Here is a 392,276-nt window from a genome sequence, read left to right as displayed (position 1 = left end):
AGGTGTCCCTCCTTTACAAAGATGGTAAAAGAATAAGGTTGTGCAACAATTGTACAACCTGTAAATATTTCTAATGCATATTTACACGAAACGTATTTTAAAATATAAAAACGTCGTTAGTATCCGAGATAGAGTTTTCGACAAAATAACACATGTGGACAACTATTTACTCACATGTGATTTAAACTATCCACATGTTATACACAAATTGTGGATAAAATAAAGGTGTGGAAAACTTATTCAAAGTGAAAACACAACTATAATATCAAAAAAAAGCAGCTATAGCAATGAATTTAAGAAAGTTATCCACAAAATCAATACCTTGTGGAATAAACTTGTCCACAACACGATATACTGTGTAAAAGTAAAAAAAGAGTTTGTGGATACAAAAAAGAGGAAATATATTTATCCACAAGGAAATATAGGTACTGTGAAAAAGTTTGTGAATAGGTTAAAAATGAATATTTGATGAAAATTTCGAGAACCATTGACATTTTCCTATTTGATTTACTATAATTTATTAGACTGTCTTTAACAGATATTCCTCAGGGAGGTGTCATATAATGAAAAGAACTTACCAACCAAATAAACGTAAGCGCAGCAAAGTACATGGTTTCCGCAGCCGTATGAGCACAGCAAACGGACGTAAAGTGCTAGCAGCTCGTCGTCGTAAAGGAAGAAAAGTATTATCTGCGTAGACCACTGATCGTTCAGTGGTCTTTTTTTCTAATAATAATGAGTTTCCGCTGATGAAATACAGGAGTGTCAAATGATATGAAGAAAAAAAATCGTATAAAAAAGAATGATGAATTCCAGGCTGTTTTCCAAAAAGGACAATCGAATGCCAATCGCCAGTTTGTTGTATACAAATTAGATAAAGAAAAACAGCCGCATTTTCGCATTGGTCTTTCTGTTAGTAAGAAAATAGGCAATGCAGTAGTGCGTAATCGAATTAAGCGTATGATTCGCCAATCGATTATAGAATTAAAAGATGAGATAGATTCTGGAAAAGATTTTGTTATAATAGCAAGGAAGCCTTGTGCAGAGATGACATATGAAGAGTTAAAGAAAAGCTTAATTCATGTCTTTAAACGCTCTGGTATGAAAAGAATAAAAAAGTAGCGTAAGGAAATGAATTACACTATATACATACCGAAACAAGGAGGAGCAGGCTTTGAAAAAGAAAATAGGTTTATTAGCCATGGTTATTATGCTAATGGCAATTGCTACCGGCTGTAGTGAAACAAATCAACCGATTACACCGAAAAGCACTGGGATTTGGAATGAATATTTCGTATACCCGCTTTCTCAGTTAATCACGTATTTTGCAGAATTATTTGGTAGTAATTACGGTTTAGCAATCGTTGTTACAACTCTTATCATTCGTTTTGCATTATTACCATTAATGATTAAACAAACGAAGAGTACGAAAGCAATGCAGGCGTTACAACCAGAAATGGTGAAATTAAAAGAGAAATATAGTTCTAAAGATCAAGCAACACAGCAAAAACTACAACAAGAAATGATGCAGTTATATCAAAAGAATGGTGTAAACCCATTAGCAGGATGTTTACCAATATTTGTTCAGATGCCTATTTTATTCGCGTTTTATCATGCGATTATGAGAACAACAGCAATTAGTGAACATACATTTTTATGGTTCGATTTAGGACAGGCGGATCCGTTCTATATCCTTCCAATTGTTGCAGCTATTACGACGTTTATTCAGCAAAAGCTTGCAATGGCAGGAACGGCTGGACAAAATCCGCAAATGGCAATGATGATTTGGCTTATGCCAATTATGATTTTAGTCTTTGCAATTAACTTCCCAGCAGCACTATCATTGTACTGGGTAGTTGGTAATATCTTTGGTATCGCTCAAATGTATATGATCAAGGGGCCTGACATTAAGGCTAGTAAGGCAGGAGGATCAAGCAAGTGAGTATGATTACTGCTAAAGGACAAACAGTCGAGCTGGCAGTACAAGATGCTTTAAGACAATTAAATGCTTCGAAAGATCGAGTAGATATAAATATTATCGATGAGGGTAAGAGGGGGTTCCTAGGTTTATTTGGGAATCGCCCCGCTGTTGTAGAAGTTGTATTGAAAAAAGATCCAATCCAAGAATGTGAAGAATATTTAAAAAATGTTATTCAAAATATGGGTGTGGAAGTTGAGATTAGAAAAATTGTAAAAGGACGCGAAGTTGAATTTACAATTTCTGGTGAAAACATTGGTATTTTAATTGGTAAAAGAGGGAATACGTTGAATTCTTTACAGTATTTAACAAAACTTGTTGCGAACCGTAATACAAAGCAATATATTGGTATTACACTGGGTGCTGAAAACTATCGTAGTAAAAGAAAAAATACGTTAGAATCTCTTTCCTATCGATTAGCAAAACAAGTAGTGAGTACGAAAAAAAGAGTTGTTCTAGAACCAATGCCTTCTTTCGAACGAAAAATTATTCACCAAGCATTATCTAATCATCAAAATATCATTACAACTTCTGAAGGAAAAGAACCACATCGGTATGTTGTAATATCTTCCAAGTGACCGGTTACTCAATTGAGTGCCGGTTTTTTTGAGGAGAAAATAAATGTGGATAACTAAAAAACACTAAACTTATCCACTGTGAATAAGTTTAGTGTTTTTTACATAAGGACATAATAAAATGAGTTATTATTCTTTTGTAGATAGGTTCGTTATGGTATCCTAATAATTTAGTGACGGAAAAAATTCATGTTGAAATAGAGATAAATAAGCAAGTGAGGTGAAAGGACATGGAATTTGATACAATTGCCGCAATTTCCACAGCACTTGGGGAAGGTGCAATTGCCATTGTTCGAGTAAGTGGGGATGATGCGATTGAGAAAGTCGATCGTATTTTTAAAGGGAAGGATTTAACACAGGTTTCTTCTCATACAATTCATTATGGTCATATTGTCGATTTAGATACAAATCAAGTTATTGAAGAAGTTATGGTGTCCATTATGCGTGCACCAAGGACTTTTACGCGTGAAAATATAGTAGAAATTAACTGTCATGGTGGACTTGTTTCGGTAAATAAAGTATTACAGCTTATTTTAGCGCAAGGAGTACGACTGGCAGAGCCTGGTGAATTTACAAAACGTGCTTTTTTAAATGGACGTATTGATTTGTCACAAGCAGAAGCTGTTATGGACTTAATCCGTGCAAAAACAGATCGTGCTATGAATGTAGCGATTAACCAAATGGAAGGACGATTATCTAAATTAATCGGCCATCTGCGTCAAGAAATATTAGAAACATTAGCTCATATTGAAGTGAATATAGATTACCCAGAATATGATGATGTAGAAGAGATGACGCATAATATTTTAATTGAGAAAGCTACACATGTCCGTGCTGAAATTGCAAAGATATTAGAAACATCGAAGCAAGGAAAGATTTTACGTGAAGGCATTTCTACCGCGATTATCGGTAGACCTAACGTTGGGAAATCATCGCTATTAAATAGTCTTGTTCAGGAGAAAAAGGCAATTGTAACTGATATTGCAGGAACAACTCGTGATGTTATTGAAGAGTACGTTAATGTGCGTGGTGTACCACTTAAACTTATAGATACAGCCGGAATTCGTGAAACGGAAGATATTGTTGAACGAATTGGTGTAGAGCGTTCGAAGGAAATGATGAGCCAAGCAGACTTAGTGTTAATTGTAGTGAATTATAGCGAGGCTTTAACAAATGAAGATGAGGATCTATTCCGTGCCGTACAAGGAAAAGATTTCATTGTTATTGTAAATAAGACAGATTTACCGCAAGAAATTGATATGGAACGTGTTACAGATTTAGCGGTAGGAAATCGTGTTATTACAACATCTTTAATTGAGGAGCAAGGAATAGATGAGCTTGAAAAGGCGATAGCTGATTTATTCTTTGAAGGAACAATTGATTCTGCGGATATGACATACGTGTCTAATGCGAGACATATCGGATTATTAACACAAGCAGGAAGAACAATTAACGATGCAATTGAAGCGATAGAAAATGGTGTTCCGATTGATATGGTTCAAATTGATTTAACAAGAGCGTGGGAAATACTTGGTGAAATTACTGGTGATACTGTCCATGAAAGTTTAATTGACCAATTGTTCTCTCAATTTTGTTTAGGAAAATAAAGTAAAACTTTAATCAGAGATGATTTAGTAAGATAGAGGTTATTAGGAGGAATAAACAATGGGATACAATGCCGGTTCATATGATGTCATAGTAATCGGTGCAGGTCATGCAGGATGTGAAGCTGGTCTTGCGGCAGCACGAATGGGCTCAAAAACATTAATGTTAACAATTAACTTACATATGGTAGCGTTCATGCCATGTAACCCTTCTGTTGGTGGACCAGCAAAAGGGATTGTTGTTCGTGAAATTGATGCATTAGGCGGAGAAATGGGACGCAATATTGATAAAACACATATTCAAATGCGTATGTTAAATACGGGTAAAGGACCAGCTGTACGCGCGCTTCGTGCACAAGCTGATAAATTCTCTTACCAGCATGAATTAAAGAAAACAATTGAAGAAACACCAAACTTAACGTTGTTTCAAGGTCTGGTAGAGCGTTTAATTATTGAAGATGGTGTATGTAAAGGGGTAATTACGCAAGCTGGTGCTGAATACACAGCGAAAACAGTTGTAATTACAACGGGAACATTTTTACGTGGTGAGATTATTATGGGCGATTTAAAATATTCAAGTGGTCCAAATAATCAGCAACCATCTATTACATTATCTGAACACTTAGAGGAACTTGGTTTTGATCTTGTTAGATTTAAAACAGGTACACCTCCGCGTGTAAACAGTAATACGATTGATTATAGTAAAACAGAAATTCAACCAGGTGATGATAAGCCACGTGCTTTCTCTTTTGAAACGACAAAATTTATTATGGATCAAATTCCATGTTGGTTAACGTATACAAGTACAGAAACACATCGTTTAATAGATGAAAACTTACATCGCTCAGCTATGTATTCTGGTATGATTAAAGGAACAGGGCCTAGATATTGCCCTTCAATTGAAGACAAGGTAGTAAGATTTAATGATAAACCACGTCATCAAATTTTCTTAGAGCCAGAAGGACGTAATACACAAGAAGTATATGTACAAGGCTTATCGACGAGCTTACCAGAAGATGTACAGCGTGCAATGCTTAGAACAATTCCTGGCCTGGAAAATGTTGAAATGATGCGTACGGGTTATGCAATTGAATATGATGCGATCGTACCAACTCAACTATGGCCAACACTTGAAACGAAAAAAATTAAAAATTTATATACAGCAGGACAAATTAACGGAACTTCTGGTTACGAAGAAGCAGCAGGACAAGGGCTTATGGCTGGGATTAATGCAGCGTGTCGTTCTTTAGGTAAAAAAGAAGTTATTTTAGGTCGTGCTGATGCTTATATTGGTGTCTTAATTGATGACCTTGTAACGAAAGGTACAAATGAACCATATCGTTTATTAACGTCTCGTGCAGAATATCGCCTATTATTACGCCATGATAATGCTGACCTTCGTTTAACTGAAGTTGGTCGTGAAATTGGCTTAATTAAAGAAGATCGCTATGAGCGATTTACAAATAAAAAGTTACAAATTGAACAGGAGAAGGAACGGTTAGAGAGTATTTTTATTAAACCGCGTCCTGAAGTTCAAGAATTAATTCGTAGTATTGGCGGAAGTGAATTGAAAGATGGAATACGTGCAAGTGACTTATTACGTCGTCCAGAGGTGACATATGAGCATATTCATCTTTTAGTACCAAGTGAAGTAGCATTAAGTGATGAAATTACGGAACAAGTTGAAATTCAGACCAAGTACGAAGGATATATCGAGAAATCTTTACAGCAAGTAGAACGTATGAAGAAAATGGAAAACAAAAAAATTCCTGTGGATATTGATTATGATGCGATTTCTAGCCTTGCCTCAGAAGCAAGACAGAAATTGAAAGATGTTCGTCCGCTTTCAATGGGGCAAGCTTCACGTATTTCTGGTGTAAATCCAGCTGATGTTTCAATTTTGCTTATTTACATTGAACAAGGAAAAATTGCACGAGTATCGAACCAATAACATAGTAAGGAGATATTGCTAGATGAATATAGAACAATTTCAATCTATGCTAGAAGAGAAGGGTATTTCCCTCTCTTCTAGACAGTTAGAGCAGTTCAGAATCTATTTTGAAACATTAGTAGAGTGGAATGAAAAAATGAACTTAACGGCTATTACGGAGAAAGAAGAAGTATACTTAAAACACTTTTTTGATTCTGTTACAGCGGCTTTTTATTATGATTTTTCGAAACCATTTTCTATTTGTGATGTTGGAGCAGGAGCTGGATTCCCAAGTATCCCTTTAAAAATCTGTTTCCCGCACTTAAAAGTAACAATTGTAGATTCATTACAAAAACGTATTAATTTCTTAAATCACTTAGCGCAAAAGTTAGAATTAAGTGATGTTGCATTTTGTCATGATCGTGCTGAAACATTTGGAAAAAAAGAAGGTGTACGTGAAGCATACGATATTGTAATGGCACGTGCAGTTGCACGTCTTTCTGTATTAAGTGAGCTATGTTTACCACTTGTAAAAGTAGGGGGAACATTCATTGCAATGAAAGGTGCAGCGGCGAACGAAGAAATCGAAAATGGCAAATATGCTTTAGAGGTACTTGGCGGAGAATTGAAAGAAATGTCTACGTTCCAATTACCGTTTGAAGAAAGCGAGCGTAATATTTTATTAATCGAGAAAAAGCGCAAGACACCAAAGAAATATCCACGCAAACCGGGAACGCCCAATAAATTACCTATTGAAAAATAAATCTTATTAGACGTAAGATTAAATTATATAAATGAAAACGTAAATGTTTCATAGGAAACATTTTATGTAGAACAGTCAATAGGCCTAAAAGGTGGTGGAATATGTATGAAAAATACGTTTTCTCGTTTATTTGGCTTTGGAGATAAAGAGAGCGAATTCGAATTACAAGACGAAAGCCATGAAGAAATAGCTAAAAAGGTATATGAAGAAATACAGGAAATTCCGATAGTAAACATTACCCCTAACCGTTATCAACCACGAACAGTTTTTGACGATGCACGTATTGAGGAGCTAGCATTAACGATTCGTACACATGGGCTTATCCAGCCGATTGTTGTGAGACAGTATGAGGATGATAAGTACGAGATTATTGCCGGGGAAAGACGTTTCCGCGCAGCAACAAAGTTAGGGTGGGAAAAAGTTCCTGCAATAATAAAGAATTTAAATGATACTGAGACAGCTTCTGTAGCGTTAATTGAAAATTTGCAACGTGAGGAATTAACAGCAATTGAGGAAGCTGTGGCATATCAAAAGCTGATTGAGTTACATAATTTAACACAAGAAGCATTGGCACAACGACTTGGAAAAGGACAATCGACAGTCGCAAATAAATTGCGATTATTAAAATTGCCTGAAGAAATCAAAAGTGCATTATTAGAAAAAAGTATTACAGAACGGCATGCTCGCGCCCTTATTCCTTTAAAGAATGAGGAATTACAACTGAAGGTTTTACAAGAGATTGTGGAGAAGCAATTGAATGTAAAGCAAACAGAAGAACGAATTGCAAAGTTATTAGAAGAAGTAAAACCAAAGCGCAAAGCGAAGCAAAAAGCAGTAAGTCGAGATGCGAGAATTGCTATGAACACGATTAGACAATCATTACAAATGGTTGCTAATAGTGGTTTGAATGTTAATTCTGCGGAAGAAGAGTTTGATGAATACTATCAAATTACGATTAAAATTCCGAAGAAAAAATAATTACGTGCTAGAGACCTTATCCTATTGGAGAGGTCTCTTTTACTATATTTTCTTGTTAAAGCAAGAAGGAGTTTAGAAATAAATTTTGAAGTTTAATAAGGACGTAAAAGAAAAACTTTTATTTCATGTTACAATAAACGTAATTGTTTCTAGAATAAGAAAGAAAGGTTGAAAGTAGGTGACATCATGGGAAAAATCATTGCTATTGCTAATCAAAAAGGCGGTGTTGGAAAAACAACAACATCCGTTAATTTAGGGGCCGGATTGGCACAAGTAGGAAAAAAAGTCCTTCTCGTAGATATTGATGCTCAAGGAAATGCAACGACTGGTGTAGGGATTGAAAAGTCTGAATTAGATCAATGTATTTATAATGTTCTTGTAGAAGATGCAGATGTTCAAGGTGCCATACGGAAAACCGCAACTGAAAACTTAGATGTTCTACCCGCTACAATTCAATTGGCTGGTGCTGAAATTGAATTGGTACCAACCATTTCCCGGGAAGTACGCTTGCAAAGAGCGTTACAGCCAATTCGTGATGAATATGAGTATATTATTATTGATTGTCCCCCATCCTTAGGGTTATTAACGATTAATGCATTAACCGCAGCAGATTCTGTTATTATTCCTGTACAGTGTGAATATTACGCGCTGGAAGGGTTAAGTCAGCTATTAAATACAGTTCGACTTGTGCAAAAGCATTTAAATAAAAATTTAGCAATTCAAGGTGTATTGTTAACGATGTTGGATGCTCGTACAAATTTAGGAATTCAAGTTATAGATGAAGTGAAAAAATACTTTAGAGATAAAGTATATCGTTCGATTATTCCTCGTAATGTTCGCTTAAGTGAGGCACCAAGTCATGGAAAACCAATTATGCAGTATGACGCTAAATCAAGAGGAGCAGAAGTATATTTAGATTTAGCAGAGGAAGTGATTGCAGGTGGCTAAGGGATTAGGAAGAGGAATCAACGTGTTTTTTCCAGATTTAGATGTGAAAGAAGAAGAAACGATTCAGGAGATTATAGTAACTGAATTAAGGCCGAATCCATATCAACCACGTAAACATTTCAATAAAGAAGCGATTCAGGAATTAGCGGCTTCTATTAAAGAGCACGGTATATTGCAACCGTTAATTGCTCGCAAGAGTATTAAAGGATATGAAATAGTTGCAGGTGAAAGAAGATATCGTGCTGCTAAAGAGGCCGGACTTGAGAAAGTGCCTGCTGTCGTAAGGCAATTAAATGAGCAGCAAATGATGGAATTTGCTTTGCTTGAAAACTTACAACGAGAAGATTTAAATCCTATGGAAGAGGCAATGGCATATCAGATGTTAATGAACGAGCTAAATGTAACACAAGAACAATTAGCAAAACGTCTTGGTAAAAGCAGGCCTTATATCGCAAATTATACTCGTTTGTTAAGCCTCCCTTCATTCGTTCAAGATATGATTGCAAACGGTCAACTTTCAATGGCTCATGGGAGAACTTTACTTACAATAAAAGATGAAGAACAGTTGAAATCTTTATTGAAGCGAATTGAAAAAGAAGGACTGAACGTTCGCCAATTGGAACAAATTGTCCAGGAAATTAATCAACGTGTTTCACGTGAAACACAACAAGTGAAAAAAGAAAGAAATATATTTTTTGTAGAGCGCGAAACGTTTTTAAGAGAAAAGTTTGGTACTGATGTAAAAATTAAAGAAACGAAAAAAGAAAAAGGTAAAATCGAAATCGAATTTTTTAATAAAGAAGATTTAAATCGAATTTTAGAATTATTATCAAAGGGAAATTAAAAAGCAAACCATCTTATTGTTTATAGATGGTTTGCTTTTTTTAATGCAGATAATTTTTGATCGGTTTCTTTTATACTTTGTGCAATTACATCGGCCATCTTCATGACTAAACTTAGTCTTGTATTTTGAAGTACGAAAAACTCCATGAAACCATTTAAATTTACGATGCCATGAATATGCAAATCACCAATTTCAGGTAATTTCTTATTCATCGCAGCTCCAGGTTTACTGGGGCCCTTTCCGGTAGTTATAGAACCGATACTTTGAGATTTTCCTAAACATGCATCAACAGCAATAATAAATGAAGTAGGGTTTTCTTTCTGTATATTCTGAATTTTTTCCTCTAGATTTAGTGCATGTATTGGTTCGTCTAGTGTGCCGAATACTTGAAGGTTTTTGATTTCAATTTGTTCTAGTTTAGTACCAACTAATGGACCAAGTGCATCACCGGTGGAACGGTCTGTTCCGATACAAACGAGAATGAGTGGCATATTAGTCTTAATGGGAATATGGGAAAGTAAGAAATTACTGATTGTCTCAGAGGCTTCTAAGTCATGATGCATAACATTTTGAGTTTCTTTTTCAAAAAAAGGTAAGCGAAAACTTCTAATATTCATGAAGCACCCATCCTTTTAATAAATTTTCACAATATGTTATATGGTGTGTGAAATGGAAAATTATAAGTGCATACTTTCTACAAACTGTGAATGAAAATGGAAATAATAGTACTAGTATATATATATTCGTTTCATTTTATACCTGAATGGAAGTTAACAAATGGAATTAAAGTCATAAATTTTTTTCAGAAATCAGAGAGAGTTCTGATACAATAATAAGGATAACTAAAAAGAAATTTTAGCTAGAGAGGTAGAGGGACATGGATTTAGCGTTGAAATGGTTTGAGTCCATTGATTGGACGAATATAGGTGTGAAGTCACTAAAAATAATCGTTATTTTAATACTTGGTGCAATCGTTGTGCGAGTTGCAAGGGCAATTGTACGAAATGCGTTTCGTATGGGAAGCCGTTCGCCGATTCAAATTTCAGAACGTCGTACAGTTACGGTAGCGAAGTTGCTTGAAAATATTGTGGCATACGTTGTTATGTTCATTATGTTAATTGCGATTTTAGGTGTGTTTGATATTAATGCATCAGGTCTATTAGCCGGTGCTGGGGTAATTGGTTTAGCAGTCGGTTTTGGTGCACAAAGTTTAGTTAAAGATGTTATTACAGGATTATTTATTTTGTTAGAGGATCAATTTTCAGTAGGTGATTATGTAAGAATAGGGCAATTTGAAGGAACTGTTTTGGAAATTGGACTACGTACAACGAAGATGAAAAGCTGGACAGGTGAAATTCATATAATACCAAATGGTAGTATTGTACAAGTAACGAACTTTTCCGTTAGTAATAGTGTAGCATTTGTTGATGTATCTATTTCTTATGAAAGTGATATAGTACGAGCGGAGCAAGTTATTGAAGATTTATTAGTAGAATTACCAGGAAAATATGAGAAAATGGTAACAACACCTCAATTGCTAGGTGTTCAAACATTGGCAGCGTCTGAAGTTGTATTACGTGTTATTGCTGAAGTTGAGCCGATGCAGCATGCAGTTATTGCGAGGGCTCTTCGCAAAGAGATTAAAAATCGTCTTGATTTACATGGGATTGAAATTCCATACCCACGTATGGTTTTATATAGTCGCGAAGAATTGGTTAGTGAAAAAGCAATTTAATAGTGGGAGGGATTTAGAGAATGGAGCAAAAGCAATATAACTTGTACGATGTTGTGGAAATGAAGAAAGCCCATCCATGTGGTGAAAATCGCTGGAAGATTATTCGTATGGGAATGGATATCCGCGTTAAGTGCGAGGGGTGTGACCATTCGGTAATGATTCCTCGAAGAGAGTTTGATCGCAAGGTGAAAAAAATACTTGTGAAGCACGAAGAATAGTGAAAAAGCAACGGCTGCAGTAGACAGCCGTTGCTTTTTTTCATTTGGTGGAAACTTGTCATTTTTTTCGTTACTATCTATAATGATGAAAGATTGAGACATAGGAGTGAAAAATATGGGATTAACGGCTGGGATTGTTGGATTACCTAACGTAGGTAAGTCCACTTTATTTAATGCAATTACACAAGCAGGAGCAGAATCTGCGAACTATCCATTCTGTACAATCGATCCAAACGTAGGGATTGTAGAAGTACCAGATGAGCGTTTAAATAAATTAACGGAATTAGTAGAACCGAAAAAAACTGTTCCGACTGTATTTGAATTTACTGATATTGCAGGTATCGTAAAAGGTGCGAGTAAAGGTGAAGGGTTAGGAAATAAATTCTTATCTCACATTCGTCAAGTAGATGCAATTTGCCAAGTTGTTCGTTGTTTTGAAGATGAAAATATTACGCACGTTTCAGGAAAAGTAGATCCAATTGATGACATTGAAACAATTAACTTAGAACTAATCTTAGCGGATTTGGAATCTGTTGATAAGCGTATCGAACGAGTTGCGAAGTTAGCAAGACAAAAAGATAAAGAAGCTGTATATGAGCATGAAATTTTAGTTCGTTTAAAAGAAGCTTTTGAAGAGGGAAAACCAGCTCGTACTGTTGAATTTACAGAAGAGCAAATGAAGATTGTTAAAGGCCTTCATTTACTTACAACGAAAGAAATGCTATATGTAGCAAACGTAAGTGAAGATGATATTATGGATCCTTCTGACAATAAATATGTACAAACGGTAAAAGAATTTGCAGCAAATGAAAATTCTCAAGTAATCGTTGTATGTGCAAAAATCGAAGAAGAAATCGCTGAGCTAGACGAGGAAGAGAAAAAAGTATTCCTTGAAGAACTAGGCATTGAAGAATCTGGTTTAGATCAATTAATTCGTGCTGCATATGATTTATTAGGACTTGCTACTTACTTCACAGCTGGTGTGCAAGAAGTACGTGCATGGACGTTTAAACAAGGTATGAAGGCACCACAATGTGCTGGCGTAATTCATACAGACTTTGAGCGTGGATTTATTCGCGCAGAAACAGTTTCTTATGATGATTTAATGACAAACGGTTCTATGACAGCTGCAAAAGAAGCTGGAAAAGTACGTTTAGAAGGAAAAGAGTATATCGTAAAAGACGGAGATGTTATGCACTTCCGCTTCAACGTTTAATTTAATATTTCCTAGGAAAAATAAAGATATGAGCTTGGCAAATATATTATGTGTTTGCCAAGTTTTTTACGTATTGGTGAGTTGATTCATATAACTTACTATGATATAATCTAAACTCGTGAGTAATTACTATAAATTAATTGCTCCTTGCCCATTATGGGCCGTTTAGACCAAAAGGAGGTGAAAGTGTAATGAGAAAGTACGAAATTATGTACATCATTCGTCCTGGCGTTGAAGAAGAAGCTCAAAAAGCTTTAGTTGAACGTTTTGCAGGTGTTTTAACAAACAATGGTGCAGAAATCATTAACACGAAAGAGTGGGGTAAGCGTCGTTTAGCTTACGAAATCAACGACTTACGTGAAGGTTTCTACATGATCTTAAACGTGAACTCTAACTCAGAGGCGATTAACGAATTCGACCGTTTAGCTAAGATCAACGAAGATATCCTTCGTCATATCGTTGTTAAAGAAGAAGAAAAATAATTGATATATAAGGGAGAGTGGTTCGATTGATGAATCGTGTTATCCTCGTTGGTCGTTTAACTAAGGACCCTGACTTACGTTACACGCCCAATGGTGTTGCAGTAGCTACTTTTACGTTAGCTGTGAATCGCGCATTTGCGAATCAACAAGGTGAGCGTGAAGCTGACTTTATTAATTGTGTAATATGGCGTAAACAAGCAGAAAACGTGGCAAATTATTTGAAAAAAGGTAGCTTAGCAGGCGTAGACGGACGTCTTCAAACTCGTAATTACGATGGACAAGATGGTAAACGTGTATATGTAACAGAAGTTCTTGCGGAGAGCGTACAATTTTTAGAGCCGCGTAATGGCGGTGGGGAGCAACGTGGTTCATTCAATCAGCAACCATCAGGAGCTGGTTTCGGTAACCAAAGCTCTAACCCATTTGGTCAATCTAGTAATTCAGGTAACCAAGGTAATCAAGGTAACTCTGGATTTACGAAGAATGACGATCCATTTTCGAATGTTGGTCAACCGATTGACATTTCGGACGACGATTTACCATTTTAATGGTGTGAATCGGCTATTTTTAACAAAGAATGGAGGGAATAGACATGGCAGGACGCAAAGGTGGACGTGCGAAGCGTCGTAAGGTGTGTTTCTTCACATCTAACGGCATCACTCGCATTGACTATAAAGATGTTGATTTATTAAAACGTTTCGTTTCTGAGCGCGGTAAAATTTTACCTCGTCGTGTAACAGGAACAAGCGCGAAATACCAACGCAAACTTACAGTTGCAATTAAACGTGCTCGTCAAATGGCACTTTTACCATATGTTGGTGAATAATAGCGTATGAAATGCACAGTAGAGTCGGACTCTACTGTGCATTTTGCTATGCTTTTCTTTTTTTTGAAAGAGAGGTTAGATGATGAAGAATACGAAATTTATTACTGAGGGTGCAGCACTGTTAGCGATATATGCAATGTTATTGCTTATATCTATGTATGTTCCAATTTTAGGTACAGTTGTAACGTTTGCGTTGCCATTGCCATTTATATTGCTAACGATAAGATATAGATTATCTAACGCCTTTATAGTTTTTACTGCGGCGCTTTTTATTACTGTTATTGTCAGTCAGCCGATGAACCTAGTAAAGACAACTATGTTTGGATTGATAGGTATCGTTTTAGGATATATGTATAAAAAACGAAAAAAACCGGTAGAAACTTTAATGGCGGGGACGCTTGCGTACTTAATTGGTATTATGCTCATTTATGTTGCGAGTATAAAGTTTTTTAACATAGATTTAATGAAGCAAATGCAAAATATGTTTAATGAAAGTATGGCGCAAAGTGAAAAGATAGTTACTGCTGCGGGTATGCCTATTAGTAAAGAGCAAAAAGAATTATTTGCACAATTTAATGATGTGTTACAAACGTTATTCCCAAGTTTGCTTGTAATGGTTTCTGTATGTTTTTCTTGGATTACAGTTATGATATCAGGTAGTGTTTTGAGAAAACTAAAGCATGACGTTATACCTTGGCCTAAATTTAAAGATATACAATTACCAAAGAGTATTGTTTGGTATTACGTTATATTTATTTTGCTATCAACTTTTATAAAAGTAGAACCGACATCATATTTACATATGGTATTTTTTAATTTATATGTCATATTTGCTTTACTACTAGTACTGCAAGGTCTGACATTTATCGCTTTTATAGCGCATAGCAAAGGTTTTACGAAAGGTGTTCCTATTATTAGTTTTATTGTCTGCATGTTTATTCCGATGATGTTTCCTCTTGTAACAATCTTAGGTATAATTGATTTAGGGATTTCATTGCGTTCTAAAATAGGGGAATAAAATAATATTCCTTACACTATTTTAATTTGTTTAACTAACTGGAAAGTGAGTTAGTTTTACTTTATAGGAGTTGTATACATGCCTGAATTTTATAAGAAACAGTGGTTTTTATATCCTGTTTACGTATTGGCATTTTTTGTATTCGTGCTAATTTCACTCCTCTGTTACTTTCATTTAATTATGGGGATATCAGCCTTTTTTATCTTTTGTATTGTACTTTTTTTCGTTATACGATTCGAACTTACTTTTCAAAGGAATTTTGAAAAACATACGACAGATATGATTACAAGGGTAAAGAAAGTGAGTAATGAAGCATTTAACCAAATGCCAATTGGTATTTTGTTATACAATAAGGATTATGGGATTGATTGGGCGAATCCTTATTTATCATCATGTTTGGGGCAGCATGCATTAGCTGGTTGGCACCTTTACGATGTATCAGAAACATTACTCCTTTTTATTAAGGGGGAAACTTCTGACGATATAGTTTCTTTAAATAATCGAAAGTTTCGTGTTTTTGTAAGGAAAGAAGAAAAATTAATTTATTTCTTTGATGTAACGGAACAAACAGAAATTGAAAAGATGTATGAAGATCAACGCACTGTTTTAGCTGTTATTTATTTAGATAACTATGATGAAGTTACACAAGGATTAGATGACCAATTACGTACGAATATAACAAGTCTTGTGACGTCACGTCTAAATGAATGGGCTGTTAAGTATGGTGCATATTTGAAACGTGCATCTTCAGAAAGATTCTTCGTTGTACTAAATGAAAGTATTTTAGCGCAAATGGAGAAAGGGAAATTTAGTATTTTGGATCAAGTGCGTGAAGAAACATCAAAAAGGAATATACCACTTACATTAAGTGTTGGTGTTGGCTCAGGTGATTTACCTTTATCAGAGCTTGGAGCGATGGCCCAATCTGGTTTAGACCTTGCATTAGGACGAGGAGGAGACCAAGTAGCTATTAAACAAGCAACGGGTAAAGTTAAGTTTTACGGTGGTAAGACGAATCCGGTTGAAAAGCGTACTCGTGTACGTGCTAGGGTTATTTCGCATGCATTAAAGGATTTAGTATTAGAAAGCAGTAATGTCATTATAATGGGGCATAGAGCTCCTGATATGGATGCGATTGGTGCAGCGATTGGTATTTTAAAGGTAGCTCAATTAAATGAGCGCAAAGGATATATTGTATTAGATGAAAATGATTCTGATAAAGGAATCAAACGTTTGATGGATAAAGTGAAACAAAATGAAGAGTTATGGTCACATTTTATTACACCAGGGCAAGCGATGGAATTTGCAAATGATGATTCATTACTTGTTGTTGTTGACACACATAAACCTTCAATGGTGATGGAGGAAAAACTGTTACACAAGATTGAAAATGTAGTAGTTATTGACCATCATCGCCGCGGGGAAGATTTCATTGAAGATCCATTACTTGTTTATATGGAGCCATACGCTTCTTCAACGGCAGAGCTTGTTACAGAATTACTTGAGTATCAACCGAAAAATTTAAAGATGACAATGTTAGAAGCAACGGCATTGTTAGCTGGTATTATTGTTGATACAAAAAGTTTTACATTCCGTACAGGCGCTCGTACATTTGATGCCGCTTCTTATTTACGCTCGCATGGCGCAGACACTGTACTTGTACAAGAGCTTTTAAAAGAAGATATGGGTCAGTATTTACGAGTTGCAAAAGCCATTAAAAATGCGTACATTTATAAAAATGGAATTGCGATTGCTAAAGTTGATGGTGATGAATATTATGACCAAGTACTTATTGCACAATCAGCAGACACATTATTGACAATGACAGGTATCATTGCATCGTTTGTTATTGCAAAACGTGGAGAAAATTTCATTGGAATTAGTGGTAGATCTTTAGGTGAATTGAATGTACAGCTAATTATGGAGAATTTAGGAGGTGGCGGGCACTTAACAAATGCAGCCACACAAATGAAAAATGTTACAGTAGATGAAGCGGAGGAGAAGCTTCGATTTGTTATTGATGACTATTTACAGGGAGGCACACAATCATGAAAGTAATTTTTCTAAAAGACGTAAAAGGTAAAGGTAAAAAAGGAGAAATAAAAAATGTACCAGACGGTTATGCAAATAATTTCTTACTAAAACAGGGGTTAGCTGCCGAAGCGACAAACAGCAGTATGAAAACTTTAGATGCTCAAAAGCGCAAAGAGGAAAAAGATGCAGCAGCAGAAGTTGAGAATGCAAAAGAGCTGAAAGAAACATTAGAGAAATTAACTGTAGAAGTAAAGGCGAAATCTGGAGAAGGTGGCCGCTTATTTGGTTCTATCACGAGTAAACAAATTGTAGATGTAATGCAAAAGTCACACAAGATTAAACTTGATAAACGTAAATTTGAAATGGATGATGCAATCCGTGCATTAGGTTATACAAACGTCAATGTGAAATTGCATCCGCAAGTAACAGCAACAGTAAAAGTTCATGTTAGTGAACAATAAAAATAAATTAAGCAAGGAGGATTGCGTATGAGTGATGTAATGGCTGATCGTACCCCTCCGCATAATATAGAAGCTGAGCAGGCAGTCTTAGGTGCCATATTAATTGATCAGGATGCGTTAACGTCAGCATCGGAACTATTGGTACCTGACTCATTTTATCGAACGAAACATCAAAAGATTTTTGAAGTCATGCTTGGGTTGTCTGATAAGGGAGAACCAATCGACTTAGTAATAATGACATCAGCGATGGCTGATCAAGGATTACTAGAAGAAGTTGGTGGGGTTTCTTATCTAGCAGAGTTAGCAGAAGTTGTTCCAACAGCTGCTAATGTAGAATATTATGCACGCATCATCGCTGAAAAGGCACTTTTACGTCGTTTAATTCGAACGGCGACTCATATTGTATCGGATGGATACGAGCGAGAAGATGATGTGGATGGCCTTTTAAATGAGGCTGAGAAAAAAATATTAGAAGTATCTCACCAAACAAATGCAAAAGCATTCCAAAACATTAAAGATGTTCTTGTAGATGCTTATGATAAAATTGAACTTTTGCATAATCAAAAGGGTGAAGTTACCGGGATACCAACTGGATTTACTGAATTAGATAAGATGACCGCAGGTTTTCAGCGAAATGATTTAATCATCGTGGCGGCGCGTCCATCGGTAGGGAAAACTGCATTTTCACTAAATATCGCACAAAACGTAGCGACGAAAACTGATGAAAATGTAGCGATTTTTAGTTTAGAGATGGGCTCTGATCAGCTTGTTATGCGTATGCTTTGTGCAGAAGGAAATATTGATGCACAAAGACTTCGTACCGGTTCATTAACTTCTGATGATTGGGCGAAATTAACGATGGCGATGGGTAGCCTTTCTAATGCTGGTATATATATTGATGATACACCAGGGATTAAAGTAAATGAGATTCGAGCAAAATGTCGTAGATTAAAGCAAGAGCAAGGTCTTGGGATGGTTTTGATTGACTATTTACAGCTTATTCAAGGAAGTGGGAAATCAGGAGAAAACCGTCAGCAGGAAGTATCTGAGATTTCTCGTACATTAAAAGGGATTGCACGTGAATTACAAGTACCTGTTATCGCCTTGTCGCAGTTATCTCGTGGTGTAGAATCCCGTCAAGATAAACGTCCGATGATGTCTGACATTCGTGAATCAGGAAGTATCGAGCAGGATGCTGACATTGTAGCCTTCCTATATCGTGAAGATTACTATGACCGTGAAACAGAAAATAAAAATACAATTGAAATTATCATTGCAAAACAACGTAATGGTCCGGTAGGTTCAGTAGAGCTTGCGTTTGTTAAGGAATTTAATAAATTCGTCAACTTAGAACGCCGCTTTGAGGATGGGCATGCACCGCACGCATAAAGGCAGTATAAAAAAGAAACACATTTCTTATAATAAGATGTGTTTCTTTTTTTTTATATGAAAGATAGGGCTTTCATAAGGTGAATATGTAATTCTTACGAACGAAAACGTTTTTCGATAAAAAAATGTTCGCTTTTTGGTTGACTTCTCTTTCTGTTTTGGTACAATTATATTGTTTGAATAGATCGTTTGAAAATTGCGGAGGTGCTTTAATAATGTCTTCAGTAGTAGTTGTAGGAACACAATGGGGCGACGAAGGAAAAGGTAAAATCACTGATTTTCTTTCTGAGCATGCGGAAGTAGTTGCAAGATATCAAGGTGGAAATAACGCGGGACATACAATTGTTTTCGGCGGAGTTAAATATAAATTACACTTAATTCCATCTGGTATTTTCTATAAAGAGAAAATTTGTGTAATCGGAAATGGCTTAGTAGTAGATCCGAAAGCATTACTTGAAGAGTTAAAATACTTACACGATCGTGGTGTAAGTACTGATAATTTACGTGTAAGTAACCGTGCACACGTTATTTTACCTTATCACTTAAAACAAGATGAATTAGAAGAAGCGAGTAAAGGTGATAACAAGATCGGTACAACGAAAAAAGGTATCGGTCCTGCATATATGGATAAAGCTGCTCGTATTGGTATCCGTATGGCTGATCTTTTAGACCGTGAAGCATTTAAAGAGAAGCTTGAGCGTAATTTAGTGGAGAAAAATCGTTTGTTTGAAAAAATGTACGATACAGAAGGTTTCAGCGTAGAAGAAATCTTTGAAGAGTACTTCGAATACGGACAACAAATCGCACATTACGTATGCGATACATCTGTCGTATTAAATGATGCACTAGATAACAATAATCGTGTATTATTTGAAGGTGCACAAGGTGTTATGCTTGATATCGACCACGGTACGTACCCGTTCGTTACATCTTCTAACCCAATTGCTGGTGGTGTAACAGTTGGAACTGGAGTTGGTCCTGCGAAAGTTACTCGCGTTGTAGGTGTATGTAAAGCATATACAAGCCGTGTTGGTGATGGTCCATTCCCTACTGAACTTAATGATGAAATCGGTCACCAAATTCGTGAAGTTGGTCGTGAATACGGAACAACAACGGGTCGTCCACGCCGTGTAGGTTGGTTCGATAGCGTTGTTGTAAGACATGCACGTCGTGTTAGTGGTTTAACAGATTTATCATTAAACTCTATCGATGTATTAACAGGTATTCCAACTGTTAAAATTTGTGTTGCTTACAAATGCAATGGCGAAGTTATCGATGAAGTTCCAGCTAACTTAAACATTTTAGCGAAATGTGAGCCTGTATATGAAGAGCTTCCAGGTTGGACAGAAGATGTTACTGCTGTGAAATCATTGGATGAGCTTCCTGAAAATGCAAGAAAATACGTAGAGCGTGTTTCTGAATTAACAGGAATCCAATTATCTATGTTCTCGGTTGGACCAGATCGTAATCAAACAAATATCGTTCGTAACGTATACGAAGCTTAATTGATATAAAAAATTGATTTTTTTAAGAAAAAACTCATATTTTTATGAGTTTTTTCTTAATTTTTTATAAAAAATAAAAAAAGGTATTGCAAAAATGAAAGATATCATGTTATGATATGTCTTGTCGTCACGAAAATATGACGTTGGTGAGTATGAGCCATTAGCTCAGTTGGTAGAGCATCTGACTTTTAATCAGAGGGTCGAAGGTTCGAATCCTTCATGGCTCACCATTTTATTTTTCGTGGCCCGTTGGTCAAGTGGTTAAGACACCGCCCTTTCACGGCGGTAACACGGGTTCGAATCCCGTACGGGTCATGTTTTTTTTATGTTCATTTTTGGTCCCGTGGTGTAGTGGTTAACATGCCTGCCTGTCACGCAGGAGATCGCCGGTTCGACCCCGGTCGGGACCGCCACTTTTGTTTATACCACCATTAGTGGTTTTATATATAGTTTTGGCTCGGTAGCTCAGTCGGTAGAGCAGAGGACTGAAAATCCTCGTGTCGGCGGTTCGATTCCGTCCCGAGCCACTCTCAGGATATTAAGTGGGCCCACTTAATATCCTTTTTATTTTGTCCAGTTTTACAAATGTGGGTAGTTATTTTACAATAGAATGAGGAGCCTCTAGCAGTTGAAGCTAGAGGTTTTTCTATAGATCGTATAGGATTCCGTGTAAAAGTGGATGATACATGAGTCTATGAGAATAGAGGAGAAATACTTAGACTAAGATTGTTGTCATATAGGAACATACTATAGAAACACCAATATGTTTGAGGATTATTGATCATATTTTTATAAGGAGGAAATAGACGATGATGGGAAAGAAAATTTTAGTAGTTGATGATGAAAAGCCAATTGCGGATATTTTGAAATTCAACCTAGAAAAAGAAGGTTTTGAAATTGTAATGGCGCATGATGGTGATGAGGCGATTGAAAAAGCAAATGAAGAACAGCCAGATATGGTTTTATTAGATATTATGTTACCGGGAAAAGACGGTTTAGAGGTATGTCGTGAAATACGTAAAAGCTCAGAAATGCCAATTATTATGCTTACAGCAAAAGACTCTGAAATTGATAAAGTATTAGGGCTTGAGCTTGGAGCAGATGATTATGTAACGAAGCCATTTAGTACGAGGGAGTTACTTGCTCGTGTGAAAGCGAATTTACGTCGCCATCAGCAGGGTGGTGCTGCAGAGAAAGAAGAAAATACCGAAATGGTTATTGGACCAATCGTTATCAATTCGAACGCTTATAGTGTAACAAAGCGTGAAGAAAGCATTGAGCTTACACATCGTGAATTTGAATTACTACATTATTTAGCGAAGCATTTAGGTCAAGTTATGACTCGTGAACATTTATTACAAACAGTTTGGGGTTATGATTATTTTGGAGATGTACGTACAGTAGACGTAACAGTACGTCGTTTACGCGAAAAAATTGAAGATAATCCAAGTCATCCTACTTTAATTGTAACTAGACGTGGGGTAGGGTATTACTTGCGTGACCCAGAACAGGAATAGTATATGAAGAAAGTTGGTTTTTTTCAATCTATTCATTTAAAATTTGTGCTCATATATATGCTGTTAATATTAATAGCAATGCAAGTAATTGGTGTATATTTCGTCAGGGAATTAGAAAAAAGCCTTGTAAAAGGCTTTCAAGATTCCTTAACGCAGCAAACAAATCTACTTTCTTATAACCTGAAGCAAGAGTTTGTAAAAGAACGTCCTAAAACAGAATCAGTAGATAAAGCTATTAATGATTCGATTCAAAAATTTGCATCAGATCGTAAGAAAGATATTCAAGAAGTAAGTGTAATTGATTCTACTAAAAAATTAATGGCAATTTCAGACGGGTCTAAGCAAAATAAGGTAGGAAGAACGTCAGCAGATACAGCTGTACAACGGGTAATGGTACAAAAGAAACCAGAGTCAAAGATTGAGAAAGATGGAAATACAGGTCATCGAGTTCAAGTTATGATTACCCCTATTCTAAAAGATCCAGGCGGAGAGGTACTTGGTGTCATTCATATCGTTGCATCTATGGAAGATGTGTATAAACAAATGAAGGACATCAACCAAATTTTCGCAACGGGTACAGTAATTGCTTTATTAGTAACAGCTGTACTTGGAATTTTATTGGCTCAAACAATTACGAGACCAATTTCAGATATGCGAAGACAAGCAATTGAAATGGCGAAAGGAAATTATTCGCGAAAAGTAAAGGTGCATAGTCACGATGAGATTGGACAATTAGCATTATCTTTTAACAATTTATCTAAAAAATTACAACAAGCTCGTTCCTCCACAGAAAGTGAAAGACGAAAATTATCATCCGTTTTATCACATATGACAGATGGAGTAATTGCTACTGATCGAAAAGGGGATATCATTTTATTAAATGATCCTGCGGAAAAGATGTTAAATGTTTCGCGTGAAACGGCGCTAGATCAATCAGTGTTAGAAGTGCTAGGAATACAAGAAGAATTTACACTGGATCATTTATATGAAGAGCCTGATTCAGTTTTATTAGATTTTAGTACGAGAAATGAACCATATATTTTACGTGCTAGTTTCTCTGTTATTCAAAAAGAAACAGGGAAGGCAAATGGTTTAATTGCTGTATTATATGATGTAACAGAGCAGGAGCGGATAGAACAAGAGCGCCGTGAGTTTGTTGCGAACGTATCTCATGAGTTAAGAACGCCGTTAACAACGATGCGCAGTTACTTAGAAGCACTTACTGATGGAGCATGGCAAGATCCCAATATTGCACCGCAATTTTTAACGGTTACACAAGAAGAAACGGAAAGAATGATCAGGCTTGTAAATGCATTGTTACAACTATCTAAACTAGATAGTACAGAACATCGCTTAATGAAGGAATGGGTCGACTTTACTGATTTCTTTAATAACGTTATCGATCGTTTTGAAATGTCTAAAGAGCAAAATGTAAGCTTCAAACGATCTTTCTCTAAAAAATCTCGATTTATTGATATGGATACAGACAAAATTACACAAGTTTTATATAACATTATTTCCAATGCACTAAAATATTCGCCAGAAGGTGGTACAGTAACATATCGCCTACGTGACCGCGGGGAGTTATTAGAGATTAGTGTGAGTGATCAAGGAATGGGAATTCCGAAAGAAAATGTAGATAAAATATTTGAACGTTTTTATCGTGTAGATAAAGCGCGTTCGAGACAAATGGGTGGTACAGGTCTTGGGTTAGCTATTGCGAAAGAAATGATTGAGGCACATGGCGGCTCGGTTTGGGCGAAAAGTGAGGAAGGAAAAGGGACAACTATTTATTTCACATTGCCAATGGCGACAGATGAAGAGGACGATTGGGAATGAGTATGGAAAACTTTAAAACGATAGTTCTAATTAATTTGGTTGTCATTAGTCTATTTCTTACTTTTAACTTGTGGACATATGTTCCTGATTCTACTTCTATGCAAAATACAAAGTTCGTTCAAGGTAACGAAGAGATAAATACGATAAAGATTTCGGAGGTTGTTCGCCCATCCTCTGTCGTTATTCATAAAGAGAAAAATCATTATGTAAGCGAAAAAAAGGAAAATGTGGATTTGATCTATAAAATTCTTGAAAACGGAGAATTACATAATTTCGAGGAAATAACGGGGACAGTCCCTAAAGGTGATTTTCTGTCTTATGTACACGGAGAAGAAAAAATTGAATTTGTTTTTCCTACAAATATCCCGTTAGATACGATTAAAAATATGTTTAATATTAAAGATAAAAACATAGAAAGTAACAGAAGTTTTAATCGTATTATAATTGATCCTTCTAGAAGTAAGGACCAAGAAATTAAAGTTAGCTTTGTTTCCTATGATACTCCTCATAAAATATATCAAGCAACATTGAGTGGTGCTTATATAAAGGATATTATAAATGCTCAAAATCAACTTATAACAGTAGCAAGACCATATTTTGAGTATCAAATAAATGATACAAAAAAACTTTTTTTACCAGAGGGGATTACGGAATTAAGTAAGGCAGAGTATATTACAGCTAAACTAGAAGTGGATCCATTTAAAAATGCTTTATTTAGTGATCCACGTTATTTAAGTCCTATTTCTGAGAAAACAAAGGAAACATTTACAGATGGCATTCGTTCTATGGAAATTGATAAATCGGATGCAATGTTGAAATATAAAAATTCCGCTGTACATGGTGATAAATCTACGGATAATGCGGTAGTTTTACAAAAAAGTTTTGACTTTGTAAGTGGGCATAGTGGATCCTTGAAGTCCTATCGTTTTGATTATATTAATGGGAGGAAAACTTCATTCCGTTTATATGAGGATGGTTTGCCTGTATTTAATGCAAATGGAATAGCAGAATTAAAACAAGTATGGGGTTCAGGTGAAATTATGCAGTATGAAAGACCCTTTTTTGAGTTCAGTATTACTTTGCCTAGTAAACAACAAACAACTTCTCTCGCATCAGGTCGTACAGTGATGACATCATTAGAGAATAATCCAGAAATTGATAAAAAATCAATTCAGGATGTTGGTATTGGTTATAAAATGTCATTGGAACCGTCCATCAGTGATGTAAGAATCGCTGTCTTACAGCCGATATGGTATGTAAAATGTGAAGAAGATGGTAAGCAACAAATATATGAGTGGAGTGAGGGGGGACTAAATGGATTGGGATCGAATTAAAACCATATTTATTGTGACCTTTTTTGTTTTAGACCTCTTTCTTATCTTTCAGTTCATTCAAAAGCAAGATAGTAATCAATTAGAACTTGTGACGGAAACGAAAATCGATCAACAATTAAAAGCCGAAAAAATTACTATGGGAAATTTCCCTAAAGAACCGAAAAAAGAGTCATTTATAATGGCAAAAAATAAGGGTTTCAAAGAAGAAGATGTGCAATCTTTAAAAAATCAGACAGCGCATGTGCAAGAGGAATATCAAATAGAGGGTAAATTAAAAGAGCCTTTTTTAAATACAAAATCATTGTCAAAAGATAAGTATAATGAGTTTTTGAAAAATTATGTGCTGGATGGACAAAAATATGAGTTTGGAGCAATAAAGGACTCAAAAATTTACTTCTTTCAAAAGTATAAAGATAAACCAATCTTCTACAATAATCGTGCGATGATTGTTGTAGATTTAAATGAAAAAAATGAGCTTATTTCATATACACAAACAATGTTAACGGATTTGAAGGAAATGGGCGAAAGCGAAAAGACGAAAGAACAAGAAATTATTACTGCTCAAATAGCTTTAGAAAATATATATTTGAAAAATAAAATTGCAGAAAATACGCACGTGAAAGAGGCGCAGATTGGATATGCGACTCTTGCGGAGTCTTCTTCTAATATACAAGTGCTTGCTCCAACATGGAACTTAAAGACAGAACAAAAAAAGGATTTTTTTGTGAATGCAATTGAAGGACAAGTTATGGAATTAGGGGAAACTCAAGTGCCGGAAGAACATAATGGAGTGAGAAAGAATGAGCATGCATTTTAGTGTACTTGCAAGTGGAAGTACAGGGAATATGCTATATGTAGGAACAGATGAAAAAAAACTGCTTGTCGATGCAGGTTTAAGTGGTAAAGCGACAGAGGCTTTATTTAAACAAGCTGAACTGAATATAAATGACATATCAGGTATTCTTGTAACACATGAGCATAGTGATCACATTAAAGGATTAGGTGTATTGGCGCGTAAATATGATTTACCTGTTTATGCGAACGAGAAAACATGGAATGCAATGGAACATTTAATAGGTAATATCCCAACTGATCAAAAATTCATTTTCTCAGTAGGAGACGTGAAAACATTTGGGGATATTGAAGTTGAATCATTTGGTGTTTCTCATGATGCGGCGGAACCGATGTTTTACGCTTTTCATAACAATAATAGAAAATTAGCTCTTATTACAGATACGGGCTACGTAAGTGACCGTATGAAAGGTGTTATTAAGGGAGCAAATGCTTTCGTGTTTGAAAGCAATCATGATGTGGAAATGCTTCGTATGGGACGCTATCCATGGAGCATTAAGCGACGTATTTTAAGCGACGTTGGCCACGTTTGTAATGAGGACGCTGCATTAGCGATGGCTGATGTTATTACAGATGAGACAAAACACATTTATTTAGCACATTTAAGCTTAGATAATAATATGAAAGAATTAGCGCGTATGTCTGTATCACAAGTATTAGAAGAAAAAGGTTTTGGGGTTGGAGAATCCTTTGAAATACATGATACGGATCAAAAAGTGCCTACGAAAATTCAATACGTATAATTCTTCATTTTAGTAAACAATAAAGGTGAATATAGTTGTTTTCAGGAAGATAGGTGAACAAATATGTCCTTTATTGATGAAGAAAAATATCGTATTAAACGTGCAGGCAAAAAGAAACATAAAGGTATTGTCATTTCTAGCATAGCGGGGACAATTGTAGGGGCTTCATTATTTGCGTTTGGAGCTCCTTTATTTTCAAATCATGCAGGTAAGCTTCCGCAAGCTGAAGCAAGTGAAAAAAATATGGCTGAAGCTCAAAGTGGAAATGTTCCTGTTAAACAGATTAGCTTTGTAGACGCTGTTGATCGTGCTTCAGAGGCTGTTGTTGGTGTTATTAATATTCAACGAGACAATTTTTCAGAGGCTGATTCGGAAGCTGGTACAGGCTCTGGTGTGATTTATAAGAGAACAGATGGACATGCGTATATTGTAACGAATAACCACGTTGTTGCTGGGGCGAATCGTATTGAAGTGAGCTTAAGTGACGGTAAGAAAATTCCAGGTAAAGTATTAGGAACCGATGTAGTCACGGACTTAGCTGTACTAGAAATAGATGCGAAGCATGTGAAGAAAGTGATTGAAATTGGCGACTCTAATACCGTTCGTAGAGGAGAACCAGTTATTGCGATTGGAAATCCACTGGGGTTACAATTTTCCGGAACTGTCACACAAGGTATTATTTCGGCTAATGAGCGTATTGTTCCTGTAGATTTAGATCAAGATGGACATTACGATTGGCAAGTAGAAGTATTGCAAACAGATGCGGCGATTAATCCAGGTAATAGTGGTGGAGCGCTTGTAAATGTAGCGGGACAATTAATAGGTATTAACTCAATGAAAATTGCAGCAAAAGAAGTAGAAGGAATTGGACTAGCTATTCCAGTTACGAGAGCTGTTCCTATTATGAATGAACTAGAAAAGTACGGTAAAGTAAGAAGACCTTACGTTGGGATTGAACTAAGATCATTAAATGAGATTCCGAGTTACTATTGGTCAAAAACATTACACTTACCAGGTAACGTAACAGAAGGGGTCTGCATTTTAGATGTGAAAAGTCCTTCGCCAGGTACGGATGCGGGTCTTAGAGAACATGATGTTATTGTGGCGGTAGATGGAAAAGCGGTGCACGATATTATTGGGTTCCGCACGGCCTTATATAATAAAAAAATTAATGATAAAATGACTCTTACGTTTTATCGTGGTACAAAACGAGCGACAACAACGGTGAAATTAGGCATTCAAAAGTATTAAAAACAGGAGGGCCTACCTCCTGTTTTCTATTGTAGAAAAGTGAGGTGAAGAATATGAATTTACCTTGTTGTTTAGAACATGTTGAATTAGCATTAGATATCATTGTGGATGAGTGTGAAGTCGCACCGGTTATTAACAATGTGGATAACTCTGAAGAAGAGAAAAAAACATGTGAATTTTGTCAAAATGAGGCGACATATGTTGTATCGAACACAGATTCTCACACAATATGTGGGTAACATTTGTGGATATGTGGATAAGTCCTGTGGATAACGTGTTTGTAAGGTGGGGAATAAATGTGAATATCTCGATTATTTCAATCGGAAAATTAAAAGAAAAATACTTAAAACAAGGTATAGCAGAATACTTAAAACGATTATCTTCTTACGCAAAAGTAGAAGTAATTGAATTGCCAGATGAAAAGGCACCAGAAAATTTAAGTGCAGCAGAAATGTTAATTGTAAAAGAAAAAGAAGGTATTCGTATACTGGATAAAATTTCTGATGATACGCATGTCATTGCGTTAGCTATAGAAGGAAAACAAAAATCATCAGAAGAATTTGCGGTAAGTATAGATCGCCTTGCTACATATGGAAAGAGCAAGATCACATTTGTAATTGGTGGATCACTGGGGCTTAGTTCTGAAGTAATGAAGCGTTCAAACGAATCTCTTTCTTTTTCGAAGATGACATTACCACATCAATTAATGCGATTAGTATTGCTTGAGCAGGTGTATAGAGCGTTTCGGATTAATCGTGGTGAACCGTATCACAAGTGATAGTAAAGCGGAAAGTTGAACTTGTGTTTTTGGAGAATACTCTTGAAATGAATCAGGAACATTTATAAATATAATTTTTAAAAAAGGAACAATTTTATTATAGATTGTTCTTTTTTTTAGGTGTATATTTTTATTATATTATTCAATTTTTATAAGAGGTTTTATGGGGGGAGTGGGGAGAAAAATGAGTAATAATACTATTCAACTTTTCGAAAAATTGGCGGAGGATACATGGGAAAGAATTGAATATGGAGAAAATTTAAATTGTAGGCAGTCTGAAGAAACTATAACAGACATTAATTTATTGGATATAATGCGTGCCGAATTAAAAAATGTAGTTGTATCAAAAGCCAATAAAGGTAATGAAAAATTTACAGGTTTAGATTGGGAATGGTGGATAGGTTCGAATTCAACAGGGTGGTGGAGATATGCTATTCAGGCAAAAAAGATATCACCAGAGGGGAAGTATGCCAAGCTAAGGCATAAAGTAAAAGATGAATATCAAATTAATATATTAGAGAGATATTCAAAAGCTAATAATTGTATTCCTTTGTATTGTTTTTATAACCATATTGAAGAAGAGCCTTTAGATAAGTATTGGCATTGTGTAGATGAATATGAGAAAAAACAACTGGGGTGTACGGTTGTACCTTTAGATATTGTAAGAGAAGCTTTTCAAAAAGGAGCAAATAAGAGTTTTTTTGCTTTACATAAGGATAGAAGATGCCTCCCGTGGAGATGTTTAGTTAAATGTCCTAGATTTAACGAATTGTATCGTAAAGGTGCACCAAACTTTTTAGCGAGTGCTGGATATAAAAGTGTAAAACCATATGAGATAAACTTAAGTGACATAAAAAGCAATTATGTAATTAATCCTGAATTTTATAGTAAGGAAATAGATATACTTCCTAAACGGATACTTATTATTGAAATAAAAGATTGATAAAAATTATTTAAAGGAAAAGATTAGTAAAAAATATTTGGAGGAAAAGCAATATTGAGATTAAAATAATAGAAATAATCTTAACATAGGATTAGTATAGATAATATTAGGAACAATAGTTTAAGACGATATTGATAATCAGCATATTGCTATAAAAATGAATGATTGTAAAGATATTCCGTATTGGAAGATGACATTTAGGTACATAATGTGTAGAATAGGATTAGAATTATTATTGATTTTGATAGGGAGGGATGGCTATGCTACAATATAAGATTTTTCATATTTTTGATAAGCAACAAACAGTAAATTGTTTGATACAGAAGTTTGGTAAAGAAATTCTTATTTTCAATGACAACTTGGTGGCCATTCCTTATGATTATGGAAAAAGAGGTTATAAATATGTTTTGGAAGGTGTAAGGGAGTTACCAGTTAAGCAATTAATAATAACCCCCATAAACTTCCTTAAAATGTTAGAATTTGCTATAATCAATAGTTGTCATATCAATAATATAACATTTATAGATTCAATTCCTGGAGAAGAGCAAGAATTTATAAAAGATTATACTCAAAGGTTGAATAGACCTATAGATAGTAAAGAAAAATATCACATTTTAGATAAATTATTTAAGGAACTTGAATGGCTTGCTTTTGATGAAAGTATAGACATAAAGTCTGTTAGTATAAGCTGTCAAGGAAGCGATTCGCCATTAAAATATGATTTAGAACTTTATAATAATGGGGTATTATTGGCTGATGATATTTCTATACTCGATCAAGTGCAAAAGCTGATAACTTATATTAATTAGTGATGGTGTATAATATATGGATGTTATATTTAAAATTAGAAAAGGTTTTGTAAAGTGGGTTACTCTTGGTAGTCCACTTTTAGCTATAGTAATGATTTATATTTTTGGATTTCAGCCTTTAAACTACTTTAAAGGAGTATTAAACCCTGATTTTTTCGATAATATAAAACAAAGCAAGACTGAGTTTGTGGTTAATCAAGCATTTATCACATTTTTGATAAATGCGGTTATGGAATTTTTTAGACATCTGGGTAACTTTGGTGTGAAAATTGTAAATAATGATAGAAAAGATACTACTTATTTACCTTTAGGAACGGCACAAAAACAGAAAAAACTCTTTATGGAAGTTAAAGTGAATTATAGGAATGAAGTGTTCAAATTCTTTTTTGAAAAATTAGGTGGATTAAATCTTTATATCTGGATACCTCACTGGGTGTCTATGGCAATAAGCAATCAAGAGAATTTTGAAAGAGAAACTATTGATACTACTAATATCAAATATATATCCGTATCTTTAGAAAAGGCAATTGGACATAAGGAAATTGAAGGAGATATACATTTAAACGCTCTAATTTTATCAAATGCAACTTCTTTAATAGAAGGGAATATAACTTCACAAATTAGACCTGCTACTAGTAAGTTAATACCTAAAGTATGTTGTTATTTCTTGATATTATTCTTTTTCGAATTAGGATCAAATAAACATAAATTAATTTCTTCAAGGGGATAAGAGAGAGGGGAATACACCTAATGAAAACTTTTTCTATGTTTGAATTTCCAGGGGTGCAAAATATAGAAGCTGCTCAAGGACTTATTGGAAATAATCGCTATATGGAGAATAATATTAATTGGAATGATAGGCCACTTAGTTCGTCTATCACTGAAATACCCAATTTTAATTTAGCTAATCCTGAAGTAATTGAATTTAGTGGTAGGGAAGTAAAATATCTCTTTTTTAACTGTTCGACAGAACGGGCTAGAAAAGAAGAGTATTGGTATGGATTTGAAGGATTACTCAAACCTAGGGAAGAAAGGGTTAATCAATATCAAGCTGAAGTCTTATTATTTGAATATAATAATGAGGTGAAGTGCATTGTGTTTAAGGGCGTTACTCTAGCAAAAACCATTCTAACAGATTGTTTGCCAATAGATAGATGGGGAGAAAGAGACGTAGCCCAATTACCGGTAACAGAAGATTTATTATATTGGATTTTTAAAAGGTATATTGATTTAAGACAAAGTCCGCTTTCACCCCAACATAATATGTATGTTACAGCTTTAAAAAGTTATGCAGGAAAAACAAGAGATAATGTTAATGCTATGAGGGGAATGGGAAATCGTATTTCTACTATTCTAGGGACTCTTGCATTTTTATTTAATAATGAGAATTTAAAGGCTGTTCGACCACAACTTCAATATGAAGGAGAAGTAATGTTAATTGAGGTTAGTTTGACAGGTACATGCAGAATTTGGGAGGAAGAATACCAGGGTAGATGGTTAATGCATGGGGGTAATAGGCTAACTAACATTTTAGCAATGTATTGCTTTGTGGTAATAATACCTAACTTGATTGATAGCTATCGGGAAAATATTGCTCGAGGGGTATGGTCACCGCAATTAAAGGTGGAATTTTTACAGAGTTTGGGGAACGAAATAAAGGACCAAGTAGATGCAGAGTTAAATAGATTGCAAATTGAAATTATAGAGGATAATGATGAATTACAGGAAGAAGAATATTTAGATATATTTGATGTTAGCGAAGAAGATGACATGGAAGGATAAATTTAAATATTAAAATTAGGAAAGCACCCATTTAACTGTGGGTGCTTTTTATTAATTATTTTTATCAAAGTCAATAATCTCTCTAATATCCTCAATATTAAAAGTCTCAGCAATCTTCTCTATATGTTTAAAGTTAATATTTTGTCTCTTCTGATTAGCTAATTCACTTAAAGCTGCGTGACGAATATCAGTTAATCTCGATAACTCTCTTAAGGATACTCCTTTTTCTTTAGTTAGTTCATGTATTTTTACTATAACTTTTTTAGTCATCTTAATCCCCACCCAACTTTTATCAGTTGACTTTATGGAGAAAGATACCATATAATTTTTAGAAAAGTGGTACGCTTTAGCGTACCACTTTATTGTGAATAATCCCTTTTGTAAATTAAAGGATAAAGTGCAATTAATAAAATATGAAATCTGTCGAATTTATGCTTATTAAGGAAGGAGAAATAATAAATATGAAGAATAAATTGTAAAAATATGGTTTTTAGAAGGTGGCAGGAGGGAAAAAGATGCGAAAATGGTCATCTACAGAGGTGAAAAAGAATAATCCCATATGGAAACGTAGGAGTGTATGGGCACTTACTATAATAGTTATTATAATTATTGCCTCAAAATTAGGTGCTTTTAGTGATACGTCTAAAGGTAGGAGTGAAGAATTTTATAATAGTGCTCTCGAGGCTTTCAATGAGATTAATTATGTTGTTGAAGAAAATAAACCTGTTAAAAATAATGATGGAATCAAGTGGATGGATAAGCAATTAAACGATATGGATAAAGTTTCTTCAAATTTTAGTGAAGAGGAAAAAGAGCTACTTAGAGGATTACAACTCTTATTTAATGCTGCAAATGGATTAATGTTACACAATGAACGTATAGAGGTTTTAGACGATAAGTCATTGAAGGCATTAGAACAAAATTATTGGTCTATACGTTCGGTAATAGCGGAACGTCTTAACATAGAGGATAAATTAAAAAGTAATTCGTTAAATTTATTTAATTCCTCCGATGCTAAAAAAGAAGAGAATAAATCGCAGAATGAAGTGAAAGAAGAGACTAAGAAGGAAGATAAGTCATTAAGCACTTCAAGTTCCTCTGCTAATATTAATGATGTAGATGATTACGGAGTTACTAAATTAGCACGTGCGTCAGGTGAGGGAAATATTGAGTTAGTTAAAGAATTATTAAAGAAAGGTGCTGATCCTAATTTGTACGAAGATCATGGAGAATCACCTTTAATTTGGGCAGTCCGATCCAGCCAAGATAATGTAGTAAAAGTATTATTGGAAGCTGGGGCTAATCCAAATGTAAAATTAGCGGGAGGTATTACTCCTTTAATGATTGCAAAAGAAGAAGGAGCAAATGTTACTATTAAATATTTATTAGAGCATGGAGCAGAAGAGTAATCATTTAAATTAAATAATACATTAAATTTAACCACTTGTTGATTCGAGTGGTTTTAATTTTTTATAAATTCTATCCTTATTTTAATAAGTATATATAGTTCTCTCGATAACTTGTTGTAAGTGGTAGTAGTAAAAATGAATTAACTATTAATTATATTAGGACGAAGTCCCTCTGCGTAGCAGAGAAGAGCTAACTTTGAAAGTAATTAAAGGGGATTTTGAGATAATGAAATTCAGTAAAGTAAGGTGTATATAGAAGTTTATTTATTAATAGTAAATATTAGAAAGTTATTCTTAATAAGGTTGTATTAGCTAAAAGTTGTAGGCCACATAGATAATAGATGTTTTGTTCACATTTTGTTCACAATTATAATATTTTTTTAAAAAATTTATTAACCTCTCGGATATTTTTTTATTTTCCTCCTTTGTTTAAGTGAAAGTTAAAAAGGAGGAATAGAATGGAGAGTTATAATTGTAAATTGATTGATTTGGGTAATTACGTAAAAGTAATTAAATATGAAAAATCAATACCTACTGCTCAAGTTAAGGCTACAAGTAAAAGTATTAGTGAGAAGCTATATTTAGATGTACAAGAGAAAGGTTTATCTAAAGTAAGAAAACTGAAAAATAGTGAAATAGATAAATTTATCCATATTATTATCTTGAACTTCAAGGTGAATGACATGTTTATTACTTTAACCTATAAGAAAGAAGAGGTTACCATTAATGAAGCGAGTAAGGATTTTGATAATTGGATTAAACGAATGCGTTGGCGATATGGTGATTTTAAATATATAGCTATACGCTCTTTTCAAAAACGTGGAACTATTCATTATCATATTTTGGTCGATATACCAAGATTACCTAAAGAGGATTTGAAAAATAAAACTTTCGAGAAGATATGGGGACATGGGGAGGTTTATATTAAACGAATTTATAAACTGGGAGTTGTATATTCTCATTCACCTTTATTAAAGTATTTGGTTGGCAATTTAAAGGAGTTTAAAGCTGATGAAAGAGCGTTTGGAAAAAGGTTATATATAAAGAGTAAAAATCTTATTGAGCCTATTGTAATTAAGGGTGACTACAATAAAATTGTAGAGCATCTAAAGAAAGATAAATCTGATTTGGAGCAGATTGATAAACGTAAATGTAGTGTTGAATTTATTGGGAGTATAGAAACCCGAATATATAAAAAAGGATAAAAATTAAAAGTAAAATTAGTTTTAAAATATATATTTTTTAAAATGTCGATAATCCCTCTAATAACGATACATTTAAGAAAATATTTTGGAATTTGGAAAGGTTTAAAAAGATATTTTATAAAGTTAATAAAAAAATTGTCAATTTTTGTTGGAATTGCAATCAAGAAGTAATATGATTTTTATTGTAAAAAATTAACAATTTATATTTTTTTAGATGAACGTTACGTTAATTTTAAATATCGTTACACTAGGGGGATTTTATATGAATGTTATTGGTTATGTCAGGGTATCAACCCAAGGGCAGGCGAAGGAAGGTTATAGTGCTTTATACCAACAAGATGAGATAAGAAAGTTTTGTAAGGAAAATAATTGGACTCTAATTGATATATACAGTGACCTTGGAATTAGTGGTGCGAAAGTAGATGAAGAAGCCATGGAAGTAGAAAGAGAAGGATTCCAAAATATGCTTTCGATGCTCCAAACCAAGAAAGTAGACCATGTAGTTGTGTTGAATACCAACCGCTTATGGCGTTCCGATATCGTAAAAGTATTGATACATCGTGAATTTAATAAACATCAGGTCGATGTGAAAAGTATCGAACAACCTAATTATAGTATCTATAAGAAAGATCCAAATGATTTTTTAATTAATGGATTAATGGAATTGTTGGATCAATATCAAAGATTAGAAATTGCACTTAAGCTAGGTCGTGGTCGCAATAGAAAAGCCCAAGAAGGTGGATATGCAGGAGGAAGGGCTGCCTTTGGTTATAAAGCTAGGAAAGGCCAAAAGTACATTGAGATTGACGATAAGAAGGCGGAAATTGTACAACGTGTATTTAACCTAAGAGAGAGATATCCTAAGTGGTCATTAACTGATTTAGCCAATGAATTAAATAATGAGGGATTTACCACTGCAAAAGGAAAAAAATTTACGAAAGTACAAGTTAAGCGAATTCTTGATAGAAAATCTTTTTATCAGGGAACGTACAGCTATAGGAATATAAAGGTAAAGGGGAAACATGAGCCTATTATTTAGAAATTAATAAAATTTAAAAGGGTGAGAAGATTGGAAAAGGAAGAAATAGAATTTAACTATAGTCAGGAAGAATTAAGAAGTATGATAATTCCAAGTGTAGAAGAAACGAAGTGGAATCAATTAATAGAGATATTAGGCTCTGTAATAACTGAAAATTACAATAATAAGACCGTTAATTAATTGGGGGAAGAAATAGTGAATTATAATAATGATAAAGTTGCAATTTATATTAGAGTATCGACAGATGAGCAAGCGAAGGAAGGTTTCTCACTTCAAGCTCAAGAAGATCATTTAAGACAATATGCCAAAGCTAAAGGTTACGAAGTATATGATGTTTATAGTGACGAGGGTTATTCAGGGAAAGATTATAATCGTCCTGAAATACAACGTTTATTTAAAGACCTTTCTCAGGAGAAATTTAAAGGTATCTTGGTTAAGTCTGTTGATAGGGTATCTAGAAGAGTAAGCGATGTTACTAAATTAATAGACGATGTTCTTGTACCAAGAAATAGCTATATAGTAATAAGTGATGCGAATCTAGATAGTTCTACAACCGGGGGAATTGCTATTATTCATTTTTTAGCTACTTTTGCTCAACTTGAGCGTTCAATGATTGTACAGAGGGTAAAAGCTGGCATGTCTAAGCGAGCAGAGTTAGGGTATTGGAATGGCGGACATGTACTTGGATACGATATTAAAAATAAAGAGTTGAAAGTAAATGCTGAAGAAGCTGAAATTATACGTAAGGTATTTAATTTAAGGGCTGAAGGAAAGGGATACAAGAAAATAGCTGTTATTCTAAATCAACAAGGGTTTAAAACGAAGAGAGGACAGCTATTTAGTATATGTACGATTAAAACGATTGTAGAGAATCCATTATATATTGGATACTGTCGGTGGGGACGAAAGAAGAATAGGATTGAGGAAACAAGTAAAGAGAAAATAGATGAATATAACTTGGTAAAAGGGAAACATGAACCTATTATTTCTGAGGGCTTATGGAAAAAGGTTCAAGGAGTGAATTATGCTCATAAGGAGAGTATTTCTAAAAATCGTAACTTCAACGGGGAGTTTTTGTTATCTGGTATTTTAAGGTGTCCATCATGTGGGGCAGGAATGGTAATGCATAAAACTAAAAAGCGAGATGGTTCAGGATATCATTTATACTATATGTGTCAGACTTTCCATAGTAAGGGAAAGTTAGCTTGTAAAAGTAATCTTATTCGTAAGGAAGAGATTGAAGATAAGGTAATACAATGTGTTAATAAAATAATTTCAATGCCCTCAATTGTCGATAAGACGCTTGAACGTATTCAAGAAAAAAGAGAATGGGGAATGGAAAGAATAAAAAGTGATTTATTGTACATAAATGAAGAATTAAAAAGAAGGAGAAACCGTATAGTTAAACTTAATAAAGATTACTTTGATGAGAAAATTCGGGTAGAAACATATACGGAGTTATCCGACCCGTTACGGAAAGAGATAGATGAACTTGAAGCTGAAAAACATAAACTAGAAAAAAAAATAGAAAGCGCTGAAGTACCAATTACTAAAGAAATGGTTATAAGGGCGCTTGGAAATTTTACTGATTTATATAAACATGCTAATTATGAGCTGAAAAAATCTTTATTAAGAGCTATAATTAAGAAAATAGAGGTTCAATCCAATCGTACAGATATAAAGCAAATAACTTATTGGTTTGATTACGGTAATAATCCAGAGGACGCTTTACTAGTTAGTAAAGAGGGGAGAACCGTATCATAAATAAATTTTTCATTTGTATATAAAGAGTAAAAAAGACCATTGGACAAAAATCACCGATGGTCTTTTAAACATTAATAGATGGTATGTAGATTTCCTAAAATAAGTATGTTTCTATTTCTAAAAAAATATGCTGTAATATGAAGAGGGAAAAAGTATAAGTAGTCATAGAAGTGAGGAATTAAAGGTGAAGAAGTTTAAGAAGTTTTACTTGGAGATTACGAGTGTATGTAATCTTGCGTGCAGCTTTTGTCCGCCGACGGAAAGGCAGAAGCAATTCATTTCTGTAGAGGATTTTGCTAAAAGATTAGACCAAATTAAACCTCACACAGACTACATTTATTTGCACGTGAAGGGTGAGCCGTTGCTCCATCCGAAAATAGATCAACTATTAGATTTAAGCCATGAAAAAGGGTTTAAAGTTAATATTACAACGAACGGAACGTTAATTAATAAGAGAAGGCATAGACTGTTAAATAAGCCTGCGTTAAGACAAATGAATTTTTCACTGCACAGTTTTGATGGACACCCAGGTTCGCAAGATAAAGAGGGCTATGTAAGGAGTATACTTTCTTTCATTAGAGAGGCAACAAGTCAATCGGACTTAATCGTTTCACTAAGATTATGGAATTTAACTCAGGATAATAAAACAAATGCTGAAATCCAAAAAAATAGGGATTTATTATCTATAATTGAAAATGAGTTTGATCTATCTTATCAAATTGAAGAGAAGCTTACACCGGGAAAAGGTATAAAAATTGCGGAACGTGTCTTTATTAATCAAGACTATGAATTCCAGTGGCCGGCATTGCATGAAGAAGAGGATGATGGAAAAGGATTCTGTCATGGTCTTCGAAATCAGGCTGGAATCTTAGCGAACGGAACGGTTATTCCTTGTTGTCTAGATGGTGAGGGAATTATTAATCTTGGAAATATTAATAATGATTCATTCTCTAATATTATTGAAGGCGAAAGAGCGAACAATATTGTAGATGGATTTTCAAAAAGGGTTGCAGTAGAAGAACTATGTAGAAAGTGCGGATACCGCAAAAGATTTGGAAAGTAAATATAGAATAAGCCCTCATAAAGCGAGGGCTTATTTTTATTCTTGATAAGAACGTTCTAATTCATCAATTAAGGAACCTACGTAAGAAACAGCTTTACGGATTGCATCTGGTTTTGACATGTCTACTCCAGCGTGTTTCATTAATTCAAGTGGTTTCATTGTACCGCCTGCACGAAGTACATCAAGCCAGCGATCAACAGCAGGTTGTCCCTCTTCTTTAATCATTTGAGCTACAGCGGTAGAAGCAGTTAGTCCCGCAGAATATGTGTAAGAATATAAGCCCATATAATAGTGAGGTTGACGCATCCATGTTAAACCGGCGCCTTCATCAATTTCTACGGAATCTCCCCAGAATGTCGAAAGGACCTTCGTTTTTATTTCAGTTAAAGTTGTAGCTGTGAGTGCTTGCCCTTCTTCTGCTAGAGCGTATACTCTTCTTTGATATTCTCCCTCAAGTAGATGGGTAACGAAGTTGTGGTAATATGTGCCGAGTAGTTGCAGAATAACCCATCTGCGCATTCTCTTATCTTCAGTAGTCGCAAGTAAATGCTGGGCTAATAGTAATTCATTCATCGTTGATGGAGCTTCAACGAAGTACATAGATGGACGCACATTCATAATACGCTGATTTTTATTTGCTAAATAAAAATGACCAGCATGTCCAAATTCATGAGCTAATGTGAAACACCCGCGCATCGTACCCTGCCATGTAATTAAAATATAAGGGTGAGAACCGTATGGGCTAGAGCAGAAGGCACCTGTTGATTTTCCTACGTTATCTGCAAGGTCTACCCATCTTTCTTTGAAGCCCTTTTTGATAATGGAACTATATTCATTTCCTAATACTTTTAAAGAATCTTGAATGAGTTTGCCAGCTTCTTCGTAAGTGATTGTTGGATTAAATTCAGGATCTAACGGTGCATGTAAGTCACAGAAAAGCATTTGATCAAGCCCTAATACATTCTTTTTTAAATCTGCAAAACGGCGCATATGAGGCGCTAATTCGTTATAAATAATATCTAGTTGGTTGTTATACATTTCAAGTGGAACCTTTTGAGGTTCTAAAAGCATATGGGTAACGGACTCGTACTTGCGCAAACGAGAAAGCGCCACTTGTTTTTTTACTTCAGTAGCATATGTTGTTGCAACTGTATTTTTATATCGTTTCAATGTGGAAACAAATGATGAATATGCTTTTTTACGTATATATGCGCTTGGAGAAAATTCATATTTGCTTTCGAATAATGCAAACGATACAGGCAAATCATTTCCCTGTTCATCTTGTATAGAAGGGAAATCCATATCGGCTAATTTAGTCATGCCGTAAATTTTGTAGGGTGAACTATGAACTTCGCCGAGTGCAGCAAGAGCTTCTTCTGTTTCAGGAGAGAGTGTGTGCTGCCTCTTTTTGAGTATCTCTAGTAATGATTTACGGAAAGGTTCAAGTTTTATTTCCTCAGTTAAATATTTTTCAATTGTTCCCTCCTCAAATGAGAGAATTTCGTTATGAATAAAGGATAGTGCGGTATGTACATTCGTTCCTAGAGCGGAAATTTTGGAAGAGTTCGCTTGAATAACTGAATCTGTACGATCAGCGGATTCTTTTAAATTTGCATATGCGCCGAGTTTTGTTAGCTTCATTAAAAGTTCTTCTTCTAAAAGTAGGCAATTTAATAAGGTAGCGGGGCTAGTGTGTAATTGTCCTTTAAATGCATTAAGTTTTTTTATATCGTCTGTTAATACACGTAATGCAGTTTCCCACTCTTTATCAGATTCGTATAAATCAGAAAGGTCCCATGTCAATTCAGTAGAGACTTCCGCGCGAATAAGGCGTTTCTCAATTACATTTTTCATTTGTTATATCCCCCTTATTATAAGTATCTAAAAACATGATACTAGAAAATTCAGTGAAATGAAAATATTTTACATTTTTATACATGAAAAAGAAGGACAAGCATAAAAAATGCTCGTCCTTCTAGTTAAATTTATAAATTAATATACTTTGTCACCGTTGAAAATAGAGTTTTTCACGACTACATAATCTACAGTACGAATTGCGTCTAATTTTGTTCCACCAGCGTAAGAGATAGAAGATTGAAGATCTTGTTCCATTTCGATTAAAGTGTCTTCTAAAGAACCTTTATGCTCAACGAACATTTTCTTACCTTCAACGTTTTTCTTCTCACCTTTTTGGAATTCAGAAGCTGAACCGAAGTACTCTTTATAAAGTTTGCCATCTTTTTCGATTGTTTCCCCTGGAGACTCTTCATGACCTGCGAATAGAGAACCGACCATAACCATAGTTGCTCCAAATCGAATTGATTTAGCCACGTCGCCATGTGTACGAATACCACCGTCAGCGATAATTGGCTTACTTGCAGCTTTTGCACACCAGCGAAGTGCAGCTAGCTGCCAACCGCCAGTTCCAAAGCCTGTTTTAATTTTAGTAATACAAACTTTACCAGGTCCAATGCCAACTTTTGTTGCATCAGCGCCAGCGTTTTCTAATTCTCTTACCGCTTCTGGAGTTCCAACGTTTCCAGCGATAACGAAGCTTTCTGGTAAATGTTTTTTAATATGTTGAATCATGTTGATCACAGCGTTAGAGTGACCATGTGCGATATCGATTGTAATGTATTCAGGTGAAAGTTGCTCAGCAGCTAATTGTTGTACGAATTCGTACTCGTCTTCTTTAACACCAACGCTGATTGAAGCAATTAATCCACGTGATTGCATATCTCTAATGAATGAAATTCGTTTCTCTGGTTGGAAACGATGCATGATATAGAAGTAATTATTTTCAGCTAAATAAGTTGCGATTCTTTCATCAATAATCGTTTGCATATTTGCAGGTACGACAGGTAATTTAAATTTATGTTTTCCTAAAGTGACAGTTGTATCACATTCAGATCGGCTATTTACAATGCATTTTGCAGGAATTAATTGAATATCTTCATAGTCAAATACGTTTTCCATCATTTACACCCCTAAAATACGAATATTTTATTTTTATTGATTGAAAATGTTCGTCCATAGGATAATTTACATCATTTTCAGTAAGAAGTCAAAGATTTTCTTAACGTTTTTTTGAAAAGAAGCCAATACATTTTAAAAATAACGTTAAAAACGAATTTAAATAGATTTATTATGCATAATGTTCGTTTATAAAAAAGTAAGGAAAGTTGCGATAATTGCATAAGATTGTATGTATGCTTCTTATTTTGAGCGAGGGAGCTGGGGAAATACTATGAAAAAGTTAATACTAATAATAGGAATAACTTTGTTGGTTACTGCCGGATGTAGCAATAATGATGCATTTGATAAGGCAGAGAAACAAGGAGATTTAGCATTGGAAAATAAAGAATACGATAGAGCAGTCGTATCTTTTGAATTAGCGTTAAAAGAAAAGAAGGATGATCGGGAAATAAGGCTGAAGGTGAATCAAACAAATAAATAAAATGATTGAAGCATTACAGGAAAGTAATATAGACCGAGCAATTTCGTTATTGAGGGAAATTGAAAATGATTCTGCTAGTTCAGTTATATTAGCCAAACAAGCAAAAGAAAAACGAGAAGTTTTAGCTAATCAAAAAGATGAGGAAGAAAAATATAAGCAAATGCTAGTTAAAGTAGAGGAGTTGAAAAACGAGCAGAAGTTTGCGGATGTAAAAGAGCAACTTAACGTAATTATTAGGGAAACGAAAGGGAAAGAACAGTTTAAAATATATTATCAAAATGCGAATGAACAAATTATACAGAGTGTGCCGAGGGCAGTAGATGTAGATAAAACAAAAGATGAGAACCGTAAGGAAGAAAAAGTAATAGAAGAGAAGCCGAAGAAAGAAAGTGTTATTACCGGTCAGAAGGCAGAATAATATGGAATAATATTTTTAAAAAGTTTTTAAAATAGAAGCTCCTTTTGTTTAGTCAGGCGAATCACGAATGATTCGCCTTTTTATGTGAGCTTTCAAGTATAATGAATAAGGTGATAATAAGGTATATGATGATTCATTGATAGAAAAAGCGAAAAAAGAAAATAATACAGAATAAAAAGAGGTTAATATATGAGTAAAAAAAGTTTTACCGATTATGCATTAAGTAAAGAAATTGTAAGAGCACTTACTGGTTTAGGATATGAACATCCAACGGAAGTGCAAGGAGAGGTTATTCCAGTTGCCTTGCAAAAGAAAGACCTTGTCGTGAAATCACAGACTGGAAGTGGAAAAACCGCTTCATTTGGCATACCACTTTGTGAAATGGTGGAGTGGGAAGAGAATAAGCCACAAGCTTTAGTTTTAACACCGACGAGAGAGCTTGCGGTGCAAGTAAAAGAAGATATTACGAATATAGGTCGTTTCAAAAGAATTAAGGCCGCTGCAGTTTATGGTAAATCTCCATTTGCACGTCAAAAATTAGAGTTAAAGCAAAAAACACATATTGTAGTTGGGACTCCTGGCCGTGTGTTAGATCATATTGAAAAAGGTACCCTTTCTTTAGAGTGTTTGAAGTATTTAGTTATTGATGAAGCGGATGAAATGCTGAATATGGGTTTTATCGATCAAGTAGAGGCAATTATTGACGAATTACCTAAAAAACGAATGACAATGCTATTTTCAGCAACACTTCCAAAAGATGTTGAAAAGTTATCTCGTACGTATATGGATTCGCCAACGCATATTGAAATTAAGGCTACCGGGATTACAACAGATAAAATTGAACATACACTTTTTGAGATGAGAGAAGAGGAGAAGCTTTCACTTCTTAAAGATGTAACAACGATTGAGAATCCAGATAGTTGTATTATTTTTTGCCGTACGCAAGAAAATGTAGATCACGTATTTCAGCAGTTAAAGCGGGTTAACTATCCTTGTGACAAAATACATGGTGGTATGGTACAAGAAGATCGTTTTGAAGTTATGGACGATTTTAGAAAAGGAAAGTTCCGTTATTTAGTAGCGACAGACGTAGCTGCTAGAGGAATTGATATTGATAATATTACACATGTTATTAACTATGATATTCCATTAGAAAAAGAAAGTTATGTACATCGTACGGGAAGAACGGGACGAGCTGGTAATAACGGGAAAGCTATTACATTCATGACGCCGTATGAAAATAGATTTTTAGAAGAGATTGAGGAGTACATTGGCTTTGAAATTCCAAAGGCACTTGCACCTTCAAAAGAAGAAGTTATGAAAGGGAAAGCAGTATTTGAGGAAAAGATACATGCTAAACCAATTATAAAGAAAGATAAAAATGCAGACCTAAACAAAGGAATTATGAAATTGTACTTTAATGGCGGGAAGAAAAAGAAAATTAGGGCGGTAGATTTCGTCGGTACAATTGCTAAAATTAAAGGTGTTACAGCAGAAGATATAGGAATTATTACAATACAAGACAATGTTTCTTACGTTGAAATATTAAATGGAAAAGGACCACTTGTTTTAAAAAATATGAAAAACACAACGATTAAAGGAAAACAATTAAAGGTTCATGAAGCAATTAAGTAAACAAAAAAACTATCCACCTCTAACAGGTGGATAGTTTTTTTTGTTTAAGTTTCTTTAAGGTCATCAACTAGTTTCTCTGCTAAACGTCTATACATATTACTCATAGTCACGAAGGATGTTAGTAATAAAAACTTTTCTAGCTTTGGATCTTCTAAGGAAGAAACCTCGTTTACTTCCTTAACACGGTTATTCACGTCTTGCTTAAAGCTTTCCACATTGGTGTCAGTAAGAGAAAGGTAATCTTTATATAGAGTATTTAATTCGAATGTATCATCGTTTATTAACGGTGCATTTATATTTTCTAAGGAGCTTTTTATATCATTAATGGAAAGAGCTCCTTTTAATTGATAAATTAAGCTGATTAAAATCATATGTTCTTTTGAATACTTTTTATTTTTGATAGGGATGAATAATTTCCCTTTTGCGTAATTGTTAATCATTGTTTTTGTTAATACTTTTTCATCATCAGTTCTCGTTGTATCCGCATAAGTATTCTCAAATAGTTGGACAACTTGGTCTACATATAAGTCGACATTTGGGATATCCTCAAGTTTAATACTTTTTTCTAAATGTAATGATTCAAGTAATTTATTTATATTTTCCACGTAGAACCCCTCACTTTTATAACTTAGTGGAACTTAATGTTTAGTATATCTTTAAATATGGTATTACGAAACAAATGAATTGTAAATGTTGACCCGTACGGATAATACGTATATAATTACATGTAGTTATGAAAACTACATGTAATTATATGAGGGGTGTTTATATGAATGTTTATGTAAGAGAACCGGTTAATGCATTTACTCACTTAGGAGGAGCTGTATTATCATTTATTGCATTATTAGCTATGCTTGTGAAAGTTTCTGTTAAGATGCCATCTGTTGCTGCAATTACAGCTGTTATTTTATTCGGTATCGGGATGATGGTCCTTTATATGGCATCAGCTGTGTATCATAGTGTCGTAGCCAGTGAACGTGTTATTTATTTCTTTAGGAAGCTAGATCATTCTATGATTTTCATATTAATTGCAGGTACATATGCACCCTTTTGCTTAATTACATTAAATTCGGCAAATGGTTTACTATTATTTTGTTTAGTTTATGCAACGGCAATTTGTGGTATTGCTTTTAAAATGTTTTGGTTTAATTGTCCAAGATGGTTATCGACAGCAATTTATCTTCTGATGGGTTGGTTAATTGTTCTATTCTTTGCACCGCTAGCTGAGAATCTAAGTACAGGAGGTATTATTTTCTTAGTACTTGGAGGCATTTTTTATACAATTGGTGGGTTTATTTACGGTGCGAAGCCAAAATGGTTGGAGTTTAAATATATGGGACACCATGAAATTTTTCATGTTTTTGTATTGTTAGGTAGTCTTGCACATTTTCTAAGTGTATATTGTTACGTAATTTGATCAAAAAACGCCACGCGATGTCTGTTATGTGGCGTTTTTTTATTACCTGATTTGAATCGTGTATTGTACTAAAAATCATGGGATAAAATGTAAGTTTCTGTGCTCGCATAATAAACATATGATAAGAAATATGTGATATACTTTGAGAAGTTTATAATGAATGAAATATGGAGGACTATAATTATGGCAATACTTGTAACAGGTGGAGCAGGATATATTGGTAGTCATACATGCGTAGAATTACTAAAAAATGGTTACGAAATTATAGTAGTAGATAATCTTTCGAATAGCTCAGCAGAGTCTATAAATCGAGTGACAGAGATAACAGGAAAACAGTTTAAATTTTATAAAGAAGATATTTTAAATCGAGAAGCACTTGATACGATTTTTGAAGAAAATACAATTGAAGCTGTTATTCACTTTGCAGGCTTTAAGGCTGTAGGGGAATCAGTAGAAATTCCGTTAACGTATTATCATAACAACATTACAAGCACATTAGTGCTATGTGAAGTGATGCAGAAGTATGATGTGAAGAAGATGATCTTCAGTTCGTCTGCAACAGTGTATGGTATTCCAGAAACATCACCAATTACGGAGGAGTTTCCATTAAGTGCAACGAATCCATATGGTCAAACGAAATTAATGATTGAACAAATTATGCGTGATGTAGCATTTGCGGATGCAGGATGGAGTATTGCATTACTTCGTTATTTCAACCCATTTGGTGCACATGAAAGTGGACGTATTGGAGAAGATCCAAACGGAATTCCAAATAACTTAATGCCATATGTAACGCAAGTAGCAGTAGGGAAGTTAGAGGAATTAAGTGTATTTGGAAATGACTATCCAACAAAAGATGGCACGGGTGTCCGTGATTATATTCATGTTGTAGACTTAGCAAATGGCCATGTAAAGGCGCTTGAAAAGGTACTTGGCACTACTGGGATAGATGCATACAATCTCGGTACAGGTACTGGTTATAGTGTATTAGAAATGGTTGAAGCATTTGAAAAAGTTTCAGGCAAGGAAGTTCCTTATAAAATTACGGAGCGTCGACCTGGTGATGTGGCAGTATGTTTTGCAGATGCATCGAAAGCGAAGCGTGAATTAGGATGGGAAGCAAAACGCGGATTAGAAGAGATGTGTGCAGACTCTTGGAGATGGCAATCAAATAACAAAAATGGCTATCTAGAAGTTTAATAAACAGATAAAAAAATGACCTTTTGCGGGAGCAAAAGGTCATTTTTATTTATTTATTTCCATTAAGTTTATTAGCAAATTTAGTAAAGAAAGTTCGCCGTTTTATAGGAGTATTTGACTGACAAAACGTATAGTAATCAATATCTTTAATGTAAGTAAAGAGTCTAGAAATAGCATATAAGAATGTAATAGAAGATCCAAGTGCAAAACTAATACCGTAACCATTGAACCCAAATGGAAGTAGAAGAAGACTTAATAACAAATTTGCAGAAAAGAACAGGGCTGATGTTCGAAATGCCCCTTTACGATCTTCAAAATATAAGAGTAGTAACGTGATAACAAGGACCATCCCGTTTGCATAAGCACCAATTATAGTCAGCTGCAAAATAGAGTATTCAAGTGTTACGTTTCCAGATTGTGAACTAAACATCCATATTATAAAAATAATAAGTAAAGAAAAAATACCTTGATTACGAAGTATTCGTTCCATTTCTTGCTTTAGGACAAAGTTCATTGATTCTTTTAATTGTAAAATTGTATTTAATGTCGCCCCATTGTTAACTGAACCGAAGAACTTCTTATACCGTTCATAAAACCTTGTTTCAACGGATACTACGAAGAAAATATAGGTTGGGATAATGCTTAAATAAGCCCAGAAAACAGATGTATCATAAATTTGATGATAAATAAACGTGTTTTCAATATTTCCTCGCCCTTCTCCGAACCAAATAACAAAGTTACATACCCAAATGCCAATATTGTAAAGTAAGCTTGACCAAAATAGTTCTGGATATTTATCTAAATAAGAAAGAAAGGTAAATTGTTCAGTAGCATCACTATTTGGAAACATTCGTACAATAACTATACTTAACCACACTAATGTAATGAAAGTCCCGATTGTAAAAGAAATTAAAAGTAATAGGGCTAATCCGTGTTCTATTCCAAGTATTGGATGCCAGTAAGCGATAAGTGCAATTCCAGATAAGGAGAAAATGGAACCAATTAAAAATGCAAGAGCGATGGACTGATAGTCTTTAGCTGCTGTTAAATAAATGGATTGAATCCAAATGATGTTTAAAGCTAAAAATAAAAATAGCATCACGATTTTATAATACAAGGCTAATGGCGTAAAAATTGCAAACAAAAGCCATAAGATAATAGCTAAAAAAAGTGTGATTTTCGTCATTCCTAAAAAGGAAGAAAATACTTTATCAGCTTTTTGCTCGTATAAAAGGTCGGCCACATATCTAGTTACGATGAGCTGCAAGGCACCATATATGATTTGAGAAAAAATGAAGCAGTATGAAATTGAAATTGTAAAAAGGCGCTGTTCCTCAATTGAAATAGAATGGAACAAACTTAAAATGTATCGAATAGCTGTTACTGCTAAAATAACGACTAACCAAGGACCAGCTGTAACAAATAATGAAAATCCGTACGCTTTTATTCTGGAAGAATAGTAGTCTTCTTGGAATAATTTTTGTAAACGAAATCCTATCCCTGCCATGTTTTTTTACCTCTTTCTAAGTAAAGCTTACGATAACTATCAACGACACCTGATAATTGATAGTGCGCTTCAATACGATTGCGCCCGTTATCCCCAAATTGTTGAATGGATTCAGGGTGACGATAATACCACTCTAAATGAATGGCAACTTGTTCAGGAGATACAGGTGGTACAACAAATCCACATTGTCCGTAAGGATCTTCATCTTGTCCGTAAATTAATTCCTTACAAGAGCCGACATCTGTAACAACCCATGGTAATCCTGCTGCCATTCCTTCTAACATAGCTAATGGTTGTCCTTCAGATATACTTGTTAATACGAGAATATCTGTTTGTTTTAAGTAATCTTTAATATTCACTTTGCCAGTCATTATTACATGCTCTTCTAATCCTAATTGTTGAATTAAATCACGACATTCCTGAGCATATTCTGCTTCTTCTGTATCAGGACCTAGTAAGTAAAATATAAATGGAATATCTTTTTCTAATAATAATTTAGCTGCATAAATCATTGTTTTTACATCTTTAATTGGCACAACTCGTATAATAGCAGAAATGATGAGTTTATCCGAATTGTATTTTGGTTTACGTAACCCTTTATAGTCAGATAAAGTAACGCCATTTGGAACGATTTTTAGTTTATGGGCCGGAGCACCTAATTCTTTTTGATATGCACTATTTCGGCCGAACAACGTAATTACATCAGCGGCTTGTTCATATGCTTGATGAGACAAGTGATGAAAGAAAGAAACCCATCTTTTTTTATATTCAATTGGTATCCAAGTAGATTGTAGTATTTCTTCTTCACGCTCCCGAGAATAAATACCGTGTTCAGTTAGAATAAATGGTATATCGGACTTGGCACTAATTGCAGCACCAAGCAATCCACCATACCCTGTCGATACAGAATGAATAAGATCTAATTCAGGAAAATCAATTTGTAAAATTTGAATGATTGGTGTGAACATAGATCTCCACATCCAAAAGTAATTTAAGAAGGATCCACTACTTTCTTCATATAAATAGCTTTCTTTAACAATTGCATAAAACTCACGGCTTTCGAAGAAGGAATGGAGTGTTCCTAGCTTTTGTTTATTCCCTAATATTTGTAATGCTGTTGTATCGTTCGCTTGAAATGTAAACCATTTTTGAAGTGTCTGTACTTCTTGTTCAGTTAAATTAGTTTTTATATGTTTTGCTCCATTTTCTGATTGCAAAGGAATCAGAATGATGTCTTTTACATTGCTTGGAATTTCATATTGATATTCATCTTCTGTTTTTACTTGAGGGACTATCGCGAAAATCGTAAATTCATGTTCTTTAAACTGCTGGATAATCATTTGAACCCAGCTTGCTACCCCTCCACTTACAAAGGGATAGCTGCCTTCAACGACCAAACCTATTCTCATCTGTTATGCTCCTTTAATTGGAATCGTAGCGCTGGCTTTCGTTAACGTAACGCTATAAATTTGGGAATCAAGCTTTTTAACTGTACCGTAAGGGAATGAGCCAGGTTGTATTTTCTTACCTTCTTCTACACGTATAATTGTTGAAGTATGGTTTGGTAACCCTTTATATGCAATGTGAACAGCATCATCTTCATAAGAAACATCTAGGTCACCAGTTTGATAAATTTTCATAGAAGCAGTTGCTTCACTTTGGGTCATACTTTTTATATAAGGATATCTTTCTCGTATTTCTTTAATTGTCTTTTTATAAGCTTTAAATAATTTTTCCCATGTTAAATTACCTGAGCGTTTTTCATCAAGAATATCATCTGGATGGACGAAATGTGAGATAACCCCTAAATTTGCGGTAACATCAGTTAAGATAAATTGCTCTTCATCTGTGATAGCATAGCCGCTCGTAATGCGCGGGAAGTGATAAATATTTTTATTATGTTCATCTGGTCCAAATTCTTGAATTAAACTACCGTTACTTTTACTTCCCACATATAGAGAAGCAACTGTTTCCATAGTTGGAACCGCGTCGTTTAATGCACTTAATCCAGCTGTATTTATAATATTGGATGGTGGTACATAGGTTTTTAATTTTTCGTTTGGAAAGAAGTTATACACGAGTTTTTGCAGAGCATCTAAGGAGCTCTCCATATCCTCTTTTGAATTCCAGGGAACATATTCAAGTGCTTTATCTACTGGATCTGGTGGTAATAATAAAGGTTGATGGTTATAGCCATGAATGCCTATTTCCCCGCCGTGACTTAGTAATTCTCTCCCAAATAATAAATAGGTATTTCTATTTTTACCTGTGAAATCTTCAAAGGGTGGCGTTACTTTATTTTGGTACGTCCCAATGGCAACACCCGTATATTTAATATCAAGATCTTCAGAGATATCCTTCATATTTTTCCACCAATGTTTTTTATAAAATTCTTCAACAGAAATTTTTTCTTTCGTTAAGTTTTTTAGTTCTCCACTTGGAATCGGAGATGGGAAGTCATCGATATACATAATTTCCGCTCCAAGTTGTGCTGAAGCGAAAGTCGGGAAAATAGTACCCAGTGATTGAACGAACATACCTCTACCTAATTTATCGTTCAATGCTGTTGTATTCCAATATAAGACTTTTCCTTCACCGTAGTCATTGGTCCAAAGGATGGGAGTATCTTCCGCTGTAATCCAAGTATTAGTTGTATTCTCATCTAGCGTAATATTCATTGAGCTATGAGTAAACAATGGAGAAGAACTTGAGAGATCTGGATAACCAGGGAATAAAACTTCTTCAAAGGTTAATCCTTTCGCATCTTTGAAACCTTCTTTTTGGGTAATACCAAATAATGTGTTCCAGGAAGGATCTGAATCAAGTCGGTTTGCGATAATAATTCTTCCGCCCATTTGTACAAAATTTTGAATATCAGCTTGTGGAAGTTGCTCCATTATTTCACCTGTAATAATAATCCCTGTATAGGGAGAGGGTGTAAGTCCCTTAATTTCATTAGCTGTAATATCTTTATAGTGTAGGTGTGCGTAATCCATTGCCTTCTTCGTATTAAATTCGACTTGTTGCCCTAATGTATTATCCGTTTTTAAAACGTATAATTGCATTTTTTGTCCATTTTGAGCTACATCTTTTGCTTTGAGTGTTTTAACAGTATCTGTTTCTTTAGTTTTAGGAACAGAAAACTTTTGATAAAAATTTTCTGTTCGATATATAAGGATGGATAAAATTAAGAGAAATAAAATGATACTAATAATCCCGATATATATATTAATCCCCTTTTTCAATGTGTGCGCCTCCAAACTGCCTTACAAATAATTGATATTTACGCGGTAGTATATGAACTCTTTTTGCATCCGTTAGATTATTGATTAAGTTATAGAGCTCGTCCCATAACTGTTGCTCATAATATATTTCAAGTAAACCAACGTAACCGTAATATGATTCAGGATAGAAATGAATAAGCTTTAAAAATTGTTCTTCAGACTTTGCATATTGTTTTGTGTGTAGAAACAGATTTCCAAGATGGAAAGGGTAAAGAGGTTCGTTAGGGAATAGTTCTACACCTTGTGTAATAAAATCCATAAATTTAGCGATTATTTTTTCTTTTTGCTGATTAGAAAGAAGACCACTGTTTATATATCTTAAATAGTTAGAAACCAATTCTTTTGCAATTTCATTTTGTGGATTTTGTAGAAATTGCTTATTTAAGTATTCGATTTGTTTTTCGTACCGTTCATTTAGTAAATTAATAGTAGTTGCTGCGTAATGCACAGTTTCAGGATCTTTATGGTGAATGGCTTCTTTCAATAAGCCTCCTTCATTAGCAATAGAGGAGGAGCTTAACTGTACAATGAGTTGTTTATGTAATTCAGGCTTATCTAGTTCTAATCCAGAAGAAAATGAAATTAAGTCCATATCTTGTTTTGCTGATTCTAAAATATCTTCGTAATTATCAACGTGAAAGGCAACATAATCAGAGTATTGCTGTAACCACTCGGTTTTGGAGCGTCTTATATTAAGTAATAACATGATTGCTGATACAATAAGTCCGATAAGTGGGAAAAGAAGAGATAGAATCAAGCAAAATTCAATAATTCCTTTTTTATCTTTAGTAATCAAACTTTTCGTAAATCGAAATAAAAGAAAAACCAAAATAACATAAATAAAATAAAGAAGGAGTAAAATCATTAGACTATCACTCCTTTAGAAGAAAGAGCGTTTTGTATACGAGTTTGAACTTGTATATAAAACTGTTCTTCAGTGCCAGGTAATAAAATCATGATTTTCTGCTCGGTTGTACTATAACCGAATATATCGATATCTCGCAAGTGGTCTTTTAAAATAGAATTTATCATTCCTAAAGAATCTTGTGGAGCATTGAACTCAAAATAGGAATATGGATAAGATAATGTTTCATAACGTTTCTTTTCTATTTTTAGTAAATGTTCAAATTCATCTTCATAATAAATGCTTGTTTTAGGGAATGTGCGATCCTCTTGACTGGATAGCCAAAGATTAGAAGCGTTTTGTAAACGATCACCCATCCAGCGTAAATACCATGTGAAAAGTTCGAATTGCTCAGAAGTTACTTTTGAAAACTCGATTTCGTCTAATATAATGACGTATTGTACATCATCTTGGAATAGGACGGGACCAACTAAAAGTGGAGCGTCTTGAAAATCCTCATCTGTACGGAAAAAAGGTCGATTATGCGCTAGCGCATTTTTGATGACTAAGGAAGCGTTTTTAACGAAAATAGATTGGGATAATGTATTTTTACCAGTTTCAGCTCTTAATTTAATACGAAGCGATTGTTTATTGTTATCAACGTGATAGATACCAATTTTTTTTGCTCCAAAATACATTTTTAATACATTCATTCCTTCATCGAGTACAATTTCAGGATGTGTATGATTTAAAGCTTTAAACATATGATACATTTTAGATAAGTGGTTATTTGATTCAAGTACACGAGAACGTAGTGTAATACGTGTTTCATCCAATTGTTTCACGACATATTTTAATTCTTTATTTTCAGCTTTCAACTCATTATTTATCATATGTACATCTTCATAACGTTCTTTTTGTGCAGTGCTCATCAGTCCACAGCATAAACTAATAACAAGTAAGAAAATCCAACTTATCCAGTAATCTAATGAATAAAAGTACAGTAATACATCATTTTCTTTATATATACCGCTTATAAAGATATAAATCATTGCTTCCAGAAAGGCGAAAAGGGCAATAGATATGCCATACCGGCTAGAAATAATTAATGTAATAAATAAGAGTAGGAAGTATTCATACGTTGGTGTAAGAAAATCAGTTAGTATTGATAGAAAAAATAGTGCAATAAAGAGAATCGTAGGTTCAATCATCTTTTGGAATATATTAGATTGTCTATAGTGCATAAAAAAAACCCTTCTTTCGTTTGCAAATTTAATTTTGAGGAATAGTACACTGAAATAAAATACATAATTTAAAAGAATTATTTTAAGATATATAATATATAAAGCCCAAATCATTTTATCAACAGAGATGTAGTAAATTCAAGTGAAATAAATTCTAATTTCTGTTAATGTATTGCATTTATTGGGATTTTTTATAAAAAATCGAGTTTGAAAAAATGTAGAATGTTATGGTATTACTATATTTGTATTAACATTTAAAACAATAGAAAATTACAGTTGTATAGGGGGTAATATTATTATGGAGTGGAAACGTTCCGTATGCTTTTTAGCTATATTTTCTTTTATTTTTTCCTCAAGTACATCCGCACAAGCAAATGTTGTGGAACCAGTTTTAAAAAATGTACGAAGTTATAAAATTTATTATGGTGAAGCAAATGAGCAAGTAATTGAGAGACTTTCAAAGTATGACATGGTTATTATAGAGCCATATGCATTTACGAAAGAACAGGTTCAGCAATTAAAAAACTCAGGAACGGTAGTTCTTGGCTATGTTAGTGTTTTAGAATTAGAATCGTGGCATAAATCGCAAGTAGTTGAATCAGACCATTATTATAGAGATGGTAAGAAAATGAAGGTTGAGCAGTGGGATACATATATTATGAATTTAGCTGATGAACACTACCGTGGGATTGTTGTGAATAAGGTGAAACAGCAAGTTATTGGAAAAGGAATAGATGGGGTGTTTTTAGATACAGCTGGTGATATTGATGACTATTTTTATGATCAGCCGTCTACACAAGGGAAATTTCGAGAAGCATATGTAAATTTATTAAAAGAAATTAAAAGTGTTGATTCCAACCTGCTTCTTATACAGAATTGGGGATTTGACACAATCAAAAATACATCCTTGAATTTTATAAATGGTGTATTGTGGGAAGACTTCAATAAACAAGTTATTGCGAAAGATGAATGGAGTCAAAATTGGATGCGTTATTTTAAACAACAAAGCAATAAAATTGTAACGTTTACCGTGACCCCAGATAATGTATCTAAAAAATATAGTTCTACAAATGGATTTGTTCCTACGATAAATCCGAATGATATTTATGATAAATAGCAAGTGTCCAAAATGAGAAACTATCAAGATTGACTATCACGCTTTAGGTCAGTAATACGATTATCTTATAAAGATAAATGTATTACTGACCAGCCCCTTTCACATAATAGGGGAGATTTAATGAATTCGAACGAGTTGTTTATGGTATACTGTATTACCTTCTTGGCTTGTATATGGCGGGATACTTCGCCCAAAACAATTTGCAACAATATTGGAGTGGCCAGGATAAGAAATACGAATTTCATACAAATCAATAGAGTCATCTAAATCAGCATAAAAAACTGCTAAGTGGTTGCCTTGTAAAATATATGGGAATGCTACTTCCGTATTTTCACCAAGTAGTACAGGTAATTTTATAGGATTAGAATAGTTAGACCAATCCCAAACCTCTATAGTTACATGGTGTGTGTAATATGCATCTAAATTTACAATGTTTACTACTGCTGAAACAGTTGCGGGCTCTCTTGTTAATACACCTGTGGAGTGAAAAACAAAATGATTTGGATAATGAAGAGGCATAAATATCAAACCTTTCTAAATTAATATGAGTGTACGATATTCTATGCAAAAAATTAATAGAATGAGATAGGGAAAATGTATCATTCTACTAATTTTTTATAGAAATTCAAAACGTAGTATTGAAAAGTATTCCAACACTTGTATCATTGTTAGAGTACGTTTATAATCAAGGAATCCTATTTCATGTTTTGATAGGGTTATTTATTATTGAAAGCGTTTTAAATTTATTGTTTTTTAAGGTAGGAAGTCTAACTTATTCAGATTAAAAATTATGTATGTAGTTTTAAATAGGAAGAAAAATAATAAAGTGAAACTTTAATCAGTGGGTGGGGGTTGTTCATCCCCACTGATTATTAGCTTTCACCAATCGGGCTTTACGGGCAGTTGATCTCCCACTTAACTTCTTTGCTCTAGCTGAATTTTGAGGTGGGGGTTTTACTGCTCGTTAATGCAGGATAAAGTATCACTTTATATTGTGGGGAGGTTAAAAGTGTGAAAGGGAAAGATTTTCACACGAATATATATGGGTTACGTAGGATTATTACTTTCAGGTGCAGCTTTATTTTTAAATAGTCTTGTCATATTAGGCAAAGTAGAGATGAAAAGTGCAGGTGTTTTTAATTTATTTGTAGGAGCGTTACAAATTATTATACCGTTTTATTTAATTATGATTTCTGATCAAAGTAATTGGACGGTATATTCATATGCAGCTACTTTTTTATTTGGTTTAACTTATTTATATGTAGGCGTTACTTTTATTAAAGGAATGGATAGTAGTGGACTAGGCTGGTTCTGTATTTGGGTAGCAATTATTGCTTTATTCTATATGGTTGTTTCATTTGTTCAATTCCACGATGTTGTTAATGCGTTAACATGGTTTATGTGGGCATTACTTTGGTATTTATTCTTTGTATTAAATGCACAAAAAAAGAATATCAATCAATATCTTGGCAGAATTGCTTTTGTACAATCGTGGGTAACATTGACGTTGCCATCACTCTTTTATTTTATGGGAGTATGGGGCGAGGGATTCATATATGAACTATGGGTTTATGTATCAGTAATTTCTATTCTATATTGCTGCTATTGTATTTTTAAATATCGAGTACGTTAATGTATCGTGTGTAGAAAAAACATGGAATCGTTAAACTGATTCCATGTTTTTTTATTTTAGCGTTTATAATAATAGAGGGAGTATTTTACAATTTGTAAAAACGGGGATGATGAAGGTGAAAAAAGTATTGGTGCTAGGGGGAACAAGATTTTTTGGTAAACATTTAGTAGAAGTACTGTTGCAAGCTGGACATGATGTAACGATTGCGACGAGGGGAGTTACTGAAGATCCCTTTGGAAGTGCAGTAAAAAGACTGATTGTAGATAGAGAAGATGAGAGGCTACTAGAAGAGCGTTTTGAAGGTAAAAGTTATGATATCGTATACGATAATTTATGCTATAGCTCGAATGCAGCGAAGATAATATGTGAAGTGCTAAAAGGAAAAACGAAGAAATACATTATGACATCTTCAATGGCTGTCTATGAGCCTGCGCTAGGCCTGTTAGAAGAAAACTTCAATCCGTACGAGTATACAATTACGTATGGAGGTAGGAATGATTTCAATTATAGTGAAGGTAAGCGATTAGCTGAAGCAGTTTTATTTCAACATGCAACATTCCCAGTCGTTGCGGTAAGATTTCCCGTCGTTATTGGAGAAAACGATTATACGAAAAGATTACAATTTTACGTTGAACATGTTGTGAAACAAGAGTCTATCGTTGTGGATCATGTAGATGGAGAGTTGTCATTTATACATGAAAAAGAAGCAGGGGAATTTTTAGCTTGGTGCGGGATGAAGGACATAGAAGGGCCAATTAATGCTTGTAGTAACGGGGTGGTTTCTACCAGAGAAGTTATTCGTTTCATAGAAGAGAATACCGGGATAAAAGCGCTCATTCAAGAAGTAGGAGATAATATAGCTCCTTATAATGGAGTGATTAATTGTACGTTACATAATGGAAAGGCTCGTGAAGTAGGATTCCCGTTCCGAGAGTTGAAATTAGAGACGGAAAAAGTTTTACTTTATTACATAAATACAATGAAATAATCATAAATCCCCCGGTGGCAATCCGGGGGATTCTGGAGGATTTCGACAATACTAATTTTACATTACCAAATTTACCTTATACGCACGACTAATGTGTTTGTGATTGAATTGCTTGTAAATACTTTTCATTTACCCGGTCCCAGTTCACCGTATGCCACCAGTTGGTAACAAATTCTGGACGCCGATTTTGATACTTTAAATAATAGGCGTGTTCCCATACATCGATGACGAGTAATGGAATTTTACCTTCTTGCAAAGGTGTATCTTGATTGGGTGTACTCATAACGGAAAGTTCCTCACCGTCCAGAACAAGCCATCCATAGCCACTTCCAAAACGACTAATAGCTGCTTTAGACAGTTGATCTTTTAAGTTGTCAAAGGTATTGAAATAATAATCAATTACTTTTGCAACGTCTCCATTAGGCTCACCGCCACCTCGCGGGCTCATTAATTCCCAAAAAAGACTATGACAATAATGTCCACCACCGTTATTTCTGACAGCTGTAACAATTTCTTTTGGTAAAGTTTTTAAATTACATAGTAACTCTTCTAAAGATTTATTATGTAATTCCGTATAGTTTTCTAAAGCGGCATTCAAGTTATTTACGTATGTCGCATGGTGCTTTCCATGATGAATAGAAAGCGTGTTGCTATCGATATATGGCTCTAGTTCATCATAGTCATATGAAAGCTTTGGCAATTGAAATGAAGACATAACATTCCCTCCTTTCTTATTAAAAAAGTTGGTCTAGGTAAAAATAATTTACCTGAGTCAAAAATACACCTATTTTTTATACAAGTCAATAGTAATCTCTTTAATTTTCTGAAAAATATTACAATAAAAGTAACACTTCGACTTTCATTTGTGACTCTTATTCTTTTTGCTTATACTGTAAAGTAGTAACGTTTTGTTGAAATAGAAGGAGATCGTTTATGAGTAAAACGAAACAATTAATAGAGGAAGCGAGTCATTTTATTACGGTTTGCTATAAAGAGCTTAATAAAGAACAATTCATAGAAGAGAGAATAAAAGAAATTCAAATTGAAATAGAGAAGACGGGGACGTATGAGCATACATTTGAAGAACTTGTTCATGGATCACGAATGGCATGGCGCAATAGTAATCGATGTATCGGAAGACTATTTTGGAGTAAGATGCACATATTAGATGCACGTGAAGTAAATGATGAGGAAGGTGTATACAATGCATTAATTCATCATATTAAATATGCAACGAACGATGGGAAAGTTAAACCGACAATTACAATTTTTAAGCAATATCAAGGTGAAGAAAATAATATACGAATTTATAATCACCAATTGATTCGGTATGCAGGATATAAAACAGAAATGGGAGTGATTGGTGACTCTCATTCCACTGCGTTTACAGATTTTTGTCAGGAACTTGGCTGGCAAGGAGAAGGTACGAATTTCGATGTATTGCCACTTGTGTTTTCTATAAACGGGAAGGCACCTATATATAAAGAAATTCCGAGAGAAGAAGTAAAAGAAGTGCCAATTGAACACCCAGAATACCCGATTTCGTCACTTGGAGCAAAATGGTATGGGGTTCCAATGATTTCAGATATGCGCTTAGAAATTGGCGGTATTTCTTATACGGCAGCCCCGTTCAATGGATGGTATATGGGAACGGAGATTGGGGCTCGTAACTTAGCGGATCATGATCGCTATAATTTACTTCCGGCTGTTGCGGAGATGATGAAGCTCGATACATCGAGAAACGGTACGTTATGGAAAGACAAGGCGCTAATTGAATTAAACGTGGCTGTTTTACATTCTTTTAAAAAACAAGGAGTTAGTATTGTGGATCACCATACAGCTGCACAACAATTTCAACAATTTGAGAAGCAGGAAGCGGCTTGTGGACGGGTTGTAACAGGTAATTGGGTGTGGCTCATTCCACTGTTGTCGCCAGCTACCACTCATATTTATCATAAACCGTATCCAAATGAAATTTTGAAGCCGAATTTCTTTCATAAATAATAGCTAGTATAGTTTTTTTTCTGCAAAATATAATTTTTTTTAATTACTGTTACGTAGCAAATGGAAGCCTTTACTATCGGTTATTTTTGGAAAGGACTTTTTGAACCAAGGAGTTCCTTATGTTATAATCAAATTTCTGTTTCGAAGACCTTATAGAAATATAAGGTCTTTTGTTTTGCTTTTTTATGTAATAGGAATAGAAATTTTCTTTTAAATAAGGGATTTAGCATATTTTTAGGGACAACATAAGTGTGTAGGAAATTGATGAATTATTATTCTTATATAATCATTGTGTTTTGGGTGTAAACAAGAAGACATAATAAAGTTGTTTTTTTAGATTGCTGAGGAAGGAGGAAGTGTAAATGAGGATGAAGAGTCGAAAAACGGATTGGCCTGTATTTCTTATTAGTGGTGGCTCACTTTTATTATTTGTAATTGCAGTTATTTTAAATAAAAGTTACGTAGAGGGAGCCATTAATAGCAGTTTTGCAGCTTCAATTAAATATTTTGGTGCCTTTTGGCAGGTTTTATTAATTGGTACATTTGTTGTTGCAATGTGTATGGCGTTTTCAAAATATGGGAGAGTTAAACTTGGGGGGCTAGAAAAACCTGAGATTAGTACGACAAAATGGCTCGCTATTATTATGTCTACATTACTTGCTGGAGGTGGCGTTTTTTGGGCAGCCGCAGAGCCGATGTACCATTTGATGACGGTGCCACCAATACATGAAGGTATAACTGCTGGAACGCAAGAAGCAGTCATGCCTGCTTTAGCACAAAGTTATATGCACTGGGGTTTCCTGGCTTGGACGATTTTAGGTACAATTAGTGCGGTAGTTATGATGTACGGGCATTATCATAAAGATATGCCTTTAAAACCTCGAACGCTTTTATATCCTATTTTTGGAGAGAAATTGCGAAAGAGTTGGCTTGGAACAATAATCGATGTATTTGCCATTATTGCGGTAGCTGCAGGGACGATTGGTCCAATCGGATTTTTAGGACTACAAGCAAGTTATGGGTTACAAGCATTGTTTAACATTCCTGATGTGTTTACTACTCAATTAGCCATTATTGTTTGTGTAGTAGCTGTTTCTACTATATCTGCGGTAACAGGAATTGATAAAGGGATTCAAATTATAAGTAATTTAAATGTTAGGTTAGCAGTTCTATTAATGGTATTTGTATTACTATTTGGACCAGGTGGATTTATTATCGATTCATTTGTTTCTTCGTTTGGATTTTATATAAATGAATTTATTCCAATGAGCACATATCGTGGTGATACAGCTTGGTTAGGATCGTGGACAATCTTTTTCTGGGGATGGTTTATTGGATATGGACCGATGATGGCAATTTTAGTGAGCCGAATTTCAAGAGGAAGAACAATCCGAGAAATCATCGTTGCAATTGGAATTATTGCACCTATTATTACAACGTTTTGGTTTACTATACTAGGGGGATCAGGTGTGTTTTATGAGTTAATGAATCCTGGTTCTATCTCGACCGCATTAAGTGAATCAGGTATGCCAGCGGCTATGATTGCAATTACGCAGCAGTTGCCATTATCTAATATTATTGGACCTGCATTTCTTTTATTAACAATTTTATTTGTAGTGACAACAGGAGATTCAATGGCTTATTCGATTTCAATGGCAGTGACTGGAGATGGAGATCCTAGAATTAGTTTGCGAGTTTTTTGGTCGCTTATTATGGGCGCAGTTGCGGCAATTCTTTTATATATGGGTGAGGGAAGCATTAACGCCTTACAATCCTTCATTGTAGTGACGGCTGTTCCGGTATCTATTCTGTTATTCCCAATGCTATGGCTAGCGCCTAAAGTCGCAGGGGAATTAGCGTTAAAACAAGGTATTGTAAAAGAAGAAGATAAAACTAGCTTCTTGTTCCAAAAAGCTAGTAAATCAAAATAAATAATTGTATGTATATAAGAAGAGGAAGCATTTCATTTGAGATGCTTCCTCTTTGCTATTTATCCAAATACTTTTCCTGAGGGGACAGTATTTGGATAAACATTTCGTACAGTTTCAATCTATTCTAATACTTTATCTTTCGTCTCTGGGACACATAATAGCATTGTAACTAAACCTATTGGATAGATAATGAAGATGAGAGATAATGCTCCCATTAAATTACCACCTGCAGCAAGTAAGCCGATAATAACAGGTCCAAATCCAGCTAACCCACGTCCTGTACCGAAAATAAAGTTCTCTGCTGTCGAGCGAGCTTCAGCAGGATAGTTTTCAGCTAAAACTGCTCCGAATCCCCCCATCATGCCATTGGCAAAGAATCCAAGCAGTGCACTTCCCCATAACAATGATGTTGAGTCTGTGAATAAGAAGAAGTAAATGAGACAGTATATAGTACCACCGACATAATAGATTGTAAAAGTTTTACGGCGGCCAATTTTATCGGCTAGAATACCAAAAGTTGCAATTCCAATTAGCATGCCGATTGTAGAGATGAACATCCAACCGCTCGCTTTTGCTAATGTATAGTTATATTTATTCGCTAAAATAGTTGGCATCCATGTGAAAATTCCATAATATCCGAAGTTTTGGATGAATGACATAATAATAAGACCAATGGTTGTTATCGTTACTTTTTTATTGGCAAATAACTTTCGAAGTGGGAACTTTTTCATTTGCTTTAGTTGTTCTGCCTCAGTAGTTGTTAAATTACCTTTAGCTTCTTTTTGTAACAATTCTTTTTTGTATCGTTGTTTTTGTTCCCATATTTTCGGTTCACTTAAACTTTTGCGGACGTAAACAGCTAGTAGAGCGGGAATGAGTCCAAATAAGAAAACAGCTCTCCATCCGAAATGTGGGACGATAAATGCCGGAAGGAGTGAAGCGACTAGTACGCCAAATTGCCATCCAAGTGCAACAACGGATGTCGCCTTAGCGCGCATTTCTTTAGACCATGTTTCAGTTACGATGGCCATCCCAATCCCGAATTCACCACCAACTCCCATTCCAACTAAAAAGCGAAGAATTAATAATTGCCAATAATCTGTTGCGAAATAAATAAGTGCTGTTGCTAGTGAGAATAGTAAGATTGTGAAGGCCATCGTACGGATACGCCCAAATAAATCAGCAATAAATCCAAATAAATAAGACCCGATTAGCATTCCTATTGTGGTAGCTAATGTTAAGTTTCCACCTTCAACAGGGCTTAAATGAAATTCTTTTAAAATGTAGACGAGTACGAAAGATAAGAGCAACATGTCTAAACCTTCTGCTGCATATCCTAGCGCAGAACCAAACAATGTTTTATATCTTTTCTCTTTCGTCTCCTCTGTTGTTGATTGTATATCAGTAGTGACGTTCATCATTAATCCTCCTTATTTTCTTCTACAGTCGCTATGGAAGAATAACAAAAGGCCTTCTCACCTGATATGATGAGAAGGCCAAAAAAGCATACGTATCCCTAAAAAAGACCATACGTATAGTATATTCCGACTTCCTTCTCAACCTCACGGGGTTGGGTTAAAGGACTGTATTATATTACTTTATTTTTAGCACTCTTCTGTTAGATTGTCAAATAAAGAGGGGATAGTTATGTGTAAAATATTTCAAAAAACATTTCATTCTCCTTGACGCACGCTTCATTATTTTCCCATAATAAAACTAACTAATATAAAAAGGAATGAATCACAGATGCTAAATTTAGTACTTATGATGATTGAACGCGTCGGGCTTATTGTTATTTTAGGATTTTTACTCTCTCATATTAAAACGTTCCGGCGTCTTCTTCATAAGCAAGACGGATATGTAGATAAGTTTAAGCTTATTTGTATTTTTTCAGTGTTTACAATTGTAAGCAATTACACAGGGATTGAAATAGCAGGAAATACTATTATGAATGAAAATTGGTTACAAGGTGTTTCATCATCCAGCACAATTGCGAATACACGAATCATGGGTGTTGGAATTAGTGGATTGCTTGGCGGTCCTATCGTCGGAATTGGAGTAGGTTCTATTTGCGGGTATTCATCGTTATATGCTTGGTGGGACGACGGCAGTAAGTTGTGCAATTTCATCAATTTTGGCTGGGATTATAACAGGTTATATTGGATACATTTTCAAAAAATATAACCGTACTATTACTCCTAAATTTTCTGCGATTTTAAGTGTTTTTATCGTTACTTTAGAAATGCTTATGATTCTATTAATTATAGAAGATGGACTTAGTGTTGTGAAAACAATTGCGCTACCGATGATTCTTGTAAATAGTTTTGGCAGTTTCATTTTACTTTCGATGATACTAGCTATTTTACGACAAGAAGAAAACGCAAAAGCTTTGCAAACGCATAAAGTATTACGAATTGCTGATAAGACGTTACCATATTTCCGCCAAGGGCTAACAGAAGAGTCTTGTAAACATGTGGCACAAATTATTCACCGCTTTACGGGAACAGATGCGGTATCCTTAACAGATACAGAGGAAATCTTAGCTCACGTTGGATTAGCATCAGATCATCATATTCCTTCACACAGTTTAATAACAGGTTTATCAAAAGAAGTATTAAAAACAGGGAAAATAATGAAGGCAAAATCACGTGAGATTATTAATTGTCAACATGAAGGGTGTCCATTACAAGCGGCAGTTGTTATTCCATTAACTTCACATGGAAATACGATAGGAACATTAAAACTTTATTTTAAAAACCCTAATCAATTAAGTCGTGTTGAAGAAGAGTTAGCGGAAGGGCTAGCGAAAATATTCTCCACACAGCTTGAGTTAGGTGAAGCTGAGTTACAAAGTAAGTTATTGCAAGATGCCGAAATAAAAGCGTTGCAAGCACAAATCAATCCGCATTTTTTATTTAATGCAATTAATACAGTATCAGCTTTATGTCGAACAGATGTAGAGAAAGCGAGAAAATTATTATTGCAGCTTAGCGTTTATTTTCGTTGTAATTTGCAAGGGGCACGACAATTACTTATTCCATTAGAACAAGAGTTGAATCATGTACATGCATATTTATCGTTAGAGCAAGCGAGGTTTCCGAATAAGTATGAAGTGAATATGTACATTGAAGAGGCACTAAAGGTGACTTTAGTTCCACCATTTGTGCTTCAGCTATTAGTTGAAAATGCATTGCGCCATGCTTTTCCGAAAAAGCAGCCAGTGTGCCAAGTCGAGGTACATGTGTTTGAAAAAGAAGGGATGGTTCACTTTGAAGTAAAGGATAATGGACAAGGGATTGAGAGTGAACGTCTAGAGGAATTAGGAAAAATGGTAGTTCCATCAAAGAAAGGGACGGGAACAGCCTTATATAATATTAATGAACGACTTATCGGGTTATTTGGGAAAGAGACAATGCTTCAAATTGAAAGTGAATTAGAGCAAGGGACAAAGATCCTCTTTGTGATTCCGAAAAAAGTAGAGGAGGAAAAACGGAGTGTTAAAAGTATTAGTAGTTGATGATGAAATGTTAGCACGGGATGAATTGAAATATTTATTAGAGAAAACAAAAGAAGTAGAGATAATTGGTGAGGCGGATTGTGTAGAGGATGCATTAGAAGAATTAATGAAAAACAAACCAGATATTGTTTTTCTAGATATTCAGTTATCTGATGATAATGGATTTGAAATCGCAAATATATTAAAGAAAATGAAAAATCCACCTTCAATTGTGTTTGCTACTGCCTATGATCAATATGCATTGCAAGCATTTGAAGTAGATGCGTTAGACTACATTTTAAAGCCATTTGATGAAGAACGTATCGTACAGACGTTAAAGAAATATAAAAAACAAAAGCAAATAAAGTTAGAAACAAAGCAAGATGTAAAGAGTGTAGATGTAACGGCCGAGATGCATAAATTAGCATTACCAATTGAGGAATCAATTGTACTTGTTAACATTGAAGATATTATTTATGTAGGGCTTGTAGATGGGAAAGTAACTGTAAAAACAATGAAAGAAACATATGTAACACATGATACGCTTGTCATTTTGGAAAAGAAATTACCACAAACAATTTTTATGCGTGTTCATCGTAGTTTCGTTGCTAATATTAATCATATTTCTGAGATACAGCCGTGGTTTAATTCGACTTATAACTTAATTATGAAAGAGGGATCCAAAGTCCCGGTTAGCCGTACATATGCAAAAGAACTTAAAAAGCTGCTTCGTATTTAAGAAGCAGCTTTTTGTATTTCGTCTGCCTATTTTTGTAACTAATTTTGTATATTTGACGTTCTGTTATGTAAACGCTTACAGTTTTATTTTTATCTTATACAATAAAGGTACCAAATCGAAAGAGGTGGCCAAAATGAGTACGAAAAAAGTATATAGTTTCTTATCACAAGCATTCATATTTTCAGCTATTATGTTAGTTTCTAATATTATTGCAACGCATTTACCAATTCCGATGCCTTCATCGGTGATCGGATTAGTTATTTTATTTAGCCTATTATGTTTAAAAGTTATTAAATTGGAACAAGTTGAATCACTCGGAACGGCTTTAACAGGTATTATCGGATTCCTTTTCGTTCCATCAGGTATTTCGGTTATTAATTCTCTCGGTGTAATGGGACAATATTTTGTACAAATTTTAACTGTAATTGTTGTCGCAACAATTATTTTACTCGCTGTAACAGGATTATTTGCACAATTTATTTTAGGAAAAGACGATAAAGAAATAGAAGATACGAAAGAATTGAAAGTAGTAAATAAAGGACGCAAGCACGGAAAAGTTGCGTAACCAATTTAGTATATATTGTTAGGAGGGAATGAACATGGCAAGCACAATGACTCCATATTTCGGAATCGTCGTTTCATTAATCGCATACGGAATCGGAACATTATTATTTAAGCATTCAAAAGGATTCTTCTTATTCACACCATTATTCGTAGCGATGGTATTAGGGATTGTCTTTCTAAAAGTAGGTAACTTTACTTTTGAAGAATATAATACTGGCGGAAAAATGATTAGCTTCTTCTTAGAACCAGCAACAATCGCGTTTGCAATTCCATTATATAAACAAGTTGATAAGTTAAAAAAATATTGGTGGCAAATTTTATCGGCTATTGTGGTTGGATCTATTTGTTCAGTGGTTGTTGTGTACATTGTCGCAAAAGCAATTGGTCTAGACACAGCTGTAATGAACTCAATGTTACCGCAGGCAGCAACAACAGCAATTGCATTACCAATCTCTGAAAGTATCGGTGGTATTCCAGCAATTACATCATTTGCAGTTATCTTTAATGCTGTTATCGTATACGCATTAGGAGCTTTATTCTTAAAAACATTTAGAGTTAAACATCCGATTGCTAAAGGTTTAGCGCTTGGAACAGCAGGACATGCGTTAGGGGTTGCAGTAGGTATCGAAATGGGTGAAGTAGAAGCAGCTATGGCCAGTATCGCTGTGACAGTGGTTGGTGTCGTAACAGTGGTGGTTATTCCAATGTTCATGCCGTTTATTGGATGATAAAACTTACTAAAAAAAATATAAAAGCAAGTTATTTGTAGGACGGATTTCTACTGATAGCTTGCTTTTTATGTTACAGTAGTGGTAAGACCTATTGAAGGATAAAAGTTTCCTTAAATCTTCATTAATACTACGTATAATGCGTTCTGAAATAGGTCATTGTATTGTAAAATAAGAAGTAACATAATATATAGCACAATTAACGGGTGGTTAGGGTTGAATATAAATTGCTCGCAATGGCTTTAATATTAAAGGATAATTATAAGTAGAGGATAGAGAGAGATCTACTTGTTAACGTTTTACTTTATAGGACAGGAGAGAGTACTCGTCGATTATGCAAATAAAAAACCTGTTTCAAAGCAAAGGATTTCAGAGGTTAATCGTATTAGTATTACTTGCTCTCATATTGTATGGGATGCAAAGTATGTTAAATTTAATTTTAATTACGTTTATGTTGACGTATTTAATGGATCGATTCCAAAAGTTTATTTCTCGTAAATTAGATCATTTCATGCCAATTAATCGAAAAATTATTATAGCGCTTTTATATGTAATGTTGGTGGCAGGAATTGCCATTACGCTATTTAAATATTTACCGGTATTAACAATACAAATTTCACAATTGATTTATCAATTTAATGTATTTTTAAGAAATCCACCTGATAGTGAATTAATTAAGTATGCAGTTAATGCTGTTAATCATATGGAGCTTTCTAAATATGTGGGGCAAGGCGTAGACATTTTGTATAAATCTATTACGAATGTTGGGAAATTTGGCCTTCAAGTTTTACTTTCTGTAATTTTAAGCTTATTTTTCTTACTTGAAAAAGCACGTATCGTTGCTTTTACTTCGAAATTTAAAGAAAGCCGACTTGCAATTTTCTATAACGAAATAGAGTATTTCGGAAAGAAATTTGCACGTTCATTCGGAAAAGTAATCGAAGCACAATTTTTAATTGCAATTGTTAACTGTGTTTTATCAGTTATTGCATTATGGATATTAGGATTCCCGCAATTACTAGGTTTAGCGTTAATGATTTTCTTGCTTGGTTTAATTCCAGTGGCGGGTGTTATTATCTCGTTATTCCCACTTTGTATGATTGCTTACAATATTGGCGGTATTATGTATGTCGTTTATATTGTAGTTATCGTAACAGTAATTCATGCACTTGAGAGCTATGTATTAAATCCGAAGTTTATGTCTCAAAAAACAAACTTACCAATCTTCTACACATTTATGATATTAATTTTCTCTGAGCATTTCTTAGGTGTGTGGGGACTTATTATCGGTATTCCAATCTTCATTTTCTTATTAGATGTCTTAGATGTGACAAGTGATGAAATGGAGAAGGACGTTGGAAAAAAATAAAGTGAAGTAAAGAAAAAGCATCGATGTTCGATGCTTTTTCTTTTATAACATGACGTTCCTTATGCCATACTGTAAGGAGAAGATAGAATAGGGGTGAAATAATGGCTGTAAATGAAAAGATAGAGTTAGCTACGTTTGCCGGAGGGTGTTTCTGGTGTATGGTTTCGCCATTTGAAGAGATGGAAGGGATTATACAGGTTGTTTCAGGCTATACAGGTGGCCATAAAGAGGATCCAACGTATAAAGAAGTGTGCTCGGAAACAACTGGGCATTATGAAGCAGTACAAATTACATTTGATGCAAATAAAATGCCGTATGAAGAGTTGTTAAATATATATTGGAGACAAATTGACCCGACTGATATAGGGGGACAATTCCACGACCGTGGACAGTCTTATGAAACGGTGATTTTTTATCATAATGAAGAACAACATAAAAAGGCAGAGGCTTCAAAAGAAGAGCTCGAGAAAAGTGGGCATTTTTCGAAGCCAATTGCGACAAAAATATTGCCAGCTGCTACGTTTTATCCAGCTGAAGAATATCACCAAGGATATTATAAGAAGAATACATTTCGCTATGAGTTATATCGTAAAGGCTCAGGTCGAGATGCTTTTATTAAACAACATTGGCCAAAGAATAATGCTCATTTAAAAGAAAGATTAAATGAGATGCAGTTTTATGTAACACAGGAAAATGGGACAGAACCGCCTTTTCAAAATGAGTATTGGAATCATAAAGAAGAAGGGATTTATGTAGATATTGTTTCGGGGGAACCATTATTTACTTCTTTCGATAAGTTCGATAGCGGCTGTGGATGGCCGAGTTTTACGAAACCAGTTATGTCAGCTAGTGTGAAAGAAAAAATGGATGTTAGCCATAATATGACGCGTACGGAAGTGAGAAGTAAAGAAGGAGATTCACATCTTGGGCATGTATTTCCAGACGGCCCAGGACAAAACGGCCTTCGTTATTGTATTAATTCGGCAGCGCTACGCTTTATTCAAAAAGAAGATTTAGGAAAAGAAGGATATGGTGATTTCCTAATCTTGTTTGGGAATAAAAAATAACCTCGCAGTCAGCGAGGTTATTTTTTTATTTTACTTTTTTCTTTTTAAATTTGCTTAATGCTTCATAAACGATTGGAACAATAAGAAGTGTTAATAACGTTGAACTTGTTAATCCACCAATTACTGTTACGCCAAGTCCTTTAGAAATTAAGCCGCTACCTTCAAATCCTAATGCAAGCGGGATAAGAGCCCCGATTGTTGCAATTGCAGTCATTAAGATAGGACGCAGGCGTGTTGTACCAGCTTCTAATAATGCTTCACGTGTTGATAGGCCGTCATTTTCTTTATGAATAACACGGTCAATGAGCACGATTGCGTTCGTTACAACGATACCAATTAGCATAAGAGCCCCAATCATCGCAGATACGCTTAACGTTTCGCCAGAGATTAATAAGGCAACGAGTGCACCAATGATTGTGAATGGTAGCGAGAATAAAATTGCGAATGGTGCAAGGGCACCGCCAAATGTAACAACAAGAACGAAGTATACAATGGCAATCGCAGCTAACATCGCTAAGCCAAGTTGTTTGAATGATTCTTGAATATCTTGTGTAACACCACCCATAGAAACATCTATACCAGAAGGAAGATCCATTTTATCTACTTCTTTTTGAACAGCGGCAGATGCTTTTGAAACGTCATCAGATGTTAGTTTTGCACTAACTTCCGCATAAACACGGCCATCACGATGTGTTACAGTGTTAGAAGTTTCACCTTCTTTTACAGTCATAACATCTTTAACAGCAACTTCATTACCAAGTGGTGTTGTAATTTTACGATTTGTTAAGTCATCGATCGTTTCATAGTTTTGTTTTTCAGTTTCTACATATACATTTATATCTTTAGCATCTTTTTTAATTGTTGTAAGAACAGGGCGGTCATGTTGATTAGAAAGTCCCATTCCAATTTGAGCAGCAGTTAGCCCCATTTTACTTAACTTTTCTTGATCAGCGACTAAAGTATATTCTGCATATGTTTTTGCAACACTAGAGTCTATGTCTTTTAAATCTTTATTTTTCTTCATGATATTTTGAATGTCTTTCACGACAGGCTTAATTTCTTCAGAGCTATCTCCATAAACGTATAGCTTAATTTCGTTACTACCGCCACCTGCTCCGAAATCTTGGTTTTTCCATTCACCTTTTCCAGACATCTTTTGTAAATCTTTAACGACTTGTTCTTTCTCTTTTTCAAAGTTTTTCGTATCGTTATCATATTGAACGAAGAACATCGCTTGATTTGTTTGACCAGGGCTCATTGGGTTTTCGCCGCCTAATGAGAATTGAATCGTTTTGACGTCTTTTTTATCTTGGAAATGCTTTTCAGCTTTCGTTGCAATTTTTTCAACGTCGTCTAACGTTTGACCTGGCTCAGGTTTGTACGTTGCGATAATCATTTTTTCTTCTTCAGATGGTAAGAAGCTGACACCGATGATTGGCACAAGTGCAAGGCTGCCTACTAATAGGAGGACTGTGATACTTGATGTAATAATTTTATGGTTTAACGCCCATTCAAGTATACGTTTATAGCCGTTTGCTAATTTGCTTGGTTTTTCCTCATGATGTACTTCTTTTTCTCTCATGCTTTCCTTCTTAAATAAGGAATGTGCTAGCATCGGCACAATTGTAACTGCCACAAGTAAGGAAGCAAGTAGGGCAAAAACAATTGTTAAAGCAAATGGTAAGAACATTTCACCAATCATACCTTTTACAAGTCCAAGAGGTAAGAATACAGCGATTGTTACAATTGTAGAAGACATAATCGGGATAAACATTTCTTTCGTAGCTTCACGAATTAAATCTTTCCCACGTAATTTCTCTTCTGATAAAGACATACGTCGGTAAATATTTTCAATAACAACAATTGAGTCATCAACAACGCGTCCAATAGCAACTGTCATTGCTCCAAGTGTCATAATGTTAAGGGTAATATCCATTTGTTTTATTACTAAAACTGCAATTAATAAAGAAAGTGGTATAGAAACGACAGAGATTAGTGTTGTTCGAATGTTTCGCAGGAACAACATAATAATAACAATCGCAAAGATAGCACCGAAAATAGCTTTGCTAAGCATTGTTTCGACTGATTTTTCAATAGGCGCACCTTGATCGAATGTTGAAATAATCTCTAAGTCTTTATATTTTTTCTCAAGGTCTTTTACTTTATCTTTAACTGCATTTACAACATCAACTGTATTCGCATCAGCAGCCTTCACAATTTGAATACCGATTGCTTCTTTTCCATTCGTTCGAGAAATGGATTCTGCTTTTCCAACTTCTTTAATATCAGCAATCTCTTCTAATGTAACCGTTGGTATGCCATTCATAGCGGCCGGATTCATCTGTGGTGCTTGTGTTCCAGCACCAGCGTTTTGGCTACCTTGACCATTCGGTGATGAAGGGATAGCTGGAATTTTTAATTCTTTTAATGCTTTAATTGTTGTAATGTTACCATCGACAACAACTGATTTTTCCGTATCTTTAAATGTATATAAGCCAAGTGGTAACGATACGTCCGAACCTTTAATCATATTTTTTACAGTATCTTCACTTAAACCTAATTCTTTCATCTTATCTTTTTTGAAGACAAGCTGTACTTCGTCTACCTGTTGACCTGCGATTTGAACAGATGCGACACCATCAAGTCCTTTTAATCCAGGAACAATATTTTTTTCTACATTTTCTGTTAAGGAAGCTAAAGATTCATTTTTACTCGCTACGCTTAATGAAATAACAGGAAAGGCATTAAAGTTTACTCGTGAGACTTTCGGGTCTTTCACACCTTCTGGCAGTTTCACGTTTGCGAGCGATTCTTTAATTTCCGTTTCGGCTTTTTCCATATTTTTATCAAAATCATATTCTACCTGAATAGAAGATGCGTTTTGATAAGATGATGAACTAACAACGTTTACACCGCTTAAATTTTGGAGTTGCTCTTCCATTGGTTTTGAAATTTTATCAGCTACTTCTTCTGGTGTAGCACCAGGATAAACCGTGGTTACTGTTACAATCGGTGTTGTAATATCAGGAATTGTCTCCAGCTTCATATTGAGTCCAGAATAAATACCCGCAATAGTAACAATAATGGTTAGTAGCCAAACTGCGAACTTATTTTTTAACGTGAAATTGATGATTTTGTTCATGTTTGCGCTCCCTTTTTATTATATTGACCAATCGGTCAGTCTAATACATAATATAACTGACCGATTGGTCAGTCGTCAATGAAAAGGGATGGTATAATAAAGTGAAACTGTAAGGGGAGAGATTTTTTACTGGTCCTTACTGAATCATTAGCTTTTATTAATTGAGCTTCTATATAGATAGTAGGCCTCGAAAAGAATTTTGTCTCGCTAAATTTTTGGGTAGGGATCTTGCTACTTGCTAATATAAAATTAAATTGAATTTAAATTTACATAAGATGCGAAATTAAGTTTAGGAGAGAAGATATGAAAGAAAAAGAGCGCTTAATTATAGAGATGGCTATGAGGTTATTTGCAACTAAGGGTGTAAATGCAACGTCAGTACAAGAAATCGTAACCGCATGTGGTATATCAAAAGGAGCTTTTTATTTATATTTCAAATCAAAAGATGAGTTATTATTGGCCACACTTCGATATTATTATGACAAGATTCAGAAGAAAATGCTGGATATTGAAAAAGAATCTTTATTACCACGTGAAAAATTTGACAAACAATTATATTGTCAGTTTACTGATGTGCAAAAACATAAAGAATTTATTATTATGCATGCAAGAGAAAATGCAATTCCGTTTAATAAAGAAGTAGAAGAGTTTATGATGAGGATGAAATTAGAGTCTCATACATTTTATCGGAATAGCTTACTGTCCATTTATGGTGACAAAGTCAGTCCATATTTATTAGATTTGGTAATTATGGTAGAAGGAATATGCCACGGTTATTTACAATTAATTATTTTAAATGCACCGGAAATTGATTTATCCTATGTTTCGACCTTTATTTTACAGAGGATAGATAATTTAGTAGAGGGGCTTCTAGAATCTTCGGAGGAACCTGTCCTACATGAAGAGAGACTAGGAGAATTTCTTTGTAGTTCCGAGTTTATTAAGGAACAGGTGAAGGAACATTTTCTAAGTGAAATTATTGTATTTAAACGAACATTAGCTGATCAATTAGAAAATGATGAGTTACTTGTAACTTTAGATGTTTTAGAAGCAGAAATGAGATTGCAAAATCCAAGAATTCCAGTCATTAGAGGTATGCTTGCTAATTTAGCGGTATATCCTAGTTTAAATGAGTTTCGATTGAGGCTTAAGGCATACTATAATATAAAAAATCCTTGCATATAGAACGCAAGGATTTTCTATTATAATTAAGAATTATTTTGTGACCACTCTTCAACATTCCAAGTTTTTGTTATCCAGCCTTCATAAAATTCTGGTTCGTGACATACAAGAAGGATTGTCCCTTTATATGCTTTCAGAGCTTTTTGAAGTTCTTCCTTTGCTGTAACATCAAGATGGTTTGTTGGCTCATCGAATAGGATCCAGTTACTTTCTTCACCCATTAACTTACATAAACGAACTTTTGCTTGTTCGCCACCACTTAATTGATTTAGCGGGCGAGAGATATGCTCATTTTTTAATCCGCATTTCGCTAACATTGCACGAATTTGATGTTGGTCCATGCTAGGGAATGTGTTCCAAACATCATCAATTGGTGTTATATTATCCGCTTTTACTTCTTGCTCAAAGTATGCAGGCTCTAAGAAGTCACCAAGACTCGTTTTACCGCTTAAAGGTTTAATTTTTCCTAAAATTGTTTTTAGTAATGTTGATTTACCGACACCATTACATCCAACGATAGCAATTTTTTCACCGCGTTCAATTGTCATTGTTAGTTTTGGTAATAATGGATGTGTATATCCGATTTCTACATCTTCACCTTCAAAGACGAAACGGCTACTTGCACGACACTCTTTAAATGAGAACTCTGGCTTAATTGCTGTTTCAGGACGATCAATACGCTCCATACGATCAAGTTGTTTTTGACGACTTTTTGCACGACCTGTCGTTGAATAACGAGCTTTGTTCTTTGCAATAAAGTCTTCCTGCTTTTTAATAAACTCTTTCTGTTTTTCATAAGCATTTATATGTTGATTTTTATTAATTTCGGCTAACTCTAGGAATTTTTCGTATGTCGCTGTATAGCGCGTCATTTTTGTAAATTCTAGATGGAAAATAACATCAACGCATTTGTTCATAAATTCCGTATCATGAGAAATTAATAAGAATGCATGTGGATATTCTTTTAAATAATTAGTTAACCAATGAATATGTTCAACGTCTAAATAGTTAGTAGGCTCATCGAGTAATAACACTTCTGGTTGCTCAAGTAATAGCTTTGCAAGTAATACTTTTGTACGTTGTCCACCACTTAGTGCTGAAACATCACGATCTAAACCGATTGCATCAATTCCAAGACCTCTTGCTGCCTCTTCGATTTTCATATCTAGTAAATAGAAACCACCTGCTTCGAGAGCATCTTGGATTTCTGCCATCTGCTCAAGAAGGTCCTCTAATTCTTCCGGTGTTGCCGTTCCCATTTTTTCTGCAACTTCATTTAAAGCTTTTTCTTTTTCAAATAAAGGTAAAAACGCGTCAGCTAATACATCACGAATTGTGCGACCAGGTGTTAAAATTGTATGCTGGTCTAAGTAACTGTAATTTGTACCAGGTGTCCATTCTACACGGCCTTCATCATGGATAAGTTGACCAGTAATAATATTCATAAATGTTGATTTGCCAACACCGTTTGCACCGACTAATCCGACATGTTCTCCTGCTAGTAAACGCATGGATACATCTTTAAATAATGTGCGATCGCCAAATGTATGGCCTAGTTTTTCTACTGTTAATAAGCTCATAGTATCCTCCGTCCAACTTGAAATAGTACCTTGAATCATGATACTAAATTCTTGAGTATAATGCTATCCTTTCAAAATGTATATTTTTGCAAGATTAACATTGCATTGTTTCTGGGAAAATATAGAGTGTAATTGAAAGATGTTTAATTACATTGTGGGATATGAAAAATGTCGTCGAGAAGAGCTGGTGTTATGAAGGAACAAAAGAAACGATTTTATATGTAGGGGGTAATAAATAAAAAGCCAAGTTCTTTTTCATAAAGATGAAAAAGAACTTGGCTGTTATGCTATTTTCTTACCTAGCTTTTTATTTACAAATCCTAAAATCAACCCGCGTATTTGTGGATCAATTGCAAGGCCAATAATACCGTACAATATACCAGTAAGTGTTAGAGCTACCAGTGGTGGTAAGTTAATTAATACTGTGCGGTATAGGGCGTAACTGATTATAAATGCTAATGTATTAAATACAATCCCTTTGAATAGTAATGTAAATCCTTTACGAACGAATAAAGTAAATCCGATTAATAAAGTAACCTCAGTAATGATAGCAGCTACCGCAGCTCCCATCATTCCAAATTGGCTACCTAATACGATGTAACTTACGATAGCGACAGCTAGTCCAATCCCCATCGTTGTCGCACGCTTCCACTGTTGACCAATTGTTGTTAAATTATCAGCAAGTGGATAGTTGATAGATTGTAAAATGACCATAAAGGCTAAGATTGCAAGAGCATCACCGGCTGGTGCATATTTTTCACCTAATAAAGTAACAATCCAAAAACTTGGGTCGGCGATAAATGGAATCGAGATTCCCATTCCTAAGAAAGACATAAGTTTTAATTCGAACTGAGATAGTTTTCTATGTTCATCAATATTCTTTTCATTTCCAAAAGCAAATAACTTTGGATAAAAGGCCGCTGCAATTACACCAGGAATTTGATAAAGTACAGCAGGTATTTTCGATGCAGCGCCGAAGAATCCAACTTGCTCATATGTTGAGACTTTTTCTAATATAATAGGCCCTAACTGTGGTAAGAGCATAATGATAATGCCATTGATTGTGAAAATGAGCAATTGATCTAAAATACCTTTATCCCAGCCCTTATGAACTGTTGTATGGCGAATTACCATTATAAAGGCGATGAGTCCTGTTACGAGACTGGATATCCCGTACATGGCAGCAACCATCATAAGTGACCATTTAAAGGACATTCCTAGTAGAAGAGCAGCTGCGGCTGTTACACCTTGTATTACAGAAATAATCGCTGTAAATTGCATGCGTTCTGTTACTTGGAAGTAAGCCATCCCAACACCTTGTAAAGTGGCTCCAAACATTGTCGGCAGTACAACCCAATATACCATCGCACGTAAGTAAGCATCAGGATAGAAGAACTGAGCGAAAATAGCGAAGAGCACAGAAATTACGATAGCTAATACTAAACGAATACGTAAATAACTACTAATTAGTACGCTAATGTTAGCGTTGCTTCTCGTTCCTTCACGCATAAATGTATGTGTCAAACCTGCATCTGTAAAATAACAAATAACAGCGGAAACTGCTAAAGCAGTTGTAAACATCCCATACTCCTTTGGTGAAACATATCTTGCAAAGAGAATGGTAGCAATAGCTAGTACAAATCGAACGGTGATATTTCCTACAAAGAGGTAGGAGGCGTTTTTAAGGATTTTATTTGTTTTCATGGAACAAGACCTTTCTATTTTTCAGGACGTACTTCGTCCTATTTGTAAATTTGATTTGTTTACGGAAAGTATGTTTAAAAGCGTATTCTTTATTTAAGAAAACATAAACTTTATTCGTACAAACCAAAGCATTGCGTATAGCTTTTTGCTTCGTTTTCCATTTTTTGAATAAATTTTGTGACAATATTTATTTATATCGCCCTTGATTAATTGAACTTGTGATTTATCTAACTTAGAGCTTCCTTTAATGTATATACAAGCATTGTTAATGACTGTATATGGGAATAGATAAGTTTCAAGGATTTCAATAAGTTCTGTAGAATCATTCACGATCAAGTCTTTTGATTTATTATGAACCCAATCCTTCATGCGATTAAATACTTCTAATTCTTTTGCCGTTTTTAATTCATAATCTTTATACTTTGAAGAAAGATTTCCTTCTGATAAGATTCGATAATATGTTAAATATTCATCTACATAGCATACATTTGTTACACTCATTAATTTAAATAGAAATTCTAAGTCTTCTCCCCAGCTACATCCTGGTGTGAAACGAATATTATGATCCATCACGATAGATCTTTTGAAAATCCAAGTGCTCGTCTGAGCAACAACTTGATGCGTTAAGAAAGCTTTTGTCATATCACCTTTAATAAAGTTTGTCGTGTGCTCAACTTTTTCACCAGTCTCTTCGTAAAAGTTCATATAGCCACAATAACAAGCGTTCATGTTGTTTGTATGCATGCTTTCAACTTGTTTTTCGATTTTTGTTGGATGCCATAAATCATCACTATCAAGAAAAGCAACATATTCTCCGCTAGCGTTTTCAATTCCTGTATTACGAGCAACTGAAACGCCTTGATTTTCTTGTGGGACGTATTTTATTTGTCCGGGGTACTTTTGTACAAGTTTTTTTACGATGGAAGGTGATTGATCTTTGCTTCCATCATCTACAATTACAATTTCAATGTTTTTATATGTTTGATCTAGTATTGATTGCATCGTTTCTTCAATATATTTTTCCGTATTATACAGAGGTATGACAACGGAAACGAGTTGTTTTTGTTCCATCATAGAGTTTTTATCTCCTCAAATTTTTTATGTTTTGTACCATATATACAAGTCTTTTGAAAGGAAGAAGACTACAAGAACATCTGTATAAGTTTAACGCATATAAACTTTGTAAATCAACTTTCTATTGTGGTACCCCGTATAATTAGAAAGAAATAATTTGAAATGATAAAAGCTCCTGAATTTTTCAAGCAAAATTCAGGAGCTTTAGTATATTAGTATTTAGTTAGGAAGTTATTCCTTATCTGTTATCTTTAATTTTTGTTTTAATAAAGCATAATCTTGCGTTAATGTTACAAGTTGATGGTGTAATTTAGAGATTTTTTTCGTTAGGTCAAAAATTAAAATAAAACAGAATAATAGTCCGAATAAGAATAAAATGGACGGAGGATATTCTACTTTTAATAGTTTTCCAATCCAATTTATAATTTTATCCGTAGAACTTAAAATAGCCATTGCAACACAAACAAAAATCCATAAAATAGCATATTTTGTTTCTAAAGTCCCACGACGAATGGAATTAATAATTAAGAAGAATAGTAATAAAATAAAGATAAATGAAAAGGTAATTATATGCATTTATTATCAACCTTTCACGATTTTTTGCATCAATATAGCAAGGCTTACCTTAACCATGTAATATGCAGATTTAAGGGGAGTGATGGAAGATTGTCCACCTTGTCGCTCTTGCATATTTACAGATATTTCATTAATGCGAAGTTTTTTCTTTTTTAAATGAATAAGGACTTCTGGCTCCGGATAATCTTTTGGATAATTGTGTGCAAAAATCTTAATTACTTCTCGATTGATAGCACGATACCCAGAAGTTGGATCCATAAATGTTTGTTTTGTTAGTACTTTCAATAGAGCGGTAAAATAAAAAATACCGATTCTTCGGGAAATACTACCTTTATATGCTGTTTTTTCTGTAAAACGTGAACCAAGCACCATATCGCATTGATCCTCGGCAATAGGCTGTATGATTTTGTATAAATCATCAGGATTATGTTGTCCATCAGCATCGAACTGAATCGCAATATCATATCCGTTCTCATAAGCGTATTTATATCCAGTTTGTACAGCTGAACCGATACCTAGATTGTATGGTAAATTAACAAGATGAACAGGGAAATCTTTTACGATTTGAGCTGTTTTATCTTTTGATCCATCATTAATAACGCAAATGCTTAATGCTGTAAAATGCTGTTTTAGTTCTAATAATCTTGTTAATGTATCTGTAATTGCTTCTTCCTCGTTATACGCTGGAATAATAATTAACGTTTTTGGTATTGAAATTGGTACCTCAATAGACATTATCGCACCATCCCTTATATACTTAATCATACTATGGTTATTTTTAAACGAACATTATTTAATATACCATTAATAGTATAACAAAATAAAGGAAAAGCTGATGGGTGATTTTAGGAAACAGGCATCGAATAAAAATGCTAAGGCGTAACACTTTATTATAATAAAAAATACATGCAAGGAAGAAAAAACCTGTGCATGTATAAGATAAAATCCTAATGTTACATATTCCAAGGCTTACTTAAAGTTAACACTTCAGCCATTTCTTTACTTTTTAAACGTCCTTTTTTTCTATTTTCTGCACGCTCTGAACCAGTTGTATGTAGCCAATGTTCTTCCTCTGTTTCAGGGATTACTTGTGGTACAGATGAAGGTTTTCCGTCTTTTAATGCGACAAATGTAATGAAACACGTTGCGGCCATTCTACGCTCGCCTGCTAGTAGATCCTCTGCAATTACTTTTACGAAAACTTCCATTGAAGATTTTCCTGTATAACATACGAATGCTTCATAACAAACAGAATCTGCTTGGTGAATTGGAGTTAAAAAATCAACGGAATCGATAGATGCTGTTACGCAATGTTTGCGGCTGTGTCTCGCAGCTGCAATTGAAGCTATACTATCAATTTCTGCTAATAATTTCCCACCGAAAAGTGTTTGGTGATTATTTAAATCGTTAGGAAAAACACGTGTTGTTTTAATTGCTTTTGATTCTCGCATGAATTTCTTTTCCATATATTCATCCCCTATTTTCTGTTTTCAATCAGAGTGACATGTGTAAGTGGAGTACCCATATTAGATATTTAATGAAGTAAAGTGTTCCAAAAGAGGATTATCCCACTATTTGCGGGCTAATAGTCAGTGGGGGATGAACAAAACCCCCGTGGATTAAAGTTTCACTTTATTAAAATTTCTGTATTTGTATTCATGTAACTGAAAGAAAATTTATCATATATAAAATGTAGTGTAAAAGAGGATTCGCTTACATTGCAAGTGAAAAAGTAATGACTATGTATTTGTCATAGAAATTCCCTATTAACCTTGTGCTTATTCATGATAGAATCGTTTTGTTATGAATGGAAATAGAGGTGCAATGGACATATGAATCATATAAGAACAAATTTTTCGTCTTTCTTCAGTAAAATAATGATTGGTGCGATGCTCGCATTTTTTGCCTATAGTTGTTGGTCGGCTTTTGAAACAAGTAAGCAATTTTTTGGAGGAAGTACAACAAGTATAACAATTGTATTAGTGATTTTTGTTATTCTTATTTTGTTAGTAGCATCAATTTTGCAATATCGTTTTACAGATAAACAATTTCTTGTTTTTCTTATAAGCATATCTACAGTTGTAAGACTTATCACAGTTCTATTTGTAGATGTTCCAATGATAGGTGATATGAAAGCTATGTATGAGTCTGCAAAGCAGATTGCAATTGGCAATAATATAGAAAATATAGCACAGTTACCTTTTATTATTTATGAATCGATCATCATTCGTATATTTGGTGATACGGTATTCGCTTTACAATTATTTAATATTTTATTTTGTACAGGAACTGCATTTTTCATTTATCGCATTGCGTCAATGGTCTTTGGAGAAGAGTGTGGTCGTATTGCATCAATGTTTTACGCTTTATATATTCCAAATATATTTATGAGTTCTGTATTAACGGCGGAATCACTCGCAATATTTTTATTTTATTGTGCTTGTTACATATTTTTATATAAGGGATTAGACCATCCTTATATGTGGGTAATTTCAGCCATTTTATTTGCGCTTAGCAATATGATTTTCCCAATGGGGTTATTTTTACCTATTTTTATAGTTGTATATGTGCTGTTAATTGAATTATTTCAATCAGCAACGAAACAAAAATTACTATTAAAAGTGATGGGAATACTTATTCTGTTTTATAGTACTCATTTTGGTGTGAGCTATGGTATCAAGATGATGGGAATGTCACAGTATACGATTTCTAATCAGACTTATGTTCAATCTGTTTTAATTGGAAAAAGTCAAAATGAAGAAAAAATATCCAAAAATAAAAGTGTAAAAGAGCACATTGATCAAGAGTTAACAGAAATGGAAGTAGAAAGATTTAAACTGTTAAAACCAGTTATTAACCAGCTTTCAGACGAGGGAATAAATTCTATTATTTTTAAATGTGAAAAGCTTATATATATAGTGGTGACATTATTTATGGCCATAGCTTTATTACATTTTCTAATTAAGAAACAGCAAAATGAAGGATATGTGTTGTTTGTATTATTAATTACCGGATACGTGTCGTTAAGGCTCTTCCGAGTAGATATGGCATATTATAATATTATTATGCCAGCTTTGTTTATTTTACAAAGCTTTGGTGTTTATATGAGTTATTTTTACTGCCAAAAAATATTTTTCAGAAAATAAAAGAATCCATTTTGGATTCTTTTTTTGTAGATGGATGATAAGGATGAATGTAAAGCGGAGATGACGAATCTCCACTTTATATCGATTCGTCTTATCGGTTTAGTTCTAGTTGTAAATTATCCGCTGTTAAGGCCATTGTTGAGGAATCGTCTTGAATACTCTTCATTACTTGTGAGATAGTCTCTAATTCATTTTCAATTTTTTTATTTTGTTCTTTAGAGTTAGACATATCTTTTACGATTTCTTGGAAATATTGATCTGTCGCATGCATACTATCTGTCCCTTCAGATACGAGAGAGCTTATTTGTTCCACGGAAGAAGAGACGTGTATAATTTGTTCATTAGTTTTTTCAACGAGTTTTGTAACGTTGGAAATTGATTCTTTCGTTTGCTCTGATAACTTTCGGATTTCTCCCGCTACGACTGAAAAACCTTTACCAAATTCGCCAGCACGTGCAGATTCAATAGCAGCATTTAATGCTAGTAAATTTGTTTGCTCGGCGATTGATTTTACAATATCAATGATTTCGTTAATTTTGTTAGAAATATCAAGAAGTTCATGAGTATCAGTAATGATAGTTTCCATATTCGTTTGGATGCTTTCCATTCGTTTGTTTTGCAGATTTAATTGTTCTTTTCCTTTATTGGCCTTTTCTTCTGATGTCGTAGCTAATGATGTACCTGTTTTTGCAATTCCTACGATACTTTCTGATTTAGATGTTAACTGTTGAATAGAAGAGCTTGTTTTTTCAGATACTGCCGCTAGTTCTGTTGCAATATGTGTAATCGTCATAGTTGTCAGTTCTTTTTCTTTTTCATGTTCTTTTTGGATTCTTTCATATTCGGATTCATAAGCTGCAATAACAAGTTCTTGTTCTAATGTGAATAATTTATTTATTACGTTTATAGAATAAGAAAAATCTTCTATCGTTGAAATTTTCGTTTGCAAAATCTTTATGACGGAGCGGAATAATTCTTGATAAGCAGCGGTATACCATTTTCTATGTAAACCAATTTGTACGTGCCTTTTTGCAATTTTAACACGTTGTTCAATAAAATCTTCATTCATATTCCCGCTGAACAATTCTTTAATATGTGTCTTTAAAGTTTGTTTTAATTTGGGAATAGAGCTGTAGCGTTCAATAACAGCAATTAAATTAGGTTGTTTTGTGATGTTGGTGTAGAATTTTTCTGTTATCCAATCTATTTCCTCAAAAATAAATGGCTGTAATACTTTAACAATTTGTAAATCTTCCTTTGAAATATGTAGCATATCCATTTGAGTTTTTAGTTCAGAATTAGCAGGCACGTTAAATATGATTTGTTGGCCTTTGCTTAATTCAATTATACTGGTGTTTGTTTTATTTTTTTTAAAAACCCCAAGCATCATTCTTCCCCCTGTTTATAAAACGTTTTCATTTTTTTGTTCTAATGTAATTATATATTTTTATATACAATTACTCTATAGTATATGGAATTGTATATAAATTAAGAGAATTCTATGTAGAATTCTCTTAATGGCCTTTATTAATTTTTGCATGTGTTTTAAAGAAAACTGGGAAATGTACATTATATATTACGGTGACTACACGAATAACGAATGTTATTAATAAACAGACATAGAAAGCTAATATGTGTGCCCCCATTGCATGTGTAATTAAGAAACTAACTGCTCCTAGAATAGAAGCAATTGCATATATCTCTTTTCGGAATACATACGGGATATCTTGAGCGCAAATGTCACGTAAAATACCGCCCCCAATACCTGTAATAACTCCCATTGAAACGACTAAAAACGAGGCGTCAACGTGATGTGACATTGCTGCATTTGCACCAATAGCTGTAAATACCCCTAAACCAACAGCATCAGAAAGCATAATAACGACTTGAAGTTTATTAATGCGCTCAAAAAACATACATGTGAATAATGCTGATAGTACACTTACGAAAAAGTAAATGGGTTTTACAAATGCGACAGGAGGCAGGTTACCAATCATAATATCACGAATAATACCGCCGCCGAGCGCAGTAGCTACAGCTAAACAAAGGACACCAAATAAATCTAGATCTTTTTTTAAACCAACTAATGTACCAGAAATGGCAGCGGCGATAATGCCAAGAAACGTAAATATATCGATTAATAACATGGCTTTAATTCCTTCCTCTTAAAGATGTTCCAGAGAAAAAATATACACTAAAGTTTTGGAAATAACAATTACTTTTCGCTACATGTAGAAAAATGGATGAAATAGCTAAAGAAAGCGTTTGAAAATGCTTGATAAGTAGCAATAAAGTAAAGCGAAAAAGTGTGGAAAGATTAATAGTATAGTTTTTTGATGTAGCTTAGTTGGAGGGATGGTACAATAAGATAAGTTCGATTTGTACATTTGTATAAAGTGATAAAGGGATATTTATGTACGGTCGAAAATAAGTGCATATGTGTTAGATAGTTTTTATAGGGAGAGGGAAGGATAGCTAAAGGACAATGTTTTCGGTTACTAATAATGCTGGACTTGACTAGTTTCGGCATGAAAAATAGTTCTCAATTTAAATATGAGTTATGTTATAATTGCTAGGTGTGTTTAAACAGTAGAAAACTATGATTAAAAGATAATGTGAAGATTTTGTATGGAGGTCTTGGAATGTTAGCAAATCAAGCTAGGGTTAGATTTGAGCATTTTTTGCTCTTTTTTATTATTTTACAGCCTGTTTTAGATTTATTAACGTCTCTTAGCATTGAGTTATTAAAAGTAAATGCGACAGTTGGAATTATGGTGAGATTCCTCATTATGGCAATGGGCGGTATCTATATTTTAATTCAGGCAAAAGAAAGAGAAAATAGGAAGTTTTTGATTTATCTTGTATTACTAGGAGCTGCATTAGGAATAGGGTTTATTAATAACAAGTTAATCAAGAGTCCTATTGTACTCGCAGAAGAAGTTAAATTCATTGGAAAAGCATTGTATATATATATTATGCTTGGTTCATACATTTTAGCTTTAAAATCACTAAAGAAAACAGTAAATATTAGCGATAAAGTTAGAAATAACATTATGTATTCAACATTAATTATTAGTGCTGTTATGGTTATTTCTATTACGACAGGTACAGATTTCGGTAGTTATGAATGGATGAAAGTTGGTTCCCGAGGATGGTTCTATGCAGGTAATGAACTAGGGTCAATCTTAGCTATTATTTTCCCTATCGTGGTACTATATTCTATTCAAAAAACAAAGAGCGTGAAAAACGTTTTATATTGGATTCCATCGCTTTTAATGATTTACTCGTTAATTCAAGTTGGTACGAAAGTAGGGATGGGCTCAATTGGTGCTACGTTAGCAGCAGCAATCGGGATTATCGTACTACAATTATTATTTGATAGAAGAAATCCAAACAAAAGGTCTCTTGTACTTAATGGATTAATCGCTATTGTCCTATTAGCTGGTGTTGTCGGAACGTTTAAAATGACGCCATTAGCACAAAATATGGGTATTCATAACAACTATTTATCAGAACAAAATGTAGCGCAGCAAGGTCAAAAAGAAAAAGAAATTAAAGAGAAAATTAAAAAAGAAGAAAAACAACATAAAGTTGAGAAACCAGAAGAAAAGGCGAAGGTAGAAGCGGAAGTTAAGAAAGAGCTTGAGAAAGAGCAAAAGAAAGAAAATCAAGAAAATCTTATTTTCAGCGGACGTCAAGTATATGAAGAGAGACATAAGCAATTCTTTAAAGAAGCGCCAACGTCACAAAAATTATTAGGAATGGGTTATGCAGGTAACTTTAAGTATAATGAACAAAAGCAACCAGATCCGAAGTTAATTGAAATGGACTTCCATGATTGGTTTTATGATTTCGGAATTATTGGTTTTGCGTTAATGATGATTCCATTTATTTATTACGGCGTAAGAATCCTACTAGCATTTGTTACAAGATTTAAAGAGATATTTAATATAAAATATGGAATGATTACAGCAAGCTTAGTATTAGCATTAGGTATTGCATATATTGCAGGACATATTTTGACAGCACCAGGAGTCGGGATTTACTTTGTAGTGTTGTTAGCTTATCTAATCGTAGATCTAGAAATTGAATGATAAAAATAAAAGCTAACTTTTGTTAGCTTTTATTTTTTAGTACAGTAAAATAAAGATAGATGGAAATGTAGCGAGGATTTAAAGGAGGAAAAAAATATGAGGATATTGCATATGAATGCAGGAGCAGAAGATGGTGGAGGAAAAACACATATTATTTCACTGCTCGATCAGTTTCCGGATGGTGAAGTAGAATTAGCAGTATTTGAAGATGGAATTGTTGCGAAAGAAGCAAGAGAGCTAGGAATAAAAGTTCATGTGTTTTCACAAAAATCTCGCTATGATTTATCCATTTTAAAGAACATAAGTGAATTCATTAATAAAGAAAAATTTGATGTAGTTCATACACACGGTCCTAGGGCGAATTTCTTTGTTTCTCTAATGAAGAAGAAATTCGCAGCAAAATGGGTTACGACAATTCATAGTGATCCATTTCAAGACTTTACTAAACAAGGCTTAAAAGGCTGGATTTTTACTAAATTAAATTTGAAAGCTTTAAAAAATATAGATTTATTTTTTGTTGTAACGAATAGGTTGAAAAAAAGCTTAGCCGCATTAGGTATTTCAAATGAAAAGATGCATGTTATCTATAACGGGATTGAATATGATCAGGAAAAAGCAGATGGCTATAATAAAAAGGAAATGTTTAATATTGATGAAGATGTGTTTACGGCAATCCAAGTAGCGCGTTTGCATCCTGTTAAAGGACATGAAGTTTTATTCGATGCGTTACAACAAACAAAATTGGAGAAAATTAAAGTGTTATTAGTTGGTGACGGGCCGTTAGAAAGAGAACTAAAGGCGTTAGCTACTGAAAAAGGGATTAATGATAAAGTTGAATTTTTAGGGCATCGTCAAGATGTGAAACAATTATTTGCTTCATCACATGTCAATTTGTTAACTTCCCATAGCGAAGGATTTCCATTAGTTTTATTAGAAGCGGCAAATCAACGTGTACCATCAATTGTGACTAGAGCTGGAGAAATCGAACCGTTAATTGCAGATGAAACTTATGGGTGGATTGTACCAACTGGTGATGGAAAAGCATTGGCATCGGCATTAGAAGAGGCGTATGATAAGTGGAAAACTGGAGAGTTATCAGTAATGGGCAAGCATATTTATGAGCATGCTACTATGAACTTCTCACTTCAAAAATTATATGAAGATACGAAAGAAACATATAAGCAATTAATAGCAAAAAACCTTTAATGATAGAGAGGATAGTTAATTATGGCAGTACAAACGGTTGATATTCTAGGTGTTCCTTTCTCTACAATGACAATGGATGAAACGGTCCAATATTTAAAGGAACAACTAGAATTGGAGCAAACTCATACTTTTCAGGTAGTAACAGCAAATCCTGAAATTGTTATGTGTGCAAAAAAGGATGAAGAGTTCCATAAAACATTACTAAATACCGATTTAATTACACCTGATGGTATTGGGGTTGTAAAAGCAAGTGGTATGCTTGGTACACCTGTAAAAGAACGTGTAGCAGGTTTTGATTTAATGTGTAATTTATTTGCGAAGTTATCAGAAGAGAATAAACCAGTATCTGTTTTCTTATTAGGTGCAAAACCACATGTTGTACAAGCCGCGGCTGATCATTTAACGAAGACATATTCGGCTGCATCTATCGTGGGGATACAAGATGGATATTTTAAACAAGAAGAAGAAGAGAATATTGTTTCACGTATTCAAGAGGCAAAACCAGATCTATTACTTGTTGCACTTGGCTTTCCAAGACAAGAAAACTTTATCCAAAACAATAAGCATCGTTTAGAAACGAAAATGGCTGTTGGAGTAGGCGGTAGTTTAGATGTGTGGGCTGGAGAGGTAAAGCGTGCGCCAAAATGGATTCAATCTATTCATTTAGAGTGGTTTTACAGATTATGTAGTAATCCAACACGTTGGCGTCGTCAGTTAGTATTAGCTGAATTTTTAAAAGAAGTAATGCGTTCAAAAAAGTAGCGGAACATCGCTACTTTTTTTTATTTGTTTATTTTTGATAAACATTTTACTTTTTGGGAATGATGAAGGGGAATTTTTTATAAGAAAGTATTTTACTTATGCAATACACACATGTAAAATGATGTGTAAAGACAGCTGTGTAAGGAGGACTTCTTGTGAGCAAGGTAAAAGAAATTTCGAAGCGAAAGCTACTTGGTATAGCAGGGCTTGGCTGGCTATTTGATGCAATGGATGTTGGAATGCTTTCATTTGTAATCGTAGCACTCCAAAAAGATTGGGGATTAAGTACTCAAGAAATGGGTTGGATAGGTAGCGTTAATTCAATTGGTATGGCAGTAGGAGCGCTCCTTTTTGGGATACTATCAGATAAAATAGGACGGAAATCAGTCTTTATTATTACATTATTACTATTTTCTATCGGTAGTGGTTTAACTGCTTTAACGACGACATTCGCGATGTTCCTCGTTTTACGCTTTTTAATTGGTATGGGACTTGGCGGGGAACTTCCAGTTGCATCTACTCTTGTATCAGAAAGTGTTGAAGCGCACGAACGTGGAAAAATAGTTGTACTATTAGAAAGCTTTTGGGCTGGTGGTTGGTTAATTGCAGCTCTTATCTCATATTTTGTTATTCCTAAATACGGTTGGGAAGTTGCTATGGTAATAAGTGCAGTTCCAGCGTTATACGCTTTATATTTAAGATGGAATTTACCCGATTCTCCAAGGTTCCAAAAGGTTGCAAAAAGGCCATCTGTTATTGAAAATATAAAATCGGTTTGGTCTGGAGAATATCGTAAAGCAACAATTATGTTATGGATTCTATGGTTTTGTGTGGTCTTTTCCTATTATGGAATGTTCCTTTGGTTACCTAGTGTAATGGTACTGAAAGGCTTTAGTTTAATAAAAAGTTTTCAGTACGTACTCATTATGACTTTAGCTCAACTTCCAGGATATTTCACAGCTGCATGGTTTATTGAACGTCTTGGTCGTAAATTTGTATTGGTTACGTATTTAATTGGTACAGCATGTAGTGCTTATGTGTTCGGAATTGCGGATTCATTAACAGCATTAATAGTGGCGGGTATGTTACTATCCTTCTTTAATTTAGGTGCTTGGGGTGCATTATACGCTTATACACCGGAACAGTATCCAACAACTATTCGCGGTACAGGTGCAGGAATGGCAGCTGCATTTGGGCGTATTGGTGGTATTCTTGGACCACTATTAGTAGGGTATTTAGTTGCTTCACAAGCTTCACTATCGCTAATATTTACGATTTTCTGTGGATCAATTTTAATTGGGGCACTTGCTGTAGTTATACTTGGTCAAGAAACGAAACAGAGGGAATTAGTATAAAGAGAAACCTTAATCAGTGGTGTTTTGTCCATCAACCATTGATTATTAGCCCGCACCAATCGGGATAAAAGAAAAGGGGAACCAAAGTGGTTTCCTTTTTTCTGTTTTTTTAGATAAATAATGGTATAGTAAGAAAAAGGGAATGTTTCTTACTAAAGCGAATGTATACAACAAGACATATGGACAAAGGAATTAGGTGGCTGGATAAATGAAAATCTTACTTATCATGGAAGAAACAGAAGAGCGAAGAAAATTAGTTGAGAACTTTACTGAAAACATTCGAAATGTAGAATGTTTTGAAGCGAAAACTGGAACAGAATCTTTGCTAATAATGAAAAAACATACACCTGATTTTGTTTTTTTAAATTCGCAATTAATGGATGGTACTGGTTTTGAATATTCGAGTTTGTTACGAGAAGTGAATTGTTATACGAAATTTATTTTTATTGGTGAGGATATAGAAGAGGCAATTACAGCTTTTCGTTTCCAAGCGTTTTATTATTTATTACGACCATTTCGTGAAGAAGATTTACAATTTATTTTATATAAAATGGGAAAAGAACAAGGTGAGAAAGCAAAGAGTCATCTGCGTAAACTGCCGATAGAAGGCCATGAGGGGATTAGATATATTCTCCCGGAGGATATTGTATATATTAGTAAAAATAAGGAAAACAAAACCGTTTCAATTTATACAACGAATAATCAGTATATTTCAACATACACACTTCAGGAATTAGAAAATAAACTAAATGCATATGATTTTTTACGTGTACATAAAAGCTATTTAATTAATATGTCATATGTACAAGAACTTAAACCTTATTATAATGGCACGTATAATTTGCATTTAGACAGGTACGATGAGCAACCGATTCCAGTAAGCCGTAATTATGTAAAACGACTTCGAAATAAAATTGAGCTATGACAAGTAATGAGAGAATTTTAACATAATAGCCTAGAAATCCTTCATGATAAGGAGGATTCAAATTAAATATTCAGAAAATTTAGTACAATCTCCTCTAAGAAGTAGTAATGGGGGGATTGTACGTGAAAACATTGAAATCAATTTTACTTTGGGGAGTTATTGCAGCGGTAGGAGCATCTGCTTTTGGTGTAATAGCTTTATCACAGGGTGAGACAATTAATGCTGTATGGCTATTAGTTGCTGCTGTATCAGTGTATGCGATTGCTTATCGCTTTTATAGTAGATTTATAGCAAGGAAAGTTTTTGGCCTAGATAATAATAGGCAAACGCCTGCTCATACGTTAAATGATGGGAAGGATTATGTTCCAACAAATAAATGGGTTTTATTCGGACATCACTTCGCTGCGATTGCAGGGGCAGGTCCTTTAGTAGGACCAATTTTGGCGGCGCAGATGGGGTATTTACCTGGGACTATTTGGATTATTGTTGGGGTAGTTATTGCCGGAGCTGTACAAGATTTTGTAATTTTATTTGCTTCAATGAGACGTAATGGTAAATCATTAGGAGAAATGATTAAAGATGAAATTGGTCCTGTTACAGGATTAATTGCGATGATTGGTATTTTAGGTATTATGATCATTTTATTAGCAGTATTAGCTTTAGTAGTTGTGAAGGCACTTGTTGGAAGCCCATGGGGAATGTTTACAATCGCAGCAACGATTCCAATTGCTATTTTAATGGGAGTTTACATGCGTTACATTAGACCAGGGCGAGTAGGGGAAGGATCAGTAATCGGTATTGTTCTACTAGTCCTATCGCTTATTGGTGGACAGTATGTAGCAGAAAATCCAACACTTGCAAGTATGTTTACTTTTAGTGGTGAAACAATTGCTATTATGCTTATCGTATATGGATTCATTGCATCGGCATTACCAGTTTGGATGCTCCTTGCACCACGTGATTATTTAAGTACATTTTTAAAAATAGGAACGATACTTGGATTAGCAATTGGTATTTTAATTGTAGCTCCAGATTTGAAGATGCCGGCAGTATCTAAGTTTATTGATGGAACAGGCCCTGTTTTCTCCGGGAATTTATTTCCGTTCTTATTTATTACAATAGCTTGCGGTGCTGTCTCTGGATTCCACGCTCTCGTTTCATCAGGTACGACGCCGAAAATGATTGAGCAAGAAGGTCATGCACAGCCAATTGGTTATGGGGCAATGTTAATGGAATCATTTGTAGCAGCGATGGCTATGATTGCAGCTTGTGTATTAACACCAGGAACTTATTTTGCAATTAATAGTCCAGCAGCACTGATCGGAACAGATGTATCACAAGCGGCTCAAGTTATTTCTTCGTGGGGATTTGCTATTACACCGAATGAATTAAAAGAACTTGCTGTTAACGTCGGAGAACAGACCATTTTATCACGTACAGGTGGCGCACCAACATTAGCAATTGGTATGGCACATATATTTTCACAAGTAATAGGTGGAACGGCGATGATGGCATTTTGGTACCATTTTGCCATTCTTTTTGAAGCACTATTTATTTTAACAACGATTGATGCTGGAACACGTGTAGGACGATTTATGATTCAAGATATTTTAGGGCATGTGTACAAGCCGTTTGCGAAAACAGATTCCACAATAGCGAATGTGGTTGCTACAACGTTATGCGTATTAGGCTGGGGGTACTTCTTATATCAAGGGGTGGTTGACCCTCTCGGTGGAATTAATACGCTATGGCCACTTTTCGGTATTGCAAATCAAATGTTAGCGGGGATTGCATTATTACTTGGAACGACAATTTTATTCAAAATGGGGAAAAAGGCATACGTTTGGGTAACGCTTATTCCGACTATAGGATTACTTATTGTAACGATGACAGCTGGTTATCAAAAGTTATTTCATGAAAATCCTAAAATAGGATTTCTATCACATGCGAAAGTATTTCAGGGAGCATTAGATGATGGGAAAGTATTAGCTCCAGCTAAAAATGTTGCGCAAATGAAGCAAATTATTTTTAATGACTATATTGATGCGGCACTTTGTGGAATTTTTATGATAGTTGTAATTGCTGTATTAATTTCTGCACTTCGGATTTGGATTCAAGTATTAAGAAATAAGCCAATGCCATTAAAAGAGGCGCCATATATTCCTAGAGATGAAAGTGAGTCGAGGAACTATGCTTAAAAGTTTACGGGACGTATGGGGAAAGAGAAAGCAATTTATTAGTTTACTTGTCGGAGTTCCAAGTTATGAAACATATGTAAATCATATGAAAGTACATCACCCAGAAGAGGAAATCCTATGTCAAAAACAATTTTTTGCTGAGGCACAAGAAGCTAGATTTAATGCAAAAGGCGGAAAAATATCACGATGTTGTTAATGGAAGGGGCGAAATTTCGTCCCTTTTTTATTTTGTTGTTCCACGTGGAACAACAAAATAAAAAAGTTTGGGAATTATAGGGATTTCGTAATACAATAACATATGGAAAGGGATAGATGGAAAAGAAAAAGTAGGGAGATTATTTTATGTTCAGAGATCTATTTGTAAATATGACAATTATTCTTTCCTTTATCTTTGTAGGTGGTCAGCTTTTAAGAGATAAGCCGTTAAAAGAGGGATTCGCTGTTTGGCAAAAATGTGTAGTAGGTATTTTTACTGGGATATTAGGTGTATTATTAATGCATTTTGGTGTACATATTGAAGATAGTCTGTTGGATTTACGTTACTTGGCAGTTATTTTGGCAGTTATAATTGGGGGGCCGATAGCCAGTAGTATAACAGTTGCTATCATTTTAATAACTCGGTTACTTTTTACTGATTACTCTTTAGCCTCTGAATTGGCTTGCTATACTATCATAGTAACCGGAATGGGTATTGTCTTCATTTGGCGGATGAAAATTTCTATATTTACAAAGTGGATATGGCTTAATGTGTATAGCTTGTCTATTTTAATATTACCACTGTCTATTTTATTTAAGGATGTATCTGTAGTGGTATTATATTTTGTTTGTAGTATTGTTGCAGGATACATCACATTTGTAAGTGCAAGTTATGTATTACAATCGAATGAATTATTTCAAACGATGAGGCATTATGCAACGATAGATGCATTAACGAATCTAGGAAATGTAAGACAGTTTGATTTAGAGATGAATCGTCATATTGGTAACAAACATATGAAGAATGATTCACTTTGTTTATTGCTTATAGATATTGATCACTTTAAGTATGTAAATGATACATACGGTCATCCTGCTGGGGATGAAGTGTTAAAACAAGTAGGACGTATTTTGTTAGAGAATGCGCCATTCCCAAATTTAGTCTTTCGAAAAGGTGGCGAAGAGTTTGCTCTGTTGTTACCAAAAAAGAGAGTAGCATTTGGAACTCGTATAGGGGAACAAATTCGACTAGCAGTTGAAAAGCATTCATTTCAACTGCAAAATGGGGAAAAAATTAAAATTACAGTTTCTGTTGGGCTTTCAGAATATAAAAAATCACCTGAGCAATTTATTCAATCAGCGGATGATGCGTTATATTATTCAAAAAGAAATGGTAGAAACAAGGTTAGTTCAGCATCATAGGAATTCGGGGAGTACTTTAAAACATTTTTGCAAAACATACTAAAACCGACAGAACAATGAATGCTCTGTCGGTTTTAGTATGTTTTTTAATTTATTATTAGACAAGTTCTTTCGGTGCAACGAATTTGCGGTATGCACCGTGATGTGTTGGTCCTACATATTCGTTAATCTTAAATGAATGACGAATTGCAGCTGTGATGAATTCTTTCGCAGTTTTTACCGCTTCTTTCACAGTTTTTCCTTTTGCAAGTTCTGCTGTAATTGCAGCGGAATATGTACAACCTGCACCGTGTGTATTTGTCGTATCAATCTTTTCTGATTCTAGAAGATCGAATGTTTCTCCGTCATATAATACATCAATAGCAGTTTCTGTGCCTAGTTTGCTACCACCTTTAATCAGTACGTATTTAGCACCTAAAGCATGGATTTTTTTTGCAGCTTCTTTCATGTCCTCAAGAGAATTAATTTTCACACCACTTAATTGATATGCTTCAAATAAGTTTGGCGTTACGACTAATGCCTTTGGAACAAGAACGTCACGTAAGCAGTCATTTGTTTCAGGATGTAACGCTTCATCCGCTCCTTTACATACCATAACAGGATCAACTACTACATTTTCGAAATTGTGCTTTTCAATTGTTTCCGCAACCATTTCGATAATTTCTACTGATCCAAGCATACCCGTTTTTAAAGCATCTACGCCAACGCCTTCAATTGTCGTTTCTAATTGTGGTTTTAATGTAGAAGCTGGGATTGGGAATACGTTATGTGCCCAACCATTATGTGGATCCATCGTTACGATTGTCGTAAGAGATGTCATTCCGTATACACCAAGTTCTTGGAATGTTTTTAAATCTGCTTGTATACCAGCGCCGCCACTTGTGTCAGAACCAGCGATAGTAAGTGCCTTATTCAATGTCATTATGAAAGCCCCCTCAAGTGATATAATGAAAACTATGTTTTCACCATTATATCAATGTTACGAATAAGTACAAAGTGAAAAGTAGATGATTTATGTTAAGTACTATTTAAAATCTTGTATGTAGGAGACGAATTATGTTTCAAGAGAATCGTACAAATGAATTAGTTATATTAAAAGAGATTGCAGAAACGTTGAATACCTCAAATGATACATATCACGTACTTCAAGCTGTGCTGGAAAAGCTGTTGAATGTAACTGGTTTAACGACAGGATGGATTTTCCTTGCGGATGAAAATGGTAGATATACAAAATTAATTGATTACCAATTACCAGAGGGATTGAAATTCGAAAATAAACGACCGATGTGTGAGGGGAATTGCTGGTGCTTACATCGCTTTGTGGAAGGAAAGCTAGAGCGAGCAGTTAATATTATTGAATGTAAGAGAATTAATAATGCGATTGAATACAACTGGGGAGATACAGAAGGGATTGTACATCATGCGACAGTACCGCTAAAAGCGGGAGAAGATGAATTTGGCGTGTTAAATGTAGCTAGCCCAGGTAAAACGCATTTTTCGGAAGAAGAATTAGTACTATTACAATCAGTTGCCTTTCAAATTGGAACGGCATTAAAGCGTACAAAACTGTATGAAAATGAAAAGAGAAGAGCTCATTATTATGTAAAGTTAGAACGCTTTATTCAAGCTTTAAGGACAATTCATAAATTTAATGCATTACCAGAAGAGATTGTAATGCAAATAGGGAGCTTATTTCTATGGGAGCAAGTTGTATTCTTTATTAGAGAAGAAAATGAACTAGCTGTGAGAGCTTCTTATAAGAAAGGTGAACTACAAGATGATTTGAGGGCAGTAGCACAGGAAGCGTTGGAAAAAGAAGAGTCTGTCTTGTTGAAGCGTCAGGTTGGTAATATAGAGCATCCCAATAGGACAGTTATCGCTATTCCGATACATATTCAAGATCATATATTTGGAGTATTAAGTGTAAGTTCTAATAATGGAGAATTTGATATAAATACGATAGATGTAGTACAAGCGTTAGCAAATCATATTTCATTAATGATAGAGAACTTAAGATTAAATGAAAAACGCCGCGAACTTGTACGAATGGAAGAGCGTAATCGTTTAGCTAGAGATTTACATGATTCTGTTTCACAAAAGTTGTTTTCATTAACGTTTATGACGAAAGGCGCTGAAGCTGTCTTAAAGGGTCAAAATGAAAAGGTAGATCAGTCTTTGTATGAGATGCGTGAATTAGCACAAGGTGCCTTAAAAGAAATGAGGACATTAATTTGGCAGCTCCGTCCGGCTGGATTAGAGAAAGGGTTATTACCAGCTTTAAAGCAATATGGTGAAAGTTTAGGATTGAAAATTCGGGAACAAGTTACAGGTGTACGTGATTTGCCGCGTGTAGTAGAAGAAGCGCTATGGCGAATTGGACAAGAAGCTTTAAATAACGTAAGTAAGCATGCGAATGTAAGAGAAGCGACGATTTATTTCAAAGTGACGGAGAAAAATGTATCATTAGAAATAGTCGATCAAGGAAATGGGTTTGTAGAAAAGGATATAAAAGAGAAGAAATCACTCGGTATGACTACGATGCGTGAAAGAGTAGAATTAGTTGGTGGAACAATTAAAATTGTAAGTAGTAAGAAACGAACGAGTATAAAAGTAAATGTACCATTATGATGTGAAAATGAGGGAAGTTTGTGAAAATAAAAGTATTGTTAGTTGATGATCATACAGTTGTTTTAAAAGGATTAGCATTTTTTCTAAGCACACAGGAAGATTTTGAATTAGTTGGTGAAGCAAACAATGGGAAAGAGGCGCTAGTGAAAGTAGGCGAAACGAGTCCAGATGTCGTATTAATGGATTTATATATGCCTGAGATGGATGGAATTGAGGCAACAGCTTGTATTAAAAAAGAATATCCAAACGTGAAAGTAATTGTATTGACTAGTTTTTCTGATCAAGCTCATGTATTGCCGGCACTAAAAGCTGGGGCGAGCGGTTATATTTTAAAAGATATCGAACCAGATCAGCTTGTTGAAGCTATTCGAAGCGCGTATAAAGGTAATATTCAATTACATCCAGATATAGCAAATGCCCTTCTTTCTCAAACATTACCACAGGAAGAGAAAGAAGAAGAACCTTCCGTTCAAGTGGATGTATTAACAGCGAGAGAAAATGAAGTATTGCAGTTATTGGCGAAAGGGATGAGTAATAAAGAAATTGCTTCTGTTTTAGTTATTACAGAAAAAACGGTAAAAGCTCATATGAGTAGTATTTTGAGTAAGTTACATTTATCCGATCGCACGCAAGCAGCATTATATGCAGTGAAAAATGGAATCGTATAAGACAAAAGTCGTAAGACCTAGTTCGCCTTTAGAAGGTGGACTTTTTTTATGGAAAAATACGTCTATGTGAGGACGTAATTGTCTTGATATAAAGATAAAATGTATTTGTAAGCAACAATAATTATAAGGGAGTACCCTTTTTCGTAAGTGATATATAACAACATAAGAGTGAGTAGTAGGAGGAAAAACAATGGCAACAGTTTTATTTGTAAAAGCAAACAACCGCCCAGCGGAACAAGCAGTTAGTGTGAAATTATACGAGGCATTTTTAGCAAACTATAAAGAAGCGCATCCAAATGATACAGTGGTAGAACTTGATTTATATAAAGAAGAATTACCATATGTAGGCGTAGATATGATTAATGGTACATTCAAAGCAGGTAGAGGATTTGATTTAACAGAAGAAGAAGCAAAAGTGGTAGCAGTTGCTGATAAGTATTTAAATCAATTTCTAGAAGCTGATAAAGTAGTTTTCGGTTTCCCATTATGGAACTTAACGATTCCAGCCGTATTACACACGTATATTGATTATTTAAACCGTGCTGGTAAAACGTTTAAATATACACCAGAAGGTCCAGTTGGGCTTATTGGAGATAAGAAGATTGCGTTATTAAATGCACGCGGCGGCGTATATTCTGAAGGACCAGCAGCTGAAATGGAAATGGCTGTTAAATACGTAGCAAGCATGATGGGCTTCTTCGGCGCAACAAACATGGAAACGGTAATTATCGAGGGACATAACCAATTCCCAGATAAAGCAGAAGAAATCATTACTGCAGGTCTTGAAGAAGCAGCTAAAGTAGCAAGCAAATTTTAATTAAAATTATAATCGCCACTCGAAAAAACAGCATTAACATTTAAATGTTAATGCTGTTTTTTTTATATTAATTTGTAGTTTCGTTATGTTTAGGAAGCGGAAATGCATTCCCAATCGCTGCTGCCCCGAGCATGGGTAATAATAAATTGAGCGGGAAAAACATGAGTAATAGTAATGTTATAGCTATTGGTTTTCTTAATGCATAGCTTGAAATAGCTGTCGTGACGATGGCTACAGAAGCTATTGGATCTATAGGGATAATAGAAGCTATAGCATATCCGATACTTGATCCAGCAAATATAATTGGGAAAATATGTCCGCCGCGCCAACCCGTATTTAAACAAACGGCAGTAATACATAATTTTAAAATTCCTGAAAGAAGTAGTACCCAGAAGGATAAATGGCTCCATTCAACGACTAAATCTTTTAATTGATGTTCTCCTGAAAATAACGTGTACGGGAGAAAAGTTCCTGTAACCCCTAATAAAATACCGCCTATAATTCCAAGTGATACCTTGTATTCCCTGAAGGGGTGGATTAATTTCTCTAATGTGAATTCTAATTTGAAATAAAAGAAACCAACTATAGCACCAATGCTAGCAAGTGGTAGAAAGGCGATCCATTCATTAAGAGCAAGAGACCCTTCCCCAAAATCAACAATAAAGGATCCACGATTATCGAGTTTACTAAGCAATAAATAAACGGAAAAACCAGCAAAAGTGGTAGCTAAATATACGATTGCTTTTTTTCCTTTCGAAAATTCATTAATTTGCTTATCCTCATTTTCATTCGGAGCTAAATAACCGAATAATGGTGCATTAAAAATAACACTTAAAGTGGCACCAATTCCAACCTCTGTTAGTTCATTCATTCCCTTTAAAGCAAATTTAAAGCGATCTCCTACCCATGTACAAAGTCCACCGATAATTCCAACAAGTGCAGCTTCTGGTCCTAAACTAGCTCCAAATATTAAAACGATAATCGCAGTTAAAGTAGCTTTATGTACAAAACGGTATTCAATTCTACCTGTTTTTTTATATTCAGCCATCACTTCCGGCATAAGACGTGGATATGTACCGAAGTATTTTTGTGTTAAACCAACGAGGATACCACCGATGATTGTTACACAAATGGTGTAATAAGGGGGAGAAGAGAAAAGAGTAGGTAAGTATCCCCAAATAAAGTGAATTCCGATATTTATTGTGACTAAAAATGACCAGACCGTGACTCCTACTATAGAGCCTAAAAGAATGCCATATAGGACGAGTATATGGTGCATGTCTTTTTTATTTGTCATGTTCTACCTCCGTTATGTAAGTTTTCATGTAGAAAGGATTAAATATGCTAGTGTGAAATGAATTGAATATATATAGTATCTTTTTGAGGGGGTGGCTTATTCAATATATTGGGATCTCATGAAAATTTGAAACCAACGCGGTTAAACCACCTATTTAATTCTATATATGGATTGGAGTTTTTAAAAGGTCTTTTTCAAATGAATATGGAATATATTTCTTTTATTGTTTGTATTAAATTCCTTGCATTTAATTTAGAACATTCAGAAAAACTATTTGACATCAGGAAATTATTGCTATAAAATCAACGGTAATTGCATAGTCTTATCAAGAAAAGGTGGAGGGACAGGCCCGATGAAACCTTGGCAACAGCCGTATAACGGAATTGTGCCAAATCCTGCAGGTAATAATCCTGAGAGATAAGAAAGAGCCTTAGAGCGTGTTTTCAAACTGCTCCTTTCTTGTTTTCAGGGAAGGGGCAGTTTTTTATTTTGGATAAAGTGAAACTTTAATCAGTGGGGGTTTTGCCCCTCCCCCGCTAATTATTAGCCTTCATCAATCGGGCAGTTATCTCCCACCTAACTTCCTCGCATTTGCCGAATTTGGAGGTGGGAGTCTTACTACCCGCAAATAGCGGGATAAAAGAAAGGAGAATGAGAGATGGGAGAATCATGGGGGAAAGGAACGATTTGTGTGCAAGGTGGCTATACGCCAAAAAATGGTGAGCCGCGTGTTTTGCCACTTTATCAAAGTACAACGTATAAATACGATACGTCAGATGATTTAGCAGCACTATTTAATTTAGAGGCAGAAGGATATATATATACGCGTATTGGAAATCCTACTCTAGCTGCATTTGAGCAGAAGTTATCAGATTTAGAAGGCGGTGTAGGGGCTGTTGCAACAGCTTCTGGGCAGGCAGCCATTATGCTTGCGGTTTTAAATATTTGCAGTAGTGGAGACCATTTACTTTGTTCTTCAACTGTTTACGGAGGAACGTTTAATTTATTTGGAGTGAGTTTGCGTAAGCTTGGCATTGATGTTACGTTCTTTAATCCTAATTTAACGGCAGATGAGATTGTGGCACTTGCTAATGATAAGACAAAACTCGTTTATGCAGAGTCGTTAGGAAATCCAGCAATGAACGTTTTGAATTTCAAGGAACTTTCAGCAGCAGCAAAAGAATTAGAAGTACCTTTTATCGTTGATAATACATTAGCGACGCCTTATTTATGCCAGGCGTTTGAACATGGGGCAAATATCATTGTCCATTCTACAACGAAATATATTGATGGCCATGCAAGTTCTTTAGGCGGCATTGTAATAGATGGAGGGAACTTCAATTGGACAAATGGAAAATATCCTGAGCTTGTCGAACCTGATCCGAGTTATCACGGCGTAAGCTATGTTCAAAATTTTGGAGCAGCAGCGTATATTGTGAAAGCACGCGTTCAGTTATTAAGAGACTACGGAAATTGTATGAGCCCATTCAATGCATATATTAGCAACATTGGCCTGGAAACATTGCATTTACGAATGGAGCGTCATAGTGAAAATGCTCTCGAAGTTGCTAAGTGGCTTGCTAATCATGATCGCATTGAATGGGTGAATTATCCAGGATTAGATAGTAATGAAAATTACTCGTTAGCACAAAAGTATTTGAAAAAAGGTGCTAGTGGAGTTTTAACATTTGGTATTAAGGGTGGATTAGAAGCAGCAAAAGAATTTATCGCGAATGTAAAGCTTGCAACTCTTGTAACGCATGTAGCTGATGCAAGAACTTGTGTAATACATCCTGCTAGTACGACGCACAGACAATTAAGCGCAGAAAATCAGCGTTTAGCTGGCGTTACATCTGATTTAATCCGTTTATCGGTCGGTATAGAAGATGTTTCTGATATTATTGCAGATTTAGAAGCGGCGCTAGTCGGAGGCAAACAACATGCCGATCATAATTGATAAAGATTTACCAGCTCGCAAAGTATTGCAGAAGGAAAATATTTTTGTAATGACGAAGGAGCGAGCAGTAACACAAGATATACGTGCTTTGAAAATTGCTATATTAAATTTAATGCCCACAAAGCAAGAAACAGAGGCGCAATTACTTCGTTTAATTGGAAATACACCGTTGCAATTAGATGTTCATTTACTTCATATGGAATCGCATCTATCTCGCAATGTAGCGCAGGACCATTTAACGAGCTTCTATAAAACATTCCGTGATATTGAGAATGAAAAATTTGATGGACTCATTATTACAGGAGCACCAGTTGAAACTCTTTCTTTTGAAGAAGTAGATTATTGGGAAGAGCTTGGACGTATTATGGAGTATTCAAAAACGAATGTAACATCTACGCTTCATATTTGCTGGGGGGCACAAGCAGGTTTGTATTACCACTATGGTGTGCCGAAGTATCCTCTTGCGGAAAAAATGTTTGGTGTATTTGAACATGAGGTTCGCGAGCAACATGTGAAATTGTTACAAGGGTTTGATGAAGTGTTTTTTGCTCCGCATTCTCGTCATACAGAAGTACGAGAGAGCGATATTGAAAAAGTGAAAGAATTAACGTTATTAGCCAATTCTGAAGAAGCAGGCGTTCATCTTGCTATTGGGCAAGAGGGAAGGCAAGTTTTCGCACTCGGGCATAGTGAATACAGTTGTGATACGTTAAAGCAAGAATACGAACGGGACTGCCAAAAAGGGTTAAATATTGATGTGCCAAAAAATTATTTTAAACATAATAATCCAAATGAGAAGCCAATTGTTAGGTGGAGGAGTCATGGGAATTTATTATTCTCTAATTGGCTGAATTATTACGTGTATCAAGAAACCCCTTATATATTGTAAATGATTGTATAACACGTGGTAGCGTTTTATTTGTAAAGATTAACCTTTATTTTTCTTAATATTCAAAATACATTGTTTTTCAGATTTTTTGTCTATATAATGGCATCTAAACACAATTTTTGAGGGGTGGACAGTATTATGAAAGAAATTCAAGTGGGGTTATTAGGTCTTGGGACAGTTGGTAGTGGTGTAGTTCGTATTATTACAGATCATCAAGAACGACTGATACACCAAGTAGGTTGTCCAGTGAAAGTAACGAAAGTATTGGTGCAAAACATTGAGAAAGAGAGAGAAGTAGACGTGCCTTCTACTCTATTAACACAAGATGTGAATGAAATTTTAGATAATCCTAATATTGATGTTGTCATTGAAGTAATGGGCGGCATTGATGATGCAAAAGCATATATTTTACAAGCTTTAAAAAGCGGAAAGCACGTTGTGACTGCAAATAAAGATTTAATGGCGTTACACGGAGCGGAACTCTTAGCGGTAGCAAAAGATAATAAGGCTGATTTATTTTACGAAGCAAGTGTAGCGGGAGGGATTCCAATTTTACGAAGCATCGTAGAAGGTCTTTCCTCAGATCTTATTACGAAAGTAATGGGAATTGTAAATGGAACGACAAATTTTATTTTGACGAAAATGTCAGACGAAGGGAGAGCATATAACGACGTGTTAAAAGAAGCTCAGCAGCTTGGATTTGCAGAAGCAGATCCAACATCAGACGTAGAAGGTTTGGATGCAGCAAGAAAAATGACGATTTTGGCTACTCTCGGTTTCTCTACAAATGTAGAGCTTGGAGATGTGAAGGTAAAAGGGATTACTTCTATTACAGCAGAAGATATTGAATATAGTAAGAGCTTAGGCTATACGATTAAATTAATTGGTCTTGCAAAGCGAGATGGCGAGAAATTAGAGGTTACAGTTGAGCCAACTCTACTTCCAAATGCACACCCTCTTGCGGCAGTGCAAAATGAATATAATGCTGTGTATGTGTATGGTGAAGCGGTAGGAGAAACGATGTTTTATGGTCCGGGAGCAGGAAGCTTACCGACAGCGACAGCTGTTGTTTCTGATCTAGTTGCTGTAATGCAAAATATTAGGTTAGGTGTAAACGGAAATAGTGCTGTAGTTCCGCAATATCAAAAGGTACTAAAAGAGCCAGATGAAATTATTGTGAAAAAGTTTTTAAGACTTCATGTGAAAGACGAAATTGGTGTGTTTGCAAAAATTACATCATTGTTCTCTGAACGCGGTGTTAGTTTTGAAAAGATTATTCAAATGCCACTTGAAGAGAAAGGGAAAGCAGAAATAGTAATTGTAACGCATCGTGCTTCTCTTGCAGATTATGAGTACATTCTACATACATTGCAATCGTATGAAGAAATAGATTGTGTGAAAGCAAATTATCGAATTGAAGGAGATGCTAAGTAGTATCTCTTCTAATAAAACGAAAAAACCTATTAAGCGGCTTGCTTAATAGGTTTTTTTCTATTTAAAATTTGCGTACCAACTTGAATAAAAGCTTGAATAATCCAACCTGTTGTAAAGGATAAGATAATTGTTCCAAAATAGATTGGCCCATCTAATAAGAAGCTTAATGTTAAAAATAAAAAAGCTAATGAAATTTCTGTTCTTCTAAATGTCCATTTCTTTTTCTCAGCAACAGTTAAAACGAAAGCCTCTTGAGGTGCTGCGCAAAGTTTAGTAGAGACGTAAAGACCAATTCCGGCTCCGACGAATAGGTTTCCGCAAATAAGTGTTATATATTTTGGAAGAGAGCGGATAATGTCCATAATGGTCGTAATAGAACCAACCCAATCAACAAAAAGGGAAATAAGAATCATCGTTACAATTGTGCCGATTGTAATTTGTTTTTTGTCCCAAAAGAGTACGATCAGGGTAAAAACAAAGTTAATCATGAAAATCCAAAAACCAATACTTATCCCAAAATTTTGATATAGTGCAATAAAGAAGGAATCATAAGGGCTAAGTCCAAAGGAAGTAATTGTCGTCATCATATTAATACCGATGGCGAGAATGAGTAAACCGCCAATGAAAAATATATATTCTAGTTTGAATCGAAGCATAGTTGTATATCCTTTCAAAATGTATTTGCTAAGAAAGGATATACTGTGGAAAGCTTACCAGGTCAAGCGAGAATTTTTGAGGGGAAGGGGAGAATGAGATGACTAATATAAGAAAGATTGCTGAACTTGCTGGTGTATCTGTTTCAACTGTTTCACGTGTACTCAATAATCATCCGTATGTGAATGAACAGAAACGAAAAGAGATTTTAGCGATTATTGAAGAATTAAATTACACGCAAAATGTGAATGCGATTCATTTAGTGAAAGGAAAAACGAATGTAATTGGCGTTTTATTGCCGCACGTAAATGATCAATATTACAGTGCCATTATTGGGGGGATATCAAGGGAAACCGCAAAGAACAATTATAATATGATGCTTTGCCAGACAAATTATAGCGAGGAAAAAGAGCTTGAAATTTTACATATGTTAAAAATGAAAAAGCTTGATGGAGTAATTATATGTTCACGGACAAATAGTAAGGAAAAACTTGAAGAGTATACGAAGTTTGGTCCAATTGTGATGTGTGAAGAAATAGATTCGAAATTCATTTCGAGTGTACATATTGATTACTACAAAGTATTTTTGCGCGGGATGAAAAGCTTAATAGATGCTGGTCATACACGTATCGGATATTGCATTGGAAGAAGTAATAGTATTAATAGCCAGAGGCGAAAAAAGGCGTATGAGGATTCACTTCAACAGATTGTTGTAACACCGTTAGATGCCTGGAAGTTTAAGGGCTGTTTTACGGTGGAAGATGGGCGCAATGTAGTCAGGGAATGGGCTCATATGTCTGTAAAACCGACGGCTTTTCTTGTATCTTGCAATCATATTGCTGCAGGAATGGTAACGGAGGCGAAAAAACAAGGAATTCGTATCCCAGAGGATATTACGATTATCGGATGTGATGATCAAGAGGTGGCAAATATATTAGGTATTACGACGATTTCGCATTCTAGTAAAAATGTTGGTGTAAAGGCATTTGAATTATTATATGAAAAGATTAATGATGAGGAAATAGATGTGAAACATGTAGAGTTATTACCAGATTTGGTAGATAGGGAAACGACATAATAGAGAAGGTGTGAAAATCGCTTTTCGAAAATTCGTTTGGTATAATTATGGACAATCTATAGGGGCTAAAAGGGGTTTTGATATGAGATCAAAATTAGTAAAAGTAATTCTACTCATTACAATTGCGTCTTTCTGTTTATTTGCATACGGTTTTGTTTCGGGTGTAAATGATGTATTAAATCCGAAAGCTTCAAAATTAATTACGAAGACTGACGTAGTGGCAAAAGAGAAAAAGAAAACGGGAACGTTACAAGTAGTTAGTTTAGGTGATTCGTTAACGCGCGGCGTTGGTGATAAAGAAGGAATTGGCTATATTGGACGAATGAAAGAGAATTTACAAAAAGATTATAAACAAAAAGTTGCACTAAGCAATTTGGCAGTTAGTGGTGCGAAAATGCCTGATTTATTAAAACAAATCGAAAGCAGCGGAGCTCAATATTCAATTAAGCAAGCAGATGTAATTGTTTTAACAATTGGAGGAAATGATTTGTTCCCAGGATGGGAATCGCTCGGAAAGATAGATTTAGAGACGTATCGTCCTGATACGGAAACGTTTCAAAATGAAGCGAAGAAAATTATAGAAGAAATTCGTAAATTAAACACAGATAGTCCTATTTTTTGGCTAGGTTTATACAATCCTTTTGAGGATGTAGAAGATTTAAGAGGTTCATCAAATATTGTTGTTGATTGGAATGCTTCTTTAGAGAAATTAGCATTAAATGATAAAAATGTATATATTACACCGACATTTGATTTATTCCAAAATCGTGGAAAAGATTTATTATACTCCGATCATTTTCATCCGAATGAAGTAGGCTACACATATATGGCAGAGCGATTAGTCCAAAACGTCGTAAGTAAATTAAAACTAGAGCAAGGAGGGATAAAATGACGACGATACTTTCTGTACGAGACTTGAAGAAGGTAATTGGAAAGAAGACGCTTGTAGAGGACATTTCATTTGATGTAAAACAAGGAGAAGTGTTTGGCTTTTTAGGACCGAACGGAGCCGGGAAAACGACAACAATTCGAATGTTAGTTGGACTGATTAAAGCGACAGAAGGTACTATTTCTATCGGTGGTTATTCTATTAAGGAAAATTTCAGAGAAGCGATGCGTCAAATTGGAAGTATAGTTGAAAACCCAGAGCTTTATACATATTTAACGGGATGGGAAAACTTAAAGCAATTTGCGCGCATGCTTGGTGATATATCAGATGAACGTATTATTGAAATTGCAAAAATGGTTCATTTAGATGAGCGTATTCACGATAAGGTAAAAACATATTCCCTTGGTATGAAGCAGCGCCTTGGAATTGCACAGGCGCTACTTGGAAACCCGAAATTGCTCATATTAGATGAACCGACGAATGGTTTAGATCCAGCTGGGATTAGAGAACTTAGGGAATTTATACATAAGCTTGTAAAAGAAGAAAATATGAGTGTATTTATTTCGAGTCACTTGCTAAGTGAAGTGCAACTGATATGCGACCGTGTTGCTATTATTCATAAAGGAAAAATGATAACAGTTGCACCTATTGAAGAGTTGATCAAAACAGCGAGTGATCGTGTGGAATGGGTCGTTACACCGATTTTCAAAGCGAAAGACATGTTAGACGCTGCTGAAGAGATAGAGGAAGTTAGTGTAGAAGATGAGCGTTTATTATGTCGTATGGATGTTGCGTCTATTAATGTTTGGAATAAGCATTTTGTAGAAAACGGGATAGATGTACATAGCGTCAAAGAGCTTGTATTTACGCTAGAAGATTTATTTATTGAACTCACAAGGGGTGAGCAACATGCGTGAATTTGCGAATCTAGTTTTAAATGAATCAGAAAAGATTTATCGTAAGAAACGAATTGTTGTTGTCATGCTTATTTTAGCAATCTTGATTCCACTTTTTGTGTATGCTCAGTATCGTGAAATAGAAACGACGCAAAAAAGGCTTGGTACGACCGATTGGAAAGTATCATTACAGCAACAAATTGTTGATTCACAAAACCGCTTGAACAATTCTAGATTGCCAGAAGAATGGCGGGATTGGTTAAAAGTAAGAGTGGAACAACAACAATATTATTTAGATCATAATATTAATCCGACTGCGCCAGGAGCACCGACATTTGTGAGGGCGTTTATTGAACAAGGAATAACATTATTTATTCCATTGCTCGTTATGATTGTCGCCATTGATATTGTTTCAGGAGAACGAAGCGATGGTACGATGAAAATGCTTCTGACGAGGCCAATTCGGCGCTGGAAAATACTCCTTAGTAAATATGTGACGATGTTATTTTTCATTTCGCTCATATTGCTTCTTGTCGGTTTGTTTGCTTACGCATTATCAGGGCTTGTATTTGGATACTCTGGATGGAATTTACCTGTGTTAACAGGATTCGTCATTGATAAGGAAACGTTAAATACGAACTTTGTCCACCTTATTCCGCAGTGGCAATACATTTTAATGGCGTACGGACTAGCTTGGTTTGTTGCTATCGTTGTTGGAACTATATCATTTATGGTCTCTGTTTTAATTCGTAATACACCAGCTGGTATGGGCGTTATGTTAGCTGCGTTAATTGCAGGCGGCATTTTAAGTTCATTCGCAACGTCTTGGGAAGGTGCGAAATACATTTTTAGTGTCAACTTATCGCTAACGGATTATTTATCAGGAAAACTTCCTGCATTACAAGGGTTATCAATGGGATTTTCTTTAATAAATTTAACGGTTTGGGCAGTAGTATCTCTTATCATTTCGTTTGTAGTATTTACAAGGCAGGATATGGTGAATTAATTGGATAGGAAGTGAAGGCATGGAAAATATTTTGCAGAATGATTGGGGACCATTACTGGGGCCAGAATTTGAGAAAGAATACTATCAAAATTTAGCTAACTTTTTAAAAGAAGAGTATGAGGAGCATGTGATTTATCCAAAGGTAGAAGATATTTTTAACGCTCTAGAGTATACAAGTTATGAAAATACAAAGGTCGTTATTTTAGGACAAGACCCATATCATGGACCGAATCAAGCGCATGGTTTAAGCTTTTCGGTACAACCTGGTATTAAAACGCCGCCATCATTGCTAAATATGTACAAAGAACTTCGAGATGAATACGGTTATGAAATTCCGAATAATGGTTATTTAGTAAAATGGGCGGAGCAAGGGGTTTTACTATTAAATACTGTGTTAACGGTTCGTCAAGGTGAGGCGAATTCTCATAAAGGAAAAGGATGGGAGCATTTCACAGATCGCGTAATTGAGCTATTAAATGAACGTGAAAAGCCAGTTATTTTCATATTATGGGGACGCCATGCTCAGGCGAAGAAAAAGTTAATTACGAATACGAGTCATCGTATTATCGAGTCCGTACATCCAAGTCCATTATCAGCAAGACGAGGTTTCTTTGGAAGTAAGCCGTACTCTAAAGTAAATACGATTTTAGTTAATATGGGCGAAAGAGAAATTGATTGGGAAATTCCAAATTTATAAATAGAAAAGGTAGTTAACAGTTGTTAACTACCTTTTTATTATTGTTGTTCGTTCTTTAGTTTTGCATCTAGTACAAAAGTACCGAATGGGATAACTGATGAAACGAATGCCCCAAGTGCCCATAAAATTGATTTACGGTGTACGATTGTTACTTGAATTACCGCAAAGATGAATAGAATAAATAAAACGCCATGAGCCATGCCTGTAATTTTAACAGCTGTTGCAAACCCTGCAAAATATTTTAATGGCATTGCTACAAATAATAGTAATAGGAAAGAAATCCCCTCAATTAAGCCGATTGCTCTTAATCTTCCGATTGGTGTAGATAACATGAAGTAGCCTCCTTTAATGTATGCTTGTATATAGTAAATTTGTATTCTTTTTCAAAATGAAATAGTCTATTTTGTTTCATTATATACAAAAAGAAAGTTTACACTACGAGAATAGTGCAAAGTTCAAAATATAGTCACAAAAGCATTGCAATTTAAATAAAAACCTATTTGAAGTATTTGACTTCAAATAGGTTTTATGAATGAAAATATTAAACAAGTACTTCCGTTTTTAAAACGAATTTCTCTACAACTTTAGCAACACCATCGTTCATATTTGTATCTGTTACATAGTTTGCAATTTCTTTAATATCATCTGGTGCATTGCCCATTGCAACGCCAAGACCAGCGAATTCAATCATTGCTTGATCGTTATAGCTATCGCCCATTGCGATAACTTCTTCGCGTTTAATACCAAGTTTTTGGATTAGTTGGTTTAAGCTCGTTCCTTTCGTAACACCATGTTCAGTAAATTCTAAGAAGAATGGTTTAGAACGCATAACGCTTAATTGGCCTTCTAGTTGTTTTTGTAGTTTCTTTTCTACTTCAACAAGACGTTCAGCTTCTTTGTTCATTAATACTTTTACTACAGGCTCTGTTACAGCGGCTTTAAAATCATCTACTACAACGATTGGCATACCAGTAATGTCGCCCTCAATTTCAGTATACGGATTATTTTCTTCCGTTACGATATCATCGCCAATATAAGTATGAATCCATACGTCTTCAGTTTTACTAATTTCAAATAGGTTGTGAACGATTTCAGGAGATAGCGTACTACTGAAGATTTCTTCATTTGTTTTACAGTTAATAATTTTTGCGCCGTTAAAAGATAGGATGAAGCTACCGTATTCCTCTAAACGAAGTTCTTTTGCAACATTGCGCATACCAAACGTTGGGCGCCCAGAAGCAAGTACAACTTTAACTCCTTGCTCTTGTGCTGTCATTAAAGCCTCTTTCGTACGAGGTGAAATTGTATGGTCGTCGCGTAATAAAGTATCATCTAAATCTAAAACAATCATTTTATAAGTCATATAGAAAATTCCTTTCTTTGTTGAAATAGAAATAAATTTTTATGAAGATAGTGGGGAATATATAGTAAGACATCGAACTTCTTTGCATGAAACTAGGAGAAGTTCTACATTGTTAGTATAAATTATCATGAGCGTGTTGCCCATGATAATTTATCTCGCTATTTGCAGGGCAGTAAGACTCCCACCTCAAAATTTAGCTGGAGCAAAGAAGTTAGGTGGGAGATTAACTGCCCGTAAACGCCCGATTGGTGCGGGCTAATCATCAGTGGGGATGAACAAAAACCCCACTGATTAAAGTTTCACTTTATCATTATCGTAACAACTCTAAAGATAGAGTGCAATAATGGAAGTTTTCCAATTTACGATGGTTGTTTTTCGTGCGAACGAGAAAATAATATTTCCAGCAAGATAGCCATTACAGATCCAAGAACAAGACCGTTACTTAAAAATGATGCTAAAAATGGTGGTAGCGTAGAAAACGCTCCTGCTGGAACGAACATAACGCCGACTCCTGTAAAGATTGAAAGGCCTGCTACTTTAAATAATTGTTCTTTATTTTGTACAGTGTCATATTCGCGGAAAGCGAGACCAATCATGCTTGCAAATACAGGATAAATTGCAGCATAACCAACTGCAACGGGGATGGCTGCAAAGAATGAAGTAATCTTTGGGAATATACTAACAAGAATGATAAAGCTTGACCCTAACATAAATGGAAGGCGCTTATAAATATTTGTCGTTGCAATAAATCCTGCGGATCCAGAAATGGCAACAGGACCAATGGCTGAAAATAGACCGCCTAGCAATTGATTTATTCCTGTTATAATGCCAGCTTGTTTGAAGCGATCTGGAGCAGCATCTTCTTCATATTTAGAAACAACCTTTTGTACAACGCGAATACTTGCTAACATATTTGTTAGAAGTAGTAGTGTGACGAAAACTACCGTAATTGCCATGTTCCATTCAATGCGAGGCATTCCGAAAACAAACAGAGATGGAAGACGAATTATATCTGTCACAGGTGTTACTGGATTAGATAATCCGAAGCACGCAAATAATATCCAGCCGCAGACGATACTGAAAAGAACGGAATATTGTCCAATAATAGGTAGCTTCATAATGAAAAAAGATAGTAAAATAACAATGAGTGAAAGAATAAATACCTTTGGCTGTACTTCTGTATGTTGTCCATCAAGGCCAAACATGCCTTTTAAGAAGGAGCCACTAAGTTGTGCGACCAAAAGGAATAAATACGTTCCAATTACTGTCGGTGTAAAGTAACGAACTAGTTTATCAATAAGTCCAAAAACACTAAGAATAATACAAATGATGCCACTTAATAGGAAAGCGTACTGAAGGACCTTAAGTGTTTCATTGCTTGATCCAAATAATACGACGCCTAAACTTGCATACAAGGAGAAAATTCCCCACCAAAGGCCTGCAGGACCTTCTTGGATAGGAAGTTTATGACCAAATATAGCTTGCAAGAGACCGGCAAAACCGAGAACAAATAATGTTCTTTGTACAAACGCGATAGCTTCAGCGCCATCAAGGCCGTAACTAGTTGCGACACTAATTGGTACAATAAGACTTCCAGCTAAAATAAATAGTGCCCATTGTAAGGCAGAAAGAAATAGCTTCATTATATCAACCTCTTTCATAGATTCCGTTTTCTAGTATATACGTATTTCATTTCCTCTGGCAAAGATTGTAGATAGAGAAAAGAGTTGAAACATAATATGAATGTACGGAAGCAATTATGGATAGCGGTTATATGTATGACTTTTGTTGTAATTCTAGGAATGCTATGATTTATGACAATTGAAGAGATTAGCTTGTTTCAAGCATTTTGGATGACGATGATTACTGTATTAACGGTTGGATATTGCGAATCCGTTAACAGTGCATTATATTGATACAGTATTGTATGGAATAGAGCAATCATTTGTAATTGAAGAAATTCAAGTTGGTAAAGATTCTAACTTAGCTAGTAAATCGTTATTAGAGAGTAATATGAGAAATCAATTTGGTGTAACAATTTTAGCGATTTTAAGAGATGGGGATATTATCCATAATCCAACGGGGCAGGAAAAACTGCAAGAACATGATATGATAATAGTATTTGGTTCAGTGGAGAAACTGAGGCAATTTGAGAAAGAACTACAAAGTAAGAGGTGACAAGGAATGCAAGTATCTAGCGATAAGGTTTTAAATAAAATGGCGAGTGAAATTGCAAAGGCAAAAAGTAGTGAAGGACAAAAATCAAAAGAGCATTTATTAGTTGTGCGTGCATTATGTGATTTATTATTAGATGAACAAGTTGAGCCTTCTACGTATAGAGAACCACAAGTTCAATCACAAATAATCGGATCTCAGCCTATAACAACAGTTCAACCGGTTATGCCAGTTTCTGGAGAACCTGTGTATATAAAAGAAGAAGGTGCAAATGGTAATTCTTTATTTGATTTTTAGGGATTAAATCGTTTGGATTATATGTGAAAATTGCTTATGATAAAAATAAAAAGGGGAATTAAGATGAAAATTTTCTTTTTACTAGGTTGCATTGCAGCGGGGCTATCTGTTGCATTAGGGGCTTTTGGAGCACATGGTTTAGAAAATAAAATTTCTGCAAAAATGTTAGAAGTGTGGAAGACGGGCGTTACATATCAAATGTTTCATGCAGGTGGCTTATTCGTAGTTGCTCTATTAATGGACAAAATGCAATCATCACTTTTAAACACTGCAGGTTGGCTTATGGTAGCTGGGATTATTATGTTCTCAGGCAGTCTTTATGCATTAAGTACAACAGGTATTAAATTCTTTGGCCCAATTACACCCCTTGGTGGTGTAGCGTTTATTGTGGCTTGGATTTTAGTCGGAACTGCAGTTGTAAAAGGGTTATAAAAAACAAAAGCTGGCATTCGCCAGCTTTTTTTTATGGTCTTGGAGCATAAGTTGCTTGTTGACCAGGTAAATACGTAATTTCTCCTGGGAATTCTACATAATCTAAATAAATCATTAGTAGTAAAAAGCGTTTTCCAGATTTCGGCTCACTAATTACGATATGATCACGGCCAGCTGCCTCGATGATCCCTGTATAAGATTGTGTACCAAGCGAACTACCGCGTTCATAAGTCATTACAACTGTAGCTGGCTTACCCTTATTTAAACGAAGGATGTTTTCAATATACGATTGCTCTAGTGGTAACATCCCTTGAGAAACTGCAAGTTGAGCTTGAGCAGCTTGTTGTTGCATCGCTTGCTGTTGTTGTTGCTGTTGCTGCTGCTGTGGGGTCATTTGTTGCGGTTGCACATAAGTTCCAGATGGTTGATAAAAACCTGTTCCATAGTACGGGTTTTGTTGCTGTGCCATTCAAAAATCCCTCCTCATTTTCATTCCTTAATATACGCCTGGACAATCTCCACCAGATGGTTGGAAGAAGCAGTGTTTTTTAAAGCGACCAGAATTTTGTTGGTCATACCAAGTTGGCGGGCAAGGGCCTTCAGGTCTAAAGAACCATAAGGCGAAGTTGGCGGGCCAAAAACGTTGTCCCTGAATTGTCCGGCGGGCTAAGGCAATATCTTGTTCTCTCGCTCGTTGATAAAAATACCCTTTTTGAGTTGCTTCAAAACCACCAGGATTTTGATAAACCATTTGACGTAAATTACGTATTTTTTTGAAATCTAAACAATTTCCGCGGACACGATTTACCCCAACGTTTCCGACCATTAACATCCCTTGTTGGCCTTCTCCTTCGGCTTCAGCACGCATCAGTCTAGCTAATAACTTAACATCTTCTTCGTTATACGCGATAACACCCATTATGTGTCACCTCTCTTTTTGGAATGCCTTGTAGAAAGAGGTTCATTTCTAGATGAAGTGTGGAACAATTACTAGTTCATACGTATGAGAAAAAGGACGCAGATATGACAACCAAACGAAGTTTTACATCTAGAGGGGAAAATAAAAAAAGCTAGCGTGAGCTAGCTTTTCATCATTAAAATACTTTAGACCATAAGTTTGAGAAGAAATCGCCAATTGAACGCATTGTTAATACGAACCAATTTGCTTTTTCTACTTCTTCAGTCGCTTTTGCAGTAACTTTTATACTTTTATTTCCGTCTAAGAAACCATATTTATCAGTTGGTTCTAAGACGATTGAACCTACCTTTGCATCTTTCTTAATAGGAGCAACTAAATGCCCATCTTCAGCAAGTGATTTATCTGCTTCAGTAGAAATTTTGTAAGGTGATTTGCTACCTTTTGTAGTAACTACTGTCACTTCTTTTTCTGGTGCAACTGTTACGTAGTCTTCTTTTCCTTTTACTACAGAAATTTTGTTGTTTTTATCTATTTTTAATTTCTGTTTTTCGAAGTTATTAAATCCATATTCAATTAATGCGCGAGATTCTGTGAAACGTTCGTCCATTGATTTCGTTTTAATAATAACAGATATAAGACGTAAATCACCGCGTTTTGCTGTAATGGTAAAACCATACCCAGCTGTATCGGAACTTCCTGTTTTTAAACCATCTGCTCCTTCATAAGAGAAAGCAGCACCTGGTAACATCCAGTTCCAATTTTCCATACGAATTGGTTTTGGATGATTATCTGGGAAGTTTCTAAATCTTTGTTTTGTATCCTCTAGCATTTCTGGATACTTTGTAATAATTGTTTTTGAAAGAATACCCATATCGCGAGCTGACATGGAGTTTTCTCCATTCGGATCAGTTCCTTCAGGATGTTTTCCTTTTAAATCAGTGTTATTTAACCCAGTAGCGTTTACAAATTTATATTTCTTTAACCCTAGTTTTTTCGCATGTTCATTTGCGAGATTTAAGAAGTTCTTTTCACTTCCTGCAAGTAATTCTGCTAAAGCAATACTAGATCCATTTGCAGAGAAGATAACGATAGAATGGTATAATTCTCTTACAGTATATTGACGTCCTTTTTCGAACGGCACGTTAGAGAATTCATTATTACGTGAAACTTCATAAGCGTAATCAGAAATAGTTACTTTCGTATCCCAAGTGATTTTTCCTTCTTTAATTGCTTCTAATACGGCATAAATAACAATTAATTTTGACATACTAGCGATAGCTAGTAATTCATCTGGATTTTGTTCATGCAGTATTTTTCCTGTATCCGCATCAAATAGCAGTGCAGCAGCTGCCTCTATATGTATTTTTTCTTCTGCATGGGATGTTGTTACTCTTAAGGAAGAAATTAACAATAGAGACACTAGTAAAATAGACAAGATTTTCTTCATATACATTATCACCTTCGCATCGTTATTAGCATATAGCTCGTACCATTTTAGCATAAATTTGGATATAGAAAGGTTACAATTTTGTAAGGAAATTGAAAAGAATTTGTCGATTTTTGTTCAAATTTGCAGAGAAAAGAAGTTTTTTGTGGGTAAATATAGAGGATAATAAAAAAAGGAACGAAATTCGTTCCTTTTTCATTATTATATGTGTAAAAATTTCTCTACTTTTTCGTCTGGTAAAATGTTCCCAACGAAGAATGTACCGAATTCACCGTAACGGGCACTTACTTCATCGAAGCGCATTTCATATATAAGCTTCTTAAATTGAAGAACATCGTCGGCGAATAATGTTACGCCCCACTCGAAATCGTCGAATCCGACTGATCCTGAAATTACTTGGCGTACTTTCCCTGCGTATTGGCGACCGATTTTACTGTGACTGTACATCATTTTTTTACGTTCTTCCATAGGAAGCATGTACCAGTTGTCATCACCTTGGCGACGCTTGTCCATTGGATAGAAGCAAATATGATTTGCTTTTGGTAACTCAGGATATAAGCGAGCTAAGATTTGTGGGTTTTGGTATGGATCTTCATCAGCTGGAAGGTAGTTGCTTAGTTCAACAACAGATACGTAAGAATATGCAGGAACTAAATATTCAGCTAATGTTGTTTTATTTAATTCTGTTTCGATTTCATTTAACTCTTCCATTGTTGGACGTAAGATCATAAGCATAATATCTGCTTTTTGACCAACAACTGTATACATTGCATGACTGCCTTTTTTTGCAGTAGCTACTTCGTTCCATTTTTCAACGACATTTAAAAATTCAGACACTGCTTGTCCGCGTTCGTCACTAGATAATGTTTTCCATGCTGCCCAATCAATAGAACGTAAATCATGTAAACAATACCAGCCATCTAACGTTGTTGTTGCTTCACTCATTCTATTCACCTCAGTTAATGATATTTTACACGTTAACTATAGCATATATAGGATTAAAAACATCTACATAAAGTTTCAGCGCATAAAATTGTCACATTTAAATTTACTTGAAAATAGGAGGAGATAAGGCTTAAAGGGGCTTTATTTCTATGCTGAATTTTATGAAAATATAATCATTTTCATTTTATCTATTTTTTGGGAGCTATAAGTTTAAAATATAGAGGAAAAGCAGTATTCTTAAAGATAGAGTTTTTTAACATATGTAGGAGGGTTTATTCGTGAGCAACTTATTTACAACAGTAAAAGAAAAAGTTCAAGGAAAAGGCATTTCTATCGTACTTCCTGAAGGAACTGATGAAAGAATTTTAGGCGCTGCAGAGCGTTTAGCAAAAGAAGAGTTAGTAAAACCAATCTTAGTTGGTAATAAAGAAGAAATTAGCGCAAAAGCAGCTAGCATGAACTTAACATTAGCAGGCGTTGATATTTATGACCCAGCTACATACGAAGAAATGGATGCAATGGTAGCATCTTTCGTTGAACGCCGTAAAGGTAAAGCAACAGAAGAAGATGCTCGCAAAATCCTTAAAGACGAAAACTACTTCGGTACGATGCTTGTATACATGGGCAAAGCACAAGGTTTAGTAAGTGGTGCAGCTCACTCTACAGCTGATACAGTTCGTCCAGCACTTCAAATTATTAAAACAAAACCAGGCGTTACAAAAACTTCAGGCGTATTCATCATGGTACGTGAAGAAGAGAAGTATGTATTCGCTGATTGCGCAATTAACATTGCACCAAACAGCCAAGATTTAGCTGAAATTGGTATCGAAAGTGCGAAAACTGCTGAACTATTCGGTATTGACCCACGCGTTGCTATGTTAAGCTTCTCTACAAAAGGTTCTGCGAAATCTCCAGAAACAGAAAAAGTTGTAGAAGCAACTCGCATTGCAAAAGAAATGGCTCCTGAATTAACTTTAGATGGAGAATTCCAATTCGATGCTGCATTCGTACCATCTGTAGCTGAGAAGAAAGCTCCAGGTTCTACAATTAAAGGTGATGCTAACGTATTCGTATTCCCAAGCTTAGAAGCTGGTAATATCGGCTACAAAATCGCTCAACGCTTAGGTAACTTCGAAGCAGTAGGACCAATCTTACAAGGTTTAAATATGCCTGTAAATGATCTGTCTCGTGGATGTAACGAAGAAGAAGTGTACAAGTTAGCTTTAATTACAGCAGCTCAAGCACTTTAATTCTATAACGAATTAATATGAAAAAAGACCATCCTATTTCTTTTGAAATGAGGGTGGTCTTTTTGGTTTCTATTTTTCTAAACCAAGTGCCTTATTATTACGGTCAATAATACGTTGTAAATTCGTCTCATATAAAGGAACTTCATCTACTGTTAGCTGAGATGATGTTAACTTTGGAGTGAATTGTTGTAACGTTTTTAAAAGGCGCATCATTAAATCTTGCACTGTAATTGTTTCGCCAAGTAATTCAGATAGTGAAGCCATCGTACTCGGTACAATTTCAGGATACGTAAATCTTGTTTCTTCGCCTTGAATTGCTACGTTGTAAAAATCACGAACGAGTGCGGCACGCTCAGATCCGCTTCCTGTCGCACATAAGTAAATTTGTACAGCAACGCCTCCGCGAATACGACGCTGAGAAATACCAGCAAATTTTTGATCGCGAATGCTCAAATCGTAGCTACCAGGACAATAAGAACCAACAATTTCTTTTGCTTCGATAGTAACATCGTAATCTTTTAACATTTCCTTAATTAAATGCCACATCGTATCGTATCCAAGGTCGATATCGATACCCTTTTCTGTTTCTTGGAATAAAAGTGATACGTTTAAAACACCTTCATCAAGTACGACAGCAAGTCCACCAGAATTACGAACGATAACATTGAAGTCGTTTTCTTTTAAAAAGGAAATACCTTCTTCTAAATGTGGTAGGCGTGAATCTTGAATGCCAAGAACAATTGTATTGTGATGAACCCAAGAGCGCATTGTTGCAGCGGATAGACCATTTCCAATACTTGTGCATAACGTGTCATCCATTGCGAATGACTGAAGTGCATGGAAAGTTGGTCCTAAACTAGACTGATCTACAATACGCCACTCTGGCTGAGATAAAATCGAACGGGAATTGCTCATATAACTAACCCCTTATTTTTAAAATGACAATCTCTATTATAGCAAAAAATGTAGAAAGGGGTTTTCTCATATATAAATGGGAGTTTAGAGGTGAAAGAATAAAAAGGATGCATTGCATGCATCCTTTTTATTCTGCAATTTTTTCTAAGTTACCGTTTCGATCCATGCGGAAAGATGTTTGTGAGCGTTCCTCATCATCCATTACTGCTAATTTACGAGCACGGTTCATAATATTCATAAGTGTTTCGTAATCCTCTTGTACGGTATGAGATTGTTGTTCTAATTTTTCTAGTTTCTTTTCTAGTTCTTCATTTCGCAGGATTTGCGTTTTAATTTCTTGTTTCAATCTCGTATTCTCGTTTTCAAGAGCTGTTACTTTTATATTTGAAGATCCAACTGTTTGTAAAAAGTAAATAACATCTTGCATTGTTATTGAGCTTTTTGGAGCAGGGACAGTCGGCTTTTGATATGGAGTAGCTTCTGTATATTGAACAGCTGTTTCATACGGTACGTGTTCTTCATAATCAGTTATCGCCGCCGCTGAAGCTGGTGGTGTGTAAAGCAAACGTTTTTTTGTCTGTTCACCGCCCGCAGCACGCATTTTATCTTTACGATGTTTTTTTGCTAGTTGAAGAGCTTGTTCATAGCTATAGCGAACAACAGCATTCCAGCGGAAACCACAAGCAGCAGATGTGCGATTTAACTGATCTCCTACTTCTTCAAAAGCATTTAATTGAGTACTTCCTTCTCGAACATGGCGAAGCACCGTTTCAGCAAGTAATAAATCGTCCTCGTCTGTCCAAGCATCTTGTCTTACTTTCATAGATTCAACTCCCTTTCTTTTTATGAACTTCCTATTTTTATAATGGGCAAAAAAATGAGCTTTTATACAAAGCTTTTAAAAATATGGTAGATTTCAATGAAGAGAAGAAATGTGGCTATGAATGATGAAAGCTTTTGAAGGAGAAAATATAAAAAATAGGTGGCTTTATATAGGAATAGAGCTACGCCCGGAGACTTGCAACAAGCTTCAAAGAGCGGTAAAATACCATTTAGTGTTTATTTTTAAATGTACTTGTGAAAAGTTTAAAATAGAGGAAGTGTTATATATAATGGGAAACGAATTTCGTGTGTGTGATGATTGTCAGGCAACGAACGTTAAAACGTTGATTCCGAAGTTGAAAAAAGTAGATTCATGTGCAACGATTGAGGTTGCATGTCAGTCTTACTGTGGCCCTGGTCGTAAAAAATCATTCGCGTTTGTAAATAATCGTCCAGTTGCGGCTCCAACAGAAGACGAATTAATTGTAAAAATTGAAGCAAAATTAAATAAGTAAGAAAAAGAAGAGTGAACAGATTACTCTTCTTTTTTTATGTCCATAAGATAGCGTTTTGTATGAATTCGTATTTCAAAATAATGGTTGACAGTCTTTTGACGTGGTAGGTAGAATAGAAAGTGTCTGATTCTGATAATCATTATCACGAAAAAGGTCAATTCACCTAATTTTTTTATTATTATTTGAGAATAAATTTCATTTTATTAAATATATGTTGTTGGTTAGGATGGTTGAGGGATGGAAGCGAGCGCAAGGAGTATAGAACAGCAAGATGTGAATGTTAAAGAGATTAAGAGCAGACCGCTCGTTGCTTCTATTATTTTAATAGCAGGCACAATTTTGTTAGCTTTAAGTATGGCAGTTTCTATTTCGTTTGGTGCAGCAGATATTAGTTTAAAGACCGTTTGGCAAGCTGTATTTCAGTTTGATGGTTCCATAACGCACCATAACGTAATTCAAGAACTTCGCATGCCTAGAGCAATAGGGGGCGTAGTTGCAGGTGCTTTTTTAGCGGTATCAGGTGCAATTATGCAAGGTATGACACGAAATCCACTTGCATCTCCATCGTTAATGGGGATTACAGATGGTGCTGTATTCGGAATTGCAATTATGTATGCATTCTTCCCTAATTCACCTTATTTAATGTTTGTTATCGCATCTTTTATTGGAGCTGCGTTTGGAGCGAGCATTGTATATGGTATTGGGTCTTCTTCACCAGGTGGATTAACGCCTGTAAAATTAGCTTTAGCAGGTGCAGCAATTAGTGCTTTATTAGGGGCAATTTCATCTGGAATTGCATTGTATTTCAACCTTGCCCAAGAGGTAAGTATGTGGAATGCAGGCGGTGTTGCCGGAGTGAAATGGCAAAGTATTAATATGTTAGTACCGATTGGTCTTGTTTGTCTCATTATAGCAATTATGATGTCGAGATATATCACAATTTTAAGCTTTGGTGAAGAAATTGCGATTGGACTTGGTCAAAATACGACATTAATTAAATTTATCGGAACAGTACTTGTTCTTGTATTAACAGGTTCTGCGGTTTCTATGGCAGGATCAGTTGGATTTGTTGGACTTGTAATTCCGCATATGACTCGTTTCCTTGTAGGCTCAGATTATAGATGGGTTATTCCATGTTCTGCGGTCTTAGGTGGATTGCTAATTGAATGTGCAGATATGTTATCTCGCGTTATTAATCCACCATTTGAAACGCCAATTGGAGCAATTACAGCGCTAATTGGGGTGCCATTCTTCCTCTACTTAGCACGTAATGAAGGGAGAGGAAAGATGTGAGGACGAGCGTCTTAACAAAAAAGAACGTTACTATTTTAACGATTTTAGTAGGATTAATTGTTGCTGTATTTTTAATAAGTTTAAATACAGGAACATTTAAAATTCCTCCAATAGATGTATTAAAGTCACTAGTTGGATTGGGTGCAGAAGATCAATCTGTTATTTTATTTGAATTTCGTATGCCGCGTATGGTTATTGCTATATTAGTTGGTTCTGCATTAGCTATGTCAGGTGCAATTTTGCAAGGGCTATCACGAAACCCACTTGCTGATCCAGGTATTATAGGTATTAACGCCGGAGCGGGATTAACAGTTGTTGTATTCGTCTACTTTTTCTTTGGAAAAGTTGGAACTGGTACATTTTTATCTGTATTTATCCTTCCATTCTTCGCGTTAGTTGGTGCGATATTAGCAGCGGTTATTATTTATTTACTAGCATGGAAAGACGGTGTTTCATCAACTCGATTAATTCTTGTTGGTATCGCTGTTGCAGCCGGATTTGGTGCGGTTAGTTTAATTTTCTCTATGAAGATGACATCTAACGACTTCCGTTTTGCAACGATTTGGTTGGCAGGAAGTTTATGGGGAACAGATTGGAAGTTCGTACTAAGTGTACTCCCATGGATGATTATTTTCTTACCACTTGCCATTAGTAAAGCGCACATATTAAATGTAATGAATTTAGGCGACTCTACAGCAGTTGGCCTTGGTGTAAACGTAGAAAAGGAAAGACGTAAATTATTATTTATTGCAGTTTGTTTAGCTGGTGCATCTGTTGCGGTGGCGGGAGGCATTGGTTTTATCGGTTTAATGGCTCCGCATTTAGCGAGACGCCTCGTTGGTGGTAAACATCAAATTATGTTACCAACGGCTGCATTAATAGGAACGTTCTTGCTTTTATTTGCAGATGTAATTTCAAGAAGTGTGTTACCAACTTCAGAAATACCGGTCGGTCTTGTTATTTCTGTAATTGGTGCACCATATTTCATATATTTACTTATGAGGACAAAATAAAGGGAGGCTTTTTGTATGGCAACTTTAGCAGTTGATGCGGTATCTGTTGGGTATAATGAAGGGTTAATTATAGATGGATTAACAGTTGAAATTCCGGAAGGACAAATTACAACGATTATTGGACCAAATGGTTGTGGGAAATCCACATTATTAAAAACGGCTTCTCGTATTTTGAAAGCAAAACGAGGTACTGTTTATCTTGATGGAAAAGCAATTGAGAAACAGCCAACGAAAGAAATCGCAAAGAAAATGGCGATTTTACCACAAACTGCAGAAGTGCCAACAGGCCTTACTGTGTTTGAACTTGTTTCATATGGACGTTTTCCTCATCAAAAAGGATTTGGAACATTGAAAGAAGAGGATTATCGCTACATTCATTGGGCACTTGAAGTGACGGGGATGACAGAATTCGCAAATCGTCCAGCAGAAGCTTTATCAGGTGGTCAACGTCAACGTGTATGGATTGCGATGGCTCTTGCACAAGGAACAGATTTACTTGTGTTAGATGAACCAACAACATACTTAGATATGGCTCATCAACTTGAAGTATTAAACTTACTGAAGAAATTAAACAAAGAAGAAGGCAGAACGATTGTTATGGTTATTCACGATTTAAATCATGCTTCTCGTTTCTCTGATCATATGATTGCATTAAAAGCAGGTAAGTTAATGAAACAAGGAACGCCAGATGAAGTTATGACGAGTGAAACACTTCGTAACGTATTTGAGATTGAAGCGCAAATCGTTCCATGTCCAGTAAACTGTAAACCAATTTGTTTAACATACGATTTAGCGATGATTAATAATCAATTGCGTAAAAAAGCATAATTAATAGAATTTCCCCCTCTTAAAGAGGTGAGAGGGGGAGTTCTAATGGACGTTGAGCTTCTTACCCACGGATGGGAAGTTGAACGCCCGTTAGAACGGGTTATAAACAACAATTAATAAATATATATTAATTAAATGTTGTTTTGTTTCTTATAGTTACATGCAAATTATAAGAGAAATACAGCTAGAAGGAGTCGGAATATGAAGAATTTTAAAATGGCACTATTAGCAATGGTACTAGTTGTTACTTCTGTACTATTTGCAGCTTGTTCTAACAAAGAAGAAGAAAAGAAAGCAGATGCGAAAACTGAAGAGCGCACTGTACAACACGCAAAAGGGGAAATTAAAATCCCTGCAAATCCAAAGAAAATTGCTGACCTTAGTGGTTCAACAGAAGAATTATTAATTTTCGGTATGAAACCGATTATTACTGCAAATACAACACAAGAAAAAATTGATTCACATATTGAGAAGAAATTGAAAGATGTAAAACCGGTTGGTTCTGCGTGGGGCGATAAAATTAACATCGAAGCAGTGGCTGCTGCAAAACCAGATTTAATTATTGTAAACAATCGTCAAGAAAAGATTTATGATCAATTATCTAAAATTGCACCAACAGTTATGTTAAAAACTCCATTAGACCAATGGCGTCCAAAATTCGAAGAAGTAGGTCAAATCTTCGGTAAAGAGAAAGAAACAAAAGAATGGTTCAAAAAGTATGATGAAAAAGCAAGCAAATTACATGACAAAATCGTTGCTAAAACTGGCGATGCAACATTCATGAAAATGGCTGCATATCCAAATGCATTCCGTGTATACGGTGACTACGGTTACGGTAGCGTAATCTTTGGTGATTTAAAATTACCAGCAGTTAAAGGTACACCAACTGATAAACCGTTAGTACAAATACAAAAAGAAGCTTTAATTGATTACAACCCAGATTACTTATTCGTATTTACAACTGGTGACGGTTCTCAGCGTCTAAAAGAATTCCAAGAAGAATCAATTTGGAAAAATATGAACGCTGTTAAAAACAACCATGTATTTACAATCAGTAATGAAGATGTAAACAAAGGATACTTCCCACTAGGTAAAGAAATGATCCTAGACGAAGTTACTGAGTTCATTTTAGGAAAATAATATATAAAGAAAAATCACCTTTGTTTTGGTAAAGGTGATTTTTCTTTATATAACAGGAATTAATATAGTCTTTCATTTCTTTCTGTTTCCTATATCGTTTATAATATATAGTAAGAATGCAGTAAAGAAAGGGGGATGTCGAAAAGTGGTATATTTAAACGACAAACTCAGCGAAACAAAAGTGTTTAAAGACCCAGTACATAAATATGTACACGTGCGTGATCGCGTTATTTGGGATTTAATCGGAACGAAAGAATTTCAACGCTTGCGCCGTATTAAGCAGCTTGGTACGACATTTTTTACATTTCACGGTGCAGAGCATAGTCGCTTTACTCATTCGTTAGGTGTATATGAAATTATTCGTCGTATGATTGATGATGTGTTTGATGGCAGACCAAATTGGAATGCTGAAGATAGATTGTTATGTTTATGTGCGTCATTACTTCATGATGTCGGTCACGGCCCATTTTCTCACTCGTTTGAAAAAGTATTTTCGTTAGATCATGAGAAATTTACGCAAAAGATTATCGTTGGTGATACGGAAATTAATCGTGTGTTAAGCCGTGTTGATAAGGATTTCCCGCAAAAGGTAGCAGATGTAATTGCGAAAACATCTACTAATAAATTAGCGATTAGTATGATTTCGAGCCAAATTGATGCCGATCGTATGGATTATTTATTAAGAGATGCATATTTTACTGGTGTAAAGTATGGGAACTTTGATATGGAACGTATACTGCGTGTCATGCGCCCGTACGGTAATCAAGTTGTCATTAAAAATAGTGGTATGCATGCTGTAGAGCATTATATTATGAGCCGTTATCAAATGTATTGGCAAGTATATTTTCATCCGGTAACACGTAGTGCAGAAGTAATTTTAACGAAGATTTTACACCGAGCTAAATCACTGCATGAGAAGTATTATGCGTTTAAAAATCATCCTGTTCATTTCTATTCTTTATTTGAAGAAGAAGTGACAGTAGAGGATTATTTAAAATTAGACGAGAACGTAATGTATTATTACTTCCAAGTATGGCAAGAGGAAGAAGATCCGATTTTAAGTGACTTATGCCGTCGTTTTATGAATCGAAATCTATTTAAATATGTGGAGTTTACAGATAAGCACGGTTTAGATAATTGGATGGAGCTAAGTAGCTTATTTAAAAAGATTGGACTCGATCCAGAGTATTACTTAGTTGTGGATTCAACATCGGATTTACCGTATGACTTTTACCGCGCAGGAGAAGAAGAAGAGCGTCTGCCAATCTTACTTCTTATGCCGAACGGGGAACTTAGAGAGCTTTCGCGTGAATCGGATATTGTTGAGGCGATTACAGGTAAGAAGCGAACGGATCAAAAGCTATTCTATCCGCATGATTTAATCTATGAAGATGGAAGAAAAGGAAAATATAAAGAGAGAATTATCGAGTTGTTAGAAGGAAAGAAATAAGAAGCAGCAAAGAGCTGCTTCTTATGAAAAAACTTGAAATTATTTGTCGCTTAAGCGTTTTCCGCCAACTGCATAATGGTTTTTAGACATTTCTTCGATGAAAACAACGATGTTTTCTTCAGGAGCACCAGTTGTTTCGCTTACTGCTGCTGTTACTTTCTCAGCAAGAGCTTTCTTTTGTTCTTCTGTGCGTCCTTCTAGCATTTTCACTGTTACGTATGGCATGTATAATCGCTCCTTTTATGTAAGTTACACTCTTATTATAGCGGATTATGAGGAAGAACAATCGGAAAAACAAATAATTTCTTTTTTTGACATATGGAAGAGGAGATGAGTTATGGATCAGTTATTTAGATACCCATTGCAACAAATTCCATTGGTAGCAATGGCGATTATTATTGCGCTATCTGTGCATGAATTTGCACATGCGTATGTTGCATATAAATTTGGAGACGATACAGCGAAAAAGCAAGGACGTTTAACATTATCACCGATGGCTCATTTAGATCCTATCGGTATGATTGCTGTACTAATTCTTGGATTCGGTTGGGCAAGACCAGTACCTGTTAATCCGTATAACTTTAAAAGACCGCGTCTTGCGGGAATATTAGTTTCTATTGCGGGACCGATAAGTAATCTTATCTTAAGTGCAATAGGTTTAATTATTTGGTATAGCTTAATAACGTTTGGTGTGTTAGATGCGATGCCACTTGCAGTAGCAGATACGCTGGATCAATTTTTCCAAATTTTTATTATGCTTAATATTGTTTTACTTGTATTTAATTTATTACCAATCCCGCCACTTGATGGGTATCGCGTTGTGGAAGATTTAGCACCAGCAAATATTCGTGCGAAAATGACACAGTATGAAAAGTATGGATCAATTGCGTTATTAATTCTTGTTATTACACCGCTTAGCAATTACACAATTCAACCTATTTTCAATGTTGTTATTCCATATGTATTAGTATTTTTACAAAATATCATTGCGCCTATTTTCAGGCTTTTTTAATCATTAAGCGAGGAGGAGTTTACATATGACAGAGAAAAAGAAAAAAATCGGTTTTAATATCGTGAAAAATGATTCAACAGATGGACATGGTGGTTTTGGCGTTGGGGCATTAAGTTTAGAAAATATTTCTCCTGTATTTGTTGATGTATTAGAGAAAACTGCGTTCGTTGATATCGGTGCGATGCATGCGCGTAGTACAGTAGAAAAAGGAATTAAGTTTTTAACAAATAAAGATGAAGTTCCAAACGGAAAACCGTTTTGGCTTGTTTGGGTAACAATTGAAAGAACACCAAACGGTGCTTATTACGCAGGTGCAACAGCCTGTGAAATGACAGTTGATCGTGAAATTCGCCGCGGATATAAATCACTTCCAGAGCATGTAAATAAAATGGATAAATCCCTAAAGCGTCACATCATGATTGATCATATGGATGAATCATCTAAAAAAGTACTTGGTACATTCTTAAAAGAGCATAATGAAGCAATTTGGAACGAATCTAGTGAAGAATTGCGCCACGCATTATTAGGCGAATAAAAATAGCTGACGGATTTCCGTCAGCTATTTTTTTACCACGGGAGATATTTTTTCCACCAACCCGCCTTTTTCTTCTCTTCACTAACCTTTTCGAACTCTTCCTTATCATCAACGTGATCCATACAATACTCTGTTGGCTCTGTACCTTTTGCGAAATACATTTTCACAGAAATGGGACAATTTTTTGTAGCAATCTTACCGTTTTCAGGATTAACATCGACTGCAACAACATCTGCTGGTTGTTTAAACTCTTGTTTAGGCTGTCCATCTAATCCTTTTTCCATTGTATCGGTCCATATTTTTTTTGCGTATCCTTGTTCTGCTACGTTTGAAATGGATTTAGGTTGATCGTATCCAATCCAAACGCCTGTTACGAGCTGCGGGGTAAATCCAATCATCCAACTATCAGTTTCTGTAGAACCAGACTTTCCAGCATATGTTCTTGATAGTTTTGATAACATCGATTGACCGGTCACAGCGGCATAACTGCTTAGTTTTTTATTAAACATACCTGCCATCATTTCTTCCATCACAAAGGCTTTGCTTTTATCTAGAACTTGTTTACTTTCTAAATGAGCGTCGTATAGCATATTTCCTTCATGATCAACGATGCGCCTTATAAAGATTGGTTTTACTTCTTTCCCGCCGTTTGCAAACATGCTATAAGCATTGACCATTTCAATTGGTTTTACAGGAGATGTGCCGAGAGCAAGAGACGGAACATCTTTTAATGCGCTAGTAATACCGAATTGCTTCGCTGTTTTTGTAAGAATGTCTTCGCCTAAAAATAGATTTGTCTTCACAGCATATACGTTATCAGAAACAGCGAGTGCTTGTGCCATTGTCACAAAGTCGTCTGCATAATAGTTTTTATAATTTTTCGGTTTATATTTGGAAACACCGTCACCTAAAGTGAATACAGTGTATTCGCTTTTTAAGCGCGTAGCAGGGGTGAATCCTCGTTCTAAGGCTGCGTAATATAGGAATGGCTTAAATGTAGAGCCGGGCTGACGAGCGGCTTGTGTAGCTCTGTTAAATTGACTCGTATTATAATCAGTTCCACCAACAAGGGCAGCCACTTCACCCGTTTTTGGATTCATAGAGACGAGGGCAGTTTGGATGTTTGTTGTTTCAGGTATATGATTTTTTACAGCTTGCTCTGCTACAGATTGTAATTTAGGGTCTAGCGTTGTATAAATACGTAAGCCACCTCGCTGTAAGGCTTGCTCATCTAATCCGATATCCCGAAGAAGAGAAGCTTGTACAGCATCTTGGAAATAAGGTGCGACCTCTGCAACTTTTTTCGTATCCAATGAAGCAAAAGTAAGTGTTTCCTTTTTTGCTGAGGTAGCTTGCTGTTTTGTAATATAACCTTGTTCTACCATTTCATCTAGTATGAGAGATTGACGCCCTTTAGCACGCTCCTCTTTTAAAAAGGGAGAGTAGAAGCTAGGTCCTTTCGGAATGCCTGCGAGCATACTAGCTTCTGCTAATGTTAATTCTTTTGCAGTTTTATCGAAATACAGGCGAGAAGCAGCTTCGATTCCGTAAGCACCATGCCCGTAATAAATTGTATTTAAATATCCTTCTAAAATATGATTTTTATTATAGTTCACTTCAAGGCGAACGGTATACATTGCCTCTAATAGTTTACGCTTCCACGTTTTATCATGATCTAAGTATAGGTTACGAGCATACTGTTGTGTAATAGTACTAGCACCTTGTACTTTTGCCATTGCTTTTAAATCGGCAACAATGGCACCAACAATGCGCTTTATATCAAATCCATGATGTTTGTAGAATCGTTGATCTTCAATAGATAGTGTTGCCTCTTTTACATAAGGAGAAATTTCATCAAGAGATACATTATAGCGCTTTTGTGTTTCATTACTTTGTCCTATAACAGTGTCATCATTAGCGTAAAAGACACTCGTTTGCGGCACTGCAACAGGGGGAGGCCCCATAATTTTTGCAGCTATAATGATAATAAAAAAGGAAAAAACGAAAAAAAGAACACAAGAAAACATTACGGTGAAGAAAAGACGTTTATATTTTTTAAGTTTTGGATTCATAGTTTGATCCATCTTTTTCAGCCCCTCATTAATACAAGCATTATTGTATTAGTATTGAGGGTTTTCGTTTATTTTAAACAATGAAATTTTGAAAACAAAAAAGCCCCTTCAATTAAGAAAGGAGCTCAAAGGCACGTGCTGGCCAATCGGTAATGATGACATCTACACCATAGTCAATCATAGTTTGTAAATCTTTATATTCATTAATAGTGTAAGGACGAAAAACGTATCCTTGCCCCTGTGCTAATTGGACAAACTCTTTCGTTAATAATTGAAAGTTTGGATGTAATCCAGTTGCCCCATGTTTTTTTGCTTCAGCAATAGGATCTGCAAGTGGTGTATCGTACAAAATTGCTCTTGGAATTTCTGGAGCAATTTCTGCTAATAATGAAACGGAATCGTGGTTAAATGATGAAAATACAATTTGATTGGATAGATGATATTCACGAACAAGAGCAACAACTTTTTCTTCAATATTTGGATAATGAAGAACATCTGTTTTTAATTCAATGTTAAGTTGTAAATTTGTTGTAGAGAGCCAAATAAATACTTCTCGTAATGTTGGGATTTTCGCCTCATGGAAAGAAGGATCTTTATGGCTACCAGCATCTAAAGCTTGTAATTCCTCTACAGTTTTCTCAGAAACAAGTCCCACGCCATTTGTTGTGCGGTCCACCGTTTCATCATGAATAACAACTAGTTCACCATCTTTTGATAGATGAACATCAAGTTCAATTCCGTGAGCCCCAATGCGTTCAGCCTCTTGGAAGGCAATCATCGTATTTTCTGGGTGTGTTCCTTTTACCCCGCGATGAGCGAAAATAAGTGGTTTATTCATGTGGAAATCTCCTTATCATCTCTTTTCTTTTATTATGAAACTGCTTTGAGAAAAATACAATTCATATGACAAACATTTACAAAAGTATAACAGTTGCACAAAAGTTAACGTTAACGTAAAATGTAATAATCGGTGAAGGGAGGAATACACATGTATAAAATCGATGAAGTAACAAAGCAAGTTGGTTTAACAAAGCGTACACTTCGTTATTATGAGGAAATTGGTTTAATTCATCCCCCAGAACGCAGTGAAGGGAATATTCGCCTGTATACAGACGAGGACATTGCGAGAATTAAAAGGATTGTGGAAGCGAAAGAAGTACTAGGAATTACGCTTCAAGAAATGCAACATTTCTTATCGTTAAAAGAAAGAATGGAACAAAGAAGAAATAGTGAGAATCCGCGTGACCGTGAAGTGATTCAAGAAATTAAAGAGATGCTTGAAAAACAAGTGCAAACGTTAGACGAAAAAATGGAGCAAATGCAGCGTGTTAAGGCAGAGCTAGAGGATAGTTTAAGCCGTGCAGTTACATTTTTAGAGAATACAAAAGGAGAGTAATCAAAATGGAGAGCAAACAAAAATTAGGGAGATTGATTACAGTGGTGGCTACCTTCCTTGCCTTTTCAGGTATAGGAGTAGTCGACCCAATTTTACCAAGTATTGCTGAACAAATTGGTGCTTCGCATTGGCAAGTCGAGATGTTATTTACAGCATATATTTTAACGATGGCAATTATGATGTTACCAGCTGGAATATTTGCATCAAGATTTGGTGATAAACGAATGATGACGATCGGTCTTGCGATTGTAACTGTATTTGCATTTATATGTGGTATATCGCAAACGATTGCTCAATTATCTCTTTTCCGCGCGGGGTGGGGATTAGGAAATGCGATGTTCTTTGCAACGGCGATGACATTATTAATTGCATTAAGTAAAGAAGTTCATGAAGCAGTAGGATTATATGAAGCAGCTATCGGTTTAGGGATGGCAGGTGGCCCATTGTTAGGTGGTATATTAGGTGGACATTCTTGGCGTTACCCATTTTTTGCGACGAGTATTTTAATTTCTTTAGCATTTATTTTAGTTTTCTTTTTTGTAAAAGAACCGGAGCGAAAAGTGAAGCGTAAAGCAGCAGGCGTAGGAGAATTACTTAACCTGGTGAAGTATAAACCGTTTATGCAAGGTGCCATTTCCGGGATGTTATATTACTACGGATTTTTCGTCGTGTTAGCATATTCACCACTTATTATGCATTTATCTGCTATTCAATTAGGATTTTTATTTTGCGGATGGGGATTAGCATTAGCTTACGGATCAGCAATTTTAGCGCATAAGCTAGAAGGTAAATATGAACCAAAAACATTGTTAAAAGGTAGTTTACTTGTATTTGCGATTTTCTTAATTGCACTATTCTTCGTTAAAATCATGTGGTTACAAATCGTGTTAATCGTTCTATCAGGATTAGCATCAGGCTTAAATAACGCGTTATTTACTAGTTATGTAATGGATATTTCACCTTATGAAAGATCTGTTACATCAGGTGTTTATAACTTCGTTCGTTGGTTAGGAGGCGCGATTGCTCCAATTTTATCAGGGGTCATCGGTCATACAGTTTCACCACAAAGTCCGTTTTTAGTCGGTGGAATTGTTGTGTTAGTTGGTTGCGTAATGATCTTAATTCCGATTCGTAAACCGGTAGAAATAGAGACAAAAACCCTTTCTTAAGAAAGGGTTTTCTTTCCTATTACAGAGCAATCCCTTTTCACATATATGTTAGAACCCTCTGACTAAAATATATTTTCGGTATTTTTGTACTTTTAACTATACTTTTTGGATGTTTTGTTTTATTTTTGTTAGGGGACATTAATGATGTCCCTATTATAAATTTGCATTGAAAGGCGTGATTGTACGATGGAACTATGGTTCACTGAAAAACAAACAAAGCATTTTGGAATTACGGCGCGTATTAACCGCACATTACATACGGAGCAAACAGAATTCCAAAAACTTGATATGGTTGAAACGGAAGAGTTCGGAAACATGCTTATTTTAGATGGCATGGTTATGACAACAGAAAAGGACGAGTTCGTTTATCATGAAATGGTAGCGCACGTACCTTTATTTACACATCCAAACCCTGAAAACGTATTAGTAGTAGGCGGTGGCGATGGTGGTGTTATTCGTGAAGTATTAAAACACCCAAGCGTAAAGAAAGCAACTCTTGTTGAAATTGATGGAAAAGTAATTGAGTACTCTAAACAATACTTACCATCAATTGCAGGCGCATTAGATGATGAGCGTGTAGAAGTAAAAGTAGGAGACGGTTTCCTACACATCGCAGAAAGCGAAAATGAATATGACGTAATTATGGTAGATTCTACTGAGCCAGTAGGTCCAGCAGTAAACCTATTTACAAAAGGCTTCTACGCTGGAATTTCAAAAGCGTTAAAAGAAGATGGTATTTTCGTTGCCCAAACGGACAACCCTTGGTTTACACCAGAACTAATTACAACTGTGTTTAAAGACGTAAAAGAGATTTTCCCAATTACTCGTCTATACACAGCAAACATTCCGACGTATCCAAGTGGACTTTGGACGTTCACAATCGGATCTAAAAAACATGATCCATTAGAAGTAAGTGAAGAGCGTTTCCATGAAATCGAAACGAAATATTACACAAAAGAATTACACAATGCAGCATTCGCATTACCGAAATTTGTTGGCGATTTAATTAAGTAAGAGCGTTAAATTGAAATAAATAAAGTGTAAGTAACTCATTTAAGGTGTTTGTCTAGAAGGCTTGAACATGCTAGTTACTTACACTGCTACAAATGAAGTAGTCTTCTTGTGATAACAAGAAGGCCCAGGTAAATCGAGAAAGAGGAGCAATGCGCTCCAAATTTGAGAAATAGTGAAAGGTTGGGATACCTTAAGTTCCACATAAGGAGGAAAAGAATATGCGTTTTGATGAAGCTTATTCAGGTAAAGTATTTATTAAAAGTCATCCAAGTTTTGAAGAGTCAGAGGCAGTTATTTACGGGATGCCTATGGATTGGACAGTAAGTTTCCGTCCAGGATCTCGCTTTGGCCCTGCACGTATTCGTGAAGTATCAATCGGTCTTGAAGAATATAGTCCGTATTTAGATCGTGAACTAGAAGAGGTAAAATATTTTGATGCGGGTGATATCCCATTACCATTTGGGAATCCACAGCGCAGCATAGACATGATTGAAGAATATGTAACAAAACTATTAGATGCCGGTAAGTTTCCACTAGGTCTCGGCGGAGAGCACTTAGTGTCTTGGCCAATTTTTAAGGCAATGGCAAAAAAATATCCGGATTTAGCAATCATCCATATGGATGCTCATACTGACTTACGTGAGTCATATGAGGGAGAGCCTTTATCCCACTCTACACCAATTCGTAAAGTGTGCGATTTAATTGGTCCGGAAAACGTATATTCTTTCGGTATTCGTTCTGGAATGAAGGAAGAATTCGAATGGGCAAAAGAAGTAGGTATGAACTTATATAAATTTGACGTATTAGAACCGTTAAAGGAAGTATTACCGAAACTTGCAGGACGCCCAGTCTATGTCACAATTGACATAGACGTATTAGACCCAGCTCACGCTCCTGGAACAGGAACATTAGAAGCTGGAGGTATCACATCTAAAGAACTATTAGAGTCCATCGTAGCAATTGCAAATTCAAATATAAAAGTAGTCGGAGCAGACTTAGTAGAAGTAGCTCCAGTCTACGATCATAGTGATCAAACACCAATCGCAGCAAGCAAATTCGTGCGGGAAATGCTGCTCGGTTGGGTTAAATAAAAGCGTAGGCAGCTCGCTCAGAATCGCAGGTCATTGGAACGCTCGACCGAGAAGCGCTTTTGGCTTCGAACGAGAGTGTGAAATGGCCGGAGATTCTAGCTGCTGTAGCTGGATAAAATAAAAGCGCAAACGGCTCGCTCAGAATGTGAGGGGGATGGAGCTTCAGACGTAGAGGCGTTTTTTGTCTCGAAGGAAGAAGCGAAGCCACCGATCATTCTAGCCGCTGTAGCTGGATAAAATAAAAGCGCAAGTGGCTCGCTCAGAATGTGAGGGGGATGGAGCTTCAGACGTAGAGGCGTTTTTTGTCTCGAAGGAAGAAGCGAAGCCACCAATCATTCTAGCCGCTGTAGCTGGATAAAGTAAAAGTGAAGCCGACTCAAAAAGTATTTTGAGCCGGCTTCTTTTATTAATAGGTAGGTTATTATTGTCTTATTTAGTAGTTAAGTCGATATCCTTTGTCGAAACGTCGATATATGCGGAGTTGTGTTCAATATAATTTCACTTACCGTCACGCGACATAAAAAAGAGCTATTCTCAAACGATGAGAATAGCTCCCTTTCTTTACGCAACTTTCTCTTCCGAAGTAATTCCGCGAATTTCATCAGCAGAACGGATTGGATATTTGCGGAACACAATAGAACCGACGTATCCAACAATAGTGGTAACGATTCCACATAATACGGCAGCAATCGTTACTTTTATTACATCATTAAATCCGAACAGTACGAGAAGTCCTGGAATTGGTGATGCTGTCCCTGGTGCATTATTAACGAGCTGGAATAGCGACGTAATAATACCGGCAAGCGCACCGCCAACAAAGTTTGTCATATAGATAGGAATTGGATTTGCTGAGACAACATCGGCCTGTGTTAACGGCTCGATTGCCACGGCGATTGTATCTTTCTTTGAACAGATTTTTAGTCGTTTAAAGAAAATGAAGTTCATTGGGGCAGAAGCTGCTACCGCAAGACTACCAATTGCCATTGGTAAACCAGTTAATCCAAGCATTGCAGTTAGTGCCATAGAACTTAATGGAGATGTAGAAATAACTGTTATTAATCCACCAAGCATAATACCCATAATGATAGGACTTTCTGTAGTCGCAACTGAAATCATAGAACCGATTTTACCGAGTGTTGCGTTAACGAGTGGATCCATAAGCATGGCCATTCCACGTGAAATTGGTGCGGCAATACATAGAATTGCTAAAAATTCTACACCAGCTGGTAATTTCTTTTCGAGAAATTTCACGACGAAAGCACAAACGTATCCAGCGAAAAATCCTGGTAAAATACCGAATCCACTAGTAGCTATACCGATTAAAACAGCATATACGGGTGAGACACCGATTGCTAATGCGACTAAAATTGCCGCTGCGACACCGCTCATGCTACCAGAAGCTACTCCTACTGATTGTAAAAAGTCATTATGAAACATTTCTCCACCAATATAACGGTGAAATGCTTCAATAAGAAAACTTGCGATTGCTGCATTAGCTAAAGCGCCCATTGCTTTCATTCCGTAAGGCGCACGGTAACTGAAAAGTGTAAATAGACAAAGTACAACAAGTAATAGTGCTAAACCTTGCAAGATAGCCATTTGAAAATTGTCTCCTTTGATTTTTGTAATAAAAATTTGTATCATTCAATAATAATATAAAAGTTTGTTAAACGGAAAAATTTTTTATTGGGAAATTGCTGTAAGGTGAAAAACTCTTACAATAATGTAAGGAAAGTGTAAGGCATTTCGATAGAGTATAGTATGCCTTTTTTCGTATAATACAGGTATAGACATACGGCTAGTGAGAAAGCAGTGCAAACAGGAGGCGCATTTATGAAATTGGTAATTAAAGTTTTAGCTGTGTTCGCCATTATTTTAGGTGGAACAGCATATTATTTAAACACGAAAACAGAAGGTGTGCATGCTTTTGTAGACAACTTCTTTTCAAATAAAGAAATACAAGATTATTATGCTGTTATAGATAAAAGTGAGAAAAAAGACGATGAATATTTGTATACATTTAAAGGGTATACAGAAGATGGAAAGTTACAAGTTATTAAAAGAATGGTGAACCGTGAATTGCATACGGGTGCTTTTATAAAAATTTATGCAAAAGGTATGCAGGGAAAAGGATGGGCTGAAATCTCGAAAGAATCAATCCCGCAAAAAGCGTTGCAAAAAATAGAAAAACCATAAAAGGAGCGAATCGTTCGCTCCTTTTTTAGTGCGTTAAAATGGTGATAGCTGAACTTTCTTTATTAGAAATGATTTTTACCCTTCCGCCAATTGGGAAAGTAAAAATAGGAGTTGTATGTCCGAAACTTGTATTTGCAATGATAGGTATATGTGTAAGTTCAGGCTTTGAAGCAATCATTTCTTGAATGTCTTCTATCGTACATTCTGCTCCTTTTTGCATTCGTCCTATAACAATGCCTTTTACATGTTCAAAGTCAGGTTGATGCATAAGAGAATGTAAATATCGATCAAAAGTTTTTAGGGTAGATTTTCCTGTTAAACTATCCTCTTCAATAAATAAAATTTTGCCCTGTAAGCTTGGCATATATGGTGTACCTTGCAGTAAATTAAATGTGCTCATATTGCCACCAATAATATCTCCTATCGCTTCCCCTTCTTGAATTGAAACATATCCTTCATTTTTAATAAATTCTCGATTTTCTTGATCCATATACCAAGAGTCATCGCTCCAAGTTTCAGCTGGTAGTATTTCAATAGGTTCATGAGAAGTTAAGCACTTTAAAAAGTAATCGGTCGTATAATCGAGCCCTTTCTCCATTCCAAATGAAGAGAAGTGAGGACCTGAATATGTAACTAAGCCTGTTTTAGCATAAATCGCGTTAATTAAAGCGGTAATATCAGAATAACCGCAGAAAATTTTCGGATTTTCTCGAATTAAATCATAATCGAGATGTTTCAATAAACCATTAGAGTTGTATCCGCCAAGTGTCGTCAAAATGGCTTTTACATTAGGATCTCTAAATGCTTCGTGGAGGTCTTGAACTCGTGAAGAAATAGAAGAGGAAGCGAATCGATCTATCTCATCAGCATATTTTGAGAATATAACTTGAAAGCCTATGTCGGTTAATCTTTTTATAGCAAGGTCTCTGTTTTCATTTGAGACAATACTTAAACTACAAGATGGTGAAATAACCCTTATTTCATCACCTTTTTTTAATTTTGTTGGTAGCACCAAATTCACCCCTCAAAATGAAAGAATATTTAGATTTAAAAAATATTTTAACATATGAAATAAAGTGAAGGTGAATTATTTTTTGAAAAGGAGTTTTCCTGATTTTTCAGCAGACAGACAGAGTCTTTTTTTGATATGATAGGAAAAGTGATTTATTATAAGTAGTATTTAATATCTATAACATTTGAAGGGTGTGCAAGACGTGAAGAAACAACTTGCAGGCTTGCCGGTACACGTTCATTTCGTAACAGAAATCCGTGAAGGGGCGAGGAAGGAAACCGTTGCTTTTGAAGCAAATGGTCAATACTATGTAAAAGGTCAAGGTACATATATAACATTCCAAGAGCCGAACGAACAAGGCGAAGTGAAAACAATTATTAAAATTCAAGATGAACAAGTTCTCATTATGCGTTCAGGTGCTATTTCTATGCGTCAGACGCATGTGAAAGGTGAATGGACAACTGGTACGTATACGAGTGAACTTGGTACGTTTGCATTGCAAACGAAAACTGATAACGTTCTTTTTAAATGGTCGGATGAAAAGAAAAAAGGACAACTCTTCTTAACGTACGCATTGCTTCTAAGTGAACAAGAAGCTGGCAGATATACAATTACACTTAATTTGAAGGAGGCAAAATAATGAATTCTTTAGAACAAGTAAAAGGATTGATTAAAGAAGAAATTCAAGCTGCTGTATTAAAGGCAGAACTAGCGACAGAAGAACAAATTCCAAACGTTGTATTAGAATCTCCAAAAGATAAAACAAATGGTGACTTCTCTACAAATATGGCAATGCAACTTGCACGCGTTGCGAAAAAAGCACCTCGTATGATTGCAGAAGACTTAGTTGCAAACTTCGATAAAGCAAAAGCTTCTATTGAAAAAATTGAAATCGCTGGTCCTGGTTTCATTAACTTCTACATGGATAATAGCTACTTAACAGACTTAATCCCAACAATCGTCAACGCTGGTGAAGCATACGGTGAAACGAATACTGGTAAAGGTGAAAAAGTACAAATTGAGTTCGTATCTGCGAATCCAACAGGTGATCTTCACTTAGGACATGCACGTGGTGCGGCAGTAGGTGACACTTTATGTAACGTATTAGCAAAAGCAGGATATGATGTATCTCGTGAGTACTACATTAATGATGCTGGTAACCAAATTCATAACTTAGCTCTTTCTGTTGAAGCTCGTTACATGCAAGCTTTAGGTTTAGAGAAAGAAATGCCAGAAGACGGTTACCATGGTGCGGACATCATTGGAATCGGTAAACGCTTAGCTGAAGAGTTTGGCGATCGTTATGCAAAAGCTGATGCAGAAGAAAGCTATGAATTCTATCGTTCATACGGTTTAAAATATGAGTTAGCAAAACTTCAAAAAGATTTAGCAAGCTTCCGTGTTAACTTCGATGTGTGGTTCTCAGAAACATCATTATACAAAAACGGAAAAATTGATCAGGCTCTTGCTGTATTAAAAGAGCGTGACGAAATCTTTGAAGAAGGCGGAGCAACTTGGTTCCGTTCAATGACTTACGGTGACGACAAAAACCGTGTATTAATTAAAAATGACGGTTCTTACACATACTTAACGCCAGATATCGCTTATCACCGTGATAAATTAGAGCGTGGTTTCGATAAGCTAATCAACATTTGGGGTGCTGACCACCACGGTTACATTCCTCGTATGAAAGCTGCTATTCAAGCACTAGGTTACGATAAAGAAACACTTGAAGTAGAAATCATCCAAATGGTACAACTGTACCAAAATGGTGAAAAAATGAAAATGAGTAAGCGTACAGGTAAAGCAGTTACACTTCGTGAGCTTATGGAAGAAGTAGGCGTGGACGCAATGCGATACTTCTTTGCAATGCGTAGCGGTGATTCTCATTTAGACTTTGATATGGACTTAGCTGTATCAAAATCTAATGAAAACCCAGTATACTATGCACAATATGCACATGCTCGTGTATGCAGTATCCTTCGTCAAGGTGAAGAGTTAGGATTAGCTACAGGCGGAGACGTGAATTACAAACTTGTTACTTCTGAGAAAGAAGTAGAGTTACTGAAAAAACTTGGTGAATTCCCAGCTGTAGTTGCGGATGCAGCGCAAAAACGTCTGCCACACCGCATTACAAGCTATGCATTTGAATTAGCTGCAGCATTACACAGCTTCTACAATGCAGAAAAAGTATTAAACCAAGATAACTTAGAATTAAGTAAAGCTCGTTACGAATTAATGAAAGCAGTACGCACGACACTTCAAAATGCATTAGCAATCGTAGGAGTATCTGCACCAGAAAAAATGTAATAAAGAAAAGCGGAAGCGGCTCGTTTAGAATAAGAGGTGGATGGAGCTCCTGACAGAGAGGCGCACTTTGCCTCGGAGGAAGGCGCGAAGCCACCGAGTATTCTAGCCGCTGGAGCTGGATAATAAAGAAAAGCGGAGCCGACTGTTTAGTCCCGAAGGCAGAGCTAGACATAAAGAAAAGCGGAGCCGAGTGTTCGTTTTAAATAAAAAGCAATCACATGATGTTGTGATTGCTTTTTTATATGGAATAATAAAAAAAATTATCCAACAAAAGGAGAGCTTGCATCGTCTTATATAAGTGACAGGGGGGTACGATGGAAGAAAAGATGGAGAGATCGAGTATTGGATTTGTTTCATAAAGAAGGGCCTTGTAAGAGGCCCTTCTTCTATTGAATTGTATAAGTAACAGAAAAGCTAACAGGACTGTAGTAAACGAAAGGTGCATGAAATTGAACATACATATTCCCATCTGTTTTTGCGGTAAAAATTCTCCCATAACCATCAGAATAACGTCCGATGAGATTATTATTTGTATCGTAAATGCTGTAACTAGGGGTTTTACTATTAGGATGAATTGTTAGCTCTTGTCCTTTTTTAAGGTAAATTGGTTCTTTTTCAGAGCTACTGCCAGTTTGAATAGAATAAAATTTTGTGAAGTTTTGTTCTTGAGTAGCTGCAGCAGCCTTTGTTTCAGGAATAAAAGCGGTAGCTCCTGTAACACCTGCTAAAGTCAACGCGCCTGCTAGAATAATTTTTTTCATAGTAGAAAAGCCTCCTTATCAGTTGTAATCATTTTCGTTACAGTTAATATTGTATACGATAATGAATAGGAAAAAATATGCTTTTATGCATATATATTTTTTCTCAATAAAAAACCACCGAAGAGATCGATGGTTTTACGTATTATTAAGCCGCTTTTTGTTCTATTTGATTAACAGGTTTTTGGAGTGTGTTATAAACACCAGTTCCGATAACTTCCAATGCCATTTTCATACGTTCAGGCGAAATGTTTTCTAATACATTATCTTGAGGCGTGTGATATACCTTTTCGATATGATAGATTAATGGATTCCAACTATCGACGCCCATCCAAATAAATAGTGCAGAAGGAATACCCACTTCAGCAAATGGTACGTGATCACTAGAGCCAAATTTTCCTTGGAGAACGAGATTATTATTTAATTGTTTACCTGCTTGTAAGGCAGCATCTGTTACAAGGTTTGTTGAGCCATCAGGAGTCATTGCATATAAATTTTTTGCTTTATCATAATTTGTTGCAACCATGTCTGCGTTAAAGACACCTAAAATTCGATCACGTTCCTTTTGGGACAGACTATTAACATAATAATCAGAGCCAAGTAAGCCAGTTTCCTCAGAACCAAAAGCAATAAAACGAATTTCTTTATCAGTTTCTACATTTTGAAAAGCACGAGCTAATTCTAATACTAATCCTGTACCAGAAGCATTGTCATTTGCCCCAGGTGCTCCAACGACACTATCATAGTGTGAACTTACAACAACAGCTTTTTCATTACCTGTGCTATTTTTTGGTTTCTTTTTAGCGATGACATTTAAGGATGTTAAATTAGATTCATGTCTCGCTTTTAGGGAAAGAATTGTTGTCTCTTTTTTAGCGATTTCTTCTTTAAATGCATTTCCTTGAGCATAAGCAAGACCGAAGACAGGGATAGCCTGTTTTTTAGTTAAGCGAGGATTGAAAGTTTGTCCATAGTTTCCGCGTCCGCCAATTAAGCTGTATAAAAGAACACCTTTTGCCCCTTTACTAACAGCATTTTCAACCTGTTTATTATAATCTGCTACTGTTGCACCTCTTTCGAATAAAACAATTTTTCCGTTTACCTCATTTGGAATATCGTCTAATTTTGTACCACCTTGAACAAAGATAAGCGGAGCTGTAACAGCTTCTGTAGAAATTAGTGCATTTGGAGCAGCACCAGCTTGCCAATTACGCTTTGTCCCTAATGGCGATTCGATAAATCCAACGTATTGATCCGGCACTTGAAAGGGCTGATACTCTACTTCATATCCCATTGATTTAAGCTTCATACCAACATAGCGAGAAGCCCATTCTTCTGATTTTGTACCACCTGGACGGGGACCGATTGTTTCGGATAAGAAACGGATATGCTCGATGGCGCGGTTTGCATCAACTTGTTTTGTAATAGGTGGAGTCTGTGTAATTTCTGACGTGGAATCAGCTTTTGCTTGCCCGATTGGAGCTAAGCTAACGGCGAGTGATACAGCAAGCAAGGAGCTTACTATTTTTTGTTTCAGTGATTTTCTCATTTTTTCCTCTCCCATTCTTCTATTCTCTCTGACTGACAAAAGAAGACGGATAACGACTATATCCCGCTATTTTTGGGCAGTAAAACCCCCATCTCAAAATTCAGCTGTAAAGCAAAGAAGTTAAATGGGAGTCGGGCTGCCCGTAAAAGCCTGATTGGTTCAACTAATAATCAATGAGGGATGGACAAAACCCTCACTGATTAAAGTTTCACTTTATCTTACCTTTGTATATCTGAATTTTCAATAAATATATGTTGAGAAATAAAAAACGCTATATGCACATTTGCATATTTTCAGCGGATGTATGTATGCTATCATTTTAAATGAAGGTTCGCTTTCTGTTCTGAAGGCTCCTACATTGCATGAATCTAGTGTACCCAAACTTTAGATTATGTAGGGAAAAGGGACCCGTTATAGGGTTTCTTTTCTTTTGTTTTGTTTCAATCATGTGATGGTAACTATGTTTCCGCATTTCATAATTGTCATCAGTGATATATGTAAGGCATCCATATGAAAATACGAGGCTGTTCAAGAGTTTTCCGTACTTTTGGACAGCCTCACCCCGTTAAAAAGACGATACTTTGTGTAGCGTCTTTTTTGCACAAAAAAACAGCCAATCAACTAATAAATTGATTGGCTGTAAAACATATTATTTATAATGTTTTTTACGTTTTGTGGCTAAAATACTTAACAATCCAGCTAGTAGAAGAACGATACCTGCTGCTTGTGTATGATCTTTTTTATGACCTGTATTTGGAAGTTTTTTATCTATATTTCGATCATCTTGCTGTTTGTTTGTCTGTGTTTCAGGATTTCCTTTTTCTAGTTCCTCGGAAGTTTCTTTTCCTGGTTTCTCCTCTTTATTTGGAGGAGTAATTGGTTTATCATCTCCACCTGGTGAAGATTCGATCTTCTTATTTGAAACTGTAATTTGTAGTGGTGTAGCTTGAGCTTTTTCAATTGTAAAGCTTATCGGTGAAGCATCTAATTGATAGCCTTCAGGAGCCTTTGTTTCCACTAATTGATAATTACCAGGTTTCAAATCATTTACGATTAATTTACCGTGTTGGTCTGTTTTTAGGCCTTCTCGGATTATTTTTCCATCGTGGTCTAAGATATTGAAAATGGCACCTTCAAGTGTTCCACGGTGATCAATATCAACTTTAGTTAACGCAATTGAACCTGTTGTTAAGCTATTTAAAGCTTTAACAGAGGTAACCCCAGATTGTCCCTTCGTAATTGTGAAAGGAATTGGCTTAGCACTTAAATCATAGCCAGTAGGAGCTTTCGTTTCAACGAATTGATAGTCTCCTGGACGTAAATCAGAAACGCTAATTTTCCCATCTTTATCAGTAGTTAAATCAGTACGAACATCATTGCCGCTTTGATCAACGATTTTAAAGATAGCACCTTCAAGAGTAGAGTTGTCAACGTCATCGACTTTAGTTAATTCAACAGCGCCCTTCGTTAAGCTATTTGTAGCTGTAACGAAGACATGTTTTGTTTGACTTCTTTCAATTGTGAACTTAATCGGATCTTCATTTAAGTCATAATGAGTAGGAGCTTTCGTTTCAATAAATTGATAGTCTCCAGGTTGTAAGTCTTTAGCGATGATTTTTCCATCTTTATCGGTAACTAAATTTGTACGAATATCGTTACCGTTCATATCAGTAATTTTAAATACTGCACCTTCAAGTAGTTCTTTCGCATCTAAAGAGTCAACTTTCGTTAATTCCACGCCACCCTTAGTTAAGCTATTTTTAGCAGTAACAGAAATATGAGTTGGCTGGCTTTTCTCGATAGTGAAAGGAATCGGCTTTTTATTTAAATCATAATCTTTTGGAGCTTTCGTTTCTACGAATTGATAATCTCCTGGACGTAAATTAAAAGCAGAAACTTTCCCGTCTTTATCAGTAGTTAAATCCGTGCGAACAACTTTACCTTTCGCATCAATGATGTTAAATACCGCATTAGAAAGTTTTGTGTCTGGATTTATATCATCAACTTTAATTAACTCTACTGCACCTTCAATTAAGCTGTTAGTAGCAGTGACTTGTAGCTTTTCTTTTTGGCTTTTCTTAACTGTAAATTTAATAGGTGTACTATCTAATTTATAATGTTCAGGAGCTTTCGTTTCAATAAACTGATAGTCCCCTGGACGTAAATCAGGAACAGAGATTTTTCCATCTTTAACAGTAGTTAAGTCAGTACGAACATCATTGTTTTTGTCATCAACAATTTTAAATACTGCGCCTTCAAGAGCTGTACCGTCGATATCATCCACTTTAGAAAGCTCTACCGCGCCTTTTGTTAAACTATTTTTAGCAGTAACAGAAATCGGTTCAGCTTGTCCTTTTTCAATTGTGAAAGGAATCGGTTCTTTATTTAAATCGTAGTGTTTCGGGGCATTCGTCTCGATGAATTGATAATCACCAGGACGTAAGTCAGAAACGCTAATTTTACCTTGTGAATTTGTAGTAAGCTTCTCGCGAATTACAGTACCCTTCATATCAACAATGTTAAATACTGCGCCTTCAAGAGTAGTACCATCGACGTCGTCCACTTTAGTAAGGTCCACGCCGCCTTTTGTTAAACTATTTTTCATAGTAACAGTAGCGATATCTTTCTGGCTTTTCTCAACTGTAACTACAATTGGCTTTTTGTCTAAATCATAATGTTTCGGAGCCGTTGTTTCGACAAATTGATACGTACCAGGACGTAAGTTTTCAACAATGATTTTTCCTTCACTGTTCGTTTTTAAATCCGTTTTAAGTACTTTCCCGTTTTGATCTAGCAAATTAAACACAGCATCGGCAAGTTTTGTTTGATCGTTTAAATCATCAACTTTAATTAATTCGATACTACCTTGTTTTAAACTATTTTTAGCAGTTAAAGAAATAGTTTTCTTCTGTCCTTTTTCAATAGTGAAATTGATTGGTGTTTCATCTAAAACGTAATGCTTAGGAGCCTCTGTTTCGATGAATTGGTAATCACCAGGACGTAGGTCGTTAATTTCGATCTTCCCTTTCCCATTTGTAACAAGGTCTTTATGAATTACAGTACCCTTCATATCAACAATGTTAAATACTGCACCTTCAAGGGTAGTGTCATCGATGTTATCCACTTTAGAAAGTTCCACTGCACCTTTTGTTAGAGCATTTTTAGCTGTAACATGAAGAATTTCAGTTTGGCTTTTCTTAATTGTAAATTCGATCGGTTTTTTATTTAAATCGTAATGTTCAGGAGCTATTGTTTCCACGAATTGATACGTACCAGGACGTAGATTTTCAACAACAATTTTTCCTTCATCATTTGTTTTTAAGCCTTCTTCAACTAGTTCTCCGTCTGCATCTAATAAATTAAATACAGCATTAGCGAGCTTTGTATCAGTATCAATATCGTCAATCTTTGTTAATTCCACGCTACCTTTTTTTAACGTGTTTTTACCTGTAACAGTAATAGTTTCTGTTTGACTCTTTTTAATTGTAAATGGAATCGCTGTTTCGTCTAACACATAATGTTCAGGAGCCTGAGTTTCAATAAATTGATAGTCTCCAGGGCGTAAGTCAGAAACCGGAATTTCGCCTTTGTCGTCTGTAACAAGGTTTGTGCGAACATCTTTACCGTCCATATCAACAATTTTAAATACTGCATCTTTCAGCATCGTACGATCGATGTCATCGATTTTTGTTAAAGTGACAGCACCTTTCGTTAAGCTGTTTTTAGCAGTAACGGTAATATTTTCTTTTTGACTTTTTCCGATAGTGAACGGAATAGGGTCTTTGCTTAAGTCATAGTCTTTTGGGGCTTTTACTTCAATAAATTGATAATCTCCTGGACGTAAATCAGAAGCGGTAACTATACCGTTCTCATCAGTCGTTAAGCCTTTGCGAATTACCTTTTTAGTGTCATGAGCGTCAACGATTATAAATTCCGCACCTTCAAGTGTAGTGCCATCAACGTCATCTACTTTTGTTAAAGTGACGCCACCTGTAAGTAAACTATTTTTTACAGTGACAGGGATAGGAAGATCTTTCTTGCTACCTTTTTTAATCGTGAACTTAATAGGTGTTTGATCTAATTTATAATGTGCAGGGGCTTCTGTTTCAATAAATTGATAATCCCCTGGTGCTAAATCAGGAATAACTAGTACTCCATAATCATCTGTTTTTAAATCTTTTGCAATTTCTGTACCGTTTGCGTCTTGTAATTTGAATACCGCACCGGCAAGAGCTATTTTGCTGTCCACATCATCTTCTTTAATTAGTTTAACTTTTCCTTTCGTTAAACTATTTTTAAATGTAAGTGGAAGAAGTTTTTGTTGTCCTTTTTCGATTGTAAATTCAATTGGTTCTACATTTACATCGTAATAAGTTGGAGCCTTTGTTTCGATAAGTTTATAGTTACCAGGACGTAAGTCATCTACAACTAGCATTCCTTTACTATTCGTAACAAGATCCGCACGAACATCTTCATTAGTATCCATATTCACAATTTTAAATACTGCACCTTCAAGTGTTTCCTTTTCATCTGCAGCATTTACTTTTGTTAATTCAATACCGCCTTTTGTTAAGCTGTTTTTAGCAGTAACAGTAGCCGATGTTGCTTGGCTTTCTGTAATCGTAAATTTAATCGGATTTGTATTTTTATCGTAATACTTCGGTGCTGTTACTTCGATAAATTTATAATCGCCAGGGCGTAAGCCAGTAGCGATAGCTTTACCATCCGCACCAGTTTTTACATTTTCGCGAATGACTTTCTTTTCATCATTAGCATCAACAATTTTAAATACAGCACCTTCAAGAACTGTACCGTTGATATCATCAACTTTCGTTAATTCAACATCTCCTGGTTTTAAAGCATTTTCAGCTTTTATAAGTAGAGTTTCTTTCTGACTTCTATCGATTGTAAATTCAATAGGTTCTGCTCGTAAAACGTAATGTTCAGGAGCAGCTGTTTCAATAAATTTATACGTACCAGGACGTAAATTACTAACTTTAAATTCCCCTTTTTTATCGGTAGTTAAGTTAGTGTGAGGGGGAACTTCATTATTATTTGCATCGACAAGTTTGAATACTGCACCTTCTAGCGGCTTTTTCTCACCAAACTCATCAACTTTTAATAATTCTACTTCTCCTGTTTTTAAACTGTTTGTTGCCGTAACAGTAGCTAAAGATTGTTGGCTTTTGTCAATTGTAAACGTAATAGGATCTGTGTTTAACGTATAATCCTGTGGAGCTTTCGTTTCAATAAATTTATATGTGCCAGGCTCTAAGTCTGTAACAGTAACGGTTCCATCTGCGCCAGTTTTTACGTTTTCGCGAACGATTTTCTTTTCATCATTTGCGTCAACAATTTTAAATACAGCACCTGCAAGAGTTGTACCATCGATATCATCAGCTTTTGTTAAAGTGACGCCACCTTTAATGAGATGATTCGTTGCTGTAACAGTAAATGCTTTCTGTTGGCTCTTTTCAATTGTAAATTTAATCGGTTTTTTATCTAGGTTATAATGTTTAGGTGCTTTTTCTTCAACAAATTGATAATCTCCAGGACGTAAATCTTTTGCTTCGATTTGTCCTTGATCATTTGTCGTTAATTTTTCATAGCCGGGGATTTTTTTGTTTTTTCGGTCTCGTACACTAAATACAGCCCCCGCTAAAGTTTCACCATTTTTATCAACCTTTGTTAGTATAGCCGACCCTTTAATTAAATTATTTTTGGCTTCTTTGTCAATTACTGTTGTTTGATCTTTTTCGATTTTAACTTCAATAAGTTGATCATCTAATTCATAATGCTCAGGAGCCTTTGTTTCTTTTAAGTAGTAAGTTCCTGGTTTTAAATTATCTACAGTAATTTGTCCTTTATCATTTGTTGTTAATTTTTTATGTTCAGGAATGACTTGTTTGTTTTGATCCAGTAAAGAGAAAACAGCGTGTTCAAGTTTTTCTTTACTATAACGATCAATTTTCGTAAGAATTACTTTTCCAACAAATTTCTTGTTTGGAAGGGGATGTGTTTTCGTTTCGTTTACTTCTGTATCAAGTTTAACGATTATACCATCCCTTAGTTCCTTACTAATGACATAGCCATCAGGTGCTTCTGTTTCTCTAAGTAGATATTCATCGCGTTTTAAGTTGTTGAACTGAGCGATACCCTTGTCGTCTGTTGTAATTGTTCGAATAATATTTGTACCTGTGCGATCGAATAAAGTAAATACTGCACCAGATAATTTCTTTTCTTTGTCTGCTTCATCGTATTTTTTTATGTGAAGGCTTCCGCGTCCTTTACTAGCAGAACCACCTCCAGATCCAGAAGATACTTTAACTTCAACTACTTTAACATCTTCAGTTTTCGTTAATGTTAAACGATGACCAGTAATCGTCGCTTTATTACTTACCTTTTCATTATGGTCTGCATTAATGAGTGTACGGTATTCTAAAATATAAGCTCGATCAATGGTATGAAGGAATTCAACTTTAAACTGTTGTTTCCCCGTATCGTTGTCTGTTGTTACTTTGAGTTTATAGTCTGTTCCTTCTTTTAATTCATTTGCTGTATCTTTTGTTAAAGTTCCATCTACGGCTACCGTTGTCGGATATAGATGGAAAGACTTTTCATCGAGAATTTGATTATCAGTTGGGTCATCTGTTACGACAGCATTTTCAATAGTTGACTGACTTGCGTTAATAGAAATGCTCCAATCAATATGCTTGTCATTTTGTTTCGCTGTTTTCGTAACACCGCTACCACCATTGGTAATCTCGAATGCGCCATGGATAGTAGTAACAGTTTTCGATCCATCTTTTAAATCGGCATAATTATCGTAGCGTTTATTAATTTGTTCGCCTGCGAGTGAAGTTTTAAAACTAATATAATACGCAGAATTAATTTCGTTTTTAAAATGAACCGTTAATGTATTGTTGTTATCTTTTGTTGGAGTTTCTATCGTATATTCGCTAGATGGAACAGGATCACCTAATTCAAATCCATGTGCACCACCAGTTAATTTCATATGTCGAACTTCAATAGATTCCGGTATTAATTTTTGGTTATCTCTTAATACGTCAACAATAGAAGGATCCTTAATCGTTCTATTATTATAGTTAAATCCAATGTCCCATTTAATTTCTTTCGTTTGGGCATTGTAAGAACCGTATTTAAATCCGTTTCCTTTTGTGTAGCCGTCAGGATTGAATGTATCATCGGATGAACTATTTTTATCGTCCCCATTTATATCTATCCATGATAAATTTGCTGTATTTTTGAATGATTTATTATCCTTCTCTTTGGATAGATTCTCGTAATTAAAGTCTGTTGTGTATGTGATAGTTAAAGTTTTATCCATATTAGACTTGTAAATACCAGCTAGCTTCACTTCGAATCCCTTATCAGTTACATGAAGTGTGTAATCAAGCCCTAATTTAAGTTCATTTGATCCGTCAGTGATCTTGAAACTATTTTCCTGTAACGTTAGACCACCAAAGTCAAATGTATCCTTGATAACAGCATCGTTTAACGCATATTTGTTATCATTTACAACAATTGTCCATTTTGTTGTTTTCGCATTGTAATCTGTATCGCCTGCATTTTTATTATGTTTCTTTATGATGTTTTGTTGTTTTAACGTAACTTTGTTTGTTTTATTCCATTTACCATCTGCAATAATCTTATTTTCGATTTCGCCATCTTTTATGACATCATTCGTAGCTTTCGATGTATAAGTAATCACATAGGCACTATTAATATCTTCAGTAAACTGTAAATCAAATCCCTCATCGGTTTCTTTTACAGTAAAGTTTGTGGCATTGTCACCTGTGACAAGTTTCCCTGTATCATCATAAGAAGCATTTTTTACTACGATAGAATTTTTATCAACTTTATGAGATTTATCCAAAACATCTTTTAAAAGAGCATCAGCTTTTTTAATATCTCTCTGGTCACCGTTATAAGTGATTGTCCATTCGATTGTTTGTGTTTTTGGGTTGTACTTACTATCTTTCTCTAGATGCGTACCACGTGAAACAGTTACAGTTGCATTTGTTGATACACTATCTTGATTATCACTAGATACTTTTGCGCTGTTTATGAAACTAGTAACACTTTCATCTGTAATCTTTGTCGCATATTCAATTTCATATGCTTTATTCGTTTCCTTTTTAAAGGCGATATTTAATTTATCAGAGGATGAAGTAAGTTCATATTCTTCCTTAGGAACTTCTGCACCACGAGTTGTTTTCCCGTTAATATCTACTTCTAAATAATAAACCTTAATAGAACCTTCATTGAGGCTTGCCCCATTTGGAATGTCATCTTGAAAGACGGCATTTGTAAGCTTATCTTTCGTCTTGTTCATTTCTACTTTCCAATTAATTTGATTCGTATTAATTGGTCTATCAGGTACACCTTTTTTATCTATAGATTTTTTTACTTTAGGTTTGAAATCAAGTTCAATAACAACTTCTTTTTCTTTAATAGGGAATGGGATTTGTTTTTCTGTAGTCCCTGTAATTTTTACTTCATTAAACTCCGTACGAATGTTTAAATGCCCAGCTATATCAGGATGATCTTCAACATATTCATTAAAAGTCATCGTTACTTTTCCATCAGGCGTAACAACGAATGATCCAATCGTATGTTCTTTTCCATCTATTAAATCTTGTGTAATGGTATTGTGGACAATAAAGTATTCTGGGAGTTGGAAAGTAAAGTAATCACCTTCTTTGACGTTCAGCGATTTTAAAACTTCCCATGTAAAATTGATTTTGGTAATAGAATCTGGATTTGGACGATTATCCGTATTATTAAATGGCTTACCGTCTTTATCTGTTAATGTGACACCTGTTAAAATATTTTCTGTAATTTGCTTAGGTGATGGATCTGAATTCTCAACAGGTTGCTCTGTTGTGTTATCACCAGGATTCTCCGTAGGTTGCTCTTCCACAGGTTGCTGAGCATCGCCGTTCTTTTGCTCTTCTACAGATCGTTGAGCATCGCTGTTCTTTTGCTCTTCTACAGATCGTTGAGCGTCACCGTTCTTTTGCTCTTCCGCCGGTTGCTCTGCGTCGCCATTCTTTTGCTCTTCCGCCGGTTGCTCTGCGTCGCCATTCTTTTGCTCTTCCGCCGGTTGCTCTGCATCGCGATTCTTTTGTTCTTCCACAGGTTGATCTGCGTCGCCATTCTTTTGCTCTTCCATAGGCTGTTGGGCAGTATCCTTATTCGTAGTAGGTGAAGCTGGATTATCTACTTGAACAGGAACTGAAATAGACTTAGCTGTTGTACCTAGAGGGAACGAGAGTTGAACAGATTTTGCACCAGGTTTTAAATCAGGATTGAATACTGTATCAAAATTGATTTTTCCATTAGCACCTTTGGAATCTTTTACTTGATCGTTAAATACTAGTTTCATTTTGTTATCGTTTGCTGTAACAAAATATTGACCAATAATTTGCTGATCTGCCATTAAATTTCCTTGTTGATTACTTTTAACTTTTAATGTGTTAGGTATTTGGAGCACCGCTGAGTCTGTTTGATGATCTTTTATTGACCAAGCATATTCTAGGTGAATGGTTGATCCTAATTGTATTAAGTTTTTAGGATTTAATGCTTCGTCAATAATATGATTCGTTGCATCTTTCATTTCAACAGTGTCAAATAATGAATTCCCTGTTAATGTTTCCGCTTTTACTTGATTGTATGGAAAACTAGCAAGCTGCGAAAATAGTACGAATACAATTAAACATATATTGAAAAATTTTTTCATTGTGCCTCCTTTATGAATCCTTTTATTGCATAAAAATGCTTTGTGAAGAGATTGTTTGTCATGGATCAATGTGCTTTACGTGATGCCTCCTTTACTACGTATACTCTTTAGGAAAGTGTCCATATTCGATGCTTTGTAACGTAAAATAAAATGTATATTCTAATAATATAGGGAATGAATATACAAATTTCGACAAAAAATGTCGAGTGAAATACTGATAAGGAATGATATCAGACCTTTATAGGGTATGACTGTTTGAGTGGATCTTCATAAAATAGGTGTATGCAAAAAATATGCAGTGAGATGCGTACACTATTTTTTGATTCATGCTCTGCAATGTGCAAAGAATCGTTATAAAGGTAAGTTTTACGATATATGCTAACCAAAATAATGTATCCATTGTAAAAAATTCTTTCGTATTGAGGTAGTAATAAAATGTAGCTTGAATTTGGTCAGGATGAAGAAAATATGTACTGTCTAAAAGAGTATACAATTCGTAGATTAAAGCGAAGAAGGCGTTTTATGATAAATAGAACGCATTCCTTTAATCGGTGCTATTAAATAAAAAAAAGAAGGTACTCCCTTGATCATCTTTTATGAGAGATAATCATCAATAACCTTCGTTAAAAATTATATACGTAAATGAAAAAGAGTTCAACCGTATTACTTCTTTTCAAAAGAGCATAAAAAAGAACCGCTTCCTACTAAGAAGCGGTTCTTTTTTATATTTCTGTTAAAATAATCGGTTCACCGCGTGTTACGACAACTGTATGTTCACATTGTGCAACAAGGCTTTTGTCTGGTGTAACGAATGTCCAACCATCATCACCGCGCTCAATAATATGATCAGCTTTCATAGAAATAAATGGTTCTACAGCGATAACAAGGCCGTCTTTTAGAAGCGCATTATCCATTGGATCATAGTAGCTTAAAATGTGGTTCGGAGCTTCGTGTAAGCTAAGACCAATACCGTGACCAGTTAAGTTTTGGATTACATTATATCCATTTTTATGTGCAAAGTTAGAAACAGCACGACCAATTTGATTTTGTTTTGAGCCAGCTTTTACTTTTTTCATTGCTTCCCAAAATGAGTCTACTGCTGCTTGGCAAAGTTTTTCTTTTTCTTCATCGTCGCCAAGAACAAATGAGATACCTGTATCTGCATAATATCCGTCAAGTGCGGCCGATACGTCTACGTTTACTAAATCGCCTTCTTTTAATACGCGATCGCTTGGAATGCCGTGAGCAACTTCTTCGTTTACACTAATGCAAGTTACACCTGGGAATTTATATTCTTTTTCAGGCGCTGAAATAGCACCGTGCTCATCTAATACTTTTTTACCAATTAAATCAAGCTCTTTCGTTGTCATACCTGGCTTCGCTTGCTTTTTCATTTCTTCGCGTGCAAGTGCAACGATGCGGCCGATTTTTCGTAAACCCTCTAAATCTTGTTCATTACGAATAATCATGAAAACCACTGTCCTTCCTCGAATATATGTCTTATCCGATTGTATCATGTTTGTTTTTGTACTGCTACTCGCGTGCGGTATGCGGGTTGATTCCTCTCATAAAGAATACATGACAATTGTCATATTGATGTCATGACGCATCATACTGTTTCCTAACTTTTCCAGAACATACAATGTAAATATAAGAAACGGCGGGGGTGGAGAGATGGAAAAGATTATTGAAGTAAATGGTGTTTCTAAAACATTTAAACATAAAAAAGCAGTAAATAACGTTTCATTTCATGTAAATAAAGGGCAAATAGTAGCATTACTCGGTCCAAATGGTGCGGGGAAAACAACGACAATTTCAATGATGCTCGGATTAAAAGATCCGACAGAGGGGAATGTCTCTATATTTGGAAAGAGTCCGAAGCATAGAGATGTTCGTAATAGCCTTGGTGCGATGCTACAAGAAGTAAGTGTGATTGATAGTATCACGGTAGAAGAGGCAATTGAGTTATTCCGTAGTTATTATACGAATCCAGTAGCGAAAGAAACATTACTTCAGCTATCAAATTTAGAATCAGAGCGAAAGCAAAGATGTGAGAAATTATCGGGCGGTCAAAAAAGAAGGTTAAATTTTGCACTGGCACTTGCAGGAAATCCAGAGTTGTTATTTTTAGATGAACCAACTGTAGGGATGGACATAACATCTCGAAAAACGTTTTGGGAAACGATTAGAAAATTAGCAAGTGAAGGGAAAACGATTATTTTAACAACACATTATTTAGAAGAAGCGGATGCGCTAGCAGATCGAATTTTATTATTTGCGAACGGAAAGATTATCGCAGATGGCACACCAGATGAGATGAAAGCGACGATTTCTCGAAAAACAATCTCGTTTTATTCGAAAGAGAAAATTCCTAAGAGTTTACTAAAGGAATTACCGCATGTAACAGAAGTACAGTCAAATGAAGGGCGCTTCACTTTAACGACGGAAGATACAGATGCCACTTTACAAGCAATTTATCAGAGGAATCTACCTGTAACAGACGTTTCAGTTGAACGTGGAAGCCTCGATGAAGCATTTGAACAGTTTGTTGCAAATCAGAAGGAGGGAATCGCATGAGAGCATTATGGATGCAATGTAAAATAGAGGTTTTACGTACGTTCCGCAATAAATTATTCATCTTTTTCTCATTATTAATGCCAGTTATGTTTTATTACATCTTTACAAATGTTGTTCAAGTCCCGCAAAACGGAGATGCATGGAAAGCACATTATTTAATTTCAATGGCGACTTTCAGTATTGTAGGGACTGCCCTTTTTAGTTTCGGTGTGAGACTTTCTCAGGAAAAAGGGCAAGGATGGACACATTTGTTAAAAATTACACCGCTTCCAGAGGGAGCATATTTAGCAGCAAAGATTATTGCTCAAACAGTAGTGAATGCTTTTTCAATCTTAGTTATTTTTATGGCAGGAATATTAATTAATAATGTCGAGTTAACAGTAGGTCAATGGATTGGTGCCGGATTATGGTTATTATTAGGCGTGACACCATTTTTAGCACTCGGAACAGTAATAGGTTCAATCAAAAAGGCGGATGCAGCTGCTGGCCTGGCTAATATTTTAAATATGAGCTTAGCTGTAGTTGGCGGATTATGGATGCCAATTGAAGTATTCCCAAAAGTATTAAGAACGATTGGAGAATGGACACCAACATATCACTTCGGAAGCGGGGCATGGGATATTGTAGCTGGAAAATCAATTGGATGGGAAAATATCGCGGTACTAGGAGGTTATTTCCTTATATTTGTTGTAGTATCAATATATATAAGAAAAAGACAGGAAGCGGTATAAATGATAGAGAAGAAGAGGATTGAGATTTTTCCGAAACAGATGGGTTTCTTTCCATATATGTGGTTAGTGTATCTGTTATTTCCAATTTATAATTTAACACAAGTATCAGGGGGGAAGCTTGCAATAGGGATCGGTATGTTGATGGTTTTCATCGTCACATACCGTCAACTGTATTTTGTGCAGAAGACGTTCATTTTGTGGGCGTGTATTCAAATGTTACTAACCTTTTTATTTGCTGTATTTTATAATCCTTTCATGATTTTCTTTGGATTTTTTACGGCAAGTGCGATGGGATTTGCGCCAAGTAAAAAAGTATTTCGATTGTTGTGGGGCCTGTTAATTGTAATGCTGGGAGCTTTTATATTTGTAAACTTTAATCAACTAACAACTACAAGTTTAGTGAATATAGTTCCAATGTTTATTTTAATGCTACTTACACCATTTGGAATGCGTAATTTTAATCAAAAAAAGATGTTAAAGAATCAATTAAATGAAGCAAACGAGCAAATTAAAGATTTAGTAAAACGTGAAGAACGGCAGCGAATTGCAAGAGATCTTCATGACACATTAGGGCATACGTTATCTCTTATCACTTTAAAAAGTCAGCTCGTGGAGAAGTTAATCGTAAAAAATCCAGAGCGTGCAAGTATAGAAGCCAAGGAAATTACACAAACATCTCGTACCGCTTTAAAGCAGCTGAGGGAATTAATTTCTGATATGCGCATGATTACAGTAGAAGAAGAGCTTGAGCAAATAAAAGCAATCTTACAAGCAGCTAACATTGAATTGGAAATAAAGCAGGAAGCGAGTGCGAGTTCGTTATCACCAATTGAACAAAATATTTTAGGAATGTGTTTACGTGAGGCTGTGACGAATGTTGTAAAACATAGTAAGGCGACGCGGTGCACAGTCTGTGTAGTAGAATTGCAAGGTGAGTTGATTTTGAAAGTAGAAGATAACGGAATCGGTTTAGAGGAGCAAAATCATGATGGAAACGGTATTCGTGGTATGAAGGAACGAATTGCCTTAATTGATGGTCTAGTGGAGCTAGATACCGTTAATCCAGGGACGCTGTTAACGGTGAAAGTTCCAATTGTAATTAGAACGGGGAAAGATGAGGTGAGGGCATGATTCGAATTATTATTGCAGAAGATCAACGAATGCTTCGTGGTGCATTAGGAGCCCTGCTTGATCTAGAGGATGATATTGAAGTAGTTGGGCAGGCTGCGAATGGGGAAGAGGCCTTAAAGTTAATTGAATCGTTAGAGCCAGATATAAGTATTATGGATATTGAAATGCCGATTCAAAGTGGTTTAGATGTTGCTGAAACGTTAAAGAAAGAAAAATCATCTTGTAAAGTAATGATTTTAACAACATTTGCACGACCGGGCTATTTTGAAAGGGCAATGAAAGCTGGTGTTCACGGATATTTATTAAAAGATAGCCCAAGTGAGGATTTAGCTTCGGCGATTCGTAACGTAATGAAAGGGAAACGAGAGATTTCTCAAGAGTTAATGTTTGGCTTATGGCAAGAGCAGAATCCGTTATCGGATCGTGAAAAAGAAGTGCTGTTACTTGCGAAAGAAGGAAAGACAGCAAATGAAATTGCGAAGGCACTTTATCTTTCACCTGGTACAGTGCGTAATTATATTTCTGAAGTATTAACGAAGCTCGATGCGAAAAATAGAATTGAGGCAATTACAATTGCGGAAGAAAAGGGATGGATATGAAAAAGAAGTTTACCTATAATCGGTAAACTTCTTTTTTATTATTGTACTTCTATTACTCTATTTACTTTTTGTAATGGTTTATAACCATGTGCTTCAAATGCTTTTGCAAATTCATTTGATACGGCATTTCCGTATAAATCTTTTGCAGCCTGTACGATGTGGGACTGAAGTGATTCAAAATCTTCAGCTGAAGTTGCGTAGTTTTGCAATGCCAGCATAACAACTTTACTTACCTTTTCATTGCCTTGTTTTTGAACAGCAACATTGTTATATGTCTTACCCTCAGCTAATTGATATAATACGTGACTAATGATACCAGAATTTACGTGCGACTCTTGATCATTTCCGTCATTATAGAAATCTTGTAAGTTTGTATATAGTTTGTTGCCGCCGTCACCAATTTCTCCCGGGATGTCACGGATTGTTAGGCCACCTAGTGTATCGCCCATAATCCAGTTTCCCTTATCTTTCTTTACATAATATTCGATTTGCGTGCCCCAGAAATCTGCTAGTCCTTCGTTTAACGCAGATGTTTCAGCGCTTGGATATCTCACAATTTTATTCTTTGTCGTACCACTAAATACAGCATGTCCAAATTCATGGGCTGTTACGTCAAGAGCAGAGGTTAATTTTCCATTTAGCCCGTCACCAAAGACCATTTGATTCCAACCTGGATGCCAAAATGCATTTACATAGTTTTCTTTTACACCATCACTAACTTCAGTAGAATCGAATCCGTGGACGCTAGCAACAACTTTCGAATCTTTATTATCATAACTTTTTAGATTATGTTCTTTCTTAAAATAGTCGTAAATATCACTCATATTTTTCATAACACCAGCCGCTTCTTTATCTGCAAAGCTCGAAGTGTTGCTTGAAATAAGTGTCCCTGGATAACCGGCTTGGCTATCGCCACCAAGAGAGTCGGCATAGTCTGCGTTATAAATATAAATACCATTTCCACGGGATAAATCAGCTAAATAAAATTTTCCGTCAGTACCTTTTGCGATATTAAATAATACATTTTCTTGTAGCGCATTTTTCCCAGTTCCTTGTTCTTTCGCTGGTGATAGTTTAGGTGCTGTTACTTGATTAATAGTTTTATTCTCTTTATTTTTAATGAACTTTTCTTGGAAAAGTACTTCACCAGTTTGTAAGTCCATGATTGCATTTCCGTTTATAATTTGCTCATTGTTTTCATAAGTAAATGTAAGGACCGTTGCGTATGTATAGTGCCCATCTTTTTTCTTATAAACTACCGTTTCGCTAGAAAATTCTGTTTCTGTCGCATCACTTGGAATTTGAAGTATATTGCGTAATTTAGATTTTACTTCATTTTTCGACAAAAAATTTGTTATAGTAAGATTAAGTTGTTGGTCTAAATTTTGGGCAACTTTACCACTAACAGTTGTAATTACTCCATTTTTATCTACTTTTACAATGAGATCTTGACCATATACTTTATAGTTTTTGTATGTTTGTGCAAGGCGTAATTCGGTTTGATTTTCTTTTGTTTCTTTATTTGTAGGTTGAAAATCGACATTCTTTTCAGTAGTAACTTGCTCTTGTTGAACTTTAGCCCCATTTACCTCACCTTTTAAATATTTTTTAGCAATATTCTCTTTTGTATCGTTTTGAGGTTGTGTTAATTTTCCGATTGTTAAACCAGGCTGAGCAATTTCAACTTTTACTTCATTTTTATCTAATTCTTGAGCGTGAATAGCTTCTATTGATAAAGGACAAAGAAGACCGAATGTAACGAAAGCACTAGCAAGTTTTCTATAATTCATCTATAACACTCCTAATCTTGTATTGTGTATGTGAGATGAATTGTATGAGAAATTTGCCGAATTTTATATATATTATGCATTATTTCATATCAAAAATTGTCGAATTCACATTATTGTAGTGGTATGACAACTTAAAAAAATTAGATTGTTATAATGGGATGGTGAGTAAGTATGCATGCAGAAAAATTAGGAAGCGAAATAAAGAAAATTAGGGTAATGAGAGGATTGACACAGAAACAACTCTCCGATAATGTATGTCATCAATCGGAAGTGAGCAGAATTGAATCGGGCGCGGTATACCCAAGTATGGATATCTTGCAAGGTATCGCAGCAAAATTACAAGTTCCCATTATTCATTTTTATGAGGTACTCATTTATTCCGATATTGAGAAGAAAAAGCAGTTTAAAGATCAAATTATTGTACTTTGTAAGCAAAAGAAATATAAAGAAATTTATAATAAAGTATGGAATGAACTGAAAAAGGAAGAATATCACCCTGAGTTTCAGCAGTTTCTTCAATGGCAATATCATGTATCTGCGTATGTGTTGAAGAAGATTGATTATGAATATTGTATTCTAGAGTTAAAAAAGCTACTAAATCAACAATTAACTGGGATAGATATGTATCAAAATCTTTATATAGAAAATGCAATTGCAAATATTTATGCTGAAAATAGCTATTTTAAGAAGAGCATTGAGTTATTTGAAGATATATTAAAACAATTAGAGGCATTGCATGATAATGAAGAATTTGACGTGAAGTTAAGGTATAATCATGCAAAAGCATTATACTTAGATGATCAATATGAAGAGTCACTTTATCAAGTAAATAAAGCGATTGAAATATCGTGCCGAATTAATAGTATGGCATTAATTGGACAGCTATATTATCAAAGAGGTGAATGCCTAGGGAAGTTGGAGTACGATGGGGCAGAGATTGAAGATGCATATAAAAAGGCAAGTTTCTTTTTTGATATATTAGAAATGCATGCATATAAAGAAGCGCTCGCAAATAAAATCAGTAGATAAACAGCCTAAAAAATGGATATGCATAATTGCATACGATATGGATAAATTTTCATGATATATTAAAAGAAAAAACGTGGGTGATGGAATATGAAGAAACTACTTATTGGTAGTCTATTAACGTTAGCGATGGCATGGGGTATTTCACTAGGGGATACAGTTTTAGAGAAAAGCCAAGTAATTTCTCATAACGATCAAGAGGTACAATTAGCTGCAGATCTACCTTTTGAATATTAAAAAAAACAACCGTCTTACTTAGACGGTTGTTTTTTTGTGGAGTAACATCCAAACATCTTTACTAGAAACAGGTTTGCTAAAGAGGAATCCTTGAATGTGGTCACAGTTTTGCTCGTGTAAAAACTTCCATTGTTCTTCTGTTTCTACACCTTCCGCAATAACCTTTAAATTTAATTCTTTTGATAGCGTAATAATGGAAGCGATAATCGCTTCTTCTAAAGGGCTATTTGTAATTCCACAAATAAATTCTCGAGCAATTTTTAATGTATTGATTGGATATTTCGTTAAATAAGCTAAAGAACTATAACCAGTTCCAAAGTCATCAATTGAAATTTGAATACCGAGATTTTGAAGTTCTTCTAGTTTAGCAATTACAGAATGATTTTGATTAATCGCGATACTTTCTGTAATCTCAATATCTAGCGCTTCCGGATTTAGTTCGGTTTCTTCCAAGACTTTTGAAATAGTTGATATTAAATCTGCGTGATTGAATTGAACAACAGATAAATTTACACCAACCTTTAAGTGAGAAAATCCTTGGTTATGCCACTTTTTTGCTTCTAAGCAGGCGGTACGTAAAATCCAATTACCAAGTTCAATAATAAATCCTGTTTCCTCTGCTAGAGGAATGAATTGGGCGGGGGATACAATTCCGAGTTTTGGATGTTTCCAGCGAATTAATGCCTCAAAACCGATAATTTGTTTTGTTTTTGTATTTACTTGTGGTTGATATTCAAGGAAAAATTCATTTTGTTGTAGAGCTTTTGAAAGTTCACCTTCTAGGAAGTGTATTTCATTTTGCGCAATACTCATTTCTTTTGAGAAGAAAATAAATCTATTTTTTCCATTAGCCTTTGCTCGATACATAGCCATATCTGCATTTTTCATTAATTCGGTTACATCGGTTCCGTAGTCAGGGTACATCGCAATTCCGATACTCGGTGTAACAGAAAGTTCTTCATCTTTAATAAAGTAAGGCTTATTTAAAATAGTTAAAATTTGTTCAGCCATAAAAGAAGCACTTTTTTCAGAGTACATATCTGGTAATAGAATCGTAAATTCATCTCCGCCTTGGCGGGCAACGATATCTTTTGAACGCAAACATCCACGTAATCTTTTTGCTACTTCAATTAATAATAAATCTCCGACATCATGGCCGAGTCGATCGTTAATTTTTTTAAATCGATCTAAGTCGAGGAACATGACCGCAACGTCATTAGTGGTGTTTTGAGCTGTATTTAAAATCGTTTTTAAATCTTTTTCGAATTTCCGTCGATTCGGTAGTCCTGTAAGTGCATCATGGAAAGCCATATGCTCTACTTGCTTTTGTTTTTCATATAAAGTTGTAATATCACGTGCGATACCAAACATCCCAACAACTTCTTTATTTATAAAAATAGGGATGAATGTAATGTGAAGGTGATAATAATAGCCTTCTTTTTCTTTTGTACGAATTTCTAGAGTTTGTGGTCTACCTTCTTTTGTAATTTGTAAAGATTTCTTCAATAATTCATGATCTTGTGGATCAATGAAGTGTTGAAGAGAATAGCTTGTTACTTCACAATAATAGGCTGTAAATAAACTTTCACAAGCCTTATTAGATTGTTGAAAAATCCCGTTCATATTTAAAGAAAAAACAGCATCAGGATGATCTTCGAATAAAGATTTATAACGTTGTTCACTTTTTGATAGGGCAGATACGCCTTCTTCAACTTCATCTTCTAGTTGTGTAGTCAACTGTTCATACGTATCGATTAATACTTGATTATCTTTCCACATGTAAAGTTGTCGTAGGAATAATAATACTAGTGATAATACGAGACCGATTAGCATGAACTTATCATCCCAAGGTTGAATAACAACAAAGGAAAAAGTAATGATTATACTAAAATAAGGTAATATAAAGCGTACATAATCGAATCGATAATATTTCGTTTTCGTTTCATGTTGCATTGGTTTATCCAAAATGTACAGTATGGAAGACAAACCAATTAATAAAATTGAAGCAGTATGTATTAAGTAAGAGACTTCAGAAGAAGTTTCCATCCCTGCGTTTAATTGAAACAGATGTATATATCCGTACACAAGTATGATAGTAAAGCCGATAATTAATGAAATTCTGCTAGAAGAATATTGTTCTCTTCTATATAGGCTAATAACGGCGTAAATTACTAATGATTGTGCAATAAAGTATCCAATTAAAACCCAGGTATCTGTTGTTAACATACGAAAGCTTGAAAGATCCAAAATAAAAGTTAAGGTAAAATAAATATTCATAATAACAATAAAGATGCTATCGAATGAAAATTGAGCAAGGCCTCTAATAGAGTAATGTTTTATGAACTTTATAGCAAAGCCAGAGAAGAGTAAAATATATTGTACGATGAAAAAGGGCAACGCCTTATATGAGAATATGACTTGATCATATATAGAAAGTGAATGAAGAAATAAAGTTATTTCCATAGCTAATCCACATATACAAGTGCATAGTACTAGAACCCAAAATAGTTTGTCACCGTGCTTCATCTTCTTAATTGCTTTATATAAGCAATAGCAAGAAAAGAGTGTAGCAAAACAAAATAAGAAGAGAATTCCAATTTCTTTTATATTTAAATTCCTAGGGATAAGGAATATCCAAAGAGAAAATATAATTATATACATCATGACAAATTGTACATATTTTTTTTGATTAATCATATAATGGCTCCGTTTCAATAAAGTTGAATCACAGGGGGAAAATGCTAATTTAAATAATAGCATATAAAACAGGAGCTTTTTTACTATAAGAAATACTTTTTGAAAAAAATAGCGCAACGTTACAATTTACCATTGTAGTGTTGCGCCTTTTATTCTTTTCACTCCCCTTATAGAAGCGATTTCATCTATTAACTGAAGAAGTGCTAAATCCTTTTGTTTACTTTCAATCATAATATCAAAATTATGATTAACTTTTTTTGCGATGTGCAAAAAGGGTTTAATAAATTCTAAATCAATATAATCTGCATGGGCCCTAAATTCTTTTTCTGATCTAGGAGAAGAAATATGAACTTTAGGAAGGACATTTGTATGTGACCAAGTTTTAAATATCATAGGAAGTAATTCCTCTAGCGGTTCATTACAAAGGTTCGCTATGTGATGATGATAATCGAACACGAAAGGGATTTTTTCTTTTTGACAAATAGCCAAAGTTTCAGAAGTTGTATATGTTTTATCGTCATTTTCAAGAGTCATTTGTCTTTTTATATGGTAAGGAAGTTTTTGTATGTTTTCATGAAAACGTTCGATTGCCTTCTCCTTATTTCCATACGCACCACCTACATGGATATTAATGTAGGAAGAATCTGCAATTCCCATAGCATTTAACACATTATAATGATAGGTCATATCTGTAATAGCATTAGTTGTAATATGTGGTTTGTCGCTTGTAAATAGTGTGAATTGGTTGGGATGAAAACTTACGCGTAAATTGTGTTCTTGAATTAATGCTCCTATTTTACGCCATAGTGGAGCAAATAGTTGAATGTAATCAAATTCAACTTCAGGATGTGTTGCAAGCGGAACGATAGAAGATGATAAACGATATAATGGAATTTCGTGTGCAATATTGTAATGAAGGATGCGTATTGTGTGTTCTAGATTTTGCAGTGTAACATTATATAATTTATCTTCACGCTCTTGTTTTTTTAGCTTTTTCCAGCTTGTAAATGTCATTGTTTTGGCAGGCGAACAGTCCCATAATGCCGTAGCATGTGAGACATATCCAAATCGAATTATCATATGTGATGCACCTCCTTGGCCCTTGAAATTTCTCTATAAAAAGAACGCGAGTATCGTTCCTATCCATTCCTTTCCTCTATCGATAATGGAGAGAGGATTGACATCTTCGAAGGAAAGTAATAAGGAGCGTTCCAAATCTTCCTCGAATTTACGTTTTACTTCTTGTATGAAATGTTTATCGTATAAAAGGCAATTGATTTCATGGTTAATATATATACTTCTCATATCGAAATTAGCAGTTCCGATATCACAAGTATGATCGTCTACTATAATAATTTTTGCGTGGAAAAATCCTTGCTGGAAAGCGTAAATATTACAACCAGCTTGTATTAACTTTCGGCAATATGGGAATTTTGCTTCTCGAACGAGGGCATGATCAGCCTTTTGTGGAACGAGAATAGTTATTTGAACCCCACGTTTTCGCGCTTTTAATAATGCATTCATAATTTTTTTTCCAGGAATAAAATATGGTGTACCGATAAAGAGTTCTTTTTTCGCGCTTTCGATTAAATGTAAAAATGTATTTTGTAAATAGGCACCATCAGTAGGAATGAAACGATGTAGAATGGTCCCTGGTTGTTGCGTAGGAAAATAAAGAGATGAATCTAATAAATTTTGGTCTGTATCGTCGAGCCAATCATGTAAAAATTGTTTTTGTAAATCTTGTATCCCTTCTCCTGTAAGACGTAAATGATAATCTCGCCATAACCCTAACCTTTGATTATGCCCTAAATATTCCTCGCCAATGTTAAATCCACCAATATAACCAATTTTCCCGTCAATAACTGTAATTTTTCTATGGTTTCTTTGATTTGCAGAAAAGAAAGGAAAAGGAAATTTCACTTTATGACAAAATGAAAAAGAGACACCATGTTTTTGTAGGGAGTAAATCGCTTCTTTTGATAAATAATGACTTCCAAACCGGTCGAGTAAAAGTCTTACTTCAATTCCTTCTTGTGCTTTATCGATAAGTAACTTTAAAAACGTACGACTTATATCATCGTTTTTTACAATAAAAAATAAAACGTGCACATGGTGTTTAGCTTGTTTTATATCAGTAAAGAGAGCATCGTATAGATCATTTCCGTATGTATAAAGGCGAAAATCACTTTGACGTAAAGGGAAAGAACGAGAACGTACACGCTTTAAATGAACAATTCTCCCATATGAAAGGTCGATTGTAATCCAGAGAGCGCTGCCTAATAACAAGAGAGATAAGAAAAACATAAGTAAATTCCCTCCTTCACGGTCTTTTCACCATCAATTTTTTACAAATCAAAATTTCACTGTATCCCGCTATTTGCGGACAGTAAGACGCCCACCTAAAGCAAAGAAGTTGGTTGGGATTCGGGCCGCCCGTAAAAGCCCGATTGGTGAGGGCTTTTACTCAGTGGGGATGAATAGCTCTCCGCCGATTAAAGTTTCACTTTATAGTTTCACCGAAATAAACAGCTTTATTAAAAAATGTGTTGTTGTATAACAAAAAACTGTTGACTGAATGCTCACTCATTATATAATGGGAATAGGGGATATAATTCAGAAAATTATATATTTTCGAAGATTCTAAAAAAGAAAGAGAGCTTACAAAGAGAGGGGTAGCATAAAATGAATAGCTTACTAATCATTAATTGGCTGGCTGCCATTGCTGTTATTGCTTATGCGGGGTATTTGTTTGTATATCTTATACGAACAAGGATGGCCTACATACAATTAGGAAAAAAGATTGAATTTGACCGTCGTTTTAAAGAGCGTTGGGATCTTCTTAAGGTCAATGTTTTCGGTCAGAAAAAGCTGCTGAAAGATAAAAAGAGCGGCATCATTCACGTTATGTTCTTTTACGGATTTATTCTTGTCCAATTTGGAGCAATTGACTTCGTTTGGAAAGGACTTGCACCAGGATCGCATCTTCCACTTGGACCACTATACCCTGCATTTACATTCTTCCAGGAAATTGTCACACTCGTTATTTTAATTGCAGTCTTTTGGGCTTTTCATAGACGCTATATTGAAAAGCTTGTTCGTTTGAAACGTAATTTTAAATCAGGCCTTGTTCTTATCTTTATTGGTGGCTTAATGATTTCTGTGCTACTTGGTAATGGGATGGGAATTATATGGCACGGCGAGGAGCTTTCATGGAGTGAACCTATCGCTTCTGCAATCGCTTACGTTTTCTCGGGATTAAATGAAACCGTAGCCATTTCAGTGTTCTATTTCTCTTGGTGGGTGCATTTACTAATTTTGTTAACGTTTTTAGTTTATGTTCCACAATCAAAACATGCGCATTTAATTGCTGGACCAGTTAACGTGTTTTTTGGTCGTCTTTCAAATCCGGGAAAACTTGAAAAAATTGATTTTGAAGATGAAACACAAGAAACATTCGGTGTTGGTAAAATTGAAGACTTTAGACAAAATCAACTTATCGACTTATATTCCTGCGTCGAATGTGGTCGTTGTACAAATATGTGTCCGGCAACAGGAACAGGGAAAATGTTATCACCGATGGATTTAATTTTAAAACTTCGTGATCATTTAACTGATAAAGGAGCAGCGGTAACATCAAAAGCACCGTGGGTTCCAGTTGTTGCTTTTAATAATACACAAGGAAATCAGTTAGCGATGATGGCAGCTGGAAAAGGACAACAAGAATCAGCGGCTACAGCGCTAGCGTACGACCCAAGTTTAATCGGAGACGTTATTACAGAAGAAGAGATTTGGGCATGTACAACGTGTCGTAACTGTGAGGACCAGTGCCCAGTTATGAATGAGCATGTTGACAAAATTATTGATTTACGCCGCTATCTAGTTTTAACAGAAGGAAAAATGGACGCGGAAGCGCAGCGTGCAATGACAAACATTGAGCGTCAAGGTAATCCGTGGGGACTGAACCGTAAAGAGCGTGAAACATGGCGCCAAGGTGACGATGAAGTAACAGTTCCAACTGTAAAGGAGAAATCAAAAGCTGGCGAAGAGTTTGAATACTTATTCTGGGTTGGATCAATGGGTTCGTATGACAATCGCAGTCAGAAGATTGCGATATCATTTGCGAAGCTAATGAATGAAGCAGGCATTTCATTCGCAATTCTTGGTAATAAGGAAAAGAACTCTGGTGATACACCGCGCCGCCTTGGAAATGAATTTGTATTCCAGGAAATGGCTACTAAAAATATTGAAGAATTTGAAAAAGCAGGAGTGAAGAAAATCGTTACGATTGACCCTCATGCTTATAACACTTTTAAAAATGAGTACCCGGACTTTGGCTTACAAGCAGAAGTCTATCATCATACAGAATTACTAGCCCAGTGGGTGAAGGAAGGTCGTTTAAAACCTGTCCATTCTATTGAAGAGACAGTTACGTACCATGATTCCTGTTACTTAGGAAGATACAACGAAGTATACGAAGCGCCGCGCGATATTCTAAAAGCAATTCCAGGTGTAAACCTTGTAGAAATGGCGCGTAACCGTGAAACGGGAATGTGCTGTGGTGCGGGTGGCGGCCTAATGTGGATGGAAGAAACGACAGGTTCTCGTATTAACGTTGCACGTACAGAACAAGCGTTAGCTGTACAGCCGTCAATTATCGGTACAGGATGCCCGTATTGCTTAACGATGATTAGTGACGGCACGAAAGCGAAAGAAGTTGAAGAAACAGTTCAAACTTTGGACGTAACAGAGATTTTAGAACGCTCAGTTATCGGACAGAAGAAAGAAGCAATGTAGTTTGTAGGAATGCATTCAAATTTAGAAAGAGGTGCAAAAATTGCACCTCTTCTAGGCGCAAGGATACCGAGCGAGCGCTCGGTGCTAAAAAAAGAAATGGGGGAAAGAAACATGAGTAAAACAGTTATTTTAAGTGCTGCAAGAACACCGGTTGGAAAATTTGGAGGAACTTTAAAAGACGTGAAAGCAACAGAACTTGGAGGAATCGCAATTAAGGCAGCGCTTGAAAGAGCGAATGTTTCCGCTAGTGATGTTGAAGAAGTTATATTCGGAACGGTTATCCAAGGAGGGCAAGGACAAATTCCATCACGCCAAGCAGCAAGAGCGGCCGGCATTCCTTGGGAAGTGCAGACAGAAACAGTAAATAAAGTTTGTGCATCAGGGCTTCGCGCAGTTACGTTAGCAGATCAAATTATTCGTACTGGTGATCAATCACTGATTGTAGCTGGTGGAATGGAATCGATGAGTAACAGCCCTTACATTTTACGAGGGGCAAGATGGGGATACAGAATGGGTAACAACGAAGTTATCGATTTAAACGTTGCAGACGGTTTAACATGCGCATTTTCAGGTATACACATGGGTGTTTATGGCGGAGAAGTTGCGAAGGAAGATGGAATCTCTCGCGAAGCACAAGATGAATGGGCATATCGTAGCCATCAACGTGCGGTTTCGGCACATAAAGAAGGGCGTTTTGAAGAGGAGATTGTACCAGTAACAATTCAGCAAAGAAAAGGCGATCCTATCGTCGTGGCTAAGGATGAGGCACCACGCGCGGATACAACGATTGAAAAATTAGCGAAATTAAAGCCTGTATTTGATAAGACGTCAGCGGTGACAGCAGGTAATGCTCCGGGACTAAATGATGGCGGTGCTGCACTTGTATTAATGAGCGAGGACAGAGCGAAGCAAGAAGGAAGAAAACCATTAGCGACAATTTTGGCGCATACGGCGATTGCGGTAGAATCGAAGGATTTCCCAAGAACGCCAGGTTATGCAATTAATGAATTGCTGAAAAAGACAGGTAAGACAATTGAAGACATAGATCTATTTGAAATCAATGAGGCATTTGCGGCTGTAGCAATTGCAAGTACAGAAATCGCAGGGATCGATCCGGAAAAATTGAATGTAAATGGCGGTGCTGTAGCAATGGGGCATCCAATTGGAGCGAGCGGAGCACGTATTATCGTTACACTTATCCATGCACTGAAGCAGCGCGGCGGCGGAATTGGAATTGCTTCTATTTGTAGCGGTGGCGGTCAAGGTGATGCAGTGATGATTGAAGTTCACTAATTAAGATTAGAAGATATATAGTTTATTAACAATTAAGGGGGAAGAAAAAATGAGTGTACAAAAGATTGTTGTAATTGGTGCAGGGCAAATGGGTTCAGGTATCGCACAAGTGTGTGCAATGGCAGGCTATGATGTGAAAGTGCAAGATTTAAAGCAAGAGCAATTAGATAGAGGGCTAGCTGTTATTTCAAAAAATTTAGCCCGCCAAGTAGAAAAAGGCCGTATGAAGGAAGAAGAGAAAGATGCGACTTTAAATCGTCTTACATGGACGCTCGATTTAAATAGTGTCAAAGAAGCTGATCTTATTATTGAAGCAGCTGTTGAAAAAATGGATATTAAAAAGAAAATTTTTGCGAATTTAGATGAAATCGCTCCAGAACACGCAATTTTAGCGACGAATACGTCATCGTTACCAATTACGGAAATTGCAGCGGTAACGAAACGTCCTGAGAAAGTAATCGGCATGCACTTTATGAATCCAGTTCCAGTTATGAAACTCGTTGAAATTATTCGTGGTTTAGCTACAGATGATGCAGTGTACGAAACGATTGAGGATATTACGAAAAAAATCGGGAAAGTGCCAGTTGAAGTAAATGATTTCCCAGGGTTTGTATCGAACCGTATTTTATTACCGATGATTAACGAAGCGATTTATACGTTATACGAAGGAGTAGCGACGAAAGAAGCGATTGATGAAGTAATGAAACTCGGTATGAATCATCCGATGGGACCTCTTACGTTAGCTGACTTTATCGGTTTAGATACATGTTTATACATTATGGAAGTGTTGCATGAAGGATTAGGAGATAGTAAATATCGCCCATGTCCATTATTACGTAAGTATGTGAATGCAGGATGGTTAGGACGTAAAACGGGTCGTGGTTTCTACGTTTACGAATAAAGGCCTCCCTTTATTGAAGTAGTGGTCTTACCAGATTGTTAAAAAGATATATAGCAAACGGAGGCGAAGTACATGAATTTTCACTTTACTGAAGAGCAACAAATGATGAGGAAAATGGTTCGAGATTTTGCACAGAAGGAAATAGCTTCCTTTGTTCCTAGTATGGAACAAGGGGTGTTCCCGAAAGAGATTTTGCAAAAGATGGGTGAGCTTGGACTAATGGGTATTCCAGCGCCTGCAAAATATGGCGGGGCAGAAATGGATTTTATTTCTTACATTCTAGCAATTGAGGAAATTTCAAAGGTAAGTGCAACGGTTGGTGTAATTTTAGCTGTACATACGTCAGTTGGAATGAATCCGATTTTATACTTCGGAACAGAAGAACAGAAGCAGAAATATGTTTCTAAATTGGCGACTGGTGAATATTTAGGCGCATTTGCTCTAACAGAACCGAATGCAGGATCAGATGCAGGTAGTTTGAAATCAAGAGCTGTAAAGAAAGACGATCACTACATCATTAATGGATCGAAAGTCTTTATTACAAATGGTGGTGAAGCAAGTACATATATCGTCTTCGCGTCTACAAATCCAGATGCAGGGAAAAGCGGGATTTCAGCATTTATAGTAGAGAAAGATACACCAGGCTTAATCATTGGAAAAGATGAGCATAAGATGGGTCTTCTTGGTTCTCGTACAGTGCAACTTACGTTTGAAGATATGAAAGTGCCGGCCGAGAATTTACTTGGTGAAGAAGGACAAGGATTTAAGGTGGCAATGGCGAATTTAGATGTTGGGCGAATTGGAATCGGAGCGCAAGCATTAGGAATCGCGGAAGCGGCGCTTGCATGTGCGATTGATTATGCGAAAGAGCGCGAGCAATTCGGCAAGCCAATTGCGGCGCAGCAAGGAATCGGATTCAAACTTGCAGATATGGCGACTAGCGTAGAAGCAGCGCGATTACTTGTATACAGAGCGGCATCGCTAAGAGCACAAGGGTTACCATGCGGTAAAGAAGCTTCTATTGCGAAATTATTTGCTTCTAAGACGGCCGTTGAAGTTGCGATTGAAGCGGTGCAAGTATTTGGCGGTTACGGTTATACGAAAGATTATCCAGTAGAAAGATTTTTCCGTGATGCGAAGATCACGCAAATATATGAAGGAACGAGCGAAATACAAAAGCTTGTAATTAGTCGAGCTTTATAAAAAGGCAGAGGGGGAGACGGGAATGCATTTTAAATTATCAGAAGAACATGAAATGATAAGAAAAATGGTTCGGGATTTTGCGAGGAATGAAGTAGCGCCGACAGCAGCAGAGCGTGATGAGGAAGAGCGATTTGATCGCGCTTTATTTGATCAAATGGCAGAGCTTGGTTTAACCGGTATTCCGTGGCCTGAAGAATACGGCGGAATTGGAAGCGATTACTTGGCGTATGTAATTGCCGTTGAAGAATTATCCCGCGTTTGTGCTTCTACAGGTGTAACGTTGTCTGCACATACTTCACTTGCTGGATGGCCAATTTTTAAATTTGGAACGGAAGAGCAAAAACAAAAGTTTTTGCGCCCAATGGCTGAAGGGAAGAAAATTGGTGCATATGGCTTAACAGAACCAAGCTCTGGATCAGATGCTGGTGGAATGAGGACGACTGCAAAACGAGATGGAGACCATTACATTTTAAATGGTTCGAAAATTTTTATTACAAATGGCGGTATTGCTGATATTTATGTTGTTTTTGCATTAACAGATCCTGATTCGAAGCAGCGCGGCACGAGTGCATTTATTGTGGAGAGTGATACGCTAGGATTTTCGGTTGGGAAGAAGGAAAGTAAGCTAGGGATTCGTTCTTCGCCAACAACTGAAATTATATTTGAAGACTGCCGTATTCCTGTAGAGAATTTACTAGGGGAAGAGGGCCAAGGATTTAAAGTTGCGATGCAGACATTAGATGGCGGCCGTAATGGTATTGCGGCACAAGCAGTCGGTATTGCACAATCCGCTTTAGATGCTTCTGTAGAATATGCAAGAGAACGTCATCAGTTTGGGAAGCCAATTGCGGCGCAACAAGGAATTGGCTTTAAACTTGCGGATATGGCAACGGATGTAGAGGCAGCGCGTCTTTTAACATATCAAGCGGCTTGGCTTGAATCTGAAGGGCTTCCGTATGGGAAAGAGTCAGCGATGTCAAAAGTATTTGCAGGTGATACAGCGATGAAGGTAACGACTGAAGCGGTACAAGTATTTGGTGGTTATGGTTATACGAAAGATTATCCAGTAGAGCGTTATATGCGCGATGCAAAGATTACACAAATATATGAGGGAACACAAGAGATTCAAAGGCTTGTAATTTCTCGTATGTTAACGAAGTAGGAACAAAAGCGTAGGTATTTTCCTACGCTTTTTACTTCCAAAAATAATAGAGAGAGGTGAAGGGATGGTTAAACATAATGTACATGCGTCAGTGAAAGATGAAAAATTAGTTGCGTTAAGACGTGAACAAATGATTAAAGGTGCGGTGCAGCTGTTTAAGCAAAAAGGATTCCCGCGTACAACAACGAGAGAAATTGCGAAAGCGGCTGGATTTAGTATCGGAACACTTTATGAGTATATTCGCACAAAAGATGATGTATTATATTTAGTTTGTGATAGTATTTATGAACATGTAAAAGAGCGGTTAGAGGAAGTAGTGTGTACAGAGAAGGGAAGTATAGAAAGCTTAAAGATAGCGATAATGAATTATTTTAAAGTGATGGATGAATTGCAAGAAGAAGTATTAATTATGTATCAAGAGGTACGTTTTTTACCGAAAGAATCACTCCCATATGTATTAGAAAAAGAGTTTCAAATGGTCGGGATGTTTGAGGATATTTTAGAGCAGTGTACGGAAAATGGGACATTTACACTAAATAAAAAGGAAATACAGCTTCTTGCACATAATATTTTCATACAAGGACAAATGTGGGGATTTAGACGTTGGGCCCTGCAAAAACTGTATACTCTCGAAGAATATACAGAAATGCAAATTAGGTATGTACTGCAAGGAGCACATATGTCTCCGAAATAAAGAATGGACAAATTATAATTTTATTGCCCGTAAATAGCGCGATAAAAGTTTCCCGTTTTTTTTGTAGCATATTTGTGCGACTTTTGTTTATAATGAATAGTATGGATTTTTTTAAGCAGACCGTTATATATAAGCTTATATTTGAAGAAAGGAAGTGCCGCATAAGTGGGTTTTAAGCAATATTCACCAGAAGAGCTAAAAGAATGTTCAATGATTGAAGTTGTACATAGTGTTTTAGGGAATAAAAGACAAGCAACGACATTCAACGAGTTGGTTCAAGAAATCGCTCAAGTGCTGGGACTATCTCAAGGGCAAGTTAATACGAAACTCGCACAATTTTATACAGATTTAAACATCGATGGACGTTTCATTAATTTAGGAGAAAATCGTTGGGGGCTACGTAGCTGGTACCCATATGAGCAAATTGATGAAGAAATTCTGCCTCAGCCAAAACCGAAGAAGAAACGCAAAGTTGAAGAAGACGGTTTTGACGACTACATTGAAGAAGATGATGTAGAAGAAGAAGAAGCAGAAGAAGTAGAAGAAGATGTAGTAGATTTGGACAAAGTTCTTGAAGACGAAGACGCAGACGATGAAGATGATGATCTTGATGATTTAGAAGAAGATAATGAAGACTTCGCAGAAGAAGAACTTGAGTATGATGAAACTGAAGAAGAAGAGGAAGAGCGGTAGTTCTTGACTTTTCATTATCGTCCATGTAGAATCATTTTTGGGCTCTTTAAAAAAAGACGATAATACTTTTAAAGTGTAAATATAAAAGAAAATTGCTCCCTACTTATTACTTTATGTGATGAGGGGAGCAATTTTCTTTTTTGTTTTTTGTTTAGAAAATAAAAAGAGCCTAACAATAAGATAGATACAGTGTTATCTACATACGTTGCGCTTTGCAACGGTGATTATATAACAACGAAGTAGAAGGGAGTATTTTCATGACTAAGTATATTTTTGTAACAGGCGGTGTAGTATCGTCTTTAGGTAAAGGTATTACAGCAGCATCTCTTGGAAGACTTTTAAAGAATCGTGGTTTAAACGTAACTATTCAAAAGTTTGATCCATACATTAACGTAGACCCAGGGACTATGAGCCCCTACCAACACGGTGAGGTATTCGTAACAGATGATGGTGCAGAAACGGACTTAGACCTAGGTCACTATGAGCGTTTTATCGACATCAACTTAAACAAATACAGCAACGTAACAACAGGTAAAATTTACTCTTCAGTTCTTCAAAAAGAGCGTCGTGGTGAATATTTAGGAGGAACAGTTCAAGTTATTCCTCACATTACTAACGAAATTAAAGAACGTGTATATCGTTCTGGTCGCGAAACAAATGCCGACGTTGTTATTACAGAAATCGGTGGAACTGTTGGTGATATCGAGTCTTTACCATTCTTAGAAGCAATTCGTCAAATTAAGAGCGACATCGGTCGTGACAATGTAATGTACATTCACTGTACGTTAATCCCGTACTTAAAAGCAGCGGGTGAAATGAAAACAAAACCAACGCAACATAGCGTTAAAGAGCTTCGCAGCTTAGGTATTCAACCAAATATTATCGTTGTTCGTACAGAACTACCTGTTTCTCAGGACATGAAAGACAAGCTTGCATTATTCTGTGACATCGATACAAAAGCAGTTATCGAAGCACGCGATGCAGATACTTTATATGCGGTTCCATTATCTCTTCAAGAACAAAACATGGACCAAATCGTTTGTGATCACTTGAAGTTAGACAATCCAGCTGCAGATATGACAGATTGGACTGCGCTAGTTAATAAAGTACGTAACCTTTCTAAGAAAACAAAAATCGCTCTTGTTGGTAAATACGTAGAGCTTCAAGATGCATACATTTCTGTTGTAGAAGCGCTTCGTCATGCAGGTTATTCATTCGACACAGATGTAGAAGTGAAATGGGTAAATGCTGAGCACGTAACAGCAGAGAACGTAAAAGAATTAGTTGGCGATACAGATGGTATCCTTGTACCAGGTGGCTTCGGCGATCGTGGTGTAGAAGGTAAAATCGTTGCAATTCAATATGCTCGTGAAAACAAAGTTCCATTCTTAGGAATTTGCCTAGGTATGCAACTTGCATCAATCGAATTTGCACGTAACGTATTAGGATTAGAAGGAGCTAACTCTTCTGAAATTAATCCTGACACACCTTATGCAATTATCGATTTATTACCAGAACAAAAAGATGTAGAAGATTTAGGTGGTACACTTCGCCTTGGTCTATACCCATGTAAGCTTGCTGAAGAAACAAATGCTTACAATGCTTACAATGAGCCGGTTGTATATGAGCGTCATCGTCATCGTTATGAGTTCAACAATCAATTCCGTCCAGATATGGAAAAAGCAGGATTTGTATTCTCTGGTACAAGCCCAGACGGTCGTCTAGTGGAAATTATTGAATTACAAGATCACCCTTGGTTCGTGGCAGCACAGTTCCATCCAGAACTTGTATCTCGTCCAAACCGTCCACAACCATTGTTCCATGACTTCGTAAGTGCTTCTATTACGAATAAAGAGAGCAAGTAATAAAAAAAAGCGCCTGAAATAGGGCGCTTTTTTTAATATTCGTTTAACATTTCATCAATTGTAAATTTCAATCCGTGATAAGCAAATAAAGCTACAATTAAACTTGGGAACCCGTAGCGGTTACCTTCATCATCTGGAATAAGACCCTTTAACAGCTTTGTATCAATATGTACATCTGTATATTGTTCCAGTGATTCAACACCTTTTTGAATAGCCGAGATTCCAACGATAGATTGGCCTTCTTCATGAAGTTTTTTCGCGGTTTTTATAATTTCTTCATCTGTCGAAAAACGACTAATAAGAAGTACGCGGTCCGCAGAAGTCACTGCCGCCGGTTCACCGTTTTCTATTAAACGTTTTGCTTGTTTCATTGGTTCGGCGCCAAATAATGCTTCTGAAACAATACCTTCCATTTCGTTTGTACCATGCAAGTAAATGAAGCCGTCGCCAACTAACGCCTGGGCAAGTAGACGAGCGCTATCTTCTATATTCATTTCCTCTTTTTGAGAAATTCGGGAGAAATATCCACTTAATTGAGTCGAGAAAATTTTTAACATGTTGTTGCTCCTTTCTTTCGTGTTAGCTGGTTCTCATTATAGCTTATTTTTTTTGGAAAGGGGAAATAGTAGGGTGGCATAACAAAATAGGAAACGGTAAAATAAGAAAGAATAGGAAGGGATTTGGCAAAGAGTAGCGAAAATAAACCGATAAGATATAAGAAGCTTTAAATCTTGTACTTACACAGAAAGGTTGGGAGTTATGGAAGGGAAAATTTTAATCGTTGATGATCAATATGGCATTCGTGTTTTATTGCATGAAGTGTTCCAAAAAGAAGGTTATCAGACGTTCCAAGCAGCGAATGGATTTCAAGCTTTAGATATCGTGAAAAAAGATAATCCGGATTTAGTAGTGTTAGATATGAAAATCCCAGGTATGGATGGTATAGAGATTTTAAAACATGTAAAAGAAATTGATGAGAGTATTAAAGTGATTTTAATGACTGCTTATGGAGAATTGGATATGATTCAAGAAGCGAAAGATTTAGGAGCTTTAATGCACTTTGCTAAACCGTTTGATATTGATGAGATTCGTCAAGCAGTGAGAGATCAGCTTGCTGTAGAGGCGTAAAAAATGAATTTTTTATAAAAAATATGGAAAAAAGCGTTTACATGGACTATTGAGCAGGTGAATACAGTTGAGTTTTTGAGTACAAGTTGTTATCCTATTGAGTGTAGAAAGAAGTCCGGTATGTAAATATACATATTTTACCTTATTCTGGTCATACTACCAGCGATAAGAATTTATCGGATACAAAAAACGTTTTTTAGGAGGATTCACCATGCCTTTAGTTTCTATGAAAGAAATGCTAAACACAGCACTAGAAGGAAAATACGCAGTTGGTCAATTCAACATGAACAACTTAGAGTGGACTCAAGCTATCTTAGCTGCTGCGGAAGAAGAAAAATCTCCTGTAATCTTAGGTGTATCTGAGGGTGCAGCTCGTCATATGACTGGTTTCAAAACAGTTGTAGCTATGGTTAAAGCTTTAATCGAAGAAATGAACATTTCTGTTCCTGTAGCGATTCACCTTGACCATGGTTCAAGCTTCGAAAAATGTAAAGAAGCAATTGATGCAGGTTTCACATCTGTAATGATCGACGCTTCTCACCACCCATTCGATGAAAACGTTGAAACTACTAAAAAAGTGGTAGAATACGCACACGCTCGTAACGTATCTGTTGAAGCTGAGCTTGGAACAGTTGGCGGACAAGAAGACGACATCATCGCTGAAGGCGTAATTTACGCTGATCCAGCAGAGTGTAAGCACCTTGTTGAAGCAACAGGTATCGATTGCCTAGCTCCAGCTTTAGGTTCTGTACACGGTCCTTACAAAGGTGAGCCTAACTTAGGATTCGCTGAAATGGAACAAGTTCGCGACTTCACTGGCGTACCTTTAGTATTACACGGTGGTACTGGTATCCCAACTGCTGATATCGTAAAAGCTATTTCTTTAGGTACTTCAAAAATTAACGTAAACACTGAGAACCAAATTGAGTTTACAAAAGCTGTTCGTGAAGCATTAAACAAAGACCAAGAAGTTTACGATCCTCGTAAATATATTGGACCTGGCCGCGACGCTATCAAAGCAACTGTTGCTGGTAAAATGCGTGAGTTCGGTTCTAACGGTAAAGCGTAAGAATAAAATTCCGTTTTGGAAACCGTCTAGTCTTTTAGACGGTTTCCTTTCGTTGTATAATGAAAGCGCGAACAAGTCTAAAGATTTTATAAAGTGAATTTTTGGTTTGCGAATATAGAAAATAATGTGCATAGTCCTATTAATAAATGTGGTAAGTATCTGAATTGAGTAATTTGATTCGATGAATAGTTAATCTTCATCTATTTGTACAGCAGGGGAGCTACAGGTGATGGTTTTCTACTTATTGAGTTTCAGGATGGAAAGAGTGATTGAGATTCTTAAGGGGGAATCTTCTACTTCTTATAAAGAAGTAGAAGATAAATACATTCACAAGAAGGGAGCTCAATATGGAAAAGTTGCTAATTGAAGGCGGAAGAGCTTTAAATGGAACGATTCGTGTGAGTGGTGCAAAGAACAGTGCTGTTGCACTAATTCCAGCGACAATTTTAGCAGATACTCCAGTAACTATTGGCGGTGTTCCTAATATTTCGGACGTGAAAATGTTAGGAGACTTACTAGAGGAAATTGGAGGGAAAGTAACTTATGGGCAGGAAGAAGAGATGGTAGTCGATCCTTCTAACATGGTTGCGATGCCTTTACCAAATGGAAAAGTGAAAAAATTGCGCGCCTCTTATTATTTAATGGGTGCAATGCTTGGCCGTTTTAAAAAAGCTGTTATTGGGCTTCCAGGTGGATGTCATTTAGGGCCACGACCGATTGATCAGCATATTAAAGGGTTTGAAGCGTTAGGGGCATATGTTACAAATGAACAAGGTGCCATTTATTTAAGAGCAGACGAACTACGTGGGGCACGTATTTATTTAGATGTTGTTAGTGTAGGAGCTACGATTAATATTATGCTAGCAGCTGTACGAGCGAAAGGTAGAACTGTTATTGAAAATGCAGCGAAAGAACCTGAGATTATTGATGTAGCTACATTGTTAACGAGTATGGGAGCACGTATTAAAGGTGCTGGTACAGACGTAATCCGAATTGATGGTGTGGATTCACTGCACGGTTGTCACCACACTATTATTCCAGACCGTATTGAAGCTGGTACGTATATGATTTTAGGAGCAGCATCAGGAGGAGAAGTAACAGTTGATAATGTTATTCCTCAGCATTTAGAATCCGTTACTGCGAAGCTAAGAGAAGCTGGTGTTCAAATTGAAACGAACGATGACCAAATTACAGTGAACGGCAATAGAAGGTTAAAAGTAGTTGATGTAAAAACGCTTGTATATCCAGGGTTTCCAACGGATTTACAACAGCCGTTTACAACGCTTTTAACAAAAGCGCATGGAACAGGAGTTGTAACTGATACAATTTACAGCGCACGTTTCAAGCATATTGATGAATTGCGCCGTATGAACGCGCAAATTAAAGTAGAAGGCCGTTCAGCAATTGTGACTGGACCGGTTTTATTGCAAGGTGCGAAGGTGAAAGCGAGTGACCTACGAGCTGGTGCGTCCCTTGTTATTGCGGGTTTAATGGCAGATGGCATTACAGAAGTAACGGGACTTGATCATATTGATCGAGGTTACGAAAATATAGTAGACAAGCTTAAAGGGCTTGGTGCAAACATTTGGCGAGAACAAATGACAAAGCAAGAAATTGAAGAAATGAAGAATGCATAAAGTGAAACTTTAATCAGTATGGGGTATCCCACGCCGATTATTAACCCTCACCAATCGGGATAAGGTGGTGATACTTCCGTTAATGGGGAGCGAAGAATCACTACTAACGGAAGTACACTTTATAGAAAAACAAGGTTCACAAAATACGGCAGAAATATAAAGACTTAAAGGAGAGGGATTATTGTGGAAAGAAGTTTATCTATGGAGTTAGTACGTGTAACAGAGGCTGCAGCATTATCATCAGCGCGTTGGATGGGGCGCGGAAAAAAAGATGAGGCAGATGGTGCAGCAACATCAGCTATGCGTGATGTATTTGATACAATTCCGATGAAAGGTACAGTTGTAATTGGCGAAGGTGAAATGGATGAAGCGCCAATGCTATATATCGGAGAAAAATTGGGTACAGGATATGGACCACGCGTAGACGTTGCAGTTGATCCTTTAGAAGGGACAAATATCGTAGCGGCTGGCGGCTGGAATGCGCTTGCTGTTATTGCAATTGCAGATCACGGCAATTTGTTACATGCTCCTGACATGTACATGGATAAAATAGCGGTTGGTCCAGAAGCAGTTGGTGCAGTTGATATTGACGCACCTATTATCGACAACTTACGTGCAGTTGCGAAAGCGAAAAATAAAGATATCGAAGATGTTGTAGCGACAGTTTTAAACCGTCCACGTCATCAAGCAATTATCGAAGAAATTCGTAAAGCTGGTGCTCGTATTAAATTAATTAACGATGGAGATGTAGCTGGAGCAATCAATACAGCATTTGACCGTACTGGTGTAGATATTCTATTCGGTTCTGGTGGAGCACCTGAAGGTGTATTAGCTGCGGTCGCATTAAAATGCTTAGGTGGAGAAATTCACGGGAAGCTCTTACCTCAAAACGAAGCTGAACTAGCTCGTTGTAAAAGAATGGGTATTGAAGATATCAATCGTATCCTTCGTATGGAAGACTTAGTAAAAGGTGACGATGCAATCTTTGCAGCAACAGGTGTAACAGACGGAGAACTATTACGAGGCGTTCAATTTAAAGGTAGCGTCGGAACAACACAATCCCTTGTTATGCGTGCAAAATCAGGCACAGTACGTTTCGTAGACGGCCGCCATAGCTTAAATAAAAAACCGAATTTGGTTATTAAATAAAAGCGTAAGCAGCTCGTTCAGAATGGGGAGGGGGATGGAGCTTCTGACGAAGAGGCGCTTTTTGCCTCGCAGGAAGAAGTGAAGCCACCGACCATTCTAGCTGCTGAAGCTGGATTAAATAAAAAGTGCAAGCGGCTCGTTTAGAATCGCAGGACACTTCAAACTCCTGACGAAGAGGCGCTTTTTGCCTCGCAGGAAGAAGCGAAACCACCGACCATTCTAGCTGCTGAAGCTGGATTAAATAAAAGCAGAAATGCCTTATCTATTCTGCCTTAAAATCAGGTGAGTAGAAAAAAGAAAGAAATATGAAAAGGCGAAGACAAATTTTCTTGTCTTCGCTTCTTGTATTTGTGTTTCAACGTATTGATTAAAACTAGATAAAAGGGTTACAATAGTGAATATTATCCTACTTGAACTTATTGCCTTTCATTATTATTTATTTGCCTTCCGTATTTTTCCCTTTACCCATGTGAAAAGAGAATAAAGTTAAAGTGTGGTGTCTGAATGAATTTGTCAATTGCAGCATTAGAAAACATGAAATTAAAAGAGTTATACGAGCTTGCGAAGGAATTTAAGATTTCGTATTACAGCAAGTTAACGAAAAAAGAGCTAATCTTCTCTATCTTAAAAGCTCGAGCAGAAAAAGAAGGTTTCTTTTTCATGGAAGGCGTATTAGAAATTATTCAATCAGAAGGATTTGGATTCTTACGTCCTATCAATTATTCTCCAAGCTCAGAAGATATTTATATCTCGGCTTCGCAAATTCGTCGTTTCGATTTACGTAATGGAGATAAGGTTTCTGGTAAAGTACGACCTCCGAAAGAAAATGAGCGCTATTTTGGATTGCTACAAGTTGAAGCTGTAAATGGAGATGATCCAGACTCAGCAAAAGAGCGTGTACATTTCCCTGCATTAACACCGTTATACCCAGATCGCCAAATGAAATTGGAGACGGAAACGAAAAAGTTACCGACACGCATCATGGATTTAATCGCACCAGTTGGATTTGGACAACGTGGTTTAATTGTTGCGCCTCCAAAGGCTGGTAAAACAAGTCTGTTAAAAGAAATTGCACACAGTGTCACAACAAATCATCCGGAAGCAGAATTAATTGTACTTTTAATTGATGAGCGTCCAGAGGAAGTAACAGATATTGAACGTTCTGTTAAAGGTGATGTTGTAAGTTCTACTTTTGATGAAGTGCCAGAGAATCATATTAAAGTAGCGGAGCTTGTATTAGAGCGTGCAATGCGTCTTGTAGAACATAAAAGGGACGTTGTCATTTTAATGGATAGTATTACCCGTTTAGCGCGTGCTTACAACCTTGTTATTCCGCCAAGTGGTAGAACCTTATCGGGTGGTATTGATCCTGCTGCTTTTCATAGACCGAAGCGTTTCTTTGGGGCTGCGCGTAATATCGAAGAGGGCGGTAGCCTAACGATTTTAGCAACAGCGCTTGTTGATACAGGGTCTCGTATGGATGATGTAATTTACGAGGAGTTTAAAGGAACTGGAAATATGGAACTTCACTTAGATCGCTCATTAGCTGAGCGCCGTATCTTCCCAGCGATTGATATTCGTCGCTCTGGTACGCGTAAAGAAGACCTACTAATTCCGAAAGAACATTTAGACAAGCTGTGGGGTATTCGTAAAACAATGCGTGATACACCAGACTTTGTTGAAGGCTTCTTACGTAAACTTCGTCAAACAAAGACAAATGAAGAATTTTTACAAAACATTGTTGCAGACTCAAAAAGGTATGTAACCACTAAGTAAAGGGAAAAGATGGGGACTCGCTTATTTCGTAGTAAGCGAGTTTTTTATGTTTTTAAGGGAATATTAGAGAGAGTAATATATGGAAAAATTTGTTTTTTGAGATGGAAATCATATTTGTATTGAGAGCTTGAAGTGTCCTGCGATTCTGAACGAGCCGCTTGCGCTTTTAATTGATATCCAGTTCCGGCGGCTAGCTCTTCGTGTCTAAGAACCTCTCGCACTAAAGGTAAAAAGCACCTTTTGTGCGAGAGAACCTTAGCCAGTCAGAGCTGAGCGAGCCGCCTCCACTTTTAATTTTAAAAAGACAAAAACAGGTAGTTGCAAAATGGAGTTAGCCTTGTTATAATTTCATCATATGTGTTTCATCAATATAGTTGTGTAAGCAGCTGAAGATGAAAAACTCTGTTTCGAAAATGATTCAGGGCGGAAGGAGATGAAAAGAATGAAAGCAGGAATCCATCCAAATTACAATAAAGTTGTATTTATGGACACGAACACTGGCTTCAAATTCTTAAGCGGGTCTACAAAAGGCTCTAGCGAAACTGTTGAGTGGGAAGATGGTAACACTTATCCATTACTAAAAATTGAGATCAGTTCTGATTCTCACCCATTCTACACTGGACGTCAGAAGTTTGCTACTGCAGACGGACGTGTTGACCGCTTCAATAAGAAATACGGCATCAAGTAATAAAGAACATAAAACAGGCAAGTGTATGTATTCGCTTGTCTGTTTTTTTTGCGAAAATATTAAACCTTTACCCTACTTTGGATTAGGAAAGTAGATGAAAGGAGAGCTCAATGTACTTAATGAATCAAAATGGTTGGATTGAAGTGATTTGCGGGAGTATGTTTTCTGGGAAATCAGAAGAGCTCATCCGCCGTATACGCCGTACACAATTTGCGAAACAACATGCGATTGTATTTAAACCATGTATTGATAATCGTTATAGTGAAGAAGATGTTGTATCACATAATGGATTAAAGGTTAAAGCAGTTCCTGTTTCAGCTTCAAAAGATATATTTAACCATGTAACAGAAGAAATGGATGTTATTGCAATCGATGAGGTACAATTTTTTGATGGGGACATTGTGGAAGTGGTGCAAGTATTGGCAAATCGTGGCTATCGTGTCATTGTAGCTGGATTAGACCAAGATTTCCGTGGTCTACCATTTGGACAAGTTCCTCAGCTGATGGCGATTGCTGAACATGTAACTAAATTGCAGGCAGTTTGTTCTGAATGTGGATCTCCTGCAAGTCGTACGCAACGTTTAATCGATGGAGAACCAGCGGCATTTGATGATCCAATTATTTTAGTTGGGGCTTCAGAATCGTATGAACCACGTTGTCGTCATTGTCATGCAGTACCTACAAAACAAAGATAAGTGAAACTCGCTATGTAGAGCGGGTTTTTTTCGAAAATAGATGAAGATTGGTGGCAAGCTCTTCGTGTCTAAGAACCGCCGCTACTCAAGGTGAAAAGCACCTTTTGTGCGAGAGAACCTTAGCCAGTCAGAGCTGAGCGAGCCGCTTGCGCTTTAAATATTATCTAGCTCCAGCGGCTAGAATGGTCGGTGGTTTCGCTTCTTCCTGCGAGGCAAAGAGCGCCTCTCTGTCAGAAGCTCCAACCTCCTCCCATTCTGAGCGAGCCGCTTGCGCTTTTAATATTATCTAGCTCCAGCGGCTAGAATGGTCGGTGGTTTCGCTTCTTCCTGCGAGGCAAAGAGCGCCTCTCTGTCAGAAGCTCCAACCTCCTCCCATTCTGAGCGAGCCGCTTGCGCTTTTAAATATTATCTAGCTCCAGCGGCTAGAATGGTCGGTGGTTTCGCTTCTTCCTGCGAGGCAAAGAGCGCCTCTCTGTCAGAAGCTCCAACCTCCTCCCATTCTGAGCGAGCCGCTTGCGCTTTTAAATATTATCTAGCTCCAGCGGCTAGAATCTCCGGCCATTTCACTCTCTCGCTCGAAGCAAAAAGCGCTTCAAGGTCGAGAGTTCCAAATAGCCTGCGATCCTGAGCAAGCCGCTTACGCTTTTAAATATAATTTGCGTTTTTTTGATTAAGTACCATATACTATTTGTATTAGATACTAGGATGTAGAGGTGAATGGTGTGTTAGATCGTTTGCAAGCTGTAGAAGATCGTTATGAGAAGTTGAATGAGTTGTTAAGTGACCCAGAGGTTATTAGCGATACAAATAAGCTTCGTGAGTATTCAAAAGAGCAATCTGATATTCAGGACACGGTAGAGGTGTACCGTGAGTATAAAGATGTTCGTGAGCAATTACGAGATGCAAAAGCAATGTTAGAAGATAAGTTAGACGCTGATATGCGTGATATGGTAAAAGAAGAGGTTTCTGAATTAGAAGGACAAGAGAAAACATTATCAGAACGTCTGAAAATTTTACTTGTTCCAAAAGACCCTAATGATGATAAAAACGTTATCGTTGAGGTTCGTGGTGCTGCTGGTGGTGACGAAGCAGCTTTATTTGCTGGTGATTTATATCGTATGTATAGCCGTTATGCTGAGGTGCAAGGTTGGAAAACTGAAATTATCGAAGCGAGCTATACAGAGTTAGGTGGATATAAAGAGATTATCTTTATGATTAACGGTAAAGGTGCTTTCGCGAAGCTGAAATTCGAGAATGGTGCTCACCGTGTACAACGTGTTCCTGAAACGGAATCTGGCGGACGTATTCATACATCTACAGCAACTGTAGCTGTACTACCAGAGGCAGAAGAAGTAGAAATTAATATTCATGAAAAAGATGTTCGTGTTGATACGTTTGCTTCTAGTGGTCCTGGTGGACAAAGCGTTAATACAACGATGTCAGCGGTACGTTTAACGCATTTACCGACTGGTGTAGTTGTATCTTGTCAGGATGAGAAATCACAAATTAAGAATAAAGAAAAAGCGATGAAAGTATTACGCGCACGTGTTTATGATAAATTTAGACAAGAAGCGCAAGCTGAGTATGATCAAAACCGTAAACAAGCTGTTGGTACGGGAGATCGTTCAGAGCGTATTCGTACGTATAACTTCCCGCAAAACCGTGTTACAGACCATCGAATCGGTTTAACGATTCAAAAGCTAGATCAAATCCTACAAGGTAAGTTAGATGATTTCATCAATGCCTTAGTGATGGAAGATCAGGCACAAAAGATGGAGGCAGCTGAGTAATGCGTGTCTATGAAGCCCTGAAATGGGCTTCTTCTTTTTTACAGGAAAATGGACGAGATGAAAATGCGGGAGAAATTGTCCTTTGTCATGTATTAAAGACGAACAGAACCGGGATGCTCATGAATATGCGTGAAGAAATAACTGCGGAACAAGAGAAAAGTTTTGCACAATTTATCCACAAGCATGTAGAAGGTATTCCGATCCAATATATGCTCGGTTATGAAATGTTTTATGGCCGATCATTCTTTGTAAATGAAGAGGTATTGATACCAAGACCGGAAACAGAGGAACTTATAGTTGGAGTGCTAGAGAGAATTGAGCGCCATTTCGGTAATGAGGAGCTTCACATAGCGGATATTGGAACAGGTAGTGGAGCGATCTCTATTACGCTCGCTTTAGAAAATAAAAATCTTCATGTGTATACAGTAGATATCGCACAGGAGTCGATTGAAGTTGCAAAAGAAAATGCAAAAACTTTAGGGGCGGATGTAACTTTCTATCACGGCGATTTACTGTCTCCGTTTTATGAAACAGGTCAGAAGTTAGATGTTGTTGTTTCCAATCCTCCGTACATACCAGAGGAAGATTGGCGTGGTCTTTCTACTGTTGTGAAGGAGCATGAGCCGAAGCGTGCGCTTGTTGGTGGGGAAGATGGACTAGATTTCTATCGTCGTTTTATGGAGGAATTGCCGAATGTATTACAGAACAAGGCGATTGTGGCGTTTGAAATTGGTGTAGGGCAAGGTGAAGATGTGAAAGCATTATTACAGCAAACTTTCCCGCGCGCTCAAGTTGAAGTTGTATTTGATATTAATGGAAAAGATCGCATGGTATTTGCAGAGATGGAGTAAGGCATAAGCCTTACTCTATTTTTGTATGAAAAATTTGCAACTACTCAGCCATACATTTTATTTAGAATTTTGGTAAGGGGAATTATTTCAGCGGAAATACGCACCTTATTACCTATACATAGCCAGTTCCTCTCGCCAATTAAAAAAATGCTTTTCTATCGGTTTTTTATATAGATTTTGAATTTAATAGTTTAGAAAGATGAAAGTTTGTCCACACTGTTTCTAGAGGGGACGGTGGAGGAAATGAAAAAACAAGTTATTGCTTACTTTCTTTTATTATTAATTGGTGCACAGTTACTTGTGCAGTTTGGATATATGAAAGCTGATGCAAAAGGGCCTACTGTTATTCCGAAAGAGGCCGTTCGATTACGTATTTTAGCTAATAGTGATTCCGATAAAGATCAGGCGTTAAAGCGTAAAGTACGCGATGAAGTAAAAGCGCAAATTGATGGATGGGTAGCGGATTTAACGTCATTTGAAGAAGCTCGAAAAGTAATTCAAAATCATATTCCTGAAATTGAAAAGACAGTGGCAAATACACTGAAAAGAGAAGGGAGTAAAGAGGCGTTTCAAGTGAAATTCGGTAAGAATGTGAAATTTCCTACAAAGGTATATGGGAATTTTATTTATCCGGCAGGAGAATATGAAGCGGTACTTATTACAATTGGAAAAGGTGAAGGTGCAAACTGGTGGTGTGTATTATTTCCACCGATGTGTTTCTTAGATTTTTCAAGTGGTACAGCTGTAAGGAAAGAAGAACATGTTGTGAAAGCTGAATCTCCTGAAGAGGAGCAGGTGAGACAACTAGATGAGGAAGTAGTGGATGTACCGGAGAAGAAAGAGGATAAGGTGAAAGAAAAGAAAGTAGTAAAGCCGGAAAAAGCTGAAAAAGTAACAGCACAGGAAAAGAAAGTAGTAAAACACGAAACACAAGTAGAAGAACAGCCTGTAAAAAAAGTAGAAACAAAAACTGTGGAAAAAGTGGAGAAACCTGTGGAGCAAAAACAAGAAAAGCAAAATGAATATGTAACAGTAGAAGAGGAAGAGAAACCAAAGGTTAAATTATTTATCGTCGAAGCTTTTACATCTTTATTCTCTAAATAGTGCTATTAATAAATCCTTCCTCATATATATCAATGAGGAGGGATTTACTATGAAGAACGTGTATTTTGCTACGAAAGCAGATGTAGAAAGATTACATTCTTTTTTCGGACAAGCTAATAAAAAAGATGATAAAATAAATGAGTTGTACGCACAATTTATGATCTTGGAAGAGGCGGAAGAAATACGAGCGGTAATTGGATATGAACAAAGTGGAGAAAATGCACTTATCCGTTCTTGTTTATTCACACCTAATGTGGATAAACAGACTTTCTTATATTTTTTCGAGATGTTTTTGCAGTATATGAAAGAAAAAGATATTCGACAATTGTACTTACTCACAAATCATCCACAATCTGTGACCATCTTTCAGTTTTTTAACTTTGTCATTGTAGAGAAAGAAGAAGTGCCAGAGGAAATTCGACAGTTAGAACACTTTTGTAAAAATATAAAAGAGCTAAATGCAATAATACTAAATTGTCAGCTATTCACAAAGTTATCCACGGATTAACAAGGTTTATCCACATTTTGTGGATAAACCTTGTCTGTCTTTTGGATAAATCTCATAGTAAACTAAAAATAGACAAGTATTTCATGGTAGAAAAGGACGTGGGAAAAAATGCATACAAATATGTGGGTTGTGGATAATGTTGTGGAAAGAAAAAAATATTATCCACAATTAAAAGAAGCAGCGAGATTATTAAGAGAAAATGAAGCGGTGGCCTTCCCAACGGAAACGGTATATGGGTTAGGAGCAAACGCAATGGATGATGAAGCGATAGCGAAAATTTTTGAAGCGAAAGGGAGACCGAGCGATAATCCACTGATTGTCCACATAGGAACAAAATCTCAGTTAGATGGTATCGTAAGAGAAATTCCGCCTGTTGCAGAAAAGTTAATGGAGCATTTTTGGCCAGGACCATTAACAATCATTTTACCGAGAAAAAAAGGGATTTCAGAGAGGGTTACGGCAGGACTTAATACAGTCGGAGTGAGGATGCCAGATCATCCAGTAGCGCTCGCCCTTATTGAAGAGGCAAACGTGCCTGTTGCAGCACCGAGTGCGAATCGTTCAGGACGCCCAAGTCCAACGTTAGCTTCTCATGTGTATGAAGATTTGAATGGGAAAATTGCTGGTATTGTTGATGGCGGGGCAACAGGAGTAGGCGTTGAATCAACTGTAATTGATTGTACGAGCGAGGTTCCGACTATTTTACGTCCAGGTGGGATTACGAAGGAGCAATTAGAGGCCGTGATAGGAAATGTTTCTTTAGATCCAGCTTTAAAGGATGAGAAAGAAAAACCAAAATCACCTGGAATGAAATATACACATTATGCACCGAAAGCGCCACTTAGTATTGTTGAAGGGTCCCGTGAGTTTATTCAACGTATTGTGGATGAGAAAAAGAAAGAAGGATTTAAAGTAGGTGTATTAACGACAGAAGAGTATCAGCATGTGTATAGTGCAGATGTTGTATTGTCTTGTGGTGTGCGAAGCGATTTAGCCAGCGTTGCGACTAAGTTATATGATGTGCTTAGAACGTTTGATGCAAGTGAAGTAGATGTTATTTTTAGTGAATCATTCCCGAATGAAGGCATAGGAAATGCAATTATGAATCGTTTAACAAAAGCTGCGGGACATCAGATTATTATTGAATGATAATGTACCTTTAGCAAACAGAATATTTCTCCTCGGATAAGCATATTGTGAAGTAGCACGTCCGAGGGGGGATATGAATGACACTTGAACAATTAATACCTTTAATAATTATGGCATTTGCCCTGGGGATGGATGCATTTTCAGTGAGCCTCGGTATGGGGATGGTAACATTAAAGTTAAGACAAATCCTTTATATAGGTATGACGATTGGGATATTTCATATTATTATGCCATTTATCGGAATGGTACTAGGACGTTTTCTATCAGAGAGGTATGGGGATGTCGCAAATTTTGCAGGAGCTATTTTATTAATTGGGCTAGGGTTCTATATCGTATATTCGTCTATTTTAGAAGGGGAAGAGACTAGAACTGCTCCAATTGGAATTAGTTTATTTGTATTTGCATTTGGTGTCAGTATAGATAGTTTTTCAGTAGGTCTTAGTCTTGGAATTTACGGAGCAGAGACAATTATTACGATATTATTGTTCGGACTAATAAGTATGTTACTGGCTTGGATGGGTTTATTGCTTGGTAGCCATGCCAAAAATATACTTGGCACATACGGTGAAATAGTAGGTGGTATTATTCTTGTTGGGTTTGGATTGTATCTCCTTTTTCCTATATAATTTTATGTAGGAGGGAATTATGAACAAGCTATTGGAATGGTATATTAAGCTTTTAACCTTCTTTCCTCGATGGCTAAGAAGACTTATAATATTGGGTGTTATTTTGCAAATTTCGATGTTAGGTTGGATTAAGTTAATTCGTGAATGGTGAGATAGTTCCTTTCTGTGCATAGTTTCGTTTGTACTATATTGATCACACTAAAAAATTACAAATATAGAAAGGATGAGATGAATGACGAGATTGAAGCAAGTTTTTGGTATTATTATTAGTTTTTTTGTTTTTTGGTTCAGTATGCTCGGTGTACAAATGTTTGCTGAGTTCTTAGATATTGAGTCATTGAAGTTTGTTGCAGGAAAATCGGAGGCGGCGCGTACTTTTTATTCTCCGTACCCGTTTTTAATTGTTTTCCTTATTACGTTACTTTCCTTATATTTCTTTGTAATAAAGCTTGGTAGATCTAAAAAAGAGAAATTCCCGGCATTAGAGGAGAAGAACGAAGAATTACGATAAAAAATCCCCCGCTTTCAGCGGGGGGTTATGTTTAGGTGATGGAAGTGAACGGGCCCCTTGCGCTTTTAGGGGATATATCCAGTTCGAGTGGCCAGCTAAGAACCTTCCCCACGAGAAGATAAAAAGCATCTTCTGTGAGGAAGAACCTTAGCCACCGGGCCTGGGCAGTCGGTTCCGCTTTTAAATGTATCCAGCTCCAGCGGCTAGAATGGGCGGTGGCTTCGCGTCTTCCTGCGAGGCAAAAAGCGCCTCTACGTCAGGAGCTCCATCCCCCTCTCATTCTGAACGAGCCGCTTCCACTTTTAAATTGGCCTTACTAATTCAAATTGTTCTCCTAGTTTTGCGTAGTTGTGTCCTGCTAGGCGGCTTATTGGTTTTAGTTCTTCGGCGTGAATTCGACCGTTTTCGTATAAGTGTTCAGCGACGTGAAAGCGAACGACGCGGCCGATTAGTAGGTCACAAGCTGGCGAGTCTTCGGTTCCGCCGAGTGGGATAGCGCGTTCTAATATGCACTCCATTCGAATGTTTGCTTCTTTAACCCCTGGTACTGAAATGACATCACTGTCAATCGGTGTTAGTTTTGCTAATTCGATTTCACTTTCATTAGGAGGTAGGTTCGCTGCTGTTTCGTTGATCGCCTCTACGTAAGATTCATCAGAAATATGTACGACAAATTCCCCTTTTTCTATTGCGTTTCTGGAAGTGTCTTTCGGTTTTCCTTCTTTGCGTTGCACTGAAACTGAGATAAGTGGTGGATTGGCAGCGACGATATTGAAATAACTATATGGCGCACCGTTCAATACGCCATCTTTAGTTACAGAAGTAACGAATGCAACAGGACGTGGAATGATACTTCCTGTTAGTAATTTGTAATTATCTTTTTCGGTTTGTTCGTTTGGATTAATGGATAACATGTTGTAATCCCCTTTCTAAATATGAATACTTATTGTTTGTTTACAAGATATCAATGGGAATCTCCTGCTGAAAATAATATTTTTTTGATGATGTAAAAAAGAGATTACCTCAATTGAAGTAATCTCTTTTTTGGTGAATATCTCGAAATAGAGATAAATGATTAAAGTAAAACGTAAGCGCCAGGGCCGATTAAAGCTACACCAACTGCAACAGCGATTAACATTAAATTATATTCGAATCCGTTTTGTGTTACCCAGTAACCATTTTTTCCGTGAACTGTGAAGATTGCTACTAACATTGTTCCTACGATAAATAGTGAACCAACTACAGTGAAAATACCTGCTGCGAATAAGAAACCACCTAATAGTTCAGTTGCACCAGCCATAAATGCCATAAATATACCAGGGCGTAAACCGATTGATTCCATCCAGCCACCTGTTCCTTTTAAGCCATAACCGCCGAACCAACCGAATAATTTTTGAGCACCATGACCCATGAATGTAATACCTATAATAAGGCGAATAATAAGAAGACCAATATCCATCATTAAAAAACCTCCTAAAAGTTATTAACTTATCTTATGTAAGTAATAATAAAATAGTTACTTACTTTAGTCAAGTGGATTTCGGCAAAAATTTGAAATAAATTTTACAAATTAACAACAAAAAATAAAATGTAGTAAAGACCTCTAGACAAGTAAGTGAAAAAAAGAGAAAATATAAGTAGAAGTTAACTTCCTATTGTTATTCAGACAATCAGAATTGACTGGAATTTTGTGAAGCGCTACAATAAGAGTCTAGTAGTAATGGTATAATTTATTTCGAAAGCGTTTTTACAGTATAACATTCGAAGTATGAAGTCTTACATGTATTTCGATCTTGAATAGAGATTGCCCTATAAACTTTTAGGTAAATTATAAGGAGGACTATCCTATGTTTAAAAAATTATTCGGTTTTGGTTCAAAAACAAATGAAGAAACAATCGTAGCTCCATTAACTGGAGCAGTGAAAAATATTGAAGAAGTACCAGATCCAGTATTCGCTGGTCGTATGATGGGTGACGGTGTTGCAATCGATCCTACTGAAGGTGTAGTTGTATCTCCAGTTGATGGTGAAATCGTACAATTATTCCACACGAAACATGCTATTGGAATTAAAGCGAAAAACGGTACAGAAATTTTAATCCACGTTGGATTAGAAACTGTAAAAATGGAAGGTGAAGGTTTCGAAGCTCACGTTTCTGAAGGACAAGCTGTAAAAGCTGGAGATAAATTAATCTCATTCGACTTAGAATTAATTCGTGAAAAAGCGAAAAGCACAATTACTCCAATCGTTATTACAAACACAGATGCAGCTGAGTCTATTAAGACAACTGTAGGTGTAACAGCTACAAAAGGTTCAACAGAAGTAATGAAAGTTACAATGAAATAATTATTGTATGAAAGGAATCTGTTTCGTATGAAATGGATTCCTTATTTTGTTTTGTAGTGTGTTCATTATGTATGATAAAATACTTTGGGCACTTGGAAATAGGGTTTCACATATATGTGGATAAGGCGCATTTTTCTTAGAAAAAATATAAGAGAAATGCGCCTTTCGTATATTCACATTTCTTTTGTTCTATTCTAATGTACGCTATGATAAAGTGAAACTTTAATCAGTGGAGGGTGTTCATCCCTCGCTGATTATTAGCCTTCACCAATCGGGATAAATGTAGGAAACAGAAAAAAAGGGGTGGGTTTAGATGAAACGGGTGTTATTTGTTTGCACTGGAAATACATGCCGTAGTCCGATGGCTGAGGCTTTGCTTCATCATTATGGAGAAGGTAAATTTGAAGTGCAATCTGCTGGTGTTTTCGCCTATCCTGGAAGCGATGTGTCGATACATGCAAAGGAAGCTTTAGCTGAAAAAGGAATTGTAATCGATCATGCCGCGCAGCAGGTAAACGATACTTTGGTTGATTGGGCGGATATTGTAGTAACAATGACGGAAAACCATAAGCAAATTGTACTTGGGTATTATCCGAGCGTGGAAAAGAAATTGGATACATTATATGGATTAACTAAGGGTATAAGTAAGGATATTTCAGATCCATTTGGCGGATCGCTTTCTATTTATAAAGAAACGTTAGAAGAGATGGAAAAACTTGTACAAACTTTACTGAAAAAACATTCAGAAGGTTGATGTTTCGTGTATAATACGATATTGGAGATCACTTTGTTCCATTAAGGTAGCGAGTGTGAAATGAAGATAATTGATTGAAACTTCGGAGGGGTAAAAATGAAAGTAGTAGTAGCATCTGATCACGGCGGTATGAATATCCGTAAAGAACTTGTAAGTTTATTAGAAGAATTAAATATTGAATATATTGATTTAGGTTGTGAATGTGAAGCTGGTTCTGTTGATTACCCTGATTTTGCGTTTCCAGCAGCAGAAATGGTCGCGAATGGTGAAGTGGATCGTGGTATTTTAGTTTGCGGGACAGGCATTGGTATGTCAATCGCAGCAAACAAAGTAAATGGTATTCGTTGTGCATTAGTTCATGATACTTTCAGTGCGAAAGCGACGAGAGAGCATAATGACACTAACATGTTAGCGATGGGCGAGCGTGTAATTGGAGCTGGTCTAGCGCGTGATATCGCGAAAATTTGGCTAACAACTGACTATGAAGGTGGCCGTCACGAAAACCGAGTAGGAAAAATTAAAACGTACGAAACAAAGTAATAGATTCTAACTATAAGTAGTATGAAATATAATTTGGTGAACCAACCTGTGAAAGGAAGAGGCGTAATGACAGAAATCGTAAAGGTAAGAGAACAGCTACAAATGTCGCTTTCTGATTTCCAAGAACAAGCCACGCTGCAAAGTGGTCAAATTTTTGTAGTGGGGTGTAGCACGAGCGAAGTGCTAGGTGAAAGAATTGGAACATCAGGAACGATGGAAGTGGCTGAGGCGATTTTTTCTGAGTTAAAACAATTTCAAGAGAGAACAGGTATTGAATTGGCGTTTCAATGTTGTGAGCATTTAAATCGTGCTTTAGTAGTTGAGAGAGATGTAGCGATGAAATATCAATTTGAAATTGTAACAGTTACGCCTGTTAGATCAGCAGGTGGTGCATTAGCGACGTATGCGTATCACAATTTTAAAGATCCGGTAGTAATTGAGTTTATTAAAGCAGATGCAGGAATGGATATCGGCGATACATTTATCGGTATGCATTTAAAGCATGTAGCTGTACCGGTTCGTACAAGTGTGAAGGAAATAGGAAGTGCGCATGTAACGATGGCGAAAACACGTGGGAAACTAATAGGTGGAGCACGTGCCGTTTATGCGGCAAATGAAGAAGCTATTCCTTGCCGTTAAACATGAAAAATTATAAAGTCTTATAACAGCTGTATATCGAAAGGTAAAAGGTATGTGGTCTGACTTTATAATAGAAGAAAGAAAAGACCAATTTTGGTCTTTTTTTTTCTTTTATGATATAGAAAGTCATGTTAGAATGTAGTTGAAAACATGAAGGTTCGAAAGAATTACAACCTGAATTTTCGTTTTTTCTGAATAAATGAGAAAAAACTATTGGGAATTGATGTAATTCGTTCAGAAAAGGGGGATTTTGGTGAATCATTTAAAACGTCAAGATGAAAAGGTATTTGCTGCAATTGAGGCAGAACTAGGAAGACAGCGTTCAAAGATCGAGTTAATTGCTTCGGAAAACTTCGTAAGTGAAGCAGTAATGGAGGCGCAAGGTTCTGTTCTAACGAATAAGTATGCTGAAGGATATCCTGGAAAACGTTACTATGGTGGTTGTGAACACGTAGACGTAGTAGAAGATATCGCACGTGATCGCGCGAAAGAAATTTTTGGCGCAGAGCATGTAAATGTTCAACCACATTCTGGTGCACAAGCGAACATGGCAGTATACTTCACGATTTTAGAGCAAGGCGATACAGTACTTGGCATGAATTTATCTCATGGTGGTCACTTAACACACGGAAGCCCTGTTAACTTCAGTGGAGTACAATATAATTTCGTAGAATATGGCGTGGATGCTGAATCTCACCGTATTAATTACGATGATGTATTAGCAAAAGCGAAAGAACATAAACCAAAATTAATCGTTGCAGGTGCAAGTGCATATCCTCGTGTTATCGATTTCAAACGATTCCGTGAGATTGCAGATGAAGTGGGTGCATACTTTATGGTTGATATGGCACATATCGCTGGTTTAGTAGCTGCTGGTTTACATCCAAACCCAGTACCACATGCACATTTCGTTACAACGACAACACATAAAACATTACGTGGTCCACGTGGTGGTATGATTTTATGTGAAGAGCAATTTGCAAAACAAATTGATAAATCAATCTTCCCTGGTATTCAAGGTGGCCCACTTATGCACGTAATTGCTGCAAAAGCTGTTGCATTTGGTGAGACACTACAAGATGAGTTTAAAACATATGCACAACATATCATTAATAATGCGAACCGCTTAGCTGAAGGTCTTCAAAAAGAAGGACTTACACTTGTTTCTGGTGGAACAGACAATCATTTAATCTTGATTGATGTTCGTAACTTAGAAATTACAGGTAAAGTAGCAGAGCACGTATTAGATGAAGTTGGTATTACAGTGAACAAAAATACAATTCCATTTGAAACAGCAAGCCCATTTGTAACAAGCGGCGTACGTATCGGTACAGCAGCTGTAACATCTCGTGGTTTCGGTTTAGAAGAAATGGATGAAATTGCGGCACTTATTGCTTATACATTAAAAAATCATGAGAATGAAGTTGCATTAGAAGAAGCAAGTAAGCGTGTAGAAGCGTTAACGAGCAAATTCCCAATGTATACAGATCTATAATAGATTGAAAAAGACTGCTGAAACGTAATTGTTTTGGCAGTCTTTTTTGTGGACATATATTATTTTTAAAGTATGTATACAAATGATGAATAAATTTTGGCGATATAATGAAGGATACAGCTCCCATAATTGGTAAAGATACTAGATAGATTCATCGCAAAATCATGATTTTGCCAAATTTGCCCTTGAATATTAGTAGCGTTTTCTTTACAATCGTAAATAGTGTAAAGAAGCGTGTAAACGCATGAATATCATCTAAAGGAGAGATTCACATGGGAAAACTGTATGTATTTGATCACCCGTTAATTCAACATAAGATTACATATATTCGCGATAAGAATACAGGTACGAAAGATTTTCGTGAATTAGTGGACGAAGTAGCAAGCTTAATGGCTTTCGAGATTACTCGTGACCTTCCACTTCAAGACATTGAAATTGAAACGCCTGTAAGCAAAGCGACAACAAAAGTGATCGCTGGTAAAAAACTTGGTTTAATTCCGATTTTACGTGCAGGTTTAGGAATGGTTGATGGAATTCTGAAATTAATTCCAGCAGCAAAAGTAGGACACGTTGGTTTATACCGTGACCCTAAAACATTGCAACCGGTAGAATACTATGTGAAACTTCCAACGGATGTAGAAGAGCGTGACTTTATCGTACTAGATCCGATGCTAGCAACAGGTGGTTCTGCGGCTGAAGCAATTAATTCTCTGAAAAAGCGCGGTGCAAAGCAAATTAAATTAATGTGTATCGTAGCTGCTCCAGAAGGAGTAAAAGTAGTGCAGGAAGAGCATCCTGATGTTGATATTTATGTAGCAGCATTAGATGAGAAGTTAAATGACCATGGTTATGTAGTTCCAGGTCTTGGTGATGCTGGTGACCGTTTATTCGGAACGAAGTAAGACAACAGACGAGAGGGGGATTCCCCTCTCGTTTTTTTTCGCCCTCAGCGCACGGGGGAGGGGGAGATAAATATACAGGGTATATACAACATAAGTTATATACACATCACATATAATATAGAAGTCTTACGTCTCGGGGACACTATATTATGGAAGGAAAGCGCTATATCTTAAAAATATAATAGTGACAAACTTGTGAACATTTTCTTCTATTATAAAGAGAAAACTGTTAGAAATTGCATATCTCTAACCAGTATTTAGAAGGGGAACGTTTTCATTTTTGGGAGGAAATGCCTAATACTCAAATTTTTTGATTTTTTACGATTTCTCGTTGACACTGTTAATACCCTATTGTATGCTAACAACGGGGATAGATGGTAGGGCTTTCAGTGACAAAAATACATCTATTCCGTGACGAAAATGTAAACTTTTTATTTTGTATAGAATTTATGCAGAAAAATGAGTTATTATTAACACATCGTGAATGAGGGTTACATATTGGAGGGATGAATCCTTGCAAAAAAACGATCGCAGCCATATAAAAGCGTATGCTTTAATGTCAGGAATACTTGCTCAGTTAGTTGGTTCTATTCTTATTGGAATCTTTGGTGGGCAATGGATTGATAATAAGGTTGGAACGTTTCCGTTGTTTCTTATTATAGGGTTATTACTCGGGTTAGGAACAGGGGTATACGCAATGATTCGACTCATTCAACATTACTATTCGGGAGAGCAATGATGATAGACGTACATGGACTTGTCCAACGACAAAAGAAATATATGTACTACTTGCTTGCGCTTCTAGTGCTAGGATGGGGAATTACCTCTTACAAGGATGTATTTCTTGGGCTGATTATCGGAACGATTTTCAGTTTTCTTAGTTTGCGCATCATTGCACGTAGAACAGACAAGCTATTAGATCGCGTAACAAATGGAGAAAACGTGAAGTTTAAGGCGACAGCGGTAAGTACATATTCAAGATTCGCCACGATTGGGTTATTAATTTTATTTGCAGCCAAATATCAAGAGTTAATTGCGATGTGGGGCTTAGGTGTAGGATTGCTGACAGGATACCTTGTCATGATCATAGATTTTCTTTATTTAGAGTATACGAGCAGGGAAGAGAGGTGAATTACTAGTGGAACACGGTAAATTAGTTGAATTTCTAGGTTTAACGTTCGATTTGTCATCAGTTATGATGGTTACTGTAGCAGCAGTTATTGTTTTCTTAATCGCTGTTATCGGAACTCGCAGCTTAGCGCTTCGCCCAACCGGGATGCAAAATTTCATGGAATGGGTGTTTGACTTCGTGAAAGGGATTATCAATAGTACGATGGATTGGAAAACAGGTGGACGTTTCTTAACGCTTGGCGTTACGCTTATCATGTTTATCATCGTATCGAACTTCCTTGGTTTACCATTCATGTATTCAACAGTTGAGGCTGGCGAACATATTGCATGGTGGAGATCACCAACGTCTGATCCAGCAGTTGCATTAACATTAGCCGTGATGGTAGTTACCCTCACCCATTATTATGGAATTAAGATGAAGGGTACGAAAGAATATGTTAAAGGTTATTTCCAACCTATGAAATTCTTATTCCCATTAAAGGTTATTGAGGAGTTTGCTAACACATTAACGTTAGGTCTTCGTTTATTTGGTAACATTTACGCAGGTGAAATCTTATTAGGATTACTTGCTAAGTTAGGCGGGGCATCATTCTTAGGAGCATTAGGTGCACTTGTACCGATGTTAGCATGGATGGGATTCAGCGTATTCGTTGGTTCAATCCAGTCATTTATTTTCGTAATGTTAACGATGGTTTATATGGCTCATAAAGTAAGCCATGACCATTAATATAATTTAAGTAAGAAAAAATTTATTTTTTTATAATACAAAGGAGGACAAATTAAATGAGTTTAGGTGTAATCGCAGCTGCAATTGCAATTGGTTTATCAGCATTAGGTGCAGGTATTGGTAACGGTCTTATCGTATCACGTACAATCGAAGGTGTTGCTCGTCAACCAGAATTAAAAGGCGCACTTCAAACAATTATGTTCATCGGGGTTGCATTAGTTGAGGCACTTCCAATTATCGGTGTAGTTATTGCTTTCATCGTAATGAACAAATAAGGGAGACTCCCCTTACATAGATGGCGAAGAGTGTTTTTCCGAACTTTCTTCGCCATTGCTTTATGAACGAAACGTATGTCTTTTTTTTTCATATGATCAATTTAGATATTTTGAAGGGAGTGAATCCTTGTGCCAACTTTATTATTAGGGGCTTCCATTCCATTTGGAACGATTGCTTATACATTGTTCATTTTCTTACTTCTATTAGTAATGCTACGCAAATTCGCGTGGGGTCCTTTAATGGGAATTATGAAAGAACGTGAAGAGCATGTTACTAATGAAATCGACGCTGCAGAAAGAAGTAATGCTGAAGCGAAGAAATTAGTAGAAGAACAACGTGAAATGTTAAAACAATCGCGTGTTGAAGCACAAGAGTTAATCGAAAGAGCGAAGAAACAAGCTGTAGATCAAAAGGATGTTATTGTTGCTGCTGCGAAAGAAGAAGCAGAATCAATTAAAACATCTGCTGTACAAGAAATTCAACGCGAAAAAGAGCAAGCGATTGCTGCTTTACAAGAACAAGTTGCTTCTTTATCTGTTCATATTGCTTCTAAAGTAATTGAAAAAGAATTAAAAGAAGAAGATCAAGTGAAGTTAATTCGCGATTATATTAAAGAAGTAGGAGAAGCGCGATGAGCAATGGGATTGTAGCAAAACGTTATGCTGTCGCTCTTTTCAAAATTGCAAAAGAAAAACACGTATTAGAAATGTTTGAAGAGGAATTACGCCTTGTACAAAACGTTTTTACAAAGAACGGAGAACTACATAGCTTTTTAACGCAACCGAACATTTCAAAAGAGCAGAAGAAAACGTTTCTTGCAAACGTATTCGCATCTGTTTCTGAATCTATTTTAAATACGTTATATATTTTAATTGATAACAAGCGTATTGATATCCTACCTGAAATTGCAAATGAATATGTTGTTCTTGCTAATGAAGAACGTAACGTAGCGGATGCAACTGTATATTCTATTCGTCTTCTATCGGAAGAAGAAAAACTTAACATTGCAGAAGCATTTGCAAAAAAAACAGGAAAAGATGCAATTCGCGTGAAAAATGTTGTGGATGAAGATTTACTAGGCGGCATTAAAGTACGCATTGGAAATCGCATTTACGACGGAAGCTTACAAGGAAAATTAGCACGTATTCAGCGTGAATTAATGAAGAATAGATAGGGGTGAAGCACATGAGCATCAGAGCTGAAGAAATTAGCGCACTGATAAAGCAACAAATCGAGAACTATCAGTCTGAAATCGAAGTTAGTGATGTTGGTACAGTTATCCAAGTTGGTGACGGTATTGCGCGTGCTCATGGTCTTGATAACGTTATGGCTGGTGAACTTGTAGAGTTCTCTAATGGCGTTATGGGACTAGCACAAAACTTAGAGGAAAACAACGTAGGTATCATTATTTTAGGACCTTACACAGAAATCCGTGAAGGTGACGAAGTTCGTCGTACTGGTCGCATCATGCAAGTACCAGTAGGAAAAGAACTAATCGGTCGTGTTGTAAACCCATTAGGTCAACCAGTTGATGGTTTAGGCCCAATCAATACAACAAACACTCGTCCAATCGAAAGTCCAGCACCAGGTGTAATGGATCGTAAATCTGTTCATGAACCACTTCAAACAGGTATTAAAGCGATCGATGCTCTTGTACCAATTGGCCGTGGTCAACGTGAGTTAATCATCGGTGACCGTCAAACAGGTAAAACAGCAGTTGCACTTGATACGATCATTAACCAAAAAGATGAAGATATGATTTGTATCTATGTAGCTATCGGACAAAAAGAATCAACAGTACGTAACGTAGTAGAAACACTACGTAAGCACGGTGCATTAGATTACACAATCGTTGTAACTGCATCAGCTTCTCAACCAGCTCCATTATTATACCTAGCTCCTTACGCTGGTGTAACAATGGGTGAAGAGTTCATGTACAATGGTAAACACGTATTAGTAGTATATGATGACTTATCAAAACAAGCAGCGGCTTACCGTGAGCTTTCATTACTATTACGTCGTCCTCCAGGTCGTGAAGCATATCCAGGGGATGTATTCTACTTACATTCTCGCTTATTAGAGCGTGCAGCAAAATTAAGTGATGCAAGAGGCGGCGGTTCTTTAACTGCACTACCTTTCATCGAAACACAAGCAGGGGACGTATCAGCTTACATCCCAACAAACGTAATTTCTATTACGGATGGACAAATCTTCTTACAATCTGACCTATTCTTCTCTGGCGTACGTCCAGCAATCGATGCGGGTACTTCTGTATCTCGTGTAGGTGGATCAGCTCAGATTAAAGCGATGAGTAAAGTGTCAGGTACACTTCGTCTTGACCTTGCATCTTATCGTGAGTTAGAAGCGTTCGCTCAGTTCGGTTCTGACCTTGATAAAGCAACACAAGCGAAATTAAACCGTGGTGCTCGTACAGTTGAGGTATTAAAACAAGGATTACACAAACCGTTACGTGTAGAGAAACAAGTTATCATTCTTTACGCTTTAACACGTGGATTCCTAGATGATATCCCAGTAGTAGATATCACTCGTTTTGAAGAAAAATTCCATGCTTGGTTAGATTCAAATGCAACTGACTTATTAAGCGAAATTCGCACAACTAAGAAACTTGCGGATGACGACAAATTTGCAGCAGCAATTAACGGATTTAAAAAAGTATTCGTAGCTTCTGAATAATAAATAAAAGCGGAAGCGGCTCGTTCTGAATGTGAGGGGGATGGAGCTTCTGACGAAGAGGCGGTCTTTGCCTCGTAGGAAGAAGTGAAGTCACCGAGCATTCAAGCCGCTGGAGCTAGATAATATAAAGGCATCTCAAACTTTGAGATTGCTGACGGTTATGTAAAGGAAAAGAGTAGGTGCACCTATTCTTTTCCTTCAATCATGAGCAAGAATATCTTGCAACGTAGATTAGGAAGAGGATTCTTACTAATCGTGCCAACTTCCGGAAAAAAGGTGGTGAAAACCTGTGGCATCTTTACGCGATATAAAAGCGAAGATTAACTCGACAAAGAAAACGAGTCAAATTACGAAAGCGATGGAGATGGTATCTGCATCTAAGTTAAACCGTGCAGAACAAAATGCTAAATCTTTCGTTCCGTATATGGAAAAGATTCAAGAAGTAGTAGCGAGCATTGCGCAAGGAAGTAAAGGGATTAATCATCCAATGCTAAATGCGCGTCCTGTAAAGCGTACAGGGTACATCGTTATTACATCTGATCGCGGACTAGCAGGTGGTTATAACAGTAACGTATTACGTACAGTAAGTAACGTAATTCGTGAACGTCATAATATGGATTCAAACCAATATTCAATTATTGTGCTTGGACGACTAGGACGTGATTATTTAAAACGTCGCGGCTTTAACATCATTGATGAAGTAGTTGGATTATCTGACCACCCATCATTTACTGATATTAAAGATATTGCTTCTCGAGCAATTGCGATGTTCGCAGATGGTGCTTATGATGAGCTGTATATTTACTACAATCATTATGTAAGTAAAATTTCACAAGAAGTAACGGAAAATAAAATTTTACCGCTTACGGATGTGGCGTCTGATAAACCGACGACAGCTTATGAATTCGAACCTTCTGAAGAAGAAATTTTAAAAGTATTATTGCCACAATACGCAGAAAGCTTAGTGTACGGTGCATTACTAGACGGTAAAGCAAGTGAGCACGCGGCGCGTATGACAGCAATGAAGAGTGCTACAGACAACGCAATGGAAGTTATCGATTCACTTACACTTTCATTCAACCGTGCGCGTCAAGCAGCGATTACGCAAGAAATTACGGAAATCGTTGGTGGAGTAGCAGCGTTAGAATAGTATTAAAAAGCGTAGGTGGCTTGCTCAGAAGGGGAGGGCATTGGAACTCCTGACAAAGAGGCGTTCTTTGCCTCGTAGGAAGGGGTGAAATGACCGACCCTTCTAGCCACCGGAGCTAGATTCAATAAAAAGCGGAAGCGGCTCGTCCAGAACAGGAGGGCATTGGAGCTCCTGACGAAGAGGCGCTTTTGGCCTCGTAGGAAGGCGCGAAATGACCGACTGTTCTAGCCGCTGGAACTAGATTCAATAAAAAGCGGAAGCGGTTCGTCCAGAACTGGAGAGTCGCGTAAGCTATAAACTAATAAAAATTAAAAGCCGACTTCTCTTAGAAAGCTGGCTAATTAAAAGAAAGCTAGGAGGGAACCCGATGAATAAAGGGCGCGTTACGCAAATCATGGGTCCGGTTGTAGACGTTAAGTTTGATGGCGGAAAGCTACCAGAAATCTACAACGCCCTTACGGTAAAACAAAGCAACGAAAACGGAGCAAGCATTAACTTAACATTTGAAGTTGCACTTCATTTAGGTGATGACACAGTTCGTACAGTTGCAATGTCTTCCACAGATGGACTTGTTCGTGGCACAGAAGTAGAAGATACTGGTAAAGCAATCTCTGTACCAGTTGGTGATGTAACACTTGGTCGTGTATTTAACGTATTAGGTGATGCAATTGACTTAGATGGTGATGTTCCTGCGGATGTACGTCGTGATCCAATTCACCGTCAAGCGCCTGCATTCGAAGAGTTATCTACTAAAGTAGAAATTCTTGAAACTGGTATTAAAGTAGTAGACTTACTTGCTCCTTACATTAAGGGTGGTAAGATCGGTCTATTCGGTGGTGCCGGTGTAGGTAAAACAGTATTAATTCAGGAATTAATTAACAACATCGCACAAGAGCACGGTGGTATCTCTGTATTCGCTGGTGTAGGTGAGCGTACTCGTGAAGGTAACGACTTATACCACGAAATGAGCGATTCTGGCGTAATTAAGAAAACTGCGATGGTATTCGGACAAATGAACGAGCCACCTGGAGCACGTCAACGTGTTGCATTAACAGGTTTAACAATGGCTGAACATTTCCGTGATGAGCAAGGACAAGATGTACTATTGTTCATCGATAACATCTTCCGTTTCACGCAAGCGGGTTCTGAAGTATCTGCCCTTCTTGGTCGTATGCCATCTGCGGTAGGTTACCAGCCAACACTTGCAACAGAAATGGGTCAATTACAAGAGCGTATTACATCTACAAATAAAGGATCTATCACGTCTATCCAAGCGGTATACGTACCAGCCGATGACTATACGGATCCAGCACCAGCTACAACGTTCGCTCACTTAGATGCAACAACAAACTTAGAGCGTCGTTTAACACAAATGGGTATTTACCCAGCCGTAGATCCATTAGCATCTACATCTCGTGCGCTTTCTCCAGAAATCGTAGGAGAAGAGCATTATGGAGTAGCTCGTCAAGTACAGCAAACTTTACAGCGTTATAAAGAGCTTCAAGATATCATCGCTATCTTAGGTATGGATGAGTTATCTGAAGAAGATAAGTTAGTTGTACATCGTGCTCGTCGTATTCAATTCTTCTTATCACAAAACTTCCACGTAGCTGAACAGTTTACAGGTCAAAAAGGTTCTTACGTACCTGTAAAAAATACAGTTAGTGGTTTCAAAGAAATTCTAGAAGGAAAATATGATGACCTTCCAGAAGATGCGTTCCGTCTTGTTGGTAGCATTGAAGAAGTTATTGAAAACGCGAAGAAAATGATGGCGTAAGGCCTTAGGAGGGACGAATTATGAAGACATTTCCAGTCAGTATTGTAACTCCTGATGGACCGGTTTACGAAAAAGAAGTAGAAATGGTAAGCGTAAAAGCAGAGAGTGGGGAAATGGGGATCTTACCAGGTCACATTCCAACTGTTGCACCTTTAAAAATTAGTGCGGTTCGTCTGAAAAATGGTGGGCACACTGATTATGTAGCAGTAAGCGGTGGCTTTATCGAAGTTCGTCCAGATAAAGTAACTGTGTTATCATCATCTGCTGAAGAAGCAAACCATATCGATATCCATCGTGCAAATGAATCGAAACGTCGCGCTGAGCAACGTATGCAAGATAAACAAGCGCATGTTGACTTTAGACGTGCAGAAATGGCCTTGCAGCGTGCTGTGAACCGTTTAAACGTTTCTGATATGAAGTAAAAAAATCCGTAAGGGCTCTTGCCTTTGCGGATTTTTTGTTATGGATATAAATAAAAAGGGGAAAAAATGCCTCTCTTTAGGTAGGAGAGAGCATTTAGCCGTCAGAGCCTTTTTTTGCCCTATGCCAAGTGAAAATCAAGAAATAAAAAGAACTGCAGGTTCGTTTTTTGTTATGTATAGATGTGTTTTATTTAAATGTCGAAACTGAAACTCAATTCAATATATAGAATAAACTGACAAAATTGGTATAATTATATTGTTGTTTGTATAAGTAGAGAATATATAACAATTTATATTTCATAAAGGAGATGAACAAATGATCGGTGAAATGAAACGAGAAGCATTGTACTCTTTAAAGGGAAAATGGGGACTAGGTGTTGGATCAACGATTTTACATATTATTTTAAGTTATGTTGTTTCAATGGCTGCAATGCTTATACTTTTAATTCCAGGAATTATTATATTTTTCTTAGTTGTTGGTTTAGCGGGTTCAATTGAAGAGGAGGCGATATCAGTCGGGGCAGGTATTACATTTGGAATTTTTTATTGCATAATGATCATTTTGAGTAATGCATCTTATGGTATTACATCATACGGTTATACGAATGTGTTGCTACAAATTAGTAAACGAGAAGATGCTAGAGTAGATTATTTATTTGAAGGATTTCGTGGCTTTAAAAGAATGATGAAAACAATGTGGGCTATGCTTGCGATTTTGTTATATACAGGTACGTGGATTCCGATGTTGTTACTAGGTGTATTCGCGTTTTTTGGTGAGGAAGGGAATGTATCGTTAACAATTGCTTTCTTTGTACTATTAGCTATTTCGATTGTTGTAATGATTGTGATGTATTTTTCTTATGCGATGACGTATTATGTTATGGTTGAAAATCCAAATTATAGCGTTTCACAAGCAATGAGAGAAAGTAAGAACGTTATGAAGGGACATAAACTAGATTTATTTCTTTTATGGCTTAGCTTCATAGGATGGGCTATTTTAGCGATTCTTACTCTTGGAATAGGATTACTTTGGCTTAGTCCATATGTAGGTACAACGACAGCACATTTTTATCGCTATATTGCAAAAGGTGAATTGCAGTAGGAACATGCTATACTAATAGAATTATTACGTATTGGAGGCTAATTATGATTAGTGATTTAAAAGGAGAAGCACTAGATTCACTAGAAGGAAAATGGAGCTTAGCTGTTGGGGCAACATTACTTATTTCGATTCTTATTTCAGCTTTTAGTTTTAGTGTTGATTTCATTTTCTCTCAGGTTTGGGATTGGAAAGAAGTAGATAACTCACTTTCAGTAGATGTTATTACAATATTGATGGTAGGTCCATTAACGCTAGGTGGTTATTGTTTAGCACTATATATAATTCGTGAAAAAGAAGCGCGTATTGGGCATATATTCAGATGGTTTACGGAAGGAAGTAAGTTTATAAAGTCATTTTTATTATATATAGTAGTAAACATTTATATTTTCTTATGGTGCTTACTATTTATTATTCCGGGCATTATTAAATCATTTTCTTATGCGATGACGTATTTTATTATAAATGATCATCCTGAGTATTCAATAAATCAAGCTATTACAGAAAGTCGTCGTATGATGGCTGGACATAAGATGGAGTATTTCATTTTATGTTTAAGTTTTATTGGTTGGTTTATATTAAGTTGTATTACATTAGGGATTGGATTTTTATGGTTGATTCCATATTTTTATACAACGACAGCAGCTTTTTACGAAGAGATTGCAGAAGAATATTACGAAAAAAAATTCCGACACTTTAAAAAACACCCAGTGTGAACTATTGGTTCATACTGGGTGTTTTTTGTAGGAACTTTATAAACTGTTTACTTGTTAGAGGTTTACTGAAATAGTAACCTTGCATGTATTTACAGTTGTTTTTTTGCAGAAACTTAAGCTGTTTTTCTGTTTCAATTCCTTCAGCAACGACAGAGAGATTTAAAGTATTTGCAAGGGAAAGGATAGTGGAAACGATGGCTCTTTCTTCAGGCCGATGATCGGCTAGTTGTGTAAATTCTTTTGGTACTTTTAATGTATCGATAGGGAAAATTGATAAATAAGCAAGAGAAGAGTAGCCGGTACCGAAGTCATCAATGGACGTTTGAATACCATATTCTTTTAATTGCTTTAGTCTCGATAATGTTTCTTTTTCATCAATCATCGCAATTCGTTCTGTTAGTTCAAGTGTTACATCTTTCGGGTCAATTTTAACGTCCTTTAGTATTTGTGAAATATTTTCGATTAATTGATTTTGTTGAAATTCTTTCGCTGATAAATTGACACTCATTTTTAAGTTTGTGTATCCAAAACTTTGCCATATTTTTAGTTGACGACAAGACTCTCGTAGCACCCAATGCCCAAGTGGGATGACCTGCGGAGTCTCTTCCACAATTGGAATGAACTCACATGGTGAAATGTCACCTAATAGTGGATGTTTCCAACGGATTAAAGCTTCGGCACCGATGATTTTATTCGTTGTAATGTCAACTTGTGGTTGATAGACGAGAAAGAATTCTTTATTTACTAAAGCAAGTGGTAAATCTTTTTCAATTCGAGCTTTTCGCTCCATTTTTTTATATAACTCTTTCGTATAAAGTGAGCTACCATTCTTTCCTTTATTTTTGGTTTCGTACATGGCCATATCAGCATGTTGTAAAATAGATAACGGATCTTCGCCTGCTTCTGGGTATATTGCAATCCCGATACTTGGCGAGATTTGTAAATGTTGATTTTCAATTTCGAATGGCTCATTCATAGATATTACAATCATATCGGCTATTTTTTGTACATCTCTATCTTCTTTATAATCTTCTATAAGAATTGTGAACTCATCTCCAGCTAACCGAGCAAGTTTCATATTTGACGTCGATATTCGTTCTAGTCTTTTTGCTACAGCAATTAAAAGAAGATCTCCTACCCGGTGACCGAGAGTATCGTTAATAACTTTAAAACGGTCTAAATCGAGAAACATAACAGCAAAAGGTCTTTTTGATATTTTTGCTCGTGCAATTGCCTTTTCTAACTGTTGATGAAATGAACGGCGATTCGCAAGTTCCGTTAAAGTATCGTGATATGCTAGGAAATTAATTTGCTCTTGTTGCTGCTTGCTTTCTGTAATATCTTTAATCATTAAATAGGCCCCAGAAATATGTTCCTTTAAAAAGATGGGAACAGCTGTAACATGTAAGTAGTAAATATCTCTATTTTTATGATATGCCCGTATTTCTAAAGAAATAGATTTCCCTTTTTTCACGTGATGAAAGGCATTAATGATTTCTTCCAAATCTTGTTCATACATAAGTGAATAGTATGGTTGGTTTAATAATTCATTCGTTTGATAACCGAGTAAAGTAGTTCCAGCGTTGTTCACATTGAGAAAATTACCGTACAAATCTAATGTGAAAATTGGATCTGGATGATGCTCATATAAAGATTTAAACATTTGTTGGTTATGATATAACTCATTTTTTTGTTCTACTAAATCTTCTGTACGTAGTTCGATTTGTTTCTCGAGTTCTAAACTGAATTGCATTTGTGCTAGCAATAATATTTTATTTTGTCTTCGAACTAACGTATGGCGTATGAGAACGAAGGCGAAAGTTACCATAAGTCCAATTACTACGATAGGTGCAAAAACATTTTCGACCAATATAAAAACAATAAGCATCACGACAGAAATATACGGTAATGATAATCGGATTGATTCACCAAATTGAGGCGTTAGTAATATTTGTTCTTGTTTTTCGGGCTCTTTTGTGTGAAGTATACAAGCGATTGCTACCAATAATAAGGTTACTTGATAGAATGGAGCAACTGTGAACATAGAGTGCTCAGGCTGGAAGTATTTTATATAAGCATAAATAGAATCTGTAGTAGCATACAAAATTAAAGCACTGCCAAGAAGAGCACCAACTTGCTTTGGTAGTAAGGATAATGGTCTGAATAAAAGGTTGATTCCTATTAAAAGAAAGAGTAAATCAGCCATTGGATACGTGAGTTGAACAAACATGTCGATATATGATGTTGTAAAAATATGAATGGTTCTTTCAATAAGTAAATAGTAGCTTAAAGTAAATTGAGCAGTAACAATAATACAAATATCACATATCGTAAAAAGCTGTTCCAATAAATCTCGGCCATAAATAATTTCATATAGAAAGGCAAATGCAAAGCTAACTAAAAATAATAAGTAAAAAAAGTCTGATGGATCAACGAATGTATAGTAGTCATGCAGAATTAAGCGTTGATAAGCAACTATTATATCGCCGATGAAATAAGAGAAGGATCCGATAGTTAATGTTATCCAAAACAAACGAGATAACCCTTGTTTTATATTTGAAAAATAAAATATATAACTGCAAATTGTAATATCAATTAATATGGTACTTATTCCAGTTAATATTTGAAATGGGAGTGCGTACTCATATAAAAAGGCCATTGATACGTAATGAATAGCTATATACAACAATGAAATGCTTATAAGAATACTTACATGTGTTTGTTTTTTCATTTATATCACCCACTGTATATACATAAGAACCACCTTTTTGTAGTTTATGTTTTTTATGATTGCTTGAAAACATATAGAATTTCTATATTTATTTTACACATTTATAATGAGTTGTAAAAATAGATTTGCTCAGCAAGTATTAATTGTTGTTTCTGTTCCCAATATATCGACATAGGAATTTGAAGTTTGCTATAATGAATTAAATAGTTGCATTATTTAGAAAAATTTAAAAATAATAAATGATGCAAGTAAGACATATTGTTTACTATGTGAACTTGTTCTTAATTCAGGGGGGAGGGTTTCACAATGGCAAGTGTATATGAAAATAGTTATATGATCGTTTTGATTTTCTTGCTATTAGGTATATTGCTGCCGGTAGTGGCTCTTACATTAGGGAAAATGCTGCGTCCAAACAAACCGAGTGCAGCGAAAGCGACGACGTATGAGAGTGGAATTGAGCCTTTTCATGATGCAAATATTCGGTTTCATGCTCGTTATTACATTTTCGCTTTATTGTTCGTCATCTTTGATGTAGAAACTTTATTTTTATACCCATGGGCTGTTGCATATGACAAGCTTGGTTTATTTGCACTGATTGAAATGCTCATTTTTGTTGTGATGTTGCTAGTTGGATTAGCGTATGCTTGGAAAAAGAAGGTGTTACAATGGTTATAAATTTTGAGGAATTACACCCACAGGAGCGAGCGGAATTAGAAAGGAATATCTTTTTTTCTACATTGGAGCAGTTGAAGGGATGGGCGCGGAGCAACTCTTTATGGCCGATGACATTTGGACTGGCATGCTGTGCGATTGAAATGATGGGAGTAGGCTCATCACATTACGATTTAGATCGATTTGGGTCATTTTTTCGGACTTCACCAAGACAATCGGACGTCATGATTGTGTCGGGAACGGTAACGAAGAAAATGGCACCTATTGTTCGGCGCCTATATGATCAAATGCCTGAACCGAAGTGGGTAATTGCGATGGGATCTTGTGCAACGGCCGGTGGTCCGTATGTGAATTCATATGCTGTTGTGAAAGGTGTAGATCAAATTGTACCAGTTGATGTGTATATTCCTGGATGCCCTCCAAATCCTGCTGCTTTAATTTATGGAATTAATAAATTAAAAGAAAAAATTCGTTACGAGGCGAGGACCGGGAAGCAGGTGACGAATAAATGAGTGATCCAAATAAAGACTTAGAAAGTATGAAAAGAGAAGCAGCCCGTCATGCGAAAGAGGAGGCGCGAAAACGTCTTGCTGCGAAACATGGGGCGGAAATGTCTAAACTTGAAGGAGAACATCGAGAAAAAGAGAAAGCGCTACCAAAAGATAAAGGGGTTAATGTAGAAGAAGCGAAGGCGAAAGCTGCAGCAGCTGCAAAAGCAAAAGCAGCGGTATTAGCGAAGCAAAAGCGAGAAGGATCAGAAGAAGTAACGGACGAGGAAAAAGTTAAAGCAAAGGCGAAAGCCGCAGCAGCCGCAAAAGCAAAAGCAGCAGTATTAGCGAAACAAAAGCGAGAAGGATCAGAAGAAGTAACGGACGAAGAAAAAGCCAAAGCGAAGGCGAAAGCTGCAGCAGCTGCAAAAGCGAAAGTAGCGGCACTAGCGAAGCAAAAGCGAGAAGGATCAGAAGAAGTAACGGACGAGGAAAAAGTTAAAGCAAAAGCAAAAGCAAAAGCGAAAGCCGCAGCAGCTGCAAAAGCAAAAGCAGCGGTATTAGCGAAGCAAAAGCGAGAAGGATCAGAAGAAGTAACGGACGAGGAAAAAGTTAAAGCAAAGGCGAAAGCCGCAGCAGCCGTAAAAGCAAAAGCAGCGGCATTAGCGAAACAAAAGCGAGAAGGATCAGAAGAAGTAACGGACGAAGAAAAAGCCAAAGCGAAGGCGAAAGCTGCAGCAGCCGCAAAAGCAAAAGCAGCGGTATTAGCGAAGCAAAAGCGAGAAGGATCAGAAGAAGTAACGGACGAAGAAAAAGCCAAAGCGAAGGCAAAGGCTGTAGCAGCTGCAAAAGCAAAAGCAGCAGCGTTAGCGAAGCAGAAAGCCTCACAAGGTGAGGGGGATTCTGGAGATGAGAAAGCAAAGGCAAAAGCAGCCGCGAAAGCGAAAGCCGCTGCTGCAGCAAGGGCAAAGGGAGCTGTAAATAAGATAGAGGAAGAACCACAGCAGGAGGAACCATCAGTTAACCAACCATATTTAAATCGCTATGTGGAGGTTGTTAAGGAGAGGGTAGGAGAATATGCATTAGTAGATTCCTATATTAATAAGCTTTCAAAAGATGTTCCAACTCTTGTGGCGGAGCCTTCGAAATATTATGAAGTGATGGAATTGCTACGATTCCATGAGGGACTTGCTTTTGATTATATGTCAGAGCTACATGCGACGGATTTTGTGACACATATGGAAGTATACGTTCATTTATTTTCATATGGAAAGAAACAGTCAGTAGCAGTGAAGGTAAAGCTGGATAGGGAAGCGCCGCAAGTAAAATCGGTGACGCCGCTTTGGAAAGGGGCAGATTGGCCGGAGCGTGAAACGTATGATTTGCTCGGTATTGTATTTGAAGGTCATCCTAATTTATCTCGCATTTTAATGCCGGATGATTGGGTGGGGTATCCGCTTAGGAAGGATTATGAACCGTATGATGTGGAGGTGTAGCTTGTGATCCGTACGGAAGAGATGCTCTTAAATGTAGGGCCGCAGCATCCGAGTACACATGGTGTGTTTCGGCTTGTGATTAAGATTGACGGGGAAATTATTAAAGAGGCTACACCGGTTATCGGATATTTGCATCGCGGAACAGAAAAGATAGCTGAGAGCTTGCAATATACACAAATTATCCCGTATACAGATCGAATGGACTATTTATCAGCAATGACGAATAATTACGTCCTTTGCCACGCTGTAGAGACGATGATGGATCTTGAGATTCCAGAGCGTGCTGAATATTTACGGGTGCTTGCGATGGAGCTTGGGAGAGTTGCGAGCCATCTCGTCTGGTGGGGAACGAACCTGCTTGATATAGGAGCGGTTAGTCCATTTTTATATGCCTTCCGTGAACGAGAGATGATTATAAATTTATTAAGTGAATTGTGCGGTGCAAGGCTTACTTTCAACTATATGAGAGTCGGCGGCGTGAAGTGGGATGCGCCAGACGGCTGGATTGAAAAGGTGAAAGAGTTTGTTCCGTATATGAGAGAGCAATTGGCAGGTTACCACGACCTCGTTAGCGGAAATGAAATTTTCTTAAATCGTGTGAGGGGCGTTGGCGTATATAGCGCGGAAGAGGCGATCTCGTATTCTTTAAGCGGCGCAAATTTGCGGTGCACGGGAGTCCGCTTTGATCTTCGCAAAGATGAGCCGTATTCTATTTATGATCGTTTTGACTTTGATGTTCCTGTTGGGATCTCGGGAGATGCTTGGGATCGCTACGTTTGCCGGATGGAGGAAATTGAGGAGTCATTGAAAATTATTGAGCAAGCAGCCGAGCAGTTCCCGAAAGACGGCGCTGTGCTGGCGAAAGTGCCGAAAATTATTAAAGCACCTAAGGGAGAAGCGTTCGTCCGTATAGAGTCACCGCGGGGAGAGATTGGCTGTTATATTGCTAGTGATGGAAAGAAAGAGCCGTACCGTTTGAAATTTCGCAGACCGTCTTTTTATAATTTGCAAATCTTACCGAAATTATTGAAAGGTGAAAATATCGCCAATTTAATTACGATTTTAGGTGGGGTTGATATTGTACTTGGGGAGGTTGACGGCTAATGATTGAGACGCTCTTACAATCACCTTCAAGCTGGACGAATTTCTTCATTTTTTTCGGGTTAGCGGTGCTTCTATTATTTGCAGTCCTTGGCTTCGTTACATACGGTATTTTGGCAGAACGGAAAGTGATGGGATTTATGCAAGGACGGATTGGGCCAAACCAAGTTGGGGGCCGGTTCGGTTTACTCCAAACGGTAGCTGATGTTTTGAAACTATTATTAAAAGAAGATAGCATTCCGAAAGCTGCTGATAAACCGTTGTTTATATTAGCGCCTGTTATTGCATTCGCACCAGCATTTATGGTACTTGCGGTTATCCCATTTACCGATAAATTTCAGTTCGCGGATATTGGCGTAGGATTACTGTATTACATTGCGGTTTCTGGGATTACGACGATCGGAGTTGTAACTGGGGGATGGGCATCAAATAATAAATATTCCCTTTTAGGAGGGATGCGTGCGGCAGCGCAAATGATTTCTTATGAGATTCCACTTGTGATGAGTGTAATTGGCGTCGTTTTGTTAGCTGGTAGTCTTAACTTGAATGAAATTGTAGCGGCGCAGGAAAAGGTATGGTACATTTTCGCACAGCCAATCGGTTTCGTCATTTTCTTAATCGCTGCAGTTGCAGAGTTAAATAGGACACCGTTTGATTTACCCGAAGCGGAGTCAGAACTTGTTTCAGGATACCATACGGAATACTCAGGTTTTCGCTGGGCGTTTTTCATGCTTTCAGAGTATGTGTATTTCTTCGGGATGTCATCTTTAATTACAGTACTCTTTTTAGGAGGCTGGAATCCAGTTATGTTCCTTGGGTTTATTCCAGGAGCCGTATGGTTTGCTTTGAAATTCAGCAGTGTGGTCTTTCTATTGATTTGGTTCCGCGTTACGTTCCCGCGCATAAGAGGTGACCAGTTAATGGAGTTTGGTTGGAAAGTATTATTACCAATCGCACTTGCAAATATTTTCTTAACGGCATTGATTAAGGAGCTATTCTTCTAATCTATAAAGGGGGTGCCAGTAAGAGATGAAAGGACTATTTAAAGGGTTAAAATATACGCTTAGTAATTTGAGTAAGAAAAAGGTGACGTATGATTATCCCAATCAACCGTTGCCATTACCAGACCGATTTCGAGGTATTCAAAAGTTTTATCCAGAGAAATGTATTGTTTGTAATCAGTGTTCCAACATTTGTCCGACAGATTGCATTCAATTAACAGGAAAAAAACATCCTGATCCTACGAAAAAAGGGAAAATTATCGACACGTATGATATTAATTTTGAAATTTGTATTCTTTGCGATTTATGTACAGAAGTTTGCCCGACAGAGGCGATTGTAATGACAAATAACTTTGAACTTGCAGAGTATTCACGTGATGATTTATTTAAAAATTTGCAGTGGCTTGACGAGAACGACGAGAACATCAGGAAGGAGAATAAAGCATGAACGGCGAGTTTGTAGCTTTCTTTATATTATCCTTGTCTGCGATTATCGGCGGCGTTCTTATGCTGAATTTAACGAAAGTAATGCATATGATGCTGGCCCTTGTGCTTACGTTCCTTAGCATTGCGGGTTTGTACTTTCTCTTATCAGCCGAATTTATCGGAGTGGCACAAATTTTACTTTACTCTGGTGCAATCACTATTATTATGATTTTTGGCATTATGTTAACGAAACATAACGCGGAAAATGAATCGCGCCTTACTCTTCGAAAATGGATTATCTTCTTTGGGGTTGTAGCATTTGGAGCAGTTATGTATTTCGCTGTTAATAGTATCGATTTTTCAAATCAAAGCACACAAGGAAGTTTACCTCTCCATGAAAATAACACACTTCAAATCGGTACACTTCTCTATTCAAAATATATTATTCCATTCGAATTAACCTCAGTTATTTTACTTGTAGCACTTGTAGGAGCGATTATCTTTGCGAAGAAGGATGAGGGAGAGGAGGATTCCCATGAGTAGCGTTCCGGCTTCTGCGTATTTAACACTTGCGATTATTTTGTTTTGCATCGGCTTATTTGGAGCTTTAACAAAGCGAAATACAGTAATTGTACTAGTTTGTATCGAATTGATGTTAAACGCCGCCAATTTAAATCTAGTAGCGTTTAGTAAATTAGGCTTGTTTCCGAATTTAACAGGACAAATTTTTTCGCTGTTTACGATGTCTGTAGCGGCAGCGGAGGCAGCGGTAGGTCTTGCAATTTTGATTGCTTTGTACCGTAATCGCCCGACAGTTCATGTAGATGAGATGGATACGCTCAAAGGATAGCATTGTGACCGAAAAGGGGGAAGGAAACAATGATCGATTATGCATGGCTCATACCGCTTTTCCCGCTTGTTTCGTTTTTGATACTTATTATGTTCGGGAAGAAAATTAGAGAGGGAAGTAGTGTACTAGGTATTTTCTTTACCTTTCTCTCCGTTATATCCGCGGTAGTGGTACTAATAGAACGATTTTCATCCGAGGCAGTGAAGCATAAGTGGGTATGGCTTAGGGTAGGAGATATAGATATATCATTTGGTTTTGAAGTTACCGCATTAGGGGCTTTAATGTTGTTTATCGTTACACTTGTGAGTTTTCTTGTACATGTGTACTCAAAAGGTTATATGAAAGGTGACACTAGATTACCAACCTTTTATGCATATTTAGGGCTCTTTACCTTTGCGATGCTTGGGCTAGTTATATCGACGAATTTATTACAGCTTTATATATTTTGGGAGTTAGTCGGCCTTGGTTCGTTTTTACTTATCGGTTTTTATTTCTTTAAAGAAGAAGCGAAGGCTGCTGCGAAAAAGGCTTTTATTATGACACGCATTGGGGATGTTGGGCTATTTATTGGGATGATATTAATTTTTTGGCACGCAGGTAGTTTTGAATATGACGCGATTTTTAAAGCGATTCATACGGGCGACCTCTCTCCTTCTATGATTACAATAACGGCGATATTAATTTTTATCGGTGCGATGGGGAAATCGGGTCAGTTCCCGCTTCATACATGGTTGCCAGATGCAATGGAAGGACCGACGCCTGTTTCGGCGCTTATTCACGCGGCAACGATGGTTGCAGCCGGCGTATATTTAGTAGCGACGATGTTCCCGCTATTTTCAGCAAGTGCGGTAGCGATGCAAACTGTGGCAATCGTTGGGGCTTTCACCGCAATCTTTGCGGCCTCTATCGGTCTAGTGCAAACTGATATTAAGAGGGTTCTTGCTTACTCTACAGTTAGTCAGCTCGGGTATATGATGCTTGCGCTAGGCTCGGCTGGTTATGTAGCTGGTATCTTTCACTTAACGACACACGCCTTTTTTAAAGCATTATTGTTCCTGGCAGCAGGAAGTGTAATTCATGCAGTCCATACGCAAAACATTAATAAAATGGGCGGTTTACAGAAAAAGATGAAAGTAACCGGTGCACTATTTTTAATAGGCACACTTGCAATTAGTGGTGTTCCTCTGCTTTCCGGATTTTTTAGTAAAGATGAAATTTTAGCGGCGGCTTGGATGAATGGCAATTACTTTCTATTCGTTTTAGCAGTAATTGCGGCATTTCTAACAGCATTTTATATGTTCCGTCTATATTTTCTTGTCTTTACGGGGGAAACGAAGACGAAGAAAGAGGTGCATGAATCGCCTCGCACCATGACGTATCCGATGATTGCCCTTGGTGTTCTTGCGGTAGTGGCAGGTTATATAAATACACCGTGGTTCGGAACGTTTCTTGGGGATTGGCTTACGAAAGATATAGGATTCCAGGTGAAGGAAGTGCATGGACCTGTTTGGATTATGGTTGTTGCGACGCTCGTTTCATTTGCGGGAATTGCCCTCGCATATTTCATATATGGCAAGAAATCTATCTCTAGAGATTGGGCCGGCGGAGAAGGGACGTCTCTTTATAACCTTTTGAAAGAAAAATATTATGTGGATGAACTATACAATACGACAGTACTTCCTATTACGAAAGGAATCGCTCATGTGCTTCGCTTATTTGAAGTATACGTTGTAGAAGGAATCGCGGTTTTAATTGCTGGACTCGTTAAAGGTATGAGTGGACTAGGATCACGGCTTCAAAACGGGAATGTACAAGTGTATGGAACTGTAACAGCAGTTTCGCTCGCAGTGCTCCTAATTATTTTGTTATATACGGGAGGGGATTTACGGTGAATGGATTGCTATTAACGTTCTTCATTTTTTCCCCGCTTTTAGGAATTCTCTTGCTTTTATTAACGCCGAAACGAGAATCGCGTACAGTGCAGGCGCTTGGTTTATTCGGAACGGCGCTTCCATTTGGAATTGCTACCGTCCTTGCTTGTACATACGCTTCAGGAAAGAGCTTATCGATATTTGATGAAAAAGTGAAATGGATTAAATTTGGGGATTTCACAGCAGTGGACAAAAGGTGGTTTTCAATTTATTACGAGCTCGGCATTGATGGTTTATCGCTTGTAATGATGGTGCTCACAGCTCTTCTAGCGATGCTTGCAGCTATTGCGGCATTTTCTATTAAAAGAAATTTGAAAGCATTCTACATGCTGTTACTCATGTTAGAAATAGGTATGCTCGGTGTCTTCGCTGCTCAAAATTTAATGTTGTTCTTCATGTTCTTTGAGATTACGTTGCCACCAATGTTTTTATTAATTGGCAAGTGGGGGAAATTGTCGAGTGAAAAGGCTGCATATAGTTATTTAATATATAACGGTATTGGATCAGCTATTTTACTTATCGTTTTCTCGGTTTTATTTGCGAAAACAGGTACAACAAATATTGCGGAGCTTAAAGAAATATTAACGAGTGTAGGTGCTGGGGGAGGGATGGCCGTCTCAAGTAGCGTACAGTTCGGCTTGTTTCTTGCCATAATGATTGCTTTTGCGATTAAACTCCCTGTTTTCCCTTTGCATCGCTGGATGGTCAATGTACACATAGAAGCGCATCCCGCTGTAGTTATGCTTCACGCGGGGGTTTTGCTGAAGATTGGTGCGTACGGTATTGTTCGCTTCGGGAAAGGATTATTCCCAGAATATTTTCGTGATTTTGCAACGCTAATTGCGGTTTTAGGGGTAATTAATTTATTGTATGGGGCCTTTCTAGCACTCATCCAAACGGACTTTAGAAAGGTACTTGCTTACTCTAGTATTTCGCATATGGGCATTGTATTAATGGGGCTGGCGGCGTTAAATGCACCAGGTATACAAGGGGCATTGTTCCAAGTTGTGTCTCACGGTTTAATTGCGGCCTTACTCTTCTTCTTGCTTGGCATTATTGAAGAGCGTTTCGGGACTTCGGATATTACAGCACTTGGTGGACTTGCAAAAAGTGTTCCGGTGCTTAGCGGTTTCTTCCTAGCAGGCGGTATGGCATCGCTTGGAATGCCAGGGATGTCCGGATTTATTAGCGAATTCCTTGCCTTTCTCGGTTTATTCCAAGGGAAACCTGTTATCGCCGCCGTCGGTGTAATTGGAATTATTTTAACCGCTGTATACGTATTAAGAGCGACACTTCAAGTCATATTTGGTAAGAAAGAATGGGAAGCGAAATTTGATATACACGGATGGGAGTACGTTCCTGTTATAGTGCTTATCGTTTGTATTATTGCAATTGGGGTAATGCCAGAACTACTAGGGGATCCACTTCAAACTACATTGAAAACATTGGGGGTGAAGTAGGATGGATATGAACACGTTACTTAGCTTATCATGGCATCTCATGGTACCAGAATTCATTATTCTCGGGGCAGCCATCCTTCTTTCCATATGTGATTTGTTTTTTAAGCTGAACCATAAGTACGTTGCGATTGGTGCAATTGCCGCTGCCTTGTTAGCGATAGTGTCATTAATGACGCTATATAGCGAACCGGCAGGAGATATTTTAAATGGATCGTTTGTACTAGATGGATTTTCAAAAGGATTTAAAACGTTGTTATTAGGCGGAGCAGCTCTCGTTTTATGTATGGCAATAAGCGATGACAAGAAGGAGCCTATTCAAGATAAAGGAGAATATTATTATTTGTTTTTAATGGCGCTTCTTGGAGCGATGTTCATGGCTTCTAGCGTTGATTTCATCACATTGTTCGTTGGTTTAGAGTTGCTTTCGCTTTCTTCCTATATTTTAGTAGGAATCCGAAAAAGAAACCGCGCGTCGAATGAGGCTGCAATGAAATATGTCATTAACGGAGGAATTGGAACAGCAATTACACTCTTTGGAATGAGTTATTTATACGGTATTACAGGGTCGACCAACATAGTGGAAATGCAAAAGGTATTTACACAAGGATTGGCTGGGGGCATTCAGTTATTGTTAGCTCTCGCATTTCTACTTTTGCTCGTTGGACTCTCATTCAAAATTGCAACAGTGCCATTTCATATGTGGGCACCAGATGTGTATGAGGGAGCGGCTACACCTGTCACTGCTTTTCTCGGAACGATTTCTAAAATTGCTGGTTTTCTACTCATTACGCGTTTGTTTCTTATGGTGTTTGCAGGTGTGGCAATCCAAGGAGACGCACAATCTTTGTACGGGCGTATGAGTATATACATTGCGGTACTAGCTAGTATTACGATGATTGTTGGGAACGTAGTAGCATTAAAGCAATACAACGTAAAACGTCTATTTGCCTATTCAGGTATCGCGCATGCTGGGTATTTGCTAGTCCCTCTTGTAGCGCTATCGCAGTTTACGATGGATAGTATGTGGTTTTATATGCTTGCATATATGCTTATGAATATAGGAGCATTTGCAATCATCCACGGATTAATCTTACAAAACGATAAGGAAAATATGACGATTTTTACAGGGTTATATAAGAGATCCCCCTTTACAGCTATAGTGATGACGGTCTTTATTTTATCGTTAGCTGGAATACCGGGGACAGCAGGTTTCATCGGGAAAATTAACATCTTTTTAGGGGCACTTCATGTTGAGCCTGCTCATTACGTATTAGCTTCTATTATGATGGGGACAACAGTTATTTCATTCGTATATTACTTCCGGATATTACAGCAAATGTTTTTCCGCACAGAAGGGGCAGAAGAAAAGCTCCGATTACCGTTAAATATAAAGATTGTCATGAGTCTTTGCGCAATTTCAATTGTAATACTGGGGATTATGCCGATGATTGGTTACAATTTCTTCTATGAATATTTTCCATTAATGAAAGATTTCTTCTTCTTAGGGAACGTGGTACAATGGTAAAAATAAAAGGTGTAGAGTCCGTACTCTACGCTTTTTATTTTGGAGTAACAGCAAATGAAAACACCTATAGGTATATGTTTTTTAACAGAAAATTACGATGTAAAATGTAAGATGTTTATTTGCGTGTGAAAAAGTGTGGCTCCTACTTATTTGTGGTATCGTTTTTTACATCTTGCGTAAGTAGTAGCCAAGCAAAAAAAGGGGTCGATTTTTTGGCACATCTTTTAGGGCAACAAGCACTGATTGCCATTGTTTCGCATTTATTGTTTATTACCATTACGTGGTGGGCCTTACAAGGTATTCACATTGAGCGCTTAATGAAGTCTGGAAAAGTGATGCAGACGAGAGTATTACTTATCCTAATTACAATTGCAATTGGGACATCTGTAAGTAACTTTTTCCTTGATTATTTAGGCTATTCAAAGAGTTTAACGTATTTAGTAAAGTAAGTGTATAGAACCTCATATCTCCGTTAACAATGGGGATAGGAGGGGATGAAATTGAAGTTTAAAGCCATTCTTATCGTTATCGTAAGTGTTGCTTTATTTTTGGTTGGATATAAAGAGATGAAACCTATAAGCGATGAACAGAAAATGGAGAGCATGATTGCAGCTTTAGAGAAGAACGATGCAAAAGTAGAGCGGTGGTCATGGTTAGCGCGAGAAACGAAAACAATTTCTAATATACATACGTTTCAAAAATTGTTAAACGATGTGAAGGAAGAGGCAAACATCGAAAGTTGGGAATTAGAACAATCTCCAGATGGATATAAGGCTACATCCTATAAAAAATCTTCTTCACATGAAGAACGAATAGTAGTAACTTGGAGTAAGGAAAATACTAAAGAAAACACTTTTATTATTTTTGAAGTGAGCGGGGCGAAATGGGACCCGAAGTACGTTCAGAACATGGATAAAATTTTTAGTGAAAAACCTATAATTTACACTTGTGTTCAAGGTGTACTGAATGATAAGATTGAAGGTGTTTTGCAAAATAAAACCAATCAGGTTTTGAAAGATCTTTCAGCAAGAGCGATCGAGCAGATAGAAGAAAGAGCATTTGTATCAGTCTCCGCATATAATAAAAAGTGGAATGACGCTCTTTCAACAAATAGAGAGAAAATAAATGTGCAAATAGCAATACGTTCTACAAACAACAAAGATACAATTGTGGTTGGCACACCGATCATAACTTCTGAGTATTGAGTGAATAGATACTGAAAAAAGGACACGGAGGGGAATAATTTGGAAAAGATCATCGTCCGTGGCGGAAAGCGGTTAAGCGGCACAGTGCGTGTTGAGGGCGCAAAAAATGCTGTATTACCTATAATCGCTGCAGCCCTATTAGCGAGTGACGGAAAGAATGTACTATCTGAAGTACCAGTATTATCTGATGTATACACAATTAACGAGGTATTACGTCATTTAAATGCTGAAGTCGTATTTGAAAATAACCAAGTAACAATCGATTCTTCTAAAGAATTAAACATTGAGGCACCATTTGAGTATGTACGTAAGATGCGTGCATCTGTTCAAGTAATGGGACCATTATTAGCACGTAACGGTCGTGCTCGTATTGCACTTCCTGGTGGATGTGCAATTGGTTCACGTCCAATTGACCAACATTTAAAAGGCTTCGAAGCAATGGGAGCGAAAGTAAAAGTTGGTAACGGATTTGTTGAGGCACACGTAGAGGGCGAACTAAAAGGAGCTAAAATTTATTTAGACTTCCCAAGCGTAGGCGCGACAGAAAACATTATGTCTGCAGCTACATTAGCAAAAGGGACAACAGTCCTTGAAAACGCAGCGAAAGAGCCAGAAATCGTTGACTTAGCTAACTTCTTAAATGCAATGGGAGCGAAAGTACGCGGAGCTGGAACTGGAACGATTCGTATTGAAGGCGTTGAAAAATTATATGGTGCAAACCACCCTATTATTCCTGACCGTATTGAAGCAGGAACATTCATGGTTGCAGCGGCAATTACAGGTGGAGACATCTTAATTGAAAATGCTGTGCCTGAACATTTACGCTCAATTACAGCGAAAATGGAAGAAATGGGTGTTAAAATTATTGAGGAAAATGAAGGTGTACGTGTTATCGGCCCAGATAAGTTAAAAGCGGTTGATATTAAAACTATGCCTCATCCAGGTTTCCCAACAGACATGCAATCACAAATGATGGCATTATTACTACATGCTGATGGAACAAGTATGATTACAGAAACGGTATTCGAAAACCGCTTTATGCACGTTGAAGAATTCCGTCGTATGAATGCTGATATTAAAATCGAAGGTCGTTCTGTAATTATGAACGGTCCAAGTAGCTTGCAAGGAGCTGAAGTTGGCGCAACTGATTTACGTGCTGCAGCAGCATTAATCTTAGCTGGTTTAGTATCAGAAGGTTATACTCGTGTAACAGAGTTAAAACATCTTGACCGTGGTTATGTAGATTTCCATAAGAAATTAGCTGCATTAGGTGCAACTATTGAACGTGTAAACGAAAAAGTAGAAGAAGTGAAAGAACAAGAAGTTTCTGATCTTCACGCTTAATTGAAGTAGTCTTTATGTCTTTTGACATAGGGGCTATTTTTTTTGGGTTATTACTGTTATAGTCAATAAATTCCATACTTATGCACGTCTCAGTGAAAATATTTAGAAAATTTTTGTTTTATTCCACTATTTGCGGTCAGTAAAACCCCACTGATTAAAGTTTCACTTTATATCGATACCCCCAAGTATGTTCTAAAAGATCCCGTAGTTCCATAAGAATGAAAGGAATCCAACTTTATCCCGCATTAACGGTCAGTAAAACTCCCACCTCAAAATTCGGCTGAAGCAAAGAAGTTAAGTGGAAGCCCTGCTACCCGTAAATGCCCGATTGGTTCAACTAATAATCAGTGGGGGATGAGCAAAACCCCCCACTGATTAAAGTTTCACTTTATATTGGGGGAATAGGATGAAATTTTCAAAGCCACTTTTCATTACAGTAGCGCTCTTAATAGCGCTCGTTATCATTGTACCTGCTGCTCTTGTTATTCCGTTTGCGAAAGCAAAAGTAGGGGAAGAAGCAGCTTCTAAAACTCCTCCAGCGATAGAAAGTATACCAGCTCCAGGGAAAGTGGATACAGCGGTTCAAGTTGCTGTATATCGTGATCAGCAGAAGAAGGTAGAAACATTACCTATGGAGGAGTATGTGGCCGGTGTAGTAGCTTCTGAGATGAATGCCAGCTTTGAAATAGAGGCGCTAAAGGCGCAGGCATTAGCAGCAAGAACATTTGTAGTGCAGCGTATGCTAAGCGGTGGTAAGAAAAACAATGCGGACGTGACAGATACAGTGAAAGATCAAGTGTACAAAAGCAAAGAGGAATTGAAGAAACAATGGGGTAATAACTATGAAAATAATTTAAAGAAAATTGAGGAAGCCGTTTCGAAAACCGCAGGACAAGTTTTAACGTATGATGGAAAACCAATTTCAGCATCCTTCTTCTCAACGAGTAACGGACGAACAGAAAATGCAGCTGATTATTGGGGAAATGATTATCCGTACTTGAAAAGCGTAGATAGTCCGTGGGATCAAGCCTCTCCAAAATTTACGAGTGAGCAAAAATTCACAGTAGCTGATTTTCAAAAACGTCTCGGTGTGAAAGTACTAGCAAACGGAAAGGTTGGTAATATTAAAGACCTTACGGAAGGAAAGCGAGTAAAGGATGTAGAGTTCCAAGGGAAAACATTAACAGGAAAACAAGTTCGTGAAAAGTTAGATTTACGCTCCTCAGACTTTACGTGGAAACAAGAAGGGGATAACATCACCGTTACAACGAAAGGATTCGGTCACGGCGTCGGTATGAGCCAGTACGGTGCAAATGGTATGGCAGCGGAAGGTAAGAAATATACAGAGATAGTCGCTCATTACTATAAAGGCATTGAAATAAAGACGATGAATGATTATGAAGGGAAATTGATGGTGAAGAAGTAGGTGTCAGGGGTTTCCTGATACCTACTTCTTTTTTGTTTAAAATATCATAATTTTCCATTAATTGTTTGGTATAATAGGATAAAAACATTTGGGGGAGACGAAATGGCGCTACTGGAGTTGAAACAGTTAGGGAAGACGAACCAGTTACCGGCAATTGAGCTAGAGGTTGAGAAGGGACAATGTGTTGTTTTGCAGTGTAATAACCATACAGCTAAAGTGTTGCACCGTATCATTATCGGTGAAGAAGCAGCTTCAACTGGGAATGTACTATTTGAAGGCACAGCGATTGGAAAGAAGAATTATTCCCGCATTGGTTTTTGTTTTTTGAAAGATGAAGCATACGATCGTTTGAAGGTGAGGGAGTACTTCAAGTTTATATTAGGGCTTTATGAATCTAACATGAGTATGGAAGAAGTAGTACAATATGTCGGTCTCCTAGATAAGTTGAACGTTAAAATAGAAAAACTATCATTTTCAGAGAAACGCCGTCTTCATCTTGGGCGAGTTATGATTCATAATCCGGATTTAGTTATTTTAGAAGAGCCAGAGCAAAATGTCGATACAGAGAGTACGATCATTATTCGAAAAGCGATTATGAAAATGAAAGAGCAAGGAAAGGCAATCTTTATTACGTCCTCCTTTTTATCAGATGCCCTTTCGCTGACAGAAGATGTGTACATATTAAACAACGATGGTGTGAAAAAGATAGAAATAGAGCAAGAGGAAGTTGAAGAAGTCGATGAAGAAAAAGTAGTTCAAATGATTCCGCAAATGAAACTGGAAAGAATACCAGCGAAAGTGAACGATAAAATCATTTTACTGGATCCGATGGAGATCCATTTCATTGAAACACAAAATGGAGTGACACATATTCATGTGCGCGAAGGTGATTTCGTATGTGCATTAACATTAAGTGAACTAGAAGTGAGATTAACAGGATTTGGATTCTTTAGATGTCATCGCTCGTACCTCGTCAATTTACAAAGAGTACGAGAAGTTATTACGTGGACACGTAATAGTTTTAGTTTAATTTTGGATGACGAAAGAAAAAGTTCAATCCCGCTTTCAAAAGGACGAATGGATGAATTAAAAGGTGTAATTGGGCTATAAAAATGCTCCGATAAGCTCAAAATACGATTCATTCACCGGTAAAAATACTCCTTTTACCGGTATTTTACTGCGCCTACCCTTTGTTTTTCATATGATTGAGTCAAGAAAAGCGAAACAAACAAACGAAAAGCGCTAAAGCGACTTTCATCTATAAAAAGAAAAACAAAGGGGATGACGAAATGACATTGGCAATTGAAATGAAAGATGTAATGAAAAGTTTCGATGGAAAAACGGCCCTTCGAAATGTAAATATTGAGGTGAAGCAAGGAGAAATCTTTGGATTCCTCGGACCGAGTGGATCTGGGAAAACAACAACAGTAAAGATTTTAACTTCTCAATTGCTTCATAGCGTTGGAACAGTACGAGTGTTAGGGAAAGACATTACAGGGCCAAGTAGTATCGATTACAAACGAATCGGTATTTTAACAGACAATAGCGGCTTATACGAAAGACTTAGCATTTATGATAACTTACTATTATTTTGTGACTTATACGATTGTAAAAAAGAACGAATCGATGAAGTACTAGCACAAGTGAACTTATTAGATGATAAAAAAACACAAGTAAAAAAATTGTCAAAAGGAATGAAGCAGCGTGTCACACTAGCGAGAGCAATCCTTCATAAACCAGATATCCTCTTCTTAGACGAACCAACATCTGCACTTGATCCAGTAAACGTACAAAACATTCATAAAATCTTAAAAGACTTAAATAAAGAGGGAACGACGATTTTCTTAACGACTCACAATATGGACGAAGCAGAAACACTTTGTAACCGCATCGCCTTTCTATGCGGGGGAGAAATAGTAGCTCTTGATACACCAGAAAACCTTCGCTTGCAATATGCGAAAGACAAAATACAAGTTGTGTTAAAAGATAAGCAAAAAGAAACGGTACAAAAAGATGAATTAGGAGCAAAACGCATTTCAGAATGGATGAAAAAAGGCGAATTACTATCTATTCATTCACACGAACCAACGTTAGGCGATATCTTTATTGAAGTTACTGGGAGGGGATTATAATGACATTTTCAATGAGACGATTTTCAGCTATTTTTCGGAAAGAGTTACAGGATTTTAAAACGAATTCACAAACTTTAATTATGATGGCAATGCCAGTTTTCTTTGCAATACTATTTAGTCGTGCAGACAACTTTAGAGAAGCTGGGGCAGGTACATTAACTGCGATGGCATTAGTTATGGTCGGAGGTTTTGTACAGGCAATGCTCATCGCTGAAGAAAAAGAAAAAAATACGCTTCGTGTTCTTATGCTATCACCAGCATCATCAATTGAAGTATTAATTGGTAAAAGTTCATTAACAGGTCTGATTACAGTTGCAATTTGTTTTATTAATCTACTTATTTTAGGTAAATTAGAAGGTAATTTTGCAATATTATTACTCATCTTTGTTCTTGGAATGCTAATATTTAATCTCATTGGCACTTGTATCGGATTATTAGCTCAAAATGTGCCACAAACCTCAACAATTGGATTGCCAATATTAATGACATTTCTTTTGGGCGATTTAATTGGGATGTTTGTGAAGAATGAAGTTGTTACAAAGATGATTGGTTATTTACCAACTCGTCATATCGGTCTTGCAGTTAGCAGTGTTATAAAAGGTGAAGGTTTTAGTGCAATTGCTAGTAATTTATTGAATATAACTATTTGGTTAGTTGCAGTACTTGTTATTACGCTCTTCATTTATAGAAAGAAACAAATGGACTAAAAACTGAGCTGAAACGCTCAGTTTTTTCCTTTTTCTATCATTTCCTCGGAAATTTTGCAATTCCTATGCATATTTTTACAGATTTTGTCGAAAAGTAATTAGTTATAGGTTGTATAGGATGAGTGAATATTGTTCAAAATGATTGCTGAGGTGATGATGGAATGCGAGGAAGAAATAGTAAAAAGTCGCAAAAAGTAGTACATTTATTTCAAAAAAGATGGGTGTTTCCGGCACTATACATTGCTTGTGCAGCGGTAATCTTAATGGTTGCGCTATGGTTCCAGGGAGCTAATCCAAAGAAAGCTCCGAACCAAGATCAAGCAACACCGTATACACAAACGGAAGATCCGGCAGTACCAGTAACAAAATCTTCAGAAGTAGTGAAAATGCCAGCTGCAGTAAATGCAGAAGTAGTAGTACAGAAGAAATTCTATGAAGATGCAGCATCAGAGGCGGAACAAGAAAAAGCACTTGTCTTTTATAACAACACATATTCCCCGAATAAAGGAATTGACATTGCTGCGAAAAACGGAAAAGAATTTGATGTTACAGCTGCTTTAAGTGGTACAGTAACGAAAGCTGAAAAAGATTCACTTCTTGGTTATGTTGTAACAGTAGATAGTGGAAATGGTGTAGCAGCATCTTATCAAAGCTTAGGCAGTGTGAAAGTAGAAAAAGGTGCAAGAGTCGCGCAAGGTGAAGTGTTAGGAAAATCAGGTCTAAATGCAATGAATAAAGATGCAGGTTCTTACGTTCACTTTGAAGTACGTAAAGACAATGTGGCTGTGAACCCTGAGCGTTATTTAAATAAATCAGTAGCAGAAATTAAAGCTGATGCAGGTGCTGCAAAGGCGACGAATGCTTCTGGTAAAAAAGCTGATGACAAATCTCAAAAAGAAGAAAAGTCAACAAGCACGAAACCAGAAAGTAAAACAGAAGATAAGTCTCAAAAAGAAGAGAAATCAACAAGCGGCTCGACTAGTGATAAAGAGACGAACGGCAAACAAGATGAGAAATCTCAAAAAGAAGAGAAATCGACAAGCGGTTCGACTAGTGATAAAGAGACGAACGGCAAACAAGATGACAAATCTCAAAAAGAAGAAAAATCAACGAATGGTTCTACAGAATCATCTAACGGTTCTTCTTCACAAGAATAATAAAGTGAAAAAATCAGTTCTCATTAGGAGAGCTGATTTTTTTATCCCGCATTAACGGGCAGTAAGACTCCCACCTCAAAATTCAGCTGGAGCAAAGAAGTTAGGTGGGAGATCAACTGCCCGTAAAAGCCCGATTGGTTCAACTAATAATCAGTGGGGGATGAACAAAACCCCCACTGATTAAAGTTTCACTTTATTTTCATATAAAAATAATCAATTTCGAGAAAAAAGTTGCAATAACAAGGAAAAATGACGAGATTCTCGAATATATATTACAAAAGGGAGGGGATACTGTGTCATTTTTATCTGTTCTGTCGATTGCTATCATTTTATTGTTTGTTTTATTCGCTTTATATTATTATATTGCCGGTAAGAAAGAAGTCCCCCACCATCAGTTGTTAGAAGAAGAATATGAAAGAGAAGAGTGACACCTTTTATAAAGAGGTGTCACTTTTTTTCGCCATAATTGTCATCGTTAACGTATTTCTCACAAAAAAACGTAATTTTTCTTAACTTAGTCCGCAAAAATAGTGAACATGTAGCATATATCAGTAGTGCGGGCAATACAATGGTATAAACCAATGCAAAGAGAGTGTTTGAGGTGAGAAATCGTGAATCATTTCATTATAAATCCAAGAATGTTTAACGCTTACAAACAGCACTCACATTTACTTCATAGTCGTATGCAGCGAGTCTCATTTCACACTTCTCACATCCAATTTAGGGAGGCGAGTGGTGTGCACGATTACATCAAAGAGAGAACTATCAAGATTGGCAAGTATATCGTGGAGACAAGAAAGACAGTGCGTGTAATCGCAAAGGAGTTTGGGGTATCAAAGAGTACAGTCCATAAAGATTTAACAGAACGTTTGCCAGAAATTAATCCAGAGCTCGCAAATGAAGTGAAAGAAATTCTTGATTACCATAAGTCTATTCGTCATCTAAGAGGTGGAGAAGCAACAAAGCAAAAGTACCGAAAAGAAGATACAGAAAACCCTGTGCGCCAATAAATCTAAAATAGCAAACATTCCTTGTGAATTCGGTAATATTTTTCAGAAGAATTCTTTTTGCGAATATTACGTTTCTGTTAAATTTATGATAAAATCAGAAATTAGGTGTAAAAAAATTCGGGTGTAACCTGATTTTGAATATCGAGGAGGAAATGACGGGAATGTTTGCGCGAGATATCGGAATTGACCTAGGCACGGCTAACGTATTAATTCATGTTAAAGGTAAGGGTATTGTATTAAATGAGCCATCTGTTGTGGCAATTGATCGTAATAGTGGAAAAGTATTAGCAGTAGGTGAAGAAGCAAGAAGTATGGTGGGGCGTACACCTGGTAATATTGTAGCAATTCGTCCGCTTAAAGATGGTGTAATCGCAGATTTCGAAATTACAGAAGCAATGTTAAAGTATTTCATTAACAAATTGGACGTGAAGAGCTTCTTTTCAAAACCTCGCATTTTAATTTGCTGTCCAACAAATATCACATCTGTAGAACAAAAAGCAATTCGTGAGGCTGCTGAACGTTCAGGTGGTAAAACAGTATTTTTAGAAGAAGAACCAAAAGTAGCCGCAGTTGGTGCTGGTATGGAAATCTTCCAGCCAAGCGGAAACATGGTTGTTGATATTGGTGGAGGTACAACAGATATTGCCGTACTTTCTATGGGTGATATTGTTACCTCTTCCTCTATCAAAATGGCTGGCGATAAGTTTGATATGGAAATCTTAAACTACGTTAAACGTAAGTATAAGCTATTAATTGGAGAACGTACTTCAGAAAATATTAAAATTAAAGTTGGTACAGTATTCCCAGGTGCACGTAGTGAAGAGCTTGAAATTCGCGGACGTGACATGGTAACAGGTTTACCACGTACAATTACAGTATGCTCTGAAGAGATTACAGAAGCACTAAAAGAAGACGCAGCTATCATTGTACAAGCTGCAAAAGGCGTACTAGAGCGCACACCACCAGAACTATCTGCGGACATTATCGACCGTGGTGTTATTCTAACAGGCGGTGGAGCTTTATTACACGGTATCGACATGCTTCTAGCAGAAGAATTAAAGGTACCAGTATTAATCGCTGAAAACCCAATGCAATGTGTTGCTATTGGTACAGGTATTATGTTAGAGAATATCGATAAATTACCACGTCGTGCATTGAAATAAAGTGAGAAAGAGCTAAGGGAAAACCTTAGTTCTTTTTTTTGATTTTTTTAATTCTAATTTTTTACGAAAACGGAAGAAAAATAGAGGAAAATAAAGAAATAGGGTGATATATCCGTATATGCAGTTAAATTTAATGTTTTCTTATTTGAAAACGTATGTAATATAATGATTCGGAATACGACATTAAGGCAAAAAATGTTCAAATACATATTGCCTTTCCCTAATTTGGGCATACACTCTTTTCTACCTCCGTGTCAGTTGCTGGGAAGTGCAACTATTTTAATGGAATAGAGTGTATGCATTTTTTTATACATAGGAAGTAAAGTTTCACTTTATAATGACAAATAATAAACAAAATGGGATAATAACAATATGTCCAAGTGGTAAGACCAATATTACAAAAGGGGCGATTGTTACATGCTAAATATAGAACAAATTAAAGAAATCATTCCTCACCGTTATCCATTTTTACTTGTTGATAAAATATTAGAAGTGGATGAGGGGAAAAGAGCGGTTGGAATTAAAAATGTATCTGCAAACGAGGAGTTCTTTAATGGACACTTCCCAGATTATGCAGTTATGCCTGGTGTACTTATTGTAGAAGCATTAGCACAAGTTGGGGCAGTTGCTGTATTAAAGAAAGAAGAAAACCGCGGGAGACTTGCTTTCTTCGCAGGTATCGACAACTGCCGCTTCAAAAAACAAGTACGCCCAGGTGATCAACTTCGTTTAGAAGTAGAAATGACACGCGTACGTGGACCAATCGGAAAAGGCAAAGCAATCGCAACAGTAGATGGTGAAGTTGCGTGTGAAGCTGAAATTACATTTGCAATTGGTGATAAAAAAGAATAGATAGAATAAAAAAATCTTCTTGTAAAAATACAAGAAGATTTTTTTATTTACTATATATATCAATATAAATATAAAAATACAAACTAGTCAGAATATTAGTTGTAAACTAATTGGAATTACCATATAATTACTTTATCATTTATCTCGTTTTTGAGATAAATGATAAAGATATAAAAGAAATGAAGCTATTGTCATATTGTTACGGTCTTTGTATAGGACAAAATAGAACGGTATGGATTATGGTTAGATATGGGTGGCAATGGATGGATTTAACAGTGGAAATAAGTGGGGAATAAGCGTAATATATCGATCATGAATGAAATGGGCGTGTATATCGAGCATATAGAAATAGAAGGAAAAGGTCGCACTTAAAAAAAGGAGACTAGAACATGTTCGGGAGAAAGAAAAGAAAGCCATTAAAACAATTAATTACACATAAAGAGCCTAAATCGCGTATTACAGAACAATACCGCAACATTCGTACAAATATTGAATTTACATCTGTAGATACTCATATTCGTTCTCTTATTGTCACTTCAGCAGATCCAGGTGACGGAAAGACGACGACAATTGCAAATTTAGCAGTTGTTTTCGGTCAACAAGGAAAAAAAGTTTTAGTAATCGGAGCCGACTTACGTAAGCCAACGATACAAAACTTATTTGCAATTCACCATTCAAATGGATTAACGAACGTATTATTAGGACAAGCAAAATTAATGCAATGTATTCAAAAGACAGATATAGAGAATGTATATTTAATGGGATCAGGTCCAATACCACCAAACCCGGCGGAACTGTTAGGGAATCGAGTAATGGACGAGGTATTACTAGAAGCATATAACATGTTTGATATGATTTTAATAGACACACCGCCAGTTCTTGCGGTTACCGATGCACAAATACTTGCGAACAAATGTGATGGAATCATACTTGTCGTGCGCAGTGAAAAAACAGAAAAAGATAAAATAGTAAAAGCGAAACAAATTTTAGATAAAGCATCTGGCAAAATACTCGGTGTCGTTTTAAACGATAAAAAGGAAGAAAAAGAGCAGTATGGTTATTACTAAAATATAAAAAGCCAACAAAATTTTTGTTGGCTTTTTATTGTTTTCTGAAAATTCTTTATCAAGTTACACAGCATGAAAAACATGATAAAATAAAAATTTTGGAAAATGATTGGAATGTGTTGTCATATTTAAGATTATTTTGTAAGATTAAACTTGTTTCTTGTGAACGAATATAGAACTGAATTATTAAAAATGAAAAATGTAAGATTTATATGTTATAATTTTTCCTATGTGTAAATTTTAGAAAGTTGGAGGAACTTATGGAAGAAACAATTAGTCTAAAAGAGTTATTTCATATCTTAAAAAAACGTTTAGCAATGATCCTCGTAATCGCCTTTGGTGCAGCTATTGTAAGTGCTATCATTAGCTTCTTCTTCATGACACCAATCTATCAATCTTCAACGCAAATTCTTGTGAATCAGAAGAAGCAAGAGGGTACAATGATTCAAGCCGGTGAAATACAAACAAATATTCAATTAACGAATACATATAAGGTTATTATTAAAAGTCCAGTAATCTTAGATCAAGTGAATGAAAAATTAAATTTAAATATGACAGCGCAAGCTTTAACAGGAAAGATTAATGTTGCGAATGAAAAAGATTCACAGGTCATTTCTGTTACAGCTGAGGATAAAGATCCAAAAGTAGCTCGTGATATTGCAAATGCAACTGCGGATGTATTTAAAGGTGAAGTTGCTAAAATTATGAATGTCGATAACGTAACTGTATTATCAAAAGCAGAAGTTGCGGAAAATCAATCTCCAATTAAACCACGCCCGATGTTAAACGTAGCAATTGCTTTCGTTGTTGGATTAATGGCTTCAGTTGGTCTTGCATTCTTACTAGAATACTTAGATAACACAGTGAAAAAAGAAGAGGATGTAGAAAACTTACTTGGCTTACCAGTGTTAGGTATTGTAGCTCGTATGGATGAAGAAACAATGAACGTGAAATCGCATGCGCCATCATCAAGAAAAGTGAGGGGACAGACAATTGGTTCTTAATAGTTTATTTAAAAAGAAAAAAAATCATCGTCAACGTCGTCAACTGATTGCTCATCAACAACCGAAATCACCAATTTCAGAACAATATCGTAATATTCGAACGAATATTGAGTTTGCATCTGTTGATACAAACTTGCATTCACTTATGGTAACATCTGCGAACCCAAGTGAAGGGAAAACGACAACGACAGCGAATATGGCAGTTGTTTTTGCTCAACAAGGAAGGAAAGTATTATTAATTGATGCAGATATGCGTAAACCAGCGATGCATCAAATGTTCCAAGTAGACAATATTGTCGGATTAACGAATGTATTAACGCATAGTCAACGTTTAGAGAAGTGTATACAAACGACAAATGTAGATAATTTACACTTTTTAGCGTGCGGCCCAATCCCACCAAATCCAGCGGAATTATTAGGTTCGAAATCGATGCAAGAGCTTCTTGCTCAAGCATATAGTATGTACGATTTAGTTATTTTTGATTTACCACCAATTTTAGCTGTAACAGACGCACAAATTATGGCGAATGTATGTGATGCATCTATTCTTGTCGTTCGTAGTGAATCGACAGAAAAGGAAACAGCGGTAAAAGCAAAAGGATTATTAGAATCTGCAAAAGGTAAATTGTTAGGTGTTGTTCTAAACGATCGTGAACGTGAGCAAGGCTTATATTATTATTACGGTGCGAACTAATTAAAAAGTGAGATATGCTAAGAACATATCTCCTTTTTTCCTTTGAATATGAGATATATCTCATATTCAAAGGAAAAAAGATTTCTATACGAGGGGGCGGATGAGAAGAATGATTGATTTACATTGTCACATTTTACCTGGCATCGATGACGGAGCACAAAGCGTAACAGATAGTTTAGCGATGGCGCAAAAGGCTGTACAAGAAGGAATTCATACAATTGTCGCTACACCACACCATCAAAATGGAAAATATGTAAACGAACGTACTTCTATTATTCATCAAGTGAAACAATTAAATGATGAACTACAACAAAATGAAATTCCACTCAAAGTTTTACCAGGGCAAGAGGTCAGATTATATGGTGACTTACTTGAAGACTATGAGGCTGGTAAAATCGTTACTTTAAACGAAACGAATAAATACATATTAATTGAGTTTCCATCTAATCATGTACCTCGCTATGCAGAACAACTATTATATGAACTACGCGTTAAAGGGATGATCCCAATTATCGTTCATCCAGAACGCAATGCCGAGTTAATCGAGCGGCCAGATAAGTTATATAACCTTGTAAATAAAGGTGCATTAACACAAGTGACGGCAGGAAGTCTCTTAGGGAAATTCGGAAAAAAGATTAAGAAATTTTCACTACAACTTGTTGAGCATAACTTAACACACATGATCGCATCAGATGCACATAACACGACATCAAGAGATTTCCATTTAGGAGAAAGCTACGAATTAATCGGAAAAGAATTCGGAATGAACGTTATGAGTGATTTAAAAGAAAATCCGTATTTATTAATTAGCGGAAAAACAATTTATAAAGAAGATCCAGAACAAATTCGTCGTAAAAAATTGTTCGGTATTTTTTAATTGAAGAGTTTGGGTGATGTCTCCTAACCATTATCAATGGGGGCACTCGGTTGTGCTGTGGGTAGAAATTTTTATTTCTTGCCTACCTTAGACGCTTGTCGTCGGGAGTATGATGTGAGGTTGGGTTAGATGCCCATAGTTTATTTATACTTAGAAACTCTACCTATGGAGTTATAAATATGACTCTATGGGTAGGGTTTTTGTTATCTCTACATATAGATAAATCAATGTTGGGGGGGAATAGATTTGAAAAAAGTAAGAAAAGCGATTATCCCAGCTGCGGGACTGGGAACGAGGTTTTTACCAGCAACGAAAGCAATGCCGAAAGAAATGTTACCTATCGTTGATAAACCGACAATTCAATACATAGTAGAAGAAGCGATAGAATCAGGAATCGAAGATATTATTATTGTTACTGGTAAAGGAAAACGTGCGATTGAAGATCACTTTGATCATTCTTTTGAGTTAGAACAAAATCTACTTGAAAAAGGAAAGCATGAAGTACTTGAAAAAGTACAAGCTTCTTCGAAAATTAACATTCATTACATAAGACAAAAAGAACCAAAAGGTTTAGGGCATGCAGTATGGTGCGCACGTAAATTTATTGGAAACGAGCCATTTGCGGTATTACTTGGTGATGATATTGTTCAAGCAGAAACACCATGTTTACGCCAACTAATGGACCAGTATGAAGGAACACAATCATCCGTTATTGGTGTACAAACAGTGCCAGAAAACGAAACACATCGTTACGGTATTATTGATCCAGTTGAACGAAATGATCGCCGCTATCAAGTGTGTCAATTTGTAGAGAAGCCAGCAGAAGGCACAGCGCCATCCAATTTAGCGATTATGGGACGTTACGTATTAACACCAGAAATTTTTACATTCCTTGAAAATCAACAAACAGGTGCTGGTGGAGAAATTCAATTAACAGATGCAATTCAACGATTAAATGAAATTCAGCGAGTATTTGCTTATGATTTTGAAGGTATTCGTTATGATGTTGGAGAGAAGTTTGGGTTTATTAAGACGACAATTGAGATGGCACTTCAAAATGAAGAATTGAAAGCAGATTTAATGAAATACATGACGAAACTTATAAAAAAAGATGAGGTACATTCATAAGAGAATGTCCTTTTTTATTATCAATAAGAGACAAGTTATATAAAGAAGGGAATAGGTATATTGAGTTATCGAAAGCGGCTCTCATTATTAATTTTATTAGATTCATTTATTGTATTAACTGCCGTGTATTTAAGTTATTGGTTTGTACACCCCAATGTATTAAGTAAAATTCCTACGACAGTTATTATTAGTTCCATTACATTATTATGTAGTCATCATATTTTTGCATCTATGTATAAGTTATATAATAAAGCGTGGGAATATGCGAGCATTGGGGAATTAAAGCAAATATTTAAGGCGATTACATTATCGATTCTGGTAACAGCAATCGTGCAACAAATTATAAATCATGATATTTATGTTCGAATTTTAGCAATCGCATGGATGTTACATTTACTATTAATCGGTGGTTCTCGTTTTGTATGGCGTATGTTCCGTGATACTTATATTAGTAAGGATGCGAATAAAAAACGAACATTGATTGTTGGAGCTGGTTCAGCAGGGACTATGGTAATAAGACAGTTACTACATAATAAGGAAGCTGATTTGTATCCAATTGCGTTTGTTGATGATGATAGAAATAAACAAAAATTAGAGATTTATAATGTGCCAGTTGTTGGTACAACAAATCATATTCAAGAAATTGTAGAAGACAATGACATAGAGCATATTATTATCGCAATCCCTTCATTAAAGAGAAATCAAATAAACGAAATTTTTGAGAAGTGTAGAAAAACTAAGGCGAAAACTCAAATTGTACCGATGCTAGAAGATCTTTTAGATGGTAAAGTTTCAGTTAATGAATTCCGTGATGTGCAAGTAGAGGATTTATTAGGAAGAGAACCAATTCAATTAGATGATGCGGGAATTGGAGAAAAGATTGCAGGTAAAACAATTTTAGTAACAGGTGCTGGTGGATCGATTGGATCAGAAATTTGTCGTCAAGTGATGAAGTATAAGCCTGCCAAAATTGTTCTTTTAGGACATGGTGAAAATAGTATTTATAATATTGAAATGGAAATGAGAGTTACTTACAAAGATGCAGTGGAAATTACGACTGAGATTGCTGATGTACAAGATCGACATAAAATCTTTGAAATAATGAAAAAGCATCAACCATATATCATATATCATGCAGCTGCGCATAAGCATGTACCTTTAATGGAACGTAATCCTGAAGAGGCTGTAAAAAATAATATTTTTGGTACGAAAAATGTAGCGGAAGCGGCTGATACGTTTAAAGTAAATACCTTTGTAATGGTTTCTACGGATAAAGCAGTAAATCCTACAAATGTAATGGGAGCAACAAAACGCTTTGCTGAAATGCTTGTGCAACACATGGCAGCAGTTAGTAGTAATACAAGCTTTGTAGCGGTTAGGTTTGGTAACGTCCTTGGGAGTAGGGGAAGTGTAATCCCATTATTTAAGAAGCAAATTCAAAAAGGTGGGCCTGTAACAGTCACTCATCCTGATATGATTCGTTACTTTATGACAATACCAGAAGCTTCGAGGTTAGTTATTCAGGCGGGCACGTTAGCTAGAGGTGGGGAATTGTTCGTACTTGATATGGGAGAGCCGGTAAAGATTGTTGATTTAGCTAAAAATTTAATTACGCTTTCGGGTTATTCAATTGAAGAAATCGGAATTGAATTTACTGGATTAAGACCAGGCGAAAAAATGTATGAAGAATTATTAAATGAAGGTGAGATTCACCCGGAACAAATATTCCCTAAAATTCATATAGGAAAAGCTGTTCTAATAGATCAAGAAATTTTAAGAGGCTTTATAAATGATTTCGAAAAAATGGATGAAAAGGATATAAAAAATAGACTTTTAGATATTGCAAATAATGAAACTCAGATAGACGTCTAAACTCAAGAGTAGATAAAAACTTATGCTAATTATTAGTATAAGTTTTTATCTTTTATATGCAGATATATAAATTATATTGGAGTTAAATACAGGAAGGAAGAGTTTAAATGATTGCTACGAAAGAAAGAAATATACCATTTTCTCCACCGGATATTACAGATGCGGAGATTGAAGAAGTTGTAAGAGCAATGAAGTCGGGATGGATTACAACAGGACCTAGGACGAAAGAATTAGAAAAGAGAATAGCTGAATATATTGGTGTAGATAAAGCGGCTTGCTTAAATTCTGCAACAGCAGCTATGGAGCTAACGCTCCGTATTCTAGGTGTTGGACCTGGTGACGAGGTTATTACTTCGGCATATACGTATACAGCATCTGCTTCTATTATTGACCATGTAGGTGCAAAAGTTGTATTAGTTGATACAGCACCAGATTCATTTGAAATGGACTATGAAAAACTTGCTGAGGCGATTACAGAGAAAACAAAGGTAATTATTCCTGTTGATATTGCAGGGAAAATGTGTGATTACGATACTATATATAAAGTAGTAGAGAGCAGAAAAGAATTATTTAAACCTAACAATGATATTCAGAGTTTATTTAATAGAGTAATTGTAATGACAGACGCTGCTCATGCTTTTGGAGCTGAAAGAAATGGCATGAAATGTGGAGAAATTGCAGATTTTACTTGTTACTCTTTTCATGCTGTAAAGAATTTTACAACAGCTGAAGGTGGCGCAGTGGTTTGGCGAAATAATCTAGGACTGAATGATGAATGGCTTTACAAACAATTTATGCTATATAGCCTTCATGGTCAATCTAAAGATGCTTTAGCTAAAACTCAAAAAGGTGCATGGGAGTATGATATAGTTTATCCAGCTTATAAGTGTAACATGACAGATATTATGGCTGCCATTGGACTAGTTCAGTTAAATAGGTATGAAAAACTGATGAATAGACGTCGAGAAATTATTGAGATGTATGATAATGCCTTATTACCTTTGGGAATTAAAAGTTTGAAACATTATGGGGAGGGATTCACTTCGTCAGGTCATCTATATTTAGCGCGAATACCTAATATTGAGGAATTTGAAAGAAATGAAATAATTGTTAAGATGGCCGAAATGGGCGTATCGAGTAATGTTCATTATAAACCATTACCAATGTTAACGGCGTATAAAAATTTAGGTTTTGATATTAAAGATTACCCTAATGCTTATAGTATGTATAAAAATGAGATTACATTACCACTTCATACTTTACTAAATGATGAGGATATAGAATATGTGTGCGATACGTTAACTAAGGCATTAAATATGTAAATTAAATCATAAATTAAAATATAATTCAGGAGGTACGAAATGATAGTATTAATAGGTGCTACAAGTTTTATTGGTGTATATACAGTTCAGGAATTATTAAAGCAAAAATGTGAGATTATTGTAACTGGTAGAAATGATAGGTTTAAGGATTATTATGAAGGTCTTGGCGTTAAGTATATAAATCTGGACTTAACCAATAAAGAGGACTTTAGCAAATTACCTACAGATGGAGTCGAGGGGGTAATTCTCTTAGGTGGGTTATTACCTGCTAATGCTCCAGTCAATCTGGATGAGGCGGAGAATGCAGCGGATTATTTTGCTATAAATACTATTGGAACGATAAATGTACTAGAATATTGTAGGACAAATAATATAAAACGTGTCATTTCAACCTGCTCGTATGCGGATGTATATAATTCTTGGAATGAAAATCGCCCGTTAACCGAGGATGAACCAAGAGGTTTTATATATAAAGGCGATCATGCTGCATATGTTATGTCAAAAAATGCAGCGACAGATATTATGGAATATTATAATCAACAACATGGAATGTCAAACGCAGTGTTTAGATTACCACCGGTTTATGGTGTGGGACCCCATGGATCTTTATATATCAATGGAACCTATGTGAAATCAGGCCTACAGGTATTTATAGATCAAGCAGTTGTAGGAGATGATATTACGATTTATGGTAATAAAAATTTGAGTAGGGATGTTGTATACGTTAAAGATGTAGCGCATGCCTTTTATTTAGCGATGAACAGTAATGAAACATCGGGATTATATAATATGACATCAGGAAAAGCAGTAACACTCCAGCGACAAGTTGAGGTGATTTCGAAAGTCTTCGCCACTTCACCTGATAGAGAATCGAAGATAAAGTATAAACCGGAAATCCAGAATAATACACCATCCTATATTTTTAGTATGGAAAAAGCGAAAAGGGACTTTGGATTTGTTCCAATGTATTCTGATTTTGAATTTATGATGACAGATTATAAAAAAGATTTGGATGAAAATAAATTTAAGAATCTATTTAAATATTAAGCGGAGGAACAAATATGTATAAAGTAATTAAAAGAATATTGGGTTTCATCTTCTCACTGATATTGATGCCATTTATTCTGCTACTCATTATTATTGTTGGCATGGCAATAAAAATTGAAGATAGAGGACCGGTATTTTATTTTGCTGACCGAATCGGAAAGGGTGGCAAAATATTCAAAATGTTTAAATTCCGATCGATGAAGGTGAATGCTCCGGATATACGCATGGAAGATGGTTCTACTTATAATTCTGATAATGATGAAAGGGTTACAAAGGTGGGGAAATTTCTTAGAAAAACGAGCATTGATGAAATTCCTCAGGCTATAAATATTTTAAAAGGTGATATGGCTTTTGTTGGTCCTAGGCCAGACTCAGCAATGTGGTTAAACAACTATACAAAAGAAGAAAGAATTATACTCAAAGTTAGACCGGGAATTACGGGGTATAATCAAGCGATTAATCGAAATTCTGTAGGTACTAAGGAAAAGATAAAAAATGATATTATTTACGTACAGAATGTATCATTTTTATTTGATATAAAAATTTTAATCATGACTGTAAAAAGTGTACTTTTATCTAAAAATATTTATAGAGAAGGCAAAAATGATATTGATAAAAAAGAAGTTAGTGATGAAATGAAATAGACAGAATTAGCATCTGAGTAATTGAGGGTTTCAGTATTTAGATTGTATGTATTAGTAAACAGGAGGCTCAGTATGAAAAAAATCATGATTCTTGGAGCAAGTGTTTTACAGCTTCCCGCTATATTGAAGGCTAAAGAAATGGGTTTATATGTTATTGCAGTTGATATGGATAAAAACGCTATTGGATTTAAATATTCTGATGTGAGTGAAGTTATCAGCACAATAGATGTTTCAGGGGTGGTAGAGGTAGCGAAGAAACACAATATTGATGGAGTAATGACTTTAGCTAGCGATATGCCAATGCAAACAGTTGCTGCTGTTGCGAAAGAATTAAAGATTGTTGGGGTGAGTACAGACACTGCCCTAAAAGCAACAAACAAAGCCTTTATGAGAGAGTCATTAGCTGAGTACAATGTTCCTATCCCTTTATTTTTTAGAGTTTCTTCAAAAAAAGATTACCTGAAAGCAATAAAAATGTTCGGAAGTAGATACATTGTAAAACCTGTGGATAATTCTGGTAGCAGAGGTGTATTTTTAATCGAAGATTTTAAAGATACAGACCTTATTGAAAATGCATTTGAATACAGTAAAAGATACTCAAGAAGTGGGGAAATTATTGTCGAAGAATACATGATTGGTGAGGAGATAAGTGTTGAGACACTTAGTGTTGATAACGAGGTGCATGTTATTGCTATTACCGATAAAATAACCACGGGTGCTCCTTACTTTGTTGAGATGGGGCACTCTCAGCCGACCCGCTATAATAATGAGATGAAAAAAAGAATTGTGGAAGTTGCCTGTATGGCGGTTAAAGCAATTGGAATAAAAAACGGACCAGCACATACTGAAATGAAAATCACAGCTGATGGCCCGAAAGTTATAGAAATTGGTGCAAGGCTGGGCGGAGATAATATTACAACTCACTTGACGCCTTTATCTACAGGAGTTGATATGGTTGAGTGCTCTATCAAAATTGCCTTGGGTGAAAAACCAAGCTTAGGTGCTAAATATAGCAAAGGATCTGCTATCAGATATTTTAAAACTGAAGTGGGTATATTGAAATCTATTAACGGAATAGAAAATGCAAAAAAAGTTGAAGGTGTGAAGCAGATTAACTTTGTGAAAGAAATGGATGATGAAATCGGAGAAATCAACAGTAGCTTAAGTAGAATAGGATTTATTATAACTACGGGTGATACTGCTAAAGATGCTGTTAATATTTGTGATAAAGCAATGAAATTAATTGATATTGCAGTTGTTAAGGGAGAATAATTAGATGAATATTTTGATAACAGAATCTGGTACAAGATTCGCAAAAGGTTATCGTTTTGAATTATATAAAAGAATTCGCGAAATGGGACACACTGTATGTTTTTTAGACCAAAATATTAATGAGGTATATGTTGATAAAGATGGTGATAAGCACATACCTTTAAAGGATTTTGCTTCAAGGGGTAATAAGAATCCTTTGAAAGAATTAAAGTTTATCAAAGCACTTAAGAAAATATTTGAAAATGAAAAAATTGATTGTCTTCTTGTATATGGAATGAAAATTATTCCTGCCATGTCTATTGCAGCTAAGTTGGCAGGAGTGAGAAAGCGTGTTTGTGTTATTAATGGAGTAGGCACGCTATTTATGAGTAACAACTTTAGGGTTAAATTATTGCGCTTAATTGCATTCCCTATGTTAAGAATTGCGTTCAGTAGTTCTGATAAAATTCTTGTTCAAAATCAAGATGATTACGAGCTGTTAATTAAGTCCAAATTATTGCCTAAAAAGAAAGCCGGTAGAACTAATGGATCAGGGGTAAATGTGGAGCAGTATCCCGTAGTACCTTTGCATCCAGAAAATGATTTTTTACTTATAACAAGAGTTACTGGTACTAAAGGGATACATGAATTTATTGATGCAGCAAGTATGGTAAAAAAACAGTATCCATCTGCAAATTTTCATTTGGTGGGACCAAAGGACGATTGGGATAAAAGTATTGATTGGGTTAAGGTGAATTCGGCAATTGCTAAAGGAATAATTACTTATCATGGAGCAACAAAGGATGTGTCTTCTTTTATTAGGAAGAGTAGAGCTTTCGTGTTTCCATCTTTTTATAGAGAAGGCGTACCAAGGGCCGTTTTAGAAGCTATGTCAATGGGAAGACCTATTATCACTACAGATTCTCCAGGTTGTAGGGAAACGGTTAAAGATGGTATTAACGGATTTTTAGTGGAGCCAAGAAATCCTAAGGTATTGGCAGAAAAAATATGTTGGATGATTGAAAACCCTGATGTTGTGGTGGAAATGAGTAGTGAATCGAGGAAGATAGCTGAAGAGAAGTTTGATATTAATAAGGTGAATCAGATAGTTATATCTACTATTTTTAATTAGTGACTCCTTTTTAATATAGATTGAGAGAGAATGGTGTGTATGAATAGAATATCAATATATGTTAGGAATAAAGAGCTTACCCCTTCAAGTTATTATCGAATTGTCCAATATGCAGATGGACTCGAAGGGCAAGTCTTTATTCGAGAAATTGCTCCAAAGTCAATTTATAAGTTAAAACGTAATAACTCGTCTAAAAATATTGTTTTAAGGAGTCTAATTGACTGCTTGTATTATCTAGTAATGCTTATTCGAGTATCTTATTTTTTAATCATAGATAATCTTAGATTACCCAATTATGTAATCGTATCTAAAACTTTTTGTCCTAGATATAGTCCATTATATCTGTTGTGGTTGATTAAGTTGCTCACAAAAAGAACAAAATTATATTGGGATTTTGATGATTACATTTTTATAAGCGGTGAGATATCTAATAGACAAAAAAACATATTGGAACTATATAGTAAGAATATTATTGTAACTAATAATTTTCTAAAGGAGAAAATAAATCCTGCCTTCAAAAAAAAAGTACAACTTATGCCAACTACTGATGGAGATTTACAAGGTTTTAATCCAGTCCAACTTATGGAAAATAGAATTAATACCTATAGTGATGAAATCAGATTAGTGTGGGTGGCTACAAGTGGTAATATTAGACATCTCCTCCGAATAATTGATGCTTTGGATGATGCAGCAGAAAAATTATTTCAGGCATCAAGTAAGAAATTAATACTAACAATCGTATGTGATAAACCAATTAATTGTGAGACTAGAAGTTTAGCTATTAGAAATATTACATGGACAAGAGATATCGCTAAGAAAGAGATATATAATGCACATATCGGAATCATGCCATTAATTAATGGTGCATATACCAAAGGAAAAGGTGGATTTAAACTAGTGCAGTATATTTCTACTGGTCTACCAGTTATTGCATCAGATGTTGGATATAATGAAGAGGTTGTGGATGGGAAATGTGGCATTTTAGTTGAGGATAATGAAAATCCTAAACTATGGATGGACGCGATTTTGGAATTATCCATGGAACCAATAAAATGGCGCGAATTTAGCAAATGTGCATACGCTAAATGGTCGGATGAATTTTCTTTTTCTGATAATATGAACAGCTGGAATAAACTCATCCAAAAATAGTTGATTAAGATTAGGTATATAAGTTTAAATTTCTGAGATGAAATAAAGAATATGAATTGAGGATAAGTAATGAAAGTATCAGTGGTAATGACGACTTATAACGGTGAGAAATATGTATATGAACAACTGAATTCTATATATGGACAGACACAACCTCCGAATGAAGTAATTATCTGTGATGATTGTTCTACTGATAAAACAGCTCAAATTATTAATGAATTTATTGAAAAGCACAATTTGAAGAATTGGATATTCTCTGTGAATCAAGAGAATAAAGGTTGGCAAAGAAATTTTCTTGAAGCAATGGAAAAAGCAACAGGAGATATTTTATTTCTTTGTGATCAAGATGACGTGTGGTTAAATGATAAAATTGAATGTATGGCTAATGCAATTAAAAGTAATGATAAAATCAAGTGTTTAGCGGGTAATATAGTGACCATTGATGAAAATGGAGAGGTTTTTAATAATAAACATGGATATTCGTTAGGGGATAATACCAATGTAGTAACAAAAATACCTTTTGCTAAAAATTTTAATACAATTACTATATTAGGTTGTTCATTATGCTTGACAAGAGAGGTTGCAGAGATAATTAGAGAACTGAATGTTAAAAATTATAGTCACGATTCACAGACTTGCAGATTAGCAACTCTTCTTGATGGTATGTATTTAATTGATAAAAGAGTAATTAAGTATCGCATTCATAATAGTAATACGAGTGGGGTAGCGGCAGGGATCGGATTTGGTTCCGCAAATACAGATAAGCGAATACGCACAATAAAGGAAAATATTCAATGGCTAGAAGCTTTATTAAATTATTATAAATCTACTAGTGAATTATCCAGTGATAAGTTAAGTGTAATTTTAAAAACGAAGGAGATGCAAGAAAGGCGATGTGTTTTTCTTGCATCGAGGAATGTATTTCATTATATTAAATTGATCAAATATAAGGACTATTATTCGAGCGTTTCAATGCTAATAGGCGATTTTGCATATTGTTATGGAATTAATAAGTGGGCGGGAAAGATTCTTTGGTTTTTAAAGAAACGGCATTAAGGGCCTCGAAAAATTGAATTATGGCGTTCTAAGATATTATGATAACATCTTGAATCCGTATAGAAAAGAGTATGATACACAAGCTGTAGTGCTACTAGTTTTATTATTTGGAAATCTCTTTAGCACGTAAGTAATGTATCTCTCGTTTTAAGCGCTATAAAGGGGAGGTTCTATGATAAATATATATATGTATATTTTTATTATGCTTGTGATTACGGCTATATCTTTATATATTTTTAAAGATGTGCTATCACCAGCTTTTTTATTTTGTTTACCGTGGATGTTGAGTTTTATCGGACTTACGATGTCTGATTACTTAGAGTCACCTAATAGTTTTATGTATTTTTACATAATTCTAGGGGCAATCGTTTTTATTGCTGGATTTGGACTAGCAATGGCTAATACAAATTTAGGAAGGCGATATGTTACTTCGACAGAAATTTATGCTTTTAAACCAGTAATGTTTAAGTTATTAATATTCTTTGAAGCACTAATAACTCTCTACTTATATTATATACATTATGTATACGTTAGGGGGCATTATACAATAAGCATATACCAGAGTGTACGACAGGGACTAGCTAATGATACGCTTGTGATACCAGGATATTTAATCTATGCCCGAAGTATCATAATTATATTAGCAGTTTGCATGTTGATAATGTATTTTAATATTCAGGAAGTTCAGAAAAGGGACTATCGAAAGATATTAATTATTCAGTTTGTGTTAGCTATTCTAAACCTTTCATTGACAATGACAAGGAACGGAATACTTATGTCCACTTTACCAATGTTAATTGCATTTTTAATTTGTAAAAACTTTAATAATAGGCAGACGATAAAATATGCGATGCGTTTTTTGATTTTATTTTTAGTGTTTTTCTCAGTAATAGCCATCATGAAAGTGTCATATTTGACTCAATATGATACTTATTCAAGTTTATTAATGAACCAGTTTGCATTATACATGTCAGGTTCATTAGTTGCATTTGAAAAATTGGTTGCAAGCTCAAGTGACTATCTGTATGGGCAAAATACATTTCGATTTTTGTACGCTATTTTTAACAAGTTGTTTGGAACCGGTGAGGTACAAGAGTTAGTACAAGATACCGTTGCAATAAGCGATAAGCAAGGTACAAATGTATATACTTTTTATCAATACTACTTCAAAGATTTTGGGTTGTTATATGCATTACTTGTTCAGTTTTTTGTTGGGATTTTTCACGGTATTCTTTACAGGAAAATGTTATCTAAAAGACCTATTAACATTTTCTTCTTTTCTATAATGATTTATCCATTGGTGATGCAATTTTTCCAGGATCAGTACATTTCACTATTTTCAACATGGCTTCAACACTTGGTGGTAGGTTGGCTATTTTTTAATTCTAACCTATTTGTTGTTAGAGTGAATAATGACCAAAAGATATTGCAATATAATCAGCAATGTCAATTAACATCTATTAAGTTTAGTGGAGTGGACAATAGATAAGATGAAAAATAAAATTATTAAAAATATATTTTATGCTTTTATGGCACAGGGTATTTCTCTCTTATTAAGTATTACAATGTCTTTAATTGTTCCGAAATTTTTGGGCGTGGAAGAATATAGTTATTGGCAGCTATATGTTTTTTATGTTGGCTATGTAGGATTTTTCCATTTAGGTCTAAATGATGGAATATATTTGAGATTGGGTGGAGAGAAGTACGAGCATATAAATTATTCGCTAGTAGGAACTCAGTTCAAACTTTCAATGATATTTCAGTCCGTATTCTCGTGTAGTGTTATAGTGGCAACTAGTATTTTTATGGAAGACCCAAACAGGAGGTTTATACTGATATTCGCGGCAATCTATTTAGTTATATCAAACGCTACGCTATTTATGGGCTATATATTTCAAGCTGTAAATCAAACAAAAATCTTTTCATTATCCGTTATTATTGATCGTGTTATTGTATTGGCGTCAATAATGATACTAATAGTGTTTCGTGTTGACGATTTTAAACCGTTTATCATTGTATATTTATCTAGTAAATTGTTCGGATTTATTTATTGTGTGTATCTTGGAAGGAAAATTGTTTGGGCGAGCTGGTATGGTACAAAAAAAAGTCTTAAAGAAATGTGGATTAATATATCAGTTGGAATTAATTTGGTATTAGCTAATATTTCTAGCATGCTTATTCTTGGAAACGGTCGAATGATAATAGATAAGATATGGGGAGTAACAGCTTTTGGTAAGATATCCCTATCGTTATCTTTAACAAACTTCTTTCTAGTATTTATTGCTCAAGTAAGTATGGTCCTGTTTCCAGCATTAAGGCAAGTAGATGAAGAGCGGTTAAAAGAAATCTACTTTATTACTAGGAATATATTAGGGTTCTTTTTACCAATTATATTCTTGGGATATATCCCTATGAAATATTTATTAGGATTATGGTTACCAGAGTATAAAGAAAGTTTACAATATCTAGCATTGTTACTTCCTTTATGTACATTTGACGGGAAGATGCAATTACTTTGCAATACGTATTTTAAGGTGTTACGGAAAGAGAAAAGATTGTTAATTAATAATATTCTATCCATGGTTTTAAGTATAATATTATGTCTTATTGGCGGTTATTTGTTCAATAGTATGCATTTTATTATTATTTCATTAGTTGTTTCAATAGCAGTGAGAAGCATAATTTCAGAATTGTATTTAGCAAAACTTATGAATGTAAATATTATTAGTAGCATTATAGGAGAAGTAATGCTAGTTGTAATTTTCATGGCTTGTTCATGGTATTTGAATCCAGTAACAGCATTTTTCATATTTACTGGAGTCTATATGATTTACTTAATAATAAACTATAAAAAATTAAAACAATGTATATCTGTATCTCTAAAATTAAGAAGATAGATGTTATTTTAGAGAGAAGTATTAATGAAAAGAGAGGTAAGAAAAATGAAAGGTATAATTTTAGCGGGAGGCAGCGGTACTCGCCTATACCCATTAACAATGGTTACAAGTAAACAATTACTTCCTATTTATGATAAACCAATGATTTACTATCCACTATCAACATTGATGTTAGCTGGAATTCGTGAAATTTTAATTATTTCAACACCGGAGGATACACCAAGATTTAAGGATTTGTTAGGTGATGGTTCGCAATTTGGTATTTCTCTTCAATATAAGGTACAACCAAGCCCAGATGGTTTAGCGCAGGCATTTATTATCGGTGAAGAATTTATAGGTGATGATTCTGTTGCTATGGTATTAGGAGATAACATTTATTATGGTAGTGGGCTTCGCAAAATGTTACAGCATGCGGCACAAAAAGAAAATGGTGCTACAGTATTTGGATACCATGTAAATGATCCAGAGCGCTTTGGTGTAGTTGAGTTTGATCAGAACGGGAAAGTATTAAGTGTGGAAGAAAAGCCTGAGGAACCAAAATCAAATTATGCAATCACTGGGTTGTATTTCTATGATAATCGTGTGGTTGAAATTGCAAAGAATGTTAAGCCATCAGCGCGTGGAGAATTAGAAATTACTTCTATCAATGAGGCGTACTTAAATAGTGGGGAATTAGATGTTGAATTACTAGGTCGTGGCTATACATGGTTAGATACAGGTACACATCAAAGTCTTGTGGATGCCACTAACTTTGTAAAAACAGTTGAGGACCATCAAGGAATTAAAATCGCAGCTCTTGAAGAGATTGGATATATTAATGGGTGGATTAGTAAAGAAACTCTAATTGAATCAGGCGATCAGTGCTCTAAAAATGGCTATGGTCAATATTTATTAAAAGTAGCAAACGGTAGCATTAAATACTAATCTGGAGTGAACGTAATGAAGGTTATTGATACAATTTTATTAGGTGTAAAAGTAATTGAACCAACAGTTTTTGGAGATCATCGTGGTTGGTTTATGGAAACATATAGTGATAAAGCAATGAAAGAAGCAGGAATTGATTTGCAATTTGTACAAGATAATCAATCGTTCTCTGCAACAAAAGGAACACTTCGTGGTTTACACTATCAGTTAAATCCTAAAGCACAAACTAAGCTTGTGCGTTGTACACGTGGATCAATATTTGATGTAGCAGTCGATATTCGTAAGGGAAGTCCTACATACGGTCAATGGTTCGGTATTGAGCTAAGTGCAGAAAATAAAAAACAGTTATTAGTTCCAAAAGGATTTGCACATGGATTTATGACATTAACAGATGATGTTGAGGTTCAGTATAAAGTTGATGAATTATATGCTCCTGAATGTGATCGAGGCATTGTTTGGAACGACGCTGAAATTGGTGTTGAGTGGCCAATGGAAATTCAACCAGTATTATCTGAAAAGGATGAAAAAGCACCTTCATTAAAAGAAGCAGAAACTAACTTTGTATACGGGGAGTAAAAAAATGAAAATTTTAGTAACCGGTTATAATGGTCAGCTTGGATATGACGTAGTAAAACGTGGAGAGAAGCAAGGACTAGAAATGCAAGGTATTGGAATAGAGGATTTAGATATTACAAATGAATCTGCGGTTTACGAATTCGTAGATAACGTAAAACCAGATGCAATTATTCATTGCGCAGCATACACGGCTGTTGATAAATCTGAAGATGATAAAGACCTTTGTTGGAATGTTAACGTAGACGGCACAAACTACCTTGCTACAGCAGCGGAAAAATTAAATGCTAAATTTGTTTATATTAGTACAGATTATGTATTTGATGGAGAAGGAACTCATACATTTGTAGAAACTGATGCACCTAATCCGGTTGGGTACTATGGTTTAACAAAGTATGAGGGAGAAAAAGTTGTTAGAAGTCTAATAGATAACAATTTTATTGTTCGTATTTCATGGGTATTTGGAATTAACGGAAACAACTTTATTAAAACAATGCTTCGTTTAGGTGAAACACGTGATGAACTGAACGTTGTGGGAGATCAAATAGGTTCACCGACTTATACATATGACTTAGCTCGTTTGCTAATAGATATGGTGGTAACCAACAAGTATGGTACATACCATGCAACAAATGAAGGATTTTGTAGTTGGGCTGATTTTGCAGAAGAGATCTTTGAGATTGCTGGTAAAGACGTGAAGGTAAATAGTATTGCAACAGAAGAGTACCCTACTCGCGCGGTACGTCCAAAAAATTCGCGTATGTCCAAACAAAAACTAATCGATAATGGATTTAAACCATTACCAGCTTGGCAAGAAGCGGTAAAACATTATATTACGCAATTACAACAAGAGGTGAAATAAGGTGGAAAAAAAGAAAGTATTAGTAACAGGTGGAGCAGGTTTTATCGGAGGAAATTTTGTACAGTATATGGTAAATAAATATCCAGATTACCATATTGTAAATTTAGATGTATTGACATATGCGGGGGATTTAACAAAGCATAAGGATATTGAAGCGAAAGACAATTATTCATTTGCTAAGGTCGATATTGTAGACCGTCAAGCAGTAAATAATCTATTTGAAAAAGAAAACTTTGATTATATTGTACATTTTGCTGCAGAGAGTCATGTGGACCGTTCCATTGCGGAGCCTGAAGTATTTATTAATACAAATGTATTAGGAACGCAAGTACTATTAGATGCTGCAAAAAAGTATGATATTACTAAATTTGTTCATGTATCAACAGATGAAGTATACGGTGAATTGGATTTTGATCCAACTACATTCTTTACAGAAGAAACACCATTACAACCAAATAGTCCATATAGTGCGAGTAAGGCTTCGTCTGATATGTTAGTCAGAGCGTATCACGAAACATTTGGACTACCAATTAATATTACGCGTTGTTCAAATAATTATGGACCTTTCCATTTTCCAGAAAAATTAATCCCATTAACAATTTCACGTGTATTAAATGAAGAAAAAGTACCTGTATATGGAGATGGTAAAAATATTCGTGACTGGTTACACGTTATTGATCACTGTGCTGCAATCGATTTAGTTATGCATGAGGGTGTAAATGGTGAAGTATATAATGTTGGTGGCCATAATGAACGTACAAACCTAGAGGTAGTAAAGACAATTATTGATACGCTTGGTAAATCAGAAGATTTAATTGAATTTACTCAAGATCGTTTAGGGCATGATAAGCGTTATGCAATAGATCCTACAAAACTAGAAAAATTAGGTTGGAAACCAACTTACACATTTGAGACAGGAATTGCTCAAACAATTCAATGGTATTTAGATAACAAAGAATGGTGGGAACAAATTATTAGTGGTGAATATCAGGAGTATTTTAAGGAGCAATATAGTATATAAGGCTCCTAATAAAGGAAAGAGGGCACAATTATGTACAAAATAGCAGTAGCAGGGACAGGTTATGTTGGTCTAGTAGCAGGTGTATGTTTTGCTGAAGTTGGGCATCAAGTAACTTGTGTTGATATTGATGAAAAGAAAGTAGATTTAATGAAATCAGGCATTTCACCAATCTATGAAGCTGGTTTAGAGAAATTAATGCAAAAAAATTATGCTGATGGTCGAATTAGTTATACAACGGATTATAGGTCTGCATATAAAGATGCAGATGCAATTTTTATCGGTGTAGGGACTCCAGAACAAGCTGATGGTTCTGCAAATCTTTCATATATTGCCACTGTTGCGAAACAAATTGCTGAAAGTGTAGAAAAAGATTGCCTTGTTGTTGTAAAATCTACAGTTCCAATTGGAACAAATGATAAAGTTGAGCAGTTTATTCAGGACTTTTTAGTAAATGATGTGAAAGTAGAAGTAGCATCAAATCCAGAGTTTTTAGCGCAAGGTTCTGCTGTTCATGATACGTTATATGCAGAAAGAGTTGTCATTGGTACAGAAAGTAAATGGGCTGAAGAAGTGTTAATGAACCTTTATAAGCCATTTCATTTACCTATCGTTTCAGTGAATAGACGATCAGCTGAAATGATTAAGTATGCTTCTAATGATTTTCTTGCCCTTAAAATCTCTTACATGAATGATATTGCAAATCTATGTGAGTTGGTCGGAGCAGATATTCAAGATGTTGCAAAGGGCATGAGCTTTGATGAGCGTATCGGAAGTAAATTTTTAAATGCAGGTATTGGTTTTGGGGGGTCATGCTTCCCTAAAGATACAAAGGCATTAGAATATTTAGCGAGACAAAATGGTTATGAATTAAGAACAGTAAAGGCTACAATTGATGTAAATAAAGATCAAAAGACTTTATTATATAAAAAAGCTGGCCAAAGATTAATTACTTTTAATGGGCTTAAAGTGGCAGTATTAGGATTGACATTTAAACCTGGTACGGACGATTTAAGAGAAGCTGCATCCCTAGAAAATATTCCTCTATTGTTAGAGCAAGGTGCAGATATTTATGCATTTGATCCAGTAGGTGTAAACAACTTTGCTAAAGTGTACCCAGAGGGTAAAAATAAAAATGGCAATATTACATATGTTGCTAATGTCGAAGAAGCTTTAAAAGGTGCAAACGTCTGCTTTATTTTCACAGAATGGGGAGAAGTGAAAGAATTAACTCCAGAAAATTATAAGAAGTTAATGAGAACACCCCTAGTATATGATGGAAGAAATATTTATGATGTTCCAGCGATGCAAGAGGCTGGGATAGAGTATCATTCTATCGGAAGAAAATCTACAAGTAGAGAACGTATGAGGGAGTCGGATAATATTGAATTACAAACCTCTAGATAATGATAAAGTATATCTTGTTACTGGAGCAGCAGGTTTTGTTGGATATTTCTTATCTAAGAAATTATTAGAACAAGGTTGCCAAGTAATAGGTATCGATAATATAAATGACTATTATGATGTGAATCTTAAACATGCTCGTTTGGAGCAGCTAAAGCCATATGAAAAATTTACTTTTATTAAAGGCGATATTTCTGATAAGGATACGATTACTAAGCTTTTTGAAGAGTACAAGCCAAATATTGTTGTGAACTTAGCCGCACAAGCTGGTGTAAGATATTCAATTGAAAATCCAGATGTATATATTCAAAGTAATATTATTGGTTTTTATAATATTCTTGAAGCGTGTAGACATTATCCAGTAGATCATCTTGTATATGCATCATCTAGTTCTGTTTATGGTGCTAATAAAAAGGTGCCATTTGAGGAAACAGATTTTGTGGACAATCCAGTATCACTTTATGCATCTACTAAGAAATCAAATGAGTTAATGGCACATACGTATAGTCACTTGTACAAAATTCCTGCAACTGGACTACGTTTCTTTACAGTGTATGGTCCTATGGGGCGTCCAGATATGGCTTACTTTGGATTTACTGATAAGTATTTTGCTGGGGAGCCAATCAAGATATTTAATAATGGTGATTTTGAAAATGACTTATATCGTGATTTTACTTATATAGATGATATTGTTGAAGGAATCCAACGTCTTTTAAGTAATCCACCTGAAGGTGATGTTGAACATAAAGTATTCAATATTGGAAATAATAATCCTGAAAAACTAATGGTGTTTATAGAAACGTTAGAAAAAGCACTAGGTAAAGCTTTAGGAAGAGAAGTAGCATTTGAAAAGGTATTTGAGCCTATCAAACCAGGAGATGTACCAGCTACTTATGCATCGACTGATTTATTACAAAAGGCTGTAGATTTTAAACCTGAAACTTCTATAGAAAAAGGCTTACAGGAGTTCGCTAATTGGTATGTAAAGTACTATAAAGTAAAATAATATTAATTATGCTTTCGGGAAAAAAAGCCATCAAAGGTTTAGGTTACTTAAGCATAGAATATGCTTTGATATACTGGTTATAGAATATCATTCCTAGTATAATAGACTAAATTGATATTTGTATTATCTGGAGATTTATTCAGAATGATTGAAAGAAGAGGTCTATAATAATGAAAAAGAAAATTCTATTTTGGATATTAGGAATCATAGGAGTACTAATTATAGGTGGAGGAGTATACGCTTATAATGTATATTCTAAAGTCTCAAATACATTAAATGAAGTTCATAAACCTTTAGAGCGTGATAAAAATAATAAACAAGAAGCAAAAATCAGTAAATCTGAACCAGTTTCAATCCTATTACTAGGTGCGGATGAACGTGGTGAAGATAAAGGCCGTTCAGATTCTCTAATGGTTATTACTTTAAACCCTAAAAATAATTCAATGAAAACAGTAAGTATCCCTCGTGATACATATACAGAAATCGTTGGAAAAGGTAAAAGTGATAAAATCAATCATGCCTATGCATTTGGCGGCGTTGATATGTCTGTAGCGACAGTAGAAAAATTCTTAAATGTTCCTATCAATTACTACATTGAAGTGAACATGGAAGGATTTAAAGATATTGTAGATGCAGTCGGTGGTGTAGATGTAAATAATGATTTAGAGTTTACACAAAATGGTCATCATTTTGCTAAAGGTAATATTCATTTAACAGGTGAAGAAGCACTATCATTCACACGTATGCGCTATGAGGATCCGCGCGGTGACTTCGGACGTCAAATGCGCCAACGCCAAGTAATGCAGGCTGTTATTAAGAAAGGTGCAAGCTTCTCTTCTCTAGCAAGTTATGGTGATGTATTAACAGCGATTCAAAAGAACGTGAAAACAAACTTAACGCAAGATCAAATGTTTGATATGCAAAAGAATTATAAAAATTGCCTGCAGAACAGTGAGGATATTCAAATCCCAGGTGACGGTCACAAAGCCGCTGATGGTATTTGGTACTACTATGTTCCAGATGCAGCAAAGCAAGATTTAACGAACAAGTTAAAAGCACATCTTGAATTAACGAAGTAATGTTTATTGAACCCAACCCCTTTGGAAGGAGTTGGGTTTATTTTTGCGTAAATTTATATTAGTATTATATATTGTGAGATTAATAGATGAGGTGAATCGATGAATAAGAAAGCAGTAGTTGTCCTATTTATTTTTGTATTGTTTATTGCTTCGGTTGTGAGCGGTAAATTGTATTGGAATAAGAAAGTTGCGAATGCAACAGGGCAAACGAGTGAAGTAACGAAAACAAAGGCTGAAGTGAAAGATAGCGGAGCGAAGAAGGAAGAGAAAAAAGAAGAGAAAAAACAAGATGCAAAGTCATCTTTTAATGAAGCATACGCGAAGAACTTACCTGATGCAGTGAAAGAGAAGTTAAAGAAAGCTGCTCAGGATAAGAAGGCAGTAAATCTTGTTATTGTTGGTGATGAAGCTTCTTCATCTGAAAAAGATGCTTGGGTAGCTAAGTTCACTGCTAATTTAGAGGCTTCTTACGGTAAAGGTTTATGGAATGTGACGGTAAAGGAATATAAGGGTGAAAGTACAGAGGAATTAATCGCGAATAAACGCGATAAAGAGATTGCGAAAGACAATCCGGATGTAATTTTATTTGAACCACCATTTATTACCGACAACGGAAAAACTGGTAATGGAAATTCTGTAACGAGTACACAGAAGTTTGTGCAAGCACTTTCTACTAGTGCAAAAGGCGCTACAATTATGATTCAACCATCAAACCCAGTGTATGGTGCGAAGAATTATCCGAAAGCGATTGAAGCTTTAAAACAGTTTGCGACGCAAAATGGTTATACATATGTTGATCATTGGGGAGCTTGGCCTGATGCAACAACGAAAGCGATTTTACCGTACTTACAAACAGAGTTCGGTTTCCCAAGTGCTAAGGGACATGAAGTTTGGGCACAATATGTAACGGATTATTTTGTGGCTAAATAATAAATGAGAGAGGGTATCGTCGACAAAATATGTTCGACAATACCCTCTCTTTTTTTGTTTTATTTTTGCTATACTAAACTGTACTATAATACAGGGTGGAAGGAGGAGAATGATGAAAATACTTGTAGTAGATGATGAATCGAGTATTCGTAATTTGATTCGGATGCAGTTAGAGATGGAAGGGTATGAAGTATTGACGGCGGCTGATGGGAGAGAAGCTTTAGAGAGATGGAATGAGCAGCCGGATGTACTTATTTTAGATGTGATGCTTCCTGATACGGATGGGTATGAGTTGTTACGTTTATTCAGAGAGAAGGAGCGTGATATTCCGGTGCTTATGTTGACAGCGAAGAGTCAGATGAATGATAAGTTACTTGGTCTTCAGCTTGGAGCTGATGATTATGTGACGAAGCCTTTTAATTATGCGGAGCTTATTCTTCGGGTGAAGAATATGGCGCGGCGCGTGACGAAGAAGGAGGTTCCTTTAAATCATGAGGTGATCGAGGCTGGTGATTTACTTATTTGTCCAAAGGAACGAAAGCTTCATGTGAGTGGACAGGAGATTCAGTTAACGTACCGAGAGTTTAATTTATGTCAGTTGTTTGTTTCGAATCCGCAGCGTGTATTCATGAGAGATGAGCTATTAGAGAAGGTATGGGGGTTTGAGTATATCGGAAATACGAGAGCGGTTGATATTATGGTGCAAAGGCTTCGAAAGAAACTAGGGAATAGCGGAGAGTATATTAAAACAATTTATGGCGTAGGTTATAAGCTTGATTGCTAAAAGGTGATGATATGTCTTTAAAACGAAATATGGTGTTTGGAATAGTTGGGTTGTTGATTCCAATTCTTGTTCTTTTGTATGCGGTGGTTTATATTGCACTGGAGAAGAATGTGTATCATAATGCGGCAGATTCCTTAGAAAAGTTAAGTGTGGAAGCGCAAATTTATACGATGAATTATTTAGAGAAGGAAGCAGAAGTGGAGACGTTAGGTCCTAATTCGCTTTTAATTGCTTCGTATTTAGCGAAGCGAATGGATGTCCGGGTGCAGATGATTGGGAAGAATGGAGATGTTGTTGCAGATACACAAAAAGGAGCGTTACTTCATCGGAATATTGACATTGAGAGTTCTTTGAAGGGAAAGAAATCGTATGTTTTCGAGGAGGGAGACCCAGCTCCAATTCTTTTGTTTTCAAGTCCGGTTTATTATGGAAACGATGTCATTGGAAGTATTCGTTTTATAAATGAGTTAACGGATGAGAAGGAAGTTTTAACAAATGTAAGTTGGACGTTTTTAATGACATCGCTTTGTTTAGTAGCTGCTGGTATTTTCTTTGCGATTCGTTTGGCGAAGTCTCTTCATAAACCAATTGATCAGTTAAGGCAAATGGCATATCGGCTTGCGAATGGAGATTATGAAAGTAAGATTGAGCTGAATGAGTATGTGGAAATTGCGCAGCTTTCAGCGTCCTTTAATGCGATGGCTGATGGGATTGAGCTGCATATTAAGCAGCTGAAGGAAGAGAAAGAGAAACAGAAAGATTTCTTGGACCGCATTACGCATGAGCTGAAAACACCGCTAACAGCGATTATCGGTTATGTGGATTTAATTCCGAAGTTGCAGTCGAAGGAGGATGTGCAGGAGAGCCTCCGTTATGTGTCTGTAGAAAGTGAGCGTCTATTATCACTTGTAGAGGAATTACTTAAGTCTTCAAAGTACGGGAAGAGTACGTTTGAAGTGTCACCTACAGTCGTGAATATTAAAGAATTGGCAGAAGAAGCGGTTTCGATTGTGAAACTTAGGTTGCAGCAGTTTGAAATTGAAGTTATGAATGAGTTAACAGAAGTACACGTCGTTGCGGATTTTGATAAGACGAAGCAAATTTTCTTGAATGTGCTTGATAATGCGATTAAATATAGTGATGCTACGCAAGTTCGTATGAATGTAATTATAAATGAGCAGGAAGCAAAGGTTTTTGTTCATGATGATGGTATTGGTATGGACGAAGGTGTGCTTGCAGAATGGAATGAGTCTCCGGAAGGTAAGGTGCTTCCTTCAAGTTACGGGAATGGCTATGGCTTATACATTTGTCAGGAGATTATGAAGAAGCAAGGCGGAAGTATGCGAATTGAGAGTAGTGAAGAAATGGGAACTACAATATGCATTACATTTTTACTTCCGAGACGGATGGAAGACATAAAAAACTTGAAAGCGGTTAAATGATACATTTATGAAACAATTATGCGGTATTTTCGAAACAACGTTTTTTTATCTTGGAGGTAGGCAGAAATGAAAAGGCTATCATTTCAAATTCTTATGTTTGTCTTTTGTATGATCGTTTCTCTTATTTTGTTTTATGTTATTGAGAAGCAAATATATAATCGAATCACAATTGTGGATGACAAACAAGCCGTTTTACAAAGAGTGAATGAATCCCTTCCTACTGAAGTGAAAGTAAGGCATGAGAAGTGGGGAGAAATTGTTGTAACGGATGAAGTTCGTTTGCATACGATTGTTTCATTCTTTGACCGAATTCGAATAGAACCGAGAGAAGCGAGGAATCAAGAACAAGTATTTACTGGAGAAGTAACGTACTTGAATGGACATAAACGTACTTTTGCAGTAGGTGACTTGTTCCAGTACGAGGCTAATATATACGGAAAGAATGGTACGGATCCGATGATCTCAGCATTTCAAACGTATTTGTTAAGTCTGTATTATACACCAGAGCGCATTAGTAATTTCTTTGCGGAGGCAAAGGAAGTTGTAGTGAGGCAAGGGGATGTAATACGTACTATAGATCTTACGCAAATATTTGATTCTATTCGATACGCAAAGCAAATTACAGATTACGGAGAAATTCAGAAATTATTACAATCACAGAATGAGCCGATTGCTTATATTACTGCCTATAAAACAGGCAAACGTGTAAAGAATGAGCGGGAGGATATTCTAACTATTTCTGTGTATCCATCGTACTTTGTTGTGCAATATCTCGGTGATAATAACGGGAATGTCATGTATATGAAGGGCTCCCTAGCAGAATTCCTTGTAAAGGAGAGTGTGTCATGAGAAAGATAGCCTTTTTCTTCTTTTTGCTAGTAATCGGAGGAGCGATGTCTAGTTGCTCTCGAGATACAACCTCTATTAAATATAATAAAAGTGGTCTCCCTATTTTGGATGATCGTCATCTCGTTGCGTATGTAGCGGCCCGCGAGGAAGTTGGTGAAGCTTTGCTTTCGTCATTTTGTAAACAACGCGGGTGTACATATGAATTTATTCGTCTATCGACAGAAGAACTTCTTCGGAGAGTAGAAGAGGAAGCTGGAAATCCGAAGGCGGATATTATTATTGGCGGTACAGTAGATGCGCATCAAATGATGAAGCAAAAGAACCTTTCTATTCCTGTTACGACCCAGCATGCGAATCGTATTTCAAAGACTGTTAAAGATAAAGATGGTTATTGGTACGGTTATGAAGTGGAGAAACTGGCAATCGCGATTAATAAAGAGCGGTGGAATGAAGAAATAGCGCCGCTCGGTCTTCCATATCCATCAAGGTGGCAAGATTTATTAGATCCGGTATATACGGATAAGATTGCAATGCCTGATCCAAATGTTTCCGGCACAGCATATACTTTGTTTCAATCACTTATTGATACTTTAGGTGAAAGAGAAGCGAAAGAGTATGTTAAGAATCTTGCAAGGCAAGTTGGTGAAGTAACGGTGAATGGTTATATGCCTGCAGAACTGGTTGCGAGCGGTGAATATATGATAGGCATCAATTTTGCGGGAGATCAGAGAATGCTTCAAAAACAAGGCTTTCCTATTTTAAGTAACGAACCTGAGCAAACAGGGTTGTCCGTTAATGCGATTTCGAAACTAAAGCGTGCGCCGAGTGGTATTATTGCGGATTTATTTATTGATTATTGTTTATCGGAAGAAGCGGGGCATATTTTAGAAAAAGTTTCGTTTGGCGTACCAACGATGTTTGCGAAGAATGAGAAAGAAATAGAAGGACAGCCGGTTAGAAGGGCAAACCAAAAAATATCAAATAGCGGAATAATCGAGATATGGAATAGACAGCGTCTCTCTCAGCAGTGAGAAAAGGAGACGAAAGAATATGTTTAAATGGCTTAAGCCAGCACCTGCAATTGAGAGGTTACCAGCGGATATGATCGCTAAAGTATATACATTACTGCGTATTCGTGTGCTAATGGGAATTTCAGTTGGGTATGCTGCTTATTATTTAGTTCGTAGTAACTTTACGTTATCAAGCACGTATTTAGTGCAAGAATATGGTTTTAGTACAGCTCAAATTGGACTACTAGGTTCAGTAATGGCGATTGTTTATGGATTTAGTAAGTTCTTTATGGGGAATTTATCAGATAAAGCTTTCGCCCAGCGTTTTATCGCAGTCGGATTGTTCTTATCAGGGCTTGTAAATATTTGCTTCGGCTTTGCATCTTCATTTGGGATGATTGTTACATTACTTGTCCTAAATGGTATTGTACAAGGAATGGGAGCACCACCTTGTAGTATCGTTATGACGAAATGGTTCTCGAAGAAAGAACGTGGTACGAAAACAGGTATTTGGAATATTTCACATAACGTTGGTGGAATGCTAGTGCCACCACTTGTTGGAATTGGTGTAGGTATTTTTGGTGAAAATCATTGGCAAGGCGGCGTGTTTATTTTCCCAGCGATTATCGCAATGGTAATTTCAGTTCTTGTTTGGATTAATGCGAAGGATACACCAGAATCTGAAGGTCTTCCTCCAATTGATGAGTATCGTAATGACTATGAAAATCTTGAAAAAGCAGATAATGCTAATAAGATGTCACCAAAAGAAATTTTAATGAAATATGTAGTGACAAATAAGTTCGTTTGGTATTTATGTATTGCAAATGCATTTGTTTACTTAATTCGTTTCGGTGTTATTAACTGGGTTCCGCTTTATTTAACAACAGTTAAAGGTTTTTCAAAAAATGAAGCACATGCTGCATACGCGATTTTTGAAGGTATGGCAATTCCAAGTTCATTAATCGTTGGTCTTTTAAGTGATAAATTATTTAAAGGAAAACGTATGCCATTATGTATTATGAGTATGGCTGGTGTTGTTGTTGGTACGGTTGTATATTGGCAAGCATCTAGCGTACTTGTTGTAAGTATTGCCGTTTCTATTATCGGTTGTTTAATTTACGTACCACAGTTTTTAATCGGTTTAAGTGCGATGGAATTAGTACCGAAATTTGCAGTAGGTACAACAGTTGGTATGTGTGGTCTGTTCGGTTATGTAGGCGGAAGTCTTGTAGCAAACGCAGCAATTGGTGTTATTGTTGATCGTTCTGGCTGGGATGGCTGCTTCATCTTACTATTAGCAGGCGGTATTTTATCAACAGTATTCTTATTTATCGTTCAACGTGGACATGAGAGAAAAGGTCCTAAAGTGGCGTAATAGTTTATTCAGAAAAGCGATCCAATTATTATTTTGGATCGCTTTTTTAATAATTGAAAGGACGATCATATGTAAAATTAAAGTTTTATGTGTAAATCGCTTATATATTAAATAGTACTTTCAGTTACTGAGGGGCTAGTTACTTAATATAATTTTTTTAGATTTAATAAACCGACTATATACATGGATAGACCAAAAAATCCGCCACCACAGCAGTAAAGCACAACATTAAATAAAGAAACCGAGATTTCTTCTGAACCTAAATAGGGAAGGATATAATTCATAAAAACAAACATTTGGAAGCCCCAAAGTGCACCTGCTTTTAAGCCAGCTTTTTTTAATGTCTTTTTATGTTTTAAATACTCTTCTTCTGTTGCACACTCAGTATCATTTAGGCCCTTTTTTTTCAATTTAAAGATTAAATAATTAGCTTAAATCATATTAATAAGAAAAATAAATATAGTGCCTATAGATATTGTATGGTTCATAGTATCGACGAGTAACATAATAAGCATTACCAACATATTTAACCACCATAAACCAATTCCAGCTATAGCTAATTTTTTATTGATTTCTTGTTTTTGATACTCATCTCTTTCACTAATTGTTCCAATAAAATTATTATAAACTTTTTCTTTCCATTCAATTTTCATCATTTAATCTCCCTCCCAAAATAGGCTGTTTAAATCTGTTTTTAACGCTTTTGCTAATTCGATACATAAAGCTAAAGAAGGATTATATTTATTGTTTTCAATTAAGTTTATTGTCTGTCTAGCCACATTAACTTTTTTAGCTAATTCTAGCTGAGACAGGCCTTCAGATTTTCGATAGTTTTTAACGTTATTCAAATATAAACCTCCTATTAATAGTTGTAGGCTTCGTGTACCGAAATGTCACATATATATGACACTCTACACTTGGATAAATAAAATGTCAAATATATATGACAAAAATGAGGGTGATACAATTGGGGAATTTAGTTTAATAATTCAAATTAGTAGGAAGTTCTTTAGTAAAGGAGGGAGCATGAAATTGATGTTGTGTAAGATGAAAATGTATCATCTAAATACCAAAAAACTAATTTAAATTGGATTTTTCTTTTCCTTAAAACTATCTTAAAAGATAGAATGTCATATTTCTAATCATTGGTATTTTTGTTACAATATAAATGATTGTGTAAAACTTTGTAAAATGAGTGTAACAATGTAAGTGGGGATGCAATTTTCCGAAAGTTTTATACAATTAAATATCTATTAAACTATTAAGATATAAAAGGAGAGAGAATATGTTACCAAATACGGTTCGTACTCCAAACAAGAAGAAGAAATGGATTATCATCGGAGTTATTGCACTAATTGTTATTGTAGCAGCAGTTAATATTTTTGTTATGCAAGGTAAGAAGAAAGGTACAGCGACGACTGATGCTGTGAGCTTTGAGAAAGTGACAGAGCGTAAGCTTAATAATACGAAGTTAATTTCTGGTCAGGTGAAGCCAGGGAATATTGAAAGTTTTTATGCGGATCCGACTAAAGGAAAAGTGAAAGATATTGCGGTGAAAGAAGGACAAGAGGTAGAAAAGGGAACGAAATTATTCTCTTATGATAATGAAGAAATTAATCTTCAAATGAAGCAAGCTGATCTTGATCAGAAGATGGCTGATATGCGTTACGATCAAGGGAAAAAGAAGATTGATTCATTGAAGAAAGAAATTAAGAAGGTAAAAGATAGTGGGGCTGGGAAAGAAGTAACAGACCCGATGGAAGAGCAAGTAAGCGAGTTAGAAATGGCTCAGAAAACAACTGACCTTGAGAAAGAAAAAGGGAAGTTACAAAAAGAAGAGTTAAGTAAAAAACAGAAAGAACTTACGATTTATAGTAATTTTACTGGTGTTGTACAGAAGTTAGATAAGGATGCAGCGCAAAGTTCATCTCAGGCGTTAGGTGGTCAAGGGAAAGCATTTTTACAAGTTGCTTCTAAAGACCCGTTCCAGGTTCAAGGGACTTTAACAGAGCTTCAAAAGTCACAAATTCAAAAAGATCAAACGTTCACTGTAACTGCGAAAGCAAATAATAAGAAGAAGTGGACAGGTAAGATTACGGAAGTAAGTGAATTCCCAACGAGTGCAGAGATGGCTCAAGCTGCTGGTGAGGGAACTCAAAATATGTCTCAATATACATATAAAGCAAGTCTTGATAGCCAAGATGGTTTATCTCCAGGTTATCACGTTTCTCTGCAAGTAAATTTAGAGAATAAGACGATGATTGCTGTTCCAAGTAAGAGCATTGTAGAAAAAGGCGAAGATGCATTTGTTTATATTGAAGAGAAAGGAAAGCTTCGTAAACAAAATGTGAAAAAAGGTTCTACTGATGGAGACTGGACAGAGATTGTTGAAGGCGCAACAGTGGGGCAAAAGGTGGTTAAAAATCCTTCCGACGACGTGTATGACGGAATGGAAGTGAAAGAGAAATGATTACGTTAAACAATATTGCTAAAACATATTATCAAGGAAAATTGGCAGTGCCGATTTTACATGGTATTAGTTTAACAATTCAAAGCGGTGAGTTCGTTTCTATTATGGGACCGTCTGGTTCTGGTAAATCAACGCTTATGAATATTATCGGTTGTTTAGATCGTCCAACAGAAGGTGAATATATGTTGAATGATGTGAATATCTTAACAGCAGACGAGTCAAAACTAGCTTTAATTCGTAATGAATATATCGGCTTTGTGTTCCAGCACTTTAATTTACTGCCGCGTCTTTCCGCAGTGGAAAACGTTGAACTGCCGCTCATCTACGGTGGAGTGAAGAAAGCAGAGCGTCGTCAAAGAGCTCTTGAAGCGCTTGGAAAAGTTGGATTATCAGATAGAGTAGACCATTTACCTAGTGAATTATCAGGTGGACAGAAGCAACGTGTAGCGATTGCGAGATCGATTGCAAATAATCCAACGTTCATTATGGCCGATGAGCCGACAGGTGCGCTTGATACGAAGTCTGGTGCACAAGTTATGGATATTTTCACGAAGCTAAATGCAGAAGGTACGACGATTGTTATGGTTACGCATGAAGAAGAGGTAGCCGCGTATTCTTCCCGCCGCATTGTACTGCGAGATGGGAAAATTACAGAAGATAGAAGGTGTGCAGTATGAGTTTACTAGATAGTATGAAAATTGCCTTATCGTCTATTTTAGCTCATAAACTACGCTCAGCTTTGACGATGCTAGGGATTATTATCGGTGTAGGCTCTATTATTACCGTCGTTGCGATTGGGCAAGGCGGGGAAGCTGCACTGAAATCCCAATTTGTTGGATCAGGTAATCAAACGGTACCGATTCATTATAGTGCCGATATGAATGATCCTTTTGGTATGGCGATGGTAGAAGCACCGAAGATAACTGAAGAAGATATTTTTGAAATTAAAAAAATTCCAGATATCGCACATGTTGTAACAACAAATTCAAGTATGGAACCACTTGATATTGAAGATAAAATAGAAATGGTGAGTATTACTGGATTAGACAGTGAGTATTTTTCAGTAAATAAAGTAAAGTTGTTAAAGGGACGTTCTTTACAAGAATCAGATGTGGATCAAGGTAATAATGTTGTCATGATTAGTAAACAAATGGAAGATAAGGTGTTTAAGGATGCCAATCCAGTCGGTAAAATTATTGAAATGAAGGGGCAACCGATGCAAATTATCGGTGTCTACAAATCAGATAACGAGTTTATGGGAATGGGACCATCAGAAGCACTAGTTCCGATTTCATTATGGCCGACACTGTATGGAAAAGATGAAATTCAAAATATTTCTGTTCAAGCGAAAAATGTAGATAATTTAGAAAAAGCAGGTAAAAAAGCTGCTGATGTCTTAAATAGTCGTAAACCGAGTGATGCAACTGGTAAATACGAGGTTATGAATTTAAAAGAACTTCAAGAAGGTATTTCAAAAATGACTAATATTATGACGATGATCATCGGCGGTATCGCTGGTATTTCATTAGTCGTTGGTGGTATTGGCGTTATGAATATCATGCTCGTATCTGTAACGGAGCGTACGCGTGAAATCGGAGTACGTAAAGCACTTGGAGCAACACGTAGTAAAATTTTATTACAGTTTTTAATAGAAGCAGTTATGTTAACGCTTCTAGGTGGTTTAATCGGAATTGGTCTTGGGTATGGCGGGGCATATATCGTTTCCACATTTGCGAAGTGGCCACCGCTCGTTTCATGGGAAGTTGTCGTTGGGGGAGTATTGTTCTCTATGACACTAGGTATTATCTTCGGATTAATTCCAGCGAACAAAGCTGCGAAATTAGATCCAATTGAAGCACTTCGTTATGAGTAAATTATTAGTGTAGTAGAGAAGGGAGTCTCTACTACACATTACCGTTCTAATGGGCGGTTCGTAGCCTCTACATGAGGATGTGAACCGCCCGTTAGAACGGGTTATATAAATAGAGGGAGGCGTTATAATGGAAGCGAATTTGAATACGCAAAAAGTTAGCGGAGAGAAGCCGTCATTATTTGGAATGATTACTGCTCCAGGCTTACAGTTTGAGCGAATGAAGACGAGTGAAAAGGTTTGGGGTATGTTCTTCTTAGTTGCGTTGTTACAAGGACTTGCAAGTGGTTTGGAAACATATGTTATGCATACGTCACCTGAGATGATTAAATTGCAAAAAGAATTAGGTGAATTTGCAGGACAGAGTTCACTTACATCGGACGTTATTTACGGTACTGTATCGAGTACTTTAGGTGTTATGCTTGCAACATTTGTTATTGCAGCTATATATAAAGTATTTATGATGTTTTTTGGAAACGATACTTCTTATAAAAAATTAGTAATGATCATCGTATATACGAATGTTGTCGTTATTATTGGTAGACTTATTAATGCTATTATAGCTTTAATTTTAGGCGATGGGTTAACTTCGTATACTAGTTTAGGATCGTTATTTGAGGAAGGTTCAGTTGCTTACGGAATAGGGAATACGATTGAAGTATTCTATTTATGGAATATCGTTTTAATTTGGTTGGGGTTACAAATTACAGCTGGATTAAGTAAAGTGAAAGCGGCCGTTCCAATTATCGTTTTATTCATTATTAAAGCGGTATTCTTAGCGGCAATTGTTATGTTAGTTGCGGCGTTTTTACCTAATATGCCAGTATAATAAGGAGGCGTTATAATGGAAATGAATATTAATACGCAAGATGCAGGTGCGAAGAAGCCGTCATTATTTGGAATGATTACTTCTCCTGGAGTTCAGTTTGAGCGAATGAAAACTAGTAATGCGGTTTGGGGTGCATTTTGGATACTTGTTTTATTAGGAGCAGTTGTTGGTGGACTTGCTGTTTATGTAGACTCTTTAACCCCTGAGGCGATTAAGATGAATAAGGATTTGGGTATTAACGTTACACCTATAATGTCGTTTGGTATGGGTGCAGTATTTGGTGCTATTGGTATGGCGATAGGTTTCTTTATTAGTGCAGCAGTGTATAAAGTATTAATGATGTTAATGAGCAATGATACTTCTTATAAGAAATTATTAACGATTAGTGTGTATTCAAGCATTATTTCATTACTTGGTTTATTAATAAACACAGTATTAGCACTTGTTTTAGGCGGATCAGGGAAAGAAATGTATACTGGTTTAGGACCGATTTTCGCTTCAAGTGGTGGTGTTGCAAAAGGTATTGCAAATAGCATTGAAGTGTTCACGATATGGGGATTTGTTATTACATGGTTAGGTCTTCAAATTACGGCTGGTTTAAGTAAAAAGAAAGCAACAATTCTTATGGTTGTCTTCTTTATCTTAACTACTGGATTTGGCGCGGTAAAAGGAATGTTCCAATAATAGTGATGTTTTACGTCACTAGAAAGAAATGCTGCGATTATAAAAAATCGCAGCATTATTTTTATAAAGAGGAGATATACATATGCTTAAGAAATTTTTAGCAAATGTTTTGTTTATGTTAGTCGTAACGTTGTTAGCTGTAGAATATATGCCGAATAAGAATCCATATGTATTTGTTGGGGTTACAAGCTGTATTTTAGCTACTGGTTTATATGCGATCGATAGATTTTTCAAAAACATAGCTAAAGAGTAATATAGTTTGCCAATATATAAACAAAAGGTTCCTTCTAATGTATAGGAGGAACCTTTTTTATTTTTACCCCTATTTCAAATACCCCTATTAGAATTTCAAATACTGCCTAGTGTAATTTCAAATTCCAGCAGCAGTATTTGAAATTACCCACAATGAAATTTCCTTTCTCATTTTATATTGTAGAGGTACCGCGGAATACTGAAGAGGTATACCTTTTAGAAACGGGCACTGTGTGAAGCCAGCGACTTTTGCAAATACGGTTGTTTTGTATGAAGGTATGATTGTAAATCAAATAAAGAGGTTAAATATTTACCAAGATTATGAAGAGTATTATCAATGTGGTTTAATTGGTCTTTGGCATGCGTATGAAAGGTATGAGGAGGAGAAAGGGAGTTTTCCTGCTTATGCTGTTGTAACGGTACGTGGTTATATATTGGAAAGATTGAAGAAAGAATGCGTAGTGCAAGAGCGCTATGTATGCACGGACGAGTATGAGGAACGATTTGAGTGTGAAGATGCAGGAACGAGGGCGAAGGATTTTATGAGTGTGTTAGATGAGAGGGAGAAGCATATCATTTCAGAGCGATTTTTTACAGGGAAAAATATGGGGGAGATAGCTTCTGAAATGGGGATGACGTACTATCAAGTGAGATGGGTATATCGACAAGCGCTTGAGAAAATAAGGGATAGTGTAAGGGGATAAGAATAATAAGTAGAATGGAAGGCAAGAGAAATATTGCCTTCCATTCTGTTTATTTTAAGGCAGTAAATGTGGCAAGAGGGTTTTTGAGTGTAGTGAATCTTTTATGTTCATTCGGGATAATACATGTCCAGCTTTCAAAAATTGTTGCTGTAACTTATGAGAACCTATTTGTATTGTTATGGTAGTTCCGTTAAAAAAACGAATGTTAGCTTTGTTAGTTTTTTTGGGAAACTCTATCTCATCTATATGGTTATAGAACAACCAAATGCAGCTTGGAGAAGAAGGAGATTCTGTTGGGAAAACGCAAATATATTCTTTGTGATTAATCGGAATTGGAACATTTTGTTTGAGCTTAAAGTTTATTTGGACTGCATGACGTCTACCTTGATAAGTAGAATGAACATGTGTTAGACAAGATTTCTTTATGAGTTGGATAGCTGTTTGGCAAGAGTACAGAGGGTTTCCGCTACTGTCGATAATTTTTGTCCGGTAATAAGGGTGTTTGCAAGGTTCGAGCATCATTGTAGAACTAGAAATAAAAATATCATTCTCATTATCCATGATTCTAAAATCCTCCCTTATAAAAATTATTATTCCGAATATAATTATATACGAATTATGTAAAATTATTATTAATCTTTTGTTTCGTATTGTAAATTTTTACGGTTCGTTTACAATCAATAGATGATAGTCTTTCTAATTTGCATCGCTTGTACATATATATGAAAATAGAAAAGAGTAGGCGGTGATATAGCATGAAGAAAAAGTATATTATTATGGCTCTAGCTGTTGTTCTCTTAGTTTATTTAGCAAACAGTAATCCGGGTAAGGGAGAATATACGGATTGGGCAGCAAAACAATTTATGAAGCGTAATGATGTGAGTAAGAAGCTAGAAGAGGTTGAGAAAGAAAACAAAGAGGGTATACTTGGCGATCTAGCATCAGCGGGCAAGAAATTAGCAAATAAGTATGTTGAACCACAAGTTGGATTATTAATTGAGCATTATACAAAGCGAAATGATTATATTTTCTTCTCAACATATACGACAGAGTTTGATTTAGGCGGAGAGAATTATAAGTATGTTTGTGTTGGTTTTTCAAACATCTTTATTCCAATTGAAATGCCGAAGAAAAAAGACGAATCTGCAAAATAATGCAGATTCGTCTTTTTGATTTACGGAGTAATCTGAACTTCAGATACGTTTTTTTCTATGAGGCGAGCCCCTTTTTTACGAGTATTTTCACTAATTGATGAAAATACAGATGAAGAAAGAATGGTATCCATTACTTGATTTACGACTAGTTCATTTACTGGTGTGATGGGATTTTCGATAGAAAAGGCAACTGTTTTTCCATCTTCTTTCACGAAAATTAACTCTAGTACTTGCATGCTTTATTCCCTCCTTTTTAATTATAGATTAGAAAGATCTGACGTGCTTACAAGTTGTACAGCGTGAAGTGATGATTGTTGTAGTGAAGCAAGAGCACGTGCTACTTCATATACTTGTCCTAAATCTGCATTTGTTTTCACACGTTTGAATTGCTTGTTCTTAAAAACTGTTTTACCGTTTTTGTCTAATCCTCCGTTTAATACAAGGCGTAAAGTTAAATCCATTACGATTGTTTCAACTGCCATGTTTATCACCCCCTTTCACTTTATAAATAGGGTGTAAATGTCATGTTTTGGCGTGAAATTTTTTCTTTTTTTTGGTACTCTTAAAAGACTAAGAGAGGGGTTTTCGGAAGAATGAATCGTAAATGGTTATTTTGGATTCCTGTATTACTATGGATGGGGATTATTTTCTATTCTTCAGCACAGCCATATAAAAAACAGGATATGCGCTCGGATATTGAGCAATATATAAATGTTGATTTTGTGAAGGAGCATTTTTCATGGGTATCTATCGATTATGGGGGAGGTACACCTGTTAGTATCGCAAATAAAGGTGTAGGTGGATTTGTTGAGTTTTTCCTTCGTAAAGGTGCTCATTTTATGGTGTTCTTTATGCTCGGTTCATTGACGTATTATGCTTTTCATCGATCGGGTTATTCGAGAAAAAGGTGCTTTGCATATGCCCTCCTTTTCGTTGCGGGGTATGCAACATTTGATGAAATTCATCAATGGTTTACGGGAGACCGTACACCGATGTGGCAAGATTCATTGCTTGATACGTGCGGCGGGTTAACAGGAATTATAATAAGCAATTGGTTTTGGAATAGAAAAAGGAGCTAATCTCAGTTAGAGATTTGCTCCTTTTTCATTTATCCCGCTATTTGTGGGAATAGAAAGATCCACCTTATCCCGCATTAACTGCCCGTAAAAGCCTTCACATTATACGCCAAGTAATTCTTTTAGTTCGTCGGTTGATAGTTCGGTCATCCAACTATCGCTTGTAATGACGGCGTTGTTTAATGATTGTTTTCGTTCTAACATTTCATCAATCTTCTCTTCAAGTGTTCCCGTTGTAATAAGCTTATGAACGTGAACGAAGCGTTTTTGACCGATGCGATAAGCACGGTCTGTTGCTTGGTTTTCTACAGCTGGATTCCACCAACGGTCATAGTGAATAACATGGTTGGCAGCAGTTAAGTTTAATCCTGTTCCGCCGGCCTTTAACGATAAGATGAAGATGTCATACGTTCCGTTTTGGAACTGCTCAATCATCTTGTCACGCTCTTTCTTCGGTACGCTCCCGTTTAAGAAGAGGACGCGCTGACCGAATGTTTCTTCTAACATACTTTTTAGCATGTTCCCCATGCCAATGTACTGAGTGAAGATTAAGCAACTTTCATTTTGGTCTTTTATATTTTCGATGAGCTCCATTACCGTTTTTGTTTTCATAGAGCGCTCGACGATATTTTGTGGTTCTTCTTCTTTCAAATAAAGGGCTGGGTGATTACAAATTTGTTTTAGCTTGTTCAGCATAAGTAATATAAATCCGCGTCTTTCAATTCCGCTTAATCCTTCTACATTTTGTAATGTATCTTGAACAAGTTGTTCATATAAGGAAGCTTGTTCACCAGTTAGTGGACAATAAGCTTTCTGTTCTTGTTTATCTGGTAAGTTTAATGCGACCGTTTGATCTTTCTTCGTACGACGCAGTAAAAACGGCGAGATAAACCGCTGAACTTGCTGGATTTTTCCTTCATCGCGGTCCTTTTCAATCGGTGTGACGAAGCGGCGCTGGAATTGTCCTAAGCTTCCGAGATACCCATGATTGATAAAGTCGAAAATAGACCAAAGCTCAGCAAGTCGGTTTTCCATCGGTGTACCGGTTAAAGCAATTTTGTGATTTGCTTGTAGGTTTCTTACTGCTTTCGACTGTTTCGTATGTGGGTTTTTTATATTTTGTGCTTCGTCTAAAATAACAGCGTCCCAGCATAACGTACTAAGTTCTTCTTCATCAAGCTGAGCTAATGCATAAGAAGTTAATATAACATCTGCTGATTGAAGAAAATCTTTAAATGACTCATCCTTAGATCGGTTACTTCCATAGTGTAACTGAACACGTAAGCTTGGTGCGAAACGCTCAAATTCTTTTTGCCAATTTCCAAGGACTGATGTTGGTGCCACAATTAATGCAGGACCTGTTTGGAGATTGTTTTCTTTAGCGTATAGTAAGTAAGTTATCGTTTGAATACTTTTTCCGAGTCCCATATCATCGGCTAATAACGCTCCAAATCCAAGCTTTCGTAAGTATAGTAACCACTCAACACCGTGTTGTTGATACGGGCGGAGTGTTGCTTGTAGCGAAGATGGTACATCTACTTTTGGAATATCTCCAATGTGTAGAAGTTTTTGGAAAAGCTCTTCGTAATATCCATCTAGCTCGATTTCAATATCGGTAAACGGACTATCGTCTTCTACAATTTCTGTTTCTGCCGTATTAGATAAATGTTGCTGCAACACATCTTTCATTTCAAGTCCATATTTATCGGCACGGTGCATTAGTTTTTTTACTTCTTCAATAAAGGCAGGATCAAGTCTCATCCATTGACCATTTAAATTGAAAAGACGTTTGTTTTGTTCAACGAGTTCGAAAAATTCGCTTTCTGATAAATCAATTCCGTCCGTTGAAATGCGCCAGTCGAAATTAACGAGCGTATTCATGCCGAAGAAAGACTGTGTTTGTGCTGTACTTTGCTTCAGCTGTACACGCAACCTCGGTTTTGTTGCTTTTAAATTTTGCCACCATGATGGTAGTAAAATTGTAATACCTGCTGCCAGTAATTCATTACTTGCTTCGGTTAAGAAGTTCCAAGCTTCCGTTTCAAAGAGTTCTTCTCGGAACTTGTCGTCCTCTTTTAGCCACGGTACGAGCTTACTGAATCCTTCTTGTGTTTCAAGGATACGTTCTTCGTAATCGTGCCATCGTTTTGGTAAGGAATCGATACTTTCATATACATATATGCGATGTGCACCACGTTTTGGTGTAACGATTGTTTCAAGCTTCCACATTTCAAGTTCTTCTTGCGGTTCTTGTAGTCTTAAGCCGACTGTAAATGGAAGGTCATCTTCAATGTAACCAATTTTTCGAAGCCAATCCTCTTCATGTAGTGCTGCTTCCAATTGCCTTTTCGTAAAGTCGTAATGTTCGTATAGTCTCTTTGCATCTTCCCATCCGTCATTTGAGCGAGCATCTTGCAAAATACTTTCGTTCACAGCGGCAGAGAAAAGAGATGCTAACATGTCATCTTCAATTGAAGTATTCTGAACTTTCCAAGATGGCTGCTGAGACCAATGCTTCATGTCAGGTGCGAAGCTGCCGCTGACGAAAGCGTCCCATAATTCACTTGCGTCCTTTGTAAGTGCCGTAATAGGACCGTTCATTTGCATATTTGCAAATGAATTCATCGGTTTATTTGCGATGTATTCAAATGCCTGTGCATTCGTTAACATAACGCCTTGTTTTCCCTCATACGTTGCTTCTTTTAAAAACGTTCCGTAGAAAGAAGTAGAGTGCCATGCGAATGCATTTTTTTTCCAAGTTGCTACGGATAAGAGCGTACCGCTATCATCTTCTCCCCAAAGGAACCAACCTTGACTAACGTGCTGGAGCCTAATTGTTACTTCAGTTTGTATGATCATCGATTAATTTTCCTCTCCGTAATTCCTCTTGTAGTGCACGCAGACGTGAATGTAAGTTAGCGATATGAATAATGAAAGCATCCCATTCATCAGTTCGCTTCAGTCGTTTATAAAGCATACGTAATTTCTTTAAGTAACGAACGGCACGTTTATATGATTTGCGATTTCGCTCTTCAATTGCTTCCATTGCGGCATGGTGATAAAGAGGAAGTGCTGCTTCGGGCGCTTCTTTTTCAATATCTTTCAATGGTTCTTTCAAAAGTTCGATTACTTCGAATCCATATAAGAGCTGAAGTTCCGTCCATGCATGGTATTGTTTCTTCGCAAGTACATATTGTTCATAATTTGTGAAACTATACGGTAATAGTTCTTGTAAAATCATTTCTAATCCCGCTTGTTCATTCGTATGTGTTGCATATGTCTCATACATCATCACAAATAATCGAACGATATCTTGTATGAAGACGGTATTTTCTTGTTCCGTTATCGTTTCTTTTACTTGTTTATAAGTAAAGGAAAGCCAATCTTTCCCGCGGTCCCACTCCATCGCACTTAATAGCTCTTCTAACCAATAGAAGTAAAGGCTCACAACAGAAGAAGGTTGTTTTTCCAGTAATTCCATTGCCGATACATCTTCACCGTTTAAAAAGAGCAGGTGAGAAGATGCTAATGCTTTGGAAAGTGGATTGATTTTAGTATCGATTCGTTTTTTTTCTTCTTGTAGCTGCTCCTCTGTTCTTAACAGTTCACCCCATACGTGACGATAAATGAAGAATCGCTCTTGTGTATAGGCATCGGTAGAGAAGAATGCTTCATGTATGAGCCGCGCTGTTTCTTCTAAAATCGGTTTGGATTCTTCTGGAATCGCCTCTGTTTTTAGGTCCCTAACGGTAGATTCAACTTTATCAACGAATAGGCGAACGACGTTAACTGGTTGGTGATAAGAATATAGTTTGTTTGCTTCAAATTCTTGAATTTCTTCTAATAATTTTTGAAAGCAATAAAGTGCCGCGTGCAACTTAAATAATTCATGAATAGCAACGATGCGCGGAGCTTTCCGTTCTAATTTTGTATAGAAGTCTGTAAAAAGACTCATAAGAAAATACATTTGTTTATAAGTGAGCCGCGCTTGTTCTTTTTTAAATGATTCATATTCATTTTCAAAGTATGTTTGCCAACTTTTATAATCCATTTCTTCAAAAGCTGATGATTGCAATACTTGTCGTGCAGTTCGAATAGGAGGAAGAGAAGGTTTTGTATTATTTTTGAATAAAGTTAATACATCTCCTACTTGCCCAAAACTAGAAGCTGCAGATAGTAACACAGCAAGCATATGCTGACATTGCGTCGGCGCGAAGCAATCGCAATAGCTTTCAGTGACATTACGAATCGGGATGTGAACGCTATATACACTGCCTTCAGCATTTACAGTTCCGGATAGCGTATAGCCATCAAAGTCAACGTTATAGACAACACCACTACGATATAGGTGCCGAGCTGTAGCGACATGCTCTTGATCAGCAACTTGCTGTGGATCAAGCCCTTGAACGAACTCATTCGCAATCATCATAATTTCATCTTTCGTAATTGAGTCTTGCAGCATAATATTCCTCCGTACACAGATTTCTTTCCTTTACCATTATAAACAAAAAATGCTCAAAACAGAAAAAATGAAATTCTAATTACACAATTAGAAAATCATGGTAATATATATAATGTTAATTTTGTATATTACTATGTAATTAAAAGGAGAGAATTTGTTTGTCAGATTTACAATCGAAGTTTGGTAATGGCATGAATAAGTTGCAAGAGGGAATTGAGCAAGGAAAGATGAAGTTGCAAGTAGCACAGGAAATGGCGCAATTAAAGAAGATTACACAAGAGAAGTTACAAGAAAAAACTGAAATTTTACTTGAACTTGGTCAAACGGTATATATGCAACTTCGTGATGATGAAGTTCGAATAGATTTGTTGAAAGCTATTGTAGCACCAGTGCAAGAGCTTGATGTTGCTATTTATAACACGCGCAGACAAATTTCTAATTTACAGAGACAAGAACAAAAAGGACAGTGTAGTTGCGGTGGTCCATTATCATTAAATGATAAATTTTGCGGGCAGTGCGGTAAAGAAAATGAGTTACTCCTTCAATCAAAAAATATTGAAAAAGAAGCATGTTCTTCATGTGGTGAACAAATTGCAACGGAAGCTACATTCTGTCCAGCATGTGGTATGAAGCAAAGTAAGGAGTGAGGAACATGTATTGTAAAATTTGCGGTTTAGAACAGCCGGAGGCAGTAAACTATTGTACACATGACGGCTCAAGTACGGATAGTATAGATAGCCATGTTATGTTAGTCCCGCAATCTTCGAAGTATTGCCGAACATGTGGACAGGAAAGTAAAGAATATGCTACATATTGTGAGAAATGCGGTGATTCTTTATTAGGAGTCGCCCAAAAAGAATCGAACATGAAATTACCAAATGCAGGAGCGCAATTACATGTAAATGTATCAGGAAGTATGCTGAAAAAAGGATTATTCGGTGGTGCTTTTGCAATTGTATGTATGTTCATTGCAGGCTTCATTGGCAGTTTAATAATAAATTCTGCTATAAATGATGTAGTGGAGACAGCGGTTAGAAATACGGATGGTATGTTGAATATGAATACCATTAATCAATCATTTATTGGTATAGCACCATTAATTTTAATGTGTCATTTAATAGGTATTGAAATTAGCGGGAGCGGGGCATACACGATGTCATTCCTTCTTCATATGCCATTATTCATCTTGGTAACTATTCCGGCACTTATATTAGGTGGAAGTGGATTTTTTGTTGAAAGAAAAAAACCTTCAATTAGTTGGCGAGAGAAGTTCATGACATCATGTGTAATTGGCATGATATACGGTATTTTCTTATGTATTGTAAGCTTTATGGCAAGTTCTTCTACATCTATTTCTTATTTCTATCAAACGATGACTATTGATGTTGTATATTCTCATGTTGTTAGTTTATTGTTTGGTATTATATTTGGCCTATTATTCAGCTTTATTGGTATGAGTATTGAAGCAGGACCACATCGTATGCTTTCTTCTACTAGTCAGTTTGTCCCGTATGTAACGTCTATTTATTATAGTATAGTGACTGTTTTGAAAGGACTACTTATTACATTTGGTATTATACTTATTACGATTTTATTTAGTAGTTCAAAATCAATGGGTCCAATTGATTTTCCAGAGAAGGCGTATAAAGTATTACTTTCTTTAGAAGCAACACCTTTCATGTGGAATATGGCCCACCTTTCTCCAACTGAAATTGAGTGGGGAAATATGGAGAGAGAAATGCATAGATATTCAGTCGAAAAAGGGCCACTGCATGTATCGTATATGTCAGGCATATCAATACAGGGTACGTCTTTAAAAGACCTGGAAATCGCTAATGGTGCTAGTGCTGATCGTATAAAAGATATTGATGATTTTAATTCGTATTTACATTGGTGGGGATTATTAATTCTTCTACCATGTATTCTACTAGTTAGGGCTGGAATGAAATTGGCTCAATATCGTATGCGAAATATGTACGTAACTATAGCAGTGTTTAGCGCTGTTTATACAGTGATGATGATTTGTGTAAATGGATTAGCAAAAATTCATATTACAGCCTCAGGAAGTAAGGAAATTATGAAGGAGTTCGCTGGAATTTCTGGACCGATATTATCTATTCAAAGTAACACGCTATATTTAATAGTAGGTAGTTTTCTTATTTCTTACGTATTAACATTCGCGGGTATGAAATTAGTAAAAAAATAAGGGGGAGAAATACTTGAAGTTTTGTGGAACATGCAATAAACAAGTTGCGGATCATTTGAACTTTTGTCCTGATTGCGGAAGTAAAGTAGAAGAAATTGCTGATCAAACAGCTTCTTCTCATTCAGAAATGCGGAGAGAAACAAAGCCAGTGAAAAGTAAGAAGAACATGTTTTTACTTATAGGTTTTGTCATTGTTTTTGCTATTTTATTTGGCGCATATAAATTCGGTGCGAGCAAGTTTTCGAAGGAAAAGCAAGTAAATGCAATGATTGAAGCATTCCAAAGTAAAGATGTGAATGCAATCGATGAGATTTTGAAAGTGGACGATCCAACCTTAAAGGTTAAGACAGAAGATATTAAGGCGTATATCCGTTATTTAAAAGAAAATCCTTCTTATAATAAAGAACTGTTATCATATTTGCAAAGAGAGACAGTAGATCAAAAGTTAGCAAGTGATAAAGCATCTTTTAAAGATGGGAAAATTATAGAAGACGGGAAAGAATGGTTCTTGTATCCGAAGTATAAGTTCAGCATGAAATCGTATTACATGAATGTTAGCACAACTGCAAAGAATGCTGAAATATATGTGAATGATAAAAAAGAAACAGAGCTTTCTAGTGATAAAACTTCGAAAGAATTAGGTCCATACTTCCCGGGTGCTTATGTTGTAAAGGCAAAGGCGAAGACGGAACTTGCTGAATTAGAGACAGAAAAAGAAGTGGATTTAGCAGATGAAAAGAATGGGACAGTAGAAGTGAATTTATCACTTGAAGGAAATTATGTAACCATTTCATCTGATGAAAATGATGCAACTGTATTTGTTAATGGCAAGAAACGTGGAAAGTTAAATTACGGAAGTTATAAACTTGGTCCTGTACCGACGGATGAAACGGTAGAAGTACATTTAGAGAAAAACGCTGAATTTGGTGTGATGAAATCTGAAAGTATTAAAGTTGGAGATCAAAGTACATATTACTTAAAGTTCCCAAAAGAAGCTTCTAGTTCAGCAGTTGGAGATTTTGTACAAAATCATATTTATAATAACGTACGTGCAATTGCATTAAACGATTTTAGTTTAATTGAAAATGATTATGATAAGAGCGGGAAATCGTATAAGGAAGACCGTGATTACTTACAATATCTACAGAAAAAAGGCATTACAGAAGATTTATTGACAATGAATATTCGCAATGTAGAACGTCAAAGTGCGACGAAATATAAAGTAACGACATATGAAGAATATCATATTCGTTACGGTGATGGCTCTGTAAAATTCAAGAGCTTTAATAATGACCATATCGTTACTGTTAATGGAAATGGAAAGATATTGTACCATTCTCTTGGAGCGAATAATACGCTGAAATCAGAGGAAGTATCTGGTCCGACTCGTTAATATAAGAAAGAGGCTGTTCAATTTTGAACAGCCTCTTTCTTTAGGTAGCTTGCCGCTATTGTCAATCTTTATCGGTAAATCGATATTCCATGTTGAACCGTTGATATAATTTTCTCTACTCGTGTTCATGAAGGGAAAGTAAAAAGGATATCACCTAGTTGGAAAATTCTACTAGGTAATATCCTTTTTTGCAATTAGAAGCGGGCTTCCTTTAATATCGCTTGTACATATGTATCATTTAATATTTGCTTTATGAGGGGTAGCATTTCTTGCTCGAATGGAATATCAATAGGGAATGGCTTTTGAGAGCCTGGTTTTATTCCGTATTGTACGAGTTTGTAATGTGTATTTTCTTCAGACTTGAGCACAATTAATTTATAGCGATTGTCATCGTTTGTTAGTGAGAAGTCAATTGCGATTGCATCATATGTTACATCATTTTTATATATGTACGGCTTTGGTGTACCGACCCAGTCTACCTTAGCTTGTAAATTCATGGACGTCACCTCCTTATATGTATTATATAAAAAATAAAAGCCAGCTCTCAATAAAGAGAACCGGCTATAATTTAGCAGTCATTGGTTATTTTAAAATTTTCACTTTAACAGTTTTGCGTCCCCATTTTTGAGCAGCGCTATCTGATCCAAGTAGGATGTCGATACGGTTACCTTTAATTGCACCGCCAGTATCTCCAGCGATAGCTTCTCCGTAACCTTCTACCCATACTTTAGATCCTAATGGGATTACTTTCGGGTCAACAGCGATCATTTTCATGTTTGGGTTCGCTGTTAAGTCATGACCCATTGCAGTTAATACACGGCCGCCGTATGTGCCACCGTTTTCACTTGGGTGAGCTGTATATGCCGTAGCTACAACTGTTAACTCACGACCACCAGAAGGTGTGTTAGTCTCAGCAGCTTTCACAGCAGGCTTAGCAGCTGGTTTTGCTTGTGCTGCAGGTGCTTGAGCTTTAGCTGGTGCTACAGTTTTAGCAGGAGCAGGTTGTTCTTGTTTCTCGATAACAGGTGCTGTACCTGTTAAGAAAGGAACGTGAACATAAGCTGTTTTCCCGTTATATTCAAATTGTAACCACTCATTTTGTACTTGGTTCGTTGTTTCGATCATATCGTCTTTCTTAAGCGTTCCAAGAATTTCTGAGTTTGTGTTCGCTTCAGCACGTACATTTAATACGTTAGCTGTTACATAGTAAGAGTTCTTTGTAAACTCTGCACTTACGAATGCGTCTTTACCATCTAATTTGATTTGTGACCATCCGTTTTCTGTATTTAGAACATCTAATTTATGACCATTCTGTAATTTACCGACAACTTTTGATTCAGTAGTAGGGTTTTCTCGTACGTTTAGTACGTCTGTTGTTACAACAGTTTCTGCATTAGCAGATGCGGTGAAAATCCCAAGACCAAAAACTGCTGCTGTTGCTATTCCAATTAATTTTTTCATGATAGCCTCCATTGCGTTTGTTTTCGTGTCCTCATTATAGCAACAGATTTTTTCGGATTTTGGGAAAACACACAATTACAAACCATTCGTAATAAGTCGTTAACACTTTGTAATATAGCTAGAATGAGAGGAAAGCGTTTTTCATTCCATATAATTAGTAGGTTTCTAGTTATATTCAAAATATTTAATACAACATATTTTTTTCGGTGTAAATAAAAATATTACAGAGGTGTTACATAATGATTACTATACAGTTACATCCCTTGAGTATTTTACCGTTTTATGGGTAATATAGTTATATAAACATAAACATCTCGTTTGTGAAGTTATAAACACGCGCTATATACTAGCAAAAAACCGCATAATTGTTACAAGAAGAAAGGGTTGTAAAGAATAAATCTGCCCTTTTTTAAAACTGTAACACATCCTTTTTTGGGAAAATCTCTTCCCATCCGCATTTTTCTCACACAATTTGACAGTAGTATTCCAATCTTATAGCTCTTGCAGAGTGGAAAGGTTGTACGGAAGGTAAGGCTGTCCATAAGAACTCTAATTGGTGAAGGCAAACTTGAGAGAGCCGAAAGAAAATCACCACAAAAAACTATGGTTTTCTATCCGATTTAACATATCGGAATTTATGATTTTTACAAGAAATGAAACATACGAAGGGGGATTTGATGAGGAAACTGACGAAAACATTTATTGTCTCATTAACATTATGTATTGCATTTACACTTTGGGGGATTATTCCCGAATCTATTATTGGAAAAGGTAGCCTAGGAAATGTAACGACTGTAATTCAAGCTGCGTTAGTTAGTAAGTTTGGATGGTTCTATATTATTTCCGTTTCTATTTTCTTAGGAATTGCTATTTTCTTAATTGTTTCTAAGTACGGTTCGATTCGTTTAGGTAAAGATGATGATGAACCTGATTATAGTTATATGACATGGTTTGCTATGTTATTTAGTGCCGGTATGGGAATCGGTTTGGTTTTCTGGGGCGTCGCAGAACCGATGAACCATTTATACACACCTCCGTTTGGAGAGAGTGCGACTGAAGAGAGTGCACGCCTTGCACTTCGTTTCTCATTTTTCCATTGGGGATTACATCCGTGGGGATTATATGCACTTGTAGCATTATGTATTGCGTATTTTACATTTAGAAAAGGAAGAGCAAGTACAATTAGTGCGGCGGTCGGTCCGCTATTTAAAGGCGGTGAACATGGCCGTATTGCCCATATGTTTGATGTTCTAGCTGTATTTGCGACAGTATTTGGTGTGGCGACATCATTAGGACTTGGGGCAAAGCAAATTGCGGGTGGTGTTAGTTATTTAACATCCATTCCAAACTCATTACCAACGCAGCTAGTAATCATCGGAATTGTAACTGTTCTTTATATGCTATCTGCGCAAACGGGACTCGATAAAGGAATTAAATATTTAAGTAATGCGAATATTATTTTAGCGTTTGCACTTATGATAATTGTATTATTTGCAGGTCCAACAAACTTTATTATGAATTATTTCACTTCAACAATCGGTTCATACATTCAAGAATTGCCAAGTATGAGTTTCCGTTTAAGTCCATTAAATGAAGGCGGAAATCAATGGATTCAGTCATGGACAATTTTCTACTGGGCATGGTGGATTGCATGGTCACCATTCGTAGGTACGTTTATTGCTCGTGTGTCACGCGGGCGTACAATTCGTGAATTTGTTGTTGGTGTGTTACTCGTACCAACAGTAATTGGTGCGCTTTGGTTCTCTGTTTTCGGAGGAACAGGTATTCACATGGAGCTATTTGATGGTGCAAATATATATGGACAAATTAAAGAAATGGGCACAGAAGTAGGATTGTTTGCTATGTTAGACCAAATGGGTAGTATGGGACCGGCTTTATGTGTGTTAGCCATTTTACTTATTTCAACATTCTTTATTACATCGGCAGACTCTGCTACGTTTGTTCTAGCGATGTTAACGACACATGGTAGCTTAAACCCACCAAATCGTATTAAAATGGTTTGGGGCATTGTTCTAGCGGCGTTAGCTTCGATCTTATTGTATGTCGGAGGATTAGAGACGCTGCAAACTGCGTCGATTATTGCGGCCTTCCCGTTCGTATTTGTTATTTTCTTTATGATTGCAGCACTATTTAAAGAGTTGCAAAAAGAAGGACGTATGAAACAACATTAATAATAGAAGAAAAAAATTCTGTATATATAAATAGTATTAGGACTGCCGACATTCGGCAGTCCTTTTTCACTGTTCTATACCATTGTAGGAAAAGCATTACTTTGTTGCGGAATACTATAGATATCGGTAATTTAAAAAGAAAAATCGATATAGTTCGACATTATCCGATATTTTACACATTATATTCATATTTTTGACAAAAATATGTCGGAAATGTGTTGTCACTTTTATGTATATGTGCTATATTATTTCCTGTAAGCGATTTCAAATAGTTTTAAAGCGCATTCAAGGGGGACAACTAGAATAATGAAACGTTACGAAAGAAAGTGGAAGCATATTTGTTTGAAACGTGTGGCACATCGAAATGCCCAAGAAAGCACGGAACCAAAGACTGAAACTCGTAAAGAGCATCAAGAGAAGCAATTGGTTCTACAAAAATAGCAATCACTTTTTCGTATATAAATGAAGGTCGATCGTTCGTTGGGGGATGGACGTGAAATAACTTTCAGCTAAGGGGTATTGTCTGATATATATAGTATTACGGTAAAAAATAAGCACAGAGCATACGGCGCTCTGTGCTTATTTTTTAATGAAATCTATTTTTCTTTTTTAAATCGTACTGTTTTATCCCAACCAATTACTTGTTTCTTGCTCTTTGCACGTAAGTAAAGAATGAGACTGCGAATAAACAAATACGTAAAGAGCTGTGCGTACGTAAAGTACATAATGACGCTTATGAAAATATTGGTCGGTGTAAAGGTTCGTTCGACGCTCTGAGCACTAAATAATTGAGAAACATATGTAATATATGCGACATACCACATAAATAGTAATGGAATGCTATATTGAATTTGGAATATGCCGAGCAGTCCAATTATAAACCAAACGTTTGAAATGATTAGGAATAGCCAAAATACGACATACACTAAAACTTGTTGTAAGGAATGGACGAGAAGTTTCCCTTTAAAAAAGCTTAATGAAGAAAACATTTTTTCTAAAATGTATAAGTTTCCTTGAAGCCAACGTGTCCGCTGTTTTATAAGAATTTTTAAATGTTCAGGTTCTTGTTCCCATGTAATTGATTCCGGGACGATTGGTAAGAGATAGCCCTTTTGGGTAATTCTTAATGTTAATTCAGCATCCTCTGCAATTGCATAAGGATCATAGCCGCCAAGTTCTTCTAATGCGGAACGACGAAGAAGCATGTTTGTTCCGGTTAGTGAACCTGTTTGGAATAATAGCCAGCGTCCAGATTGCATAAGGAGCTGGAAAATCTGAAATTCTAATGAAATCATTCGTGTAAGCCAGTTTCTTTTCTCATTTACTGTACGAACATGTCCAACTGCTCCAACGGCATCCTTTGTTGTTTCAGCATGTTCTACGAGCATTCGCAGTGCATGTGGTTCAGGTTGATTATCTGCATCGTAAACACAGAAATATTCACCATCCGAAATGCTAAGGCCGTAGTTTAATACACGCGATTTTCCTTTCGGTTCGCCAGGTGGTACACGAATGTGATGAATATGAGCATAAGCTTTGTCGAAATCATCGCCAATTTCAGGTGTTTCATCTTGAGAGTTATCGTTTAATAAATAAACGTTTAGTTTGCCTGGGTATTCAATCTTTGCCATTGCTTCTAATGTATCTTTAATAACAACCCCTTCATTATGGGCAGGTATTAAAATATCTACACTTGGATAATGTTCTAGCGTACGATCTTTTCGTTTACTATTTCGATGAATTAAGCCTGCGAGTGTTAAGAGAGAGTAGTAAACGAGTAGGCCTGAGAATAGAAAGGCCGTAAAAATAAGTACATATTTGATTGAAAATGTGATGCTAATCCAAAATACGAGTACGCAGAACAGAAGGAATAAAAGGAGTATAACGAGTGTCATCATAATAATGTCTGTCCTTTTGTCGTGATTTGTTCTCGTTTTATTTTAATGTCTTGAATTGCTTCAGCAGCAAGCCATTGCTCCATTTTTGGATGTAGACGGTTCATTACAATGTCAGCACCGGCTTCATTTGTATTTTGTAATAAAATGACTAATGTGTTGCTGTCATATTCAGCAGCAAGGTCAAAGTCAGCTCTGACTGTATCAACTAACAATGAAGCTACACGATCCATGACACTTTCCTTCGTATATTTACTAAAGGAAGTGAAATCAAAGAAAATGATAATGCCTGTTTCATTACGACGATTCATCGCAGTTGTTAATAAAGCTTGTCGTCTTTCGAATTCTTGTCTTGTTAATACTTTTGATTCTCCAATGTATTGCTCGAGCACTCTCACTCGTTCAGTTAACTCTTTATTTTTAAGGATAACCTTTTTTAATAGATGGGTTGAAATATAAACAATGAAGAAGTTAGCTGCCATCAGGAAGTGGGTAATAATATATTCCCATTGATCTGATGTACTCCATAAGTGAAGCCACGCTTGATAAAATAAATAGAATACTGAAATGATTGTTCCCAGTATGAAGAAAATAAATGCTGTTTTATCAGGTAAAAATAGGAATAGTACATTTATGATGACATATATAATTGTAAAAATGAGCGCGTGCTCATATTTCGTCACATGTACAGTAGTAAAATAAAATAAAATTTGTAAAATCCACATAGAGAGGACTTTATAGGACTTATCTTTCACGAAACGTTCCTCCTTAAAGCTAATTCGTGCTGGATATTTGTAGTATGCACAATTATTAAGAAATGGACCATGTAGCTGGAAGTCTTTTTTTAGCGAGCGACATCAGGTAGTATCCCTCTTGTACAAGAAAAAATAAACAGACATACTAATTATTGTAACATAGCGTCTATACATCTATACATAAAGTATTTAGTATATACGAAAATTATATTTATGTTATATAAAAAAGCCTCCTCTTTAAAAGAGGAGGCTTTACATGAGTTTATAGGAACATCATACCTGCGACTGCTGCGTTTAAGAAGTTCGCTAGTGTACCAGCGATAACTGCTTTAATCCCTAATTGTGCAATTTGTTTACGGCGAGTAGGAGCTAACGTTCCTGTTACACCTAATTGAATTGCGATAGAAGAGAAGTTTGCAAAACCACAGATTGCGAAAGTTAAAATCATATTTGTTTTTGCAGAGAACTCTGCCATGTGTGGTCCTAAGTTTGCATATGCAACGAATTCGTTGATTGCAAGTTTTTGACCGATAAAGCTTGCTGCTTGGATAGCTTCACCTGGAGAAACCCCGATTAAGATTGCAAATGGTGATAATAAGTAACCGAAGATTAAATCAAGGCTAAGTTTAATATCGAACCAAGAACCAACCCATCCTAATAAGCCATTTAATAAAGCGATTAATGCAATGAAGGCCATTAGCATTGCAGCTACGTTAATAACAAGTTGTATACCTTCAGATGCACCGCGTGCAGCTGCATCGATAACGTTTGCGTCTTCACGCTCTGTTGAAAGTTGAACATTATTATCTACTTTTTCTGTTTCTGGCATAATTAGTTTTGCAATTAATAAACTTGATGGAGCTGCCATAATTGCAGCTGCTAATAAATGTTCTAACGGAATACCCATTGCTGCATAGCCGACAAGAACTGATCCGGCAACAGCGGTCATACCACTTACCATAATAGTGAAGAATTCACTGTTAGTTAAACGTGCTAAGTATGGTTTAATTAAAATTGGTGCTTCTGTTTGTCCTAAAAATACAGTTGTTACTGCATTTAAGCTTTCTGCCTTAGAAGTTCCAAGAAGTTTACTTAATGCACCACCAACGATACTAACAAATTTCTGCATAATACCTAAGTAATATAAGATTGCAACTAATGAACTAATAAATACAATTGGAAGTAGTGCTTGAATAACGAAAACAAATCCCCAAGGGCCTTTTGCGTTGACTAAATCCCCAGCAACGAACCTAATTCCCTCGTAAGAAAAATTAATTAATCCTTGAACGCCGTCAGCAGCAACTTTTAAGCCTGCTTTTCCAGCATCCCATCGCAATACGATAAATGAAAATGTCATTTGTAATGCTAGCGCGATTAAAATTGTGCGCCAATTAATAGCTTTGCGGTTAGAAGATAGTAAGAAAGCAATTGCTAATACTCCAATCACGCCGCCAATTCCCCATAAAACATTCATGCAGTGTATGCTCCTTCCTCATAGTAAAAAGTGTATAAACCAGTTGTCTATACTTTTGCGAATATAACATCTTAAGTAACTTATCATAATGGACATCGGAGGTCAAACGTCTAACGAAAAGTTTAAATAAAAAGAAAATTCTTTGAAAAAACACATATAAAATGAATAGACATGAAATAGGTTATGTTTTTTGTTGAAATATATTCATTATGATAACGTTTTGGGCAATTTCAGTAGAATATAGTGTATGAAATAGGAGAATGAACGCATAATTTTTTCGTAGAGAGAATGAAAGGGGATTACTATGTTGAGTCTTTTAAAAAGAGCCTTCTAGTAAACTAGAAGGCTCTGAAACTATAACTTAAGGTGCTTTCGTATAACCTAAGAAATGGCTTTTCCAATAAGAGTTGTTTAATGAAGCGATTGCTACACCTTTATCTCCAGATTGGATGAATGATCCCCCGCCAAGGTAGATACCCATGTGAGAAGGACCTGCTTTATAAGTATTTTGGAAATAAATTAAGTCACCTGGTTGTGGAGTTGAAGTTTTTGATAAGCTGCTCCAATATCCAGCAACACTTTGGCGGCTAATGTTATGACCAAATTTCTTAAATACGTGGTAGATGTAACCACTGCAGTCAACACCATTAGCAGAAGTACCGCCCCAAACGTATGGTACGCCTTGCATAGATTTCGCGTATGCAAGTAGAGAAGAACTGTCACCGCTATTATTATTGTTATTGTTGTTATTATTTTGATTGTTATTTTGGTTGTCGTTAGGCTTATTATCTACTGCGCCACCAACTGGTGTTTTAGATAGGAAACGTGTTCCGATGTAACCAGTTTGACCGTTGTAGTTAATTTTGCTCCATCCAGAGTTTTCAGAGATTACTTGAACCTTCTGTCCTTGTGGAAGTGCGCCTATGATTCTATAATTTGTACCTTCGCCGCTACGTACATTTAGTGCAGAAGCATTAATGTAGTAGTCACCAATTACACCTTGTTCAGGTTGTTTTGGCTGCTCAGGAGTAGCAGTGCCACCTTTGACGAATTTTACAAATTCGCTACTAACATAGCCTGTTTTTCCTTGGTAGTTTACTTTAAACCAGCCGTTTTCAGATCCGACTACGTTTAATGTTGTGCCATTTAACACGCCGCCAATTACACTATGGTAAGCAGCAGGGCCTGTACGAACACGTAGAGATGTTGCGTTAACAACGTAAGTACCACCAGTTTGAATAGTTCCATTATTATTTTGCTCTTGGTTGTTACCTTGATTGCCGTTTTCGTTAGAACCGCCTTTTTTTACGTAGTCCTTGCTTAAGTAAGCTGTTTGTCCTGCGTAATTGATTTTGAACCAATCTTGAACTTCGCCTACAACTTGTACTACTTGTCCTTGTTTAACAGAACCTACAGTTGGATGAGAAGTGCTAGGACCTGTACGAACGCGAAGGGAAGATACATTTACTGTATAGTTTCCACTTGCTGGTTGAACAGTTGCTTCATTGTTACTATTGTTGTTATTGCTTGTAGAGCCAGTATTTGAAGAAGCGCCTGATACAAATTGGCTACTAACATAACCAGTTTGTCCGTTATGGTTGATTTTCACCCAACCATTTTCTTCTCCAATTACGTTTAAAGTTTGTCCTTCATATACACGTCCTGAAACAGAACTAGAAGTGTTAGGAGCTGTACGTACACGTAATACATCAGCAGTAACTTTATTGTTTCCACCTGTGCTTACATTGTTATTCGTTGCTCCGTTTTTTGATACAAACTCGCCACTAACAAAACCAGTTTGTCCATTAACGTTAATTTTGAACCAACCATTTTCTTCTCCAATTACGTTTAATGATTGACCATTATAAACGCGAGAGATGACGTCGTGAGAAGTACTTGATCCTGCACGAACATGTAGTACGCTAGCATTCACCGTATATGATGAATTGTTTGATGCGGAAGCTTGGACAGTTTGTGTAGCAGCTTTTTGTGTATTTTGTTCAGGGGCAGCTTGAACACTATCAAGTGTAGGAGCTGCTCCTCCTGCTACAGACACTGCCGCAAGACCGGCAAGGTATTTTTTCATAATTTGTCGATTCCTTTCTGTCTGTAATGTAGTGAAGAAATATTTACCAACTGTTAAAAATTCTAAAGAGCATGTCGATTACTGTCAAGACTTATGTGGTAATCTGAATATGACAAAAAGGTTACAAAAAAAATCAAGGTATAAATCTGCACCTTGATTTCCATTTAAATACATATGTTTGATGTGGAAAATGAGAAGATTATTCGTATTTAGGAAGATGTGCTGTTGGATTTTAAAAGGCTTTGAGAAAATGACCTTTGTAGTAATTTGGTGATAGGGCCAACTTGACCATCTTGAACGCAGTTCCATCGAGATGGGTCATCGGTAAAATTTCAATAGTCGTTCCCGTAAAGAAGCATTCATCTGCTTGATAAACATCGCGAACGCTGAAAAGCTCTTCCTTTACAGGAAGTTGAAGAGTGTTAGCTAAAGAAAGGACGTACTGACGAATAATGCCGTTTAAAATAAGGTGATTGGCTGGATGCGTATACAGTGTTCCGTTTTTTATAAGAAAGAAGTTAGAGTGGCTACCTTCAGTTACAATACCATTTCGTACGAGAAGTGCTTCTTTACAACCTTTGCGTTCAGCTTTCGTATAAGCTAATACATTTGGTAATAAATTTAACGATTTAATATCACAGCGGAGCCAGCGTGTATCAGGTTCTGATATAGCACGTACACCGTATTCAATCCATAAAGATGGTCTTTCTTTTTTTGAAATATAAGCATAGATTGTCGGAGATATGTCATATGAAAATGCATGTGCTCGAGCTTGTACACCACGAGATACTTGTAAGTAAATTGTTCCGTCTTCGTGGAAATTATTGTTTTCAATTAATTTGTAGAGTAAGATGATGAGTTCGGCTTTTGAGAAAGGAAGTGATAATTCTATTTCTTCAAGGGATCGATATAATCTTGTTAAATGTGGGTCTAATAAGTGAAAGTTTCCGTTATAAAGGCGAATAACTTCATAGACGCCATCACCAAATTGTAAACCTCTTTCTTCAAGTTCTATGTACGCGCGATGTTTTGTTGTATCAATAACTGCATCATTCCATAGTACAAATCTTTCGTATGCCAATTTTCGTCCCATCCTTTCGTTAGTACATGAATAAAAATCACTATAGTAATTTTTATGTAAGCAATTCTCTACATATGACGTATATGTATTTGTAAATCACAGAGAAGTAGTGGTGATTTATCCTACATTAACTGCCCGTAAACGCCCGATTGGTGAGGGCTAATAATCAGTGGGGGATGAACAAAACACCCACTGATTAAAGTTTCACTTTATAGCATTTTGTATATACAAATTCGGAAATGAGAAATAAGAATCCTGCTTTTTGAAAAAAAAAAGCAACATTCGTATGGAATGCTGCACAAGGAGGGTAGCTATCATTCATAGGGACATCGTCTTTAAAGGTTTCATTTATGCAAACAAAACACTTGGAAAGACAATTATAAGAAAGTTGAAAACAAATGATGCACACATTTCTCTAAGGGATCTTATTGAAGATGAGAGATAAGAAATATGTGGAACCTTGTTTACATATTTTATTATAAAGATGTTTCGTTAATGTGGTGTAAATATTAGGTGAAGGTTATGTAATTTTAAAGTTAATGTATAGAAGAATTTGTAGAGAGGAAAATAAAAAAGAGGCTGAGATTACTCAGCGCTCTTCTTTTCTTCTTTAATAGCCGTTTTTACTTCGCCAGTTTTGATCTTATTGCTTTCAGAGAAGCGAAGTAAGTCGCCTTCAATAATTTTGTCTGACATATTTAGCTCGTTTTGTGCACGATCAATAAGTGGTTGAGCTTCTTCTTTCGGTAACTGCAGAACTTCACCAGTGTGGCGATCGTAGAATGTACTGTTCGTGTACATGTACTTATCTGTAACGAAGCTACCGTCACGAAGAACAACGAATCCTTTATTTTCTGGTGAGAATACATCATGACCGAATTGAATTTGATTCGTAGAATCTACACCAAGTAAGTTTAGAATTGTTGGCTTAATGTCAATTTCACCAGTTGGTTTTGAAATTGTTTTACCTTCTTTTTGACCTGGAACGTGAATAAACATCGGTGTTTTTTGTAAGTTCATATGGTCAAATGTAGTGATTTCTTCTTTTCCTAAGAACTGTGCCATTGCACGGTTATGGTTTTCAGAAATACCATAGTGATCACCGTAGAATACGATAACTGAGTTGTCGTAAATACCCTCTGCTTTTAGACGCTCAATAAAGTGTTTCATTGCTTCGTCTAAATAGCGAGCAGTTACCATGTAACGGTCAAATACGCCATCACCAGAATTGTATTCATCGATTAATTTCGTACTGTCATCATAAGTGAATGGGTAATGGTTTGTTAAAGTAAGGAAGCGAGTATAGAACGGTTGCTTCACTTGTTTTAACATATCGATAGATTGATCGAAGTATTCGATATCTTTTAATCCCCAATTTAATTTTGTTTCTGGCGTAATTTTGTAGTCAAGCTCGTTGTAGTAACGATCATAACCAAGTGCCGGATACATAATGTTACGGTTCCAGAACGTTGCGTTATTCGCGTGGAATACTGATGTGTGATATCCTTGCTGACGCAAAATTTCTGGAGTTGCTGTATATTCGTTATTACCGTGTGTGAAGAATACAGCACCACGGTCTAGTGGATACATTGAAGTATCTACTAAGAATTCAGCATCAGACGTTTTACCTTGCCCAGTTTGATGGAAGAAGTTATCGAAGTAATAACTTTCTTTCGCAAATTGGTTTAGGAATGGTGTAACTTCTTGTCCGTTAACTTGCGCACCAATTAAGAATGTTTGTAATGATTCAAGAGAGACAACAATTACGTTTTTCCCTTTTGCAGTACCAAACATATTTGGATCTGGTTTACTTTGTGTTGTTTTCACGTAGTTTTCTGTTTCTTGTAATTTACTACCATCAGCAAACGCTTTTTGTGAACTTGATTTTGCTTGTAAGCCAAGATCGTATGCTTGGTGTACATATAATCCTAAGTTTTTAACAAGCATAACGCGGTCGAATGAACGTGTTAATAGTTCTGGACGCTCAGCTTCTGCAAATCCTAGGTTTACGCAGAAAATAGCAACCGTTGACACGAAGTATAGGGAACGCATCGGACGCGCTACACGTTCTGTCGGTGCAAAATCTTTCTTCTTCTTCAATAGAACGAAGAATACGATAATATCCGCAAATGCAAGGATGATTTTGTAGTTAAATAATTCTTTCACACTAGAACCTAAACTTCCGAAATTAGACGTTTGTCCTAGTACTGGTAAAGTAACGAAGTCATTGTAGAATCCGTAGAACATTACGTTACCAACAAGAATGAACGTTAAGATAAAGTTAATTCCTAGTGCTATATAGTTACGTTTTTTCCCTTTTGCAAATAATGCAAGACCCACAAACAGTAATGATGCTGCTAATGGACTAATGAATAAAATGAATTCTTGCATGAAAGATTCAAGTTTTAAATCGAAGCTAGTGCGTGTAATGATGTAGGATTTTAGCCATACGGCCAAAGCTACGAATAAAGTAAAACGCACATTTTGAAATTGTGATTTCATGGTTTCTTTCATTCATTTCCACCCTTTCTCTATCAGGCTTGGTCGATTTTGGAGCGAAAAATGTTAAAATAAAAAATACATAGTTTTCTTGGCCATAATTAGAGTTTCTATATTCACCCATATACGACTTTAACTATGCATACCCTTTTTGGTTTCTTGTGCTGCTCATAAGCATAACGTCATTTCTGTATTATACAACAAAATTCATTTCTGAGAAACACTATAACATTTTACATTTTTTGTATGTGATTTGTCACTACCAGAGAAAACTTTAACATTCGTTTATATGCCCGTCAACTAGAAAATATAACAAAAATAGAAAAGAATGTTAAGCGGAATTGAAAGTTTTTTGGTTGAGAAATATGTAATAGAAATCTTTAAGTGGTTGTCTAGAAAACTATTATATGAAGGAAAATATGAAAAAATAAACGAACACTTGTTCTTTTTAGTTTTGTTTGTTACAATGAAATTTCATTGATAGATTATGTGTAATTTTGATGAACTTTTACTGATAACATAACATATTGTAGCTTATTTCTTTTGAAAATAGGGAGGCTTTTGAATGAAACAAAAATTTTCAGTTGAAGCGTTTTGGAAGAAAATAAAACATGTTGCGAAGCAGGCAGGGCAGTCGGTAATCTATGCGAGTTTATTGTTGTTTTACGTGTTGCAAAGACCGGATGTTCCAAAACGAGTGAAAATTATTGTAATCGGAGCACTTGCTTATTTCATTGCACCGATTGATGCCATTCCAGATTTCATTGCTGGAGTCGGTTATACGGATGATTTAGGTGCGTTAATGGCCGCACTATTACAAGCATCGATATACGTAAATGAAGATGTGAAAGATAAGGCACGAGTGAAGTTGGCAGAATGGTTTGGTTCGGATATAGACACATCATTTATCGATCAAAAATTAGATCAATAGGTGAGAACTGTCATAGGATGACAGGGCGAACGTAAGCGAGGAAGTGCATTATGCCATCAGGAAGAACGCATACGAAAATAAACTTAATATCCCTTCCGGTTGTTTTGTTTATGCTCTTTTCGTATGGATTAACAAGTTTTGATTTTTTATTAACTTTTGCAATTGGCTTTTTAGTAGGTACTTCATTTTTAACACCGGATTTAGATACGTACAGTAATGCGTATAATAAATGGGGATTCCTCCGCATTTTTTGGTATCCATATAGGAGCGTAATGCCCCATCGTTCCTTCTTCACACATACGATTATAATTGGTGATATTATTCGTATTGCATACATGTTAATCGTGTTTTCTCCGTTTTTATTCCTATTAAATATAATCGCATTCGGTGGAAATTTAATAGAAATTGCGAAGGAACACGAGGTTGAAATTGTAACGTTTGTAATGGGGATTGTTGTGGCGAGTACGCTCCACATTATAGCGGATAAAGCGAATACGCGCCGCAAGAAAATGATGAGAAAAAAGAAGAAACGCAGAAGATAAAAAACCGTCCCAAAAGGTATTTTGGGACGGTTTTTTTGTTATTAATAGGTAGGTTATTCTTGTCGTATTTTGTAGTTAAGTCGATATTCCTTGTCGAATCGCCGATAAAATTTCATTTACGATCATGCGACATCAATTTTTGGACAGTTCCTTTTTAATCAAACGTTTGTTTAAAACTAAGCTTTCAGTACCTTAATACCTTTCACGATATTCCAAATAAAGTAGTATAAGCTAATGATCCCGCAAATACATAAGACGATGATTGCTCCAATTCCAAGTGTTACGTCTGGTTGATCAGATCCGATGCCCATAATTCCTAAAATAACTAATCCAATAAATGTTGCGATACTTGGAATAATGTGTGTCCATAGAGCACGTTTCGCATGTGGTTTCGTTTCAGAATCGCCCACAATCCACACGATAATAGGGAATAAGATAGGCGCAAATAATACACTAAAGTATGATAAAGCTGCTAATATTTTGTTTCCGTTCATATATATCACCTCATAAGTAATGTTCGTTGTTATACCTTTAGTATGCAGTAGATTTGGCGAGCTTCCTATCGATTAACATTACAAGAACGTGACGTTTTTGTAAGATTTTCTGTTTCAAATGATGAAATTTTCAAAAAAATCTTTTTAAATGAAAATTGTTGTGATAAAATTATTGAAAACGTTTTCTTGAACGTTTTATATTTTTTAGACTTAAAGGTATGATGACCTGGTAGTCTATTGATAAGGTTATATCTTATTTAAAAGGGGATTCTTTAGGGGGAGAGAACAATGAACACATGGACACAAGTTTACGATCCGTTCGGTAACATTTGGATTTCGGCAGCAGTCGCACTTATTCCAATCATATTTTTTTTCTTAGCTTTAGCGGTTTTCCGCATGAAGGGGTATGTGGCAGGATTTATTACAGTTGTATTAACGATTTTGGTGGCGTTATTTGCGTATAAAATGCCATTCACAATGGCAATGGCAGCGACCGGATACGGTTTCTTATACGGATTATGGCCAATTGCGTGGATTATCATTATGTCAGTATTTTTATATAAAATTTCTGTGAAAACAGGTCAATTTGATGTCATTCGTGCATCTGTATTATCCATTACGAATGACCATCGTTTACTCGTTATTTTAATCGGATTTTCATTTGGAGCATTTTTGGAAGGGGCAGCAGGATTTGGTGCACCAGTAGCGATTACGGCAGCGCTTCTGGCAGGCCTTGGGTTAAATCCTTTATATGCAGCAGGTCTTTGTTTAATCGCAAATACTGCACCAGTAGCGTTCGGAGCGATGGGGATTCCGATTACAGTTGCTGGACAAGTAACAGGCATTGATCCGCATAAAATTGGACAAATGGCTGGGCATCAATTACCGTTCTTATCTTTATTTGTTCCGTTCTTTATCGTATTTTTAATGGATGGCTTTAAAGGAGTAAAACAAACGTGGCCTGCTTTATTTGTAGCGGGTAGTTCATTTGCAATTACACAGTTCATTACAGCGACGTTTTTAGGGCCAGAACTTCCGGATATTACGTCAGCGCTAGTAAGTTTAGTAAGTTTATCGCTATTTTTAAAAGTTTGGCAGCCGAAAGAAATTTATCAAACTAAGCAAGCGAATAGTGAAGTAGCCGCGGCGACGACAACGACATCTATGCCGAAACTAACAGTAGGAAAAGTAGTAAAAGCGTGGTCTCCGTTCATTATTTTGACTGTGATGGTAGTCATCTGGAGCCAGAGTTTCTTTAAAGCGTTATTCGCTCCGGGCGGCGCTTTAGAAAGTCTCGTATTTAAATTTGAAGTTCCAAGCTTGCACAATTTAGTAATGAAGGCAGAGCCGATTGTAAATAAACCAACACCTTATGAAGCAATCTTGAAATTAGATATTTTATCAGCGACTGGAACAGCAATTTTAATTGCTTGTATCATTTCTATCTTTATTTTAAAAATGAGTGCAAAAGATGCAGTAGCAACATTTAAAGAAACGTTAAACGAACTAAAAATGCCAATTCTATCTATTGGATTCGTATTAGGATTTGCATTTATCGCAAACTATTCTGGTTTATCTTCTACATTAGCGTTAGCACTTGCAGGAACTGGCGGACTATTCCCGTTCTTCTCGCCATTCTTAGGATGGATTGGCGTATTCTTAACAGGATCAGATACGTCAGCGAACGCACTGTTCTCGAATTTACAAGCAATTACAGCGCAGCAAGTCGGTGTATCTGAAGTGCTTCTTGTTGCAGCAAATACAACGGGCGGTGTAACAGGTAAAATGATTTCTCCGCAATCAATTGCGATTGCTTGTGCGGCAGTTGGACTTGCTGGGAAAGAGTCAGATTTGTTCCGTTTTACATTGAAGCATAGTTTATTCTTCGTTACTATTGTTGGGATTATGACGTATGTGCAGGCTTATTATTTAACTTGGATGATTCCGTAAACAACAAAAGAAATAAACTTTGCATTTTTCAGATTATAGTGTATGATGGGAAAGTATTGAAAATTAAATCAGTGATAAACTAGGGGTGCCTAACGTATGCGTAGGCTGAGAGAGAAGCGTGTGAACTTCTTAACCCTTTGGACCTGATCTGGCTCGTACCAGCGTAGGGAAGTTAACGGCTTTACATAATTATGTCTTTATGAGCCAGGTCCTTATTCTTTTATGGACCTGGCTCTTTTTATTTTGGCATGCGCTGGCCATATCTCGTCCTTGTCACGAACAGGGGGGCAACAAAGGTTATGAAACAGTCTGTTTCAGCTGAGCAAATTGAATTGAAATCGAGTTTACCAGGAAGTAAGAAAGTGTATGTGGATGGAACACGTGAAGGTATGAAAGTACCAATGCGCGAGATTGAACAAAGCGATACGAACGGTGTTCAAAATCCGCCAATCCGTGTGTATGATACGAGTGGACCTTATACAGATCCAGAGTATAAAGTGGAGCTGGAAAAAGGGTTGCAGGCGCCGCGCCACTCTTGGACCTTGGGGCGTGGTGATGTGGAAGCTTATGAAGGACGCGAAATTAAACCTGAGGATGACGGTGTGAAAGTAGCTTCAAAACATACACCTGTTTTCCCACAAATGGATCGTAAGCCGCTTAGAGCGAAGCAAGGTGCAAATGTTTCGCAAATGCATTATGCGCGTAATGGCATTATTACGTCTGAGATGGAATATGTTGCGATTCGTGAAGGGGTAGAGCCTGAATTTGTTCGTAAGGAGATTGCAGAAGGTCGTGCGATTTTGCCGGCGAACATTAACCATCCTGAAGCGGAACCGATGATAATTGGACGTAATTTTCACGTGAAGGTAAATGCAAATATCGGAAACTCTGCTGTATCGTCTTCTATTGCAGAAGAAGTAGAGAAGATGACGTGGGCGACTCGCTGGGGTGCAGATACGATTATGGATTTATCTACAGGTAAAAACATTCATACAACACGTGAGTGGATTATTCGTAATGCTCCGGTACCAGTTGGAACTGTGCCAATTTATCAAGCGCTTGAAAAAGTAAACGGAATTGCAGAAGATTTAACGTGGGAAGTATATCGTGATACGTTAATTGAGCAGGCGGAGCAAGGCGTTGATTACTTCACGATTCACGCTGGTGTATTACTTCGTTACATTCCAATTACTGCAAAGCGTATGACAGGTATTGTTTCGCGCGGTGGTTCGATTATGGCGCAGTGGTGTTTATTCCATCATAAAGAAAACTTCCTATATACTCACTTTGAAGAGATTTGTGAAATTATGAAGCAGTACGATGTTTCGTTTTCTCTTGGAGATGGATTACGTCCAGGTTCTATTGCAGATGCAAATGACGAAGCGCAGTTTTCTGAGCTTGAGACACTTGGTGAATTAACAAAAATCGCTTGGAAACATGATGTGCAAGTTATGATTGAAGGACCTGGGCATGTACCGATGCATTTAATTAAAGAAAATATGGAGAAAGAACTTGATATTTGTCAGGGTGCGCCGTTCTATACACTTGGGCCGTTAACGACAGATATTGCACCAGGTTATGATCATATTACTTCAGCGATTGGTGCTGCGATGATCGGCTGGTTTGGAACGGCGATGCTTTGTTATGTAACCCCGAAAGAACATTTAGGTTTACCGAACAAAGATGATGTTCGCGAAGGGGTTATTACGTACAAAATCGCTGCGCATGCAGCCGATCTTGCGAAAGGGCATAAAACGGCTCATCAGCGTGATGATGCACTTTCAAAAGCACGATTTGAATTCCGTTGGCGCGACCAATTTAATTTATCTTTAGATCCTGAACGCGCGATGGAGTACCATGATGAAACGTTGCCAGCAGAAGGGGCGAAAACAGCGCATTTCTGTTCAATGTGTGGCCCAAAGTTTTGTAGTATGAGAATTTCACATGATATTCGTGAATATGCGAAAGAAAATGACTTAGAAACGACAGAAGCAATTGAAAAAGGAATGAAAGAGAAAGCGGTAGAATTCAAAGAAACTGGTAGTCACTTATATCAATAACACGTTACACCTCTTTACTTGATTGATCACACTGTACCTAACTTAAATATAGAAGAAGCCCCCTTTGCTAAGACGGTAGCAAAGGGGGCTTCTGTCGTCTATCCCGCTATTTGTGGGCAGTAAAACTCCCACCTCAAAATTCGGCTGGAGCAAAGAAGTTAGGTGGGAGATAAACTGCCCGTAAACGCCCGATTGGTGCGGGCTAATAATCAGTGGGGGATGAACACCTACCCACCTTATAAAGTTTCACTTTATAAGGTGAAGAATAATTGTACCCAGTAGTATAAGAGGAATAATGTGACGACTGTTGTGAGTGGGATTACGATGAGAGATACGCTTAAATAATCTTTCCATTTCACTTTAATTTTGTTTTGTCTTAAGATATACATCCAAATGAGGGAAGCTAGTGTACCGATTGGTAATAATAGTGAACCGATGTCACTACCGATGATATTTGCGAGATAGATAGTTTTTAATGTGACTGGATCTAGTCCCATTTCTGTTAGTGTGATTGTACCAATCATAAGTGCAGGGTGGTTATTGAAGACGTTAGAGAGGAGGGAAACGAGTCCGCCCATTGCAAAGCTGGCATAGAGTAGATGCTGACTTACAACTGGTTCGAGCCAACTTACAAGTGCCGCTGTTAACCCTGCGTTATGAAGCCCGTAAATAATTACATACATAGAGAAAGCGAAAATTAAAATGTGCCACGGTGTCTTTTTCAAAATATCGACTGGGTTTGTTCGTAAGTAGTACCATCTCCAGATGAGAAGAACGAGTGAACCGAGTACGGCAACGATTTCGATTGGAATCGATAAGAAGGATGCAACGAATAGAAGACAGCGCATAAGGAAAACGAAGCCTAATACTTTTAACATGAATTTCGTACGTTTTTGTTTCGTATTAACAGAATTTTGTCCTTTTAACGGATGGAAGTTTTTCGTGAAGAAAATTTCTTCAATATCATATGAAGAAACAGGCAATCTTTCTGGAATTTTTTTCTTTAAAACTGTATACATGAGCCATGACATAAACAGTAGCCCTAATGTTGCAGGTACAAACATCATAGCTGTATGCATATAAAGAGTCATATTAACAATATTTAATGCGATTAAGTTTACGATATTACTTACACCGATTGGTGCACTAGATGCAGTGGCAATTAAAGCACCGCTTAATAAATAAGGGATTTGTTGATGAGGTTTTAATTGAAGGTTTTTCAGAAGTAAAATCAAAATCGGTGTTGTAATTAAAATACTACCGTCATTATTAAATAAAAGAGTCATAAGAAAACATAGTAATTGAATGTACCAGTATAGGCGTCGTCCGGAACCTTTCGCTAAATTTGCGAGCTTCGCTGCGGACCAGTGGAAGAAGCCGAAGCTTTCTAATATAACCGCCATAACGATGGTCGCTAATATCGTTATAGAGGCACCGCCGATTTTACTTATAATGTCCATGACGTCTGGTTTTGATACAAGTCCAGTAATGAGGATAATGCTAGCGCCGACTGCTGCCGGCCACGCCTCATTTAAACCACGAGGTCGCCAAAAGATAACAATCATCGTTAAGAAGAATACAATAATAGTAATCCATATTTCAATGCTCATATTTAACCTACCTTTCTATTTTCCCTTGAACAAATGTAGCTTGTCTCAAGTTTATATAGCATTATATTCAAAAGAAAATAAGAAGAACTAGGCATCTACCTTAATCTAGTGAATATGTGTATTTTGAGCAATAAGGCAAGTATAAGGGGTAGTGTAATAACTATTAGGAGAGGAGTCTAATAAATTAGGGGCATTCTATGTGTGAATGCCCCTAATTTACTATTTTTCCTTTAAAAATGTTCGATCTTTTAAGAATAAATTCCAGAAGAAAATAAATCCTGGTAGTAAAATTGCAATCCCGATTGCGTAAAGAATAAGAAGTGCATAGAATGTTTCGACCGTCGTAAAGCTTGTAAATACAGTTACGTCCGGGTAAATGATATAAGGTAAATGGGCGACGCCGTAAGCGTAGCTTGCAAATGCATATTGAGCGACGACAGCTAAAACTGCAATGCGAGGAAAGCCTAGTGTGCCATATTTCTTATTTGTCCACCAAAGGGAAGAGTATCCGATAACAAATAAAATGATAGAGACTGTAAACCATGGGAATTGCTTTATTAGTCCTTGCATAAGCCAGTGTGTTCCAGGGTCCATTACAACGAGAGCGATAATAGCAGTCACGAGCGTTGCAGGACCAAGTATGATGGCATTTCTTCTATAAATTCGGTACGTATCTTCAGAACCTTGTTCCCTAGCAAAATCAGCAAGAAAGAGAGATGATAGAAATAGTTCCGAAGTTAGTCCGAAGAGCATATAACAATAAATAACGGGACTAGAAAGAAGTTTTCCGTAAAGGAGCACTTCTTTTCCTTCAGACATCGTAATATAGGCACCTTCTGTAACTGGTAGAACGGTAATTAATAGAGCTGGGATTAAGAGCCCGGTAATACCTGAAATAATCCGAAGAAGGTGTTGGTATTTTGGCAGGGAGTAAGCAAATACCATAAATGTACTACGAATCGCAACGAGTACTAAAATTAACATAACTGGTACAAACATAACGGTTGCAAGGGTAAAGGCCGCTTTTGGGAAGAAACCGAGAAAAGCAACGACGACAAAGACAAGAAACGTATTCGTTACTTCCCAAGTTGGTGATAAGTACCGATTAGCAAGCTTGGCAGCAAGCGTCGGGTGTTTAGCGTATACCATGCCCCAAAAACCAGCTCCAAAATCAATAGACCCTAGTATGCTATATACGAAAATAAGAGCCCATAAGATGATGATTGCAATGCTTTCCTCATGCACGAGAATCGCCTCCTTCGTGATGTAAATCATTCTTTAACGGATGTTTCTTAAAGAATGTCCGTAGTACAAAGACTGTTAAAATACCGAGTCCGATATATAAAATGATGAATAAAACAAATAAAGGACCGACGAAATCAGCGCGCGTAGAAGCATCTACCGTGCGTTGCATGCCATAAATTGTCCATGGCTGACGACCACTACAACTAAAAATCCATCCGAATTCAATACCGAGCAACATAACGGGTCCACAGGCGGCAGCTCCCCAAAGAAGCCACTTCGGTAACTCTACTCCTTTTTTTCGGTAAACAAAGTACCAATATAAGAGGGCAATAGCTGCAACTGCAAAGGTAAAGGCAGCGGTGCCGACCATTAAATTGAACAGTGTATGTGTGTAAAATGGTGGCCATGTTTCTTGCGGGAATTCCTTTAGACCTTTTACAACGGTGTTAGGGTCTAGTCCCACTAATAAGCTAAGCATGTTCGGAATTTCAAGGGCATAGTTTAGTTCAAGTGTGTTAGGGTCCACAACCCCGCCAATCGATAAAGGCGCGTGTGATGTCGTTTCAAACAAAGCTTCAGCAGATGCTAGTTTCTCAGGTGAATGTTTATGTAAGGCAATAGCAGATTCATGTCCTGAAAGCCACATCGTAGCACCTGTGATAAATGTAATGACAAGCCCTAACAGTAATCCTTTTTTATGGTAAGCAATTTCACGAGCACTTAAATTTTTCTTTAATAATTTAAATCCAGCGATAGAAGCAATAACAGCTGCTCCAGTTGTATAGGCCGTAATAACGACGTGGAATGCACTTGTGCCAAAGCTTGGATTAAAGAAAGCTTTCCACGGATCAACGTTAAAAACTGAGCCATCTGGATTCATTGAAAAGCCCGCAGGTGTATTCATCCATGTGTTTGCCGATGTAATAAGCACGGCAGATGCAGTGGCGCCAATCATAACGAAAAATAGCGAGATTAATCTCATAACTGGAGGCAGTTTATCAGCCGCATATACGTAAATAGACATGAATAAAGCCTCTAAAAAGAAGGCGAAAATCTCAATTTGAAACGGAACGGAAATAACTTGCCCAACAATTTTGGCGAAACCAGGCCAAAGAAGTGAAATTTGTACACCAACAATTGTTCCAGTTGGAATTGCTACACCGAGAAGGATAGCAAAAGCCTTTGTCCATCTTTTTGCCATAATGGCATAGTCGGAATCTTTCTTCCAGTGATAGAGTATTTCACTTATAAAAATCATTAAAGAAAGCCCGACTCCAAGCGTTGCAAAGATAATGTGGAATGCTAATGAAGAACCAAAAAATGCCCTTGCTAATGTTACGGTATCCATATGTATACTCCCCTTCTTTTTGCCATTATTTTCTGATTGAATTGGAAAATTTATTCAAAAAACTACCAAAAATATATATGTATTTAAAAAATGAGTACGGTAATATAGTGTTTAAATATTCTAAAAAGAAAGAAATTGATATTTGGTAATATTTTATTTGTTTTTTAGGGCTGAATCTTTTATAATCTTTTATGCGAACGTAAGTTCTATTTCCGGGATGAAGAAGTTTATGTGAAATGGAGAGGGTGTTTTATGTATCCTGAAGTCATTAAAAAGATGGCATTTTCAAGAGAGCATAGAGATTTATTATTAAAGTTGTATAATAAAGAAATTACGCGTCGTGAATATGATCGACTTGTGGAATCGCTATATAGACCTTCTAAAGAGGCTTGCGAAGGTTAAGGTGAGAGAGACAATCTAAAGGATTGTCTTTTTTATATTTGCGTATGCTCTGGTAAAATTAAGGTTAGCCTTAAAAGGAGGTGAAAAGCTTGCGAAAACGTTTATATATAGGGATTGGGGTTATTCTCTTAATCGCTTTAGGTGGAGTTGTATTTTGGTCAGCTTTACAAGGAAATCGTACCGAGCATTTTATTTTACGACATATGGTGAATGAAAATGGAACACTTGCAACGTATCGCTTAGAGGATACAAAGGCAGGTAAGGGTGAAGCGAAGGGCCGTGAAGCTTTATCAGAATCTGCAGGGTTATGGCTACAATATACACTTGATAAAGATGATCAAGCTTTATTTGATGAACAAGTGAAGGTTATTCAAAATAACTTTGTACACAAGGATCGCATCGTTATATGGAAAATCTCTGAAAAGGGAGAAATGCAGTCAGCTACTAATGCACTTATCGATGATCTTCGTATTATAGAACAATTATATCGTGCTTATGAAATGTACAAGGAAGATCGCTATAAAAACCTTGCAGATCAATTGAGTGATTCTGTACTTCGTTATAATAAAAAAGGTAATTATTACGTTGATTATTATGATGCAGATACAGGAAAACAAAATAACTTTGCAACAACATCTTACATAAATCCGCATGCATTCTCTTATATGAAAAAGTATGGAAAAATTTCTGCACAGCAGTATCAGGAAGTTGTTCAGTTTTTAGCGGATTATCCAAGGCAGGGCTGGGCATTCCCGAAAGAGTATAAAGATGATGGGACATTTACGTACGATAAAGAAGTGAATCTTATTGACCAATCATACGTCGCTTATCATCGTAGTTTAGGCGGTCTTTCATCAGATGCTTATTTGGAATTTATAAAGAAGAAATTTCGCGAAGACGGAAAGTTATATGGTCGTTATAACTTAGAAACGGGAAAACAAGCTGTGAACTATGAATCACCAGCATCTTACGGATTAACAATTTTGTACGTACTACAAACAGGTGATACAAAGTTTGCGAAGGAATTGTATGAGCGGATGACTACATTCCGAAATGATAATGTATTTAGTAGATATTATGGTGGATATGTAACAGGTGAGAATAATAATACACATATTTTCGATAACGTATTGCCGCTTTTAGCGGAAATGGAATTGGATAAGAGTAAAAAATAGAAGGTGCCACCCTATGGGGATGGTACCTTTTATTTGTGTCGTTATTTGTTTGTAAAGCGATATAATTTTACGCCCTAATATTGGAGAAGTAATCAATCACGAATTCACGAAATTGCTGGGCGGTGTTTGATAAATAGCGCTTCTTCGACCAACTTAAGCCGATAGTTCGTTCGCAATTAGGTTCAATAATACGTAACTTATTTGATGCTAAAGTAGAGTTTTTTAATAAAGTTAAACTTGGGACAAAGGCGATGCCAAGACCCTGCTTAATGAGATCGCTAATCACGGTTGGTTCATCTACTTCAAAAGCGATATGTGGAGTGAAACCAGCTTTTTTACAAAATTCATCTGTTAAGTACCGAAATCCGTAACCAGTGTTCATACTAATAAACGATTCGTCTTTTACTTCATGCAAATAGATACTTTCGCGGTTTGATAACCGATGTCCTGAAGGAACAGCTAAGAAAATTTCTTCTGTGATAAGTGGTTCCCAAACCATTTCCTCGCCTTCAATTGGTACAGAGGAGATACAAAAATCAATTTCCATATTATCTAGTTGCCGTTTCATAGAAGGAGTAGATGCGAGAAATTGTTGGAATCGAACGTTAGGGTGTTCTAGTAAAAAAGAACCGAGTAACTCGGGTAATATTCTTGGAATAGAAACTGCAAGTGTAATAGAGCCTTGTTGTAATTCAGCTAAATCTTTAATTTCGCGTTCCCCTTCACTCAATTCATGAAAAATGCGTTCTACTCGTTTTAAAAATACTTTGCCGAAAGAGTTTAATGTAATCTGTCGACCTTGGCGATCAAATAAGGGGACGCCTAAGTCCTTTTCTAGTCTAGCGATTGTTTTACTGAGTGAAGGCTGCGCGATATGCAATTCTTCAGCTGCTTTTGTCATATGTTCTAGTCGTGCGACTGTCTGAAAGTATTTTAATTGAAGAAGTTCCACTTCGAATCTCCTTTCTATAGACCAAAAGGAATGAATTGATAATTAAAGATGTATTATACAGTATGGAAAGTGACGTGTATAGTAAATCTGTTAAACCATTCGAAGGGTGTTAAATTAGGAGAAGGAGTATGTTTCATGAAGGGAATTCAACTTATATTTAAAGATTGGAAGGCGATGTGGAACCATAAACATGGACGTATCGCTTTAATTTTTTTATTAATCGTTCCTTTAATTTATTCAGGATTCTTCTTAGCTGGATATTGGGATCCGTACGGAAAATTATCTAAATTACCTGTTGCAGTTGTTAATTTAGATAAGGGTGCTGTGATGGATGAAAAAAAAATCCAGGCTGGAGACGATTTTGTTAAAAATTTAAAAGAGAATAAGGAATTGGCGTTTCATTTCGTATCAGAAAAAGATGCTGATGAAGGGCTAAAAGAAGATAAGTATTATATGGTGGTTACGATTCCGGAGGAGTTCTCTAAAAAGGTAAGTACACTAATGGATGAGAAACCAGAGCCGGCGAGGCTGCAGTACAAAGTAAATCCAGGTAAAAACTTTGTAGCAGCTCAAATTGGAACGACAGCTGTTGAAAATATGAAAACAAAAATTTCAAATAGCATTACGAAATCTTATACAGAAGGTGTCTTTTCAAAGTTTCAAGATTTGGCACAAGGGTTGAGTGATGCAAGTAATGGCGCTGAGAAGTTACATGAAGGAACGACGGATGCAAAAAATGGGGCGAATCAGCTTGCAGATGGTATTCATCGTTTAAGTGATGGAACAGTGAAATTAAAAGAAGGAAGTGATAAGCTTGCTTCTAGCCAATCTGCCTTAAGTGGCGGTGCAAATGAGCTGAGTCAAGGAGCGATCTCACTTCATAGTGGTATGGAGTTATTAGCTCAAGGTGAAAAAACTTTACAATCAGGGGTTAGTGAATTAAGTGCTGGTACAAATGAATGGGTGAACGGAAGTGAGAAACTTGCTGAAGGGCAAGTGAAAGCGGACGATGCAGCAAATAGTGTAAAACAACAATTAGAAGAGTATGTGAAAAGTCATCCAGAAGTGCAGCAAGATCCTGCTTTTCAAAAGATCATTGCTACTTCTAACGGATTAGCTAAAGCAACAAACACTTTAAATAATAGCCAACAACAATTGACACAAGGTGCGCGGAAGCTTACTGATGGTCAGCATAAGATTGAGGAAGGCATGAATACATTCGGAGTTAAGTTAAACGAAGCTACCGCTGGAACGAAAAAGATAGCAGATGGTACTTCGAATTTAGCTGATGGATTTACGAAGTGGGGAAATGGATTTACATCATTACAAGAAGGTGTAAATCACCTTGCGAGTGGTGGAACAGAGCTGAATCATGGTGCTGATAAGTTAACGAACGGACTTGTTAAACTTGACGATGGTGCGAAAGAACTTTCTACGAAATTGGGAGAGGGCGCAGAGAAGATAGCGGATGTTCGCAATGATGATGCACGCAATACGATGTTCTCAGAGCCGGTTCAATTAGTGAAGTCGACAGTTTCTGATGTGCCTAACTACGGTTCAGGTATTGCACCATACTTTTTATCACTGGCATTTTATGTTGGCGGAATTATGGCATCGAATATTTTACCTCTTGGCCGTAGACAAAATATGAAGGTAAGCGGAACAGTACATTTTATTAATAAACTAGGATTGGTATATTTAATTGGACTTATTCAAGCATTACTTGTGGATGTGGTTGTGCTAGGAGTTATGAAATTAGAAGTTGCAAGTGTATCACTCTTTGTTTTATCAAGTATTGTTATTTCCTTTACGTTCATGACATTTATTCTTATGTTAGTAACGGTATTCGGCATTGTTGGGAAGTTCGCAGCGGTAACGCTTCTCGTTCTTCAATTAGCGACGAGCGGAGGTACTTTCCCAGGAGAGTTAAATATAGCTGTTCTTAGCAAAATTGGACAGTTTCTCCCAATGTCTCATTCTCTTAGAGGATTACAAGATGTTATCTCTTTAGGAGATTGGTCGCAATTACGAATGCAAATTTTAATTTTATTATGCTATCTCGTTGTCGCTGGTGGAATCACATGGGTTACGAGTCATATACAGCATAAGGAAACGAATGCAGAGCAAGTTTCTTAAAATGAAAAAAGCTATCCGATTTTTCCGGATAGCTTTTTCTTATTTCTTTTCCATAACCGCAAAGTAATTACTTTCATTATCAGCGAAGTTAAAAGCTCTACCAGTAGGTAAATCTACAACTTGTCCAACTGTAACATTTTTCTCAGAAAGATCTTTATACAGTTGATCTAAGTTATTAGAGAAGAACATAAGTGAAGGGGTATTTAAGTTTAATTCAGGTTGCATCTTCGCAATTAACGCCTTATCGTGAAGGACGATGCTTGTTCCAGCTTCTTTTGCCGGCGCAATTTCAATCCAGCGAAATCCTTGACCGTTATTTTCTTCCGCAACGATTTGGAATCCTACTGTTTCTGTCCAAAATTGTACTGAGTCATCTTGGTTATTTACATATAACATAATTTGTCCAATTTGATTAATCATAGGTGTGTCCTACTTTCTTTTCTTATATGAAATACTATTATATCAAATATATGGTTTAAATACTTTTTCATGATTTTTCCGAATGGCAATCTTCGCCCATCTCATATTTGTCGTAGGGGAAGGCCCTGTAACCCACGTGTGAAATGGTAGTATGCTACCAATGACCATTGCTGAAATAGAGATTGTGGTCGTTAATATAAATAGTAATAGGCTATATAATATTGTGTTTTCTTGCAGTGCGAATAAGGAAAGAAATTTTGTACATAGTTGCAAGAAGAAAAAATGAGCTAAATAAGCGCCATACGTGTAATTCCCGATAAAACGTAAAGCTTTATATAAGAAACCACGTCGCTGTACAATTGTAATAGATAACACGTACAGTATCATAATTTCACAAACAATATATAAAAACATGGACGGTTTTAAATAAGTAGAAACCGTTAAATGAATAGAATTGGCGCCGTAAAAACTAAATAACTCATAATTGATGAATAAAAATAAGATGAAAAATAGTATTGTGATAAGCGGAATATGTTTCATGACAAATATACGCCAAGTTTTTAATGATACAGCAGCTATTCCTCCCATGACGAAATAGAATGAGTAGAAGAAGAAGGAACGATCTGTATAATGTAAAATGGTTGAACTAGTCAGTTTCTCTCCATTAAAAATGTAGTGAGAAGAGTACCACATTAAGAAGAAATATAGACAAGCGAAAATGGTCATATATTTATATATGTCTTTTTTATTTTCTGTTCGTTTTTGAAACCAATAAAATAGTGTGCATAGTAACGGGAACAATAAGTGAATTTGGAACATCATAATAACGTACCAAAGATGAGGTGCAGCTGTTCCGAGTAATAAACTTTTTATTCCGCCTTGTAGTGTAATGACATCGTTTGTTGTTAATAGGTAAAGAATAGACCAGAAGAAATAAGGAATGAGTAAATGTGCGGCTTTTTCATAAATATATTCTCTGTAAACGAGTTGCTTCGTATATAGCCGAATTAAATGGAAGCCGACGATAAATATGAATGCAGGTGCTGAAAATTTTGCAAGATTAAATAGCATGCCCATAATGAGGGATTGCTCGAGTAAGACATTTCCTTGATTCATTGTATATAATAAGGAACTTTGCAAAACGACAGCAAGAAATGCAATGCTTTGCAAAACTTTGAATTCTGGTGCGCTTTGAGTCATTGTATCCATCTCCTTTTCCATACATGATTATAGTACGGATAATAGATAATGGATGTGGAATGTTTGTGAAGATTATAACAAAATTGTGGCGGGATGGGATTATATTGACGTTTCGACAAATAACAACAAGAAAGAGGATGCTCAAAGCGAGCATCCTCTTTCTATATATTAAGCAAATTTATTTTTGATCCAGTTTTTACCTTCTACAAGGCGAGCTGTCATTACGGCACAAGCGTTATCTCCTGTTACGTTTAACACTGTTGCAGGAGGATCGATGATTGTACTAATTGCTGCGATAATTGGCAATGCTTCTGGTGGGAATCCGTATAGAGAAACGATTAACATTTCACCAATCATACCCCCGCCCGGAATAGCACCCATTACTGTTCCTACTAATAGAGAAACAACAAGTGCAATTGCTAATGTTTTCGGTCCTTCGAATTCCATGTTGAAAATACCGAATAAGAAAGCAATTTTCAATACCCCGCCTAAAACAGATCCGTCTTTATGAAGTGTAGATCCAAGAAGGACAACTGTTTCACGAACGTCAGAAGAAATACCCATTTTCTTCGTTGCTTCTAAGTTCGCTGGAATACTTGCGGCACTACTACAAGTTGCAAGTGATGTAACTGTAGGAGAGACCATGTTCTTCCAAAATACTTGTACACCTTGTTTGCGACCTGCAAGGTACGCATAGAATGTAAAGAATACAAAGAAGTAAATAAGAGAAGCTGGATAGTATACCATTGCTGCTCGGAAGTAAGTTCCAAGAAGTTGTGGTCCGAATTCACCAACTAATGCTGCGAAGTAGGCAGCTAGTCCGATTGGAGCGTAGTACATAATGAAAGATACGACTTTCATTGAAATTTCTGCACCAGCTTGTAGGAATGTAGCGAATGGTTTCCCTTTTTCACCAACTGCTGAAGTTGCAACCCCCATTAAGATAGAGAAGAAAATAAGAGCTAGCATGTTCTCGCGAGATAGTAACTTTGAAAAGTCTGATACTGTTATGATACCGACAATTTGATCAGCAACACTAACTGCTTTTTCAGCTTTATCAGGCTGCGTTAGTTCTAATACAACACCTTGTGCTGGCGGGAATACTTTCACGATAATAATCATAAAAATAGCAGCTAAAATACTTGTAAATAAGAAAGTTCCAGCCATACTAGACATAATTTTACCGAAACGTTTTAATCCATCCATATTAGCAATAGATGACGCGATGCTAAAGAACACTAACGGTACAACAATCGTAAACATTAAGTTTAAGAAAATGTCACCAAGCGGCTTTAAAGCAACTGCATCGGCACCCATGAAATAGCCAATGAAACCACCAATTAGGATAGAAGATAATAAAATAAGCGGAAAGCGATATGCCTTCATAAATATATCCTCCTATCGATTATAAAAAATCATACTGAATCATTATAGCGAGTTAGAGACTTCTTTACTAGGAAAATACGGATAGATGGAATAGCGTGAAAACCGAGAAATTTTTGTTTTTAAGCTCGGCATACAGTTAGAAATCTAGACATATATATTTGTAACCTAGTGTTGGCAAGGGCTACACCATAACTTAGGTTTGGAAAAAGGGGGAGGGGAGCGAGATGAATATTTTACTTTGCTGTGCAGCGGGAATGTCTTCCAGTTTGATTGTTACAAAAATGGAGAAAGCAGCTGAGGCAAGAGGGATACAGGTAAAGGTTTGGGCAGTATCAGGTTCAGAAGTGCGAAATCATATTGATACTGCAGATGTACTTTTACTTGGACCGCAAGTACGTTATTTATTACCGAAAATGAAAGAATTATGTAAGGAGAAGGGAATACCTGTTGATGTCATTCAATCTGTCCATTACGGACTTTGTAATGGAGAAGCTATCTTGCAAGCAGCTTTGTTAATGAAACCATGAGGAGAGTGAGATAGATGATAGGGTTTTTAGAGAAATATGTGATGCCAGTGGCAGGAAAGGTTGCAGAACAGAGACATTTGCAAGCGATTCGTGATGGAATTGTTTTAACGATGCCTTTCTTAATTATTGGATCATTTTTCCTTATTATTAGTGCATTACCAATACCAGGATATAATGATTTTATGGCAGGTTTATTTGGTGAGAATTGGCAGAGGGCTTTAGGGTATCCAGTTAGTGCAACTTTTAATATAATGGCTTTAATAGCTGTTTTTGGAATCGCTTACAGACTTGGAGAATATTATAAAGTGGACGCTTTAGCATCCGGAGCATTGTCGCTTGTGACGTTTTTACTTGCAACACCATTCCAAGTTATGTATATGATACCAAATACGAAAGAAAGTATACTTGTAGATGGAGTTATACCAGCTGCGTTAATGGGAAGCCAAGGGTTGTTTGTAGCGATGATTATTGCAATTATATCTACTGAACTTTATCGGTTTATTGTACAAAAAAAGATGATTATAAAGATGCCGGAGACAGTTCCACCAGCTGTGACACGTTCATTTGCGGCACTTGTTCCAGGTTTTATTGTTGTAACGGTTATTTGGATTTTGCGCTTAATTATAGAAAATACTTCTTTTGGCAGTATCCATAATATTGTGGGGCAAATTTTACAGGAACCACTTAGTGTACTTGGTGCTAGTCTTTGGGGCGCAATAATAGCAGTTATTCTCGTTCATGTTCTTTGGTCGTGTGGAATTCATGGTGCTACTATTGTTGGTGGTGTAATGAGCCCCGTTTGGTTGTCGTTAATGGATCAAAACCGAGTTGCTTTCCAAGCAGGGCAAGATGTACCGAATACGATTACTGCACAGTTCTTTGATTTATGGATTTATATGGGCGGTTCTGGTGCAACACTCGCTTTAGTTGTAGGAATGTTACTATTTGCGCGAAGTCAGCAATTGAAAAGTTTAGGGCGATTATCGATTGCACCAGGTATTTTTAATATTAATGAAATGGTGACTTTCGGTATGCCGATAGTAATGAACCCGCTTTTACTTATTCCATTTATACTTGTACCAGTTGTTTTAACGATTGTTTCTTATTTTGCAATGGAATGGGGATGGGTTGCACGTCCGAGCGGAGCTGCTGTACCTTGGACTACACCTATTCTTTTTAGTGGATATTTAGGATCAGGCGGGAAAATTTCAGGGGTTATTTTACAGCTCATTAACTTTGCACTTGCATTTCTTATTTATTTTCCATTCTTAAAAATATGGGATAAACAAAAAGTAGCGGAAGAAAAGGGGGAGTAAAGAACTAAAATGGATACGATAGAGACGAAAGCTTTTCACTTAATTTTGCATGGTGGTAATGCGAGAAGCTGCTCAATGGAAGCAATTGATTGCGCAAAGCGCGGTGAATTTCAGGAAGCAGAAGCGAAACTACAAGAAGCTTTAAATGAATTGCAAGAGGCGCATCGCTTACAAACAGAACTCATACAGAAAGAGGCTGCCGGGGAAAAAACCGAAGTTACCCTTTTGATGGTGCATGCACAAGATCATTTAATGAACGCAATTACGGTGAAGGAATTGGCGAGTGAGTTTGTAGAATTATATAGGAAGATGTCGGTGGATGAATGAACCTTGCTTAGGCAAAGTTTTTTTATGTATGTGTCCGTACCATCAGTGGAGTGTTTGTTCCACTGATGGTATTTACAATCCTCCTTTTTACGGATGAGTAAGAGTGATAATTAATCGGCAGTAATAATCTCTCCTGTACCACGAATTAGTTTTTTTATATGCATCTCATTTGGTCTTAATATACTTACGATATAATCAATCGCTATTTGCGGTTCAACGGTCGTACCGCACGTATAACAGTCGATGGCTGCAAAGTTTTTTTCTGGATAAGTGTGAATTGAAAGGTGGCTTTCGGATAGTAAAACTAAAACAGTAACGCCATGCGGATCGAATTCTTTTGTACTTACGTTTAAAATATGGGCACCAGAGCAATCTGCAGCGTTAACTAAATGATATTCTAAAAAGTGAACATCATCTAATAGGGAAAAGTCCACTCCCCATAAATCTACTATTATATGCTTACCAAAAGTAGAATATTCCATAGGGTAGCACTCCTTACTATAATATTGTCAAAACTCCATTTCCTTTTTGTAACATTGATGTAGGATAAGATTCGATTCTGAGTTTAAAAGAGCGAGATTACGTTGTTCTAAATATTCTTCTTTAAATTGAAACAAAGGAGAAAGAAGAGAAGGTAATGTTCGAGGAGTTGGTATTACATATAATTGCTCAATTTGATCGAGTACATAGGCAGAATTAGCAGCAATATGAAATCCCCAGTCAGTTCCGAAAGAAGGAACGATTGTATGATAACTTTTCACAGTTAATCCAGCATGTTCAATAGTGTTACCGATGCTCCAATATACTAGAGGTGCATCAGCAGGTGAATTAGATTGGCAGACGAACGCACCATCTTCTGTTAAAAACGTAGCTATACGAGCAAAAAGTTCGCTTGTATATAAAGTACTTAATAACTCTGTCGCTGGATCAGGGAAATCAATGATGATTACATCGTATAAAGATGAAGGTGAATTTAGAAATTCTTTTGCATCGCATACGTGCACGTTCACGCGATTATCAAAAAAAGCGTTTTTGTTTAAAGATACTATTTCTGGAACATTACGTGCCATATTAATCATTGCCTCGTCTAAATCAACAAGGTCTACGTGTAGCACAGTTTCATATTTCAAAACTTCTCGTAAGGCAAGACCATCGCCACCACCTAATATGAGAACGCGTTTTGGATCAATTACTTTTGCCATAATCGGATGTACAAGCGCTTCATGATAAATTTGCTCATCAACGGAGCTGAATTGTAGTTGCTTGTCCAAGTATAAGCGAACATCGTTTACTTGGACTAAATTAATATTTTGATAATTACTCTTTTCTTCAAATAAATTCGTATGTTCACCAGCTTGTATTTCCTTTAGAGAAATTTCATCCCACACATCTAAGCTGTGTGAATCTGTGGGTACTATAATTACATTTTCCGATTGTACTTGCTTATCGTCTTCATCCTCGTCGTGTTTATCAGGTCTGTCTTGTTTATCTTCAGTGTCCTGTCGATCTAGTGTATCCGTGTTGGAATTTAATTCAGAATCCTCTTCTTGTTTATACCATTTATTTTGAACCTGTATTCTATAAATCTTCATTCTATTCTTTTTTCTATGCTTTGGCATTGGAATCCCCTTTCAAAATACTTTATTTTATTCTATTCTATGTAATTTAATAGAGTTTGACTGGACTATAACTAGACGAGTGTCTTGAATAGGTATTTGTTTTGATTTGAGTTGAAATATTATATTTTTTGGCACTATATTTTCGCACTTTTAAAAAAATTAGTGTTTTTTTGTTTTAAATACAACTAGACAACTAAACACTAATCTATTTTCATACAGTTATGTGTTAAAAGTGAGGTGTTTTATAACACACTGTGTGTTTTTTTGGGGACACACTGATTGAAAGCGGTAACACATAAAGAAATCACTCGAAAAAACGCTGATTTTAGGCGTTTTGAAAAGTTGGCACGGTAATTGCATTAATAAATAGCGTAAAGAAAAATAAAAAACATAAATTTTTTATACCACACAAGGGGGATTTATAAATGAATATTTTATTATGTTGTTCAGCAGGGATGTCTACAAGTTTACTAGTTACAAAAATGGAAGCGGCTGCAAAAGCTCGTGGTCTAGAAGGTAAGATCTGGGCTGTATCTGGGGATGCAGTAAAAAACAATATCGATCAAGCAGACGTACTATTATTAGGACCGCAAGTTCGTTACATGCTTTCTACAATGAAAACGCTTGCCGATGAGAAAAACGTTGGAGTCGATGTTATTAACCCAATGCACTACGGCATGATGAATGGAGAAGCAGTTTTAGATCACGCATTAACACTAAAAAAATAATTAGGGGGGAAGCGAAATGCAAAAGTTTATTGCATTTATGGAGAAGTATATTGTTCCTGTCGCTGGTAAAATCGGATCGCAACGTCACTTAGCTGCGATCCGTGATGGATTTATTGCAGTTATGCCACTTATTTTAGTTGGTGCATTGGCATCACTAATTAATGGTTTTCCGTCTGAAGCTTTCCAAGAGTTCATGAAAGGTTTGTTTGGTGAAACGTGGAAACAAGTTGGCGGTGGAATGTGGACTGGTTCTTTCGCAATTCTAGCACTAATCATAGCATTTACAACAAGTTATAACTTAGCAAAATCTTACGGCGTTGATGGTTTGTCAGCAGGTATTATTTCATTTGGTGCGTTAATTATTCTTACGCCAACAACACCGAAAGAAGGCGGATTGAACTTAGCTTGGACAGGGGCACAAGGGCTATTCGTGGCAATTATCGTGGCACTCCTTGTTACTGAGGTATTCCGTTTCTTTGTACAAAGAAACATTACTTTTAAAATGCCTGATGGAGTACCACCAGCAGTTTTAAGATCTTTCGCAGCTATAGTTCCAGCATTTGTTATCTTAACAGTAGTTGCAGGTATTCAATTAGCAGTGAAATTAGCTGGTACAAGTGTTCATGAATTTATCTTTAATACGATTCAATCACCACTGCAAAGTTTAGCAGGGACATTACCAAGTGCAATTGTCATTGTACTCCTTGTTCATCTTCTTTGGTTCTTCGGTTTACATGGGCCAAATATCGTTGGTGGTATTATTGAGCCATTATACTTACCGGCATTAGAGAAAAATATGAAGTTATTCCAAGGTGGTACATCTGCATTTGATGTTCCAAACATTATTACAAAACCATTCTTTGATACTTTTGTATATCTTGGTGGTTCTGGTGCAACATTAGCGTTCTTAGTGGTCGTATTACTTGTAGCAAAAAGTGCACAATTACGCGGTGTATCTCGCTTATCAATTGGACCAGGTGCATTCAATATTAACGAACCAGTAATCTTTGGTACACCAATTATTTTAAATCCAATTTTATTCTTACCGTTTATCATAACACCAATCGTATTAGTAATTACTTCTTATACAGCGATATCTATTGGTTGGGTACCAAAAACAGTTGTGATGATTCCATGGGCAACACCACCAATTATTAGTGGTTATCTTGTAACGGGTGGACATTTCTCAGGTGCAGTTCTACAGTTATTCAACTTTGTAATTGCGATGGTAATCTACTATCCATTCGTTGTATTATCTGACCGTTCTGTTGTTCGTACTGAAAAAGCAGCAGCACAAGGAAATAACAACTCTGTACCTATGTAACATAGTAATTGTTCTCACAGGTAACATTATCTGTGAGAACAATCACCTTTATATCATGTTCATAAAGATGAGACCCATCTACAAGAACACCAAACTATCATTAATAAAATAATAATTTAATAGAAATGTTCAAACTGAAGGGGTATTTAAATCGGTTGAACCATAATAGAGAGGGCGGTAATTATGATGACTACAGCAGAACAAATTCCATTCCAATTAATTTTAAATAGTGGTAATGCACGAAGCTTTGCAATGGAGGCACTTCAATTTGCCAAACAGGGGAAAATGGCAGAAGCTGATGAAGCGATGGTAAAGGCGAAAGAAGCGATTAATGAAGCGCATCATTTCCAAACAGAGCTCATACAATCAGAAGCAAGAGGGGAAAAAACAGAGATTAGTGTTCTTTTAATTCATGCACAAGATCATTTAATGAATTCTATTACGGTAAAAGAATTAGCGGCAGAATTTATTGACCTTTATAAAAAGCTAGAAGCGAAAGGGGAATAAAGCATGACTGGAATTAAAATTGCTACAATCGGCGGTGGCTCTAGTTATACACCAGAGTTAATTGAAGGATTTATTAAACGTTATGATGAGCTTCCTGTTCGTGAAATTTGGTTAGTAGATATTGAGGCAGGAAAAGAGAAGTTAGAAATCGTTGGTGACTTAGCGAAACGTATGGTGAAAAAATCAGGTTTACCAATTGATATTCATTTAACACTTGATCGCCGTGAGGCATTAAAAGGTGCTGACTTCGTAACAACGCAGCTTCGCGTTGGTTTGTTAGAAGCACGTGCAAAAGATGAAGCAATTCCATTAAAATATGATGTAATTGGTCAGGAAACGAATGGTCCTGGTGGTTTGTTCAAAGCGCTGAGAACGATTCCTGTTATTTTAGATATTTGTAAGGACATGGAGGAACTTTGTCCGAATGCATGGTTAATTAACTTTGCGAATCCGGCTGGTATGGTAACAGAAGCTGTCCTTCGCTACACGAACATTCAACGAGTAGTTGGTCTATGTAACGTTCCAATCGGAATTCGTATGGGTCTTGCAAGATTACTTGAAGTAGATGCAAGCCGGGTACACGTTGATTTCGCTGGTTTAAATCATATGGTATACGGATTAGATGTATACTTGGATGGCGTAAGCGTAATGGATCGTGTATTAGAGCTTGTAACAGATCCAGAAAAGCAAATTACGATGGAAAATATCGCTGCGCTTAACTGGGAGCCAGACTTTATTCGCGGTCTTCGTGCAATTCCGTGTCCATATCATCGTTACTACTATAAAACACGTGAAATGTTGGAAGAAGAGAAAGCAGCTTCGATTGAAAAAGGTACACGTGCAGAAGTAGTAAAACAATTAGAAGATGATTTATTCGAGCTGTATAAAGACCCGAATTTAGATATTAAGCCACCACAATTAGAAAAGCGCGGCGGAGCTTATTATAGTGACGCAGCATGTAGCTTAATTACGTCTATTTACAATAATAAAGGTGATATCCAGCCTGTTAATACACGAAACAACGGAACAATTGCAAGCTTGCCACATGATTCGGCTGTTGAAGTGAACTGTATTATTACGAAAGAAGGTCCAAAACCAATTGCGGTCGGAGATCTTCCAGTACCAGTTCGTGGTTTAGTACAGCAAATTAAATCATTTGAGCGCACAACAATTGAAGCTGCTGTTACAGGGGATTATCATAAAGCGCTGCTTGCTATGACAATTAACCCACTTGTACCATCAGATAAAGTTGCAAAACAAATTTTAGATGAAATGTTGGAAGCACATAAAGAACATCTTCCACAATTCTTTAAGAAGATAGAGAAATAAGAAGCGGCGCTGTTTAGCCCGCTTTTTTTAATTCTAGTAGGAGGTATTGCGATGATTAAACTAATTGTAAATGCAGATGATTTCGGTCTTACGGAAGGTACAAATTACGGAATTATTGATGGACATAAAAACGGGATTGTAAATTCAACGACGATGATGATGAATATGCCAGGGACAGAGCATGCCGTACGCTTAGCGAAAGAGTATAAAACGTTAGGGATAGGAGTTCATCTCGTATTAACGGCAGGAGAACCGCTTCTTAAAGATGTTTCATCACTTGTAAGTAGCGATGGATTGTTTCATAAACAAAGTGTTGTATGGGAAGGAAATATAAATTCAGAAGAGGTAGAAAAAGAATGGACTGCTCAAATTGAGAAGTTTTTATCTTACGGATTAACACCAACTCATTTAGATAGTCATCATCACGTGCATGGATTACCGCTTTTACACGACGTTCTTGAGAGATTAGCAAGTAAATATAATGTTCCAATTCGTCGTTGTGAAGAAGAGCGAGCGGTGCGCCCATTTTCAGATGTGTTTTACAGTGACTTTTACGCTGACGGTGTGACGGAAGATTACTTTGTGAAGTTAAAGGAAAGAGTGCAGGACGAGCAAACGGTAGAAATTATGGTGCATCCAGCTTATATTGACCCAGAGCTTGTGAAACGTTCTTCTTACGTAATGGATCGCGTGAAAGAGTTGCGTATTTTAACGGAGAGTGAGCTGCCTGAGGGAATGGAGCTTGTGAAGTTTTAATAGGAAAACGACGGCTAAATGGGGCCGTCGTTTTTTGTGCTTACAAAATGGATAGAACATATCCACCGAAGGCCCCGATTATAACGATAATCCAAGGTGGTGTTTTCCAAAAGGCGAGTAAGCAAAATAGAAGAGAAGCAAAAACGAAATCTACAGAATTCATAATTGTACTCGTCCAAATTGGATCATAAAAAGCTGCAAGTAAAATGCCGACAACGGCTGCGTTTACTCCAAGTAGTGCACCTTGTATGTAAGATACTCTCCTTACACTGTCCCAAAATGGTAAAACGCCAACAACGAGCAGGAAGGCAGGAAGAAAGATAGCGATCGTTGCAACAACTGCTCCGGCGGTTCCATTTAGTGCTGCTCCTATATAAGAAGCGAATGTAAATAGTGGCCCTGGCACTGCTTGTGTTAATCCGTATCCAGCAAGAAATTGTTCTTTTGTCATCATCCCGTTTTGTACAAACTCACTTTCAAGAAGAGGAAGTACGACATGCCCTCCGCCAAATACAAGTGCACCAGAGCGATAGAAGCTGTCAAATAAAGAGATGAAATAAGAGTATGGTCGTAACATCGGTAACAGTATTAATAGTCCGAAGAATAAGACGAGACAAGATATGGCTACCATTTTTGAAATAGGTACATTTATTTTATGAGCTTGGCTAACTGGCTGGCCACGATATAAAAACCAACCGATGAAACCAGATACTATAATGAGAATTACTTGTGTCCAGCTACTTGGCCATAATAGGGCGATTGCGGCAGTTGCAATAGCGATTGTTGCACGGTTTCGGTCTGGTGTTAACTTTTGAGCCATTCCCCATATTGCATGAGCGACAATTGCGACCGCTACAAGTTTCAGTCCGTGAATCCAGCCAGTACTTCCAAGCTCGAATTGGTTAAGAAATGAAGCGAAGAAAACTAAAACGAGCACAGATGGGAGAGTGAATCCGATCCATGAAATAATGGCTCCTAATAATCCGCCGCGTAATAAGCCAACTCCCATACCGACTTGGCTGCTAGCAGGGCCAGGAAGGAATTGACATAGTGCTACTAAGTCCCCGTAACTTCGTTCATCCATCCATTTTCTTTTTTGCACGTATTCATGGTGGAAATAACCAAGATGGGCGACGGGACCACCAAATGAAGTAAGTCCTAATTTAAATGATACGAGAAAAATCTCTATTAATGATTGGAAAGAGTATTTATTATTTTTCAAAATTTCCTCCTAGACTGTTTTTCTAAGTGCATTATACAAGAGGGAGTAAAGCAAAAGAAACGATTTTAATGTAAAGATTGTGTGAATCTTTTCTTCGTAATTAAAATTTGAAAAAGTCATAAATGATTATGTCTAAACCATAAAGTAGTAGAAGTAGTGCTGGGAAATTTATATGAGGAGAATGCCCGTATGACAACACATTTCTTTGCTAGGTTAACAGGGAAGAGGGAAGTACCTCCTGTAAATACAGAAGCTTACGGTGTAACAGAGCTCATTTTTAGTGAAGATTTAAAGAAGTTGCAATATCGGGTCATATTAAAAAATATAAAAAAAATCACGTCATGCCAAATTCATTTAGGAAAAGCGAATCAAATTGGTCCAGTTATTTTAAGTTTGTTTGGTCCGTTAGAGCAAGGGATTAGTGTGAATGAAGGAGTCGTTACTGGTGTAGCTAGAGTAGAGGATTTTGAAGGGCCTTTACAGGGGAGAGCATTTGACAGCTTGTTTCAAGAGATAATGCAAGCAAATGTATATGTAAATGTTAATACGAAAGCTAATAAAAAGGGAGAAATAAGGGGGAGAATAAGGGAAGTAAAGAAGTAAGCGAAAAGGCTGTCCAAAAAACATTTTGGAACAGCCTTTTCTAATTATATAGAGTGCTACAATATCCCCTAGTTTAATTTTTTACAGGCTGATTTTTAATGAAGAAGTCCATTATATAAAATACTTCGTCATCTGGGATTTGTATTTCAAATGTATTTTCAATAGGTTGCAATGCTTTTTTCACTTTCATATACATCCAGTACTCATCTTGTCTTCGTTTTTCTTTATCAGGATGAGGGAGGAGACTTTCGCCTTTTTGAAGACGGTCAACCATGCAGCTCATATGCAAAATCACACCCATTAAACTGTCGGGAGTTAGCTGTAAAGAAATCAATTCTTGAATTGTATTTAATGCATAACGAATTGTTTTAATAAGTAATGCTCCATCGTTACGCTGCATTTGTTGTTCAAGAATATCAGCCATTTTTGCATATGTTTCTTCATACGTAATCAATTCTTGAATTGGTTGAATAGCTGTGTAGTTCACAATGTCTTGGAAATGATATGTTAAGCAAGGTATTTGCATATCGAAATTCGTGACGATACAAATGATATTACGCTCTTTTTTTATGTTCTCGATCATTTTCGTTAAATCTTTTTCATGAACGATGCTAATCGGAATAATTTCAATTAAGTCTTTATCAAAGCGTAAATAGTTCTCTAACATTTTTTGAATTGCTAAAGCACTTCCTTCGCCGGTTAAACAAGCTGTTAAAATCACGGATTTCATTGGCGATAGTGGCTTTTTCTTTTCTTCCTGTACGTTTAAATAGAACGGCGTTAAGTTCTTCACTGTTTCGTATAGTGCATCTAATGAATAGCCAAGCTGAGCTTTTCGAGCTGCTTCTAGTGCGTGTGGTGTACTCGTCATGGAAAGAACACGTACAGGGATTTTGAATTCAGTTTCTAATATATCACCAATATAAGCGAGAGATCCCATATCAACAAGTAAAAGAAGCCCGTTTATATTTTGAAGTGTTTTCATATACACTTTAACACGCTCTAAGAAGTCTTTTGGTGATTCATGCAAGGGCATATCGATACCAGTTACTTCATCAATACCGAGAAGTTCGTTTGCAACGTTTGCCATTTCTGTTGCGATGCCATTACCGTGTGCTAATATTAATACTTTTACTTCTGTTTGTGAGGCAGGAATTGGATCAACAACGAAGAACATTGTTAAAAAGCCAGCTTCATCAATAGGTATGGTTATTTGTAATTCTTCTTCTAATAGCTGAATACATTGCATAGCTACGGAAAAAGCTTCTTTATATTTCGTACGAATTTGATTTAATTGTGGGTGGTGAATTTGTTTCCCGCCCTGTAAACGTTGTAGAGTTGTCTGTACATGTAAACTTAAAGCGAGAAATACTTTTTCATCGAAAGTTTTAGATAAATATTTTTCAGCTAGTTCCGCAATTTTTTCACATACGGAAACGATATTACGATCCACAATTTTAAAAACATTTTCATGACTTGTTTTTTTAGATATTTGGTTAAAGTATTGGACGAAAAAGCTTTGAATATCATTTTCTATTAGTAATTCTAATTCTTCCTCTTCAATGCCGCGTGCTTGAAGTTCTTCATATTTATAATCAATATAATCGTAAATAGAAGAGCGACTTCCTTCCGGTTTTATTGTATGTTTACTCCAACCTTCATCACCTGTAAATACAAATGTTTCATTTGGTATTTGATATAGATGACGGCTCTTTCTTTCAATAAATAATCCTTCTTTCATATACCAAGGTAAATCTGTACTTGAAACACAGACAGAATCACGTTTTTTTGTTACAAAATCAGAATAAGCCTTCGCACAGGCAATTTGTACGTCCGTTTTCAATTGACCGATGTTATTTGGACAATTGTAAAAGACGAAAGCACGCATTGTATTTGGACTAACATGAATCTCTTTCCTTAGACGAATTGCTTCATTTGTGAAAAATAGTTGCAGTAAAGCAAACCGTTCTTTATGTGTTCGCTCACGAAGTGGTGGAAGCGTAACGGTCATCGGAATACGTCTTGTAAATGTTTTTAATAAAAATGAATTTGGTTCTTCGGTTGTTGCAGTAATAATCAACACTCGTGCCTTACGTTCATTTTCCGTTTCTCCAAGGCGGCGGTATACTCCGCGATCAATAAATGTGAAGAGCATCTCTTGTCCTTCTGGAGGAAGGCGATGTACTTCATCTAAGAAGAGGATTCCTTCATGTGCTTTTTCAATTAGCCCTTTTTGATCACTGGCACCTGTGTAAGCTCCTTTTTTTATCCCAAATAACTGTCCAAGTAGTAGTTGTGGATTGTTTGCATAATCAGCACAGTTAAAGACGATAAAAGGTGCATCTTTTGGAAGTTGTTCCACTTCAATTGCGTATTCGTGCATTAAAGAAGCGAACATCGATTTTCCGACACCTGTTTCTCCAAGTAGTAAAGTATGCATACCGTTTGGAGGATAGAGAATAGAAGCTTTTGCTTTTTCAATTGCAATTTTTAGGCTTGTATTTTCAATAGCAAATGTATCTAATGAAGTGCCCTTTGTTGAATGCGTTTCCAATGAAGTGTTCGTTTCTATATAAAAACGGACAGGGCGTGTAATCGTTTTTAATAAACGATTATCTTTCACAAGCTTGTTTAAATCGCTACTAACATTTGCACGGTCTAGCTGTAGAAGTGTAGCGAGTTCTGATGCTGTTATACCTTCTGTATAATTCCCTTTTTGTATTGCGTTAAAAATGAGATCTATTCGTTTCATTTCTATTCACCTCGAAACTTCATCACTATTTAAAATTCTACACAAAAATGAGAAGTGTGGGAAGAGAAAAATAAAGTGAAACTTTAATCAGTGGGGTTTTTGTTCATTCCCACTGATTATTAGCCTTCACCAATCGGGCGTTAACGCGGGGTAAAACAGCTTTAGTACATAGGTACTAAAGCTGTTACAATCTTGTGTCTTTCCAAAAATTCACTTCAAGATGGGAAGATGGATTGTAGGGAAGTAGTTTATATCCTTGTGAGTGTAAATAATCAATTACTTTTGGGAGTATTTGCACTGTGACACTAGAATCATGCATTAAAATAACCTCTACTTGTTCATCGCTTTGATTTCGTACTCTTTCTAGTATTGCGGAAGGATTATCATAGCTTTTCCAGTCATATGTATCAATTGTCCAATCCCACATTTTATACTGGGCAGATACGAGTGCGTCACGGTAATTCTTTTTTAAGTAAGGCATGCTACCGTATGGGACCCGAACGAGATGTGTATTTAAATGTGTAACTTGTTGGACAATGTTTTGGGTTTGCTCCATTTCTGCAATTAAAACAGATGGATCGCCAGTATAAAGACGTTTTACATCATGCGACATACTATGGAGACCGATATAATGTCCATCTTTAATCAATCGCTCCATCGTTTTTTTATAATGTGGCACCTTTCCGCCAATAACGAAGAAAGTTGCTTTTCCGTTCTTCTCTTTTAAAATATTTAAAATTTGTGGTGTGTATTTATTTGGTCCGTCATCAAATGTTAAGTACGCAATTTTTGTTGTAGGAGAGGTAGTTTGAGTACTTTGGTAATCTTTTACTTGAATGTCTGTAGTTGCTTTTGTATTCGATGATGCGTACATAGTAATAGTTAAAAATAAAATTATACATTGAAGTAATCGCTTGATCATAACATTCACCCTCAGTTTGACAATCAAGATGTAAAAATGAAAATTTGATACTTTTTTCGTTATACGTATATCTTTCTCCAATAGAGGCACTCTCAAACAATCTATATTTTGGAAATGGGGAATAAGGATTAAAAAATAAAAAATAGCATCCTCTTATGAAAAGAGGATGCTATTTGAATATTTCATAATAGTAAAGGCTATACTACAATTAGTCTTCGCGTTTTTTCACTTTTTTATAGAAGGAAATAATTGGTTTGTAACGTTCGTGTACAAGACCGATTACTTCAGCAATGATTTCTGTAAAGAAGATCAAAATGAAAAGAAGAATAATGGATAACCATAATGTTGCACTACTGAAAATAATTGCATTTACACTAAAGAAAATACCCAATGCGTAAATAATTAGTACCGTTTTACGATGAGAGAATCCCATTGCAAGCAAACGGTGATGTAAATGCGATTTATCAGGTGCTGAAATAGGCTTTTTATTTACGATACGGCGGATAATTGCAAATGTCGTATCAAATATAGGTACACCTAAAATGATGATTGGAACGATAAAACTGAATAACGTTACGCTTTTGTATAATCCAAGTAACGATATAACAGAAATACAGTATCCTAAAAATAGTGCTCCTGTATCTCCCATGAAAATTTTTGCTGGATGGAAGTTGTAGAATAAAAATCCAATTGTACTTGCTAATGTAATCAGTGCTAGAGGTAATATAATAGCTGCTCCAGTACCCCATGGGCTAGTGAAGGCCATATATGCTAGCGTTGCAAGTACGATAGATGAAATCCCTGCGGATAATCCATCTAATCCATCAATTAAGTTGATGGCATTTGTAATACCCACAATCCAAAATACAGTAATTGGATAAGCAAGCCATCCGAGCTCAGTATCTCCAAGAATTGGAATATATAATACTTGCACTAATAATCCACTTTTTACAATCATGATGGCAACTAATAGTTGTCCACCGAATTTTACCTTCGCAGATAGTTCGTACATATCATCTAAAATCCCGATGATAACAATGATGATAGCACCTAAAGTTATCGATAACATTCTTTGTTCGTACAATCCACCGACAACAAATCCTACGGCTACACCGATGAAAATTGCTAACCCGCCAAGACGAGGCATAATTTTTTGGTGTACTTTACGCGCATTTGGCTTGTCTGTTGCTCCTATTTTGAAAGCTAATTTAATAACTAAAGGAGTAACGACGAGTACAGTGATGAAAGATGCCAAAATGGCATAAATCACTTGTGAGTCCATTAATACCCCACCCTTTATAGTTTAACGTAATTTTTCTAATTGTATTTATCTGAAAATTATGATGTTTATTTACAGGCTCATAACATATGGTATCACAAAAAGATTAGAATTCAATCTTTTTTTCTTTTGGCTGTAAAGGGGAGTGAATAGAATATATGACAATTGGATATGGAATGTTGTGTCCTTTGAGAAGGTTGATCTCATATTGTGGCTTGTAATGTGACATTGTACTTCCCCCTCATATAGCGATGACTTTTGTTTCAGTATTATAAGTGTTGCACGTAAAATTGAGTAAGTTCCGTGTTAAAATGTGGGAATTTACATTTTGTATATATTGCATCATTTAACTTTACAAAATCTTAAAAAAGAATAAAAAAACAATTCATATAATAAAGAAGTGAAAGAGTTTTCTCATTTTTAGTGTGAGAGGGGGAAGCACAGGGGAGTTCTATGTATTCGTATATTTTCTTATATATATTCCTGTGCGAAAGGAAAATGAAAATTACGATAGTAGGTACCGGATATGTTGGATTGATTACAGGAGTAGGATTGGCGAGATTGGGACATTCAGTCACATGTTTCGATATAAATAGTGAAAAAATTGAACGGATTAAACAAGGCGAGTTACCTATTTATGAATGTGGATTAAATGAATTAATAAATGAAGCATACGAGAATAATCATTTAACTTTTACAGCAAGTAAATCAGCGGCATTTAATGATGTAGAGTTTATATTTATTGCAGTTGGAACGCCATCTTTATTAGATGGAACAGCAGATTTAACGTATATTCGTAGCGCTTGTGATGATATTGGAACATATGTGAATAACGATATTATTGTTGTTACGAAAAGTACGGTTCCTGTAGGGACAAATGATGTAATGAGAGAATGGATTGAGGATAAACTACAAGGTAGACATGAATTATATATTGTATCGAATCCAGAGTTTTTAAGAGAAGGTTCTGGTATTTATGATTTTTTTCATGGTGATCGTATCGTAATTGGATCATGTAGTGAAGAAGCGGCAAGGAAAGTAGAGAATTTGTACAGCAAATTAAGCTTACAAACGTATATTACAGATATTCGAAGTGCTGAGATGATTAAATATGCATCTAATGCTTTTTTAGCTACGAAGATTAGTTTTATTAATGAAATTTCTAATATATGTGAGCAAGTGGGTGCAGATATAGTAGATGTAGCTACAGGGATGGGGATGGATAAGAGAATTGGTGCATCTTTTTTAAATGCAGGCATCGGATATGGAGGATCTTGTTTTCCAAAAGATACGAAAGCACTGGTGCAAATTGCAGGGAATGTTTCTCATGATTTTCGCTTGTTGAAAGCAGTCATTGAAGTGAATAATAAACAACAGTTGTTGTTAGTTGAAAAAGCGAAGAAAATTATAGATATGAAGAAGAAGCGAATTGCGGTTCTTGGTGCAGCATTCAAACCGAATACTGACGATATTAGGGAAGCGCCATCTCTTATTATAATAGAGGAATTAATTAATATAGGTGCGGATGTGGTTTTATATGACCCGCAAGCTATTCAAAATGTAAGAAGTTTATTTGGAAATACGATACGATACACTGAGTGTATAGATGAATCGATTAGAGAGGCACATGCAGTTTTTATCGTAACAGAATGGGAATCAATTCGAAATTATCCGCTAGAAAAGTATGCACAGCTTATGAGGGAACCTATTCTATTTGATGGGAGAAATTGTTATACTAATAGGGATGCCGAGGAGCATGGATTAGATTATTACTCAGTTGGGCGAAAAGGCGCCTGTAATAGTAATGTTTCTCAGGTGCGTTAAAAAGTGTATTTTCACATGCATATTTTTATATGCGATAATAGAAGTTTTAACTAGTGAAAGAAAAGAGGCAATGAAATGACTGAACGTTTAAAAGTAATGACAATTTTCGGGACACGACCAGAAGCAATTAAAATGGCACCTCTTGTATTAGAGTTGCAAAAGCACCCAGAAAAGATTGAATCAATTGTGACTGTAACAGCACAACACCGTCAAATGTTAGATCAAGTATTAAATATCTTTGGAATTACGCCAGATTTCGATTTGAATATCATGAAAGATCGTCAAACGTTAATCGATATTACAACACGTGGTTTAGAAGGTTTAGATAAAGTAATGAAAGAAGCGAAGCCTGATATCGTACTTGTGCATGGTGATACAACGACGACATTTATTGCAAGCTTAGCTGCTTTTTATAATCAAATTCCAGTAGGACATGTTGAAGCAGGACTTCGTACATGGGATAAGTATTCTCCATATCCAGAAGAGATGAATCGCCAACTAACAGGTGTAATGGCGGATCTTCATTTCTCACCTACAACAAAATCAGCAACGAACTTACAAAAAGAAAATAAAGATGAGTCACGCATTTTCGTAACAGGAAATACAGCGATCGATGCACTGAAGACAACTGTAAAAGAAACTTATAGCCATTCGGTGTTAGAGAAACTTGGAAATGATCGTCTTGTACTTATGACAGCACACCGTCGTGAAAATTTAGGAGAACCAATGCGCAATATGTTCCGTGCAATTAAGCGTCTTGTTGATAAGCACGAAGATGTACAAGTTGTATACCCTGTTCATATGAATCCTGTTGTTCGCGAAATAGCGAATGATATTTTAGGCGAGCATAGCCGTATTCATTTAATTGAGCCGTTAGATGTAATTGATTTCCATAACGTTGCAGCTCGTTCATACTTAATGTTAACTGATTCTGGTGGTGTACAAGAGGAAGCACCATCACTAGGTGTGCCAGTCCTTGTCCTTCGTGATACGACGGAACGCCCAGAAGGTATCGAAGCAGGTACGCTGAAATTAGCAGGAACAGATGAAGAGACAATCTTTGGTCTTGCTGATGAGTTGTTATCTGATAAAGAAGCTCATGATAAGATGACGAAAGCATCTAACCCTTACGGCGATGGTCGTGCATCAGAGCGTATTGTAGAAGCGATTTTACAACACTTTAAGAAGTAACAACAATTGCGTGAAATAAAAAGAGCCAAATCGTATACGATTTGGCTCTTTTTTTATTCATGATTCCTCATAATCCACTCTGCATGAGCATTTGTAGAAGGGGGAGGAGGCGGTGGTGTTTTGTTCTCACTCGGCTCCTTCTTTGCTTTTGCGCTGGAGTTAGAATTTGAATCGGAATTTGTATTCTCATTTTTCGTAGTCTCTGTTGGAACTTTTGCTTTTTCTCCTATTTCCTTTTCAATTTCGTTACGTACAGTCTCTACACTGATTGGATCTGGAAGGAAGTAATAAATACCGCCAATTTTTCTGTCTTCTCCTTCAAGTTTTAAAGTTTGTATTGTAGAAGGGTCGAATCCAGAGATTTTATTGTAAAGAGCAAGTCCGTCTGAAATAGGAATATCGGTTTTTATATATTTTCCAACTACCTTTGTTAAATCTTTAATTTTAAATACGGTAGAAGCAGAGTTTAGCTTTTGGGCAACAGCAGCCAGTACTTGTCTTTGTCTAGCAGCTCGACCATAATCACCGTTAGGATCTTGCTTTCGCATACGGACGTATGCGAGTGCTTCTTCACCATTTAAGTTCTGTTGACCTTGTTTAAATTGGATTTTTTTATAGTAATCCACGTCAGAGCGTTCCCAGAAATCGAAGGGGACATCAACGGTAATACCGTCAACAGCATCAACGATACCTTTAAATCCTTGGAAATCAATTTTAATATAATGATCAACAGGAACTTTTAAAAACGCTTCGACGGTGTCGATTGCCATTTTTTCTCCACCGTAAGCATGAGCAGCGTTAATTTTGTCTTCTTTATTTTTGCCAACAATCTTAACACGAGAATCGCGTGGGATACTCATAAGTGAAACCTTTTTTGAGTTTGGATTAACTGTCGCGAACATGAGTGAATCTGTTCGACCATTTTGACCATCAGTTGCATAATCCTCAATACCCATAATTAGTATTGTGAAAGGTTTTTTTGTGATTTCCACATCTTCTGCTCGTAATTTAGATTTTTCACGGCTAAATCCACTGTACATCCCCATGAGAGAAGTGTAGGAATTTAACATATAAAGTCCTACGCTACCAAATAAAAATGCGAAAATAAGAAAGAAGAAAAGTTTTCTTCTACGTTTCTTTTTTATTCTGCTATTTTGGAGATGATTATAACGTTCTTCCATATATAATCTCCTTAGTTCATTTGTAGGGAATTAATTCACTACATTAATCTTTAAAGGCGAGACGTTAGCTATTCTTAGACAACGCCTTGTTCTAAGTACAACATATCTCCTTCTTTAATTGTACACTTCCCGTTTGTTAATTCAATCATCCAATCTGTGAATGGTTGTCTTTTGTCCTCTTCTACATACGCATCAAATGTGACATTTTCTAGATAATGTATATCTTTAATAGCATATTCTGAATTGCGTAATTCATTTTCAACTTTGCCAAGTAAAGTGTAATCAATTTCTGTTTGCATAACGCGCATTAGTTTTCGTTCAACAACGCCTACATGGTTAAGACCTTCACTTGTACATTTTCCATATGCGCGAATTAATCCACCAGCACCAAGTTTAATGCCGCCAAAATAGCGCGTAACGACGACGACAGTATCTTTTAGACCTCGTTTTTTTAATACCTCTAACATAGGCACACCAGCTGTGCCGCTCGGTTCACCGTCATCGTTCGCTTTTTGAATTTGATCTTGTTCGCCGATTAAATATGCGGAACAATTATGTGTTGCATTCCAATGCTGTTTTTTTATTTTTTGTATAAATGTTTGAGCTTCCTCTTCCGTTGTGGCGCGATTCACATAGCAAATGAATCTTGATTTTTGAATCACAATTTCGTGCTCTCCATAGCCTTTTATTGTTAAATATTGTAATAACAATGGTATACGCCCCTATCTTTCAAAATAACTAGTACTTTACATTTTAAAAGCGAGCGTTTTTATATTCAAACATTTTTTACAAATATGTTGAAATTTTTGGTGAGTATTTTATCCCGCTATTTGTGGGCAGTAAGACTCCTACCTCAAAATTCAGCTGGTGCAAAGAAGTTAGGATGGGAGTCGGGCTGCCCGTAAAAGCCCGATTGGTGAAGGCTAATAATCAGTGGGGGATGAACAAAACCCCCACTGATTAAAGTTTCACTTTATCTTTTTGTTGTAATTTGTCGAGCGAGTGATTGTAGTTTCTAGCTGGCATTTTTATGTATGGATGCACCTTTTCTAGTTTTCGTGTAAAATTAGGGGATAAAAATTTTTTATAAGGCAGGTACGAAAATGAAAACAGCTATTGTTACCGATAGTACAGCATATATACCGAAGCATATTCGTGACGAACTCAATATATATATGATTCCATTAAACGTCGTGTTTGGAACGGAATCTTATCAAGAAGAGGCTGAAGTTTCAGCAAATGATTTTTATATAAAGGTACGTGAACAAGAGGAACTTCCGAAAACTTCGCAACCAGCAATTGGAAAGTTTTTAGAGTTATATGAAGAGTTATCTAAAGAATATGATGCAGTTATTAGCATTCACCTTTCCAGTGGAATTAGTGGTACATATCAAACAGCAACGGCAGCTGGACAGATGGTAGATGGTATTGATGTATATACGTACGACTCTGAAATTAGTTGTGAAGTACAAGGGTTTTACGTGCGTGAAGGGGCAAAATTAGTAAGTGAAGGGAAAGCCCCAGAAGAGATTATCGCTCGCTTTGATGAAATGAAGCAAACGATGGATGCTTATTTTGTAGTGGATGATTTACATCATTTACAACGTGGTGGAAGATTAAATAGTGCACAAGCTTTTATTGGTAGTTTGTTACAAGTAAAACCAGTATTATACTTTAGAGATAAAGTAATTATTCCATTCGAAAAAATTCGTACGCGTAAAAAAGCGTTAAAGCGTATCGTTGAAATCTTTGATGAGCAGGCAAATAAAGGTGTGCCTATGGAAGCTGTTATTATTCATGCGAATCGTGAAGAGGAAGCTAATGAATGGAAACAAGAATTAGAAGAGATATACCCTCATGTTACAATTCGTACGAGTTATTTCGGAGCTGTAATTGGGACGCATTTAGGTGAAGGTGCGCTTGGTTTAGGTTGGTATACGAAGTGATAAAGATATAAAAGCTCTCTTACTTGAAGAGGGTTTTTTTACGGGGATTTGACAAGTTAATATTTGGAAATGGTAAAATGTATGTAAAATTAAATAATAAGGAAAGTTTTATTACTTACTTTTTACAAGAAACTATATTATAATAGAAGAGAGGTGAAACATATGGAGCATAATTCTTGTTTATGTCCAAAGTTTGAGTCAGCTTTTACAATGCTTAGTAAGAAATGGACTGGCTTAATTATTAAATCTTTGCTCGAAGAGCCGAAACGTTTCAGAGAAATCGCAGATATTATACCGAATATGAGCGATCGTATGTTGTCAGAACGTTTAAAGGAATTAGAAGGCGAAGGTATTGTAGTTCGTAATGTTTACCCAGAAGTACCAGTTAGAATCGAGTACGGTGTAACTGATAAAGGGAAAGCGTTGGAAAGTGTTATGGATGAGGTCCAAAATTGGGCTGAGAAATGGATGAAGTAACGTTTCTATTTCATTCATATTGGAGTATTTTCAAAACGTAAGGAGTTCCCTTACGTTTTTTTCAATTCTATAAAAAACGGTGTAAGGCTCTTAAAATTCTACATATATATACAAATTTAGATATACTTTGCTATAGAGATAAATGTAATATTACATTTATTTTACAAAACCGTAACATTAGCAAAAAAACTCCCGAATTATGGTATAAATTTTAATAGGTTATATACGGAAAATGAAAAAAGAAAGCGGTGTAAAAAATAAAATGAAAAAGCTAAAAATGGCATCTTGTGCATTAGTTGCAGGGTTAATGTTTTCAGGGCTAACACCAAATGTATTTGCAGAAGGTAAAATTTCTGACGTGAAATCACAAATTAACACACAAAATGATACTTTACATAAACAACAACAAGAACGTGATGAATTACAAAAACAAATGAATGACTTAAACAAAACAATCCAAGGTTTGGATAAGTCTGTTCAAGAGAACGCTTCAAAACTTGATGAAACAACAAAAAAAGTTTCTGATACTGAGCAATTAATCGAAAATAAAAATAAAGATATTGCAGAACTACAAACAAAGATTGCAAAACGTGAAGAGTTATTAAGAAAACGTTTAGTTGCACTACAAGAACAGCCAAATACGAACATTGTAACAGAAGTTCTTGTAAACTCTAAAAACGTTGCAGATTTAGTTGATCGTTTAGCTTCTGTGTCTAAAATTATGGAATCTGACGAAGATATCATGAAAACACAACAAGAAGATCAAACGAACGTGAAAAAAGATGTTGAGACAGTAAAAGAAAAACAAAAAGAATTAAAAGAAGCACAAGCTCAAATTGAAACTGCTAAGAAAGAACTTGACGTTGAAAAAGAGAAAAAAGCAACAGCAGTAAACGATTTAAGTGGTAAAATGGATACAGTTGTAACTACAATGACAAGTACGGAAGGTCAATTGAAAGAGCTTGAACAACAGGCATTAAAATTACAACAAATCGCTGAAAAAGAAGCGCAAGAAAAAGCTGCACAAGAAGCTGCTGCTCAAAAACAAGCAGAACAAGCTGCTAAAGAAGCACAAGCTCAACAAGCTGCACCAGCAAACAATGCTGGACAAGCTCAAAAAGAAGAACCTAAAAAAGAAGAGCCTAAAAAAGAAGAGCCTAAAAAAGAGACACCTAAACAAGAAAACAAAAAACCAGAGCCAGCACCAGGTCCAACTCCGGCTCCTGGCGTAATTGGTAAAGCGCAACAATACTTAGGTAAGCCATATGTTTGGGGAAGTGCATCTCCATCAAACGGTGGTTTTGACTGTAGTGGATTTATTTCTTACATTTATGGTGTAGGTCGTCAAGACGTTGCAGGTTACTGGAACTCAGTTTCGAAAGTAAGTAGCCCACAACCTGGAGATTTAGTATTCTTCCAAGGTACTTATAAAGCAGGTCCATCTCACATCGGTATTTACGTTGGTAACGACCAGATGATTCATGCAGGTGATAAAGGGATTGCTTACGCTAGCTTAAGCAGTAGCTACAACCAAAAACATTTCTTAGGTTACGGTAGATTATAGGATTTATAATTGAATAAAAAACGTGTATAAAGTCGATAGCTTACTATTTTATAAGTAGGTTATCGGCTTTTTTGAGTTTTTACGAGATAAAGAGAAGGGTTTATAGTAGTGCTGGAGGTGGCTATTGATGATGTTAGCTGGTAGACAGTTACTGTTAGAAGAACTCTCTTCAGATTTGCAGAATAAATTGGATCATCTGAAAAGGAATCGAGACGTCGTTTGTGTACAAGGGGTAATTAAGAAGTCTTCAAAATATATGTGTCAGCGCTGCGGAAATATAGAGCAGCGACTATTTGTATCATTGCTATGTAAAAGGTGCAATGAAGTATGTACGTATTGCCGGAAATGTATAACGATGGGCAGGGTAAGTGAATGTACTGTACTTGTTCGCGGGATTGCTGAAATAAGCGGAGAAAGTTATTTGAATCCGTTACAGTGGGAAGGCGTTTTGTCTGACGGTCAGGAGTTAGCTGCGCAAAGTGTCGTTGACGCTGTTAAGCAGAAAGAATCATTTTTTATTTGGGCGGTGTGCGGGGCTGGAAAAACAGAAATGTTGTTTCGCGGAATTGCAGAGGCACTACAAAAGGGAGAAAGAGTTTGTATTGCAACGCCGAGAACGGACGTTGTACTTGAATTAGCACCAAGATTACAAGAAGTGTTTCCAAATATAAATGTAGCTGCTTTATACGGAGGGAGTTTAGACCGAGAAAAAGATGCGGCGTTAATCGTTGCAACTACACATCAATTGTTACGTTATTATAGGGCGTTCCATGTCATGATTGTAGATGAGATAGATGCTTTTCCGTATCATGCAGATAAGATGTTGCAGTATGCAGTAAACGAAGCGATGAAAGAGAAGGCAGCACGTATTTATTTAACTGCAACTCCAGATGAAAAGTGGAAGCGTAAGTTGCGAAGTGGTAAGCAAAAAGGGGTTATTATTTCAGGGCGATACCATCGTCATCCATTGCCAGTTCCGATATTTCAGTGGTGCGGAAATTGGAAAAAGGGTCTTATACGTAAAAAAATTCCTCGTGCTTTATTACAATGGTTAAATCTGTACTTATCGAAACGATACCCCATTTTTTTATTTGTTCCTCATGTGCGATATGTAGAAGAAATTAGCCAGTTATTAAAATCATTAAACAATCAAATTGACGGTGTGCATGCAGAAGATCCGGCGAGAAAAGAGAAGGTAGCAGCTTTCAGAAAAGGAGAAATCCCTTTATTAGTTACAACGACGATTTTGGAACGAGGAGTAACTGTTAAAAATTTGCAAGTTGCAGTTTTAGGAGCTGAGGAAGAAATATTTTCAGAAAGTGCTCTCGTTCAAATTGCAGGGCGTGCTGGCAGAAGCTCTGATGAACCGCATGGAGATGTTATCTATTTTCATTATGGAAAGACAGAGGCGATGGTTCGTGCGAAAAAACATATTCAAAGTATGAATAAGAGTGCTAAAGAACAAGGACTGATAGATTGATGCATTGTCTACTTTGTGATGAGTATATTTCATATGCGATTAGTTGGTACACTTTTTTTGTTAAGCTTCATAAAAAGTATATATGTGATAGATGTGAACAAAAACTTTCCTATATTATAGGAGATATTTGCAAGGAGTGTGGTCGGCCTTTAGAACTTGTACCAGCTGAATATAAAAATGGGGATATTTGTATGGACTGCATAAGGTGGACGAACGAGCAGTGGTTTCCGTCTCTCATAAATCGTTCGTTGCATGTGTATGATGAAGGGATGAAAGAAATATTAGCACAGTTTAAATTTCGAGGAGATGCTGAATTAGTGCATATTTTTCATCAGCCTTTTCGAAGTCTTTTTCAAAAATATTTTGCGAATGTTTCAGTTGCCATTCCGGTTCCTCTTAGTGAAGAGCGAGAATACGAGCGTGGTTTTAATCAAGCGGAGTTACTAGCTTCTTGTTTGCCTATCAAAATGTTTTGTACATCATTAAGAAGAATAGAAACAGAAAAACAAAGTAAGAAGAAGCGTAAAGAAAGGATATCGGGAGTTAATCCTTTTTATTTTCAGGGAGAAGAGATGTTTCATGAGCAACACGTTTTAATCGTGGATGATGTGTATACGACAGGAATTACTGTTAGGCAAATTGGAAGCCTTTTGTATGATCGAGGAGCGAGAGAGGTTTCTTGTTTGACGCTTTGTAGAGGTTAATATGTGAATGTCGAAAGGAGTAATAAAAAGACGACAGGTCTTCTTTGACTTACAGTCTTGTCATTCGCTATAGTCAGAATATGGGGCGAATGCCCTGATTTTAAGAGTGAAGGGAATGGAATGAACATGCAAGGACGAGTAAAATGGTTCAATGCAGAAAAGGGATTTGGGTTTATTGAGCGTGAAGATGGTGACGATGTGTTTGTTCATTTTTCTGCTATTCAACAAGATGGGTATAAGTCGTTAGAAGAAGGTCAACAAGTGGAGTTTGATATTGTTGATGGAGCACGTGGGCCACAAGCGGCTAATGTTGTGAAACTGTAAAAATTAAGTTTTTGGAAAAGATAGAGCTGTATTTTTAGCAGCATTATATAGATGGCGAAAGCTCTTGCTCGTAACAAGGGCTTTTTTGTTTTAGAGGGGTTGTCAAAAAGTTGTTTCTTTTCTGTAACTAATTGTCCACAGTTACATTCGTTATTCACGATGTTAATAGGATAAAATAAAGATAGAAACGATGCATCTTTTCATTTCAACAAAAAACGATAAAAAAATCGCAATTCCACTAATTTTTTAAAAAAATTAGAAGGAGTTTTTAAGCCAATGTCGAAATTATAGTACATAGGCTTGAAAGGAGGAATTCATCTATGAAATTCAACATTCGTGGTGAAAATATTGAAGTAACTCCAGCATTAAAGGAATATGTAGAGAAAAAACTAAGTAAATTAGAGCGTTATTTTGATACATTCCCAGAGATTAAGGTTAATTTAAAAGTATACTCTGACAAGCAACGTATCGAGGTAACAATTCCATTTACAGATTTATTACTTCGTGCAGAAGAAACAAATAGCGATATGTACGCTGCGATTGATTTAGTAGTTGATAAAATTGAGCGACAAATTCGTAAACATAAAACAAAGGTAAACCGTAAATTACGTGAGAAAGGTTCTGTGAAAACTAACTTTATCCTTCCGGAAGCAGTAGCTGTTCTGGATGCGGTAGAAGAGGATGAATTAGAACTTGTACGTACAAAACGATTCGATTTAAAACCGATGGACGTTGAAGAAGCGATCTTGCAAATGGATATGCTAGGACATAGTTTCTTCGTCTTCACAAATGCTGATACAAATGAAACTAATGTTGTATATGGCCGTAAAGACGGGAAATATGGTTTAATCGAAACTAAATAATAATTCGAAGGCGCAGCCGAAATGGCTGCGCTTTTTTTATATGTTTTTGCCTTCCTATCTTGTAATATTGATATGAATTTAAATGGCTTATTCGTAATAAAATTTAGAAGTCATGTTTTGTAACAGTCAATTGTATTACTATTCCAAAAGGATCTCGCACAATGGCGTAACCAGGGCTGAAGGAGTTTTTTTCAAAAGGTGTTAAAATATAAACCTCATCATGTTGAATTAGATTGTGATAGAGTGCTTCAATGGTTTGGAAATCTTTAGATTGAATGCATAATGATGAGCTATTACTTAATTGCCAAGGGCGTGTGGAATCCACTGCCTGTTCTGCAATCATAATTTTATTAGTGCCAATTTGTAAAACGGAATGGGTAATATAATGTTCTTGGCTTTCTTTATACGTGAAATTCGGATCTATTTCTTTCATTTCATATCTAGCTAGTTTTGGTAAAACTATAAAAATAATTGAGCCATCTTCTTTAAAAGAGAACTTGAAAGAATACTACTTAGATTTAATACAAAATTTGTAACGAATAGATAGTAGTTTGTTGGAAGAAATAAAATAAAATAAAAACTTTTTCTGAATCTACGGCTCGACATTTGGACGATTGTTGTCATAGTTATAAGACAAGTGTTACAATTATCATTAGGTTTATACATTTTAGCTTTTTAAATTAGGAGAAAAATTGGCATAACATTAATTTGATTTTTATAACGACTGATTGTAAAGAGAAAAAGAAAGCAATCGGAAGTTTTATTTTAATAAAAGAGGAGCGTATTTCCTATGATCGGTATTTTAAAAAAGGTATTTGATGTCAACCAACGCCAAATTAAACGTATGCAGAAGACAGTGGAGCAAATTGATGCATTAGAATCATCTATTAAGCCGCTAACTGATGAACAATTAAAAGGAAAGACGATTGAATTTAAAGAACGTCTAACAAAAGGTGAGACAGTAGATGATCTACTTCCTGAAGCTTTTGCGGTTGTTCGTGAAGCAGCGAATCGTGTTCTTGGAATGCGTCCATATGGCGTACAGCTAATGGGTGGTATCGCCTTACATGAAGGAAATATCTCTGAGATGAAAACAGGTGAAGGTAAAACGTTAACATCTACTTTACCTGTATATTTAAACGCATTAACAGGAAAAGGTGTTCACGTTGTTACAGTCAATGAATATTTAGCGCAACGTGATGCGAGCGAAATGGGACAACTTCATGAGTTCCTTGGCCTAACTGTAGGGATTAACTTAAATAGTATGTCACGTGAAGAGAAACAAGCTGCTTATGCTGCTGATATTACGTATAGCACAAATAACGAGCTTGGGTTCGATTATTTACGTGACAACATGGTGTTATATAGAGAGCAGTGCGTTCAGCGTCCACTTAATTTTGCTATCATCGATGAAGTCGATTCTATTTTAGTCGATGAAGCACGTACGCCGCTTATTATTTCGGGACAAGCTCAAAAATCAGCAGAGCTATACATGTTTGCAAATGCATTCGTTCGTACATTAGAAAATGAAAAAGAATATTCATTTGATGTGAAAACGAAAAATGTAATGTTAACAGAAGATGGTATTACGAAAGCTGAGAAAGCTTTCCATATCGATAACTTATTCGATTTAAAACATGTAGCACTTCTTCACCATATTAATCAGGCGCTTCGTGCACACGTTGTTATGCACCTTGATACAGATTATGTTGTACAAGAAGGCGAAATCGTAATCGTAGACCAATTCACTGGTCGTCTTATGAAAGGTCGTCGTTATAGCGAAGGTTTACATCAAGCTATTGAAGCAAAAGAAGGCGTAGAAATTCAAAATGAAAGTATGACGCTTGCAACAATTACGTTCCAAAACTACTTCCGTATGTACGAAAAATTATCTGGTATGACTGGTACAGCGAAAACGGAAGAAGAAGAATTCCGTAGTATTTACAATATGAATGTTATCGTAATTCCAACGAATAAAGATATTATTCGTGATGATCGTGATGATTTAATCTTCAAATCAATGGAAGGTAAATTCAATGCAGTTGTTGAGGATATTGTAAATCGTCATAAGCAAGGGCAACCTATTCTTGTTGGTACAGTTGCAATTGAAACGTCAGAGCTTATTTCAAAAATGTTAACACGTAAAGGTGTACGTCATAATATCTTAAATGCAAAAAACCATGCGCGTGAAGCAGATATCATTGCAGAAGCTGGTACGAAAGGCGCTGTAACAATTGCGACGAATATGGCTGGTCGTGGTACGGATATTAAGTTAGGCGAGGATATTAGAAACGTCGGTCTAGCAGTTATCGGTACAGAGCGTCACGAAAGCCGTCGTATTGATAATCAGTTACGTGGTCGTTCTGGTCGTCAAGGGGACCCTGGTGTAACACAGTTCTACTTATCAATGGAAGATGAACTAATGCGCCGCTTCGGTTCTGACAATATGAAAGCGATGATGGATCGTCTTGGTATGGATGATTCACAGCCAATCGAAAGTAAAATGGTTTCTCGTGCTGTAGAATCTGCGCAAAAACGTGTGGAAGGAAATAACTATGATGCACGTAAGCAGCTATTGCAATACGACGATGTACTTCGTCAACAACGTGAAGTAATTTATAAACAGCGTCAAGAAGTAATGGATTCAGAGAACTTACGCAGTATTATTGAAGGTATGATGAAATCTACGATAGAACGTGCTGTTGCACTTCATACGCAAGAAGAAATCGAAGAAGATTGGAGCATTAAAGGTCTTGTCGATTACTTAAATACAAACCTTCTTGAAGAAGGAGATGTAAAAGAAGAAGAGTTACGTCGCCTTGCTCCAGAAGAAATGAGCGAATCAATTATCGCGAAATTGTTAGAGCGTTATAACGAAAGAGAGAAGCTTCTACCTGAAGAGCAGACGCGTGAATTCGAAAAGGTTGTTGTATTCCGTGTTGTAGATACGAAATGGACAGATCATATCGATGCAATGGATCATCTTCGTGAAGGTATTTATTTACGTGCTTACGGACAAATCGATCCACTTCGTGAATACCAAATGGAAGGATTCGCAATGTTCGAGTCGATGATCGCTTCTATTGAAGAGGAAATCTCTCGTTACATTATGAAAGCTGAAATTGAGCAAAACTTAGAGCGTCAAGAAGTTGTTCAAGGTGAAGCTGTTCATCCATCAAGCGATGGCGAAGACGCGAAGAAAAAACCGGTTGTAAAAGGTGACCAAATGGGACGCAACGATTTATGTAAATGTGGTAGTGGCAAGAAATATAAAAACTGTTGTGGCATTGGGCAGTAATAAGAAACTGTAGTTTTAGACTGCTTTGCAAATTTTTACATCAAAAATGTATAATGAAAAGGATTAAACTCTCTCCGTAATAAGCGGAGAGAGTTTCCCTTGTTTTCATATGAAAGTAACAGCAATTACATAGAGGTGAAGGAAATGGAATTAGTAGAAATTAGGCAAGAATTAGAAAAAATGGCTAAGAGATTAGCGGCTTTTAGGGGGTCTCTTTGACCTTCCTACTAAGGAAAAACAAATTGCAGAATTAGAAGAAACGATGATGGGCGCAGGATTTTGGGATGACCAACAAGGTGCACAAGCTGTAATTAATGAAGCGAATGCGCTGAAAGATATGGTTGGAAGGTTCCGTCAGTTAGATGAGACGTTCGAAAACTTAGAAATGACGCATGATTTACTTAAAGAAGAGTATGATGAAGATTTACATGAGGAACTAGAATCTGAAGTGAAAACTTTAATTCAAGAAATGAATGAGTACGAGCTGCAGTTACTATTAAGCGATCCTTATGATAAAAATAACGCTATTTTAGAATTACACCCAGGTGCAGGTGGAACAGAGTCACAAGACTGGGGTTCTATGTTATTACGTATGTACACGCGCTGGGCTGAAAAACGTAAGTTTAAAGTAGAAACGGTTGATTACTTACCGGGCGATGAAGCTGGTATTAAGAGTGTTACATTATTAATTAAAGGTCATAACGCTTACGGTTACTTGAAAGCGGAGAAAGGTGTACATCGTCTTGTACGTATTTCACCGTTCGATTCTTCAGGTCGTCGTCATACATCGTTCGTATCTTGTGAAGTTGTACCTGAATTCAATGATGAAGTTGAAATTGAAGTGCGTACAGAAGATTTGAAAATAGATACGTATCGTGCAAGTGGTGCAGGTGGACAGCACGTTAATACGACAGATTCAGCAGTTCGTATAACTCATCTACCAACAAACACGGTTGTAACATGTCAGTCAGAGCGTTCTCAAATTAAAAACCGTGAGCATGCGATGAAAATGCTAAAAGCGAAATTATATCAAAAGAAATTAGAAGAACAACAAGCACAATTAGATGAGATTCGCGGAGAGCAAAAAGAAATTGGATGGGGAAGCCAAATCCGTTCTTACGTATTCCACCCGTATTCTCTTGTGAAAGACCATCGTACAAATACAGAAGTTGGTAACGTACAAGCAGTTATGGATGGGGAAATTAATCCGTTTATTGATGCGTATTTACGTTCTCGTATTTAATAAGAGAAAAAGCCAACAGAATTGTTGGCACATGCTGAGGTCCAAGAGGATATAAAGAGGCTTATCTTATTTATATTGATGAAATAAAGAGGAAGAGAAGTTGGAAACGACAACTTCTCTTTTTGATGAGATTATATGTAGAATACAATGCCGTATATTGTTTTGTAAAAGGTAGAGAATAGTAAAACAAAGTGGTAATAGAGTAGGACTTTATATAGAATTTCTCAGTTTTGATTGGAGAAAAAGGCTCTTTATAGAACTTTCTAAGGTGTTCACAGAATTGAAACAATTTATGAAGGCTTATTTTAATAGGCTTCTCACTATATTTGTGAAAAATATGAAATACACCTTAGTTTTTCTATATAAAGATAATGCTTATAATAAATATTGAATGTGTTATGAAAACTATTGCCTAGTTATGAATGAAAAGAATATCAACAATGGGGAGCGATAGAAGTGAAAAAGAAATTGTTGGCTATTACGCTGGGGACGTCAGTCGTTTTTGCTTTAGGAGCATGTGGAAATAAAGAAGAGAGTAAACCATCAAAACAATCTGCAAGCACAGATAGCGCAGAGCAAATTTACCAAAAAAGTTGTATAGGTTGTCACGCTAAAGATTTATCAGGAGCAACTGGACCAGATTTACGAAAAGTAGGACAGAAATATGACGCAGCAGAGATTGAAAAGATTATTGAAAAAGGCCGCGGTTCAATGTCACCAGGAATTATTCAAGGTGAAGATGCGAAAAAAGTAGCTGAATGGTTAGCGGAGCATAAATAAGAAACGTAATTAATAAACGAGCTGATTGTATAACTTGACCGAAAAGTGCTTCGAGTTAAGTAATTACATGAGCTCGTTTACCTTTTATTGGGATGTAACATAACTGTAACAAAATTGTATCCGAACTGGAAACCGATTGATGTTACAATGGGGTTTGTAGAATTTTGATGAAATATATTACATAGAGTAGCGTTGCTAATAAAAAGCATGTATGGAAGCTACCTTCAACAAGAATGGTCGAGCGAAAATAAAGGTTTTTCTTTTATTTTCAAATGTACAGAAAAGTATTTCGAAAAAAATCATTAAGTATTGGGTGATAAATAATGATAAAAATGACGAATGTTTATAAGGAGTACCCAAATGGTATGAAAGCCATTGCTGGTCTCACAGTTAACATTAAACAAGGTGAATTCGTATACGTAGTTGGACCGAGTGGAGCCGGAAAATCTACATTTATTAAAATGATGTATCGTGAAGAGAAGCCATCTACAGGATCAATTAATGTAAATGGACTTGTAATTGAAACATTAGCAGAAAGAGATGTTCCGTATTTCCGTCGTCAATTAGGCGTAATTTTCCAAGATTTTAAATTGCTACCTAAATTAACGGTATATGAGAATGTTGCGTTTGCTTTAGAAGTAATTGAAGAAGAGAAGGAAGCGATTCGTGAGCGCGTTACAGAAGTGTTAGGTCTTGTTGGTCTTGAAGAGCGTGCCGATGCACTTCCAAACGAGCTTTCGGGCGGAGAGCAACAACGTGTGGCGATTGCAAGAGCGATTGTAAATAAGCCAAAGGTTGTAATTGCCGATGAGCCAACAGGTAACTTAGATATTGAAACAGCTCTTGATATTATGAAGATTTTTAAACGTATTAATGAGCGTGGTACAACGATTGTTATGGCGACACATAACGCAGATATCGTAAATACAATTCGTCATCGTGTAATTGCAATTGAAGGCGGAAAAATTGTTCGAGACGAGATTGAGGGAGGATACGGATATGAAGGCTAAAACCCTTAGTCGACATTTGCGAGAAGGTGTGAAAAATCTATCCCGTAACGGATGGATGACATTTGCTTCTGTAAGTGCAGTAACAGTTACATTATTACTTGTAGGTGTCTTTTTGACAGCGATTATGAATATGAACCATTTTGCGACGAAAGTAGAGCAAGATGTAGAAATTCGTGTGCATGTTGATCCAGCAGCAAAAGAAGCTGATCAAAAGAAATTAGAAGAAGATATGAGTAAAATTGCGAAAGTAGATTCTATTAAATATTCTTCTAAAGAAGAAGAGTTGAAACGTTTAATTAAAAGCTTAGGCGATAGTGGAAAAACGTTCGAGTTATTTGAGCAAGATAACCCACTGAAAAACGTATTTGTTGTAAAGGCGAAAGAACCAACAGATACGGCAACTATTGCGAAAAAGATTGAGAAAATGCAGTTTGTAAGTAATGTTCAATACGGTAAAGGTCAAGTTGAAAAATTATTTGATACTGTAAAAACTGGTCGTAACATCGGGATTGCGTTAATTGCGGGTCTTCTATTCACAGCGATGTTCTTAATCTCTAACACAATTAAAATCACAATTTATGCTCGTAGTACTGAGATTGAAATTATGAAACTTGTTGGTGCAACAAACTGGTTTATTCGTTGGCCGTTCTTGTTAGAGGGATTATTCCTAGGAGTATTAGGATCAATTATTCCAATTGGCCTAATTTTAGTTATGTATAATTCGTTGCAAGGTGTGTTTAATGAAAAACTTGGCGGAACAATTTTCGAGCTTCTACCATACAACCCATTCGTATTCCAATTAGCTGGTTTATTAATGTTAATCGGTGCATTAATCGGTATGTGGGGAAGTGTAATGTCAATTCGTCGCTTCTTAAAAGTATAAAAAGTTGCAAACATAATTCGTACAAGCTTATCATATAGTAGAAATAGCAAAAGGCATCACACATCGTGTGATGCCTTTTGCTACACCACCTGTGTGTTCTGGAAAGGGGAATTCCGCATTGAAACGTAGAGTTGCAATTATTGGAATGGTTGTTGCATTTTTAATTGGTGCTGGCGGGATGTTTGGTGGTATGTACTGGTTTGGGATAAACCCAGCGTATGTAACACAAACAGTATCGAATGGTAATGCTGGCACAGCGCAAGGAAATTTGGTAAAGATTAATGAGGCGTATGCACTAATTGATTCACGTTATGTGGAAGACGTGAAAGACGACAAATTAGTCGAAGGTGCGATACAGGGAATGTTGTCTACGCTGAAGGACCCTTATTCCACGTATATGGATAAAGAAACGGCAAAACAGTTTAGTCAGTCACTGGATCCTGAACTTGAAGGGATTGGAGCTGAAGTGAACAAGACGGATGGTAAGCTTATTATCGTATCGCCAATTAAAGGTTCACCAGCAGAAAAGATAGGAATTAAACCGAATGACCAAATTTTATCTGTAGATGGAAATAGTGTGAAAGATTTATCACGTGAAGAAGCAGTATTAAAAATTCGTGGTAAAAAAGGAACGACTGTTGCAATTGAAATTAAGCGCGCAGGAGTGGCTGATCCGATAGAATTTAAAATTAAGCGTGAAAAGATTCCGATTTTCACTGTATTTAGTTCCGTAAAGCAAGATAGCGGAAAAGATATCGGTTATATGCAAATTACTTCTTTCGCTGAAAATACTGCGAAAGAATTTAAGGATCAGTTAAAAGAGCTAGAGAAGAAAAACATAAAAGGCTTAGTTATTGACGTGCGTGGTAATCCTGGCGGTTATTTAAATAGTGTAGAAGATATACTAGGAGACATCATGACAGATAAAAAGCCAATGCTACAAGTAGAACAGCGAAATGGTGAGAAGAAGAAATTCTCTACGGAACTGAAAGAGAGAAAGCCATATCCAATTTCAGTATTAATTGATAACGGAAGTGCTTCTGCTTCAGAGATTTTAGCTGGTGCGCTAAAAGAAGGAGAAGGATACGATTTAATTGGTGAAAAAACGTTTGGTAAAGGTACTGTTCAACAGGCTGTTCCATTTAAAGATGGCAGCAATATTAAATTAACAATGTTTAAATGGTTAACACCAGATGGCAATTGGATTCATAAAAAAGGAATCGCGCCAACTGTAGAAGTGAAGCAACCAGATTATTATCATGCGACACCAATTCAAATTGAAAAGACACTTTCATACAATTCAAATGATGTACAAGTAAAACACGCGCAAGAAATGCTTAAGAGCTTAGGATATGTACCAGGACGTGAAGATGGATACTTTAGCAAAGAGACAGAATCAGCACTAAAAGCATTCCAAAATGCGAATGAGATGGAAGCAACAGGACAACTTGATAAAAAGACAGCTGAAGCGATTCAAACTAAAATCATTGAAAAAATCCGTTCTGGAGAAAATGATTTACAATTACAGACGGCATTGAAATTAATAGCGAAATAAGAAAGAATACAGGCACTTTGATGCCTGTATTTTTTTATGTGTTAAATATGATAAGATAAAAGAAAGAATGATATAAATGGTGGTGAATGAATTCGTGGAGGCATGGCTTTTTGAAATACTACGAGCAGTTGGACGTTTTTTCTTACACCCTGCTGTCTATGTATTTTTAATTAGTAGTATCTTCGTTGGATACTTACGTATATTACGAGAACGAAAAGATTTTTCTTTTAAAGTATATGATATTTGGTTTGAACTACGAACAACTCTATTTGCAGGTATTGGGTACGGATTAATCGTATCTATTATTACGATTGGGCTTGGGCTTGTTGTTTCAAAAGCGAGTTTATGGGCAATTTTACTTTGGACGTTATTATTCGGATTAACTGCTATGTATCGATATTTATCTGTAGCTTATACTTTCGGAATCGCGATTGCACTCGTGTTGTTATCGTCTAAGATGCCAGTTTCCTTCTTACAGCTTGGAGAAGGTGAAGAGGATACGATTGTATCCCTTGCTATTTTACTAGGCGTTATGCTCGTTGTAGAGGGGTTATTAATCTCTAAAAATGCAGTTCGTTATTCTACGCCGAAAATTAACAAAGGTAAGCGTGGGCTACGAATTGGACTACATGAATCCAATCGTTTATGGCTTGTACCAGTATTTATTCTTATACCAGGAGACGCGGTGACAGGATTTATTTCTTGGTGGCCTGTCGTTTCAATAGGTTCGACTACATACTCTTTATTCCTCGTTCCATTTTTAATTGGATTTATGAGAAAGGTTAGAAGTTATGAGCCGACGGAAGCTTTATTATTTACAGGAAGACGCGTCTATGGTTTAGCGGGGCTCGTACTCGTTTTAGGTATCGCAAGTTACTGGTGGCACGTATTCGCAATTATCGCGATGGGAGTCGCAATGCTTGGACGCTTTACAATCTCGATGCAAGAGAAAATTGCAGACGAGAAAAGACCAGCATACTTTGCCGCACGTAATGATGGACTTGTTGTGTTAGATACAATTCCTAATACAATTGGGGCAGAGATGAATTTAAAGCCTGGAGAAGTTATTACGAAAGTAAATGGAATCATTCCAAGAAGTACTGAAGAGTTTTATGACGCGCTTCAAACGAAGACGACAGGAGCGTTTTGTAAATTAGAAGTAGTAGATACAAATGGTGAGCTTCGTCTTGCTCAAACGGCATTATACGCCGGGGGACATCATGAATTAGGTGTTGTATTTGTTCAGCAAGAGCACGAGTGGGATTCGGAAGCTATATAAAATAAAATGGAAACCTTCATCAAATATAGATGAAGGTTTTTTTAGTTTCATAGACGGATAACTTGAATAATTATTTGATAATGGTTATCATTTAGAGAGTCTTTTAATTTGGAAAAGGGAGGAAAGATATGCTACGTAAATTTTTTTCTTACTATAAACCGTACAAAGGTTTATTCGTACTCGATTTTTCCTGTGCAGTTATCGCAGGTTTACTCGAACTTGGTTTCCCGCTTATCGTAAATCAATTTATTGATAAGTTATTACCAGGACAAAACTGGACGCTTATTTTATGGGCTTGTTTCGGCTTGTTCGTAGTTTATGTGTTAAATGCAGGTTTGCAATATGTTGTTACATATTGGGGACATATGCTTGGCGTTAACATTGAAACAGATATGAGGCAGAAATTATTTGATCACATTCAAAAGCTATCATTCAGATTTTTTGATAATAATAAAACAGGTCATTTAATTTCACGTCTTACAAACGATTTAATGGAAATTGGGGAAATTGCTCACCATGGACCAGAAGATTTATTCATTGCCATTATGACTTTAGTTGGAGCATTTTCATTTATGATGATGATTAACTGGAAGTTAGCACTTCTAACATTCTTCGTAATCCCGTTCTTATTATGGTTGGCACTTTACTTCAATAAAAAAATGACAGGTACGTTTAGACGTTTATTCTCAGACGTTGCTGATTTCAATGCATGTATCGAGAACAATGTAGGTGGTATCCGCGTTGTACAAGCATTCGGAAATGAAAAGTTTGAGCAAGAGCAATTTGCTGTAAATAATGCTCGTTTCCGTACAACAAAATTAATGGCGTATAAAATTATGGCGTTAAATTCATCGATTAGTTATATGCTGATGCGTCTTGTAACACTCTTTGTATTAATATGTGGTACATGGTTTGTTCTGCAAGGTGAATTAACGTACGGTGGATTTATTGGATTCGTTTTATTAACGAATATTTTCTTCCGCCCAATTGAAAAAATTAATGCGGTTATTGAAAGTTATCCGAAAGGAATCGCTGGTTTTAAAAGATATGTAGAACTTCTGGAAACAGAGCCGGATATTGTAGATTCTAAAGATGCGATAGAAGTTAAACATGTACACGGCGATATTCAATACAATAACATCACGTTCGGATATGAAAATAAAGAGCCGATTTTAAACGATATTAGTTTGAAAATACATGCAGGTGAAACAGTTGCTTTCGTTGGACCATCAGGGGCAGGGAAAACAACACTATGTAGTTTATTACCTCGTTTTTATGAACACTCATCTGGATCAATTCAAATTGATGGCATTGACACTAAAGAGATGACGTTATCGTCACTTCGTAAGCAAATCGGAATTGTACAGCAAGATGTTTTCTTATTCTCAGGAACAATTCGTGAAAATATCGCTTATGGAAACTTAAAAGCTTCAGAATCTGAAATTTGGCAGGCGGTAAAACGTGCTCAGCTAGAGGACTTAATTTACTCGCAACCAGACGGTTTAGATACAGTTATCGGTGAGCGTGGTGTGAAACTTTCAGGAGGACAAAAGCAGCGCTTAGCGATTGCACGTATGTTCTTGAAGAACCCGCCAATTTTAATTTTAGATGAAGCAACTTCTGCGCTAGATACAGAGACAGAACTTGCTATCCAAAAATCACTTGCAGAACTATCTGTCGGCCGTACAACATTAGTTATCGCTCACAGGCTTGCAACGATTAAAAATGCAGATCGCATCGTCGTTGTAAATAAAGACGGTATTGCAGAACAAGGTTCACATGAGGAACTAATCGAACGAGGCGAGGGTTACAGCCGATTGTATGAGGCGCAGTTTAGTTCGTAAATATAATTTCTGCTGAATTAGTGCACCATAAGTAAGTGGAAATCTTATATGGGAGGCTATAAAGCATGATTGTAACAACAACTTCTACAATTCAAGGGAAAGAAATTATTGAGTATATCGATATCGTTAATGGCGAAGCAATCATGGGTGCGAATATCGTTCGTGACCTTTTCGCTTCTGTCCGTGACGTTGTCGGTGGTCGCGCAGGCGCCTATGAAAGTAAATTAAAAGAAGCGCGCGACATTGCAATGGAAGAGATGAAAACTCTCGCAAGACAAAAAAATGCGAACGCCATTGTTGGTATCGACGTGGACTACGAAGTAGTTCGCGAAGGAATGCTAATGGTTGCGGTGAGTGGGACTGCTGTCCGTATATAAAGTGAAAAGCCGTGCTGGTGCACGGCTTTTTGTTGTTATTGTGTCTAACATGATAGGTAGGGTGATATTCTATGTCGAAGCCTCGATATTTCTTGGGAAATGTGGAAGGTCCCGTCGATATATGGGGAAGACATTAGAGCGCTTCTTTACACTGCCGAATTCGAACTAATAATTTTTCGTATTCTTGTTCGAGAAATGTGATGTCATCATGCTGATTTGGGATAGAAATCCGGCTGATGATTTCTGTTAATTTTGTTTGTAACCGTAATAATTCTTGTTCAGTAACGTTTACAGAAGCTTGGGTGGTTCTTTTTGTGTATTGCTCGTAATTGCCGTGGAATATTCTTGGTTCGCTCTCATCTACTTGTAGAATATGGTTTGCAACAGAACGAATAAAGGCACGGTCATGGCTAATGAAAAGTATTGTGCCAGGATACTCCTGTAACATACTTTCTAATTCTTCTTGCGTTGCCAAGTCTAAATAGTTTGTCGGTTCGTCGAGCAGAAGCATATTATAGTTTCCTAAAAATACTTTTGCGAGTGCAACCTTCATGCGTTCTCCACCACTTAAGATGTGCACAGGTTTATGAACATCTTCACGGCGGAATAGGAGCCTTGCAAGTATTGTTCGAACGAACGATTCTGTATAGTTTGTTTCTTCTAGAACGTTTTCTAAAATTGTTTTATCTGTTTTTAAAATAGATAATGTTTGTTCAAAGTATCCAATTTTACAACTTTTCGAAAGCTGAATGCCACGCTCGTTCGCGAGAAGCATTTTGAACAAAGTTGTTTTTCCGCTTCCGTTTCCCCCTAAAATAGCAAGCTTTGCCCCAGGGACAATTGTTCCATTCATATTTTTAAATAGTGTGCGATCCCCTATTTTCTTCGTTGTTTTATTAAACTGAACAACTGCTTTACTATGAATTGGTGTGTGGTATTGTACGTCAAACTGAGCTTGAGAAAAGTCCTTTGGTTTTTCTTTCTGTTCCAACTTTTCAAGGCGTGTTTCTAGTACTTTCGCTACTTTGCTAACATTTTCTTGCCCATGAGCCCCGCTGCACTTATAAAGTTTAGATTCAGATGAACTGAACCGTGTTGGGATTTTTGTCATGCTAGAAGCACGTTGCTTTCTTTGTGAAATTGACTGTTCTAACCGATTTTTTTCTTGTATATATTGATCATATTCTGCTTGCTTTTGTATTCGCTCACGTTCTTTTTGCTTTCGATAGTTTGAATAATTACCTTTATATTCTTGAATAGTACCGTCTTCAACTTCGATGATTTTTGTACATATGGCATCTAAAAGATCACGATCATGCGATATTAAAACAAGTGCACCTTTATAAGATAAAAGTGCCTTTTCTAATTGCTCTGTACCGAACATGTCTAAGTGACTTGTTGGCTCATCAGCAAATAGAATGCCTGCATCTTGTTCGAGGGCATGGGCGATCTTTAGGCGCATTCGTTCACCGCCACTCATTGAATTTGCGACGTTTGAAATATTCCATTTGCCTTTAGCGAGGGAAGAAGCGGTTTCCGGTATCCTCTCGCTAAGCTGTGGAATGATGGCGATAGAACTATGATGAGTTACTGTGCCTTTGTCAGCTTCTATTTCTTTACTTAATATTTGTAATAACGTAGATTTTCCAGCTCCGTTGACTCCGACAATCCCTATACGATCGTTTGCTTGAATTTCTAGTGATGGTAACGTAAATATGGTGCGATCACCAAAGCTCTTTTCGATATTACGTGCGATTAAAATAGTCATAAAAAAACCTCCCTAGTTTCACTAGAGAGGATAAATGTCGCCCTTCAATGTAAAAATCGTACATAAATAAACGATTTTTTTACATGATCGTATCGAAAGAAAGTATCGACAAATGGACAGACTAATCCTCTGCTAGTTTTCATCATTTTTGTTCACTATTTGTGATGGATGAAATAAATAAGAGAATTAGAACTTCATTGGTCAAAGTACCTTCCTTTCATAATATTATTTTTATTGTATGCGCATACAAATGGATTTGTCAAACTTATTTCTGTGTGCTATTTTTGAATTTATTATTATACAACTGTGCTTTTGCCAGCGCCTCAGCATCGTTCTTGATTTCATCTAGTCCATTCGCATCCCCAATAATATACCCTTCAAATGATGAACCAACAAAATCAAAGATATATTGAAACTGGGCGATAAGCGGCAATGCTTTCAGTTTTGGACTGTCTCCGCCAACGATGACAACGTACATTTTTTTGCCTTTCATTTTTTCTTTGAAATGAAGAGACTTATTACGCAAGCTTTGTGACCAGCGATCAACGAAGTTCTTCATGTGGCCGCTCATTCCGTACCAGTATAGCGGTGTAGCGAAGATAATTGTGTCGTGCTCTAGCATGCGCTCAATTAACTGCTCGTAGTCATCATTTACAGGTTGAAATCCTTCTACATCATGGCGCTGATCTATGATTGGGTGGACGATATGATCACGCAAGTAAATTTGTTCTGTTTCAATCCCATGAATCACCATATGTGTTAAAGCTTCCGTATTTCCGTTTTGTCTTGAACTGCCATGTATAACAAACATGTAATCATCCCTTTTCTTTTGCTTGTTTTAGGAGTGAAACGTGTTTTTGCAAATTCGTTTGAATGTTGGAAAGTAATGTGATTTGCTTCGTTACCTCATCAAGTTTGTCTTCGTAAAGTGCAAGGATACTACTACACGGATTTTCGTAAAGATGTGGCTCGATTTCGAGGCAACGTAGCATTCGTTCTGTTTCTTCTAAATTTAAGCCGATTTGCAAGTACATTTGAATCAGCTCTACTTTTTCGATTGCACTTTCATCAAAATCACGGTAGCCATTTGCTAGGCGTTTCGAAGGGAGTAATCCCTTTTCTTCATAATGTCTTAGTGCCCTTTCGCTAACCCCAGTTTCTTTTGATAACTCTCCAATTCGCAATGCGTTTCACTCCTTTTACATGTATTGTAAACCTTCACACTAATGTGAAGGTCAACTTTGTTTTTTCGCAAAAGAATTCACATGATTTAAAAACACTTGAATGGCTTTAGACGGAATGAAATATTTGCCGCGCACGATGGAGAATGGACGGATTAGCTCTTCGTTCGGAACAGGGATGTGGAATATTTCTTTTGCTAATAGTTCTTTTCGAACAGTCCAATCTGAAAGGATAGCGATGCCAAGACCGGCTGCAACGGCTTCCTTCACGCTTTGAATACTGCTAAATGTAAAGAAGCGTTTCATTTTTAAATGATGTTGGTGTATAAAGCGATCGCTATAGGCACGTGTGCCAGAGCCGCTCTCCCTTAATACCCAGACTTGGTCTTGCAATGTATTTTCGTTAATCCCCTTGATATGGAGCAATGGGTGGTTTGGCGGGACGACGAGTTTCATTTCATCTTGCATAAAAGTTTCAACATCTACGTCAGCGTATACGACTTGGCCTTCCACTAAGCCGATATCAATTTGATTAGAGCGGAGGCTTTGTAAAACTTCTTCCGTATTTGAGATAAATGTATGAACTTCGACGTGTGGATTTTCATTGGCAAAGCGCGCAAGTATTTTTGGAAGTAAGTATTCGCCAATTGTAAAGCTAGCGCCGATGCGAAGTGTTCCTGTTACAACGTTATGTAGGTCGTTAATTTCCTGTTTTGCATCTTCATAAAGTGAAAGCATTTGCTTTGCGTGTATGTATAATATGTTTCCAGCTTCCGTAACTTGGACGTGCTTTGGGGACCGCTGAATAAGTGTAGTCCCAAATTCATTTTCCAGGTTGCGAATGTGCATACTAACGCCAGGTTGTGAAAGATTTAATAGTTCCGCAGCACGAGAGAAATGCTTTTGCTCAACGACAGTAACAAAGATCTTTAAAATGTCGACGTTCATTTGTTAGGCCCCTTTATTTTTTCTTTTATTTTATCATAAGTATTTCTGATGATAGGGATTCAATATTGATATTAAACTTATTATTAAAACTCTCTTATAATGTAACTAGAAAGAACATGCATGTTCCAATACGATTATTGGGGTGGTACAAAGTGGAACAAACACTTGTTATACAAAAGAAGAAGGGCTTTGGATTTTCGCAAGGTATTGGGATTACGTTATTAATCGCAATCGCCGCGAAATATTTAGCAGAGCTTCCATTTTTAAATATTATGGGACAATTAGTAATCGCTATTCTAATCGGGATGGTTTGGCGCGCTGCAATCGGGATTCCTCAAGAAGCGATAGTGGGAACGAACTTTGCGAGTAAGAAGTTGCTTCGCTTTGGGATCATTTTACTTGGAATGCGGTTAAATCTTGTAGATATTGCGAAGGCGGGGCCGAAAGTATTGGTCATCGCAGCGGTTGTTATTACATTTACAATTTTCGTTGTATATGGACTAACGAAAGTATTTAAAGTAGAACAGAAACTTGGAATTTTAACAGCATGTGGGACGGCAATTTGCGGAGCTGCAGCGGTCGTGGCAATTGCACCGCAAGTGAAAGCGAAAGATGAAGAAACAGCAGTGGGGGCAGCGATTATTGCAATTTTAGGTACAATATTTACACTTATTTATACGCTATTATACCCAGTGCTTGGCTTCTCACCCTACGGTTACGGGGTGTTCTCAGGTGCGACGCTGCACGAAATTGCTCACGTTATCGCGGCTGCAGCGCCAGGAGGTAGCACGGCTGTAGACATCGCGGTTATTGTGAAGTTAACGCGCGTAGCGATGCTTGTGCCAGTAGCGATTTTAATTGGATTATGGTTTGGTAAGAGCGAGGAAAGCAAGGAAAAAAGATCGTGGCGCGACCTTCCGATTCCTTGGTTCATCTTCGGATTTTTAGCAATGAGTGCGGTGCATTCGATTGGGATTATCCCAGAAGTTGTTGCCGGATATATTGTAGTAATTGCGTACATGCTTATTGCAATGGCAATGGCAGGGCTAGGTTTAAATGTAGAGTTTAAAACGTTCCGCAAATTAGGAAGTAGGGCATTCGTGGCAGGGTTGATTGGCTCGGTTTGCTTATCTGTTCTTGGGTACGTTCTTGTATATACATTAGGATTTATGTAGCAAAAAAAGAGGCATCTTATAGATGTCTCTTTTTTTACCTTTTTTTGTAAAGATATCTTTACTTTCGAAGGTGGAGCCTATGGGTGTGAAAAATAAAATTAAAGAATTGCGAAAACAACATCATATAACGCAAATTGAAATGGCAAAGGCAATGCAAGTGACGCGGCAGACGATTGTGGCGATTGAAAACCATCATTATAACCCGAGTCTAGAGTTATCCCTAAAAATCGCCAAATATTTTGGGGTGAAGGTGGAGGAAATATTTACGCTAGAGTAAGGGGAGAAAAAATGGAAGATAATAAAAAGTTATTGATTGGTGCGACTATTGGATTGTTTTTGGGAGACATTGTAGTTCATATTATGAATCCGGCTATACCAATTTTACCGCTCATAGTGAGTAACGTTTTAGCAATTGTATTTTTGATAGTGTATGCCTATTACAAAAAGCGTAAGTACAAAAAAGAAGAACTTCCAGATATAGATGAGCGAGTAAATGAAAATATAAAAAATATGTAAATGTCTCATTTGTATTCGCGTTTCTATTGCTTATTGTTTATATTGTTGCGAGTAAAGCAATGGGCAGAGCTGTTATACCAGTGCAAGAAATATTTATGATATGTAGTTTCTTATTTGCGGGTAGTCTCATCATAGGAGTCATGATAGGGAAACGAGCATAGAGATAGGCGGAATGAAAAATGCAAGATGAGTTTGAGAGATTCCAGTCAGATAAAGCGTTTAAATATGTAGGGTTATTTTTTACGATTAGTTTAGCGATATGGAGTTTATATAATTTAATTGTTGATGGAAATGCTGGTATGCCGTTTGTTTTATTTGTACTAGGGCAGTGGGTGTATTTTCTTGTGAACTATTGGCCGAAGTGGAAGTATAGAAATCAACAAGAAGCTGATCATGTATGAGTAAGTAAGATGTTATACGGTTCATAGGAAGTTTGTTTTTAGCGGGTCTTGCTTTAAATGTGAGTTTAATGATTTTAAGTATTTCGTGGGGAACGATCTTCATATCGAATGTAGCACTAGTCATTTTATATGGCATTTCGGAATATAGAGAACAGAAGCGTTTGAAAGAAGAGAGAGTACCGTCAATTGATGAGCGAGTTGTGAACAATATGAAGTCATATTTTACGATTTGTATTACAAGCTGCGTTTTTTTGTTCATTATGTATCTTTGTGTAAATAAGTATTTAGATAGGCAAGTAGTACATGTAAATGAGTTATTATATATTGCTATTTTTGGTTTATTAATAAGTATGGCATCGACGAGTGTGTTAGCAACAAGGAATAGATAGAAAAAGGGGAACTGGGATGGGATTACCGGTATTATGTGTCGCTACGGCTATTTTTGCTTTGTTTTGGGGAATACAAAACTTCTCTCGCAATCCAGTGCCAAGTGTATGTATTATGATTGGTGCTGTAGGTTTATCATACTATTTATTAATTTTAGCGCATTATCATAAAACAGCAACAAGTGTTGTTTTAGGGGCAATTATTTTATTTTGTGGTCGTGCTATACAAAAGGGGTTATTTCCATAAAAGCTGTTTATACAAAAGGTATAAACAGCTTTTTGTATTTTTTTTACAAACTACTTGAAAGTTACGTAACGTCATCTTTTATAATGAAGGAGAAGAGGTGATGGAGTTGATTTCAATTCAAGAACTAACGAGGGAAACAGGGGTTACAGTAAGGACGTTACGTTATTATGATCAAATTGATTTATTAAAGTCGAGTGGGAAAACTGATGGAGGACATCGGTTATATAGCGAGAGAGATGTTGTTCGTTTGCAGCAAATTTTATTTTTAAAAGAAATGGGTTTTTCATTAAAAGAGATTACGAATATGTTAGTAAAAGGTGAACTTAATTCAAAAGACTCGCTTGAAAAACAACTTAGATTTGTACAGGAAGAACAAAAGAAATTTAATCGAATGGAACGTATTTTACAGGCAGTTGTTTATTCAGTAGATGTGGAGGGAGAACTGGATTGGAAAGTTATGTTTGAACTCATTCAGCTTTCGAAACAGTCTCCTCGTATACGTGAAATATTCCAAAATGAATTATTTTCAAAGGAAGAGCAAGATTTACTTCGTAATTTACCAAATATGAGTGAAGAAGATCCGAATGTATTAGAGTGGGTAGATTTATTAAAGCAACTACGTAACTTTATGAAAGACGGTAAGGAAGCATCATGTGATGAGGTACAAGGCGCAACAAAGAAATTAATGCAGAAGTGTTTAGAGATGGCAAATGGTGATGAAGCATTTTTAGATAAATTGTGGGAAGTAAGAAAGTCAAAAGAAGATTCACAGAAAATGAGTATGTATCCAATTGAAGAAGAGCTTCTAGTATATATGGATGAGGCTTTTCGTATATATGATGAAAGGGAGAGGGATAAATGAGTATACTCGCAGAATATCGATGGTACTTTTTAATTGGTGCGGAGATTGTATTTTGGCTATCAGCTGTCGGATTCTTTTTACTAAGGTATGGATTTCGCTTGAAAAAGGCGAGCTTTATTATGGGGATTGTGCTGCTCATAAATGAAGTGTTTATTTTAACTTTAGGGGTAGTGGACTATTATCAAACAGGGAAGTTCTCTAATTTTCAAATCATTACGGTAATCATTTTATTATATGCAGTTTTTTATGGGAAAAAGGATTTGAAGAAATTAGATATATATGTACAAAAATTAGTTGCGAAGTGGCGGAATGAACCGGCGCCTATTATCGAAGAACCAATTGAAGTAGCAGGGATGGCGCATGCGAAGCAGGAAATGAAAAATTGGGTTTTACATCTTATTTTGTTTGTTGCTGTTCATATATTCTTTTTCTTCATGTATGGGCTTATTCCAGTAGAACAGTGGGGGAATTGGTTAGAGTCAGGAATCGTTTTAAATAAAGCAGCAAGCCGTGTAAGCCAAGTATGGGCTATTATTCTTTTAGCGGATACTGCGATTTCATTTTCATATGTTATTTTTCCGAAGAAGGAGAAAGGAAACAAGAAGCTACTTTCATAGAGGAAAGTAGCTTTTTTCTAGTATACCAATAGTTTGTATAGGAGAGGATAACAATAGGAAAAAGAACAGGTTTTATATGCTTATTTCTCTTTAGTTTAGTAGCATGTTCACAACCTAACAGTGCAATTGATAAGAAGAATGATGTCGTTGCAAAGGGGGCAGAAATTTCTAATCTAGATAAATTCGAGAAGTTCGTTTGGAATGTGGAACAAGGGGAAGTTGATAAAATAAGAATTGTACAGTATACACATGAAGGTGACCCGATTTTTCAAACGTTAGAGCATAGTGAGAAAGATATACTTTATGTGTTAGATAATAGACAAGATCAATTTGCTGGTGACCATAAAAGGTTACATAAAGATAGTTGTAAAAGGATTGTTAAAGAGCAACGTGAATCAGAAACGGCGTATAGGTTAATAGATTGTACGAATGAAAATGGGCGCAATGGATATGACTTATTATATGTACTTAAAAAATAGAGTTAGTAGAGGAAGGAAGTATTTATTCCTTCCTTTTTTATGTATATAATGTCGAAAGTTTTACCGAATATCTGTTCGTTTTTTTAGGTTTTTTATGGGCATTCGTGGTAAAATAATAATACAGATTTTTATGAGGAGGTCGGTTTTTAGTTGGAACATCCATTTGAAATTATCTCAGAGTATTCCCCGCAAGGTGATCAGCCGGGAGCGATAGAGAAGCTTGTAGAGGGAATTAATAGTGGAAAGAAAAAGCAAGTGTTGCTTGGAGCGACAGGAACGGGTAAGACATTTACGATTTCAAATGTCATTAAAGAAGTGCAGAAGCCAACACTTGTAATGGCTCATAATAAAACGTTAGCAGGACAGTTATATAGTGAGCTGAAAGATTTCTTTCCTAACAATTCTGTGGAGTATTTTGTTAGTTATTACGATTATTATCAGCCGGAAGCGTACGTACCACATACGGATACGTTTATTGAAAAAGATGCGCAAATTAACGATGAAATTGATAAATTACGCCACTCGGCAACGTCTTCTTTATTTGAAAGAGATGATGTTATTATCGTTGCGAGTGTTTCGTGCATATACGGTTTAGGTTCTCCGGAAGAATACCGCGAGTTAGTTGTTTCGCTTCGAGTTGGTATGGAAAAGGACCGCAATCAATTGCTTCGTGAACTTGTTGATGTACAGTATGGACGTAATGATATTGATTTTAAGCGTGGTACATTCCGTGTGCGCGGAGATGTAGTTGAAATCTTCCCCGCATCACTTGATGAGCATTGTATTCGAATTGAATTTTTTGGGGATGAAATAGATCGTATTCGAGAAGTAAATGCATTAACGGGTGAAGTATTAGCAGAACGTGATCATGTAGCAATCTTCCCGGCATCTCACTTCGTTACACGTGAAGAAAAGCTGAAGGTCGCTATTGAAAATATCGAAAAAGAATTAGAAGAGCGTTTAAAAGAATTAAATGATAACGGTAAGTTGTTAGAGGCGCAGCGCATAGAACAGCGAACGCGTTATGATTTAGAAATGATGCGCGAGATGGGCTTTTGTTCAGGGATTGAAAACTATTCCCGTCATTTAACACTTCGTCCAGCAGGTTCAACGCCGTATACGCTTTTAGATTATTTTCCAGAGGATTTCTTAATCGTTATGGATGAGTCGCACGTATCGGTTCCGCAAGTAAGAGCGATGTATAACGGGGACCAAGCACGTAAGCAAGTGCTTGTTGATCATGGATTCCGTCTGCCATCAGCTTTAGATAATAGACCGCTCACGTTTGATGAGTTTGAAGAGAAAACGAATCAAGTTATTTACGTTTCGGCAACGCCAGGACCGTACGAGTTAGAGCAGTCACCGAAAGCAATAGAACAAATTATTCGTCCAACAGGGCTTTTAGATCCACCAATTGATATACGACCAATTGAAGGACAAATAGATGATTTACTAGGAGAAATCCATGACCGGATTGCGAAAAATGAACGTGTATTAATTACGACTTTAACGAAGAAAATGTCAGAGGATTTAACGGACTATTTAAAAGATGTAGGAATTAAAGTGAATTATCTTCACTCTGAAATTAAAACATTAGAGCGTATTGAAATTATCCGTGATCTTCGCCTTGGTAAGTTTGATGTACTTGTCGGTATTAACTTATTACGAGAAGGATTAGATATTCCAGAAGTATCACTTGTAGCTATTTTAGATGCTGATAAGGAAGGGTTCCTACGTTCAGAGCGTTCATTAATTCAAACAATTGGTCGTGCGGCGCGTAATGCAAACGGCCGCGTTATTATGTACGCAGATCGCATAACGAGATCAATGGGAATTGCAATTGAAGAAACACAGCGTCGTCGTAGTATACAAGAAGCTTACAATGAAAAGCATGGTATTACGCCGAAAACGATTCAAAAAGGAGTACGTGACGTTATTCGTGCGACAACAGCAGCTGAGGATACGGAAATATATGAAGCAACACCAGCTAAGAAGATGACGAAAAAAGAACGTGAAAATACAATTGCGAAGATGGAAGCAGAGATGAAAGAAGCAGCAAAGGCATTAGATTTCGAGCGTGCAGCTGAATTAAGAGATTTACTATTAGAATTAAAAGCGGAAGGGTGAAAAGAGTGAGTAAAGATTTTATTGTTGTAAAAGGTGCTAGAGCGCATAATTTAAAAAATATTGACGTAACCATTCCGAGAAATCAGCTTGTTGTTGTGACGGGATTGTCTGGTTCGGGGAAATCATCGTTAGCATTCGATACGATTTATGCAGAAGGACAGCGTAGATACGTGGAATCTTTATCTGCGTATGCGCGCCAGTTTTTAGGGCAAATGGATAAGCCGGATGTTGATATGATTGAAGGTTTATCTCCAGCGATTTCAATTGATCAAAAAACGACGAGTCGTAATCCTCGTTCAACGGTTGGAACGGTAACGGAGATTTATGATTATTTACGTTTATTATTCGCACGAATTGGTACGCCGATTTGTCCGAATCATGGAATTGAAATTACATCACAAACAGTGGAACAGATGGTAGACCGTGTTCTTGAATATCCTGAACGTACGAAGTTGCAAGTGCTAGCGCCTATCGTGTCAGGGCGTAAAGGTGCGCATGCGAAAGTATTAGAAGATATTAAGAAGCAAGGTTATGTTCGTGTGCGCGTTGATGGAGAGATGCTGGATGTATCGGAAGAGATTACTTTAGAAAAAAATAAGAAGCATTCAATTGAAGGTGTTATTGACCGTATTGTTGTGAAAGAAGGAATTGCAAGCCGACTTGCAGATTCACTAGAAAGTGCTTTAAAGCTTGGTGGGGGCCGAGTTTTAATCGATGTAATGGGAGAGGAAGAACTTCTATTTAGTGAACATCATGCTTGTCCACATTGTGGTTTTTCAATCGGAGAATTAGAGCCGCGTATGTTCTCGTTTAATAGTCCGTTCGGCGCGTGTCCTTCTTGTGATGGACTTGGATCGAAGTTAGAGGTAGATTTAGAACTTGTTATTCCGAACTGGGATGTATCATTAAATGAACATGCGATTGCTCCTTGGGAACCGACAAGTTCACAATATTACCCGCAATTATTAAAATCTGTGTGTAATCATTACGGCATCGATATGGATATGCCGGTGAAAGATATACCGAAGGATTTATTTGATAAAGTGCTGTACGGAAGCGGGGAAGAGAAGCTTTATTTCCGCTATGTGAATGAATTTGGTCAAGTAAAGGAAAATGAGATATTATTTGAAGGTGTTATTCCGAATATTGAGCGTCGTTATCGTGAGACGAGTTCTGATTATATTCGTGAGCAAATGGAGAAATATATGGCAGAGCAAGCTTGTCCGAAGTGTAAAGGTGGACGCTTAAAGCCTGAGAGTTTAGCTGTTTTCGTTGGTGATAAAACGATTGCCGATGTAACGAAATATTCTGTTCAAGAAGTACAGGAGTTCTTCTCAACTGTTGAGTTAACGGAGAAACAACAAAAAATTGCTCATTTAATTTTAAGAGAAATTCAGGAACGTGTTGGGTTCTTAGTGAACGTCGGTTTAGATTATTTAACGTTAAGTCGTGCCGCAGGAACTTTATCAGGTGGTGAGGCGCAGCGTATTCGTTTAGCGACACAAATTGGTTCTCGCCTTACTGGCGTACTTTACATTCTTGATGAGCCTTCTATTGGTTTGCATCAGCGTGATAATGATCGTCTTATTCGTACATTGCAGGAAATGCGTGATTTAGGAAATACGTTAATTGTTGTTGAGCATGATGAAGATACGATGATGGCTGCTGATTATTTACTTGATATCGGACCTGGTGCAGGTATTCATGGTGGTCAAGTTGTATCAGCAGGTACACCAGCTGAAGTTATGCAAGACGAGAATTCATTAACTGGGAAATATTTAAGCGGTAAAGAGTTTATTCCGGTACCACTTGAAAGACGTAAAGGTGACGGACGTAAAGTGGAGATTGTCGGTGCGAAAGAAAATAACTTAAAGAATGCGAAAATGTCATTCCCCCTAGGAACATTTGTAGCAGTAACAGGCGTATCGGGCTCTGGAAAAAGTACGATAATTAATGAAGTACTATACAAATCATTAGCTCAAAAGCTATATAAAGCGAAAGCGAAGCCAGGGGCTCATAAAGAAATTAAAGGTCTTGAGCAGTTAGATAAAGTTATTGATATTGATCAATCACCAATCGGGCGTACACCACGTTCAAATCCGGCGACATACACTGGCGTATTTGATGATATTCGTGATGTATTTGCGCACACGAATGAAGCGAAAGTACGTGGGTATCAAAAAGGACGTTTCAGCTTTAACGTAAAAGGCGGCCGTTGTGAAGCGTGCCGCGGTGATGGAATTATTAAAATCGAAATGCATTTCTTACCAGACGTGTATGTTCCATGTGAAGTTTGTCACGGTAAACGTTACAACCGTGAAACGTTAGAAGTGAAATATAAAGATAAGAATATTTCTGAAGTGTTAGGGATGACAATTGAAGATGGGGTAGAGTTCTTTGCTAATATCCCGAAAATTAAGCGTAAACTTCAAACACTTGTAGATGTAGGGCTTGGTTATATGAAATTAGGACAACCAGCTACGACGTTATCAGGTGGTGAGGCGCAGCGTGTGAAATTAGCTTCTGAATTACATCGTCGTTCTACAGGGCGTACGTTATACATTTTAGATGAGCCAACGACTGGCTTACATGCACATGATATTGCACGCCTTCTAGAAGTGTTGCAACGTCTTGTTGAGAGTGGTGAGACGGTACTTGTAATTGAGCATAATTTAGATGTTATTAAAACAGCTGATTATATTATTGACCTTGGACCAGAAGGCGGAGACAAAGGCGGACAAATCGTTGCTTCCGGAACGCCAGAGCAAGTAGTGAAAGAAGAGCGCTCTTATACAGGTAAGTATTTAAAAGAGATTTTAGATCGTGATAAAGCAAGAATGAAAGAGAAAATAAAAGAAGTAGAGTTATCACAATAAGTTGTTAATAAAAACCGAGTGGGAATTGCACTCGGTTTTTATTTCACTAAGGAAAACTGGTAAGGTTGTTAATAGGTATACAAGCATGAAGGGTAGAATAAGTTGATATAAGTGTTTGTATGATACTTGCGTTTATTAGCTATTAGCGTATGATGAAATATATATGTTAAAAGGATGTGTAAGGAAATGAGATGGATTGTATCACTTCTTGTAAATAGCGTTGTGTTAATCGCTGTATCCGGACTTTTAAAAGGGGTTGCACCAGACGCATTTTACATAGCAAATATACAAACTGCAATTATTGCGAGTATTATATTGGCGATTTTAAACGTATTTGTAAAGCCGCTTTTAATTTTAATTACGCTACCGATTACTCTTGTAACTTTCGGTTTCTTCTTAATTGTTATTAATGCGATTACGTTAAAGATGACGGATTCGTTATTAGGGGACGCCTTTAATATATCTGGATTTGGTGTAGCGATTGTTGCGGCAATTTGTATTTCTATTTTTAATATGATAATTGAAAAAGTAATTGTTGAACCATTACATGAAAAAAAGAGAAAATGACAAAAAGAAAAACATTTCATGATTCATATGAAATGTTTTTTTCTATTTATTAGAAACCGAGTTTCTTGTTTCCAGAAAAAAATGGTACAATATCCGATAGAATGGAATTTTACATCAAATGAGACTGAACCCGCAGCGGAGTGGAGGTTTATACATATGCCGAAAGTAAGGACAAAAGATTTAATTGAACAATTTCAATTGGAGTTAGTAAGTGGTGAAGAAGGGATTCATCGTCCGATTGATACGAGTGATTTATCGCGACCTGGAATTGAAATGGCAGGATTTTTTACATATTATCCAGCTGATCGCGTGCAGCTTCTTGGGAAAACGGAGCTTACGTTCTTTGATACGTTAACGACAGAGCAAAAGCAAGAGAGAATGAAAGCGCTTTGTACTGAGGAGACGCCTTGTATTATTGTAACTCGTAATCAAGATGTACCGGATGAGTTATTACAAGCATCACGTGAATCAGGCGTGCCTTTATTACGTTCTGCTCAAACGACGACGAGATTATCAAGTCGTTTAACAAACTATTTAGAAGGTAAGTTAGCGCCAACAACAGCTGTTCATGGTGTGCTAGTAGATATTTATGGTGTTGGTGTTTTAATTACAGGTCAAAGTGGTGTCGGGAAAAGTGAGACAGCGCTTGAACTTGTAAAGCGTGGTCACCGCCTTGTTGCGGATGATAGCGTAGAAATTCGTCAAGAAGATGAAGATACATTAGTAGGGAGCTCACCTGATTTAATTGAGCACTTATTAGAAATTCGTGGTCTAGGTATCATTAACGTAATGACGTTATTCGGTGCAGGGGCAGTACGAAATTATAAACGTATTACACTTGTTATTAATCTTGAAATTTGGGATCAAAAGAAAAATTATGATCGCTTAGGTCTTGATGAAGAGAAGATGAAGATTATTGATACAGAACTTACGAAGATTACACTTCCAGTTCGTCCTGGTCGAAACTTGGCTGTTATTATTGAAGTAGCAGCGATGAACTTCAGATTAAAACGTATGGGAGTCAATGCGGCACAACAGTTCTCTGAACGATTAATGAGTGCGATTGAGTTAGGAAATCAAGAGTAGACTCTGGAGAGGGAGGTCATATATATGCTGTTAGGTTCTGTACCACAGCTTGACCGTATTGCAGTCCAACTTGGGCCGTTCCCTGTTTATTGGTATGGGGTTATTATCGGTACAGGTGTGCTATTAGGTCTTTGGCTAGCAACTCGCGAGGGAGAAAGGCTTGGTATTCACAAAGATACATTTATCGACCTTGTATTAATCGCAGTACCAATTGCCATTCTTTTTGCGAGAATGTATTATGTCATTTTTGAATGGGAATATTATTCGCAAAATCCGAGTCAAATTATTAATATTCGTCAAGGTGGTTTGGCGATTCATGGTGGTTTAATCGGGGCTGTTATTACAGGAATCCTTTTTGCGAAACGACGCGGGCTTTCATTCTGGAAGTTAGCGGATATTGCTGCGCCGAGTATTTTACTAGGACAAGCAATTGGCCGATGGGGAAACTTTATGAACCAAGAGGCGCATGGTGATGAAGTAACGAGACAGTTTTTAGAAGGTCTTCATTTACCAGATTTCATTATTAATCAAATGTACATTGATGGTGTGTATTATCACCCAACGTTTTTATATGAATCATTATGGAACTTTGCAGGTGTTATTTTACTACTCGCGTTACGAAAAGTGAATTTACGCCGTGGTGAATTATTCTTCACATATTTAATTTGGTATTCAGTGGGACGCTTCTTCGTAGAAGGTTTGCGTACAGATAGTTTAATGTTAGGACCACTTCGTATTGCACAAGTAATGTCTATTGGAATTGTTGTTATTTCTATCATTTTCATTATTGTGAGACGAAAAATGGGGCAAGCTGATAAAAGATATTTAGAAAATTAGAGAAAAGTAGCATCTTATAGAAGATGCTGCTTCTTTCATATTCAGGTAATGAAAGGATTAAGGACGATGAAAATAAATACAGTGTTATTTGATTTAGATGGAACGTTAATTAATACAAATGAACTTATTATCTCTTCTTTTTTACATACGTTAAATCACTATTATTCTAATCAGTATAAGCGTGAAGATGTATTGCCATTTATCGGTCCATCTTTGCATGATACTTTTAGTAAAATTGATGCAAGTAAGGTTGAAGAGATGATTACATGTTATCGTCAATTTAATCATGAGCATCATGATGAATTAGTGGAAGAGTATGAAACTGTATATGAAACGGTTCAAGAATTGAAGAAGCAAGGTTATAAGATCGGCATCGTTACAACGAAAGCGAGACAGACGGTTGAAATGGGATTAAAGCTTTCGAAACTTGATCAGTTTTTTGATGTTGTCGTGACGATTGATGATGTGGAACATGTGAAACCACATCCAGAACCACTTCAAAAAGCACTCGAATTATTAGATGCAAAGCCAGAAGAAACATTGATGGTTGGTGATAATCATCATGATATCGTCGGTGGACAAAATGCAGGTACGAAAACAGTAGCGGTTTCATGGACATTGAAAGGTAGAGCGTATTTAGAAGCGTATAAACCAGATTATGTGCTAGATAAAATGAGTGATTTACTACCGATTTTGTCCCGCATTAACGGGTAGTAAGATTCCTGCCGGTTAAAGTGTCACTTTTATATAAGTAGAGGAGAGAGTTCAGTGCGACGGACAACGCGCTATCCTGTTTCAGGAGAAAATTCATTGTGGAATGTGTATAAAACAGTGTCTTTTTGGAAGGTAATGAAAAATTTTATTATCATCCAAATCGCACGTTACACGCCATTTTTATCCGTAAAGAATTGGTTATATCGCACGTTTTTACGGATGGAAGTAGGAAAGAAAACGTCGTTTGCACTTATGGTAATGCCAGATATTATGTTTCCAGAAAAGATTACTGTGGGAGAAAATTCAATTATCGGCTATAATACAACGCTTTTAGCACATGAATATTTAATTCGTGAGTATCGACTTGGAGAAATCGTCATAGGGAATGAAGTTATGATTGGAGCGAATACGACAATTTTACCAGGTGTGACAATTGGAGATGGAGCTATCGTTTCTGCAGGCACACTTGTCCATAAAGATGTACCAGGCGGCGCTTTCGTAGGCGGAAATCCGATGCGTATTATTTATACGAAAGAGGAAATGGCCACTAGAGAAGGTTGATGTTAAAAATGTAACATTTCCCTTCTCTTTTTATGAATAAAAAGGAAATAATTGATTATAATATACTGTTTTGTTTTTTACGGAATCGTTTATACTTATAGATAGAAGAATGTGTGAACGAAGAAAACAAAAAACTGGAGGATATATGGGGAAAAATCAAAGAATATATAAGGAGAACGGACAAGTTATCTCTTTTAATCAGTTAGCGGACTTCTTTTATAAAAAAGGGATGAGGGCTTATAAAGGGCAAAAATTGCAAGATGCAATTAAATATTTTCGAAGAGCAGCACAAAGCGAGAAGGAGCCGTTTATTTTATGCCAACTAGCAATAGCATTATCTGAATCTGGTGAATATCAAGAGTCGAATCAGATATTTCTAAAGCTTGTTAGATCCAATCCTGAACTTGAGCAATGCTATTATTTTATTTCAAATAATTATGCATATATGGGCTTGTTTCAACAGGCGAAGAAGTATGCAGAGCGATATTTAGAAGTTGCGGAAGAGAAGGAATTTGTAGAAGATACATTAGAATTGCTTGAGATTATGGAAGAAGATGCAATGGGTGCGGAAGAGATTGAGGATGAAGATGAGCTAATTGTTATGCAAGAAGAAGCGAACCGCTACATTCGTAACGGACAATTAGAAGAGGCGATTGCTACACTAGAAGTTGTTACGAAAGAATATCCAGAATTTTGGTCAGGACATAATAATTTAGCGATTGCACATTTTCAATCAGGTAATGTAGATCAAGCGCTTAAGTTAACAGAAATGATTTTAGAGAAAAATCCTGGTAATATGCATGCGCTTTGTAATACGCTTATTTTTCTATATTCAATTGGAGAGCATAAGCAAGTAGAGTCATTAGCGGGGCAGTTAGTATCGGTATATCCAATTTCATTTGAGCATCGTTTGAAACTTGGAACAACGCTTGCAACAATTGGTCATTTTGAACCTGCATATAAATGGTTCAAAGTATTAAAGCGTCAAGGGTACGAAGGAGACGTCAGTTTTTATTACTGGTTTGCATACTCTGCGTATATGGTGAAGGAACAGCAAGTAGCTGAAAAAATGTGGCAACATGTTGTAGAATTGCATCCTGATAAAAAAGGAAAAGAACCGTGGAATGCACTGAATTTAGCAGATGAAGGACAAAATCTTTTATTTGAAGAGTTACGAAAATCATTTCAGCAAAGTACGACGCTAGAAGAGAAAATGCTAGCTTTATATTTAATGAATGAATTGTCAACACCAGAGAAGGTTGGATTCTTCTTTGATGTAACGCAAGCGAAAAATGGTGTTCCAATCGTATCGCAACTTGCAAAATATTTCTTCTTACTTAATAGTCATAAAAGCATCCCAGCTGATTTACAGCAATTTGAACAGTGCGTACGAATCGCGGATGCATTATACAATTATACGAAAAAAGATGATGAATTAATCGAAGAGTGTTTGAATTTTTGGTTTTGCACGTTCATACGTTTATATACATCTGGAGCGACTTTTACAAATGTGTACGGTTGGTCAGCGGCAATTGAATACATTGTGCGCGGCGAACAAAGAAATAAGATGACACAGGCAGAGCTTGGTGATGTATATAATGTATCTGTAGCGACTGTACGAAAGTATGTGCAGGCTGTTAAGCGCACGCACACGTAGGGTAGGCAAATCATTGGGAAAAAAATGATGCTAACAGTATAATGAGGGTAACTTAATGTGTATGAATGGGAGTGAATAGTGTGTCAGAAGAAAAAATTTATGATGTCATTATTATTGGTGCAGGACCAGCTGGTATGACAGCTGCGGTATATACATCTCGTGCGAATTTAAGCACACTGATGCTTGAGCGTGGTATTCCAGGTGGACAAATGGCAAATACAGAAGATGTAGAGAACTATCCAGGTTATGAGTCTATTTTAGGACCAGACTTATCAAATAAAATGTTTGAGCATGCGAAGAAATTTGGTGCTGAATATGCATACGGTGATGTAAAAGCAATCATCGATGGTAAAGAGTATAAAACAATTATTGCTGGTAAAAAAGAATATAAAGCACGTGCAATTATCGTTGCAAGCGGTGCAGAGTATAAAAAAATTGGTGTGCCAGGTGAAACAGAACTTGGCGGCCGCGGTGTATCATATTGTGCAGTATGTGATGGTGCATTCTTTAAAGGGAAAGAACTTGTTGTTATTGGCGGCGGAGATTCTGCTGTTGAAGAGGGTGTGTTCTTAACACGTTTCGCATCAAAAGTAACGATCGTTCACCGTCGTGACACTCTTCGTGCACAGAAAATTTTACAAGATCGTGCTTTCCAAAATGAGAAAGTAGATTTCATTTGGAATCACACTATAAAAGAAATTAACGATGCAAATGGTAAAGTAGGAAGCGTAACACTTGTAGATGTAAACAGCGGAGAAGAACAAGAAGTTAAAACTGACGGCGTTTTCATATACATCGGTATGTTACCATTATCAAAACCGTTTGTTGAGCTAGGTATTACAAATGAAAATGGTTATGTTGAAACGAACGAGCGTATGGAAACGAAAGTTCCTGGTATTTTCGCAGCTGGTGATGTTCGTGAAAAAATGCTTCGTCAAATTGTAACGGCAACAGGCGATGGTAGTATTGCAGCGCAGAGTGCACAGCATTATATAGAAGAGTTAGTAGAGGAACTAAAGACTGTAACAGAAAAATAAGGTTATTTTTCCTTTTGAGAAGAAAGCTACCGATAGGTGGCTTTCTTTTTTTTGTGAAAATGTCAAAGTTTTGTCAAAAACAATTAGGATTATAAGATTTCTTATTGATATACTGGACTTTACGGAAAAAATCACTATAAGAAATGAGGAATTTATTCAGTATGGAATGGCGTAATATATATCGTGGATTTTGTATGGGCGTTAGTGATTTAATTCCTGGTGTGAGCGGCGGAACAATCGCTGTTGTGTTAGGGATTTATGAACAATTGCTCGCAGCAATTAGCGGATTCTTTAGTCGTGAATGGAAAAAACATTTAGCGTTTTTAATCCCACTTGCAGCTGGTGTAGCGGCGGCTTTTCTAACGTTAAGTCACGTTATTAAATATTTATTAGCAAATCATTATGAACCGACTCAATTTTTCTTTCTCGGTTTAATTATTAGTATATTACCGATGTTAATGAGAGAAGCTGATGCAAAGGCAACATTTAAAGGTAGTCATATTGCCTTATTAATAATTGCAGCAATTCTTGTTGCAATAACAGCATTCTTTAAACCAGATAAGGCAGCTGATCCGATTACGACGTTAACAATTTTAAATGCAATTGGTTTATTTTTCGCAGGATGGATGGCTAGTATGGCTATGCTTCTTCCTGGAATTAGTGGATCGTTTATTTTATTAATTATTGGTGTGTATCCAACAGCAATTAACGCTTTAACTACACTCAATTTACCGTTAATCGTGGTTATCGGTGCCGGCGTGATGGCCGGATTTGTTGTAAGTAGTAAAGGAATTAGTTATTTGTTAGATCGTTATAAAAGTATGACATTTGCGGCAATTATTGGGCTCGTTATCGGGTCGATTGTCATTGTGTTCCCTGGCATTCCGACTGGTGGCATTTCAATTGTAAGTTCAATTATTACTTTTATTTTAGGATTTGCGGTTGTTACTTATTTCGGTAAGAAATAAGTGTTTTAATCCCCTTAACGATAAAAATCGTTAAGGGGATTTTTATGTGCTATTCATGGGAAGTAAGGTATTTTGATTGCTTGTTATAGAAAGAATTTTTACAATTGCTTAGCGAAAGGGGACTGGCACCTTCGTTGTAGCAAACTGTTTTTGATAGTATAATGAAATGAGTATGCAGTGAGAAATTTTGCTGCAAGTAGCTGAGGTGAAGAAACATGCAAAGAGTGACAAACTGTGTGTTAATTAGAGATAATGAAGTACTCTTACTCCAAAAACCTCGCCGGAATTGGTGGGTTGCACCGGGCGGGAAAATGGAGCGTGGTGAGACAGTAAGAGATTCCGTTGTTCGCGAGTATCGTGAAGAAACAGGTATTTATTTAAAGAATCCAGCATTAAAAGGGGTCTTCACTTTTGTCATCCAAGAAGGTGATAAAGTTGTTTCTGAATGGATGATGTTCTCCTTTTTAGCAACAGATTTTGCAGGAGAAAACAAATTAGAGAGCGAAGAAGGCATCATTGGTTGGCATACATTTGATAAAATTGATGATTTAGCAATGGCACCAGGAGATTATCACATTATTGATTATTTAATTAAAGGGAATGGTATAATCTACGGTACATTTGTATATACCCCAGATTTTGAGTTGCTTTCATATCGATTAGATCCGAGTTAAACCTGCAAGGAGAGGATACGATGACAGAGAATAATGATATAAAAATGGTAATTATTACAGGGATGTCTGGAGCTGGAAAGACGGTAGCGTTACAAAGTTTCGAAGATTTAGGATATTTTTGTGTAGATAATTTACCACCGATGTTATTGCCGAAGTTTATTGAACTTATGGCAGATTCAAAAGGTAAAATGAATAAAGTGGCACTCGGTATTGATTTACGTGGCCGAGAGTTTTTTGAATATTTATGGGGAGCGCTTGATGATTTATCAGAACGTACATGGATTATTCCTCATATTTTATTTTTAGATGCGAAAGATAGCACACTTGTAACTCGTTATAAAGAAACGAGACGTTCGCATCCACTTGCGCCAACTGGCTTGCCGTTAAAGGGAATTGAAGCTGAGCGTGGTTTATTAACTGATATGAAGGCAAGAGCGAATATTGTGCTTGATACATCTGATTTGAAACCGAAAGAATTACGAGAAAAAATTGTTCACTTATTCTCAACAGAAACTGAGCAAGCATTTCGTGTAAATGTTATGTCATTTGGATTTAAGTACGGAATTCCAATTGATGCTGATTTAGTATTTGATGTTCGTTTTTTACCAAATCCATATTATATTCCACATATGAAGCCATTAACAGGACTGGATGAAGAAGTTTCGTCGTATGTGTTGAAATTTAATGAAACACATAAGTTTTTAGAGAAATTGACGGATCTTATCACTTTCATGCTGCCTCATTATAAAAGAGAAGGTAAGAGTCAACTTGTAATTGCGATTGGATGTACAGGTGGGCAACATCGTTCTGTTACGCTTACAGAGTACCTTGGGAAACACTTGAAACCAGAGTATAGCGTTCATGTATCTCATCGTGATGTGGAGAAGAGAAAGGGCCATTAAGGGATGAAAAAAGAGAGAAAACCTAAAATTGTTATCATGGGAGGTGGAACTGGACTTTCTGTTTTATTAAGGGGATTAAAACAATATCCTGTTGATATTACAGCAGTTGTAACAGTAGCCGACGATGGAGGCAGTTCAGGTAGACTACGTGATGAGCTAGAAATTCCACCTCCAGGTGATATTCGTAACGTACTTGTTGCGTTATCGGATGTAGAACCATTAGTGGAGGCTTTATTTCAGCACCGTTTTACAACTGGAGACGGGCTGAAAGGGCATGCGTTAGGAAATTTACTATTGGCAGGTATGACTTCGATTACAGGAGACTTTTACCACGCGATTACGGAAACGAGTAAAGTATTAAATGTCAGAGGACGTGTATTACCAGCAGCGAATCAAAGTGCGGTACTTCATGCAGAATTAGAAGATGGAGAAATTGTAACAGGTGAATCAAAGATTCCTCATTTCGGGAAGAAGATTAATCGTGTCTTTTTAACTCCAGAAGATGTAGAACCGTTATGTGAAACGTTGACGGAAATTAAACGAGCTGATTTGCTTGTTTTCGGTCCAGGAAGTCTGTACACAAGTATATTACCGAATTTAGTTGTTAACAAAATTGGAGACGCTGTTCTTGCTGCAAAAGCGAAGAAGGTATATGTATGTAATGTTATGACGCAAGCGGGCGAAACGAAGGGTTATACTGCGTTTGATCATGTGCAGGCGTTACATGATCATTTAGGTAAACCATTTATCGACACTGCGATTGTAAATAATCGTGATATTCCTCGTGAATTACGTAAGTTATATGAGGAAGAGATGTCGGAACCAGTTGCACTGGATACAAATCGTTTTGCTGAACATAATATCGAAATCATTCAAGATCGATTAGCGAAATATGATGATCGTGTTGTAAGACATGATACATTAAAGTTAGCTTCTATTTTATATTCATTGTTATAAATGTGCGTTGCCTCATTTGAGGTAACGCTCCTCATTCATATAGGACAAGATTTTTGTTCCAAAGTAATAGTATAAGGAGGTGTTGACTGTGTCATTTGCATCAGAAACAAAGAAAGAGTTGACCAACCTTGAAATGAAGGAATGCTGCGAGAAATCAGAATTATCGGCGTTGCTTCGAATGAACGGATCGCTTTCTTTTTCAAACCGTCGCCTATCTATCGATATTCAAACGGAAAATGCAGCAATTGCAAGAAGGATTTATACGCTTTTGAAAAAAGGATATGATGTGACGGTAGAATTACTTGTTCGTAAAAAAATGCGATTGAAGAAAAATAATGTATATATCGTGCGGCTTGTTGAGAAGTCTCGTGAAATATTAGCAGATCTTCACATTGTTCGAGATGACTTTTCGTTTATTCGAAATATATCGCAGGAATTAATCGAGAAGAAATGTTGTAAACGATCGTATTTACGCGGTGCATTTTTAGCAGGTGGTTCAGTAAATAACCCAGAAACATCATCTTATCATTTAGAGATCTTTTCGTTATATAAGGAACATAATGATTCTATATGTGAACTGATGAACGGATTTGATTTAAATAGTAAGACGTTGGAAAGAAGAAAAGGGTACATTACGTATTTGAAAGAAGCTGAAAAAATTACAGAGTTTTTAAATATTATAGGTGCTCATAATGCACTTTTAAGATTTGAAGATATTCGAATTGTTCGCGATATGCGTAATTCAGTAAATCGTTTAGTTAACTGCGAAACAGCTAATTTAAATAAAACAATTGGTGCAGCGCTAAGGCAAATTGAGAACATCCGCTATATTGATGAGACGGTTGGGCTTGATATTTTGCCAGATAAATTAAGAGAAATTGCACAGTTACGAAGAGATTATCAAGATGTAACATTGAAAGAGTTAGGTGAGATGGTATCCGGGGGGAAAATTAGTAAATCGGGTATTAATCATCGTTTGCGTAAAATCGATGAAATTGCAGAGAAATTACGCGCGGGGGAAACAGTAGCAAAAAAATAAAAGGTTAAAGGGGAAATGGAGCTGTGGTTCAAAAACTGGTTAAAGTGGCATTAAAAAACGGCTTACAAGCACGTCCGGCTGCGTTGTTTGTACAAGAGGCAAATCGCTTTCATGCGGATATCTTCATCGAGAAAGATGGAAAGACAGTGAATGCAAAGAGCATAATGGGGATTATGAGCTTAGCAATCGGAACTGGTAGCATGATTACAATCACAACAGAAGGTTCAGATGCAGAAGAGGCTTTGGAAGCATTAACTGCATATGTACAATAAAGGGTTATCGCGAATGTGCGATAGCTTTTTTTATTTTTCTGTTTGTGGGGTGCGTGATACCCTTGTACATAATAAAAAGCGCCCTGTAATAGGGCGCTTCCGCTTTTAGATGTACCCAGCTCCAACGGCTAGAATGGTCGGTGGCTTCGCTTCTTCCGTCGAGGTAAAAAGCACCTCTTTGTCAGAAGCTCCATCCCCCTCTCATTCTGAACGAGCCGCCTCCGCTTTTAGTTGTATCTAGCTCCAGCGGCTAGAATCTCCGGTCGTTTCGCCCCTTCATTCGAGGCAAAAAGCGCCTCGGAATCAGGGGCTCCAACGCCCTGCGATTCTGAACGAGCCGCTTCCGCTTTTAGATGTATCCAGCTCCGGCGGCTAGAACAGTCGGTCGTTTCACCCCTTCATTCGAGGCAAAAGGCGCCTCGGAATCAGGGGTTCCAACTTCCTCCTGTTCTAAACGAGCCGCCTCCGCTTTTAGGTGTCTTAACGATTTGTAAAGATCTTATCGATTAAGCCGTATTCTAGAGCTCTTTCTGCTGTCATGAAGTTGTCGCGGTCTGTGTCGCGTTGTAGAACTTCAAGTGGTTGACCTGTGCGGTCAGCAAGAATTTGGTTTAATTTTTCACGTAAGAATAGGATACGTTTTGCAGCGATTTCGATTTCAGTCGCTTGACCTTGTGCTCCGCCAAGTGGTTGGTGAATCATAACTTCACTGTTTGGAAGTGCGTAACGTTTTCCTTTTTCACCTGCTGCAAGTAAGAATGCACCCATAGATGCAGCCATACCGATACAGATTGTTGATACTTGTGGTTTAATAAACTGCATTGTATCGTAAATTGCCATACCAGCTGTGATAGAACCACCAGGGCTGTTGATGTAAATGTGAATATCTTTTTCTGGATCTTGAGATTCCAAGAATAAAAGCTGGGAAACGATTGAGTTTGCTACGTTGTCATCAATTGCGCTACCAAGCATAATGATGCGATCCTTTAATAGTCGAGAGTAAATATCGTAAGCGCGTTCTCCACGATTTGTTTGTTCAATTACTGTAGGAATTAAATTCATCTGTTATTTCCTCCTTTAAAAGCTTTCTTAGTCTTATAATACAATTATGGTCAATGAAGGTCAAACGAAACCACTTTAAATCAAAAAATATGTAGTTGTATCATGATTTATTCGCTATGTTTTTAAAATTCCCTGCTTATGTATCTTCAACATCATAACCGAATTACATAAATTTAAACGTGATTAATGGTGTGGAAAAGGCAAAAGAACGCCTTTTGTATAGAAGCGTTCTTTCATTTTTTATTCTTTTAACAGATAGGTTACTTTATTTAAGATTTTCTCGATTTGTTTTGCGTTTTTACTATACATATCACTCGCTGATTTTGATTTTGTTTCTAAAGAGAATAATTCAAGATCAGCATTGCATTTCTTTAAGGATGCCAATAGTAAAGGCTTGTTTTGAGGAGAAGGCATTTGGAGTTTATCATTATAGATGTCGATAGTAAGTTGTCCGTATGAATCAACTTGACCAAGAAAGACATTTTCAATGACAACACCGAGTTTTTCTAGCTCAGAATGTAACCAAGCGCGATTATGTCCGCTAGCAGAAAGAGGTTCATCTAGTACATTTCCATCCATAATAACAGTTTGCGGTTCTTTTTCGTTTGGCACTTTTAAGCTGATATCTTTTGCTGTAAGTGGTTGGCGATCTTTCTTTAATAATACATTTAATTCACCGCTCGGTTCTAGTACAGCAAATTCAACATCAGCTACGCTGAACGCATTTTTTCCTCTGAGAAGCTCAAGTAATTCATCACTTGTATACTTTTCTTTCTTTAAATTATCTTCAAGTATTTTGCCATCTTTTATTAATACGGTAGATTTTCCTTCAAAAAAATCTCGAGCTGTTTTGTTCTTTAAAGAGAGGATTCCAGTGAAAAAAGGTACCACAGCGAAAATGAGTATCGCAAAGACGCCGTGGAAAAATTTTGAATCAAGCCCTGTAGATACTTGGGCAGCGATGTCACCGATTGTCATTCCGGCTATGTATTCAAAAAAGGAGAGCTGAGAGATTTGTCTTTTTCCTAACCATTTCGTAATAGCGAATAAAATAATTAATATGAATACAGAGCGAAGAATGACAAGTGTCCATTCCGGCAGGTGAGACATAGTCATTTCCTCCAGTCTACTTAAAACCCTTTATATTGAGGTTCTTCACGTTCTAATACTGAAACTCTATTCTGTAAATCGGTGATGATGCTGTCCATTTCTAACATACATTCATGAAATACACGTTTTGATTCCGCGTCCTGTGAATTTAGTGAAAGGGAGCTTAAACTTGCTTGAGCGCCCCTTACACTGGCAAGGCAGGTTTTAACGCTAGCGATAACTGTCATACGAACACCTTATCCTTTCGGTTTGAATAGCAATGCTCCAATGAAGCCGAAAATAATGGCGGCTGATACACCAGCACTCGTTACTTTAAACATGCCGGTAATAACGCCGACGATGCCATGTTTGGCTGCTTCCTCCATCGCGCCATGAACGAGGGCATTACCGAAACTTGTAATAGGCACAGTTGCCCCAGCGCCTGCAAAGTCTATTAATGGTTCATACAGATTGAATCCATCTAATATAGCTCCAGCAACAACGAGTGTTGCCATCGTATGAGCGGGGGTTAGTTTGCCGACATCAAACATAAGCTGTCCGATTACGCATATGAGTCCACCAATGACGAAAGCCCAGAAAAAAATCATTGCGTTGCACCTCCAAATTCAATCGAAACAGCGTGAGCGATACACGGAATCGTTTCTTCTTGTTGGAATGTAAGTGGAGATAGTAAAGCGCCTGTCGCAACGACAAGTATTTTTTTGAATTCTCCTCTTTTCATTCGGTTTAATAAATGTCCGTATACGACTGTTGCTGAACAGCCTGGACCACTTCCACCAGCTATGACAGGTTGACCTTCTCTATAAATGATGATTCCGCAATCTTGAAATTGCTCGCTCTTTACTTTTGTTCCATGTTTATGTAGTAGGTCGTAAGCAATTTCGCGACCGACATGTCCAAGGTCACCTGTTACGATTAAGTCGTAATAAGAGGCGTCAATGTGTCGTTCGCGTAAATGAGCTTCAATCGTATCGACAGCAGCTGGGGCCATCGCACCACCCATATTAAAAGGATCTGTTAGTCCCATATCAATAACTCGTCCAATGGTGGCCGATGTTACTTGTGGACCATATCCAGTGTCGCTTAAAATAGCCGCGCCTGCACCGGTCACTGTCCACTGAGCCGTAGGAGGTTTTTGACCACCATATTCAGTTGGATAGCGGAATTGTTTTTCTACCGCAGCGTTATGACTTGATGCCCCAGTTAATAAATACTTTGCGCCTTTTGCATTTACGATACTTGCGCCGAGTGCTAAGCCTTCCATAGAGGTAGAACAGGCGCCGAATAAACCGAGATAAGGTGTTCCGAGTGTGCGACATGCAAAGCTCGTTGGAGTTATTTGGTTTATTAAATCCCCTGCGAGTACGAATTGAATATCGTCTTTACGGAGCTTTGCCTTTTCGGTAGCGCGGCTACAAGCTTCTTCAAATAAAATTTTATGCGCCTTTTCGTAAGAATCTTGTCCGAGCCATAAATCTTCATGCAGGGTATCGAAGTCTTCAGGGATTTTTCCATTTGCCTCAAATGGGCCACCGACTACACCTGTTGAGATGATAACTGGTTTGTTTTCGAATATCCATGTTCGGTGTCCTTGTAACATTTACAGCCCTCCCCATTGAAAGAGAATCGTTTTAATAAGAGCGATGACAAAAGCTGAAAATACGCCAAATAAGATGACCGATCCTGCTAGTTTAAACATGTTACCACCAACGCCGAGAACGAACCCTTCTGTACGGTGTTCAATACATGCGGCAATAACAGAGTTACCAAATCCAGTAACGGGAACTGCGGTACCAGCACCAGCAAATTGTCCGAGGCGATCGTAGACGCCAAATCCCGTCAGTAGCATGGAGATAAAAATAAGAGTTGCAACGGTAGGGTTCCCGGCAGATCTTTCAGTGAAATCAAAGTACGTAATATAAAAGGTGGAAATCAGTTGGCCTATTAGACAAATTAATCCCCCGACGAAAAAAGCTTTTATACAATTTTTTAAAACGGGGCGCTTCGGTTCGCGCTGTTGTTCGAATTTTTTATATTCTTGTTGTACAGGTGTTAAATTTTTATCTTTACTAGACATTCGAATCCTTCCTTCTCTTTTAGAAAGCTTAAATATTAGATCCCATTTCTGATTGAATGAGTTTTAACTGTTCTTTAATGCCATCCTTACTCACTTTCTTTTTCTTAATTTTGTTTTCAAGTTCTTCTATGAGCATAAAGATCTTTTTGTCTGTACTTACACGAATATCGAAAGTAGGGTTTTCATCACTTAGCTTCTTTTTTAATTTACTTCTTAAAGGCTTTAAACCAAATCTTTCGTGATGTTCAGGTTTAACGGCTATGTAAAGATCTAAATTTGTATTAACTGCGGTAGCTTCTATAATTCCCTCCATAGCAAGAGCTTTTTTCTTAGCGTCTTGCGATATAGATTGATTAAAGGATTCTGTACTCATTTTTGTTAATTTAGGGCCCTTTTTCTCATCTGTTCGCTTAGCTTCTTCTTTCTTTACTTTTTTATCTAACGGGCTATTATCACATCCGGTAAGTGAACCGAATAGGAGCATAAATAACGCGGTTATGATTCCAAGTTTTCGCATTATAATCATTCCATTTCTATTGCAGTATGTAATGTGAGAGAAAAAGGATGATTGCATATCACCCTTTTTCTCAAATTGTGTACCATTAGATACAATGGCACCTTTGGTTATTGCTGTGTGTATTGTGGTTCTTCTTGCTGGACTTCTTCAACACGCGGGTTTAAAGAATCGATAATTGTTTGTGTTTGCTGCGCAGCTGTTTGGAAAAGTTGCTTTGCTTGTTGGTTATCCGTATCAAGAGCGAATCCCTCTAAGCTAGCTTGTGCACTTTTTAATCCAGAAACAGTTTGCTTTAGTTTTGTAATTACAGTCATTGAATGAAGCCCCCTTTGGAATATCAATTCAAAGATTATAATTTGTGGGTTTGGGTGAATTTATGATTGGAAAATTTAGGTTTTTGAAGTTGAAGCTTTGATTCAAGCGTCAATGAATTCTTTGTTATAGTGGCGCTTTATAAGATGGAAGAGGATGATATGTAATTCATGATGTAGGTATGTTACCTGTTGAAGATTAAAAAGTAACTGAAAATTACATGAGGTTAAATTTCTGGTTATTCACAAAAAACATATCGATAAAATATATATATTTCTATTCTTGTAGTTATTTTCAATTTAAAATAAAATTTTCTTGTATAGTAAAAAAAAGGATGTGTTCAGTTTTAAAAAAATAATATCTTCATTATCTTATTCGTTCAATCGAAGTCATTCACGAAAGAAGAACGTTATTAAATCAACGTTTCTTTTAATGCATAAAACATTTACGAATTGTTTTGTTCATCGAAAGTCTTGCGAATTCTTTTAAATCAGCGTTTAAAAGAGAAAGTCGAAAGTAACAAAAGTCATTTATGTTGTATTCGTCATTCATCAAAATGAATACGCTATTCACCACAAGCCAACCCAAACGAAAATTTTCCGAACCCTCCAAGCCACCCCGCTGAGCCGTCGCAGGAGTCCCTTAGAGATAGTATTTGTGATTTTTGAATCAGGGGGTTGATCTCTCGCGAAGTCCTGACGCAGCCCAGCGAATTGTCTTTTACCCAATTCTCGCCGAGTTTCTACTATCAAAGAAAATAACGTTTCTAATGCGATTGGGCAGCCGTTATCGGAACTTACTCCCGACAGTGTGTTAAAATTAATCGAAGCGGAAAACGAGGATCTCCAATTGACTGGACGTGTAATCGGTTGGACAGTTTAAGAGGGTTGTATAAAAAGGGAGATGGCGCAAAGATGGTGAGATCAAAAGAGAATGATTTAACGGAGAAATTGGCAGAAGGTCACCGAGAATATGGTGACGGCAACTTTACAGTACAGAACATCGGTGATGAAACTAACCCGAATTGGACTGTCGTAAAAAATGTGAGGAAGGGATCGGCAGGCATTCGTGAAGGGGAAGATATATTTAGCCTGCGATCAAAATATATAAAATAGTGCGGAGATGGGCGGGCATCACTTCGCCTGTCTTTTTTTTATAGACTATATGCGTTCTATTTCGATTTAAGTAGATTAAGGGGGAACGAAAGAAGGAAAACTGCGCGCTAAAGCTAGTGTAGAAGAGGTTTTTATGCTTGCGTATTAGGTTAGCGTCAGGATATAATATCCATATGTAAAGAAGCGAACGTCTACGTGTTGGTGTTCGTATCCTACGTTTAACTTTCGGTAAGAACAAGTCGGAAGAAGACGGAGGCAAACCGTTGATATTATCGTAATAATCATGCGCCCATAGCTCAGTCGGATAGAGCGGTGGTTTCCGGTACCACGTCTGCCGGGGGTTCGAATCCCTCTGGGCGCGTTATGTATTGTTGTTGTGATGTGTTCTATTTAAAAGTATTGAGTAAATAGCACATAATAGCGTGAAGAACGTGTTGAAAATTAATAGTAAATCTAAAGAAACCCCTTGTATGTGATTAGAAATAATCGTGTATAGGGGGTTTTTCGTTATGAAAAGAATTAAAGAGTGAAATGCAATTCAAATCAGAACAGATTTTAGCACTAAAAGAAATTGTAACGAGATATATTGCACAAGCGTATTGTTAAGTTGCTGAACGAAGATATGACACGTAAGATAGTAGTGATTCACAAAGCAATAGGGACAGGCTAGCCGTCTTTGCCAGTAAGCTGAAGTTTAATAAAAGTGATCATCTTTCGTTGGCATTATCGGACTTTCTTGACCGTTATGAAGGAGAAGAAGAATGAAAAAAGGTTCTCGCAAGCTATTTGAAATAAAATCGTTTCTTACATGTATTGAAGAAGAGGAGTGCGGAGAAAAGGTCTATTATGTAACGATGGAACATCACAACAGTAGTGTGACTCGTCACAAGATAACGAAAGATGATGCATTCGAAATGTTAGTTGCGTATGCAAAAGGAATACCTGAAATAATGGAGGTCTTCATGGAAGATGAAGATTTCAATGAAGTTTATAAGATAACGGCATCGCTAGGTATTTATTGCAGTTAAGTAAAAAGTACATGTCATAAATGTTGTTCACTTGTAAGAATAGACCCTGGAAAAATAACTCAGAGGTAATCCAAGTCACAATTCGAAAATTACACAAAGCAGATAAACAAGAAAGTATCTTTATAGCAAATCGCAACGCTGTGAATTTGGTGCGTGTGGTACTCGTAGAGAATACGAACGGAATTAATCTATCAAATGAAAATGCGACAATGGTGAAGAAACGTGTAATATTCGATATGTACTCGCCATTGTAAAAAAGGTCTGAACTTACAAGTATAAGTTCAGACCTTTTTTTATTATCACTTGTTATATCTGATAATAAGATTTACTATTAGTATGTGGTAATAATTTTTATTGCGCTATTATTTTCTTTCAATATTATTCAAATTTCGGTTGTAAGATCTAAATCTCATTAATACATATAAATTAATAATATTTTGGAATGGGTGTCTGCGTGAGGATTCTCCTTTTACCAAACTTATTGTACAATAGAAACAAGGGGGAGATTAGTTTGAAGGCAAGTCTTTTACAAGAACAAAGCTTACGTTTGGCAATGACACAAGAGTTAAGGCAAGCGATTACAATGCTCCAGTATAATGTACAAGAATTATCGGAGTTTTTGTATGAGCAATCGTTAGAGAATCCCCTTATTGAGTTAGGTGGTTTTGAGAGGGAGAAGAAAAAGAGCTCTAACACAAGTAAAAGTACCCGCAAACAAGTCGAGAATCAAATGGAAATCTACAGTGTGGATTCTACAACGATTCAGCAACATTTATTAAATCAACTACAGTATTATAAAATAGATGAAGAAGAGCGAAAAGCAGCTTCTTTCATTATTATGAACATGGATGGAAATGGCTATTTACAAGAAACAAATGAAGAGTTATCAGAGCTTCTTTCTGCGCCAATTGATGTAGTGGACTGTTCCGTGGAGCTTGTTCAATCGTTAGAGCCAGCAGGGGTAGGTGCGCGTAATATTCAGGAATGTCTATCAATTCAATTGAAGCGCTTACAAAGAAGGAATGGGTTAGCAGAAGAAATTATAGATGATCATTTTAATTATTTCGTTAAGAAAGATTGGCGAAAGCTCGTTCAAGTGTTGAAGTGTACCAACGAGGAATTACAGGATGCGGTGAACTGTATTACATCATTGCAGCCGAAACCAGGTCTTGCATTTTCTTCTGATAAACCACTTTATATCGTGCCTGATATGGCGGTAAAAAAAGATGGCGATTATCTCGTTTTACAGATGAATGAGAGAAATATGCCAAGAATTGAAATTCACTCTGAGTATAGTGCGTTACTAAATAATAGTGAAAGTGAAGTGGCTTCTTACGTATCGGAGAAGTATCAGCATGTGCAATGGATTATGCGCAGTTTGAAACAGAGAAAACAAACACTCTTACAAGTGATGAATATTATTATGGAAAAACAGCATGATTTCTTCTGGGGAGGTCCAGAGTATTTAAAACCACTTGCTTTAAAAGAGGTGGCGGAAGAGTTAGGTGTGCATGAGTCTACAATTAGTCGTGCAACGCGTAATAAATATGTGCAAACGCCGCACGGTTTATTTGAGATGAAATCGTTCTTTAGTAATTCTATTTCTACGACGGAAGATGAGGCGGTTTCTACAAAGCGTGTGAAACAATTCATTCAAACGCTTGTTGGAGCAGAAAATAAGAAAAAGCCACTTTCGGATCAAAAGATTTCAAAATTATTAGAAGAAGAGCATGAAATAGTTATTTCTCGAAGAACGGTTGCGAAGTATAGAGAACAAATGCATATTCCTGCTTCATCTCTAAGAAAAACAATTGGATAGGTGAAGAAGATGAAGGTTGTACTATATACAAAAAAAGATTGTGGTCTTTGCGTGAAGGCGAAACAAGTTTTAAAAGAAGTACAATATGAATATTCTTTTCAAATTGAGGAAATAGATATATATGAAGATAATGACCTTTTAGAGAAATACCATCTAATGATTCCTGTTGTAGAAATAGGCGGAAGACAAGTGGAATATGGTAACATTCACAAAGGTGTCATAATAAACTATATAAAGAATGCAGTTAAGAGTTGAATAAGTTTCTGTCTCCTGTTACAATAATACACGTAGCAGGGATTATTTTTTTAACCTAAGTGGGACGCAAAATGTCACTACGGGACATAAAGTGACCACGAAGGGAAATGAACCGATGCAGTGAGGAGAAAAGATATGCGCTCATGGATTCAGAACACAAAAAAATTATTACCTGATCTGCTACCTGTTATGCAAACGAGAATGCAAGTGCTTCAGTACATTAGGCTTATGCAGCCGATTGGAAGAAGAAACTTATCTGCAAGTCTCGGTATGACAGAACGAGTATTGCGAAGTGAAGTTCAAGTTTTGAAAGAACAAAACTTAGTTCACGTCGCTTCTTCTGGAATGACTTTGACAGAAGAAGGAACAGCTTTAGTTCTTGCTTTGGAAGACTTTATGAAAGAAATTTCCGGGTTAAAGGTTTTAGAAAAACAACTTAAGGAAACATTAGACTTGGATGAAGTTTTCGTTGTCCCTGGTGATAGTGATGAATCACCTTGGGTCAAACTGGAGATGGGCCGTGCTTGTGTGACTTGTATAAAAGACCGTCTGACAGTGAATAATATCGTTGCTGTGGCTGGAGGAAGTACGCTAGCTGCTGCTGCGGACATGATGCAACTTGATTGCAAAGATTTACATATGCTATTTGTCCCAGCACGTGGTGGAATTGGAGAAGGTGTCGAGTTAGAAGCCAATACCATTTGCGCCAAAATGGCACAAAATACGATGAGTAATTATCGCTTATTGTATGTTCCAGATCACGTTAGTAGCGAAGCATATGCGTCTATTGTAACAGAGCCCTCCGTGAAAGAAGTTCTTGAGTTGATTCGATCTTCCAATATCGTCATTCATGGAATTGGTGATGCGTTAACAATGGCACGTCGCAGAAATACTTCAGAAGCAGATTGGTTAAAGATTCAGGCAAGCGAAGCAGTTGGCGAAGCTTTCGGTTACTACTTTAATGAACAAGGAAATGTTGTTCATAAAGTAAGAACAGTTGGTATGCAACTTGAAGATTTACAACATGTATCTCACGTTGTCGCAGTCGCTGGAGGTTCTTCAAAAGCAAAAGCAATACAGGCTGTAATAAAGCAAGGGCACACTTCAATTCTAATTACAGATGAAGGTGCAGCAAAACAATTAACAAAGGGTATTACCCTTTAATATAATCCCCCAAGGAGGAAATTTAAATGACTAAAATTGGTATTAATGGATTTGGACGTATCGGACGTAACGTATTCCGCGCAGCTCTTAACAACTCTGAGGTAGAAGTAGTAGCAATCAACGACTTAACAGATGCTAAAACATTAGCTCACCTTTTAAAATATGATACAGTTCACGGAACTTTAAATGCAGAAGTATCTGCTAACGAAAACAGCATCGTTGTTAACGGTAAAGAAATTAAAGTTATCGCTGAGCGTGACCCAGCTCAATTACCATGGAGCGACTACGGAGTAGAAGTAGTAGTAGAATCTACTGGCCGTTTCACTAAAAAATCAGACGCTGAGAAACACTTAGGTGGATCAGTTAAGAAAGTTATCATCTCAGCTCCAGCTTCTGACGAAGATATCACTGTAGTTATGGGTGTTAACCACGAACAATACGATGCAGCTAACCACAACGTAGTATCTAATGCTTCTTGTACTACAAACTGTCTAGCTCCATTCGCTAAAGTATTAAACGAAAAATTCGGCGTAAAACGCGGAATGATGACAACAATTCACTCTTACACTAACGACCAACAAATTTTAGACTTACCACACAAAGATTTACGTCGTGCTCGTGCAGCAGCTGAAAACATGATCCCAACATCTACTGGTGCTGCTAAAGCTGTAGCATTAGTATTACCAGAACTTAAAGGTAAATTAAACGGCGGCGCTGTACGTGTTCCAACTGCTAACGTTTCTCTTGTTGACTTAGTTGTTGAACTTGACAAAGAAGTAACAGTTGAAGATGTAAACGCAGCATTCAAAGCAGCTTCTGAAGGCGAATTAAAAGGTATCCTTGGATACAGCGAAGAGCCATTAGTATCTATCGACTATAACGGATGTACAGCTTCTTCTACAATCGATGCATTATCTACAATGGTAATGGAAGGTAACATGGTTAAAGTACTTTCTTGGTACGATAACGAAACTGGTTACTCTAACCGCGTAGTAGACCTAGCTGCATACATGACTTCTAAAGGTCTTTAATTCTTAAGTATATAAGCAATCAATGACAAAACGAGGGAGAGGGTTTGTTCCCTCTCTCTCTTCTTTCGTTTTAGAAGCAAATGTGTTAAGCTTTTGAATGGGTTTTGTCAATCCTAACTAGTAGTCGGAGGGAAATCCAATGAACAAAAAATCAATTCGTGACGTAGATTTAAAAGGTAAGCGTGTATTTTGCCGCGTTGATTTCAACGTACCTATGAAAGAAGGCAAAATTACAGATGAAACTCGTATCCGTGCAGCTCTTCCTACAATTCAATATTTAATAGAGCAAGGTGCGAAAGTAATTTTAGCAAGTCATTTAGGCCGTCCAAAAGGTCAAGCAGTAGAAGAATTACGTCTTACTCCAGTAGCAGCACGTTTAGGCGAGCTTCTTGGTAAAGATGTTAAAAAAGCGGACGAAGCATTCGGACCAGTTGCACAAGAAATGGTTGCAGCAATGAACGAAGGCGACGTATTAGTTCTTGAAAACGTACGTTTCTATGCGGGCGAAGAAAAGAACGATGCAGAACTTGCGAAAGAATTTGCAGCTCTTGCTGATATCTTCGTAAACGATGCATTCGGTGCAGCTCACCGTGCTCACGCTTCTACAGCAGGAATCGCAGACTACCTACCAGCAGTATCTGGTTTATTAATGGAAAAAGAGTTAGATGTATTAGGTAAAGCACTTTCTAACCCAGAACGTCCATTCACAGCTATCATCGGTGGTGCGAAAGTAAAAGATAAAATCGGTGTAATTCGTCATCTATTAGACAAAGTAGATAACTTAATCATCGGTGGCGGACTTGCTTACACATTCGTTAAAGCATTAGGTCATGAAATTGGTCTATCTCTATGTGAAAACGACAAAATTGAACTAGCTAAAGAATTTATGCAACTTGCAAAAGAAAAAGGCGTAAACTTCTATATGCCAGTTGATGTTGTAATCACAGAGGAATTCTCTGAAACTGCAACAACTCAAATCGTTGGTATCGACTCTATCCCTTCTACATGGGAAGGCGTGGACATCGGTCCTAAAACACGTGAAATTTATGCAGATGTAATTAAAAACTCTAAGCTTGTTGTATGGAATGGACCAATGGGTGTATTCGAAATGACTCCATTCGCAGAAGGTACAAAAGCAGTAGGGCAAGCATTAGCAGATGCAGAAGATACATACTCTGTTATCGGCGGTGGTGACTCTGCAGCAGCTGTTGAAAAATTCGGTATGGCTGATAAAATGAGCCACATTTCTACTGGCGGCGGTGCGTCATTAGAATTCATGGAAGGTAAAGAACTTCCAGGTGTAGTTTGTCTTAACGACAAATAAGTAGCAGCCAAAGAAAAAGGACGGTGCAAAGCATGCGTAAACCAATTATCGCAGGTAACTGGAAAATGAATAAAACTCTAGCTGAAGCAGTTAGCTTCGTAGAGGAAGTTAAAGGTCAAATCCCAGCAGCTTCAGCTGTTGATGCAGTAGTTTGTTCGCCAGCTCTATTCTTAGAGCGCTTAGTAGCAAAGGCTGAAGGAACTGACTTACAAGTAGGTGCACAAAACATGCACTTCGAAAAAAATGGTGCATTCACTGGCGAAATTAGCCCAGTAGCACTTAGCGACTTAAAAGTAGGCTACGTAGTACTTGGCCACTCTGAGCGTCGTGAAATGTTTGCTGAAACAGACGAGTCAGTAAATAAAAAGACTCTTGCAGCATTTGAACATGGTTTAACACCAATCGTTTGTTGTGGTGAGACTTTAGAAGAGCGCGAAAGCGGAAAAACATTTGATCTAGTAGCAGGTCAAGTAACAAAAGCACTTGCAGGTTTAACAGAAGAGCAAGTTAAAGTAACTGTTATCGCTTATGAGCCAATCTGGGCTATCGGTACAGGTAAATCTTCTTCTTCTGCAGATGCAAATGAAGTATGTGCGCACATCCGTAAAGTTGTTGCAGAAGCTGTTTCTCCAGAAGCTGCAGAAGCTGTTCGTATTCAATACGGCGGTAGCGTAAAACCAGAAAACATTAAAGAGTATATGGCACAATCTGACATCGACGGCGCTTTAGTTGGCGGTGCTAGCTTAGAGCCTGCTTCGTTCTTAGGTCTTCTGGGGGCGGTAAAATGAGAAAGCCAACAGCTTTAATCATTCTTGATGGTTTCGGACTACGTGAAGAAACTTACGGGAATGCTGTAGCACAAGCTAAGAAACCTAATTTTGATGGTTACTGGAACAAATTCCCTCACACAACGCTTACAGCTTCTGGTGAGGAAGTAGGTCTTCCAGCAGGTCAAATGGGTAACTCAGAGGTTGGTCACTTAAATATCGGTGCTGGCCGCATCGTATATCAAAGCTTAACACGCGTAAACGTTGCAATTCGTGAAGGTGAGTTCGATCAGAACGAAACTTTCCAAAATGCAATTAAAAGCGTGAAAGAAAAAGGTACTGCTCTTCATTTATTCGGTTTACTTTCTGATGGTGGTGTGCACAGTCACATGAACCATATGTTTGCTCTTCTTCGCTTAGCAGCAAAAGAAGGCGTGGAGAAAGTATATATCCATGCATTCTTAGATGGCCGCGATGTTGGACCACAAACAGCAAAAGGTTATATCGATGCAACAAATGAAGTAATTAAAGAAACAGGAGTAGGACAATTCGCGACTATCTCTGGTCGTTATTACTCCATGGACCGTGACAAGCGCTGGGATCGCGTAGAAAAATGTTACCGTGCTATGGTGAATGGTGAAGGCCCTACTTATAAATCAGCAGAAGAGTGTGTAGAAGACTCTTATGCAAATGGTATTCATGATGAATTCGTATTGCCGTCTGTAATTGTTAACGAAGATGACACGCCAGTTGCAACAATCAATAATGATGATGCAGTTATCTTCTATAACTTCCGTCCAGACCGTGCAATTCAAATTGCTCGTGTATTTACAAACGAAGACTTCCGTGAGTTCGATCGTGGTGAAAAAGTACCTCACATTCCTGAGTTCGTTTGTATGACACATTTCAGTGAAACTGTAGATGGTTACGTGGCATTCAAGCCAATGAACCTTGATAACACATTAGGTGAAGTTGTTGCGCAAGCGGGATTAAAGCAACTTCGCATCGCGGAAACTGAAAAGTATCCGCACGTTACATTCTTCTTTAGCGGTGGTCGTGAGGCTGAATTCCCAGGAGAAGAGCGTATTTTAATTAACTCACCGAAGGTTGCAACGTATGACTTGAAACCTGAAATGAGCATTTATGAAGTAACGGACGCTTTAGTAAATGACATCGAAAATGATAAACATGATGTTATCATTCTTAACTTTGCAAACTGTGATATGGTTGGCCATTCTGGGATGATGGAACCAACAATTAAAGCAGTAGAAGCAACTGACGAATGTTTAGGAAAAGTTGTAGAAGCGATTCTTGCAAAAGATGGTGTAGCACTTATTACTGCTGACCATGGTAATGCCGATCAGGAGTTAACTGCTGAAGGTGGACCAATGACAGCTCATACAACTAACCCGGTTCCTTTCATCGTTACAAAAAATGATGTAGAGCTTCGTGAAGGTGGTATTTTAGGAGATATCGCCCCAACAATGCTTACACTTTTAAATGTGGAACAACCGAAAGAAATGACAGGTAAAACAATTATTAAATAATTTGCTTATATAAAAAGGAGAGAATTTATTATGTCAACAATTATTGATGTTTATGCTCGCGAAGTCCTTGACTCTCGTGGTAACCCAACTGTAGAAGTAGAAGTTTACACAGAAAGCGGCGCATTCGGACGCGCTATCGTACCAAGTGGTGCATCTACTGGTGAGCACGAAGCAGTAGAATTACGTGACGGTGACAAATCTCGTTACCTTGGTAAAGGTGTTCTTAACGCAGTAAACAACGTTAACGAAGCAATCGCTCCAGAAATCGTTGGTTTCGACGTAACTGACCAAGCTGGTATCGACCGTGCTATGATCGAATTAGATGGCACTCCAAACAAAGGTAAACTAGGTGCTAACGCTATCCTTGGTGTATCTATGGCAGTAGCTCACGCAGCAGCTGACTTCGTAGGTCTTCCATTATACCGTTACCTTGGTGGATTCAATGCAAAACAATTACCAACTCCAATGATGAACATCATCAACGGTGGTTCTCACGCTGATAACAACGTTGACTTCCAAGAGTTCATGATCTTACCAGTTGGTGCTCCAACATTCAAAGAATCAATCCGTATGGGTGCTGAAGTATTCCATGCACTTAAAGCTGTATTACATGACAAAGGTCTTAACACTGCAGTAGGTGACGAAGGTGGATTCGCTCCAAACCTTGGTTCTAACCGTGAAGCATTAGAAGTAATCATCGAAGCTATCGAAAAAGCTGGTTACAAAGCTGGCGAGAACGTATTCTTAGGAATGGACGTTGCTTCTTCTGAGTTCTACAACAAAGAAACTGGTAAATATGACCTTGCAGGCGAAGGCCGTACTGGCTTAACTTCTGCAGAAATGGTTGATTTCTACGAAGAGCTTTGCAAAGACTTCCCAATCATCTCTATTGAAGATGGTTTAGACGAAAACGACTGGGATGGTCACAAATTATTAACTGAGCGTATCGGTGATAAAGTACAATTAGTTGGTGACGATTTATTCGTAACTAACACTCAAAAACTTGCTGAAGGTATCGAAAAAGGTATCTCTAACTCAATCTTAATTAAAGTTAACCAAATCGGTACTTTAACTGAGACTTTCGAAGCTATCGAAATGGCTAAACGTGCTGGTTACACAGCAGTTGTATCTCACCGTTCTGGTGAAACTGAAGATGCTACAATCGCTGACATCGCAGTTGCAACTAACGCTGGCCAAATCAAAACTGGTTCTATGAGCCGTACTGACCGTATTGCTAAGTACAACCAATTACTACGCATCGAAGACGAACTAGGCGAAATCGCTGTTTATGATGGTATCAAATCTTTCTACAACATCAAACGATAATTGTAGAAAATAACGACAGACCGTGAGAAATCACGGTCTGTTTTTTTTTGCTAAAATTGTTCGTCTGTCATAAGTGACATGAAGTATTTAAAGAAGAGATTATAATCAAAATCGATAGCAATTTGCTGCGAGGGCCGATTGGTGAATTGGCTTGATCCTACTAAAGAGCGGAAATCACCGATGCTTGCTCCTTGAGCGTAAGATTCGGTCATGACGGTAATTGGTGATTTGTAGTAGGTAAACATAGAATTATCAAGTAAAGCTAATATCGGTATCGTGTCATGAAAAGGGCAGCCTTTTAATTGTGGTAAAATTTTTTCGTAATATCCATAGTAGTAATGATCGAATAGAGGTTTGACGAGAGAAGCCTTTCCTTTCGCCTCAATATATTCAGCCATATCAGGTGTAACGATGGAATACTGAGTTACATTTAACGGGTATATGTACATGTTGGATGCAGATTGTAATACAATGTTAGCCGCGATTGGATCGCCATAAAAATTCGCTTCTGATACGGGAGTTACATTACCTGGGTGCAGAAAGGAACCACCCATTACATAATAAGATTTAATTTGCTGCATTAAGTTTTTACATAAAATAAATAAAGCAGCTAGGGAAGTGAGTCGCCCTAAACTTACAATGATTAGTTCGTCTTTATACTGCTCGATAAGAGGGATAACTTCAAAAAAATTCTCCATTTCTCCGTTTTGTAACTTTTCATTTGGGATGATTGGCCCTAACCCTTCTTTACCGTGAATATTAGTAAAAAAAGCGGGTGGACCTCCATTGAGAGGACGGTCTGAACCACCAAATATTTTCATATCTCTATTTCTTGATTTTTGTTTAAGAAAATGAGCATTTTGTACGGCCATTTCTTTTGGAACATTGCCGTAATCAGCGACAATCCCAACAATTTCAATTTCATCGATAAAGAATGCGAGGAGGAGGGCTATCGCATCGTCGATTCCAGGATCACAAAAAATGAGAATTTTTTTAGACATGCGTTCACCACCTATCTTTATATATATATGTGTGCTAGAGAGAAGGCAGAATAAAAATGGAGTGAAGGATTTTGTTTTATTAAAATAATAACCATCAAAATTCAGAAAATATAAACTTTATATATTAGGTCAAGGTTTTTGACGTAAATTACATTAGGAAACGCAGTCATATCAAGGGTGTAAGCGTATAATATAGTGGATTTTCGTTGTCGATTTGATAAATTGCAGGTTTTTACAATTTATACTATGATAAGGATATTAACAGAAGATCGTATAAACATGAGGGATGATGAACATGAAACTTACAAAGATTCTTGTCCAAATTGCTGCTCTTTATGTATTTTATATCGTTGGAAATTGGGTGCAAGAAATGTTGAATCTTCCGATTCCAGGAAGTTTGATTGGGATGTTCCTCCTACTTGTTTTGCTTAGCCTAAAAGTACTTCCAGTGAAATGGTTTGATTTAGGAGCAGAAACACTCGTTGCTATTATGCCGTTTTTATTAATTCCGCCAACGCTTGGCTTAATGAATTACGGTGCTTTTTTTATGAGTAAAGGAATTTCCCTTTTCATTACAGTTGTAGCGAGTACGTTTTTAATTATTATTGTCGCAGGACATACAGGACAATATCTTGCGAATAGAAAGGAAAAAGAGACACAATGAGCCAAATATTAATCGGAATCGGTTGGGTTCTTTTTACGGTGCTATTATATCAATTATCTAAAAAAATCTACAAATTATTTCCAACACCATTTACCATTCCAATGCTTGTTGCAACAGGATTAATGGCTTTCTTATTTATAATGCTTGATATACCATATCAAAATTATATGGAAAGTGGTGGTGGCTGGATTGCGAAGCTACTAGGACCAGGTGTTGTAGCATTTGCAATCCCGCTTTATAAACAACGTCATGTTCTGCAAAAATATGTTGTACCAATTGCTGGTGGTGTATTAGTAGGTACAACAGTTGCTATTGCAAGTGATTTTGTTATCGCCACACTTATGGGAACAGATAAAAGCTTAATTTTATCTTCTTTACCAAAATCAGTGACAATGCCAGTTGCGATGAGTGTATCTGAACAAGTTGGTGGTGTCCCGTCCTTAACAGCAGCATTCGTCGTTATCGCAGGGATTACTGGAACGATTTCAGGACCCATTTTATTAAAATGGAGCCGTGTTACAAACTCAGTTGGTAAAGGGATTGGCTTTGGATGTGCGTCTCATATTATGGGTGTTATGAGAGCGATGAAAAATAATGAGCATGAAGGTGTTATTGGATCGGTAACAATGACATTAACAGCAATTTTGACAT

Annotated in this window: 371 protein-coding genes, 5 tRNA genes, 7 pseudogenes and 2 riboswitches (1 of these 385 running past the window's edge); of the genes and pseudogenes, 286 read left to right on the top strand and 97 right to left on the bottom strand. The window is 36.4% G+C overall.

The annotated features are described in order from the left end of the window. Positions 1–563: 563 nt before the first annotated feature. The 10 genes from rpmH (at position 564) to spo0J (ending at position 9,620) form a co-directional block, all read left to right on the top strand. Positions 564–698 carry a 50S ribosomal protein L34 gene (gene rpmH / locus MHH66_RS27405; RefSeq protein ID WP_000831901.1) on the top strand — a complete coding sequence of 45 codons (135 nt, stop codon included), beginning with the start codon at positions 564–566 and terminating at the stop codon, positions 696–698. Between the two features lie 76 nt (positions 699–774). Further along, on the top strand, positions 775–1,122 hold the full coding sequence (gene rnpA, locus MHH66_RS27400; RefSeq protein ID WP_002089963.1) for a ribonuclease P protein component: 348 nt from the start codon (positions 775–777) through the stop codon (positions 1,120–1,122). Positions 1,123–1,174: 52 nt separating this feature from the next. Then, positions 1,175–1,942 (top strand): YidC family membrane integrase SpoIIIJ, encoded by a 768-nt coding sequence (gene spoIIIJ, locus MHH66_RS27395; protein ID WP_002016477.1) that lies wholly within the window; start codon positions 1,175–1,177, stop codon positions 1,940–1,942. Beyond that, positions 1,939–2,556 carry an RNA-binding cell elongation regulator Jag/EloR gene (gene jag, locus MHH66_RS27390; RefSeq protein ID WP_078184989.1) on the top strand — a complete coding sequence of 206 codons (618 nt, stop codon included), beginning with the start codon at positions 1,939–1,941 and terminating at the stop codon, positions 2,554–2,556. Before spoIIIJ ends, jag begins: the two co-directional genes overlap by 4 nt. A gap of 227 nt (positions 2,557–2,783) precedes the next feature. Continuing rightward, positions 2,784–4,160 carry a tRNA uridine-5-carboxymethylaminomethyl(34) synthesis GTPase MnmE gene (gene mnmE, locus MHH66_RS27385; RefSeq protein ID WP_002034990.1) on the top strand — a complete coding sequence of 459 codons (1,377 nt, stop codon included), beginning with the start codon at positions 2,784–2,786 and terminating at the stop codon, positions 4,158–4,160. Positions 4,161–4,218: 58 nt separating this feature from the next. Beyond that, positions 4,219–6,108 carry a tRNA uridine-5-carboxymethylaminomethyl(34) synthesis enzyme MnmG gene (gene mnmG / locus MHH66_RS27380; protein WP_078184990.1) on the top strand — a complete coding sequence of 630 codons (1,890 nt, stop codon included), beginning with the start codon at positions 4,219–4,221 and terminating at the stop codon, positions 6,106–6,108. A gap of 22 nt (positions 6,109–6,130) precedes the next feature. Next, on the top strand, positions 6,131–6,850 hold the full coding sequence (gene rsmG, locus MHH66_RS27375) for a 16S rRNA (guanine(527)-N(7))-methyltransferase RsmG (protein WP_063219293.1): 720 nt from the start codon (positions 6,131–6,133) through the stop codon (positions 6,848–6,850). 105 nt (positions 6,851–6,955) lie between these two features. Beyond that, positions 6,956–7,828: a nucleoid occlusion protein gene (gene noc, locus MHH66_RS27370; protein ID WP_002016471.1), complete on the top strand. Its 873-nt coding sequence runs from the start codon at positions 6,956–6,958 to the stop codon at positions 7,826–7,828. A gap of 186 nt (positions 7,829–8,014) precedes the next feature. Beyond that, positions 8,015–8,776: a sporulation initiation inhibitor protein Soj gene (soj, locus tag MHH66_RS27365; RefSeq protein ID WP_002016469.1), complete on the top strand. Its 762-nt coding sequence runs from the start codon at positions 8,015–8,017 to the stop codon at positions 8,774–8,776. Next, entirely contained in the window at positions 8,769–9,620 is an 852-nt protein-coding gene (spo0J, locus tag MHH66_RS27360; protein ID WP_171902578.1) for a stage 0 sporulation protein Spo0J, read from the top strand. The genes soj and spo0J overlap by 8 nt, the downstream gene beginning before the upstream one ends. Positions 9,621–9,640: 20 nt before the next feature. On the opposite strand, the gene yyaC is transcribed toward spo0J, so the two are convergent. Beyond that, a complete protein-coding gene (gene yyaC, locus MHH66_RS27355; protein ID WP_002089953.1) occupies positions 9,641–10,237 on the bottom strand; it encodes a spore protease YyaC in 597 nt (198 codons plus the stop codon). Positions 10,238–10,497: 260 nt separating this feature from the next. Here yyaC and MHH66_RS27350 point away from each other — a divergent pair, with 260 nt between their 5' ends. From MHH66_RS27350 to MHH66_RS27220, 27 genes are all read left to right on the top strand, one after another. Continuing rightward, positions 10,498–11,355, top strand: a complete 858-nt coding sequence (locus MHH66_RS27350) for a mechanosensitive ion channel family protein (RefSeq protein ID WP_002016466.1) — start codon at positions 10,498–10,500, stop codon at positions 11,353–11,355. A gap of 20 nt (positions 11,356–11,375) precedes the next feature. Then, positions 11,376–11,573 (top strand): DUF951 domain-containing protein, encoded by a 198-nt coding sequence (locus MHH66_RS27345; RefSeq protein ID WP_000436054.1) that lies wholly within the window; start codon positions 11,376–11,378, stop codon positions 11,571–11,573. A gap of 115 nt (positions 11,574–11,688) precedes the next feature. Beyond that, positions 11,689–12,789 carry a redox-regulated ATPase YchF gene (ychF, locus tag MHH66_RS27340; protein ID WP_078184991.1) on the top strand — a complete coding sequence of 367 codons (1,101 nt, stop codon included), beginning with the start codon at positions 11,689–11,691 and terminating at the stop codon, positions 12,787–12,789. Positions 12,790–12,980: 191 nt separating this feature from the next. Continuing rightward, positions 12,981–13,271, top strand: coding sequence for a 30S ribosomal protein S6 (rpsF, locus tag MHH66_RS27335; RefSeq protein WP_001233782.1), 291 nt, complete (start codon positions 12,981–12,983; stop codon positions 13,269–13,271). A 26-nt stretch (positions 13,272–13,297) separates the two neighbouring features. After that, a complete protein-coding gene (gene ssb, locus MHH66_RS27330) occupies positions 13,298–13,819 on the top strand; it encodes a single-stranded DNA-binding protein (protein ID WP_000981963.1) in 522 nt (173 codons plus the stop codon). Between the two features lie 44 nt (positions 13,820–13,863). Continuing rightward, on the top strand, positions 13,864–14,097 hold the full coding sequence (rpsR, locus tag MHH66_RS27325) for a 30S ribosomal protein S18 (RefSeq protein ID WP_000918874.1): 234 nt from the start codon (positions 13,864–13,866) through the stop codon (positions 14,095–14,097). 82 nt (positions 14,098–14,179) lie between these two features. Then, on the top strand, positions 14,180–15,115 hold the full coding sequence (locus tag MHH66_RS27320) for a YybS family protein (RefSeq protein WP_078184992.1): 936 nt from the start codon (positions 14,180–14,182) through the stop codon (positions 15,113–15,115). Between the two features lie 78 nt (positions 15,116–15,193). Continuing rightward, entirely contained in the window at positions 15,194–17,167 is a 1,974-nt protein-coding gene (locus MHH66_RS27315) for a DHH family phosphoesterase (RefSeq protein ID WP_002016460.1), read from the top strand. Next, positions 17,164–17,610: a 50S ribosomal protein L9 gene (gene rplI / locus MHH66_RS27310; protein ID WP_002130186.1), complete on the top strand. Its 447-nt coding sequence runs from the start codon at positions 17,164–17,166 to the stop codon at positions 17,608–17,610. The genes MHH66_RS27315 and rplI overlap by 4 nt, the downstream gene beginning before the upstream one ends. 27 nt (positions 17,611–17,637) lie before the next feature. Then, positions 17,638–18,999, top strand: a complete 1,362-nt coding sequence (dnaB, locus tag MHH66_RS27305; RefSeq protein WP_002016457.1) for a replicative DNA helicase — start codon at positions 17,638–17,640, stop codon at positions 18,997–18,999. 215 nt (positions 19,000–19,214) lie between these two features. Continuing rightward, positions 19,215–20,504 carry an adenylosuccinate synthase gene (locus MHH66_RS27300; protein ID WP_002034994.1) on the top strand — a complete coding sequence of 430 codons (1,290 nt, stop codon included), beginning with the start codon at positions 19,215–19,217 and terminating at the stop codon, positions 20,502–20,504. A gap of 154 nt (positions 20,505–20,658) precedes the next feature. Beyond that, positions 20,659–20,734, top strand: a tRNA-Lys gene (locus tag MHH66_RS27295). 13 nt (positions 20,735–20,747) lie between these two features. Next, positions 20,748–20,819 (top strand) — tRNA-Glu (locus MHH66_RS27290). Between the two features lie 22 nt (positions 20,820–20,841). Next, positions 20,842–20,917: transfer RNA gene (locus MHH66_RS27285), tRNA-Asp, on the top strand. 41 nt (positions 20,918–20,958) lie between these two features. Next, positions 20,959–21,031: transfer RNA gene (locus MHH66_RS27280), tRNA-Phe, on the top strand. A gap of 282 nt (positions 21,032–21,313) precedes the next feature. After that, a complete protein-coding gene (walR, locus tag MHH66_RS27275; protein WP_000971867.1) occupies positions 21,314–22,021 on the top strand; it encodes a cell wall metabolism DNA-binding response regulator WalR in 708 nt (235 codons plus the stop codon). Between the two features lie 3 nt (positions 22,022–22,024). Further along, positions 22,025–23,860 (top strand): cell wall metabolism sensor histidine kinase WalK, encoded by a 1,836-nt coding sequence (walK, locus tag MHH66_RS27270; protein ID WP_002143958.1) that lies wholly within the window; start codon positions 22,025–22,027, stop codon positions 23,858–23,860. Further along, positions 23,857–25,194, top strand: a complete 1,338-nt coding sequence (locus tag MHH66_RS27265) for a YycH family regulatory protein (RefSeq protein WP_063219291.1) — start codon at positions 23,857–23,859, stop codon at positions 25,192–25,194. The genes walK and MHH66_RS27265 overlap by 4 nt, the downstream gene beginning before the upstream one ends. Next, on the top strand, positions 25,175–26,011 hold the full coding sequence (locus tag MHH66_RS27260; protein ID WP_063219290.1) for a two-component system regulatory protein YycI: 837 nt from the start codon (positions 25,175–25,177) through the stop codon (positions 26,009–26,011). Before MHH66_RS27265 ends, MHH66_RS27260 begins: the two co-directional genes overlap by 20 nt. Next, complete coding sequence (locus MHH66_RS27255; protein WP_002143955.1) at positions 25,995–26,789, top strand: MBL fold metallo-hydrolase; 795 nt, start codon at positions 25,995–25,997, stop codon at positions 26,787–26,789. Before MHH66_RS27260 ends, MHH66_RS27255 begins: the two co-directional genes overlap by 17 nt. 63 nt (positions 26,790–26,852) lie before the next feature. Further along, positions 26,853–28,040, top strand: a complete 1,188-nt coding sequence (locus MHH66_RS27250; protein ID WP_002035000.1) for a S1C family serine protease — start codon at positions 26,853–26,855, stop codon at positions 28,038–28,040. A gap of 53 nt (positions 28,041–28,093) precedes the next feature. After that, complete coding sequence (locus MHH66_RS27245; protein WP_001052825.1) at positions 28,094–28,279, top strand: CxxH/CxxC protein; 186 nt, start codon at positions 28,094–28,096, stop codon at positions 28,277–28,279. A 59-nt stretch (positions 28,280–28,338) separates the two neighbouring features. Further along, on the top strand, positions 28,339–28,818 hold the full coding sequence (gene rlmH, locus MHH66_RS27240; protein WP_002130178.1) for a 23S rRNA (pseudouridine(1915)-N(3))-methyltransferase RlmH: 480 nt from the start codon (positions 28,339–28,341) through the stop codon (positions 28,816–28,818). A 184-nt stretch (positions 28,819–29,002) separates the two neighbouring features. After that, positions 29,003–29,761 carry a DUF6615 family protein gene (locus tag MHH66_RS27235; RefSeq protein ID WP_131828951.1) on the top strand — a complete coding sequence of 253 codons (759 nt, stop codon included), beginning with the start codon at positions 29,003–29,005 and terminating at the stop codon, positions 29,759–29,761. Positions 29,762–30,021: 260 nt separating this feature from the next. After that, positions 30,022–30,570: a hypothetical protein gene (locus MHH66_RS27230; RefSeq protein ID WP_078184994.1), complete on the top strand. Its 549-nt coding sequence runs from the start codon at positions 30,022–30,024 to the stop codon at positions 30,568–30,570. Between the two features lie 16 nt (positions 30,571–30,586). After that, complete coding sequence (locus MHH66_RS27225; RefSeq protein ID WP_078184995.1) at positions 30,587–31,300, top strand: hypothetical protein; 714 nt, start codon at positions 30,587–30,589, stop codon at positions 31,298–31,300. Between the two features lie 20 nt (positions 31,301–31,320). Next, positions 31,321–32,352: a hypothetical protein gene (locus MHH66_RS27220; RefSeq protein ID WP_078184996.1), complete on the top strand. Its 1,032-nt coding sequence runs from the start codon at positions 31,321–31,323 to the stop codon at positions 32,350–32,352. Between the two features lie 51 nt (positions 32,353–32,403). Here MHH66_RS27220 and MHH66_RS27215 read toward each other — a convergent pair whose 3' ends face one another. Continuing rightward, positions 32,404–32,622 carry a helix-turn-helix domain-containing protein gene (locus MHH66_RS27215; RefSeq protein ID WP_078184997.1) on the bottom strand — a complete coding sequence of 73 codons (219 nt, stop codon included), beginning with the start codon at positions 32,620–32,622 and terminating at the stop codon, positions 32,404–32,406. Between the two features lie 245 nt (positions 32,623–32,867). Here MHH66_RS27215 and MHH66_RS27210 point away from each other — a divergent pair, with 245 nt between their 5' ends. The 6 genes from MHH66_RS27210 to MHH66_RS27185 all read left to right on the top strand — a co-directional run bounded on the left by MHH66_RS27210 (position 32,868) and on the right by MHH66_RS27185 (position 38,832). After that, a complete protein-coding gene (locus MHH66_RS27210) occupies positions 32,868–33,761 on the top strand; it encodes an ankyrin repeat domain-containing protein (RefSeq protein WP_078184998.1) in 894 nt (297 codons plus the stop codon). A 458-nt stretch (positions 33,762–34,219) separates the two neighbouring features. Continuing rightward, positions 34,220–34,966 carry a rolling circle replication-associated protein gene (locus MHH66_RS27205; protein ID WP_070178744.1) on the top strand — a complete coding sequence of 249 codons (747 nt, stop codon included), beginning with the start codon at positions 34,220–34,222 and terminating at the stop codon, positions 34,964–34,966. 262 nt (positions 34,967–35,228) lie between these two features. Further along, on the top strand, positions 35,229–36,005 hold the full coding sequence (locus MHH66_RS27200) for a recombinase family protein (RefSeq protein WP_078184999.1): 777 nt from the start codon (positions 35,229–35,231) through the stop codon (positions 36,003–36,005). 30 nt (positions 36,006–36,035) lie between these two features. Continuing rightward, positions 36,036–36,185 (top strand): hypothetical protein, encoded by a 150-nt coding sequence (locus MHH66_RS27195; protein WP_165689465.1) that lies wholly within the window; start codon positions 36,036–36,038, stop codon positions 36,183–36,185. Positions 36,186–36,200: 15 nt separating this feature from the next. After that, positions 36,201–37,769: a recombinase family protein gene (locus tag MHH66_RS27190; protein ID WP_078185000.1), complete on the top strand. Its 1,569-nt coding sequence runs from the start codon at positions 36,201–36,203 to the stop codon at positions 37,767–37,769. A 184-nt stretch (positions 37,770–37,953) separates the two neighbouring features. Then, positions 37,954–38,832: a radical SAM/SPASM domain-containing protein gene (locus tag MHH66_RS27185; RefSeq protein WP_002016446.1), complete on the top strand. Its 879-nt coding sequence runs from the start codon at positions 37,954–37,956 to the stop codon at positions 38,830–38,832. A 36-nt stretch (positions 38,833–38,868) separates the two neighbouring features. Here the strand turns inward: MHH66_RS27185 and pepF are convergent, their stop codons facing one another. Continuing rightward, positions 38,869–40,686, bottom strand: coding sequence for an oligoendopeptidase F (gene pepF / locus MHH66_RS27180; RefSeq protein ID WP_078185001.1), 1,818 nt, complete (start codon positions 40,684–40,686; stop codon positions 38,869–38,871). Positions 40,687–40,824: 138 nt separating this feature from the next. After that, entirely contained in the window at positions 40,825–41,808 is a 984-nt protein-coding gene (gene guaC, locus MHH66_RS27175; RefSeq protein WP_002068771.1) for a GMP reductase, read from the bottom strand. A 271-nt stretch (positions 41,809–42,079) separates the two neighbouring features. Between guaC and MHH66_RS28690 the strand changes: the two genes are divergently transcribed. The 3 genes from MHH66_RS28690 to MHH66_RS27165 all read left to right on the top strand — a co-directional run bounded on the left by MHH66_RS28690 (position 42,080) and on the right by MHH66_RS27165 (position 44,342). Beyond that, positions 42,080–42,289 carry a hypothetical protein gene (locus tag MHH66_RS28690; RefSeq protein ID WP_232301875.1) on the top strand — a complete coding sequence of 70 codons (210 nt, stop codon included), beginning with the start codon at positions 42,080–42,082 and terminating at the stop codon, positions 42,287–42,289. Between the two features lies 1 nt (position 42,290). Beyond that, complete coding sequence (locus MHH66_RS27170) at positions 42,291–42,707, top strand: hypothetical protein (protein ID WP_002191359.1); 417 nt, start codon at positions 42,291–42,293, stop codon at positions 42,705–42,707. A 189-nt stretch (positions 42,708–42,896) separates the two neighbouring features. Continuing rightward, a complete protein-coding gene (locus MHH66_RS27165) occupies positions 42,897–44,342 on the top strand; it encodes a DEAD/DEAH box helicase (RefSeq protein ID WP_002191358.1) in 1,446 nt (481 codons plus the stop codon). 44 nt (positions 44,343–44,386) lie between these two features. Here the strand turns inward: MHH66_RS27165 and MHH66_RS27160 are convergent, their stop codons facing one another. After that, a complete protein-coding gene (locus MHH66_RS27160) occupies positions 44,387–44,947 on the bottom strand; it encodes a DUF1836 domain-containing protein (RefSeq protein WP_002035007.1) in 561 nt (186 codons plus the stop codon). A gap of 164 nt (positions 44,948–45,111) precedes the next feature. Between MHH66_RS27160 and trhA the strand changes: the two genes are divergently transcribed. Together trhA and galE are read left to right on the top strand one after the other, a co-directional pair. Continuing rightward, positions 45,112–45,759, top strand: coding sequence for a PAQR family membrane homeostasis protein TrhA (gene trhA, locus MHH66_RS27155; RefSeq protein ID WP_002016441.1), 648 nt, complete (start codon positions 45,112–45,114; stop codon positions 45,757–45,759). Positions 45,760–45,942: 183 nt separating this feature from the next. Next, positions 45,943–46,959, top strand: a complete 1,017-nt coding sequence (galE, locus tag MHH66_RS27150; RefSeq protein ID WP_063219273.1) for a UDP-glucose 4-epimerase GalE — start codon at positions 45,943–45,945, stop codon at positions 46,957–46,959. A gap of 49 nt (positions 46,960–47,008) precedes the next feature. Here galE and pelG read toward each other — a convergent pair whose 3' ends face one another. The 5 genes from pelG to MHH66_RS27125 are packed head-to-tail and all read right to left on the bottom strand — an operon-like array spanning position 47,009 to position 53,838. Beyond that, complete coding sequence (gene pelG, locus MHH66_RS27145) at positions 47,009–48,466, bottom strand: exopolysaccharide Pel transporter PelG (protein WP_078185002.1); 1,458 nt, start codon at positions 48,464–48,466, stop codon at positions 47,009–47,011. Next, on the bottom strand, positions 48,454–49,875 hold the full coding sequence (gene pelF, locus MHH66_RS27140) for a GT4 family glycosyltransferase PelF (RefSeq protein ID WP_078185003.1): 1,422 nt from the start codon (positions 49,873–49,875) through the stop codon (positions 48,454–48,456). The genes pelG and pelF overlap by 13 nt, the downstream gene beginning before the upstream one ends. A 3-nt stretch (positions 49,876–49,878) precedes the next feature. Then, positions 49,879–51,711: a DUF2194 domain-containing protein gene (locus MHH66_RS27135; RefSeq protein WP_078185004.1), complete on the bottom strand. Its 1,833-nt coding sequence runs from the start codon at positions 51,709–51,711 to the stop codon at positions 49,879–49,881. Continuing rightward, entirely contained in the window at positions 51,695–52,615 is a 921-nt protein-coding gene (locus tag MHH66_RS27130; RefSeq protein WP_078185005.1) for a tetratricopeptide repeat protein, read from the bottom strand. Before MHH66_RS27130 ends, MHH66_RS27135 begins: the two co-directional genes overlap by 17 nt. Further along, positions 52,615–53,838, bottom strand: coding sequence for a GAF domain-containing protein (locus tag MHH66_RS27125; protein WP_063219270.1), 1,224 nt, complete (start codon positions 53,836–53,838; stop codon positions 52,615–52,617). Before MHH66_RS27125 ends, MHH66_RS27130 begins: the two co-directional genes overlap by 1 nt. 298 nt (positions 53,839–54,136) lie before the next feature. Here MHH66_RS27125 and MHH66_RS27120 point away from each other — a divergent pair, with 298 nt between their 5' ends. Further along, positions 54,137–54,955 (top strand): endo alpha-1,4 polygalactosaminidase, encoded by an 819-nt coding sequence (locus tag MHH66_RS27120; RefSeq protein ID WP_063219269.1) that lies wholly within the window; start codon positions 54,137–54,139, stop codon positions 54,953–54,955. Positions 54,956–55,072: 117 nt separating this feature from the next. On the opposite strand, the gene MHH66_RS27115 is transcribed toward MHH66_RS27120, so the two are convergent. Then, positions 55,073–55,474, bottom strand: coding sequence for a hypothetical protein (locus tag MHH66_RS27115; protein ID WP_061673852.1), 402 nt, complete (start codon positions 55,472–55,474; stop codon positions 55,073–55,075). Positions 55,475–55,997: 523 nt separating this feature from the next. Between MHH66_RS27115 and MHH66_RS27110 the strand changes: the two genes are divergently transcribed. Next, positions 55,998–56,588 (top strand): AmiS/UreI family transporter, encoded by a 591-nt coding sequence (locus MHH66_RS27110; RefSeq protein ID WP_061673851.1) that lies wholly within the window; start codon positions 55,998–56,000, stop codon positions 56,586–56,588. 43 nt (positions 56,589–56,631) lie between these two features. After that, positions 56,632–57,576 carry an NAD-dependent epimerase/dehydratase family protein gene (locus MHH66_RS27105; RefSeq protein ID WP_176523423.1) on the top strand — a complete coding sequence of 315 codons (945 nt, stop codon included), beginning with the start codon at positions 56,632–56,634 and terminating at the stop codon, positions 57,574–57,576. 88 nt (positions 57,577–57,664) lie between these two features. On the opposite strand, the gene sodA is transcribed toward MHH66_RS27105, so the two are convergent. Next, complete coding sequence (gene sodA, locus MHH66_RS27100) at positions 57,665–58,291, bottom strand: superoxide dismutase [Mn] (RefSeq protein ID WP_002034977.1); 627 nt, start codon at positions 58,289–58,291, stop codon at positions 57,665–57,667. Positions 58,292–58,509: 218 nt separating this feature from the next. Between sodA and MHH66_RS27095 the strand changes: the two genes are divergently transcribed. Continuing rightward, the gene (locus MHH66_RS27095; protein WP_078185007.1) at positions 58,510–59,580 is read left to right on the top strand and encodes a nitric oxide synthase oxygenase; all 1,071 of its coding nucleotides are present in this window, start codon (positions 58,510–58,512) and stop codon (positions 59,578–59,580) included. Positions 59,581–59,942: 362 nt separating this feature from the next. Beyond that, positions 59,943–61,511 carry a BCCT family transporter gene (locus MHH66_RS27090; protein WP_078185008.1) on the top strand — a complete coding sequence of 523 codons (1,569 nt, stop codon included), beginning with the start codon at positions 59,943–59,945 and terminating at the stop codon, positions 61,509–61,511. Between the two features lie 119 nt (positions 61,512–61,630). Here MHH66_RS27090 and MHH66_RS27085 read toward each other — a convergent pair whose 3' ends face one another. Further along, entirely contained in the window at positions 61,631–62,929 is a 1,299-nt protein-coding gene (locus MHH66_RS27085; protein WP_078185009.1) for an MFS transporter, read from the bottom strand. 328 nt (positions 62,930–63,257) lie between these two features. Here MHH66_RS27085 and lytS point away from each other — a divergent pair. The 6 genes and pseudogenes from lytS to msrB all read left to right on the top strand — a co-directional run bounded on the left by lytS (position 63,258) and on the right by msrB (position 69,474). Further along, positions 63,258–65,028, top strand: a pseudogene (lytS, locus tag MHH66_RS27080) (two-component system sensor histidine kinase LytS). Then, the gene (locus MHH66_RS27075; protein ID WP_002130151.1) at positions 65,006–65,746 is read left to right on the top strand and encodes a LytR/AlgR family response regulator transcription factor; all 741 of its coding nucleotides are present in this window, start codon (positions 65,006–65,008) and stop codon (positions 65,744–65,746) included. The pseudogene lytS and the gene MHH66_RS27075 overlap by 23 nt, the downstream one beginning before the upstream one ends. A gap of 133 nt (positions 65,747–65,879) precedes the next feature. Beyond that, positions 65,880–66,311 (top strand): antiholin-like murein hydrolase modulator LrgA, encoded by a 432-nt coding sequence (lrgA, locus tag MHH66_RS27070; RefSeq protein ID WP_000104908.1) that lies wholly within the window; start codon positions 65,880–65,882, stop codon positions 66,309–66,311. A 34-nt stretch (positions 66,312–66,345) separates the two neighbouring features. Next, complete coding sequence (lrgB, locus tag MHH66_RS27065; RefSeq protein WP_002191346.1) at positions 66,346–67,038, top strand: antiholin-like protein LrgB; 693 nt, start codon at positions 66,346–66,348, stop codon at positions 67,036–67,038. A gap of 334 nt (positions 67,039–67,372) precedes the next feature. Beyond that, complete coding sequence (locus MHH66_RS27060) at positions 67,373–68,407, top strand: AI-2E family transporter (protein ID WP_002016425.1); 1,035 nt, start codon at positions 67,373–67,375, stop codon at positions 68,405–68,407. Between the two features lie 101 nt (positions 68,408–68,508). Further along, complete coding sequence (msrB, locus tag MHH66_RS27055) at positions 68,509–69,474, top strand: peptide-methionine (R)-S-oxide reductase MsrB (RefSeq protein WP_078185010.1); 966 nt, start codon at positions 68,509–68,511, stop codon at positions 69,472–69,474. A 25-nt stretch (positions 69,475–69,499) separates the two neighbouring features. Here the strand turns inward: msrB and MHH66_RS27050 are convergent, their stop codons facing one another. After that, a complete protein-coding gene (locus MHH66_RS27050) occupies positions 69,500–72,616 on the bottom strand; it encodes an efflux RND transporter permease subunit (protein ID WP_078185011.1) in 3,117 nt (1,038 codons plus the stop codon). Positions 72,617–72,919: 303 nt separating this feature from the next. Here MHH66_RS27050 and MHH66_RS27045 point away from each other — a divergent pair, with 303 nt between their 5' ends. Beyond that, a complete protein-coding gene (locus MHH66_RS27045; RefSeq protein WP_078185012.1) occupies positions 72,920–73,801 on the top strand; it encodes a TetR/AcrR family transcriptional regulator in 882 nt (293 codons plus the stop codon). 23 nt (positions 73,802–73,824) lie between these two features. On the opposite strand, the gene MHH66_RS27040 is transcribed toward MHH66_RS27045, so the two are convergent. The 6 genes from MHH66_RS27040 to MHH66_RS27015 all read right to left on the bottom strand — a co-directional run bounded on the left by MHH66_RS27040 (position 73,825) and on the right by MHH66_RS27015 (position 80,198). Beyond that, positions 73,825–75,378 (bottom strand): ABC-F family ATP-binding cassette domain-containing protein, encoded by a 1,554-nt coding sequence (locus MHH66_RS27040; RefSeq protein WP_002143940.1) that lies wholly within the window; start codon positions 75,376–75,378, stop codon positions 73,825–73,827. A gap of 282 nt (positions 75,379–75,660) precedes the next feature. Beyond that, a complete protein-coding gene (locus tag MHH66_RS27035; RefSeq protein ID WP_078185013.1) occupies positions 75,661–77,082 on the bottom strand; it encodes an oligosaccharide flippase family protein in 1,422 nt (473 codons plus the stop codon). Between the two features lie 93 nt (positions 77,083–77,175). Then, positions 77,176–78,156 carry a glycosyltransferase family 2 protein gene (locus MHH66_RS27030; protein ID WP_078185014.1) on the bottom strand — a complete coding sequence of 327 codons (981 nt, stop codon included), beginning with the start codon at positions 78,154–78,156 and terminating at the stop codon, positions 77,176–77,178. 231 nt (positions 78,157–78,387) lie between these two features. Further along, on the bottom strand, positions 78,388–78,732 hold the full coding sequence (locus tag MHH66_RS27025) for a DUF2304 domain-containing protein (protein ID WP_078185015.1): 345 nt from the start codon (positions 78,730–78,732) through the stop codon (positions 78,388–78,390). Between the two features lie 6 nt (positions 78,733–78,738). After that, positions 78,739–79,467: a glycosyltransferase family 2 protein gene (locus MHH66_RS27020; protein WP_002143936.1), complete on the bottom strand. Its 729-nt coding sequence runs from the start codon at positions 79,465–79,467 to the stop codon at positions 78,739–78,741. A gap of 218 nt (positions 79,468–79,685) precedes the next feature. Further along, complete coding sequence (locus MHH66_RS27015) at positions 79,686–80,198, bottom strand: acyl-CoA thioesterase (RefSeq protein WP_000412118.1); 513 nt, start codon at positions 80,196–80,198, stop codon at positions 79,686–79,688. A gap of 366 nt (positions 80,199–80,564) precedes the next feature. Between MHH66_RS27015 and MHH66_RS27010 the strand changes: the two genes are divergently transcribed. Then, entirely contained in the window at positions 80,565–81,878 is a 1,314-nt protein-coding gene (locus tag MHH66_RS27010) for an ArnT family glycosyltransferase (protein WP_078185016.1), read from the top strand. Positions 81,879–81,969: 91 nt separating this feature from the next. Here MHH66_RS27010 and MHH66_RS28685 read toward each other — a convergent pair whose 3' ends face one another. The 3 genes and pseudogenes from MHH66_RS28685 to MHH66_RS27000 form a co-directional block, all read right to left on the bottom strand. Further along, positions 81,970–82,776 carry a methyl-accepting chemotaxis protein gene (locus MHH66_RS28685; protein ID WP_370458378.1) on the bottom strand — a complete coding sequence of 269 codons (807 nt, stop codon included), beginning with the start codon at positions 82,774–82,776 and terminating at the stop codon, positions 81,970–81,972. Further along, a pseudogene (locus tag MHH66_RS28680) lies at positions 82,774–83,151 on the bottom strand (protoglobin family protein); the annotation flags it as partial. The gene MHH66_RS28685 and the pseudogene MHH66_RS28680, both read right to left, overlap by 3 nt. A gap of 241 nt (positions 83,152–83,392) precedes the next feature. Then, on the bottom strand, positions 83,393–84,025 hold the full coding sequence (locus MHH66_RS27000; RefSeq protein WP_002016412.1) for a trimeric intracellular cation channel family protein: 633 nt from the start codon (positions 84,023–84,025) through the stop codon (positions 83,393–83,395). A gap of 495 nt (positions 84,026–84,520) precedes the next feature. Here MHH66_RS27000 and MHH66_RS26995 point away from each other — a divergent pair, with 495 nt between their 5' ends. The 8 genes from MHH66_RS26995 to MHH66_RS26960 all read left to right on the top strand — a co-directional run bounded on the left by MHH66_RS26995 (position 84,521) and on the right by MHH66_RS26960 (position 93,816). Next, on the top strand, positions 84,521–85,972 hold the full coding sequence (locus MHH66_RS26995) for an O-antigen ligase family protein (RefSeq protein WP_012262070.1): 1,452 nt from the start codon (positions 84,521–84,523) through the stop codon (positions 85,970–85,972). 96 nt (positions 85,973–86,068) lie between these two features. Further along, the gene (locus tag MHH66_RS26990) at positions 86,069–87,178 is read left to right on the top strand and encodes a glycosyltransferase family 4 protein (RefSeq protein WP_002089874.1); all 1,110 of its coding nucleotides are present in this window, start codon (positions 86,069–86,071) and stop codon (positions 87,176–87,178) included. 21 nt (positions 87,179–87,199) lie between these two features. After that, a complete protein-coding gene (locus MHH66_RS26985) occupies positions 87,200–87,940 on the top strand; it encodes a WecB/TagA/CpsF family glycosyltransferase (protein WP_002016406.1) in 741 nt (246 codons plus the stop codon). A gap of 155 nt (positions 87,941–88,095) precedes the next feature. After that, positions 88,096–89,295, top strand: a complete 1,200-nt coding sequence (locus MHH66_RS26980) for an MFS transporter (RefSeq protein ID WP_002138953.1) — start codon at positions 88,096–88,098, stop codon at positions 89,293–89,295. A gap of 208 nt (positions 89,296–89,503) precedes the next feature. Further along, positions 89,504–90,220, top strand: a complete 717-nt coding sequence (locus MHH66_RS26975) for a LytR/AlgR family response regulator transcription factor (protein ID WP_002089871.1) — start codon at positions 89,504–89,506, stop codon at positions 90,218–90,220. Between the two features lie 122 nt (positions 90,221–90,342). Beyond that, positions 90,343–92,418 (top strand): carbon starvation protein CstA, encoded by a 2,076-nt coding sequence (gene cstA / locus MHH66_RS26970; protein ID WP_078185017.1) that lies wholly within the window; start codon positions 90,343–90,345, stop codon positions 92,416–92,418. Continuing rightward, positions 92,411–92,614: a YbdD/YjiX family protein gene (locus tag MHH66_RS26965; protein ID WP_063219256.1), complete on the top strand. Its 204-nt coding sequence runs from the start codon at positions 92,411–92,413 to the stop codon at positions 92,612–92,614. The genes cstA and MHH66_RS26965 overlap by 8 nt, the downstream gene beginning before the upstream one ends. Before the next feature lie 146 nt (positions 92,615–92,760). Then, a complete protein-coding gene (locus tag MHH66_RS26960) occupies positions 92,761–93,816 on the top strand; it encodes a diguanylate cyclase (RefSeq protein ID WP_063219255.1) in 1,056 nt (351 codons plus the stop codon). A gap of 97 nt (positions 93,817–93,913) precedes the next feature. Here the strand turns inward: MHH66_RS26960 and pdxK are convergent, their stop codons facing one another. Continuing rightward, entirely contained in the window at positions 93,914–94,738 is an 825-nt protein-coding gene (gene pdxK / locus MHH66_RS26955; protein WP_002016397.1) for a pyridoxine/pyridoxal/pyridoxamine kinase, read from the bottom strand. Between the two features lie 134 nt (positions 94,739–94,872). Here pdxK and MHH66_RS26950 point away from each other — a divergent pair, with 134 nt between their 5' ends. From MHH66_RS26950 to MHH66_RS26940, 3 genes are all read left to right on the top strand, one after another. Continuing rightward, a complete protein-coding gene (locus MHH66_RS26950; protein WP_063219254.1) occupies positions 94,873–96,444 on the top strand; it encodes a GAF domain-containing sensor histidine kinase in 1,572 nt (523 codons plus the stop codon). A gap of 20 nt (positions 96,445–96,464) precedes the next feature. Further along, positions 96,465–97,112 carry a response regulator gene (locus MHH66_RS26945; protein WP_002016393.1) on the top strand — a complete coding sequence of 216 codons (648 nt, stop codon included), beginning with the start codon at positions 96,465–96,467 and terminating at the stop codon, positions 97,110–97,112. A 190-nt stretch (positions 97,113–97,302) separates the two neighbouring features. Next, the gene (locus MHH66_RS26940) at positions 97,303–97,929 is read left to right on the top strand and encodes an FMN-dependent NADH-azoreductase (RefSeq protein ID WP_002184487.1); all 627 of its coding nucleotides are present in this window, start codon (positions 97,303–97,305) and stop codon (positions 97,927–97,929) included. 67 nt (positions 97,930–97,996) lie between these two features. Here MHH66_RS26940 and MHH66_RS26935 read toward each other — a convergent pair whose 3' ends face one another. After that, on the bottom strand, positions 97,997–99,226 hold the full coding sequence (locus MHH66_RS26935) for a chloride channel protein (protein ID WP_016096458.1): 1,230 nt from the start codon (positions 99,224–99,226) through the stop codon (positions 97,997–97,999). Between the two features lie 319 nt (positions 99,227–99,545). After that, a riboswitch (SAM riboswitch) is annotated at positions 99,546–99,650 on the top strand. A 234-nt stretch (positions 99,651–99,884) separates the two neighbouring features. On the opposite strand from MHH66_RS26935, the gene MHH66_RS26930 reads away from it, so the two are divergent. From MHH66_RS26930 to MHH66_RS26920, 3 genes are all read left to right on the top strand, one after another. Beyond that, positions 99,885–101,183, top strand: a complete 1,299-nt coding sequence (locus MHH66_RS26930; protein WP_078185018.1) for a bifunctional O-acetylhomoserine aminocarboxypropyltransferase/cysteine synthase — start codon at positions 99,885–99,887, stop codon at positions 101,181–101,183. After that, positions 101,167–102,072 (top strand): homoserine O-acetyltransferase MetA, encoded by a 906-nt coding sequence (gene metA / locus MHH66_RS26925; protein ID WP_002191327.1) that lies wholly within the window; start codon positions 101,167–101,169, stop codon positions 102,070–102,072. The genes MHH66_RS26930 and metA overlap by 17 nt, the downstream gene beginning before the upstream one ends. Positions 102,073–102,210: 138 nt before the next feature. After that, positions 102,211–103,506 carry a homoserine dehydrogenase gene (locus tag MHH66_RS26920; RefSeq protein WP_063219250.1) on the top strand — a complete coding sequence of 432 codons (1,296 nt, stop codon included), beginning with the start codon at positions 102,211–102,213 and terminating at the stop codon, positions 103,504–103,506. A gap of 29 nt (positions 103,507–103,535) precedes the next feature. Here MHH66_RS26920 and MHH66_RS26915 read toward each other — a convergent pair whose 3' ends face one another. After that, positions 103,536–104,162, bottom strand: coding sequence for a YczE/YyaS/YitT family protein (locus tag MHH66_RS26915; RefSeq protein ID WP_063219249.1), 627 nt, complete (start codon positions 104,160–104,162; stop codon positions 103,536–103,538). Positions 104,163–104,260: 98 nt separating this feature from the next. Here MHH66_RS26915 and MHH66_RS26910 point away from each other — a divergent pair, with 98 nt between their 5' ends. From MHH66_RS26910 to MHH66_RS26890, 5 genes are read left to right on the top strand one after another with little or no spacing between them, the layout of a single operon-like run. Then, the gene (locus tag MHH66_RS26910) at positions 104,261–105,238 is read left to right on the top strand and encodes a LacI family DNA-binding transcriptional regulator (RefSeq protein WP_063219248.1); all 978 of its coding nucleotides are present in this window, start codon (positions 104,261–104,263) and stop codon (positions 105,236–105,238) included. Between the two features lie 10 nt (positions 105,239–105,248). Beyond that, positions 105,249–106,130, top strand: a complete 882-nt coding sequence (locus MHH66_RS26905; RefSeq protein WP_002034946.1) for an SGNH/GDSL hydrolase family protein — start codon at positions 105,249–105,251, stop codon at positions 106,128–106,130. Then, on the top strand, positions 106,127–107,044 hold the full coding sequence (locus tag MHH66_RS26900; protein ID WP_063219247.1) for an ABC transporter ATP-binding protein: 918 nt from the start codon (positions 106,127–106,129) through the stop codon (positions 107,042–107,044). The genes MHH66_RS26905 and MHH66_RS26900 overlap by 4 nt, the downstream gene beginning before the upstream one ends. Then, on the top strand, positions 107,037–108,029 hold the full coding sequence (locus MHH66_RS26895; protein WP_002089839.1) for an ABC transporter permease: 993 nt from the start codon (positions 107,037–107,039) through the stop codon (positions 108,027–108,029). The genes MHH66_RS26900 and MHH66_RS26895 overlap by 8 nt, the downstream gene beginning before the upstream one ends. Positions 108,030–108,048: 19 nt before the next feature. Beyond that, positions 108,049–108,726 (top strand): uracil-DNA glycosylase, encoded by a 678-nt coding sequence (locus MHH66_RS26890; protein ID WP_063219246.1) that lies wholly within the window; start codon positions 108,049–108,051, stop codon positions 108,724–108,726. 38 nt (positions 108,727–108,764) lie between these two features. Here the strand turns inward: MHH66_RS26890 and MHH66_RS26885 are convergent, their stop codons facing one another. The 3 genes from MHH66_RS26885 to MHH66_RS26875 all read right to left on the bottom strand — a co-directional run bounded on the left by MHH66_RS26885 (position 108,765) and on the right by MHH66_RS26875 (position 111,732). After that, on the bottom strand, positions 108,765–109,058 hold the full coding sequence (locus MHH66_RS26885; RefSeq protein WP_000953390.1) for a DUF3817 domain-containing protein: 294 nt from the start codon (positions 109,056–109,058) through the stop codon (positions 108,765–108,767). A gap of 209 nt (positions 109,059–109,267) precedes the next feature. Continuing rightward, a complete protein-coding gene (locus tag MHH66_RS26880; protein ID WP_002167307.1) occupies positions 109,268–110,089 on the bottom strand; it encodes a Cof-type HAD-IIB family hydrolase in 822 nt (273 codons plus the stop codon). A gap of 359 nt (positions 110,090–110,448) precedes the next feature. Further along, positions 110,449–111,732: a purine/pyrimidine permease gene (locus MHH66_RS26875; RefSeq protein WP_063219244.1), complete on the bottom strand. Its 1,284-nt coding sequence runs from the start codon at positions 111,730–111,732 to the stop codon at positions 110,449–110,451. Positions 111,733–111,903: 171 nt separating this feature from the next. On the opposite strand from MHH66_RS26875, the gene MHH66_RS28675 reads away from it, so the two are divergent. The 4 genes and pseudogenes from MHH66_RS28675 to MHH66_RS26860 all read left to right on the top strand — a co-directional run bounded on the left by MHH66_RS28675 (position 111,904) and on the right by MHH66_RS26860 (position 112,993). Next, a complete protein-coding gene (locus MHH66_RS28675; protein ID WP_002130114.1) occupies positions 111,904–112,005 on the top strand; it encodes an ion channel in 102 nt (33 codons plus the stop codon). Next, positions 111,974–112,267: pseudogene (locus tag MHH66_RS26870) on the top strand (cation:proton antiporter regulatory subunit); the annotation flags it as partial. The gene MHH66_RS28675 and the pseudogene MHH66_RS26870, both read left to right, overlap by 32 nt. A gap of 6 nt (positions 112,268–112,273) precedes the next feature. Beyond that, on the top strand, positions 112,274–112,561 hold the full coding sequence (locus tag MHH66_RS26865) for a YwdI family protein (RefSeq protein WP_001198367.1): 288 nt from the start codon (positions 112,274–112,276) through the stop codon (positions 112,559–112,561). 63 nt (positions 112,562–112,624) lie between these two features. Further along, complete coding sequence (locus MHH66_RS26860) at positions 112,625–112,993, top strand: DUF423 domain-containing protein (protein ID WP_002089827.1); 369 nt, start codon at positions 112,625–112,627, stop codon at positions 112,991–112,993. 31 nt (positions 112,994–113,024) lie between these two features. Here MHH66_RS26860 and gerQ read toward each other — a convergent pair whose 3' ends face one another. From gerQ to hemQ, 4 genes are all read right to left on the bottom strand, one after another. Next, entirely contained in the window at positions 113,025–113,462 is a 438-nt protein-coding gene (gene gerQ, locus MHH66_RS26855) for a spore coat protein GerQ (RefSeq protein ID WP_002068595.1), read from the bottom strand. Positions 113,463–113,489: 27 nt separating this feature from the next. After that, positions 113,490–113,912 (bottom strand): cell wall hydrolase CwlJ, encoded by a 423-nt coding sequence (cwlJ, locus tag MHH66_RS26850; protein WP_000538158.1) that lies wholly within the window; start codon positions 113,910–113,912, stop codon positions 113,490–113,492. Between the two features lie 175 nt (positions 113,913–114,087). Continuing rightward, positions 114,088–115,365 carry a serine hydrolase gene (locus MHH66_RS26845; protein WP_078185019.1) on the bottom strand — a complete coding sequence of 426 codons (1,278 nt, stop codon included), beginning with the start codon at positions 115,363–115,365 and terminating at the stop codon, positions 114,088–114,090. 195 nt (positions 115,366–115,560) lie between these two features. Next, positions 115,561–116,304, bottom strand: a complete 744-nt coding sequence (gene hemQ, locus MHH66_RS26840; protein ID WP_001287592.1) for a hydrogen peroxide-dependent heme synthase — start codon at positions 116,302–116,304, stop codon at positions 115,561–115,563. A 278-nt stretch (positions 116,305–116,582) separates the two neighbouring features. Here hemQ and pta point away from each other — a divergent pair, with 278 nt between their 5' ends. Next, positions 116,583–117,554, top strand: coding sequence for a phosphate acetyltransferase (gene pta, locus MHH66_RS26835; protein WP_000067219.1), 972 nt, complete (start codon positions 116,583–116,585; stop codon positions 117,552–117,554). 69 nt (positions 117,555–117,623) lie between these two features. Here pta and MHH66_RS26830 read toward each other — a convergent pair whose 3' ends face one another. Beyond that, positions 117,624–118,469: a lipoate--protein ligase family protein gene (locus tag MHH66_RS26830; RefSeq protein WP_002143911.1), complete on the bottom strand. Its 846-nt coding sequence runs from the start codon at positions 118,467–118,469 to the stop codon at positions 117,624–117,626. 127 nt (positions 118,470–118,596) lie between these two features. Further along, positions 118,597–119,292: an RsfA family transcriptional regulator gene (locus MHH66_RS26825; RefSeq protein ID WP_002016365.1), complete on the bottom strand. Its 696-nt coding sequence runs from the start codon at positions 119,290–119,292 to the stop codon at positions 118,597–118,599. Between the two features lie 289 nt (positions 119,293–119,581). Here MHH66_RS26825 and MHH66_RS26820 point away from each other — a divergent pair, with 289 nt between their 5' ends. The 6 genes from MHH66_RS26820 (at position 119,582) to MHH66_RS26795 (ending at position 125,530) form a co-directional block, all read left to right on the top strand. After that, complete coding sequence (locus tag MHH66_RS26820; RefSeq protein WP_000526075.1) at positions 119,582–119,806, top strand: DUF1450 domain-containing protein; 225 nt, start codon at positions 119,582–119,584, stop codon at positions 119,804–119,806. A 237-nt stretch (positions 119,807–120,043) separates the two neighbouring features. Next, positions 120,044–121,099, top strand: a complete 1,056-nt coding sequence (locus MHH66_RS26815; protein ID WP_000388282.1) for a FecCD family ABC transporter permease — start codon at positions 120,044–120,046, stop codon at positions 121,097–121,099. Further along, positions 121,096–122,112, top strand: a complete 1,017-nt coding sequence (locus tag MHH66_RS26810; RefSeq protein WP_050000805.1) for a FecCD family ABC transporter permease — start codon at positions 121,096–121,098, stop codon at positions 122,110–122,112. The genes MHH66_RS26815 and MHH66_RS26810 overlap by 4 nt, the downstream gene beginning before the upstream one ends. A 15-nt stretch (positions 122,113–122,127) precedes the next feature. After that, positions 122,128–122,940 (top strand): ABC transporter ATP-binding protein, encoded by an 813-nt coding sequence (locus MHH66_RS26805; protein ID WP_000212073.1) that lies wholly within the window; start codon positions 122,128–122,130, stop codon positions 122,938–122,940. Between the two features lie 201 nt (positions 122,941–123,141). Continuing rightward, positions 123,142–124,080, top strand: coding sequence for an ABC transporter substrate-binding protein (locus tag MHH66_RS26800; RefSeq protein ID WP_002138981.1), 939 nt, complete (start codon positions 123,142–123,144; stop codon positions 124,078–124,080). A 145-nt stretch (positions 124,081–124,225) separates the two neighbouring features. After that, positions 124,226–125,530, top strand: coding sequence for an HD domain-containing protein (locus MHH66_RS26795; RefSeq protein WP_002130105.1), 1,305 nt, complete (start codon positions 124,226–124,228; stop codon positions 125,528–125,530). Between the two features lie 39 nt (positions 125,531–125,569). On the opposite strand, the gene MHH66_RS26790 is transcribed toward MHH66_RS26795, so the two are convergent. Next, positions 125,570–125,755 (bottom strand): 2-hydroxymuconate tautomerase, encoded by a 186-nt coding sequence (locus MHH66_RS26790; RefSeq protein ID WP_001147171.1) that lies wholly within the window; start codon positions 125,753–125,755, stop codon positions 125,570–125,572. Positions 125,756–125,867: 112 nt separating this feature from the next. Between MHH66_RS26790 and MHH66_RS26785 the strand changes: the two genes are divergently transcribed. After that, the gene (locus tag MHH66_RS26785) at positions 125,868–126,542 is read left to right on the top strand and encodes a site-2 protease family protein (protein WP_002016358.1); all 675 of its coding nucleotides are present in this window, start codon (positions 125,868–125,870) and stop codon (positions 126,540–126,542) included. A gap of 25 nt (positions 126,543–126,567) precedes the next feature. Then, the gene (locus MHH66_RS26780) at positions 126,568–127,077 is read left to right on the top strand and encodes a YwhD family protein (RefSeq protein WP_002016357.1); all 510 of its coding nucleotides are present in this window, start codon (positions 126,568–126,570) and stop codon (positions 127,075–127,077) included. A gap of 32 nt (positions 127,078–127,109) precedes the next feature. Here the strand turns inward: MHH66_RS26780 and MHH66_RS26775 are convergent, their stop codons facing one another. Together MHH66_RS26775 and MHH66_RS26770 are read right to left on the bottom strand one after the other, a co-directional pair. Continuing rightward, complete coding sequence (locus MHH66_RS26775) at positions 127,110–129,161, bottom strand: transglycosylase domain-containing protein (RefSeq protein ID WP_002131360.1); 2,052 nt, start codon at positions 129,159–129,161, stop codon at positions 127,110–127,112. Between the two features lie 100 nt (positions 129,162–129,261). Beyond that, entirely contained in the window at positions 129,262–129,987 is a 726-nt protein-coding gene (locus MHH66_RS26770; RefSeq protein WP_078185020.1) for a glycerophosphodiester phosphodiesterase, read from the bottom strand. A gap of 150 nt (positions 129,988–130,137) precedes the next feature. On the opposite strand from MHH66_RS26770, the gene MHH66_RS26765 reads away from it, so the two are divergent. The 4 genes from MHH66_RS26765 (at position 130,138) to speB (ending at position 133,819) form a co-directional block, all read left to right on the top strand. Further along, positions 130,138–130,545 carry a MerR family transcriptional regulator gene (locus tag MHH66_RS26765; protein WP_002016353.1) on the top strand — a complete coding sequence of 136 codons (408 nt, stop codon included), beginning with the start codon at positions 130,138–130,140 and terminating at the stop codon, positions 130,543–130,545. Positions 130,546–130,550: 5 nt separating this feature from the next. After that, entirely contained in the window at positions 130,551–131,714 is a 1,164-nt protein-coding gene (locus tag MHH66_RS26760; protein WP_063219242.1) for an MFS transporter, read from the top strand. 186 nt (positions 131,715–131,900) lie between these two features. Next, a complete protein-coding gene (gene speE, locus MHH66_RS26755) occupies positions 131,901–132,728 on the top strand; it encodes a polyamine aminopropyltransferase (RefSeq protein ID WP_000424693.1) in 828 nt (275 codons plus the stop codon). 218 nt (positions 132,729–132,946) lie between these two features. After that, positions 132,947–133,819, top strand: coding sequence for an agmatinase (gene speB / locus MHH66_RS26750; protein WP_002016350.1), 873 nt, complete (start codon positions 132,947–132,949; stop codon positions 133,817–133,819). A 561-nt stretch (positions 133,820–134,380) separates the two neighbouring features. Here the strand turns inward: speB and MHH66_RS26745 are convergent. Then, on the bottom strand, positions 134,381–135,418 hold the full coding sequence (locus MHH66_RS26745; protein ID WP_002016349.1) for a PTS sugar transporter subunit IIC: 1,038 nt from the start codon (positions 135,416–135,418) through the stop codon (positions 134,381–134,383). A gap of 234 nt (positions 135,419–135,652) precedes the next feature. On the opposite strand from MHH66_RS26745, the gene MHH66_RS26740 reads away from it, so the two are divergent. Then, complete coding sequence (locus MHH66_RS26740; RefSeq protein WP_002130097.1) at positions 135,653–136,015, top strand: YxeA family protein; 363 nt, start codon at positions 135,653–135,655, stop codon at positions 136,013–136,015. 25 nt (positions 136,016–136,040) lie between these two features. On the opposite strand, the gene MHH66_RS26735 is transcribed toward MHH66_RS26740, so the two are convergent. After that, the gene (locus tag MHH66_RS26735; protein ID WP_078185023.1) at positions 136,041–137,027 is read right to left on the bottom strand and encodes a S66 family peptidase; all 987 of its coding nucleotides are present in this window, start codon (positions 137,025–137,027) and stop codon (positions 136,041–136,043) included. A 202-nt stretch (positions 137,028–137,229) separates the two neighbouring features. Between MHH66_RS26735 and MHH66_RS26730 the strand changes: the two genes are divergently transcribed. Beyond that, positions 137,230–137,667: a DUF1934 domain-containing protein gene (locus MHH66_RS26730; protein ID WP_002089794.1), complete on the top strand. Its 438-nt coding sequence runs from the start codon at positions 137,230–137,232 to the stop codon at positions 137,665–137,667. Then, a complete protein-coding gene (argS, locus tag MHH66_RS26725; RefSeq protein WP_002143903.1) occupies positions 137,667–139,337 on the top strand; it encodes an arginine--tRNA ligase in 1,671 nt (556 codons plus the stop codon). The genes MHH66_RS26730 and argS overlap by 1 nt, the downstream gene beginning before the upstream one ends. A 386-nt stretch (positions 139,338–139,723) precedes the next feature. Here argS and MHH66_RS26720 read toward each other — a convergent pair whose 3' ends face one another. From MHH66_RS26720 to map, 4 genes are all read right to left on the bottom strand, one after another. Then, positions 139,724–140,098: a hypothetical protein gene (locus tag MHH66_RS26720; RefSeq protein WP_002016341.1), complete on the bottom strand. Its 375-nt coding sequence runs from the start codon at positions 140,096–140,098 to the stop codon at positions 139,724–139,726. 145 nt (positions 140,099–140,243) lie between these two features. Further along, on the bottom strand, positions 140,244–141,644 hold the full coding sequence (locus MHH66_RS26715) for a M28 family metallopeptidase (protein ID WP_078185036.1): 1,401 nt from the start codon (positions 141,642–141,644) through the stop codon (positions 140,244–140,246). A 649-nt stretch (positions 141,645–142,293) separates the two neighbouring features. Continuing rightward, a complete protein-coding gene (locus MHH66_RS26710; protein ID WP_078185024.1) occupies positions 142,294–151,407 on the bottom strand; it encodes a SpaA isopeptide-forming pilin-related protein in 9,114 nt (3,037 codons plus the stop codon). Between the two features lie 722 nt (positions 151,408–152,129). Next, complete coding sequence (gene map / locus MHH66_RS26705; protein ID WP_061673820.1) at positions 152,130–152,924, bottom strand: type I methionyl aminopeptidase; 795 nt, start codon at positions 152,922–152,924, stop codon at positions 152,130–152,132. A 157-nt stretch (positions 152,925–153,081) separates the two neighbouring features. Between map and MHH66_RS26700 the strand changes: the two genes are divergently transcribed. The 4 genes from MHH66_RS26700 to MHH66_RS26685 are packed head-to-tail and all read left to right on the top strand — an operon-like array spanning position 153,082 to position 156,445. Beyond that, positions 153,082–153,984 carry an ABC transporter ATP-binding protein gene (locus MHH66_RS26700; RefSeq protein WP_061673819.1) on the top strand — a complete coding sequence of 301 codons (903 nt, stop codon included), beginning with the start codon at positions 153,082–153,084 and terminating at the stop codon, positions 153,982–153,984. Further along, positions 153,981–154,715 (top strand): ABC transporter permease, encoded by a 735-nt coding sequence (locus MHH66_RS26695; RefSeq protein ID WP_078185025.1) that lies wholly within the window; start codon positions 153,981–153,983, stop codon positions 154,713–154,715. The genes MHH66_RS26700 and MHH66_RS26695 overlap by 4 nt, the downstream gene beginning before the upstream one ends. Next, a complete protein-coding gene (locus tag MHH66_RS26690; RefSeq protein ID WP_078185026.1) occupies positions 154,716–155,846 on the top strand; it encodes a sensor histidine kinase in 1,131 nt (376 codons plus the stop codon). After that, positions 155,843–156,445: a response regulator transcription factor gene (locus MHH66_RS26685; protein ID WP_044438293.1), complete on the top strand. Its 603-nt coding sequence runs from the start codon at positions 155,843–155,845 to the stop codon at positions 156,443–156,445. Before MHH66_RS26690 ends, MHH66_RS26685 begins: the two co-directional genes overlap by 4 nt. 38 nt (positions 156,446–156,483) lie before the next feature. On the opposite strand, the gene MHH66_RS26680 is transcribed toward MHH66_RS26685, so the two are convergent. Then, positions 156,484–158,235 carry a M4 family metallopeptidase gene (locus tag MHH66_RS26680; protein ID WP_078185027.1) on the bottom strand — a complete coding sequence of 584 codons (1,752 nt, stop codon included), beginning with the start codon at positions 158,233–158,235 and terminating at the stop codon, positions 156,484–156,486. Positions 158,236–158,406: 171 nt separating this feature from the next. Between MHH66_RS26680 and plcR the strand changes: the two genes are divergently transcribed. Beyond that, positions 158,407–159,264, top strand: coding sequence for a transcriptional regulator PlcR (gene plcR, locus MHH66_RS26675; protein WP_078185028.1), 858 nt, complete (start codon positions 158,407–158,409; stop codon positions 159,262–159,264). Between the two features lie 87 nt (positions 159,265–159,351). Then, positions 159,352–159,498 (top strand): quorum-sensing peptide PapR, encoded by a 147-nt coding sequence (locus MHH66_RS26670; protein ID WP_078185029.1) that lies wholly within the window; start codon positions 159,352–159,354, stop codon positions 159,496–159,498. Positions 159,499–159,516: 18 nt separating this feature from the next. Here MHH66_RS26670 and MHH66_RS26665 read toward each other — a convergent pair whose 3' ends face one another. From MHH66_RS26665 to cls, 3 genes are all read right to left on the bottom strand, one after another. After that, positions 159,517–162,195: a DUF4084 domain-containing protein gene (locus MHH66_RS26665; protein WP_078185030.1), complete on the bottom strand. Its 2,679-nt coding sequence runs from the start codon at positions 162,193–162,195 to the stop codon at positions 159,517–159,519. Between the two features lie 126 nt (positions 162,196–162,321). Then, a complete protein-coding gene (gene uvsE, locus MHH66_RS26660; protein WP_078185031.1) occupies positions 162,322–163,275 on the bottom strand; it encodes a UV DNA damage repair endonuclease UvsE in 954 nt (317 codons plus the stop codon). A gap of 33 nt (positions 163,276–163,308) precedes the next feature. Beyond that, positions 163,309–164,502 (bottom strand): cardiolipin synthase, encoded by a 1,194-nt coding sequence (gene cls, locus MHH66_RS26655; RefSeq protein WP_002034885.1) that lies wholly within the window; start codon positions 164,500–164,502, stop codon positions 163,309–163,311. A 378-nt stretch (positions 164,503–164,880) separates the two neighbouring features. On the opposite strand from cls, the gene MHH66_RS26650 reads away from it, so the two are divergent. From MHH66_RS26650 to pyrG, 8 genes are all read left to right on the top strand, one after another. Beyond that, complete coding sequence (locus tag MHH66_RS26650) at positions 164,881–166,992, top strand: heterodisulfide reductase-related iron-sulfur binding cluster (protein WP_002130078.1); 2,112 nt, start codon at positions 164,881–164,883, stop codon at positions 166,990–166,992. Between the two features lie 9 nt (positions 166,993–167,001). Further along, positions 167,002–168,285 carry an acetyl-CoA C-acetyltransferase gene (locus tag MHH66_RS26645; RefSeq protein ID WP_078185032.1) on the top strand — a complete coding sequence of 428 codons (1,284 nt, stop codon included), beginning with the start codon at positions 167,002–167,004 and terminating at the stop codon, positions 168,283–168,285. A gap of 49 nt (positions 168,286–168,334) precedes the next feature. Further along, entirely contained in the window at positions 168,335–169,186 is an 852-nt protein-coding gene (locus MHH66_RS26640) for a 3-hydroxybutyryl-CoA dehydrogenase (protein WP_002016322.1), read from the top strand. 72 nt (positions 169,187–169,258) lie between these two features. Next, the gene (locus MHH66_RS26635) at positions 169,259–170,389 is read left to right on the top strand and encodes an acyl-CoA dehydrogenase (protein WP_078185033.1); all 1,131 of its coding nucleotides are present in this window, start codon (positions 169,259–169,261) and stop codon (positions 170,387–170,389) included. Positions 170,390–170,411: 22 nt separating this feature from the next. Next, on the top strand, positions 170,412–171,551 hold the full coding sequence (gene acdA / locus MHH66_RS26630; protein ID WP_002016320.1) for an acyl-CoA dehydrogenase AcdA: 1,140 nt from the start codon (positions 170,412–170,414) through the stop codon (positions 171,549–171,551). 64 nt (positions 171,552–171,615) lie between these two features. Continuing rightward, entirely contained in the window at positions 171,616–172,245 is a 630-nt protein-coding gene (locus MHH66_RS26625) for a TetR/AcrR family transcriptional regulator (protein ID WP_002034889.1), read from the top strand. A 165-nt stretch (positions 172,246–172,410) separates the two neighbouring features. Next, complete coding sequence (rpoE, locus tag MHH66_RS26620; protein ID WP_078185034.1) at positions 172,411–172,938, top strand: DNA-directed RNA polymerase subunit delta; 528 nt, start codon at positions 172,411–172,413, stop codon at positions 172,936–172,938. 257 nt (positions 172,939–173,195) lie between these two features. After that, entirely contained in the window at positions 173,196–174,803 is a 1,608-nt protein-coding gene (gene pyrG / locus MHH66_RS26615; protein ID WP_002016314.1) for a CTP synthase, read from the top strand. A 32-nt stretch (positions 174,804–174,835) separates the two neighbouring features. Here the strand turns inward: pyrG and MHH66_RS26610 are convergent, their stop codons facing one another. Further along, entirely contained in the window at positions 174,836–175,360 is a 525-nt protein-coding gene (locus tag MHH66_RS26610; RefSeq protein WP_078185035.1) for a DUF2529 domain-containing protein, read from the bottom strand. 202 nt (positions 175,361–175,562) lie between these two features. On the opposite strand from MHH66_RS26610, the gene spo0F reads away from it, so the two are divergent. From spo0F to MHH66_RS26535, 15 genes are all read left to right on the top strand, one after another. Then, positions 175,563–175,931: a sporulation initiation phosphotransferase Spo0F gene (gene spo0F, locus MHH66_RS26605; protein ID WP_000398592.1), complete on the top strand. Its 369-nt coding sequence runs from the start codon at positions 175,563–175,565 to the stop codon at positions 175,929–175,931. A gap of 211 nt (positions 175,932–176,142) precedes the next feature. Then, positions 176,143–177,000 carry a class II fructose-bisphosphate aldolase gene (locus tag MHH66_RS26600; protein ID WP_002016312.1) on the top strand — a complete coding sequence of 286 codons (858 nt, stop codon included), beginning with the start codon at positions 176,143–176,145 and terminating at the stop codon, positions 176,998–177,000. Positions 177,001–177,347: 347 nt separating this feature from the next. Then, positions 177,348–178,637 carry a UDP-N-acetylglucosamine 1-carboxyvinyltransferase gene (gene murA, locus MHH66_RS26595; protein ID WP_002034893.1) on the top strand — a complete coding sequence of 430 codons (1,290 nt, stop codon included), beginning with the start codon at positions 177,348–177,350 and terminating at the stop codon, positions 178,635–178,637. A gap of 183 nt (positions 178,638–178,820) precedes the next feature. Next, on the top strand, positions 178,821–179,786 hold the full coding sequence (glpX, locus tag MHH66_RS26590; RefSeq protein WP_002016310.1) for a class II fructose-bisphosphatase: 966 nt from the start codon (positions 178,821–178,823) through the stop codon (positions 179,784–179,786). A 504-nt stretch (positions 179,787–180,290) separates the two neighbouring features. After that, positions 180,291–181,562 (top strand): transcription termination factor Rho, encoded by a 1,272-nt coding sequence (gene rho, locus MHH66_RS26585; protein WP_002016308.1) that lies wholly within the window; start codon positions 180,291–180,293, stop codon positions 181,560–181,562. A gap of 442 nt (positions 181,563–182,004) precedes the next feature. Further along, complete coding sequence (locus MHH66_RS26580; protein WP_000643447.1) at positions 182,005–182,250, top strand: type B 50S ribosomal protein L31; 246 nt, start codon at positions 182,005–182,007, stop codon at positions 182,248–182,250. A gap of 110 nt (positions 182,251–182,360) precedes the next feature. Beyond that, complete coding sequence (locus MHH66_RS26575; RefSeq protein WP_002016305.1) at positions 182,361–182,945, top strand: thymidine kinase; 585 nt, start codon at positions 182,361–182,363, stop codon at positions 182,943–182,945. Positions 182,946–183,667: 722 nt separating this feature from the next. Then, positions 183,668–184,735 (top strand): peptide chain release factor 1, encoded by a 1,068-nt coding sequence (gene prfA / locus MHH66_RS26570; RefSeq protein ID WP_002113060.1) that lies wholly within the window; start codon positions 183,668–183,670, stop codon positions 184,733–184,735. Next, positions 184,735–185,586, top strand: coding sequence for a peptide chain release factor N(5)-glutamine methyltransferase (gene prmC, locus MHH66_RS26565; RefSeq protein WP_002191297.1), 852 nt, complete (start codon positions 184,735–184,737; stop codon positions 185,584–185,586). The genes prfA and prmC overlap by 1 nt, the downstream gene beginning before the upstream one ends. Before the next feature lie 243 nt (positions 185,587–185,829). Next, positions 185,830–186,690: a stage II sporulation protein R gene (spoIIR, locus tag MHH66_RS26560; protein WP_078184890.1), complete on the top strand. Its 861-nt coding sequence runs from the start codon at positions 185,830–185,832 to the stop codon at positions 186,688–186,690. 49 nt (positions 186,691–186,739) lie between these two features. After that, positions 186,740–187,198 carry a mechanosensitive ion channel protein gene (locus tag MHH66_RS26555; protein ID WP_078184889.1) on the top strand — a complete coding sequence of 153 codons (459 nt, stop codon included), beginning with the start codon at positions 186,740–186,742 and terminating at the stop codon, positions 187,196–187,198. A gap of 108 nt (positions 187,199–187,306) precedes the next feature. Continuing rightward, positions 187,307–188,347, top strand: a complete 1,041-nt coding sequence (locus MHH66_RS26550; RefSeq protein WP_002016299.1) for an L-threonylcarbamoyladenylate synthase — start codon at positions 187,307–187,309, stop codon at positions 188,345–188,347. 77 nt (positions 188,348–188,424) lie between these two features. Then, positions 188,425–188,973, top strand: a complete 549-nt coding sequence (locus MHH66_RS26545; protein WP_002016298.1) for a manganese efflux pump MntP — start codon at positions 188,425–188,427, stop codon at positions 188,971–188,973. Positions 188,974–188,992: 19 nt separating this feature from the next. Next, positions 188,993–189,124, top strand: a complete 132-nt coding sequence (locus MHH66_RS26540) for a hypothetical protein (RefSeq protein WP_265170996.1) — start codon at positions 188,993–188,995, stop codon at positions 189,122–189,124. 81 nt (positions 189,125–189,205) lie between these two features. Beyond that, a complete protein-coding gene (locus MHH66_RS26535) occupies positions 189,206–189,484 on the top strand; it encodes a DUF3935 domain-containing protein (protein ID WP_002034899.1) in 279 nt (92 codons plus the stop codon). A 302-nt stretch (positions 189,485–189,786) separates the two neighbouring features. On the opposite strand, the gene MHH66_RS26530 is transcribed toward MHH66_RS26535, so the two are convergent. Beyond that, on the bottom strand, positions 189,787–190,398 hold the full coding sequence (locus MHH66_RS26530) for a flavin reductase family protein (RefSeq protein ID WP_002034901.1): 612 nt from the start codon (positions 190,396–190,398) through the stop codon (positions 189,787–189,789). 161 nt (positions 190,399–190,559) lie between these two features. Next, on the bottom strand, positions 190,560–190,946 hold the full coding sequence (locus MHH66_RS26525; protein ID WP_063219226.1) for a DoxX family protein: 387 nt from the start codon (positions 190,944–190,946) through the stop codon (positions 190,560–190,562). A 385-nt stretch (positions 190,947–191,331) separates the two neighbouring features. Here MHH66_RS26525 and MHH66_RS26520 point away from each other — a divergent pair, with 385 nt between their 5' ends. The 19 genes from MHH66_RS26520 (at position 191,332) to MHH66_RS26430 (ending at position 206,151) form a co-directional block, all read left to right on the top strand. After that, entirely contained in the window at positions 191,332–191,829 is a 498-nt protein-coding gene (locus MHH66_RS26520; protein WP_002016294.1) for a PTS sugar transporter subunit IIA, read from the top strand. A gap of 313 nt (positions 191,830–192,142) precedes the next feature. Further along, positions 192,143–192,583: a low molecular weight protein arginine phosphatase gene (locus tag MHH66_RS26515; RefSeq protein WP_063219225.1), complete on the top strand. Its 441-nt coding sequence runs from the start codon at positions 192,143–192,145 to the stop codon at positions 192,581–192,583. A 96-nt stretch (positions 192,584–192,679) separates the two neighbouring features. Continuing rightward, complete coding sequence (gene rpiB / locus MHH66_RS26510; RefSeq protein WP_000869917.1) at positions 192,680–193,123, top strand: ribose 5-phosphate isomerase B; 444 nt, start codon at positions 192,680–192,682, stop codon at positions 193,121–193,123. Between the two features lie 66 nt (positions 193,124–193,189). Then, positions 193,190–193,762 carry a TIGR01440 family protein gene (locus tag MHH66_RS26505; protein ID WP_002130064.1) on the top strand — a complete coding sequence of 191 codons (573 nt, stop codon included), beginning with the start codon at positions 193,190–193,192 and terminating at the stop codon, positions 193,760–193,762. A 253-nt stretch (positions 193,763–194,015) separates the two neighbouring features. After that, on the top strand, positions 194,016–195,257 hold the full coding sequence (gene glyA, locus MHH66_RS26500; RefSeq protein WP_002016291.1) for a serine hydroxymethyltransferase: 1,242 nt from the start codon (positions 194,016–194,018) through the stop codon (positions 195,255–195,257). Between the two features lie 272 nt (positions 195,258–195,529). Continuing rightward, on the top strand, positions 195,530–196,159 hold the full coding sequence (gene upp, locus MHH66_RS26495; protein ID WP_002139017.1) for a uracil phosphoribosyltransferase: 630 nt from the start codon (positions 195,530–195,532) through the stop codon (positions 196,157–196,159). A gap of 374 nt (positions 196,160–196,533) precedes the next feature. After that, complete coding sequence (locus MHH66_RS26490) at positions 196,534–196,647, top strand: DUF4024 domain-containing protein (RefSeq protein ID WP_033712414.1); 114 nt, start codon at positions 196,534–196,536, stop codon at positions 196,645–196,647. Positions 196,648–196,673: 26 nt separating this feature from the next. After that, positions 196,674–196,898: an AtpZ/AtpI family protein gene (locus MHH66_RS26485; RefSeq protein ID WP_002089742.1), complete on the top strand. Its 225-nt coding sequence runs from the start codon at positions 196,674–196,676 to the stop codon at positions 196,896–196,898. Beyond that, positions 196,898–197,290 (top strand): ATP synthase subunit I, encoded by a 393-nt coding sequence (locus MHH66_RS26480; RefSeq protein ID WP_002016288.1) that lies wholly within the window; start codon positions 196,898–196,900, stop codon positions 197,288–197,290. Before MHH66_RS26485 ends, MHH66_RS26480 begins: the two co-directional genes overlap by 1 nt. A gap of 7 nt (positions 197,291–197,297) precedes the next feature. Further along, on the top strand, positions 197,298–198,017 hold the full coding sequence (gene atpB / locus MHH66_RS26475; RefSeq protein ID WP_000399874.1) for a F0F1 ATP synthase subunit A: 720 nt from the start codon (positions 197,298–197,300) through the stop codon (positions 198,015–198,017). 56 nt (positions 198,018–198,073) lie between these two features. Continuing rightward, positions 198,074–198,292, top strand: coding sequence for a F0F1 ATP synthase subunit C (gene atpE, locus MHH66_RS26470; protein WP_000052064.1), 219 nt, complete (start codon positions 198,074–198,076; stop codon positions 198,290–198,292). Between the two features lie 129 nt (positions 198,293–198,421). Further along, a complete protein-coding gene (gene atpF / locus MHH66_RS26465; RefSeq protein ID WP_002016287.1) occupies positions 198,422–198,928 on the top strand; it encodes a F0F1 ATP synthase subunit B in 507 nt (168 codons plus the stop codon). Then, on the top strand, positions 198,925–199,467 hold the full coding sequence (gene atpH / locus MHH66_RS26460) for a F0F1 ATP synthase subunit delta (protein ID WP_002130060.1): 543 nt from the start codon (positions 198,925–198,927) through the stop codon (positions 199,465–199,467). The genes atpF and atpH overlap by 4 nt, the downstream gene beginning before the upstream one ends. Positions 199,468–199,478: 11 nt before the next feature. Continuing rightward, on the top strand, positions 199,479–200,987 hold the full coding sequence (gene atpA, locus MHH66_RS26455) for a F0F1 ATP synthase subunit alpha (RefSeq protein ID WP_078184888.1): 1,509 nt from the start codon (positions 199,479–199,481) through the stop codon (positions 200,985–200,987). A gap of 289 nt (positions 200,988–201,276) precedes the next feature. After that, the gene (gene atpG, locus MHH66_RS26450; protein ID WP_002016283.1) at positions 201,277–202,137 is read left to right on the top strand and encodes a F0F1 ATP synthase subunit gamma; all 861 of its coding nucleotides are present in this window, start codon (positions 201,277–201,279) and stop codon (positions 202,135–202,137) included. A 367-nt stretch (positions 202,138–202,504) separates the two neighbouring features. Beyond that, positions 202,505–203,914, top strand: a complete 1,410-nt coding sequence (gene atpD, locus MHH66_RS26445; protein ID WP_002016281.1) for a F0F1 ATP synthase subunit beta — start codon at positions 202,505–202,507, stop codon at positions 203,912–203,914. Between the two features lie 20 nt (positions 203,915–203,934). Next, the gene (gene atpC, locus MHH66_RS26440; protein WP_002016279.1) at positions 203,935–204,336 is read left to right on the top strand and encodes a F0F1 ATP synthase subunit epsilon; all 402 of its coding nucleotides are present in this window, start codon (positions 203,935–203,937) and stop codon (positions 204,334–204,336) included. Between the two features lie 316 nt (positions 204,337–204,652). Continuing rightward, positions 204,653–205,438 (top strand): DUF975 family protein, encoded by a 786-nt coding sequence (locus tag MHH66_RS26435; RefSeq protein ID WP_078184887.1) that lies wholly within the window; start codon positions 204,653–204,655, stop codon positions 205,436–205,438. Between the two features lie 44 nt (positions 205,439–205,482). After that, on the top strand, positions 205,483–206,151 hold the full coding sequence (locus MHH66_RS26430) for a DUF975 family protein (RefSeq protein ID WP_078184886.1): 669 nt from the start codon (positions 205,483–205,485) through the stop codon (positions 206,149–206,151). A gap of 1 nt (position 206,152) precedes the next feature. Here MHH66_RS26430 and MHH66_RS26425 read toward each other — a convergent pair whose 3' ends face one another. Further along, entirely contained in the window at positions 206,153–208,882 is a 2,730-nt protein-coding gene (locus MHH66_RS26425; protein ID WP_078184885.1) for an EAL domain-containing protein, read from the bottom strand. A gap of 306 nt (positions 208,883–209,188) precedes the next feature. Here MHH66_RS26425 and nuoA point away from each other — a divergent pair, with 306 nt between their 5' ends. The 52 genes from nuoA (at position 209,189) to MHH66_RS26165 (ending at position 261,224) form a co-directional block, all read left to right on the top strand. Further along, on the top strand, positions 209,189–209,557 hold the full coding sequence (nuoA, locus tag MHH66_RS26420; RefSeq protein ID WP_000179270.1) for an NADH-quinone oxidoreductase subunit NuoA: 369 nt from the start codon (positions 209,189–209,191) through the stop codon (positions 209,555–209,557). Beyond that, positions 209,548–210,066, top strand: a complete 519-nt coding sequence (nuoB, locus tag MHH66_RS26415; RefSeq protein WP_002089729.1) for an NADH-quinone oxidoreductase subunit NuoB — start codon at positions 209,548–209,550, stop codon at positions 210,064–210,066. The genes nuoA and nuoB overlap by 10 nt, the downstream gene beginning before the upstream one ends. Further along, the gene (locus MHH66_RS26410; protein WP_078184884.1) at positions 210,063–211,538 is read left to right on the top strand and encodes an NADH-quinone oxidoreductase subunit C; all 1,476 of its coding nucleotides are present in this window, start codon (positions 210,063–210,065) and stop codon (positions 211,536–211,538) included. The genes nuoB and MHH66_RS26410 overlap by 4 nt, the downstream gene beginning before the upstream one ends. 3 nt (positions 211,539–211,541) lie before the next feature. Beyond that, on the top strand, positions 211,542–212,642 hold the full coding sequence (gene nuoD / locus MHH66_RS26405; protein WP_063219445.1) for an NADH-quinone oxidoreductase subunit NuoD: 1,101 nt from the start codon (positions 211,542–211,544) through the stop codon (positions 212,640–212,642). Further along, the gene (nuoH, locus tag MHH66_RS26400) at positions 212,642–213,643 is read left to right on the top strand and encodes an NADH-quinone oxidoreductase subunit NuoH (RefSeq protein WP_002068471.1); all 1,002 of its coding nucleotides are present in this window, start codon (positions 212,642–212,644) and stop codon (positions 213,641–213,643) included. Before nuoD ends, nuoH begins: the two co-directional genes overlap by 1 nt. A 25-nt stretch (positions 213,644–213,668) precedes the next feature. Beyond that, on the top strand, positions 213,669–214,088 hold the full coding sequence (gene nuoI, locus MHH66_RS26395) for an NADH-quinone oxidoreductase subunit NuoI (RefSeq protein ID WP_002016193.1): 420 nt from the start codon (positions 213,669–213,671) through the stop codon (positions 214,086–214,088). After that, positions 214,085–214,609: an NADH-quinone oxidoreductase subunit J gene (locus MHH66_RS26390; RefSeq protein ID WP_078184883.1), complete on the top strand. Its 525-nt coding sequence runs from the start codon at positions 214,085–214,087 to the stop codon at positions 214,607–214,609. Before nuoI ends, MHH66_RS26390 begins: the two co-directional genes overlap by 4 nt. Beyond that, on the top strand, positions 214,602–214,916 hold the full coding sequence (gene nuoK, locus MHH66_RS26385) for an NADH-quinone oxidoreductase subunit NuoK (protein WP_000100081.1): 315 nt from the start codon (positions 214,602–214,604) through the stop codon (positions 214,914–214,916). The genes MHH66_RS26390 and nuoK overlap by 8 nt, the downstream gene beginning before the upstream one ends. 29 nt (positions 214,917–214,945) lie before the next feature. Beyond that, complete coding sequence (gene nuoL, locus MHH66_RS26380; protein WP_078184882.1) at positions 214,946–216,808, top strand: NADH-quinone oxidoreductase subunit L; 1,863 nt, start codon at positions 214,946–214,948, stop codon at positions 216,806–216,808. Further along, the gene (locus tag MHH66_RS26375) at positions 216,805–218,307 is read left to right on the top strand and encodes an NADH-quinone oxidoreductase subunit M (protein WP_078184881.1); all 1,503 of its coding nucleotides are present in this window, start codon (positions 216,805–216,807) and stop codon (positions 218,305–218,307) included. Before nuoL ends, MHH66_RS26375 begins: the two co-directional genes overlap by 4 nt. A 7-nt stretch (positions 218,308–218,314) precedes the next feature. Next, on the top strand, positions 218,315–219,832 hold the full coding sequence (gene nuoN, locus MHH66_RS26370; RefSeq protein ID WP_063219450.1) for an NADH-quinone oxidoreductase subunit NuoN: 1,518 nt from the start codon (positions 218,315–218,317) through the stop codon (positions 219,830–219,832). Between the two features lie 212 nt (positions 219,833–220,044). Further along, positions 220,045–220,281: a DUF1146 family protein gene (locus MHH66_RS26365; RefSeq protein WP_002016201.1), complete on the top strand. Its 237-nt coding sequence runs from the start codon at positions 220,045–220,047 to the stop codon at positions 220,279–220,281. Between the two features lie 51 nt (positions 220,282–220,332). Beyond that, a complete protein-coding gene (locus MHH66_RS26360; protein WP_201096114.1) occupies positions 220,333–221,037 on the top strand; it encodes a YwmB family TATA-box binding protein in 705 nt (234 codons plus the stop codon). Positions 221,038–221,076: 39 nt separating this feature from the next. Continuing rightward, the gene (gene murA / locus MHH66_RS26355; RefSeq protein ID WP_002068497.1) at positions 221,077–222,381 is read left to right on the top strand and encodes a UDP-N-acetylglucosamine 1-carboxyvinyltransferase; all 1,305 of its coding nucleotides are present in this window, start codon (positions 221,077–221,079) and stop codon (positions 222,379–222,381) included. Positions 222,382–222,787: 406 nt separating this feature from the next. Beyond that, positions 222,788–223,807 carry a stage II sporulation protein D gene (gene spoIID / locus MHH66_RS26350; RefSeq protein WP_002035202.1) on the top strand — a complete coding sequence of 340 codons (1,020 nt, stop codon included), beginning with the start codon at positions 222,788–222,790 and terminating at the stop codon, positions 223,805–223,807. 102 nt (positions 223,808–223,909) lie between these two features. Continuing rightward, positions 223,910–224,917 (top strand): LytTR family transcriptional regulator DNA-binding domain-containing protein, encoded by a 1,008-nt coding sequence (locus tag MHH66_RS26345; protein WP_002191280.1) that lies wholly within the window; start codon positions 223,910–223,912, stop codon positions 224,915–224,917. Positions 224,918–225,096: 179 nt separating this feature from the next. Then, the gene (locus MHH66_RS26340) at positions 225,097–225,939 is read left to right on the top strand and encodes an ABC transporter ATP-binding protein (RefSeq protein WP_078184880.1); all 843 of its coding nucleotides are present in this window, start codon (positions 225,097–225,099) and stop codon (positions 225,937–225,939) included. Next, positions 225,939–226,646 (top strand): ABC transporter permease, encoded by a 708-nt coding sequence (locus MHH66_RS26335; protein WP_078184879.1) that lies wholly within the window; start codon positions 225,939–225,941, stop codon positions 226,644–226,646. Before MHH66_RS26340 ends, MHH66_RS26335 begins: the two co-directional genes overlap by 1 nt. A 161-nt stretch (positions 226,647–226,807) precedes the next feature. Further along, entirely contained in the window at positions 226,808–227,803 is a 996-nt protein-coding gene (locus MHH66_RS26330) for a M23 family metallopeptidase (RefSeq protein WP_002143849.1), read from the top strand. Between the two features lie 293 nt (positions 227,804–228,096). Then, positions 228,097–228,231, top strand: coding sequence for a hypothetical protein (locus MHH66_RS26325; RefSeq protein ID WP_002016211.1), 135 nt, complete (start codon positions 228,097–228,099; stop codon positions 228,229–228,231). Between the two features lie 309 nt (positions 228,232–228,540). Continuing rightward, positions 228,541–228,813 carry a sporulation transcriptional regulator SpoIIID gene (gene spoIIID / locus MHH66_RS26320; protein WP_002089714.1) on the top strand — a complete coding sequence of 91 codons (273 nt, stop codon included), beginning with the start codon at positions 228,541–228,543 and terminating at the stop codon, positions 228,811–228,813. Positions 228,814–228,974: 161 nt separating this feature from the next. Beyond that, entirely contained in the window at positions 228,975–229,976 is a 1,002-nt protein-coding gene (locus MHH66_RS26315; protein ID WP_002130035.1) for a rod shape-determining protein, read from the top strand. A gap of 417 nt (positions 229,977–230,393) precedes the next feature. Next, positions 230,394–230,828, top strand: a complete 435-nt coding sequence (gene fabZ, locus MHH66_RS26310) for a 3-hydroxyacyl-ACP dehydratase FabZ (protein WP_000931959.1) — start codon at positions 230,394–230,396, stop codon at positions 230,826–230,828. 110 nt (positions 230,829–230,938) lie between these two features. Then, positions 230,939–231,124, top strand: coding sequence for a hypothetical protein (locus MHH66_RS26305; RefSeq protein ID WP_139359383.1), 186 nt, complete (start codon positions 230,939–230,941; stop codon positions 231,122–231,124). A 93-nt stretch (positions 231,125–231,217) separates the two neighbouring features. Continuing rightward, the gene (locus MHH66_RS26300; protein WP_078184878.1) at positions 231,218–231,895 is read left to right on the top strand and encodes a CpsD/CapB family tyrosine-protein kinase; all 678 of its coding nucleotides are present in this window, start codon (positions 231,218–231,220) and stop codon (positions 231,893–231,895) included. A 260-nt stretch (positions 231,896–232,155) separates the two neighbouring features. Further along, entirely contained in the window at positions 232,156–232,899 is a 744-nt protein-coding gene (locus tag MHH66_RS26295; RefSeq protein WP_078184877.1) for a YveK family protein, read from the top strand. Next, positions 232,889–233,593, top strand: coding sequence for a CpsD/CapB family tyrosine-protein kinase (locus MHH66_RS26290; RefSeq protein WP_078184876.1), 705 nt, complete (start codon positions 232,889–232,891; stop codon positions 233,591–233,593). Before MHH66_RS26295 ends, MHH66_RS26290 begins: the two co-directional genes overlap by 11 nt. Before the next feature lie 109 nt (positions 233,594–233,702). After that, a complete protein-coding gene (locus tag MHH66_RS26285; RefSeq protein WP_078184875.1) occupies positions 233,703–234,470 on the top strand; it encodes a tyrosine-protein phosphatase in 768 nt (255 codons plus the stop codon). A gap of 246 nt (positions 234,471–234,716) precedes the next feature. Next, positions 234,717–235,598: a UTP--glucose-1-phosphate uridylyltransferase BpsC gene (gene bpsC, locus MHH66_RS26280; RefSeq protein ID WP_078184874.1), complete on the top strand. Its 882-nt coding sequence runs from the start codon at positions 234,717–234,719 to the stop codon at positions 235,596–235,598. A 60-nt stretch (positions 235,599–235,658) separates the two neighbouring features. Further along, on the top strand, positions 235,659–237,470 hold the full coding sequence (locus MHH66_RS26275) for a polysaccharide biosynthesis protein (protein WP_078184873.1): 1,812 nt from the start codon (positions 235,659–235,661) through the stop codon (positions 237,468–237,470). A gap of 107 nt (positions 237,471–237,577) precedes the next feature. After that, on the top strand, positions 237,578–238,792 hold the full coding sequence (locus tag MHH66_RS26270; RefSeq protein ID WP_078184872.1) for a DegT/DnrJ/EryC1/StrS family aminotransferase: 1,215 nt from the start codon (positions 237,578–237,580) through the stop codon (positions 238,790–238,792). A 39-nt stretch (positions 238,793–238,831) separates the two neighbouring features. Beyond that, complete coding sequence (locus tag MHH66_RS26265) at positions 238,832–239,839, top strand: NAD-dependent epimerase/dehydratase family protein (RefSeq protein WP_078184871.1); 1,008 nt, start codon at positions 238,832–238,834, stop codon at positions 239,837–239,839. Positions 239,840–239,853: 14 nt separating this feature from the next. Beyond that, positions 239,854–240,483 (top strand): sugar transferase, encoded by a 630-nt coding sequence (locus MHH66_RS26260; RefSeq protein WP_078184870.1) that lies wholly within the window; start codon positions 239,854–239,856, stop codon positions 240,481–240,483. 72 nt (positions 240,484–240,555) lie between these two features. Then, positions 240,556–241,755 (top strand): ATP-grasp domain-containing protein, encoded by a 1,200-nt coding sequence (locus tag MHH66_RS26255; RefSeq protein WP_207553935.1) that lies wholly within the window; start codon positions 240,556–240,558, stop codon positions 241,753–241,755. Between the two features lie 4 nt (positions 241,756–241,759). Next, on the top strand, positions 241,760–242,866 hold the full coding sequence (locus MHH66_RS26250; protein WP_078184869.1) for a glycosyltransferase family 4 protein: 1,107 nt from the start codon (positions 241,760–241,762) through the stop codon (positions 242,864–242,866). A 39-nt stretch (positions 242,867–242,905) separates the two neighbouring features. Then, positions 242,906–244,015 carry a glycosyltransferase gene (locus tag MHH66_RS26245; RefSeq protein WP_165689464.1) on the top strand — a complete coding sequence of 370 codons (1,110 nt, stop codon included), beginning with the start codon at positions 242,906–242,908 and terminating at the stop codon, positions 244,013–244,015. Between the two features lie 69 nt (positions 244,016–244,084). Beyond that, entirely contained in the window at positions 244,085–245,071 is a 987-nt protein-coding gene (locus MHH66_RS26240; RefSeq protein ID WP_078184867.1) for a glycosyltransferase, read from the top strand. A gap of 172 nt (positions 245,072–245,243) precedes the next feature. Continuing rightward, positions 245,244–246,560: an O-antigen polymerase gene (locus tag MHH66_RS26235; protein ID WP_078184866.1), complete on the top strand. Its 1,317-nt coding sequence runs from the start codon at positions 245,244–245,246 to the stop codon at positions 246,558–246,560. A gap of 1 nt (position 246,561) precedes the next feature. After that, positions 246,562–247,968: a lipopolysaccharide biosynthesis protein gene (locus tag MHH66_RS26230; protein WP_078184865.1), complete on the top strand. Its 1,407-nt coding sequence runs from the start codon at positions 246,562–246,564 to the stop codon at positions 247,966–247,968. Positions 247,969–248,013: 45 nt separating this feature from the next. Then, the gene (rfbA, locus tag MHH66_RS26225) at positions 248,014–248,892 is read left to right on the top strand and encodes a glucose-1-phosphate thymidylyltransferase RfbA (RefSeq protein WP_078184864.1); all 879 of its coding nucleotides are present in this window, start codon (positions 248,014–248,016) and stop codon (positions 248,890–248,892) included. A 15-nt stretch (positions 248,893–248,907) separates the two neighbouring features. Beyond that, positions 248,908–249,468, top strand: a complete 561-nt coding sequence (gene rfbC, locus MHH66_RS26220; protein WP_078184863.1) for a dTDP-4-dehydrorhamnose 3,5-epimerase — start codon at positions 248,908–248,910, stop codon at positions 249,466–249,468. Positions 249,469–249,472: 4 nt separating this feature from the next. Next, positions 249,473–250,327, top strand: coding sequence for a dTDP-4-dehydrorhamnose reductase (rfbD, locus tag MHH66_RS26215; RefSeq protein WP_078184862.1), 855 nt, complete (start codon positions 249,473–249,475; stop codon positions 250,325–250,327). 1 nt (position 250,328) lies between these two features. Then, positions 250,329–251,348: a dTDP-glucose 4,6-dehydratase gene (gene rfbB, locus MHH66_RS26210; RefSeq protein ID WP_078184861.1), complete on the top strand. Its 1,020-nt coding sequence runs from the start codon at positions 250,329–250,331 to the stop codon at positions 251,346–251,348. A 30-nt stretch (positions 251,349–251,378) separates the two neighbouring features. Next, a complete protein-coding gene (locus tag MHH66_RS26205) occupies positions 251,379–252,752 on the top strand; it encodes a UDP-glucose dehydrogenase family protein (RefSeq protein ID WP_078184860.1) in 1,374 nt (457 codons plus the stop codon). Further along, the gene (locus tag MHH66_RS26200; RefSeq protein ID WP_078184859.1) at positions 252,730–253,755 is read left to right on the top strand and encodes an SDR family NAD(P)-dependent oxidoreductase; all 1,026 of its coding nucleotides are present in this window, start codon (positions 252,730–252,732) and stop codon (positions 253,753–253,755) included. Before MHH66_RS26205 ends, MHH66_RS26200 begins: the two co-directional genes overlap by 23 nt. A gap of 170 nt (positions 253,756–253,925) precedes the next feature. Beyond that, positions 253,926–254,834, top strand: coding sequence for a polyisoprenyl-teichoic acid--peptidoglycan teichoic acid transferase TagU (tagU, locus tag MHH66_RS26195; protein ID WP_078184858.1), 909 nt, complete (start codon positions 253,926–253,928; stop codon positions 254,832–254,834). A 99-nt stretch (positions 254,835–254,933) separates the two neighbouring features. Further along, entirely contained in the window at positions 254,934–255,764 is an 831-nt protein-coding gene (locus MHH66_RS26190) for an SGNH/GDSL hydrolase family protein (RefSeq protein ID WP_078184857.1), read from the top strand. A gap of 112 nt (positions 255,765–255,876) precedes the next feature. Next, the gene (locus MHH66_RS26185) at positions 255,877–256,548 is read left to right on the top strand and encodes a response regulator transcription factor (RefSeq protein WP_078184856.1); all 672 of its coding nucleotides are present in this window, start codon (positions 255,877–255,879) and stop codon (positions 256,546–256,548) included. 11 nt (positions 256,549–256,559) lie between these two features. Further along, positions 256,560–257,990 carry a HAMP domain-containing sensor histidine kinase gene (locus MHH66_RS26180; RefSeq protein WP_002034822.1) on the top strand — a complete coding sequence of 477 codons (1,431 nt, stop codon included), beginning with the start codon at positions 256,560–256,562 and terminating at the stop codon, positions 257,988–257,990. Positions 257,991–258,056: 66 nt separating this feature from the next. Continuing rightward, entirely contained in the window at positions 258,057–258,839 is a 783-nt protein-coding gene (locus tag MHH66_RS26175) for a DUF3919 family protein (protein WP_012262015.1), read from the top strand. Continuing rightward, on the top strand, positions 258,836–259,870 hold the full coding sequence (locus MHH66_RS26170) for an ABC transporter substrate-binding protein (protein ID WP_033731088.1): 1,035 nt from the start codon (positions 258,836–258,838) through the stop codon (positions 259,868–259,870). Before MHH66_RS26175 ends, MHH66_RS26170 begins: the two co-directional genes overlap by 4 nt. A 19-nt stretch (positions 259,871–259,889) precedes the next feature. Further along, positions 259,890–261,224, top strand: a complete 1,335-nt coding sequence (locus MHH66_RS26165) for an MFS transporter (protein WP_002130007.1) — start codon at positions 259,890–259,892, stop codon at positions 261,222–261,224. A gap of 143 nt (positions 261,225–261,367) precedes the next feature. On the opposite strand, the pseudogene MHH66_RS26160 reads toward MHH66_RS26165, so the two are convergent. Together MHH66_RS26160 and MHH66_RS26155 are read right to left on the bottom strand one after the other, a co-directional pair. Beyond that, positions 261,368–261,880, bottom strand: a pseudogene (locus MHH66_RS26160) (DUF3278 domain-containing protein). Then, positions 261,881–262,072, bottom strand: coding sequence for a helix-turn-helix transcriptional regulator (locus MHH66_RS26155; RefSeq protein ID WP_002089683.1), 192 nt, complete (start codon positions 262,070–262,072; stop codon positions 261,881–261,883). Positions 262,073–262,509: 437 nt separating this feature from the next. On the opposite strand from MHH66_RS26155, the gene MHH66_RS26150 reads away from it, so the two are divergent. From MHH66_RS26150 to MHH66_RS26120, 7 genes are all read left to right on the top strand, one after another. Beyond that, complete coding sequence (locus MHH66_RS26150) at positions 262,510–263,694, top strand: efflux RND transporter periplasmic adaptor subunit (RefSeq protein WP_078184855.1); 1,185 nt, start codon at positions 262,510–262,512, stop codon at positions 263,692–263,694. Continuing rightward, positions 263,691–264,371: an ABC transporter ATP-binding protein gene (locus MHH66_RS26145; RefSeq protein ID WP_002089682.1), complete on the top strand. Its 681-nt coding sequence runs from the start codon at positions 263,691–263,693 to the stop codon at positions 264,369–264,371. The genes MHH66_RS26150 and MHH66_RS26145 overlap by 4 nt, the downstream gene beginning before the upstream one ends. Next, complete coding sequence (locus tag MHH66_RS26140; protein ID WP_033709581.1) at positions 264,368–265,567, top strand: ABC transporter permease; 1,200 nt, start codon at positions 264,368–264,370, stop codon at positions 265,565–265,567. Before MHH66_RS26145 ends, MHH66_RS26140 begins: the two co-directional genes overlap by 4 nt. Before the next feature lie 127 nt (positions 265,568–265,694). Next, complete coding sequence (locus MHH66_RS26135) at positions 265,695–266,393, top strand: Yip1 family protein (protein ID WP_078184854.1); 699 nt, start codon at positions 265,695–265,697, stop codon at positions 266,391–266,393. Between the two features lie 15 nt (positions 266,394–266,408). Beyond that, a complete protein-coding gene (locus tag MHH66_RS26130; RefSeq protein WP_078184853.1) occupies positions 266,409–267,077 on the top strand; it encodes a Yip1 family protein in 669 nt (222 codons plus the stop codon). Positions 267,078–267,159: 82 nt separating this feature from the next. Further along, positions 267,160–267,330: a hypothetical protein gene (locus MHH66_RS26125; RefSeq protein WP_165689463.1), complete on the top strand. Its 171-nt coding sequence runs from the start codon at positions 267,160–267,162 to the stop codon at positions 267,328–267,330. A 232-nt stretch (positions 267,331–267,562) separates the two neighbouring features. Continuing rightward, positions 267,563–268,033: a sigma-70 family RNA polymerase sigma factor gene (locus tag MHH66_RS26120; protein WP_078184852.1), complete on the top strand. Its 471-nt coding sequence runs from the start codon at positions 267,563–267,565 to the stop codon at positions 268,031–268,033. A gap of 54 nt (positions 268,034–268,087) precedes the next feature. Here the strand turns inward: MHH66_RS26120 and MHH66_RS26115 are convergent, their stop codons facing one another. Continuing rightward, positions 268,088–268,594: a competence protein ComK gene (locus MHH66_RS26115; protein WP_078184851.1), complete on the bottom strand. Its 507-nt coding sequence runs from the start codon at positions 268,592–268,594 to the stop codon at positions 268,088–268,090. A gap of 194 nt (positions 268,595–268,788) precedes the next feature. Here MHH66_RS26115 and MHH66_RS26110 point away from each other — a divergent pair, with 194 nt between their 5' ends. Then, positions 268,789–269,187, top strand: coding sequence for a DUF4359 domain-containing protein (locus MHH66_RS26110; RefSeq protein WP_002034805.1), 399 nt, complete (start codon positions 268,789–268,791; stop codon positions 269,185–269,187). Between the two features lie 20 nt (positions 269,188–269,207). Here MHH66_RS26110 and MHH66_RS26105 read toward each other — a convergent pair whose 3' ends face one another. Both MHH66_RS26105 and MHH66_RS26100 read right to left on the bottom strand, forming a co-directional pair. Then, entirely contained in the window at positions 269,208–269,423 is a 216-nt protein-coding gene (locus MHH66_RS26105; protein ID WP_002034804.1) for a DUF2922 domain-containing protein, read from the bottom strand. Positions 269,424–269,444: 21 nt separating this feature from the next. Beyond that, positions 269,445–269,669 carry a DUF1659 domain-containing protein gene (locus MHH66_RS26100; protein ID WP_078184850.1) on the bottom strand — a complete coding sequence of 75 codons (225 nt, stop codon included), beginning with the start codon at positions 269,667–269,669 and terminating at the stop codon, positions 269,445–269,447. 111 nt (positions 269,670–269,780) lie between these two features. Here MHH66_RS26100 and MHH66_RS26095 point away from each other — a divergent pair, with 111 nt between their 5' ends. Next, on the top strand, positions 269,781–270,266 hold the full coding sequence (locus MHH66_RS26095; protein ID WP_063219416.1) for a VanZ family protein: 486 nt from the start codon (positions 269,781–269,783) through the stop codon (positions 270,264–270,266). Positions 270,267–270,365: 99 nt separating this feature from the next. Here MHH66_RS26095 and MHH66_RS26090 read toward each other — a convergent pair whose 3' ends face one another. Together MHH66_RS26090 and MHH66_RS26085 are read right to left on the bottom strand one after the other, a co-directional pair. After that, complete coding sequence (locus MHH66_RS26090) at positions 270,366–273,122, bottom strand: DEAD/DEAH box helicase (protein ID WP_002129993.1); 2,757 nt, start codon at positions 273,120–273,122, stop codon at positions 270,366–270,368. Then, complete coding sequence (locus MHH66_RS26085; RefSeq protein ID WP_063219415.1) at positions 273,106–274,725, bottom strand: SWIM zinc finger family protein; 1,620 nt, start codon at positions 274,723–274,725, stop codon at positions 273,106–273,108. Before MHH66_RS26085 ends, MHH66_RS26090 begins: the two co-directional genes overlap by 17 nt. 158 nt (positions 274,726–274,883) lie before the next feature. On the opposite strand from MHH66_RS26085, the gene MHH66_RS26080 reads away from it, so the two are divergent. Genes MHH66_RS26080 through MHH66_RS26070 form a run of 3 tightly spaced genes read left to right on the top strand, consistent with a single transcriptional unit; the run spans position 274,884 to position 278,324 of the window. Beyond that, positions 274,884–275,372: a zinc ribbon domain-containing protein gene (locus MHH66_RS26080; RefSeq protein ID WP_002034798.1), complete on the top strand. Its 489-nt coding sequence runs from the start codon at positions 274,884–274,886 to the stop codon at positions 275,370–275,372. Positions 275,373–275,377: 5 nt separating this feature from the next. Then, a complete protein-coding gene (locus MHH66_RS26075; RefSeq protein WP_078184849.1) occupies positions 275,378–276,931 on the top strand; it encodes a hypothetical protein in 1,554 nt (517 codons plus the stop codon). 13 nt (positions 276,932–276,944) lie between these two features. After that, on the top strand, positions 276,945–278,324 hold the full coding sequence (locus MHH66_RS26070) for a zinc ribbon domain-containing protein (protein WP_063219413.1): 1,380 nt from the start codon (positions 276,945–276,947) through the stop codon (positions 278,322–278,324). A gap of 194 nt (positions 278,325–278,518) precedes the next feature. Here the strand turns inward: MHH66_RS26070 and MHH66_RS26065 are convergent, their stop codons facing one another. Together MHH66_RS26065 and MHH66_RS26060 are read right to left on the bottom strand one after the other, a co-directional pair. Beyond that, positions 278,519–278,821: a DUF3910 family protein gene (locus MHH66_RS26065; RefSeq protein ID WP_063219412.1), complete on the bottom strand. Its 303-nt coding sequence runs from the start codon at positions 278,819–278,821 to the stop codon at positions 278,519–278,521. Positions 278,822–278,906: 85 nt separating this feature from the next. Continuing rightward, the gene (locus tag MHH66_RS26060; RefSeq protein ID WP_063219411.1) at positions 278,907–279,785 is read right to left on the bottom strand and encodes a cell wall-binding protein EntA; all 879 of its coding nucleotides are present in this window, start codon (positions 279,783–279,785) and stop codon (positions 278,907–278,909) included. A gap of 677 nt (positions 279,786–280,462) precedes the next feature. On the opposite strand from MHH66_RS26060, the gene opuD reads away from it, so the two are divergent. Continuing rightward, a complete protein-coding gene (gene opuD, locus MHH66_RS26055) occupies positions 280,463–281,977 on the top strand; it encodes a glycine betaine transporter OpuD (protein ID WP_078184848.1) in 1,515 nt (504 codons plus the stop codon). Between the two features lie 306 nt (positions 281,978–282,283). Continuing rightward, complete coding sequence (locus MHH66_RS26050; RefSeq protein ID WP_002068447.1) at positions 282,284–282,418, top strand: hypothetical protein; 135 nt, start codon at positions 282,284–282,286, stop codon at positions 282,416–282,418. Positions 282,419–282,573: 155 nt separating this feature from the next. On the opposite strand, the gene MHH66_RS26045 is transcribed toward MHH66_RS26050, so the two are convergent. From MHH66_RS26045 to MHH66_RS26020, 6 genes and pseudogenes are all read right to left on the bottom strand, one after another. After that, positions 282,574–283,875: a glycosyltransferase family 2 protein gene (locus MHH66_RS26045; RefSeq protein WP_002129979.1), complete on the bottom strand. Its 1,302-nt coding sequence runs from the start codon at positions 283,873–283,875 to the stop codon at positions 282,574–282,576. Further along, positions 283,872–284,627: a diguanylate cyclase gene (locus tag MHH66_RS26040; RefSeq protein WP_078184847.1), complete on the bottom strand. Its 756-nt coding sequence runs from the start codon at positions 284,625–284,627 to the stop codon at positions 283,872–283,874. The genes MHH66_RS26045 and MHH66_RS26040 overlap by 4 nt, the downstream gene beginning before the upstream one ends. A 262-nt stretch (positions 284,628–284,889) precedes the next feature. Beyond that, on the bottom strand, positions 284,890–286,101 hold the full coding sequence (locus tag MHH66_RS26035; protein ID WP_002016182.1) for a NupC/NupG family nucleoside CNT transporter: 1,212 nt from the start codon (positions 286,099–286,101) through the stop codon (positions 284,890–284,892). 361 nt (positions 286,102–286,462) lie between these two features. Then, positions 286,463–288,187, bottom strand: coding sequence for a C40 family peptidase (locus tag MHH66_RS26030; protein WP_078184846.1), 1,725 nt, complete (start codon positions 288,185–288,187; stop codon positions 286,463–286,465). A gap of 209 nt (positions 288,188–288,396) precedes the next feature. Then, positions 288,397–289,268: pseudogene (locus MHH66_RS26025) on the bottom strand (D-amino-acid transaminase). A gap of 585 nt (positions 289,269–289,853) precedes the next feature. Continuing rightward, positions 289,854–291,782: an LTA synthase family protein gene (locus tag MHH66_RS26020; protein WP_002129972.1), complete on the bottom strand. Its 1,929-nt coding sequence runs from the start codon at positions 291,780–291,782 to the stop codon at positions 289,854–289,856. A gap of 550 nt (positions 291,783–292,332) precedes the next feature. On the opposite strand from MHH66_RS26020, the gene MHH66_RS26015 reads away from it, so the two are divergent. Further along, positions 292,333–292,698, top strand: a complete 366-nt coding sequence (locus MHH66_RS26015) for a YkvA family protein (protein WP_002016186.1) — start codon at positions 292,333–292,335, stop codon at positions 292,696–292,698. Positions 292,699–292,748: 50 nt separating this feature from the next. Next, on the top strand, positions 292,749–293,240 hold the full coding sequence (locus tag MHH66_RS26010; protein WP_002089644.1) for a metal-binding protein: 492 nt from the start codon (positions 292,749–292,751) through the stop codon (positions 293,238–293,240). A gap of 176 nt (positions 293,241–293,416) precedes the next feature. Here the strand turns inward: MHH66_RS26010 and MHH66_RS26005 are convergent, their stop codons facing one another. Then, positions 293,417–293,734 (bottom strand): DUF4870 domain-containing protein, encoded by a 318-nt coding sequence (locus tag MHH66_RS26005; protein ID WP_002016181.1) that lies wholly within the window; start codon positions 293,732–293,734, stop codon positions 293,417–293,419. A 288-nt stretch (positions 293,735–294,022) separates the two neighbouring features. Here MHH66_RS26005 and lldP point away from each other — a divergent pair, with 288 nt between their 5' ends. Together lldP and thiC are read left to right on the top strand one after the other, a co-directional pair. After that, the gene (lldP, locus tag MHH66_RS26000) at positions 294,023–295,684 is read left to right on the top strand and encodes an L-lactate permease (RefSeq protein WP_061688709.1); all 1,662 of its coding nucleotides are present in this window, start codon (positions 294,023–294,025) and stop codon (positions 295,682–295,684) included. 71 nt (positions 295,685–295,755) lie between these two features. After that, positions 295,756–295,871, top strand: a riboswitch (TPP riboswitch). A gap of 112 nt (positions 295,872–295,983) precedes the next feature. Next, the gene (gene thiC, locus MHH66_RS25995) at positions 295,984–297,744 is read left to right on the top strand and encodes a phosphomethylpyrimidine synthase ThiC (RefSeq protein WP_002068339.1); all 1,761 of its coding nucleotides are present in this window, start codon (positions 295,984–295,986) and stop codon (positions 297,742–297,744) included. Between the two features lie 251 nt (positions 297,745–297,995). Here the strand turns inward: thiC and MHH66_RS25990 are convergent, their stop codons facing one another. From MHH66_RS25990 to cydA, 3 genes are all read right to left on the bottom strand, one after another. After that, on the bottom strand, positions 297,996–299,354 hold the full coding sequence (locus MHH66_RS25990; protein ID WP_002129967.1) for an arsenic transporter: 1,359 nt from the start codon (positions 299,352–299,354) through the stop codon (positions 297,996–297,998). Between the two features lie 219 nt (positions 299,355–299,573). Next, complete coding sequence (locus MHH66_RS25985) at positions 299,574–300,599, bottom strand: cytochrome d ubiquinol oxidase subunit II (RefSeq protein WP_078184844.1); 1,026 nt, start codon at positions 300,597–300,599, stop codon at positions 299,574–299,576. Then, positions 300,592–301,947, bottom strand: coding sequence for a cytochrome ubiquinol oxidase subunit I (cydA, locus tag MHH66_RS25980; RefSeq protein ID WP_078184843.1), 1,356 nt, complete (start codon positions 301,945–301,947; stop codon positions 300,592–300,594). The genes MHH66_RS25985 and cydA overlap by 8 nt, the downstream gene beginning before the upstream one ends. Positions 301,948–302,199: 252 nt before the next feature. Here cydA and MHH66_RS25975 point away from each other — a divergent pair, with 252 nt between their 5' ends. Next, the gene (locus MHH66_RS25975) at positions 302,200–302,349 is read left to right on the top strand and encodes a hypothetical protein (RefSeq protein ID WP_002016173.1); all 150 of its coding nucleotides are present in this window, start codon (positions 302,200–302,202) and stop codon (positions 302,347–302,349) included. Between the two features lie 89 nt (positions 302,350–302,438). Continuing rightward, on the top strand, positions 302,439–303,524 hold the full coding sequence (locus tag MHH66_RS25970) for a hypothetical protein (protein WP_002143777.1): 1,086 nt from the start codon (positions 302,439–302,441) through the stop codon (positions 303,522–303,524). A 67-nt stretch (positions 303,525–303,591) separates the two neighbouring features. Here MHH66_RS25970 and MHH66_RS25965 read toward each other — a convergent pair whose 3' ends face one another. Then, positions 303,592–304,476 (bottom strand): LysR family transcriptional regulator, encoded by an 885-nt coding sequence (locus MHH66_RS25965; protein WP_078184842.1) that lies wholly within the window; start codon positions 304,474–304,476, stop codon positions 303,592–303,594. 135 nt (positions 304,477–304,611) lie between these two features. Between MHH66_RS25965 and MHH66_RS25960 the strand changes: the two genes are divergently transcribed. Next, positions 304,612–306,612 (top strand): YhgE/Pip family protein, encoded by a 2,001-nt coding sequence (locus MHH66_RS25960; RefSeq protein WP_063219406.1) that lies wholly within the window; start codon positions 304,612–304,614, stop codon positions 306,610–306,612. Positions 306,613–306,651: 39 nt separating this feature from the next. Here the strand turns inward: MHH66_RS25960 and MHH66_RS25955 are convergent, their stop codons facing one another. The 3 genes from MHH66_RS25955 to MHH66_RS25945 form a co-directional block, all read right to left on the bottom strand. Beyond that, entirely contained in the window at positions 306,652–307,032 is a 381-nt protein-coding gene (locus MHH66_RS25955; RefSeq protein WP_078184841.1) for a VOC family protein, read from the bottom strand. Between the two features lie 42 nt (positions 307,033–307,074). Next, positions 307,075–308,232 (bottom strand): acyltransferase, encoded by a 1,158-nt coding sequence (locus MHH66_RS25950; RefSeq protein ID WP_078184840.1) that lies wholly within the window; start codon positions 308,230–308,232, stop codon positions 307,075–307,077. 168 nt (positions 308,233–308,400) lie between these two features. Continuing rightward, entirely contained in the window at positions 308,401–309,618 is a 1,218-nt protein-coding gene (locus MHH66_RS25945; protein ID WP_002016167.1) for a dicarboxylate/amino acid:cation symporter, read from the bottom strand. 224 nt (positions 309,619–309,842) lie between these two features. Between MHH66_RS25945 and MHH66_RS25940 the strand changes: the two genes are divergently transcribed. From MHH66_RS25940 to MHH66_RS25930, 3 genes are read left to right on the top strand one after another with little or no spacing between them, the layout of a single operon-like run. Then, entirely contained in the window at positions 309,843–310,145 is a 303-nt protein-coding gene (locus MHH66_RS25940) for a PTS sugar transporter subunit IIB (protein WP_078184839.1), read from the top strand. 14 nt (positions 310,146–310,159) lie between these two features. Then, positions 310,160–311,461 (top strand): PTS cellobiose transporter subunit IIC, encoded by a 1,302-nt coding sequence (gene celB / locus MHH66_RS25935; protein WP_078184838.1) that lies wholly within the window; start codon positions 310,160–310,162, stop codon positions 311,459–311,461. 9 nt (positions 311,462–311,470) lie between these two features. Next, entirely contained in the window at positions 311,471–311,788 is a 318-nt protein-coding gene (locus tag MHH66_RS25930) for a PTS lactose/cellobiose transporter subunit IIA (protein ID WP_002016162.1), read from the top strand. 110 nt (positions 311,789–311,898) lie between these two features. On the opposite strand, the gene speD is transcribed toward MHH66_RS25930, so the two are convergent. Together speD and MHH66_RS25920 are read right to left on the bottom strand one after the other, a co-directional pair. Further along, entirely contained in the window at positions 311,899–312,270 is a 372-nt protein-coding gene (gene speD / locus MHH66_RS25925; RefSeq protein WP_002191178.1) for an adenosylmethionine decarboxylase, read from the bottom strand. A 27-nt stretch (positions 312,271–312,297) separates the two neighbouring features. Beyond that, positions 312,298–313,407, bottom strand: a complete 1,110-nt coding sequence (locus tag MHH66_RS25920; RefSeq protein ID WP_078184837.1) for a polyamine aminopropyltransferase — start codon at positions 313,405–313,407, stop codon at positions 312,298–312,300. 425 nt (positions 313,408–313,832) lie between these two features. Here MHH66_RS25920 and MHH66_RS25915 point away from each other — a divergent pair, with 425 nt between their 5' ends. From MHH66_RS25915 to chbG, 5 genes are all read left to right on the top strand, one after another. Further along, on the top strand, positions 313,833–314,135 hold the full coding sequence (locus tag MHH66_RS25915) for a PTS sugar transporter subunit IIB (RefSeq protein ID WP_001023565.1): 303 nt from the start codon (positions 313,833–313,835) through the stop codon (positions 314,133–314,135). Positions 314,136–314,151: 16 nt separating this feature from the next. Next, positions 314,152–315,459, top strand: a complete 1,308-nt coding sequence (celB, locus tag MHH66_RS25910) for a PTS cellobiose transporter subunit IIC (RefSeq protein ID WP_002034742.1) — start codon at positions 314,152–314,154, stop codon at positions 315,457–315,459. 183 nt (positions 315,460–315,642) lie between these two features. Next, the gene (locus MHH66_RS25905) at positions 315,643–315,966 is read left to right on the top strand and encodes a PTS lactose/cellobiose transporter subunit IIA (RefSeq protein ID WP_000989054.1); all 324 of its coding nucleotides are present in this window, start codon (positions 315,643–315,645) and stop codon (positions 315,964–315,966) included. Positions 315,967–315,969: 3 nt separating this feature from the next. Further along, positions 315,970–317,295 carry a 6-phospho-beta-glucosidase gene (celF, locus tag MHH66_RS25900; RefSeq protein ID WP_002129947.1) on the top strand — a complete coding sequence of 442 codons (1,326 nt, stop codon included), beginning with the start codon at positions 315,970–315,972 and terminating at the stop codon, positions 317,293–317,295. A gap of 51 nt (positions 317,296–317,346) precedes the next feature. Beyond that, positions 317,347–318,051, top strand: coding sequence for a chitin disaccharide deacetylase (chbG, locus tag MHH66_RS25895; protein ID WP_078184836.1), 705 nt, complete (start codon positions 317,347–317,349; stop codon positions 318,049–318,051). A 40-nt stretch (positions 318,052–318,091) separates the two neighbouring features. On the opposite strand, the gene MHH66_RS25890 is transcribed toward chbG, so the two are convergent. Next, on the bottom strand, positions 318,092–319,273 hold the full coding sequence (locus tag MHH66_RS25890) for a chromate transporter (protein WP_078184835.1): 1,182 nt from the start codon (positions 319,271–319,273) through the stop codon (positions 318,092–318,094). 189 nt (positions 319,274–319,462) lie between these two features. Between MHH66_RS25890 and exsM the strand changes: the two genes are divergently transcribed. After that, positions 319,463–319,876, top strand: a complete 414-nt coding sequence (gene exsM, locus MHH66_RS25885) for an exosporium regulatory protein ExsM (protein WP_003192389.1) — start codon at positions 319,463–319,465, stop codon at positions 319,874–319,876. A gap of 73 nt (positions 319,877–319,949) precedes the next feature. Here the strand turns inward: exsM and MHH66_RS25880 are convergent, their stop codons facing one another. The 3 genes from MHH66_RS25880 to MHH66_RS25870 form a co-directional block, all read right to left on the bottom strand. Next, a complete protein-coding gene (locus MHH66_RS25880; protein WP_078184834.1) occupies positions 319,950–322,628 on the bottom strand; it encodes a PRD domain-containing protein in 2,679 nt (892 codons plus the stop codon). Between the two features lie 184 nt (positions 322,629–322,812). After that, entirely contained in the window at positions 322,813–323,550 is a 738-nt protein-coding gene (locus MHH66_RS25875) for a polysaccharide deacetylase family protein (protein ID WP_012261992.1), read from the bottom strand. A gap of 208 nt (positions 323,551–323,758) precedes the next feature. Next, the gene (locus MHH66_RS25870) at positions 323,759–324,832 is read right to left on the bottom strand and encodes a glycosyltransferase family 4 protein (protein WP_000378307.1); all 1,074 of its coding nucleotides are present in this window, start codon (positions 324,830–324,832) and stop codon (positions 323,759–323,761) included. Positions 324,833–325,282: 450 nt separating this feature from the next. On the opposite strand from MHH66_RS25870, the gene MHH66_RS25865 reads away from it, so the two are divergent. Beyond that, the gene (locus MHH66_RS25865; protein WP_078184833.1) at positions 325,283–326,653 is read left to right on the top strand and encodes a UDP-glucose dehydrogenase family protein; all 1,371 of its coding nucleotides are present in this window, start codon (positions 325,283–325,285) and stop codon (positions 326,651–326,653) included. A gap of 75 nt (positions 326,654–326,728) precedes the next feature. Next, positions 326,729–327,844: a non-hydrolyzing UDP-N-acetylglucosamine 2-epimerase gene (wecB, locus tag MHH66_RS25860; protein WP_002034751.1), complete on the top strand. Its 1,116-nt coding sequence runs from the start codon at positions 326,729–326,731 to the stop codon at positions 327,842–327,844. 53 nt (positions 327,845–327,897) lie between these two features. On the opposite strand, the gene MHH66_RS25855 is transcribed toward wecB, so the two are convergent. Continuing rightward, positions 327,898–329,025: an LCP family protein gene (locus tag MHH66_RS25855; protein ID WP_078184832.1), complete on the bottom strand. Its 1,128-nt coding sequence runs from the start codon at positions 329,023–329,025 to the stop codon at positions 327,898–327,900. A 74-nt stretch (positions 329,026–329,099) separates the two neighbouring features. Beyond that, positions 329,100–329,735 (bottom strand): YigZ family protein, encoded by a 636-nt coding sequence (locus MHH66_RS25850; RefSeq protein WP_002143754.1) that lies wholly within the window; start codon positions 329,733–329,735, stop codon positions 329,100–329,102. Positions 329,736–330,128: 393 nt separating this feature from the next. Between MHH66_RS25850 and MHH66_RS25845 the strand changes: the two genes are divergently transcribed. The 7 genes from MHH66_RS25845 to hpf all read left to right on the top strand — a co-directional run bounded on the left by MHH66_RS25845 (position 330,129) and on the right by hpf (position 336,383). After that, positions 330,129–330,971, top strand: coding sequence for a DegV family protein (locus MHH66_RS25845; protein ID WP_002016143.1), 843 nt, complete (start codon positions 330,129–330,131; stop codon positions 330,969–330,971). 162 nt (positions 330,972–331,133) lie between these two features. Next, positions 331,134–331,448, top strand: a complete 315-nt coding sequence (locus tag MHH66_RS25840) for a winged helix-turn-helix transcriptional regulator (protein WP_002089608.1) — start codon at positions 331,134–331,136, stop codon at positions 331,446–331,448. Positions 331,449–331,680: 232 nt separating this feature from the next. Next, positions 331,681–333,012, top strand: a complete 1,332-nt coding sequence (locus MHH66_RS25835) for a C40 family peptidase (RefSeq protein WP_078184831.1) — start codon at positions 331,681–331,683, stop codon at positions 333,010–333,012. A 130-nt stretch (positions 333,013–333,142) separates the two neighbouring features. Then, complete coding sequence (comFA, locus tag MHH66_RS25830; RefSeq protein WP_100248593.1) at positions 333,143–334,492, top strand: ATP-dependent helicase ComFA; 1,350 nt, start codon at positions 333,143–333,145, stop codon at positions 334,490–334,492. Further along, positions 334,492–335,196, top strand: a complete 705-nt coding sequence (locus MHH66_RS25825; RefSeq protein ID WP_078184829.1) for a ComF family protein — start codon at positions 334,492–334,494, stop codon at positions 335,194–335,196. The genes comFA and MHH66_RS25825 overlap by 1 nt, the downstream gene beginning before the upstream one ends. 126 nt (positions 335,197–335,322) lie before the next feature. After that, positions 335,323–335,520: a cold shock protein CspC gene (cspC, locus tag MHH66_RS25820; protein WP_001990088.1), complete on the top strand. Its 198-nt coding sequence runs from the start codon at positions 335,323–335,325 to the stop codon at positions 335,518–335,520. 320 nt (positions 335,521–335,840) lie between these two features. Further along, entirely contained in the window at positions 335,841–336,383 is a 543-nt protein-coding gene (hpf, locus tag MHH66_RS25815; protein ID WP_002034758.1) for a ribosome hibernation-promoting factor, HPF/YfiA family, read from the top strand. A 103-nt stretch (positions 336,384–336,486) separates the two neighbouring features. Here hpf and MHH66_RS25810 read toward each other — a convergent pair whose 3' ends face one another. Beyond that, entirely contained in the window at positions 336,487–336,855 is a 369-nt protein-coding gene (locus MHH66_RS25810) for a VOC family protein (protein ID WP_227590941.1), read from the bottom strand. On the opposite strand from MHH66_RS25810, the pseudogene MHH66_RS25805 reads away from it, so the two are divergent. The 10 genes and pseudogenes from MHH66_RS25805 to MHH66_RS25760 all read left to right on the top strand — a co-directional run. Next, positions 336,815–336,919, top strand: a pseudogene (locus MHH66_RS25805) (helix-turn-helix transcriptional regulator); the annotation flags it as partial. The gene MHH66_RS25810 and the pseudogene MHH66_RS25805 sit on opposite strands and share 41 nt — an antisense overlap. A gap of 254 nt (positions 336,920–337,173) precedes the next feature. After that, entirely contained in the window at positions 337,174–339,681 is a 2,508-nt protein-coding gene (gene secA / locus MHH66_RS25800; protein ID WP_078184828.1) for a preprotein translocase subunit SecA, read from the top strand. 144 nt (positions 339,682–339,825) lie between these two features. After that, a protein-coding gene (gene prfB / locus MHH66_RS25795) for a peptide chain release factor 2 (RefSeq protein ID WP_098167533.1) occupies positions 339,826–340,924 on the top strand; the annotation gives its coding sequence in 2 pieces (ribosomal slippage) (positions 339,826–339,897 and positions 339,899–340,924; 1,098 coding nt in all). 456 nt (positions 340,925–341,380) lie between these two features. Next, positions 341,381–341,704, top strand: a complete 324-nt coding sequence (gene cccB, locus MHH66_RS25790; protein ID WP_002016129.1) for a cytochrome c551 — start codon at positions 341,381–341,383, stop codon at positions 341,702–341,704. A gap of 323 nt (positions 341,705–342,027) precedes the next feature. Then, entirely contained in the window at positions 342,028–342,714 is a 687-nt protein-coding gene (gene ftsE / locus MHH66_RS25785; RefSeq protein WP_003192357.1) for a cell division ATP-binding protein FtsE, read from the top strand. Beyond that, positions 342,704–343,597: a permease-like cell division protein FtsX gene (ftsX, locus tag MHH66_RS25780; RefSeq protein ID WP_002089596.1), complete on the top strand. Its 894-nt coding sequence runs from the start codon at positions 342,704–342,706 to the stop codon at positions 343,595–343,597. The genes ftsE and ftsX overlap by 11 nt, the downstream gene beginning before the upstream one ends. A 118-nt stretch (positions 343,598–343,715) precedes the next feature. Then, positions 343,716–345,152 (top strand): S41 family peptidase, encoded by a 1,437-nt coding sequence (locus tag MHH66_RS25775; RefSeq protein ID WP_098167532.1) that lies wholly within the window; start codon positions 343,716–343,718, stop codon positions 345,150–345,152. 94 nt (positions 345,153–345,246) lie between these two features. Beyond that, complete coding sequence (locus tag MHH66_RS25770) at positions 345,247–346,431, top strand: PDZ domain-containing protein (protein WP_207553934.1); 1,185 nt, start codon at positions 345,247–345,249, stop codon at positions 346,429–346,431. A gap of 128 nt (positions 346,432–346,559) precedes the next feature. Further along, positions 346,560–348,275: an ABC transporter ATP-binding protein gene (locus MHH66_RS25765; protein WP_002068306.1), complete on the top strand. Its 1,716-nt coding sequence runs from the start codon at positions 346,560–346,562 to the stop codon at positions 348,273–348,275. Between the two features lie 65 nt (positions 348,276–348,340). Then, entirely contained in the window at positions 348,341–348,652 is a 312-nt protein-coding gene (locus MHH66_RS25760) for a heavy metal-binding domain-containing protein (protein WP_002068307.1), read from the top strand. A gap of 133 nt (positions 348,653–348,785) precedes the next feature. Here MHH66_RS25760 and abc-f read toward each other — a convergent pair whose 3' ends face one another. The 4 genes from abc-f to MHH66_RS25740 form a co-directional block, all read right to left on the bottom strand. Next, the gene (gene abc-f, locus MHH66_RS25755) at positions 348,786–350,420 is read right to left on the bottom strand and encodes a ribosomal protection-like ABC-F family protein (RefSeq protein ID WP_078184826.1); all 1,635 of its coding nucleotides are present in this window, start codon (positions 350,418–350,420) and stop codon (positions 348,786–348,788) included. A 265-nt stretch (positions 350,421–350,685) separates the two neighbouring features. Further along, positions 350,686–351,231, bottom strand: a complete 546-nt coding sequence (locus tag MHH66_RS25750; RefSeq protein ID WP_063219390.1) for a flavodoxin family protein — start codon at positions 351,229–351,231, stop codon at positions 350,686–350,688. Between the two features lie 4 nt (positions 351,232–351,235). After that, on the bottom strand, positions 351,236–351,604 hold the full coding sequence (locus MHH66_RS25745) for a MerR family transcriptional regulator (RefSeq protein WP_002016114.1): 369 nt from the start codon (positions 351,602–351,604) through the stop codon (positions 351,236–351,238). A gap of 51 nt (positions 351,605–351,655) precedes the next feature. After that, positions 351,656–352,549: a LysR family transcriptional regulator gene (locus MHH66_RS25740; RefSeq protein ID WP_078184825.1), complete on the bottom strand. Its 894-nt coding sequence runs from the start codon at positions 352,547–352,549 to the stop codon at positions 351,656–351,658. Between the two features lie 152 nt (positions 352,550–352,701). On the opposite strand from MHH66_RS25740, the gene MHH66_RS25735 reads away from it, so the two are divergent. The 24 genes and pseudogenes from MHH66_RS25735 to MHH66_RS25620 all read left to right on the top strand — a co-directional run bounded on the left by MHH66_RS25735 (position 352,702) and on the right by MHH66_RS25620 (position 373,506). Beyond that, complete coding sequence (locus MHH66_RS25735; protein ID WP_078184824.1) at positions 352,702–353,724, top strand: YeiH family protein; 1,023 nt, start codon at positions 352,702–352,704, stop codon at positions 353,722–353,724. A 79-nt stretch (positions 353,725–353,803) separates the two neighbouring features. Then, positions 353,804–354,001, top strand: a complete 198-nt coding sequence (locus MHH66_RS25730; protein ID WP_078184892.1) for a helix-turn-helix transcriptional regulator — start codon at positions 353,804–353,806, stop codon at positions 353,999–354,001. An 11-nt stretch (positions 354,002–354,012) separates the two neighbouring features. Next, a pseudogene (locus MHH66_RS25725) lies at positions 354,013–354,401 on the top strand (hypothetical protein). A gap of 18 nt (positions 354,402–354,419) precedes the next feature. Further along, the gene (locus tag MHH66_RS25720; protein WP_078184823.1) at positions 354,420–354,641 is read left to right on the top strand and encodes a hypothetical protein; all 222 of its coding nucleotides are present in this window, start codon (positions 354,420–354,422) and stop codon (positions 354,639–354,641) included. A gap of 68 nt (positions 354,642–354,709) precedes the next feature. After that, on the top strand, positions 354,710–355,030 hold the full coding sequence (locus MHH66_RS25715) for an ATPase (RefSeq protein WP_234803726.1): 321 nt from the start codon (positions 354,710–354,712) through the stop codon (positions 355,028–355,030). Positions 355,031–355,046: 16 nt separating this feature from the next. After that, the gene (locus MHH66_RS25710) at positions 355,047–355,274 is read left to right on the top strand and encodes a hypothetical protein (RefSeq protein WP_078184821.1); all 228 of its coding nucleotides are present in this window, start codon (positions 355,047–355,049) and stop codon (positions 355,272–355,274) included. 100 nt (positions 355,275–355,374) lie between these two features. Next, positions 355,375–356,136 (top strand): MerR family transcriptional regulator, encoded by a 762-nt coding sequence (locus MHH66_RS25705; RefSeq protein WP_078184820.1) that lies wholly within the window; start codon positions 355,375–355,377, stop codon positions 356,134–356,136. Beyond that, complete coding sequence (locus tag MHH66_RS25700) at positions 356,133–356,753, top strand: hypothetical protein (protein WP_002139151.1); 621 nt, start codon at positions 356,133–356,135, stop codon at positions 356,751–356,753. Before MHH66_RS25705 ends, MHH66_RS25700 begins: the two co-directional genes overlap by 4 nt. A gap of 47 nt (positions 356,754–356,800) precedes the next feature. Then, positions 356,801–357,232 carry a DUF4362 domain-containing protein gene (locus tag MHH66_RS25695; RefSeq protein ID WP_078184819.1) on the top strand — a complete coding sequence of 144 codons (432 nt, stop codon included), beginning with the start codon at positions 356,801–356,803 and terminating at the stop codon, positions 357,230–357,232. Positions 357,233–357,382: 150 nt separating this feature from the next. Then, a complete protein-coding gene (gene uvrB / locus MHH66_RS25690; protein ID WP_002016097.1) occupies positions 357,383–359,359 on the top strand; it encodes an excinuclease ABC subunit B in 1,977 nt (658 codons plus the stop codon). A 5-nt stretch (positions 359,360–359,364) separates the two neighbouring features. Beyond that, positions 359,365–362,235 carry an excinuclease ABC subunit UvrA gene (gene uvrA / locus MHH66_RS25685; RefSeq protein WP_078184818.1) on the top strand — a complete coding sequence of 957 codons (2,871 nt, stop codon included), beginning with the start codon at positions 359,365–359,367 and terminating at the stop codon, positions 362,233–362,235. A gap of 186 nt (positions 362,236–362,421) precedes the next feature. Next, positions 362,422–362,802: a phage holin family protein gene (locus MHH66_RS25680; RefSeq protein ID WP_002089574.1), complete on the top strand. Its 381-nt coding sequence runs from the start codon at positions 362,422–362,424 to the stop codon at positions 362,800–362,802. Positions 362,803–362,958: 156 nt separating this feature from the next. Further along, entirely contained in the window at positions 362,959–363,888 is a 930-nt protein-coding gene (gene hprK, locus MHH66_RS25675) for an HPr(Ser) kinase/phosphatase (protein ID WP_002016091.1), read from the top strand. A gap of 24 nt (positions 363,889–363,912) precedes the next feature. Beyond that, positions 363,913–364,725: a prolipoprotein diacylglyceryl transferase gene (lgt, locus tag MHH66_RS25670; RefSeq protein WP_002034719.1), complete on the top strand. Its 813-nt coding sequence runs from the start codon at positions 363,913–363,915 to the stop codon at positions 364,723–364,725. Positions 364,726–364,791: 66 nt separating this feature from the next. Beyond that, entirely contained in the window at positions 364,792–365,439 is a 648-nt protein-coding gene (gene ppaX, locus MHH66_RS25665; RefSeq protein ID WP_002112826.1) for a pyrophosphatase PpaX, read from the top strand. Between the two features lie 54 nt (positions 365,440–365,493). Continuing rightward, positions 365,494–366,000 carry an acyltransferase gene (locus MHH66_RS25660; RefSeq protein WP_002129892.1) on the top strand — a complete coding sequence of 169 codons (507 nt, stop codon included), beginning with the start codon at positions 365,494–365,496 and terminating at the stop codon, positions 365,998–366,000. Positions 366,001–366,145: 145 nt separating this feature from the next. Continuing rightward, positions 366,146–367,657 carry a tetratricopeptide repeat protein gene (locus MHH66_RS25655; protein WP_002129890.1) on the top strand — a complete coding sequence of 504 codons (1,512 nt, stop codon included), beginning with the start codon at positions 366,146–366,148 and terminating at the stop codon, positions 367,655–367,657. Between the two features lie 80 nt (positions 367,658–367,737). After that, positions 367,738–368,694, top strand: a complete 957-nt coding sequence (gene trxB, locus MHH66_RS25650; RefSeq protein ID WP_002089563.1) for a thioredoxin-disulfide reductase — start codon at positions 367,738–367,740, stop codon at positions 368,692–368,694. 161 nt (positions 368,695–368,855) lie between these two features. Then, positions 368,856–369,662 (top strand): DUF368 domain-containing protein, encoded by an 807-nt coding sequence (locus tag MHH66_RS25645; protein WP_002016085.1) that lies wholly within the window; start codon positions 368,856–368,858, stop codon positions 369,660–369,662. Positions 369,663–369,877: 215 nt separating this feature from the next. After that, complete coding sequence (locus MHH66_RS25640) at positions 369,878–370,336, top strand: NUDIX hydrolase (RefSeq protein WP_001190080.1); 459 nt, start codon at positions 369,878–369,880, stop codon at positions 370,334–370,336. A gap of 20 nt (positions 370,337–370,356) precedes the next feature. Continuing rightward, complete coding sequence (gene rapZ, locus MHH66_RS25635) at positions 370,357–371,238, top strand: RNase adapter RapZ (RefSeq protein ID WP_002016084.1); 882 nt, start codon at positions 370,357–370,359, stop codon at positions 371,236–371,238. Positions 371,239–371,241: 3 nt separating this feature from the next. Beyond that, positions 371,242–372,195, top strand: coding sequence for a gluconeogenesis factor YvcK family protein (locus tag MHH66_RS25630; RefSeq protein WP_002016083.1), 954 nt, complete (start codon positions 371,242–371,244; stop codon positions 372,193–372,195). An 88-nt stretch (positions 372,196–372,283) separates the two neighbouring features. Further along, positions 372,284–373,234: a DNA-binding protein WhiA gene (gene whiA / locus MHH66_RS25625; RefSeq protein WP_002016082.1), complete on the top strand. Its 951-nt coding sequence runs from the start codon at positions 372,284–372,286 to the stop codon at positions 373,232–373,234. Between the two features lie 23 nt (positions 373,235–373,257). Next, positions 373,258–373,506: an HPr family phosphocarrier protein gene (locus MHH66_RS25620; RefSeq protein ID WP_002016081.1), complete on the top strand. Its 249-nt coding sequence runs from the start codon at positions 373,258–373,260 to the stop codon at positions 373,504–373,506. Positions 373,507–373,986: 480 nt separating this feature from the next. On the opposite strand, the gene clpP is transcribed toward MHH66_RS25620, so the two are convergent. The 8 genes from clpP to MHH66_RS25580 form a co-directional block, all read right to left on the bottom strand. Beyond that, on the bottom strand, positions 373,987–374,568 hold the full coding sequence (clpP, locus tag MHH66_RS25615) for an ATP-dependent Clp endopeptidase proteolytic subunit ClpP (RefSeq protein ID WP_001049163.1): 582 nt from the start codon (positions 374,566–374,568) through the stop codon (positions 373,987–373,989). A 240-nt stretch (positions 374,569–374,808) separates the two neighbouring features. Continuing rightward, on the bottom strand, positions 374,809–375,678 hold the full coding sequence (locus MHH66_RS25610; RefSeq protein WP_002016080.1) for a DUF421 domain-containing protein: 870 nt from the start codon (positions 375,676–375,678) through the stop codon (positions 374,809–374,811). Positions 375,679–375,698: 20 nt separating this feature from the next. Next, the gene (locus MHH66_RS25605; RefSeq protein WP_002034728.1) at positions 375,699–375,905 is read right to left on the bottom strand and encodes a DUF1657 domain-containing protein; all 207 of its coding nucleotides are present in this window, start codon (positions 375,903–375,905) and stop codon (positions 375,699–375,701) included. Between the two features lie 9 nt (positions 375,906–375,914). Beyond that, positions 375,915–376,265 carry a stage V sporulation protein AE gene (spoVAE, locus tag MHH66_RS25600; RefSeq protein WP_000575919.1) on the bottom strand — a complete coding sequence of 117 codons (351 nt, stop codon included), beginning with the start codon at positions 376,263–376,265 and terminating at the stop codon, positions 375,915–375,917. After that, on the bottom strand, positions 376,262–377,278 hold the full coding sequence (gene spoVAD / locus MHH66_RS25595) for a stage V sporulation protein AD (RefSeq protein WP_078184817.1): 1,017 nt from the start codon (positions 377,276–377,278) through the stop codon (positions 376,262–376,264). Before spoVAD ends, spoVAE begins: the two co-directional genes overlap by 4 nt. After that, a complete protein-coding gene (spoVAC, locus tag MHH66_RS25590) occupies positions 377,279–377,755 on the bottom strand; it encodes a stage V sporulation protein AC (protein WP_002034730.1) in 477 nt (158 codons plus the stop codon). Positions 377,756–377,783: 28 nt separating this feature from the next. Continuing rightward, positions 377,784–378,272 carry a YhcN/YlaJ family sporulation lipoprotein gene (locus MHH66_RS25585; RefSeq protein WP_063218049.1) on the bottom strand — a complete coding sequence of 163 codons (489 nt, stop codon included), beginning with the start codon at positions 378,270–378,272 and terminating at the stop codon, positions 377,784–377,786. A gap of 107 nt (positions 378,273–378,379) precedes the next feature. Further along, positions 378,380–378,586 (bottom strand): DUF1657 domain-containing protein, encoded by a 207-nt coding sequence (locus MHH66_RS25580; RefSeq protein ID WP_000216167.1) that lies wholly within the window; start codon positions 378,584–378,586, stop codon positions 378,380–378,382. A 912-nt stretch (positions 378,587–379,498) separates the two neighbouring features. Here MHH66_RS25580 and MHH66_RS25575 point away from each other — a divergent pair. From MHH66_RS25575 to eno, 11 genes are all read left to right on the top strand, one after another. Then, positions 379,499–379,699 carry a hypothetical protein gene (locus MHH66_RS25575; protein ID WP_002129884.1) on the top strand — a complete coding sequence of 67 codons (201 nt, stop codon included), beginning with the start codon at positions 379,499–379,501 and terminating at the stop codon, positions 379,697–379,699. Between the two features lie 285 nt (positions 379,700–379,984). Beyond that, positions 379,985–380,060: transfer RNA gene (locus tag MHH66_RS25570), tRNA-Arg, on the top strand. 400 nt (positions 380,061–380,460) lie between these two features. Further along, positions 380,461–380,727, top strand: coding sequence for a hypothetical protein (locus MHH66_RS25565; protein ID WP_078184816.1), 267 nt, complete (start codon positions 380,461–380,463; stop codon positions 380,725–380,727). Between the two features lie 511 nt (positions 380,728–381,238). Next, entirely contained in the window at positions 381,239–382,546 is a 1,308-nt protein-coding gene (gene rpoN / locus MHH66_RS25560; RefSeq protein ID WP_078184815.1) for an RNA polymerase factor sigma-54, read from the top strand. Between the two features lie 9 nt (positions 382,547–382,555). Then, positions 382,556–382,801, top strand: a complete 246-nt coding sequence (locus MHH66_RS25555) for a glutaredoxin family protein (protein WP_002143722.1) — start codon at positions 382,556–382,558, stop codon at positions 382,799–382,801. A 135-nt stretch (positions 382,802–382,936) separates the two neighbouring features. After that, the gene (cggR, locus tag MHH66_RS25550; RefSeq protein WP_061673724.1) at positions 382,937–383,965 is read left to right on the top strand and encodes a gapA transcriptional regulator CggR; all 1,029 of its coding nucleotides are present in this window, start codon (positions 382,937–382,939) and stop codon (positions 383,963–383,965) included. A gap of 26 nt (positions 383,966–383,991) precedes the next feature. Further along, positions 383,992–384,996, top strand: coding sequence for a type I glyceraldehyde-3-phosphate dehydrogenase (gap, locus tag MHH66_RS25545; protein WP_002016071.1), 1,005 nt, complete (start codon positions 383,992–383,994; stop codon positions 384,994–384,996). A 139-nt stretch (positions 384,997–385,135) separates the two neighbouring features. Further along, positions 385,136–386,320: a phosphoglycerate kinase gene (locus MHH66_RS25540; protein ID WP_002016070.1), complete on the top strand. Its 1,185-nt coding sequence runs from the start codon at positions 385,136–385,138 to the stop codon at positions 386,318–386,320. Positions 386,321–386,352: 32 nt separating this feature from the next. Beyond that, positions 386,353–387,108, top strand: a complete 756-nt coding sequence (gene tpiA / locus MHH66_RS25535) for a triose-phosphate isomerase (protein WP_002159914.1) — start codon at positions 386,353–386,355, stop codon at positions 387,106–387,108. Beyond that, positions 387,105–388,634, top strand: a complete 1,530-nt coding sequence (gene gpmI, locus MHH66_RS25530) for a 2,3-bisphosphoglycerate-independent phosphoglycerate mutase (protein WP_002129880.1) — start codon at positions 387,105–387,107, stop codon at positions 388,632–388,634. Before tpiA ends, gpmI begins: the two co-directional genes overlap by 4 nt. Before the next feature lie 30 nt (positions 388,635–388,664). After that, positions 388,665–389,960 carry a phosphopyruvate hydratase gene (eno, locus tag MHH66_RS25525; protein WP_000103948.1) on the top strand — a complete coding sequence of 432 codons (1,296 nt, stop codon included), beginning with the start codon at positions 388,665–388,667 and terminating at the stop codon, positions 389,958–389,960. A 50-nt stretch (positions 389,961–390,010) separates the two neighbouring features. Here eno and MHH66_RS25520 read toward each other — a convergent pair whose 3' ends face one another. Further along, the gene (locus tag MHH66_RS25520) at positions 390,011–390,961 is read right to left on the bottom strand and encodes a nucleoside hydrolase (protein WP_078184814.1); all 951 of its coding nucleotides are present in this window, start codon (positions 390,959–390,961) and stop codon (positions 390,011–390,013) included. 286 nt (positions 390,962–391,247) lie between these two features. Here MHH66_RS25520 and MHH66_RS25515 point away from each other — a divergent pair, with 286 nt between their 5' ends. Next, complete coding sequence (locus MHH66_RS25515; RefSeq protein WP_170935229.1) at positions 391,248–391,625, top strand: CidA/LrgA family holin-like protein; 378 nt, start codon at positions 391,248–391,250, stop codon at positions 391,623–391,625. Continuing rightward, a protein-coding gene (locus MHH66_RS25510) for an LrgB family protein (protein WP_063218052.1) crosses the window boundary here: on the top strand, positions 391,622–392,276 show its 5' portion. 38 nt of this gene lie beyond the right edge of the window; the window shows 655 of its 693 coding nt (coding positions 1–655); it begins with the start codon at positions 391,622–391,624; the stop codon falls past the right edge of the window. The genes MHH66_RS25515 and MHH66_RS25510 overlap by 4 nt, the downstream gene beginning before the upstream one ends.

It is taken from the genome of Bacillus sp. FSL H8-0492, from assembly GCF_038006145.1.
GTDB classification, from domain to species: Bacteria; Bacillota; Bacilli; order Bacillales; family Bacillaceae_G; genus Bacillus_A; species Bacillus_A mycoides.
The sequence above is the reverse complement of the archived record's forward strand: the minus strand, read 5'-3'. Positions and strand labels throughout refer to the sequence as shown.

Excerpts from the sequence above, each read along its gene's own strand:
- MHH66_RS25605 (WP_002034728.1), bottom strand. The coding sequence starts at position 375,905 with ATGACAGTTATCGCTAGCGTTAAAACCTGCCTTGCCAGTGTAAGGGGC.
- MHH66_RS27225 (WP_078184995.1), top strand. The coding sequence starts at position 30,587 with ATGGATGTTATATTTAAAATTAGAAAAGGTTTTGTAAAGTGGGTTACT.
- trhA (WP_002016441.1), top strand. The coding sequence starts at position 45,112 with ATGAATGTTTATGTAAGAGAACCGGTTAATGCATTTACTCACTTAGGA.
- MHH66_RS25575 (WP_002129884.1), top strand. The coding sequence starts at position 379,499 with ATGGTGAGATCAAAAGAGAATGATTTAACGGAGAAATTGGCAGAAGGT.
- MHH66_RS25760 (WP_002068307.1), top strand. The coding sequence starts at position 348,341 with ATGATTGTAACAACAACTTCTACAATTCAAGGGAAAGAAATTATTGAG.
- MHH66_RS26865 (WP_001198367.1), top strand. The coding sequence starts at position 112,274 with ATGCAAGTATCTAGCGATAAGGTTTTAAATAAAATGGCGAGTGAAATT.
- MHH66_RS25835 (WP_078184831.1), top strand. The coding sequence starts at position 331,681 with ATGAAAAAAGAAAGCGGTGTAAAAAATAAAATGAAAAAGCTAAAAATG.
- MHH66_RS26770 (WP_078185020.1), bottom strand. The coding sequence starts at position 129,987 with ATGAATAAACCACTTATTTTCGCTCATCGCGGGGTAAAAGGAACACAC.
- MHH66_RS26045 (WP_002129979.1), bottom strand. The coding sequence starts at position 283,875 with ATGATGACACTCGTTATACTCCTTTTATTCCTTCTGTTCTGCGTACTC.
- rpsR (WP_000918874.1), top strand. The coding sequence starts at position 13,864 with ATGGCAGGACGCAAAGGTGGACGTGCGAAGCGTCGTAAGGTGTGTTTC.
- MHH66_RS25680 (WP_002089574.1), top strand. The coding sequence starts at position 362,422 with ATGAGATGGATTGTATCACTTCTTGTAAATAGCGTTGTGTTAATCGCT.
- pelF (WP_078185003.1), bottom strand. The coding sequence starts at position 49,875 with ATGAGAATAGGTTTGGTCGTTGAAGGCAGCTATCCCTTTGTAAGTGGA.
- MHH66_RS25515 (WP_170935229.1), top strand. The coding sequence starts at position 391,248 with ATGATGAACATGAAACTTACAAAGATTCTTGTCCAAATTGCTGCTCTT.
- MHH66_RS26435 (WP_078184887.1), top strand. The coding sequence starts at position 204,653 with ATGATCGGTGAAATGAAACGAGAAGCATTGTACTCTTTAAAGGGAAAA.
- opuD (WP_078184848.1), top strand. The coding sequence starts at position 280,463 with ATGAGGAAACTGACGAAAACATTTATTGTCTCATTAACATTATGTATT.
- MHH66_RS26700 (WP_061673819.1), top strand. The coding sequence starts at position 153,082 with ATGGAAAAGATTATTGAAGTAAATGGTGTTTCTAAAACATTTAAACAT.
- hprK (WP_002016091.1), top strand. The coding sequence starts at position 362,959 with ATGCCGAAAGTAAGGACAAAAGATTTAATTGAACAATTTCAATTGGAG.
- MHH66_RS26555 (WP_078184889.1), top strand. The coding sequence starts at position 186,740 with ATGAAGAACGTGTATTTTGCTACGAAAGCAGATGTAGAAAGATTACAT.
- MHH66_RS26650 (WP_002130078.1), top strand. The coding sequence starts at position 164,881 with ATGAATAGCTTACTAATCATTAATTGGCTGGCTGCCATTGCTGTTATT.
- MHH66_RS26065 (WP_063219412.1), bottom strand. The coding sequence starts at position 278,821 with ATGAATTTACAAGCTAAGGTAGACTGGGTCGGTACACCAAAGCCGTAC.
- MHH66_RS26480 (WP_002016288.1), top strand. The coding sequence starts at position 196,898 with ATGATAGACGTACATGGACTTGTCCAACGACAAAAGAAATATATGTAC.
- MHH66_RS26845 (WP_078185019.1), bottom strand. The coding sequence starts at position 115,365 with ATGTATATGAAGAAAATCTTGTCTATTTTACTAGTGTCTCTATTGTTA.
- MHH66_RS26760 (WP_063219242.1), top strand. The coding sequence starts at position 130,551 with ATGGAGAGCAAACAAAAATTAGGGAGATTGATTACAGTGGTGGCTACC.
- MHH66_RS26890 (WP_063219246.1), top strand. The coding sequence starts at position 108,049 with ATGGAAAATATTTTGCAGAATGATTGGGGACCATTACTGGGGCCAGAA.
- MHH66_RS26880 (WP_002167307.1), bottom strand. The coding sequence starts at position 110,089 with ATGACTTATAAAATGATTGTTTTAGATTTAGATGATACTTTATTACGC.
- cspC (WP_001990088.1), top strand. The coding sequence starts at position 335,323 with ATGCAAGGACGAGTAAAATGGTTCAATGCAGAAAAGGGATTTGGGTTT.
- MHH66_RS25920 (WP_078184837.1), bottom strand. The coding sequence starts at position 313,407 with ATGCCAAAGCATAGAAAAAAGAATAGAATGAAGATTTATAGAATACAG.
- noc (WP_002016471.1), top strand. The coding sequence starts at position 6,956 with ATGAAAAATACGTTTTCTCGTTTATTTGGCTTTGGAGATAAAGAGAGC.
- nuoN (WP_063219450.1), top strand. The coding sequence starts at position 218,315 with ATGAACACGTTACTTAGCTTATCATGGCATCTCATGGTACCAGAATTC.
- MHH66_RS25975 (WP_002016173.1), top strand. The coding sequence starts at position 302,200 with ATGTATCCTGAAGTCATTAAAAAGATGGCATTTTCAAGAGAGCATAGA.
- MHH66_RS26010 (WP_002089644.1), top strand. The coding sequence starts at position 292,749 with ATGCCATCAGGAAGAACGCATACGAAAATAAACTTAATATCCCTTCCG.
- MHH66_RS26150 (WP_078184855.1), top strand. The coding sequence starts at position 262,510 with ATGTTACCAAATACGGTTCGTACTCCAAACAAGAAGAAGAAATGGATT.
- MHH66_RS28675 (WP_002130114.1), top strand. The coding sequence starts at position 111,904 with ATGACAATTGAAGAGATTAGCTTGTTTCAAGCATTTTGGATGACGATG.
- abc-f (WP_078184826.1), bottom strand. The coding sequence starts at position 350,420 with ATGACTATTTTAATCGCACGTAATATCGAAAAGAGCTTTGGTGATCGC.
- gerQ (WP_002068595.1), bottom strand. The coding sequence starts at position 113,462 with ATGGCACAGCAACAAAACCCGTACTATGGAACAGGTTTTTATCAACCA.
- MHH66_RS25715 (WP_234803726.1), top strand. The coding sequence starts at position 354,710 with ATGATTTTAAGTATTTCGTGGGGAACGATCTTCATATCGAATGTAGCA.
- MHH66_RS27115 (WP_061673852.1), bottom strand. The coding sequence starts at position 55,474 with ATGCCTCTTCATTATCCAAATCATTTTGTTTTTCACTCCACAGGTGTA.
- MHH66_RS25840 (WP_002089608.1), top strand. The coding sequence starts at position 331,134 with ATGGAGCATAATTCTTGTTTATGTCCAAAGTTTGAGTCAGCTTTTACA.
- MHH66_RS26690 (WP_078185026.1), top strand. The coding sequence starts at position 154,716 with ATGATAGAGAAGAAGAGGATTGAGATTTTTCCGAAACAGATGGGTTTC.
- MHH66_RS25950 (WP_078184840.1), bottom strand. The coding sequence starts at position 308,232 with ATGACTCAAAGCGCACCAGAATTCAAAGTTTTGCAAAGCATTGCATTT.
- cwlJ (WP_000538158.1), bottom strand. The coding sequence starts at position 113,912 with ATGGGTGTTATCGCGTATAACGAAGAAGATGTTAAGTTATTAGCTAGA.
- MHH66_RS26530 (WP_002034901.1), bottom strand. The coding sequence starts at position 190,398 with ATGTTATCCATTAATCCAAACGAACAAACCGAAAAAGATAATTACAAA.
- MHH66_RS25960 (WP_063219406.1), top strand. The coding sequence starts at position 304,612 with ATGAAGGGAATTCAACTTATATTTAAAGATTGGAAGGCGATGTGGAAC.
- MHH66_RS25750 (WP_063219390.1), bottom strand. The coding sequence starts at position 351,231 with ATGTTTGTTATACATGGCAGTTCAAGACAAAACGGAAATACGGAAGCT.
- celB (WP_002034742.1), top strand. The coding sequence starts at position 314,152 with ATGCAAAAGTTTATTGCATTTATGGAGAAGTATATTGTTCCTGTCGCT.
- MHH66_RS27260 (WP_063219290.1), top strand. The coding sequence starts at position 25,175 with ATGGATTGGGATCGAATTAAAACCATATTTATTGTGACCTTTTTTGTT.
- walK (WP_002143958.1), top strand. The coding sequence starts at position 22,025 with ATGAAGAAAGTTGGTTTTTTTCAATCTATTCATTTAAAATTTGTGCTC.
- MHH66_RS26020 (WP_002129972.1), bottom strand. The coding sequence starts at position 291,782 with ATGAAAGAAACCATGAAATCACAATTTCAAAATGTGCGTTTTACTTTA.
- MHH66_RS27125 (WP_063219270.1), bottom strand. The coding sequence starts at position 53,838 with ATGCACTATAGACAATCTAATATATTCCAAAAGATGATTGAACCTACG.
- MHH66_RS27020 (WP_002143936.1), bottom strand. The coding sequence starts at position 79,467 with ATGTCTATTGAGGTACCAATTTCAATACCAAAAACGTTAATTATTATT.
- MHH66_RS26335 (WP_078184879.1), top strand. The coding sequence starts at position 225,939 with ATGACATTTTCAATGAGACGATTTTCAGCTATTTTTCGGAAAGAGTTA.
- speD (WP_002191178.1), bottom strand. The coding sequence starts at position 312,270 with ATGGAATATTCTACTTTTGGTAAGCATATAATAGTAGATTTATGGGGA.
- MHH66_RS27040 (WP_002143940.1), bottom strand. The coding sequence starts at position 75,378 with ATGAGCTTATTAACAGTAGAAAAACTAGGCCATACATTTGGCGATCGC.
- MHH66_RS26075 (WP_078184849.1), top strand. The coding sequence starts at position 275,378 with ATGTATTGTAAAATTTGCGGTTTAGAACAGCCGGAGGCAGTAAACTAT.
- MHH66_RS26575 (WP_002016305.1), top strand. The coding sequence starts at position 182,361 with ATGTACTTAATGAATCAAAATGGTTGGATTGAAGTGATTTGCGGGAGT.
- MHH66_RS26185 (WP_078184856.1), top strand. The coding sequence starts at position 255,877 with ATGAAAATACTTGTAGTAGATGATGAATCGAGTATTCGTAATTTGATT.
- walR (WP_000971867.1), top strand. The coding sequence starts at position 21,314 with ATGATGGGAAAGAAAATTTTAGTAGTTGATGATGAAAAGCCAATTGCG.
- MHH66_RS26135 (WP_078184854.1), top strand. The coding sequence starts at position 265,695 with ATGGAAGCGAATTTGAATACGCAAAAAGTTAGCGGAGAGAAGCCGTCA.
- gpmI (WP_002129880.1), top strand. The coding sequence starts at position 387,105 with ATGAGAAAGCCAACAGCTTTAATCATTCTTGATGGTTTCGGACTACGT.
- MHH66_RS26165 (WP_002130007.1), top strand. The coding sequence starts at position 259,890 with ATGTTTAAATGGCTTAAGCCAGCACCTGCAATTGAGAGGTTACCAGCG.
- MHH66_RS27255 (WP_002143955.1), top strand. The coding sequence starts at position 25,995 with ATGAGCATGCATTTTAGTGTACTTGCAAGTGGAAGTACAGGGAATATG.
- MHH66_RS26270 (WP_078184872.1), top strand. The coding sequence starts at position 237,578 with ATGATTGCTACGAAAGAAAGAAATATACCATTTTCTCCACCGGATATT.
- MHH66_RS26245 (WP_165689464.1), top strand. The coding sequence starts at position 242,906 with ATGAATAGAATATCAATATATGTTAGGAATAAAGAGCTTACCCCTTCA.
- MHH66_RS26505 (WP_002130064.1), top strand. The coding sequence starts at position 193,190 with ATGACAGAAATCGTAAAGGTAAGAGAACAGCTACAAATGTCGCTTTCT.
- MHH66_RS27090 (WP_078185008.1), top strand. The coding sequence starts at position 59,943 with ATGAGGATGAAGAGTCGAAAAACGGATTGGCCTGTATTTCTTATTAGT.
- MHH66_RS26975 (WP_002089871.1), top strand. The coding sequence starts at position 89,504 with ATGAAAATCTTACTTATCATGGAAGAAACAGAAGAGCGAAGAAAATTA.
- MHH66_RS26740 (WP_002130097.1), top strand. The coding sequence starts at position 135,653 with ATGAAATTGGTAATTAAAGTTTTAGCTGTGTTCGCCATTATTTTAGGT.
- nuoH (WP_002068471.1), top strand. The coding sequence starts at position 212,642 with ATGATTGAGACGCTCTTACAATCACCTTCAAGCTGGACGAATTTCTTC.
- atpC (WP_002016279.1), top strand. The coding sequence starts at position 203,935 with ATGAAGACATTTCCAGTCAGTATTGTAACTCCTGATGGACCGGTTTAC.
- MHH66_RS26860 (WP_002089827.1), top strand. The coding sequence starts at position 112,625 with ATGAAAATTTTCTTTTTACTAGGTTGCATTGCAGCGGGGCTATCTGTT.
- cggR (WP_061673724.1), top strand. The coding sequence starts at position 382,937 with ATGCGCTCATGGATTCAGAACACAAAAAAATTATTACCTGATCTGCTA.
- acdA (WP_002016320.1), top strand. The coding sequence starts at position 170,412 with ATGCATTTTAAATTATCAGAAGAACATGAAATGATAAGAAAAATGGTT.
- MHH66_RS27000 (WP_002016412.1), bottom strand. The coding sequence starts at position 84,025 with ATGTTATTAATCGATATATTTACGTTTCTTGGCATTATCGCCGCTGCC.
- MHH66_RS26540 (WP_265170996.1), top strand. The coding sequence starts at position 188,993 with ATGAACAAGCTATTGGAATGGTATATTAAGCTTTTAACCTTCTTTCCT.
- MHH66_RS26680 (WP_078185027.1), bottom strand. The coding sequence starts at position 158,235 with ATGAATTATAGAAAACTTGCTAGTGCTTTCGTTACATTCGGTCTTCTT.
- speE (WP_000424693.1), top strand. The coding sequence starts at position 131,901 with ATGGAACTATGGTTCACTGAAAAACAAACAAAGCATTTTGGAATTACG.
- rplI (WP_002130186.1), top strand. The coding sequence starts at position 17,164 with ATGAAAGTAATTTTTCTAAAAGACGTAAAAGGTAAAGGTAAAAAAGGA.
- MHH66_RS27210 (WP_078184998.1), top strand. The coding sequence starts at position 32,868 with ATGCGAAAATGGTCATCTACAGAGGTGAAAAAGAATAATCCCATATGG.
- MHH66_RS26600 (WP_002016312.1), top strand. The coding sequence starts at position 176,143 with ATGCCTTTAGTTTCTATGAAAGAAATGCTAAACACAGCACTAGAAGGA.
- prmC (WP_002191297.1), top strand. The coding sequence starts at position 184,735 with ATGCGTGTCTATGAAGCCCTGAAATGGGCTTCTTCTTTTTTACAGGAA.
- MHH66_RS26775 (WP_002131360.1), bottom strand. The coding sequence starts at position 129,161 with ATGGATCAAACTATGAATCCAAAACTTAAAAAATATAAACGTCTTTTC.
- MHH66_RS26085 (WP_063219415.1), bottom strand. The coding sequence starts at position 274,725 with ATGCTGCAAGACTCAATTACGAAAGATGAAATTATGATGATTGCGAAT.
- MHH66_RS26695 (WP_078185025.1), top strand. The coding sequence starts at position 153,981 with ATGAGAGCATTATGGATGCAATGTAAAATAGAGGTTTTACGTACGTTC.
- MHH66_RS26580 (WP_000643447.1), top strand. The coding sequence starts at position 182,005 with ATGAAAGCAGGAATCCATCCAAATTACAATAAAGTTGTATTTATGGAC.
- MHH66_RS26825 (WP_002016365.1), bottom strand. The coding sequence starts at position 119,292 with ATGAAAGTAAGACAAGATGCTTGGACAGACGAGGACGATTTATTACTT.
- MHH66_RS25875 (WP_012261992.1), bottom strand. The coding sequence starts at position 323,550 with ATGATCAAGCGATTACTTCAATGTATAATTTTATTTTTAACTATTACT.
- soj (WP_002016469.1), top strand. The coding sequence starts at position 8,015 with ATGGGAAAAATCATTGCTATTGCTAATCAAAAAGGCGGTGTTGGAAAA.
- lrgA (WP_000104908.1), top strand. The coding sequence starts at position 65,880 with ATGAGTACGAAAAAAGTATATAGTTTCTTATCACAAGCATTCATATTT.
- MHH66_RS26205 (WP_078184860.1), top strand. The coding sequence starts at position 251,379 with ATGTACAAAATAGCAGTAGCAGGGACAGGTTATGTTGGTCTAGTAGCA.
- MHH66_RS26295 (WP_078184877.1), top strand. The coding sequence starts at position 232,156 with ATGGAAGAAACAATTAGTCTAAAAGAGTTATTTCATATCTTAAAAAAA.
- lgt (WP_002034719.1), top strand. The coding sequence starts at position 363,913 with ATGCTGTTAGGTTCTGTACCACAGCTTGACCGTATTGCAGTCCAACTT.
- MHH66_RS25645 (WP_002016085.1), top strand. The coding sequence starts at position 368,856 with ATGGAATGGCGTAATATATATCGTGGATTTTGTATGGGCGTTAGTGAT.
- atpH (WP_002130060.1), top strand. The coding sequence starts at position 198,925 with ATGAGCAATGGGATTGTAGCAAAACGTTATGCTGTCGCTCTTTTCAAA.
- rho (WP_002016308.1), top strand. The coding sequence starts at position 180,291 with ATGAATTTGTCAATTGCAGCATTAGAAAACATGAAATTAAAAGAGTTA.
- murA (WP_002034893.1), top strand. The coding sequence starts at position 177,348 with ATGGAAAAGTTGCTAATTGAAGGCGGAAGAGCTTTAAATGGAACGATT.
- MHH66_RS27045 (WP_078185012.1), top strand. The coding sequence starts at position 72,920 with ATGAAAGAAAAAGAGCGCTTAATTATAGAGATGGCTATGAGGTTATTT.
- MHH66_RS26935 (WP_016096458.1), bottom strand. The coding sequence starts at position 99,226 with ATGACAAATAAAAAAGACATGCACCATATACTCGTCCTATATGGCATT.
- MHH66_RS26190 (WP_078184857.1), top strand. The coding sequence starts at position 254,934 with ATGAATAAGAAAGCAGTAGTTGTCCTATTTATTTTTGTATTGTTTATT.
- MHH66_RS27060 (WP_002016425.1), top strand. The coding sequence starts at position 67,373 with ATGCAAATAAAAAACCTGTTTCAAAGCAAAGGATTTCAGAGGTTAATC.
- MHH66_RS26425 (WP_078184885.1), bottom strand. The coding sequence starts at position 208,882 with ATGAAAAAACAAACACATGTAAGTATTCTTATAAGCATTTCATTGTTG.
- MHH66_RS27035 (WP_078185013.1), bottom strand. The coding sequence starts at position 77,082 with ATGAAAACAAATAAAATCCTTAAAAACGCCTCCTACCTCTTTGTAGGA.
- fabZ (WP_000931959.1), top strand. The coding sequence starts at position 230,394 with ATGCTAAATATAGAACAAATTAAAGAAATCATTCCTCACCGTTATCCA.
- rpsF (WP_001233782.1), top strand. The coding sequence starts at position 12,981 with ATGAGAAAGTACGAAATTATGTACATCATTCGTCCTGGCGTTGAAGAA.
- atpD (WP_002016281.1), top strand. The coding sequence starts at position 202,505 with ATGAATAAAGGGCGCGTTACGCAAATCATGGGTCCGGTTGTAGACGTT.
- spo0F (WP_000398592.1), top strand. The coding sequence starts at position 175,563 with ATGGAAGGGAAAATTTTAATCGTTGATGATCAATATGGCATTCGTGTT.
- MHH66_RS26240 (WP_078184867.1), top strand. The coding sequence starts at position 244,085 with ATGAAAGTATCAGTGGTAATGACGACTTATAACGGTGAGAAATATGTA.
- MHH66_RS25845 (WP_002016143.1), top strand. The coding sequence starts at position 330,129 with ATGAAAACAGCTATTGTTACCGATAGTACAGCATATATACCGAAGCAT.
- MHH66_RS25555 (WP_002143722.1), top strand. The coding sequence starts at position 382,556 with ATGAAGGTTGTACTATATACAAAAAAAGATTGTGGTCTTTGCGTGAAG.
- MHH66_RS25865 (WP_078184833.1), top strand. The coding sequence starts at position 325,283 with ATGTATTCGTATATTTTCTTATATATATTCCTGTGCGAAAGGAAAATG.
- MHH66_RS27010 (WP_078185016.1), top strand. The coding sequence starts at position 80,565 with ATGAATCATATAAGAACAAATTTTTCGTCTTTCTTCAGTAAAATAATG.
- MHH66_RS26950 (WP_063219254.1), top strand. The coding sequence starts at position 94,873 with ATGTTTCAAGAGAATCGTACAAATGAATTAGTTATATTAAAAGAGATT.
- MHH66_RS26300 (WP_078184878.1), top strand. The coding sequence starts at position 231,218 with ATGTTCGGGAGAAAGAAAAGAAAGCCATTAAAACAATTAATTACACAT.
- ftsE (WP_003192357.1), top strand. The coding sequence starts at position 342,028 with ATGATAAAAATGACGAATGTTTATAAGGAGTACCCAAATGGTATGAAA.
- MHH66_RS25610 (WP_002016080.1), bottom strand. The coding sequence starts at position 375,678 with ATGTCTCACCTGCCGGAATGGACACTTGTCATTCTTCGCTCTGTATTC.
- MHH66_RS26940 (WP_002184487.1), top strand. The coding sequence starts at position 97,303 with ATGGCAACAGTTTTATTTGTAAAAGCAAACAACCGCCCAGCGGAACAA.
- MHH66_RS27245 (WP_001052825.1), top strand. The coding sequence starts at position 28,094 with ATGAATTTACCTTGTTGTTTAGAACATGTTGAATTAGCATTAGATATC.
- MHH66_RS26550 (WP_002016299.1), top strand. The coding sequence starts at position 187,307 with ATGCATACAAATATGTGGGTTGTGGATAATGTTGTGGAAAGAAAAAAA.
- MHH66_RS26170 (WP_033731088.1), top strand. The coding sequence starts at position 258,836 with ATGAGAAAGATAGCCTTTTTCTTCTTTTTGCTAGTAATCGGAGGAGCG.
- MHH66_RS26340 (WP_078184880.1), top strand. The coding sequence starts at position 225,097 with ATGACATTGGCAATTGAAATGAAAGATGTAATGAAAAGTTTCGATGGA.
- MHH66_RS26315 (WP_002130035.1), top strand. The coding sequence starts at position 228,975 with ATGTTTGCGCGAGATATCGGAATTGACCTAGGCACGGCTAACGTATTA.
- MHH66_RS27200 (WP_078184999.1), top strand. The coding sequence starts at position 35,229 with ATGAATGTTATTGGTTATGTCAGGGTATCAACCCAAGGGCAGGCGAAG.
- spoIID (WP_002035202.1), top strand. The coding sequence starts at position 222,788 with ATGAAATTTTCAAAGCCACTTTTCATTACAGTAGCGCTCTTAATAGCG.
- MHH66_RS26095 (WP_063219416.1), top strand. The coding sequence starts at position 269,781 with ATGAATCGTAAATGGTTATTTTGGATTCCTGTATTACTATGGATGGGG.
- MHH66_RS26715 (WP_078185036.1), bottom strand. The coding sequence starts at position 141,644 with ATGAGAAAATCACTGAAACAAAAAATAGTAAGCTCCTTGCTTGCTGTA.
- MHH66_RS26015 (WP_002016186.1), top strand. The coding sequence starts at position 292,333 with ATGAAACAAAAATTTTCAGTTGAAGCGTTTTGGAAGAAAATAAAACAT.
- pelG (WP_078185002.1), bottom strand. The coding sequence starts at position 48,466 with ATGGCAGGGATAGGATTTCGTTTACAAAAATTATTCCAAGAAGACTAC.
- MHH66_RS26670 (WP_078185029.1), top strand. The coding sequence starts at position 159,352 with ATGAAGAAACTACTTATTGGTAGTCTATTAACGTTAGCGATGGCATGG.
- MHH66_RS26685 (WP_044438293.1), top strand. The coding sequence starts at position 155,843 with ATGATTCGAATTATTATTGCAGAAGATCAACGAATGCTTCGTGGTGCA.
- MHH66_RS26965 (WP_063219256.1), top strand. The coding sequence starts at position 92,411 with ATGCTTAAAAGTTTACGGGACGTATGGGGAAAGAGAAAGCAATTTATT.
- atpE (WP_000052064.1), top strand. The coding sequence starts at position 198,074 with ATGAGTTTAGGTGTAATCGCAGCTGCAATTGCAATTGGTTTATCAGCA.
- argS (WP_002143903.1), top strand. The coding sequence starts at position 137,667 with ATGAATTCTTTAGAACAAGTAAAAGGATTGATTAAAGAAGAAATTCAA.
- nuoI (WP_002016193.1), top strand. The coding sequence starts at position 213,669 with ATGAAAGGACTATTTAAAGGGTTAAAATATACGCTTAGTAATTTGAGT.
- MHH66_RS27025 (WP_078185015.1), bottom strand. The coding sequence starts at position 78,732 with ATGCATATAATTACCTTTTCATTTATCTTTATTTTATTACTATTCTTC.
- spoIIR (WP_078184890.1), top strand. The coding sequence starts at position 185,830 with ATGAAAAAACAAGTTATTGCTTACTTTCTTTTATTATTAATTGGTGCA.
- MHH66_RS25765 (WP_002068306.1), top strand. The coding sequence starts at position 346,560 with ATGCTACGTAAATTTTTTTCTTACTATAAACCGTACAAAGGTTTATTC.
- MHH66_RS25915 (WP_001023565.1), top strand. The coding sequence starts at position 313,833 with ATGAATATTTTATTATGTTGTTCAGCAGGGATGTCTACAAGTTTACTA.
- MHH66_RS27015 (WP_000412118.1), bottom strand. The coding sequence starts at position 80,198 with ATGGAAAAGAAATTCATGCGAGAATCAAAAGCAATTAAAACAACACGT.
- MHH66_RS26330 (WP_002143849.1), top strand. The coding sequence starts at position 226,808 with ATGCGAGGAAGAAATAGTAAAAAGTCGCAAAAAGTAGTACATTTATTT.
- MHH66_RS26255 (WP_207553935.1), top strand. The coding sequence starts at position 240,556 with ATGAAAAAAATCATGATTCTTGGAGCAAGTGTTTTACAGCTTCCCGCT.
- MHH66_RS26930 (WP_078185018.1), top strand. The coding sequence starts at position 99,885 with ATGGGAGAATCATGGGGGAAAGGAACGATTTGTGTGCAAGGTGGCTAT.
- MHH66_RS26815 (WP_000388282.1), top strand. The coding sequence starts at position 120,044 with ATGGAAGCGAGCGCAAGGAGTATAGAACAGCAAGATGTGAATGTTAAA.
- hpf (WP_002034758.1), top strand. The coding sequence starts at position 335,841 with ATGAAATTCAACATTCGTGGTGAAAATATTGAAGTAACTCCAGCATTA.
- MHH66_RS26635 (WP_078185033.1), top strand. The coding sequence starts at position 169,259 with ATGAATTTTCACTTTACTGAAGAGCAACAAATGATGAGGAAAATGGTT.
- MHH66_RS26800 (WP_002138981.1), top strand. The coding sequence starts at position 123,142 with ATGAAGAATTTTAAAATGGCACTATTAGCAATGGTACTAGTTGTTACT.
- MHH66_RS26390 (WP_078184883.1), top strand. The coding sequence starts at position 214,085 with ATGAACGGCGAGTTTGTAGCTTTCTTTATATTATCCTTGTCTGCGATT.
- MHH66_RS26990 (WP_002089874.1), top strand. The coding sequence starts at position 86,069 with ATGAGGATATTGCATATGAATGCAGGAGCAGAAGATGGTGGAGGAAAA.
- MHH66_RS25905 (WP_000989054.1), top strand. The coding sequence starts at position 315,643 with ATGATGACTACAGCAGAACAAATTCCATTCCAATTAATTTTAAATAGT.
- MHH66_RS26520 (WP_002016294.1), top strand. The coding sequence starts at position 191,332 with ATGTTTAAAAAATTATTCGGTTTTGGTTCAAAAACAAATGAAGAAACA.
- MHH66_RS27170 (WP_002191359.1), top strand. The coding sequence starts at position 42,291 with ATGATTGAAGCATTACAGGAAAGTAATATAGACCGAGCAATTTCGTTA.
- MHH66_RS26430 (WP_078184886.1), top strand. The coding sequence starts at position 205,483 with ATGATTAGTGATTTAAAAGGAGAAGCACTAGATTCACTAGAAGGAAAA.
- MHH66_RS26910 (WP_063219248.1), top strand. The coding sequence starts at position 104,261 with ATGACTAATATAAGAAAGATTGCTGAACTTGCTGGTGTATCTGTTTCA.
- MHH66_RS26745 (WP_002016349.1), bottom strand. The coding sequence starts at position 135,418 with ATGGCTATCTTGCAAGGTTTAGCACTATTACTTGTTGTACTTTGTCTA.
- map (WP_061673820.1), bottom strand. The coding sequence starts at position 152,924 with ATGATACAATCGGATAAGACATATATTCGAGGAAGGACAGTGGTTTTC.
- hemQ (WP_001287592.1), bottom strand. The coding sequence starts at position 116,304 with ATGAGTGAAGCAACAACAACGTTAGATGGCTGGTATTGTTTACATGAT.
- MHH66_RS26180 (WP_002034822.1), top strand. The coding sequence starts at position 256,560 with ATGTCTTTAAAACGAAATATGGTGTTTGGAATAGTTGGGTTGTTGATT.
- MHH66_RS26115 (WP_078184851.1), bottom strand. The coding sequence starts at position 268,594 with ATGGATAATGAGAATGATATTTTTATTTCTAGTTCTACAATGATGCTC.
- MHH66_RS27130 (WP_078185005.1), bottom strand. The coding sequence starts at position 52,615 with ATGATTTTACTCCTTCTTTATTTTATTTATGTTATTTTGGTTTTTCTT.
- MHH66_RS27030 (WP_078185014.1), bottom strand. The coding sequence starts at position 78,156 with ATGATGGAACAAAAACAACTCGTTTCCGTTGTCATACCTCTGTATAAT.
- lldP (WP_061688709.1), top strand. The coding sequence starts at position 294,023 with ATGAACACATGGACACAAGTTTACGATCCGTTCGGTAACATTTGGATT.
- MHH66_RS25940 (WP_078184839.1), top strand. The coding sequence starts at position 309,843 with ATGAATATTTTACTTTGCTGTGCAGCGGGAATGTCTTCCAGTTTGATT.
- MHH66_RS27230 (WP_078184994.1), top strand. The coding sequence starts at position 30,022 with ATGCTACAATATAAGATTTTTCATATTTTTGATAAGCAACAAACAGTA.
- MHH66_RS26140 (WP_033709581.1), top strand. The coding sequence starts at position 264,368 with ATGAGTTTACTAGATAGTATGAAAATTGCCTTATCGTCTATTTTAGCT.
- MHH66_RS26780 (WP_002016357.1), top strand. The coding sequence starts at position 126,568 with ATGACAGAGAAAAAGAAAAAAATCGGTTTTAATATCGTGAAAAATGAT.
- uvsE (WP_078185031.1), bottom strand. The coding sequence starts at position 163,275 with ATGATAATTCGATTTGGATATGTCTCACATGCTACGGCATTATGGGAC.
- MHH66_RS28690 (WP_232301875.1), top strand. The coding sequence starts at position 42,080 with ATGAAAAAGTTAATACTAATAATAGGAATAACTTTGTTGGTTACTGCC.
- MHH66_RS26785 (WP_002016358.1), top strand. The coding sequence starts at position 125,868 with ATGGATCAGTTATTTAGATACCCATTGCAACAAATTCCATTGGTAGCA.
- rapZ (WP_002016084.1), top strand. The coding sequence starts at position 370,357 with ATGACAGAGAATAATGATATAAAAATGGTAATTATTACAGGGATGTCT.
- MHH66_RS27085 (WP_078185009.1), bottom strand. The coding sequence starts at position 62,929 with ATGAACGTCACTACTGATATACAATCAACAACAGAGGAGACGAAAGAG.
- MHH66_RS27215 (WP_078184997.1), bottom strand. The coding sequence starts at position 32,622 with ATGACTAAAAAAGTTATAGTAAAAATACATGAACTAACTAAAGAAAAA.
- MHH66_RS26640 (WP_002016322.1), top strand. The coding sequence starts at position 168,335 with ATGAGTGTACAAAAGATTGTTGTAATTGGTGCAGGGCAAATGGGTTCA.
- MHH66_RS25640 (WP_001190080.1), top strand. The coding sequence starts at position 369,878 with ATGCAAAGAGTGACAAACTGTGTGTTAATTAGAGATAATGAAGTACTC.
- MHH66_RS27315 (WP_002016460.1), top strand. The coding sequence starts at position 15,194 with ATGCCTGAATTTTATAAGAAACAGTGGTTTTTATATCCTGTTTACGTA.
- MHH66_RS26790 (WP_001147171.1), bottom strand. The coding sequence starts at position 125,755 with ATGCCATACGTAACAGTGAAAATGCTAGAAGGACGCACAGAAGAACAA.
- nuoB (WP_002089729.1), top strand. The coding sequence starts at position 209,548 with ATGGTTATAAATTTTGAGGAATTACACCCACAGGAGCGAGCGGAATTA.
- rnpA (WP_002089963.1), top strand. The coding sequence starts at position 775 with ATGAAGAAAAAAAATCGTATAAAAAAGAATGATGAATTCCAGGCTGTT.
- MHH66_RS27165 (WP_002191358.1), top strand. The coding sequence starts at position 42,897 with ATGAGTAAAAAAAGTTTTACCGATTATGCATTAAGTAAAGAAATTGTA.
- nuoA (WP_000179270.1), top strand. The coding sequence starts at position 209,189 with ATGGCAAGTGTATATGAAAATAGTTATATGATCGTTTTGATTTTCTTG.
- MHH66_RS26720 (WP_002016341.1), bottom strand. The coding sequence starts at position 140,098 with ATGAAAAAAATTATTCTAGCAGGCGCGTTGACTTTAGCAGGTGTTACA.
- MHH66_RS26515 (WP_063219225.1), top strand. The coding sequence starts at position 192,143 with ATGAAACGGGTGTTATTTGTTTGCACTGGAAATACATGCCGTAGTCCG.
- MHH66_RS26235 (WP_078184866.1), top strand. The coding sequence starts at position 245,244 with ATGATAAATATATATATGTATATTTTTATTATGCTTGTGATTACGGCT.
- MHH66_RS25520 (WP_078184814.1), bottom strand. The coding sequence starts at position 390,961 with ATGTCTAAAAAAATTCTCATTTTTTGTGATCCTGGAATCGACGATGCG.
- MHH66_RS27105 (WP_176523423.1), top strand. The coding sequence starts at position 56,632 with ATGTTTTTTTATTTTAGCGTTTATAATAATAGAGGGAGTATTTTACAA.
- MHH66_RS25700 (WP_002139151.1), top strand. The coding sequence starts at position 356,133 with ATGAGTATACTCGCAGAATATCGATGGTACTTTTTAATTGGTGCGGAG.
- celB (WP_078184838.1), top strand. The coding sequence starts at position 310,160 with ATGATAGGGTTTTTAGAGAAATATGTGATGCCAGTGGCAGGAAAGGTT.
- MHH66_RS26060 (WP_063219411.1), bottom strand. The coding sequence starts at position 279,785 with ATGAAAAAATTAATTGGAATAGCAACAGCAGCAGTTTTTGGTCTTGGG.
- pepF (WP_078185001.1), bottom strand. The coding sequence starts at position 40,686 with ATGAAAAATGTAATTGAGAAACGCCTTATTCGCGCGGAAGTCTCTACT.
- MHH66_RS26895 (WP_002089839.1), top strand. The coding sequence starts at position 107,037 with ATGCGTGAATTTGCGAATCTAGTTTTAAATGAATCAGAAAAGATTTAT.
- MHH66_RS27110 (WP_061673851.1), top strand. The coding sequence starts at position 55,998 with ATGGGTTACGTAGGATTATTACTTTCAGGTGCAGCTTTATTTTTAAAT.
- MHH66_RS25825 (WP_078184829.1), top strand. The coding sequence starts at position 334,492 with ATGCATTGTCTACTTTGTGATGAGTATATTTCATATGCGATTAGTTGG.
- tpiA (WP_002159914.1), top strand. The coding sequence starts at position 386,353 with ATGCGTAAACCAATTATCGCAGGTAACTGGAAAATGAATAAAACTCTA.
- comFA (WP_100248593.1), top strand. The coding sequence starts at position 333,143 with ATGTTAGCTGGTAGACAGTTACTGTTAGAAGAACTCTCTTCAGATTTG.
- cydA (WP_078184843.1), bottom strand. The coding sequence starts at position 301,947 with ATGGATACCGTAACATTAGCAAGGGCATTTTTTGGTTCTTCATTAGCA.
- MHH66_RS26995 (WP_012262070.1), top strand. The coding sequence starts at position 84,521 with ATGTTAGCAAATCAAGCTAGGGTTAGATTTGAGCATTTTTTGCTCTTT.
- MHH66_RS26665 (WP_078185030.1), bottom strand. The coding sequence starts at position 162,195 with ATGATTAATCAAAAAAAATATGTACAATTTGTCATGATGTATATAATT.
- rpmH (WP_000831901.1), top strand. The coding sequence starts at position 564 with ATGAAAAGAACTTACCAACCAAATAAACGTAAGCGCAGCAAAGTACAT.
- MHH66_RS27345 (WP_000436054.1), top strand. The coding sequence starts at position 11,376 with ATGGAGCAAAAGCAATATAACTTGTACGATGTTGTGGAAATGAAGAAA.
- MHH66_RS25730 (WP_078184892.1), top strand. The coding sequence starts at position 353,804 with ATGGGTGTGAAAAATAAAATTAAAGAATTGCGAAAACAACATCATATA.
- MHH66_RS25585 (WP_063218049.1), bottom strand. The coding sequence starts at position 378,272 with ATGCGAAAACTTGGAATCATAACCGCGTTATTTATGCTCCTATTCGGT.
- rfbC (WP_078184863.1), top strand. The coding sequence starts at position 248,908 with ATGAAGGTTATTGATACAATTTTATTAGGTGTAAAAGTAATTGAACCA.
- MHH66_RS27350 (WP_002016466.1), top strand. The coding sequence starts at position 10,498 with ATGGATTTAGCGTTGAAATGGTTTGAGTCCATTGATTGGACGAATATA.
- tagU (WP_078184858.1), top strand. The coding sequence starts at position 253,926 with ATGAAAAAGAAAATTCTATTTTGGATATTAGGAATCATAGGAGTACTA.
- pdxK (WP_002016397.1), bottom strand. The coding sequence starts at position 94,738 with ATGACATTGAATAAGGCACTTACTATCGCTGGTTCTGACACAAGTGGC.
- exsM (WP_003192389.1), top strand. The coding sequence starts at position 319,463 with ATGACAACACATTTCTTTGCTAGGTTAACAGGGAAGAGGGAAGTACCT.
- mnmE (WP_002034990.1), top strand. The coding sequence starts at position 2,784 with ATGGAATTTGATACAATTGCCGCAATTTCCACAGCACTTGGGGAAGGT.
- MHH66_RS26645 (WP_078185032.1), top strand. The coding sequence starts at position 167,002 with ATGCATTCAAATTTAGAAAGAGGTGCAAAAATTGCACCTCTTCTAGGC.
- spoVAE (WP_000575919.1), bottom strand. The coding sequence starts at position 376,265 with ATGATTTTTTTCTGGGCTTTCGTCATTGGTGGACTCATATGCGTAATC.
- rpiB (WP_000869917.1), top strand. The coding sequence starts at position 192,680 with ATGAAAGTAGTAGTAGCATCTGATCACGGCGGTATGAATATCCGTAAA.
- MHH66_RS26535 (WP_002034899.1), top strand. The coding sequence starts at position 189,206 with ATGACGAGATTGAAGCAAGTTTTTGGTATTATTATTAGTTTTTTTGTT.
- MHH66_RS27265 (WP_063219291.1), top strand. The coding sequence starts at position 23,857 with ATGAGTATGGAAAACTTTAAAACGATAGTTCTAATTAATTTGGTTGTC.
- MHH66_RS27205 (WP_070178744.1), top strand. The coding sequence starts at position 34,220 with ATGGAGAGTTATAATTGTAAATTGATTGATTTGGGTAATTACGTAAAA.
- chbG (WP_078184836.1), top strand. The coding sequence starts at position 317,347 with ATGATTAAACTAATTGTAAATGCAGATGATTTCGGTCTTACGGAAGGT.
- thiC (WP_002068339.1), top strand. The coding sequence starts at position 295,984 with ATGAAACAGTCTGTTTCAGCTGAGCAAATTGAATTGAAATCGAGTTTA.
- MHH66_RS26105 (WP_002034804.1), bottom strand. The coding sequence starts at position 269,423 with ATGCAAGTACTAGAGTTAATTTTCGTGAAAGAAGATGGAAAAACAGTT.
- MHH66_RS25720 (WP_078184823.1), top strand. The coding sequence starts at position 354,420 with ATGCAAGATGAGTTTGAGAGATTCCAGTCAGATAAAGCGTTTAAATAT.
- MHH66_RS27250 (WP_002035000.1), top strand. The coding sequence starts at position 26,853 with ATGTCCTTTATTGATGAAGAAAAATATCGTATTAAACGTGCAGGCAAA.
- MHH66_RS25880 (WP_078184834.1), bottom strand. The coding sequence starts at position 322,628 with ATGAAACGAATAGATCTCATTTTTAACGCAATACAAAAAGGGAATTAT.
- MHH66_RS26250 (WP_078184869.1), top strand. The coding sequence starts at position 241,760 with ATGAATATTTTGATAACAGAATCTGGTACAAGATTCGCAAAAGGTTAT.
- MHH66_RS26005 (WP_002016181.1), bottom strand. The coding sequence starts at position 293,734 with ATGAACGGAAACAAAATATTAGCAGCTTTATCATACTTTAGTGTATTA.
- galE (WP_063219273.1), top strand. The coding sequence starts at position 45,943 with ATGGCAATACTTGTAACAGGTGGAGCAGGATATATTGGTAGTCATACA.
- MHH66_RS25710 (WP_078184821.1), top strand. The coding sequence starts at position 355,047 with ATGGGATTACCGGTATTATGTGTCGCTACGGCTATTTTTGCTTTGTTT.
- MHH66_RS25930 (WP_002016162.1), top strand. The coding sequence starts at position 311,471 with ATGGATACGATAGAGACGAAAGCTTTTCACTTAATTTTGCATGGTGGT.
- MHH66_RS26920 (WP_063219250.1), top strand. The coding sequence starts at position 102,211 with ATGAAAGAAATTCAAGTGGGGTTATTAGGTCTTGGGACAGTTGGTAGT.
- celF (WP_002129947.1), top strand. The coding sequence starts at position 315,970 with ATGACTGGAATTAAAATTGCTACAATCGGCGGTGGCTCTAGTTATACA.
- MHH66_RS25855 (WP_078184832.1), bottom strand. The coding sequence starts at position 329,025 with ATGGAAGAACGTTATAATCATCTCCAAAATAGCAGAATAAAAAAGAAA.
- MHH66_RS25655 (WP_002129890.1), top strand. The coding sequence starts at position 366,146 with ATGGGGAAAAATCAAAGAATATATAAGGAGAACGGACAAGTTATCTCT.
- MHH66_RS26875 (WP_063219244.1), bottom strand. The coding sequence starts at position 111,732 with ATGAAGCTATTTCTTTCTGCCTTACAATGGGCACTATTTATTTTAGCT.
- MHH66_RS26030 (WP_078184846.1), bottom strand. The coding sequence starts at position 288,187 with ATGAAAAAATACCTTGCCGGTCTTGCGGCAGTGTCTGTAGCAGGAGGA.
- dnaB (WP_002016457.1), top strand. The coding sequence starts at position 17,638 with ATGAGTGATGTAATGGCTGATCGTACCCCTCCGCATAATATAGAAGCT.
- MHH66_RS26610 (WP_078185035.1), bottom strand. The coding sequence starts at position 175,360 with ATGTTAAAAATTTTCTCGACTCAATTAAGTGGATATTTCTCCCGAATT.
- MHH66_RS27050 (WP_078185011.1), bottom strand. The coding sequence starts at position 72,616 with ATGAACAAAATCATCAATTTCACGTTAAAAAATAAGTTCGCAGTTTGG.
- MHH66_RS27320 (WP_078184992.1), top strand. The coding sequence starts at position 14,180 with ATGAAGAATACGAAATTTATTACTGAGGGTGCAGCACTGTTAGCGATA.
- MHH66_RS26765 (WP_002016353.1), top strand. The coding sequence starts at position 130,138 with ATGTATAAAATCGATGAAGTAACAAAGCAAGTTGGTTTAACAAAGCGT.
- MHH66_RS26410 (WP_078184884.1), top strand. The coding sequence starts at position 210,063 with ATGAGTGATCCAAATAAAGACTTAGAAAGTATGAAAAGAGAAGCAGCC.
- yyaC (WP_002089953.1), bottom strand. The coding sequence starts at position 10,237 with ATGAATATTAGAAGTTTTCGCTTACCTTTTTTTGAAAAAGAAACTCAA.
- MHH66_RS27220 (WP_078184996.1), top strand. The coding sequence starts at position 31,321 with ATGAAAACTTTTTCTATGTTTGAATTTCCAGGGGTGCAAAATATAGAA.
- MHH66_RS27300 (WP_002034994.1), top strand. The coding sequence starts at position 19,215 with ATGTCTTCAGTAGTAGTTGTAGGAACACAATGGGGCGACGAAGGAAAA.
- MHH66_RS26125 (WP_165689463.1), top strand. The coding sequence starts at position 267,160 with ATGCTTAAGAAATTTTTAGCAAATGTTTTGTTTATGTTAGTCGTAACG.
- MHH66_RS27235 (WP_131828951.1), top strand. The coding sequence starts at position 29,003 with ATGAGTAATAATACTATTCAACTTTTCGAAAAATTGGCGGAGGATACA.
- MHH66_RS26130 (WP_078184853.1), top strand. The coding sequence starts at position 266,409 with ATGGAAATGAATATTAATACGCAAGATGCAGGTGCGAAGAAGCCGTCA.
- cls (WP_002034885.1), bottom strand. The coding sequence starts at position 164,502 with ATGTTTTTCTTATCTCTCTTGTTATTAGGCAGCGCTCTCTGGATTACA.
- rfbD (WP_078184862.1), top strand. The coding sequence starts at position 249,473 with ATGAAAATTTTAGTAACCGGTTATAATGGTCAGCTTGGATATGACGTA.
- gap (WP_002016071.1), top strand. The coding sequence starts at position 383,992 with ATGACTAAAATTGGTATTAATGGATTTGGACGTATCGGACGTAACGTA.
- MHH66_RS25740 (WP_078184825.1), bottom strand. The coding sequence starts at position 352,549 with ATGAACGTCGACATTTTAAAGATCTTTGTTACTGTCGTTGAGCAAAAG.
- MHH66_RS26145 (WP_002089682.1), top strand. The coding sequence starts at position 263,691 with ATGATTACGTTAAACAATATTGCTAAAACATATTATCAAGGAAAATTG.
- secA (WP_078184828.1), top strand. The coding sequence starts at position 337,174 with ATGATCGGTATTTTAAAAAAGGTATTTGATGTCAACCAACGCCAAATT.
- MHH66_RS27120 (WP_063219269.1), top strand. The coding sequence starts at position 54,137 with ATGGAGTGGAAACGTTCCGTATGCTTTTTAGCTATATTTTCTTTTATT.
- upp (WP_002139017.1), top strand. The coding sequence starts at position 195,530 with ATGGGAAAACTGTATGTATTTGATCACCCGTTAATTCAACATAAGATT.
- metA (WP_002191327.1), top strand. The coding sequence starts at position 101,167 with ATGCCGATCATAATTGATAAAGATTTACCAGCTCGCAAAGTATTGCAG.
- sodA (WP_002034977.1), bottom strand. The coding sequence starts at position 58,291 with ATGTCTTCATTTCAATTGCCAAAGCTTTCATATGACTATGATGAACTA.
- MHH66_RS26110 (WP_002034805.1), top strand. The coding sequence starts at position 268,789 with ATGAAGAAAAAGTATATTATTATGGCTCTAGCTGTTGTTCTCTTAGTT.
- MHH66_RS26265 (WP_078184871.1), top strand. The coding sequence starts at position 238,832 with ATGATAGTATTAATAGGTGCTACAAGTTTTATTGGTGTATATACAGTT.
- MHH66_RS26285 (WP_078184875.1), top strand. The coding sequence starts at position 233,703 with ATGATTGATTTACATTGTCACATTTTACCTGGCATCGATGACGGAGCA.
- MHH66_RS26545 (WP_002016298.1), top strand. The coding sequence starts at position 188,425 with ATGACACTTGAACAATTAATACCTTTAATAATTATGGCATTTGCCCTG.
- MHH66_RS25540 (WP_002016070.1), top strand. The coding sequence starts at position 385,136 with ATGAACAAAAAATCAATTCGTGACGTAGATTTAAAAGGTAAGCGTGTA.
- clpP (WP_001049163.1), bottom strand. The coding sequence starts at position 374,568 with ATGAATTTAATTCCTACAGTAATTGAACAAACAAATCGTGGAGAACGC.
- MHH66_RS25565 (WP_078184816.1), top strand. The coding sequence starts at position 380,461 with ATGAAAAAAGGTTCTCGCAAGCTATTTGAAATAAAATCGTTTCTTACA.
- MHH66_RS27095 (WP_078185007.1), top strand. The coding sequence starts at position 58,510 with ATGAGTAAAACGAAACAATTAATAGAGGAAGCGAGTCATTTTATTACG.
- MHH66_RS26985 (WP_002016406.1), top strand. The coding sequence starts at position 87,200 with ATGGCAGTACAAACGGTTGATATTCTAGGTGTTCCTTTCTCTACAATG.
- plcR (WP_078185028.1), top strand. The coding sequence starts at position 158,407 with ATGCATGCAGAAAAATTAGGAAGCGAAATAAAGAAAATTAGGGTAATG.
- MHH66_RS26260 (WP_078184870.1), top strand. The coding sequence starts at position 239,854 with ATGTATAAAGTAATTAAAAGAATATTGGGTTTCATCTTCTCACTGATA.
- MHH66_RS26830 (WP_002143911.1), bottom strand. The coding sequence starts at position 118,469 with ATGAGCAATTCCCGTTCGATTTTATCTCAGCCAGAGTGGCGTATTGTA.
- nuoL (WP_078184882.1), top strand. The coding sequence starts at position 214,946 with ATGATCGATTATGCATGGCTCATACCGCTTTTCCCGCTTGTTTCGTTT.
- MHH66_RS26050 (WP_002068447.1), top strand. The coding sequence starts at position 282,284 with ATGAAACGTTACGAAAGAAAGTGGAAGCATATTTGTTTGAAACGTGTG.
- MHH66_RS25705 (WP_078184820.1), top strand. The coding sequence starts at position 355,375 with ATGGAGTTGATTTCAATTCAAGAACTAACGAGGGAAACAGGGGTTACA.
- MHH66_RS26525 (WP_063219226.1), bottom strand. The coding sequence starts at position 190,946 with ATGATGGATATTGGTCTTCTTATTATTCGCCTTATTATAGGTATTACA.
- msrB (WP_078185010.1), top strand. The coding sequence starts at position 68,509 with ATGGCTGTAAATGAAAAGATAGAGTTAGCTACGTTTGCCGGAGGGTGT.
- MHH66_RS25990 (WP_002129967.1), bottom strand. The coding sequence starts at position 299,354 with ATGAGCATTGAAATATGGATTACTATTATTGTATTCTTCTTAACGATG.
- guaC (WP_002068771.1), bottom strand. The coding sequence starts at position 41,808 with ATGGAAAACGTATTTGACTATGAAGATATTCAATTAATTCCTGCAAAA.
- MHH66_RS26175 (WP_012262015.1), top strand. The coding sequence starts at position 258,057 with ATGAAAAGGCTATCATTTCAAATTCTTATGTTTGTCTTTTGTATGATC.
- nuoK (WP_000100081.1), top strand. The coding sequence starts at position 214,602 with ATGAGTAGCGTTCCGGCTTCTGCGTATTTAACACTTGCGATTATTTTG.
- pyrG (WP_002016314.1), top strand. The coding sequence starts at position 173,196 with ATGACTAAGTATATTTTTGTAACAGGCGGTGTAGTATCGTCTTTAGGT.
- MHH66_RS26035 (WP_002016182.1), bottom strand. The coding sequence starts at position 286,101 with ATGAATGTTTTATGGGGAATTGGCGGCGTGATTGGAGTATTAGCAATT.
- rsmG (WP_063219293.1), top strand. The coding sequence starts at position 6,131 with ATGAATATAGAACAATTTCAATCTATGCTAGAAGAGAAGGGTATTTCC.
- speB (WP_002016350.1), top strand. The coding sequence starts at position 132,947 with ATGCGTTTTGATGAAGCTTATTCAGGTAAAGTATTTATTAAAAGTCAT.
- MHH66_RS25580 (WP_000216167.1), bottom strand. The coding sequence starts at position 378,586 with ATGACTGTAATTACAAAACTAAAGCAAACTGTTTCTGGATTAAAAAGT.
- eno (WP_000103948.1), top strand. The coding sequence starts at position 388,665 with ATGTCAACAATTATTGATGTTTATGCTCGCGAAGTCCTTGACTCTCGT.
- MHH66_RS26490 (WP_033712414.1), top strand. The coding sequence starts at position 196,534 with ATGGTAGGGCTTTCAGTGACAAAAATACATCTATTCCGTGACGAAAAT.
- ychF (WP_078184991.1), top strand. The coding sequence starts at position 11,689 with ATGGGATTAACGGCTGGGATTGTTGGATTACCTAACGTAGGTAAGTCC.
- MHH66_RS26345 (WP_002191280.1), top strand. The coding sequence starts at position 223,910 with ATGGCGCTACTGGAGTTGAAACAGTTAGGGAAGACGAACCAGTTACCG.
- rfbA (WP_078184864.1), top strand. The coding sequence starts at position 248,014 with ATGAAAGGTATAATTTTAGCGGGAGGCAGCGGTACTCGCCTATACCCA.
- MHH66_RS26100 (WP_078184850.1), bottom strand. The coding sequence starts at position 269,669 with ATGGCAGTTGAAACAATCGTAATGGATTTAACTTTACGCCTTGTATTA.
- ftsX (WP_002089596.1), top strand. The coding sequence starts at position 342,704 with ATGAAGGCTAAAACCCTTAGTCGACATTTGCGAGAAGGTGTGAAAAAT.
- MHH66_RS26820 (WP_000526075.1), top strand. The coding sequence starts at position 119,582 with ATGGGAAACGAATTTCGTGTGTGTGATGATTGTCAGGCAACGAACGTT.
- MHH66_RS26885 (WP_000953390.1), bottom strand. The coding sequence starts at position 109,058 with ATGTTATCTACACCAATCGGAAGATTAAGAGCAATCGGCTTAATTGAG.
- MHH66_RS25870 (WP_000378307.1), bottom strand. The coding sequence starts at position 324,832 with ATGGACTCACAAGTGATTTATGCCATTTTGGCATCTTTCATCACTGTA.
- MHH66_RS26710 (WP_078185024.1), bottom strand. The coding sequence starts at position 151,407 with ATGAAAAAATTTTTCAATATATGTTTAATTGTATTCGTACTATTTTCG.
- lrgB (WP_002191346.1), top strand. The coding sequence starts at position 66,346 with ATGGCAAGCACAATGACTCCATATTTCGGAATCGTCGTTTCATTAATC.
- MHH66_RS26090 (WP_002129993.1), bottom strand. The coding sequence starts at position 273,122 with ATGATCATACAAACTGAAGTAACAATTAGGCTCCAGCACGTTAGTCAA.
- MHH66_RS26900 (WP_063219247.1), top strand. The coding sequence starts at position 106,127 with ATGACGACGATACTTTCTGTACGAGACTTGAAGAAGGTAATTGGAAAG.
- MHH66_RS25630 (WP_002016083.1), top strand. The coding sequence starts at position 371,242 with ATGAAAAAAGAGAGAAAACCTAAAATTGTTATCATGGGAGGTGGAACT.
- MHH66_RS25955 (WP_078184841.1), bottom strand. The coding sequence starts at position 307,032 with ATGATTAATCAAATTGGACAAATTATGTTATATGTAAATAACCAAGAT.
- wecB (WP_002034751.1), top strand. The coding sequence starts at position 326,729 with ATGACTGAACGTTTAAAAGTAATGACAATTTTCGGGACACGACCAGAA.
- MHH66_RS25945 (WP_002016167.1), bottom strand. The coding sequence starts at position 309,618 with ATGAAGGCATATCGCTTTCCGCTTATTTTATTATCTTCTATCCTAATT.
- MHH66_RS26625 (WP_002034889.1), top strand. The coding sequence starts at position 171,616 with ATGGTTAAACATAATGTACATGCGTCAGTGAAAGATGAAAAATTAGTT.
- MHH66_RS26915 (WP_063219249.1), bottom strand. The coding sequence starts at position 104,162 with ATGCTTCGATTCAAACTAGAATATATATTTTTCATTGGCGGTTTACTC.
- MHH66_RS26230 (WP_078184865.1), top strand. The coding sequence starts at position 246,562 with ATGAAAAATAAAATTATTAAAAATATATTTTATGCTTTTATGGCACAG.
- MHH66_RS26805 (WP_000212073.1), top strand. The coding sequence starts at position 122,128 with ATGGCAACTTTAGCAGTTGATGCGGTATCTGTTGGGTATAATGAAGGG.
- atpA (WP_078184888.1), top strand. The coding sequence starts at position 199,479 with ATGAGCATCAGAGCTGAAGAAATTAGCGCACTGATAAAGCAACAAATC.
- MHH66_RS26960 (WP_063219255.1), top strand. The coding sequence starts at position 92,761 with ATGTTCAGAGATCTATTTGTAAATATGACAATTATTCTTTCCTTTATC.
- spoVAC (WP_002034730.1), bottom strand. The coding sequence starts at position 377,755 with ATGTCTAGTAAAGATAAAAATTTAACACCTGTACAACAAGAATATAAA.
- spoVAD (WP_078184817.1), bottom strand. The coding sequence starts at position 377,278 with ATGTTACAAGGACACCGAACATGGATATTCGAAAACAAACCAGTTATC.
- ppaX (WP_002112826.1), top strand. The coding sequence starts at position 364,792 with ATGAAAATAAATACAGTGTTATTTGATTTAGATGGAACGTTAATTAAT.
- mnmG (WP_078184990.1), top strand. The coding sequence starts at position 4,219 with ATGGGATACAATGCCGGTTCATATGATGTCATAGTAATCGGTGCAGGT.